Origin of the sequence: Sorangium sp. So ce176 (genome assembly GCF_051519835.1) — a bacterium.
GTDB lineage: Bacteria > Myxococcota_A > Polyangia > Polyangiales > Polyangiaceae > Sorangium > Sorangium cellulosum_G.
On record NZ_CP150371.1, the window covers coordinates 2,861,539 to 3,217,500 of the forward strand.

The 355,962-nt window shown below is 72.5% G+C and carries 252 protein-coding genes, 3 tRNA genes and 1 pseudogene (1 of these 256 only partly in view); 111 read left to right on the plus strand and 145 right to left on the minus strand.

Annotated elements, in window-relative coordinates; all coding sequences use genetic code 11:
• Window positions 1-844, minus strand: partial view of an alpha-keto acid decarboxylase family protein gene (locus WMF42_RS11045; protein WP_437691874.1) — the beginning only. It extends 974 nt beyond the left edge of the window; the window shows 844 of its 1,818 coding nt (coding positions 1-844); its start codon is at window positions 842-844; its stop codon lies off the left edge, out of view.
• A gap of 2 nt (window positions 845-846) precedes the next feature.
• Window positions 847-2,502 (minus strand): flavin monoamine oxidase family protein, encoded by a 1,656-nt coding sequence (locus tag WMF42_RS11050; RefSeq protein WP_437691875.1) that lies wholly within the window; start codon window positions 2,500-2,502, stop codon window positions 847-849.
• Window positions 2,503-3,795: 1,293 nt separating this feature from the next.
• On the opposite strand from WMF42_RS11050, the gene WMF42_RS11055 reads away from it, so the two are divergent.
• The 3 genes from WMF42_RS11055 (at window position 3,796) to WMF42_RS11065 (ending at window position 7,395) form a co-directional block, all read left to right on the plus strand.
• The gene (locus tag WMF42_RS11055) at window positions 3,796-4,497 is read left to right on the plus strand and encodes a YozE family protein (RefSeq protein WP_434046809.1); all 702 of its coding nucleotides are present in this window, start codon (window positions 3,796-3,798) and stop codon (window positions 4,495-4,497) included.
• An 18-nt stretch (window positions 4,498-4,515) separates the two neighbouring features.
• The gene (locus tag WMF42_RS11060; RefSeq protein WP_437691876.1) at window positions 4,516-6,111 is read left to right on the plus strand and encodes an RNA polymerase sigma factor; all 1,596 of its coding nucleotides are present in this window, start codon (window positions 4,516-4,518) and stop codon (window positions 6,109-6,111) included.
• Between the two features lie 138 nt (window positions 6,112-6,249).
• On the plus strand, window positions 6,250-7,395 hold the full coding sequence (locus WMF42_RS11065; RefSeq protein ID WP_437691877.1) for a hypothetical protein: 1,146 nt from the start codon (window positions 6,250-6,252) through the stop codon (window positions 7,393-7,395).
• Between the two features lie 241 nt (window positions 7,396-7,636).
• Here WMF42_RS11065 and WMF42_RS11070 read toward each other — a convergent pair whose 3' ends face one another.
• Entirely contained in the window at window positions 7,637-10,150 is a 2,514-nt protein-coding gene (locus WMF42_RS11070) for a protein kinase domain-containing protein (RefSeq protein WP_437691878.1), read from the minus strand.
• A gap of 49 nt (window positions 10,151-10,199) precedes the next feature.
• On the opposite strand from WMF42_RS11070, the gene WMF42_RS11075 reads away from it, so the two are divergent.
• Together WMF42_RS11075 and WMF42_RS11080 are read left to right on the plus strand one after the other, a co-directional pair.
• Complete coding sequence (locus WMF42_RS11075; RefSeq protein ID WP_437691879.1) at window positions 10,200-11,102, plus strand: hypothetical protein; 903 nt, start codon at window positions 10,200-10,202, stop codon at window positions 11,100-11,102.
• A gap of 573 nt (window positions 11,103-11,675) precedes the next feature.
• Window positions 11,676-12,767: a hypothetical protein gene (locus WMF42_RS11080; protein ID WP_437691880.1), complete on the plus strand. Its 1,092-nt coding sequence runs from the start codon at window positions 11,676-11,678 to the stop codon at window positions 12,765-12,767.
• Between the two features lie 252 nt (window positions 12,768-13,019).
• Here the strand turns inward: WMF42_RS11080 and WMF42_RS11085 are convergent, their stop codons facing one another.
• Window positions 13,020-13,301: a hypothetical protein gene (locus WMF42_RS11085; RefSeq protein WP_437691881.1), complete on the minus strand. Its 282-nt coding sequence runs from the start codon at window positions 13,299-13,301 to the stop codon at window positions 13,020-13,022.
• A gap of 56 nt (window positions 13,302-13,357) precedes the next feature.
• Here WMF42_RS11085 and WMF42_RS11090 point away from each other — a divergent pair, with 56 nt between their 5' ends.
• The 6 genes and pseudogenes from WMF42_RS11090 to WMF42_RS11115 all read left to right on the plus strand — a co-directional run bounded on the left by WMF42_RS11090 (window position 13,358) and on the right by WMF42_RS11115 (window position 18,337).
• Window positions 13,358-13,771 carry a hypothetical protein gene (locus tag WMF42_RS11090; protein ID WP_233561244.1) on the plus strand — a complete coding sequence of 138 codons (414 nt, stop codon included), beginning with the start codon at window positions 13,358-13,360 and terminating at the stop codon, window positions 13,769-13,771.
• Window positions 13,772-13,949: 178 nt separating this feature from the next.
• Window positions 13,950-14,576, plus strand: a complete 627-nt coding sequence (locus tag WMF42_RS11095) for a TetR/AcrR family transcriptional regulator (RefSeq protein ID WP_233561243.1) — start codon at window positions 13,950-13,952, stop codon at window positions 14,574-14,576.
• Between the two features lie 76 nt (window positions 14,577-14,652).
• A complete protein-coding gene (locus tag WMF42_RS11100; RefSeq protein WP_437691882.1) occupies window positions 14,653-15,303 on the plus strand; it encodes a fatty acid desaturase in 651 nt (216 codons plus the stop codon).
• 247 nt (window positions 15,304-15,550) lie between these two features.
• Window positions 15,551-17,083: pseudogene (gene istA / locus WMF42_RS11105) on the plus strand (IS21 family transposase); the annotation flags it as partial.
• Window positions 17,084-17,156: 73 nt separating this feature from the next.
• A complete protein-coding gene (istB, locus tag WMF42_RS11110) occupies window positions 17,157-17,855 on the plus strand; it encodes an IS21-like element helper ATPase IstB (protein ID WP_437694253.1) in 699 nt (232 codons plus the stop codon).
• A gap of 98 nt (window positions 17,856-17,953) precedes the next feature.
• On the plus strand, window positions 17,954-18,337 hold the full coding sequence (locus WMF42_RS11115; RefSeq protein ID WP_437691883.1) for a fatty acid desaturase: 384 nt from the start codon (window positions 17,954-17,956) through the stop codon (window positions 18,335-18,337).
• Between the two features lie 383 nt (window positions 18,338-18,720).
• On the opposite strand, the gene WMF42_RS11120 is transcribed toward WMF42_RS11115, so the two are convergent.
• Both WMF42_RS11120 and gdhA read right to left on the minus strand, forming a co-directional pair.
• The gene (locus tag WMF42_RS11120) at window positions 18,721-20,412 is read right to left on the minus strand and encodes a GMC oxidoreductase (RefSeq protein ID WP_081426301.1); all 1,692 of its coding nucleotides are present in this window, start codon (window positions 20,410-20,412) and stop codon (window positions 18,721-18,723) included.
• Between the two features lie 263 nt (window positions 20,413-20,675).
• Window positions 20,676-22,025: an NADP-specific glutamate dehydrogenase gene (gdhA, locus tag WMF42_RS11125; RefSeq protein WP_061606938.1), complete on the minus strand. Its 1,350-nt coding sequence runs from the start codon at window positions 22,023-22,025 to the stop codon at window positions 20,676-20,678.
• An 855-nt stretch (window positions 22,026-22,880) separates the two neighbouring features.
• Between gdhA and WMF42_RS11130 the strand changes: the two genes are divergently transcribed.
• Window positions 22,881-24,110, plus strand: a complete 1,230-nt coding sequence (locus WMF42_RS11130; RefSeq protein ID WP_437694255.1) for a flavin-dependent oxidoreductase — start codon at window positions 22,881-22,883, stop codon at window positions 24,108-24,110.
• A 62-nt stretch (window positions 24,111-24,172) separates the two neighbouring features.
• Here the strand turns inward: WMF42_RS11130 and WMF42_RS11135 are convergent, their stop codons facing one another.
• Window positions 24,173-24,490, minus strand: a complete 318-nt coding sequence (locus WMF42_RS11135; protein ID WP_061606936.1) for a hypothetical protein — start codon at window positions 24,488-24,490, stop codon at window positions 24,173-24,175.
• A 240-nt stretch (window positions 24,491-24,730) separates the two neighbouring features.
• Between WMF42_RS11135 and WMF42_RS11140 the strand changes: the two genes are divergently transcribed.
• Window positions 24,731-26,161 (plus strand): serine hydrolase domain-containing protein, encoded by a 1,431-nt coding sequence (locus WMF42_RS11140; RefSeq protein ID WP_437691884.1) that lies wholly within the window; start codon window positions 24,731-24,733, stop codon window positions 26,159-26,161.
• A gap of 136 nt (window positions 26,162-26,297) precedes the next feature.
• On the opposite strand, the gene WMF42_RS11145 is transcribed toward WMF42_RS11140, so the two are convergent.
• From WMF42_RS11145 to WMF42_RS11165, 5 genes are all read right to left on the minus strand, one after another.
• Entirely contained in the window at window positions 26,298-28,367 is a 2,070-nt protein-coding gene (locus tag WMF42_RS11145) for a hypothetical protein (RefSeq protein WP_437691885.1), read from the minus strand.
• Window positions 28,368-28,915: 548 nt separating this feature from the next.
• A complete protein-coding gene (locus WMF42_RS11150; RefSeq protein ID WP_437691886.1) occupies window positions 28,916-29,896 on the minus strand; it encodes a fibro-slime domain-containing protein in 981 nt (326 codons plus the stop codon).
• Between the two features lie 61 nt (window positions 29,897-29,957).
• Window positions 29,958-30,710: a hypothetical protein gene (locus WMF42_RS11155; RefSeq protein ID WP_437691887.1), complete on the minus strand. Its 753-nt coding sequence runs from the start codon at window positions 30,708-30,710 to the stop codon at window positions 29,958-29,960.
• Window positions 30,707-31,264 carry an RNA polymerase sigma factor gene (locus tag WMF42_RS11160; RefSeq protein ID WP_233562473.1) on the minus strand — a complete coding sequence of 186 codons (558 nt, stop codon included), beginning with the start codon at window positions 31,262-31,264 and terminating at the stop codon, window positions 30,707-30,709. The genes WMF42_RS11155 and WMF42_RS11160 overlap by 4 nt, the downstream gene beginning before the upstream one ends.
• A 47-nt stretch (window positions 31,265-31,311) precedes the next feature.
• Entirely contained in the window at window positions 31,312-32,394 is a 1,083-nt protein-coding gene (locus WMF42_RS11165; protein WP_437691888.1) for a hypothetical protein, read from the minus strand.
• Between the two features lie 427 nt (window positions 32,395-32,821).
• Here WMF42_RS11165 and WMF42_RS11170 point away from each other — a divergent pair, with 427 nt between their 5' ends.
• The 3 genes from WMF42_RS11170 to WMF42_RS11180 all read left to right on the plus strand — a co-directional run bounded on the left by WMF42_RS11170 (window position 32,822) and on the right by WMF42_RS11180 (window position 36,318).
• Window positions 32,822-33,205 (plus strand): hypothetical protein, encoded by a 384-nt coding sequence (locus WMF42_RS11170; protein ID WP_434046825.1) that lies wholly within the window; start codon window positions 32,822-32,824, stop codon window positions 33,203-33,205.
• Window positions 33,206-33,430: 225 nt separating this feature from the next.
• The gene (locus WMF42_RS11175) at window positions 33,431-35,599 is read left to right on the plus strand and encodes a substrate-binding domain-containing protein (protein ID WP_437691889.1); all 2,169 of its coding nucleotides are present in this window, start codon (window positions 33,431-33,433) and stop codon (window positions 35,597-35,599) included.
• Window positions 35,600-35,631: 32 nt separating this feature from the next.
• The gene (locus WMF42_RS11180; RefSeq protein ID WP_437691890.1) at window positions 35,632-36,318 is read left to right on the plus strand and encodes a hypothetical protein; all 687 of its coding nucleotides are present in this window, start codon (window positions 35,632-35,634) and stop codon (window positions 36,316-36,318) included.
• Between the two features lie 325 nt (window positions 36,319-36,643).
• Here WMF42_RS11180 and WMF42_RS11185 read toward each other — a convergent pair whose 3' ends face one another.
• From WMF42_RS11185 to WMF42_RS11200, 4 genes are all read right to left on the minus strand, one after another.
• Window positions 36,644-37,954 carry an ammonium transporter gene (locus tag WMF42_RS11185; protein ID WP_061608298.1) on the minus strand — a complete coding sequence of 437 codons (1,311 nt, stop codon included), beginning with the start codon at window positions 37,952-37,954 and terminating at the stop codon, window positions 36,644-36,646.
• A 216-nt stretch (window positions 37,955-38,170) separates the two neighbouring features.
• Window positions 38,171-38,602 carry an SRPBCC family protein gene (locus WMF42_RS11190; RefSeq protein ID WP_437691891.1) on the minus strand — a complete coding sequence of 144 codons (432 nt, stop codon included), beginning with the start codon at window positions 38,600-38,602 and terminating at the stop codon, window positions 38,171-38,173.
• A complete protein-coding gene (locus WMF42_RS11195) occupies window positions 38,595-38,915 on the minus strand; it encodes an ArsR/SmtB family transcription factor (RefSeq protein WP_061608300.1) in 321 nt (106 codons plus the stop codon). The genes WMF42_RS11190 and WMF42_RS11195 overlap by 8 nt, the downstream gene beginning before the upstream one ends.
• A 125-nt stretch (window positions 38,916-39,040) precedes the next feature.
• Window positions 39,041-40,687 (minus strand): 4-alpha-glucanotransferase, encoded by a 1,647-nt coding sequence (locus WMF42_RS11200; protein ID WP_437691892.1) that lies wholly within the window; start codon window positions 40,685-40,687, stop codon window positions 39,041-39,043.
• Window positions 40,688-41,017: 330 nt separating this feature from the next.
• Between WMF42_RS11200 and glgX the strand changes: the two genes are divergently transcribed.
• Entirely contained in the window at window positions 41,018-43,360 is a 2,343-nt protein-coding gene (gene glgX, locus WMF42_RS11205) for a glycogen debranching protein GlgX (RefSeq protein WP_437691893.1), read from the plus strand.
• A 99-nt stretch (window positions 43,361-43,459) separates the two neighbouring features.
• Here glgX and WMF42_RS11210 read toward each other — a convergent pair whose 3' ends face one another.
• The 13 genes from WMF42_RS11210 to WMF42_RS11270 all read right to left on the minus strand — a co-directional run bounded on the left by WMF42_RS11210 (window position 43,460) and on the right by WMF42_RS11270 (window position 72,791).
• Complete coding sequence (locus tag WMF42_RS11210; protein WP_437691894.1) at window positions 43,460-44,098, minus strand: glutathione S-transferase family protein; 639 nt, start codon at window positions 44,096-44,098, stop codon at window positions 43,460-43,462.
• Window positions 44,099-44,148: 50 nt separating this feature from the next.
• On the minus strand, window positions 44,149-45,792 hold the full coding sequence (locus tag WMF42_RS11215) for a cyclic peptide export ABC transporter (RefSeq protein ID WP_437691895.1): 1,644 nt from the start codon (window positions 45,790-45,792) through the stop codon (window positions 44,149-44,151).
• Window positions 45,789-48,167, minus strand: coding sequence for a carbamoyltransferase HypF (gene hypF, locus WMF42_RS11220; protein WP_437694258.1), 2,379 nt, complete (start codon window positions 48,165-48,167; stop codon window positions 45,789-45,791). The genes WMF42_RS11215 and hypF overlap by 4 nt, the downstream gene beginning before the upstream one ends.
• Window positions 48,139-49,167, minus strand: coding sequence for a hydrogenase expression/formation protein HypE (hypE, locus tag WMF42_RS11225; protein WP_061608291.1), 1,029 nt, complete (start codon window positions 49,165-49,167; stop codon window positions 48,139-48,141). Before hypE ends, hypF begins: the two co-directional genes overlap by 29 nt.
• Before the next feature lie 93 nt (window positions 49,168-49,260).
• The gene (locus WMF42_RS11230) at window positions 49,261-49,851 is read right to left on the minus strand and encodes a cysteine hydrolase family protein (RefSeq protein WP_061608290.1); all 591 of its coding nucleotides are present in this window, start codon (window positions 49,849-49,851) and stop codon (window positions 49,261-49,263) included.
• Between the two features lie 140 nt (window positions 49,852-49,991).
• A complete protein-coding gene (locus WMF42_RS11235; RefSeq protein WP_437691896.1) occupies window positions 49,992-62,453 on the minus strand; it encodes an amino acid adenylation domain-containing protein in 12,462 nt (4,153 codons plus the stop codon).
• A gap of 57 nt (window positions 62,454-62,510) precedes the next feature.
• Complete coding sequence (sbnB, locus tag WMF42_RS11240) at window positions 62,511-63,512, minus strand: 2,3-diaminopropionate biosynthesis protein SbnB (RefSeq protein WP_061607425.1); 1,002 nt, start codon at window positions 63,510-63,512, stop codon at window positions 62,511-62,513.
• Between the two features lie 3 nt (window positions 63,513-63,515).
• Window positions 63,516-64,481 carry a 2,3-diaminopropionate biosynthesis protein SbnA gene (gene sbnA, locus WMF42_RS11245; RefSeq protein ID WP_437691897.1) on the minus strand — a complete coding sequence of 322 codons (966 nt, stop codon included), beginning with the start codon at window positions 64,479-64,481 and terminating at the stop codon, window positions 63,516-63,518.
• A 43-nt stretch (window positions 64,482-64,524) separates the two neighbouring features.
• On the minus strand, window positions 64,525-66,528 hold the full coding sequence (locus WMF42_RS11250; protein WP_437691898.1) for a carbamoyltransferase family protein: 2,004 nt from the start codon (window positions 66,526-66,528) through the stop codon (window positions 64,525-64,527).
• Window positions 66,522-67,784, minus strand: a complete 1,263-nt coding sequence (locus WMF42_RS11255) for an acyl-CoA dehydrogenase family protein (RefSeq protein WP_155798259.1) — start codon at window positions 67,782-67,784, stop codon at window positions 66,522-66,524. Before WMF42_RS11255 ends, WMF42_RS11250 begins: the two co-directional genes overlap by 7 nt.
• A 63-nt stretch (window positions 67,785-67,847) precedes the next feature.
• The gene (locus WMF42_RS11260; RefSeq protein ID WP_437691899.1) at window positions 67,848-69,821 is read right to left on the minus strand and encodes a carbamoyltransferase C-terminal domain-containing protein; all 1,974 of its coding nucleotides are present in this window, start codon (window positions 69,819-69,821) and stop codon (window positions 67,848-67,850) included.
• Between the two features lie 118 nt (window positions 69,822-69,939).
• Complete coding sequence (locus tag WMF42_RS11265; RefSeq protein ID WP_061607429.1) at window positions 69,940-71,001, minus strand: sigma 54-interacting transcriptional regulator; 1,062 nt, start codon at window positions 70,999-71,001, stop codon at window positions 69,940-69,942.
• 239 nt (window positions 71,002-71,240) lie between these two features.
• Window positions 71,241-72,791 carry a RecQ family ATP-dependent DNA helicase gene (locus WMF42_RS11270; protein ID WP_233561325.1) on the minus strand — a complete coding sequence of 517 codons (1,551 nt, stop codon included), beginning with the start codon at window positions 72,789-72,791 and terminating at the stop codon, window positions 71,241-71,243.
• A 349-nt stretch (window positions 72,792-73,140) separates the two neighbouring features.
• Here WMF42_RS11270 and treY point away from each other — a divergent pair, with 349 nt between their 5' ends.
• The 3 genes from treY (at window position 73,141) to tsaA (ending at window position 79,093) form a co-directional block, all read left to right on the plus strand.
• The gene (gene treY / locus WMF42_RS11275) at window positions 73,141-76,362 is read left to right on the plus strand and encodes a malto-oligosyltrehalose synthase (protein WP_437691900.1); all 3,222 of its coding nucleotides are present in this window, start codon (window positions 73,141-73,143) and stop codon (window positions 76,360-76,362) included.
• 1 nt (window position 76,363) lies between these two features.
• Window positions 76,364-78,193, plus strand: coding sequence for a malto-oligosyltrehalose trehalohydrolase (treZ, locus tag WMF42_RS11280; protein WP_437691901.1), 1,830 nt, complete (start codon window positions 76,364-76,366; stop codon window positions 78,191-78,193).
• Between the two features lie 90 nt (window positions 78,194-78,283).
• The gene (tsaA, locus tag WMF42_RS11285) at window positions 78,284-79,093 is read left to right on the plus strand and encodes a tRNA (N6-threonylcarbamoyladenosine(37)-N6)-methyltransferase TrmO (RefSeq protein ID WP_061607432.1); all 810 of its coding nucleotides are present in this window, start codon (window positions 78,284-78,286) and stop codon (window positions 79,091-79,093) included.
• A gap of 46 nt (window positions 79,094-79,139) precedes the next feature.
• On the opposite strand, the gene WMF42_RS11290 is transcribed toward tsaA, so the two are convergent.
• The 5 genes from WMF42_RS11290 to WMF42_RS11310 all read right to left on the minus strand — a co-directional run bounded on the left by WMF42_RS11290 (window position 79,140) and on the right by WMF42_RS11310 (window position 86,195).
• Window positions 79,140-79,751 (minus strand): methyltransferase family protein, encoded by a 612-nt coding sequence (locus WMF42_RS11290; protein WP_061607433.1) that lies wholly within the window; start codon window positions 79,749-79,751, stop codon window positions 79,140-79,142.
• 58 nt (window positions 79,752-79,809) lie between these two features.
• On the minus strand, window positions 79,810-83,025 hold the full coding sequence (locus WMF42_RS11295; RefSeq protein ID WP_061607434.1) for an efflux RND transporter permease subunit: 3,216 nt from the start codon (window positions 83,023-83,025) through the stop codon (window positions 79,810-79,812).
• A 14-nt stretch (window positions 83,026-83,039) separates the two neighbouring features.
• A complete protein-coding gene (locus WMF42_RS11300) occupies window positions 83,040-84,395 on the minus strand; it encodes an efflux RND transporter periplasmic adaptor subunit (protein ID WP_437691902.1) in 1,356 nt (451 codons plus the stop codon).
• Window positions 84,392-85,645 (minus strand): TolC family protein, encoded by a 1,254-nt coding sequence (locus WMF42_RS11305; RefSeq protein ID WP_437691903.1) that lies wholly within the window; start codon window positions 85,643-85,645, stop codon window positions 84,392-84,394. Before WMF42_RS11305 ends, WMF42_RS11300 begins: the two co-directional genes overlap by 4 nt.
• A gap of 220 nt (window positions 85,646-85,865) precedes the next feature.
• Entirely contained in the window at window positions 85,866-86,195 is a 330-nt protein-coding gene (locus tag WMF42_RS11310; RefSeq protein ID WP_437691904.1) for a hypothetical protein, read from the minus strand.
• 324 nt (window positions 86,196-86,519) lie between these two features.
• Here WMF42_RS11310 and WMF42_RS11315 point away from each other — a divergent pair, with 324 nt between their 5' ends.
• The 4 genes from WMF42_RS11315 to WMF42_RS11330 all read left to right on the plus strand — a co-directional run bounded on the left by WMF42_RS11315 (window position 86,520) and on the right by WMF42_RS11330 (window position 91,834).
• Complete coding sequence (locus tag WMF42_RS11315) at window positions 86,520-87,617, plus strand: polyprenyl synthetase family protein (RefSeq protein ID WP_437691905.1); 1,098 nt, start codon at window positions 86,520-86,522, stop codon at window positions 87,615-87,617.
• A gap of 139 nt (window positions 87,618-87,756) precedes the next feature.
• Window positions 87,757-90,957, plus strand: a complete 3,201-nt coding sequence (locus WMF42_RS11320; protein WP_437691906.1) for a cation-translocating P-type ATPase — start codon at window positions 87,757-87,759, stop codon at window positions 90,955-90,957.
• On the plus strand, window positions 90,954-91,241 hold the full coding sequence (locus WMF42_RS11325) for a hypothetical protein (RefSeq protein WP_233560930.1): 288 nt from the start codon (window positions 90,954-90,956) through the stop codon (window positions 91,239-91,241). Before WMF42_RS11320 ends, WMF42_RS11325 begins: the two co-directional genes overlap by 4 nt.
• The gene (locus WMF42_RS11330; RefSeq protein WP_437691907.1) at window positions 91,238-91,834 is read left to right on the plus strand and encodes an HMA2 domain-containing protein; all 597 of its coding nucleotides are present in this window, start codon (window positions 91,238-91,240) and stop codon (window positions 91,832-91,834) included. The genes WMF42_RS11325 and WMF42_RS11330 overlap by 4 nt, the downstream gene beginning before the upstream one ends.
• A gap of 138 nt (window positions 91,835-91,972) precedes the next feature.
• On the opposite strand, the gene WMF42_RS11335 is transcribed toward WMF42_RS11330, so the two are convergent.
• Window positions 91,973-92,119 carry a TMEM165/GDT1 family protein gene (locus WMF42_RS11335; RefSeq protein ID WP_199694089.1) on the minus strand — a complete coding sequence of 49 codons (147 nt, stop codon included), beginning with the start codon at window positions 92,117-92,119 and terminating at the stop codon, window positions 91,973-91,975.
• 757 nt (window positions 92,120-92,876) lie between these two features.
• Between WMF42_RS11335 and WMF42_RS11340 the strand changes: the two genes are divergently transcribed.
• A complete protein-coding gene (locus WMF42_RS11340; RefSeq protein ID WP_437691908.1) occupies window positions 92,877-94,040 on the plus strand; it encodes a collagen-like protein in 1,164 nt (387 codons plus the stop codon).
• 144 nt (window positions 94,041-94,184) lie between these two features.
• Here the strand turns inward: WMF42_RS11340 and carB are convergent, their stop codons facing one another.
• The 5 genes from carB to WMF42_RS11365 form a co-directional block, all read right to left on the minus strand.
• Window positions 94,185-97,451, minus strand: coding sequence for a carbamoyl-phosphate synthase (glutamine-hydrolyzing) large subunit (gene carB, locus WMF42_RS11345; RefSeq protein WP_061611463.1), 3,267 nt, complete (start codon window positions 97,449-97,451; stop codon window positions 94,185-94,187).
• A gap of 3 nt (window positions 97,452-97,454) precedes the next feature.
• On the minus strand, window positions 97,455-98,621 hold the full coding sequence (gene carA / locus WMF42_RS11350; RefSeq protein ID WP_233562341.1) for a glutamine-hydrolyzing carbamoyl-phosphate synthase small subunit: 1,167 nt from the start codon (window positions 98,619-98,621) through the stop codon (window positions 97,455-97,457).
• Between the two features lie 375 nt (window positions 98,622-98,996).
• Window positions 98,997-100,715 (minus strand): carbamoyltransferase family protein, encoded by a 1,719-nt coding sequence (locus tag WMF42_RS11355; RefSeq protein WP_437691909.1) that lies wholly within the window; start codon window positions 100,713-100,715, stop codon window positions 98,997-98,999.
• 195 nt (window positions 100,716-100,910) lie between these two features.
• Complete coding sequence (locus tag WMF42_RS11360) at window positions 100,911-102,128, minus strand: molybdopterin molybdotransferase MoeA (RefSeq protein WP_061611466.1); 1,218 nt, start codon at window positions 102,126-102,128, stop codon at window positions 100,911-100,913.
• A complete protein-coding gene (locus WMF42_RS11365; RefSeq protein ID WP_061611467.1) occupies window positions 102,125-102,664 on the minus strand; it encodes a MogA/MoaB family molybdenum cofactor biosynthesis protein in 540 nt (179 codons plus the stop codon). The genes WMF42_RS11360 and WMF42_RS11365 overlap by 4 nt, the downstream gene beginning before the upstream one ends.
• A gap of 225 nt (window positions 102,665-102,889) precedes the next feature.
• Between WMF42_RS11365 and WMF42_RS11370 the strand changes: the two genes are divergently transcribed.
• The 8 genes from WMF42_RS11370 to rodA all read left to right on the plus strand — a co-directional run bounded on the left by WMF42_RS11370 (window position 102,890) and on the right by rodA (window position 111,421).
• Window positions 102,890-103,846 carry a prolipoprotein diacylglyceryl transferase gene (locus WMF42_RS11370; RefSeq protein ID WP_061611468.1) on the plus strand — a complete coding sequence of 319 codons (957 nt, stop codon included), beginning with the start codon at window positions 102,890-102,892 and terminating at the stop codon, window positions 103,844-103,846.
• 515 nt (window positions 103,847-104,361) lie between these two features.
• Window positions 104,362-105,300: an RNA recognition motif domain-containing protein gene (locus WMF42_RS11375; RefSeq protein WP_437691910.1), complete on the plus strand. Its 939-nt coding sequence runs from the start codon at window positions 104,362-104,364 to the stop codon at window positions 105,298-105,300.
• Between the two features lie 194 nt (window positions 105,301-105,494).
• The gene (rpmG, locus tag WMF42_RS11380; protein WP_012235039.1) at window positions 105,495-105,656 is read left to right on the plus strand and encodes a 50S ribosomal protein L33; all 162 of its coding nucleotides are present in this window, start codon (window positions 105,495-105,497) and stop codon (window positions 105,654-105,656) included.
• 114 nt (window positions 105,657-105,770) lie between these two features.
• Entirely contained in the window at window positions 105,771-106,805 is a 1,035-nt protein-coding gene (locus WMF42_RS11385; RefSeq protein ID WP_061608178.1) for a rod shape-determining protein, read from the plus strand.
• A gap of 147 nt (window positions 106,806-106,952) precedes the next feature.
• Entirely contained in the window at window positions 106,953-107,810 is an 858-nt protein-coding gene (gene mreC, locus WMF42_RS11390) for a rod shape-determining protein MreC (RefSeq protein ID WP_233561461.1), read from the plus strand.
• A 4-nt stretch (window positions 107,811-107,814) separates the two neighbouring features.
• Entirely contained in the window at window positions 107,815-108,339 is a 525-nt protein-coding gene (locus WMF42_RS11395; RefSeq protein WP_061608177.1) for a hypothetical protein, read from the plus strand.
• Complete coding sequence (gene mrdA / locus WMF42_RS11400) at window positions 108,336-110,291, plus strand: penicillin-binding protein 2 (RefSeq protein ID WP_061608176.1); 1,956 nt, start codon at window positions 108,336-108,338, stop codon at window positions 110,289-110,291. Before WMF42_RS11395 ends, mrdA begins: the two co-directional genes overlap by 4 nt.
• On the plus strand, window positions 110,288-111,421 hold the full coding sequence (gene rodA / locus WMF42_RS11405) for a rod shape-determining protein RodA (protein WP_061608175.1): 1,134 nt from the start codon (window positions 110,288-110,290) through the stop codon (window positions 111,419-111,421). The genes mrdA and rodA overlap by 4 nt, the downstream gene beginning before the upstream one ends.
• 27 nt (window positions 111,422-111,448) lie before the next feature.
• On the opposite strand, the gene WMF42_RS11410 is transcribed toward rodA, so the two are convergent.
• From WMF42_RS11410 to WMF42_RS11420, 3 genes are all read right to left on the minus strand, one after another.
• On the minus strand, window positions 111,449-112,768 hold the full coding sequence (locus WMF42_RS11410; protein ID WP_437691911.1) for a GTP-binding protein: 1,320 nt from the start codon (window positions 112,766-112,768) through the stop codon (window positions 111,449-111,451).
• A 130-nt stretch (window positions 112,769-112,898) separates the two neighbouring features.
• On the minus strand, window positions 112,899-113,603 hold the full coding sequence (locus WMF42_RS11415) for a PA14 domain-containing protein (protein ID WP_061605417.1): 705 nt from the start codon (window positions 113,601-113,603) through the stop codon (window positions 112,899-112,901).
• A 145-nt stretch (window positions 113,604-113,748) separates the two neighbouring features.
• A complete protein-coding gene (locus WMF42_RS11420) occupies window positions 113,749-114,675 on the minus strand; it encodes a rhomboid family intramembrane serine protease (protein WP_081426067.1) in 927 nt (308 codons plus the stop codon).
• A 347-nt stretch (window positions 114,676-115,022) separates the two neighbouring features.
• Between WMF42_RS11420 and WMF42_RS11425 the strand changes: the two genes are divergently transcribed.
• The 10 genes from WMF42_RS11425 to WMF42_RS11470 all read left to right on the plus strand — a co-directional run bounded on the left by WMF42_RS11425 (window position 115,023) and on the right by WMF42_RS11470 (window position 126,647).
• A complete protein-coding gene (locus tag WMF42_RS11425; RefSeq protein WP_061605416.1) occupies window positions 115,023-115,661 on the plus strand; it encodes an RNA polymerase sigma factor in 639 nt (212 codons plus the stop codon).
• Entirely contained in the window at window positions 115,658-116,515 is an 858-nt protein-coding gene (locus WMF42_RS11430) for a hypothetical protein (protein WP_437691912.1), read from the plus strand. The genes WMF42_RS11425 and WMF42_RS11430 overlap by 4 nt, the downstream gene beginning before the upstream one ends.
• On the plus strand, window positions 116,515-117,117 hold the full coding sequence (locus WMF42_RS11435) for a hypothetical protein (protein ID WP_437691913.1): 603 nt from the start codon (window positions 116,515-116,517) through the stop codon (window positions 117,115-117,117). The genes WMF42_RS11430 and WMF42_RS11435 overlap by 1 nt, the downstream gene beginning before the upstream one ends.
• A gap of 98 nt (window positions 117,118-117,215) precedes the next feature.
• Entirely contained in the window at window positions 117,216-118,994 is a 1,779-nt protein-coding gene (locus WMF42_RS11440) for a DnaJ domain-containing protein (RefSeq protein WP_437691914.1), read from the plus strand.
• Between the two features lie 280 nt (window positions 118,995-119,274).
• On the plus strand, window positions 119,275-121,104 hold the full coding sequence (gene dnaK, locus WMF42_RS11445; protein WP_061613071.1) for a molecular chaperone DnaK: 1,830 nt from the start codon (window positions 119,275-119,277) through the stop codon (window positions 121,102-121,104).
• A gap of 25 nt (window positions 121,105-121,129) precedes the next feature.
• Window positions 121,130-122,473 (plus strand): hypothetical protein, encoded by a 1,344-nt coding sequence (locus WMF42_RS11450; protein WP_437691915.1) that lies wholly within the window; start codon window positions 121,130-121,132, stop codon window positions 122,471-122,473.
• Window positions 122,474-122,583: 110 nt separating this feature from the next.
• Entirely contained in the window at window positions 122,584-124,680 is a 2,097-nt protein-coding gene (locus WMF42_RS11455) for a M1 family metallopeptidase (protein WP_437691916.1), read from the plus strand.
• Window positions 124,677-125,651 (plus strand): hypothetical protein, encoded by a 975-nt coding sequence (locus tag WMF42_RS11460; protein ID WP_437691917.1) that lies wholly within the window; start codon window positions 124,677-124,679, stop codon window positions 125,649-125,651. The genes WMF42_RS11455 and WMF42_RS11460 overlap by 4 nt, the downstream gene beginning before the upstream one ends.
• Window positions 125,652-125,762: 111 nt before the next feature.
• Window positions 125,763-125,835: transfer RNA gene (locus WMF42_RS11465), tRNA-Phe, on the plus strand.
• A gap of 326 nt (window positions 125,836-126,161) precedes the next feature.
• Window positions 126,162-126,647 carry a response regulator gene (locus WMF42_RS11470; protein ID WP_061612012.1) on the plus strand — a complete coding sequence of 162 codons (486 nt, stop codon included), beginning with the start codon at window positions 126,162-126,164 and terminating at the stop codon, window positions 126,645-126,647.
• 79 nt (window positions 126,648-126,726) lie between these two features.
• Here WMF42_RS11470 and WMF42_RS11475 read toward each other — a convergent pair whose 3' ends face one another.
• From WMF42_RS11475 to WMF42_RS11510, 8 genes are all read right to left on the minus strand, one after another.
• Entirely contained in the window at window positions 126,727-127,068 is a 342-nt protein-coding gene (locus tag WMF42_RS11475) for a hypothetical protein (protein WP_061612011.1), read from the minus strand.
• A 306-nt stretch (window positions 127,069-127,374) separates the two neighbouring features.
• Window positions 127,375-127,947 (minus strand): hypothetical protein, encoded by a 573-nt coding sequence (locus WMF42_RS11480; RefSeq protein WP_061612010.1) that lies wholly within the window; start codon window positions 127,945-127,947, stop codon window positions 127,375-127,377.
• 39 nt (window positions 127,948-127,986) lie between these two features.
• The gene (locus WMF42_RS11485; RefSeq protein WP_061612009.1) at window positions 127,987-128,790 is read right to left on the minus strand and encodes an alpha/beta fold hydrolase; all 804 of its coding nucleotides are present in this window, start codon (window positions 128,788-128,790) and stop codon (window positions 127,987-127,989) included.
• Between the two features lie 86 nt (window positions 128,791-128,876).
• On the minus strand, window positions 128,877-129,776 hold the full coding sequence (locus WMF42_RS11490; RefSeq protein WP_437691918.1) for an SH3 domain-containing protein: 900 nt from the start codon (window positions 129,774-129,776) through the stop codon (window positions 128,877-128,879).
• A 78-nt stretch (window positions 129,777-129,854) separates the two neighbouring features.
• Window positions 129,855-132,221 (minus strand): DUF4340 domain-containing protein, encoded by a 2,367-nt coding sequence (locus WMF42_RS11495; protein ID WP_437691919.1) that lies wholly within the window; start codon window positions 132,219-132,221, stop codon window positions 129,855-129,857.
• A complete protein-coding gene (locus WMF42_RS11500) occupies window positions 132,221-133,924 on the minus strand; it encodes a GldG family protein (protein ID WP_437691920.1) in 1,704 nt (567 codons plus the stop codon). Before WMF42_RS11500 ends, WMF42_RS11495 begins: the two co-directional genes overlap by 1 nt.
• Window positions 133,924-134,670 (minus strand): ABC transporter permease, encoded by a 747-nt coding sequence (locus tag WMF42_RS11505; RefSeq protein ID WP_061606276.1) that lies wholly within the window; start codon window positions 134,668-134,670, stop codon window positions 133,924-133,926. Before WMF42_RS11505 ends, WMF42_RS11500 begins: the two co-directional genes overlap by 1 nt.
• Complete coding sequence (locus WMF42_RS11510; protein ID WP_437691921.1) at window positions 134,667-135,818, minus strand: ABC transporter ATP-binding protein; 1,152 nt, start codon at window positions 135,816-135,818, stop codon at window positions 134,667-134,669. Before WMF42_RS11510 ends, WMF42_RS11505 begins: the two co-directional genes overlap by 4 nt.
• Window positions 135,819-136,074: 256 nt before the next feature.
• On the opposite strand from WMF42_RS11510, the gene WMF42_RS11515 reads away from it, so the two are divergent.
• Together WMF42_RS11515 and WMF42_RS11520 are read left to right on the plus strand one after the other, a co-directional pair.
• Window positions 136,075-136,542: a DUF3293 domain-containing protein gene (locus WMF42_RS11515; protein ID WP_061607955.1), complete on the plus strand. Its 468-nt coding sequence runs from the start codon at window positions 136,075-136,077 to the stop codon at window positions 136,540-136,542.
• 129 nt (window positions 136,543-136,671) lie between these two features.
• Complete coding sequence (locus tag WMF42_RS11520; RefSeq protein WP_061607954.1) at window positions 136,672-137,109, plus strand: hypothetical protein; 438 nt, start codon at window positions 136,672-136,674, stop codon at window positions 137,107-137,109.
• A gap of 118 nt (window positions 137,110-137,227) precedes the next feature.
• On the opposite strand, the gene WMF42_RS11525 is transcribed toward WMF42_RS11520, so the two are convergent.
• From WMF42_RS11525 to WMF42_RS11535, 3 genes are read right to left on the minus strand one after another with little or no spacing between them, the layout of a single operon-like run.
• Window positions 137,228-137,932: a response regulator transcription factor gene (locus WMF42_RS11525; protein ID WP_061607956.1), complete on the minus strand. Its 705-nt coding sequence runs from the start codon at window positions 137,930-137,932 to the stop codon at window positions 137,228-137,230.
• Window positions 137,933-137,981: 49 nt separating this feature from the next.
• On the minus strand, window positions 137,982-139,058 hold the full coding sequence (locus WMF42_RS11530; protein WP_437691922.1) for a sensor histidine kinase: 1,077 nt from the start codon (window positions 139,056-139,058) through the stop codon (window positions 137,982-137,984).
• A 53-nt stretch (window positions 139,059-139,111) separates the two neighbouring features.
• On the minus strand, window positions 139,112-140,422 hold the full coding sequence (locus tag WMF42_RS11535; RefSeq protein ID WP_061607953.1) for a thymidine phosphorylase: 1,311 nt from the start codon (window positions 140,420-140,422) through the stop codon (window positions 139,112-139,114).
• Window positions 140,423-140,566: 144 nt separating this feature from the next.
• Between WMF42_RS11535 and WMF42_RS11540 the strand changes: the two genes are divergently transcribed.
• The 3 genes from WMF42_RS11540 to WMF42_RS11550 all read left to right on the plus strand — a co-directional run bounded on the left by WMF42_RS11540 (window position 140,567) and on the right by WMF42_RS11550 (window position 145,236).
• Window positions 140,567-141,991 (plus strand): cytochrome ubiquinol oxidase subunit I, encoded by a 1,425-nt coding sequence (locus WMF42_RS11540; RefSeq protein ID WP_061607952.1) that lies wholly within the window; start codon window positions 140,567-140,569, stop codon window positions 141,989-141,991.
• Entirely contained in the window at window positions 141,981-143,018 is a 1,038-nt protein-coding gene (locus WMF42_RS11545) for a cytochrome d ubiquinol oxidase subunit II (RefSeq protein WP_437691923.1), read from the plus strand. The genes WMF42_RS11540 and WMF42_RS11545 overlap by 11 nt, the downstream gene beginning before the upstream one ends.
• A 379-nt stretch (window positions 143,019-143,397) precedes the next feature.
• On the plus strand, window positions 143,398-145,236 hold the full coding sequence (locus WMF42_RS11550) for an IgGFc-binding protein (protein ID WP_437691924.1): 1,839 nt from the start codon (window positions 143,398-143,400) through the stop codon (window positions 145,234-145,236).
• Window positions 145,237-145,423: 187 nt separating this feature from the next.
• Here the strand turns inward: WMF42_RS11550 and WMF42_RS11555 are convergent, their stop codons facing one another.
• Complete coding sequence (locus WMF42_RS11555; RefSeq protein WP_420894991.1) at window positions 145,424-146,356, minus strand: formylglycine-generating enzyme family protein; 933 nt, start codon at window positions 146,354-146,356, stop codon at window positions 145,424-145,426.
• A 958-nt stretch (window positions 146,357-147,314) separates the two neighbouring features.
• Here WMF42_RS11555 and WMF42_RS11560 point away from each other — a divergent pair.
• Window positions 147,315-148,985, plus strand: coding sequence for an OmpA family protein (locus WMF42_RS11560; RefSeq protein WP_437691925.1), 1,671 nt, complete (start codon window positions 147,315-147,317; stop codon window positions 148,983-148,985).
• A gap of 247 nt (window positions 148,986-149,232) precedes the next feature.
• Here the strand turns inward: WMF42_RS11560 and WMF42_RS11565 are convergent, their stop codons facing one another.
• Both WMF42_RS11565 and WMF42_RS11570 read right to left on the minus strand, forming a co-directional pair.
• Window positions 149,233-152,865: a PHP domain-containing protein gene (locus tag WMF42_RS11565; protein ID WP_437691926.1), complete on the minus strand. Its 3,633-nt coding sequence runs from the start codon at window positions 152,863-152,865 to the stop codon at window positions 149,233-149,235.
• A gap of 11 nt (window positions 152,866-152,876) precedes the next feature.
• Window positions 152,877-154,226, minus strand: a complete 1,350-nt coding sequence (locus WMF42_RS11570; RefSeq protein ID WP_061607947.1) for a porin — start codon at window positions 154,224-154,226, stop codon at window positions 152,877-152,879.
• A gap of 212 nt (window positions 154,227-154,438) precedes the next feature.
• Between WMF42_RS11570 and WMF42_RS11575 the strand changes: the two genes are divergently transcribed.
• From WMF42_RS11575 to WMF42_RS11590, 4 genes are all read left to right on the plus strand, one after another.
• Complete coding sequence (locus WMF42_RS11575; RefSeq protein WP_437691927.1) at window positions 154,439-156,103, plus strand: hypothetical protein; 1,665 nt, start codon at window positions 154,439-154,441, stop codon at window positions 156,101-156,103.
• Window positions 156,104-156,296: 193 nt separating this feature from the next.
• A complete protein-coding gene (locus WMF42_RS11580; protein WP_437691928.1) occupies window positions 156,297-158,357 on the plus strand; it encodes a MopE-related protein in 2,061 nt (686 codons plus the stop codon).
• A 338-nt stretch (window positions 158,358-158,695) separates the two neighbouring features.
• Window positions 158,696-159,328 (plus strand): hypothetical protein, encoded by a 633-nt coding sequence (locus WMF42_RS11585; protein WP_437691929.1) that lies wholly within the window; start codon window positions 158,696-158,698, stop codon window positions 159,326-159,328.
• A gap of 108 nt (window positions 159,329-159,436) precedes the next feature.
• Window positions 159,437-160,843 carry a helix-turn-helix transcriptional regulator gene (locus WMF42_RS11590; RefSeq protein WP_437691930.1) on the plus strand — a complete coding sequence of 469 codons (1,407 nt, stop codon included), beginning with the start codon at window positions 159,437-159,439 and terminating at the stop codon, window positions 160,841-160,843.
• A 37-nt stretch (window positions 160,844-160,880) separates the two neighbouring features.
• On the opposite strand, the gene WMF42_RS11595 is transcribed toward WMF42_RS11590, so the two are convergent.
• From WMF42_RS11595 to WMF42_RS11605, 3 genes are all read right to left on the minus strand, one after another.
• On the minus strand, window positions 160,881-161,702 hold the full coding sequence (locus tag WMF42_RS11595) for a hypothetical protein (protein WP_437691931.1): 822 nt from the start codon (window positions 161,700-161,702) through the stop codon (window positions 160,881-160,883).
• A gap of 153 nt (window positions 161,703-161,855) precedes the next feature.
• Window positions 161,856-163,241 (minus strand): KamA family radical SAM protein, encoded by a 1,386-nt coding sequence (locus tag WMF42_RS11600; protein ID WP_061608510.1) that lies wholly within the window; start codon window positions 163,239-163,241, stop codon window positions 161,856-161,858.
• 199 nt (window positions 163,242-163,440) lie between these two features.
• Complete coding sequence (locus WMF42_RS11605; RefSeq protein WP_061608511.1) at window positions 163,441-164,127, minus strand: lytic transglycosylase domain-containing protein; 687 nt, start codon at window positions 164,125-164,127, stop codon at window positions 163,441-163,443.
• Window positions 164,128-164,400: 273 nt separating this feature from the next.
• Between WMF42_RS11605 and WMF42_RS11610 the strand changes: the two genes are divergently transcribed.
• Window positions 164,401-164,886 carry a hypothetical protein gene (locus tag WMF42_RS11610; RefSeq protein WP_437691932.1) on the plus strand — a complete coding sequence of 162 codons (486 nt, stop codon included), beginning with the start codon at window positions 164,401-164,403 and terminating at the stop codon, window positions 164,884-164,886.
• Between the two features lie 15 nt (window positions 164,887-164,901).
• Here WMF42_RS11610 and WMF42_RS11615 read toward each other — a convergent pair whose 3' ends face one another.
• Window positions 164,902-165,915: a CPBP family glutamic-type intramembrane protease gene (locus tag WMF42_RS11615; RefSeq protein WP_437691933.1), complete on the minus strand. Its 1,014-nt coding sequence runs from the start codon at window positions 165,913-165,915 to the stop codon at window positions 164,902-164,904.
• A gap of 240 nt (window positions 165,916-166,155) precedes the next feature.
• Here WMF42_RS11615 and WMF42_RS11620 point away from each other — a divergent pair, with 240 nt between their 5' ends.
• The 3 genes from WMF42_RS11620 (at window position 166,156) to WMF42_RS11630 (ending at window position 169,449) form a co-directional block, all read left to right on the plus strand.
• Window positions 166,156-166,533 (plus strand): hypothetical protein, encoded by a 378-nt coding sequence (locus tag WMF42_RS11620; protein WP_061608514.1) that lies wholly within the window; start codon window positions 166,156-166,158, stop codon window positions 166,531-166,533.
• A 226-nt stretch (window positions 166,534-166,759) separates the two neighbouring features.
• Complete coding sequence (gene speA, locus WMF42_RS11625; RefSeq protein ID WP_081426517.1) at window positions 166,760-168,691, plus strand: biosynthetic arginine decarboxylase; 1,932 nt, start codon at window positions 166,760-166,762, stop codon at window positions 168,689-168,691.
• Between the two features lie 8 nt (window positions 168,692-168,699).
• Entirely contained in the window at window positions 168,700-169,449 is a 750-nt protein-coding gene (locus tag WMF42_RS11630) for a heme exporter protein CcmB (RefSeq protein WP_233561518.1), read from the plus strand.
• Between the two features lie 87 nt (window positions 169,450-169,536).
• On the opposite strand, the gene WMF42_RS11635 is transcribed toward WMF42_RS11630, so the two are convergent.
• Window positions 169,537-170,811 carry a (2Fe-2S)-binding protein gene (locus tag WMF42_RS11635; RefSeq protein WP_437691934.1) on the minus strand — a complete coding sequence of 425 codons (1,275 nt, stop codon included), beginning with the start codon at window positions 170,809-170,811 and terminating at the stop codon, window positions 169,537-169,539.
• Between the two features lie 109 nt (window positions 170,812-170,920).
• Here WMF42_RS11635 and WMF42_RS11640 point away from each other — a divergent pair, with 109 nt between their 5' ends.
• From WMF42_RS11640 to WMF42_RS11665, 6 genes are all read left to right on the plus strand, one after another.
• Complete coding sequence (locus WMF42_RS11640; protein WP_437691935.1) at window positions 170,921-171,538, plus strand: hypothetical protein; 618 nt, start codon at window positions 170,921-170,923, stop codon at window positions 171,536-171,538.
• The gene (gene nadD / locus WMF42_RS11645; RefSeq protein ID WP_061611431.1) at window positions 171,522-172,184 is read left to right on the plus strand and encodes a nicotinate (nicotinamide) nucleotide adenylyltransferase; all 663 of its coding nucleotides are present in this window, start codon (window positions 171,522-171,524) and stop codon (window positions 172,182-172,184) included. Before WMF42_RS11640 ends, nadD begins: the two co-directional genes overlap by 17 nt.
• On the plus strand, window positions 172,181-173,056 hold the full coding sequence (locus WMF42_RS11650) for a DUF2520 domain-containing protein (RefSeq protein ID WP_437691936.1): 876 nt from the start codon (window positions 172,181-172,183) through the stop codon (window positions 173,054-173,056). Before nadD ends, WMF42_RS11650 begins: the two co-directional genes overlap by 4 nt.
• Window positions 173,057-173,329: 273 nt before the next feature.
• On the plus strand, window positions 173,330-176,803 hold the full coding sequence (locus tag WMF42_RS11655) for a sigma 54-interacting transcriptional regulator (protein ID WP_437691937.1): 3,474 nt from the start codon (window positions 173,330-173,332) through the stop codon (window positions 176,801-176,803).
• A gap of 106 nt (window positions 176,804-176,909) precedes the next feature.
• Window positions 176,910-177,194 carry a hypothetical protein gene (locus tag WMF42_RS11660; RefSeq protein WP_155798838.1) on the plus strand — a complete coding sequence of 95 codons (285 nt, stop codon included), beginning with the start codon at window positions 176,910-176,912 and terminating at the stop codon, window positions 177,192-177,194.
• A gap of 122 nt (window positions 177,195-177,316) precedes the next feature.
• Window positions 177,317-179,533 (plus strand): ATP-binding protein, encoded by a 2,217-nt coding sequence (locus tag WMF42_RS11665; RefSeq protein WP_061610379.1) that lies wholly within the window; start codon window positions 177,317-177,319, stop codon window positions 179,531-179,533.
• A 70-nt stretch (window positions 179,534-179,603) separates the two neighbouring features.
• On the opposite strand, the gene WMF42_RS11670 is transcribed toward WMF42_RS11665, so the two are convergent.
• A complete protein-coding gene (locus tag WMF42_RS11670) occupies window positions 179,604-180,710 on the minus strand; it encodes an L-erythro-3,5-diaminohexanoate dehydrogenase (protein ID WP_233562022.1) in 1,107 nt (368 codons plus the stop codon).
• A 310-nt stretch (window positions 180,711-181,020) separates the two neighbouring features.
• On the opposite strand from WMF42_RS11670, the gene WMF42_RS11675 reads away from it, so the two are divergent.
• Window positions 181,021-181,950, plus strand: a complete 930-nt coding sequence (locus tag WMF42_RS11675; protein ID WP_061610377.1) for a DUF4388 domain-containing protein — start codon at window positions 181,021-181,023, stop codon at window positions 181,948-181,950.
• A 269-nt stretch (window positions 181,951-182,219) separates the two neighbouring features.
• Here the strand turns inward: WMF42_RS11675 and hisD are convergent, their stop codons facing one another.
• Window positions 182,220-183,602 carry a histidinol dehydrogenase gene (gene hisD / locus WMF42_RS11680; RefSeq protein WP_061610376.1) on the minus strand — a complete coding sequence of 461 codons (1,383 nt, stop codon included), beginning with the start codon at window positions 183,600-183,602 and terminating at the stop codon, window positions 182,220-182,222.
• Between the two features lie 190 nt (window positions 183,603-183,792).
• Between hisD and WMF42_RS11685 the strand changes: the two genes are divergently transcribed.
• The gene (locus WMF42_RS11685; protein ID WP_437691938.1) at window positions 183,793-184,785 is read left to right on the plus strand and encodes a hypothetical protein; all 993 of its coding nucleotides are present in this window, start codon (window positions 183,793-183,795) and stop codon (window positions 184,783-184,785) included.
• A gap of 63 nt (window positions 184,786-184,848) precedes the next feature.
• Here WMF42_RS11685 and WMF42_RS11690 read toward each other — a convergent pair whose 3' ends face one another.
• Complete coding sequence (locus WMF42_RS11690) at window positions 184,849-186,795, minus strand: serine/threonine-protein kinase (protein ID WP_437691939.1); 1,947 nt, start codon at window positions 186,793-186,795, stop codon at window positions 184,849-184,851.
• Between the two features lie 57 nt (window positions 186,796-186,852).
• Complete coding sequence (locus WMF42_RS11695; protein ID WP_061611699.1) at window positions 186,853-187,344, minus strand: SMI1/KNR4 family protein; 492 nt, start codon at window positions 187,342-187,344, stop codon at window positions 186,853-186,855.
• Between the two features lie 243 nt (window positions 187,345-187,587).
• On the opposite strand from WMF42_RS11695, the gene WMF42_RS11700 reads away from it, so the two are divergent.
• Complete coding sequence (locus tag WMF42_RS11700; RefSeq protein ID WP_061611698.1) at window positions 187,588-188,403, plus strand: uracil phosphoribosyltransferase; 816 nt, start codon at window positions 187,588-187,590, stop codon at window positions 188,401-188,403.
• Between the two features lie 34 nt (window positions 188,404-188,437).
• Here the strand turns inward: WMF42_RS11700 and WMF42_RS11705 are convergent, their stop codons facing one another.
• Both WMF42_RS11705 and WMF42_RS11710 read right to left on the minus strand, forming a co-directional pair.
• Window positions 188,438-189,517, minus strand: coding sequence for a hypothetical protein (locus WMF42_RS11705; protein ID WP_061611697.1), 1,080 nt, complete (start codon window positions 189,515-189,517; stop codon window positions 188,438-188,440).
• A gap of 10 nt (window positions 189,518-189,527) precedes the next feature.
• The gene (locus WMF42_RS11710) at window positions 189,528-192,377 is read right to left on the minus strand and encodes a protein kinase domain-containing protein (RefSeq protein ID WP_155798875.1); all 2,850 of its coding nucleotides are present in this window, start codon (window positions 192,375-192,377) and stop codon (window positions 189,528-189,530) included.
• Window positions 192,378-192,518: 141 nt separating this feature from the next.
• Between WMF42_RS11710 and WMF42_RS11715 the strand changes: the two genes are divergently transcribed.
• Window positions 192,519-194,132, plus strand: coding sequence for a hypothetical protein (locus WMF42_RS11715; protein WP_061611695.1), 1,614 nt, complete (start codon window positions 192,519-192,521; stop codon window positions 194,130-194,132).
• Window positions 194,133-194,162: 30 nt separating this feature from the next.
• Here the strand turns inward: WMF42_RS11715 and WMF42_RS11720 are convergent, their stop codons facing one another.
• The 4 genes from WMF42_RS11720 to WMF42_RS11735 all read right to left on the minus strand — a co-directional run bounded on the left by WMF42_RS11720 (window position 194,163) and on the right by WMF42_RS11735 (window position 199,033).
• Window positions 194,163-195,371 (minus strand): CaiB/BaiF CoA transferase family protein, encoded by a 1,209-nt coding sequence (locus tag WMF42_RS11720; RefSeq protein WP_061611694.1) that lies wholly within the window; start codon window positions 195,369-195,371, stop codon window positions 194,163-194,165.
• Between the two features lie 167 nt (window positions 195,372-195,538).
• Window positions 195,539-195,883 (minus strand): SCP2 sterol-binding domain-containing protein, encoded by a 345-nt coding sequence (locus tag WMF42_RS11725; RefSeq protein WP_061611693.1) that lies wholly within the window; start codon window positions 195,881-195,883, stop codon window positions 195,539-195,541.
• 159 nt (window positions 195,884-196,042) lie between these two features.
• Window positions 196,043-197,218, minus strand: coding sequence for a hypothetical protein (locus WMF42_RS11730; RefSeq protein WP_061611692.1), 1,176 nt, complete (start codon window positions 197,216-197,218; stop codon window positions 196,043-196,045).
• A 315-nt stretch (window positions 197,219-197,533) separates the two neighbouring features.
• Window positions 197,534-199,033, minus strand: coding sequence for an acetyl-CoA carboxylase biotin carboxylase subunit (locus tag WMF42_RS11735; RefSeq protein ID WP_061611691.1), 1,500 nt, complete (start codon window positions 199,031-199,033; stop codon window positions 197,534-197,536).
• Window positions 199,034-199,188: 155 nt separating this feature from the next.
• Here WMF42_RS11735 and xseA point away from each other — a divergent pair, with 155 nt between their 5' ends.
• The 3 genes from xseA to WMF42_RS11750 are packed head-to-tail and all read left to right on the plus strand — an operon-like array spanning window position 199,189 to window position 204,063.
• Complete coding sequence (gene xseA / locus WMF42_RS11740; RefSeq protein ID WP_437691940.1) at window positions 199,189-200,907, plus strand: exodeoxyribonuclease VII large subunit; 1,719 nt, start codon at window positions 199,189-199,191, stop codon at window positions 200,905-200,907.
• Window positions 200,894-201,880 carry a shikimate dehydrogenase family protein gene (locus tag WMF42_RS11745; protein ID WP_061611950.1) on the plus strand — a complete coding sequence of 329 codons (987 nt, stop codon included), beginning with the start codon at window positions 200,894-200,896 and terminating at the stop codon, window positions 201,878-201,880. Before xseA ends, WMF42_RS11745 begins: the two co-directional genes overlap by 14 nt.
• Window positions 201,877-204,063: an amylo-alpha-1,6-glucosidase gene (locus WMF42_RS11750; protein WP_061611949.1), complete on the plus strand. Its 2,187-nt coding sequence runs from the start codon at window positions 201,877-201,879 to the stop codon at window positions 204,061-204,063. Before WMF42_RS11745 ends, WMF42_RS11750 begins: the two co-directional genes overlap by 4 nt.
• A 51-nt stretch (window positions 204,064-204,114) precedes the next feature.
• Here WMF42_RS11750 and WMF42_RS11755 read toward each other — a convergent pair whose 3' ends face one another.
• Entirely contained in the window at window positions 204,115-205,047 is a 933-nt protein-coding gene (locus tag WMF42_RS11755; protein ID WP_434046912.1) for a DUF4123 domain-containing protein, read from the minus strand.
• Between the two features lie 246 nt (window positions 205,048-205,293).
• Window positions 205,294-206,892, minus strand: coding sequence for a lipopolysaccharide biosynthesis protein (locus tag WMF42_RS11760; protein WP_437691941.1), 1,599 nt, complete (start codon window positions 206,890-206,892; stop codon window positions 205,294-205,296).
• A 71-nt stretch (window positions 206,893-206,963) separates the two neighbouring features.
• On the opposite strand from WMF42_RS11760, the gene WMF42_RS11765 reads away from it, so the two are divergent.
• From WMF42_RS11765 to WMF42_RS11780, 4 genes are all read left to right on the plus strand, one after another.
• Window positions 206,964-207,779 (plus strand): class I SAM-dependent methyltransferase, encoded by an 816-nt coding sequence (locus WMF42_RS11765; protein WP_437691942.1) that lies wholly within the window; start codon window positions 206,964-206,966, stop codon window positions 207,777-207,779.
• Window positions 207,779-208,507 carry a class I SAM-dependent methyltransferase gene (locus WMF42_RS11770; RefSeq protein WP_061611946.1) on the plus strand — a complete coding sequence of 243 codons (729 nt, stop codon included), beginning with the start codon at window positions 207,779-207,781 and terminating at the stop codon, window positions 208,505-208,507. The genes WMF42_RS11765 and WMF42_RS11770 overlap by 1 nt, the downstream gene beginning before the upstream one ends.
• 218 nt (window positions 208,508-208,725) lie before the next feature.
• The gene (locus WMF42_RS11775; RefSeq protein ID WP_437691943.1) at window positions 208,726-211,545 is read left to right on the plus strand and encodes a cation-translocating P-type ATPase; all 2,820 of its coding nucleotides are present in this window, start codon (window positions 208,726-208,728) and stop codon (window positions 211,543-211,545) included.
• A gap of 70 nt (window positions 211,546-211,615) precedes the next feature.
• Window positions 211,616-212,863, plus strand: coding sequence for a glycosyltransferase family 4 protein (locus WMF42_RS11780; protein ID WP_437691944.1), 1,248 nt, complete (start codon window positions 211,616-211,618; stop codon window positions 212,861-212,863).
• 19 nt (window positions 212,864-212,882) lie between these two features.
• Here WMF42_RS11780 and WMF42_RS11785 read toward each other — a convergent pair whose 3' ends face one another.
• A complete protein-coding gene (locus tag WMF42_RS11785; RefSeq protein WP_437691945.1) occupies window positions 212,883-214,043 on the minus strand; it encodes a glycosyltransferase family 4 protein in 1,161 nt (386 codons plus the stop codon).
• A 106-nt stretch (window positions 214,044-214,149) separates the two neighbouring features.
• On the opposite strand from WMF42_RS11785, the gene wecB reads away from it, so the two are divergent.
• The 3 genes from wecB to WMF42_RS11800 all read left to right on the plus strand — a co-directional run bounded on the left by wecB (window position 214,150) and on the right by WMF42_RS11800 (window position 217,737).
• Window positions 214,150-215,268, plus strand: coding sequence for a non-hydrolyzing UDP-N-acetylglucosamine 2-epimerase (gene wecB, locus WMF42_RS11790; RefSeq protein ID WP_061611942.1), 1,119 nt, complete (start codon window positions 214,150-214,152; stop codon window positions 215,266-215,268).
• A 347-nt stretch (window positions 215,269-215,615) separates the two neighbouring features.
• Window positions 215,616-216,158 (plus strand): hypothetical protein, encoded by a 543-nt coding sequence (locus WMF42_RS11795; protein WP_061611951.1) that lies wholly within the window; start codon window positions 215,616-215,618, stop codon window positions 216,156-216,158.
• A 10-nt stretch (window positions 216,159-216,168) separates the two neighbouring features.
• Entirely contained in the window at window positions 216,169-217,737 is a 1,569-nt protein-coding gene (locus tag WMF42_RS11800; RefSeq protein WP_437691946.1) for a pentapeptide repeat-containing protein, read from the plus strand.
• A 389-nt stretch (window positions 217,738-218,126) separates the two neighbouring features.
• On the opposite strand, the gene ptsP is transcribed toward WMF42_RS11800, so the two are convergent.
• From ptsP to dhaK, 3 genes are read right to left on the minus strand one after another with little or no spacing between them, the layout of a single operon-like run.
• Window positions 218,127-220,646 carry a phosphoenolpyruvate--protein phosphotransferase gene (ptsP, locus tag WMF42_RS11805; protein ID WP_437691947.1) on the minus strand — a complete coding sequence of 840 codons (2,520 nt, stop codon included), beginning with the start codon at window positions 220,644-220,646 and terminating at the stop codon, window positions 218,127-218,129.
• The gene (dhaL, locus tag WMF42_RS11810) at window positions 220,643-221,305 is read right to left on the minus strand and encodes a dihydroxyacetone kinase subunit DhaL (RefSeq protein ID WP_061606787.1); all 663 of its coding nucleotides are present in this window, start codon (window positions 221,303-221,305) and stop codon (window positions 220,643-220,645) included. The genes ptsP and dhaL overlap by 4 nt, the downstream gene beginning before the upstream one ends.
• 3 nt (window positions 221,306-221,308) lie before the next feature.
• Window positions 221,309-222,310, minus strand: coding sequence for a dihydroxyacetone kinase subunit DhaK (gene dhaK, locus WMF42_RS11815; RefSeq protein ID WP_061606788.1), 1,002 nt, complete (start codon window positions 222,308-222,310; stop codon window positions 221,309-221,311).
• Window positions 222,311-222,443: 133 nt separating this feature from the next.
• Here dhaK and WMF42_RS11820 point away from each other — a divergent pair, with 133 nt between their 5' ends.
• The gene (locus tag WMF42_RS11820) at window positions 222,444-223,181 is read left to right on the plus strand and encodes a YqjF family protein (RefSeq protein ID WP_437691948.1); all 738 of its coding nucleotides are present in this window, start codon (window positions 222,444-222,446) and stop codon (window positions 223,179-223,181) included.
• Between the two features lie 57 nt (window positions 223,182-223,238).
• On the opposite strand, the gene WMF42_RS11825 is transcribed toward WMF42_RS11820, so the two are convergent.
• The 3 genes from WMF42_RS11825 to WMF42_RS11835 form a co-directional block, all read right to left on the minus strand.
• Window positions 223,239-224,192: an alpha/beta fold hydrolase gene (locus tag WMF42_RS11825; RefSeq protein ID WP_437691949.1), complete on the minus strand. Its 954-nt coding sequence runs from the start codon at window positions 224,190-224,192 to the stop codon at window positions 223,239-223,241.
• A gap of 50 nt (window positions 224,193-224,242) precedes the next feature.
• Window positions 224,243-226,030: an MXAN_6577-like cysteine-rich protein gene (locus WMF42_RS11830; protein WP_437691950.1), complete on the minus strand. Its 1,788-nt coding sequence runs from the start codon at window positions 226,028-226,030 to the stop codon at window positions 224,243-224,245.
• Between the two features lie 138 nt (window positions 226,031-226,168).
• Complete coding sequence (locus WMF42_RS11835) at window positions 226,169-227,332, minus strand: site-2 protease family protein (protein ID WP_437691951.1); 1,164 nt, start codon at window positions 227,330-227,332, stop codon at window positions 226,169-226,171.
• Window positions 227,333-227,800: 468 nt separating this feature from the next.
• Here WMF42_RS11835 and WMF42_RS11840 point away from each other — a divergent pair, with 468 nt between their 5' ends.
• Window positions 227,801-229,210 carry a POT family MFS transporter gene (locus tag WMF42_RS11840; RefSeq protein WP_061606782.1) on the plus strand — a complete coding sequence of 470 codons (1,410 nt, stop codon included), beginning with the start codon at window positions 227,801-227,803 and terminating at the stop codon, window positions 229,208-229,210.
• Window positions 229,211-229,217: 7 nt separating this feature from the next.
• On the opposite strand, the gene WMF42_RS11845 is transcribed toward WMF42_RS11840, so the two are convergent.
• The 8 genes from WMF42_RS11845 to WMF42_RS11880 form a co-directional block, all read right to left on the minus strand.
• Complete coding sequence (locus tag WMF42_RS11845; RefSeq protein WP_199693557.1) at window positions 229,218-230,558, minus strand: hemolysin family protein; 1,341 nt, start codon at window positions 230,556-230,558, stop codon at window positions 229,218-229,220.
• 103 nt (window positions 230,559-230,661) lie between these two features.
• On the minus strand, window positions 230,662-231,000 hold the full coding sequence (locus tag WMF42_RS11850; protein WP_061606780.1) for an antibiotic biosynthesis monooxygenase family protein: 339 nt from the start codon (window positions 230,998-231,000) through the stop codon (window positions 230,662-230,664).
• An 84-nt stretch (window positions 231,001-231,084) separates the two neighbouring features.
• Window positions 231,085-232,152, minus strand: coding sequence for a 3-deoxy-7-phosphoheptulonate synthase (locus WMF42_RS11855; RefSeq protein ID WP_061606779.1), 1,068 nt, complete (start codon window positions 232,150-232,152; stop codon window positions 231,085-231,087).
• Window positions 232,153-232,431: 279 nt separating this feature from the next.
• Complete coding sequence (locus WMF42_RS11860) at window positions 232,432-233,157, minus strand: RNA polymerase sigma factor (protein WP_437691952.1); 726 nt, start codon at window positions 233,155-233,157, stop codon at window positions 232,432-232,434.
• 221 nt (window positions 233,158-233,378) lie between these two features.
• Window positions 233,379-234,650, minus strand: coding sequence for an RNA polymerase sigma factor (locus WMF42_RS11865; protein ID WP_437694261.1), 1,272 nt, complete (start codon window positions 234,648-234,650; stop codon window positions 233,379-233,381).
• Window positions 234,651-234,762: 112 nt separating this feature from the next.
• Window positions 234,763-235,833, minus strand: a complete 1,071-nt coding sequence (locus tag WMF42_RS11870; RefSeq protein ID WP_233561002.1) for a hypothetical protein — start codon at window positions 235,831-235,833, stop codon at window positions 234,763-234,765.
• Window positions 235,834-235,926: 93 nt separating this feature from the next.
• Window positions 235,927-236,424 (minus strand): hypothetical protein, encoded by a 498-nt coding sequence (locus WMF42_RS11875; protein ID WP_437691953.1) that lies wholly within the window; start codon window positions 236,422-236,424, stop codon window positions 235,927-235,929.
• A 581-nt stretch (window positions 236,425-237,005) separates the two neighbouring features.
• Window positions 237,006-238,043: a hypothetical protein gene (locus WMF42_RS11880; protein ID WP_437691954.1), complete on the minus strand. Its 1,038-nt coding sequence runs from the start codon at window positions 238,041-238,043 to the stop codon at window positions 237,006-237,008.
• 560 nt (window positions 238,044-238,603) lie between these two features.
• Between WMF42_RS11880 and WMF42_RS11885 the strand changes: the two genes are divergently transcribed.
• The 6 genes from WMF42_RS11885 (at window position 238,604) to WMF42_RS11910 (ending at window position 248,480) form a co-directional block, all read left to right on the plus strand.
• On the plus strand, window positions 238,604-239,440 hold the full coding sequence (locus WMF42_RS11885) for a hypothetical protein (protein WP_437691955.1): 837 nt from the start codon (window positions 238,604-238,606) through the stop codon (window positions 239,438-239,440).
• A gap of 279 nt (window positions 239,441-239,719) precedes the next feature.
• A complete protein-coding gene (locus tag WMF42_RS11890) occupies window positions 239,720-242,776 on the plus strand; it encodes a DEAD/DEAH box helicase (protein ID WP_437691956.1) in 3,057 nt (1,018 codons plus the stop codon).
• Window positions 242,777-242,869: 93 nt separating this feature from the next.
• Window positions 242,870-243,460 (plus strand): hypothetical protein, encoded by a 591-nt coding sequence (locus WMF42_RS11895; protein ID WP_437691957.1) that lies wholly within the window; start codon window positions 242,870-242,872, stop codon window positions 243,458-243,460.
• Between the two features lie 105 nt (window positions 243,461-243,565).
• Window positions 243,566-245,161 (plus strand): SDR family NAD(P)-dependent oxidoreductase, encoded by a 1,596-nt coding sequence (locus tag WMF42_RS11900; RefSeq protein WP_061612508.1) that lies wholly within the window; start codon window positions 243,566-243,568, stop codon window positions 245,159-245,161.
• A gap of 247 nt (window positions 245,162-245,408) precedes the next feature.
• Window positions 245,409-247,604 carry a cation:proton antiporter domain-containing protein gene (locus tag WMF42_RS11905; RefSeq protein WP_437691958.1) on the plus strand — a complete coding sequence of 732 codons (2,196 nt, stop codon included), beginning with the start codon at window positions 245,409-245,411 and terminating at the stop codon, window positions 247,602-247,604.
• A gap of 6 nt (window positions 247,605-247,610) precedes the next feature.
• Complete coding sequence (locus WMF42_RS11910) at window positions 247,611-248,480, plus strand: PTS sugar transporter subunit IIA (protein WP_434046939.1); 870 nt, start codon at window positions 247,611-247,613, stop codon at window positions 248,478-248,480.
• A 54-nt stretch (window positions 248,481-248,534) separates the two neighbouring features.
• Here the strand turns inward: WMF42_RS11910 and WMF42_RS11915 are convergent, their stop codons facing one another.
• The 12 genes from WMF42_RS11915 to rpmH form a co-directional block, all read right to left on the minus strand.
• Window positions 248,535-249,668, minus strand: a complete 1,134-nt coding sequence (locus WMF42_RS11915) for a hypothetical protein (RefSeq protein WP_061612511.1) — start codon at window positions 249,666-249,668, stop codon at window positions 248,535-248,537.
• Between the two features lies 1 nt (window position 249,669).
• Complete coding sequence (locus tag WMF42_RS11920; RefSeq protein WP_437691959.1) at window positions 249,670-252,477, minus strand: TonB-dependent receptor domain-containing protein; 2,808 nt, start codon at window positions 252,475-252,477, stop codon at window positions 249,670-249,672.
• A 7-nt stretch (window positions 252,478-252,484) separates the two neighbouring features.
• Window positions 252,485-255,565 (minus strand): FHA domain-containing protein, encoded by a 3,081-nt coding sequence (locus tag WMF42_RS11925; RefSeq protein WP_061611503.1) that lies wholly within the window; start codon window positions 255,563-255,565, stop codon window positions 252,485-252,487.
• Window positions 255,566-256,142: 577 nt separating this feature from the next.
• Window positions 256,143-258,674 carry a protein phosphatase 2C domain-containing protein gene (locus WMF42_RS11930; RefSeq protein ID WP_437691960.1) on the minus strand — a complete coding sequence of 844 codons (2,532 nt, stop codon included), beginning with the start codon at window positions 258,672-258,674 and terminating at the stop codon, window positions 256,143-256,145.
• A gap of 43 nt (window positions 258,675-258,717) precedes the next feature.
• Window positions 258,718-260,859, minus strand: a complete 2,142-nt coding sequence (locus WMF42_RS11935) for an FHA domain-containing protein (protein ID WP_437691961.1) — start codon at window positions 260,857-260,859, stop codon at window positions 258,718-258,720.
• A 229-nt stretch (window positions 260,860-261,088) separates the two neighbouring features.
• The gene (locus tag WMF42_RS11940; protein WP_061605796.1) at window positions 261,089-262,258 is read right to left on the minus strand and encodes an FHA domain-containing protein; all 1,170 of its coding nucleotides are present in this window, start codon (window positions 262,256-262,258) and stop codon (window positions 261,089-261,091) included.
• Between the two features lie 267 nt (window positions 262,259-262,525).
• Window positions 262,526-262,879 carry a 50S ribosomal protein L19 gene (rplS, locus tag WMF42_RS11945; protein WP_061605772.1) on the minus strand — a complete coding sequence of 118 codons (354 nt, stop codon included), beginning with the start codon at window positions 262,877-262,879 and terminating at the stop codon, window positions 262,526-262,528.
• A gap of 300 nt (window positions 262,880-263,179) precedes the next feature.
• A complete protein-coding gene (locus WMF42_RS11950) occupies window positions 263,180-263,743 on the minus strand; it encodes a protein jag (protein ID WP_233561023.1) in 564 nt (187 codons plus the stop codon).
• A complete protein-coding gene (yidC, locus tag WMF42_RS11955) occupies window positions 263,736-265,520 on the minus strand; it encodes a membrane protein insertase YidC (protein ID WP_437691962.1) in 1,785 nt (594 codons plus the stop codon). Before yidC ends, WMF42_RS11950 begins: the two co-directional genes overlap by 8 nt.
• A gap of 155 nt (window positions 265,521-265,675) precedes the next feature.
• Window positions 265,676-266,050, minus strand: coding sequence for a membrane protein insertion efficiency factor YidD (gene yidD, locus WMF42_RS11960; RefSeq protein ID WP_081426115.1), 375 nt, complete (start codon window positions 266,048-266,050; stop codon window positions 265,676-265,678).
• A gap of 65 nt (window positions 266,051-266,115) precedes the next feature.
• On the minus strand, window positions 266,116-266,676 hold the full coding sequence (gene rnpA / locus WMF42_RS11965; RefSeq protein ID WP_437691963.1) for a ribonuclease P protein component: 561 nt from the start codon (window positions 266,674-266,676) through the stop codon (window positions 266,116-266,118).
• Window positions 266,677-266,682: 6 nt separating this feature from the next.
• Window positions 266,683-266,832, minus strand: coding sequence for a 50S ribosomal protein L34 (rpmH, locus tag WMF42_RS11970; protein ID WP_061605775.1), 150 nt, complete (start codon window positions 266,830-266,832; stop codon window positions 266,683-266,685).
• Between the two features lie 373 nt (window positions 266,833-267,205).
• Here rpmH and WMF42_RS11975 point away from each other — a divergent pair, with 373 nt between their 5' ends.
• Entirely contained in the window at window positions 267,206-268,846 is a 1,641-nt protein-coding gene (locus WMF42_RS11975; RefSeq protein WP_437691964.1) for an OmpA family protein, read from the plus strand.
• Window positions 268,847-269,124: 278 nt separating this feature from the next.
• Here the strand turns inward: WMF42_RS11975 and WMF42_RS11980 are convergent, their stop codons facing one another.
• The 10 genes from WMF42_RS11980 to WMF42_RS12025 all read right to left on the minus strand — a co-directional run bounded on the left by WMF42_RS11980 (window position 269,125) and on the right by WMF42_RS12025 (window position 281,873).
• The gene (locus tag WMF42_RS11980) at window positions 269,125-271,284 is read right to left on the minus strand and encodes a thioredoxin domain-containing protein (protein WP_437691965.1); all 2,160 of its coding nucleotides are present in this window, start codon (window positions 271,282-271,284) and stop codon (window positions 269,125-269,127) included.
• Between the two features lie 62 nt (window positions 271,285-271,346).
• The gene (locus WMF42_RS11985) at window positions 271,347-272,666 is read right to left on the minus strand and encodes a beta-ketoacyl-[acyl-carrier-protein] synthase family protein (RefSeq protein ID WP_061605778.1); all 1,320 of its coding nucleotides are present in this window, start codon (window positions 272,664-272,666) and stop codon (window positions 271,347-271,349) included.
• Between the two features lie 47 nt (window positions 272,667-272,713).
• Window positions 272,714-273,589 (minus strand): acyl-ACP desaturase, encoded by an 876-nt coding sequence (locus WMF42_RS11990; RefSeq protein WP_061605779.1) that lies wholly within the window; start codon window positions 273,587-273,589, stop codon window positions 272,714-272,716.
• A complete protein-coding gene (locus WMF42_RS11995; RefSeq protein WP_020734986.1) occupies window positions 273,586-273,837 on the minus strand; it encodes an acyl carrier protein in 252 nt (83 codons plus the stop codon). The genes WMF42_RS11990 and WMF42_RS11995 overlap by 4 nt, the downstream gene beginning before the upstream one ends.
• A gap of 3 nt (window positions 273,838-273,840) precedes the next feature.
• A complete protein-coding gene (locus WMF42_RS12000; RefSeq protein WP_061605780.1) occupies window positions 273,841-274,725 on the minus strand; it encodes a class I SAM-dependent methyltransferase in 885 nt (294 codons plus the stop codon).
• On the minus strand, window positions 274,712-276,529 hold the full coding sequence (locus WMF42_RS12005; RefSeq protein ID WP_061605781.1) for a fatty acyl-AMP ligase: 1,818 nt from the start codon (window positions 276,527-276,529) through the stop codon (window positions 274,712-274,714). Before WMF42_RS12005 ends, WMF42_RS12000 begins: the two co-directional genes overlap by 14 nt.
• A gap of 465 nt (window positions 276,530-276,994) precedes the next feature.
• Window positions 276,995-278,077, minus strand: a complete 1,083-nt coding sequence (locus WMF42_RS12010; protein ID WP_061605782.1) for a DUF4340 domain-containing protein — start codon at window positions 278,075-278,077, stop codon at window positions 276,995-276,997.
• 27 nt (window positions 278,078-278,104) lie between these two features.
• Complete coding sequence (locus WMF42_RS12015) at window positions 278,105-279,946, minus strand: GldG family protein (protein WP_061605783.1); 1,842 nt, start codon at window positions 279,944-279,946, stop codon at window positions 278,105-278,107.
• Between the two features lie 8 nt (window positions 279,947-279,954).
• Complete coding sequence (locus WMF42_RS12020) at window positions 279,955-280,689, minus strand: ABC transporter permease (protein WP_061605784.1); 735 nt, start codon at window positions 280,687-280,689, stop codon at window positions 279,955-279,957.
• 5 nt (window positions 280,690-280,694) lie between these two features.
• Window positions 280,695-281,873 (minus strand): ATP-binding cassette domain-containing protein, encoded by a 1,179-nt coding sequence (locus WMF42_RS12025; RefSeq protein WP_233561025.1) that lies wholly within the window; start codon window positions 281,871-281,873, stop codon window positions 280,695-280,697.
• A gap of 369 nt (window positions 281,874-282,242) precedes the next feature.
• Here WMF42_RS12025 and WMF42_RS12030 point away from each other — a divergent pair, with 369 nt between their 5' ends.
• Together WMF42_RS12030 and WMF42_RS12035 are read left to right on the plus strand one after the other, a co-directional pair.
• Window positions 282,243-283,490, plus strand: coding sequence for an aspartate kinase (locus WMF42_RS12030; protein WP_061605798.1), 1,248 nt, complete (start codon window positions 282,243-282,245; stop codon window positions 283,488-283,490).
• Window positions 283,491-283,635: 145 nt separating this feature from the next.
• Complete coding sequence (locus WMF42_RS12035; RefSeq protein WP_155798005.1) at window positions 283,636-284,748, plus strand: hypothetical protein; 1,113 nt, start codon at window positions 283,636-283,638, stop codon at window positions 284,746-284,748.
• Between the two features lie 79 nt (window positions 284,749-284,827).
• Here the strand turns inward: WMF42_RS12035 and WMF42_RS12040 are convergent, their stop codons facing one another.
• From WMF42_RS12040 to WMF42_RS12070, 7 genes are all read right to left on the minus strand, one after another.
• Window positions 284,828-286,285: an SBBP repeat-containing protein gene (locus WMF42_RS12040; RefSeq protein WP_437691966.1), complete on the minus strand. Its 1,458-nt coding sequence runs from the start codon at window positions 286,283-286,285 to the stop codon at window positions 284,828-284,830.
• A gap of 272 nt (window positions 286,286-286,557) precedes the next feature.
• Entirely contained in the window at window positions 286,558-286,950 is a 393-nt protein-coding gene (locus WMF42_RS12045; protein WP_061605788.1) for a DUF4150 domain-containing protein, read from the minus strand.
• 30 nt (window positions 286,951-286,980) lie between these two features.
• Window positions 286,981-287,646, minus strand: coding sequence for a DUF3540 domain-containing protein (locus WMF42_RS12050; protein WP_437691967.1), 666 nt, complete (start codon window positions 287,644-287,646; stop codon window positions 286,981-286,983).
• Between the two features lie 15 nt (window positions 287,647-287,661).
• Complete coding sequence (locus tag WMF42_RS12055; protein WP_437691968.1) at window positions 287,662-288,726, minus strand: pentapeptide repeat-containing protein; 1,065 nt, start codon at window positions 288,724-288,726, stop codon at window positions 287,662-287,664.
• Window positions 288,713-291,379 carry a DUF2169 family type VI secretion system accessory protein gene (locus WMF42_RS12060; protein ID WP_437691969.1) on the minus strand — a complete coding sequence of 889 codons (2,667 nt, stop codon included), beginning with the start codon at window positions 291,377-291,379 and terminating at the stop codon, window positions 288,713-288,715. The genes WMF42_RS12055 and WMF42_RS12060 overlap by 14 nt, the downstream gene beginning before the upstream one ends.
• Window positions 291,380-291,561: 182 nt before the next feature.
• Complete coding sequence (locus WMF42_RS12065; protein ID WP_061605799.1) at window positions 291,562-293,160, minus strand: TROVE domain-containing protein; 1,599 nt, start codon at window positions 293,158-293,160, stop codon at window positions 291,562-291,564.
• 133 nt (window positions 293,161-293,293) lie between these two features.
• Window positions 293,294-293,427: transfer RNA gene (locus tag WMF42_RS12070), tRNA-Arg, on the minus strand.
• 779 nt (window positions 293,428-294,206) lie between these two features.
• On the opposite strand from WMF42_RS12070, the gene WMF42_RS12075 reads away from it, so the two are divergent.
• Complete coding sequence (locus tag WMF42_RS12075) at window positions 294,207-295,307, plus strand: hypothetical protein (RefSeq protein ID WP_437691970.1); 1,101 nt, start codon at window positions 294,207-294,209, stop codon at window positions 295,305-295,307.
• Between the two features lie 156 nt (window positions 295,308-295,463).
• On the opposite strand, the gene WMF42_RS12080 is transcribed toward WMF42_RS12075, so the two are convergent.
• Together WMF42_RS12080 and WMF42_RS12085 are read right to left on the minus strand one after the other, a co-directional pair.
• Window positions 295,464-297,707, minus strand: a complete 2,244-nt coding sequence (locus WMF42_RS12080; RefSeq protein WP_437691971.1) for a type VI secretion system Vgr family protein — start codon at window positions 297,705-297,707, stop codon at window positions 295,464-295,466.
• Between the two features lie 40 nt (window positions 297,708-297,747).
• A complete protein-coding gene (locus tag WMF42_RS12085) occupies window positions 297,748-298,728 on the minus strand; it encodes a hypothetical protein (RefSeq protein WP_437691972.1) in 981 nt (326 codons plus the stop codon).
• 465 nt (window positions 298,729-299,193) lie between these two features.
• On the opposite strand from WMF42_RS12085, the gene WMF42_RS12090 reads away from it, so the two are divergent.
• On the plus strand, window positions 299,194-299,922 hold the full coding sequence (locus WMF42_RS12090) for a hypothetical protein (protein WP_437691973.1): 729 nt from the start codon (window positions 299,194-299,196) through the stop codon (window positions 299,920-299,922).
• Between the two features lie 103 nt (window positions 299,923-300,025).
• Here the strand turns inward: WMF42_RS12090 and WMF42_RS12095 are convergent, their stop codons facing one another.
• The 8 genes from WMF42_RS12095 to WMF42_RS12130 form a co-directional block, all read right to left on the minus strand.
• A complete protein-coding gene (locus tag WMF42_RS12095) occupies window positions 300,026-302,113 on the minus strand; it encodes a S9 family peptidase (RefSeq protein ID WP_437691974.1) in 2,088 nt (695 codons plus the stop codon).
• A gap of 67 nt (window positions 302,114-302,180) precedes the next feature.
• Window positions 302,181-305,039 carry a hypothetical protein gene (locus WMF42_RS12100; protein WP_437691975.1) on the minus strand — a complete coding sequence of 953 codons (2,859 nt, stop codon included), beginning with the start codon at window positions 305,037-305,039 and terminating at the stop codon, window positions 302,181-302,183.
• 373 nt (window positions 305,040-305,412) lie between these two features.
• Window positions 305,413-305,964: a hypothetical protein gene (locus tag WMF42_RS12105; RefSeq protein WP_061610529.1), complete on the minus strand. Its 552-nt coding sequence runs from the start codon at window positions 305,962-305,964 to the stop codon at window positions 305,413-305,415.
• Window positions 305,965-306,088: 124 nt separating this feature from the next.
• Entirely contained in the window at window positions 306,089-306,784 is a 696-nt protein-coding gene (locus WMF42_RS12110) for a hypothetical protein (protein WP_061610528.1), read from the minus strand.
• A gap of 163 nt (window positions 306,785-306,947) precedes the next feature.
• On the minus strand, window positions 306,948-309,215 hold the full coding sequence (locus WMF42_RS12115) for a hypothetical protein (RefSeq protein ID WP_437691976.1): 2,268 nt from the start codon (window positions 309,213-309,215) through the stop codon (window positions 306,948-306,950).
• Between the two features lie 144 nt (window positions 309,216-309,359).
• On the minus strand, window positions 309,360-310,208 hold the full coding sequence (gene lipB / locus WMF42_RS12120; protein WP_061609290.1) for a lipoyl(octanoyl) transferase LipB: 849 nt from the start codon (window positions 310,206-310,208) through the stop codon (window positions 309,360-309,362).
• Window positions 310,209-310,210: 2 nt separating this feature from the next.
• Window positions 310,211-311,698: an HD domain-containing phosphohydrolase gene (locus WMF42_RS12125; protein ID WP_061609289.1), complete on the minus strand. Its 1,488-nt coding sequence runs from the start codon at window positions 311,696-311,698 to the stop codon at window positions 310,211-310,213.
• Between the two features lie 269 nt (window positions 311,699-311,967).
• A complete protein-coding gene (locus WMF42_RS12130; RefSeq protein ID WP_233561817.1) occupies window positions 311,968-314,175 on the minus strand; it encodes a pseudouridine synthase in 2,208 nt (735 codons plus the stop codon).
• Between the two features lie 406 nt (window positions 314,176-314,581).
• Here WMF42_RS12130 and WMF42_RS12135 point away from each other — a divergent pair, with 406 nt between their 5' ends.
• The gene (locus WMF42_RS12135; protein ID WP_437691977.1) at window positions 314,582-316,051 is read left to right on the plus strand and encodes a hypothetical protein; all 1,470 of its coding nucleotides are present in this window, start codon (window positions 314,582-314,584) and stop codon (window positions 316,049-316,051) included.
• A gap of 10 nt (window positions 316,052-316,061) precedes the next feature.
• Here WMF42_RS12135 and cyaY read toward each other — a convergent pair whose 3' ends face one another.
• The 10 genes from cyaY to WMF42_RS12185 form a co-directional block, all read right to left on the minus strand.
• Window positions 316,062-316,400 (minus strand): iron donor protein CyaY, encoded by a 339-nt coding sequence (cyaY, locus tag WMF42_RS12140; protein ID WP_437691978.1) that lies wholly within the window; start codon window positions 316,398-316,400, stop codon window positions 316,062-316,064.
• A gap of 125 nt (window positions 316,401-316,525) precedes the next feature.
• Window positions 316,526-316,816: a hypothetical protein gene (locus WMF42_RS12145; protein ID WP_061609285.1), complete on the minus strand. Its 291-nt coding sequence runs from the start codon at window positions 316,814-316,816 to the stop codon at window positions 316,526-316,528.
• Between the two features lie 64 nt (window positions 316,817-316,880).
• Window positions 316,881-316,954, minus strand: a tRNA-Arg gene (locus WMF42_RS12150).
• A 132-nt stretch (window positions 316,955-317,086) separates the two neighbouring features.
• On the minus strand, window positions 317,087-317,827 hold the full coding sequence (gene uppS / locus WMF42_RS12155) for a polyprenyl diphosphate synthase (RefSeq protein WP_061609284.1): 741 nt from the start codon (window positions 317,825-317,827) through the stop codon (window positions 317,087-317,089).
• Window positions 317,828-318,107: 280 nt separating this feature from the next.
• The gene (locus WMF42_RS12160; RefSeq protein ID WP_061609283.1) at window positions 318,108-319,484 is read right to left on the minus strand and encodes a histidine kinase dimerization/phospho-acceptor domain-containing protein; all 1,377 of its coding nucleotides are present in this window, start codon (window positions 319,482-319,484) and stop codon (window positions 318,108-318,110) included.
• Between the two features lie 3 nt (window positions 319,485-319,487).
• Complete coding sequence (locus WMF42_RS12165) at window positions 319,488-320,189, minus strand: winged helix-turn-helix domain-containing protein (RefSeq protein WP_061609282.1); 702 nt, start codon at window positions 320,187-320,189, stop codon at window positions 319,488-319,490.
• A gap of 169 nt (window positions 320,190-320,358) precedes the next feature.
• A complete protein-coding gene (locus tag WMF42_RS12170; RefSeq protein WP_061609281.1) occupies window positions 320,359-320,937 on the minus strand; it encodes a hypothetical protein in 579 nt (192 codons plus the stop codon).
• A gap of 11 nt (window positions 320,938-320,948) precedes the next feature.
• Complete coding sequence (locus WMF42_RS12175) at window positions 320,949-322,235, minus strand: hypothetical protein (RefSeq protein ID WP_437691979.1); 1,287 nt, start codon at window positions 322,233-322,235, stop codon at window positions 320,949-320,951.
• A complete protein-coding gene (locus WMF42_RS12180) occupies window positions 322,232-323,440 on the minus strand; it encodes a hypothetical protein (RefSeq protein ID WP_061609293.1) in 1,209 nt (402 codons plus the stop codon). The genes WMF42_RS12175 and WMF42_RS12180 overlap by 4 nt, the downstream gene beginning before the upstream one ends.
• A gap of 133 nt (window positions 323,441-323,573) precedes the next feature.
• Window positions 323,574-324,377: a tetratricopeptide repeat protein gene (locus WMF42_RS12185; RefSeq protein ID WP_437691980.1), complete on the minus strand. Its 804-nt coding sequence runs from the start codon at window positions 324,375-324,377 to the stop codon at window positions 323,574-323,576.
• Window positions 324,378-324,714: 337 nt separating this feature from the next.
• Here WMF42_RS12185 and WMF42_RS12190 point away from each other — a divergent pair, with 337 nt between their 5' ends.
• The 7 genes from WMF42_RS12190 (at window position 324,715) to WMF42_RS12220 (ending at window position 331,672) form a co-directional block, all read left to right on the plus strand.
• On the plus strand, window positions 324,715-326,160 hold the full coding sequence (locus WMF42_RS12190) for a sigma-54-dependent transcriptional regulator (RefSeq protein WP_061609278.1): 1,446 nt from the start codon (window positions 324,715-324,717) through the stop codon (window positions 326,158-326,160).
• The gene (locus WMF42_RS12195; RefSeq protein WP_437691981.1) at window positions 326,141-327,457 is read left to right on the plus strand and encodes a formylglycine-generating enzyme family protein; all 1,317 of its coding nucleotides are present in this window, start codon (window positions 326,141-326,143) and stop codon (window positions 327,455-327,457) included. Before WMF42_RS12190 ends, WMF42_RS12195 begins: the two co-directional genes overlap by 20 nt.
• A 227-nt stretch (window positions 327,458-327,684) precedes the next feature.
• The gene (locus tag WMF42_RS12200; protein ID WP_437691982.1) at window positions 327,685-328,422 is read left to right on the plus strand and encodes a hypothetical protein; all 738 of its coding nucleotides are present in this window, start codon (window positions 327,685-327,687) and stop codon (window positions 328,420-328,422) included.
• Window positions 328,419-329,759 carry an ABC transporter ATP-binding protein gene (locus WMF42_RS12205; protein WP_437691983.1) on the plus strand — a complete coding sequence of 447 codons (1,341 nt, stop codon included), beginning with the start codon at window positions 328,419-328,421 and terminating at the stop codon, window positions 329,757-329,759. Before WMF42_RS12200 ends, WMF42_RS12205 begins: the two co-directional genes overlap by 4 nt.
• Complete coding sequence (locus WMF42_RS12210; protein WP_061609252.1) at window positions 329,749-330,513, plus strand: hypothetical protein; 765 nt, start codon at window positions 329,749-329,751, stop codon at window positions 330,511-330,513. The genes WMF42_RS12205 and WMF42_RS12210 overlap by 11 nt, the downstream gene beginning before the upstream one ends.
• Window positions 330,514-330,632: 119 nt before the next feature.
• The gene (locus tag WMF42_RS12215; protein ID WP_233561778.1) at window positions 330,633-331,046 is read left to right on the plus strand and encodes a hypothetical protein; all 414 of its coding nucleotides are present in this window, start codon (window positions 330,633-330,635) and stop codon (window positions 331,044-331,046) included.
• Window positions 331,047-331,129: 83 nt separating this feature from the next.
• A complete protein-coding gene (locus WMF42_RS12220; protein ID WP_437691984.1) occupies window positions 331,130-331,672 on the plus strand; it encodes a hypothetical protein in 543 nt (180 codons plus the stop codon).
• On the opposite strand, the gene WMF42_RS12225 is transcribed toward WMF42_RS12220, so the two are convergent.
• The 3 genes from WMF42_RS12225 to smpB all read right to left on the minus strand — a co-directional run bounded on the left by WMF42_RS12225 (window position 331,650) and on the right by smpB (window position 334,098).
• The gene (locus WMF42_RS12225) at window positions 331,650-333,125 is read right to left on the minus strand and encodes a DUF362 domain-containing protein (RefSeq protein WP_437691985.1); all 1,476 of its coding nucleotides are present in this window, start codon (window positions 333,123-333,125) and stop codon (window positions 331,650-331,652) included. The genes WMF42_RS12220 and WMF42_RS12225 overlap by 23 nt on opposite strands.
• Window positions 333,126-333,250: 125 nt before the next feature.
• Complete coding sequence (locus WMF42_RS12230) at window positions 333,251-333,550, minus strand: hypothetical protein (protein WP_061609256.1); 300 nt, start codon at window positions 333,548-333,550, stop codon at window positions 333,251-333,253.
• On the minus strand, window positions 333,547-334,098 hold the full coding sequence (gene smpB, locus WMF42_RS12235) for an SsrA-binding protein SmpB (protein ID WP_061609257.1): 552 nt from the start codon (window positions 334,096-334,098) through the stop codon (window positions 333,547-333,549). Before smpB ends, WMF42_RS12230 begins: the two co-directional genes overlap by 4 nt.
• Window positions 334,099-334,328: 230 nt before the next feature.
• Between smpB and WMF42_RS12240 the strand changes: the two genes are divergently transcribed.
• The 3 genes from WMF42_RS12240 to uvrA all read left to right on the plus strand — a co-directional run bounded on the left by WMF42_RS12240 (window position 334,329) and on the right by uvrA (window position 341,803).
• Window positions 334,329-334,643 carry a hypothetical protein gene (locus WMF42_RS12240; RefSeq protein ID WP_233561788.1) on the plus strand — a complete coding sequence of 105 codons (315 nt, stop codon included), beginning with the start codon at window positions 334,329-334,331 and terminating at the stop codon, window positions 334,641-334,643.
• Between the two features lie 13 nt (window positions 334,644-334,656).
• Window positions 334,657-336,141 (plus strand): collagen-like protein, encoded by a 1,485-nt coding sequence (locus WMF42_RS12245; RefSeq protein ID WP_061609259.1) that lies wholly within the window; start codon window positions 334,657-334,659, stop codon window positions 336,139-336,141.
• Window positions 336,142-336,451: 310 nt separating this feature from the next.
• Complete coding sequence (gene uvrA / locus WMF42_RS12250) at window positions 336,452-341,803, plus strand: excinuclease ABC subunit UvrA (protein WP_061609260.1); 5,352 nt, start codon at window positions 336,452-336,454, stop codon at window positions 341,801-341,803.
• A gap of 47 nt (window positions 341,804-341,850) precedes the next feature.
• Here the strand turns inward: uvrA and WMF42_RS12255 are convergent, their stop codons facing one another.
• The 3 genes from WMF42_RS12255 to WMF42_RS12265 form a co-directional block, all read right to left on the minus strand.
• A complete protein-coding gene (locus WMF42_RS12255; RefSeq protein ID WP_061609261.1) occupies window positions 341,851-342,054 on the minus strand; it encodes a hypothetical protein in 204 nt (67 codons plus the stop codon).
• Between the two features lie 108 nt (window positions 342,055-342,162).
• Window positions 342,163-343,119, minus strand: a complete 957-nt coding sequence (locus WMF42_RS12260; protein WP_155798524.1) for a hypothetical protein — start codon at window positions 343,117-343,119, stop codon at window positions 342,163-342,165.
• 33 nt (window positions 343,120-343,152) lie between these two features.
• Window positions 343,153-345,237, minus strand: a complete 2,085-nt coding sequence (locus WMF42_RS12265) for a protein kinase domain-containing protein (RefSeq protein ID WP_437691988.1) — start codon at window positions 345,235-345,237, stop codon at window positions 343,153-343,155.
• A gap of 319 nt (window positions 345,238-345,556) precedes the next feature.
• Here WMF42_RS12265 and nadC point away from each other — a divergent pair, with 319 nt between their 5' ends.
• The 3 genes from nadC (at window position 345,557) to WMF42_RS12280 (ending at window position 347,995) form a co-directional block, all read left to right on the plus strand.
• On the plus strand, window positions 345,557-346,408 hold the full coding sequence (gene nadC, locus WMF42_RS12270; RefSeq protein ID WP_081426619.1) for a carboxylating nicotinate-nucleotide diphosphorylase: 852 nt from the start codon (window positions 345,557-345,559) through the stop codon (window positions 346,406-346,408).
• On the plus strand, window positions 346,405-347,226 hold the full coding sequence (locus tag WMF42_RS12275) for a biotin--[acetyl-CoA-carboxylase] ligase (protein WP_437691990.1): 822 nt from the start codon (window positions 346,405-346,407) through the stop codon (window positions 347,224-347,226). Before nadC ends, WMF42_RS12275 begins: the two co-directional genes overlap by 4 nt.
• Window positions 347,227-347,341: 115 nt before the next feature.
• A complete protein-coding gene (locus WMF42_RS12280; RefSeq protein WP_061609266.1) occupies window positions 347,342-347,995 on the plus strand; it encodes a radical SAM protein in 654 nt (217 codons plus the stop codon).
• Window positions 347,996-348,056: 61 nt separating this feature from the next.
• Here the strand turns inward: WMF42_RS12280 and fbp are convergent, their stop codons facing one another.
• Entirely contained in the window at window positions 348,057-349,109 is a 1,053-nt protein-coding gene (gene fbp / locus WMF42_RS12285; RefSeq protein WP_437691992.1) for a class 1 fructose-bisphosphatase, read from the minus strand.
• A 302-nt stretch (window positions 349,110-349,411) separates the two neighbouring features.
• Between fbp and WMF42_RS12290 the strand changes: the two genes are divergently transcribed.
• From WMF42_RS12290 to WMF42_RS12320, 7 genes are all read left to right on the plus strand, one after another.
• The gene (locus tag WMF42_RS12290) at window positions 349,412-350,338 is read left to right on the plus strand and encodes a class I fructose-bisphosphate aldolase (protein ID WP_437691994.1); all 927 of its coding nucleotides are present in this window, start codon (window positions 349,412-349,414) and stop codon (window positions 350,336-350,338) included.
• A 309-nt stretch (window positions 350,339-350,647) separates the two neighbouring features.
• Window positions 350,648-352,132, plus strand: coding sequence for a leucyl aminopeptidase (locus WMF42_RS12295; protein WP_061609268.1), 1,485 nt, complete (start codon window positions 350,648-350,650; stop codon window positions 352,130-352,132).
• A gap of 3 nt (window positions 352,133-352,135) precedes the next feature.
• Entirely contained in the window at window positions 352,136-352,990 is an 855-nt protein-coding gene (gene ttcA / locus WMF42_RS12300) for a tRNA 2-thiocytidine(32) synthetase TtcA (protein WP_061609269.1), read from the plus strand.
• Between the two features lie 10 nt (window positions 352,991-353,000).
• Complete coding sequence (locus WMF42_RS12305) at window positions 353,001-353,843, plus strand: hypothetical protein (protein WP_061609270.1); 843 nt, start codon at window positions 353,001-353,003, stop codon at window positions 353,841-353,843.
• Between the two features lie 96 nt (window positions 353,844-353,939).
• A complete protein-coding gene (locus WMF42_RS12310) occupies window positions 353,940-354,122 on the plus strand; it encodes a hypothetical protein (protein ID WP_061609271.1) in 183 nt (60 codons plus the stop codon).
• Window positions 354,119-355,102: a peptidylprolyl isomerase gene (locus tag WMF42_RS12315; protein WP_437691997.1), complete on the plus strand. Its 984-nt coding sequence runs from the start codon at window positions 354,119-354,121 to the stop codon at window positions 355,100-355,102. Before WMF42_RS12310 ends, WMF42_RS12315 begins: the two co-directional genes overlap by 4 nt.
• On the plus strand, window positions 355,099-355,752 hold the full coding sequence (locus tag WMF42_RS12320; protein WP_061609273.1) for a hypothetical protein: 654 nt from the start codon (window positions 355,099-355,101) through the stop codon (window positions 355,750-355,752). Before WMF42_RS12315 ends, WMF42_RS12320 begins: the two co-directional genes overlap by 4 nt.
• Window positions 355,753-355,962 lie beyond the last annotated feature (210 nt).

A 355,962-nucleotide genomic window follows, 5' to 3' on the forward strand; every position in this document is an offset into this window, starting at 1 on the left:
TCGTATCTCCAGGAGCATAGACGCTGGAATAGACGCCGACGAACTGCGGGTTGTTCTCCGAGATGACCGCCTTGCCGAGGAGGGTCGTGGCGTAAGGGAGGTGGGTCAGCTCGACGATCTCCTCGAAGGCGTCTTGCAGGCCCCAGCGCTGGAGCTCTTCACCGCCCCACAGGACCGGGTGCGCCGCCTTGCCGAGGAGATCGAGGACAGTCGCGACGGCGGCCGAGGTGGACTGCTCGATGTCCTGTTCGACGTCGGGGGCGAGCGGTAGAGGCGCGAGCGGCCGGCTCGGATCGGCGGGCCGCTCGCACGGTGCGGACCACACGCCGTCGCGGACCTCCAGGTACACCGGCCGCTTCTCGGTGATACAGGCGATGAGGACGCGATCGATGCGGGCCGTAGCGTCGTCCGCGTCGAGGATGACCGCGGTGTCCGCGGTGATGTTGCGAAAGATGGACTCGTCGGTGCGCATCGTGTCGATGGCGTGCGCGAAGAGCACCCCTTGCTCGACGAGCTGCTTCGCCTTGTCGGCGCGAGGGCTGCCATTGAGGAGGACGACAGGGCAACGCTCGACGAACGCGCCGGCGATGGCGTTGATCAGGCTCAACGAGCCGACGCCGTAGGTGACGCAGGCGACGCCGATGCCGCGGAGGCGGGCATAGGCGTCCGCGGCGTACCCGGCCTCCAGCTCGTTGACGGTGCCGATGCACTCGATCTTTCCCGAGGCGTCGGCGGCGGAGAGGAACTCGGCGCAGTAATTGCCCGGTACCGTGAAGAGGTGCTCTGTGCCCAGCGCCGCGAGGCGGTCGATGATGTAGTCGGCGATCGTGTAGGAGGCGGTCATGGTCATGCTCCGTTCGGGCGGCCCCGGCCGCCGATCCACGTTGGAGGAGGAACGAGCAGCTCCTGCTCGAGGACAGCGTCGGCGGTCTCCAGGGCCCCTTCGACCCAGCCTTGCTGGTGCGACCAGGCCTCTCCGCATACATAGAGCGGGGCGTCGGCGACTGGGCGCTGCATGCGCCGCGCGATCCGCTTGGAGTCGGCGCCTACCTTCCAGAAATGCCACCCTCCGCCGAAGGGATCTCTGGTCCAGTCCTGGAAGACCGCGAGGTACGGCAAGATGGCCGGGAACGTGCCGTCGCGCGCCCGCACGCCGAGGCCGTGGAGCTCGCAGAGCTGACTCTGCATCTCCAGGATCAGCGGAGCCGGGGCGATGGCGCCGCGGAGATCCTCGGGGATGGCGACGCCCGGCGGGAACACCTCGGGCGGCGCCTGGTAGCGCTCGGCGTTGCGCGTGAGCCCCGCCCAGAAGGCGACGGATGCGCCGTCGTTGTAGCTGGCCATCAGGACGGAGTTGGGGTTGCCCGCGCCGGGCGTCTCGTCGCCGGTCACCCAGTAGTAACACTGGCGAACCGGCAGATCGGTGATGGATCGTCCCGCGGTGATACCGCGCGTCGTCTTCCACCACGGCCGCCTGTAAGCCGCGAAGATCTTGAATCCAGCCTGCGGGAGGACCGCGGTGACGTCGCTCTCGAACCGCGGAGAGTCGAACATGAAGCTGTCCTGGTGCAGCAGCTCGAGCGCGCGGCGGGGCATGGCCAGGACGACGTGGTGCGCGCGGCAGACCACGGGCGCGTCGACGCGACGGACGTTGTCTGTGCCCTCGCCGACGTCGAACGTGAGCCGGAGGAGCTCGCCCTCCCGGTCGACGCGGTGAAGGCGATGGCGCATCCGGATCTCGCCTCCTGCCGCGCTGAAGCGCCGCGAGAGCTCGCGCGGCAGCTCCTCGAAACCCTTGCGCAGGGCGAAGTACATGGAACCGGGAGCGAAGTCGGCGATGAGGTAGGGAATCGCGTCTGCCGCGCTCCAGTTGCTGACCAGGCTGTCGTAGCCCGTGGCGTCGCGGATCAGGCGATATGCTTGATCGCTGAGCTCGGCGAGCAGCAGATTCCAGAACCCCACGTCGCGGTAGCGCTCCGGATACCGCTCGAGCGCGGCTCGGTGCCGCAGGACGACCTCGTGGAGCAGGCTCCCGGGGGAGCGCGCCCGCTCTCCCCGCTCGAGCCGATAGGGCGGGTTGAACGCGGGGTCCGCCCAGTCGGCCGCGGTGAAGTGCTGGCCGCGGAGATAATACATGTGCCGGGCCAGCGGATCCTCGACGGGGAGCGGCCGGTAGGCGAGCTGGAACAGGTTGACGAGGGCCATGACGCGCTGATGCGAGTTGAGGAACCGCATCCCGCCGAGCTCCACTGGAGTATCGGAGACGCCTGGAAGCGTGAGCGAAAAGAGCCTGCCGCCGATGCGATCGCTGGATTCGAACAGGCCCACGCGGAGCTTCCCGTCGGGGCGCTGCGCCGCGCGCGCTCGGAGCTTGGGGCCAAGCTCCTCCGTCGCCGCGTGGCGCAACCTGAAGGCGGTGTAGGCGCCCGATACGCCGCCGCCGACGACCGCCACATCGAAATCATGGATCTGCTCTGCGGCCGCGAAGTCCGGTAGGCGCATGGGTCGACCTGCTTTCACGTCGAGGTGAACGTGTTGACTCGACCGCCCTGTCGCAATCCGGAGAGCCTCTGACGCAGAACCCAGGTATCGGTTCTGAAGATGCCATGATCGACGCAAGTGCGAAGTTCCCGGAGTCGCGGCGACCGGGTGGATGGCGGATCGGCTGGAGCGGGCGCCGCCGGCAGGCGGGCGTCAGCGACCGCCGCGCGCCGCGCTCGCGCTTCCGCCTTTTTCGATTTGCGAGCGCAACTCGCCGCGTTCGCGGCAAACGCAAGCGTGGCGGCTATCGGGCGGTCGACAACCCGTGCCGAGCTCTCGCGCCGCACATGTGCGATCGATGTCCTCGAGTGCCCAGCTTGCAAGGGGCGGATGAAGCTCGCCGCCATGGTCGCCGACGCAGAGCGTGCTGCAGAGCAGGATGGGGGTCTCGCACAGGCCCAAATTGCTGGCGTTCCCGAATCAGGATCGGCTATTCATTCGCAATCTCCTGGATGAATCCTTGCTGTCATGGAAACCGTCAAGTCAGAACCGGACTACAGAGCGGGATGCGGGGAGGCCGCCTCGACACCTGGCGGGAGCAGCGTGCCCGCGCCACCACGGAGGCCCCCTGTCGCGCGGCTGCACCACCAGCCGCCCCTGCCGTGCCCCGCGAATGGGCTCGTCAGGAGCGCCGCCCAGGCGCAGGCCCGACCTTCCTGTTGGGGTCGCAGTATGCTACACTTCAGCATGCTCTCGTTGAAAGCCAGTGTACGAAACGGCTGCCTCATCCTCGACGGGCCCACCGAGCTGCCCGAGGGAGCCGTGGTGGATCTGGTCGCGATCGGGGAGACGAACTCGACGAACTCGATGACGACGAGCGCGTGGCCCTTCGCGCGGCGCTGGCCGAGGGCATCGCGCAGGACGACGCGGGCGACACGGTCGCTACCGAGGAGGTGCTCGCGAATTTCCGCTCTCGTGCATCGTGACTGCGAGTCGCTTCGCGCGACGGGCGCTTCGTGAGCTCGATCGAATCGAGGCGTGGTGCCGAGTCGTCGCAATGGAATCATCCACAGCGGCGATAACGCTATCGAAGCGGATGCAGAGCAAGCCCTCGTGGTGGCGCGGTGGGTCGTAGAATTCATGCGCGAGGTACGTGCACTCCAGCCCCGTGGGGCTGGCTAACTCGCGGCTGGTGCTGGCGGTGCACCTGGGCCGCGCTGCACCTGGGCCGCGCTGCGCGCGGCCCGCAGCACAGCCGCAGTCGTTGGACGGACGTTCTGTTGGCCACAACGACGACGTGGCCACGAGAAGCTCATGGCGAACACGGCTCAGACAACCCGGTTCTATGTTCACGGTGACGAGCGCGAGGGTACCGCAGAGTCCTTCTATTGCGCGCGGTGCGATGCCTTCGAGGGGCGAGGGCATTTCAATACCGAGGATCACGTTGAGCGCCGAGTCGAACTCTATGAGCGTTCAGTGAACGCTTGGAGGGCACTGCAAAAGTCGAAGCCGATCCGGTATCGGCGGCCGAGTAAAGCGAAGAACATCATTGCGGATGAGGCAGCAGCAGATAAGCGTCGGAGGCGGGCAGCGCCGACCGACTTCTTGAAGTGGCTTGCTAGACAAGACCACCGGGATGACCCGATCGGGGACCTCGCTGCAGACGTCAAGCGTGATAAGCGTTTTCCGGTGACAACTACATCTCGGGACATGCTCAACGAGCATCTCCGTTCTCGTGGTGCATGTGCCGAGGCACTGGTCGCGCTCGATGAAGCCGTCAAAGAGTTCGAGGGGCGGGAAGGGCCAGTCCGGACCGGACTTTCCAAAAAAGTTCGTTTCGACGTCTTCAAGGCAGACGGCTATAGCTGCCAGATCTGCGGGAAACGGGCCGATTCGGGAGCTCGCCTCGAGGTCGACCACAAGATACCTGTCGCCAAGGGTGGCACGAACGAGCGAAGCAACCTCTGGACCTTGTGCTTTGACTGCAACAGAGGAAAAAGAGACACCTTCCTCTGACCTGCGAGGGAGATCACGATGAGCGATCGCGGTGATCACCTGCACCGCGCCCACCGCCGCCGCGAGGTGCCGGCCGGCCTGCTCCTGGCGTCGGAGCGCCACGCGGTCGACACCGCGCCGAGCGGCGAGGAGCACCTCGCGAAGCAAGAGCGGCTGGAGCTCGCGACCCAGGTGCTCGACACGCTCGATCCCGAACGGCGGGTCCTCCTCGTCATGTACGAGGTCTACGAGGTGCCGCTCGTCGACATCGCCCGCGCGCTCGGCCTCAAATACAACACCGCCAGCAACCGGCTTCGCCTCGCCCGCGAGGACTACCGCGCCGCCGTCAAGCGGCTGCGCCCGGAGCAGCGCCAAGCGCCGGCAGCTCGCCGCGCACGAGGAGCGGTTCCCGCTCGGCCGGCTGACGTCCGTACGGGAGCGGCTCCGCGCGCTCGTCCGGACACGTCTCGCCGCCCCACCGGAGCGGGGCGTGCCAGAAAGGGCGTCGTCGCGATGAGCAGGTCCAGGGCGCGACAGGAGCTCGGCCGGCCGCCTCTCCGCTGCGCCGCCGGGGCGCTCCGGGGCGCTCGACGCGCGGCGCGCGCGGTCGTCGCGGCCTTCATGGGGCTGCTCTGCGCCGCGGAGGCGCGCGCCGCGCCGGAGCCGCCTGCGGTGCGGATCGAGGTCCAGCGAGGGCCCGGCGCCGAAGGCTGCCCCGACGAGACGTTCCTGGGCTCGGAGGTGGCGCGCAGGCTCGGGGCCGATCCGTTCGAGGACGACGCGCCGCGGGCGCTCACGATCCACATCGCGCGGGAGGGACCCGAGCTCACGGCCTCGCTGGCGCTGCGCGACGGCGAGGGGAAAACCCAATGGGCCGACGGGTTCAGAACACGGAGCGGCTGCGAGGAGCTGCTGTCCGGCGTGGCCCTCGCCATCGTGGCGCAGCTCCTCGGCGCGCCGGAGCAGGCGGATTCGCCGCCCGAGCCCTCGCCGCCGTCCGGGTCCGCGCCGCGGTCCGAGCCCTCGGCGCCGCCCCCGCAGGCGCGGCGCGCCGCGCCGGATCCGCGCCGGCCGACCGGGCCGGCCGGGGCGCCGCCGCGGCCAGAGCCACCGCCGGCCGGGCCGGAGCGGCTGCACCTGGAAGCCGGCCTCGGAGCGAGCCTGGGCCTCGGGATCACGCCGGGAGTGGCGACCGGCATGACGCTGTCCTTCGGCGTTCGCCGGTCCGACTGGTCGATCGCTGTGGAAGGGCGAGGGCTCGTTTCCCTGACGCAGGAGGTGGCAGGGATCCTCATGGGCACCACGGGCTTCACGGCGGCCACATTGGCTTGCTATCGCGGCGGCCCGCTGTTCGGATGCGGGCTCGCCACCCTCGGCGCCGTCCGGTTCTCCGCTCGGGACCCGTGGACCATGACTGCGCGCAGCGATTCCGTGTTCGGTCTCGGGGCGCGCCTCGGTACCGAGTGGGCCCTCTCCCGCAGGTGGTCCGTGAAGGGTTACGCCGAGGCGACCTGGATGGTGAACGAGGCGGCGTTCACGCGCGTGACGCACGACAGCGCGACGCCAGCGCCGCTCCGCTGGACGTCATCGCCGCTCGGCGCTGCCTTCGGATTGGGCGTCACGACCAACTACTGAAGGGACCTGAGAACAGTGCGTCTGTAACGAGCATCTGGAGAGAATCTTTGAAGGGACTCGGGAATGGCGAGTGCAACGGACCGTTCGAAGGAAACTGCCGATTGTGCGAATGCGGGGACACCCTCTAGGCTGCTCGGCATGCGTATCCTCTCCTATCTGCCCGTTTGCTTTCTGCTCGTCCTCGGCTGCGGCGACACTCCGGCCGTCTACGGTCCCTGCCAGCCCAGCGAATATGGCTTGCCGGGCTGCCCCTATCCCGAAGCGGGCACGGGGGACGCCGGCGACGGGGGCGACGGCGGGGGTGGCGGTGCCGGCGGCGGAGGCGGTGCCGGCGGCGGCGAAGAGCAGGCCTGCGCCGGCGACTGCGTTCGACCGGCGCCGCTCGGCTGGTTCGGCCCGGTGCTGCTCTGGTTCGGCCCGCCGGACCAGGTGCCGGAGTGCCCTGCCGCCGCGCCGAATGTCGGCTACGAGGGGTTCGCCGACCTGGCGCCGGAGCCGCTCGCCTGTGCGGCCTGCCTGTGCGACCCGCCGGACCCGGCGACGGCCTCGTGCCAGATCCCGCTCGGCTGGTCCGCTCACACGGCGACGACGTGTTCCGGCGAGGCCTCCGGCGCTGTCGTGACCTCCTTCGCGGCGCCCGGCGCCTGGGACGGCGCCTGCACCGCCGAGAACGCGATCCCCGCCGGCCAGGACTGTGGCGGGCAGCGGTGCGTGCAGGCGCTCTCGATCGACGCGCCGGCCGTGGCGGTGACCGGCGCCTGCACGCCGAGGGTGGACGAACCGCCGCCGCCGACCCGCCTCGACCCGTGGCAGACCCGCGCGCTCGCCTGCCTCCCCGGCGCCTACACCGAGTGCCCGGGCGACCGGAGCACCTGCATGCCGTCGCCGGACCAGCCCGGGGGCCCGGCGTCCGGCGGCTTCCTGACCTGCGTCTTCCACGAGGGCGACGCGACGTGCGAGGAGCCCTATCTCGACCGGCACGTGTTCTACGGCGGCGCCGACGACACGCGCGGTTGCGCGGCGTGCGGCTGCGGGGAGCCCGAGGGCGCGTCGTGCACGATCATGGCCTCGGTCTACAGCGACGGCGCGTGCGCGGACCAGGTCGGATCCAACCTCGTCAGCTCCATGGCGCCGTTCTGCGGGGTCACGCCGCCCGGCGTCGCCCTCGGCAGCAAGTCGGCCGAGGTCGTGGCCGTCGACCCCGGCGGCTGCGCCCCGAGCGGCGGCGAGCCGGTCGGCGAGATGCTGCCGGCCGAGCCGTCGACGTTCTGCTGCCAGGCATAGGCCTGCACGGCCATCCCCGACGCGCTCGCCGCCTGGTACGCGCACCTTCTTTGGCTGTCCAGCGCAGGCGCCGAGAGCGCGCTGAAGCCGCTCCTCGGCGAGGCGGCGCCGCTGCGCGAGAACCCTGGTTCCGCGCGTCAGCAATCCCTTGCGGGACTGTTACGCGGGGGCGAACCGTCTCGATCCTTGCTCGCCGGCTCCCTGAGCCGGGCTCGGTACAGGAGATCTCGATGCAGCCCCCTCATTGCGCCGAATGATGACCGATCGCCAGGAGCACCCCCTCGGAAGCGCCCACATACAGAGTCTCGTCGCGACCGATCGCGACCGAGGAAAACAGGACGTGGCCCGTATCCAGAGACCACTTCAACGACCCATCGGGATGGATCGCATAAACATTTCTATCATACGAACCGAAGTAGATGGTCCCCTCTGCATCGATCGCCGGGGAAGACTTGACCTGCTTTCCCGTGGCGAACGACCAGCGGAGAACGCCGCCCGGATCGACCGCGTACAGGCGCGCGTCGTCACAGCCGAAGTAGATGGTTCCGTCGGCGCCGATGGCAGGCGAGGACGTCACGGTCGCGGGCAACCTGAAATGCCAGCGTAGCTGGCCATCGGAGCTGATGGCGTATAACCCGTCCGATCCGACATAGACGACTCCACCCGCACCGATGGCCGGAGATGAGGCCCATGTGCTTCCGGTTGTCTGGAACTTCCACTTCAGCTGGCCGGCGGGCGTCGCAGCGTGCAGCCACCCGTCGTTGGTCGCGACGTAGAGCGTACCATCAACGGCGATCGCGACCGACGAGTAGCCGACGATCCCATAAAGGTCGAGCTTCCAACGGATCTGCCCATCCGGCCCAATAGCGTAGAGGCCGTCCGACGCAACATAAATGGTGCCATCCGGCCCAAGCGCCGGCGACGACTCCACGGCTGCGCCCGTGGCGACAGCCCACCGCTGGGTCCCATCCTGATTGATAGCATACAGGCTATTGTTCCAGGAGCCGACATAGACGGTTCCATCCGCGGAGATTGCCGGCGACGAGCCAAGCCCGCCCTCCACGTCGAGCGCCCACCGCTCCTTGCCCGCGGCTGTCACGGCGTGCATCCTGTTGGCGCCGATATAGACCGCCCCGTCGGCGCCGATCGCGGGAGACCCAAAAGTCCTGCCGGGTACAGGAAGCTTCCACTTGAGGCTGCCGCTCGACGGCCCCAGCAAGGCGCTTCGGCCTTGGTGGCTTGGACAGCGGCCGCGCATGGGCCACGGGGCGTCGGCCTGGAGGGCGCTCATGTCCCCGCACACGCCTCCAACCCTCGGAGCAGCAGGGCCGACGCTTCCGACGCTCGCGCCGTACCCGGTGAGCAGGGCGATCCCCAGCGTCGCGGCCGTGCAGACCGCCACAACAGCGCGACCCCACGTGGCACGGACAATGGCAACGAGCAGCGACGGAGCGGCGAATGGGCTGCTCCGCGAGGTATCACCTGCCAGCGCGGGCGCCGAGGACGTGCGCCGGGAGGTGGCGGTCGGAGCCTCCGGAGCAGGTGTCGCGGGCGAGGCGCCGGGCACGGCTGACGCGGGCGTGGTCTGCCGTTCCGCCTGCGTCGCCGCCTTCCGCGTGAGCCACCCAGCCGCCATGTCGGCGAGGTGAGCGACCGCCGAGCGCCATGCGAGCGGACGGCCTGCGGAGAGGACCGCGATCAGCTTCTCCATCGATTCAAAGCGCGCTTCCGGTGCCAGGGACAACCCACGGCGCAACGCGTCCCGAACCGCTGCGGGGACAGCTTGCTCGCGCTTTGGCTTCCGTAGCGCTCCTCGGCACACGCGCGCCCGCAGCTCGGCATACGTGGCCCCGCCGAAGGGCCGCTCGCCGTAGAGCGCCTCATAGAGGGCGACGCAGAAGGAGAACTGGTCGGCGCGCGGGTCGACGTTGTCGCCGCGGTGCTGCTCGGGCGCCATATAGAGGGGTGTCCCGAGCACCATCCCCGAGCGCGACAGCGAGGGATCGAGCCGCGTAGACGCGATCGGAGCCCCGTCAGCGAGCGGGTACGCGTTGACGCCTGCTAGCCCGAAGTCCGTGACGCGCACGCGCCCGTCACGCCCCACGAGGACGTTCTCGGGCTTGAAGTCGCGGTGAACGACGCCAGCACTGTGGGCAGCGGCGAGCCCACGTCCGGCCTCGATGAACACGCGACGGATCTCAGAGAGGCTGCGCGGCTCCTCGGTCAGCCACTGGCGAAGCGTCACGCCGTCCACGAGCTCCATCGCCACGAACACCCCGAACTCGCCCGTGGTACCCACGTCGTGCACAGCGACGATGTTCGGGTGCGACACGCGGGCCATGGCCTTCGCTTCACGCAGCAACCGCGTCCGCGCGCTCGCCGCTCCGTCGTCGTGCGCGCGATCGTTCCTCAGCACCTTGATCGCGACCTTCCGATCGAGGTCCGGATCGTGGGCAGCGACGACGACCCCGCAGGCACCGAAACCGATGAGTTCGACCACGGCGTAACGCCCTATGCGGGTGGGCATGGGGATAGGCGCGGGGGTCTCCTCGGCGATCGCATCGGCCGCGCTCCGCACGACCTCCGAGACGAGCGCGCGGCAGGGCGCGCAGGCATCGACGTGCGCCTCGGCTTGACGCCGCCATGCCTCGGAGCCCCGTCGCTCCACGAGCATGGCGACCTCGTTGTCGTCGAGACAGATGGTGGCCATGAGCCTCGGAGCATGCGGGCTCTCGCGCGCCTCGGCAATGCGCATTGCGAGACGGCCTCCTCGTGCCAACATCTCTGTTTTGCAGGAGGTGTGCGTGTCCGACGGGGCGGCGAGCTGGGACGAATTGCTGTTCGACCTGCTGGAAGCACGCGGACACGACGTTTCGCCCGGAGCGCGCGATGCGTGGCGACGGCGCATCGCCGACTGGCGCGCGGCGACGTTGGAGAGATGTCCCGAGCTGAATGTCAGCGAGTTCGATTTCGTCCGAAAGCTCGCGGCGAGCATCGAACGCCCACCGGACGAGGAGGACTCCTGGGACAATCTTCACGGCGACGATCTGTACCTCGCCTGCGGCGCGGCCAGGGGCGATCCGGCGGCGCTCGCGCACGTCGGCGCGATTCTCGAGGAGGAGATGAACAAGGCGCTCCGCCGCTTCGCCGGGGCATCGGACCTGCTCGACGATGTGCGCCAGACCGTGCGCGAGCATCTCTTCGTGGGCCGGGCGAGGCCCCCTACCATAGGCCAGTACGGCGGGCGAGGGTCGCTCCGCGGGTTCCTCCGTGTGATCACGACGCGTACGTGTCTCAACGCCCTCACCCGCGCGGGGGGGGATGCGCGACGTCACGCTCATGACGACGGACTGCTCGCCGCGCTCCCTTCGCCGCTCCAAGATCCAGAGATCTCGCTCCTCAGGAAAACTTACAAATCCGAGTTCGACCAGGCGTTCGCCGAGGCCGTCGCGGAGCTCGAGCCACGGCAGCACACCCTCTTGCGACAGCACTACATCGACGGGCTTCGTCCAGGGGAGATGAGCGTGCTCTACGACGTGCACCGCACGACTGTCCTCCGCTGGCTCCAGCAGATACAGGCTGAGCTGCTGCGCGGCACGCGACGCGCGCTGCAGCGTAGGCTAGGGGGCGCGCCCGAGGAGATCGAGAGCATCCTCCGTATGCTCGCGAGCCAGCTCAACGTGAGCCTGCATCGCTACCTCGCATAGTCACGTGCGCGCACGCGTTGCGTTTCACGAGGGATCGCCCCGACGGAACGTGGGCGATGCCCTCGGTCACCTCGTCGTCCGCTCGGCGAGATTCAGCGCTGTCAAGACACGTCCTCGTGTGTGCCGAGCCTGGTGACGCGCAGCGTTGGACGTCTCGAAATTCCCGCCTTCTCGGTCGACCCATCCTCTCCGCGATCCGGCAGGCGCCGCGCTCGCTCAGAGAACGCCAGGACGCCGCACAGACGACGAAGTCTATCTGTCTTCAGAGCACGATGGCGACTGGTTCGCACTCCGCGTTCGCAGGGGGGATTGTTGCGGCTGACCAAGGATGAGCAAGACCAGTACATTCAGTCTACATGTCCGATCGCCTCAACTCCGCGTTCCCGACTGGATCGCTGACGCGGTGGTCGTGAGTGCGCCGTGGCGGCGCCCGGCTCGCTTCGCCACGCCGCTGGCCCGCATACAACCTATCGCGCTCATGTGGCCCTCTGATGTTGACGTGGTGAGCGGTGGTCTTATGTAATTGCGTGAGGGGTCAACGTCGATGACTCCTTGCCGATGGGAGGGGTGATCATGAAACGCTCGAATCTCGATCTGGTCGATATCACAGATATTCAACGCCAGCGCGCCGCTCGCAGCCCTGCGAGGATGAGCATGAGGAGGTGCCAGGGATTGCTGCTGTCGCTGGCCGTGGGGGCGCTCTCCAGCGGCTGCGCCGTGGAGGCCTCCGATGGCGACGAAGAGGCCTCTATCGGCGACGCCAGTGCCGCCCTGATGACCGGCGCCGTCCAACTGTATGCGGCGCGCAACTTCTCCGGCCGCACGGCGTCGTTCGACGTCGATAAGGGGACGATCGCCGACAGCGGGCGGCTCGCCGCAGCAGGGCTCCACAACGCGGTCGGCTCGCTGTCGCTGTTCGGCGTCCCGTCGTCTGGTTCCGTGTTCGTCTTCGAGCACGAGGACGCGAGCGGCCGCTTCGTGAGCGTGACGGGGAACGCGACGAGCCCAGTCATGGTTCCAGAACTACCACACCTCTATCATCGGGCCTCGGTCGTGTGGGTAGCGGATCATGGCTCGGGTTCGATCCGCATCCCACTCCAAGCGCTGGCGGATCGGGCCCGAAACATTCCTCTTCCGCAGATGCGCCGCGTGTCGTGGCGTCAACCCACGCTCCGGCTCCGACCGATGCAAGGCTTCGCCGACGCCATCGTCGAGGGTGAAGTGCGCGTCCCTTTCCCGCTCAGAAATCGCAAGGTCCGGATCACGGTGCACATTCGTCCGGAGGTGTCGTCGCCAACGGATGTCCGCTTCGTCTACGCCGGGTACGAGCGCGATATCAGACCCTGTTGGTCCAACGACGGTCCGATCTGTGGACCCATGGCCCAGGAGATCGACAGGCATATGGATAGCGCAGGGATCCAGCATCAGCTTGACGAGTCGTTGAACAACATGCTGCTGGAGGCTGGCAAGAGGCTTTCGGCGCTCACATGTCCAGGCGGATCGCTCGGCGTTCGCCGCGTCAACGTTCTCCCGACAGCGATCGAGTTCGTCGTCGCCGAGACGGAGACCGAGCGCGGATGCCTGGAGGTCGTTCGCGCCTTCGTGCCAGACGATGGGCTGAGCCTCGATCGCCCCGCAGGCATGGTCTCGACCGGGATACTCTGACGACGTGCTCCCGCGGATCGAGCGACATGATCGCGCCGCTGGCGGACATGCTCAGCTCGTTCCGGGCATGTGGCCCGGCATGAGCGGTGTCGGCGTACGGCATAGTGAACGAGAAGAAATTGCTCGCCGGATTGCCGTCGCTGTTGCGAACGATGAGCCCGTACATGGTGTCGGCCTCCCTTCAACCGCCCGAACCTCGGCGCGCTGCCACGGGCCCCCCGGGCGGCCGCGCCTCACGCGCCGGGCCCACGCTCAATCGGCGCACATGAGCTGATCGATGATCTCGAAGGTATCGATGACCGTGGCGTACGAGGCCTCGGGGTCGTCGGTCGACGTCGACAGCGACATCACGAGGACGCGAGAGCCGTCGCCGCTCGCGGCGTTCCGGGTCGAGTACCCGAGCGTGCCTCCGGCGTGGCTCCAGTACCCTCCACCGCAGCTGGTCGGGATCCACATGATGCCGAGGCCATACTCGGTGCCGGGCGCGATCGGGTCGAAGGCAGGCGCCGGGACGGTCTCGTGGAGCTCCGCCATCTGCCTGGCCGCGGTATCCGCACGACAAGTTCTGGAGCGAATGGCCGCGCTCCTCCGTGCCCATCCTGGCGATGAACGGCCTGCTCGACCCGCAGACGCCCATCGGCCAGGCGGAGCTGGCGGCCGACAGGCTGACCGCGCCCCACCAGACGTTCGTGGCGGTGCCCTGGAGCCCGCACGTGGTCACGTTCGAGTCCCCCGTGAAGACCGCCGATGCGGCGCCCTGCGGCACGCAGATGATGGCGAAGTTCATCGCGGCCCCCGAGGCCCCGGTCGATACGGCGTGCCTCGACGACCTCGTGCCCGTCGCGTGGGACGAGGATCCGGCGGTCGTCGAGACGCTCTTCGGCACGAAGGACATGTGGGAGAACACGGCTTCGCGCGCCCCCGCGCCGAGGAGGGTGGCGCCGGTCGACTGGGCGGCCATCGCGCGCCTCGTGCGTGAAAAGAGCCTCCGCGTCGAGCGCTGACCCGCACATCCCCGCCGGAGCCTGGGACGGTGTCGGCCCCGCTTCGCCGCGGCGGTCGGCCCCGAGCTGGGCGCCAAGCTCACGGTGGGTGAGGGGCGCGCGACCGGCACCCGCGCGCGATCGGCCACGGCCACGTCGGCCTCACGCGGCCAGCGGCGGCCGTGCGAGGATGTGCGGCGTGACCACATCGCCGCAGAAGCCGCGCAAGGAGCCGCGCCAGGAGCGTTCGCGCAGCACGGTCGACGCCATCCTCGAGGCCGCCGGTGAGCTGATCGAGCGCGAACAGGAGGCGAAGCAGAACCGTGTATCGACCACGCACATCGCCGAGCGCGCTGGCGTCAGTGTGGGCTCGCTGTATCAGTACTTCCCCAACCGCGAGGCGCTGGTCGCGGCGCTCTTGCGCCGCTTCGTGCAGAAGCGCTTCGCCGAGATCCGCCGGGTGCTCGACGAGGTCGAGCCCCTCCCGCTGGACGCGGCGTTGCACCGGCTGGCCGGCCGGCTGATCGAGCTCGAGCTAGCCCACGCGCGCGTGATGAAGGCGCTCATGAAGTGGTTCGTGCGGGTGGGCGACTTCGATCTGATCGCCGATGCCGATCGCGAGGCCGAGGCCGCGCTGGCCGAGCTCCTGGTGCGCATCCGGCCCAAGACCCGCGCTGTGGATCCGCGGCTCGGCGGCTTCTTCCTGTTCCACGCAATGCGAAACACCTTGGGCATGGCGGCCTTCCGCGAGGGCGACATGCTGCGCGCGCCGGCCGCGCAGGCCGAGCTCGCCCGGCTTTTGTACGGCTATTTGCGGCCCGACTGACGGCCGCCGGCGCGCGCGGGCGCGGCGCCAAGAATGCGAATAGCCGGCGCCGGTCGCGCTGCCTAGATCGAGGCGCATGCGATCCTTCGAATGGGTCACGCGCGCCGAGCCACACCGCGCGCGCCGGCGCCGCATCGTGCGCGAGCACCCCGAGATCCGCGCGCTGTTCGGCTACGACCGGCGCACCATCGCGGTCACGCTGGCGGTGGTGCTCGCGCAGTTCGCCGTCGCCTGGTTGCTCGGCGTGTGCGCCGCGCGCTGCTGGGTTGTCACGCTGGCGGCGGCGACGTTCGGCGCGGTGCTCTCGCACTGGTGCGCGATGGCCATCCACGAAGCGGCGCACGATCTGGCCGCGCGCCGCGTGCGCTCGAACAAGGTGCTGGCGCTGATCGCCAACCTGCCGATGGTGCTGCCGGTGGCGATGAGCTTCCGCCGCTACCACCTCGCCCACCACGCGCTGCTCGGTGTGGCCGGCGAGGACACCGATCTGCCGCGTTCGTTCGAGGTGCGACTGATCGGCACCGGCCGCGCGCGCAAGCTCCTGTGGCTGTTCTTCTACATCGTGGCCTACCTGGGCCGCGCCGCGCGCTTCGCCAAGCTGCCGAACCGCGACGAGTGGATCAACCTGGCCATCCAGCTGCCCGCCGCGTGGCTCTCGTGGCGCCTGCTCAGCGCGCCCGGCTTCACTTACTTGCTGCTGTCGACTGCGTATTCCGGGCCGACGTGACGACCGATTCCGAGCGCACGTGACGGCTCGTTCCGCGGGGACGTGACGGGGCGTTCCGGGCCACCCGACGGGGTGTTCCGACACACCTGACGGCTCGTTCCGACGCGCGTGACGGCTCGTTCCGACGCACGTGACGGCTCGTTCCGAGGGGCGTGACGGGCCGTTCCGGCGGGGGTGACGGCCCGTACGCGGCGCTCGCGGTCGCAGCCTCATCGCGTACATGGGCGCGATGTCGGAGCGGCTATCGATGCGGAAGGTTCGAGAGATTTTGAGGCTCAAGTTCGAGTGCCGGCGCAGTCGAACGGAGATCGCGGCGGCGGCGTGCATCGGCGAGAGCACGGTGAGCGGCTACCTGGCGCGGGCGGCGAAGGCCGGGCTGACGTGGGAGGTCGCCCGAGAGATGACGGACGCGGAGGTCGAATCGCAGCTGTTCCGCGATGTGGGCCGCAACGAGCCGCCCGCGCGCGTACCCATCGACTTCCCGTGGGTTCACCGCGAGCTGTCGAAGCCGTGCGTCACGCTGCAGACGCTCTGGCTCGAGTATCGGGAAGCAAGCGCGGCGCAGGCGCCGCTCAGGCCATACGAGTACAGCCGGTTCTGCGACCTGTACGCGGGCTGGAAGAAGAAGCTCGGCGTCGTCATGCGCCAGGTCCATCGCGCCGGCGAGAAGGTCTTCATCGACTACTCGGGTAGGAAGCCGCACCTCGTCGAGCGAACGACCGGCGAGGTGACCGAGATCGAGCTGTTCGTCGCGGTGCTCGGCGCGAGCAACTACACCTATGCCGAGGCGACACGCTCGCAGAAGCTCGCCGACTTCGTCGGCTCGACGGTGCGGATGTTCGAGTACTTCGGCGGCGTGCCCGAGGTGCTCGTCCCGGACCAGCTCCGCAGCGCGGTCTCCGGGCCGGATCGGTACGAGCCGGACGTCAATCCGACCTACCTCGAGATGGCGCAACACTACGGCGTGACGGTGATTCCGGCGCGGCCTCGGAAGCCACGCGACAAGGCGAAGGTCGAGGGCGGCGTGCTCATCGCGCAGCGCTGGATCCTCGCCTCGCTCCGAAACCGGAGCTTCTTCAGCCTCGCCGAGCTCAACACCGCCATCGCGTTGCTGCTCGACCGGCTGAACGCGCGGCCGTTCCAGCGGCTCGACGGCTGCCGGCGCACGGCGTTCGAGAGCCTCGACAGGCCCGCGATGCGGCCGCTGCCGGCGCAGCGGTATGAGCTCGCCGAGTGGAAGCACGCCAAGGTGAATATCGACTACTGCGTTGCCTACGACGACCGCCTCTACAGCGCACCGTACACGCTGGTCGGCGAGCGCGTGGACATCCGAGCGACGGCGTCGGTCGTGGAGCTGTTCCACGGCGGCGTGCGCGTCGCGTCGCACGCGCGCAGCTACGGGCGGAAGGGGATGGCGGTAATCGTCGACGAGCATCGTCCCCGAGCCCATCGCGACTACGGCAAGTGGCCGCCGGAGCGCGTGATCGCATGGGCCGAGACGATCGGCCCGAACGTCGGCGAGCTCGCGCGAGCGATCATGAGCCGCCGCACGCACCCGGAGACGGGGTACCGGACGTGCCTCGGCGTGATCCGGCTCGCGGACAAGTACGGGCGGGAGCGCGTCGACGCCGCATGCGTCCGCGCGCTCCGCATCGGCAGCCCCACCGCGAAGAGCGTGACCGCGATCCTGAAGAACGGCCTCGACCGCGCGTCGCTGGTCGAGCCGCCGCCCCGGGGGCCCCTGGCGCACGAGAACATCCGCGGTGCCGAGTACTTCGACAAGGAGCAGAGGAGTGATCTTGGAAGAGACGATACAGAAGCTGGTCGAGATGAGGCTGAATGCGATGGCGGCGATGCTGCGAGAGAGGGCGGCTGCGCCACCGACGGAGCCGCTGTCCACTGAGGAGATGATCGGGCTGCTCGTCGACCGCGAGTGGACCGCACGCGAGAACAAGCGGCTGCATCGCCTGCTGAAGGATGCGCGGGTGCCGGGAGGCGCGTGCATGGAGGACTTCTCTTGCGACGCAGGGCGTGGCGTGGACAGGTCCTTCGCTCGGTCGCTGGGCTCCTGCCAGTGGGTCCGAGCGAAGCAGAACGTGATCGTGTTGGGAGCGACCGGAGCCGGCAAGAGCTTTCTCGGCGGCGCGCTCGCGCAGGCCGCCTGCAGGCAGGGCTTTCGCGCCTTCGTGATCCGTACGCCGCGCCTGCTCCAGCAGCTCGCGGTCGCACGTGCCGACGGGACCTACGCGAACGCCCTCGCGCGCCTCGCCAAGGTCGCGGTGCTGGTCCTCGACGACTTCCTGCTCGCGCCCATGACCGATGTCGAGAGGCGCGATCTGCTCGAGGTCCTCGAGGACAGATACGATACATCGTCGACGGTGATCACCTCGCAGATACCGACGAAAAGTTGGCACCAAGCCATCGGAGAGGTGAGTATCGCCGACGCGATCTGTGACCGCGTTGTCCACAACGCGCACGTGGTGACACTCCGCGGCGGGTCGATGCGAAAGAAGAAGGCGGTGGCTCCCGAGGTGACCGAGACGAAGACCTGACCGCGCTCGTCGCTACGCTCCGGTCCACGTCACGCCGGACTGGGCCGTCACGTCGCTCCGGAACGAGCCGTCACGTCCGTCGGAATACGCAGTCGACCTTGATCGGCCACAGCCTGCACCCGGTGGCCGGCCACTTCGTGCACGAGCACTACGTGTACGCGCCCGAGCAGGAGACCTACAGCTACTACGGGCCGCTCAACCACGTGACGTTCAACGTGGGTTACCACGTCGAGCACCACGACTTCATGAACGTGCCCGGCTGGCGCCTGCCCGCGCTGCACCGCATCGCCAAGCGCCACTACGACACGCTGGTATCGCACCGCTCGTGGACCTGGGTGCTGTGGCACTTCATCACGAACCCAGCGATGGGCCCGCACGCCCGCATCGTGCGCTCCCGCGCCGTCCATGATGGCGCCGTGAGGCGGTCGATCCAGGTTGGCGCCAGCGATGAAGGAGCGCGGAAGCCGATCCAGAGGACGTAGACGGAGAGGCCGCGCACGACCTCGGCGTCGAGGAGCCGCGCGCGATGCCGGCGCCGACGAGGTTGAGCAGGAAGAAGGGCAGGACCCGCTTCAGGATTTCGCTCACGCGCTCACGCGCTCAGCGCTCCTCGGCCGCGGGCGGTGGGCGGCCCGGCTGCTCCAGCTCGTCGAGCCGCGTCCGGCGGAGACCGTGGCCGACCTCCTGGCAGACCTCGACTATTTCCGGACCTCGCTTGGTGAAAAGCTGTACTATCCGCGGGCCATCGCCCCCTCGGAACGAGCCGTCACGTGCGCTCGGGATCGGCCGTCACGTCGGCCCGGAATGCGCATCCTGTGGCCGTCCCGGCGCCGCGGGGCGCCCTGACCGGGGCCTCATGCGTCGATCAAACCACCTCCGGCGCCCGAGCTTCGTCGTCGGGAGACCCGACGCCCGCGCCGAGGTGGTCGTGCGTCGAGGACGCCGCCGCCTCGAGCCTCCGGGGTGCCCCGGTGAAGGCGGGGTTGTCGCTCCTGAGGGGCATCTTGCTCATCGCCCGTTCGGCCATGGCGGTGATCGTGAGGGACGGGTTCACGCCCAGGTTCGAGGGCACCATCGAGCCGTCGACCACATACAGGTTCCCGTGGCCGAACACCTGATTGTGCTGATCGATCACCCCGCGCTCCGGGCTGTCGGCGATGGCGCAGCCGCCGAGGATGTGCGCGGTGGTCGGGACGTTGAGCACGGCCTCGTTGATGGCGTTGCGCGGGGTGCCGTTCATCAGCACACCGAGCCGCTTGCCCACCTCGTTGGCGATGGGGATGTACGCCGGCGGCTTCGGCTGCCCGGGCGGCCTGCGCGTGGTCATGCCGCCGCGCTTCCACACGAGCTGCATGTAGTTGTCCACCGTCTGCATCACGAGGAGGATCGTGGAGCGCTTCGCGAACTTGAACGGCAGGAGCCCGAAGATCAGGTCAATCGGGTGAAGCAGCCGCCGGCCCAGCCAGCGCACCCAGCGCGGCAATCCCGGCCTGTCGTCGGTGAGCACCGTGCCGAGCGCGCCCATCACGTCGGAGCCGGCCGGGTAGCGCACCGGCTCGATGTGCGTGCGCGCGTCCGGGTAGATGCCGCTCGTGATCGCGATGCCGCGGGAGTAGTCGATCCGGTCGTCCCTCGCCGTCACCCCCAGGATGACCTCGCTGTTGGTGCGCACGTAATTGCCGAGCTGCGCGGAGAGATGCGGTAAACGCCCCTCGGCGCGCGCCCTGAGCAGGAGCTTCACCGTGCCCAGCACGCCGGCGCTGAGCACCACCCCCCGCGCCCGGAGCCGGCGGCGCCGCTTGTTGAGCAGCGCGGTGGAGCGCTCCAGGGTGAGCTCGTAGCCGCCGCCCGGGAGGGCGTCGATGGCGGTGACCATGGTCTCGGGCTGGATGGTGCAGCCCTTCTTCTCGGCCAGATAAAGGTAGTTGAGATCGAGGGTGTTCTTGGCGCCGAAGCGGCAGCCCACCATGCATCCGCCGCAGTGGACGCACGTGGCGCGCTCCGGCCCCTCGCCGCCGAAGAACGGGTCGGGCACGCGCTGCCCCTCCTGCTCGCCCTCCTTCGCGAAGAGCACGGCCACGTTCGTGACGTGAAACGTGTCCCCGCGGCCCATCTCGTCGGCGATCTGCCGGAGCTGCCTGTCCGCCGGCCAGAGCTTCGGGTTCGGGGTCACGCCGAGCATGCGCTTCGCCGTCTCGTAGAAGGGCATCAGCTCGCCGCGCCAGTCCGTGCCGGCGGGCCAGCCCGGGCCCGAGAAGGCCTCGAGGGGAGGCACGAGGAGGGTGTTGGCGTAGACAAGCGACCCGCCGCCCACGCCCGCGCCCGACAGGATGAGCGTGTCCCGGAGCAGGGTCAGCCGCTGGATCCCGTGACACAGCAGCCTGGGCGCCCAGAGGAACTTCCGTACATTCCAGTTGGTCCTGGGGAAATCCTCCTTGCTCCAGCGCTTGCCGCACTCGAGCACCGTGACCTTGTAGCCCTTCTCGGTGAGGCGCAGCGCGGAGACGCTGCCCCCGAAGCCGGAGCCCACGATCGCGAAGTCGACGTCGAAGTCCATGCGCACCCGCTCCTCGGAGCGGAGTATGGTGCAGCTGGCCTCCGGCGCCCACAGCGGACGCAGGTCCGTCCCGCCGCTCGCCCGCCAGCGCGCCGAGGAGCGCTCGGCCGCCGCGCGCACAAGGCGTCACAGAGAGCCTGCCCCTGCGCCACGCGGGAGGGCATCGATCCGATGCTTGCTGTCGACGGGATGTCAGGTCCAGGTGGTGATGAATCCCAGCTGGCCGCCTCGTGCGCGGTCTTCTTTCCGCTCGCGGCCCGCCGTCAGACCACGCCGAGCGCGATCATGGCGCGCGCGACCCGCAGGAACCCCGCGACGTTCGCGCCCACCACATAGTTGCCCGACACGCCGAGCTCCTCCGCCGTGTCGTAGCACGTGCGATGGATGTTCGTCATGATCTCGGCGAGCCGCTTTTCGGTGTGCTCGAACGACCACGAGTCGCGGCTCGCGTTCTGCTGCATCTCGAGCGCCGAGGTCGCCACGCCGCCGGCGTTCGCCGCCTTGCCGGGGCCGAACGCCACCCCGGACTCGAGGAAGACGCGCACGCCGTCGGGCGTGGTGGGCATGTTCGCGCCCTCGGCGACGGCGCGGCACCCGTTCTTCACCAGCGTCGCCGCGTCGCGCGCGTTCAGCTCGTTCTGCGTCGCGCAGGGGAGGGCGATCTGGCATGGCACCTCCCAGACATTGCCGCCCGGCACGAAGCGCGAGCGCCGGCCGCGCCGCGTCGCGTACTCGCTGATGCGAGCGCGTTCGACCTCCTTCACCTGCTTGAGCAGCGCGAGATCGATGCCGTCGGGGTCGTGCACGTAGCCGCTCGAGTCCGAGCACGCAACGACGTGGGCCCCGAGCTGCTCCAGCTTCTGGCTCGCGTAGAGCGCGACGTTGCCCGAGCCCGACACAACGCACGTCTTGTCCGTGAGCTTCTCGCCGCGCACCCGCAGCATGTCGGCGACGAAGTAGACAGCGCCAAAGCCGGTCGCCTCCTTGCGCACCAGCGAGCCGCCCCACGCGAGGCCCTTGCCGGTGAGCACGCCCGACTCGTAGCGGTTCGTGAGGCGCTTGTACTGCCCGAACATGTACCCGAGCTCGCGCTCGCCCACGCCGATGTCGCCCGCCGGCACGTCGGTGTACTCGCCGAGGTGGCGGTGGAGCTCGGTCATGAAGCTCTGGCAGAAGCGCATGATCTCGCCTTCGGACTTCCCCTTGGGGTCGAAGTCCGCGCCGCCCTTGCCGCCGCCGATCGGCATCCCGGTGAGCGCGTTCTTGAAGACCTGCTCGAAGCCGAGGAACTTGATGGTCCCGAGGTAGACCGTCGGGTGGAAGCGGAGGCCTCCCTTGTAGGGACCGAGCGCGCTGTTCACCTGCACACGGAAGCCGCGGTTCAGCTGCACCTCGCCGCGGTCGTCGACCCACGGCACGCGGAAGATCACCTGGCGCTCGGGCTCACAGATGCGCTCGATGATCTTGTGCCGCGTCAGCTCGGGATGCTTGGAGAACACCGGGCCGAGGGACTCGAGGACCTCACGGACCGCCTGGTGGAACTCCGATTCGCCGGGGTTGCGGCGAACGATCTGCTCGAAGAGTGGCTCAACTTTCTCGTCCAAATGCACCATGTCGAGGGGAGGTATACACCGGCGCGGCGCGCGGTGCAGGCGTCGTCGCCATCGCCCCCGGTTGTTCGGAGTATGCAGCCCGCCCTCCGGGATAGTACCGGTGTTAAATTGTTAATACAGTGTAATTTCAGGAGGGAGGCGGACCGCAAAGGGACCTTCTGTCGCCTGACGCGGGTGTGGCGGTTCGCCCTTGACATCGCATGGCGTCGAGCATCGTTGAGAGCGCTGGTGACCGAGCTTACGGCGCTCAGGTGAGAGAGAAGGGGCGGCGACGGCCCAAGCCGCGGCGACCTTCGAGCTCTGCTTCGGCGAAACGGCCCCGCACGGCCTCATCGCACGATGCGCTGACGAGCGGAGGCTCGCCGCTCCAGCACACGCAGGCTTCAAGACCTCCGTCATGGTGCTCATTCAAAAGTCCTCCGTGACAATGGATTCCGTGAGCCGGTCCGGGCCACGTCGCGCAGGAGGCTGCGGGCAGGAGTCCCCACACGCACGAATGATGTGCACGATGCGAGGTCGGGCGTGGTTTGCCGCGAACCTCCGGGGAGATCAGCCGGACATCGTCGTGCAGGCCACGACTTCGCGTCAATCAAAAAGCACGTTTTGGCCTGTGGTTCCGCGGTTCCGCGGTCGCAGCAGAGCGCAGCAGAGCGCAGCAGAGCGCAGCAGGTCACCGTGGATCGCAGCGGATCGTCATGACATATTGTGGCTCAGCACGGATGCTCGAACACGAGGATGGGTATCTCGATGCTCGGGGGCCGCGATGAGGACCCTCCGCGGCTGCCGTGCCGGCGCTCGAGAGGGCGGCGGCTCCACCAAGGGGCGGCTTCGAGCCGCATGTCGACGGGAGGACTTATGCAAGTGATCGTCGCGGGCGCCGGGATCGGCGGCCTGACCGTGGCCCTGGCGCTTCACGCCTCGGGCCATGAGGTGACGGTGTTCGAGGCGGCGTCCAGCATCCTGGCGCTCGGGGTCGGCATCAACCTCCTGCCCAACGCCGTCGAGGTGCTGGGCGAGCTGGGCCTGGCCGAGGCCCTCCTGGCGCAGGGGGTGGCGACCCGCGAGATTGTCTATTTCAACCGCTTCGGCCAGCGCATCTGGGGCGAGCCGCGCGGCCGCTTCGCCGGGCATGCCGCGCCGCAGATCTCCCTGCACCGCGGCGCGCTGCAGGGCGTGCTGCTCGACGCCGCCGTCGAGCGGCTGGGCCCTGACCGGGTGATCTGCGATCGGCGCTTCTCGGGCCACGAGGAGGGCGGAGGCCGCGTCGTGGCGCGCTTCCTCGATCGCGCGGGCGCGGCCAGGACGGTGGATGCCGACCTCCTGATCTGCGCCGACGGCATCCACTCGGCGGCGCGCGCCGCCCTCTATCCGGACGAGGGGCCGCCGATGTACGGCGGTCACCTCCTGTGGCGGGCGACGACGCTGGCGGCGCCCTTCCTCACCGGCGCCAGCATGATCATCGCCGGGCATCAGGACCAGAAGTTCGTCGCCTATCCGATCTCCCCACCGGGGCCGGACGGCCGCCAGAGGATCAACTGGGCCACCGATCTCGCTGTCGCCAGGAACCTGCGACGGGAGGACTGGAACCGGCCGGGCGACCCGGCCGACTTCCTGTCGAGGTTCGAGGACTGGCGCTTCGGCTGGCTGGATGTGCCCGGCCTGGTCCGGGACGCCGAGGCGATCTACGAGTTCCCGCTCGTCGACCGCGATCCCCTACCGCGCTGGAGCCATGGGCGCATGACGCTGCTGGGCGACGCCGCCCATCCCATGTATCCGAACGGCTCCAACGGGGCCACCCAGGCCATCCTGGACGCCCGCGCCCTGGTCCGCGCGCTCGCCGCCCATGCCGATCCGGTGGAAGCGCTGGCCGCCTACGAGGCCGAGCGCCTGCCCGCCACCGCCGCCATCGTCGCGGCCAACCGCCGCAACGGTCCGGAGCATTGCCTGCAGGTCGCCTACGAGCGCGCGCCCGGCGGCTTCGACCGTATCGAGGACGTCTTCGCCCCCGGCGAGCTGGAAGCCATGTCCGCCCACTACAAGGTGCTGAGCGGCCTGCAGCGCGCCTCGGAGCCCCTCGGGCGCTGACGTCCGTCCCGGGTCACGTCGGCGGCTGTCCGCCCGTTGTTGCGCGCGTTTGCCGACACGCCCTACCAGGATGGAGATGCCTTGCGGCCTGATCCCGTCCGCCGGGGCTCGAGCTCGAGGTGCTTCTCACGCGCGTTGCGCCGATGCCATCGCTCGAGCACGTCGCCAAGGGCCGCGACGATCCTGCCGAGCGCTGCCCCGAGGCCAGGCGGAGGCTCGTCGCACAGCGTCGGTGCGACCGAGAGCCGCAGCCGGTCCTGGATGATCTCCTGAGCGCGGCGAATGGATCGTGGATCTCGGCGGTCGAACCAGATCGCCTCGCCGAACGACTCGCTGGCCTCGGGGCCTTGGTCCTCCGCGGGCCCGAGGTACAGGGTCACTGTGTGTCGTCCCAGTGTGGCGGGTGGATCGATCCGCATGTTCCTGGGAAACAGCGTGCTCCGCGCTCGTGACAGATCGGTGGCGCAAGCGAAGCTTCTCCGTTGCAGCGCGTCGGCCCGCGACGAGGCGGCGCAGCGGCGGCTCCGGGAGATCTCCGAGCGCCTGACCGGCGTCACCCGGCCTGTCTGACCAGGCCGAATCGGGCAACTCGAGCGGGCGGATCTTGTTACGGTGCCCGGATGCCTTCTCAGCGCACCCTCCTGCCGCGGTCGGCGCCGGCTGCCTCGGGGGTGTCGTCCCGTTCGATCGCCGCGCTGCTGGACCGGCTCGAAGCGCGATCCGTCGAGTGTCACTCCCTCATGGTGGTACGCCACGGTCACGTCGTCGCCGAAGGCTGGTGGGCGCCGTACTCGGCCGAACGCCCGCACCTTCTCTACTCGCTGACCAAGTCGTTCACCTCGGTCGCCGTGGGGCTCGCGATCGCCGACGGGCTGCTCTCGCTGGACGACAGGGTGGTGGACGTGTTGCCCGACAACGTTCCGGCCGACATCTCGGAGCAGGGGCGCCGCCTCACCGTTCACCACCTGCTGTCGATGACGGCCGGACACCGCACGGACAGCCTCGCCGAGGCCTGGCAGCTCGAGCCGGGCGACCTGGTGAAGGGCTTCCTGCGCGTACAGCTCACCGAGGCGGAGGGAACACGGCACACCTATGACAATTCGACCACCTTCGTCCTGGCCCGGATGGTGGAACGGGTCACCGGCCGCGGCCTCCCGGAGCTGCTCGACGAGCGCCTCTTCAAGCCGATGGGCATCGAGCACGCCGAATGGGACCGGGTGGCGAGCGGCGCCGCCTTCGGATTCCACGGACTGCACCTCACGACCGAGGCTGTCGCCGCCTTCGGCGAGCTGCTGCTGCGCGGAGGCCGCTGGGGCGACCGGCGGCTCGTTCCGCGCGAATGGGTGGAGCTCGCGACCAGACGGCATATCGAGACACTGCAGATCGAGGACTGGTCGGAGAGCCCCGACTCACTTTGCGGGTACGGCTACCAGTTCTGGATGTCGCGTCACGGTTATCGCGGTCAGGGCGCCTTCAGCCAGCTGTGCGTGGTCGTCCCGTCGCACGATCTCGTTGTCGCCGTGACCGGCGCGGCAACGCAGATCGAGGCAGTGCTCGACCCCTTGTGGGAGTGCCTGCTGCCCGGCATGGACGACGCGGGAAGCACCCGGGACGACGAGATCCTCGCCGATCGGCTGCGGCGGCTGTCCTTCGCGCCGGTGCCGGGTTCGGCCGCCCCGGAGCGCTCTGCCAAGGCGAGGCTCGACGCCTCCGCCGAGGGGGCGGCGCTGCCCGACGGAACCACGGTGATCGTCGATCCCGTGGGCGATGGATGGCTCCTGCGATTCGGGTCGTTCCTCGACGTCGAGGTCGGCCACGGCGAATGGCGGGAGAGCTCGCCGCTCGGCCGCCCTGTGGTCGCGGCTGGCGCCTGGCAGGGCAACACGTTCGTCGCCGAGCTCTACGTCATCACCACCCCGCACCGGGTCCGGCTGGTGGTCGACGCCGACGCGGGGACAGCGCAGGCGACGTGGAGCACCGTGCCCCTGACCAGCCCCGATCTGATGTTGCATCTGCGGTCGCCATTGATGACACGGCCCGACGTCGCCTAGAGACGGCCTGGTCGGATCCGATCGCCGCTCGATCCGAGAAGCTCTTGAGCACAAAATAAAAAGAAGAGGACGCCGGCCGGGGGGGAAGCCGGCGCCCTCTTCATGAGCGCGCGCTCCGAGGAGCGCCCGCCCGCGGTCAGTCCTCGAACCGGACGTTGTCCAGGTAGTACGGCCCCTTGTTGCTGGTCACGTTGAAGTTGAACTGCAGCTTCACGTCGGTGGCCCCCGCGATCAGCGCGTTCTTGGTGGCCGTCGGCAGCGAGGCGAACTGGATCCTCTGGAACGACCCCTGCGCGATCGACGCGAGCGCGACATTGCCCGCCCACTCGTTGCTGATGCCGGCCGACGGGATCGAGATCAGCACCTCGAGGTTCCCCCAGCTCGGGCTCGGCTGCTCGGGCGACACGAAGAGGTCGACCGTGACCTTGTCGCCGATCGTGAGCCCCGCGGCGCTGAAGGTCGGGCTGACGACCTCGTTGAACGAGGCCGGCGTCTTCACCTGGAGCGAGGCGATGCCCTCCACGACCCGGCCCGTGTGGACCGAGAGCTCGGCCTGCGGCGAGGTCCACGCCCCCGGCTTCTCGAACCCGAGGACCGGATGGTCGAGGAGGAACTCCTCCATCACCTTCTCGCGGAACGGCAGGAACACGTCGCTGAGCATCTTCGAGATGCGGAAGCGCTGCCGGGTCGTCGTCTCGTCGACCGGCTCGGTCTGCTCGGAGGTGTGGGTGAACCCCAGCGTCCGGAGAGGATTGCTGGGCAGCCCGACGTCGAGGGGGCTCTCGGGATCGTTGAGATCGGGCACGGGCTGGCCGTTCTCGTCCAGCGTCGTCTTGAAGAACTGGTTGTCGACGTCCACGGGCTCATGGCACCCGGCGCAGGCGAGCGACTGCGCGCGCCCCACGAGCTGCTCCGGGGTCAAGCCGCTCCCCATCGCGGTGAGCTTCGCCTGGATGCCGTTCCTGAAGGCCGTCGGCGCGGTGGTGAACTTGTTCAGGTAGTTGTTGTGGAGCGGGATCATCAGGCTCTCGCCCGCCTCGTGCTCGCTGGGCACGGCCGCCCCGTAGGCGAAGCGGTTGATGTCGTCCGCGGCCGCGAGCCGCTCCACCACGCCCGGGAAGAACGTGCCCTGGAAGCTGGTGACGCGCGGATCGCCCGACGCGCTCGTGAACAGCTTCCCGGCCGGGTTGTCCGACACGAACGAAGGCACGACGAGCAGCCAGCCGCCGGTCGGACCGGCGTGCGCTGTCTCGAACTGCCGGAGCGTCCAGGAGGTCAGCGGGAGGCCACCAGGCCTCACGAACTCGTTGGTGCGTATCTGGCCCCCCTCGGGGCCATAGTGATCGATGTGAACGACGGGCTCGAACCCGCTCAGGCCATCGAAGTAGAAGTCGCGCAGCTCCGCCGCCCTCGTCGCCGGGCTCTTCGCGGGGCTGGACTGGTCGAGCCAGAACTGGACGACCGGGAGGCACCCGAGCCGCCCCTGGCTCGGGTTCGGGTTGGGGAGCTGGGCCTCGAAGATGATGAAGTTGCGGTTCAGGCCGTTGGTGATGCCCGACCTCTTCGCGAAGACGATGCGGTACTCGCCGCAATGGGCGCCGTCCGGCGGCGCGAGGTCGAAGCGGTTCGCCAGGGTCGTGGCCATGTACGCGCTGTCGCTGCCCGGGTCGGCGAACGGATCGCTGTCGATGTCGTCGGCGGTCCGGGGGCAGAAGACGGGCCAGCCGTTGATCGAGCCGGTCTGGGTCTTCTCCTCGGGCGCGAGCGGGGGCAAGCCGACCGGAGGATCGTCGACGGGCTCCAGATCCCCGGCGTTCGGCGGCTCATCATCGCAGTTCGGGCCGATGTTGTTCGGGTCGCTCGACCCCGGCCGCTGGGTGTTCATGAGCTGCCGGAACAGCGTGAGCGGCGTCGTGGTGGCGCTCGCGCCCGCCTGATCGATGAGCTGCTGGAGCACCTCCTCCAGCGTGAAGGCGCCCACGACGTCGGTCTCCGTCACGAGGAGCGACTTCCGCGGATCGATGTCGAACGGCAGCGCGAGCGCCTGGGCGGCCTCGGTGGTGTCGCCCTCCGGGACATCGGACGGCGCGCCGTTTGAGGGCCCCATGTCCGAGCACGCGACGGGCAAGAGCGCGAGCGCGATCAGCGCGGCGTGCCGCGACCTCCGCCGCGCGCCGGCGGGGGCATTACCATGATGAGTGCGCACTGAACTGCTCGAGCTCGACGACCTGGAGAACATGATACCTCCTGAGATGACCACACGATAGGAGCGCGTCCGCACTGCGCGGCGCGCGCGACGAAGGAGCGGTATCCATGGCGGCGAGCGCGCCGCGCCCCTGCTCCAGGAGCGAGGGGACGCGCGCCCGATCCTGGCGCACATCGCCGCTGGTCACGCTGCCACGGCAGCGTGACCTCACCGATTCATGACATGGACGATCGTGTGAACGCCTGTCCGCGCGCCATTCTCTCTGGCGACGCCCCGGGCGCGTTCACGTGCAGCGATGTTAGTCTGGTTTGTGATCAAATCAAGCGCTCTGGACTATTCTGTTCATGGTTCGCTCCGCGGCTCGCCGGCCAGCACGTTTTGCGCGCAGGGCGCGGCGCCGCGCCGCCCGGGTTCGTCCCCGGCTCCATGAGAGAGGGAACCACAGAGATACAGCGGAGAGGGAGAACCTGCTGTGTGTCCTCTGGGTCTCGATCGGGTTTCACTTCTTTCCCATCACGGAGCGAGGGACGAGCCCGGGCGGCGCGGCGTCAGCCGGGAATCACGATAGGATCGCAGTTGGTGAACGAGAGCAGCGTGGAGAACGACAGCGTCGACGTGGGGCTGCGGCGCTCCGCGTGGAACACGTCGAGCGGGTACTCCTGCCCGATCTCGAGCTCCAGCTTCCTGGCCACGTCGTCGAGCATGAGGGTGATCCCGGCGGGCTCGTGGACCCCTCCGAGGTCGATCACCAGGCGATCGTTGATGAACACCCACAGATCGTCGTCGCCCGCGAAGACGAGGAAATCTCCCGCCTGGTGCTCGAACGTCGCGTGGAGCTCGTACGTGAAGCCGTAGTTGTGGCGCACGTCGTCGCGCGACCCCGCGTCCCAGCCCTCGCCGTCGATGGGGAAGAACGTCTCGTCGCGGAAGATGACGAACCCGCGCTCCGTCACCTGGACGGGGGCGACGTACGGGACCGGGATGTTGACCCCCGGCACGTCCCGGAACCACTCATCGAACCGCTCCGGCCCCGTGATGCGATCCGGCGTCCCGTTGCCCCGATAGACAGGCTTCCTGTCCGGGCCGAGCCGCGCCTCGACAAGGCCGCGCCGGTCCGACTCCCCGGGATCCTGGAAGGCCTCGAAGTCGGGGTGGCCGCCGCGCTCGGCGCTCCTGAAGTCGCGGATCCTCCCCTCGAACCGCCGCTCGCAGCGCCCCCCGCCGCCGGAGCTCACCTCGGCGCCGCCGGAGCTCGACGCGACGCTGCCGGCGCCGGAGCTCAGCTCGGCGCCGCCGGAGGTCGACGCGACGCTGCCGGCGCCGGAGCTGGCCTCGGCGCCGCCGCCGACCGAGATGCCGTCGTCCCGGTCGTCCCCGTCGTCCCCGAGCGACATGCGGCCGATCGTGGCGACGTCGGTCGAGCACCCGGCGAGCGGGAGCGTCGACGCCGCCGCGAGCAGGACCCAGAGCGCGCGCGGACCCCCTCGTCCGTGCGGCGTGGTGCGCTGGGGCGTCGACGATCGGCTCACGCCCCATGAATGCGGCTGGGACCGCCATCCTTCACGGGATCGCGGGCGGGCTCATCCTTTTTCAGGGGGCGGCGTTGACCGCCCGGTTCACCCGATCGGCGTAGGAGGTCGACGGGTACCGCGCGAGGAACGACCCCGCGCGCGCCCGCGCCTCGTCGACGCGCCCGAGGCGCATCAGCGCGCGGATGGCGACGTACTCCCGCTCCTCCACGAGCCGCCCCGCCGGGAACTCGCGCTGGTGCTCGCTCACCGCCGCGAGGGCGGCGCCCGGGTCCTGCGCCGCCGCCGCCCTGGCCCTGTCGATGAGGTTCGACTCCCGGAGCAGCTCGTCGCTGTCGGTCGCCGCGGCCTCCGCCGGCGCGGCCGGCCGGGTGTTCTTCGGCAGCTCCCGGCGCGGGACGGACGCGGCCGGGCGCGGCGCCTCCGGCGGCGGCGCGGCCTCCGGCGCCGGGGCCGCCTCCGCGGGCGCCGCCGCGGACAGGCCGCGGCCCGGGCGCGAGAGCAGCTCCTCCAGCGGCAGGTCCGCGAGCTGCGCCGGGGTCGCCGGGGCGCCGGCGCGCTGGTCGCCGTCGAGGGCGAGGTAGAGCCCGGCGCCGCCGATCCCGAGGCCCACAGCGACGAAGATCCCTTTGACCCACATCGGCAGCGTCGCCCCGGCGCCCGCGCTGGCCGTCCCGAGCGGCGCCACGCGGGCCGCCGTGCGCGAGAGCTCGGCGGACGTCATCGGCCGAGGGCGCGACGCGGCCAGGAGAAGCTCGCGCGCCCCCTCGGGGGCGCTCCCACCGTCCTGGATCCATCGCTTCGGATCGTTCATGTCCTCCCCCTGCGCGCCCGCTCGGCTTCGACCTTCTTTAACAGATTGGCGAACTCTTTGCGCGCTGCGTGGAGCCGCGAGTAGACCGTTCCGACGGGGACGCCGATCAGGCTCGCGATCTCGTTGCAGGGCATCTCTTCGATCTCGAACATGACAAACACGGCTCGCCGGTCGAGATCCATGGCCTCGAGGATCGCCTCGAGCTGCAATCTCGCCTGTTGTTGGGAGGTGATCTCTTCGGGGCCTCTCGCCGAGTCCGGCACGTCGTCGACCACCTCGCCGAGCCGCTCGCGCCGGGTGTGGGCGCGGCGGCGGTGCGAGGCGGCGACCCGCCGGCAGATGGCAAACAGCCATGTCGTGACGGGGCACGCCCAGTCGAACGAGGGGAGCCGCCGCTGGACGACGATGAAGACGTCCTGGAATGCGTCTTCCAGGTCGGGCTGCTGGATGCCGAACCTTTGCAGGGTGGCCCAGACGAAGCCGCTGTGCTCGGCGTGCAGGGCGACGAGGTTCTGCGGCGGCTGCCTGGCGCTGCCGAGGACCTCCGCGGTCATGCATTGCTCCACGGCATGGTGAATGCCGGCAGGCGGGGGATCCTTCATCAAAAGGTGACGCCGACCCCGACGAACGCCGCCCCGCCGACAGCCGGCTGCTCGAAGGGCGGAGGCTGCTCTCCCTCGAGCCGGAAGCTGTACCGCGTCATGGGGGCGAAGAGGTCGACGCCCGTCTCGATCCGCAGCGGCCCGACAACGCGGATCCCGAGGCGCGCGCCCGCCCCGGCGCTGACCCACGCGCGCGCGCCGGGGTCGGTCGGGACGTACCGCTCGTCCTCGTCGATGACGGCGTAGACGGCGCCCGCGAGCACGCGGCCGCAGAGCCCGAGGGCGACCGCGTCGCTCTGGACCGCCTCGACGCACGCGCCGAGCCAGCCCGCGCTGAGGCCGAAGGCGAACGTCGCGTCGGTCGCGTGCTGCTCCGGGAGCCACAGCGCCCCGGTCTCCACCGTCCATCGCGGCAGGACGGACCACGCGCCCGTCAGGGCGACGCCGGCGCCGGGCGAGGGGACGAGGCCCACGGACGCGAGCCCGCGCCAGGTGATCGAGACCCCGACGGGCGGCGGGGGCGGGGGCGGCGGCGGGGGGGTCGCCCGGGTCTCCGCCGGCCAGGGGAACGGCGGCTCCGGCGCCTTCTCGGTCGCCGGAGGCGGCGCCGGCGGGGGTGGGGGGCTCGGCGGCGGCTCGGCGGGCGGCGGCGGTGGCGGCGGCGGGGGAGCCGGGGAGGTGAGCTTGGCGTCGGGATCGACGGCGAGGACGATGATCTGCGTCACAGCGGCGGTGATCCCGTCGCAGCTCATCCCGTGATCGGCGATCGTGCGGACGGTCGGGGGGGCGCCGTCGCACCCCTCGGTCCGGACCTGGGCCGACCACGCCCCGGGCTGCCCGCGCACCACGGCCTCGATCGAGGTGACCTTGCCCGTCGTGACGAGCTCCCGCCCGAGCCGGCGCGAGACCTCGGCGCGGACCTGGGACGCCGAGGGGCACTGGGCCTCTGCGCCCTCGAGGCGCGCCCACGACACGTCCGCGGCCGCGAGGTCGCACTCCTCCGCGCGCGCCCCGGCCGGCGCCATCGCCGCGCTCGCGAGGACGACCGCCCCCAGCGCGCGCGCACCCCCCGCGCTCCTCATCGCGTGCTCCTCGCCGGCTGCTCGAGGGTCCTTCGGGCGACGGAGCGACTTCGTGCGGAGCGGCGCGTCATGACGGAGATGTTAGCTCACGTGCCAGTCGGAGCGCGGTCGTGTACACCCGGGGGGGCGACAAGTCACACCAATTTACGCTGCCATTGCTGGCTGCCTTCCTCGCGTGTACACGAGAAGCACGGGGTGGAGAAGGCTCGACGGGGGGGCTCGTCCTCCCGCCTCGGCGCGCTCCTCGCGCGGAGGTCGCGTCCGGGCAGGTGCGTCACCGTGGGCGCTGGCGACGCTGACGTCCGGACCGCGCCGCACCCGCTCGCCGATGGGCTGTTGGAATTTTACAATTGCGGTTCTCGGCGGCGGCCTTCGCGACGAAGGCCGGGAACCGCGCCGGCTCCGGGGGCAGCATGATGACGACGTCGTGCGCGGCGCGGCGATCCACTGGCAATGGCAGGTGCGCCATAACGGCCTTTGCCTCGTCCGCGAGGAGCGCGTGAAGGCCGGCGATGTGCTCGAGGTCAAGTCCGGCCTCGTCCACTCCATGGGAGACGCCGGCGAGCGCGAGCCGCTCGTCACGCTCCATTTCTACGCCGGGCCCATCGATCACACGATCGTGTACGACATCAACCATCAGCGGACGTCGATGGTGGACGGGAGCTACGGTGCGTGGCTCCCCTGGGACGCTCCTCCGCTCCTCCGCTGCATGCTGCCGGGGATCCGGTCCGCGGGGGCGTTCTCTGAAGCTGCCCGCCACGATCGCGCCTCCAGCAGCGAGGCCAAGGCGAGCTCCCACGCGGCGAGCTGAGGCGCGGCGGCGCGGCTCGCCGGCCGGGGAGCGTGAGACCCCCCAAGAGGTGGCCACGGCGGCTCTCCTCGTGGGGTGGGCGGGAGAACCGTGACATCGCGGCCGCTCTCCCTGTGTCCCCCATCCCGTCGCCCGGCGCTCCTGCTCCCTGGCGGACCGCGCACACCCCCTCCTCGCGGCGCCCGGTTCGGGTAGCATCGGCCCTTCCCGAGGCGCGCGCCCCCCATGCACTCCCGCCCGACGACAATCGGCGTCCTCACGCCCTTCCTGGACGGCTTCTATTTCAACGCCGTCCTCCGGGGCGTCCACCAGGCGGCGCAGCAGCGCGGGCACCGTGTCGTTGTGATTCGCGCCACCCCCGAGGACGTCCAGGCCCCGTCGCTCGCCGGGGATCAGGTGGATGGGTGGATCGTCGTGCTCGCCACCGAGGGAATCGAGCGGCTCGCGCGGGCGCGGGTCCCGCTCGTCACCGTCAGCACCTGCGCGCCCGAGGCGGGCTGCCCGACAGCGATGCCGGACAACGCCGCGGGCATCCGGAGCGCGGTGCGCCACCTGATCGACCATGGGCACCGGCGCATCGCGTTCGTCGGCTCCATGGAGCAGGACGACATCCGCGTCCGCCTCGAGGGGTACAAGGCGACGCTCGCCGAGCGCGGGATCCCCTTCGATCCAGGCCTCGTGTTCGAGACCGAGAACAACTGGTTCTCCGGGGGACAGGGCGTCGCCGAGGCGATCCTCGCGCGGCGGGGAGAGCTCACGGCGGCGGTCGTCGCCACGGACAAGAACGCGCTCGGGTTGATATCGGCCCTCCAGGCGGCGGGACACCGCGTCCCAGAGGACCTGGCGATCACCGGCTTCGACGACATCGTCGAGGCGCAATGGGCCGCCCCGCCGCTGACGACGGTGCGCCAGCGGTTCGACGCCCTGGGAAGGCTCGCGTACGAGCTCGTGCTGGCGCAGCTCGCCGGCGAGGTCGTCCCGCCCGGCCCCGTGCTCGCGCCGACCACGTTCGCCCGGCGGCGGACGTGCGGGTGCAGCACGCTCCAGGGCTTCCTCCGCGCGGAAGACGCGGCGGTCGACGGCGACGCCGGCGACCTGCTGGCCCGGCAGGTGATCGAGCTGCTCACCCCCCATTCGCTCCCGCCCGGCACGCCGCCGGCGTCCGTGTGGCCCGGCGTCGCCCGCGTTGTCGAGGGGCTCACCGCGGCGATCGAGGGCGCGACGCCCCCTCCCGAGGCCGAGATCGACGCCGCCTGCCAGCAGGCCGTGCGCCTCACGCCCGACATCGAGAGCCTGATGGGGATGGTCCGCTGGCTCGGCCGAGCCTCCAGGCGGCGCCGCGCGCGGCCGGCCGACGACGGCGCGGCCGAGGAGCGCGTGGAGGAGTTCCTGGAGCGACTGCGCCTCTCGCTCATGATGGCCCGGCTCGACGCAGAGCGGGAGTTCGTCGCGGAGCTCGAGCAGCTCGTCCGGTCCGATCACGAGGTGAGCCTCGCGCTGCTCGGCGGCACCCACGAAGCGTCGCGCTCGCTCTCGTGGCTCGACTCGACCTCCGTGGTCTGGAGCTGCCTCGGGCTCTGGGAAGATCCGGAGTCGCGCGCGCGCCTCGTCATCGCCGGCGCCTACAGCCGCGATGGCAGCCCGACTCCCCCCATCGGCAGCGTCGTTCCGCAGGAGGCCTTCCCGCCCGCCGAGCTGCTGCCGCCCTCGACGGTCGGCGGTCCGTTCGTGGTGACGCTGCTGCCGATCCGGACGCTCCAGCGCGACTGGGGTGTCCTGGTGACCGTCGGCCCGGGCTCGCTGGAGACCGCCGGCGACGAGGGCACTGTCGCGATCTGGGGGGCGCTGCTCAGCGCGGCCCTCGAGCGCGACGCGCTCATGCAGTCGCTCTCGGAGCAGCACGCGAGCCTGCAGGACGCCTATCAGCGCGAGCGGGCGCTCTCGGCGGCCGTGCGCGCGCTGGGCTGTCCGCTCATCCCGCTGCTGGAGGGCGTGCTGCTCGTCCCGCTCATCGGCGAGCTCGACGGCGACCGCGCCCGTCAGGTGCTCGACACGGTGACCGAGGGGGTGAGCCGGAACCGGGCGCGCTGCGTGCTGCTCGACATCACGGGCGTCCTGCTCGTGGACGCCCAGGTGGCCCACGCGCTCCAGCAGACCCACCGCGCGGCGGCCCTGCTCGGAGCGCGCGTCGTCCTCATCGGCGTGCGCCCCGAGATCGCGGCGCGCCTCGTGGCGCTCGACATCGATCTCGAGGACCTCGTCACGCATCGATCGCTGTCGTCGGCGCTCGCGGAGCTCGCGCCCGCGGGCCTCCGCTCGCTCCGCGCGGGCCGGGGCAGCGCGGGCTCGCCGCCGCCCGATCCGCGCCCTCGACGGCGGCAGGGGAGGGCGTGACGGTGCGCGCGTCCCGGCGCGATCTCGTCGCCATGGGAGCTCGGTCGTGGCTCTGCGCGGCGCTGGCGGGCGCGTGCTGCGCCGGGGCGGCGGGCTGCGCGGAGAGCGCGCGCCCGGCGCAGGCGAGCGCGTCGACGGCGCCGGCCGCGCCGGGAGCGTCGGCCGCGCAAGGGGCGCTGGCGGAGCGGGGCGCGGCGGCGGCGAGCTCCGCGCCTGCAGGCGCGCCGGCGTCGCCGCCGGCGGAGCCCGGGCTGTCGGGCGAGGCGCCGCCGCGCGAGCGGTGGGTCGGCGTGCTGGAGCTGACGAAGGGCGCGCAGCCGATGATCGCCGGGAGGATCATGCCGCGCGAGGACGCCGAGCGCTGGCTCGGTCCCGACTGGCGCGCGCTGCGCGGGCAGCGCGTCCGCGTGCTGGCGGTGCTGCGGGACCACGTCTGCGAGCCGCACGCGCAGTGCCTGAGCGGAGGGCGCATCCCGCTGCTCGAGCAGGTCGCGTCGGTCGACCTGTGCAGCGGCGCCGGCCCCGCCGGCCCGGATCGCGTCGATTGCGCGCCGTCGCCCGCGCAGATCGCGCGCTGCAACGCCGACTGCGATAGCCTCGGCGCCGACTGCGATCAGCGCGCCGACGACCGCGGCGCGCTGCGCCGCTGCGGGTGCGCCAGGGTCGCGTGCGAGCAGGGGTGCGAGGAGACCGGCGAGCCTTCCTTCGCGTGCAGGTGACGCAGCTCGCGCCGGGCCGCGCGACGCTCGTGGAGGAGAGAGAAAATGAGCCACAGAGGCACAGAGGGCACAGAGGGGAGAGAAAAAAGATTCTGAGCTCTCTCCGAGCTCTTCTCCGAGCTCTCTCTTCCTCTGTGCCCTCTGTGCCTCTGTGGTTCATTCTCTCTTCTCTGAGCTCTCTCTTCCTCTGTGCCTCTGTGGTTCATTCCCTCTTCTCGGGCTCACACGACACGCCCGGCGCTCGAACCGCAAGGGCTACAAAAGCGGCGAGGGCCGCCCGGCGCATGCCAGGCGGCCCCCGCGGGCGAGCTGCTGTTGCGTTCGGTCAGGCGGTTTCGCGCGCGAAGACCGGCGACGGAGAGGGCACGGGCGAGGCCGGGGGCACCGACTCGACGGCGTGAGCGCCGCCCTCGCCGAGCGAGTAGGCCTCCTCGCCGTGGAGGGCGCCGTCGAGGCCCTCGTCTTCCGTCTCGTCGTTGACCCGGAAGCCCATCACCGCGTTGATGCCCTTCACGAGCACGAGGGTGACCACCGACGCGTAGGCGGCCGCGACGACCGCCGCGATGGCCTGCTCGGTGAGCAGCGCCGAGTTGCCCTTGATCAGGCCGTCCTGGCCGGCCGGGTTCCACACCTTGGAGGCGAACACGCCGGTGAGCAGCGCGCCGAGAAGGCCGCCCACGCCGTGGATGCCGAACGCGTCGAGGCTGTCGTCATAGCCCAGCTTGCCCTTCAGCATCACGGCGCCGTAGCACACCGCGCCCGCCGCGAGCCCGATCGCGACGGAGGCCATCGGCCCCACGAAGCCCGCGGCCGGCGTGATGGCGACAAGGCCCGCGACGAGCCCCGACGCCACGCCGAGGAGCGACGGCTTGCCGTAGCGCAAGCCCTCGATGAGCGCCCACGCGAGCGCGCCGATCGCGGCGGCGATGTGCGTGTTCACGAACGCCACCGACGCGAGCCCGTTCGCGGCGAGCGACGAGCCGCCGTTGAAGCCGAACCAGCCGAACCACAGCAGGCCGGCGCCGAGCAGCGTCATGGTGAGGTTGTGCGGGACGATCTTGCGCGCCGGGTACCCCTTGCGCTTGCCGATCACGATCGCGATAACGAGCGCGCTCGCGCCCGAGGCGAGGTGCACGACGGTGCCGCCCGCGAAGTCGAGCGCGCCGCGCGCGAGGAGCCACCCGCCAGGGTTCCAGACCCAGTGGCAGATGGGGCTGTAGACAGCGAGCGACCAGAGGAGCGTGAACACGACATAGGAAGAGAACTTGATGCGCTCCGCGTAGGCGCCGGAGATCAGCGCCGGCGTGATGATGGCGAACATCATCTGGAACGCCATGAACAGGAGGTGAGGCACCGTCATCCCGTCGCGCGGCTCGGTGCCGACGCCGTTCAGGAACGCGTAATCAAGACCGCCAATCAACCCGCCCTTGGATTCGGCGAACGCCATCGAGTATCCGATGGTCACCCACGCCAGGGTCACGAGACCCATGGCGAAGAAGCTGTGCATGAAAGTGCTGAGCGTGTTCTTTGTTCGGACCATGCCCCCGTAAAACAGGGCAAGCGCTGGCGTCATCAGCAGGACCATTGCCGACGAGACCAGGAGCCATGTGGTGTCCGAGGCGTTGATTTCGTTCACTGGTGGCCTCCTCGACCGCGAAGGTAAGAGAAGGCAGTTTTCGGGAATGTTTCGCCGGCATGTACTTCACGAACTCGTGAAACATGCCACCCGACGCGGCGAGTCAGCGCCCGTGGGCCCGCCAACCACCCGAGCGCGTCACGGATCGGCGCTTGCAACGGCGTCGATGGATTGCAGTGAAGCTACATGTCGATGCGGGCTCGGGGCATCGCCACGTCACCGCCACTCCGGGTAGAGGGCCTTCCCTGTCTCGAGGAGGCTCTTCATGCTGGACAGGATGGCGGGCCATCCGTTGCTGATGGCCGGGAGCACCTTGCTGCCCTCGTCGAACTGGTCGTGGGTGAGGGTGAGCTTCACGTGCGCGCCGAACTGGGCGAGCTCGAAGGTGACGCGCGACGGGCGCTCGCCGTGGACGTTGCCGAAGGTGTAGGAGAGGAGCTTCGGCGGGTCAGCCTCGAGGATCTCGCCTTGCCAGTCGAAGGAGCCATCTTCCTTGACGTGCTTCACGGCCGACCCGGGCTTCCACTCGGACTGGATGGTCCTGCCGCCCCAGTACTGTCTGGTGAACTCCCCGGTGGTCAGCGCCTCCCACACCTTCTCGAGCGTCGAGGCGATGTACGTCACGTAGACGAACTCTGGCTTACTCATCGTTGCTCTCTCCCTCCAGCGCGCGCTTGAGCGCGTCGAGCGCGCGCACGCGCTCGCGGTCGTACTTGCCTATCCAACGGTCGTAGATCTCGCCGATCGGCGCGGGGTTGAGGTAGTGGAGCTTCTCCCGCCCCTGCCACACGACGACGACGAGGTTCGCCTCCTCGAGCACGGCCAGGTGCTTGCTCACCGCCTGCCGCGTCATCTCCAGCCCTTCGCAGAGCTGCCCGAGCGTCTGCCCGCTCTCGGCGTGCAGCCGGTCGAGCAGCTTCCGCCGGCTCCGATCGGCGAGCGCCTTGAAGACCTTGTCCATCGAGCCGGCGCTCACCGGAGCATTATGCAACCAAACGGTTGCATGTCAAGCCACGCGAGGTCGCCCGACAGGTCGGCAAGCCCGTGGCGGGCCGGGCAGCTCGGCTCACCCCCCCGGAGGCCGCTTCAACCGCGCCCGCTGGCCTTGATGCTCTCCCGCACCCGCTCGAGCGCCCCCTGCACCTGGGGATCCCGATCCATCTCCGCCGGCGGCGCCGCGAGCCGCAGCGACCAGTTCTCCGGCCCCACGGTCCCCGGCGTGTTGACCCGCTCCCGCGTCGCGAGCACGTCCTGCACGAGGAGCAGCACGAGCTCGCTCTTCGACCCGTGGATCAGGTCCAGCAGCGCGCGGTGCGTCTCGTTCGTGAACTCCCGGCCGAACTCCTGCCGCCGCGGCGCGAGCTGCGGCAGATCGAGCACCCCCGCGCGCTCCCGCTCGTCCCGCGACTCCCACCACACAACCACCGAGTCCGTGTCGTGCGTCCCGAAGCACGCCACCGACAGCTCCGGGTACTCCGCCGGATCGCGGAACACCACGTCGTCCTTCTCCCAGATCAGCACCTTGTAGCCCGGCACGCCGAGCGCCGTCAGCGACGCCCGCACCCACGGCGGCACCGCGCCGAGATCCTCGGCGATGAGCTGCGCGCCCGTCTCCGCCGCGCCCTCGATCATCGCCCGCACCACGCGATCGCCGTGCTCGCGCTGCTCCGGCTCCTCCGCCGGATCGAACGTCGCCTTCGGCCGCTCGCCCCCCTGGCCCTTGTTCTCCGGGAAGATGTACGTCCGGTAGAAGCCCACGAGGTGATCGATCCGGAACCGATCGCAGAGCAGCCCCGTGTAGCGGCACCGCCGCCGGAGCCACGCGAAGTCGTTCTCCCGCATCTTTGCCCAGAAATACGGCGGGAGACCCCAGTTCTGCCCCTCCGTGTTGAACTGGTCCGGCGGCGCGCCGACCGACATGTCGTGCCGGAACTCGTCCTGGTGCGCCCACACGTCGGCGCTGTCGCGCGACACCATGAACGGGAGGTCGCCCATGATCTCCATCCCCTTGTCCCGGAGCGCCGCGCGCGCCGCCTCCCACTGCGCGTGCGCGAGCCACTGGACGTACTCGTAATAGAGCACGTCGCGCGCGCGCTCGCGCCGCAGCCCCTCCATCGCCTCGGGCCTGCGCTGGCGGATCTCCTCGGGCCAGTCCCACCACGCGATGCCCTGGAAGCCGTCCTTGAACGCGCGGAACTGCGCGTAGTCGGGCAGCCAGTCCGACTGCCGCTCCACGAACGCGGCCAGCTCGGCCGCGCGCGGCGTCTGCTTCGCGTGGTGCTCCCGCTCGAACCTGTCGAAGGCGAAGCGCAGCGCCCGACCCTTCACGCGGCGCACGAGATCGTAGTCGACGCGCTGGCTCCGCTTCGCGCGCTCGAGCGCCTCCACGTCCTCGCCGAGCGCCTCGCCGATCAGCTCCGGCGGGAGCTCCGGCACGGCAGAGAGCGAGATGTACATCGGATCGATCCCGAAGGCGGAGAGGGCCATGTACGGCGACGTCTCGCGGCCCGAGACCTCGCCGAGCGGCAGGAGCTGCACGAGGCGCAGCCCCACGCGCTGCATCCACGCGGCGAACTCGGGCAGATCGCCGATCTCGCCGATGCCCCACGAGCGCTCGCTGCGCAGCGAGAAGAGCGGCACCGTCACGCCGGAGATGCGGCGGCGCGCGCCGGAAGGAGAGGGTGAGCTCTGGGACGAGCTCTGGGACTGGTTTTCAGCAGAGGGGGAAGACATGTGCTTTCTTGGCTTGGCTCCAGGCGTTCGGGGGCGGAGTCTATCCCGGGTCGCGCGGCTTCGCGATGCTCCTTGCGCGCGATCCTCGCGGAAACGCGCGCGATCCCGCGGCGATCGCGCGGCGATCGCGCCCGCATCGCGGGGCGATCCCGCGCGCTGTCCGGAGCGCGACCGGCAGCGCGCAGGCGTCGCCCGACCGCCGGCCGGGCGTCACCCGAGCGGTCGGGCAGGCCTGGACGCGCGCCCGGCGCACGAAAAATCGCGCCGGTCGCGCTTGTTTCTCGACAGCGGCGCCAATTTCGCGAATACGCGGCTCCACAGGATTTTCCGATGACCAGACGCATATGGCCCGGCGCGCCGACCCCCCTCGGCGCCTCCTACGACGGCGAAGGGGTGAACTTCGCGCTGTTCTCGCAGTCCGCCACGAAGGTGGAGCTCTGCCTCTTCGAGGCCGTCGACGACGTCGTGGAGCGCGTGCGCATCGAGCTCTCCGAGCGCACGTCCCACGTCTTCCACGGGTACGTGCCGGGGCTCAAGCCCGGCCAGCTCTACGGCTACCGGGTGCACGGGCCGTACGACCCGCGCTCGGGGCACCGCTTCAACCCGGCGAAGCTGCTCGTCGATCCGTACGCGTACGCGCTCTCGAGCGAGCCGAACTGGAAGGCGCCGCTCTACGGCTACGACCGCGGGGAGCACCCGCCCGAGAGCGTCGCCGGCAAGGCCGAGAAGGGCGACGGCGCGGCGGGCGAGAAGGGCGAGGCCGGGCGCGCGGCCAAGACGGCGAGCGACCGGCGCGCCGCGGAGGCGCGCGCGAAGGAGTGCGCCGCGCCGACGCCGACGGCGCTCGACGACCTCGAGATCTGCCACCACGACAGCGCGTGGGGCGCGCCGAAGTCCGTGGTGGTCGACCACCGCTTCGCGTGGGACGGCGACAGGCCGCCGGCGACGCGCTGGCAGGACACGATCCTCTACGAGGTGCACGTCAAGGGCTTCACCCAGCGGCACCCGGGCGTCCCCGCGAACCTGCGCGGCACGTACGCGGGGCTCGCTTCCGACGCGGCGATCGCCCACTTCAAGAAGCTCGGCGTCACGGCGATCGAGCTGCTCCCCGTGCACGAGATGGCGAGCGAGCGCGAGATCTGGGAGCGCGGGCACATCAACTACTGGGGCTACAACACGCTCTCGTACTTCGCGCCCGCCGGCCGGTACTCGTCGGGCGGGCGGCTCGGCCAGCAGGTGGCCGAGTTCAAGGCGATGGTGAAGGCGCTCCACGCCGCCGGCATCGAGGTGATCCTCGACGTTGTCTACAACCACACCGCGGAGGGGAACCACCTCGGCCCGACGCTCTCGCTGAAGGGGATCGACAACTGGACCTACTACCGGCTCGTCCCGCACAACCCGCGCTACTACATGGACTTCACGGGCTGCGGGAACACGGTGAACACGCGCCACTACCAGACGCTCCAGCTCGTGATGGACAGCCTGCGCTACTGGGTGACCGAGATGCACGTCGACGGCTTCCGCTTCGACCTCGCGTCGGCCCTCGCGCGCGGGCACCACGACTTCGACCGCCTGAGCTCGTTCTTCGACATCATCCACCAGGACCCGGTCCTCTCGCGGACGAAGCTCATCGCGGAGCCGTGGGACGTGGGCGAGGGCGGCTACCAGGTCGCCAACTTCCCCGTCCTCTGGACGGAGTGGAACGACCGGTACCGCGACTCGGTCCGCCGCTTCTGGAAGGGGGACCTGCTCGCGGCCGACCTCGGCTACCGGCTCACCGGGTCGAGCGATCTCTACGCGTCGAGCGGGCGGAGGCCGTACGCCAGCGTGAACTTCGTGACGGCGCACGACGGGTTCACGCTGAACGACCTCGTCTCGTACAACGAGAAGCACAACGAGGCGAACGGCGAGGGCAACCGGGACGGCACGAACAACAACCACAGCTACAACCACGGCGTCGAGGGGCCCTCGGACGACCCGGCGGTCGTCGAGCTGCGCGAGCGGCAGAAGCGCAACCTGCTCGCGACGCTGCTGCTCTCGCAGGGGGTGCCGATGATCAACGCGGGCGACGAGATCGGCAAGACGCAGCAAGGGAACAACAACGCGTACTGCCAGGACAACGAGATGTCGTGGCACGACTGGGACCTCGACGAGCGGCGCAAGCAGCTCTTCGAGTTCACGTGCCGCCTCATCGCCCTCCGGCGCAGCCAGCCCGTCCTGCGCAGGCGGACGTTCTTCTCGGGCGGCTACGTGCACGGGAGCGGGCTCAAGGACATCGTGTGGTTCCGCCCCGACGGCGGCGAGATGACGCCGGAGGACTGGACGCACCCGAACGCGCGGGCGATCGGCTACCTGCTCGGGGGCGACGCGATCTGCACGCCCGACGCGCGCGGCGAGATGATCACCGGCGACACGCTGCTCGTCCTCATCAACGCGAACCACTCGCCGCTCGAGTTCGTGCTGCCCGCGATCGAGCTCGGCGAGCGCTGGGAGGTGCTCGTCGACACGCGCACCGCCGGGGAGCCGGCGCGCACGGTGCCGGCGAGGCCAGGGGGAGAGCGCTACCTGCTCGTCGACCGCTCCGTGGCGGTGCTGCGGCTCCTCGACCGGAAGGGCACGAACACGAAGAAGAAGGTCAGCAGCAAGGCGCCGAAGTCGCGCAAGGCCCTGTAGCCGTCGCCCGGGTTCTCCCGGGCGGTCCGGCCCCCCGGCGAGGCGCGCCTCGCCCGGGGGGGCCTGCGGCGGCGCGGTGCAGGGGGCCTGAGCGAGGACCTAGCCGGGCAGCGGCTCCGCCTGCGCCGCGGCGACCCACTCCGCGAGGCCCGGGTGGCGCCACATCGCCTCGGCGTACTCCGCCGCGGCGCCCATGAGCGGGACCGCGTACGTGCGGAACCGCGTGACCACCGGCGCGAACATCGCGTCCGCGATAGTGAAATGGCCGAAGAGGTACTCGCCCTTCTCGCGGTGGGCTCGCCGGCATTCGGCCCAGATCGCCGTCACGCGGGCGACGTCCGCCTCGGCCGCGTCGTCGTGCGCGATCGGGGCGATCTCACGGCGCAGATCCATGGACATCGCGTTGCGGAGCGCGGTGAACCCGGAGTGCATCTCGCTCGACACCGACCGCGCGAGCGCCCGCGCCGCGCGATCGTCCGGCCAGAGCCGCGCCTCGGGGAAGAGCTCGGCGACATACTCGCAGATCGCGAGGGAGTCCCAGAGGAGGAGGTCGCCGTGCCGCAGCGCCGGCACCCGCCCCGAAGGGGAGCGCCGGAGGAGCGCCTCGCGCGACCCCGGCTGGTACAGGGCGATGACCTCCTCGGAGAACGGAGCGCCAGTGTGCCTCAGCGCGAGCCAGGCGCGGAGCGACCACGTCGAGTACGTCTTCGTACCCACATACAGGACCAGCGGTTCCATCACACCTCCCAGGGGCTCGCCGTCAGGCGACGAACGCGCCGGGTTCTAGTTCAGGCGCTGGCGCGTGTCTCGTCCATTCGCGCTGTAACCGGCGCCTCGCCGACGAGCTGACCGAAGTCCATCTTGAGGACGCGATCCGCCAGCCCGAAGTACCTGTCATCGTGGCTGATGACGATGATCGTCTTGCCGCTGGCCCTGAGCTCCGGGAGGATCTGGCGGTAAAAGACGTCTTTGAAGACGGGATCCTGGTCCGCCGCCCACTCGTCGAACAGGAGGACCGGCCGGTCTTCCAGGTACGCGGTGAGCAGCGCGAGGCGCTTCCTCTGCCCCTGTGACAGCGACGTCGTGGAGAGGACGCCCCCCTCGACAGACACCTTGTGGTCGAGCTGAAGGCGAGAGAGGTAGGCCCGCGCCCGCGCGTTGAGCTCGGGAGAGTCGAGCCCGATCAGGCGCTCGAACAGGTGGAAGTCGAAGAACACAACCGAGAAGAGCTGCCGGTACGCCTGCCGGTTTCCGTCCGTGATCGCCTCTCCGTCGAGCCGGATCTCGCCGGCCTCGGGCTCGTAAAGGCCGGTGATCAGCTTCGCGAGGGTCGTCTTGCCGCTGCCGTTGCCCCCCACGATGAAGATCATCTCGCCGCGCCGCACGCCGAGGTGGATGGGGCCGAGCGTGAAGGTGTCGTCCTTCCCGTCGGATCGGTACGCGTGCGTCACCCCGGCGAGCTCCAGCCGCTTCCATTTCTCGGGGAGCGGGGCCGTCGCCTCGGCCTCGCCCGTGTCGACCTTGAGGCTCGCGCCGAGGTCCTCGACCTTCTGCACGGCGATGCCCGCCCGGCTCAAGGCCGGGATCGCGCCGATGAGGACCTGCATGGGGGTCATCAGGTAGAGGAGGATGAGCGAATAGCCGATCAGCGCCTCGGGGCTCGTCACCTGGAAGAGCGGCAGGACGAAGAGCGTCACGCCGATGATGGTGAACACCACCCCCTGTCCCCAGCCGTTCGCGGCGGTGAGCGCGACCATGCCGCGCACGTTGCTCGCCTGGACGGCGCCGGCCTCCCCCTCGAGCGACGTCGCGAGGAACGCCTCGCGGCGCCTCGCGTGGAGCTTCAGCTCCTTCACGCCGCGCGTGAGCCCGCGGAAGGTCTTCATCAGCTCGTCGGTCGCCTCGCGCGCGCGGCGGAAATGGCGCGTCGCCCGGCCCATCGGGAGCTGATACCCGACGACGCCGAGGACGATGAGCGCGATCACCGAGGCCAGCATGACGGGCGAGAGCCACCCCATGTAGGAGAGGCCGCCGACGACGACGACGAGGTTGACGCAGATGATCGGGATCAGCTGCAGCGCCGCGGTGATGACGGGGACGTCCTCCGTGAGCACCGTGAGCATCCGCGGCGGGCCGATCTCCTCGAGCTGGCGGAGCGGCGCGCCGAGGATCTTCCGGCAGATCTTCACCCGGAGATCGAAGAGCGCCCCCTGGCTGAGGCGCGTGAGCAGGATCTCCGAGTGGTAGCGCGCGAACGGGAGCAGCAAGCACACAGCGGCGAAGGTCCACATCACCGCGCCGCGGTCACCCTGGAGCGCCCGGTTGATGAGCACGAGCGCCGCCGTGTTGCAGGCGCCGCAGACAACCCCCGCGAGCACAGCGAGGACGAGGATCCGCCGGGAATAGCTGGCGACGAAGGAGAGGAGCTTCATGGACGCTCGGTGGTGGCGGGGCGCTGCCCCCGGTTCGACGGGGCGCGGGCGGCCGCGACGAGGATCTGACCGAGCGAGATCCCGCCGTCGTTCGGCGGGACAAGCCGGTGGCAATACGGCGTGAGGCCCTCCTGCTTCAGGCGCCGGAGCGCGTTGATCAGGACGAACTCGTTCATGAAGACGCCGCCGCTCATGACGACGCGGCGCACGTCGTACAGCGCGGCGAGGCGCAGGCAGACAGCGGCGATCACGTCCACCACCGTCGAGTGGAACCGGCGGCTGAGGTGCGCCGGCGTGGCGTCCGGCTCGTCGAGCGCGCGCAGGAGGTCCCGGACCAGCGGCCGGTAGTCGACGACGACGCGGCCGTCGCGCTCGTCGATGCCGTAGAGGAGAGGCGCGGCCGTCCGGAAGTCCCGCTCGAGCAGCGCCTCGAGCTCGATGGCGGCCTGCGCCTCGTACTCGACCTCGTGGCAGACGCGGAGGAGCGAGGAGACGCCGTCGAACAGCCGGCCCATGCTCGTCGTGGGCGTCGCGTTCAGCCTGCGCTGCGCCATCTTCACGAACACCTCGCGGCGCTCGTCCGCGAGGTCCGCGAGCGCGGGGACGCGGAGCCCGCCGAGCTCGTCGCCGAACGTCTCCACGAGCAGCGAGACGGCGACGCGGATGGGCTCCTTGACCGCCTTGTCGCCGCCGAGGAGGACCATCGGCCGGAGGTGCCCGGCGCGGACGAAATCGCGGTAGTCGCCCACCAGGAACTCGCCGCCCCAGATCGTGTCGTCGAGGCCGTAGCCCGAGCCGTCGAAGATGACGCCGATCACCCGCTCGTTCAGCCCGTTCTCCGCCATGCAGGCGGCCATGTGGGCGTGGTGGTGCTGCACCGTGGCGACCTGCGCGCCGCCCTGGTGCTTCGCCGCCCGCGTCGAGCGGAACGCGGGGTGCATGTCGCACGCCACCGTGTCCGTCTGCACGGACAGGAGCCGCTGCACGTGCGACGAGCAGTCGACGTGCGCGCTGAACGTCGAGTCGTTCTTCAGGTCGCCGATGTGCTGGCTGATGAAGACCTGGCTGTCCTTGCCGACGGCCACGGTCGTCTTCAGCTCGGCGCCGAGGGCGACGACCGCGCCGACGCCCTGCGCCAGGTGGATCGGGTACGGCGCGTAGCCCCGGGAGCGCCGGATGAAGGAGAGGAGCGGCGCGTCGAGGCCCTCTGCCTCGGTGAGCCGGACGACCGAGTCGTCGACGCGGGTGCGGATGTCGCGGTCGTGCAGCACGAAGTAATCGGCGATGTCGCGGAGCTGCGAGAGCGCCGTGTCGTTGTCGTACGCGATCGGGTGCCCGGAGAGGTTGCCGCTCGTCATCACGAGGACGTCGAGCGCCGGGTCCTCGAGCAGGAGGTGGTGCAGCGGCGTCGACGGCAGCATGACGCCGAAGCTCGGGTTCCTGGGGGCGATCGCGTCGGGCAGGGAGCCGGGCCGCCGGCGCAGGAGCACGATCGGGCGCTGCCGGCTCTCGAGCAGCGCGCGCTCGGGGGGGCTGAGCTCGACATGGCGGCTCGCCGCCTCGCAGTCGGCCACCATGATCGCGAACGGCTTGGCGTCGCGGCGCTTGCGCCGGCGCAGCTCCTTCACCGCCGCCTCGTTGCGGGCGTCCGCCACCAGGTGGAACCCGCCGAGGCTCTTGACCGCGAAGAGCGCGCCCTCGCGCAGCCGCTCGATCGCGAAGCGGACCGGATCTGCCGCGTCGATGGGCGCGCCGAGCCGATCGGTGAGCGTGAGCCGGGGGCCGCACGCGGGGCACGCGTTCGGCTGCGCGTGGTAGCGCCTATCCTCGATGTCCTCGTACTCGCGCGCGCAGGCGGGGCACATCGGGAAGCTCCGCATCGTTGTCTGCGACCTGTCGTACGGCATGTCGCAGATGATCGAGTAGCGCGGCCCGCAGTGCGTGCAGTTGATGAACGGATAGCGGTGCCGGCGGTCCGCAGGGTCCCTGAGCTCCCGCAGGCAGTCGGCGCAGACGTCCGAGTCGGGCGGGATGAGCGTGTCCGTGTAGCGCAGGTCGACGCTGCCGCGGATCTGGAAGTCGTCGTGGCGGGGGGCGGGCTCGGCGAGCGCCTCCTCGCGGACGCTCGTGATCCGCGCGAGCGGCGGCGGCGAGTCGATCAGCGCGCGCAGGAACGTCTGGATCTCGTCGTCTCCGGCCTGCAGCTCGAGCAGCACGCCCTGAGAGTCGTTGAGGACCCAGCCGCGCGCCCCGACGGCGCGCGCGAGCCGGTGCACGAAGGGCCGGAAGCCGACGCCCTGGACGATGCCCGAGACCCGGAAGCGGCGGGTCACGGTCGGCAGCGGCTCAGCAGAGTCGGGGGAGTTCGGCGCCATGGAGCTCCTCGAGGAGGGTTTGAGTTCCATCCGGCTCGATCATCGAGACGGCCGGCGCCGGGGCGCTCTTGACCTCCCCGATGACCGCGGCGTTGCGGCCGTACGGGTGCGCGCGGAGGATCCCGAGAACGTCACCCACCTTGTCGGCCTCGACGAACAGGCAGAGGCACCCCTCGTTGGCGAGGTGGATGAGGTTGATGCCGAGCATGTCCGCGGCCATGACGGCCTCCGGCAGCACGGGCAGCGCCGCGCGCGCGAACGAGAGCTCCGCGCCGGAAGCGCGGGCGAACTCGTGGAGGACGGCGCAGAGGCCCCCGCGGGTCACGTCGCGGATCGCGGTCACCGCGCCCCCGGGCACGCCCCGGAGGACAGCGTCGATGAGCCCGTTGAGCGGCGCGCAGTCGCTCTGCACCCGCTTCTCGAAGCCGAGGCCCTCGCGCACCGACAGCAGGTGAATGGAGTGGTTGCCGAGATACCCGCTCACGACGATCTTGTTCCCGGGCCGCACGGCGCGGCTCACGAGCGGCTGGCGCTCGAAGACGCCCACGCCGGTCGTGTTGAGGAAGAGCCGGTCGGCCTCGCCCTTGCCGACGACCTTCGTGTCGCCGGCGACGATCTTCACGCCGGCCTCCCTCGCCGCGTCGCGCACCGACTCGAGGACGCGGATCAGCGAGGACATCGGGAAGCCCGCCTCGATGATGAGGCCCAGGGTGAGGTACAGCGGCCTCGCGCCGCTGACCGCGAGATCGTTGACCGTGCCGCAGACAGCCACCTTCCCGATATCGCCGTTGCCGAAGAACAGCGGCGTGACGACGAACGAGTCCGTGGTGACGGCGATCCGGCCCGCGGGCACCTCCAGGATCGCGCTGTCCTCCATCGCGCCGATGTAGGTGTCGCCGAGCGTCGCGGCGATGCGCTCGACGAGCTCCCGGCTCAGGCGGGCGCCGGTCCCGTGGTCGAGGACGACCTCTTCATTCTCGTTGGCGTGCTCTCTTGTCATGTGAAGCTCCAGGGTTGGCTCCGCAGCGTCTGCGGTGAGGGTGGGTGAGGGAGACGAGGCCGCCCGGCCCCTCGGCCTCGTCGTCCCGGGTCGTCAGGCCAGCAGCTCTTCCCGGCTCGGCAGGTCGTCGCTCTGGCGGAGGCGCTTGATGATCTCCGCGCCGGGCGCGATCGCGGCGCAGTACGACGCCATCCACTCGAGGGAGCGCTTCTTGTCCTCCTCCTTGAGCGAGAACACGCAGTCCTCGGGGACCCACACCTTGTAGCCGCGGAAGAACGCGTCCGCCGCGGTGGTCTGCACGCAGATCTGGGTCTGGATGCCCGTGACGAGCACCGTCTTGACGCCGAGCTCCTTCAGCTTGTCGTCGAGCGGCGTCTCGTAGAACCCGCTGTCACGGTGCTTGACCATCACGAGGTCGGACGGATGGACGAAGTCCTTGATCAGCTCGGCGTTGGGAGTGCCCTTGATCGCGGGGATCTCCTTGCCGCGGAAGCGGCGCTGGATCTGGGGGTCCGACGGATCGTTGATGAGCTGGAGGTGGACGATTGTGTGCCCCAGGGCGCGGATGGCGCCGAGGAACATGTTGAACTGCGGCGCCACCCTGGCGAGGAGCTCGCGACCTCCAGGCATCTTGTCGATGAACTCGTACTGGAGGTCGTTGGTGAGCACGGCGATGTTGGGCATGGGAATTCCTCTTCGATGCGGTTGATGGATTCGAGCCGAGTCGTGCGAAAAACCTTGGTTGGCGGCGGCGCGCGGCGGCGCGCAGCGGTGCGTGCGCAAGCGTCGCGAAGCGCCGCGAAGCGCGGCGGCGCTCGCGGCGATCACCCCGGCGGCGGCGCGCTCCCGGCGTCGCCGTCCGCCTCGATCAGCGCCGCCCGGACGCGCTCCGCGAGCGCCTCGACGTGAGGCCTGCGGAGCAGCGTGTAGTGATCGCCGGGCGCGACGTGGCTCCGCAGGGCAGGGGCCCACCGGGCCCAGGCAGGCAGGGGATCCCTGCGCGGAGAGGCCTCGGCGCGGAAGAGCTCCACCCGGGCCTCTACCGCGCCGGGGGCGTAGCGCGCGAGCAGCGCGGCGTTCCGCTGGAACACGTCGAGCAGCGCCTCCAGCTCGCCGAGCGTGGTCTCGCGGGGCAGCGCGCCGAGCTCCTGCGCGCGCTCGAGCAGCCACGCGGCATGGAGCGCGCCGTCGCCCAGCCCGGCGAGCTCCGCGGCGGCCGACGCGCCCGAGATCCCCGCGAGATCGGCGGCGAACTGCGCGATCGGCGGGAGCTCGTCGCCGGGCTCGTCGAACGGCGGGAGGTACGCGTCGAGCAGGACGACGGCGGCGACGCGCCGCCCGCCGCGCTCGAGGACGCGGGCCATCTCGAAGGCCACGGCGCCCCCCATCGACCAGCCGCCGAGGAGGTAAGGCCCCTCGGGCTGGACGCGGCGGAGCTCGTCGCAGTAGGCCTCGGCCATCTCGCCGACGCTGCCGAGCGCGCGCGGCGGGGTCTCCAGGCCGAACGCCTGGATGCCGTAGACGGGGCGATCCCGCCCGAGCGCGCGCGCGAGGTCGGCGTAACAGAGGACGTTGCCGCCGATCGGATGCACGAAGAAGAGCGGCGCGCGCGGGCCGCCGACGTGGAGCGGGACGACGACGGAGGCGCGGCCCGGCGGCGCCCCCTGCTGCTCGCGCAGGAGCGCCGCGAGGCCCTCCGCCGTGGGCGCGCGGAACAGGCTCGTGAGCGGGAGATCGCGGCCGAAGCGGCCGCGGATCTCGGCCATGAGCCGCACGGCGAGGAGCGAGTGCCCGCCGAGCGCGAAGAAGTCGTCGGTCACGCCGACGCCGCCCGCGCCGAGGAGCTCCTCGAACAGCGCGCAGAGCTCGAGCTCGACCCTCGTCCTCGGCAGGACGCGCGCTCCGCCGGCGCCCCCCGCGGGCGCGGACGCCGCGAGCGCCCGGCGATCGATCTTGCCGCTCGGCGTCTGCGGCCACCGCTCGAGCGGCGCGAGGACCGGCGGGACCATGTAGTCGGGCAGCCGCTCGGACAGGAACCTGCGCAGCGCGCCGGCGTCGGCGCGCCCGCCGCGCGGGATGAAGAAGGCCGCGAGCCGCACGTCGCCTGGGGCGTGCTCCCGGGTGACAACCGCCGCCTCGGCCACGTCGGGGTGAGACGCGAGAACGGCCTCGATCTCGCCGAGCTCGATGCGGAAGCCCCGGATCTTCACCTGCTCGTCGAGCCGGCCGAGAAAGTCGATCTCGCCGCTCGGCAGCCACCGCACCAGGTCGCCTGTGCGGTAGAGCCGCGCGCCCTGCGCCTCGGGGAACGCGGCGCGCACGAAGCGGGACGCTGTCAGGTCGTCGCGGTTCAGGTACCCGCGCGCGAGGCCGATCCCGCCGATGTGGAGCTCGCCCGGGACGCCGATGGGCGCCGGCTGGCCGTGGGCGTCGAGCACGTAGACCTGCGTGTTCGGCAGAGGGCGGCCGATCGTGGGCCGCGCGACGTCGGGCGCGTACTCGGCCGAGGTCGCGAGCACCGTGGCCTCGGTGGGGCCGTAGCCGTTGAGAAAGCGCCGGCCCCTCGCCCACCGGCGCGGCAGCTCCGCAGGGCACACCTCGCCGGCGACGCACAGCACGCGCAGGTCGGGGAGCGGGTCGAAGGGGACCGCCATGAGCGCCGACGGGGTGAGCATCGCGATCTGGATCCGCTGCTGCCGCAGGAGATCGACGAGCCCGGGCCCGGGCATGAGCGCCTCGGCGCGCGCGAGGCACACGACGGCGCCGGCGAGGAGCGGCACGAAGATCTCCATCACGGAGACGTCGAAGCTGAGGCGGGTGAACTGGAGGACGCGGGTCCCCGGCTCCACGCCGAGCAGCTTGCGCTGCGCCTCGGCGAACGCGGCGAGCGAGCGGTGCTCGATGAGCACGCCCTTCGGGCGCCCCGTCGAGCCGGAGGTGTAGATGACGTACGCGAGGTCGTCGGGGAGCGCCCCGGCGTCGGGGTCGTCGGCCCGCTCGTGCGCGAAGGCGGGCTCGCCCTCGCCGAGCCGCACGACGGGCGGCAGCGCCGCGGGCAGCGCCGCGAGGAGCTCGGCCTGGGCGATGAGCAGCGCGGGGCGCGCGTCCTCGATCATGAAGGCGAGCCGGTCGCGCGGGTAGGTCGGGTCGAGCGGGACGTACGCGCCGCCGGCCTTGAGCACCGCGAGGAGCGCCACGATCATGTTCGGCGAGCGCGGCATGCACACGCCGACAAGCGCGCCGCGCCGCACGCCGCGGGCGCGGAGGTGGTGCGCGAGCTGGTTGGCCCGCCGGTTCAGCTCGCCGTAGCTCACCGGCGCGCCCTCGAAGAGGAGCGCCGTCCGCTCGGGGGCCTCGGCGGCCCGCGCCTCGAACAGGCGGTGCGCGCACGCGGCCCCGGGGGCGGGCTGCGAGGGGCCGGCGCCGAAGGCGCGCAGCACGAGGTCGCGCTCCTCGCGCCCGAGCAGCGGCAGGTCGCCGACCCGCAGCTCCGGCCGCGCGGCGCTCGCCTCGAGCAGGGCCTCGAGGTGGCCTCGCCAGCGCTCGATCGTGGCGCGATCGAACAGGTCGGCGCTGAACTCGATCCCGCCGGAGACGGCCTGGTCGCCCTCCTCCAGCGCGAGCAGGAGGTCGAACTTCGCTGTCGCTGTGTCGACGGCGAACGGCGACGCGTCGAGCTCCCCGAGCGCCCGCGGCCGCTCCGGGGCGCCCTGGAACGCGAAGGCCGCCTGGAAGAGCGGCGTGCGTCCGAGGTCGCGCTTGACCTGCAAGGCGTCCACCACCTGCTCGAACGGGACGTCCTGGTGCTCCTGGGCCTCGAGCGTGACCTGCCGGACGCGCCGCACGAGCTCGAGGAAGGTGGGGTTGTCGTCGACGCGGACGCGCAGGACGAGCATGTTGACGAAGAAGCCGACGAGCGGCTCCATCTCGACCTGCGTGCGGCCGCCGGTCGGCGAGCCGACGGCGACGCCGGCGCGGCCCGTGTACCGGTGCAGCAGGGCGACGAAGCCGGCGAGGAGCAGCATGAACATCGTCGCCCCCTCGCGCCGGCCGAGCGCGCGGAGCGCCTCGACGAGCGGCGCGGGCAGGCTCACCGGGACCGTGTCGCCGCGGTGCGAGAGGGCGCTGCCGCGCGGCCTGTCGGTGGGGAGCTCCAGCGGCTCGAGGTCGAACAGCGCGCGCTTCCAGTAGTCGAGCTGCCCTCGCCAGGCGTCGGCCTGCGCGCGCTGCCAGATCGCGACGTCGGCGTACTGCACCGGGAGGGGCGGCAGATCCGGCGCGCGGCCCGCGCGCGCCGCCTCGTAGAGCGCGGACAGGTCGCGGAACAGCACGGGGATCGAGCCGCCGTCGCAGGCGATGTGGTGCGCCGTGACGAGGAGCACGTGCGCCTCGTCGGAGAGGCGGAGCAGCGCCGCGCGGATCGGCGGGCCGGAGGCGAGGTCGAACGGCCGGCGCGCCTCGTCCTCGGCGGCGCGCCGCGCGGCCTGCTCCCGCTCGCGCTCGGGGACGCCGGAGAGGTCGACGAGCCGCAGATCGAGGCGCGCCTCGGGCATCACGACCTGCACCGGCTGGCCGCCGCGCAGCTCGAACCGGGTGCGCAGCGCCTCGTGGCGCGCGACGAGCTCATCGAGGCTCCGCGCCAGCGCGGCGCTGTCGAGCGGGCCGCGGAGCAGGAGGCCGATCGGCATGTTGTAGACCGCCGTGCCGGGCTGGAGCTCCTCGATGAACCAGAGGCGCTGCTGGGCGTGGGAGAGCGGCGCCTCCGCGCCGCGGGGCGCCGGGCAGAGCGGCTGGAGGGCGCCGCGGCCGCCGTCCCGCCGCGCGCGATCGACGCGCTCGGCGAGGGCCGCGACAGTCGGCGCGTCGAAGGCGGCGCGCAGGGGCAGCTCGACGCCGAACAGCCGCCGCGCGCGCGCGACGACCTGGACGGCGAGGAGGGAATGCCCTCCGAGCGCGAAGAAGTCGTCTGTCGCCCCGATCCCGCCGCGGCCCAGGACCTCGCCCCACACGCCCGCGAGGGCCTGCTCGGTCGGGGTCGACGGCGCGCGCCGGCCCTCGCCGGCGACGGCCGAGCGGCGCGGCGCCGGGAGCGCCTTGCGGTCGACCTTGCCGTTGGCGTTGAGCGGCCAGGCGTCGAGCTCGACGAAGGCGGACGGGACGAACGGCTCGGGCAGCCGCTCGGCGATGAACGCCCGCAGCGCCTGCGCGTCCAGCGGCCGCCGGACGAGGAGGTAGGCGACGAGCCAGGGGCCGGCGGGGCCGTCGTCCCGCGCGAGCACGAGCGCCTCGCGGACGTCGGGGTGCGCGGCGAGCGCGGCCTCGGTCTCCGCCGGCTCGACGCGGAAGCCGCGGATCTTCACCTGGTGATCCAGCCGGCCGAGGTACTCGAGCTCGCCTGTCGAGAGCCAGCGCGCGCGGTCGCCGGTGCGGTACATCCGCGCGCCCCTGGCCTCGTCGAGCGGGCAGGGGACGAACCGCTCGGCCGTGAGCTCGTCGCGCCCCAGGTAGCCGCGCGCGACGCCCGCGCCGGCGATGTAGATCTCGCCGGCCACGCCGACGGGCACCGGCTGGCGCCGCGCGTCGAGCACGTAGACCTGCGTGTGATCGATGGCCCTGCCGATCGTCGGGCGCGCCGCGGCTGTCACTGTCGCCTCGGTCGAGTACGTCGTTGTCTCGCTGGGGCCGTAGAGGTTCAGGAGCCGCGCGACGTGCGGCAGCGCGAGCACGTCGCGCGCGAGCGAGGCGCGGAGCGGCTCGCCGGCGAGGCACACGGTCCGCACGGACGCGGGGATGCCGGAGACGGCGAGGAGCGCCGCCGCGGCGGAAGGGACCGTGTTGAGGAGCGTGACCTCGCGGGCGCGCCGGAGCGCGGGCAGCGCGAGCGCGTTCTCCGCGAGGACGACCTTGCCGCCCCAGCAGAGCGGCACGATCAGCTCGAAGACCGAGAGATCGAAGCACGTGGACGTCGACGCGAGGACGCCGGCGAGCTCCTCGTCCGAGAACGCCCGCCGCGCCCACCACGCCAGCGCGACGGCCTGGCGGTGCTCGATCACAACGGCCTTGGGCCGGCCGGTCGAGCCGGAGGTGTAGATGAGGTACGCCGCCTGGTCCGGCCGGCCCGCCTCCAGCGCGGCGCGCGGCTCGTCCTGCGCCGCGCCGGCGGCGATCTCGTCGAGCAGGAGGACCTCGGCCGACCCGGCCGGCACGAGCGTCGAGAGCGCGCGCTCGGTGATGAGCAGGTGCGCGGCAGCGTCCTCGAGGAGGAGCGCCAGCCGCTGGGCGGGGTAGCCCGGGTCGAGCGGCACGTGGACGCCGCCGGCCTTGAAGATGGCCCAGATGGCCACGACCATGTCGAGCGTCCGCCGCACGCACAGGCCCACGCGCGTCTCCTGCCGCACGCCGAGCGCGCGCAGCCGCAGGGCGAGCGCGTCGGCGCGGCGGCGGAGCTCGCTGTAGGTGAGCTCGCCGTCGTCGGACGCCACGGCCACCGCCTCGGGCGACCGCTCGGCCTGCGCGTCGAGCAGCTCGTGCAGGCACGCGGCGGGCGGCGGCGGGGTGCTCGTCTCGTTCCACGAGATCAGCACCTCGCGCCGCTCGGGCGGCGTGAGCAGCGGGAGCTCGGCGACGCGGCCCCGCGGATCCGCGGCGGCGGCGCGGAGGATCGTCTCGTAGTGACCCGCGAGCCGCGCGACCGTCCCGGGGTCGAACAGGTCGAGATCGAACTCGATGGCGCCCTCGATCGCCTCGCCGGACTCGGTGAGGAAGAGCGTCAGATCGAACCGCGCCTGCTCGGTCTCCAGCGCGACGGGCGACACCTCGACGCCCGGCAGCGCGAGCGCGGGCGGGGGCACGTTCTGGAGCGCGAACATCACCTGGAAGAGCGGGTTCCGGCTGAGGTCCCGCTCCACGGCGAGCGCGTCGACGACGACCTCGAAGGGCAGGTCCTGGTGGGCGTACGCCTCGAGCGCGTCGGCCTTCACGCGGCCGACGAGCTCCGCGAACGTCGGCTCGCCGTCGAGCCGCGCGCGAAGGACGAGCGTGTTCACGAACAGCCCGATGAGCGGCTCGATCTCGGTCCGCCCGCGGCCGGCCACCGGCGTGCCGACGCAGAAATCCTCCTGGCCGCTGTAGCGGTGGAGCAGCGCCTCGAAGGCGGCGAGGAGCGTCATGAACAGCGTGGCCCCGAGCTCCTGGCTGCGGCGCCGGAGCGCGGCGGCGAGGTCGGGCGGCAGCTCGAACCGGTGCGTGCGCCCGCGGCGCGACGGCGTCGCGGGGCGGGGGCGGTCCGTGGGGAGCTCGAGCGGCGGCGCGCCGTCGAGCCGGCGCCGCCACACCTCCCGCTCGGCCTGGAGCACGTCCTGGGTGAGCTCCTGCCGCTGCCAGGCGGCGTAGTCGGCATACTGGACGGGCAGCGGGGCGAGCCGCGGCGCCTCCCGCCGCGCGAACGCCGCGTACGCCGCCGTGAGCTCGCCCGCGAGCACGCCGAGCGACCACCCGTCCGAGGCGATGTGGTGGAGCGTGACGGCGAGCGCGTGCTCGCCGGGCGCGAGCCTGAACAGCGACGCGCGCAGGAGCGGCCCCTTCTCCAGATCGAACGGCCTCGCGGCCTCCTCGGACGCCAGGCGCTGAAGGGCGGCCTCGCGCTCGGGCGCGGGGAGCGCCGCGAGGTCGACGAGGGGGAGGGGCCACGCGTCCGGCGCGGCCTGGAAGCGCTGGACAGGGCGGCCGTCGACGGCGTGGAGCGTGGCGCGCAGGACCTCGTGCCGCCGGACCACCTCTGCGAACGCGGCCGCGAGCGCCTCCACGTCGAGCGCGCCGCGCAGGCGGAGCGCCGCGGGCACGTTGTACGTGGCGCTCTCCGGCTCGAGCTGGTCGAGGAACCAGAGCCGCTGCTGCGCGAAGGACAGCGGCGCCTCCGCGCCGCGCGGCGCCGGCGAGAGCGGCCGCGGCGCCGGGCGCGCGCCCCCCCGGGTCGCCCGCTCGAGCTGCGCGGCGAGCCGGGCGATGGTCGGCGCCTCGAAGAGCGACCGGACCGCGACGTCGATGCCGAGCACGTCGCGAAGGCGGGCCGCCGCGCGCGTCGCCGAGAGCGAGTGCCCGCCGATCGCGAAGAAGTCGTCGTGCACGCCGACGCGCTCGACCCCGAGGACGGCGCGCCACACCTCGCTGATCGCCTGCTCCGTGCCGGTGCGCGGCGCTGTCGGCGCCGCGAGCTCCCCGGCGGCGGTCCACGCGGGCGCGGGCAGCGCCTTGCGGTCCACCTTGCCGTTCGCGCTCAGCGGGAGGGCCTCGAGCGGGACGATCGCGGCCGGGACCATGTAGCCCGGCAGGCGCGACGCGAGCTGCTCCTTGAGCGCGCCCGGATCGAAGGCGGGCGCCTCGGGGACGACGTACGCGACGAGCCGCGGATCCCCCGGGGCGTCCTCGCGCGCGACGACGACGACGTCGCGGATCCCCGCGCACCGCGCGAGGACCGACTCGATCTCGCCGAGCTCGATGCGGAAGCCGCGGAGCTTGATCTGGTGGTCGATCCGACCGAGGAACACGAGCTCGCCGCCGGGCAGGCGCCGCACAAGATCGCCCGTCCGGTACAGGCGCGCCCCCGCCGCGCGGGAGAACGGATCCGGCAGGAACGCCGCCTCGGTGCGCTCCGGGTCGTGGAGGTACCCCCGGCCGACGCCGTCGCCTCCCACGTACAGCTCGCCGGCGACGCCGATCGGCACGGGCTGGCGCCGTCGATCGAGCACGTAGAGCTGCGTGTTCTGGATCGGGCGCCCGATCGGCACGTACGCCGCGTCCTCCGGCGGGGGCTCGTCGATGACGTGCTGGGCGACGTCGTCCGAGCACTCCGTCGGGCCGTACGCGTTCATCAGCGGGATCTGCGGGTAGAGCGCGAGCCACCGGCGCGCGAGATCCGGCGCGAGCGCCTCGCCGGTGAGCATGAGCCACCGCAGGCCGTCGAGGCGCGGCCGCCACGACGGGCGCGACTCCAGCTCGTCGAGCGCGCCGCGCAGCAGCGACGGGACGACCTCGAGGACGGTGATGCCGAGGTCCCCCACCGCGTCGAGCAGCCGCACGGGATCTGTCGCGATCTCGTCCGGCACGAGCCGGCACGCCCCGCCCGCGAGCAGGGCGGAGAGGAGCTGCCACACCGAGATGTCGAAGCTGATCGGGGCTGTCTGCGCGACGACGTCCGACGGCCCGAGCCCGAGGGAGCGCACCTTCGCGAAGAGGTGGTTGAGCATCCCCCGGTGCTCGACCATCGCGCCCTTGGGCGCGCCGGTCGATCCGGACGTGAAGATGACGTACGCGAGGTGCTCCGGCCGCGCGCGGCCAGGCGCGGCGCCGGGCGCCGCCGCGCCGGCGGCGAGCAGCTCGCCCGCCGAGAGAGCCTCCGGCGCGGCCGGGCCCGCGGCGGCGATCTCGCCCCGCAGCGCGCCCGGGATCGCGTCGCCCACGAGGAGGAGCGGGGCGCCCGCGCGCGCGAGGATGTCGGCGTTGCGGTGCGCCGGGTGCCCGGGGTCGAGCGGCACGTACGCGCCGCCCGCCTTGAGGGCGCCGAGCGCGAGCACCGCGAAGTCGAGATCGCGCCGCGTCAGCAGGCCGACAAGGCGATCCGGGCCGACGCCGCGCGCGCAGAGCGCCTGCGCCGCCTTGTCGGAGAGGCGGTCGAGCTCCGCGTACGAGAGCCGCTGCTCGCCGCACGCGACGGCGATCTGCGCAGGCGTCCGGGCGGCCTGCTCCCGGAAGAGGTCGTGGAAGCAGGCGTCGGGGAGGGGCGCCGCCGTGTCGTTGCAGCCCGCGATCAGGGAGCGCTCCTCGTCCGGTGTGAGCAGCGGGAGCTCGTCGATCGGGCGGTCCGGCGCCTCGGCGGCGGCCCGCAGGAGCACGCCCAGGTGACCCGCCATGCGCTCGATCTCGTCGCGCGCGAGGCGGTCCTCGCGGTACTCGAGCGCGGCGACGAGATCGCCGTGGAGGCGCGCCACGCTGAGCCCGAGATCGAACTTCGCTGTGCCCTCCACGGCCCCGTCGGGGGCCCAGAGCACGGGCCGCCACAGCGCCCCCGCGACGCCCGCGGGCGGCTTCGAGGGGCTCTCCTGCACGTTCTCCAGCACGAAGCTCGCCTGGACCAGCGCGTCCCGGTCCCCCTCGCGCCGGAAGCCGGCGGCGCGCGCGATCTCGTCGAACGGCAGCTCGGCGTGCTCCATCGCCTCGGCCATGGTCCGGCGCACGCGGCGAACGAGCTCGCGGTAGCTCGGGCTCCCGCCGAGATCGACGCGCAGGACGACCGTGTTCGCGAAGAAGCCGACGATCTCCTGGTGCTCGGGGCGGCTCCGGTTGGCGACGACGACGGCGATGCCGAGGTCCTCCTGCCCCGTGGTGCGGCGCAGCAGCGCCGCGTAGATCGAGGCCAGGGCGACGAAGAGCGTCGCGTTCTCCGCGCGCGCGGCGGCGAGCGCCGCCTCGACGTGCGGCGCGGGCAGCGAGAAGCGGACCGTCCCGCCGGCGAACGGCGACGCCGCCGCGCGCCGGCGCTCGGCGCCGAGGTCGAGCCGCGGCAGCCCCTCGAGCTTCGCCTTCCAGTAGGCGCGCTCCGCGTCCATCTGCGCGAGCGCGGCCCGCTGCGCGCGCGCGTAGTCGGCGTACCCGAGGGGCGGCGCCGGCCGCGCGTCGGCCTGGCCGGCCGCGCGCGCGGCGTAGGCCGCCGCGAGATCGCGCACGAGCACCTCGATGGACCGGCCGTCGGTCACGAGGTGGTGCTGCGCGAACAGGAGGACGTGGTGGCGCTCGCCGAGCGACACGAGGCACACCCGGAGGAGCGGCCCCTCCTCGAGCGCGAACGGCCGCTGCCCCCACGCGGCGGCGAGCCCGCGCAGGCGCTCCTCGCGCTCCTCGGCCCCCGCGCCCTCGACGCGCGCGCGGGCGAGGGGCACCGCCACCTCGGGCAGCACGATCTGCCGGGGCTCCCCGGCGATCTCGCGGAACACCGTGCGCAGCGCCGGGTGCCGGCGGACGACGGCCGCGAGGCTCTCCTCGAGCTTCGCCTCGTCGAGCGCCCCGACGATCCGGGCGCCGAACACAACGTGGTAGAGCGGGCTCTCCGGCGCGAACCGGCAGAAGAACCACAGGCGGAGCTGGTGGGACGAGAGCTCGAGCGGCTCCCCCGCCGCCGCCGCCGTGGGCGCGGGGGCCGGGCCGGGCGCCGGCGCGTCGAGCGCCGCCGCGAGCGCCGCCGCGAGCTCCTCGACCGTCGTCGCCTGCCAGACGAGCTGCGCCGGCACAGCGACGCCGAGCAGCTCCTCGAAGCGCGCCTGCAGCTCGACGCTCGCGAGCGAGTCGAGCCCCAGCGCCATGAGCTTCGATGTCGGGGCCACGCTCCCGACGTCCACCCGCGCGAGCCGGGCGAGCTCCTCGCGCGCCACCTCGACGAGCAGGCCCGCGCGCTCCGGCGCGGGCACCGCGCGCAGCGCGAGGCGCATCATCCGCGCCGGATCGGCCGCGGCGCGCGCCCGCTCCGCCCCCGCCGGCGCCTCCGGCGCGACCGACACGGCGAGCGTCTCGAGCGTCCCGTCCCGGAACCCCTGCGCGCACGCGTGCCGCTGGATTTTTCCACTCGACGTCTTCGGGATGGTGCGCGGGCGGAGCAGCACCACCGCGTGCGGCTGCACGTCGTGCTCCCGGGCGATCGCCGACCGCAGCGCCTCCACGACGTCCGGCGGCGGGTCGCCCCCGCCCCGCGTGTCGAGCTCGGCCGCGACGGCGAGCCGCTCCTCCCCGCCGGCCTCGATCGAGAACGCCGCGGAGCAGCCGGGGCGAACGCGCGGGTGCGCCGCCTCCACCGTCCGCTCGATGTCGTCGGGGTACAGGTTTCGCCCGCGGATGACGATGAGGTCCTTGATGCGCCCGGTGACGAACAGCTCCCCTCCCGACAGGAAGCCGAGGTCCCCAGTCCTCAGGTACGGCCCGGCGTCGTCGCCCTCGAGGCGCGCGCCGAACGTGCGCGCCGTCTCCTCGGCGCGCCCCCAGTACCCGCCCGCGACGCTCGGGCCGGCGACCCAGATCTCGCCGATCTCGCCGTCCGCGCGGCGCTCGCCGCCCTCCGGCGACACGACGGCGACGCGCGATCGCGGCGCCCCCGACGACACGAGCCGCCGCGCCCCTGCGGCGGCCGGGTCCACCTCCAGCGACACCCCCCGCGCGAGCGCGCCCGCGTCGACGCTCACGCAGGTGGGCGGCGCGGCGCGGAGGCCGCCGGAGACGAGCAGCGTCGCCTCCGCGAGCCCGTAGCACGGGTAGAACGCCTCCCGGCGGAAGCCGCAGGGCGCGAACGTCGCCGCGAACCGGTCCAGGGTCTCGGCGCGGACGGGCTCCGCGCCGTTGAACGCCACCGTCCAGCAGCGGAGGTCGAGCGCCGCCAGCTGCTCGCGGGTCGCCTTGCGCGCGCAGAGGTCGTACGCGAAGTTCGGCCCGCCGCTCGTCGTGGCCCGGAAGCGCGAGATCGCCTCGAGCCACCGCATCGGCCGCTCCAGGAACGCGAGCGGCGACATCAGCGTGCACGGAAAGCCGACGAAGATCGGCTGCAGCACCTTGCCGATCAGCCCCATGTCGTGGAAGAGCGGCAGCCACCCGACGCCCGACGAGCCCGCGTCGTGCTCGAAGCCGGCGAGGATGGCGCGCTCGTTGGCCATCACGTTCGCGTGGCTCACCATCACCCCCTTGGGGTGCCCGGTGGAGCCCGACGTGTACTGGAGGAACGCGAGCGTCTCCCCCGAGATCGCCGGCGCGCGCCACGCCGAGGCCGCGCCGGGCTCGATCGCGTCCGTGGCGATCCAGCGGAGCTCGGCGAGCTCCGGCGCCTGCTGCCCGAGCGCCTCGGCCATGAAGGCGATCTGCGCTGTCGACAGGACGAACCTGGCGCCCGCGTCGCGCGCGATCGCGCGGAGCCGCGGCAGGGTGCGATCCATCTGAACGGGGTTCGGCGGGTAGGTCGGGACAGCGACGACGCCGGCGTAGACGCAGCCCATGAACGCCGCGATGAAGTCGAGCCCCGGCGCGTACAGCAGCAGCGCGCGCTCCCCGGCGCCCCCCGCCGCCTGCAGCGACGCGGCGATGGCCGTCGCGCGCACGTGGAGCTCACGGTACGTCCACTCCTCGGCGCCGCCGTCCACGTCCCCTGTCGTCAGGAACCGGAAGGCGAGGGCGTCGCCCTGGGCCTCCGCGCGCGAGCGGAGGAGATCCACCAGGGTCGCGCAGCGACCCAGATCACGCAACACGTCACCGTTCATCGAAAAGCTCCAGCGCTCTTTCGCGCTCCGCCGCGCTCTGCGAGGGCCCGCCCGGCGTCAGCGCGTCATGTCGAAGAAGTCGTCGATCCACACAACGTCGCCCGCCGACTCGGCGCGCGCGTAAACCCACCTCGCCACGGCGAGGTCGAGCGTCCCCATCCCGAACGGCGAGAACACGATGGGCTTCGTCCGCGGCACCGCGCGCTGGCCGAGGAGCACCTCGGCCAGCGTCCCCGTCACGAAGTCGCGCCGGCCGGACTCCTGCTCTGCGAGGTGGAGCGACGTCCCGGCGCTCATCACGTGCTCGACGCTGTCCACCACGTTGAACGACGAGAGGACGATGCTGGGCGACAGGTCGCGGAGCGACAGGTGCAGAACGACCGGCGCGTGCGAGAACCAGCTCGGATCGTGGACGTGCGGCGCGCCGGCCGAGGTCGTGAACACAAGGAGATCGCTTTGCCGCACCACGGTCTCCAGGTCCTTCGCCACCCGGACACGGCGGCGCCAGGCCGGATCGAACGCGCCGTCCAGGAACCGCTCGGGCTCGGCGGGGTTCGTGTCGAACAGCAGCACCTCCGGGATCTCCCAGCCGAGGCGCGACAGGAACGAGACAACGTACCTGGCGATGAGCCCCGTCCCGACGATGCCCAGCGCGCCCGCGCGCCGCCCCCCGGAGAGCGCCGCCGCGGCGGAGACCGCGGAGGCCGCTGTGCGCGCCGCCGAGATGATCGACCCCTCGAGGCACGCGAACGGATACCCGTTGTCCGCGCGGTTCAGGACGATCACCGCCGACGCCCGCGGGACGCCTTGCCGGATGTTCGCCGGATAGCTGGCGATCCACTTGATCCCCGATACGGGCTCACCGCCGCCGAGGTGGGCCGGGAGCGCGATGATCCGCGCGTCCGGCCGGTCGGGGAAGCGGAGGAAATAGCTGTTGGGACAGACCACCTCGCCCCGGTGGCCCGCGAGGTACACGTCCTCGACCGCCTTGACGCACTCCTCGGGGCTATCCTCGATGAGGCGTCGAATCACACTGCCAGAGACCACACCAAAGCGCATCGCTCATCCCTCGGCGTAACGCGACGCCCACGCGGGGTTGTAAACGGTGTCCAGATAAGGCACGCCGCGATCGGCGCAGAGGAACAGGACCTTCGGCCTCGTGAGGCCGCTCGCGCGGCTGAAATACCGCTGGATCGCCGCGTAGACGGTCCCTGTCGAGCCGCCGACGAGCAGCCGATGGCGATCGAGGAGGGTCCGGCACGCGGCGATCGACTCGACCTCCGGCACGATCACGACATCATCGATCAGCGCCTCCCGGAGCAGGTCCGGCACGATCCCCGCGCCGATCCCCGGGATGCGCCGGGGCCGCGGCGGGCCGCCGAAGATCACCGATCCTTCGGCGTCCACCGCGATGATCTTGATCCCCCGGAAATGCTCCTTCAGCCGCCGCGACAGCCCCGCGATCGTCCCCGCCGAGCTCACGGCGACGAACGCGAAGTCGAGCTCCTGAAACGCATCGCAGATCTCCCGGCCCGTCGTGTGGAAGTGGGCCATCATCCCGTCGGGGTTCTTGTACTGGTTCGGCCAGTACGAGCGCGGGAGCGCGGCGCAGAGCGACTGCACGCGATCGAGCCTCGTCTTGAGGAATCCCCCCGAGTCGTCCTCCTCCTCGACCTTCACGACCCGCGCGCAGAGCGAGCGGAGCACGTGCTCGTTCACCGCGGAGATGTGGGGGTCGATCACGGGGATGCAGTCGAGCCCGAGGAGCTGCGAGTACGCGGCGAGCGCGATCGCGAAGTTGCCCGAGGACGACTCCACCACCGTCGTCCCGGGGCCGACCTCGCCGCGCTCGATCGCCTTCTTGAGGATCCAGAGCGCGGGGCGGTCCTTGATGCTCCCGACCGCGTTGCAGTACTCGAGCTTGACGAAGAGCTCGAGGTGCTCGTGATCGAGCCGCACGACAGGCGTGCCGCGGAGCATGCTGGCGAGCGCCGCCGCGCGCGCGAGGAGTTGCTGTTCGTTGAGCATGCAAGCTTTACCACCCTGAAGACAATGGACAGGCGATGAGGCGCTAGGCCGCCCGCGGCCGCAGGCAGACGAGCCGCTGCGACCAGAGCCCCTCGATCTCCAGGACCGCCTTCTGCATGCGCGCGGGATCGCCCGCCCCCGCCTCGCCGAGCAGCTCGCCGATCGAGCGCGCGCCGTCCGCGCGCACCAGCGCCTCGCCCACGTCGGGCGACACGCCCACGCGCGTCCCGGCGTCGTACGTGTTCCGCAGCTCGAACACCGTGGCTGCGCGATCCATCGCCACGAAGCGGCGGATCTGGTCCACGCGGACGTGCCTCGGGATCTCGAGCGCGAGCGTCGCGAGGTCCTCCCACGTCCACGGCCGCTTCTCGACGAAGAAGTCGCCGATCGCGAGGTAATGCAGCCCCGTCGTCAAGAAGCTCGTCACCACGTCGTGCGCCGAGTCGACGATCGGCTCCACGTTGTTGTTGAACGAGGTGTTGAGCAGCACCGGCACGCCCGTCCTGTCCTTGAACGCCTTGAGGAGGCTCCAGAACCGCGGGCTCGACCGCTCCGACACCGTCTGGACGCGGGCCGTGCCGTCCACGTGCGTCGTCGCCCCGAGGACGTCCCGCTTGTCCTCACGGACCTTCATGACGAAGATCATGAACGGGAACTCGTCCTCTCCGGGCGGGAGCTCGAAGTACTCGCGCGCGTCCTCCGCGAGGACGGCGGGGGCGAACGGCCTGTACGCCTCGCGCTTCTTGACCATCGCGTTGACGAGGTCCTTGTTCGCGGCCGGCCTCGGGTCGGCCAGGATGCTCCGCTGGCCGAGCGCGCGCGGGCCGAACTCGGATCCTCCCTGCGCCCAGCCGACCGCGGCCCCGGCGGCGATGACGTCGGCGACGCGCGCCGGCAGATCCGCGGCGCGCTCGTGGCGCACGAAGCGGGACCAGCCGGAGAGCTCGCTGTCGATCTCCGCCTCGCCGCCCACGTCGCTGCCCCAGGACACGTGCTCGAGCCGCCGCCGCGTCTTCAACGCCCCTTCGGCCAGGGTCACGTGCAGCGCGGCCCCGAGCGCGCAGCCGGCGTCGTGCGCCGCCGGTTGTACGAAGACCCGCTCGAACATCCCGGAATACAGGATCTTCCCGTTCATCGTGCAGTTGTGCGCGACGCCGCCGGCCAGGCACAGCCGCGTCTTGCCCGTCGCCTCGCGCAGGTGGCGGAGCACGTGCAGCACGATCGTCTCCAGCGTCTCCTGCAGCGACGCCGCGACGTCCCGGTGCTGCTGGGTGAAGGGCCCTCCCTTCCTGCGCACCTCGATCACCTGCGCGAGCGCGCCCACGCGGTCGCGGTGGACCTCGTAATCGCCGTCCGGCAGCAGCGTGTAGAGCGCGCTCATCTGCGCGCGGAACGTCGCGGGATCGCCGTAGGGCGCGAGGCCCATCACCTTGTACTCGTCGAAGACCCCGTAGCCGAGGAGCGATATCACCGAGACGTAGAAGTTCCCGAGCGACTTCGACTCCGGGATCGTCGAGAGCACGTCGATCCTGTCGCCCGAGCCCACGGCCACGAGCCCTGACAGGAAGTCTCCCGAACCGTCGATGGCCACGATGAGGCTGTCGTCGTAGCCGGACAGCAGGTAGGTGCTCGCCGCGTGCGCCTGGTGGTGCGGGACGAACACGATCTTGTCGCGGGCGATCGGGCGCCCCAGCCCCTGGCCGAGCTTCGCCGCGAGCAGCGTGCGCGCGTCGATCCGCGGCAGCGCGCCCCCGGTCAGGAGCCGCACCCGCCCGAGGAGCGCGTTGCAGTACTCCTCGCTCGCGTAGAACGCGATCCGGTCGACGTCATCGATGCTCACCCCGCGCCGGGCGAGGCAGAAGCGCGTCGCCTCGATCGGGAACTTGTTGGAGTGCTTGATGCGGTTGAGCCGCTCCTCCTCGATCCCCGCGACGATCTCCCCGTCGTCGACGAGCATCGCCGCGCCGTCGTGCGTGAAGCTCTGCGGGATGTCGTACATCTCCTCGTGGGCGAAGCTCAACCCGCCAGAAAGCCCCAGCGTCAGCATGATTCCTCCTTGCCGCTCGCGCTCATCGCGCCATCGAGCCACGGCGACGACGCCGCGCCGTCGAACTCGCCCTCTCCGAGCGCTCGCCGCCCGTGGGCGCGCTCGATGACGGCGTTCACCTCCGGCCCGAGCGGACCGAAGACGACCTCCTTGGACAGGCGCTCGAGGACGTTGTCGCCCGCGAACGCGCGCGCGCCGACGACGCCGCGCGCCGCGGCGACGATCTCCTCGGCGCACCGCGTGCCTGTGTACTTCGCCGCCCCGGCGAGCTCGTAGAGCCGCGGGAGCCGCTCGGCGCGGTCGCGCGCGCCGCGGATCGCGCCCATCGCCTCGCCCGCCTCGCGGACCGCCGCGCACGCGGCGCGGTAGCGGATCACCAGGCGACCGACGTCGACGATCATGCCGTCCAGCTCGGCGAGCGGCGCGCCCTCCCGGGCGCGGACCGCGCGCAAGAACCGGCGCGACTCCTCGATCGCCTGGGCCGCGGCGCCCAGGTACAGCGCCGGGATCAGCGCCTGGTGCCACACCATCTCGAACAGGAGGAGCTGCATCACCTCCGGCCCCTGGCCGCCGAGCAGCAAGTCCTCGTCCGGGACGAAGAGATCGTGAAACACGATCTTTCGCGTGTCGGAGTCGATCATCGCGTCCGGGAACAGGTACGGGCCGATCTCCACCGCCGGGTTGCCCCGCGGGCGCGTCATGAAGACAGCGGGGAAGCCCTCCTCGAGCGCTGTCGTGAAGATGAGGAGATCTCCCTCGGTCGCGAGGGACGTGTACGACGCGGCGCCGCTCACCACGTGGCCCCCGGCGACCTTCCGGGCCCTCGTGCCCACCGCGCCCACGCGGTCCCCGTGAACCCGCGAGTTCGTGTTGGCCACGAGCCGGCGCCCCTCGACGATCTCGGAGAGCAGCGCGCGCCGCCGCGCGTCGAGCCGCTCGTCATCGCCGATGGGGAAGGTGGCGATCGCGGAGCTCACATAGAAGTGGTTCTCCACCGCGAGCGCGACTGCCGGCGAGATGCCGCCGAGCCGGTGCAGCACGTGCGCGCACGCGCGGAACAGCCCGGCCGCGTCCCCCTCGTAAACGAGCCCCAGGAACGGCAGATCCGTCGACCGGAACACCCGGTAAAAGGCCGGGAGATCCCGCTCTGCGAGCGCCTTCTTCAGGGCGTCGGCCGCGAGCTGCGTTTGCCCCGCGAGGTCGATCCTGAGGCGCGCCTTGCGTCCAGCGCTCATGGTCATGTCATTCGAGCTCACGGCTCTTCTCCTTGCGTCCGTCGTGTCCCACGCCCGCGTGTCCGCCCCGTCCGGCGGGCCCCCTCATGCGCGCTCGGCAGGCGCGAGCCGGACGAGGCGCTCTGTCCAGAGAGCCCAGAGCTCGCCCGCGACGTCGGCCCCCGCGCCGTCGAGGAGCGCCGCCGCCGGGCGCCTGCCGTCGGCCTTCACCAGCGCGTCGTACGCCGGTCCGGAGATCTTGCGGCGGAGCGCGCGGTCGTAGCTCGTCCGCAGCTCCCAGGCGTCGCCCGCGCGCGCGCCGTCGTGCCACCCGCGCGTGCGGCACACCTGGGTCGAGCGCGGGACGTCGACGGCCAGGCCGAGCCTCTCCTCGACCGACGCGGGCTGCTTGCGGACGAGCACGTCGTCAACGAAGGCGACCTCGAGGCCGCTCGTGAGGAGCAGCGCGACGATATCGTCGACCGTCTCGGCGGGCGGCTCCGCGCCGTTGTCGAGCGACGTCACGAGCAGCGCGCCGACCCCGGAGATCTCCTTGAACGCGCCGAGCAGCGCGAACAGCCTCGGATCCGCCTCCTTCCGCACCACCTGCGCCCGGACCGTGCCGTCCGCGTGCAGCGCCGCGGCCAGCGCCGCGCCGCGCTCGCGCCGGGCGCGCAGGGCGAAGCTCTTCCAGCGGAGCTGGTCGGGCGGACACGGCAGCATCAGGCACTCGGCGGCGTCCTCCGCGAGCATCGCGACCGACAGCGGCCGGTGCGGCGCGCGCCGCTTCATCTCGTTCAGCGCCCCCCGCTGCCGCCCGTCCCGCGGATCCGCGACGATCACGCGGCGCCCGAGCGCGACGAGCCCCATCTCCGAGCGGCCGTTCGCCCACCCGACCGCGGCGCCCCCGGCGATGAGCTCGGCGGCGCTCCGGGCCGGCGCCGCGGGGCGCTCCGCTGTCACGAGCGCGCCCCAGCGGCGGAGGGCGGGGACCACCGCGTCGGCGGTGCCGAGGTCCGTCCCCCAGCTCACGTGATCGAGCGGCGCGCGGCGCGGCGGAGCGTCGCCCGCGTAGAGCGCGGCCCCGAGGGCGCACCCGGCGTCGTGCGCCGCGGGCTGGACGAACACCTCATCGAACAGGCCGCTCGCGAGGACCCGGGAGTTGACGGCGCAGATCTGCGCGCCCCCGCCGGCAAGGCACAGCCGCCGGACGCCGCTCCTCGTGCGGTGGTGCCGCAGCACGTGCAGCACGATCTCGGAGATCGCCTCCTCCAGCGCCGCGATCACGTCCTTGTGCGCCTGCTCCACCGGCTCGCCGCGCAGCCTGCCCGGCGCCTTCGCGAGCACGGCCGGGAGGCTCTGGAACGCGAGCTCGTAATCGCCGTCCGGCAGCAGCCTGTACACGCCGCGCATGGCGGCGCGGAGCGCGGCCGGGTCGCCGTGCGGGGCGAGCTCCATCGCCTCCGCCTCCTCGAAGGGGCTGTAACCGAGCGCGCGGATCGTGCGATGGCACAGCTCCCCGAGCGATTTCTGCGGTGAGAAGGCCGCGAGCTGCGTGAGGCACGACCGGCTCCCCCCGGCCGACGTCCCGGTGAAGACCCCGCCCTCGTTGTCGATGACGTGAACGAGCGCCTGCTCGAAGCCCGACATCGCGATGGCGCTCACCGCGTGCGTCAGCAGGTGCGGCACGAAGACGATCCGCTCCGGATCGATCTCACACAGCATCTCCCGCTGGATGGCGGCCCGGAGGAGCCCGCGCGCGTCCGGGATGCCGGCGAGCTCGGGGAACGCCGCGCGCAGGCGGCCGACGAGGAAATTGGCCGTCTCCTCGCCCGAATAATAGGCGATCCGGTCCACGTCCCCGAGCGCGACGCCCCGCTGCCTCAGGCAGGCCCGCAGCGCGTCGAACGGGAACTTGTTCGTCCGGCGAACGCGGTTCAGCCGCTCTTCCTCGACCGCGGCCACGACCTGCCCGTCCTCGACCAGCACGGCCGCCGCGTCGTACGTGAAGTACTGCGGCGCGTCGTAACGGCAGTCGTAGACAGGGTCCAAGCCCCCTGCGAGGCCCAGAGTCAGCATGCGCTCCTCCATCCTTTCGGTTGGGACGTTCGCCGTCCTGACCGCCCTATCGCAACGGCCGTTCCATCGAGCGATGCGGTCGTTCCGGCGGCGGCGCCGGGAGGGAGTGATCTATTTGTTAAGCTTCTTTAAGAAGCTGAAGAAACGAGGACCGATAGGGGGCGAGCGACGCGCGGACCTTCGCCGAGGTGCGCTCGAGGCTCTCGGTGCATTGAAGGTCCTTCGGCTTGATGCCGAGCTTTGCGAGGCGGCTGTACACGTACGGCAGCGACCGATTGATCCGCCGTGACAGCTCGCGCGCGCTCCTCGTCTCCCTGGCGCATTTGAGGAACAGCAGGTCGTCGAGCTTCTCGATCCCTCGCAGGTGGAGCTGGGGAGCCGCCGCGGCGTCCGGCGCGGGCGCGAGCTGCTGGGCGAGCAGGTCGAGCCCGCACGCGGCCGTCCAGTTCTCCTCGGGGGTCCGCGCCGGGTCTCGCACGAGGAAGTACCGCTCGACGGCGTTGCGGAGCTCGCGGACGTTGCCCCTGTACACCCCGCTGCTCGCGAGCTCGCCGACGGCGCTCACCTCGCGCGCGGGCAGCGGCGCGCGGTAGCGCTCGCTCATCTCCAGGGCGAGCACCCGCGCGAGCGTGCGCAGATCGTCCGGGCTCGGCGGGGGCACGACGATCGTGAACACGCTGAGCCGGAAGAAAAGGTCGGTCCGGAACGTCGCGTCGAGCCCGGCCGCGAGGTCCCGGTTCGTGGCGGCGAGGATGCGGACGTCCGCGCTCCGCTCCTCGCTGCCGCCCACGGGCCAGAACGACCCGTCCGCGAGGAAGCGCAGGAGCTTCGCCTGCGCCTCCATCGGCAGCTCCCCGATCTCGTCGAGGAACAGGCTGCCGCCGGAGGCGAGCTCCGCGAATCCGCGCTTCGAGGCGGTCGCCCCCGTGTAGGCCCCGCGCACGTGTCCGAACAGCTCGCTCTCGAACAGCGTCTGCGTCAGGGCGGCGCAGTTGACCGTGATGAGCCGGTGCTTCGAGCGCCTGCTGTGCTGGTGGATGTCGCGCGCGAGGATGTCTTTCCCCGCCCCGGTCGGCCCGACGATCAAGACCGAGCAGTCCGCGGCCGCGGCCTGCTTCGCGAACTCCAGGGCTCTGCGCCGAGCCTCCGAGTGCGCGACGAATCTCCAAGAGCTGGTCATCCCTCTATCTCCTGCTTCTTTGATGGCGAACGCTGCTATTGCCCGCTCCGCCCGCACGGACGGAGCCGATGCGAACATAACGGAGAACGCCGAACGCCATTGGCCGCCCGCCGGACAGTGCCGTTGGCGGGAGGATGGAGAGCAGTTCAGAGGAGATGAAATAAATGAAGAGGAGATGGAGGAGATGAAGGAGAGCGCCCTCCGTCGGCGCCTCGTGGCGCGCCGCGGCGGCCGGGCGCTCAGGGCAGCGCCGCGGCCGTCAGGCGGTCGACGACGGCGCGGTTCGAGTCCTCCGTGTGGCGGCAGTTGTCGCAGCGGCCGCAGGCCTCCACGGCCGCGCCGCCGTTCCCTGAAGGCGCCTCGGTGTCCTCGAAGTACGCCTTCATCACGGCCATCCGGCACGCCGGGCTCTCGGCGTAACGCATCACCGCCTCGAGGCGCTCGCGGTCGCCCGCCCGCCGCTCCTCGTAGGCCTTCAGGAACGCGTCGAGCTCCGCTTCGTCGGCGAAGTCGCGCAGCCGGCGCACGCCGCGGCTCCTGTCGATGATCCCCGCGGCCTCGAGCAGCGCGACCACGACCTTCACCTTGCGCTCGGGCAGGTCCGCGACCTCCGCCAGGGCCTTCACCGGGATGCCGGCCCGCCGCTTGCCGTCGGCCCGCTGCGCCTCGAGGCGGCCGATGGTCTCGTAGACGCGGTAGCTCTCGTCGGGGCGCGGGTACTTGCCGCCCAGGAAGAACGCCTGGATGCGCCGGTCCTCCACGCGGTAGAGCAGGATCCCCCGCGCCGGGCGGCCGTCGCGCCCGGCGCGGCCGGCCTCCTGGTAATAGCTCTCCAGCGAGTCGGGGAAGTTGTAGTGCACGACGAACCGGATATCGGGCTTGTCGATGCCGAGGCCGAACGCCTTCGTGGCCACGATGATGCGGTACTCGTCGTTCATGAACCGCTGCTGCGTCTCCTCCCGCTCCTTCGCGCGCATCTGCCCGGTGTACCGGCCCGCGGGCACGCCGCGCCCCTCGAGCCAGCGGTGGAGATCGTTCGCGATCCGGACCGTCGCCGCGTACGCGATGCCGACGCCGCTCTCCTCCTCGAGGAGGCGCGCGAGGCGCTCGCGCTTCCGCTCCTCGTTCGGGGTGCGGATCACCTCCAGCGCGAGCTGCGGCCGGTCGATGCCGGTGTTCACCACCGCGGCGGCCCGCATGCCGAGCTGCTCCACGACGTCGTTCGCCACCTCGGGCGTGGCGGTCGCCGTGAGCGCCAGCACGGGCGGCCGGCCGAGGGCGGCGACAGCGTCGCGGAGGCCGAGGTACGCAGGGCGGAAGTCGTGGCCCCACTGCGAGACGCAGTGCGCCTCGTCGACAACGAAGAGCGACACGCCCGACCGCCGGAGGAGATCGAGGTACTCCGGGTTCTCGAGCCGCTCGGGCGTCACGTAGATGAGCGGGAGATCGCCGTGCCGTATCCCGTCGACGGTCTCCCGCTCCTCCGTCGCGCTCAGCGTGGAGTTGAGCTTCGCGGCGGGGATGTCCGCCTCTGCCAGCTTCTCTTGCTGATCTTGCATCAGCGAGATCAGCGGTGAGACGACCACGGCCGGTCCGGGCAGGAGCAGCGCCGGGAGCTGATAGCAGAGCGACTTGCCCGCTCCCGTCGGAAGGAGCCCCAGGGCGTCTCGCCCGGCGAGCACCGCCTCGATGAGCTCACGCTGGCCCGGCCGGAAGGTCTTCACGCCGAACCGCTCGCGCGCCATCTGCCGGATCTCCTGCCAGCTCGGCGCGCTCCGCCGTTGTTCCATGCGCGCGAGCATGGCGCGCACACGCCGGGCGCGCCATGCTCGCGCGCTGGAACTCGCGGCCTCTCAGCGGGGCTCCGCCGTGGCCAGTCATGGTATCCATCGAGACGAAAAGCCACACTCCCGCCGGCGCCCTGCGCTGGCAAACCGGATTCAATGTCGGTGGCGACCTCCAGGCGCTCAGCGCGTGTCCGGGCGGCGCCGCGCGCGCGTCTGCTGCGGTTCCCTATGCGCCTCAGGTTCTCCCTTCGTATGCCGATTTGGCGCGATCGGCGCTCGCGGCGATTCTGGCAAATCCCCCCCTTCACGGAGCCTCGTTTGAAGTAGATTCTGCCACGGAGGCACACGACGAATGACGGAAGCGTCGGATGATCAGAAGAGGAGCAGCCAGGCAGACGGCGCCGCGCAGCAGGCGATGGTGGCGCGCCTCGTCGAGGCGGCGTGCGAGGGCGTGGCGCCCCGGCTGCCGCGCGCGACGTACCGCGTGCAGCTCAACAAGGACTTCACCTTCGAGCAGGCGCGCAGCATCGTGGCTTACCTCGACGCGCTCGGCGTCAGCGATCTCTACACCTCGCCGTTCTTCAAGGCGCCCCCCGACAGCCTGCACGGCTACGACCTCGTCGATCACAACACGCTGAACGCCGCCATCGGCGACCGCGGCGACCTCGACCGGCTCACGGGCGAGCTCGCGGAGCACGGCATGGGCCTCCTGCTCGACTTCGTGCCCAACCACATGGGGGTCGGCAACGCCGACAACCTCTGGTGGAACGACGTCCTCGAGAACGGCCCGAGCTCGCTCCACGCGGCGTTCTTCGACATCGACTGGGCGCCGCTCAAGACGGAGCTCAGGAACATGGTGCTGCTCCCCGTGCTCGGCGATCACTACGGGCGCGTCCTCGAGCGCGGCGAGCTCAAGATCACCTTCGAGAACGGCGCCTTCGTCCTCCGCTACTTCGACCACGTGTTCCCGGTGAACCCGCGGACGTACGGGATGGTCATCGGGCCGATGGTGCCCGGGCTCACCGCGGCGCTCGGCGAGGAGCACGACGCGCTCCTCGAGCTGCAGAGCATCCTGACCGGGCTCCGCAACCTGCCGCCGCGGACCGAGACGCAGCGCGTCAAGGTGATCGAGCGGCGGCGCGAGAAGGAGGTCCTCAAGCGGCGGCTCGCGACGCTCGTGGCGGACTCACCGGAGGTCGCGGCCGCGGTGGCGGACGGGGTCGAGCGCATCAACGGCAAGGTCGGCGACCCGCGGAGCTTCGACGCGCTCGAGGCGCTGATCGAGGAGCAGGCCTACAGGCTGAGCTTCTGGCGCACCGCCGCCGAGGAGATCAACTACCGCCGGTTCTTCGACATCAACAACCTCGCGGCGATCCGGATGGAGCACCGGCCGGTGTTCACCGAGGCGCACCGGCTCGTCTTCGAGCTCTGCGAGCGGGGCCAGGTCACGGGGCTGCGCATCGACCACCCCGACGGCCTCTGGGATCCGATCGGCTACTTCGAGGACCTGCAGCAGGGCTACCTGATCGAGCGCTGCCGCCGCCGCTTCCTCGCCGAGGCCGCGAGCGAGCCGGAGCCGCGGAGCTCCCAGGACCCGCGCCGCCGCGCCTCGGCCGGCGCCCGCTTCGCCCGGCTGGAGCCGGCGCTCCGCGCGGCGCTCTCGGAGCGGGCGAGCGCCGAAGGGCGCGGCTCGCGGCTCGCGCGGCCGATGTACGTCGTCGGCGAGAAGATCCTCGCCCGCGGCGAGACGCTGCCCGAGGCCTGGCCCATCCACGGGACGAGCGGGTACGACTTCACCGCGGCCGTGGGCGAGCTCTTCGTCGATTCGTCGAGCGAGGCGGCGATGACCTCGATCTACGAGCGGTTCCTCGGCGACCGGATCGACTTCGAGACGCTCGTCTACGAGAAGAAGAAGGTGATCCTCCGGACGGCGCTCGCGAGCGAGCTCAACGTGCTCACCCACGCCCTGAACCGGCTCACCGAGCGCGATCGCCGCTTCCGCGACTTCACCCTCGGCTCGCTCAACGAGGCGCTGCGCGAGGTGATCGCGTGCTTCCCCGTGTACCGCACGTACGTCAACGAGCGGACGCCGGCGATCTCCGATCACGACCGGCTCGCGATCGGCCGCGCCGTCGCCCTCGCGCGCCGGCGCAACCCGACGATGGAGGCCTCGATCTTCACGTTCGTGCGCTCGGTGCTGATGCTCGACAGCACGGACCTCTACCGCGACGAGGACCGGCACCTCTTCTGCGACTTCGTGATGAAGTTCCAGCAGCTCACCGGGCCGGTGATGGCCAAGGGGCTCGAGGACACGTCGTTCTACATCTACAACCGGCTCGTCTCGCTGAACGAGGTCGGGGGCGAGCCCGAGCGCTACGGCGCGAGCGTCCTCGCGTTCCACCGCGGCAACGTGCAGCGGCACAGGACGTGGCCCTGCTCGATGCTCGCCACGTCGACGCACGACACGAAGCGCAGCGAGGACGTGCGGGCGCGCATCAGCGTGCTCTCGGAGCTGCCGTCGGCCTGGGAGGAGGCGCTCCACCGCGCGGCCGCCGCGGCCGCGCCGCTCAAGGCCGAGATCGAGGGGCGCGTCGCGCCGGACAGCAACGAGGAGTACCTCTTCTACCAGACGCTCCTCGGGAGCCTGCCGATCGAGCCGCTGCTCGGCTTGTCTGACGAGCCGCACGGGCCGCGCGCGCCCGAGGGCGACGCGCTCGAGGCCTACGCGGGCCGCATCGTCGACTACATGCGCAAGGCCACGAAGGAGGCGAAGGTCAACACGTCGTGGATCGACGCGCAGCCCGAGTACGACGCCGCCGTCGAGGCGTTCGTGCGCAAGGCGATCGCGTCCGCGGACGTGATCGGCGCGCTCCTGCCGCTCGCGCGCGTTGTCGCGTACCACGGCATGTGGGGGTCGCTCTCGCAGACGCTCCTGAAGCTCACGTCGCCGGGCGTGCCCGACATCTACCAGGGCAACGAGGTGTGGGACTTCAGCCTCGTCGACCCCGACAACCGCCGCGTGGTCGACTACGCGGCGCGCAAGGAGGCGCTCGCGGACGTCCGCGCGCGGTGGAACGGCGGGGACGTCGCGCTCGCGCGCGAGCTCTGCGCCCAGGCGCGCGACGGCCGCATCAAGCTCTTCGTCACGCACGTCGCGCTCGAGCTGCGCCGGCGGTACCCGGCGCTCTTCGGCGCCGAGGGGGCCTACGCGCCGCGCGCCGTGACCGGCGAGCGCGAGGCCCACGTCGTCGCCTTCTCGCGCCGCGCCGAGGCGGACGCGTCGGACGCGCGCTCGCTCGTCGTGATCGCGCCCCGGTTCAGCGCGCGGCTGCTCGGCGGCGCCGTCGCCCCGCCGGTCGGCAAGGTGTGGGCGGGGACCTCCGTCGACGTGGAGCCCGGCCTCTACAAGGACCTCTTCACCGGCGCCGAGATCGAGGCGTCGGCGCCCGCTTCCTTGCCGCGCGACGAGGCCCCGACATCCGATCCGAAGGGCGGCGCGGCGCTCCTGCTCGACCGCGTGCTCTCCGATTTCCCGGTCGCCCTGCTCCTGCGGGCGCCACAGCGAGGTCAGTGACATGAAAGCGATTCGCACCATGGGCGCGTGGATCGAGGGCGGCGCCGTCCGCTTCCGCGTCTGGGCGCCCGAGCACGATCGCGTCGAGATCGTCACCTACGGCGAGGACGGCGAGGAGGTCACCGGCGCGCTGCCGGCGGCCCCCACCGGCGGCGGCTATTTCGAGGCCACGGCGCCGGGCCTCGGCGCCGGCGCGCTCTACAAGGTGAGGATCGACGGCGCCGGGCCGTTCCCCGATCCTTACGCGCGCGCGCAGCCGCTCGGCGTGCACGGCCCGTCGGCTGTCGACGACCCGTCGTTCGCGTGGACCGACGCGGGGTGGAAGGGCGTCGCGCTCGAGGATCTCGTCCTCTACGAGGTGCACATCGGCACGGCGACCCAGGAGGGCACGTTCGACGCGCTCATCCCGCGGCTCGCCGAGCTCCGGGAGCTCGGGATCACGGCGATCGAGATCATGCCCGTCGCGAGCTTCCCGGGCGAGCGCGGGTGGGGGTACGACGGCGTCGATCTCTTCGCGCCGTCCGCGGCCTACGGCGGCCCGGAGGGCCTCCGCCGCCTTGTCGACGCGGCGCACGCCGCCGGGCTCGGCGTGATCCTCGACTGCGTCTACAACCACTTCGGCCCCGACGGGAACTACCTGCGCGCCTACACGAAGCGCTACTTCACCGAGCGCCACAAGACGCCGTGGGGCGACGCGGTGAACTACGACGGCGAGGGCGCCGAGCAGGTGCGCGCGCTCGCGATCTCGAACGCCGAGATGTGGATCCGCGACTTCCACATCGACGGCCTCCGCCTCGACGCGACCCACGCCATCCTCGACGACACAGCGCCGCACATCCTCCGCGAGATCGCCGAGCGCGCGCGGGCGGCCGGCGGGGGCCGGCGCGTCGTCGTGATCGCCGAGGACAGCCTGAACGACACGCGCCTCGTGACGCCCCCCGAGCAGGGCGGCCACGGCCTCGACGGCGTGTGGGCGGACGACTTCCACCACGAGCTCCGCGTCCTCTTCGCCGGCGATCGCGACGGCTACTTCGAGGATCACCGGGGCACGGCGGAGGACATCGCGGCGACGATCCGCAAGGGGTGGCTCTACGAGGGGCAGGTCTCGAAGCACGCGGGCAAGCCGCGCGGGACGCCGGCCGAGCCGGTGCCGCCGCCGTGTTTCGTGCACTGCATCCAGAACCACGACCAGATCGGCAACCGCGCGCTCGGCGATCGGCTGGGCGCGGCGGTGAGCCCGGCGGCCTTCCGGACGATGTCGGCGCTGCTCCTGATCACGCCGTACACGCCGCTCCTGTTCATGGGGCAGGAGTGGAACGCGCGGACGCCGTTCCAGTACTTCACCGATCACGACGCCGAGCTCGGCCGGCTCGTGACCGAGGGCCGCCGGCGCGAGTTCCAGTACTTCACGTCGTTCAGCGGCGCGGAGGTCCCGGACCCGCAGGATCCACGGACGTTCCAGCGCTCGAAGCTCGACTGGAGCGAGCGGCAGCGGCCGGAGCACGCCGGCGTGCTCGCGTGGTACCGCGAGCTCCTCGGCCTCCGCGCCGCGCACCCCGCGCTGCGGCGCCGCGGGCGCGGCGACTTCTCGGCCGAGGCGATCTCGCCGGACGCTGTCCGCATCGAGCGCCGCGGCGGCGAGGCCACGGTGATCGCGCTTGTCGCGCTGCGCGGCGCGCTCGACGTCGACCTCGGCCGCCCGGAGGCGCGGGCGCTCGCGTTCAGCGAGGAGCCGCGGTTCGGCGGCGCGGCGCAGCGGGTCCCGCTCGATCGCGGCCGGGCGGCGTTCGAGGGCCCGGCGGCGCTGATCGTCGAGGTGCCGCGCTCCTGACGCCGGCCGCGCGCCGGGGGGGGCGCGCGCCGGGTCGACAAGGCCGATCGCGTCGACCCCGCCGATCACATCGATTACGTCGCTCCCGTGATGCTGAAGCCGGTCACGTTCACGCCCATCGGCGTTGTGCGCACGCCGTTCCCCGATCGGGTGAGCGCGCCGCGGCAGCCGCACGCCGCGGCCGGCGCGGAGGGGACGATCGAGCTCGTGCCCGGCCGCGGGCTGGAGCACGCGCTCTGCGACATCGAGGGGTGGGACTACCTCTGGGTCGTCTTCTGGTTCCACCTCAACGAGGGTTGGCGCCCGAAGGTCCTGCCGCCGCGGAGCGCCGGCAAGCGGCGCGGCGTGCTGTCGACGCGCTCGCCGCACCGCCCGAATCCGATCGGCCTCAGCGTTGTCAAGCTCCTCGGCGTGGACGGGCTCTCGCTGCGCGTCGGCGGGGTGGACATGATCGACGGCACCCCGGTGCTCGATCTGAAGCCGTACGTGCCGTACGCGGACGCGTACCCGCACGCGCGCACCGGCTGGGTCGCGCCGCTCGCGGGCGAGCCGCCCGCCGGGGCGCCGGCCGACCCGGAGCCGGGCTTCGAGGTGGTCTGGACCGAGCGGGCGGCCGAGCAGGCCGCGTGGCTCGACGCCGCGCACGGGATCGCGCTGCGCGAGCGCGTCGACCGCGCGCTCGCGCTCGGCCCGCAGCCGCACCCGTACCGGCGGATCCGCGCCGACGGGGACGCGATGCGCCTCGCCGTGACCTCGTGGCGGGTGCGGTTCAGGGCCGAAGGGCGGCGGATCGAGGTGCTGTCCGTGTCGACAGGCTACCGGGAGAAGGAGCTCTGGGGCGGGGAGGCGCCCGAGCTCGCCGCGCACCGGCAGTTCGTGGAGCGGTTCGGCCGCGGCTAGCTCCGCCCGCCAGGGCCCCGGAGAGAGCGCGCGGCGCGCCGCGCCGCTACCGGGCCAGGAGGCCGAGCCCTGGCACGAAGCGCCCCACGCGAGCGCAGTAGTCCGCGTAGCTGTCGCCGTGCGTGCGCAGCAGGTACGGCTCCTCCACGAAGCGGACCTGCAGCTCGATCGCGGCGACGAGCGCGAGCAGCGACGCGAGCGCGATCGCGTCGGGCACGACGAGCAGCATCCCCGCGGCCGTCAGCGCCATGAAGCTGAAGATGGGGTTGCGGACCCTCGTGAACGGCCCGCGCGTCACGAGGCGCGTGCGCTCGGCCGCGTCGACGCCGATGCGCCACGACGCGCCCATCGCGGCCTGCGACCACAGCGTGCCGGCGATCCCCGCGAGCACCGTCGCGACCCCGACCCCCACCACGGCCGCGCCGGGCTCGACGAGCGGCGCGACCCACCCCGCGAGCTCGGCGATCGGGGCCACCACAGCGAGGGCGAGCGCGAAGACGAAGAGCACGCCGCCTGTCCACTCCATGGATCCGGGCGCGCCGGAGATGCCGCGGAACCCGGTGGAGCCTGTCGCCCGGAGCTGCCGCAGCGAGCGCCACCCGAACGCGAGCGCGAAGTAGACGAGGAACAGGACCAGGGCAATCCAGGGACGGGACATCGAACCTCCTTCTGTCATGGCCGTTTTCCGTGCAGGAGCGCGCCTCGGACCGGCGCGCTCACGGGCTCGCCGCCTCTTCTTCCGTTCGCGCCGGCTCGCCCTGCCGGTGGAACAGCCGGTAGAGCACCGGCAGCACGAGCAGCGTGAGCAGGGTCGACGAGAGCACCCCGCCGATGACGACCGTCGCCAGCGGGCGCTGCACCTCGGAGCCGGTGCCCGTGGCGAGCGCCATCGGGACGAAGCCGAGCGCGGCCACGAGCGCCGTCATCAGCACCGGGCGGAGCCGCGACACCGACCCTTCGAGCACGGCGTCGTCGAGCGAGGCGCCGCCGTGCCGCAGGTTCTCGATGAAGGTCACCATCACGAGCCCGTTCAGCACGGCGACGCCCGAGAGGGCGATGAACCCGATCGCCGCCGAGATCGAGATCGGGAGCCCCCGCAGCCACAGGGCCGCGATCCCGCCGGTCAGCGCGAGCGGGACGCCCGTGAAGATGAGCGCCGCGTTCCTGATCGCGCCGAACGAAAGGAACAGCAGCCCGAAGATCAGCCCGAGCGCGACGGGCACCACCAGCGCGAGGCGCTCCCGCGCCGCGAGAAGGTTCTCGAACTGGCCGCCCCACGCCAGCCAGTAGCCCGAGGGCAGCTTCACCTCGGCGTCGATCCGCGCCTGCGCGTCGGCGACGAAGCCGCCGAGGTCCCGCCCGCGCACGTTGCACTGGACCACGACGCGGCGCTTCCCGTCCTCGCGGCTCACCTGGTTCGGCCCCTCCTCGAGCGAGATCGTCGCCACCGCCTCGAGCGGCACGAACGCCGCGCGGTGCCCCGCCGCGGCGGCGACGGCCGGGGTCGTGGGCCCGCCGGGCCGCTCCGGCGCGGGGCGGAGCGGGATCGGCAGCTTCGCCAGCGCGTCCACGTCGCGGCGGACCGCGTCGGGCAGGCGCACGACGATGTCGAACCGCCGGTCCCCCTCGACCACCTCGCCCGCGCTCACGCCGCCGATCGCTGTCGCGACGACGCCCTGCACGTCGGCGACGTTGAGCCCGTAGCGGGCGATCGCGGGCCGGTCCACGTCGATCGTGAGCACGGGCAGCCCGGTGACCTGCTCCACCTTGACGTCGGCCGCCCCCGGCGTCCGCGCGAGGATCGCCCCCACGCGCCGCGCCTCCCGGAGCATCACGTCGAGGTCGTCGCCGAAGATCTTCACCGCGACGTCGCTGCGCACGCCGCTGATCAGCTCGTTGAAGCGCAGCTCGATCGGCTGGCTGAACTCGTAGCTCTGCCCCGGCACCTCGCGGAGCACCTGCTCGATGGCCTCGGCGAGCTCCTCCTGCGTCTTCGCCTTCGTCCACGCGCTCCGCGGCCTGAGCATCAGGTACGTGTCGGAGACGTTCGGGCCCATCGGGTCGGTCGCGACCTCGGCCGTCCCGGTGCGGGCGAAGATGTGCTCGATCTCGTCCGGGAACCGCGCCCTGAGGACGCGCTCGAGCTGCGCCTGCATCGCGACGCTCGTGGTCAGGCTGATCGACGGGATCCGCGCCGGCTGGAGCGCCAGCGCCCCCTCGCTCAGCTTCGGCGCGAACTCGCTGCCGAGGCGCGCCGCGACGAGCCCCGAGGCCGCGAGCGCGACGCCCGCGGCGCCGAGGACGGCGGGCCGGTTGGCGAGCGCCCAGCGGAGCGCGCGCTCGTAGCCGCGCCTCGCCCAGCCGAAGACGGCGCTCTCCCGCTCGGACACCTTGCCCGTGAGGAGCAGCGCCACGAGCGCGGGGATGAACGTCATCGACAGGATCGTGGCGGCCGCGAGCGCGAGCACGACGGTCTGCGCCATGGGGCGGAACATCTTCCCCTCGATCCCGGTGAGCGTCAGGATCGGCAGGTACACGATCGCGATGATGATCTCGCCGAAGATCGTCGCCTTGCGGACCTCCTGCGACGCCTCGTAGGCGAGCGCGACCCGCTCATCGCGCGTGAGCGTCCGCCCGAGCCGGCGCTGCTCCTCGGCGAAGCGCCGCACGCAGTTCTCGACGATGATCACGGACCCGTCGACGATGAGGCCGAAGTCGATGGCCCCGAGGCTCATCAGGTTGCCGCTGATCTTGCCCTCGACCATGCCGGTGACGGCGATCAGCATCGAGAACGGGATCGCGAGCGCGGCGATGAGCGCCGCCCGGAAGTTGCCGAGCAGCAGGAACAGCACCACCACGACGAGCGCGGCGCCCTCGAGCAGGCTGCTGCGCACGGTGCTCAGCGTCGCCTCGACGAGGTAGGTGCGGTCGTAGATCGTCTTGACCGAGACGCCCGGGGGCAGCGACCGGTTGATCGTCGCCATCTGCTCGTCGACCCGGCGCGACACGGCGCGGCTGTTCTCGCCGAGCAGCATGATCGCGGTGCCGATCACCGCCTCCTCGCCGTCCTCGGTGGCGGCGCCCGTGCGCAGCTCCCGGCCGACGACGACCTCGGCGACGTCCTCGACGCGGATCGGCGCGCCGCCGTGGTGGCCCACGACGATGCCCCGCAGGTCGTCGTCGCCCTCGATCAGGCCCGTCGTGCGGATGAGGTACTGCTCGCCCCGGTGCTCGATGTAGCCGCCGCCCGCGTTCGCGTTGTTCGCCGCGACGGCGTCGAGCACGTCGCGGAACGACAGCCCGTAGCCGACGAGCTTCGCCGGGTCGGGCGCGATCTGGTAGAGCCGCTCGTACCCGCCGATGGAGTTGACCTCCGTCACGCCCTGCACCGTCCGGAGCTGGGGCCGGACGACCCAGTCCTGGAGCGTGCGCAGGTCGGTCAGATCGTACGGCGCGCCGTCGGGCCGCCGCGCGTCGGGCGCCGCCTCGACGGTCCACATGTAGATCTCGCCGAGCCCCGTCGCGATCGGGCCGAGCTGCGGCGCGCCGAGGCCCTCGGGCAGGCTCTCCCGCGCGGCGGCGAGCCGCTCGGCGACGAGCTGCCGGGCCCAGTAGATGTCGGTGCCGTCCTCGAAGACCACCGTGACCTGCGAGAGGCCGTAGCGCGACAGGGAGCGGACCTCCTCGACGCGCGGGAGCCCGCCCATCGCGTGCTCGACCGGGAAGGTGACGCGGCGCTCGACCTCGACGGGCGAGAGCGCCTGCACCTGCGTGTTGATCTGCACCTGGACGTTGGTGATGTCCGGGACCGCGTCGATCGGCAGGCGGGTGAAGTTGTAGGCGCCGAGCGCCCCCGCCGCGAGCGTGAGCGCGACGACGAGGAAGCGGTGCCGGACAGAGAAGGCGAGGAGGCGCGAGAGCAGGGTGAGCATTGTCGTTCGGCGCCTCAGTGCGCGTGGCCGCCCTCGGGCTTGCCGAGCTCTGCCTTCAGGACGAAGCTGTTCTTGCCCACGTAGCGGTCGCCCGCCGACATGCCCGCCGCGATCTCCACGACGGGCGCGCCCTGCCCGGCGGGGTCCGCGGCCCCCCGGCGCCCGAGCTTCACGGGCCGCGCCTCGAAGGCGTCGCCCTCCTGGACGAAGACGACCTCCTTGCCGTCGACGCGCTGGATCGCCTCGTCGGCGACGACAACCGGCGCGTCCACCTCCTCGACGCTCACGTCCACTGTCGCGAACAGCCCTGGCCGGAAGCCCTTGTCGGGCTCGCGGAGCTCGACCCGGGCGCTCGCCGAGCGGTTCCCCTCGTCGAGCACGTGCCCGAGGTACGTCACCGTCCCCCGCGCGGCCGCCCGGGTCCCTTCGGCCGTGACCCACGCGGCCTGGCCGACACGCACGCGGTGGAGATCCTTCGCGTACACGGTCACGTTGACCCAGACAGTGGACAGGTCCGCGATAACGAACACCTGCGTGTCCTCCTTGAGCACCTCCCCGACAGCGATGTGCTTCTCGATGATGGTCCCGTCGATCGGCGCGATCAGCGCGTACCCGCCGGCCTTGCCGCCGCCGGCGCCCGCGGCGGCGCCGAGCTTCTGGACCGCGCTCCGGTGCTCGATCCGGGCCTCCGCGACCGCCTGCTTCGCCGCGAGGTACTCCTTCTCGGCCGAGATCTGCTCCTTCCAGAGCGCCTCCTGCCGCGCGTAGCTCGCCTCCGCGAGGGTGAGCCGCTCCTTCGCCGCGAGCAGCTCCCGCTGCAGCTCGGCCAGCTCGCGGCTGTCGAGCACCGCGAGCAGGTCGCCCTTCTTCACCGCGTCGCCGAGCTGCTTCTTCACCTCCCGCGCCGCGCCGGGCACGCGCGGCGTCACGTGCGCGACGCCCTCCGCGTTGAGCGCGATCTCGCCGGGCAGCCGCAGGGTGACCGCTACCTTGCCCGGCCCGGCGGTCAGGAGCTCGATCCCGGCGTTCTCGATCATCGCCGGCGAGAGCCTGAGCTTCCCCCCCGCGTGCTCGTCCTCGCCGCCGTGCGCGTGGTCGTCGTGCGCGTGGTCGTCGTGCGCACCATGCGGGCGATCCGTGGTGTCCCCGTTGTCGTGCCCTTGGTGCTCCCCGTGGTCGTGCTCTTCCTCGCCGTGGGCGTGGTCGTGCGCCTCCCCCGCGCCGTGCGCGGCCCCGGCGCCGTGCCCGTGAAGGCGGTGCTCGACGAGCACGGTGGCCCCCACGGCGGCGCCGACGAGCGCGAGCGCCCCGACAGCCAGCGCCGCAACGCGCTTCCGCGTAAGCTCGAATTTTCCAGTGTCGGTGCTCATCGGGGCATCCTCCCTGCGGCGACGAGCAGCTCGAGCTTGGCGGCCGCGTGGGCGTGCTCCGCGTCGAGCAGCGCCGCCTGCGTCTCGAGCGCCTCGCGGCGCACGAGCAGGACGCTCGGCAGGTCGTTCTCGCCGAGCTCGTAGCCGCGCGCGGCGAGCGCGGCGGCCTTCTCGCTCAGGGCGGCCGCCGGGGTCAGGGCCTCGAGCGCCCGCCGCGTCGCCTGGTAGCGCGCGTGGAGCTCCTGGATCTTCCCGGCCGCGGCCGCGCGCGCCGCGTCGCTCCGGGCCGCGGCGACGTCCACCTCGGCGGCCGCCGTCGCCGCGCCGGACCGGTTCGCGTTGAGGAGGGGCAGCGGCACGGCGAGCCCGAGCGTCCCGATGTTGGCGCCGTCGTCGCGCTCGTACTGGGCGGTGACGGTGACCGTGGGCCACCGGGCGGCCTGCTCGCGCGCCGACCTCGCCCGGGCCGCGTCGAGCGACGCCGCGGCGGCGCGCATGTCGGTGCGCTGCGCGAGCCCCTCGAGGAGCGCCGCGAGCGGCGGCGGCTCTTCCGGAGGGACGAGCGGCCCCTCGAGGCGGCGCCCCGGCTCGGCGGTGGCGAGCAGCCCCAGCAGGACCCGCAGCGCCGCCAGATCCGCGTCGCGCGCGCCCTGCGCGGCCGCCTCGGCCGCCGCGTCGCGGCTGCGCTGCAGCGACGCCACGGCGACGTCGACCTCCGGCGCCTCGCCCGCCTTGCGCCGCCGCTCCGCCGCGGCGAGGAGCCGATCGCCCAGCGCGCGCCGCGCCCGCGCGAGCTCGACGTGCCGCTCGTCCCGGATCACCAGGGCGTGCTGGAGCAGCGCCGCGAGCACCAGGCCGCGCCGGCCGTCCTCGGCGGCGCTCTCCGCGGCGCGCACCTCGGCCTCCGCGGCGTCGACGCGGGCCCCGCGCTGGCCGCCGAGGTCGACGGGCCACGAGAGCGACGCCATGGCCGCTGCCGGCCGGCTCCCGTCGGGGTTGAAGCGGACGCCGCCCGCGCCGGCGAGGACCGGGTTCTCGAGCGACAGCGCGCCGGACGCGCCCGCGGCGGCGCGCGCCACCGCGACCTCGGCCGCGGCGACGCGCGAGGCGGGCGAGGCGCGGGCCAGCTCGATCACCCGGGCGCGGGTGAGCGGCGGCTCGGCGGCGAGGGCCGGGCCGGGGCGGGCGAGGGCGGAGAGGACGAGCAGCGGAGCGATGGTGGACAGAGCACGCGCAAACGAGACAGACATGGCCGGGCAACCCCGAGCGCACAGCGCTCGTGCAAGAGCCGCGATGATCCCGGTCGTCAGGAGAGGCGAGGGGCCTTCGCCGCGCTGCGCGTGGTTCGCGCGCGCGCCGCGCCCTGCGCGCGCTCCACGGAGCGCGGCGCGGCGAGCGCGCGGACCACGCGATGCACGCGACGGGCGGCACGCGCGTTCCGGCGCGGTGCGCCTCCCCTGACGTGGGGCCTCAGGCGCGCGGCCGGCGGGGCGGTCTCTCGAGGCGGTCGAGCGCGGCGCGCCCCGGCGTCTCCGGCGGCGCGAGCTGATCGAGCTCGAAGGCGGCGAGCAGCACGCACAGCAGGGGCGGCTCGACGAGCGGCAGCGTCATGGGCACATGACCGCAGGCGCAATCGTGGCAGTCGGGAGGGCAGTCGCTGTGCGAGCCGTCGTCGCGCCCGCCGTTTTCGTCTGCGTCCGCGAGGGCGGGGGCCGCCGGGTGCGTGCAGGCGACGGCGATGCCGAGCGTCTGGAACGTGTGGCCCTGGCCGAGCAGGCCGATGACGAGCAGGACCGACAAGACCGCGCCGAGCCAGCGGAGGAGCGGGCCACGCCGTCGGTGCGCGTGCCGGACGCGGAGCATGCCCGCCAAGGATGGGGCGCCCCTCGGCGGGGCGTCAAGGCGGAAGCGCGCGGCCACGTCCCCGCGCGGCGGCGCCCCCGCGCGGCCCTGCGCCGGCGTCCGGAACGCGCGTCCGCGCTGCAGGGGGCGGCGCTGGCGCTCCTGGTTCATGCGATGGGTTCATGCGATCGATGCTGTGCGCGCGCGGTCATCCGGGCGCGACGGCGCCGCGCGAGGCGGGCGCGGCGCCGCGTCACCCGGTCCGCCACGAGCGATGGATCCATGAGCGAGCCGCGGTCGAGCCTTCCTCCTGCAACCCTCCATCTCGACGAGCCTCCCGAGGACAAGCGACGGGTCAACGGCCACACAGCGGAGGCGCACCAGCGGCCGACGCCCCTGACCCGCGCCTTCGAGCGGGCGCTCGGCGCGGCGCCCGGCGCGCTCCCGTCGGCGTTGCCGGGCGCGCTGTGGGGCAAGGCGCTGATCGGCCCGGCGCGGGACTTCCTGCAGCGCCCCGGCAAGGACTTCCGCGCCCGGCTCGTGGCGCTCTGCTGGGCGCTCGGCGGCGGCGACCCGGGCAAGCTCCCCGACGAGCTGCCGCTCCTCGTGGAGATCCTCCACGCCGGCTCGCTGATCATCGACGATGTCCAGGACGACTCGGCGGCGCGTCGCGGCGCGCCGGCGCTCCATCGCGTCTGCGGGGTGCCGCTCGCCATCAACACAGGCAACTGGATGTATTTCTGGGCGTTCGACCTGCTCGGCCGCGCCCCCCTCGGCGCCGCGACCCGGCTCGCGCTCTACCGCCGCCTCGGCCGCACCCTCATGCGTTGCCACGAGGGGCAGGCGCTCGACCTCACTGTGCGCGTCGCGGATCTCGAGCAGCCGCTCGTGCCCGGGGTGGTGGCGAGCATCACGCGGCTCAAGACAGGCAGCCTGATGGGCTTCTGCGGCTACGTCGGCGCCCGCGCGGCGCGGGCGGGGGCGCTGCTCGTGCGGCGCGTCGCGCGGTGCTGCCGCGACGTCGGCGTGGGGCTGCAGATGCTCGACGATCTCGGCGGCATCACCGCCAGGGCGCGCGCCGACAAGGGGCTCGAGGATCTGCGCCACCGCCGCGCCACGTGGCCGTGGGCGTGGCTCGCCGAGGTGGCCGAGCCGCGGGCGTTCGCCGAGGCGCAGCGGCGGCTCTGCGTGGCCGAGGACGAGCGCGATCTCCGCGCCGTCGCCGAGCTGCTCCGTGAGCGGGTCGAGGCGACAGGGCGGATCCGCGTCGCGCGCCACCTCGGCGGCGCCCTGGCCGCGCTCCGGGACGCTGTCGGCGGGGCGCCGCCGGTGATCGAGCTCGAGCGCGAGATCGAGCTGCTCAAGCAGAGCTACGGCTGACGCGGCCCGCGCGCGCCGCCGCGCTGGTCCGCCGGCCGGCGCGGCCCGGCTGATCGATGTGGCGTGCCCGCACATCGGCGCTGGCTCGACCTTTGAAGAGGCCTCCGGCCCAGCGCGGAGGATCATGGAGAGTTCGGGCATGGGCTGGATCGGGCATCCCGGCGAGGGCGGGCGCCGCGGCGGACGCGTCGCCGGGTGGCTCCGCGGCGCGCGTGGGCGCGATGTGCACGGGCGCGCCGGGATCGCGCGGGTGCGCGCGGAGGTCGCCGGGCTCTTCGGGGATCCTGCGCGCGCCGCGCGCATCGAGCGGGATCTCGCCGCGATCCCCGGCGTCGTGTCGTCGCGGGCGAGCGCGCGGACCGGGCGGGTGCTCGTGCAGCTCCGGGAGGACGCGGCGGAGGCGGCCGCCGCCGTGCTCGGCGCGCACGCCGAGCCGGGCGCCCCGCCGCCGCCCTCCGCGCGCCGCGCCGCGCGCGCCGTGGCCGAGGGCGTGGGCGCGCTCGTCCGCGCGGGGCGCCGCAGGCCGGTCCGCGCGCTCGCCCGCGGCGACGCGGCGGGCGAGGACGACGACCGCGCGCGGCGAGCGCCGGACGGGGTCCACGACGCCCACGCCGAGGACGCGCGCGAGGTCGCCCGTGCCCTCGGCGTCGACCCGCGCGCCGGGCTCGGCGCCGCCGAGGCGCAGCGCCGCCTCCGCGACCTCGGCCCGAACGAGCTCGCGGGCGTCGCGACCCGATCGTCGCTCGACATCCTCGCCCAGCAGATTTTTACAGTGCCCACCGCGCTGCTCCTCGCCGCGGCGGGCCTGTCGCTCGCGCTCGGCGACGTGATCGACGCGGGCGCCGTCCTCCTCGTCGTCGGCGCGAACGCCGCGGTCGGCACGTACACCGAGTCCCGGGCCGAGGAGCTGCTGCACGCGTGGGGCGACCTCCAGGTCGGGTGGGCGCGCGTCGTGCGCGACGGCCGCGAGCAGCGGCTCGCCGCCTCGGAGATCGTGCCGGGCGACGTGCTCGCGCTGCGCGCCGGCGAGCCGGTCGCGGCGGACGCGCGCGTGGTCGCGGCGCGCGACCTCGCCGCCGACGAGAGCACGCTGACCGGCGAGAGCGAGCCCGCCGAGAAGAGCGCGGCGCGGGTCGACGCGGCCGCGCCGCTCGCCGATCGCCGCAGCATGGTCTACGCGGGCACCACGATCGCCTCGGGCGAGGGGGCGGCGATCGTCGTCGCGACCGGCGGGCGGACAGCGCTCGGCGACATCCAGCGCGCGCTCTCCCGCGAGGGCGAGCGCACCCCGCCGATCGAGCAGGAGCTCGCCTGGATGGGCCGGCGCCTCGCGGCCTTCGCGCTCGCGAGCTCGTCGGCGGTGGTGGTGGTCGGCCTCGCGCGGCGGCGGCCGCTCCGCGCGCTCGGGCGCAGCGCCGTCGCCCTCGGCGTCGCGGCCATCCCCGAGGGGCTCCCCGCCGTGGGCACCACGGCGCTCGCGCTCGCGAGCCGCCGCCTGCTCGGCCGCGGCATCGTGATCCGCCGCCTCGCCGCGGCCGAGACGCTGGGCGCGGTGAGCGTCGTCTGCGCCGACAAGACAGGCACGCTCACCGAGAACCGGATGCAGGTCGCCGAGATCTTCCTCCCCGGCGAGGGCGTCCTGCGCGTCGAGCGCGGCGGCCGCGCCCGCGCCGGCGCCGCCCGCGCCGACGGCGGCGCCGGGCCCCGGCGCGAGGTCTCGCTGATCGGCGAGGACGGGCGCGAGGTCGACGCCGGCGCCGCGCCCGTGCACGCGCTCGCGCGCATCGCCGCGCTCAACGCCGACGTCGAGCTGAGCGAGGTGGGCAAGGTCGTCCTGGGCAGCGGCACCGAGCGCGCCCTCGTCGAGTTCGCGCTCGCGGCCGGCTACCCCGTGTCTGCGCGGCGCCTCGCGGCGCGGCGCGTGAGCGAGGAGCGCCGCTCGGCGGAGCGCGCGTTCATGGTGACCGTCCACGACCACCCCGAGCTCGGGCACATCGAGCTCGTGAAGGGCGCGCCCGAGCAGGTGGTCGCGCGCTGCGACGCGCTCGGCGGGGCGCGCGGCGAGGTGCTCCGGCGCAACGAGGAGATGGCCTCGCGCGGCCTGCGCGTGCTCGCCCTCGCGTGGCGGCAGAACGGCCGCACCGACAACGACGCCCCGCTCGTGCTCGCCGGCCTCGTCGGCCTCCGCGATCCGCCGCGCTCCGGCGCGCGGGAGGCGCTCGCGGCGCTCTCCGGCGCGGGCATCCGCACGCTGATGCTCACCGGCGACCAGGAGCGGACCGCGCGCGCGATCGGCGCCGAGCTCGGCATCTCGGAGGACGCCGTGCACAGCCGGGTCACGCCCGAGGCCAAGCTCGAGATCGTGCGGGCGCTCCAGCGGCGCGGCGAGATCGTCGCGATGACGGGCGACGGCGTGAACGACGGCCCCGCGCTCAAGGCGTCCGACGTCGGCGTGGCCATGGGCAAGCGCGGCACCGACATCGCGCGGGCCGTGGCCGACGTGGTCCTCGCCGAGGACGACCTGCCGAGCCTCACCGAGGCGGTCGGCGAGGGCCGGCGGCTGCACGACAACGTCCGCCGCGCGATCGCGTACTTCGTCGCGACGAACGCGAGCGAGGTCCTCGCGATGCTGGCCGGCGCCCTGACCGGCGCCTCGCCGCTCACGCCGCTGCAGCTCCTCTGGATCAACCTGCTCACCGACGTGGCGCCCGCGCTCGCGCTCGCGCTGGAGCCGGCCGAGCCGGGGGTCATGCGGCGCCCCCCGCGCGACCCCCGGGCGCGGCTGTTCGGCCCGCGCGACGTCCGCGCGCTGGGCGTGGACGCGGCCCTGATGTCCGGCGCCTCGCTCGCTGCGTACGCGCTCGGCGGCCGCGACGCCGCGGGCACGCGGGCGTTCACCGCGCTCGTGACAGCGCAGCTCCTCCACATCCTCGCGTGCCGCGCCGGCGCCGAAGACGGCGCGGGCGCCGCGGACAGCGCGGGCGCCGCGGACAGCGCGGGCGCCGAGGACGGCGCGGGCGCCGAGGATGGCGCGCCGGGGCCCGCCCCCCGCCGGGGCAACCCGCACGTGCCCCGCGCGCTCGCCGCGACCGCCGCGCTCCAGGCGCTCGCGCTCGGCTCCCGCACCCTCGGCGGCCTGCTCGGGGCGACGCGCCTCCGCGCCGGGGAGCTCGCGCTCGCCGTGGCCGCTGGCGCGCTCCCCTCGCTGCTGCGCGGCCGGATCGGGCTCTTCCCGGACGCCGGCCGCGACATCGTGATCGTCGCCGACGCCGCGCGCGCGGGGCGCGCGGATCAGGGCGCGCGCGGCGTATTCGCGGCGCGCGAGGGAGGCACCGCATGATGAGGTTCCATCCGCCGTCGTTCGCCCTGGGGGTCGGCAGCGCCGTCCTCCTGATGAGCAAGAAGCAGCACTTCCGGCCCGTGATCGTCGAGGTCGCGGCGCTGGGGGTCCACCTCGGCAAGCTCGGCCTCGCCCTGGTCGAGCGCCAGCGGGAGCACGCCGAGGATCTCTGGGCCGAGGTCGCCGAGCGCGCGCGGCGCCGGGCCGCGGGCGGGGCGCGCCGCGAGCGCGCCCCGCGCAAGAGCAACGGCGCCTCGGCGCTCCACGGCGAGCCGTCGTCATGAGGGCGCCGGTGCTCGTCGCCCACGCCCTGGAGCGGCGCGTCCGCCTGCGCGCGCCCGCGCTGGCCGGCCACCGCGGCGCGTGCGCGCGCGTCGCGGCGAAGCTCGCGGCCGAGCCGGGCTGCGAGGTCGTGACGGCCCGCCCGGCCACGGGCTCGGTGATCGTCGAGCGCCTCGAGGGCGGGCTCGATCCGGAGCGGCTCCGCGGCCGGCTCGCCGAGCTGGTGAGCGAGGCGCGGGGCGACGACGGCCGCCCGCTCGCCGCGCCCCTGCCCGACGCCCACCCCGGCCCGACGCGCGTCGCCCGCGCTGTCGCGCACGCGTTCGCCGGCATCAACGCGGACGTGCGCGAGGCGCTGGACTACCGGGCGGATCTCGGCACGCTCTTGCCGGTCGTGTTCGCGACGGCGGGGCTCGCCGAGGTCGGCGTGACGCGCCGGATGCCTGCGCCGGCGTGGTTCAACCTGCTCTGGTGGTCGCTCCGGTGGTTCATGACGTTCAACCAGGGGGCCGTGTCGGAGGAGCTGCGCCACGCTGCCGGCGGCGCGCCGGGCGGCGAGCGCGACGAGGCGTGCCCGCCTGGCGGCGATCTGTAGCTGCGCGGCCGGACGGGGCGCGCCAACCAGGTAGACGCCGCCCATCACGATGAGCGCGGCGCCGGCGAGCCCCTGAGTCCAGCGCGGGCTCAGGCGCGAGTCGACCACCCCGGCCAGCGCGGACAGCGATGAGCGCGCTCAGCACCAGGGCGGCGGATGCGCCGATGAACACCGACGCGCGGCGCGGTCCCCGGCGCCGAGCGTGAAGACGGCGAGGTGCGTCTTGTCGCCGAGCTCGGCAAGGAACACCGTCCAGAAGGCCGCCAGAAGGACTTTCAGATCCATGGCCCAGAAAGCCATGCTCCGCGGCGGAAGGCTCCTCCGAGTCAGGCCAATCCGGAGCGCAGCCCTCTGCTCGGCGAGGGCGACTCCACGCGTGCAGGGAGGGGGACTACGGGCCCGCCTGACGACACACAGGGAGAACAAGGACGGAGAGAGAGTATTCCGCCGGAGAGGACATGTTTCTCGGCGTGCATCTCGCCTCTGGACATCCCCTCGTGGCCGGGGCGTGCCGGCGCGTTTTCATGTTCGTGTCGCGCCCGTTGACCTCGACATACGCCCTGATCTCTCGAGGTGGCTCTGGATAGAGATTGAACCTCGCGACCGGTGCGCGTACCTTGTGTTCCGGATTGTGAGCCCCGGAAGCAGAGGGGAACCCGTTGATGGCGCGATTGCAATTTTCTGCGTGGCTCGGGCTGACCGTTGCGTCGCTCGCCGTGTCGCCTGGCTGCAGCTGCGGCTCGGAGGGCGCGCGGGTGCCGGTGAGCGACGTGGGCGTCGGGGGATCCGGCGGCGCTGGCGGCGGCGGGGCTGGTGGCTCTCCTGTGGTGGCTGCGCAGGGCGGGGGCGGTGAGGGTGGGGTGTTCGAGGTCGCGGACCGGGGTCGTACAGCGAGCGATGTGGTCAGCGCGGGCCAGGTCGTGAGGAGTCCCGGCTATCGCATGGTCTTCACGCTCGGTCAGCCGACTCAGAATCAGGGAAAGACGACCTCGCCGAGCTACCGCATGCAGGGCGGTCTGGTGGGGGCGAACGGGAGCTTGCCATGAACGGGATGGGACCGCGTCTCCTCGCGGTTGGTGTTCTTCTCGCCGCGTCACTCGGCCTCGCGCGCGGCGCGGCCGCCGCGGTGCCAACGCAGATCACGCATCAGGGGCGGCTCTTCGGGGCCAACGGCGCTCCTGTCGACAACGCGCTTCCGGTGACGTTCACCGTCTACGCCTCCGCGGAGGCCGAGGCGGGCGAAGAGCCTCTCTGGAGCGAGTCGATCGCGATCACGTTCGACGACGGCTACTTCTCCACGGTGCTCGAGTTCAGCGAGGAGCAGGCGGCGAAGGTCTTCGACGGCTCGGTTCGCTATCTCGGCATCACGGTCGGGAACGATCCAGAGATGGAGCCTCGCACGCCGATCGGGAGCGTTCCTTATGCGATGGTCGCGAACAACGCCATCGGTGAGATCACGCCGAAGCGGGTGAAGATCGGCGACAAGGTCGTCATCGACGAGAACGGCAACTGGGTAGGCAGCTCGAGCGGCATTGCCGGGCCGGCGGGGCGTGACGGGGCGCCGGGGGCCGATGGGCCGCCGGGCCTGCCAGGCCTGCCAGGCGAGCGGGGTCCCGAGGGGCCGCAGGGGGTTCCTGGGCCCGAGGGGCCCCAGGGGCTGCCGGGGCCGCCTGGCGTGGCGGGCCCGGCGGGTGAGCGGGGGCCCGAGGGGCCGCCGGGGGCCACCGGGCCCGAGGGAGCGCCTGGGCCTCAGGGGCCGGTCGGGCCGTCGGGCGTCGTGGCGACCCTCGCGCTGGCGGGCAACGTCGCCACGAGCTTCACGGGGAACAGCTCCGTCTACAGCTGGGTCGGTCCTCCGGCTTCGGTGACCATCCGCGAGGGTCGCCAGCGCGTGACCGGCTCGGCTTCCGCGCCGCTCGGGCTGGCGCCGGCCGTTCCTCCGCAGATCGCCATGGTGGGCCTCTGCTACCAGCAGGTCGGGGGCACCACGGCCGAGCTCGTGAATTTCTTCGGGGCCGGCTACGCGCATCACCCGTTCTCGTCGACGCGCGCCACCTACTCCGTGTCTGCCACGACGGTGCTGGGCGAGGGAACGTGGAACATCGGCATGTGTCTTCGCAATGACGGCGGCAACCCGATCCAGGGCTCCGACATGGGCTCCGGCTCGATCGTGAACGGCTGGTTCATCGTCACGAAGGACGGCTGACGGCGCCGGCCGCGCAGCGGTCTGACGGCACCGGCCGCGGGCTGGGCGCGCCTGCCGCCATGGGCCGCGGGGCGACGCCGGCGCTGGCTTCGTTGTTCGTGGAGGCGCCCGCGCGCCCCTGTCGAGGGCGCGCGGGCTCGTGCGTCAGCGCAGCGCCACCGGGCTCCGCGCGATGTACTCGTCGTAGGCGAGGGTGCGCAGATCCTCGATGCGCTTCGCGCGCATCGCCCCGATGACGGCGCGCGCGAGCTGCAGGTCCGTGATCAGCGGGATGTTCGCGTCGACAGCGCGCCGGCGGATCAGGTAGCCGTCGGGCCGGCCGAGCTGGTCGTACTCGCGGGGGATGTTGATCACGAGATCGACCTTCCCCTGCTCGATCGCGCTCATCGCCGTCTCCCCCTCATCGGGCTGCTTCGCGAGGGTCGTGCACGCGAGCCCGAGCGCCCGCAGCGCCTCGGCCGTGCCGGGCGTCGCGAAGATGGGGAGCTTGAGGTGCTCGGCGATGATGCGCGCCTCGTCGGCGAACCAGTACTTGTCCTCGAGCGGGCCGAGCGACAGCAGCACGCCCTTCTTCGGGAACCGGAAGCCGGTCGCGAGCAGCGCGTGGAGCAGCGCCTCGTGCATGTCGTCCCCGAAGCAGCCGACCTCGCCGGTGCTCGCCATCTCCACGCCCAGCATCGGATCGGCCCCCACGAGGCGCGAGAACGAGAACATCGGCGCCTTCACGCCCACGTAATCGAGGTCGAGCCCGCGGTTCTCGACCGGCTGCGACACGCCCAGCATCCTGCGCATCGCCTCCCGGACGAAGTTGTTCCCCGTGACCTTGGACACGAACGGGAAGCTCCGGGACGCGCGCAGGTTGCACTCGATCACCTTCACCGTGTTGTGCTTGGCCAGGAACTGCATGTTGAACGGCCCGGTGATCGAGAGCGACCGCGCCACCTGCTGGGCGATCTGCTTGATCCTGCGGATCGTCGCGATGTAGAGCGACTGCGGGGGCAGGACGAGCGTCGCGTCGCCGCTGTGGACGCCGGCGTTCTCGACGTGCTCGCTGATCGCCCAGAGGACGATCTCCCCGCGGTCGGCGACCGCGTCGATCTCCACCTCGCGGGCGTGGGTCTCGAACTTCGAGACGACCACGGGGTAGACGGGAGAGACGGCCTTGGCCCGGGCGAGGATGCGATCGAGCTCGTTGGGCTCGTGCGCCACGCTCATGGCCGCGCCGCTCAGCACGTAGCTCGGCCGCACGAGCACGGGGAAGCCCCCGAGCTTGCTCACGATCTCGCCCGCCTCGCCCGCGTCGGTCACGTGGGCCCAGAGCGGCTGATCGATCTCGAGCCGGTCGAGGAGATCGCTGAACTTCTTCCGGTCCTCGGCGGCGTCGATGCTCCCCGCGCTCGTGCCGAGGATGCGGGCCCCCGCCTGGTGCAGCCGCAGCGCCAGGTTGTTCGGGACCTGGCCGCCCATGCTCACCACGATGCCGTAGGGCTGCTCCCGCTCGTAGATGTCGAGCACCGTCTCGAGGCTGATCTCGTCGAACACCAGCTTGTCGCAGGTGTCGTAGTCGGTGCTGACCGTCTCCGGGTTGTAGTTCAGCATCATGGTCTCGTAGCCGAGCTCCGAGGCCGCGCGGATCGCGTTGACGCAGCACCAGTCGAACTCGACGCTCGATCCGATGCGGTAAGCGCCGGAGCCGAGCACCATGATCTTCTTGCGCCACGACGGCGCCACGTCCGTGGCCGACGCGTGGTAGCTCGAATAGAGGTAGTTCGTCTCGGCGGGGAACTCGGCCGCGAGCGTGTCGATCTGGGCGAGGTGCGGCACGACGCCGTGCCGCTTCCTCAGCTCGCGGATCGAGCCGCGCGCCGCGCCGGTCAGCGTGCCGATCATCCGGTCGCTGAAGCCGAGCTGCTTGGCCTCCCGGAGCGTCGCCTCGTCGATCGCGGGCTCCTGCGCCGGCCTGTCGGCCTGCGCCGGGACGGCGACCTTGAGCCCCTTCAGGTCCCGGTGCACCCGCACGATCGGCTCGATCTGGTTCAGGAACCACCGGTCGATCTTCGTGAGATCGTGGATCTCGTCGACCGACATCCCGTCCTGGAGCGCGCGGGCGACAGCGAAGATCCGGAGCGGGGTCGCGTTCTGCAGCTCGTCGCGGAGGTCCTCGAAGTTGAACGCCTCCGGGTCGAGCCCCTTCACCCCGATGTCGAGCATCCGGAGCGCCTTCTGGATGACCTCGGGGAACGTCCTGCCGATGGCCATGACCTCGCCGACGCTCTTCATCTCGCTGCCGATCCGCATCGAGGCGCCACGGAACTTGCCGAGATCCCAGCGCGGCACCTTGCAGACGAGGTAGTCGAGCGCCGGCTCGAAGAACGCGGTCGTCCTGCGGGTGATCGCGTTGGCGATCTCCGGCATCGTGTAGCCGACGGCGATCTTCGCGGCGACGTAGGCGAGCGGGTAGCCGGTCGCCTTGCTGGCGAGGGCGCTCGACCGGGAGAGGCGCGCGTTCACCTCGATGACCCGGTAATCGGTGCTGTGCGGGTCGAGCGCATACTGGATGTTGCACTCGCCCACGATGCCGAGGTGGCGGATCGTCTTCAGCGCCACGGAGCGGAGGAGCTGGTACTCCTCGTCGTTCAGCGTCTGCGACGGGGCGACGACGATCGACTCCCCGGTATGGATCCCCATCGGATCGAGGTTCTCCATGTTGCAGACGGTGATGCAGTTGTCGCGCCCGTCGCGGACGACCTCGTATTCGATCTCCTTCCAGCCGCGGAGGCACTCCTCGACGAGCACCTGGGGCACGCCGCCGGCGAAGCCGCGCCGCACGGCGTCGTCGAGGTCGCGCTCGCTCTCGACGATGCCGCTGCCCTTGCCGCCGAGCGCGTAGCCGCCGCGGAGCATGACCGGGAAGCCGATCTCGCGCGCCGCGGCCACCGCCTCGGCCGGGGTGCGGCAGGCGCGGCTCCGGGCCGTCTTCACGCCGATCTCGTCGAGCCGGTCGATGAAGAGGCGCCGGTCCTCGGTGTCGCGGATCGCCTTGATCGGCGTCCCGAGCACCCGCACGCCGTACTTGTCGAGGATCCCTGCGTCGTGGAGCTCGAGCCCGCAGTTGAGCGCCGTCTGGCCGCCGAAGGAGAGGGCGATCGCGTCGACCTCTTCTTTCACGATGATCCGCTCGACGAACTCCGGCGTGACAGCGCAGAGGTGGATGCGATCGGCGAGCCCCTCGCTCGTCTGGATGGTGGCGATATTGGGGTTCACGAGGACGGTGGCGATCCCCTCTTCCTTGAGGGCCTTGATCGCCTGCGACCCCGAGTAGTCGAACTCGCCGGCCTGACCGATCTGGAGCGCGCCGGAGCCGAGCACGAGGACGCGCCGGGGTTTCTTGGGGAGATAGGCGCCGTACATGGCTCAGCTCCTTCCTGCGGTGGAGGTGGCGCGGGGCTCCGCGCTGGCGGTCCCTGCTGTCTTGAATCGCGAGTCGGCCGACCCCTTCATCGCGCCGCAGAGGCGCAGGAAGTCGTCGAAGAGGTACCCGGCGTCCTCGGGTCCGGGCGTCGCCTCGGGGTGGAACTGGACGCTGAAGAAGGGGCGCAGCCGAGAGCGGATGCCCTCGTTGGTGCCGTCGTTGATGTTGATGAACCACGGCTCCCACTCGGGGGGGAGCGACTCGTGCTTCACCGCGTACCCGTGGTTCTGGCTCGTGACGTAACAGCGGCGGCTCAGGAGGTCCTGCACCGGCTGGTTCACGCCGCGGTGGCCGTACGGCAGCTTGTAGGTGTCGCCGCCGGCCGCGAGCGCCAGGATCTGGTTGCCGAGGCAGATGCCGAAGATCGGCTTGGTGTACGTCCCGAGCAGGCCGCGCACCGCGGCGACGAGCTGGCCGAGGTCCTTGGGGTCGCCGGGGCCGTTGCCGATGAGGACGCCGTCGGCGGCCTCGGCGAGCTCGGCGATGGGCGCGTGGAAGGGCGCGCGGATGACGGTGACCCCGCGCTGGAGGAGCGAGCGGACGATGTTGTCCTTCGCGCCCGCGTCGATCAGCAGCACCTTCAGGGGGCCGCCCTCGTACGTGATCGGCTCGCGGGGCGACACGAGGCGGAACACCTCCTCGCGCATGTCCACGGCCTCGGCCGAGCGCTTCACCCGCTCCAGGTCCATCTCGGCCGGGAACAGCCAGCCCTTCATGGTGCCGGCCTCGCGGAGCCGCCGCGTGAGCGTGCGCGTGTCGATCCCCGTGATCGCCGGGATCCCCTCGCTGGCGAGCCAGGCGCCGAGGGAGCGGACCGCGGCGTGGTGGCTGTAGCGCTCGACGTAGCTCTGCACCACGAGCCCCTGCACCTGGATCCGATCGGCCTCGTAGGGCCCGTCGACGCTGCCTGCCTGCCGCGGCGCGGGCACGCCGTAGTTGCCCACGAGCGGGTACGTGATCGCGAGGATCTGGCCTCTGTACGAGGGATCCGTGAGCGTCTCGACGTACCCCGTCATGCCGGTGTTGAAGACGACCTCGCCGCTCACCGCGCGCGGGGCGCCGAAGCACCGGCCCGTCATGGTCGTGCCGTCTTCGAGTACGAGCTTCATCCGATTCGCATCCATCCTCATTGACCGCCTGGGCCGCCGCGGCGCGGACCGTTACGCAGGGGGGGCCTCGGGCGCGTGGCGCGCCGTGGGCCCGTGGGTGACCAGGTCCGCGCGCGCGACGCGCGGCGGGCCGGCATCATGCTCGAGGCTGGGCGTTCAAGCACCTCTGGATGCCGGACCCGCTCGCTCCGGCATTCCGTCGAGGTGGGCATGGCGCCCGCCGTCCCGTTCTTCCACATGCCGGGGACGCCCATTTGCCGTCCCCTCGCTCCACGTCAACCAGGAATTATCGCCTGAGCTTTCCCGGCCGTTTCCGCAGTGATTTTCACGAGCTCGCCGGCCCGCGCGGCGCGGCGCCGCGCCGCGCCGCGCCTCCTAGGCGATCTGCGCGCGCTCGAGGTACGCCCGCTCGAGGACGAGCACGTCCATCTTCGTCCGGAGGAAGCAGTCGAGCGCTTCTTTTGGGGTGCAAACGATCGGCTCGCTCGCGTTGAACGAGGTGTTCAGGAGGACGGGCGTTCCGGTCAGCCGGCCGAACTCGTGGAGGAGCGCGTGGTAGCGCGGGTTCTCCTGGGCGGTGACCGTCTGGAGCCGGCCGGTGCCGTCGACGTGGGTCACGGCGGGGATCTCGGCGCGGCGCTCGGGCTTGATCCTGGAGACCTTGACCATGAACGGGTCGGGCGAGGTCTGCTCGAAGTAGTCGCCCACGCGCTCGAGGGGCAGCGCCGGCGCGAACGGGCGGAACATCTCGCGGCGCTTGATCCGCTCGTTCATGATGTCCTTGGTGTCCTGCCGCCGCGGGTCGCAGAGGATGCTGCGGTTGCCGAGCGCGCGCGGGCCGAACTCCATCCGCCCCTGGAACCAGCCGACCACCTTGCCGTCGCCGAGCGCCCTGGCGACGCGGGGGATCAGCTCCTCGTCGGGGAGGGTCTCGAACGCGACCTGCTCCTGCCGGAGCAGCTCCTCGATCGCCTCCTGCGAGAACGCCGGGCCGAAGTAGCTGTGCGTCTGCTGGGAGCGGCGGGGGTTGTCGAGCTCGTGGTGGTAGACGTGGAGCGCCGCGCCGAACGAGGTGCCGGCGTCGCCGGCCGCGGGCTGGATGAAGACGTCGTCGAACAGCCCCTTCGGCCGGATCTTCCCGGCGGCCACGCAGTTGTAGGCGCAGCCGCCCGCGAGCGCGAGCCGCGGCGAGCCGGTGAGGTGCTTCGCCGTCGCGAGCAGCTCGAAGAAGACCTCCTCGAACACCGCCTGCGTCGACGCGGCGACCGCCTTGAAGCGGTCCTCCATCCGGCTCTTGGGGCTGCGGGCGGGGCCGAGCAGGTCGATCAGGCGCTCGGAGTGGATGGCGCCGTAGCGGGGCTCGCCCTCCCACGTCATCGCGATGCCCTTCGTGTGGTGCTGGAAGTACTCGAGCCCGAGCTCGAAGGCCCCGTCCTTGACGCGCACGACCTGCCGGAGCTTGTCGAGCAGCTCGGGCTGGCCGTGGGCCGCCAGCCCCATGACCTTGTACTCGTCGCCGAACTTGGGGAACCCGAGGTACTGCGTCAGCGCCGAGTAGAACAGCCCGAGCGAGTGCGGGAAGCCGACGTGCCGGAGGATCTCCAGCTTGTTGCCGCGGCCGCGCGCCCACATCGTGCTGACGAAGTCGCCGAAGGCGTCGACCGACACGACCGCCGCGTCGTCGAAGCCCGAGGGGAAGAACGCCGACGCGAGGTGCGCGCGGTGGTGCTCGACGCTGTGCGACGCGGCGCGGATGCGCTTCGGGTCGATGCCGAGCGCGGCGCCGAGGTGCACCTTCGGGTCGCTCGCGCTGAAGGACCCCTTGAGGATCCCGGCGGGGGAGCGCCGCGTCAGCGCGTAGAGGAGCTTGTCGCCGAGGTGCGCCCTCGTGTCGCGGCCGATCGCGATGTGGTCGATGTCCTCGACGCGCGCGCCGGCGGCGCTGAGGCAGTACTCGACAGCGAGCCGCGGGAACCCCGCGCAGTGCTTGATCCTGCTGAACCGCTCCTCCTCCGCCGCCGCGACGAGCTGCCCGTCGACGAGCAGCGCGGCCGACGCATCACCGTGGTAGGCGTTGATCCCGAGGATGAGCATGCGAAGGCCATCTTCTGGTGCCCGCGCGCGAGGGTCAAGGCGAGCCCACGCGCGCGCGCCGCGCGTCATCGGCCATCCCGCATGACGCGCTGACCCACGATCAAAGCTGCGTTCGTGAGATAAAACCGCGCGCTGCTCCGCAAGGCAACGAGGCCGTGCGAACGCGCGTGCGCGTGTGAACGCGCGTGCGCGCGGTCAGATCTCGGCGAGGCGGATGGCCTGGAGTCGATCGCCCTCGTCGATGCGATCCTGATCGGCCGGCACGAGGATCAGCGCGTCGGCCTCGGCGAAGCTCGTGACCGCGCCGGACGCCTGGTTCGCGGAGACGCGCGCGACGAGCTCGCCGCCGGAGATCTCGAGGCGGGCGCGGAGGAACTCGGCGCGCCCTGTCTGGCGCCGCAGCGAGCCCGCCGCGCGGACGACCACGCGCGGCGGCAGCGGCGCCGCGTCGTCCTGGAGCGCGCGGAGCAGCGGCACGCCGAAGAGGACGAACGTGAGCGAGGCGGAGGCCGGGTTGCCCGGCAAGCCGAGCACGTGCACCGCGCCGCCCCGCGCGAGCTCGGCGCGGCCCACCGCGAGCGGCTTGCCCGGCTTGATCGCGACGCGCCAGAAGTCGAGCGTCACGCCCGCGGCCTCGAGGGCAGGCCGGACCACATCGTGGTCGCCGACGCTCACGCCCCCGACGGTCACCACGAGATCCGACCCGCGCAGCGCCGTCGACACCGCCTCTGCGGCGCGCGCCGCGTCGTCCGGGACGAACGGGGCGATGCGGACCGCCGCGCCCGCCGCGCGCGCTGTCGCGGCCACGAAGTAGCTGTTCGACTCCGCGACCGTGCCGGCGGGGCCGGGCGAGCCGGGCGCGCGCAGCTCGTCGCCGGAGCAAAGCAGCGTGACCACGGGCCGGCGCGCGACGAGCACGGTCGGGCGATCGAGCGCGGCCGCGAGCGCGACCTTCCCCGGCGTGAGGCGCGCGCCTCGGCGCAGCGCGACGGCGCCCTGCGCGAGATCCGCGCCCCTGCGCCGCACCCAGGCGCCCGCGCGCGGCGCCTCCCTCACGGTGATCTCGTCGCCGCTCCGCGCCGCGTCCTCCTGGGGCACGATTGCGTCCGAGCCGGGCGGCAATCGCGCGCCGGTGAAGATCCGGCACGCCGTTCCCGGGTCGAGCGCCGGCAGCGGCCGGCCGGCCGCGCTCTCGCCGCGCACGGGGAGCGTGAAGGGCCCGCTGCCCGCGAGATCGGCCGATGCCACGGCGTAGCCGTCCATCGCGCTGTAATCGAACGCGGGCATCGCGTCGGCCGCCGCGATGTCCTCGGCGAGCACGCGCCCGGCCGCGTCGTCGAGCGACACCCGCTCCGGGCCGACAGGGACCGCGGTCGCGAGCAGCCGCGCGAGCGCCTCTTCGAAGGGGATCATCCGCGTTGCTCCCTTTCCTGCGCGTGCTCCTGCGCGTGTCGGTGGTGGTGGCCGCCTTTGCCGGACGCGAGCGCGACCGCGTGCGCGAGGACGGGGCCGATGAGCTGTGTCACGGCGAGCTCCACCGCTTTCGGGCTGCCCGGCAGCGCGATCACGACGAGCCCGCGCACGACGCCCGCGGCCGCGCGCGACAGGATGGCGTTCGGCCCGATGGCGTCCCAGCTCAGGCGCCGGAACGCCTCGCCGAAGCCGTCGAGCGTCTTCTCGAACAGCGGCGCCAGCGCCTCGAAGGTCCTGTCGCGCGGCGCGATCCCCGTGCCGCCGGTGGTGACGATCGCGTCGGCCGATCCTGCGCTCGCGATCTGCTCGATCGCCGCGCGCAGGAGCTCGGGCTCCTCGCGCAGGACGGCGTGGGACGTCACGTCGAAGCCGGCGCTCGTCAGGAGCGCGCCGAGGAGCTTTCCTCCCTCGTCGTCGTCGAGGGTGCGGGTATCACTGAGCGTCAGCGTGGCGACGCGCACGGTGGAGCGGCTCATGCGGCGAGATCTACGCCGCTCGCCGGCCGTTGGCGAACACTTGATGACGCCGGCCCGGCCGCGCGGCCTGGCCTGCCTGCGCGGCGTCCGATCGGGCGCGCGCGGCCTCGCGCTCGCCCGCGCGGGCCGCGGTCACGCGTCAGCGGCGCGCCGCGACCTCGGGATCAGCGCGGCTGCCCTCGACGGTGGATGGCTTTCGCGCCGCCGCTGCGCTAGGGGAGCGGCGTGTCCGGCCCCCTGATCCCTTACATCCAGCTCCCCGAGATCCCGCTCTCGTTCCTGGAGCACATCCCGATCGTGGGCCAGTTCATCGATCCGGCCAAGCCGCCCTCGATCAAGCCGTTCGGCACGCTGGTGGCGCTCGGCGTTTACATCGGCGCCGTGGTCGCCACGCGGCACGCGCGCGAGCGGCGGCTGGACGAGAAGAAGATGAGCGAGTTCATCTTCTGGGTCGTGGCGGCCGGCTTCATCGGCGGACACGTCTTCGACGCGATCTTCTATCACCCGCAGCGGGTCGCGCGCGATCCGCTCTACCTCTTCGCGCTCTGGGACGGCCTGTCGAGCTTCGGCGGCTTCACCGGCGCCCTGATCGGCGCTGCCTCGTGGCGCTTCTATCGCCGCGAGAAGATCCTGCCGTACTGCGAGGTCGTGAACAGCGCTTTCCCGCTCGCGTGGGTGTTCGGGCGCGCCGGCTGCGCGTCGGTCCACGATCACCCGGGCCGCCTCTCCGACGCGTGGTTCGCGGTTCAATATCCGCTCGGGAACGGGCACGTCGGCCGGTTCGATCTCGGCCTCTACGAGTGCTTGCTCACGATCCCGCTCGCGATCGCGTTCGCGGTGCTCTGGCGCAGGAACCCCCATCGCCCGCTCGGGTTCTACACCGGCGTGATGTGCACCGCGTACGCTCCGGTGCGGTTCGGCCTCGACTTCCTGCGCGAGCGCGAGGGCACGCTGCTCGGCGGCGATCCGCGATATGGCGGCCTCACCCCTGCGCAGTGGGCCTGCTTCGGGCTGCTCGCGGTGGGCCTGTATTTCCTGAGGATGGCGGCGCGCGGCGAGGCGTCGAGCGCCGGGGCGGGTCCGCTCAGCGGCGGTCCGCGCGTCGCGGATGACGATGCGGACGACGACACGGACGACGAGGCCGATGAGCCGCGTGCGCCTCGCGCCCGGGCCGGACGGTAGCCCGCCCCTGCCGGGTTTTCCGGAGTCGGGGCGTCGTCGTCCCGCCGTCGTGTCGGGTAGTTCGACATCAGGTAATGACCTGATGAGCCGGTCACCGCTGGACCACTCCGTCCTTGCCTCCCGAGCGGGGTTTCGCGCTGTTTGACCGTGGTTTCGCGCTGCCCGCCTGCGACGGAGGCGGCGGGGCGGTATGCGCTGAGACCCCCTGAGACCCCCGCCCGGCGGACCCGCACCTCGGGGCGCGGGGGTCGGGACCGCTCCGTCAGGGCCTGCATTTGGCTCGCTCGCCCGCGGCGGGTCCCTTGACGCGCCTGGGGCACTAGATATCGTGGGGTGGAGTTTGCACCAGAGGGTCGGCCCGCCGACCTTCGCTCGATTGAGCTCGGTTGCTCCTTCCGCCGAAGGAGGGGTCGATCGAGGCGCGCTCGCGAGAAGCTCCGCATCATCGACGTCGATCACGGAGCGAGTGGACCAAAAAAGAGGGAACGCAGGGGCCAACCCCAGGTTTTTCTACAATGGCTGAAGATTCGCGTAAGTTGTTCGTGGCGGGCTTGCCCGACTCCATCACCGAAGACGTTTTGCGGCAGCTCTTCGAGGCCACCGGCGGCAACGTCGTCGAGGTCAGTCTTCCGAAAGATCGCGCGACAGGTCGTCCGCGCGGGTTCGGCTTCGTCACGCTCTCGACGACCGGCGAAGCCAACGCCGCGCGCGAGTCGCTCGACGGCTCATTTCAGGGCGGGAAGTCGATCTCGGTCCGGCCCTTCCAGGCGGAGCCGCCGCGGCGCGAGGGGCGCCCGATGGGCCCTGGCGGGGGTCCAGGCGGCGGTCCTGGCGGTCCAGGCGGCGGTATGGGCGGCGGGGCAGCCGCGGCGCCGGATCGCACCCTCTACGTCGGCAACCTCCCCTACGACGCGAGCGTCGAGGAGGTCGAGGGGCTCATCGGAGCGACGGGCGCCGGTCCGGTGGTGCGGGTCCACCTCCCCATGGATCCTGATGGTCGCAAGCGCGGGTTCGGCTTCGTGACGATGGCCAGCGCCGAGGCGGCGCGCGCCGCGATCGATGCGCTGCGCGGCGCCGACGTGCGCGGCCGGCGGCTGGTCGTCAACCTCGCTCACCCGAAGGGCGAGCGACCGGCGGAGCGCCCGGGCGGCTTCGCCGGTGGCGGCGGCGGCTTCGGCGGTGGTGGCGGCGGCTTCGCCGGCGGCGGCGGCGGCTTCGGCGGTGGCGGTGGCGGCGGCTTCGCTGGCGGCGGCGGCGGCTTCGGTGGTGGTGGGGCTGGCGGCGGCGCGCCTCCGCCCCCTGCGCGCAAGACCTTCGACGATCGCCGGCGGCGCGGCGCTCACGACGGCGACGGCCCTCCCGGCGGTGGCGGTGGTGCCGGAGGCGCCGGTCGTCGCAGCAACAACAAGAAATGGGATACCGGCCGCACCGGTGACGACTGGGACGACGAATGAGCTCTCCCGGTTGACAACTGCACCGTTTCCCGTAGGGTAGGCGCCCTCCGGACGGGCGGTCGGGCGTCGCTGACCTCGATCACGTCCTCTGGGGCCCCTTCGGTTGCGGTGTCAGCGCTTCGTGTGCTGCCCGCGTCCAGGTTCAACCAGGGCCGTCTGTGGAAACAGGCCGGCCCTGTCCTCGGAGACCTCCGATGCGCGACATCATCAAGCTCACGTGCGGCAACTGCGGCCGCGCGAATTACCACACGACGAAGAACAAGCGGACGATGACGGACAAGTTCGTCATCAAGAAGTTCTGCCCGACCGAGCGCAAGCACACCGAGCACAAAGAGGGCAAGATCTCTAAGGGCTAGGCCACGTTGCGCCGCTGGCTGCTGCCGCCGGGGCCTGCGCGTGCGGGCCCCGGGTCAGGCGCCTGCGCACCTCACGGTGCTCGGCTTAACCTTGTTCATCTCTAGGACGCAGCGATGATCTTCGACTGGCTCTTCGGCCTGTTCTCGAACGATCTCGCGATCGATCTCGGCACCGCCACCACGCTCATCTACGTGAAGGGCAAGGGGATCGTGTCGTGCGAGCCCTCGGTGGTCGCCGTGCAGCGCGATGCTCGCGGCGGCAAGAAGGTGCTTGCCGTCGGCCGCGAGGCGAAGGAGATGCTCGGGCGTACCCCCGGCAACATCCAGGCGGTGAGGCCGCTGCGCGACGGCGTCATCGCCGACTTCGAGATCACCGAGGCGATGCTCCGGTATTTCATCGCGCGCGCGCACACCCGCCGCACGCTCGTCAAGCCGCGCATCATCATCTGCGTCCCGTTCGGCATCACCGAGGTCGAGAAGCGGGCCGTGAAGGAGAGCGCCGAGGGCGCCGGCGCGCGCGAGGTCTACCTGATCGAGGAGCCCATGGCGGCGGCGATCGGCGCCGGGCTGCCGATCACCGAGCCGAGCGGCAACATGGTCGTCGACATCGGCGGCGGCACGACCGAGGTCGCCGTGATCTCCCTCGCCGGCATCGTCTACTCGCAGAGCGTCCGCGTCGGCGGCGACAAGATGGACGAGTCGATCATGGCCTACATGAAGCGCAAGTACAACATGGCCATCGGCGAGCAGACGGCGGAGCGCATCAAGATCACGGTCGGCAACGCGTACCCGCTCGAGCAGCAGCTCACGATGGAGGTCAAGGGGCGCGACATGGTCGCGGGCATCCCCAAGACGGTCGTGGTCAACTCCGACGAGATCCGCGACTCGCTGAGCGAGCCGACGAACGCGATCGTGGACGCCGTGCTCATCGCCCTGGAGCGCACGCCGCCGGAGCTCGCGGCCGACATCGTCGACAAGGGCATCGTGCTCACCGGCGGCGGCTCGCTCCTCAAGAACCTCGACGTGCTGCTGCGCGAGGAGACGGGGCTGCCCGTGATGGTGTGCGACGACCCGATCAGCGCCGTGGTGCTCGGCAGCGGCAAGGCGCTCGATCACCTCGAGCTCTTGAAAGAGGTCACGATCAGCTGATCTTCCGTCTCGTCCCCCGCCCGTGAGCTCGCCGGCGGGGCTCTCGTGGGGCGCGCCGCGCGCGCCTCCTCGGCGCGGGCGCCGCGCGCGGCGTCGACAGGGGTGGCCTCGCGGGGCGCCTCGTACTACCTGGGTCCGGGAGCCACCGTGAACCTCAAACGCTACCGCGACTTCGTGATCGTGCTGCTGGCGCTCGCGGTGCCGTTCTGGTTCCTGCGCGCCAGCATGCGTGACCCCAAGCAGAACACGGGGGCCGACCGGATCATCATCGGCATCGCCGCGCCGATCCAGTACGCGGCCGCGACGCTGGCGCGCGGCCTCTCGAACCTCTGGGGCGATTACATCTACCTGGTCGACGTCAAGGAGGACAACGCCAGGCAGGCCTCCCAGATCGCGCGCCTGCGCGAGCGCGTGCGCAAGCTCGAGGCGCTCGAGGAGGAGAACCGGCGCCTGCGCAGGCTGCTCGACCTGCGCCAGAGCCTCCGCACGGACGTCGTGAGCGCGCAGGTCGTCGGCAAGAGCACCAACGATTTCTTCCGCGTGGTGCGGGTCACGCTCGATCGCGAGGCGCGGGACATCGGCTCGAACCTGCCGGTCCTCTCCGCGGACGGCGTTGTCGGCACGACGCTGAAGAGCGCCGGCGATACGGTCGACGTGCGGCTCGTCGTCGACGGCGGCAGCGGCGTCGACGTGGTCGTCGAGCGCACCGGCGCGCGCGGCTTCGTGCGCGGCACGGGCGACGAGACCAAGTACTCGTGCAGCGTGGAGTACGTGCAGCGCACCGACGAGATCGAGGTCGGCGACCTCCTCGTGACGAGCGGCGTCGGCCGGCGCTTCCCGAAGGGGATCCCGGTCGGGACCGTGACGCAGGTCGTCCGCCGGGACTTCGGCATCTACCAGCAGGTGTACGTCGCGCCGGCCGTCGATTTCTCCCGGCTGGAGGAGGTGCTCATCGTGACGACGACGCCGCCGGAGGAGACGCCGCCGCAGGCGCAGCGCAGGTGACGCGATGAGAAACTCCGCGTTCCTGTTCATGGGGGCCGCCCTGCTGATCGTGCAGTCGAACCTGTTCCGGCTGATCGGCAAGCTGAACATCCCGGGCTCCACGCCGAGCCTGCTCCTGCCGCTCGTCGTGTTCATGGGGGTGCACGAGTACTCGATCGCGCGCGGCGCCGCGCTCGCGTTCCTGCTCGGGTACCTGCTCGATCTCTTCGCCGGCGCGCCGGTCGGCCTGTTCACCTTCATCACCGTCGCGACCTTCGTCGTGTCGCGGGCGGCCGGCGTCCGGCTGGCCGCGCAGACGCTGCTCACGAAGATCGCGCTGGCCTTCGTCTTCGGCCTCGTCGAGGGGGTGCTCATCGTGATCCTCACCGCCATCTTCGGGGGCGACGCGGCGCGCCCGCGCGCGCTCGCCCTGCTCGTCGCGCCGCACGCTGTGTCGACGGCGATCTTCGCGCCGTTCGTCTTCCGGCTGGCCGAGCGCGTGCACCAGGCGACGATCAACGTCCCGCGGCCGGGGGAGAGCCCGCGGTGAGCCTGCTCGTCCAGCGCTCCGACGTGAGCGAGTTCCGCCGGCGCTTCCGGTGGATCGCGCTCGGTATGGTCGTCGGCTTCATCGTGCTCATCGGGCGCCTGTTCTACCTCCAGATCCTGGAGGCCGACGAGAACAAGGCCATCGCCCGGGAGAACATCGTGCGTCGGGTGACGCTCGCCACCACGCGCGGCATCATCCGGGACAAGAACGGCAAGGTGCTCGCGGCGAGCCGGCCCTCGTACAACGTGTACGTCGTCCCGCGGCGGCTCGACATGGATACGACCTGGCCGAAGCTCGTCGAGTACCTCGGCGTGGGCATCGAGGAGCGCGCCCGGCTCGCGGCGCTCATCACCGCGATCCGCGCCGACGACGGCCCGCGCAAGAGCCAGCAGATCCTGCTGAAGGAGGACATCTCGCGCGACGCGGTGGCGACGCTGGCGACGCACGACGCCGAGCTGCCGGGCGTCGACGTGGTGCCGGTCCCGGTGCGCTACTACCCCTACGAGGAGGTCGGCTCGCACGTCCTCGGCTACATGGCCGAGGTGGACGCCGAGCGGCTCGCGTCGCTCCGGAGCGTCGGCTACATCGAGGGCGACCGCATCGGCGTCACCGGGATCGAGCGCGCGTGGGAGAGCTACCTCCGCGGCACGCGCGGCTGGGAGAAGGTGCTCGTCGACGCCAAGGGGCGCCGCCGGGCGGGCGGCGACGGGATCATCGAGGAGCCGCGGCGGGTCGACCCGATCCCCGGGCGTGATCTGCGGCTCACGCTCGACGCCGACATCCAGAAGGCGATCGACAAGGCGATGCGCGGCGAGCTCGCCGGCGGCGTCGCGGTCATCGACGTGCGCACCGGGCGGATCCTCGGGCTCTACTCGAAGCCCGGCTACAACCCGAACGCCCTCTCGGGCGGCTCTGGCAAGCAGGTCATCCGCGACGCCTTCCGCCGGCTCTACTCCGATCCGCTGAAGCCGGCGCTCGACAAGACGCTCTCGGGCGCGTACCCGCCCGGCTCGACGTTCAAGCCGTTCACCGCGCTGGCGGCGCTCGAGAAGGGGCTCATCGATCCGCGCCAGTCCACGCGCTGCCGGGGCGCCCTCACGTTCGGCAAGCGCACCTTCCGGTGCACGCACGTGCACGGCCCGGTCGCGATGCAGAAGGCGATCGCCGAGTCGTGCAACGTCTTCTTCTACCGGCTCGCGGCGGAGTACGGCGTCGGCATGGATGTCATCGCCGAGATGGGGCAGCGCTACGGGCTCGGCGCGCGCACGGGGCTCGGCATCAACGCCGAGGCGGGCGGCAGGATGCCGACCCGGGCGTGGATGACGCTCCGGAACAAGGGCCAGTTCCGCCTCGGCTTCGGCCTGAACGCGGCGATCGGCCAGGGCGCGACTACGGTCACGGTGCTCCAGCTCGCGCTCGCGTACGCGGCGCTCGCGAACGGGGGCACGCTCTACCAGCCGCAGATCGTGCGGGCCGTCGAGACGAGCGCCGGCACGGTCGTGCAGGAGTTCACGCCGCGCGTCCGCCGCCAGATCGACATCCGCCCGGAGAACCTCACCCTCGTGCACAAGGCGATGGTCGCCGGCGTGAACGAGGAGGGCGGCACGGCCTTCAAGGCGCGCGTCGCCGGCGTCGAGATGGCCGGCAAGACCGGTACCGCGCAGGTCTCGCACCGGCTCACCCGCGGCGTCGAGGCCGAGCGGGTCTGGTACTTCAACCGTGAGCACGCCTGGTTCGCCGGCTACGCGCCGGCGCGCGCGCCCGAGGTGGCGGTGGTCGTGCTGGTCGAGCACGGCGGCGCCGGCGGCAAGCACGCGGCGCCGGTCGCCTTCGAGGTCGTCCGCGCGTACCAGGAGCTCGCGAAGGAGCGGCGCGGCGGCCCGAACGAGGGGCCCCGCGCGGGCAAGAGCAACGCGGGCCGCGCGCCCGCCGCGTCGGGGCGCACGCCATGATCCGGGGCGACTCTCTCTCTCGCGATCGCGACCACTTCGACTGGCCGCTCTTCATCGCCGCGGTATCGATCGCGTTGCTCGGCGTCGTCAACCTCTACAGCGCCACGAGCGTCTACTCCGGGTCGCGCGCGGAGCTCTACATCAGCCAGGTCTACTGGCTGTTCATGGGCGGCATCATCGGCGGCGTGCTGATCGCGATCGACTACCGGCACCTGGAGCGCCTCGGGTACGTGCTCTACACGTTCGGCGTCTTCTCGCTGGCGCTCGTCTTCGTGCTCGCGCGCGACGTGCGCGGCTCCGCGCGGTGGATCGAGTTCGGCGCGTTTCGCTTCCAGCCCAGCGAGTTCATGAAGATATTCCTGGTCATCGCGCTGGCGAAGTACCTGCACGACGACCCGCGCAACGAGGGCCGCACCCTGCGCGATCTGGCGATCCCGGCCGCGCTGACCGCCGTCCCCGCGCTCCTCGTGCTCAAGCAGCCCGATCTCGGGACGACGCTCATCCTCGTGTTCGTCTTCCTCACGATCGCGGCGGTCACGCGCGTGCGGTGGCGGAGCGCCGCGCTGTTCGTCGTGTCCATCGTCATCGCGATCCCGATCATCTGGGAGTACGTGCTGCTCGAGTATCAGCGCGCCCGCGTGCTGGTGTTCCTCCACCCCGAGGAGGATCTGCTGCACCGCGGCTGGCACGCCCACCACTCGCGCGTGGCGATCGGCAACGGCGGTCTGTTCGGCAACGGGTACTTGAGGGGCACCCAGAACCAGTTCCTCTTCCTGCCGGATCAGTTCACCGACTTCCCGTTCCCGGTGTTCGCCGAGGAGTGGGGGTTCGTCGGGGGCGTGATCCTCGTGTGCCTCTACGCGTTCCTGGTCGTGTGGGGCATCCGCATCGCGTCGATGGCCAAGGACCGCTTCGGCGCGGTGCTCGGGGTCGGCTGCGCCGCGATCATCTTCTGGCACGCGCTCATCAACCTCGGCATGACGTCGGGCGTGCTGCCGGTCGTCGGGGTCACGCTGCCCCTGTTCTCCTACGGCGGATCGAGCGTGACCACGGTGATGGTCGCGATCGCGTTGCTCATGAGCGTGTCGATGCGCCGCTACTCCGGCGTCGCCTCGCTCGAGCGGCTGTGAGGTCGGGGGGCGCGCCCCCCGGCCACGTCAGACCGCGCTTTCGGCGAGGCGCGCGTCGATGACGAAGGCGAACGCCTTGAGCGCGTCGCGCTCGGTGACCTCGCCGCCGGCGCGGGCCCTCCGGACCGTGGCGCGGAACCCGAGATAGCGGCGCCCGTCGAGGCCGAGCAGCGCCGGCACGGCCGCGGGGTCGCGCGACGCCTCCCTCGCGCCCGCGAGCTCCGCGGCCCTGTCGAAGATCTCCGTGACGATCGCGTCGCAGCGCGCGACCGCCACGGCGTACCGCTCCGCGGCGATCGCCGCCTCGATCTCCGCGACCACCTCGCGCTCGGCGGTCGGCCACAGCGCCACGAACGACAGGCCCGGCTGCGCGAGGTGCCTCGTCGCCGCGGACGGGCCGTCCGCGCGCGCGGTCGCCGGCGCCTCCGCCGACGCGGCCAGCCTCCGGGCCGCGAGCCGCAGCGACGACGGTATCTCGCGGCCCGCCGGCTCCCGGACGCCGGCGCTGCGCGGCGCTCCGGCGCTGCGCTGCGCGGCCCCGAGGCTCGGCGGCGCGCTCGCGCCGAGCGCGGCCTCGTCCTCGCTCGGGTCGCCGATCGTCGAGTCCGGGGGCATCGTCGACCACGGCTTGCTGGGCGGCGCGAGGCGCGAGATCACCGCGTCGAGCGGCACCGACGGCGGCGGCGACGCGTCGCGTAGGGCCGTGACGAGCCCGCCCTCGATGGCGTCGAACCCGCCGAGGCCGCTCCCCATCGCGTCCGGCAGCCGGCTCTCGAACGCGCGCAGGACGGCGGCGCTGATCTCCTCCAGCCCCTCGTACAGCCCGAGCCCCGTCTTCGCCGAGGTGGCCAGCGAGAAGGCGCGGAACGGGTTCAGCACCGCGTCGAGGTCCTCCAGCGGGAGGAGATCGGGCAGATCCCGCTTGTTGTGCTGGAAGATGAGCGGGACCTGCCGCAGCTCTCGCCCCTGCTCGGCGAGGTTGTCACGCAGATTTTCCAGACTTTCCAGATTCGCGTCGGCGCGGACGGCCTGCGAGTCGCTCACGAAGACGATGCCGTCGGCGCCCGTGAGCACCAGCTTGCGGGTCGCGTTGAAGTAGACCTGCCCCGGCACCGTGAAGAGCTGGAGGCGCACGTTCATCCCGCGGAGCTGCGGCAGCCGGATCGGCAGGAAGTCGAAGTAGAGCGTCCGGTCGACCGGCGTCGCGAGGGAGACCAGCTTGCCCCGGTACTCCGGCTTCGCCGTGGCGTGCAGGTATTCCAGCGTGGTCGTCTTGCCGCCAAGACCGGGGCCGTAATAGACGATCTTGAATACGAGCTCGCGCGACAGTGGGTTCACCGACGCCATGGGCGGCGGCGACGATACACGAAAAGGGGATCGAGGGCGCCGGAGCGCGCGCTCCCGCATGCCGGAGCGCGGCGCGCCGCCCCGGACCGCGCGATCTGCGCTCCCGGCGGCGGCCGCGCGCCGCGCCTCGTCAGCGGACGCCCACGAGCGGCTCGAACTTGTTCTTCTGTCCCATCTGGAGCATCAGCGCGACATTGCCCCGCGCCGCCTGGAAGTAGTCGAGCCGCAGCCTGTGCGTCCCCTCGGTGAGCTGGGTCTCTCCGTCCTCGGTCTTCGCATTGTGGATGCCGTCGTTCGCGACCACGCGCTTGTCGTCCACGTAGAAGATCGCGCCGTCGTCCGAGGTGAGCCGGAACTGGTACACGCCCTCCTTGGGCACCTGGAACTCGCCCTCGAACCGGAGGGCGAACCACTCGTTCTGCACGAGCGCGCCAGGGAAGCCGTCGGAGAACGCCTGCGACTTCACCTCGAACTTGTCCGTGAAGAGCATCGCGAACGGCACGAGCCCGTCGAAGCTCGGGACCTTCTTCGTGTTCTCGGGGATCACGTACGCGAGCCCCCGGAAGGCGCCGCCCTCCCCGTTGCCGAAGGCGTTCGGGGCGGTGATGCGCGGCGCGTTGCTCGCGGGTAGGCGCCACTTCGGCTGCTTGCGGCGCGCCGGCTCCGGATCGGGCTTCGCCGGCTTGCGCGCCTTGGAGGCCGTCTTGGCGGGGGGCGGCGGGGGCGGCGGCGAGGCCTCCGCCGGACTCTCGCCGCTCTGGATGGTGACATGGCAGCCGCCGAGGAGCGACGCGGCAAGCACGCACGAGGCGATGCGCGATGAGGTTCGGACCATGACGTCTCCTGGGAGGGAACGGACGGACGGGACCGCCCCCCACGTGAATGCGAGGATGCCGCTTAGACGTTCGGGCAGGGCGCGGCAATCAGCGTCGCGCCACGCCCCGAGCCCGCCCCGCGCATGCGACCCTGCCGATCCGGCCTCAGGGCTGCTCGAGGCGCTCCTCGATCCCGGGGGGCTCCAGCTCCGTGAGCCCCTCGAGCGACTCGGCGGCGCGCCAGACCGGCGAGCGCTGGGCCAGCGCGAGCGCGGCGACACAGGCGAGCACGCCGGCGAGCGCGCCGGCGTTCACCACACCCTCGTACCGGCGCCGCCCCGGGACCGCGTAGATCGCTCCGAGCAGCGCGCCGGCGATCAGGCCGCCGATGTGCGCGGCGTTGTTGATGCGGATGCCGGTGTTCGACGCGTTCACGACGAAGCCGAAGAGGACGATGTAGAAGACGGCCTGGAGCGCCAGGTCCTTCCAGCGCGGGTCGCGGCGGCGGACGAGCCAGCCGAGCAGCAGGCCCATCACCCCGAACACAGCGCCGCTCGCGCCGGCGGTGCACACGACCTCGGGCTGAACGAGGATGTTCCAGGCGGCGCTGGCGGCGAAGCCGAGCAGGCCCGTGATGACGTAGGTGATCGCGAACCGCGCCGAGCCGACGGCGGGCTCGGCGGCGCGGGCGAGCATGCCGAGCGTCATCATGTTCATGGCGAAGTGGAGGACGCCCATGTGAACGAAGACCGCGGAGAGCAGGCGGAACGGCTCGAACGAGGCGCCGGGCAAGATCAGGAGCGCGCCGAAGCGGAGGTAGTTCGACGCGTCCCACGCCGAGAGCAGGCCGAGGCCGCGGGCGTGCGCGGCCACCATCTGCCCCACGAACACGAACGCCGTGAGCCCGACGAGCATCTTGGTCGCCAGCAGGCTCCGCCCGTCGAGGCGCCCCCGCGCCGGCGCCGCGTGGACCGCAGGCGCGAGGAGCGGCGCGCCGCAGCGGATGCACCGGTCGAAATCTCTACCGTTGAGGGCGCTGCAGCGCGCGCAGTGCAGCGAGCGCCCCCGTTCGCCAGCCGGTCCCGCCGTCACAGGGCGAGCCCGACCCGCCGCCCAGCCCCGGGGCGCGCGCGCAGCGTGAATCGTGTATCGACGGTCACCAGGGCTCCTTTCACGGCGGACGCACGGCCGCCCAGGCCGCCACACTGTGGCGGCTCCTGGCCGTAAGGTCCACGGGTTTGGCCCGTTGTCGAGGTGTGAATGCGGCAGCCCTCCCGCGCTCGGTCCTCGCCGCCGCCGCCGCATGGCGCCCTCGCGGCGGCGCGCGGCCGCACCTCGGCGTCGCGCCCGCGCTCCCGGGCCGCCGGGCGCGCTGCATCGCCGCGGGCGCGAGGCGGTCACCGGTGCGATCCTCTCCACGTCCGGGTATCGTCGCGGCCGTGACCGCCGTGGCAGCAGCGAGGCCGGATCTGGAGGCGGAGCGCCTCCAGTGCGATCGCGCCGCGCAGGGCGATCGCGCCGCGCTCGGCCTGCTCCTCCGCCGGTACGGGCCCGCGCTGTACCGCTCGGTGCTGCTCCCCCGCCTCGGCTCCGACGCGGCCGCGCAGGACGCCCTGGCCGAGACGTACGCGCGCGTCGTCGAGCGCTTCTCCCAGTTCCAATGGCAGAGCTGCGGCATCTACCCCTGGCTCCGCGTGATCGCGCTGCGCATCGCGCTCGACATGCTCCGCGCGCGCCGCCGCGAGGCGCTCTTCGAGCCCGACGATCTGCAGCGCGAGATCGACGCCGCGGAGACCGATCTCTCCGCCCGCGGCGAGGTCGAGCTCTGCGAGAAGCGCGATCTCGCCGACGCGCGGGCGCGCGTCGAGGACGCGCTCGGGCGCCTCAACCCGCGCTACGCGGAGGCGATCCGGCTCCGGGTGCTCGAGGAGCGCTCTCGCGACGAGGTGGCGCTCGCGCTCGGGGTCAGCGTGGCGACCTTCGATGTCGTCCTGCACCGCGCCATGACCGCGCTGAAAAAGGCGCTCGCCGCGGGGGTTGCCGCGTCGCGCGCGGAGCCCAAGGAAGGGTCGCGATGAAGCCGCGGCTGCCCTCGGAACCGCGCCCGCCGACGGCTGGAGACGAGGCGCTGGAGCGCCGCGCCGGGGCGGATCGCGGCCGGCACCTGGCGCTCGTCGCGGCGGTGGAGGAAGATCCGCTCGCGCCCGCGGGGGATGCCGAGCTGCGCGCGGCGCGCGAGCTCGCCGAGGCGCTCGATCGCGGCGAGGTCCCGCTCGCGGACGCGCTCCGCGCCGCGGCCAGGCCTGTCGGGCTCGACAGGGCGGACCACGAGGCGCTGCTCGCGCGCGCGCTCGGCGACGAGGACGCGCCGCCGACGAGGGCCGAGCAGCGCGCCGCCGAGCGCCTGCGGGAGGCGCTCGAGCCGAGGGCCGAGGGCGCGCCGGGGCGCGCGGACGGCGCCGGAGGCGAGGGGAGTCGCGGCCCGAGCGACGCGCGCGACGCGCTCGTGGAGCTCGCCGTCGCGCTCCGGGCCGCGTGGCGTCCGGCGCAGCTCCCGGAGCTCCGGAGTCGCGCGCTCGTCGAGGGCGCCCTCCGCGCCGCGCCCGCGCCGCGCGCCCGGCGCATCGCGCCGGTCACGATGGTGGCGCTGTCGACCCTCGCCGCGGTCGCGGCGGCCGTGGCGCTGATGTTCGGCGAGATCCGGCAAGAGCGCGCCCCACTCGCGCGCGCTCCCGGCGCGCGCGCGCCCGCCGCTGCGGCCGCGGCCGCGCCGCCGCCCCTGCTGATCGAGGCGCGCTCGACCGCCGCGCTCTTCGATCCGGCCGCGCCGTTCCCCAGGGAGGGCGGTCACACGGAGCGGATCGACCGTATCGCCTCCGCGCGCGCGTCCGATCTGCGCCAGAACCGCTACGCGGCGTGGGGGGTGCGCTGATGCTGCGCGTTCGCCTCGCCGCCGCCTGCCTGGCGTCGCTCGCGGCGGCGCACGTCGGGTGCGCGCGCGACGACGCGCAGGCGCGCGCCGCCGGCGCCCGGGGCGAGTCGGCGTGCGCGTGCGCCCCGACGCAGGTCGTCGATCCGACGCTGCTCGCCTTCCTCTCCAGGGCGCGCGCGGCGCACCACGCCGCCGACGTGACGCTCGGCGCCGGGGACCGCGCCGCCGCGATCCGCGCCCTCGAGGGGATCATCGCCGCGCCGAGGCCGCCGGGCACGCCGCCGGAGGTCGCCGAGGTGATCTCGGACACCTACGCCCGCCTGGCGGAGCTCCGGAGCGAGGCCGGCGAGTTCGACGCCGCGGCGCGCGACGTCGAGGCGGGCCTCGAGCTGGCGCCCGCGCCGTCCCACTTCCAGGGCCACCTCTACGAGGTGGCGGGCGTGGTCGAGGAGCGCCGCGCGAAGGCGCTGGACGAGCGGGGCGATCGCGAGGCGGCCGCGCAGGGCCGCAAGCGCGCGGTCGGGCTGCTGGAGCGGGCGATCTCGATCCAGGACCAGGTTATCACCGAGGCCCTGAAGAGCGCCCCCGAAAAGCCGCGCTGAAGCGCGCGCCCGGGGAAGCGCGGGGCCGCCGTGGTCTGCAATTGCGACGCGCGCGCGTTCCTCGCTAGACTCGCGGAGAGGGGCCGCTGCCCGAGCCGATGACGTTCCGTGTTCCAAGGCTGAAGCCCGGGTACGACCTCAAGTCGCTCCCGCTGAAACCCGCGGAGGCGTTCCTCCTCTCCCGGATCGACGGCGTCCTGACCGATCGGGATCTGTCGTTGATCACGGGCATGTCGCACGGCGACACCGTGGAGGCGCTGCGACGCCTGCGCGACCTCGGCGCGATCACGCTGGACGGCGATGCCGCCGGGCAGCCTCCGCTGCGGGGCGCCTCCGAGGCCGGGCGGCGCGGGGGCGCGGCGGATCCGGAGAGGGCGATGTCGTCCGGGGGCGAGCCGGTCCCGCCGCTCGGCCGGGATGCGCTCCATCAGGCGGAGTCCCTGCCGCTCTACGACCCTGCCGAGCTCGACGAGCCTGTCGAGCTCACCCCCGAGCGGAAGCGGCGGATCCTCGACCTCTACTACCGGCTCGAGGACCTCAGCTACTACGCGCTGCTCGGCGTCTCGGACCAGGCGGACAAGAAGCAGATCAAGAGCGCCTATTACCTGCTCGCGCCGGAGTTCCACCCGGACACCTACTTCCGCAAGCAGCTCGGCTCGTACAAGCAGAAGATCGAGGCCATCTTCACGCGCATCACGCTCGCGCAGGACACGCTGACGTCGAAGCAGCGGCGCGCCGAGTACGACGGGTACCTCGAGCAGACCCACAAGAACCGGGCGATGGCGGCGCTGATCGAGCAGACGCCGCGCGACATCGCCACGATCACCACCGCCGTCGACGCCTCGGTGCGCGCTGCCTTCGCCGATCCGCGCGACGTGGCCGCGTCGCCCGGGCGCTACTCCTCCGACCGCGCGCCCGCGGAGCAGGCCGCCGCGCGCCCGCCCGCCACGGAGCCGGTCGCGCCCGCGGCGTCCGCCCGGGCCGCGGCGCCCGCGCCGCCGTCCGACGAGGCGAGCTCGGTGGGCGGCGGGGGCGCGCCGGCGCGGGCCGCGGCGGCGAGCGCGCCGGTCGCGCCCGCGCCGAGCGCGAAGGATCGACGGGAGACGTTCGCGCGCAAGCTCACCGGGGGCCTGCGGCGCGCGCCGGCGGGCGCGCCCTCCGCAGCGACCTCCACGGCGACCGCCGCGACGTCGGTCGCGGCGTCGGTCGCGGCGCCTGTCCCGACGACCGTCGTCGTGACCACGCCGAGGGCCCCGGCCGGCTTCCGCTCGCCCGAGTCGATGCGGGCGGTCGAGTCGCTCAAGGCGCGGTACGACGCCGCGCGCGGCGAGGCGCTCCGCAACCAGATCGCCCGGCACGCCGACGCGGCCCGGATCGCGCTCGAGCGGAACGACTACGCGGCCGCGGCCAACGCGTATCGGATCGCCGCGTCGCTCGCGCCGGACGACGTCGCGCTCCAGAAGGCGTCGGCCGACGCGCAGCGCCTCGCGGCGGTGACGCTGGCGGACGGCTACCTCAAGCAGGCCCAGTACGAGGCGCAGAACGGGCGCTGGTTCGACGCGGCGCTGAGCTACGCGAAGGTGTGCAACGGTCGCCCCGACGACGCCGGCGCGCACGAGCGGGTCGCCCATGCGACGCTGCAGACCGGGGAGAACACGCGTCGAGCGGTGGAGTTCGCTCGGCGCGCGGTCGAGCTCGTGCCCTCGTCGGTGGAGTACCGGCTGACGCTGGCGCTGGCGTACTCGGCCGCCGCGCTCGCGAAGAGCGCGAACGGCGAGTTCGACCGCGCCGCCGAGCTGGCGGGCAACGACCCCAGGCTGCGCGGCCTCGTCGCGCAAGCGCGCGAGCAGGCGAAGCGATACGGGAAGCAAGTCTAGTGCCGTCGCCGCGGATCCAGCCGGCGTTTCGGCCTCCCGGCGGCTGAATTTCGCGAGGGACGAAGCCCCGTTTCCTTCGGGCGCCGACGGGGGCGCGCGCGTGTGCGCCGTGGCCGCTCGTCGTGTGATGGCTCCGCCGCGCCGGCCCGGGGTGGGCGGGGAGGCGCCGACTTCCGCGGGGGGCACCGCACGATTGGCCCGCTCGGCTCCGCGAAACGTTCTAGCATCGTGATCTCGGCGGCCGTTCGGGCCGAAGATCACAAGAGGAGCAGCGGCATCGATGGAGCGTGTCATCGGCATTGACCTTGGCACCACGAACTCGTGCGTTGCCATCGTCGAGGAGGGCGTCCCGACCGTCATCCCGAATCGCGGTGGGTACAAGACGACGCCGTCCATGGTCGCGATCACCGAGGCCGGCAAACGGCTCTGCGGGCACATCGCGAAGCGGCAGGCGATCACCAACGCCGAGAACACGGTCTACGCCGCCAAGCGGCTGATCGGCCGTAAGTGGTCATCCCCGCAAGTGAAGAACGCGATCCTGACCGCCTCGTACAAGATCGTCGAGGGGCCGCACGGGGACGTTCGCATCCAGCTTCGCGACAAGACGTACTCGGTCCCCGAGATCAGCGCGATGGTCCTCCAGGAGATGAAGCTGTTCGCCGAGGACTACCTCAACGAGCCGATCTCGAAGGCGGTGATCACCGTCCCCGCCTACTTCAACGACAACCAGCGGCAGGCGACGAAGGACGCGGGCCAGATCGCGGGGCTCGACGTCATCCGCATCGTCAACGAGCCCACGGCGGCGGCGCTCGCGTACGGGTTCGGCAAGAACGTCGAGAAGACGATCGCCGTGTTCGACCTCGGCGGCGGCACGTTCGACATCTCGGTGCTCGAGATCGGCGCGGGCGGGGTCTTCAAGGTCATCGCCACCGCGGGCGACACGTTCCTCGGCGGCGAGGATTTCGACGCGCGCGTCATCGACTGGCTGGTGCAGGGCTTCAAGGAGCAGCACGACGTCGATCTGCGGCAGGACAGGATGGCGCTCCAGCGGCTCAAGGACGCGGCCGAGAAGGCGAAGTGCGAGCTCTCCAGCGTGCTGGAGACCGAGATCAACCTGCCGTTCATCATCTCGAGCGCGCGGAACGAGGCGCTGCACCTCCAGCGCACGCTCTCGCGCGCCGAGCTCGAGGGGCTGTGCGAGGACCTCGTCGAGCGGTGCGTCGAGATCTGCAGCCAGACCCTCGAGGACGCGCGGCTCGAGCGCGACGAGATCGAGGACGTGGTGCTCGTCGGCGGCATGACCCGCATGCCGCGGGTGCAGGAGGCCGTGCGCGACTTCTTCGAGCGCGAGCCGTGCAAGGGGGTGCACCCCGACGAGGTGGTCGCGCTCGGCGCGGCGGTGCAGGGGGCCGCGCTCGTGGACGAGACGAAGCAGATGATCCTGCTCGACGTCACGCCGCACGCGCTCGGCATCATGACGTTCGGGTCCAACTTCGAGGAGCTCATCCCGCAGAACACGACCGTGCCCACGGCACGATCGAAGATCTTCACGACGAGCCGCGACAACCAGACCGCGGTGAAGATCCTTGTCATGCAAGGCGAGCACACGAAGGCGACCGACAACGAGCTGCTCGGCGAGTTCATCCTCACCGGCCTGCGCCGCGCCCCGAAGGGCCAGGTCGAGATCGAGGTGACGTTCGAGATCAACAGCGACGGCATCGTCTCCGTGAGCGCGAAGGATCTGGAGACGGGCCAGCTGCAGTCGATCCAGGTCACCGCCTCGAGCGGCCTCACGAAGGAGGAGGTCGGCGAGATGATGGAGGCCGCGAAGGAGTACCTCGTCGATCGCCGCGCGAGCGATCAGTTCGAGGGCGTCCGGCAGGAGGCCGAGAAGCTCATCGCCGAGATCGAGCGCATGTTCCCGCAGGTCGAGCAGATCGTGGCGTCGAGCGATTTCGGCCGCGACGCCATCGGCAAGGCGCGAGGGATCGTCGACCGCTCGCGTCAGGCCATCGGCCGCCGCGACGCGGCGGCGGTCAAGGAGCAGATGGAGGCGCTCTCGCGCACCCACCGGATGTTCAAGGGTGTCGTAGCCCGGCCGCAGGGGTGAACCGTGGCCGCGATGAGGGAAGACAATGCGGTCGGTGCCGCCTGACTCCAAGACCCTGGACGCCTCCTGGGGGCACGACGAGGTGGACGAGCTCGAGGACACCCAGCCGGTCGCCTCCAAGGAGATCCTCGCGCACACAGCGCGCGCGCGCGAGCAACAGGGTTCACCCCGCATGGAGACCCCGCCGTCCGGCGTTCCCCTGAAGCCGGACGCCGAGGGGAAGATCACCCTTCCGCCGCCGATCCCGGTCAGCGAATACGTGGCAAAGATGATGACCCGTCGCTCCCACTCGAGCTCCGAGATCACCGCCCAGCGGCCGCGCCCGCCCGAGGTCCCTGCGGAGGCGTGCCCGCCGCCGCCCGCCCGCAGGACGATCCCCTGGGAGCCGCCGCCCGGCAGCGCCTTCTCGGGCAAGCACGGCGCGCTGTCCAGGGAGGGCGCGCACCTCGGCCTGGAGTGCGACGAGCCGGGGGTGCCGTCGCGTCCCGGCGGGCGGATGGGGTTCGGGTCGCTCGACGTCGAGCGCGAGCTCGGGCCGGACCTCGACGACGATCTCCTGCGCGAGGCGGGCGAGCCGTACCCGCACGGCTTCGGCGAGATCGACGTCTTCGGCGGCCCCCCTGTCGACTCGCGGGACGTCCGCATCCCGTCGATCGCAAGGGCCCGCGTGCCCGGTGCGGACGACGGCGGGCCGCTGGGCATCGATTTCCGCCTCGACCTCGGGCTCGGCTTCGAGGATCCGGGCCTTCCCCTGGACGAGCAGCCGGTCACGCCGCCGCCCGGCACGCTCCGTTACGGCCTGATCGTGGAGGACGACGAGCCCGCCTTCCGCGGCGGGACGGGCGCGCTCGCCGGATCCACCTCGTACCAGGTCTCGGGCGACGTGCAGGGCGGTGCGCGCGCGCCGCGCCCGCTCGAGACCGAGCGCTCGCCGGCGTCCATCCCGAGGGGTGACCGGGGGGTTCATTCCCGCGTGACCGAGCCCCAGCTCAGCATCCCGGGGCCGCGGGAGCAGATGCTGCACCGGTTCGAGCAGGGCGACTTCGGCGGCGCGCTCGTGCTCGCGGAGGGCCTGCTCGAGGAGAACCCGAAGGACTGGGTGGCGCGGCAGTACGCCGATAGCTGCGTCGAGATGCTGCGGCAGATGTACCAGTCGCGCCTCGGCGACGGCTCGCGCGTGCTCCGCCTCGCGGTGTCGCCGGACCAGCTCCGCTCGTTGAACCTCGATCACCGCGCGGGCTTCCTGCTGTCGTGCATCGATGGGTACAGCTCGCTCGACGAGATCCTCGACGTGTCGGGCATGCAGACGCTCGAGGCCCTGCGGATCCTGTACGAGCTCGTGCAGGAGGGGATCGTCAGCGGCGCCTAGCCGCCGGGATCGCCTGAGATCGCGGCGTCGCGCCCCGGATCGTGCCGGGCGGGCGGCCGCGCCCCCCGACGCAGCTTTCCGCGATGGCCCTGGCTCGCTAGGTTGCACGGGTGCGCACGGCTCTCCAGGCCGCCGTCGGTCTCCTCCTCGCGCTGCTCGCCGGCCGCACGGGCGCGTCGCTCGTCGCCACGATCGCGCTCGGCGCTCCGTCGCGACCGCCGCCGACCGACGTCGCGGGCGCTGCCCCTGCTGCCGCTGGCGCCGCCGCCGCCGCCCCGGCAGGCGCCGCCGCTGCCGCCCGCCCGCCGCCTGCCCCCGCGCCGTCCGCGCCCTCACCCGACGCCGCGCTCGCGGCGCGCGCCGACCCGATCGCGAGCTACACGCTGCGGGCGAGCCTCGATCCGGCGCAGCACACGATGCGCGGCGAGGGGACGCTGGTCTGGCGCAACGCCTCGCGCGAGCCGCAGCGCGAGCTGTTCGTCCACCTCTACCTGAACGGCTTCAAGAGCCCGCGCACCGCCTTCCTCCGCGCGCCTGTCGGCGGCTTCCGCGGCAGCGAAATCCTGTATGATTACGGACACATCCAGGTGACGCGCTTCGCCGTGCGCGAGATGGGAGGCGCGGACGTGTGGCCCGGGGGGAAGCCCACGACGCCCGGCGACCCCGAGGACGAGACCGACATCCGCGTGGAGCTGCCGCAGCCCGTGGCGCCCGGGGACGCGATCACGATCGACCTCGCGTGGGACGCGCACCTCCCCTCGCTCGCGCTGAGGACGGGCCATCACGGGAGCTTCCACATGGTGGGGCAGTGGTTCCCGAAGATCGCGCGCCTCGATCCCGATGGGACGTGGGCGCATTTCGCGTACCACCGGCTCTCGGAGTTCTACGCGGACTTCGGCGCGTACGACGTGACAGTCGACGTGCCGGAGGGCTTCACGGTCGGGGCCACCGGCCGGCTCGTCGAGGAGCAGCGGCGCGACGGGCGGGCGGTCCGCCGGTTCGTGCAGGACGACGTGCACGACTTCGCGTTCGCCGCGTGGGACCGCTTCCGCGAGATGCGCGCGACGACCGACGACGGCGTCGCGATCCGGTGCCTGTTCCCTGCGGGCAACGAGCGCGAGGCGGCGCTCGAGATCGACCTGGTTCGGTTCGGCCTGTCGCGCCTCGGCGCGGCGTTCGGCCGCTACCCGTACGGCACGCTCACGATCGTGCACCCGCCCGAGGGCGCCGAGGAGGCCGGCGGGATGGAGTACCCGACGCTCATCACGACCGGCGGGAGCTGGCTCTGGCCCGCGGTGGGCGTGCGCCTCGTCGAGACGGTCACGATGCACGAGCTCGCGCACCAGTGGTTCTACGGCCTGGTCGCCACCAACGAGCACCGCCACCCGTTCCTCGACGAGGGCCTCACCACGTACGCCGAGGCCGACGCGCTGCGCGCGCGCTACGGCGACGGCTCCGCGGCGCGGCTGCTCGGGATCGAGCTCGATCTCCTGGCGCAGTACCGCGTCGGCGCGATCGCGTCGGGCCACAACGGCGCCATCGCGCAGCCGGCGACGGCGTTCATCGACGGCGAGGACTACGCCGGGCTCGCGTACACGCGGCCCGCGGTGCTCCTCGCGACGCTCGCGGGCGTGTACGGGGAAGACGTGGTGCGCCGCGCCGTCGGCCGCTACGCGCGCGAGAACCGCTTCCGGCACCCGGGCCCCGAGGCGCTGCTCGAGGCGATGCGGCAGGAGGCGGGCGACGAGGCGGCCGAGGCGCTCCGGGCAGGGCTCTTCGATGGCGCCTGGGTCGACTACGCCGTCGCGACGTTCCAGTCGTGGCCCGCGGACGCCGCGGCGGACGCTCCGCCCGCGGACGCCGCGGCGGACGCTCCGCCCGCGGGCGGCAGCGACGCGCCGGCCTACAGCGGGCACGCCGTCGTGCGGCGCCGCGGCTCGCTCGTGCTCCCCGTCGACGTCGAGCTGCACGGCGCGGACGGCCGCGTGCAGCGGGCGCGGTGGCCGGCGCGCGAGAGCGTCGCCAGGATCGCCTACGCCGGCGCCTCGCCGCTCGTCGCCGTGGTGATCGATCCCGACCGCCGGGTGCTGCTCGACGACGACCTCGCGAACAACGCGCGCCGCTCGGACCGAGACCTCCTCGCGCCCGCGGTGCTCTCGCGCGCGAGCTTCGGCGTCGGGCTCGCGCTCACGCTCCTCGGACCATGAGCGCGCCGGCGGAGCAGGCAGCGACGGACGAGGGGGCGCCGGCGGCGGAAGGGGACGTCGCGGAGGAGGCCACGAGGGCGCCGAGCTCGCCGGCCGTCCCCTGGGCCGAGCTGCCAGGCGCCCCGCCTGCTCCACGGCGCCCCGCCGCGCACCAGCGGCTCGGCGCTGTCGCGTTCTACTTCGGCTACCGGGCGGTCGCCTCGCTCGTCGTCGCGACCCCGCTCTCCGTCCTCGCGGCCGAGGTCGTCGGCGACCACCCACGTGGCGACGCAATCCTCTTCGACCCCGGCGGGCTGATGCTGACCGAGCTCGTACGCCTCGCGGCGGTCGCCGCCTCGTCGCTCGCCGCGCAGCTCGGCGCGGGCGCCCTGATCGCCGCCGCGCTCGGGCTGGTCCCGCTCGCGGTGCTCCTCGTCGCGCTGAGCCAGTGCGGGTGGCTCTCCGCGCAGGCCCTCGGGGGCCGCGCGGCGCGCGCCCTAGGCCCGCTGGCGCTGCTCTGGGGCGTCGCGCTCGCAGCCCAGGTCGCCGCGGCTGCGCTCGTCCTGCTCCCCGGGATGCAGATGTGCGCAGAGCTCCTGGTCCTGCCGCGCAGCCGCGACATCGCGGCGATCGTCGTCGCCGCGGCCGCGCTGGTGCCGGTCGCGGCCATCGGCCTGGTCCACGACCTCGCGCGGGTCGCCCTCGTCGACGAGCAGCGGGGCTTCTACGCCGCGGTCTCGAGGGGGCTCGCCACCCTGCAGGCCGCGCCGCTCGCGGCGACCTGGGCCTGGGCTTCCCGGGGCGCCCTCGCGGTCGTCGCGCTCGCCTGCGGGGCGTGGGGTATCCACCTCGCCGGCGTCGGAACGGGCCCGCGCGTCGCCGCCGCCTTCGCCGCGCAGCTCATGGCGCTCGCCGCCGCGGCCTACCTGCGCGCCTCCTGGCTCGCGGCCGCCCTGCGGCTGTCCGATCGCGCCGCTGCTCCTGGGCCTTGAAAGCATGGACGGATGGAACACGATGCAAAAATTTCTTGACGTGGCGCCGTATCCGCGTAACGTAGCCCGCCCGTGACCGACGCCTCGGCGTAACCGCGGGGCCCGCAGCAAGCCCAGGTAGCTCAGTTGGTAGAGCAGAGGATTGAAAATCCTCGTGTGGGCGGTTCGATTCCGTCCCTGGGCACTATTCCTCCTTTCTTGTGCCGGCGAGCAGGCGCTGCCGCTCCGTCCTCACGTTCGTGCGTGAGCCTCTGCCTCGCCCGGAACCGCTCGTGTTGTTCCATCCAGGTTGACTCCGCCGCTTTTTCAAGCGGTCTCAGCGGCTGGTCGCCGGCGTGGGCGCAACGGTCTGTTCAGGAGTACTTTCGCGGGTTTGGCCACATCGGGTGACAGTGGAACTTGGTTCCGGTGCGGTAGCGATCCTGATAAGGTGGCGAGGGGACCACTCGTTGCAACCTGAACACTCCGGAGGCGCCGCAGGGAACGGCGCTTCCTCATGGAGGCTCCCTCATGGCCGATCGTCGTGTCGACTCCTCGCGAAAGAGCTCTCCGGAAACGGCCTCCGCTTCCGACTCGGCGCCGCGGAGCCGGCCGACCGCGCCAGGTAACCAGGCCAGCGAGGCAGCGAAGAAGAAGAAGATCCTCGTCGTCGACGACTCGCTGACTTCATTGCTGTCGCAGCAGCTCACGCTCGGCGTGGACGATTACGACATCGTCATCGCGCGCAACGGCAAGGAGGCCATTGCGAAGGCGGTGGCCGAGCGCCCCGATCTCATCCTGATGGATGTCGTCATGCCCGCCATGGACGGCTTTCAGGCCTGCAGATGGCTCCGCGCGTTCGACGCGACCAAGACCGTGCCGATCATCATGATGACGACGAGGAGCGATCAGACGAGCATCAAGATCGGCTTCGCCAACGGGTGCACCGACTACCTCATCAAGCCTTTTGACAGCGACACGCTGCTCACGAAGGTCCGCACCCACCTCGGCGAATAGGCGGCTCGCGCCGGGGGCGGCGGAGGTAGAGCTCCGGGAGCCGGGCCAGACCTCCGCACGAACAGGCGCGCGGCGCCCCTCAGTCGTTGATGGCGGCCCAGAACAGGAGGCCGGTCGGGAGATCGGTGCAGCGCCCCAGGTTGTCGACCTCCTGGCGGCATCCGTCGACGTCGACGTTCCCACCCCGGCACGCGAACTCGTCTTCCACGCACGAGATGGCCTCGTCGAACTGCTCCTCGCAGCCCTGTGACACCGCCTCGCGCTCGGCGTCTTCGAGGTTGTCGATGCAGTCGTCTTCGTCATCCGGGCTGCAGTCCCCGGTGCAATCGCACCTGTCCTCGCACAGGTTCGAGATCGAGCTCCCACAGCCCGGGAGCAGGGCGAGCGCAAGGGCGACCGTGAACGGGCAAGCGAGCTTCAACGTGTACCTCCAACCTGGTCGCGCTGCGCGCGAGCGACGATGATGTGGCTTGTCTATCGCGTCCGCGGAGGAGGTACAAGCCGCACGTTCGCCGTCCCGGGCCGCTCGGCGCGGCCTCCGCGGGCCCCCCGTCGCGCTCCCGCGGGGCGGCGGAGACTCCGCTGCTGCCAGGCACCATGAGCGAGATCGGACGCCTCGACGGATGATCCTCCGCCGGCGACGAGCGATGTCGAGCATGGATACCCGCTCATGCGGGGGGCCTCGGCCTTTCATCGCACAGAACCACGCGGCTTCGCGCGGCCTCGTTCAGTTCCGCTTCGCGTCCGCGGGCTGCGCCGGCCAGAGCCGCCGGAAGCCGACGCCGAGGAGGACGCCGTCGTCGCGCTGCACCAGGCCGCCGAAGCGGCACTTCTCCACCAGCGTGCCCTCGGCCAGATCGCCGCCGTCCTGGAACCGGATGCGCTGGCCCTCGCTCAGGGCAGCGAAGACGCGCGCGTCGGACGCGATCGCGACGAGCGACTCCGGCGCGGGGACGCGCAGCGGCCCGATGTCCGCGGGCTGCGCGCGGTGAACCACGCCACGACTGATCGTGGCGCGCGCGGGAGAAGAACGCATTTGTTCGTCCTGGACGGACGGTTCTGTCTCGCCGGCATCGATCCAGATGTCGACCCTGGCGCCGCGCCTGAACAGGACCACGCCGGGGAGCGCTTTGCCTGCGGCGGTGGTCAGCGTGACCAGCTCGCCCACGCCCGGCTCGGTCGACGCGCGCCCGCCGAGGCGCTCGCGCACGTCGTCCGCCGTCGGCTTCGGGGAGGCAGATGCCGCGAGGCGAACGGGGTTGTCCAGCTTGATCAGGGGGAGCGAGAGCTTGCGCCTCATCGGACCCGGCCATTCTACGCGAACCGGCGGGCGCCGCCATCAAGGCAGCGATCGGATGAACCGGTGGACCTCCTCGTTGAACCGGTCCGGCTCCTCGAGAAAGGGGCAGTGGCCGCTCTCCTCGAAGACGAGGAGCCGCGCGTCGGGGAGGTGGCGAACGAGGTGCTCGCCGGCAGCGACCGGGACCAGCTTCTCGTCCCGCCCCACCACGACCAGCGATGGAACCGCGAGCGAGCGGAGGACCGGACGATAATCCCGCATCGTCTGATCGAAGAGGATCGACCCGGCGATCGACTCCTGCATCCGGGTGATCTCATCGAACATCCACCGCCGGTCGGCCTCGCCCGGCGGAGCCTTGAACATGAGAGAGATGAACTCGTGCGCGAAGGTGTCGCGGTCCGTCTGGAGCTGATCCATCGCCTCCGTCAGCGCCGGGAGGTCGAACGCGCCGAACGGCCAGCCTGGCCACTTGAAGTCGGAGGGAGACTGCTCGACGAGCACGGCCGCCGCGAGGCGCGAGGTCCCGAACTGCCTCACGTACTCCCAGATCACGAGGCAACCCATCGACCACCCGACGAGCACCACCCCGTCGAGCGCGAGCCGCTCCAGGAACACGCGGAGATCGCGCGCATAGGTGGGGAGGGTGTGGCCCGACGGCACCTGGGTCGAGCGGCCGTGCGCCCGCAGGTCGGGCACGACGGCGCGGTGGCGAGCGGCGAAATACGGGAGCTGGCGGTGAAAGAAACGGCCGCTCATGCAGACGCCGTGGAGAAACACGATCGGGCGACCGTGTCCGAGCTCCTCGTAATAGAGCTCACAGCCTCCGAGGTCCAACCGAGCCATCGAGCACCTCCTGGAGGATCGGTTCCAGGTTGGTCAGGCGCGGCCACCCCGGCGCGTCAGCGCGGCGCCGGCCGCGGCAAACCCGGCTAGAGGCCGATGGCGCCGCGGTACATCCATCCTGTCTTCCCCCGGTGCTCGATCTTGTACCAATCGTTCTGTCGGCCAACGAGCTTGACGCGCGTCCCACGCACGAGGCGCATGACCACATCTCCCTCCTTGGGCGCCCCACGGACGAGCGCGGTATCCCAGCTCACGGTGGCAAGGCCGCTCGCCGCTGTCTCGCTCGTTGTCGTGCCGGCAGCCCGCTCCTGCTCCTCGCTGCCCGCCCCTGTCTTCGGAGCTTCCGCCTGCGCGCCCGGGGGGACGAAGGTGGCGGTGTAAACAAGGGAGTAACGGCGGTACTTGTGGGGGACTTCCTCGAGGGAAACGTTCGAGAACTCGCGCGCGGCGCACTGGAGAATGCCGCTGATCGTCGAGGCGGGCAGGCTCGCCTTCTTCCCCTTGACGACCTGGACCTCCTTCTTCTCGAAGTTGAGCTCGAAGCCGATCGGGAGCTTGCCCTCCACGCCGAGCGCCGCCGGGCACTGCGCGAGCTCCTTCAGCCGCGGCAGCGCGATCGGGTCGAACAGGAGCTCGCCGCAGTCCTCGATCTTCTTGTTCTTCTTGTCCGAGCAGCGCGTGATCCTGCCCGGGCCGACAACGATCTGCTGCTGGTTCTTCGCGGCGGCCTCCGGCGGCCCGGCGTCGGGCTCGGCGGTGCCGGGCGCGGCGGCCGCGGGGGAGGGCGCCGCGGGGGCCGCTGTCTCGGCCGTCGTCGGCTTGAGGTCGCCAGGGACGCTCGGGCCGATGCGGACGCCGGCCAGCCGGGGCCAGGCGACCCCGACGACGAACCCCACGAGCGCGATCACCCCCACCCGCGACCAGACCGGCTGCTCATCGCCTGGACGGGGGATGTCGACCGTCAGCTGGCGCTGCCTCTTCGCCATGTCCGCCTTCGCCATGCCTGCACGTCGCCTAGCACAGGTGGGCCGCCAGAACGAAATAGTCCGTTCACGCAGGGCCGCTCAGCGGGGACCCGCGGGCGCCGCGGCCGCCGCGACGCCGGCCGCATCGAGCAGCGGTCGCACCCTGGACTGCGCGATGGCGTACACCGCGTTCACGCCGTCGCGCCGGGCATAGACGACGTTCGTGCCGCGGAAAGCGTCGCCCGCGCCGATCGCGATCGTGAAGGACCCCCCCGGGGGGCGGGGCGCGCCCGCGCCGCCCGCGGCCGGCGCGGCGGGCGGCCGGGCCAGATCGACGGCGATGCGGAGCCGCGGCGGGGTCAGGCCGTGGTGCTGCTCGGGCTTGCCCAGGGCGACTGCGCCCTCGGCGCGCAGGTCGGCGAGCGCGTCGCGGACGCCCGCGGCGGCGGCGGTGGCGCTCGCCTGATCGGCCGCCCCCGCGACGGTGAAGCCGCCCGGGGAGGCCTCGAAGACGACCGGCTTGCCGTTGGCCGGGGTGAGCGTCACCCGCGCGACGTCCTCGGGCGCGACGGCGAAGACGTCGCGGCGGAGGAGCAGGCGCCCGGCCGCGGCCTCGAGCGCCGGCGGCGCGACGAACACCGCGGCGCCCTGGCCGGCGCGCGCGAACGAGCCAGCGCCGGCGCGCGCGCCGAGCTCGACCCGCGCCGAGCGCGCGCCGGCGCTGCCCGCGGCGCCGTCAGGCTCGGGCGCGGGGCTGAGCTCGGCCTCGACAACGAGCCGGGGCGCGGCGAGCCCGTAGCTCTGGCCGGGGTCCGGCGCGACCCATCGCTCGGCCTTGAGGCCGCCGAGCAGCTCGGCGAGCTCCTCCGCGAGCGCGGCGTCGGCCGCGAGGCCCTCGCCGCTCGGCTCGACGAGCCGCCAGGCGCCGTCGCCCGTCCGGCGGAGCCGCTGGACCAGGCCAGGGCGCTCGATGCGCAGCGCGCTGATCCGATCGGGCGGGAGATCGAACACCTGCATGGAGCGCAGCGAGACCTCGGAGGGGAGGAGCGCCCCGGCGGCCGCGGCCGGGATCTCGGCGACGGCGCCGTCCTCGAGCCGCCGGACGTGCACCACGCCGGCCTGCTCGGCGCCGATCTCGAGCGTCTCGATCCGCTCCTGCGGCTCGCCCTCGCCCGGGGACTCCGGCGGCGTCGAGAGGACGCGGAGCGTGGCCCGCGGCGGGTCGAGGCCGAGCGCCCGGGGGTCGCTCGCCGTCGGGAGCAGGCGCGTCGCGCGGACGTCGAGGATCGCCTGCACGAGGGCGCGGCCCGTCTCGGTCGGGACGGGCCGGTCCTCCGGGGACCGCAGGTGCCACTCGCTGCCGGCGCGCGCGAGCTCCAGCGAGCGCTCGCCGCGCTCGCCGACCGCGAGCTTCACCTCGGCGACCTCGTCGAGCGGCGCGCCGACGAGGGCGAGGTCGACGAAGCGCGACGCGTCCTCGGTGAGCGGATCGAGCGCGCTCTCGTGGACGCAGGCGGCCGCGCGCGTGGGCTCGCGCCGGAGCGCGACGACGTGGTCGGGCCGGTCCGGGCAGGCGCCGCCGAGCTCGATCACGCCGGGCTTCGCCGAGGGGTCGCTCGGCAGGAGCGTCAGCGTGACCCGGGGGCCGCCGGAGGCCGCTGCCTGCTGCGCCGCCTCGTCGGAGAGGAACCCGTCGGCCTGCAGGCGGCCGAGCGTCGAGAGAACGCGGTCCATCGCCTCCGCGTTGACCCGGACGCCGCTGCCCTCGGGCGAGCCCTCGGCGAAGCGGAAGCCGGCGCCGCGGCCGCCAGCCCAGGGGGCGCGCGAGAAGCGCCGCGGGCCGCCGTCGCCGTCGAGCGTGAGCCCCGCGAGCTCCGAGGCCAGGTAGGGGACGAAGCTCCGGGAGCGGAGGCGATCCGGCGGTACGTCGAGCGCCGCGGCGAGCTGCTTCGTGATGACGAAGACGCCCCGGCCGGCGACCTCGGCGTAGACGGCGCCGGGCGGCGTCGGGGCGCCGCCGCCGAGCAGCAGCCGCTCGCGGCGAGGGCCCATCGCGAGCGCGATCGTGAGCCGGGGCGAGGCCAGGCCGAGGGCGGCCGCGTCGACAGCGTCCGCGGAGACGCGGCGCTCCGCCGTCGCGAACTCCAGGGTGCCGAGGAGCTGGTCGACCGTGGGCTCGTCGGCGGGGTAGCGCTGCCCGTCGATCTCGACGTTCCAGGGGCGCTGGCCCGCGTCGTTGACCTCGCCGCGGGTGAGCCGCGCTGTCTGCGGGGCGCCGGGCGACGCCATCGTCACGGTGAGCTCGGTGATCTCGTCGGGCCGCCACGCCTCGAAGAGGTTCTTCCGGCGGCGCTCGGCCTCGTCCGTGGACACCGAGCCCCTGTCGAGCACGAGGAGCACGACGGCGGCCGCGGCGGCGAGCGCGACCAGGATCAGCGTCGTCGCGTGCCGGCGGAGGGACCGCATCACGGGGCCCCTTCGCGCTCGGATCCGCCCGACGAGCCGCGCCCGGCGGGCGAGCCGGGGCCGCCCTTGCCGCCGGCGCGGCGCTCGGAGCCGCGCCGCGAGAGGTGCACGGCGAGGCCGAAGAAGGCCGCCGCGAGCGGCATGTACACGACGACGTAGCGGAAGATGCCGGCGAGCGAGTCCTCGCTGAGGCGGAGGCCGGCCGTGACCGCGGGCTTGTCGGGGATGTCGAGCATGGGCGGGCTCGCGGCGAGCCAGGACAGCGCGCTCTCGACGAACACGGCCGTCCCGCGGAGCTCGGGGCTCTGCCAGTTCGCGCCGTAGAGCGCGCTGGGAGAGCTGATCACCACGACCCGCGGCCCGTGCGCGGCGCTCGACCCCGCGGGCTTCGGCAGCTCGGCGGCGTAGGCGACCGTGAGCGGCCCCGGGTGATCGCCGTCGCGCGGCTTCGGCTCGGACGGGTCCCTGGCCCAGCCGAAGAAATCGACCATGCCGAAGGCCCTGTCGCTCGTGACGAGCAGCGGCGCCGGGGCGACCGGCCCGGCCTTCGCGGGCGCGAGCGAGCTCGCCACCGTGAGCACCGGGCCGAGGCCCTGATCGGCCGCCTTGAGGAGCCCCTCGGTGATCGGGTGCGGCTTCACGATCGGCGAGAAGGTCTCGCCGAAGCCCTGCGTCGAGCGGAGCTTCGGATCGAGCTCGAACACGAAGTCCGACCGGAGCTCGACCCCCGCCACGGCGAGCAGGCCCGAGAGCCCGAGGTCCACGTACCGCTGATCGCTCTCGTCGGGCACGGGGCCGAGCGCGAGCAGCGCGCTGCCGCCCTTCTCGATGAACGCGCTGTAGCGGGCCACGTCGCGCGGGGGCACGGGCTGGCTCGGCTCGGCGAGGACGAGCACCCGGCAGCGGCCGAGATCGACCTCCGGCGCGGGCTCCTTCGGCGCGGCGCCGGGCTCGTCGCCGTGGTCGTGGTCGTGGTCGTGATCGCCGTGGCCGCCGTCGAGCTCCACGACGTCGTAGTTGTTCTTGTTGAGCCGGTCCTTGAGCGCCGCGAGCCCCCCGGCGCCGCCGACCTCGATCGACTTCTCGCCGTGGCCGCCCGCGAAGCAGACCATCGGCCGCTCGCTGCGCACGACGCTCCGGATCGCGCCGGTCAGCGCCTGCTCGAGCCGCGGGCGCGCCCGCAGGTCGTCCTCGTCCTCGACCTCGACCAGGTCGCTCGCGGTCAGGAAGTGCGGCCTGTCGCCGCGCGCGACGATGACGGCCGCGTCCGTGACGATCCGCCCGTCCTCCGTCTTGCCCGCCACGACGCCATAGCGCTGCTGCACGGCCAGGAACTCCGCCGGGCGCCGGTCCGGGTCGGTCACCTCGACCTGGATCCGCGACGTCTCGGCGCGGTACGCGTCGAGCAGGTGCCGCACCGAGAGCGTCAGCGGGTCGCCCTCGGAGAGCAGGACGTAGACGCGGATCGGCTCCTCGAGCGCGCGCAGCGTCGAGACCGTCGCGTCGCTCAGCGTGTACAGGCCGCCCTGCGTCCAGTCCCAGCGCCGGTAGTGGCGGGCGACGAGCAGGTTGACGAGCACCGCGAGCACCATCGCGGCGATGATGCCGACGCTCGCCGACAGCTTCTCGCCGAGCGAGGTGCCCGGAGGCGGGGGCCCGGCCTGCGCGGGCGGAGGGATCTGGCGGGGCTGCTCCTCGGCCATCAGCCCCACCTCCACGCGTCCACCGCGCGCACGGTCACGAACAGCGGGAGCGCGATCACCGTGGCGTCGAACACGAGCCGGCGCAGGTCGACGATCCCGCGGGAGAAATCGTTCATCTGCGTCCACACCGAGACGTAGGCGCAGAGGTCGTGCGCCGGACCGTCCGGGAAGATGAACTCCCCGATGCCCAGGATGAACAGGCCCATCACCGCCATCGTGCTGAGCACCGCGGCCATGAGCTGGCTCTTCGTGAGCGCGCTCGTCATCGTCCCGATCGCGAGGTAGCCGGCGCCGATCGCGACAACGGCGAGGTAGCTCGACCCCACGACCCGCCAGTCGAGCTCTCCCGTCCTTCCGATGAGGACCACGTAGAGCAGCGTCGGCGCCCACATCGCGACGTACGTCACGAGCGTCGCGGCGTACTTCGCCAGCACGACGCCGGTGGACCCGACGGGCGCCGTCAGCAGCGCCTCGATGGTGCCGCTCCTGCGCTCCTCGGCGAAGAGCCGCATCGTGAGCAGCGGGCACACGAAGAGCAGCGGCAGGTAGATCAGGATCGTCTGGCCGAAGAAGACCTGCACCGGGCCCGTGTCGGCCGAGAGCTCCACCTCGCCCGCGAACTGGGTCGCGATCAGAAAGAAGTGCACGCCCTGCACGATCAGGAACGTGGTGATCAGCACCCACGCGAGCGGCGTCACGAACAGCGAGAAGAGCTCGCGCTTGAAGATCGGCCAGAAGCCCCTCACCGCTGCTCCTTCTCCGCGCCGCCCGCGCCGCCCGCGCCGCCCTCGCCGCGGCGCCCCGCGACGCCCTTCTTCCGGGACGCCCGCGGGGGCGCCTCGCTGCCGCCGACCGGCCCGGGGGCGGCCGGCTCCCCGGCGGCGCCCTGCTCGCCGCCGCCGTCGCCGGCGGTCAGCTCGGAGAAGACCTGCTCCAGCGAGGGGGCGTGCGGGACGAGCTCGCGCACCCCGACGCCCGCGCCGACCAGCGCGCGCACGAGGCCCTCGGTGGCCTCGCCGGGGTCGGCGGCGGCGTCGAACTCGACAGTGAGCCGCGCCGCGTCGCCGGCCGGCTCCACCTCGGCCGAGCGGACGTCCGCCGCGCCGCGCGCCGCCGCGAGCGCCGCGTCGGCCGCGCCGCGCACGATCGCGCGCACGCCGCCGACGTCCCGCGCCCGGCGCATCGCGCGCAGCTCGTCGATCGACCCCTCCGCGACGAGCCGCCCGCGCGCGATCACGACCGCCCGCGTGCAGGTCGCCTCGACCTCGGAGAGGATGTGCGTCGACAGGAGCACGGTGCGGTCGCGCCCGAGCCGGCGCACGAGCGCGCGCACCTCGCGGATCTGGTTTGGATCGAGGCCCGCCGTCGGCTCGTCAAGAATGAGCAGCGGCGGGTCGCTGACGAGCGCGTCCGCGAGGCCGACCCGCTGCCGGTAGCCCTTCGAGAGGTGGCCGATCATGACGCTCGCCACGTCCTCGACGCGCGCGTCGCGCAGGGCGCGCGCGACAGCCTCGCGGCGCGCGCGCCGGGGCACGAGCTTCAGCTCGGCGCGGAAGGCGAGGTACTCCGAGACGCGCATCTCCGGGTAGAGCGGCGAGGTCTCGGGCATGTACCCGAGCGAGGCCCGCGCGCGCATCGGCTCCTCCGCGATGTCGTACCCGGCCACCCGCACGCGGCCGGAGGTCGCGCCGAGGAACCCCGCGAGGATGCGCAGGGTCGTGCTCTTGCCCGCCCCGTTCGGGCCGAGAAAGCCGACGATCTCGCCCTGGTCCACCCGGAACGAGAGATCGCTCACCGCCTGGTGAGGACCGTAGGACTTGGAGAGGTGCTCGACCTCGATCATCGGGACATCGGGGGGGTCGGGGCCGTCGGCGCGGGCGAGCCGTGCGTGCACGCGCGAGCACGCTGGAACGATCGCGCGGAACGCTTAGCGCACCGGGCGGGGTAGGGGAAGCGCGCGCCGGGCGTCCGGGCGCCGCGGTGGAGGCGGGGCGCGACGATCGCCGCCGAGTAGCCAGAGCCGCGCGTCTCTGGTAACCCTCCGCCGTCGCGCCCGGCGGCCCGGGCGCTCAGGCCACGGGCCCCTCCGCGATGCGACGCACCCGGTGCGCCGAGCGCCGCGGCCCCCTCACACCCACCGCTTCACCACGATGGATCAGACGCTCCTCCGGTCGTATTTCTCGACCATCTACGAGTTCCCCACGGCGGCGGGCACGCTGCGCGTGTCGCTGGACGGCGAGATCGTCCAGGACCAGGCTGGGCTCCCGGACCTGCTGACCCGCAAGTTCGCCGTGCTCACCGCCTACAACCCGCGGTCGATGCTCATCCCTCGCCGGGTGAACGATCAGCGCCACCACGTGCTCCGCGATCTGTTGATCCTCGGGTGTTACAGGGTGGAGCCGTGCGTGGGATCCGAGGCCGAGCCGGAGGGCATCTGGCGCGAGCCGGCCTGGCTCGTCCACGGCATGGACCGCGACGAGGCGATCGCCTTCGGCCGGGTCTTCCGGCAGAACACGATCGTCTTCGCGCAAGGCGGCCGACCGGAGCTCATCATCACGGACCCGACGGCGGACGACATCGGCCGAACTTTCCAGGGCAACTGGCGCGTTCGGTCGTGACGCTGAGGGCGGACGCGGACGCGGATCGCCGATTCCATGTTGAAACATACCCGCAAAATGTGGGTTCATGCCCAGGCGTTTAGGGATGGGCGGACCGGCCTCGCTCACCATATGAGGAGACACAGCAGAATGCGCACCCAGGTCACCCTCGCGGCGCTCGCCGCGCTCGGGCTCGTCGCCGGCGCTGGCGGCTGCGGCCAGAACAAGGTCTCGGAGTGCAACGCGCTCATCGAGGTCATCAACAAGGGCGTTCAGAGCATCGAGAAGGGCACCAAGGCTGGCACCGACCAGGGCGGGTCGAGCGAGCTGAAGGCGATGGCCGATGCGATGGACAAGGTGGCGGCCGACGCGGCGCAGGTGAAGCTGACCACCCCGGAGCTGCAGAAGTTCTCGGGCGAGTACCAGGCGATGGCCAAGGACGTCGCCAAGGCCGCGCGCGACCTCGCGACCGCCGCCGACGCGAACGACGCGGACAAGAGCAACACCGCTCAGGCCGCGATCGAGAAGGCGATCAAGCAGGAAGATCCGCTGGTCGACAACATCAACAAGTTCTGTCAGGCGCCCTGAAGAGGCCGGCCCGCCGGGCCGGGCTCGAGCGGGCGATCGCGTCGGTCGTGGACAGGCAGACAGGCGCGCGCGAGCGTCGCGCGGCGCGACGATGCGCGCCGCGGCCGGCGCCCTGTGATCAGGGCACGAAGCGATAGCCGACCCCGCGCACCGTCACGAGGTGGCGCGGCGCGGCGGCGTCGTCCTCGAGCTTGTTGCGGAGCTGGAGGATGAAGTTGTCGATCGTGCGCGGGGTCCCGTGGTGCGTCGGGCCCCACACCTTGGCCTGGATCTGCTCCCTGGACAGGACCCGGCCGGCGGCCTCGGCGAGGCAGAGCAGCACGTCGAACTCGGTCGCCGTGAGCTCGATCAGCGCGTCGCCGCGGCGGACCTCGCGCGTCGCCGGGTCGATCACGATGTCGCCGGCGCGGAGCTGCTCCGCGTTCGCGCGCGCGATCGCGTCGCGCCGGAGCACCGCCTTCACCCGGGCGAGCAGCTCGGCCAGGCTGAACGGCTTCGTGATGTAGTCCTCGGCGCCGAGCTCGAGGCCCATCACCTTGTCCATCTCGGCGCCGCGCGCGGACAGCATGATCACCGGCAGGGTGCGCCGCTCGCTCCGCAGGATGCGGAGCAGCTCGAAGCCGTTCAGGCGCGGGAGCATCACGTCGATGATGATGAGGTCGATCCCGCCCGCGCGGGCGAGCGCGAGCCCGGCCTCGCCGTCCTCGGCCACGAGGATGCGGTAGCCCTCCGCGGTCAGGTTCATCTCGAGACCCATCGCGATGCTGGGATCGTCCTCCACGAGCAGGACGGTCCGCGCTGAGGCTTGAGGGTTCCGGGTCATGCTGGGGACGTCCTCTAGCATGTCCATGTCCGGACCGGAGGCGCCGCGCCTACGGCGGCGCGTCCGCTCCGGCGGCGTGGTTCGCGATCTCGGGGGGCGCGGCGACGGCGACGGCGTCACGCGCGGGGGCGCCGCCGGGCGCGGCGCCCGGCGCGTCCGCGACGCCCGGCGCGTCCGGCGAATGCTTCACGGCGGCGCTCGTCCTGGGCGCGTTCCGGATCGGCAGCATGAGCGTGAACGTGCTGCCCTTCCCCGGCTCGCTGTCGACGAGGATCCTGCCCCCGTGCGCGCGGATGACGTGCTTGACGATCGACAGCCCGAGCCCGGAGCCCTCCTGCTGCCGGGCCAGGAGATCGTCGACCCGGTAGAACTTCTCGAAGATCCGCTTGTGTTCCGTGCGCGCGATGCCCTTGCCGTTGTCTCGGACGGTGATCAGCGCCGACCGGTTGACGACATGCGCGGAGACGCAGATCTTCCTCGGCTGACCGCCGTACTTGTAGGCGTTCGAGAGCAGGTTGACGATCGCGTCGACGAGCGCGCTCCGGTCGCAGAGCACGGGCGGGAGGTTCGTGTCGACGTCGATGTCCAGCTCGACGCTGCGCTTCTCGCGGGTCGGCTCGAAGGCGTGGACCGCCTCGTCGACGACGTCCTCGAGGTGGTGCTCGTAGAGCTCGTAGACGCGACGGCCGCTCTCCATGCGCCCCCAGTCGAGCAGCCGGTCGATGAGGTGCTGGAGCCGGGCGCTCTCCTTGGTGAGCGCGTCGATGCAGCGGTCCTCGCTGACCGTGTCGCCGCGCCTCAGCTTGAGCGTCTCGGTGAACATGCGGATCGACGTCAGCGGCGTGCGCAGCTCGTGCGAGACCTTGGACACGAAGTCGGCCTGGAGCTCGGACAGGTTGCGCTCGCGCCGGAGGAAGACCCACACGAGGATGACCCCGGTCGCGAGCGTCCCGCAGAACGTGAGCACCAGGATGCCCATGATGAGGTTGTACTGGGCCTCGCCGAGCACGAGCAGGAGGAAGCCGACGCCCGACAGGAGCACGCCGGGGACGATGACGAGGTAGACGAGGAGCTGGATGATCCGCCGGTAACCGAGCGTGGTGAGGTCGCGCCGCGGGGTCCGCATGACCGCAGCTTAGTTGGACCCCGCGCCGCCCGCGAGCGGCCTCGGGCGCAGGCCTACGGCTCGATCCGCTCCAGCACGAGCGCGGGCGCCTCGGCCGGCGCCGGGCCGAGCCGGAACGCCGCGCGGACGCGATCGGCCGCGGCCTGCGCGTCCTCCGTCCGGCGGGCGTGGATGCGGGCGAGGGGCGCCCCGCGGTCCACGCGGTCGCCGCGCGCGGCGGCGAGCTCGATCCCCACGGCGGGGTCCACGCGCTGGTCGGCGCGCGTCCGTCCGGCGCCGAGCGCCACCGCGGAGAGCCCGATCTCCAGCGGATCCACGGCGACGACGTACCCCTCGTCCTGCGCCGCGACCTCGACCACGACGGGGGCGCTGGGGAGCCGGCCGACGTCCTGCACCACGGCCGGATCGCCCTTCTGCGCCGCGATCATCCGCGCGAGGACCTCGGCCGCCGCGCCGCTCGCGATGGCGGCCTCGAGCTTGACGCGCGCCTCGGCGGCGCTCGCCGCGGCGCCGCCGGCGATCAGCATTTCCTCGGCGAGGGCGAGCGTGCACGCGACGAGGTCGGCAGGGCCCCCGCCGTGCAGCACCTCGATCGCCTCGCGGGTCTCGATCGCGTTGCCGACGGTGCGCCCGAGCGGGGCGCTCATGTCGGTGAGCAGCGCGGAGACGCGCTTGCCGGCCGCGGTGCCGACGCGCACGAGCGCGGTCCCGAGCGCGCGGGCGTCGTCCAGGGTCTTCATGAACGCGCCCCGCCCGACCTTGACGTCGAGCACGAGCGCGTCGATGCCCTCCGCGAGCTTCTTCGAGAGGATGCTGGCGACGATGAGCGGGATCGACTCGACCGTGGCGGTCACGTCGCGCAGCGCGTAGATGCGCTTGTCCGACGGCGCGATCCGCTCGGTCTGCCCGATCATGCACGTCCCGACCTCGCGGACGATGCGCGCGAACGTGGCGGTGTCGAGCCCGACGTCGAACCCCGGGATGGCCTCGAGCTTGTCGAGCGTGCCGCCCGTGTGGCCGAGCCCGCGGCCGGAAACCATCGGGACGGGCACCCCGCAGGCGGCGACGAGGGGGGCGAGGCAGATCGAGACCTTGTCGCCGACGCCGCCGGTCGAGTGCTTGTCGACCTTCCGCCCGGGCACGCTCGACAGGTCGAGGACGTCGCCCGAGTGGAGCATCGCCTTCGTGAGCGCGACGGTCTCGGCGTCGTCCATGCCGCGGAAGAAGACGGCCATGAGCAGCGCGCTCATCTGGTAGTCGGCGAGCTCGCCTTCGCCGTGGGCGCGGATGATCCGCGCGATCTCGTCCTCCGAGAGCCGCCCGCCGTCGCGCTTCTTCGCGACGAGCTCGACAAGGGTCTGCATCGGCGCCGAGCTTAGCCGGGTTCGACCCTATTTGTCCCCGGCGCGGTCGTCCCTATGGTGCCCGGGAGCGCGCGGGCCGCCTTCGCAGGAGAGCAGATCCGGTGCCGGTCGCGTTCGCTCTGGAAGGGAGCCGCACGGCGCCTCATGGACAGCCTCCTCTACGCCCGGGCCCAGATGGGCCTGTCGCTGGCATTTCACATGATCTTCGCCGCCGCCGGGGTGGCGCTGCCGCTGATCATGGTCATCGCGGACGCGCTCTGGCATCGTACGGGCGATCGCGACTACCTCGAGTTCTCGAAGCGCATGGCGAAGGGGACGGCGATCCTGTTCGCTGTCGGCGCCGTGTCGGGGACGGTGCTCTCGTTCGAGCTCGGCCTCCTCTGGCCGAGCTTCATGGGGACCTTCGGCGAGGTGGTCGGGCTGCCGTTCTCGCTCGAGGGCTTCGCGTTCTTCACCGAGGCGATCTTCCTCGGCATCTATCTCTACGGGCGCGGCAAGCTCCCGCCGAAGCTGCACCTGCTCTCCGGCGCGCTGGTGGCCCTGAGCGGAGCGCTCTCGGCGTTCTTCGTGATCCTGGTGAACGCCTGCATGAACGACCCGGCCGGCTTCACGATGGCGTCCGGCCGCCCGGTGGACATCGACCCGATCGCGGCGATGTTCAGCCCGCCGTGGAAGCACGAGACCCTGCACGGCATCCTGGCGTGCTATCAGGCGACCGCGTTCGTGATGACGGGGATTCACGCGCTCGTGCTCCTGCGGCACCCTGGCAGCCCGCTGTTCCGGAAGGCGTTCGCGGTGACGCTCGCGATCGCCGGGGTGACGGCGCTGGCTCAGCCGTTCGTCGGCCACTACGCGGCGGTGCAGGTCGGGGCCGGGCAGCCGGCGAAGCTCGCGGCGATGGAGGCGCACTTCGAGACCTCGGCCCGGGCGCCGCTCCTCATCGGCGGCCTGCCTGACGTCGAGCGCGGGAAGGTCGACCATGCGATCGAGATCCCGGGCGGGCTGTCGATGCTCCTGCACGGCGATCCGGACGCGGTGGTGCCGGGGCTCGACGCTGTCCCGCGGGACGAGTGGCCGCCGGTCACGGCGACGCACCTCTCGTTCCAGGTGATGGTGGCCGCGGGCTCGGCGATGGCGCTGCTCGCGCTTGTCGCGGCGGTGCTCGCGTGGCGCCGCAGGGGGATCCCGGATCAGCGCCCGTTCCTCTGGGCGGTGGTGCTGGCGAGCCCGCTCGGCATCGTGGCGATGGAGGCGGGCTGGCTGGTGACGGAGTTCGGGCGCCAGCCGTGGATCGTGCGGGGCGCGATGCGCACGCGCGACGCGGTGACCCCGTTCCCGCACCTGGCGGCGCCCTTCTGGATGTTCATGGCGCTCTATGTCTTCCTGGGCGTCATGGTGACCTACCTGCTCGTGCGCCAGCTCCGCGCGGCGCCGCTCGGGGTGACGGGCGGCGGCCCGCGCGCGGGCAGGGGAAGCGCGACGGGCGGCGGGGGCCACGGGGCGCCCGGGGTGACGGCCAGCGGCGGCGCGCCGCGCGCGGTCGAGGGAGGCGCGGCCGATGCACGTTGAGTGGCTCCTCGCCGGGGTGATGGTGGCGGCGCTCATCCTGTATGCGCTCTTTGGCGGGGCCGACTTCGGCGGCGGCGTCTGGGATCTGCTCGCGTCCGGCCCGCGGAAGCAGGAGCAGCGCGCGCTGATCGAGCGCGTCATGGGCCCGATCTGGGAGGCCAACCACGTGTGGCTGATCCTGGCCATCGTGCTGCTCTTCACCGCGTTTCCGCCGGCCTTCGCGGCGATCTCGATCGCGCTGCACGTCCCCCTCACGCTGTTCCTCGTGGGCGTCGTGTTTCGCGGCTCGGCGTTCAGCTTCCGCAGCTACGACTCGCGGGGGGACAGGCAGCAGAAGCGCTGGGGATTCGTCTTCTCGCTGGCGAGCGTGATCGCGCCGGTGCTGCTCGGCATGATCGTCGGCGCGGTGGCGTCGGGTCGGATCCGGGTGGCGTCCGGGGTGGTGACGAGCGGCTTCTTCGCCTCGTGGCTCTCGCTGTTTCCGTTCGTGGTCGGCCTGTTCGCGCTGGCGCTGTTCGCGTTCCTCGCGGCGGTCTACCTGACGAACGAGGCGACGGAGCCGGCGCTGGTCGACGATTTCCGTCGGCGCGCGCTCCTCTCGGGCGGCGTGGTCGCGGCGCTCGCGCTGGCGTCGTTCGCGGCCTCGTACCAGGGCGCTCCGCTCATCCGAGAGGGCCTGACGGATCATCCGATCACGTGGCCGCTTCACGTCACGACGGGCCTCGCCGCGACGGCGGCGTTCTTCGCGCTGTGGACCCGCCGCTTCCGTCTGGCGCGCCTCGCGGCGGCGGCGCAGGTCACGCTGATCTTGCTGGGCTGGGCGGCCTCTCAGTACCCGTTCCTCGTCGTGCCCGACGTGACGCTCGCCGGGGCCGCGTCGAACCCGAAGACGCTGCGATTGCTGGTCTGGGTGCTCGGCGTCGGATTCGTGCTGCTGTTCCCATCGCTGTACGTCCTTTTCCGGATATTCGGGAGCGGCCGGGCGGGGGCTGCGCACGACGGCGATGAGGTTCATGAGCGGGAGTAGGGTCGAGGTACGTGGAAGTCGCAATCGGTCGCAATCGGTCGTAATTGGTCGCAACGGGTGGCGGTCGGCCGCGAACGGCCGCGAACGGTCCCAATCGGGCGCGACCGGTCGTGAGCGGGTCGTAACTTCCTGAACACCTCGCCCCACCCGCTGGAGAGGCGTGAGGTCGGCTCGCTCAACAGGGCGGCTATCCGTCCGGGCGCTAGACGGTCGTGGCGCGGGGCTGGTGGCGCATTGCATTCCTGAAACCCAGAACCCCCTCTCACGAGGCCGGTGAAAAAACGCGAGCGCTTTCGCGGGCCTCCCCAGGGCGCGGGAACCGTGTTAGGCTCGCAGTCAAGAGTTTCAGGATGCTTGTGGGGGAAGGAGCCCTGTAGAGATGGCGAACATGGCTAGATACCGTCGACACGCGATAGTGAGTCTTCTTGCAGCGACAGCCGGTGTGACGGGCTCGTTCGCCGCCTGCTCGGATTCGTACCGTAGCGAGCTCACCGGCAGCGGCACGGGCCCCGGCGCGACGAGCAGCGGCGGCGGAGGCGAGGGGGGCGCGGACACGGAGAGCGCAGGGACCTTCGGGGAGGGGGGGCGGTGCGAGTACACGTGCTCCAACGATCTGAAGAAGGTGATCAGCTGCAATGGCGTGACGGTCGAGGAGTGTGAGCCGGAGTATGGGTGCGTCAACGCGAAGTGCGAGCCGAACCCGTGCGAGGCCGCGGAGAAGTCGAAGAGCTCGTACGGGTGCGACTACTGGGCGCTGAAGACGGCGCTGATGCCGACCACCAAGGGCGCGTGCTTCGCCGCGATGATCGCGAACACGTGGGACTTGCCGGTCAAGATCAACGTCGAGCGCGGCGGAGAGCAGCTCCCGGCCGAGAACTTTGCCTACATTCCCAAGTGGAATGAGACGCTGAGCAAGGTCGATTACGACAAGTACGACCCGAACAACGGGCTTGCCATCGGGCAGGTCGCCGTCCTTTTCCTCTCGAGGAAGTCCGCCGCGGCGAGCGTCGAGGACTGTCCTGAGCCCGGCGCGCTGGATCTGGAGACGGGCGTCCCGGGGACCGGGCGCGGCTCGGCGTTCCACATCACGACCGACTATCCTGTCGTGGCATATCAGATGCTCCCCTACGGCGGTGGCAAGGCCGCCTTCACATCCGCGACCTTGCTTCTGCCCACGAGCGCGTGGGACGTCAACTACGTCGCGATCAATGGTTACTCGGAGTCAGAGTCGGTGTCGCCGGAAGACTACCAAGGCGCATATCCTTCGCTGGCCATCGTCGCCCATCAGGATGATACCGACGTGACCATCCTGCCGTCGGTCGACGTCCTGGGAGGTACGAACGTCGAGCCTGCCAGCCAGGGTGAGGCGAAGACTTACTCGTTGAATGCGGGTGAGTTCTTGCAGATAACCCAGGCAGAGGAGTTGACCGGAAGCCCCATCGAGTCGACCAAGCCTGTTGGCGTCTTCGGCGCTCATGCCTGCATGGTCGTGCCGAATACAACCGGTGACTGTGATTCGGGACAGCAGCAGATTGCTCCCGTCAGAGCGACTGGCAACGAGTACGTGGCGGTCCGCTATCGGAACCGTATCGCGGATCGCGATGAATCTCCGCCCTGGCGGATCGTGGGCATGGTCAATGGCACGGAGCTCTCCTGGGAGCCGTCCAAGCCGAACGGCGCCCCGGATACCATCAACCTGGGCGAGGTGTACGAGTTTGAAGCCGGTGAGCCCTTCGTCGTCAGGAGCCAGGGGGTGAACTCTCCCTTCTATGTTGGCCAGTACATGACAGGCGGTAACGCGTACATGACCATCGGAGATCCGGACTGGATCAACGTGGTTCCTCCGTCTCAATTCCTCGACTACTACGTGTTCTTCACGGACCCGACCTACCCGGAGACGAGCCTCGTCGTTACCCGTACCCGGTCGAAGCTGACCGGCGAGTTCGCCGATGTCGACCTGGATTGCGCAGGCACGCTCAGCGGGTGGAAGACTGTTGGTGAGTACGAGTACACCATCGTCGATCTCTCGACGGGGAACTTCGAGTCTGTAGGTAATTGTTCGAACGGACGACACGAGATGCGGAGCGAGCTCCCGTTCGGCGTTACGGTCTGGGGGTGGGGGGCGATCCAGCAGAACTACCGGGTGTCCTACGCCTATCCTGCCGGCGCCGGGTTCCTGCCGATCAACGAGGTCGAGATCCCTCCCACGGCCAATTGAGCGCTGTCCGGCGAGTCGCCGAGCTGAAATGCCGTACCTTCGAGGCCGGAGGCTGAGCGCCAGCCTCCTTGCCTTGCGTCGTTCGCGGCGCATCGCCTGCGTCAACCAGAGCGCTGAACAGGCTGAGTGGCGCTCAGGTTGCCCCGATCCAGCGGGCGGCATCGCTGGATAGGCGGGCGGTGATGGCCTACGGATCAAGATCGGCTACGAGGTCCCTCGCGCAGCGAGCGCCGAGGAAGGCATTCCTGTTGCGCGGGCTCTCCGCTGACTGGGCATCGGTGGCAACATAGAGATCATCGGTCCATGCCGTGCCTCCGCGAACGATACGACCTTCTGTGTTCGCTTCGAGCCGAGCACAATCGTGGCACGGGGTAGGAAACCCGATTTCGTACATATCCAGTACCAGCTCTCCGGCGTTACCTGCCATGTCAGCCATCCCCCACCTGGCGTCGCCGTCCGGAGATTTTGATCCTACCGGTAAAAAGTCAGCCATGCTGCACTTCGCCGCACGATCCCCGTCGCCATAACATTCGTAGGCTGCTTTCGAAGGGTCGATCGACGCTCCCCATGGGTACAGCCTCTGCTCGGCGCCGCCTGCGGCCGCGTAGTTCCACTCCGCCTCGGTAGGTAAGCGTCCGCCGTCCCATATACAAAACGCGAACGCTTCGAACCATGTCATGCAGGTCATGGGGTGGTTCTCATTCTGTTCCGCAAAATCGGTCCAGAACGCATCGGGGCATCTGAGCGCGACCTTCATGGCTGCTTTGTCGGCCGTCAGCTCGCTGTTCCAGTCAGAGTCCCATCCACTCTCTCGAATCCTGGGATGCGCGCCCGCATCAGGGAGGGGTGGATCGGCTTGCGTGCCTTTCCCTGCTTCCACGAACGCGCGGAACCGCCCCACGGTTATCTCGTAGATATCCAGGCGGAAATCGCTGACGCTCGCCGGGTACACCGGAGCATTGATCCGATCAAAGGTCCCACCGGGGATGCTCGCCGTACCGCAGCAGTCGGCGCCCGGGCCGGCGCCGCAGTCCGTTCCCGCGCCTGGCCCGCCTCCCTGGCAGCTCGGCGCCACGCAGACGCCGAGCCGGCATCCGGGGAACGGAGCTCGGCACGGCATCTCATCTTCCCAGACGCCGTCGACGCAACGGCGCGGCGTACGGCCGCTGCAATCTCGCTCTCCTTCGCGGCACGCAACGCAGCTTCCCTGTGAACACACCGGCCGTTCTCCGCTGCACGGTCGCTGGGCGACCCACTCTCCCGACGCGCACTGCCGCGGCACGTCGCCCACGCAGTCTCGATCGCCGTCGCTACAGGGTGCTCCTCCGGCCGCGGAGCTCGCGCTGCCTCCGCCGCTCCCGGAGGGGGGAGCGTCGGCGAACTCATCGAGCCCCAGCACGAGCCCACATCCAGCGGTGGTCAGGCCTGAGACAAGGGAAACCAGCAGTCGTGGCGCCGCTGAACGACGTGTCTTGTTCTTTGCTTGTGCTTGTGTGAACATCGGATCCGGAGCGCTTGATTCGCGTTATGACTCGCTGTCGTTGAATGCTCGTTCGTCGGTGGTTCGCCGGGCCGCGCGGCCGCCGTGCTTCGGTTCCCGTTCCGGCCAGGTGACCCCCGCCTCGGCGGCTCGCTTCGGTCGCCCCTCACGCGGGGAGCATACGTGCGTTCTCGTGCCCTGTGGCCATCACGCGCGCCGCCCTCGCCGCTTGTCCGCCAGCGCCGTCCACGTGGACCGCATCGATGAACCTCGTCAGGTGGTTCCTCATCCCACCCCGCGGCGCCCTTCGCCCCGGCCGCGCTCATCGCTGCGCGCGCCGCGCTGCGCCCGCCGCGCTTCTCGCCCATCCCCGCCGCGCCCCTTCCCCCCGTGGCGCCCTCCTCGCACCTCCTGGCTCGACCCAGGAGACATCCTCCCCCGGCCCGAGTAATCTCCCGCCCGGACGCCGGCCCGCATGCGGCGGAAAGCTCGCGTCAACCTCGTTTTTCGAGCGTTGCTTGGAGGACAGCTCACCGTGATGGATCGACGACACCTGCCGGGCCGGAAGCCGCGACGCCCGTCGCGCCTTCGCTGCGCGTTGACCGCAGCGGCCCTGGCCGCCCCGGCCCTCGCCGCGCTGGCGCCCTCCGCCGCGCACGCGCAGGACCGGACCTTCTACCTCGATCGCCTCAGGATGGCCGGCGCCCCCGACGACGGGTTCGGCGTCTGGCGCCCCCACATGGGGGAACGGACGCGCCTCTTCGGGCAGCTCGGGCTGGGCGTGTCGGTCCACCCGCTCCGCGACGACAACTACGTCGACAACCTCGCCATCGAGGAGCAGATCGCGGGCGACGGGCCCGTCACCTCGCAGCTCATCACCTACCTGAACGCGGGCGTGGAGATCCTCGGCCGCGGCTCCCTCCAGGTCTCGTTCCCGGTCATCCTCTTCCAGGACGGCAACCAGACGTACAACCGCGACCTCGGCCTCAACCAGAGCGTCGACCTCAAGACCGCCGCCCCCATGGACCTCCGGATCGACGCGCGCGTCGTCCCGCTGGAGCTCGATGAGCGCCGCTTCCGGCTCGGGCTCACGGGCGCGGTCTTCGTGCCTCTCGGCAACACGTACTCGTTTGCCGGCGACAGGACCGTGAGCAGCGCGTTCGGCCTCGGCGCCGAATACGACTTCAAGGACTTCATCGTCACCCTCAACACCGGCGTCGCGATACGGCCCCACGTGCAGCTCAACGAGCTCCATGTCGGCACCGAGCTCACGTACGGCGTCGGCGGCTACGTCCCGCTGCGCGACGACACGATCCGCATCGGGGCCGAGGTCTTCGGGTCGTTCGGTCTCATCAAGGAGACGCGCGGTGAGCTCGACGCCTCGCCCATCGAGTGGCAGCTCAACAGCCGGATGTTCCTCACCAAGGACAAGGCGCTCTACGCCGGCGCCGGCGTCGGCACCCGGATGAGCGGCGGCTACGCCCCCGACTTCCGGGGCGTCGCCATCGTCGGCGGCTCGTTCAGCATCGAGGAGTCCGACACCCGCTCGCCCGGCTTCAACTTCGTGATCGAGCAGGAGAAGGACGCCGACGGCGACGGCTACCCCGACGTCATCGACCTCTGCCCGGAGGACCCGGAGGACGGCAAGCAGCCGAAGCCGAGCGACGGCTGCCCGGACATGCCCGATCGCGACGGCGACGGCATCCCCGACGTGGTCGACAAGTGCCCGGACGACCCCGAGGACAAGGACGGCATCGACGACCGCGACGGCTGCCCCGAGGAGGACGCGGACCAGGACGGCATCCCCGACGCCGTCGACAAGTGCCCGAAGGAGCCGGGGCAGGTCGTCGTCGACGACCCGGAGAAGAACGGCTGCCCGTACTACATCCGCAGGATCCAGGGCTCCGCCGAGATCGAGATCATGAAGCAGGTCGAGTTCGAGTTCGACAGCTCCAGGATCCTCCCGCAGAGCTATCCGATCCTCGACGAGGTCGTGCGGCTGCTCAAGGCGAACCCCGAGATCAAGCTGCTCAGCATCGAGGGGCACACAGACAACCAGGGCACCATCGACTACAACGACAGGCTCGCCCAGAACCGCGCCACCGCGGTCAGGATCTACATCATCAACAAGGGCGTTCAGTCGGAGCGGCTCACCTCCGCCGGCTTCGGCTCCCGCCGGCCGCTCGTGTCCAACGACACGCCGGAAGGCCGGCAGCGCAACCGGCGCGTCGAGTTCCACATCAAGTCGCAGGCGATCGAGGGCCGGTAAGCTCCGCCGAGGGCGGCTGACCGGCTCACCCCCGAGATCCAGCGAGGTTTGCGTGCACGCGGCTCGTCGCGCGCACGCAGCCCTCCTCTCCGACGGCCGTCAGGCGCCGGTCTGGCACGCGCGGCGCGCGCGCGTGCGCTCCCGGGCGTGCGCTCCCCCGGGCGTGCGCTCCCCGGGTGTGCCCCCCCGGCGCTCTCCTCGCACGCCGCGACCGCCTCCGCGGCTCCGCGGCTCCGCGGCCCGACCCTCAGTCGTCGCGATGCCCGAGCGCCGGACGGCGATGGTCACACTTGCCGGGGATCGGGAAGCCGCAGACCCTCTCCTCGGTCAGGCAGTCCTGCTTCGCGGGGCACTGCTCCGGATCGAGCACGTCCGGATCGCACGGGCGAGAGCAGAAGTCGGGCAGCGGCAGCGGCGCGTCGTAACGGCCGTTGCCGTCCACATCGATGTATATCGGGTTCGTGACCGCGTAGGGCGGAACAGGCGACCAGTCAGGCACCGTCGGCGTGGGCGCGAACAGGGCGTTGATCGCGGGGATCCTGCCGAACGCGTCGCTCGCCAGCCGGGAGAGCTGGATTTCCCCGAACGGGACGTCCAGGGCGACTGGGCTCATCAGATTCCTGTCCTCCAGCCCCATGGCGATGATCACCACCCAGGAGTCCCTGTCTGGCACCGTGAACGTGACCTTGCCGCGAACGTCCACGAGCGCGCTCGGCGGCATGTCCGGCTCCAGCAGGCGGATCATTCTGCCGTTGAGGTAAAATTCCATCCTGTCGACGCCGAACCAGCTCGCCGTCTGGACGTCGAAGAGGACCTCGAGCGGCCTTCCCGCGCGCCCTGCCGCCACCTCGCCGTACGTCTTGCCGCCGATCGTCGCCCGGATGAACGGCCCGTACGTCGTGAAGGCGTGCGCGCCCCGCAGGCTCGTGACCGCGGCCGGCGTCTCGAGGGCGGCAGGGGAGTCGGTCGCGCTGCGGAAATAGGTCCGCGGGAAGCCCGGCTCCTTCGAGCTGTCGTGACCGTCGCTGCTCGCGATCTGCGCCGGGACGAAGCCCCGCTCGAGGTAGCGGAAGTAGTCGTCCACCTGGCCCGCCCGGTACGTGCACGGCTCGTCGCGCGCCTCCGGGTCGACCGCCTTGTCGCCGAGCGCGGCGGGCCCGCAGAGCTCCTGGCTGTCCGGGGTCGTCCCGGCGAAGCCCCAGTTCTTCTCCTGCTCGTCCGGCGTCCGCGCGAGGATGCGCTTCGTGAGCGCCCACGCGAGCTCGGTGCGCGCGCGACGCCTGCAGTCCGCGATCGCGATCGGCCCCATCGCGGCGCCGGGGCCGCCGCCCGGCGCGGGGGGCTCCGCGCAGGGCGCGCGCAGCCAGCCCTGCACCTCGGGGCACGCCGCCTCGATCTCGGCGGCGCTCCCGGCGGCGCTCAGCCGCGCGAGGCAGCGGTTCCAGTCGACGACCTCGGCCAGGCTGGGCGTGCGCACCAGATCGAACCGCTTGCCGTTGATGAGCTCCATCGCGTCGAACTCGCAGCTCGCGGTCCGGAAGACGGGGTTGTTCTCCTCGAGGAACGTCGGCGTCCGATCCATCGTGTACGTGTCGACGCCGAGCTGCTCGACGTAGCCGAAGAACCCGTCGCGCGGGTGGGCGACGATCGTCAGCGGCTCGACGGTGCCGTCGCCCGAGGCGCGGATCGCGTCGAGGATCGTCCCGCCGGGCTCGCAGGTCCAGTCGTGCGCGCCGTGGCTCGGCACGTCGAGCTCGTCGTACAGGAGCGGGAAGCCGATGAAATGCCCCTGCTCCAGCGTCGTGATCTCCGCCCCGATCGCCGTCGCGAGGTGGGGCGCGAGCCCGAGCGCGCGCACGGTCGGGCGGTAATCGGTCTCGACGTCGTGATCGGTCGCCACCGCGAATTCCACGCCCTCCGCCGCGATCGTGGCGACCCGCCGGGGCAGCGGCATGCCGCTGTCGAAGCTCGGCCTGGAGTGGAGGTGCATGTCGGCCGACATCCACCCGGCCGTGTCGACCTCGCGCACCAGCGTCGCGTCGAGCTGGAACGCGCGGCCCGGCGCGAGCGTCACGTCGCGCTCCACGTGGATGCCGTACTCGATGCCCCGCGACACCGTGATCTGGTATCGCCCCGGCTCGATCTCCACCTCTCCCTCGCCGGTGGCCGTGACCTCGATGGCGCGGTTGCCGTTCCCGAGCCGCCCGTCGCCGAGGTACACCCTGCGCCGGCCGTCCCCCGGGAGCCTCCGCCCCGCCGCGTCGAGCGAGGCGAACGCGATCTTGGCCGGTATCCGCTGGCCGTTCCCGTCGGCGACGCGGTAGCGCACCGTCGCCGGCGCGGGCAGGCGCGGCGAGACAGCGACGCGCTCCCCGGCCCGCAGGCTCACCCGGACGGGCGCCGAGGTCGCCGTCCCCGCCGCGTTCCGCGCCACGAGCACGTAGCTGCCGGGCGGCAGGGCGCCGCGGAAATCGCCGTCCTCGGACGGGTCGAGCCCCACGTCCGCGTCGATCTCGTTGACGAGGCCGACGTCGCCGCGCGCCTCCCGGTTCGCCGCCACGAGCTCGTCGAGCGAGCCGAAGGGCCGCGACGGATCGGGGTCGGAGAAGACGAACACCCGCGCGTTCGGCGCGCCCTCCAGGGTGCTCTCCCACAGCACGTGGCCGCTGACCGTGCCCGTCGCCGTCCCCCGCAGCGCGTGCATCACGTCCGTCACGCTCGCGATGTCGCCGTCGCCCACGGCCAGGTAGCGCTCGTAGCTGAACGCGCGATGGACGTCGCACGCCGCGTCGTCCTCCTCGCCGAACAGGCACGATCGGCTGGCGGACACGAACGCCGTCGCCGCGCTGGCGAAGAGCGGCACGTTCACCACCGAGGGCGCCGCGCCCTCCTGCGCCTTCGTGAAGTAGCCATAACTGACATCCCCGCCGGCCGCGGCCACGAAATCGAAGGTGAGCGGCTCCTGGAACGAGTTCCGCCCCGCGTTCCAGGCGTCCTGGACCGCCGTGTCCTCGTCGAAGCCCGCCCCGGGCGCGAAGACGTCGTTCTGGTTGCCGAAGAACACGAAGTCTCCGGCGACGATGCCCGCGCGGCGCGACGGCGCCTCTTGCGCCTCGTCCGGCGGGTCTCCGAGGATGCCGCCGAACACCGAGACAGGGGCGGTCGCGTTGACCAGCGGGAGGACATCGCTGCACGCGCAGGTCGGGCAGCCGCCCGGGTCCTGCTGGTATCCGTTCGGGCACGCCTCGCAGCTCCGCTGCGGCGCGCAGCCGGGCGGCGGTTTGTCGTCGAGCAGGAGCGTGGTGCGCACCGTCACGAACCGATCGCCCGGGCGAAGGAGGTAGTCTGTCCGGAAGCGGATCCTCGATCGCACGTTGGGAAAGAAGAGGCCGAGCAGGTCTTCCTGGGCCCGGAGCAGGCCTATCGCCTCGAACAGGAACTCGCCGTCTCCCTCGACGCGGATGCCGGCCTCCGCCCCGTCGGACCCGTCCGCGAGCACCGAGACGTCGGTCGCCGTCGGATCGGGCACGATCAGGTTGGCGAACGAGAACATCTCCGCGAACCGGTCTCGCCCCTGTCCGCCCTCCTCGCCGATCCGGCCGCGCCGCCGGTCGACGTCGACGATGGCGCCGCCGAAGATCCCGGGCCCCGGCGAGTCCCGCCCGCCCAGGATCGCCACGCGGATCTGGTCGTTCTCGAGCAGGAAGTCGCCGATATCCGCCATCGCCACCGGGCCGCCGACGAGCTCGGCGCGGTGCTCGATCTGCTTGGCGCGGAGCAGCCGTTGTTCTCCGCAGCTCGGGAGCGCGGGCGCGGCGAGCGCGGCGGCGGCGAGCGGGAGGAGCGCGACCCTCGTGAACCAGCGGTGTGTTCGCCGCACAGCGATCTCCCCTACAGCGAGAGCTGGAGTTGCAGGATCAGGGCGTCGTTCGAGAGCGAGAGCCCGCCGAGCTCTTCACGGTGCGTGTAATCGAGCTGGGCCTTCACCAGATCATCGACAGCGTGGTAGCTCACGCCGCCCGTGAGCACGAGGTTGTCCCCCTCGTCCTCGACATCGACGTTGGGGTCGATCCACTCGACCCGACCCGAGACGCCGAGCTTCCGGGCGAGGATCATGTAGCCTGCCTCGAGCACGAGCGCGAGCGAGGTGACCGACGTGACCTGCGCGATCGGCTGGGTGGGCACCGATTTCGGGCTCGCCCCCGTCCAGAGCACCTCGCCGAGCGCGTGCAGCCCCGAGGCGTGCAGCAAGACGTCGGCGCTCGCGCCGTAGAGCGTGCGCGCCCCGCCGTCGCTGAAGAAGCCGTCGGCGCCCGCCCCGATCCGGAAGGGCGAGCGCGCGACGTCCTGGATCGTGCGGCCGAGCGGGCCCTGCGGCTCGGTGGCGATCCGGCCGGCGACCGCGATCCCCTCGAAGCGGTTGCCGAGGGGGGCGACGCTCTCGGAATGGCCCGTGTAGAACTGGTCGGAGCGCTGGAAGGCGTTGTAGACGCCCGCGTTGTAGCTGAAGGCGCGGTCCTGGAAGTGCCCCTCGGCCTGGATCCCGACCTGCGTGAACGGGGCGATCGCGCGCACGGCGAGCGGCCGCTCCGTGAGGGACCCGTCGCCGGCGCCGGCCATCGCGGAGCGCGAGAAGGGGACGGTCCGCGCGCCCGCATAGACCTCCAGCGCGGGCATCGCCGTGACGCCGCCCCACGCCTCGTGGATGCGCGCTGTCCCCTCGTCGCCCCCGGCGAGATCCGTCGAGATAGCGAACCGGACGAGCCCTGCGACGTCGCCGTACAGCCCGGCGCGGACGCGGCGCAGCCGGAAGCCGGGCTGCTCCGCGCTGTCCCCCGCCTGGCTCAGCGCGTCGTCGCCCACGAGCGGCGCGGCCTGCAGCGCGATCAGCGCGATCGGCGCGACCTCCAGCGGCCCGATCGCGAGCCGCATCCGCTCCCGGAAGCCCGGCCCGAGGGGCTCGTTGCGCGGTGTCGCCGGCGCGGCCGGCGCCGGCGAGACCGCCGCCGCGGCCCGCGCCGGCCTTTCCCGCGCCGGTCGCGGGCGCTCCGGGGCCTCCTGGCGCGCGGCGCTCTCCGGCGCGCTCTCCGGCTCGCCGGTCGACTCGACCACTCCTCCCTGCGCGTCGGCCGGCGTCGCGCCGGCGGGCTCGTCGGCCGCGGGCTCGGGCTCCTGCGCGCGCGGCGTGGAGAGGGCGAGCAGGACGGCGGCGCCGCCTGCGACGCCAGCAAGGTGCCTCATGGATTCAGGTCTCCTGGAGGGCTGCGCGGAGCGCCCCGCGCCGCTCCGGATGGCCAGTGGGTGTCATCTCGTGCCGTGTCCGCCCGACGAGGTGCCGCTGAAACTAGAGGAAGACGCGCGGCGCTGCAATCGGCGCGGCGTCCTGTGGTAAGGCTCGCAGCGCCTCGATCGGCCCGCCCGCAGCGCGGAGGGCAGGGAGGGCCACCCTTCTCATGCGAACGCCCGAATCGAGCCCGCCCGACAGCGATCTCCCGCCCGCGACCGCCGAGCCCGCCGACGACGCGCCGGGCCGCCCCGCCGGCGGTGCGGACTCCCCCGCTGCGGCGGCGGGGCCGCGACGAGGGTCGTGCGACAGGGCGTTTGTCGCGACCTTCGCGCTCCTCGCCGTCGCGGCCATCGTGCCGATATGGCGCGTGCGGTTCCTGCCCCTGCTCGACCTGCCGAACCACCTCGCGGCCGTCCACATCTGGCATAACTTCGACGCGCCGTGGACTCGATTCCGTGACTTCTACGAGCTCAGCCTGCGCCCGGCGCCGTACGGCGCCTATCACATCCTGACGCACGTCATCGCCCACGTTGTCAGTCTGGAGAACGCGAATCGACTCGTGCTCTCCGGCTATGTGCTCGGCGTCCCCGCGGCGGCGCTCGTCTGGGCGCGCCGGACGCGGCGCAGCCCGTGGCTCTCGGTCCTCACGTTCCCGCTCGCCTTCAGCCTCTCCTGGGCGTGCGGCTTCCTGCCGTTCCTCGTCGGCATTGCCCTGCTGCTCGCCGGCGTCGTCGCGCTCGACGCCCACCTCGAGCGGCCGAGCCGCGGGCGCGCCGCCGCTGTGGCGCTGCTCAGCGTCGGCTGCGGCCTCAGCCATCCGCTCATCCTCTTTGGCTACTACGTGTGCGTCGCCGTGCTGATGCTCTGCCACCTGCCCCGGTGGTCGCGGATCGCCCGCGCGCTCCCGCTCTTCGCGCCCGCTGTAGCGCTCCTCCTCTGGCAGCTCGTCGCCTTCAAGAGCCCCATGGTCGACCTGCGGAGCGGCCCGCGCTTCCAGGGCGCCTGGGTGCCCTGGCACGAGATGATCCGATCGTTCCCCGGGTACACGCTCGACTCGGTCTCGGGCGATCTCGACACCCGGCTCTTCTGGGTGCTGCTCGCCACGGCGTCGCTGCTCGCCCTCTGGAGCGTCGCCTCGCGCTTCTTCCCGCGCCCGGGCGCGGAGCCTCCTCCGCCCCCCGGCTCGCTCCTCGACCGGCTGCACCGCCATCGCTCCCTCGCCCTGTGCGCGGCGATGGCGGCCTGTTATTTTCTCGTGCCGCTGCACCTCGCCCGCCCGTTCGACTGGTGGTTCGTGAGCGGGCGCTTCTCGCCGCTCATCTGCTTCTTCGGCTTCCTCGCCATCACGGCGCCGCTCCGGGGCCTCTCCCGCCTGCTGATGGCGCCAGCGGCGGTGGCGGCGCTGGTGCTGCCGCTGCACCTCTCGGAGAAATACGCGAGCTTCGACGAGCGACTCGAGCCGTTCACGCGGATGGTGGAGCGGATCCCGCCCGGCGCCGAGGTGCTCTTCGTGTCGCTGCCGCCGCGCACCGATGAGGCCCTGATCATCGAGGGCACGAATCACTTCTCCTCGTGGGTGCAGATCATGCGCGGGGGCTTCAGCGCGGACGGCTGGCACAACGTGGGTTTCCCCTTCACCCTGAAGCGCCGTCTCCCCGCGCCGCCGTCGAACCGCGGTGAGCGGTTCAACCCGGATGTCCACGGCGTCGCCTACGATTACGTGATCCTCCGGAACGAGCGGCCGGACAGGTCGGTGTTCGCCGCGGCGCGCACTCCCTTTCGCCGCGTCGCTCGCGAGGGCGCCTTCACGCTGTACGAGCGCGCGCGCTGATCGCCCGCCTCGGCGCGTCTCCGCCCTGGCCGCCTCGGCGCCGCCGGCCGCGCCGCGCGGCGCGGCGCGCGCGTCACGGCGGGGCCGCGGCTCGCGGATCGGCCGTCGCGCTCGCCGGCGGCGGGGTAGTCTACGATCTTGCGGCCGGCGCCCCCTCGGGTGTGCCCGCCTCGCGGAGGGGAGCAGCTTGCCCATGTCGAAGAGAACCCGCGCCGTCCGTCGCCGTCCGCTGGCCTGGACCGGAGGGCTGGCCGCCCTGGCGGCGCTCGCGCTCGCGTCCGGGGTGGCGCCGTCCTGCGCCAGCGCGGAGCCCTCCGACGTCCCGCTCGGCGGCGGCGGGGAGGACGCCGTCGACTGTCCGACCGACTGCGCCGCGGACCCGCGCGCTCCGCTGTGCGACAGGGCGACGGGGAGCTGCGTCGCGTGCCTCCCCGGCGCGGCCGCGTGCCCGGCCGGCCAGCACTGCGACGCCGAGGCGAAGCGCTGCGTGGCCGGGTGTGAATCCGGGTCCGACTGCCCTGCTCCGCTCACCTGCGATCGCGCGAAGCGCGCCTGTGTCGGCTGCGCCGCGAGCGACGAGTGCCCGGCGGGCATGTCGTGCACCGGAGAGGGCGAGTGCGTGGAGGGGTGCTCGGCGGCGCGCCCGTGCCAGGGCGACGCCGCGTGCTGCGACGGCCTCTGCCGGGACCTCCAGACCGACGCGCGGAGCTGCGGCGCCTGCGATCGCGCCTGTCCGTCGCTGGCCCACGGCGAGAGCGGCTGCGACGACGGCGCCTGCGCGCTCAGCGCCTGCGACGACGGGTTCATCGACTGCAACAAGGACCCGGCGGACGGGTGCGAGCACGACGTCGCGGCGCGCGGGCCCTGCTCGTGCGCGCCGGGCGAGACAAGGGCGTGCTACCAGGGGCCGCCGGGCACCGAGGGGGTCTCTCCCTGCGCCCCCGGCGTCTCCACCTGCAGGGCGAACGGCCTCGGGTGGGGTCCGTGCCTCGGCCAGGTGCTCCCGGAGCTCGACGCGTGCGCCGACGGCATCGACAACGACTGCGACGGCGCGGTCGACAACACCCCCGATCAGGACGGCGACGGCTGGACCGCCTGTGACGGCGATTGCTGCGACTCCCCGTCGGACGGGTGCAGCACCCCGGCCCTCGTGAACCGCGGCGCCTTCGAGGTGGCCGACAACGGCGTCGACGACGACTGCGACGGCGCCGTCGACAACGCGGCGCCCTGCGACGCGGGGCTCGCGAGCGACTCGACGACGGCGCTCGATTACGCGAGGGCGATGGACCTCTGCGTCACCACGGCCGCGTCCCCGGCGTCGCCCGCGGCGCGCACGTGGGGCGTCGTCTCCGCGAGCTTCCACCGCGCCGACGCCGCCGGAGCGCCGGCGGCGGCCCAGCGGTCGATCCGCCAGGGCTTCGGCTCCGGCATCGCGCCTCTCCGGGGCGCGCGGCTCGCTGTGCTCTCGACCGGCGTGGCCGCGGCCCAGGCGGCGCCGAACAACACGAGGCCGAGCTTCGCCCCGTTCCAGGGCGGCCGGGACATGGGGACCTCGAGCAGCGTGCCCGAGGACTGGCTCGAGGCGAACGGCGGCAACCTCCCGAACGCGCCCGGGTGTCCGGAGCCTCAGGGCGGGTCGACGGCCCACGATCCCGTGATGTTGCGGCTGCGCGTCCGCGTCCCGACGAACGCGAGCTCGTTCAGCGTCTCGACCTACTTCCTCTCGTCGGAATACCCCGAGTGGGTTTGCAGCCGGTTCAACGACTTCTTCCTCGCGCTGCTCGACTCGTCGTTCGCGCCCCTCGCGGGCGAGGCGCCGAACCCCGCGGACAAGAACCTCGCCTTCCACGACCCTCCGCCCGCCGGGGCGCCCGTCTACCCGCTGGGCGTGAACCTCGCTTTCGGCGGCACAGGGCTCTTCACCCAGTGCGTCAACGGCCAGACAGGGTGCGGCGGCGGCGCCGTCCCCGGCACGACGGCCACCTGCGCGGGCGTCGCTCAGCTCCAGGGGACGGGGTTCGACATCGCGCGGCCGGCCGCCCAGTTCGACGGCGAGCCGGGCTGGTGCGGCGCGAGCGAGCTCGCCGGCGGCGGAACAGGGTGGCTGGTCATGAACGGCAATGTCAGCCCGGGCGAGATCATCGAGCTGCGGTTCGTGCTGTGGGATACCGGCGATCCCTGGAACGACTCCGTCGCCCTCCTCGACAACTTCCAGTGGTCGAGCTTCGCCTCGACGCCCGGCACGCGCAACTGAGGCGCCCCCGGCGCGGCGGTCCTGGCGGCCGGCGAGCAAGGGCCCCGTGGTCGCGGGCGTCAGGGAAAAGCGCTCCTCGCCAGGCGAATGCGTTCGTGAACTTTTCTACCGGCCTTCCGGTCCCCGTGGTCCAACCTGCCACCACCTGCCGGAATGGGCGTCCGTGAAGGCGTATCAGGGCGGGCTCCCGGGCCAGCAGCGCTCCGCCGTGGCCGCGCGCGAACGCAGCGGACGGACGGCGACCCGTTTACACTGCGCGACGAGCCCGGGGACCGCGGCACGCATCCCTCGGACTCGCGCTCACGGGAGCGCTTCTGTTCATCACCCAAGGAGACTGCATGAGGAGAACGATCACCCCGCTCGCGCTGTTGCTCGCGGGCCTGTCTTTCGCCACGCTCGGCTGCGACAGCAAGGGGAACGACGCGACCACCCCGGGGGCGGTCGCCGAGGACAAGCCGACCGAGAGCGCCGCGCCCGCGGCGACGACGGCCGCGCCGGCGGCGACGGCGGCCGTGCCGGCCGCCGCGACCGCCGAGCCGACGGCCGCGCCGGCGGAGACGGCCGCCGCTGCGGCCGAGCCTGCGGCGACGGCGGCCGCGGCCGCGCCGAAGGCGACCGCCGCGGCGACGGCGGCCGCGGCCGCCGGACCGGCGGCGACAGGCGCTGCCCCGGCGGGCGAGAAGAAGTTCGAGTGCGGCGCGAAGGGCCAGAAGATGTGCCCGATGCAGGCCTGGATGAAGAGCACGATGGCCTCGGCGACCTCGAGCGGCGACGGCGCGAAGATCGCGGCGGCGCTGCAGTACGTGGCCGGCAAGCCGCCGCCCGGCATGGGGAGCTGGGGCGCGATCTCCAGGGCCGGCGCCGCCAAGGCGAAGGCCGGCGACATCGACGGCGCCAAGGCGAGCTGCAAGCAGTGCCACGACCTCTACAAGGAGCAGTACAAGAAGGCGATGCGCGATCGTCCCTGGTGAGCCGTCCGCCGCGCGCGCCTCGCGCCTGCGCGCCGGTCGCCGCTCGGCCGGCGTCGCGCGGACAAACATCTTGGACGGGCGGGGGTGATGCGATAGAGCGCTGAGCTGATGGCGCGCGCTGTTCGCACAGGCCCCGGGGGTGCCCATGCGCCGGCCGCCTCGCCGACTCGCGGCAGGGGTGCCGGCGGATCGAGCGGGTCCGCGGGCGCGCCCCGCGCGCGCGTCGGCCAGGCGGCCGACCCGTTCTCCAGCAGCGCGTTGCCGCCGTCGAAGCCGCGCGCGGGCGCGGCGCCGCGCCTCACGGGCGACGCGGGGCTCGACGTCAGGCCGGGCGCGGCGGCCGCGCCTTCGCCGAGCGTGCGCCCCTCGGCGGCCCCTCCGCGGGCCGAGGCGAGCCCGCCCGCGGCCGCATCGAAGAGGCCTCCTCCGCCGGACGAGGACGAGGACGACGACGACGCCGGAGAGGCCAGGGGCGGCTCGCAGCGCGGCCGGCCGCGCGGCCCTTTCACGCAGCACCGGCGGCTCGACTCGCTGCGCAGCCTGCTGCAGAAGCACCCTGCCGGCCTGACGATCTACGACCTCGCGCGCGAGCTCAACGTCACGCCGCGGTCGCTCCGGCGCTACCTCGTCGAGGTCAAGCGCGAGCTCGATCTCGTCTCGGTCGCCACGCGCCCTGGCGGCCCGCGCCTGTGGCGGCTGTCGCCGAGCGAGGCGCCCCGGCGCGTCGAGGTGCGGCGGACGCAGGCGTACGCCCTGCTCGCCGCCCGCCGGCTGTTCGAGCCGATGCGCGGCTCGACCCTCTTCGAGGAGATCGATCTCGCCGCGCAGCGCCTGCTCGGCGTCGCGCGCCGGCCGGGGCGCGGCCCGAACGCCGGCGTCGCCGACGCGCGGCTGGAGGAGCGGTTCCTCTACCTCCCGTTCGCCCCGAAGGACTACGCCGCGCGCACCGAGGAGCTCGACGACCTGTTCCAGTCCGTCGCCGACCTGCGCCCGCTCAGGTGCCGCTACCGCCGCGCGCGCGACGGGCGCGAGGAGCGGGTGCTCATCCACCCGTACGCGCTCGTCCTCTACAAGGACGCGATCTACTGCGTGGGCCTCCACGTCGGCCGCGGCGAGGTGCGCACGTTCCTGCTCGATCGCATGCGCGACACCGAGTGCGCCGTCACCGAGCGCTTCGAGCTGCCCCCTGATTTCTCGATCGACGACTACTTCCAGGGCCAGTTCGGCATCTGGCGCGGCGGTGAGCCCCGGCGCGTCGTGATCGACTTCGACGAGCGCGTGACCGAGTTCGTGCGGACGCGCAAGGTGCACCCGTCCCAGGAGATCACGCCGCTGCCCGGCGGCGGCGTGCGGCTCACGATGCACATCGGCGACATGACCGAGCTCGCGACGTGGGTGCTCGGCTTCGGCGAGACAGCCCGCGTTGTCGAGCCGCCCGATCTCGTGGACCGCGTGAAGCGCGAGCTCGCCGGCGCGCTCGCGCGCTACGCGGAGCCGCCGCCCGCCGACGGATAGCCCTGGCCGGCGCTCCGGCCGGGCGGCGCGCTGTCTTTCACGAAGGCCAGCGCCGCTCGGCGGCGATGCGCGCGGCGATCTCCTCCAGCGCGGCGGCGTCGAGGCGCGCGAGCGCGGCGCGGCGCTCGCCGGTCAGCTCGACCTGGAGCGCCTCGCAGAGGCGCTCGACCGCCTTGCGGAGGCCGCTGCGGAAGGCCTCTCGCTGGGCCTCGGCGAGGACGGGGTTCTTCTCGTCCAGGAGCACGCGCGCGACCGCATTGCGCCCCTCGGCGCGGTCGAGCAGCGCCCGCACCGGCAGCGGCCGGATCAGGCACGCGTCCTCGATCTCCGTGTCGATGGGCAGCGGCCGGAACGCTCGCTCGGCCGGCGACCACTCGGCGACCACGCGCCGCTGGACGAAGACCGCGAACATCCGCCGGATGCCCCGCGCCGTGAGGCGCTCGGCCCTGTCGATGAGGTCGCGCAGCGGCTGCTTGTGGACGACCTCGAACACGACCTCCTCCAGATAACGGGCGCCGGTCGCCGGATCGTCGCCCTCCTTGCGGATGGACGTGTCGGTGGCGAAGTCCGAGCCGTCATCCGTCCGGGTCAGCATGTCGGTCGAGGCAACGTACCCGGGCCGCACGTGGAAGAGCGCCTCGCCGTCGACCTGGCAGTGGGCGTCGCCGTGGGGAGGGTTCGCGGGCGCGGCGAGCACGCGGCGGCCGCCGATGATCTCCGCCCGGGTCTCGGGCTCGACAAGGCGCTCGTCGACGCGCGGCAGCTCGCCGTGGCCTGGCAGATTCTGGGGAGCGGGCGGCGTCGCCTCGGGGGCCTGATGAAATGCAGCGGGGTTCTTCGACGGCATGCGCAGGGTCACGGTAGCAGGCTCCAGCAGGGGGGTCCCTCCGGCTGTCGGCGGGACACACCATGGAGTTGCGTGCTGGCAGGCGACCTGATTCCGATTTCGTCGAGCTAGGCGCGCGCTGCTCCGCAGCGGGCCTGTCCGCTCGGCCCGCTGCGCCGGGCCGCCTCAGCGCGACGCGCGGAGCGCCTCGTCGATCATCTTCTGGTGCTCCGCCGGGTCTGCCCAGCGGGCGCGCCCCTCGGGCGGGAGCTGATCGATCGGATCGAAGTACGTGTACCGCTGCCCCGGCTTGACGCTCGGCGCCTCGAACACGGAGATGCCTGTCGTGCGGTCGTAGTTCTCGAACGAGTGCGCGTCGCGCTTGCCCCCGCCGCCGGGCGCGTCGACCACGAACGTCGGCGTGTTGAACCCGGCGGTCGAGCCGCGCACGTGCTTCTCGATCATGAGCCCGGTCGCGAGCGTGGTCCGCAGGTCCTCGACGCCCCGCACGAGGTCGTGGATGTAGACGTAATAGGGGTGCACGTGCAGGTGCCCAAGGCGCTTCACGAGCAGCTTCATCGTCTCGGGCGTGTCGTTCACCCCGCGCTGCAGCACCGACTGGTTCCTCACCGTGATCCCGCGCTCGAACAGCCTGTTCATCGCGTCGCGGGTGATGCCCGTGATCTCGTTCGGGTGGTTGAAGTGGGTGTGGATCACGACCTCCTTGTGCAGCTTCCGGCCGAGCTCCACGGTCCGCGTGACCGCGTCGATCCACTCGTCGTCGGTGAGGAGCTTCTGCGGCATCACGGCCGGGCCCTTGGTGGCGAGGCGGATGCGCTGGATGTTCGGCATCCTGAGGAGCGTCTCGCCGATCGCGCCGAGCTGCTCCGGCCGCAGGTTGTACGCGTCGCCGCCGGAGACGACGATGTCCTCCAGCTCCGGGCGCGACGCGATGTACGCGTACGCGCGCTTCCACCGCTCCTCGTCGACCTTGAAATGGGTCTTCTCGACCTCCTCCGTGTCGATGCCCACCGCGTAGCTGCGCGTGCAAAAGCGGCAGTACACGGGGCACGTGTCGAGCGGCAAAAAGAGCGCCTTGTCGGCGTACCGGTGCGTCAGCCCGGGGACGGGCGCGTCCGCGCGCTCGTGCAGCGAGTCGAGCCCGAGCTTCGGGTGGTCCGGCAGGAAGCGCGACGCGAGCGGGATGAACTGGGTCCGGAGCGGATCGTTGTACGGATCGTCCCAGTCGATCAGCGAGAGCATGTACGGCGAGACCCGGACGCTCATCGGCGCGTGCGCGAAGCCCTCGGTCGCGTCGCGGATGAAATCCTCCGACACCATCCCGCGCAGCGTGTCGAGCAGCTTGTCCGGGCGGGTGATCGACTTCTTCGCCTGCCACCGGTGATCCATGAACTGCTCGTCGGTCACGTCGGCGTACGCCGGGATCCTCCGGAAGTCGGGCACCTCGAGCAGCTTCGCGTGATGGAGCGACGCCGGGTCGACCGGCGGCTTGAGGGGAGCGATGTCGTTGCTTCGCTTGGTGAGTTCGATGAGGCTCGAGGTGGTCGTCATATCGTGGACCCTTGTCCGCGCGGAGTGGAGAGGGCGTCAGCGGATGGCCGCCTGCTTGCGCCTGCGCCCCTCGGGGCCCGCCCGGGAGAGGCAGGAGCAGCGGTTTATCGGATCGTAGCATCGCGGTACACACCCGTCGGGGCGGTGTACGCCGCGTCTTCGGCTGGCGGGCGCAGGTGCTCCGAGGCGGGCGAGCCGGTCAGGGCTCGATGGAAGCCAGCGTGGTATCCCGGGTGGTGCGGTAGCGCGCATAGTAGGTTCGCACGCGCGTCACGTAAGCCTGCGTTTCCGCGTACGGCGGGATGCCGCCGTACCGCATGACCGCCCCTTCGCCAGCGTTGTACCCGGCGATGGTGAGATCGAGATCTCCGTTGAAGAGGTTGGCCAGGATGCGCAGGTACCGCGTTCCGCCGAAGATGTTCTCGCGCGCGTCGAACGCGTCGCGCACCTGCATGCGGAGGGCTGTCTCGGGCATGAGCTGCATCAGCCCCTGCGCGCCGACGGGCGAGACGGCCCGCGGGTCGTAGTCGCTCTCGCACTTGATCACGGCGCGAACGAGCTCCTCGGGGATCTGGTAGAGCGTCGCGGCCTGCCGGATCCACGCGTCGTAGCGGCCGAAGCGCTCGAGCGATTTGTCGCTCGGGGCGACCGGGGCCACGCCCGGGCGCGCCGGCGATCGGCGCCCGTCGCCCTTGATGTACAGCTTGAAGCGCCCGTCCCCTTTGGAGCGGTTCGAGAAGTGCACCGTCCCATCCGCGTCGGTGTAGGTGAAGATGTCGGCGTGCGCGCTGCCCGGGTGCAGCGCGAGGGCGGCGAGCCCGAGCGCGGCGGCGAGGGCGCGCAGCGGCAGGCGAAGGGAGGAGCCGGAGGTCGATGTGACGGGCATCTCTGGCCGAAGCATAGGTTGTGATCGTCCGCTCGCGCAAACCGCACCGTGACGGCGGAACCACGAACAGACGGCGGAATCCGACGGCGAGAATCGTGGATGGATGGACGGCGAAGCGAGACGGCGGAAGCAACGCCGCGAACCGTGGCGCCATTCCGGGACGCCCTCGCGGGGGCGCCAGCGCGCCGTGGCGCCCCTGTGCGCGCCCGTGGGCGTCCCGGCGGAAGGTCTGTCTGGTGAGCACGTCCCGGGCGCTGTACTAAGGCGGGCGCGATGGAGATCGGCTGGCGACACGTGCTCGTGGGGGTTGCGGCCCTCTTCCTGCTGTTCCTGATCGTCAAGATGCGCCCCGCCCGGCGGCGCCGGGACGCGCTGAGCGCCGAGGTGCAGGCCGCGCGGGAGCGCGCGCGGCGCGCCGCGACCCCCCGGGAGCGGGCGGAGGCGCTGTGCGACGCGGGAGTAGAGGCGCTGCACGGCGGCCGCCGCGTCACAGCGGCCGTGGGCTTCTTCGTGCGCGCCATGCGCGCCGACCCGACGTCGGCCCGCGTCATCGAGCTCGCGAGCGGCGCGCTGGCCAGGCGCAGGCCCCGGCTCCTGGAGAAGATCCTCTGGCGGCGGCTCGCGGTGCTCCCGTGGGACGGCGAGCACCGCGACGCGGCGCGCGCGGCCGCCGTCGGGCTCCAGGCGCTCTACCGGCGCGAGATCCGGGACCGGAACCGCGCGGAGATCATGCGCAAGCTGGCCGAGACGTTCGGCTGATCCGCCGCGCGGCCGTCACATCGCCCAGAACGTCCGCGGCAGCGCGCCGCGGTTCGACAGCGACACGAGATCCATGAGCAGCGCGATCGTGACGTGCACCAGGAAGCCCGAGTAGATGCTCTTCGTGCGCATCGCGAGCGACCCGAGCGCGATCCCGGCGACCACGGCGCCGGCCGCCTCGAGGTACGGCTTGCCGAAGTGGATCATGCAATAAGGGACGATCATCGCGAAGATCGCCCCGGAGCCCATGGTGTGCCGCAGGCCGGCCAGCCAGAAGCCGCGGAAGAAGATCTCCAGCGCGAAGAACTGGGCGAAATACATCGCCTCCCAGGCGATGAGGTCGAACCAGGATCGCGAGGACTGCTTGTAGAAGGGGTAATAGGTCCCGAAGTCGGGCGCGCTCGCGACGATGAACACCGCCGGGACCACGACGGCCAGGCAGAGCAGGTAGATCCACGCGTGCTTGGTGAGCCCGCGGACGCGCAGCCCCATGTCGAGCAGGCTGTCCCTGGGGAAGCAGAGCTTCCAGCCGACCATCGGGATGGCCACGTAGCCGAACACGCGGGTGAACGACCACCAGACGTAGCTGTAGAGCTCGTCATAGCGGCGGAGCGAGACGGGCAGCAGCGCGCCGGCGGGCGAGAGCGCCTGGGCGAGCTCGACCTCGCGCAGCCACGGCCGGATGTGCGCGTCGTAGACGGCCCGGCCGCCGTAGTACTGCTGCAGCATGAGCACGAGCGCGGTGATCGTGAACAGGACGGCGGGGCGGCGGTCGTAGCCCCCGGCGGCGAGGGTGCGCCGCTGGTGCTCGTGGGCCTCGACGTCGAGCTCCCGCCAGGTGCGCCGGAAGAAGAGCCAGAGGACGGGCGCGAGCGCGATGAACGCGGCGACCGGGAACAGGGCCTTGAGGAGCGTGCTCGCCAGGGCGGAGGACGGCTCGGCGAAGCGGGAGGCCGCTTCCTGGAGCGGCGGCCGGAGCGGTCGGAGCCAGTCGACGTTCGCCACGAGCCAGCTCCCCAGGTTGAGCATCGGCGCGGCGTGTACCATGATCCGCGGCCCAGCACAGCGCCGACGAGCGACGCGCCCGGCCGGCGCCCCCGACCAGCGACGAGGAGCGACAGCGCCGCTCGGGCGAACTCCCGCAACTCCCGCAGCGCGGCCTTGCGGTGACCCGGCCCGCTCTGCTAGATCGCGCTCCCTCTTCAACGCCGCGCGAGTCATCTCGCGCACGACCGGCGCAGGCCTCGCCTGCCCGTGGGAGTATCAGCGATGGCCATCAAGAATCCGCTTGCGATCGTGAAGGAGCGCTTCGGCGACAAGGCGAAGCTCGTCGAGGCCGTGAAGGGCTTCGCGACCGAGGACCTCTGGCTCGGGCGCGTCAGCTCGGATCGGGGCGGCAGCAAGGGGCTCGATCACGTCTCGAACGCGAAGCTCCTCCGTCTTCACGCGACGTTCAGCACGGTGAAGGAGAAGTTCGGGACGCGGGCGCGCCTCATCGAGGAAACGCTCACGGTCCTGAACCGGTCGAAGGACCAGGGGTACAAGAAGCGTCTGGAGGCGTACCCCGTCCCGCGCCTCTACGATCTCTACCTGTCGGCCTCGAAGCGGGCGAAGGCCGCCTCGGCGACCCCGAAGACCCAGGCCTGAGCCCCCGCCCGCCGAGCGCGCCCACCCGTGCCGGACCTGACCGGGCTGCCTGCCCTTGAAGGTCCGGCGTTCCTAGCGTAATTGAGCCGCGTCGCCAGCGCGCGGTGTCCAGCCGTCCAGCGTCGGACCGACGATCTGACGTCCCCCTGTTGAGCGTGAATCCCCTCTTGGGCCCTCCCAGAAAGGTGGGTGTCGCCCCCGGCGAGCCCCGCCAAGGAGAACGACTGTGAGCAGCGCGCACGAGACCGAGACCGGCGTCTGGACCACGGAAGACGCCAAGTCGCTCTACATGATCGACCGCTGGGGCCGCGGCTACTTCGACGTGAGCCCGGACGGCAACCTCACGGTCGCGCCGCTCCAGGAGCGCGGCAGCAAGATCGCGATCCGTGACGTCGTCGACGCGGCGCTCGAGCAGGGGCTCCGCACGCCGCTGCTGATCCGCTTCCAGGATCTGCTCCATCACCGGGTGCGATCGCTCAACGAGGCCTTCAACAAGGCGATCGCCGAGAGCAAGTTCCGCGGGACGTACCGCGGCGTGTTCCCGATCAAGGTGAACCAGCTCCGGGAGGTCGTGGAGGAGATCCTCGACGCGGGAAAGGCCTACCACTACGGCGTCGAGGTCGGCTCCAAGCCCGAGGTCTTCGCCGGCCTGTCGGTCCACACCGACCCCGAGTCGCTGATCGTCTGCAACGGCTACAAGGACGAGAACTTCATCCGGACGGCGCTGATCGGGCGCAAGCTCGGCAAGAAGGTGATCCTCATCGCGGAGAAGCTCTCCGAGGTGCGGATGATCACGCGCGTCGCCAAGGACATGAACGTCGAGCCCATGATCGGGCTGCGCGTGCGGCTGCTCACCGAGGGGGCGGGCAAGTGGAAGACCTCCGGCGGGGAGAACGCGAAGTTCGGCCTCTCCACGGCCGAGATCCTCGCGGCGATCAGGATCATGGACGAGGCCGGGATGAGCGCCTCGTTCAAGCTCCTCCACTTCCACATCGGCTCGCAGGTGCCGGACATCCTGATCATCAAGCGCGCCGTGCGCGAGGCGACGCGCTACTACGCGAAGCTCCGCAAGATGGGGCAGCGCATCGAGTACATCGACGTCGGCGGCGGGCTCGCCATCGACTACGACGGCTCGCGCTCGACGTTCCACTCGTCGATGAACTACTCGGTCGAGGAGTACGCGCGCGACATCGTGCACAACATCGCCGACATCTGCGACGAGGAGCGGGTGCCGCACCCGAACATCGTCTCGGAGTCCGGTCGCGCGATCGTCGCGCACCACTCGGTGCTGGTCGTCCAGGCGTTCGGCTCGATCGAGAAGACGCCGATGTCGCCGATCGATATCCAGACCGAGGAGCACAAGCTCATCCAGAACCTCCTCTACATCAAGGACAACCTCTCCTCGCCGAACCTCGGCGAGTCGTGGCACGACCTGCTCCAGATCAAGGAGGAGGCGCAGAAGATGTTCGAGCTCGGCCTGCTCAACCTCGACGTGAAGGCCCGGGTCGAGATCCTCTTCTGGGAGATCGCCGAGAGCATGCAGAAGATCGCGTCGGAGCTCGATCCGGAGGAGGTGCCGGACGATCTCGGCGAGCTCCGCAAGCAGCTCGCCGACCAGTACATCTGCAACTTCTCGGTGTTCCAGTCGCTGCTCGATCACTGGGCGCTCGGCGCGCTCTTCCCGATCGTGCCGATCCACCGGCTGAACGAGCGCCCCTCGGCCGACAGCACGCTCGTCGACATCACGTGCGACTCCGACGGCAAGGTGAGCAAGTTCATCGATCTCAACGATGTGAAGGACACGCTCCCGCTGCACCCGATCTCGGGCGACAAGCCGTACTACGTCGGCATCTTCTTGACCGGCGCGTACCAGGACATCATGGGCGACATCCACAACCTGTTCGGCCGGGTCAACGAGGTGCACGTCTTCCTCGATGAGGACGAGGACAGCGGGTACTACATCGAGGAGACGATCGCCGGGAACAAGATCCAGGAGGTCCTGGCGCTGACCCAGTACGACAACCGCGATCTCGTCGGGAAGGTGAAGGCGCAGGTCGACGGCGCGATCAAGCAGGACCTCCTCAAGCCGACCGAGGGCATGCGGCTGCTCGCCGACTACGAGCGCGGGCTCAAGGACCAGACGTACCTGAGCCTCTGAGCCGCGCCGTGCCCTCCGACACCACGGCGCCCGAGACCACGGTGATCGCGGGCCGCGCGGCGCCCCCCGAGCGCCGCCCGCCGGGGTGGGCGCGCCAGGCGCTGCTCGTCGCGGGGAAGGACCTCTCGATCGAGCTCTCCACGGGCGAGATCGTCACGACCAGCGGGTTCTTCGCGGTGCTCGTCGCCGTGATCGCGTCGCTCGCGTTCCACGCGGGGCAGGACGCGACCGAGCGGGTCGCGCCCGGCGTCATCTGGGTGAGCGTCGCGTTCGCGTCGGTGCTCGCGCTGAGCCGCACCTGGCAGCGGGAGCGCGAGGACGGCGCGCTCGCGGGCCTGCTCGTCCTGCCGATCGCGAGGAGCGCCCTGTTCGCCGGCAAGGCGCTCGGGCTCTGCCTGTTCGTGGGCGCGGTCGAGGCCATCATCATCCCGGTGGCGGCGCTCCTGTTCGCGGTGGATCTCGTGGAGACGGGCGCGGGGCTCGCGCTCTTCTGCCTGGCGGCGACGCCGGGCATCGCCGCGAGCGGCACCCTGTTCGGGGCCATGACCGTGCGCACGCGCGCCCGCGACCTCGTGCTCGCGAGCGTGCTCTTCCCGCTCCTCGCGCCCACCCTCCTCGCCGCCGTCGCGGGCACGCGGGAGCTCTTCGGCGGCGCGTCCATCGGCGAGCTCACCGACTACGTCGCGCTCATGGCCGTGTTCGACGTGGTGTTCATCGCGGGCGGCGTCGGCCTCTTCGATCTCCTGATCGAGGGCTGACCCGCCGCGCGGCCGCGGCGCTGCGCGCCGGGGTCGCGCGAGCGCGGGCCCGGTGGCCGCGCGGCGAGGACCGACCGGCTCGCGGGCTCACGCTGCCGCGCCGCGCGCCGCCAGCACGTCGTCGGCGACGGTCGCCGCCGCCCGCTCGATGGCGGTGAGGTCGAGCGCGGCGCCGGTGCACTCGCCGAGCGCCCACACCCCGTCGCCCGCCCGGCCGCGCGCGTCGACCCGCACGGCGTACCCCGCGCGCGGGTCCGCCTCGACGCGCGCGCCCGCCTGCGCGGCGACCTCGAACGAGGGCGCGGCCGGCGCGTCCACGGCGACGGCAACGACCTTCAGGTCGGTCATCGGGCTGTCGGGGCCGAAGGGCGCCTCGCGCACTGTCACGCCCTTCACCTGCGAGATCCCGTTCACCGCGGCGAGCGCGGCGAGCGGGATCCGCGCCGCGATGCGGTCGCCGAGCGCGCTCGCGAGCTCGTCGGCCCAGAACCCCTCGCCGGCGAGCGCGACCGGGCCGGTCGGCTCGACGCCGTGGGCGAGCAGCCGGCAGAGCGCGCGCGCCGAGAAGACGCCGGGCAGATCGTTGTTCGGGAACGCCGCGACGCCGTCGTGCGCCCCGGTGGCGAAGACCATGGCGGGCGCCCTGATCACGGTGGCGCCCGCGTCGCCGGCGACCAGCAGCTCGCCGAGGTAGACGCCGGCGGCCACGTGCCTGGAGAGCACGCGGACGCCGTCGAGCGGGTGCCGCGCGAGGAGCTCCGCCGCGCGCCGCGGCGCCCCGGCGAGCGACCCGGCGGGCGCGAGCCCGTCGTCGATCAGCGCGACGCGGAGCCCCCGCGACGCGAGCGCCGAGGCCGCCGCGACGCCGGCGGGCCCGGCGCCGATCACCGCCGCGTCCACGTCGAGCCGCGCGGCGGGCTCGACCGGGAGCGCCGCGCTCGGCAGCCGCCCGAGCCCCGCGAGCTTGCGCGCGATCGACTGCATGACAGCGGACAGGCCGGGGACGCCGGCCATCAGGTGGTGGTGGTCGATCCCCTGCGGGAAGAACCAGTCGGTCACCTGGAGCAGGTCCGTCTGCCGCGAGCCCACGACGTTCTGCACCTCGATGCGCTCGCCCCCGGCCGCCGGGCGCAGGCACGTCATCACGTTGGGCACGCCGTCGACCCGCGCGAGGCAGCCGTCGCAGCCGCCGCGCAGGCACGTCGGCGCCCGGGGGCGGTGCAGCTTCGGGCTCCGCGCGAGCGTCACGCGCCCGGACGCGATCAGCGCCACGGCCAGCGGCTCCCCCCGTTCCGCCGGGACGGCTGCTCCGTCGAGGGTGATGGTGACCGGATCCCGGAGCGCGCGACCTCGCCGAAACATGCGCGGACGCTAGCAGACGCCCGCGCGCCATGGAGGAAGGAGGCGCCGCGCGATCGCGCGAAGCGGAGAAGGTGTCCCCGGGTTGGGGCGCTGATCTATGCTGTCGCCGATGCGCCTCGGCGTCCTCGGCCCTGCACAGGGTGATCTGCCCGCGCTCGCTCGTGGCGCGCAGCACCTGCTCGACGAAGGGCGCGCCGAGCGGATCATCTACGTCGCCGACGACGACGCCCTCGAGCGGGTCGTCGAGGGCTGGGCGCAGAGCCTGGTCGGCGCGAACCCCACCGAGGGCGCCCTGTTCGAGCGGGCCGCGCGGTGCGCGACGTCGACGCCGGAGGCGATCGACGCCTTCGTGGCGTCCGAGCGGGCGCGGCTGCGCCTCAGGGTGCTGACGAGCCTGCCTCCGGGCCAGCGCACGATCGAGATCCTGGACGGGCGCGTCGCGCTCTTCGTGTTCGACAAGGCGGCGCTCGACGAGGAGGACATCGTGGCCGCGTCCCTGCTCGTGTTCGGCAAGAGCTCGGAGCCGCTCATCAAGAAGGTCGGCGCGCGGACGTTCTTCTCGCCTGGGCCGATCGGCTCCGAGGGCGGCACGGCGCTCCTCGACGACGGGCAGGGCGGGGTGCGGATCGAGGTGATGAACGCGAGAGGCGCGGTGATCGCGCGCGAGATCGTGGGACCGTCCGCGGCCGGCCCGAGGCTGAGGGTTCAAGGTGGCTCGCACGGCTGAGGCGCGCGCGGGCGCGCCGCCCTCGCGCCCGTCCGAGGCGCGGCGCGTCGCCGTCTTCGGCGGCAGCTTCAACCCGCCGCACGTGGCGCACGTGCTCGCGGCCACCTACGCGATCTCCGTCGCGCCCATCGACGAGGTGCTCGTCGTCCCCGTCTACCGCCACCCGTTCTCGAAGGAGCTCGCGTCGTTCGAGCACCGCCTGGCGATGTGCCAGCTCGCCCTCGGCTGGCTCCCTGGCGTGTCGGTGTCGACGGTCGAGCGCGAGCTGGGCGGCGAGAGCCTCACGTTGCGCACGCTGGAGCACCTCGCCGCGACGCACCCGGGCTGGGCGATGCGCCTGCTCGTCGGCGCCGACGTGCTCCCCGATCTCCCGCGGTGGCACCGCTTCGATCGCATCGAGCAGATCGCGCCGCCGATCGTCCTCGGCCGCTCCGGCTTCGTCGCGTCCGTCGCGCCGCACCCCGACGACGCGGCCGCCGTCGCCCGGCCCGCCCTGCGCGCAGCCGACGTGCTGCTCCCGCAGATCTCGAGCAGCGACGTCCGCCGCGCCTTTGCCGCGGGCGATCTGGAGGCCGTCCGCCAGCGCGTGCCGAGCGCGGTGCTGGACTACGCGCTCGCGCACGGCCTCTACGGGAGCAACCCATGAACGAAATGGACAGCACGCGCCCGTCGCCGATGCACCGCGATGACGGCGCGCCTCTGGAGGTGTTCATCTACGGCGGCGGCAAGGTGGGCCGCGGGCTCTCGCGCGCGATCCGCGACGCGGGGCTGCCGGTCACCCTCAGGCCCGCCCGGGATGGCCTGCCGGCGGAGCGCATCGAGGCCGACCTCGTGATCCTCGCCGTGCGCGATCGCGACATCGCGCCCTGCGCCGAGGCGCTGCGCGACCGCGGGCTCGTCGGCCACAGGGACGTCGCGGTGGTGCACTGCGCCGGCGCGCTCGGCCCGGAGGCGCTCGCGGCGGTGCGCGGCGACCGCGTCTCGGTCGCGCAGATGCACCCGATGATCTCGTTCGCCTCGCCCGCGTTCCTGCCGTTCCTCGATCGCGGCCAGCTCCACGTCGACGGCGATCCCGGCGCCGTGCGCGTCGCGCGCTCGCTCGGGGTGCGCCTCGGCATGGCCCCGCGCACGTTCCCCGGCCTCGACCGCGTCGCCTACCACGCCGCCGCGGGCCTCGTCGCCAACGGCGCCGCCGCGCTGGCCGCCGCCGGGGTCGACCTGCTCGAGCGCGCGGGCATCCATCGGAAGACCGCCGCCGAGATGCTCGGCCCGCTGCTGCGCACGGTCGCGGACAACGTCGAGGTGCTCGGCGTGCCCGACGCGCTCACCGGGCCGGTGCGCCGCGGCGACGCGGCCGGCGTCGCGCGGCACCTCGAGACGCTCCGCCGGCTCGCGCCGCACCTCGTGCCCCTCTACGTCGCCGCCGCCGCGACGCAGCTCCCGCTGGCCCGCGCCCTCGGCGAAGCGCCCCCCGACGCGTTCGACGCCATCGAGCGGGCCCTGGACGGAAGCAAGTAGCCGCGCTGTAATTTTTCACTAGCGCGGCAATAACTTATTGATGTTCGATCGCGGGACTCGTTGATGCGAGGTCCAGCGCGAAGGTACGCTTTTGGTGCCTTGGGATCAGCCGCTGCAGCCAGTGTTTCTTCCGCAACGACGAGCGACGCCGGAGGATTCCGGGCGCTCGACGAGCGTGTCCTCGACGCCGCGTCCCGTGGGGTGCTCCACGTCCATGGACAGCGGTCGGTCCTGGACGCGGTTTGCTCTCACCTCGCGCGTCGCGCGCGGGGCGTGGGGCGCTCGCTGATCTCGGCCGCGCACGCCGCGGACCGGGATCCCTGGCGCGACCTCGCGCTGCGCTGCGGCATCGTCTCCGCGGACCCGGCGGCGGCCGCGCAGGGCATCGGCTCCGCCGCGCAGGGCGCGATCCTGCTCGTCTCCGAGGGGGAGCCGACGAGCTGGGGGAGCCTCGTGCTCGAGGAGCTCTCGCGCCTCATCGCGGGGGGCTCGAGCGCCGCGCTGGTGATCGTGTGCAGCGACGCGGCCATCCGGCCGTGGACGAGCGCGCTCACGATCGACGCCGTCGCCTCGCCGGACGACCTGCACCGCTTCTGGGAGGCGGCCGCCGCGGACGCGGAGCGCCGGGTCGCCGCGAGGCTCGAGCGGCTCGACGCGCTCGAGGGCTGGTGCTCCGCCGTGCTCGCCGCGCCGCCCGAGCAGCGCCCCGCGCGCCAGCCGCCAAGCGGCGCGGCCAGGCGGCTGCTCGATCGCCTCGCGCTCAGCCAGCGGACCTGGGCGTCCGCGCAGCTCGGCGTGATCGCGGGCCGGCGGGCGGACCAAGGCCTCGGGGACGTGGCGCGCCAGGGCGCCCTCCAGGAGCTCTCCGCGCTCGGCCTGATCGAGGTCGACGCTCGCGGGTGGGTCGCGGCGCGCCGCGCGGTCGTCGACCCGGCCGGCGCCGATCCCGAGGACGTGCTCGCGGTCGCGGAGGCGCTCGAGGCGCAGTCGTCCGATCCGTGGAGCGCCTCGCGCGCCAGCGAGCTCTTCGCCTCGCTGGGCTGTGACGACCGCGCCGAGGCGGCGGCGACGCAGGCGATCGCCGCGGTCGGCGAGCCGTCGGCGCGCGCCGATTTCTGGCAGCGCTGGGCGCGCTCGATGCGATCGCTCCCCGGCGACCGCGCCGCCGCGGGCGAGCGGCTGCTCCGCGCCGCCGAGCTCGCGCTCCGGCTCGGCGACGTCGAGTTCGCGATCGACTTCTCCTCGGCGGCGCTGCGCGAGCGCGAGTCGTTCGCCGCGCTGCTCGTGCACGGCCGCGCGACGAGCGCGCGCGGCGACCTGACGACGGCCGCGATGGTGCTCTCGCGGGCGCTCTCGCGCGCGGCGACGCCCGCGGAGCGGTCGCGCGGCGCCGTGGAGATGGCGGAGCTCTGCTGCAAGACGGGCGACCTCGCGGCGGCCAGGGGGCACGCGGAGGAGGGGCTCGCCGGCGCGAGCGAGATCGCGACCCGCCTGCAGGCGCGCAACATCCTGGGCAAGCTGCTCCTCGCGCAGCAGGCCTGGGCCGAGGCGGAGGTGCACTTCGCGGGCGACGCGTGGGAGGCGGCGTGCGCGGGCGAGCACGTGAGCGAGCTGCGCGCCCGGCTGAACCGCGCGATCGCGATGCTCTCGAGCGGCCGCCTCGACGAGGCGCGCTCCATGCTCGCCGGGGTGCTCGAGGACGGCGAGCGGGGCGGCGAGCGCGTCGCGACCGGCTACGCGCTCACGAACCTCGCGGTCATCGCGCACCTGAAGCACGAGTACCCGGAGGCCCTGCGCCTCCTCGAGCGCTCGATCGATATCTTCCGGAAGATCGGCGACAAGGTCGCGCTCGTGAACCTCATCGCCAACCTCGCCGAGATCCGGCTCCAGCTCGGGCTGATCGAGGAGGCCGAGCAGGCGCTCGCGTTCGCGCGGAAGGTCTGCGGTCACGTCATCCCCGGCGTGCGGATCACGCACGTCGCGTACGTCGCGGCGCAGATCCACCTCGCGTGCGGCCGCACGGCCGACGCCTGGTCCGAGCTCAGCGCCGCGTTCGCGTACGGCGCCGGCTCGAAGCTCGGCGAGTGCTACGCGATCGCCGCGCGCATCGCGCTGGACGACGGCGACCTCCTGCAGGCGGCCCATATGATCACGAGGGCGCGCGCCGAGGCGAGCTCCGACTGGCTGCGCGCCGAGGTCGCGCTCCTCGAGGCGCAGCGCGCCCGCGCCGCGGGGGAGCCGTTCGGGCAGGCCGCCGCGGAGGCGCTCGCGCTGTCGCGCCAGGCGCACAACCGCGAGCGCGCCCTGGAGGCGCACGTGCTGCTCCACCACGCGTCGTCCGTGGACCGGGCGCCGCACGCGCTCGAGGACGAGCCCGCGGCCCCGCGATCGCACCTCGACGCGGCGCTCGCGCTCCGCGATCGCATCGCCGAGTCGCTCCCGCCCGAGATCTCGCGCCGGTTCCTCTCGCGCCGGAGCTTCGCGGAGCTCACGCGGCTGGAGGCGTGCGCGCGCAGCGCCGCGGAGGCCGAGCCGAGGGGGTGCGAGCTCTGCGGCTCGCTCGCGTGCGCCGGGTGCGCGCGGGCCTCTCTGCGCGCCCCGCGGCCGTCCGCCGTCGCCCCCGCGCTCAAGCGGATGGTGGGGACGACGCCCGCGCTGCTCAGCCTCATCCACCAGATCGAGAAGGTCGGCGCGAGCGACGCCACCGTGCTGATCCACGGCGAGAGCGGCACCGGCAAGGAGCTCGTCGCCGAGGCGATCCACGAGGTGAGCGCGCGGCGGGGAGGCCCGCTGATCAAGGTGAACTGCGCCGCCCTGGTCGAGACGCTGCTCCTGTCGGAGCTGTTCGGGCACGAGAAGGGGTCGTTCACCGGCGCGGCGGCGCGCCGCCGCGGGCGCTTCGAGCTCGCCGAGGGCGGGACGCTCTTCCTCGACGAGATCGGGGACATCTCGCCGCGCACGCAGGTCGCGCTGCTCCGCGTCCTCCAGGACAAGACGTTCGAGCGGGTCGGCGGTGTCACCCCGCTGCGCGCCAACGTCCGCATCCTCTGCGCCACCCACCGCGACCTGCGCGCGATGGTCGCGCGCGGCGAGTTCCGGGAAGATCTCTACTATCGCCTCCGGCAGGTCGTCCTGGAGGTCCCCGCGCTCCGGCAGCGCCCGCGCGACCTGCCCGTGATCGCGGCGGCGATCCTGGAGCGGATCGCCGCCGAGCGCGGCGCGGCGCCGAAGCGCCTCTCCACCAGGGCGATCGCGGCCCTGTCGCGGCACGCGTGGCCGGGCAACGTGCGCGAGCTCGAGAACGCGTTGCGCGCTGCGGCGATCTTCGCGGACGGCGAGGTGATCGAGCTGGAAGACTTCACCACGAACGTCGAGGGGCTGCGGGACCTCGACGCCGCGGAGCCGACGAGCACGCCGCTGACATCGAGGGCTGGCACGCACGCTGCTAGCCATTCAAGCGAGCCTTGCAGCGCACCCCACGCGTCAGGGCCGGAGCGGGCGGCGCCGGAGTCTCAGCCACCGTCGATGCCCGCCGAACGCACGCCGCTGGAGCTCGCGTACGCGCATGTCCGAGGAGGGGTCAGCCTCAGCGACATGAAGCGCGAGATCGAGCGCGAGTGCATTGCTAGGGCGCTCGACGAAAGTCGTGGGAATATCACGCGCGCGGCCGTGCTCCTGGGCATGAAGCGCCCGCGGCTTTCCCAGCTTGTCAAACAGTATGGCTTTGGCGGGACTTCGGAGGATTGAGCTGATGCGAGGTTGCTGGACGAGTTGGCTGTTCGGGGGCCTCGCGGCGCCTCTGCTGCTGATTGTGGGGTGCGCGATCGCGCCCGCAGAGCACGATGAGCAGGGCGTGGAACCGTGGAGCGATCTCGACCCGATGATCTCCGACGAGGCCTCCGGCAGGTCCGACGACCTGGACGGTGACGTCGGCCTGCCCGTCATCGATGTCGTCACGCCCGGGTCGCTCCGGCAGCGCGACGTGGCGTTGCCGTCCGCCGACGAGCGGTGGCCCGCGACGAGCTACGTGCGGTCGCGGGAGCGCGACGACTCGGAGCCGGATCCGCTCCCCTGGTGCCCCCCGGGCCGCACCGACAGCCACGACAAGACGCCATCCGACAGCGACGGGACGCGCTGAGCCGGGGGCCGGGCCAGCGCGGCCGTGCCCCTGCGCCGCGCGGCCGCGCCCCTGCGCCGCGCGGCCGGTCGCCCTGGGGCGTTTTGCGGCTGCCGCCCGGCGCCCTGCGGTAGCCTTCGCGCGTGGCGCCGCTCGGGTTCGATCTCCGCACACGGACGACCCTGGTCTGCGGGGCCCTGGCCCTCGCGATCGCGGCCTCGACGCTGCTCCGGGGCCGCGTCCGGCGCGTCCACCTGTTCTTCGCCGCGTTCGCCGCCGACGTCGGGCTCTGGTACCTGTCCCAGTCGCTCTTCGGCTTCTTCCAGGCCTCGATCTGGGAGCGCTTCACGGCGATCCTCGCCGTGCTGCTCCCGCAGTTCGCGCTGCAGCTCTTCGAGGCGATGATCCCCCACGACGGGGACCGGCGCTCGCGGCTGCTCCGGTTCGCGGGGGTGCTCGTCATCCCGCTGTTCGTCCTCGTGCTGGTGAGCCGGGAGCCTGGCTCGTGGCTCGACTGGCTCACGCGCGGCTGCATCTTCACCTACGTCTTCGCGCTGCTCACCGCGGGGCTGTACACGCTCGGCGAGCGCGGCAAGCGGAGCTCCTCGCGCGCGACGCAGCGGCGCGTGCGGTTCCTCGTTGTGATCGGCGCGCTCGCGGGGCTCGCCAGCGTCGCCGACTTCGCCTGGTTCCTCGGCGCGGAGCCGCCGCCGGTCGGCGCGGCGCTCTCGATCGTCTTCCTGTTCGTCCTCGCCCAGGCGCTCCGGCACGAGCGGCTCCTCGACGCCTACGAGATGCTCGCGCGCCTGCTCGTCGCCACGGCGGTCGCGTTCTTGATCGCGCTGATCTTCTATCTGCTGCTCACGTTCATCGGCGGCTTCAACACGATGTACCTGAACGCCGTGCTCGCCGCGATCGTGATCCTGGTGCTGTTCGATCCGCTGCGCGAGCGCGTCGAGGAGCAGATCCAGCGCCTCTTCTTGCGGGAGCGGTTCGATCTCGATCGCTCGCTCGCGGAGGCGCGGCGGCGCCTCGTGCACACGCTCGAGGTCGAGGAGATGGGATCGATCGTGATGAGCGCGCTCGAGCAGTCGCGCCGGGTCACCGGGGCGGCGCTCTACCTGCGCGATCAGGACGGGACCGGCTTCGACCGGCTCGCCTCGCTCGGGCCGCGGGTCCCCGAGCGGATCGAGGTGGCGACCGCGAGGGCGATGCTCGATCGCCTCGAGCGCGGGCCGCTCGCGATGGAGGAGCTCGAGCGCGAGGCCCGCGAGCGGCGCGCGCGCCGCAGCCACAGCGACGCCGAGGTTGACGGCAACTTCGCGCGGCGGACGGAGGTGCGGCCGCAGGTCCCGGAGGACGCGGTGCTCGCGGCGGCCGAGGTGCTCGGCAGCCTCTGCTCGGGCGTCGTGCTCTGCGCGCGCGACGAGCAGGGCGAGCCCATCGGGCTCCTCGTCGTGGCGGACTCGCGCGTGCGCGACGCGTTCTCGCCCGAGGAGCTGACGCTGCTCGAGACGCTCGCCGCCCAGATCGGCGTCGTCCTCGAGAACTCGCGCCTCTACGCGCAGATGAAGGAGCGTGACAGGCTCGCGCTCCTCGGCCAGATGGCGGCCGGGCTCGCGCACGAGATCAGGAACCCGCTCGGCGCGATCAAGGGCGCGGCGCAGCTCCTCGCCGATCCCGTGCCGGAGGCGGAGATCGATCCGTCCTCGCGCGAGTTCATCGGGATCATCCTCGAGGAGGTCGACCGGCTCGACCGGGTCGTGGGCTCGGTGCTCGACCTCGCGCGGCCGGCCCAGGGCTCGGTCGTGCCGACCGACGTGAACGCGGTCGTGCGCCGCACGCTGCAGGTGCTCTCGATCGAGCGCCGCAACGACCACCTCGAGGTCGAGGTCACGCTGGATCCCGATCTCCCCCGGGTCGCCATCGATCCCGAGCAGCTCCGGCAGGTGCTGATGAACCTGTTCCGCAACGCGGTCCAGGCGATGAAGGGCCGGGGCAAGGTGGTGATCTCCACGCGGGTCCGGTTCGGTCGAGGCACGCGGCCCGGCTCCGGCTCGGACGAGCCGTTCGTCGAGCTCAACGTCACCGACAACGGGCCGGGCATCTCCCAGAAGGTGCTCGCGAACATCTTCCTGCCGTTCTTCACCACGAAGGACAAGGGGACGGGGCTCGGGCTGTCGATCAGCCAGCGCATCGCGCAGAGCGCGGGCGGCCGGATCGAGGTGCGCTCCTACGAAGGGAAGGGGAGCACCTTCGCCGTGATCCTCCCCGCCGCGGTCGACAAGCTCGGCGCCGCCGCGCCCGCGGCCGGGGCGGCGCCCGCGGCGGAGTCGGCTCCTCAGGAGCGGGCCGGGTGACGCCGGCGAGCGCGCCCCAGCCGGCGCCGCGGCGCCGCGGCGCGCGGCCTGCCAGCACCGCGCGGCGTGCTCATCCGTAGCGTGACGCCATGAGGCGCTCGAGCGCGGGGTGCTCGCGCACGAGCGCCAGCGTGTGCTCGGCGTGGCCGTGCGCGTATCCGTTGCCGATGTAGAGGTCGACGTCCTTGCCGATGCCCTCGGCCCCGAGCGCGGCGGCGGTGAAGCTCGTGCTCATCGCGAAGAAGTACGTCTTGCCGCGATCGCGCGTCACGACGATCGCGCTGAGCTCCACCCCGGCGACGTTCACGCACGACAGCGTGAGGTCGGCGCCCGCGTCGCCCGTGAACGGCAGCACGGCGTCGCGCACCGCGATGGGGTCGCGCGCGTCGACGACGGCGACGTGGTCGCAGATCGCGAGCGCGCGCAGGTCGGCGGCGAACTCCGGCGACGCCTCGACGCCGATCACGCGGCCGGACCGGCCGACGCAGCGCCGCGCCTCGGCCGCGCACAGGAGGCCGGACTTCCCTCCCGCGCCGAGCACCACGATGCTGTCGCGCGGGCCGGCGAGGCGCGCCACCTGGGGGGCCGCGCCGGCGACGTCGAGCAGCGCGAGGGCGAGCCGCTCGGGCATGTCGCTCGGCATCCGCGCGATCGGCGCCGACGCGAAGACGATCGCGGTGCCCTCGACGTCGAGCTGCGCGGACGCGGGGCGCACGGCGACGATGCGGCGGAGCGAGAGCGGCGTGAGCGAGAGCGACGCGAGCGTCGCGATGCGGTCGCCGACGGCGACGCCGCGGTGCTCCGCGAGCGATCCGACGCGGCGCACGACGCCGAGCAGCATGCCGCCCGAGCCGGTGACCGGGTTGTGTTGCTTGCCCCGGCGCGCCACCGTCTCGAGGACGAGGCGCGTCACGCCGTCCGGATCGCCGCCGGAGGCCTCCTCCATCTGGCGGAAGCTCGCGGCGTCGATGTTCAGCGTCTCCACGTCGACGACGATCTCGGTCTCGAAGTGGCGCGAGGCGTCGGCGTCCAGCCGCTCTGCCGGCTGCGGGAGGGCCCCGGGGGGATCGAGCACGCGGTGCGTGCCCAGCGGATCGCCTGCGGCGAGGGTGCGTTGCGTCGCTTCGGAGTTCACGCCGAGGCCGTTCAACATGCCGGGGCCGAAAGCAAGGGCCATGAACCGAGCGGCCGCGATCTCGGTGGCGGAGGGCGCCCGCCGCGGAGGGCCCGGGACGTGGGAGCCAGCGGGCTCAGCCGCTGCTAACCGCCGGTTTCCCCGCGGATTGGATGCATCCGGCCAGCCCGAGGGCGGGCGGCGGTGGGCTCTGGGCTGGACTGGAGGAGGGCGGTCGGCGCATTGCGTTAACCCGGTCGGCCGAACTCATTTGAAAGAACAGACCGGATCTCTTGACCACCTTTGCTCGGTGAAACTAGACTTTGCCCCCTGCTGGCGCTCGCGTAGCGCTCGAAGGTTTTTACTCCCTGCGATGGATAACCACGCTCCCAAGGTGTCGGCAACGCGGCAACTGGCGTTGCGCTTCATCTCCGGGAAGTATCAAGGCGGCGAATTTCCCCTCGGGGAGCAGCAGGAGATCGTCGTGGGTCGCTCCAGCGACCTCGACATGGTCCTCGTCGAGGACATGGTCTCCCGGCGCCATGCCCGGATTGCCTGTACCGATCAGCAGATCGTGATCGAGGACCTCGGCTCGACGAACGGCACGTTCGTCAACGGCGAGAAGATCAAGAAGACGACCCTGAAGGAGGGCGATCGGGTGCTCATCGGCACCAGCATCCTCAAGGTCGTCTCCACCGATCCCGGCGCGCCCCCGGCGCGCCGCCGCATGGACGAGCCCTCGCTCAGGAGCGGTCAGACCCGGTCGATGTCCGGGTCGATCGACGAGATCCCGCTCCCCGATCTGCTTCAGCTCTTCGGCACATCGAAGAAGAGCGGAGTCCTCGTCGTCCGTTCCGACGACGACGTCGGCAAGATCTACCTGCGCAAGGGCATCGTGACCTTTGCGACGATCAACGATCTGACCGACGTCCCGCCGCTCAAGAGCGTCTACCGGATCCTCACGTGGGCCGGCGGGACGTTCGACCTGGAGCCGGCCGAGGAACGGGTCATGACCGGCGAGATCAGCGCGACGGTGCAGGAGCTCCTCATGGAGGGGCTCCGGCAGATCGACGAGCTGAACAATATCCGGCACCAGCTCCCGGACCTGTCGGCGCGCCTGGTCATCCCCCAGCCGCTCAAGCCGCTGCTCCGCGATCTCTCGCCCGTCGATCTGGACGTCCTCCAGGTCGTCTTCAACCACGGGCACCTCGCGATGGTCCTCAACAAGAGCCCCGCGACGGATCTGGAGACCGCGCAGTCCGTGCTGAAGCTGATCAACGCAGGCTACCTGCGCGTCGAGTGAAGCCGAGCTGAGCGCAGGGCGCCGAGAGGCCGCGCGGGCGTCGTGGGTCCGCGCGGCGCCTCGTGAGGCCGGCGGCGTGGCCGGCGCGAACGGCGCACCTCCACCTCAGCGTGCAGGCGCTCGCGCGCTCGTCGCCGCGATGAATGGAGGGCGCGCAGGGAGAGCAGGGCGCGCGTCCGAGCCGTCGGCCGTCACCCCGTCGATCGCCGCGCTCCGGAGGGCGCGGCGCGATCGACGGGGCGGCCAGGGTCGTCGGCGGCCAGCGGCCGTCAGGCCTTCGAGGGGTCGCGCTTCGCCGGATCGAGCGCCGCGCTCGCGAGGCGGAGCGTCACGGCGCGGGCGTGCGCCTGGAGGCCCTCGGCCAGCGCCAGCTTCTCGATGAGCGGGCCCTGCGCGCGCAGCGCCGCGCCGGAGTAACGGATGAGGCTCGTGCGGGTCACGAAGTCGTACACGCCGAGCGGCGATCCGAAGCGGGCCGAGTTGCCGGTCGGGAGCACGTGCGAGGGGCCCGCCAGGTAGTCGCCCGCGGCGACCGGGGTGAGGCTGCCGAGCAGCGCGGCGCCGAGCGTGCCGATCTCCGAGAACAGCCCCTCGGCGTCGGCCACGTGGAACGCCACGTGCTCGACCCCGAGCTGATCGGCGATCTCGGCGAGGCGAGCGCGCGAGCCGACCACCAGCGCCGCGGCGTGCAGGGAGAGCGACTGCTCCACGATCGCGCGCCGCGTGAGCTCGGGGAGCGCGGCGTCGAGCTCGCGCGCGACCGCCTCGGCCAGCTTGGCCGAGGTCGTCGCGAGCAGCGCGTAGGACGCCTCGTCGTGCTCGGCTTGCGAGAGCAGGTCGGCAGCGACGAGCCGCGGATCCGCGGAGTCGTCGGCGAGCGCCAGGATCTCGCTCGGCCCGGTGATGCCGTCGATCGACACGTCACCGAAGACGAGCCGCTTCGCGCAGGCGACATACGCGTTGCCGGGCCCGACGATCTTGTCGACCGCCGCGAGCTCCGGCAGGCCGTAGGCCATGGCCGCGATCGCCTGCGCGCCGCCCGAGTCGAGCAGGGCCGTCACGCCAGAGAGGTGCGCCGCGGCCAGCGTGGCGTCGTCCGCCGACGGGCTCGCGAGGACGATCTCGCGCACGCCGGCGATGCGCGCGGGGATCGCCGACATCAGCACGCTCGAGGGGTAGCGGGCCTTGCCGCCCGGCGCGTAGACGCCGACGCGACGCAGGGGGCGCACGCGCATGCCGAGGAGGACGCCCTCCTCCTCGTAGCTGAAGCCGGCCTGCAGCGCGGGCCCGCCCTGCGCTGCGTCCGCCGGCCCGAGGTCGCCCGCGTCGCGCTGCCGCTCATGGTACCGGGCGATCCTCGCGGCCGCTGTCTCGAGGGCGGCGCGGACGTCGGGCGGGAGCCGGGCGAGCGCCTCGGCCCCGCCGAAGCCGCCCTCCGCTTCCGGGCCCGCGTGGCGGACGAGCGCCTTCGGCGTCCGCCGCTCGAACTTCTCGATGTAGCGGAGCACGGCGGCCGTGCCCCCGCGCCGCACGTTGTCGATGATCTCGGTCACCGCGGGCGTGACGTTCGCGAGATCGCCCGTGCCGCGGGCGCGGAGGGCAGACAGGGTGGACTCGAACTCGGGCGAACCTTCGATGTAGATGGGCAGCATGGCTTCACGTGGGCCGGCGCGGCGGGATCTCCGCGCGGGCGGCGACACCCCGTACCACAGCACCCCGTCCGGTGGTACGCCGGCCGCACGCCCGCCGCCGCAGTCGCGCCGCGCGCGCCGCGTGTGCGTGCACGGCCGCGCGGCGCGCCGCGAAGTTCCCCGGCCCGACCGGATGGAGTAGGGTCGCCCCATGCGGCCCGGCTCGTTTGGCGTCGCCCCCACCGCGATATCGCTCGCGCTCCTCGCGCTCGCGCCCGCGGTCCTCGTCGGGTGCCCGGAGAACTCCTGCTTCCTCAAGATCTGCCAGGGCAGTAGCTGCCGCTGCTCGATCTCGTCGTGCAGCGACGGCGCCGGCTTCGACACCACCCAGAACCGCTGCCGCTGCCTGAAGGGCTACCTCGCGGTCGCGGGCCAGTGCCTCACGCCCCAGGCGGCGAACGCCTACTGCGGCGTGGGTCGCCACTACGAAGCCGGCGGGTGCGCCCCCGACCGCTGCAGGCCGGGCGACGAGATCGACCAGAGCACGGGCTACTGCGTGTCGCGCGAGCAGGTGGCGAGCAACATCGGGGTCGCCGTCGGCGCCGGGCAGAAGCTCGGGTGCCCGCCCGGCCAGGAGCTCGTCGTCGACGGGCCGACCGCCGCGTGCGTCCCGCTCTCGCAGACGTGCGCGCGCGACGAGGTGTGGACCGGTCAGGCCTGCGCCAAGGTGGGGCAGTGCCCGACGGGATCGATGTGGGATCCCGCGCTCGCCCAGTGCGTCCAGTACGCGCAGGGGTCGGGCGATAGCGGGCTCACTGTCAACGTCGGGCAGTGGGCGTCGGCGAACTACGGCCCGAACGGCGGCATGGGCACGAGCGGCTTCTGCGGCGCCTTCGCCAAGAAGCCGCACAGCTTCGGGATCGTCGAGGGGGCGTCGGCCTACGTCCGCATCGCGGTGATGATGTCCTTCCCGGAGGGCGAGATCGCCCGCGGCGTCGTGCAGGCGGTGACGGTGTTCGACGCCAGCGGGAACCCTGTCCCGCCGCGCGGCGCCGCGGAGGTCGACACGGCCGCGCGCAACATCTTCGCCACGCTCGTCCTCGGCGGCGGGAGGGCGAGCGCGCCGACGGCGTCGACAACCGTCCGGTGCGCGATCATCCACGCCGGGAAGCCCCAGCCGGTGCCGGCGGTCGGCGGCCTCTGAGCGGAGCGCCCGGCGCGGAACGCGCGCGCCGGAGGGGCCGCCGCGCCGGAGCGGCGTGTCGCGTCACATCCTCGACAGCGTGCTCACGACGCGCGTGGCGGGGAGGGCGCTGAGGCCGACGCAGCTCACGACCTTGCTGCGCTCGATCACGAAGTTGCTCGCGGACGGCTCGATCTTCGCGAACTCGACGCTCAGGCGCGTCCCGTCGAAGCTCGCGCGCAGGGGGCGGCCCTCCACGGCGCTGCGGACGTCCTGGCAGGTGCCGCGCGAGCGCGCCGGATCGAACTGGCGCGCCTCGGGCGCGATGAACCGGAGCCGGTCCTCCACGGCGAACACCCCGGTCTCCCCGGGGATCTCGCGCAGCGAGAAGCGGGCCTCGCCCTCCACGTAGTCCTGCGGCGCGAACTGCTCGGGGTGGCGGACCCGGAACTCGAGCGCCTCGCCGGCGAGGACGGCCTCGAGCTCGCGCCCGTTGCCGACCCACAGGCCGGTGAGGCCCTCGAGCGGCGACGGATCCGGCGGCGTCGCGCTCGCCTCAGGGGCGGCGGCGCTCGCGCTGGCCACCGGGGCCGGCGGCGGCGCGGCGCCCCTCCGGCGGCCGTCGCGCGGCTTGTCGAGCACGCCCAGCCCGAGCAGCGCGGCCGCCCCGCCGAACATCACGAGGGCACCGGCGCCGATCGCGAGCCACGACCCCCGGCCGCGCTGCGACCGCGCGGGCCTGCCCGAGGCCGCGTCGCGGAGCTCGTCGATGGTCGTGGCCGCCGGCGGCGGCGGCCGGCTCGACGCGCCGAGCGGCGCCACGGTCGCGGCCGGCGCCGGGCGCGCGATCGCCTCGAGCGCCGCGAGCACCTCCTCACAGCTCGAGAAGCGGTCGGCCCTGTCCTTGGCGCACGCCTTCCGGAGGAACGCGTCGAGCTCCGGCGGGACGTCGCGCCGCACCGCGCTCACGCTGGGGAGCGGCACCTCCGCGTGGAGCCGCATGATCTCGACGTCGCTCTCGGCGTCGAACGGCACCTGCCCGATCAGCATCTCGTAGAGCACGACGCCGAGCGCGTAGATGTCCACCCGCTTGTCGAGGTCGCGGCGCCCGAGGACCTGCTCCGGCGACATGTAATAGAGCGAGCCGATGATCCCCTTGGTCATCCCGCGCCCCGCGAGCGCGTCGGCCTCGGCCTTGGCGATGCCGAAGTCGGTGACCTTCGCGACGCCGTCCTTGCGGCGGATCAGGACGTTCGCAGGCTTGAGATCGCGGTGGATCACCCCCTCGCGGTGCGCGGCCGCGATGCCGGCGGCGATCTGCCGGAAGATCGAGAGCGCCTCGGGAAGCGGCATCGGCCGGCGGTCCTCGGCGTACCTGGCGAGCGTCTGCTCCAGGCTCTCGCCGTCGATGTACTGCATGACGAGCCAGAGATCGTCCCGCTCCGCGACCACGGCCTTCAGGTGGACGACGTTCGGATGATCGATCTGCGCCAGCGCGCGGCCCTCGGCGAGCGTCCGCGCGCGCACGTCGGGCCGGTGACCGAGCTCCTGCCGCACGGCCTTCAGGACCACGTGCAGCCCCGTGTGGACGTCCCGCGCGAGGTAGACGACCCCCATGCCGCCCTCGCCGAGCACCCGCTCGACGACGTACTTCTGATCGACGAGCGTCCCCGCCGGCAGGTGACCCCCTGGAACCCGCCGCGGGAGCGAGCCCGCCAGCGGCGCCGGCACGACGTGCGGCGCCGCCGCCGCGCTCGCGCCATCTCCGTAGGCCGGCGCGAGCACGGCGCTCCCGAAGGCCGGCGGGAACTTCGCGCCGCCGGCTCCGAAGGCCGGCTGGTTGACGCGGTGCGCTGGATCCTCGGGCAGCAGCGCCTCGGTCAGCGGCTGGCCCGGGACGGTCGCCTGCGCGCGGGGCGCAGGAGGCGCCGAGGGCGCCGGGCCGACCGGCGCGGCCATCGACGCGCCGCACGACACGCAGAACCGGGCGGAACCCGGGTTCTCTGCATTGCAAGCCGGGCACCTGGCCATGGCACGGTCAGCTCGATCCACGGCGCGCCCGGCGGGCGGCGCGCCGTGGACGCTCCGTCACGTCCAGTGGCCCGCGCGCAGGGCCGCGGAGTCGATCGTCTTGATCTTCGGCGCGAGCGCCTCGCGGAAGATCGCCTCGTCCTCGTCGTCGAGGCCGCTCTCGCCGAAGCCGGACGCGACCTCCATCGAGGTCGCGAGGATGCGCAGGAACTGCTGGAAGCTCGACGCGCAGAGCTCCGGCTTGAGCGAGTCGGTCCCGGTCATGCAGGTGAACACGGGACAGTCCCCCTCGGCGTCGAGCTTCGAGATGTCGAGGAAGTAAGGGTCTCCCAGCAGGGCGCTGCGCGCGATGAGGATCCAGCTCTTGCGCCAGCCCGCGAGGGAGCTCTCGCCCCCGCTCGCCTGCTGTTCGGCCACGAGCTTCTCCGAAGGGATGAGGCGTACGCGCTCGACCGGCGTCACCGTCTCGACGTCGAGCGGGTCTGCCTCCTGCAGGAAAGCACGGTACCTGGCGGGCACCCGCAGCGTCCTGCGCAGCTCTTCCACCACCGCTGGAGCCGCCTTTCCGAACCTCGCAGGGATGCCTCTTCGGGCAAAGGCATCCTTGAGCGCCGCAACCGACTCGGCAAGGTCGCTATCCACCGAACATCCCTTCCTTTGCAAGTCCACCGGCCGACCCGCTGGGGCGGGCGCCCTCATCGCTTCGAAAACCGCTTCGCTCCCCGGGGAGAGGCACCGGCGCGCACCCGGAGGAATACCCCGCGCCGGGCCAGGTAGTGTAACAGAAAAACGATGGTCGACGTTGCGTACGCTGAGAGTCGATTCCGGCCCCCCGAAATCGCCCACCGGTACGGGCCGAGCGTGCACCTCCTCGATGACCCACTCGCATGGACGCTGCTGGCTCGAGCCTGCTCTCCGGAGACGGGTCAGCCCGACGTCGGGCGCCTCGTCGGCGTTCTCTACCAGATCCTGGCGCGCGCGGTCTTCGCCGCCGAGCTGGGGCGCGCGCGCGTGGACGTCCCGACCCGGATGATCTCGTCCCACCCGGAGGCGGTCTACCGCGGCACCGCGCTCTCGCGCGCCACCAAGGTGGTCACGGTGGGCATCGCGCGCGCCGGGACGATGCCCTCGCAGGTCGTCTACGAGCTCCTGAACGAGGTCCTCGACCCCGCGCTGGTCCGGCAAGATCACCTGTTCATGAGCCGGCAGACGAACGAGCAGGGCGAGGTCGTCGGCGCGACATGGCACGACGCCAAGATCGGCCGCGACGTGGAGGGCCGTCACGTGCTCTTCCCCGATCCGATGGGCGCCACGGGCTCATCCATGGTCAGCGCCCTCTCCTACTACAAGACCGCGCTCGAGGGGCGGCCGGCCAAGTGCATCACCATGCACCTCATCGTCACGCCCGAGTACCTCCGCCGCGTCACCGACGCCCACCCGGACACCATCATCTACGCGCTGCGCCTCGATCGCGGCCTCTCGCCGGCGCGCGTCCTCAAGACCGAGCCGGGCACGCACTGGGACGAGGAGCGGGGCCTGAACAACATCCAGTACATCGTGCCGGGCGCCGGCGGCGTCGGCGAGATCCTCAACAACGCCTGGCTGTAGGCGCGCGGATCGGGTCGAGCGAGGGCGGGGCGCGTCAGCGGCGGCGCTTCGAGCGGCGGTTGTGGCCGACGGCGAGCGCGCGGTAGTCGATCGCCGCGTGCGGCCGGCTCACCGCGGGGCGCAGGTCGCCGCAGAGCCGCGTGAGCTCCGTGATCATCGCGCCGAGGTCGCTCGCGCCCGCGGCCCTGCGCTGCGCGAGCTCGCCGTAGGCAGCCTCGAGCGACGCGATGCCCCTGCCCGAGACGTGCCCGCGGCGCGACAGGTCGACGTAGCTCCGCGCGAGCGCGGCGCTGTCGAAGTTGTGGGCCACGACCAGATCCTGGGCGACGCGGAGCACGGCGTGCGCGCCGATGCGGCCGTCCTCGTGCAGCACGAACGCCGCCTGCAGGTAGTTGTAGAAGGGGACCACCCGGTCCCCGAAGATCCGGAAGTCCGAGGGGGAGGACTGCCGGTCGAGGTGGATGAGGATCCGCTCGACGACGGGGCCCTTCTCCACGTAGCTCGCGAACCGGGTCGCATCGAGGATGGTGTCGTCGTAGGCGTGCCCGAGCCGCATCACCTCGCCGAGCTCCAGGGGGGTGACCCGCCCCTCGCAGATATCGGCGTACAGGGAATAGACGAACGCGTCGGCCTCGGCGTCGTCGCCGAGGAGCACCTCGCGGATCAGCGCGCCGCTCGGGTCGCGCTGGCTCGGGAGCTCGCAGCGCCGCTGGAGCAGCGCCGGCAGCTTGTAGCCGAGCTGGCCGCGCAGCGCGCGGAAGCGCAGCCGGAGGATGTTCTGCAGGTTGGGCTTCAGCGTGAGCGACGCCCAGCGCGCGCCGTCGAGCCGCAGCTTCTGCTCGATGCGGGAGCGGAGCTGCTCCGGGCTGCCAGAGAGGATGTGCGTCTCGACCCCGGCGCGGCCGAGCTCGCGCAGCAGCGACGCCGCGCCGGGCACCGTGCGCTTCTGATCCGGCCGCTCGATCGCGGTCCGCACGAGATCGCGCAGCGTGTCGAAGTCCGTGCGCAGGTAGGTCTTGTCGAGGTCCCACCGCGCGATGAACGGCGCGCGCTCGGCCGCCGCCGCTGCGTTCGCCGGAGATCGGGGCCCTTGCGCTCGTTCCTCGCCGTTCACGGTGCCCCGCTCAGCGCGACATCCACTCGCGCCGCATCTTGTCGAGCGACTGCACAACGTCGCTGTCGGCGCTCTGCCGCGCGAGGTCCATCGCCTCCCGCAGGTACATCGACGCCTCGCTCGTGCGCTCGCGCTGGTGCGCCACGTGCGCGAGCGCGCCCAGGACGAGCGCGCGATCGGGGCCGCCGGGGCCGGCGAGGTCGAGCGCCTCGCGCAGCACGCCGTCGGCGTCGGTCAGGTCGCCCGCGCGCGCGAGCGCCTCGCCGAGCTTGCGGCTGAAGATCAGGACCGCGCGCACCGGGTCGTCGAGCTCGCCGCGGAAGATCTCCCGCCGCGCCAGGTCGAGGCCGCGGCGCAGCGCGAGCACGCTGCCGGCGTTGTCCCCGCGCGCGGCGGCGCGATCCGCCGCCTGCTCGAGCAGCATCAGCGCGACGAACGCGTTCTGCGCGTGGTAGGCGTGGATCGCCTGCACCTCGATCGGCAACGCGAGCGGGTCGCCCGCGCTGTCGAACGTCGCCTTGGCGTGCAGGTCGCGCCGGACGCCGGCCGGGATCGTCGCGAGCGTCACGTCGCGCAGGAGCGGGTGCGTCGTGCGGATGCCGCTCGCGCGCTCCTCGATCATGCCCGCCGCGACGAGCTTGCCGAGCAGGTCGTCGAAGGCGCGGATGTCCGGGAGCAGGCGCTGCAGCGTGGGCCGGTCGGCCGCGTCGCCGATGACCGCGAGCGCCTGCAGCGTGCGGCGCGCGTCCTGCGGCAGCCGCTCGATGCGCGCGGCGACGAGGTCGGCCATCCGCGCGGGTGGGTCGCTGCCGCCCTCGAGCGTATAGCGGACGAGCTGGTCGATGTAGAGCGGCGGCACCGTCGCCGCCTCGCCGCCCGGACCGGACGGGCTCGCCGCGCTCGGCGGGAGGCCCAGGGCGGCCGGATCGGTCGCGCCGTCCGCGGCGTCGCGCCGCGGCGACAGGCGCGCCCCGCCCGCGCTCGGCGGCGTCTTGCGGGCGCCGCGGTGATCCAGGCTCACGCTGCTCCGGAGGAGCGAGAGCGCGGTGTCCTTCGGCAGGCCGCCGAGCGTGCGCACGGCCCCGCCCCACTCGGGATCGAAGCCCGGCGTGTGGCTGGCGACGATGAGCAGCGCCGCGAGCGGCGGCTCCGCGATCACGTCGGCGAACGCGTTCCGGCTCGCGCCGTCGACGGCGTGCAGATCGTCGACCGCGAGCAGGACGCGGTGCGGGAAGGCGGCCTGCTGCGCGCGCGAGAGCGCCCAGCGCAGCGCCTCCGCGGCGATGAAGCGCCGGTCGTCGGGCGACAGGCCCCCGGCGGACGGCTTGTTCCAGGCGTGCCTGCGCATGTCGCTGCCGCGGTCGCCCTTGCCGAAGATCTCGAGCAGGCCGCGCCGCGCCTCGGGCGTCGCGCCGCTCCAGTCCGACGCGTTGCCGCCGTCGGGCGGGAGCTCGGCGAGCCCGGCGATCGCCCAGCGGAGCGCGTAGTAGCCGACCTCGGCGCCCCACGGATCCGGGCCGGTCTGGATCACGACGTCGCCCCGGCTCGCGGCGACGTCGAGGAACTCGCGGAGGAGCCGCGTCTTGCCGACGCCGTGCTCGCCCACGATGCGCGCGGCGACGACCGAGCCCTCGACGTCGGCGAGGCAGCCGTCGAGCCACGCGAGGTCGTCCTCCCGCGCCGCGAACGGCAGCGGGAGCGGGGGCGCCGAGGGCGCGCGATCGCGCCGGGCGGTGGGGGGCGCGGCGCCGTGCGCGGCGCGCGGCGCCGGTGCGGGCGAGTGCGGCTGCGCGATCCGGGCGCCGCACTCGCCGCAGAACTTCTGGCCGCGCGGCACGATGGCGCGGCATGCGCCGCAGATGACCGTCGCCTCGGCGAACGAGAAGCGGCCCGAGGGCGTGTCGAACGTGCCGACCGCCGACCGGAGCGCGGCCGAGAACTCGTCCGCGGACTGGTAGCGCCGCGAGGCCTCTTTCTCGAGCGCGCGCAGCGTGACCTCGACGAGCGGCTCGGGGATGTCGCGCTCGGGCGCGACGAGCGCCGGATCCGGCGGCGGCAGGGAGAGGTGCATCAGCACGACCTGCGTCGGCGACTCGGCCTCGAAGGGGAGCCGGCCGGTGAGGAGCTGGAACAGGATGACGCCGCACGCGTAGAGGTCGCTCCGCGCGTCGATCGGATCGCCGCGCCCCTGCTCCGGGGCCATGTAGTCCGGGGTCCCGCAGACGATGCCCGGGCTCGTGATGTTGGTCGTCGAGACCTCTGCCTTCATCTTCGCGAGGCCGAAGTCGACGACCTTCACGAAGTCGCCGCCCGAGCGCATCGGCTCGAGCACGATGTTCTCGGGCTTGAGATCGCGGTGGATGATGCCGAGGTGGTGCGCCTCGAAGAGCGCCGCGAGCACCTGGCAGAGGATGTCGACGATGCGGCGGAAGGGGAGCGGGCCGTCCTCGTAGACGACGCGGGCGAGGTCGCGCCCGCGCAGGAACTCCATGACCAGGTAGAGCTGCCCGCCGTTCTTGCCGAAGTCGATGACCCCGACGGAGTTCGGGTGGTTGAGGCGGCTCGCGGCGCGCGCCTCGGTGATGAACCGGACCGACGCGCTCTCGTCGCCGAGCAGGTGCGGGTGGATGATCTTGACGGCGACCGTGCGCCCCAGGGCCTTCTGCTCGGCCCGGTACACGCGCCCCATGCCGCCCACCCCGACGAGCTCCAGGATCACGTAGTTGCCCGGGAGCGTGGTGCCGATCAGCGGGTCGTCGGACGTCCGGTTGAACTCCGAGATCGGGAAGCCGCACACCGGGCAGAATTTGTGCGCCTGCTCGCACGGATTCGCGCATTGCGGGCAGACCACTGTGGACACGCGCGGGACCTTACCACGTTCGGGATAGCGATTGGAGTCGAGGTCGGCGCCGGCCCCCGGGGCGCGGCCGGGAGGGGGGCGGGGGGGCTCGTCCAGCCGTCTGTTAGGTCCTGGATCCCACTTGGGGTAACCTCGGGCGCGATGGTTACGCCTCGCCTACGTCTCGGTCAGCTCCTGGTCGACGCGCGGATGATCACCCAGGAGGCCCTCGAGAGCACCCTGGACATGCAGCGCACGGACGGGCGGCGGCTCGGGACGCTCCTCGTCGAGCAAGGTCTCATCAACGAGACCCAGCTGACGCAGATCCTGTCGCACCAGCTCGCCGTTCCCTGGGTGTCGCTGCTCCACATCGAGTTCTCGCGGCAGCTGCTCAACCTCGTGCCGCACGACGTGGCCGAGCGGTACTGCCTCGTGCCGATCTACGTGCGCCACGTCCGCAACCAGGGCGAGACGCTCTACGTCGCCATGGACGATCCGACGAACGAGGACGGCATGAAGGAGTGCATGGCGTTCTCCGGGCTGCCCGTGCGCGCGATGATCGCTCCGCCGAGCGACATCCGTAACGCGATCCGGGTCTACTACGGGGCGCGGGCGCGCTCGGCGCCGCCGCCCGCGCCCGCGCAGCGCGCGCAGGCGAGCGAGCCGCAGTCGCGGGCGCGGCCTGTCGATCCGCCGCCGTCCTCGGAGCTCGCCAGGGCGCCGGAGACCGCGAGGCACTCGGAGGAGGTCGCGTCGACGCCCGAGCCCCTGCTGCTGACGAGGCCCGCGCTCCGCTCCGGGGCCCGGCTCGTCGAGGACGCGCTGCCTGCGATCGAGACCTCGGAGGTCGACGCCGACGACGTGGGCGCCCTCGACGACGAGATGGGATGGGAGGCGCCGCGGCCCGCGCAGCGGCCTGTGGAGCGGGAGGTCCACGCTCGCCCGGAGGAGCGGCAGATCCGCGGGCGCCCCGACGAGCGCTCGCGGCCGACGCTGAAGGTGGCGCCGTCGCCCGAGCTGCTCGCCGCCGCGCAGGCGGCGCAATCCGCGCAGGCGGCGCAGGCCGCTCCGGCCACGCAATCCGCGCCGACGACGCAGTCCGCTCCGGCCACGCAGTCCGCGCCGACGACGCAGTCCGCTCCGGCCACGCAGTCCGCGCCGGCCACGCCGTCGGAGCGCCGGAAGACGCTGCGGCCGAGCACCGCGCCGGGGCCCGTGGCGCCCGCCAGCGAGACCGCGCCGAGCATGGAGATGGCGCCCGCGCCGAGCACGCCGGCCGCGGCGCTCCTCGGCGCCGTGCTCGGGCGCACGAGCGCCACGGCGCGCAGCGTCCCGGAGAGCCGTCCCGAGCCCGAGCCCGAGCCCGCGCCCGCGCCCGCGCCGGACTACGGCGACGAGCCTCCGAGCGAGCGCGAGGTGCGCAACATCCCCGCGCCGCAAGGCCGCGGCCGGCGCCGGATGGTCTCGCTCACGCTCCTCGACGGCACGACGATCACGCTCCCCGCGCGCGGGAGCAAGCCGCAGCGCCAGGCCGCGCCCACCCCCCGGGCCGCAGCCCAGTCCGATCCGCCGCCGCCGCCGGCCGCGGACGACCCGGGGCTCACCGCGCGCGACCTGGTCTCCGCGCTCCGCGCCGTCTCGCACGGCGCCGACGCGAGCGAGATCCTCGGGAACAACGTGCGCTGGGAGGCGATGTTCGCGGCGCTCCTGTCGCTGCTGCTCAAGAAGCACCTGATCGCCGACTGGGAGTTCGTGGACGAGCTGAAGAAGATCTGACGCGAGCGACGCGAGGCCGAGCGCCGGCGGTCAGCGCGCCTCGCGCGCCGCGCCGGCGCGGATCAGCGCGTCGATGTCGGCGTCCGAGAAGCCCGCATCGCGGAGCACGGCGCGCGTGTGCTCTCCGGCGCCGGGCGCCGGCGCGAACGCGACCCCCCGCGGCGTGACGGGCGTCCTGATCTGCGGGATCGGGCCGCGCGGCGAGGCGATCTCGAACAGGAGCTCGCGCGACGCGAGGTGGGGATCGGCCGCGGCGCCTCGCGGGTCGAGGACCGGCTCGAGGCAACAGTCGCGCTCGGCGGAGAACCCCTCCCATTCGGCGCGCGTCCTCCCCCGGAAGACGGCGGCGAGCTTGCGCTTGAGCTCGATCTGATGCGGCCCGGGGAGCAGCGCGCCGAGGTCCGGATCGAGGCCGACCCCCTCGCAGAACGAGGCCCAGAACTTCGGCTCGAGCGCGGCGAGCGCCATCGCGTGTCCGTCCTTCGAGAGGTAGGTGTTGTACGGCGCGATGCCGCCGGTGAGCAGCTCGTCGCCCGCGGCGCGCGCGCGCCCACCGTCGTCGTCGTCCTTCCCCTCGCGCGCGCGAGCGCCGCCCGCGAGCGCCGCGGCGAGCGACGGGAGGGCGAAGCCGAGCGCGCCGTCGGTCATGGCGATGTCGAGCACCGCGCCCCGACCCGTGCGCTCGCGCTCCCGCAGCGCGGCGAGGACGGCGACGGCGCACCACAGGCCGCCGCTCACGTCGGCGACCTGGGAGCCGGGCACCTGCGGCGGGCCCTCCGCGGGCCCCTGCGCGCCGAGCACCCCGGCGCGCGCGACGTAGTTCAGATCGTGCCCCGCGCGCTCGGCCAGGGCGCCGGTCTGGCCGTAGCCGGTCAGCGCACAGACGATGAGCCGCGGGTTGTCCGCGCGCAGCGCCTCGTGGCCGAGCCCGAGCCGATCGAGCACCCCCGGGCGGAACTGATCGACGAGCACGTCGTACGTCGCGGCGAGCCGGCGGAAGGCGTCGCGCCCCTCGGGCTTCTTCAGATCGAGCAGGGCGCTGCGCTTGCCCCGGTTCAGGAGCTGGAACGCCGCCGATTCGCCCGCGATCTGCGGGGAGATGCGGCGCAGGAGGTCGCCGCCGGCGAGGTCCTCGATCTTGTCGACGGTCGCGCCGAGATCCGCGAGGACGAGGGTCGCGAACGGCCCCGGCAGGAGCCTCGAGAGATCGAGGACGCGCGTGTCGGTGAGCGGGCGCATGGCGACCTCTTTGTCCTGCGCGAGCTGCGGTGGGGAGGAAAAGAGACGGCGGTGATGTCCGTCGTGCCGCACGTCCCGGCGCCCGGCCGGGCCTCGGGGGGCAGCCGCGCCCCGGCGGCAGCCCGCCGCGGCGCGCCGCGGCGCCCGGCGAGCCGCCGTCGCCTGGATCAGCCCGCGTTGAGCTGGAAGAGCTTCGGGAGCTTCATCGCGAGCATCTGGTTGCCCGTGACCTTGAGCTTGCCCGCGAAGAAGAGCTGCATCGAGTTCGCCTGCGGGTTCTCGTGCAGCTTCTGGAAGTCCTCGGCGGTCAGCGCGATCGTGACGTCCGCGCTGCCGGGGTTGCCGGGGGCGATGCTGGGCGTGGCGCTCGCCAGGTCGATCAGCCACTCGCCGCCGCCGTCGCCCGTCACGTTGATCTGATACTTCCCGCCGATCTGCTTGGCCGTGTCCGAATTCTTCGCCAGGGCAGCGGGGAGCTCCTCGTTGAACAGTTTCTGGATATCGACGGCCATGGATCGCCTCCGGATCTCGTGTGGGACGTGGTGACTTGAATCGACCGAGTACCGGGCGCGGTTTACCCGCGCCCGAACGCGCGCGTCAAGCGAAGCCCGATGTCAAAGCTCGCCCGAGTCGTTCCGTCAGGGCAACCCTGGCGCGCGCGTCGTCGTGCTTCATGCGCGCGCGCGCGGCGCCTGCGCGGCAGGGCGGGGCGCCTTGTCCAGCGCGGATCGGATCGGGACCATCAGGAGGCGATCGATCGCCACGCGCTGATCCGCGGGCGGCGGGCTCTCCGGCGAGCCCTGCATCAGCCGGAGGTCGCGGAGCGCGCCGCGATCCAGCGGGCCGAGGGACGCGTTCGGCGCGTCGTGCGCCGGCGTCATCGCCGGGAGCAGGCAGACGAGGACGATCTCGTTCGTCCCCTGCCGCACCCAGGTGCCCTGGTAGACAGCGAGCGCCTGGCCGAGCGCCTCCTGGAACACGAACGCGCGCCACTCGAGCGGCGCTGTCAGGTCGAAGACGCGGCCGCCGGCGCGGAGCTCCAGGCTGTCGAGGCTGAGCGTCGCGCCGCGCGCGTCGGTCGCGAGGAAGCGATCGAGGCACCCGGGCGAGCGCGCCGTGAGCTCGTCGAGGAGCGCGGCGAGCGCCGCGGGGCCGAGCGAGATCGGCTCGCCGTCCGGGCCGATCGCCTCGAGCCCGACGTCGTCGGAGCCCACGACGGACGCGCGGTCGAGCAGCGGGGCGAAGGTGCGTCGCGACGGACCGTCGAAGCTGGCGCCGACCGAGGACATCCCGGCGCCGGAGCTGAGCAGGGCGACGATGCGATCGCGGCGCGGGGTCGCGAGGAGCGTCACGCCGAACCGCTCGCGCGTCGCGAGCAGAACGTGCTGCGCTGCGCCGCCCTTACCCTGGAGGGCGAGCTGGTCGCCGTCGAGGCTCAGCCCGCGCCGGGTCGCCTGCGCGGGGGGCAGGAGGCGCCGCCGCCCCCGCGCGAGGAGCGCCACCGCCGCCGCGACGAGGGCGAGCGGCAGGAGCGCGCGGACCGTCACGCTGCGCGCGGTCGCGACCAGCACGAGCGCGGCCACGAGGAGCGGGATCGACCAGATCCGCCGCGGGCGCGCGACCCCCGCCGGCGCCGCGTCGGGCGGGGTCGCGTCGAACCATCGCGCCACCGGGGAAGACAGGGAATCCGGGGACGACGCTGCGGCTGCGTCGCTCGCCGGCTCGTCGGCGCGCTGCGCGGCCGGCCACCCCGTCGCGGGCGGAGGCTCGTGCGCGCGGGCCTCGAGCGGTGGGAGCGTGGCGACGGCCTCAAGAGGGTCCTTCTGGCCCTTCGCCTCGCGTCCCATCGCACCTCCACCCCAGCCGAAAAGTTCGGGGTAGGATAGCATCGAGCGAGACCAGAGCGAGAGGAGACTTTGGGCGACGCGTTGCGTAGGTGCGCGCTGTCGGTTTTCTTTTCGGGCTCCTCGGAAGGCATCGCGCGTCGCCGCGTGCTGCGGCGTGTCGCGCGTTCGCTCGCCCTTCGTCTCGCGCTGTGCACGTCAGAGGCACATCAGAGCTCGCCCGCGCGCCCTCCGCGGGGGGTGGGCGCAAGGGGCACCCCGAGGCCGCGAGGAGCGACAGCGGGGTACCCGAAAGGGCTCACCTGAAGGCCCTGTGGTTCACCTGAAGGCCCTGTGGCGGAGGACCCAGGGCGACAGCCGCGGGGCGCCCGGCGCGGGGGCGCTGGACAGGGCCGGCCGCCGATCGATCTGCGCGGCCGCGATGGCGAGGGCGGCGGCGAGCGAGGCCTCCTCGTCGGGAGGGACCGCGGTGGGGCCGCAGAGCTCCGCCGTGTGCTCGGCGATGAAGCCCGTGTCGTAGCGGCCGGCCTGGAACTCGGGGTGCGCGAGGAGGTTCTCGTGAAACGAGAGGTTCGTCCGGATGCCCGCGACGGCGTACTCGGCCAGGGCGCGCCGCATGCGCGCGATGGCGCCGCGCCGATCCGGGGCCCACACGGAGAGCTTCGAGATCAGCGGGTCGTAGTGGCTCGGGACCGTGGAGCCCTCGTAGAAGCCGCTGTCGTCCCGCACCCAGGGGCCGGCCGGCGGGCGCAGCGTCGTCAGCGTGCCGGGGCTCGGCAGGAAGCCGGAGCTCGGGTCCTCCGCGTAGATGCGACACTCGATCGACGCGCCGCGCCGCGCGATCTGCTGCTGACTCAGGGAGAGCGGCTCGCCGCCGGCGATCTTCACCATCTCGGCGACGAGGTCGATACCGGTCGTCCACTCGGTGATGGGGTGCTCCACCTGGAGCCGCGTGTTCATCTCGAGGAAGTAAAAGGAACCGTCCTCGGCGAGGAGGAACTCGAACGTGCCCGCCGAGTGGTAGCCGACAGCGAGCGCGCCGCGCACGGCGACCTCGCCCATGCGCTGCACGAGCTCGGGGCTCGCCGCAGGGCAGGGGGACTCCTCGACGACCTTCTGGTGGCGCCGCTGGATCGAGCAGTCGCGCTCGAAGAGGTGCACGAGGTTGCCCTCGCGATCGCCGAGCACCTGGATCTCGACGTGGCGCGGCCGGAGGATCGCCTTCTCGAGGTAGACCGTGGCGTCGCCGAACGCGCGGCCGGCCTCGCTCTGCGCCCGCTCGTAGGCCGCGGGCAGGTCCTCCGGGCGGTGCACGAGCCGCATGCCCTTGCCGCCGCCGCCGAACGCCGCCTTGAGCATCACCGGGTAGCCGAGCCGCTCGGCCAGCACCTGCGCCTCCGCGGCGGTCGCGGCGTCGCCGCCGGGGACGATGGGCACCCCGGCCGCGGCCATCTTGGCGCGCGCCGCCGGCTTCGACCCCATCGCGGCCATCGCGCTCGCGGGCGGGCCGATGAAGGTGATGCCAGCCCGCTCGCACGCTTCCGCGAACTCACGATTTTCCGACAGGAACCCGTATCCGGGGTGGATGGCGTCGGCCCCGGAGCGCCGGGCGACGTCGAGGATGCGATCGATGCGGAGGTAGCTCTCGGCCGCAGGTGCGGGGCCGATGGGGTACGACTCGTCCGCGAGGCGGACATGGAGGCTGCCGCGGTCCACATCGCTGTAGACGGCGACGCCCTGGATGCCGGCCTCATGCAGCGACCGGAGGATTCGGACGGCGATCTCGCCGCGGTTGGCGATGAGGACCTTGCGGATCACGAGCCGGCCCTATCACACGAAAGCGCCTGCGCGAATGCCCCGTCGCGGAGCGGCCTCGCGCCGCGCCTCGCAGCGGGCCGGACCGCGGGCTTCCCTGACACGGGATCAGGCCGGAGAGTCTTTCCCCAGGCCGAGCAAAAGGGTAGGTCTGCCCTGTGCAGCGCCGCGAACTACCGCCCGAGCTCTCGTTCGCGGCCATCCCCGCCGCCGAGCCGCGCGAGCTCGCGAGCCCGCCCCCCTCGCGCCGCCCGAAGGGCGCCGAGCCGGAGGTGGTCTCGGTCGCGGAGCTGGATCGCCGGCTGAAGCGGATCCTCGAGGGGTCGACCGCGGACGTGCGCGTCGAGGGCGAGATCTCGGGCCTGCGCGTCGTGGGCAGCGGTCACGCGTACTTCACGCTCAAGGACGAGAGCGAGGAGGCGGCGATCGACTGCGTGATGTACCGGACCGCGGCGCCGCGCGCGCGCAAGCTGCTCGCCGACGGCGCGCGCGTGGTGCTCACGGGCCGCGCCACCGTCTACGTGCCGCGCGGCCGGCTCCAGTTCTGCGCGGACGACGCGCGCCTCGCCGGGCGCGGCGCGCTGCTCGAGGCGCTCTTCCGCCTCAAGGAGAAGCTCGCCGCCGAGGGGCTCTTCGCGCCGGAGCGCAAGCGCAGGCTGCCGGTCGATCCGCAGATCATCGGCGTCGTCACGAGCGGCGACGGCGCGGCGATCCACGACATCGTGACCGTCGCGTTCCGCCGCGGCGGCGCCCGGCTGATCCTCGCGCGCACGCCGGTGCAGGGCGCGGGCGCGGGGCAGCGGATCGTGCGCGCGATCGCGCTGCTCGAGGAGTTCCCGGGCATCGAGGTGATCATCGTGGGGCGCGGGGGCGGCTCGGCCGACGACCTCAGCGCGTTCAACGAGGAGATCGTCGTCCGGAAGGTCGCGGCCGCGCGCGTGCCGATCGTGAGCGCCGTCGGCCACGAGATCGACGTCGCGCTGACCGACCTCGCCGCCGACGCGCGCGCCGCCACGCCCTCGCAGGCCGCGGAGATGCTCGTCGCGGACGCGGTCGCGCGGCGCGCGGCGCTGGAGCACCTCGAGGCGCGCATGCGCCGCGCGATGGCCCACCGGCTCAGGGCCGCGCGGGCCGACGTCGACCGGCAGCGCGCCCGGCTCGGCTCGCCCGCGCAGATCCTGGCGGAGCCGCAGCAGCGGATCGACGACGCGGTGGCGCGGCTCCGGCGCCGCATGGAGCGGATCCTCGTCGAGGACCGCGCCGGGCTGCAGCGCCTCGAGCGGCGGCTCGCCGCGCGCCACCCGCGCGCGGTGCTCGCCGGCGCCCGCGGGGCGCTCAGGCCGCTGTCGGTGCGCCTCGCCGCGGCCGCTCACCGCCACGTCGCCCTCCTGCGGGAGGGCTTCGCGAGGGACGTCGCCCGGCTCGAGGCGATGTCGCCGCTGCGCGTGCTCGCGCGCGGCTACGCCATCGCGACGGACGCGTCGGGCCGCGCGGTCCGCGATCACCGCGAGGTGGCGCCGGGCGACGCGATCGCGGTCCGCGTGCACCACGGCGCGCTGCTCGCGCGCGTCGTGGCCACCGCGGGGCCGGGCGAGCCGCTCGTCGAGCCCAGCGCGGCCGCGGAGGCCGCCGCCGCGCCAGCGGCCGCCGCCGCGCCCGCGCGCCAGAACGGGGGGACGCGCGCCCCCGGGGCCGGCCGCGCGTCGAGGCGCGGCAGGTCGCAGCCCGGCGCGCCCGCGTGCGAGCAGCTCGGCCTCGGCTTCGTGGCCGAGGAGCGCGCCCCGACCTTCGGTCGCGCGGGCGCCCCCGGGCAGGTCTCGGCGGGGCAAGGCGGAGCAGAGGCCGGCCCGGAAGAAAGGCATCATGTCGAACCCTGAGCGGCGAATGTTCGGTCTGGTCGGGCACCCGGTGGGCCACTCGGTCTCGCCGGCGATGCACTCGGCCGCGTTTCGGGCGCACCAGCTGCCCCACATCTACAGCGCGTTCGACGTGCCCACCGGCGCGGAGCTCGCGCGCTTCGTCAGCGACATCCGGAGCGGCCTCATCGCGGGCGCGAACGTCACGATCCCGCACAAGCGCGCGATCATGTCGATGGTCGACGACATCGACTCGAGCGCGGCCGAGGTCGGCGTCGCCAACGTCCTCTGCGCGACGGAGTCGCGGCGCGTGACAGCGCACAACACCGACGTGCTCGCGCTCCGCGACGAGCTCGCGCAGCTCCTCGGATCCGCCCCGCCCGGCGGGGACGATCCGGCCGGGCGGCACGGCGCGCTCACGAGCCCGCGGCAGCGCGCGGTCATCATCGGGGCCGGCGGCGCTGCGTTCGCGGCGATCGAGGCCTGCAAGATGCTCGGCTACCACCTCATCAGCGTGACCACCCGGTCGTGGACCAGCACCGAGGCGATGCTGGAGTCGCCGGCGGGGCAGCGCGCGTCCGAGCTCGGCGCGCTCACCGCGCCGTGGCCGATCCCGACCGAGAGGTCGATCAGCAGCAAGTCCTCGGTGGCGCTGCGGCTCAACTGGAGCGAGTTCGCCGTCGCGGCCGACCTGATCATCCAGGCCACGAGCGCCGGCATGCTCGGCGGGCCGCCAGGCGAGGAGGTCACGAGCATCATCCCGTGGGACTCGCTCTCGCGGGACGTGTGCCTCTACGACGTCGTCTACAACCCGCCGGTCACCCCCTTCCTCCGGATCGCGCGCGAGCGGGGGCTCCGCGCGTCCGACGGGCTCGGGATGCTGGTCGGCCAGGCGGCGCAGTCGTTCACGCTCTGGACCGGCCTGCCGGCCCCTGTCGACGCGATGCGCGCCGCCGCCGAGGACTCGCTCAGGAAGGCCACCGGCGGTCGATGAGCTCTGACGGATCCCGGAGGAGCGCTCCGGCTCACGACCCGATCTCGTCCCCGCCAGCGGCCTCGCGCGCCCAGGGCGCCGCGCTGGAGCACGCCTCGCCGTGGCCGCACGTGGAGGTGCGCGGCCAGCTCGCCATCGCGCGCAAGGAGTGGCTGCACACGAACGGGGCGGGCGCCTACGCGAGCTCGACGATCGCATGCATGCACACGCGCCGCTACCACGGCCTGCTCGTCGCGGCCCTGGACCCGCCGCGGCGCCGGCACGTCATGCTCTCGCACGTCGACGCCAGCGTCCGCCCCCTCCGGCCCCAGAGCTCGCCGACCGACCGCCGGGCGTCGTGGCCGCGGTGGGATCTCGCCAAGCACCAGTTCCCGGGCATCGACCCGGAGGCGAGCTCGTTCTACCTGGAGCGCTTCGATCAGGATCCGCTCCCGCGCTGGGCGTACGCCCTGCCGGGCGGCGAGATGGAAGTGACGCTCGGCCTCGTGCGCGGCGAGAACGCGGCCGTCCTGCGCTACGCCTGGAGCGGGGCGGACCAGGTGATGCTGACGCTGCGCCCGCTCCTCGCGGCGCGCCACATGCACCAGCTCCTCCGCGAGAACGGCGGCATCTCCCAGAAGGTCGAGCTGCGCGCCGGCGCGGCGCGCGGAGAGCCCGGCGCGGGGCGGGACCGGCCCGCGATCGGCGAGGTCCGGGTGCAGCCGAACCGCGCGCTGCCGCGGATCTGCTTCCGCTACCAGGGCACGTTCGTCGGCTCGCAGGACTGGTGGCGCCGGTTCGAGTACCTCGGCGAGCAGGATCGGGGGCTCGACTTCCTCGAGGACCTCTGGACGCCCGGCCACTTCGAGACGATGATCGGCGCCGAGCCCGTCCACCTGCTCGTGGCGGTGGGCGCGCTGCCCGAGGACGAGCCGGAGAACCTGCTCGCGGCCGCGAGCGCGGCGATCCGCGCCGAGGATCCGGGGCCCCGGCGGCCGCTCCTGGAGCGGCGGCTCACCATCGCGGCCGAGACGTTCCGCGCGGACGCGGCCGCGCGGCCCGGCGTGATCGCGGGCTACCCGTGGTTCGAGGTGTGGGGCCGCGACGCGCTCATCGCGCTGCCCGGCCTCTACCTCGTGCCGCGCAAGACCGAGGGGGCCATCCGCGTCCTCCGCGCGATGATCGACGCGATGCAGGACGGCCTCGTGCCAAACCGGCTCCCCGACGCGGGCGAGCCCGCCGAGTTCCACACGGCGGACGCGACCCTGTGGCTGTTCGAGGCGGCCCGGCTGCTCGCCGACGCCGTCGGCGACACGCACCCGTTCGTCGCGGGCGAGCTCCTCGGCGCGCTGCGCGACGCCTTCGAGGCCGCCCTGCGCGGGACCAGGAACGGGATCCACATCACGGCCGACGGCCTCTTCGCCGCGGGCCGCAGCGGCGAGGGCGCGATCGACGGGCTCACGTGGATGGACGCGCGCGTCGGGGGCCGCGCGGTCACCCCGCGCGCCGGCTGCCCGGTCGAGCTCACGGCGCTGTGGGCGAAGGGCTCGGAGACGCTCGCGCGCCTCGCGCGCGCCGCCGGCGACGAGCCCCTCGCCGGGCGCGCGGAGGCGGCCGCCGCCGCGGCGCGCCAGGCCTTCGCCGCCCGCTTCTGGTGCGAGGAGACCCATTATCCCTACGACGTGATCTCGGAGCACGCGGCGGGGGAAGGCGCGTTCCGCGACGCGACAGTCCGCGCGAACGCCGTGATCGCCGTCGCCGTGGATCCCGCGTGCTTCACGTCGGAGCGGGCCTCGGCGCTGCTCGAGCGGGCGCGCCTGGAGCTCGTCACCCCCGCCGGCGTGCGATCGCTCTCGCCGACCGATCCGGCCTACGTGCCCCGGTACCATGGGGGCCCGGACGCGCGCGACAGCGCCTACCACCAGGGCACGGTGTGGCCGTTCTTGCTCGGGTTCTACGCGCGCGCCGCGAAGCGCTACTCCGCGCTCGGCGAGCACGTGATCCCGCTGCTCCACCGGCTCGTGGCCTCCGCGGCCTCGAACGAGATCGCGCTCAACCAGGTGCCCGAGGTCGCGTCCGGGGAGCCGCCGCACCACCCCGGCGGCTGCTTCGCCCAGGCGTTCAGCGTGGCGGAGCTCCTGCGCGTGATCGCCTGGGACCTGCCGCCGGCGGACCCGGGCGGGGCCGGCGCGCTGCCGCGCTGAGCTGCCGGGCCCCGCGCCCCTGGCGCGGCGCCTCGGCCGCCGGGCCTGACCTCAGCCCGCGCGCTCGAGCGCCGACTCCTCGCGGAGCGCCTTGCTGCCCTGCGCGGTGAAGCGCAGGAGCTTGCCCGGATCCTCGGCCTCCATCGCGAAGGCATCGATCTCCTCGAACAGCGCCTCGATCTTCCGCGGGCCGCACGTGGGCAGGAAGCCGCGGAGCACGCGCGGGTCGTAGAAGCGGAAATACTGCTGCTTGCCCGTCCCGCTCTCGACCAGGAGGAATCGGCGGAGGTGCTTCCGCACGTCGCCGAACGCGCGGTTGCTCGTCAGGAACACGCCCCAGGCGTCGCCCCAGCCGCTGTCGATCAGCGCGTCGAGCAGGGGGGACTCGCGCGGGAGATGCACCAGCGTGGGCCCGACGTCCGCGAGGAGCTCGCCCTGGAAGCCGGCGTAGAGCGAGGCGGTCTGCTCGCCCGCCTCGACGAGGAGCAGCCGGATGCGCGGGTCGCGCGCGGCGTCGAGCACCGCGAAGAGCGGCGAGCGCTCCTGCCGGAGCCGCGCCCGCGCCGACGCGGCGTACGGCGCGCCCGTGGCGGCGGGCGCGGCCCGCCGCGTCCTCCGCGACGGCGGCGCAGGCCGTGTCGGCGTGCATCTACCGTTCGCGCCGCTCGGATCGCGGCGCACCACCGCGAACAGGGTCGCCCCCGCGCGGATCTCGTCGCCGTCCCGCAGCGACACCTCGCGCGCGCGCTCGCGGTTGACCTGCGTCCCGTTGCGGCTGCCCAGATCGCGCAGCAGGTAGCTGCCGTCGATCTGCTCCACCGAGAAATGCAGGGCGGAGAGCTCGCCGTCGCCCGCGATCGAGAGATCCGATTCCGGCGCGCGGCCGACGAGCAGCGGACGGTCGCCTGGAATGCGCGCGGTCTGTCCGGCCAGGGGGCCCGAGATGACCTGGAGGAGGAATCCTACTTCCTGGTCTTCGCTCATGGTCGTCTCCATCGCACAAGGCGCCGATGAGGCCGGCGAGTAAGCCTAGAGCATCGATCGGCGCGAAATCCACACGAAGGCGGGAACCATGAGAGAGGCGTCCGGGAGACTGCCAATCTTTCCAGATTGCCCGCCCTTTCAAGCAGCTTGCGCGGAATTCGCGTCGGCGTCCGCTGTCTTGCCGCCCGAGACAGCGACGGTGGGCGGCTGTGGTTCGAGCGGGCGGGCGCGGGTCGATCGGGCGACTCAACCATGGCGGCTTCGCAGCGGCTCCAGGCGGAGCCAGCGCGCGACGAACGCCCGGTCCTCGGGGGCGAGCACGCCGGTGAGCCACGCCGCGGCCAGGTAGAGCCCCGTGTACAGCGGGGCGCCGAGCGCGAGGCAGACCCCGGGGCGCTCGTCGATCGCGCCCGAGGCCAGCAGCCCGGTGAGCGGCGCCGCGGCGACGACGGCGCTGGCCGCGACGCGCCCGTAATGACCCCACGGGAAGACGCCGCGCAGGCCGACGCCCGAGAAGCGCGCGATGCGGGCCACCATCAGGACGATCATGATCGCCTGCGTCAGGACGGCCGAGAGCGGCGCGCCGATCATGCCGATCGTGGGCAGGAGGGCCAGGCTCGCCGCGGTGTTGAACACCATGGCCAGCACCTGGATCCGCAGGATGATCGCGGTCTGGCCGAACGCCATCAGCATGATGCCATACGCGGTCACGCGCAGCGGCATGAGCGCGGAGTAGATGCGGAACGGGACGGCCGCGCCTGCGTACTCGTCGCCGTAGATCGTGCGCATGAGCGGCTCGGCGAAGAGCAGGAGGAACGCCGCGACGGGGAGCATGATCAGCGTCGTCTTGCGGATGCCCGAGTGCCAGAGGTCGATCGCCGCCCTCGCTCCCTCCGCGCGGGTCCGCCCGCCCTCGACGCGCGCGACGAGGTCGGGGAGCATCGTCGACGTGACGGAGTAGGCGAGGACGCTGACGAGCGGCAGCTCCTGCGACCCGACAGCGAACTCGGCGAACAGGCCCGCGCTGAAGAAGAGGCCGACGACGAACTTGTCGAGCTTCTGGTTGAAGAGGCCGGCGAAGCGGGTCACCGAGAGCGGGAGCGCGTACGCGAGCTGCGCCCTCGCGCCCCCCGGGAAGGACGCGGTGGGGACGTCGTGGAACAGCCGCGCGTAGAGCCGGTACGACAGCCAGAGCCTCAGGGCCTGCGCCGCGCACTGGGCGGCCAGGATCCACGCGATGGAGCACCCGAGCGCGGCGGGGACGAGCGCGCCCGCGGCGCCCGCCACGGTGACCACCAGCGCGACGCCCGCCGACTTGCGGTGGTTGTTCGTGGCGATGAAGAGCGGGCCGAAGACGCTCGCAGGAAAGCCGAAGACGCTCGTCAGGCCGATGAGCAGCAGGGGAGCCGTGATCCCCTCCCGGCCGCCGAGGAAGACGCCGGGGAGGAAGGCGAACGCGGCGAAGACGAGCGCCGTGAGCGTCCCGAGGCCGAGCAGGAGGAGCATGCTCTGCCGCACGAGCCCCTTGAGCTCGGGGCGGGTCACCTTGGGCGTGAAGTAGAGGAGCGACTCCGGGACATAGAGCTGCGCGAGATCGCGCCCCGTCGTGAACAGCACCGTCACGAACGCGAGCACGCCGTACTGCGACTTGCCGAGCAGCCGCACCACGACGACGCCCTGCACGAGGTTGATCAGGGTGCTGACGAGCTGCCCTCCGACGATCATCCCGATCCGGTCGGCCAGCGACGCGCCGTCCTCCGCGCCGCCGGTGGGCGCCGCCGGCGCGGTCTCCGGCGCCCGCGGCGGGGCGCTCGCGTCGGGGGGGGTCGGCTGCTCGCCTCGCATCGCGGCTCGGTACCACAGGAACCCGGCAGAAGCCCTTCCTGCGAGCCGGTCGTCGTGGCATGCGACCGGCGATGAGCGGCGCGGAGCAGGCGAAAGACAGCGAGATCTTCTACGATCGGCTCTGGCAGCACACCGAGACGGCGGCCGATCCTGCGATCGTCGCGAAGGGCGACCTGCTCCTGCGCATGATGCCGCCGGGGGTGCGCACGGTGGCCGACGTGGGCTGCGGCGACGGCTACCTCACGCATCGCCTCGCCGAGCGCTACGAGGTTCTGGCCATCGACCGCAGCCCCGTGGCCCTCGCGAGGCTCCGCGTTCGCACCCTGCAGGCGAGCGCGGACGCCTTGCCGCTGCCGGACGGGGCCGTGGACCTCGCCTTCTCGAGCGAGATGCTCGAGCACCTGCCCGATCCGGTGCTCGCCGGCGCGGCGCGCGAGCTCGACCGGATCGCCGCGCGGTACCTGCTCATCTCGGTGCCCTTCCGGGAGAACCTCCGCCGCAGGTTCGCGCGGTGCCCGCGCTGCGGGCTGGAGTTCAACATCTACGGCCACCTGCAGTCGTTCGACGCCGCGTCGCTCGACCGGCTCTTCCCGCGCTTCGAGCGGATCGCGACCGAGCTCGGCGGCCCTCCGGAGCAGGCCACGAGCCAGCGGATCGAGCGGCTGCGCCAGCGCGCGCTCGGGTGCTGGTTCCTCCCGCGGGGCGTGCGCGTCTCCTGCCCCGGCTGCGGCGAGGCCGACCTCGCTGCGCCGCGGGTCCGGCTCGCGCAGCACGCCGGTCGCCTCGCGCTCGACGGGGCGACCGTGGCGTGGCGGCTGGCCTCGGGCGCGCGAGCGCAGCCCTACTGGATCATCGCGCTCTACCGGCGCCGAGGGGAGGCAGGTTGATGGCCGAGGGAGAGGGCGGCTTCGAGCAGGATCTCGAGGCGATCAACCGGTACTACACCGAGCGCTTCCTGCCGGCGAACCCCTGGGCGAGCCTGCTCAACGCGTATCCGTACCTCGTCGCGCGCCAGCGGCAGCGCCGCATGCGCGAGGCGCTCGTCGCGTGCGGCGTGCGCACCGCCGAGGCGCTGCGCGAGATGTCGGTGCTCGACGTGGGCTGCGGAGCGGGCTCCAACCTGGCGTGGCTGGTCGAGCTCGGCGCGGACCCCTCGCGCCTCACCGGCATCGATCTCATCGCCCAGCGCACCGCCGTCGCGCGATCGCGCTTCGCCGGCATCCGCTTCATGGCGGGCGACTTCCTGAAGGCCGACGTCGGCGGGCCGTTCGACATGGTGATGATGCTCGCCGTGCTGTCGTCGGTCACCAACGCGGAGCTCAAGCGGCGCCTCGTGGAGAAGGCGCTCGCCCAGCTCAAGCCGGGCGGCGTCTTCTTCTTCTATGACGTGATCTCGCGGCGCCACGTCCCCGGCACCCCCGAGTACCAGCGCCTCACGTTCGCGGAGCTCGAGGGGTACGTCGCCCCGCGCAAGCTCCGCTACTTCCGCAAGGACCTCCTGAGCCGCGGCGTCGCGGAGCGGCTCCTGCCGCGCGTCGGCGTGACGGTGACCGAGCTCGTGCAGGCGACCCGCTTGTTCAACATCGACGGGACGTTCGCCTACCTGCGCGGTTGAGCCCCGACTCAAGAGGGTGGGGCAAAACACCCCACCGAGGTGAAAAGGTCCAATGCGACCCCGGCGCCGGCATCACCTCGAAGGGTGAACATCCTGGTTCACCACGGGCATGACTGCTGGCATGACACGTGCCAAGCACGTGCCGAGTTCGTGGTGAGAAGCTGCCACCGTTGGTGAGCGCAACACGCACAGCGCCGCTCTCTGCAGGAGAACACTGCATGTCGCAACCCGTCCTCCCTTCAACGTCCGGGACCGCCTGGCACAGCCTGCCAGCCAAGGAGGCGCTCTCCAAGATCGAGAGCGCCGAGACAGGCCTCACGGCCGAAGAGGCCGCCCGGAGGCTCAAGGATGTCGGGCCCAACGTGATCCAGCGCGCCAAGGGTGACAGCGCGTTCAAGCTGCTCTTCCGCCAGATCAACGACCCGCTCATCTACGTGCTGCTCGCGTCGGCGGCCCTCGCGATGATCATGGGCGAGGCCATCGACGGGTCGGTCGTGCTGGCGGTCGTCGTGCTCAACACGGCGATCGGGTTCGTGCAGGAGCTCCGCGCGGGCAAGGCGATCGAGGCGCTCGCCGGCATGGTGCCCCAGTCGGCCACGGTCGTGCGCGGCGGGCAGCGGAGCGTGATCCCGGCGGCCGACGTGGTCCCCGGCGACGTGGTGGTGCTCGAGGCGGGCGACAAGGTCCCCGCGGACGCGCGGCTGATCTCGGTGAAGAACCTCCGCGTGGATGAGTCGGCGCTCACGGGCGAGTCGGTGCCCTCCGACAAGCACGTCGACGCCGTCCCGGAGGACGCCGGCGTCGGCGACCGCAAGGACCTCGCGTTCGGCGGGACGCTCGTGACCAGCGGCACGGCCACGGCCGTTGTCTTCGCCACCGGCGGCGCGACCGAGCTCGGGCGCATCTCGTCGATGCTCCACGAGGCGACCGAGATCGAGACGCCGCTCACCCGCTCGATGGCCAAGGTGGGCCGCGTTCTGACGATCGCGATCGTCGCTGTCGCGCTTGTCATCGTCGGGGTCGCGCTGCTCCGGGGCTACCCGCCGGTCGACGCGATGCTCGCGGGGATCTCGCTCGCGGTCGCCGCGATCCCGGAGGGGCTGCCGGCGATCATCACCATCTCGCTCGCCATCGGCGTGCAGCGCATGGCGCGGCGCCGCGCGGTGATCCGGAAGCTGCCCGCGGTCGAGACGCTGGGCAGCACCGGCGTCATCTGCTCCGACAAGACAGGCACGCTGACGCGCAACGAGATGACCGTCCGCGCCCTGTGGACGCCCCGGGCCGGGGCCTCCGCGCAGGGCGGCGCCGGGGAGACGATCGAGGTGACCGGCGTCGGCTACGCGCCCGCCGGCGAGCTCCGCCGCGACGGCGCGCCGATGGGCGAGGCGCCCGAGCCGGTGCGCGCGCTGCTCCGCGCGGGGCTGCTCTGCAACGACGCGCGCATGAAGCGCGACGGCGACGCGTGCGGCATCGAGGGCGACCCCACCGAGGGCGCGCTCGTCGTCGCGGCGCAGAAGCTCGGCGTGGACGTCGAGGCGACGCGGCGGGAGTACCCGCGCATCGACGCCGTGCCGTTCTCGTCGGAGCTGCAGCTCATGGCGACGCTCCACGAGGCGCCCGGCGGCGAGCGGGTGATCTTCATGAAGGGCGCGCCCGAGGTGGTGCTCGGCCGCGCCGCGATCGGCGACGCGGAGCGCGCTCAGGTGATCGCGGAGGTCGAGCGGATGGCGGCGCAGGGCATGCGCCTGCTCGCCGTGGCGTCGCGGGCGCAGGGCCGCGACGCGGCGTCGCTCGACGAGGCGCACCTCACGGAGGGGTTCGAGCTCCTCGGCCTCGAGGGGATGATCGACCCGCCGCGGCCGGAGGCGATCGACGCGATCAAGGCGTGCCATGACGCCGGGATCACCGTGAAGATGATCACGGGCGATCACCTGGCGACAGCGCGGGCGATCGGCGAGCAGCTCGGGCTCGTGCGCGAGGGCGGGCGGGCGATGAACGGCACGGAGATCGCGCGGCTGTCGGACGAGGAGCTGCGCGCGGCGGCGGCGTCCACGAACGTGTTCGCGCGGGTGGCGCCGGAGCACAAGCTCCGCCTGGTCAGGGCGCTGCAGGCCGACGGGAAGGTCGTCGCGATGACGGGCGACGGCGTGAACGACGCGCCGGCGCTGAAGCAGGCGAACATCGGCGTGGCCATGGGGATCACGGGGACGGCGGTGTCGAAGGAGTCCGCCGACGTGGTGCTGACCGACGACAACTTCGCGAGCATCCGCGCGGCGGTCGAGGAGGGGCGCCGCGTCTACGACAACCTGGTCAAGGCGCTCGCGTTCGTGCTGCCGACGAACCTGGGCGAGGCGCTGATCCTGCTCGTGGCGGTGATGACCTTCCCGATCGTCGGGGGCGCGCCGCTCATGCCGATCACGGCCGTCCAGATCCTCTGGGTCAACCTGGTGGCCACGGTGGCGCTCTCCCTGCCGCTCGCGTTCGAGGCGATGGAGAAGGACGTGATGGGCCGCCCGCCGCGGGACCCGAGCGAGCCGATCCTGAGCCGGTTCGTGCTCGTGCGCACGGCGATCGTCGCGGTGCTCATGACGGCGGGGGCGATCGGGCTCTTCCTGTACGAGTACTTCACGGAGGTGCGCGGCGGCGTCGTCTCGGAGGTCGCCTACCGCGAGGCCCAGACAGCGGCGGTCACGACGGTCGTGCTGTTCCAGATCTTCTACGTGCTCAACTGCCGGTCGCTGCGCGACTCGATGCTGAAGATCGGGCTCTTCTCGAACCCCTGGATCTACGTCGGGATCGGCGCGCTCCTCGCCCTGCAGCTCTGCTTCGTCTATGCGCCGTTCATGCACACGCTGTTCGGCTCGGCGCCGCTCTCGCTGGGGGCGTGGATCAACTCGACGCTGGTGGCGCTGACGATCCTGCCGGTGATGAGCGTCGAGCGGTGGTGGCGCCTCCGGAAGGCGCGGCGCGCGGCGGCGGAGGCCCAGCCGGCGGACGCCGGCGTGCAGCGCGTGGCGGGCGCGACGGCGGGGCACTGAGCCGGGGCGGGGCTCCTCGACAGGAGCGCCGCCGGGCGGGGCCGTGTGGTATCACGCGCGCGGTCCCCGCATGCCCGAGCGCCGCTTCCTCCTGATCAGCTACTTCTATCCGCCGCACGGCGGCGCCGGCGTGCAGCGCGCCCTGCACCTCAGCCGGATCGCGCCCTCCCTCGGCTGGGCGCCGGTCGTGCTCGCGTCCGGCCAGCGCGGCAGGACCGCTGTCGATCGGTCGCTCCTCTCCAAGGTCCCCGAGGGGGTCCGCGTCGAGCGCACGCGCGCCGCGGTCGGCTTCGGGACGCTCTTCGGCGCCCTGCCGGTCGACGCCTACCTCGGCTGGCTCCCGTTCGCCCTGCGGCGGCTCTCCGCGATCCTCCGCGAGGAGCGGTTCGATCTCGTGTTCAGCACGTCGGCGCCCTTCACGGCCCACCTCCTCGGGGACCACGCGCGGCGCGCGCTCGGCGTCCCCTGGGTGGCCGATTTCAGGGACCCGTGGACCGACAACAATTTCCTGCCGCTCTACAGGGGCGAGGGCCCGATCGCCCGGATGCGCCAGCGCGTGGATCGACGGATCGAGGAGCGCGTCTTCGCGGGCGCCGACGCGGTGCTGGTCACGGCGGATCCGTTCCGCTCGCTGCTCGTCGAGCGGCGCGGCCTGCCGGAGGGCAAGGTGCACCTCGTGCGGAACGGCTTCGACGCGGAGGACTTCGCCGCGCCGTACGCGCCCCGGCCGGATCCGGGCGGCCGCTTCCGCCTCCTGTTCGCGGGCAACATGTACGGCGACTACAACCTCGCGTCGGTGTTCCGCGCTGCCGATCGGCTCCTCTCGCGGCGCGCCTTGCCGGGCTTCGAGCTCTCGATCGTGAGCGCCGCGGGCGCGTGGGCCGAGCGGGAGGCCAGGAAGTACCCGCACCTCCGGCCGCACCTGCGGGTCGAGAAGCCGGTGCCGCACGACCAGATCGTGGCCCGCTACCGCGACGCGGACGCGCTCGTGCTGTGCGCGCTCGATCCGCTCTCGACGCCCGGCAAGCTCTACGAGTACATCGCCGCCGGCCCGCCGGTGATCGCCTTCGTGGTGCCCGGGACCGACGCGGCGCTCGTGCTGTCGCGGACGGGGGCAGGGGAGGCGGTGCCCGCGGACGACGTCGAGCTCGGGGCGCTGTCGCTCGAGCGCGCCTACGATCGCTTCCGCCGCGGGGAGCTGCCCGCCCGGCGCGAGGACGAGATCGCGAAGCTCACGCGGCAGGCGCAGGTCGCCGAGATCGTCGCGCTGTTCGAGCGCCTCGCCGGCGAGCGCGGCGCAGCGTCGCCGCGGCGCTGACCGCCGCGCGCGCCGGCCGCTACGCGCGCTGGCCCGAGGCGGCGGCGGCGGCGACGATGGCGGCGCGGTAGAGCGCCTCGAACCGGTCGACGCACCGCTGCCAGTCGGCGCGCTCCACGGCCCACGCGCGCCCGCGCTCCGCGAGGCGCGGCGCGAGCTCGGGCTCGTCGATCAGCCGGTCGAGCGCGGCGACGAGCGCCGCGTGATCGGCGGGCGGCACCAGGAGCGCGCGATCGCGATCGAGCACGCCCTCGTAGGCCGGCAGGTCGCTCGCGACGATCGGCACCCCGAGCGCCGCGAGCTCGCAGAACGTGGACGGCACGCCGTCGACCTCGAGCAGCGAGACAGCGGCGTCGGCCATCGCGTAGAGGCCGGGGAGCTCGCTGTACGGGCACGGCTCCGCGAACCTCACGCTGGCGTCGACGCCGAGCTCGCGCACGATCGACCTGAGCTTCCGCACGTACGCGGGCTCGTCGTGCCGGCCGTACAGCTTGATCACGAAGACGCCCTCCCTCGCCCACCGGCTCGCGGCGAAGGCGCGGAGGATGCGATCGACGTGGTAGTGCGGCTTCGTCTGCCGCGGGCTCAGGAGGACGCGCTTGCCGGGCTCGATCCCGAGCTCGCGCCGGAAGTGCGCCGCACCGTCGAGCGCCCTCTGCCGCTCGAACGTCGCGAGATCCACGCCCCAGAGCACGATCTCGCAGGGGACGGAGGGCGCGCGCTCGCCCATGCGCGCCCGCGCCCTCGCCAGCAGGGGCACGCTGTCCGCCGTGACGGCCGAGGCGCGCGACAGCACGTGGTCGACCCGGCGGACCGTCCACCGCGATCTCCGGAACACCTCGGGGTTGATGTCGGAGCCCCACGCGGTGGCGACGATCGGCGGGCCGCCCTGCATCCTCGACCAGAGGTCGTGCCACGGGCGCAGGAAGTTCAGGTGCACGACGTCGACGCCGAGCGCGCGCGCGCGCCGCCGCGCCCAGAGGCGCCGGAGGGCGTGTGGGACCAGGGAGGAGAGGAGCCTCAGCTCCTCGCAGCGCTGCCCGTACTCGTCGCGGATCGAGGCCGCGATCCCGGGCGCGTCGCAGAGGATGACCCGGTGGCCCCGGGCGGCGAGCGCGGCGCCGAGGCGGGCCTGCTGCGTGGCCTTCGGATCGCCGTGGAGGAGCACGGTCAGACGCACGGGGCGCGTGTACAGGACGGCACTGCCCGCGTAAAGCGTCGCGCCGGCGGTCTCGCCACAACGCGCTGGTAGCGCGGCGCATACCACGGCATGCTCGCCGGTCGAGATGATCTACCTCGTCGCCGCGACGCGCCCGAACTTCATGAAGCTCGCTCCCATCTGCCGCGCCCTCAAGGCGCGCGGCCTGCCGATGCGGCTCCTGCACACGGGCCAGCACTTCGACACGACGATGAGCGACGTCTTCTTCCGCGACCTCGGCCTGCCCACGCCCGATCACACGCTCAAGGCGGGCGGCGGCTCGCACGCCCAGCAGACGGCGGCCGTGCTCGTCGGCGCCGAGGCGGACCTGATGGAGCACCGGCCCAAGGTGGTCGTGGTCGTCGGGGACGTCACGAGCACGCTCGCCGGCGCGCTCGCGGCGTCCAAGCTCGGCATCCCCGTCGTCCACGTGGAGGCCGGGCTGCGCTCGCGCGACTGGACGATGCCCGAGGAGATCAACCGCGTCCTCACCGACCAGCTCTCCGATCTCCTGCTCACGCCCTCGCACGACGCCCACCCGAACCTGCTCGCCGAGGGCATCCCGCCCGAGCGCGTCCGGTTCGTCGGCAACGTGATGATCGACTCGGTCCATTACGCCCTGAAGCGGCAGACCGACGCGCTGTCGCGCTTCGGGCTCGAGCCGAAGAAGTACGCGATCGCGACGCTCCACCGCCCGGCCAACGTCGACAGCGCCGAGCGGCTCGCCGAGACGCTCGACGCGCTCACCGCGATCGCGCAGCGCCTGCCGACTGTGTTCCCCGTCCACCCGCGCACGGTCGCGCGCGCCGAGTCGTTCGGCCTGTCGGGGCGCCTGCGCGAGACGAAGGGTCTCCGGATCATGGAGCCGCTCGGATACGACGACTTCGTCACCGTGATGGGCAATGCGCTGCTCGTGGCCACCGACTCGGGCGGCATTCAGGAAGAGACGACCGCGCTCGGGATCCCGTGCCTCACGATGCGTCAGGGCACCGAGCGGCCCATCACCGTGACCCAGGGCACCAACACCGTTGTCGGGCTCGACGCAGCGCTCATCGCGCGCGAGGTCGACGCGATCCTCGACGGCCGCGGCAAGCGGGGCTCCGTGCCCGAAGGGTGGGACGGCAAGACCGGCGAGCGCATCGCCGACGCGCTGGAGGCCTTCCTCGCGGGAGACCCGCCGCCCAAGACGTCCGGCCCGCGCGCCTGAGCCCCGAGCGCGCCACGCGCGCTCACCATCATGCGGAGCGCGCCACGCGCGCTCACCATCATTCGCAGCGCGTCACGCGCGCTCACCATCACGCCGAGCGCGCCACGCGCGCTCACCACCGCGCCATTCCGCCTCTCGCGCCGCCCACGTGGGAGGCGGGCCGCCCGGACAACCGCGCTCCCCACAACACCCGACCAAACAGCGTCTCTGCCGCCGCGAGATGGGGTTTCCATCTGTTCATCGATGGACAGTCCGGTTATACATGTGCCGTGATAAGGGATTCCCGGTCTGAGATCGACTCGGCATCTCGGCGGCGGGGGAGGCGGGGGTTCACGCTCGTCGAGGTGATGCTCGCGGGCGGGCTCGTGACGATCCTGGCCGCCCTGGCCACCCACGGTGTGTCGAAGTACCGGGTGCTCGCCACGTCGGCCGAGGCCAAGCACACGGTCGGCGCCATCTCGAGGGCCGTCGTCGTGTCCGCCGACCGGCTCCAGGCGAACACGGGTAGCGCGGCGGCCCACCCGCTGTGCAGCGACGCGGTCACCGTGCCCAACGCTTTCTACCGGGTGCAGGGGATAAAGTACCAGCCCGACCCCAGGCCGGGCGTGGACTACAACACGGGGAGTCCGACCGTGGGGTGGAGGTGCCTTGGATTCGAGATCACCCACCCTCAGTCGTATCAGTATCGATACCGGCTCGGCGGCTCTCCGATGCCTGTCTCGGCCTCCCACTGGCCGGCGGACGTGCCGCCGGACCGCAGGTGGGCGGCCTACGCGCGCGGCGACCTCGACGGGGACGGGACGCACGCGTGGTTCGCGCTGGACGGCTACATGAGGGACGGGCAGGTGGTGTTCGCGAGCGCGATCGGCACCATCGACCCGGACGAGTAGGCGGGCCGCCATGGATCACGCCGCGCTCCACAAGCTGTTCGGCGCCCTCTCGTCGAGGCGCGGCGGTGACGGCGCCGCGATCGAGCTCCCGGGCGCGGACCTCGCGGCCGCGCACCTGCCCGGCGCCGATCTGCAGGGCGCGAACCTCGCGGGGGCGCGGCTCGAAGGGGCCAAGCTCGGCGGCGCGAACCTCGCGGGGGCGCGGCTCGACGCCGCGTCGCTCGTCAACGCCGACCTCGCCGGCGCCGACCTCGCCGGCGCCGACCTGCGCTGCGCCGACATGTCGGGGGCGCTGCTCGGCGGGGCGCTGCTCACGGCCGCCGACCTGCGCGGCGCGAAGCTGCCGCGCTCGTTCTCGTCGGCGAGCTCGCTCGCGAACGCGCGCGTCGACGCGTCGGCGTGCGCGCGCTCGGGCCTGGACGAGGAGGCGATCCTGGCGCTCGCGGGGGCGGGCGCGTCGTTCGACGACGTCGGGGCGTTCCCGTCGCCGCTGCGCGAGGCGCTCGCGAGCGCCGAGGCGGTCCCGGAGAGCGCGGCGAGGAGCCGCCGGCTCGCGCCGCCCGACGCGCAGGGGCCGGGGACAGCGCCGGATTCGCAGCGGCTGGGGACGGCGCCGGATTCGCGGCGGCTCGGGGCGGCGCCGGACTCGCGGCGGCTGGGGACGGCGCCCGAGCCGCAGCGGAGTTCCGCGCCTCCCGAATCGCAGCGGATGCGCGCAGCGCCCGAGTCGCAGCGGGTGCCCGCGCCGCCCGAGTCGCGCCGCCACGGCGCCGCCGCGGTGGTGCCGCGCCGCGCCGCCGATCCGGCCGAGCCGCCGCCGCCGGGGCGCCGCGGCCCCGCAGCGGCCGGCGCCCCGCGCCAGCCGCAGGAAGCGCCCCTGCTCGCGCGGGCGGTCGAGCTGCGCCTCGCGAGCGCCGGCGGCGCGCTGCTCCTCGTCCTCGCGGCCGCCGTCGCGCTGGCGAAGGTGCCGCCGCCCGGGCTCCTCTGGGCCGCGCACGCCGGCGGCGCCCTCGGCGCGGCGCTCCTGACCTTCGCGCTGCCGCCGTTCGGGACCGAGCGCGGCGCCGCCCGCGCCTTCGGGGCGCGCCTCGTGCTCGCCGCGCTCGCCGCGACGCTCGTCCACGGGATCGACCCGTCCCGCCTCGCTGTCTTCCGGCTGCGCGCCACGCTCTCCTCGGACGACGCCGCCGGCCGGTCTGCCGCCGCGCGCCTGCTCGCGCGGAGCGGCCACCGCCAGTTCGACGGCGTGGACCTGTCCGGGCTCGACCTCTCCAGCGCCGACTTCACCCAGACGAGCTTCCGGAACGCGCGCCTCGGCGGGGCGAACCTGTCGGGCGCGGCGCTGATGGAGTCGACCTTCGAGGGCGCCGATCTGAGCGGCGCCGACCTCCGGGGCGCCGACCTCTCCGGGACCGACGCCGACCAGGCGCGCGGCTGGGAGCTCGCCGCGTGCGACGAGGCGACCGAGCTGCCCGGCGACGGCGCGTGCGTGCTCGGACACCCGGTCCGCGCGCAGCCGGCGGAGGACGCCACGGCGCGCACCACGCACGACGGCGCGCCGCCGGCAGACGCACTGTAGCGGTCGACGCGTCCGCGGCCCCGGCGCGGAAAGGGCCCGTACACCGGAAACGGTCTGCGGGAGGCAGCCGGCAGCCTCGGGGGCACCGGAGACGGTCTGCGGGAGGCAGCCGGCAGCCCCGGCGGCACCGGAAACGGTCTGCGGGAGGCAGCCGGCAGCCCCGGCGGCACCGGAGACGGTCTGCGGGAGGCAGCCGGCAGCCTCGGGGGCACCGGAGACGGTCTGCGGGAGGCAGCTGGCAGCCTCGGGGGCACCGGAAACGGTCTGCGGGAGGCAGCCGGCAGCCCCGGCGGCACCGGAGACGGTCTGCGGGAGGCAGCCGGCAGCCCGGGGGCACCGGGAACGGTCGGAATGTGGCCCTCTCCGCACGCCCGGCCGCGCCCGGCCGGTCAGCCCGGCCGCCGCGCCGCCGCCCGGGTCGCGCGGGCCGCGGACGCCTCGTCGACAGCGAGCGCCTCCTCGGCGGCGGCCGCGAGCTCCGCGAACGTGGCCCCGGCGAGCGCGTCCTCCACCGCGTCGAACGCCGAGGCGCACATGCTGAGCTGCGTGACCCCGAGGCCGACAAGGAGCGGCGCGACGTCGGGATCGCCCGCGGCCTCGCCGCACACCGAGACCGGCCGCCCCGCGGCGTGCCCCGCCTCCACCACCGCGCGAACGAGCCGCAGCACGGCCGGGTGCGCCGGATCGGCGAGCGCGTGCAGCCGCGCGTGGCCGCGCTCGGCCGCGAGCGTGTGCTGCGTGAGGTCGTTCGTGCCGATGCTGAAGAAGTCGGCCTGCCGCGCGAGGCGCTCGGCCATCAGCGCCGCCGACGGCACCTCGACCATGATGCCCGTGGCCACGGGCCATCGGTGCGGCATGCCGGCGGCAGCGAGCGCGTCGTGCGCGCGCTCGAGCGCGGCGCGCACAGCGCTCACCTCGGCGGCTGTCGAGACCATCGGGATGAGGACCCGCACGTCGTGGCCGCGACCCGCGACAAGGATCGCGCGGAGCTGCGCCTCGAGCAGCGCCGGCCGCGCGAGGGACAGGCGGACGCCGCGCACGCCCAGGCTGGGGTTCGTCTCGGCCTCGAGGGCGAGGTACGGCAGCGCCTTGTCGCCGCCGGCGTCGAGCGTGCGGACCACGATCGGCGCGCCGGCGAACACAGCGAACGTCTCCGCGAGCAGCGCCGCCTGCTCGGCCTCGCCGGGCTCGTCGATCCGGCCCAGGAACGGCATCTCGGTGCGCAGCAGGCCGATCCCGAGGGCGCCGGCGTCGCGCGCGGCGCGCGCGTCCGACGGCCCGGCCACGTTCGCCCAGAGCTCGATCTCGCGGCCGCACGCGAGGCGCAGGCGGCCGTCGCGCGCGGCCGCCGGCCGACGCGACGCGCGCAGGACCGCCCGCCGCCCCTCGAGCGCGAGCGCGGTCTCGGGATCGGGGTCGATCCACACCTCGCCTGTCGCGCCGTCGAGCCCGGCGTGCGCGCCGCCCGCCTCCGGCACGAGCGCCGCGGCCCCGGCGACAGCGGGGATGCCGGCGGCGCGCAGCAGGATGGCCGCGTGCGAGGTGGGGCCGCCGCGCCGGTCGATGACGCCGAGCACGCGCGCCGCGTCGAGCCGCGCGGCCTCCGACGGCGTGAGGTCGTCGACCACGACGACCGCCGGCGGCCCGTCGGGCACCGTGCCCGCGGAGCCGCCGAGCAGCGCGCGCACAACGGCGTGGCCCACGTCGTGGACGTCCGCCTCGCGCGCCCTCAGGTAGGGGTCCTCGAGCTGCCTGTAGATCACGGCCGCGGCGTCGATCGCCTGGCAGAAGGCCCAGGCCGCGTTGCAGCGATCCCGCTCGATGCGCGAGAGGGCCTCGTCGACGAGCGCCGGATCGCAGAGCAGCGCCTGGTGGGCGTCGAGGATGTCGCTGCCGCGCAGCGCGTTGTCGAGGTCCTGCGCCGCGAGCTCGAGCGCTCGCCGCAGCCGCTCGACCTCGGCCGCGATGTCGTCGACCGTGGTCTCGGGGACGTCCGGGAGCGATCGCACCAGCCGGACCAGCGGGCCGAGCGCGACGCCCGGCGCGACAGGGATGGCGAGGCCCGACACGGCGATCGCCGCGGGCGCGGCGGCCTTCGCCTCGCGCTGGAGGATCGCCGCGACCGCCTCGACGGCCTCGGCCGCCTGCCGCCCTGTCGCGCGCACGCGCAGCACGTCGCTGCGGCGCGCCCCGAGCGAGGCGAGCGCGATCAGGCTCGCGGCCGGAACCGGGCCGCGGCCGTTGGTCACGTTCTCCAGGGTGATCCTGGCGTCGAAGGCCGCCGCGCGCGCGATGAGCTGCGCCGCCGGGCGGGCGTGCAGCCCGCTCGGATCGGCGATCGCGACGTCGGCCGACGCGGCCGTCGCGGCCGCGGCCTCGCCGGCCGCCGCCGCGCCCGTCGTGGCTGTCGCCGCGCCCGTCGCCGTCGTGCTCGCCGCCGCGCCCGTCGCCGCGCCCGTCGCCGCGGCGGCAGGTTGCTCGCCCTCGCCGAGCTGCGCGATCTTCGCGGCGAGCGCCTGCCTCGCGTCCGCGGCGACCTGATCGACGGTGCCGCCCGCCGCCGCCCGCACCGCGGCGGCGACAGCGCCTTCCACGATCGGCCCGCCGCTCAGGCGGGTGCGCGCGCTGAGCTCCGGATCGACGAGCTCGAGCGCCGTCTCGGCGCTCAGGATCGCGCTGCCGATGTCCATCAGCACGACGGCGCCGGCGGGCCCGCAGACGCGCTCGAGCGCCGCGGCGATCGCTGTCGCGTCGGTGCCGAGCTCGACGCCGCCCTCGCCGGCGCCCGCGGCGCACGCGATGGCGACGGACGCGCCTGTCATCTGGCGGGCCAGCGTCTCGGTGGCCTCGGCGAGCGCACGGCTGTGCGACACAAGGACCAGCCCGACGCGGCCGGCCGCCCCGCTCATGCGCCTGCCGTTGCGGCCAGGCTCCGCAGCAACAGCCAGCACGACGTGGCGCCGGGGTCCTGGTGCCCAGCGCTGCGCTCCCCGAGGTAGCTCGCCCGGCCCTTGCGGGCGATCAGCGGCACGGTCGCCTCCGCCCCCGCCTTCGCCGCCTCCGCGGCGCGGGCGAGCGCCTCCGCGAGCGGCGCGCCGCCGTCGCCGGCGCCGTCGGGCTGCGGCGCGCCCAGGGCCGCCTTGAGCGCGTCGACGGCGGGGACGAGCGCGTCGACCATCGTCTTCTCGCCCGGCGACGCCTTGCCGCGGCGCCGCACGCCCTCGAGGCCCGCCTCGAGACAGCCCGTCAGGGCCGCGAGGTCGATCGCCGCGGCGCCGGCCACCCTCTGCCCCGCGTCGCGGAACAGCGTGCCGTAGAGCGGCCCGCTCGCCCCGCCGACGGTCGACAGCAAGATCGTCCCGACGCCCCTCAGCAGCGCGCCGACGTCGCCGCGATCGAGGGTGTCGAGCCGGGAGCGCACCGCCGTGAAGCCGCGCGCCATGTTGACCCCGTGATCGCTGTCGCCGATCGCCGCGTCGAGCTCGGTCAGGTACACCTTCTCGCGCTCCAGCGCGTCGGCCGCGCGCTCGATCCACGCCGCGATGTGGTCGCCGCTCAGGGTCTGCATGGCTCAGGCCCCCCAGCGGAGGGCCGGGGTGTGCACCGGCGCGTCCCACCAGCGGATCATCTCGTCGTCGAGCTTGAGCAGGGTCGCGGACACGCCGGCCATCTCGAGCGACGTGATGTACGGCCCGACGAGGCTGCGCGCGACGTTGAGGCCGCGCTCGCGCGCGATCGCGTGCGCCCTGCGGTAGACGACGTAGAGCTCGATGAGCGGCGTCCCGCCCATGCCGTTGACGAACAGGAGCACGTCGTCGCCCGGCGCGAACGGCAGGTCCTCGAGGATCGGCTGCATCAGGAGCTCGGCCACCCGGTCCGCGGGCTCCAGCGGGGCGCGCCGGCGGCCGGGCTCGCCGTGGATGCCGATGCCTACCTCCATCTCGGCCGGGCCGAGCTCGAACGACGGCTTGCCGGCGTGCGGCACGGTGCAGGCGGAGAGCGCGATCCCCATGCTGCGGCCGCGCGCGTTCACCCGCCGGCACAGCGCCGCGACCTCGTCGAGCGGCCGCCCGGCTTCCGCGGCGCCGCCGCAGATCTTCTCGGCGAGCAGCGTCGTGCCCACGCCGCGCCGCCCGGCCGTGTAGAGGCTGTCCTCGACCGCCACGTCGTCGTTCACGAGCACGCCCTCGATCGAGGTGCCCGCCTCGCGCGCGAGCTCGGCGGCCATCTCGAAGTTCATCACGTCGCCGGTGTAGTTCTTGATGATGTGGAGCACGCCGGCGCCGGCGTCGACCGCCCGCGTCGCCTCGGCGATCTGGTCCGGCGTCGGGCTCGTGAAAACGGCCCCCGGACAGGCGGCGTCGAGCATGCCGCGCCCGACGAACCCGGCGTGCAGCGGCTCGTGCCCGCTGCCGCCGCCCGAGACGAGGGCGACCTTGCCCCGCTCCTTCGGCGCCGCGCGCGTGACGAAGAGCGGCGCGGTGTTCACCCGGAGCAGATCGGCGTGCGCCAGCGCCATGCCCTCGACCGCCTCGCTGACGAGATCTTCCGGCGCGTTGATGAGCTTCTTCATCCTGCCCTCCGCTCCGTTGCCGTCGCTGCCGACCGCCATCGCCCGTGACCGCGTTGCCGCGGGCAGGATATCCCCATGGCGTCGCCCGCCGCGAGGGGGGATCTTTCCTCCGCGCTGTCCTATCCTCCGGGCCGTGGATCGACTCGCTCCCACGCTCCGCCCCCGCGGCCGCCCGGCGGGCTTTCAACGCTGGAGAGAGCTGCTCTTCCTGCACTGGGAGACGCCGGCCGCCGCGCTCCGCGCCGTGGTGCCGCCCGGCCTCGAGCTCGACACGTTCGAGGGCAGGGCCTACGTCGGCGTCGTCGCCTTCACCATGCGCGACGTCACCCCGTGGTGGTCGCCGAGCGTGCCGGGGATCTCGAACTTTCACGAGCTCAACGTCCGCACCTACGTGCACCGGGAGGGGCGAGATCCGGGCGTGTGGTTCTTCAGCCTGGATGCGGCCAAGGCCCTCGCTGTCCTGGTGGCCCGGGCGGGCTGGCACCTGCCCTATCACCACGCCTCGATGGCCCTCGAGTCGCGGGACGGCGAGGTCCATTATCGCAGCGAGCGGCGCTGGCCCGGCCCCGTGCCCGCGCGCTTCGAGGCGCGCTATCGCGTCGGCGCGCCGATCGGCCCCGCGGCGCCGGGGACGTTCGAGCACTTCCTGGCCGAGCGTTACCTGCTGTTCGCCGCGCGCGGCGGCGAGCTCCGGATCGGGCAGGTGCACCACGCGCCCTACCCGCTCCACCGGGCCGACGTGAGCCACGTCGAGGAGAGCGTCGTGGCCGCGGCCGGCTTGCCCGCGACCGCGGGGGCGCCGCACGTGCTCTACAGCCCGGGCGTGGACGTCGATGTCTACGCGCTGGAGCCCGCCGCGCGGCCGGGGTGAATCGGCTGCTCGCGCGAGGCCGGCGGCCGCGTGGTCGAAGGATCGCGCGCCCGCGCCTCAGTGCCGCTCGAGCCAGTGGATGACCTGGGACTCCAGGCCCGGCGCGGCCCCGAACCCGAGGCTCAGCGTCCCCGGGAAGCCGACGTGCCCGCCGAGCTGGAGCCACTGGACGTCGAGCAGCGGGGACAGCGGGTGGGCCTCGAGCGCCGGCCGCACCGTGTCGAGCGGCACCATCGGGTCGGCCTCGGTGGCGACGATCAGCGACGGGACGCCGAGGTCGCGCAGGCGCGGGGCCGCGCTCTCGCTCGCGTAGTACGCCTCCGGGCTCTGGTACCCGAACCAGCGCGTCACGATGCGGAGATCCCACTCGCGGATCGTGCGGATCGCGAGCGCCTCGCGGAGGGGCAGCGGCACGTCGCGGCGGGACGCGACGGCGCTGTACATCTCCTTCAGCCCCGACAGCACGTGGCGGCGGTACACCCAGCGCTCCGGCTGGTCCATGGCGGCGACCGACCGCGCGAGATCGAGCGGCGGGCAGATGGCCGCCACGGCGCGGAGGCGCGGATCGTGCGCGCCCGAGGCGGCGTAGCGGAGGGCGAGGTGCCCGCCGATCGAGTAGCCGACGAGGAGCACGCGCTCGTACCGGGCGAGCTCGGGGGAGGCCACGACGGCGTGCAGATCGGAGAACAGGCCGGCGTGGTAGATGCCGGCCCCGTCGCCCCCGGCGCCGCGCAGGTTGATGCGCAGGGACGCGAGCCCGTCGCGCTCGGCCTGGGCGGCGGCCGAGGCCACGTAGTAGCTCTCGGCCGTGCCGCCGAGCCCGTGCACGACGACGAGGATCGCGCGCGCGCCCTCCCGGTGGCGGATCCTGCCGAGCAGCCGGACGGGCCCTGCAGGCGTCTCGTCGACGTCCACCGAGAACGGGGAGGACGGGGGGAGCGCGGGGGCGCGGAGCTGATGCTTGAGCCAGGGAGCGATCGTCCAGAAGTGGCCGTGGAGGATGCGCCGCATCGGGGCGGTCCTACCACGGCCCGCGCAGCGCTTCTAACGCGCCCGCGCGATCACGGGCACGCGATGACGTCGGTCCCGGCGCAGGCGTTCCGGCACTCGTTGCAGTACGCGCAGGCGAGGGCGGCGTCGTAGAGCGCGGCGCTCTCCGGGTCTGCCGCCCTGCATGCGTCGCACTCCGCTCCTGCGCACGTGCGGATGCAGCTCACGTAGTTGAGGCACGTGTGGCTGGCGGCGCACCTGCTGAGCTCGTCGGCGCAGTTCCCGTCGAACGCGCACCGGATGCACCCCTCGCCGCCGTCGCCGCACACGTCCGAGTCGTCGCACACGGGCGGCGGGACGGCCCGCCGGACGTGGAGCGTGAACGCGCCCGGCGTGGAGTCCCGGGCCCCGTCGACCACGACAACGACGGTCTGGCCGGCCTCGAGGCTCACCGTCACCTCCGAGTCCTCGGTCAGGGTGTCGTCGTTGCACCCGAGCTGAGGCCCGCGGCAGACGCCGTCGTGCACGTGGAGCATCGTGTCGAACTCGGATCCGAACGTGTCGAACACGTAGTCGCCCGTGACCGGCGCCGTGAACGCGTATCCCGCGTCGGGGCTGTCCGCGTCGCCGCACGCCTCCGTCACGGTGGGGCTCACGCTGTCGGGCCGGCCGACCGTGCTGCCGGTGATCGTCTGCGGCACCGCGGAGCCGAGCGTGCCCGCCGGGCAGCTCGGGGCGCTCTGCCGCGTGATGCTCAGCTCGAAGGTGCCCGTCTCGCCGTCGGCGCCGTCGACCACGATGTAGACGGTCTGGCCCGTGGCCAGATCGGCCGTGACGACGGCGTCGCCCGGGTCGGCGTTGCAGGCGATCTCGGAGCAGCCCCCCGCGTCGAGCAGCGCGAGGACGACGTTGTAGCCGGACCCCGAGCTGTCGAAGGAGTACACGCCCGCGGTCGCGGCGGTGAACGCGTAGATGCGCTCGCTCGCGCTCGTCGCCACGCACGAGGGGGAGTACGTGCTCGACCCGCCGGCCGTCGTGCCGTTCACGATCTGCGGCACGGCGCTGCCGAGGTCCTGGCCCGGGCCCACCGTGCACGCGCACATCCCGGCCTGGCACACCTGCGAGTCGTTGCACGCCGAGGTGCAGTCGCCGCAGTGCGCGGCGTCGGTCTGGAGGTCGACGCAGGCGTCGCCGCAGGTCGTGAGCCCCGAGCCGCAGTCCTCCGCGTCCTGGCAGGTGCCGGCCACGCAGGTCTGGTCCTCGTCGCACGCGTTGCCGCATCCTCCGCAGTGGTCCGCGCTCGTCTCGGTGCTCACGCACGCGCCGCCGCAGTCGGTGAGCCCGTCGGAGCAGACCTCCTGGCAGGCGCCGTCCTCGCAGACCTCGCCCTCGTCGCACGCGTTGCCGCAGCGGCCGCAGTGCTCCGGGCTGGACGCGGTGTCGACGCAGACGCCGCCGCAGTCGGTGCGCCCCGCGGCGCAGCCGGCGGCCTGGCAGGCGCCGTCCTCGCAGGTCTCGCCGTCGTCGCAGGCGCTGTTACAGCTCCCGCAGTGCGCCGCGTCGCTCTGGAGATCGAAGCACCCGTCGCCGCACGCCGTCTGGCCCTCGTCGCAGCCCACGCAGGTGCCCGACACGCAGGTCTCGCCATCGTCGCAGGCAACGCCGCAGGCGCCGCAGTGATCCGGGCTGGACGTGGTGTCGACGCAGATGTCGTCGCACGAGGCGAGCGGCGCGACGCACGTGGGCGGGGTGGTCGTGCCGCCGTCCGAGCACGACGCCACGGAGGCGAGCACCGCCGCGGCGAGCCAGAGCAGGGTGTACGTCGGCGCGAGCCTGGAGCGCGATCTGAGCTTTTGCATGAGCCTTCCCTCGGCAGAGATGCCGGCGACGGGGGTCGTGAAGAGCAGCTACCGGGGAGGATACGCTGATGGCCTTCCAGGCTGTCAATGCTCGCGGGCCCGCTTTGACGGCGGTTTCACGCGGCCCGCTGTCATGCGTCACGGCCGCGGCGGCCCCTCGGCTGCCTCGCGACCATGCGCCCGCGGCGCGGGCGACGCGGCGCCGCCCCGCCTCGAGGCCGGCAGGAGCTGGAGCAGCGTGAGCGCCTCGGCCACGTCGTCGTGGCCGATGAGACCCAGGTATCTCTCACCGTCGTACACCGCGACCACAGGGGTGCTCTTCTCGGACATGAGCCGCGCCACCTCGTCGAGGGAGCGATCGGCTTCCACGCGGACGACGTCGCGCCGCATGATCCCGGCGACGTAGGCGCTGCCCGCGCCCTCGGCGAGCGCGCGGACAACGTCGGCGCGCGTCAGGACGCCGATCGGCTCGCCCTCGAGCAGGACCGCGAAATCGGACTGGTACGTCGTGAGGATGTGCTCGGCCGCGTCGTGCACGCGGTCGCACGGCGACAGGGCGATCGCGCGGCGGTTGTAGGCGCGCCCGGCGGGGACGCCGCCGAGGACCGAGCTCGCGCGCTCGGCCGCCCGCTCCTGCGACGCGCCGAGGAAGACGATCACCGCGATGAAGGCGAGCACCAGGTGGCCGGACAGCAGGGCGACAGCGAACAGGCCGACGGCGATGAGCTGCCCGATCGCGGCGGCCGCGGACGTCGCGCGCGCCGGGCCGACGGCCATCGACAGCCCCGCCCGGAGCACGCGCCCGCCGTCGAGCGGCAGGGCGGGGATCATGTTGAACAGCGCGAGCGCCACGTTGGCGCCGAGGAGCCAGAGGAGCGCCGTCTGCAGCGACGGGGCCGAGGCCGCCCCGAGCTCGGTGAACGCCGGGAGGAAGCCGAAGAGGCCGCTCGCGAGCAGGAGCAGCGCGGCGAGGACGACGTTCACGGCGGGGCCGGCGAGCGCGATGAGCAGCTCGTGGAGCGGCTTCTGCGGGCGGCCCGAGAGCATGGCGACGCCGCCGATCGGCAGGAGCAGGATCTCGCGCACCGTGATCCCGAAGCGCCGGGCCACGAGGCTATGACCGAGCTCGTGCAGGGCCACGCAGGCGAAGAGCGCCAGCATCAGCGCGGCGCCGAACAGCGCCCCGCGGGCGCCGTGGCCGCCGCTCCACTGGAGCGCGCCGAAGGCGATGATGAGGCCGAACGTCGCGTGCACGTTGACGTCGATCCCGGCGACCCGGGCGACCCTGAATGACCACTTCATCTGTCTGGCTCCTGCTGGATGCGCGCGAGCGGCGCGTGACGGAGCGGGAGACGCCGACGGCAGCGCGCGGCGGTGCCGTCGGGTCGCTGGTCATGAAATCTCTCGATGCCTGCTCGACGATCCTTTGCCAGTCAAAGCAATGCGCGTACCGCGGTTCACGGCGCCGCGGGCCGGCTCACGGCCGCTTTTCCGCGGCGTGGCGCCGCAGCGGGGCATTTCGCACCGGGCTCCGGGGCGGGGTTGTTGGCGCGGGAACATCCGGAGAGCGCGCGTGACACGGAGCCGCGGGGCAGGCGAGGAGCGCCGTGAGGGACCACCCACGCGCGCCCTCCTGTCCGCCGATGTGTGGGCTCGCCGCGCGCGCTCGCCGCGCGCGCTCGCCGCGCAGGCGGATCTTTTCGGGACGGCAGAGAGCCCCAGATTGCCGGGGCGCGGGGGGCGGTCTACGACGGCGAGCGCGAGCCTGCCATGACGCAAACCGCCTCGAGCACGGACAAGTTCCCCCCGCAGATCAAGTACATCATCGGGAACGAGGGGTGCGAGCGCTTCAGCTTCTACGGCATGAAGAACGTCTTAACGTTCTTCATGATCAACTACATGTTGATCCACGAGCACGTGGCGAAGGCCAATTACCACCTGTTCGTGAGCGCCTGCTATTTCTTCCCGCTCCTCGGCGGCTTCCTCTCCGACCGCTTCTTCGGGAAGTACCGGACGATCCTCTGGCTCTCGCTCGTCTACTGCGCGGGGCACGCCTGTCTGGCCCTCTTCGAGAGCACCCCGGCCGGCTTCTACGCGGGGCTCGCGCTCATCGCCCTCGGCTCGGGCGGGATCAAGCCGTGTGTCTCCGCGCACGTCGGCGACCAGTTCTCGGAGGAGAACAAGCACCTCGTCAAGCACGTGTTCGCCCTCTTCTACTGGATCATCAACTTCGGATCGTTCTTCGCGTCCGCGCTGATCCCGAAGACGCTCGAGTGGTTCGGGCCGAGGGTAGCGTTCGGGATCCCCGGCGTTCTCATGCTGATCGCGACCGTCGTGTTCTGGATGGGCCGCGACAGGTACGTGCACGTGCCCCCGACCGGCAAGAACCCGCACTCGTTCCTTCGCGTCCTCTGGGGTGCCCTCCGGGGCGGGCGCGACGGGCGTGGCGGCGCCGCGCGCGGGCACTTCCTCGACGCGGCGCGCGGCGCTCACCCCGAGGGCGCGATCGACGGCGCCAAGGCCGTCCTGCGGGTGATGACGATCTTCGCCCCGATCCCGGTGTTCTGGGCGCTGTTCGACCAGAAGGGGTCGACCTGGGTCGTGCAGGCGACGCGCATGGACCTCGAGGTCCTCGGCCACCGGCTCGCCCCGTCGCAGCTCATGGCGCTCAACCCGCTCATGGTGATGCTGATCATCCCGTTCAACACGATGATCCTCTATCCCGCCCTCGAGCGGCGCGGGTTCCGGCTCTCGGCGCTCGGCCGCATGACGGCGGGCATGGCGGTCGCGGGGCTGTCGTTCGTCGCGGTCGCCGCCATCGAGCTCGCGATGACGTCGGGCAGCGCGCCCAGCGTGCTCTGGCAGGCGGGGCCTTACCTGCTCATCACGTTCGCCGAGGTGCTCGTGTCCACCACGGGCCTCGAGTTCGCCTATTCCCAGGCGCCGCGCGAGATGAAGAGCACCATCATGAGCTTCTGGAACCTCACCGTGACCGTGGGCAACCTGATCACCGCCGGCGTCGCGGCGCTCAACGTGTTCACGGGCGCGATGCAGTACCTGTTCTTCGCGGCGCTCATCTTCATCGCCGCCGTCGTCTTCGGGCTCCTCGCGCGGCGCTACGTGGTGGTCGACTACTTCCAGCGCAGGCCCGCCGGGGCCGCGCCCGCCCCCGCCTCCTGACGCGCGCTCAGCCCTCGCGGCGCGGCTCCTCGTCGTCGAGGTCGGCCTCGGCCGGCGGCGGGACGCGGACCCGCACCGTGCGGATCTGCCGGGGGCTCGCGTCCACGATGTGGAGCTCCGCCCCGCCCGGGGTCGTCACGACGTCGCCGGGCGCGGGGATGCGCCGGGCGAGCCCCATGCAGAGGCCGGCGACCGTCGACCAGCGCACGTCGTCCGGCAGCTCGATCGCGAGCTGCCGGCTCAGCTCGTGGACCGGCATGTCCCCGGGCACGAGCGCCGACCCGTCCGGCTCGCGCTCGATCGTCTCCTGCGATCGCACGTGCGCCTCGTTCTCGCCGAAGATCTCGCCGACGAGCTCCTCGACGAGGTCCTCCATCGTGACGATGCCGATCATCCCGCCCTGCTCGTCGACCACGACGGCGAGCTGGAGCCGCCGCCGCTTCATCTCGGCGAGGAGGTCGACGGCCGGCATCGACCCGACGACGAAGTACGCCGGGCGCAGGACGCTCTCCAGCGAGAACTGCCCGTCGCCCCAGAGCAGCGCGAGCACGTCCGGCATCGTGACGTAGCCGATCACGTTGTCGTTCGACCCCTCGTGGACCGGCATCCGCGTGTGGCCGTGATCCAGCACGGTGCGCCGCACCTCCTCGGCGGTCGCCCCGCGCGGGAGCGCCACGACGCGGCCGCGCGGGAGCATCACCTGGAGCGCTGTGAGCCCGGCGAAATCGAGGGCGCGGGAGGCGATCTCGCCGGCGCGCCTGTCGACCGAGCCCGCCTCGGCGGCGTCGTCGACGATCTGCTGGATCTCCTCGGGCGAGATGCGCGCCTCGACGAAGTTCGTGCGGTCGCCGAAGAGCCGCAGCACCAGGTTCGAGCTCGCCGTGAGCAGCCAGACGAGCGGGCGCGCGAGCGACGACAGCCCGCGGAGCGGCGGGCCGACGAGCATCGCGTACCGCTCGGCGGTGCGGAGCGCGAGCGACTTCGGGACGAGCTCGCCGAGGACGAGCGAGAGGAACGACACGAGCGCGACCACCGTGGCGAGCGCGAGCTCCTCGGCCGCGTCCCCGATGAACGGCACCGCCCGGAGCACCGGCTCGAGGTCCTTCGCCAGGGTCGACCCGCCGAAGGCGCTCGCCGTCGCGCCGACGACGGTGATGCCGATCTGCACGGTGGCGAGGAAGCGCTCCGGGTTGTCGCGGAGGCGCTTGACCGCGCGCGCCCGGCGGCTCCCCGACTGCACGAGGTGGTCGAGCCGCGTCTTGCGGATCGTGACGACCGCGATCTCGGCGCCCGAGAAGATGCCGTTCACGAGCACGAGGGCCAGGATGACGAGGATCTCCGAGAGAATGACGGCTCCTTCCGAGGCGCCCCGGGTGCATAGCGCGTCGCTCGCCGGCGCGGCAGGGGCATCGCGCCGGCGAGCGGGGCCGGCGCGCCGCGCTGAGCCCGGCTCAGGCGCCGTGTCGGTCGGCGCCGTACGCGCGCTCGACGCGGCAGACGCGCACCTCGTAGGCCTCGTACCAGTCCGCGCGCCCGCGCGCCTGGGCGGCGCGGTGCTCCTCGTGCTGCCGCCAGGCGCGGATCGACTCGAGGTCGCGCCAGTACGAGACCGTGATCCCGTGGCCGTCGGCCGAGCGCACGCTCTCGATGCCGAGGTAGCCGGGCTGTTCCCGGGCGAGGGCCTCCATGCGCTCGCCCATGGCGTCGTAGCCGGCGTCTCCCGGCGTCCGGCGCGAGGTGAAGATGACGGCGTAGTAGGGGGGATCGAGGTCAGGGCAGGGGAACCGCATGCCCCATCATGCCGCAACCCGGGTGCGCCGCGCAGGCCGGCGCGACGCCGCGACGCGGGGGCGGCGCGGCGCAGCGCGGCGGGGTCAGGCCGCCTTGCTGGCCCGCCGGTCCCGGACCGCCTGGGCGAGCAGATCGAGCACCGGCACCGTGTCGGTCCAGCCGAGGCACGCGTCGGTGATGCTCTGGCCGTAGGTGGGGGGCTTGCCCGGCGCGAGATCCTGCCGGCCGCCCACCAGGTGGCTCTCGATCATCACGCCGAGGATGTCGCGCGAGCCGGCGCGGAGCTGGTCGGCGAGGCTCTCGGCCACGGACCGCTGGCGCGCCGGGTCCTTCTGGCTGTTGCCATGGCTGCAGTCGACCATCATCCGGCGCGGCAGGCCCGCCTTGGTCAGGCGGTCGGCGGCCTCGCGGACGTGCTCGGCCGAGTAGTTGGGCCCGCGCTGCGAGCCGCGCAGGATCACGTGGCACGCCGAGTTGCCGCGCGTCGCCACGATCGCGGAGATGCCCTGCTTGGTCACGGACAGGAAATGGTGCGCCTCGCGCGCGGCCCGCACGGCGTCGACAGCGACCTGGACGTCGCCCTCGGTGCTGTTCTTGAAGCCCACGGGGCACGACAGGCCGGAGGCGAGCTCGCGGTGGATCTGGCTCTCGGTCGTGCGCGCGCCGATCGCCCCCCAGGAGATGAGGTCGGCGATGAACTGCGGCGAGATCGTGTCGAGGAACTCCGTCGCGCTCGCGAGCCCGAGCTCGGCGATGTCGCGGAGCAGACCGCGGGCGACGCGGAGCCCCTTGTTGATCGAGAAGCTCCCGTCGAGGTCGGGGTCGTTGATGAGCCCCTTCCAGCCGACCGTGGTGCGCGGCTTCTCGAAGTAGACGCGCATGATCACGAGCAGGTCGTCGCTCAGCCGGTCGCGCTCTTCCCGGAGCCGCGCGGCGTACTCCAGGGCGGCCTTGGGGTCATGGATCGAGCAGGGGCCCACCACCACGAGGAGCCGGTCGTCCTCGCCCGAGATGATGCGCTCGGCGGCCTTGCGCGCGAGCGCCACCGTCTCGGAGGCCGCGGGGCTGACGGGGATCTCTTCGATAAGGATCGCGGGAGGGATCAAGGGCCTGAGCCCTGCAATACGAAGGTCGTCGGTCGAGTAGTACATCGTTGAGGTTCCAGCATAGCGCGTCGCGATATGCCCCGACTACCCACACGTTGGACGGACCCGCTTTCTCCCTCGTCGCGCGGTTTCGCTCGACCTGGAGATCTGTCTCGCGAGCGCTCGCGGGCTGCCGAGGGCGTCCGGGGCGCAGGCTCCGTGGCTGGTGCTCGTCGGTCCTCGTCGGTCCTCGTCGGTCCTCGTCGATCTTCGTCGATCGTCGCCGGCTCCGGTGGGTTCCGGCCGGAGCGGTCGAGCGCGCGTTCCGCTGGCCGGCGCCGCCGCTCACGCGCCCGCCGGCGGGGGCGCCGGCTCCGCGCCTGGCCTCAGGCGGAGCGGCCTGCCGCCCGGGGGGGGTCGGCGGGGCGCTGCGGCAGGCCTCGTGCTCGCGCCGATCGCGCGGGTGGGTCGCACCGGCGGCGCGGCCGGCGGCGCGGCCAGCTCCCCGGCGTCGCGGGTCGCGGGGCTGGGCGTCCGCCGGCGCTTCGGGGCTGGGCGGGGCTCCTCGAGCTGGGCGCGCAGCGAGGCGATCGCGCGCGTGCGCCACTTGTAGGCCGTCGACAGGGGGATCCCGTGCTGCTCGGCGACTGTCGCCATCGGCACGCCCTCGATGTCGTGCTCGATGAGGATGCGCTGCTCCTCCTCCTGGAGCGCGCCGAGCCGCGACAGGATGAGCGAGCGCGTCTGCTCCGCGTCGATCTGCTCCTCGGCGTTCGGGCGCTCGTCGGCGACGCGCGGGGGCCCACCGGAGGACAGCTCCTCGCGCCGGTGGTGCGCCCGGTCGCGGTAGTGGGCGGCCACGTGGACGGTGATCCGGTTGAGCCACCGCTCCGGCCGCGAGCGGAGCGGATCGTAGGTGGGGAAGCTCTGGTATCCCGCGAGGAAGACGTCCTGGAGGATGTCGCGCCGGTCGCGGCGTGGGACCCCGAGCCGCTTGAGCCAGTTCCAGACGGAGTCGTAGGTCTTGCCCCGGAAGAGCCGTACGAAGGCGCGCTGTCTATCCAGCGGCATCAGCGGAGCGGAGGCGCGGTGCGGTTGTCCCATGCTCGCTTAGTTAGGAGGAGCCGATCTCTCATCTCAAAGAAACGTCATCACCCCCTGAAAAAGGTCCTTCTGTCCGCTCCGCAACGCGGATGAGGGGAGGGCGAACGAGGAGAGACACCGATGCTTCGTCTGGCGCTCGAAGGGGTTTTTGATCTGGATCGCTGTGCCGGACGCCGCCGAGAGCGGCCCTAGAATGCCGGGGAGGGCGGATTGGGGGGCGCCGCTCTGGCGCGGAGCGCGCGGAGCGCTGCGGCTCGCTCGGCGGCCAGGCGGCCGGCTGGGAAACGCTGTCGGTGCTCGACGAGGTGGCGGTTCGCCTCCGCGTAGCGGCCGAGCGAGAACGCGGCGATCGCGCTGTCGATGAGCGCGCGCTCGGCGGCGATCTCCTCGTCCCTCGACGCGGCGGCGGGCGCCGCGGCCTTGAGGGCGGGCGCGCGCGCGACGCCGGCTGGACGGGGCGCGGATCTTCGCCCGGAGAGCGCCTCGGCGCCCGCAGGCGCTGTCGCGGCGCGCGCGCTCGCGCCCTCCGGCGGAGCGTCCGGCGCTGCAGCGGCGCTCGGCGGCGGGGCTGCGTCCGCGGGCGGTGCTGGCGCTGCGTCCGTGGGGGGCGGCGCGGCCTCGGGCGGCGGCGGCGCGACGGCGGCCATGGCGGGGGCGGTCGCGGCGGGATGTCCGGCGGGGGGGTGGGGCGCGGCGGCGCGCAGCGCGCCCAGCACGATCGCGAAGGACACGGCGACGCCGACCAGCGGGACGGCCACGCCGGCGGCGGCGTGGAGCGCGCCGGCGGCGCCGGTCCGGGCGGGGGCGGCGCCCGTGAAGGGGAGCCTCCGTGACCGCAGCGCGCCGCGGGCGCGGCGGTAGAGCTTCGCGAGCAGCGTGCCCGCGACGTCGCGATCGGCGCGCGCCTCCTGGACCAGGGCGCCGGCGCCGAAGGGGATGAGCGCGAGGCAGCGGCCGCGCTGGCGCGCCTGCCACCGCCGCATCGCCGCCTCGATGTCCATCCAGGCGAGCCGGTGCCGGCTCCACGCGGTGCTCAGGGGGATCGAGAGCTGCTGGGCGATCTCGGCCATGTCGATCTCCTCGATCTCGTGGGCGACGAACACGCAGCGGCGCTCGAGCGGCACCTCCTCGAGCAGCTTGTCGAGCACGCCGCGCCGGTCCCTCGCGATGGCGCGCTGCTCGGAGTCGGGGGTGGCGTCGGGCAGCGCGTCGAGGTCGTCGAGCGGCCGGAGGCGCTCGCGCCGGCGGTGGGCCCGCCGGAAATGGTTCGACGCCTGGTGGGTCGCGATGCCCATGAGCCACGACCGCACGCTGCCCCGGCCCGGATCGAAGCGCGGCAGCGCGCGGTAGGCGCCGGCGAGCACCTCCTGGGCGACATCGTCGATGTCCTGCGCGCGGACCCCGAGGCGCGCGAGGTAGCGGGCGATGAACGAGAGGTGCTCATCGGTGATGGCCGCCATCACGGCGTGGGAAGGTTCCTCGGACGTGCTTTTGCGTGACGCTGCCCCCATCTGTTCCCCCTCGTTTCCCTCGTTCCCCTCGAGCGCGGCGACGTCGCCGCCGCGGAGCTTGTCAATGCCGTGCCCATGGGCCCCGGCCCAGGAGAGCGCGCCGCGCGGGCGCCCCGAGCCCCGCGGCGAGGCCGAAGTCGATCCGGAGGCCGACGAGCCCGCCGGCGGAGGGCGGGACCCAGAGGACCGCTGTCGAGCTCTCGACGCGGAGCTCCGAGAGGCGGAGCACGATGTCTCCGTAGATCTGGACGGCGAGCCAGTCGGAGAACGGCAGCTCGACGCCGGCGCGCGGTCCCGTGGCGAGCCAGAGCGTCGATGTCTCGTCGAGCGAGACGCCCCTGGCGGCGGTCGTCGCGACCCCGAGCGACACGAACGCGCAGGCGAAGAGATAACGCACCTGCGAGCAGGGCACCGCGCTCACCGCCGCGAGCCAGGTCGAGACGGTCCCCCTGTCCACGCTCATCACGGCGGGCCAATGGACGAGGCCCTCCAGGCCGAGCGAGAAGGAGGGATAGCGGAGCGCGGCGTGGAGCACCGTCCCGGGGCTCGTGTCCTGCAGGAGCCCGAACACAGCGGCCCCTGTGAGCCCGACCCTGAGCTCCGGTCCCGCGGGGCGCGCGGGCAGCTCGACGGCGGCCTCGATCGGGGGCGCGGGAGCGGGCGCGGGCGGCGGCGGGTCGGGCGCGGGCTGCACGCGCAGGCTCGGGTCGAGCGCGACGCGCAGCGAGAGCGCCATGTTCATGACGAGCTCGCCGCAGTCGTCGTTGTAGGCGACCAGGTGGCGCGACCACGTGACGGCGCCGTCCGCGTCGTGGAGCTCCATGGTGGCGTGCATCTCCCGGCCGGGGCCGCGGAAGATGAGGGTCCTGGCCTGCAAGGCCGCCGCGGGCTCCACCGGGTCGTAGCCGAGCTGCCTGGCCATCTCCTCGCGGAGGAGCCCCTCGTCCGGACAGCGCTCGGCCCCCGGCGCGCGCCTGTACTCGAGCCGCACCGCCGCCCGCGGCGCCGCGGCCTCGGCGCCCCGGGGCGACAGCAGGGCCGCGGCCGCCGCGAGGCACGCCGCCGCGAGGGCCCTCGGCCGCCTCGGCGCTGCTCCGCCGGTCCCGGTGTTCCTCGCTGACATTGCGGACATGGTGCTCATCGCGGCGTGATGACGCGCTCGTTCAGGCCAGGGTTCGAGTGCGAATCGACCGCATCTTCCCCGAGGCGCGGCCAGGTGCCTCCGCTACAGGGCGTCCACGGGCAGCGCGAGCCCCACGCCGACCACCGCGGAGAGCGGCGGGACCTGCCATATCTCCCGGTTGTTCACCCAGAGCGATGGACGGCTATGGTTCGTGCGCAGCTCCGCGAAGCCGCGCAACGACAGGTGCGCGGAGAAGGGCCATTCTCCGGCGGCCCGCAGGCCGACCGAGCTGACCCAGGGCTTGCGCGCCTGGATTCTGACATCCGGGTCGCTCGTGATCTGCAGCTCGCCGGCGTCGAACACAGCGCACACCGACAGGACCCCGCGGTGACCGCAGATGTCGAGCGCCGGCATCGCGAGGCTCGCATGCACGAGGACGCCCTCCGCGAAGGTGTCCGCCAGCGAGGTGAGCATGCGCGCCTCGACGGCGATCGACAGGCTCGGCCAGCGGAACGTTGTCGCGAACGACGCGCCTCCGGCGAGCGCCGGCAGGAGCCCCACCGCGAGCAGCGGGGACGCGGAGATCTCGCCGCGCAACATGTGATCTTCCTCCTGCGCCTCCCGTCGCGCTTGCTGCGTCTCCCGCGGTGATTCAGACCGAGGCGTATCCGCGTGGGCCGGGGCCGTTGCCATGGAGACAACGAACATGGCGGCGCAACCGACGCGTAACATTGGCGTCCCGGTCAGGGCGGGATCTCTACCGCACCGGGCGGAGTGAACGCCTCGATCCGACGCACCCCGCCGCCTCCCCTCCGGCCGCTACACCCCCTCATGTGCCCCCTCCTCAACGTCTCGCGCGCCCGTGGGACACTGCACCTCGGCCGTGCGGCGGAGGTGGGCTCGGCCTCATCGCTCCCACGTCGTGATCTTGTAGATACTGACTTTGGAGCGCAGGTAAAGCCTTTTGTGTGCGCGTAAGAGCGCACAAGGGAGCATTGTGTTTTGGCTTCATGATTTCTCTCGTTCGAGAGATTTTTGTTATCCCACCGGTCGTGCGATGGGGCCCTAGGTGCAGGACCGTTCTCTGTCGCTCATGTTCCGGTAATGCCTGATGTCGATTCAGGGAACTCCTTGTCCTGCGCATGCGGGCGGCTGTTCTTGGGCGCGGGGCGAGGCGGCCTTCAGTCTCTGCTCTTGCCCGGACGTTTCTGGCAGCAGAAGGTGCTGGGCCCGATGGGGATCACGTCTCCTGTCGGCTCTCCGCCGCGCGGCTCACAGCGCCCAGGCTCGTTGACGTGCCAGATCGCCTTCATGCTCTTGGGCCGGGCCCCGGGCGTCGGGGCGAGGCAGCCCGGGTCTTTGCCCGACGCCGTGCCGGCGGTGAGCAGATCGCTGCATGCCCCGTCCCGGTAAGAAAGGAGCGTCAGAGAGCACTCGCTGCCTGTCGGAGGACCGCACTCGCACGGCGTGCAGCGGCGCTCGTCCTCCATGTCGTCGTAGAGCACGACCCGCGCCGGGTACTCCGGCGGGCAGGTCACCTCCCCCTCGCCGAGGTGCATGATGCACTGGGAGAAGTCCTGCGTCTCCTCGGTCGGCACGCACGTCTTCGCCTGCGTGGCGCAGGTGTCTTCCCGGGTCACGCCGGCGCACGCCTTGCCGGCGCGATACCACCGCGGGAACGGGGAGACGATGAGCGGCACGGGCGGCGGCTCCACGCTGGGCTCGCAGGGCGTGACCGTCGGCGAGCCGAGCACGAGCGCCTTGTGGTCGCTCACCAGGGCCCCGCTCGGCACGCAGACGCCGTTCAGGATGTCCCGGGCACCCTGCAGCGGGAGCTCCGCCCCATCGCACCTCGCCGACGCGGCCGTCCTGAGGCCGTCGGGCAGGGCGCAGGCCGGCTCGCTGCACCGGCACGGGCTGCACACGAGGGGATCGTCGAGCGACTCGTACCCCCTGTACACAGTGGCAGGGGCGGATGCAGGGCACTGCGGCTCATCCACCGTCCTGCCGACCCAGAGCAGGGTGGGGCCGTCGAAGCCCTCCGGAGCCCGGTGGACACACTGCCCGATGCACGTGCCGCACTCGGCGATGCACGCGTCAGGATCGAGCGCTGTGCTGCACTGTTGCGCGCACGTCAGATAAGCCGAGGTGCCGTTGATGAGGCAGCCTCCGAGGCTCGCGGCGAACAGCAGCGCAAGCGCGAGGCGGGTTTTCTTCATGAGATATCCTTTTCGCGAAGAGCTCGCGGCCCTCGACTGGCGCTCGGCTTACTACAGATCCGATCGCTCCAGGCGGAGATGAGCCGGAAATGCCGACGAATCACGCTGCGAGACGCATTGCGGTTCGAGCTGGTGAATTCTAAGTGATCGTGAGAACGGGCGGCTTTTGTCCGCGCAGCGCCGCGTCGGACGCAACGTTTCATTTTTCGAAATGGCGACTCGACGCATGACGTATGACTCTGCTGTCGAGAGCAACGGGAACGCAGCGCGGCGCGTGATGGAGCGCAGGGGATGGCGCGGAACGCGGCGGCGCGCAGCCCAGCGCGCCCGGGCGCAACGGAGCACAACCGAGCGCAACCGAACGCAACGGAGCGCAACCGAACGCAACGGAGCGCAACCGAACACAACCAGCTCGCTCGCCGCCTGGACGCGGGGCAGGCGCGGTGTGCTGCTCCGACAGGCGAGCCGTGCACCCCTCTGGATCCATGCGCGCGAGCGCCTCTCACGGCCGTGGAAAGCGCTCGCGAGGCGCGCGCTTGCTGCGCTACGCTCGGCTCCAGATGAGTGGGGATCCATCCGGCAACGAGCCCGCGCTGCAGCACCCGGCGCCCCGTCCTCAGGAAGAAGCTGGTTCGCGGGGAGCGCCGGGCGAAGCGCTTGTCCCTTCCGCGACCGTCTCGCTCTCGTCCGGGCGTCGCTACGAGATCGAGGCGACCCCGTCGGGCGATCGCCTCGTGGTCCATGGCAGGGACGGCGAGCTGATCTTGCAGATGGAGATCACCGAGGCCGGCCCGGTGCTGTCGTTCTCCGCGCCGGGCGGCGAGCGCGCCGGCGCGCGGTGGGGCGCGTGGGAGGCCGAGTCCTCCGTGCCGCCGCGGCGCGCGCCCTGGGCGACGCAGTCCGCGATCGTCCCCCCCGCGAGCGCGAAAGGCGACCCGTCGGAGGGCGAGGCCGACGAGGCGCTCCAGGTGCCGCGGGCCATGCCGCTGCCCACGATCAAGCTCCCGCGCGACGCCGAGCTGCTGGAGCTCGACGGCGGCAGCGCGCGCTCGGGGGTCACCCTCCGGCGATCCGGCGGCGAGCCCGGCGAGGGCGGCGCCGCGCCGGCGCCGTCGGGCGCAGCGGCCCCGGGGCCGTCCCCGCAGCCGGACGTGCACGGCAAGCCGCGCGCGCTGCCCTCGCTCAGCTTGCCGCAGTACGCGGCCCTGTGCGCCGAGTCGTCGGTGGGGGCGGCCTCGTCGTTCGACCAGGCGCTCCTGCGCCACGGCATCGCGGACCGGGACCTGTGGAGGGCGGTCGATCGGAGCTGGCAGGACCGGCTCGAGCGCGAGCCGCTGCTCACGCTGCGCTGGATGGAGCTCACCACCCGTTACCGCGAGCACCTGACGCGTCGGTAGCGCCCGCGCCGTCGGGCCGCGCGGCCCGTGGATTCCTGCTAGAGCAGCGCCCCGTGCTCGCCGGGCGAGCTCCCGGGATCTGGAACACGAGGCGGCGGGAGAGGACGCCTGGTATCCTTTCCGCTCTCTCGTCTTCCTGTGAACATCGACAAGAAGCGGCGCCGGTCCGCGAGAGCGCGCGAGCGCGCCGTGCGGCTGGCGTCGGCGTCTGGAGTCTCAGTGCAGGGTCTGCTCGAAGCCATCAGAAAAGCCTGTCTTCCGGGCCTCTGGTCCCAGGGCGTGAAGCTCGCCCGCGAGGGCGCCGCCTTCGGCCGGGAGGACCGCGGCGAGTCCGTCGTGATCCGCATCAAGGCGGCGGGCCAGCCCGTCGCGCCCACCGTCACCCTCTACCCCGCGGACGCCGAGTGGACGTGCGACTGCGGCGGCAAGGTCGATCCGTGCGCCCACGCCGTCGCGGCGGCGATCTCGCTCTCGCAGCCGCCCGCGCCGGCCCAGCCGCCCGCGCCGGCCCAGCCGGTCGCTCCGGGCCAGCCGGCCGCGCCGGACCAGCGTGCCGCCCCGGCCCAGCCGCCCGCCCCGGGCCAGCCGCCCGCGCCAGCCTCGCCGACCGCGCAGGCCCAGCCGTCCGCGCCGGCCGAGCCAGCGCGGCTGCGGTACCGGCTCCGGCGCAAGGGCCTCGTGCTCTCGCTCGAGCGCATGATCGTGCACGCGAGCGGCGCCGAGGAGCCGCTCCGGGTCTCGCTCGCCAGCCTCGCGGGCCGGGTCACGAGGGCCCCGACGAGCCCCGACCGGCCCGGGCCGAAGCTGCCCGAGCTCTACCCGACGCACGAGGACCTCGCGGTCGACCGGCTCGTGGGCACCAAGCAGCACGGGTATTTCCCCTCGGATCGCCAGCCCGAGCTCTTCGCCGCGCTGGCCGGCGTCGCCGACGTGAAGCTCGACGGCGCGCCCGTCCGCGTCTCCAGCGAGGCGATCGGCCCCCGCGCCACGGTCCGCGATCACGACGACGGCGTCGCGCTCGTCGTGGAGCGGGACCCGCGCATCGACGAGGTGATCGCGTCGGGCGTCGTCCGCTGCGGCGGCACGCTGCACCTGCTCCGCGAGATGGACCTCACCGGCCCGAAGCTCGATCGCCTCCCGCTCCGGCGGGTGTTCCCGCGGGGCGATCTCGGCAAGCTCGTGACCCAGGTCCTGCCGGAGCTCACGAAGCGCGTCCCGGTCACCGTCCAGAGCCAGCGCCTGCCCCGCCCGGGCGGCGCGTCGCGGCCGCGGATCCTGCTCGAGCTCAGCCAGAAGGATCACACGCTCTCGGTCGTGCCCAGCCTCGTGTACGGCGACCCGCCCGAGGCGCGCATCGAGAACGGCCGGCTCGTGCACCTGTCCGGCCCGGTGCCGGTCCGCGACGAGGCCGCGGAGCGCGTGCTGCTCGTCCGGCTGCGCGACGAGCTGCACCTCATCCCGGGCCGCCGGGTCGATTTCGACGGCGCCGAGGCGGTCCGCTTCGCAACGCGCCTCGAGGCGTGGGACGCCCGCGCCTTCGCCGAGGCGCGGGGCGAGCTGTTCGGCAGGGCCGAGCTCGTGCCGCGCTTCGTCATCGACGACCGCACGTTCGACGTCGACTTCGAGCTCGCGACGGGGCGGGACGGGGACGACGAGGGCGGCGGCGCGCCGCGGAAGCGCGCGGACGCCGCGGCCGTGATCCGGGCGTGGCAGGACGGCCTGCCGCTCGTGCCGCTCCTCGGCGGCGGCTGGGCGCCGCTGCCCGCGGCGTGGCTCGAGAAGTACGGCGCGCGCGTCGCCGACCTGCTCGCGGCGCGGCGCGACGACAAGGAGGTGCCGCCCGCGGCGCTCCCGGCGCTCGCCGCGCTGTGCGACGAGATCGAGCACCCGCGCCCGTCCGGCTTCGACAAGCTGATGCCGCTGCTCGACGGCTTCGCGTCGCTCCCCGAGGCGCCGCTGCCCGCCGACCTCACCGCGACGCTGCGCCCGTACCAGCGCCGCGGCGTCGACTGGCTGTCGTTCCTGCGCGACGCCGGCCTCGGCGCGGTGCTCGCCGACGACATGGGGCTCGGCAAGACGCTGCAGACGCTCTGCGCTGTGCGCGGGCGGACGCTCGTCGTGTGCCCGCGCAGCGTCGTCCACAACTGGGCCGACGAGATCCGGCGGTTCCGCCCCGCCCTCCGGTTCGCGATCTACCACGGCGCGCGGCGCGCGCTCGACCCCGCGGCCGACATCACGCTGACGACGTACGCCGTGCTCCGCAACGACGTCGAGCTGCTCGCGGCGCAGGCGTGGGACGTGGTGGTGCTGGACGAGGCGCAGGCGATCAAGAACCCCGACAGCCAGGCGGCGCGGGCCGCCTTCGCGCTCCGCGCCGAGCTGCGCGTGGCGCTGAGCGGCACGCCGGTCGAGAACCGCCTCGACGAGCTCTGGAGCCTGCTGCACTTCACGAACCGCGGCCTGCTCGGCGGGCGCAGCGCCTTCCAGGACCGTTATGGCCGGCCGATCGCCGAGGGCGCGGCGGGCGTGGCGGCGGAGCTGCGGCAGAAGATCCGCCCCTTCGTGCTGCGGCGCCTGAAGCGCGAGGTGGCGCCCGAGCTGCCGCCGCGCTCGGAGATGGTGCTCTACTGCGAGCTCGAGGAGCCCGAGCGCGAGCTCTACGAGGCCGTGCGCGCGGCCACGCGCAAGGACGTGGTGGCGCGGCTCGCGGAGGGGGCGAGCGTCATGGCGGCGCTGGAGGCGCTGCTCCGCCTGCGCCAGGCGGCCTGCCATCCGGCGCTGATCCCGGGGTCGAGCGCCGGAGACGCGGGCCCGGCGTCGCGGACCACGCCGTCGTCGAAGGTGATGCGGCTTCTCGAGGCGCTGGAGGAGTGCGTGGCGGACGGCCACAAGGCGCTCGTCTTCTCGCAGTGGACGTCGCTGCTCGACCTCGTCGAGCCGCACCTCACCGCGGCGGGGATCCCGTTCAACCGGCTGGACGGCTCGACGCGCGATCGCGCCGGGGTGGTCGGGGCGTTCCAGTCGGCGGGCGGCCCGCCGGTGATGCTCATCTCGCTCAAGGCGGGCGGCACCGGCCTGAACCTGACCGCGGCGGATCACGTCTTCCTGCTCGACCCGTGGTGGAACCCTGCGGTCGAGGACCAGGCGGCCGATCGCGCCCACCGCATCGGGCAGCACCGCCCGGTGATGGTGCACCGGCTCGTCGCGAAGGACACCGTCGAGGAGGGGATCCTCGCGCTGCAGGAGCGCAAGCGCGCGATCGCGGGCGCCGCGCTGGGCGAGGCGGACCGGGCGGTGGCGCTCACGCGGGAGGACCTCCTCGCGCTGCTGCAGTAGGGCGCGGGGGCCCTCCGCGAGGGGCGTTCACGCCATGGGGCCGCGGCGGCGCGCGGTTGCGGGCACCGAGCGGTCATGGGATGAGCGGGCGTGATGCGCACCCCCACGCTCCCCCTCGTCGCGTTGCTGACGTCGCTCGCTGCGTGCACCGGCAACGGCCCGCGCGAGCCAGCGCCCGAGCCGAGCCCGCCCGCCTCGCCCGCGGAGCCCGCAGAGCGACCCTCGACGCAGGCGCCTGCGTCGTCGGCGCCGGCGACGCAGGCGCCGACGACGCAGGCGCCGGCGACGCAGGCGCCTGCGTCGTCGGCGCCGACGACGCAGGCGCCGACGACGCAGGCGCAGACCACGACCCCGACGCCCGGCGGCGACGCGCTGCTCGGCACCTGGAGATCCGCCGCTTGCGCTCCCCGCAAATACGAGCGCGTGCTCTCGTTCGCGGAGGACGGCGGCTTCACCGCGGAGGATCGCGTCTCTCCCTGCCCGCCGCGGGTCGCGTGCGTCTGGTCGGGCATCGTCCACCGCAAGGGGGCCTTCAAGCGCTCCGGCGACACCGTCTCGCTCTCGGTCGCCGAGGCGTCGCAGGGGCCGGGCGGCCAGCCGTTCCCGACAACGCTCACCGTCGACGCGGCGGGCGGGCTCGCCGAGACGGGCGAGAACGGCAAGCCCTGCCCGTACCAGCGCTGATCCTCCCGCCTCCAGGCCCCACCTCGTCGCCCTCGCGCGCCCTCCGTGGCCGCTCGTGGCCGCCGGTTCGCGCCTGGGCGCCCGCGTGCTAGCACCCCCGCTTCGATGAGCTCCGAGAGCGAAGCTGCCGGCGCAGGCCGGCCGTTCACCCCCGCCGAACTCGACGCCTGCCTGAGGGTGCTCGAGTCCCTGGTCGACGATCGCGCGCAGCTCGCCTCGATCAGCGCCGAGGACCGCCGCCGCCTCCTCCTCGCCGCCGGCCGCGTCTCGCGCCCCGAGCGCGCCGAGCAGCGGGAGCTCGCCAGGGCGTTCCGCAAGGGCGACCGGCGCGCGCAGCGGTCGGCCGACACAGCGCTCCTCGACGCTGTCGGCATCCGCGCCGCCCGCCGTGAGCCCGTGTTCCGCACGCCGGACGCCCCCTCGCTCGCCCCTCCCGCCGCGCCCGTCGCCGCGGCCCCCGCGCTGGGCTCACCGCCTCCCGCGCCCCCGGCCGCAGGTGAGCCCGCGCCGCCGAGCGAGCGCGGCGCGCCGGAGCTCGCGAAGCCGCGCAAGTGCTATGTCTGCAAGGCCGAGTTCCGCAAGGTGCACTTCTTCTATGATTCGATGTGCGGCGCCTGCGGCGACTTCAACCACGCGAAGCGCAGCCAGACGGCGCCGCTCGACGGCCGCGTCGCGCTGGTCACCGGCGCCCGCGTCAAGATCGGCTATCAGGCGGCGATCCTGCTGCTCCGCGCCGGCGCGCGGGTGATCGTCACGACCCGCTTCCCGCACGACGCCTCCCGCCGCTTCTCGGCCGAGCGCGACTTCGACGTCTGGGGCTCGCGCCTCTCCATCTACGGCCTCGACCTCCGCCACACGCCGAGCGTCGAGCGCTTCACGCGCCACCTCCTCCACACGCTCGATCGCCTCGACTTCATCATCAACAACGCCTGTCAGACCGTGCGCCGCCCGCCGGGCTTCTACGGCCACCTCATCGAGGGCGAGGCCGCGCCCGTCCATGCGCTCCCGGAGGCCGCGCGGCCGCTGCTCCAGGAGTACGACGGGCTCCGCGCGCGCGGCGCGCTCCCCCTCATCGCGGGCGGCGACCCCTCCGCCGGCCTCCGCGAGCCCGCGCTGCTCTCCCAGATCCCCGGCCCCGGCGACGAGCCGCTCGACGACGTGCTCTTTCCGAAGGGCCGTTACGACGCCGATCTCCAGCAGGTCGATCTCCGCACGATGAACAGCTGGCGATTGACGCTCGCCGAGGTCCCGACTGTCGAGATGCTCGAGGTCCAGCTCGTCAACTCGGTCGCCCCCTTCGTGCTGAACTCCCGGCTCAAGCCGCTCATGGTGCGACACCGCACCTTCGACAAGCACATCGTCAACGTGTCGGCGATGGAGGGGCAGTTCTACCGCCGTTACAAGACGGACAGGCACCCTCACACCAACATGGCAAAGGCCGCCCTCAACATGATGACGCGCACCTCCGCGCCCGACTACGCGAAGGACGGCATCTTCATGAACAGCGTGGACACCGGGTGGGTCACGGACGAGGACCCCGCGGCGCTCGCCGCCCGGAAGCTGGAGGAGCACGGCTTCCACCCGCCGCTCGACATCGTCGACGGCGCCGCCCGCATCTGCGACCCGATCTTCTCCGGGCTGCTGACCGGCCAGCACATGCACGGCCAGTTCCTCAAAGACTACATGCCAACCGACTGGTAAGCGCCCACCGGCGCCCCGCCCTGCCGCATACGCCCCTGCGGCCCGCGAACGCCCGCACCGATCCTGGCGTCTCTGCTCAGCGCACCTCCAGCGCCGCGCCGCCGCGTTTGGCGCACCTCCACCGACCACGCCTCCACCGCTGCGCCGTGGCGAACTCGGCTTTGACGCTCTGCATCCTTTTTATTGACAGTCGAGAACGCCCGCTGATAAGCGTTCACTTAACACTTACGAGGAGGGAGCGTTTCCGATGGAGACCCTGATCCACAATCCGCTGACCCGCTTCCTCATCCAGGCGTTCCTGATCATCGCGTGCGCGCGCCTCGTGGGCCTGATCGCCCGCAAGCTGGAGCAGCCGATGGTCATCGCCGAGGTCACGGCGGGCATCCTGCTCGGCCCGTCGCTGTTCGGCTGGCTCTTTCCGGGGCCGTCGGCGGTCGTGTTCGCCCAGGAGTCGCTGCCGCTCCTCAAGCTGGTGAGCGAGGTAGGGCTCATCGTCTTCATGTTCCTCATCGGGCTGGAGCTCGACCCGAAGCTCTTGCGCGGGCGCGGCCACGCCTCGGTGATCATCAGCCACACGAGCATTGTCGTGCCGTTCGCGCTGGGCGGCCTCCTCGCGCTTTACCTGTACCCGCGGCTCTCCGACAGCTCCGTGCCGTTCATGTCGTTCACGCTCTTCATGGGCGTGGCCATGAGCATCACGGCCTTCCCGGTGCTCGCGCGCATCCTCACCGAGAAGCGCCTGCTGCGCACGAAGGTCGGCGCCCTCACGATCACGTGCGCCGCCGTCGACGACGTGACGGCCTGGTGCGTCCTCGCCTTCGTCGTCTCGATCGCGCGCGCCACCGGGCTCGTGGGCGCGGTGTGGACCACCCTCTTCGCCGTCGTCTACATCGGCGGCATGCTGTTCCTGGTCCGCCCCTTCCTCGCCCGGCTCGGCGAGCGCGGCGCCAGCAAGGAGGGCCTCTCCCAGGACCTCGTCGCCGTCACGCTCCTCCTGCTCATCGTGTCGAGCTGGGTGACCGAGATGATCGGCATCCACCCGCTGTTCGGCGCGTTCATGCTGGGCGCGATCATGCCGAAGAGCACCGGCTTCGCGAAGAGCCTGGCCGAGAAGCTCGAGGACTTCGCGGTGGTCTTCCTGCTGCCGCTGTTCTTCGCCTACAGCGGCCTGCGCACCCACATCGGCCTGCTCAACTCGGCCGACGGCTGGATCATGTGCGGCCTCATCATCGTTGTCGCCTGCGTGGGCAAGTTCGGCGGCAGCGCCGTGGCCGCCCGCCTCACCGGCCTGCGCTGGCGGGAGGCCAGCGCGCTCGGCATCCTGATGAACACCCGCGGGCTGATGGAGCTCATCGTCCTGAACCTCGGGCTCGATCTCGGCATCATCTCGCCCAAGCTGTTCACGATGATGGTGCTCATGGCGCTGGTCACCACCTTCATGACCTCGCCCCTCCTGCGCTGGATCTACCCGCCGGAGGAGCTCGCCAAGGAGCTCGCCGACGTCCCGGATCGGACGCCGCTGCCCGTGGCGGCGGAGGTGTTCACCGTGCTCATGTGCGTCTCCTACGAGCGCACCGGCCCCGGCATGGTGACGCTCGCGAGCGCGCTCGCCGGCCGCGGCCCCGAGGCGCGGCGCCTCTACGCGCTCCGCCTCATCCCGCCCACCGATCGCGGCTCGTTCTACCTGGACCAGGGGCCCGATCGGCAGGGGACGACGGCGCTCTCGCCGCTGCTCTCGCGGGCCAAGGAGCTCGACGTCGAGGTCCGGGCGCTGTCGTTCGTCTCGCCCAAGCCGAGCCACGACATCTGCAACGTCGCCGACGTGAAGCAGGCCGACCTCGTGCTGGTCGGGTGGCACAAGCCGCTGCTCAGCCAGACGGTGCTCGGCGGCACTGTCTACGAGGTCATGCGCTGCGCCCGCAGCGACGTCGGCGTGCTCATCGATCGCGGGCTCTCGGCGGTCCGCAAGCTGCTCGTGCCCTTCCACGGCACGGCGCACGACAGGGCGGCGCTCGCCCTGGCCCGCCGCCTGGCGCAGCAGGTAGGCGCCGACGTCACCATCCTCCACGTGGTCAACCCGAAGCGCCGCGCCGACGACGCGATCGGCGCGCAGGAGACCGTCGACGAGGTGTTCGAGGGCGAGGAGGGCGGCGCGCTGCGGAAGGCCAAGGTGACGCTCAAGGTCGTCCACCACGAGTCGCCCGCGGACGCAGCCCTGGAGGAGTCGGCGCGCGGCTACGACCTCGTCCTCGTCGGCGTCGGGTCCGAGTGGGGCCTCGCGCAGCGCCGGTTCGGCATCCGCGCCGAGCACGTCATCCAGGGGTGCCCGACCTCGCTGCTCGTCGTGCGCTGCTACGAGCCCGCGGCGGTGCCCGCCCCGGCGCCGGCGCCCTCCCAGCCGATGCTCTCGACCGCCCTCACGGCCGGTCCCGATCGCACCTGACATCCCATGCCAGCGTTCTCCGACGTCGACAGCGCCACCCGCGCGCGCACCTTCGCCGAGTTCGGGGCCGCGCTGCGGCTCCTCCGGGTCGAGGCGGGCCTGAGCCTGCGGGCCCTCGCGCACCGCATCGGCGTCTCCAGCGCCTACCTGAGCCGCGTCGAGCACGGGCACGACGCCATCCCCACCCCCGACCGGCTCACGGCGATCGCGGGCGCGCTCGAGCTGCCCCCGGCGCTGCTCCTCGAGCTCGGCCACCAGGTCGAGCCGCTCGTCTCCCGCTACCTCGACCGCGTCCCCGCGGCGAACGCGCTCTTCGTCGAGCTCGCGCGCCGCAACCTGAGCGGCCCGCAGCTCGCGCGCGTCAAGGCGTTCATCGACGCCGAGTTCCCGGTGAGCGCGCCGTTCGGCGTGGCGCCCGCGCGGCGGCTCAGCGCGCTGCTCACGCCCGAGCGCATCGTGCTGCACCTCTCGTGCGCGCACATCGAGGACGTCATCGACGTCGCGGCGTCCCGGCTCGCCGCCCCCGGCGGCGCGCCGTCCGCGAGCGCGCTCGCCCAGGAGATCCTGCGGCGCGAGCGCGAGTCGCCCACCGCGCTCGGCAACGGCGTCGCCGTCCCGCACGCGATCGTCCCCGGCGCCTGCCAGGCGGCCGTGCTCGCGACGCTGGCCGAGCCGCTCGCCGTGCCCACGCCGGGCGGCGCCCCGCTCCGGCTGCTCGTCGTGCTCGTCTGCGGCGAGGGCGGCCGCGCGCACCTCGAGCTGCTCGCCCAGGTGGCCAGGCTCGCCAGCCACAACGCCGCCGACGCCCTGTGCGCCGCGCGCGACCCGGTGCAGCTCATCGACCAGCTCGCGCAGATCGAGGCCGGCTGCGGCTGACGGGGGCGGCCCTCTCGAGATCGGCCCCCGCTGCGGCGCGCCTCGGGGCTGCGGTCACTCGACGCGGACGAGGCGCTGCACAACCGACGACCCGCCGCGCGCGTCGCGCACGACAGCGGTGATCGTGGCGATGCCCGGCTCGGCCGGCGGGATCCACGTCACGGCGTGGTCGCCGAGGTACCCCCTCGACGCGTCGCTCACGAGCTTGATGCCGCCGTCGATGTCGCCCAGGTCGGCGAAGTAGCTGACCCAGACGATCTCCTTCAGCGCCTCCTGCTTCGCGTCGGGATCGGGGTCGGCCACGTCCTCCGGGATCATCGCCTCGATCGTGACGGTGCGGCACTCCTCGATCGGATCCCTCGCGTTGCACCCGACCTCGCGCCGCTCCTCCGCGCCGATGGGGCAGGGGGTCGCGGTGGACATCGTGGCGAAGTCCTCCGACATCTCCTCGCCGTCGAGCTCGAGCCCGTTCACCACGGGGTTCGCGTTCTGGCGCTCGTCGGCGAAGACGTAGACCTGCGTGTAGCCGGGGACGAAGCTGTCCGGCCCGAGCCGGCGACCCTCGCTGTCGAAGCAGCCGACGGGGAAGGTCCCCGCGCGCCCGGTGCCCTGGTCCTCCACCGGGCCGAGCCTCCCGGTGCAGGCGACGAAGAACACGTAGGCGCTCCCGTAGGCCGGGCCCGAGGCCGGAGGCTTGCGATCGTCGAGGATGTCGTTCCCAATCCTGATCGTGTACGTGTCGCCGACGCTGGGGCGCGCGCCGTTGAGATCGGGCAGCGGGGCCGTCGGGTCACCCGCTCGCTGCCACGCCTCGAACGCGTCGGCGAGCTCGGCGAACTCCGGGTAGCAGCCGTAGTAGTCGTCCCCGATCGGGTTCTCGCACCCGCCGAACCAGGTGACAGTCACCGGCCGCGACCCGTCCTCGGGGCCGCCGAGCCCGTCCTGGACATGGATCCGGAAGGTGACCTCGTCGCCGGGGTTGGCGTACGGCTTGTCGGCGACCACCGCGAAGACGCGGAGCCCGTCCACGAGGCTCGGCGGGTCGAAGCCCGCGACGCACCCGGCGGAGATCGCCGGCGCGGCGACCGCGCTCAGCGCGAGCGTCCCGAGCAACGCGCGCCGCCACCTTCGCCCGCGACCCGCGCCGGCGTGCCGCGCCGCGCCGCCCGTCGATCGCGTCGGTCGCATCTCAGAACTCTCCTCGCAGCCCGAAGCTCGGCAAGATGGGCAGCCCCGTGACGTACTGGCGGGCCGTATAATTGAAGTTGTACTGGATCGCTTCGCTGTTCGCGTTGTTGTAGACGTTCTGCACGTCGAGGTAGGCCGACAGCTTCCAGGTCCTGAACTTCCACGTCTTGTCGAGCCGCACGTCGAGCTGATGGAACGCCGGCAGCCGCTCGCTGAACGGGGTCGAGAACGGGATCGCCGTATACGTCCCGGTGGGCGCGTAGAAGAGCGCGTTGGTGCGGTACGGATCGCAGCTCAGCTCGTTCACGTTGCACACGTTGGGCGTGACCAGGTTGCCGGAGACGAGGCGGAACCGGGCGCCGAACTCCCAGCCGTCGCCGAGGCGGTAGCTGCCGAGCACCGTCAAGATGTGGGTCTGGTCGAACGAGACGAGCCGCTCCGCCTCGCCGGGCCCGGGCACCCGCGTGCTGCGGGACAGCGTGTACGCGGCCCAGCCGAAGAAGCGATCGTCGGGCTTGTACTTGAGGAGGAACTCGCCCCCGATCACCCGGCCGGACCCGACGTTCTGGTAGTCGAGCTGCGCCGTCCCGGGCTGGTTCACGCCGACGACGAGCTCGTCGAGCTGCTTGTAGAACCCCTCGGCCGACGCCTCGATGTTCCGGGTCACGTCCTGCTCGACGCCGGCCGCGTAGTGCAGCGCCCGCGTCGCCTTCAGGCCCGGGTTGCCGAGCGGCGGGATCACCTCCTGGAACTGCGGCGGCTGGTGGAACACGCCGACGCCGCCCTTCACCGTCGTCCGCGGGAACCCCGGGACCACGTCGACGCGCCCGTTGACGCGCGGGCTCACTGTCGCCTGCTGGTTCAGGTCCTGGTAGTCGAGGCGCACGCCGGGGACGATCTTCGCCCGGGGGCTCGGCGCGAGCTCGAGCTCGGCGTAGGCCGCGGGGTAGAAGAACTCGCCCTCGCGCGAGATCTCCTGGAGCGCGCGCGTCGAGAACGGCTGGTTCGGCGGCTCGCCGGGGCGGTTCGGCGCGGGGCCGCGGAAGTTCACCCCGTACAGGCCGGCGAAGACGTCGACGCCCGCGTTGAAGACCGCGCCCTTCGACATGCGCCGCGAGTACTCGAGGCGGCCGGAGAGCGTCTTCAGATCGATCTGGAAGTAGATCGGCCCGATCCCGAAGTCGGCGTCGTCGCGCGCGATCGCGAGCACGCCGTCGAGCCGGTCCTTGTCGGTGAGCTCGTGGTCGTAGCGGAGCTGCAGCCGCTGAAACGCTGTGTGCAGACCGACGTCGCCGGAGAGCGCCGGCTCGCTCGGCTGCGGATCGGCGAGGAGCAGCTCGAGGGCGTCGTCCGCGCCGAAGAACGTGAGGCGGAGGCGCGACGACGGCGTCGGCTCGGTCTCGAGGAGGACCTGGTAGTCGTAGTAGACGGGCGCCTGGGTCACCCCGGCGCCCGCGGCCTCGAGCACCGGGCCGAAGGAGTCGCCGATGTAGCTCCGCCGGCCGCCCACCATGAAGCGGGTGTTCTCGAGGAACGGCACGGACCCCTCGAGCAGGACGCGCGCGTCGATGAGGTCCACCTGCGCGAGGCCGTGGAGCTTGCCGTCCTTGCTCGGCGAGCGCAGCGAGACGTCGACGATGCCGCCCTGCACGCGGCCGTACTTGGCGCTGAAGTTGCCGGGGTAGAAGTCGATCTTCTCCAGCATCTCGGTCGGCACGACCGAGGAGAGGCCGCCGAAGTGGTAGATGAGCGGCACCTGCGTGCCGTCGACGAAGGTCTGTGTGTCCTGCGGGCCGGAGCCGCGCACGATCAGCAGGCCGGCGAGCGTCGGCGGGCGCGCCACGCCCGGCAGGTTCTGGATCGAGCGCAGCGCGTCGCCGTTGGTGCCCGGGATGCGGTTGACCTCGCGCTGCTCGAGCGTGCGCTTCGTGACCTCGCGCGGCGGCCGATCGCCGCGGACGGTGACCTCGAGGCCCTCGCCGCGGGGCAGGAGTCGGTACTTCACCTCGATCTGCTCGCCGGCGGTGATGTCCTCCTCGACGGAGAGCGGCTCGAAGCCGGGCGCCGCGACGGTGACCTGGTAGCGCCCCGGCGGCAGGTCGAGGAAGGCGAAGCTGCCGCGCTCGTCGGTCGTGACCTCCGGCGCCGCGGCGGAGGGCGGCGCGCCGCCGGCGGCCTGCGGCGCGCGCGCGACCGAGACCGTGGCGCCCGCGAGCGGCACGTCGCCGCCGCTGGCGAGCACGGTGCCGCGGAGGTTGTCGGCGGGCGGCGACGGCGCGCCGTCGGCCGCCGGCGGCGCCGCGGCGGTCCTCAGCGTGAACGTGTAGCGGTACAGGATGCGCGCCGCGGCGGGGGTGCCGTCGGCGCGGCGAGCGGGCTCGAACTCGAGCTTCTGGGCCGCGGCCACCGCGGACTCGTCGAACCCGTGCCCGGCGCTCTCGACGACGACCGCCTGCTTCACGCGTCCGTTGCGGTCGATGTCGAGCTGCAGGGTCACCGACGCCTCGAGCCCCTGCTTCTCGGCCTCGGGCGGGTACTCCGGCGGCGTGTAGTTGAGCGCCCGCGGCGGCGTCGCGCGCCCCGCGGGCGCGGCCGTGGGGGCAGGCGGCGTGACGATCGCGCCGCCCTCGCCGCGCGGCACGCTCGGCGGCTCCGCGGGCGCCTGCGGCTGCCCCTGCTGCTGCGCGCGCGCCGGGGAGGGCGGCAGCGCGGCGGCCGTCAGCAGGGCCGCCAGCGCGGCGGCGCGCGACCTCCGGGGGCGGCGCGGGAGCGGGCCTCCGGCGCGGATGGGGGCGGGCTCCTGCGTCATCGCGGGGTCACACCGGATCGCGCCGCTTGAGGACCGCGCAGAGCGTGACGAGGATGAGCAGGGTCATCCCGGCGAGCACCGCGAAGGGGAGCCATGTCTGGTCGTACGTGGTGAAGCCCCACGCGCCCGCGTAGTTGTCGGCGGCCATCTGCGCGATGGCGCACTTGAACTTGCCCGCCTCGATGAACTCCGCCGGGAGCGTGTCGGTGCGGTGCAGATCGATGACCCAGGCCGGGTCCTCGGCGATCGCGGCGCGCTCCGGCGCGATCGCCCCCTCGAACCCCCAGCGCGCGGGGATGATGTACATGAGCGGCTTGAGGTGCGGCACGGTCGTCATCGGCACCATGAGCCCGCCGAGGACGACCTGGGGGATGAGCGCGATCGGCGTGAGCGCCATCGCCGCCTCGGACGAGGCGACCACCGTGGAGAGCAGGAGCCCCATCGCGACGGCGCTGATCGAGGTCGCGGTCAGCGCGGCGAGCTGCATGGCGAACGCCTGCATGCCGCCGTGGAAGCCGAGCGCGAAGAACACGATCGCGAGCAGGATCGTGCACTGGATGACGCAGAAGACGGCGAGCAGCAGGTACTTGGAGAGCACGTAGTTGACGAGCCCCAGGTTGACCATGCGCTCGCGGAGGTAGATGGCCCGCTCGCTGACGATCTCGCGCGCCGCGTTCGAGGTGCCGAACCAGACAGCGGCGACGACGAGGAAGAAGATCGCCGCTGTGTGGTCGGTCGTGACCTCCATGCCCTTGAGGACGTCGGCGCTCTGGTCCGCGCCGCCGGCGCGGCGGCCGAGCTCCTGGAGCGCGCCGAGGCACCAGGCCGGGATCGCCTTCTCCTGCCCGCCGAAGACGATGGCGAGCAGGATGCCGATGATCGGGGCCTGGAGCAGCATGATCAGGGTGCCGCCGATGTCGCGCTTCTTCACCTTGAAGTAACGCGACAGGAGCAGGCGGAGCTGCCCCTTGGTCGTCGCGCGCCCGGCCGGGATGCCGCGCTGCCCCTGCCCGGTGCCGATCTCCCGCCGGCCGGAGTACATGCGCCGGTACGTCGGGTTGGCGTCGATGAAGAACTCCTTGCGCCACTCGATGGCCGCGAGCCTCCGGGCCTCGCCGCGCGAGACGTTCGGGTCGCGCGCGCGGAGCTGGTCGAAGATGGGTCGCTCCCGGAGCGCGAGCATCTCGAACATGTCGCGCGGGTTGTCGACGTCGTTGGGCTGGCCGTGCCGCTCCTTCCAGCTCCCGAAGAAGCGGTAGGCGTCGGGCCGGGTCGGCCCGAAGAACGTCGGGATGCCGCCGTAGCCGAGGATGAGCGCGTGGCTGAACTTCTCGAACTCGTCCTTCGCCGGCTGGTGGATCGTCATGATGATCGTCTTGCCGGTCGCCTTCGTGAGGTCGTGCAGCAAGGTGATCAGCGCGGTCGTGTCGTCGGCGGCGAGGCCCGAGGTCGGCTCGTCGAGGAAGAGGATGACGGGGTCGGTGACGAGCTCGAGCGCGATGTTGACGCGCTTGCGCTGCCCGCCCGAGAGGATCTTGTTCTCGGGCTTGCCGATCTGGAGGTTCTTGACGCCCTCGAGGCCGAGATCCTTGATTGTCTGCTCGACGCGCGCGTCGATCTCGGCCTCGGTGTAATCGGGCGGGAGGCGGAACTTCGCGCTGTAGCGGACGGCCTCGAAGACGGTGAGCTCCGGGTGGACGAGGTCGTCCTGCGGCACGTAGCCGATGGAGCCGCGGAGCGTGTCGTAGATGTTGTAGAGGTCCTCGCCGTTGATGCGGACGACGCCGCTCGTCGGCGGCAGGTAGCCGTTCAGGGTGAGCAGGAGCGTCGTCTTGCCGGCGCCCGACGGCCCCATGAGCGCGATCATGTCGCCCGGCAGCGCCTTGAACGACACGTTGTCGAGGAGCGTCTTCTGCTCCTGGGGGTTGTCGCGGTCGGGGACCTGGAGCGAGAGGCTCCACGCCTCGATCTCGTAGAGCGGGCGCCCTGCCCAGCGGTCGGCGGAGTACTCCTCCTGGATGACCTCGACGGCGCCCGCGCCCCCCATCTCGATCTGGAGGGGCATGGGCCCGATGTAGATCTTCTCGCCGCTCTGGACGGCGATCTTCTGGCCGGGCGCGATGCGGTTGCCGCGGACGTAGGTGCCGTTGGCGCTGCCGCGATCCTCGACGTAGAGCTGCCCGCTGATCGAGTGCAGGAGGGCGTGGTGGCTCGACACCTGGGGGTGAGCGAGCACGATGTCGTTGTCGGGTGTGCGCCCGATCTTCTTGACGTTCGACCCGCCGCCGGAGAAGTCGAGCTGGCCGAGGACGGTCTTGTTCTTCTTGCCGGGCGCGCCCGCGGCGGCGGGCAGGGACGACGCGGCGGGCGCGGGCTGCGACGGGTAGCCGCCGGCGGCGGGCTGCTGCGACGGGTAGCCGCCGCCGGGCTGCTGCGACGGATAGCCGCCGGCGGCGGGCTGCTGCGACGGGTAGCCGCCGCCGGGCTGCGGCGGCAGGGCGCTCGCGCCTGGCGCGGCGGGCAGCGCCGACATCCGGGCCGCCTGGGCGAGCTGGATGAGCAGGCTGACCTGGACCGGGACGGGCCCGAAGGCGACGGCGCCTTGCGGATCGATGGGCGTCGGCGTGCCGGGCGCGATGCGCTGCGCGCTCACGTACGTGCCGCTCGTCGAGTTGTGGTCGATGACCATCATGCGATCGAGCGTGACGGTCGCGTGCTGGCTCGAGACGCTCGGGTGCTGGAGCACGAGGGATGCGCGCCCGGGATCTCGCCCGATCACGACCTGGCCGGGCGCTGGCGCGAGCGTGCCCGGCGTCGCCAGCATCAGCGTGATGGCCGGATGGTTGAGCGGTACGGGCGCCTGCGCGACGACGAACTGGGTGCGGAAGTCGAACGGGTGCTGCTCTCCCGGCGCGAGCGCCCGTCCGTTCGCCGCCGCGGGCCCTTGCCCGCAGACGAAGATGAGCTTGCCGCCGCCCTGGTTGATGATGCGCGCGTGCTCGGGCAAGACGCCGGGAGCGACGAGCACCACATCGCAGGTGGGAGCGCTGCCGATCGTGATGCTTTGTTTGCCTAGCCCCGGGATCATGCGGGCCCGGTTTCACCACAGGCCGTTGGGGAGAGCAAGGAAAGAGGCGCGTCGTCGTTCGCGTGGCGCGCGGCGCGCGGCGCGCGCGTGGGAATGTGCCGGAGCATGCGCAGGCGCGCGGGAAGGAGAGATGCCCAGAGACGTGGCGACGACGAGGAGAGGAGCGCCTGTCTCGTGGGCGCAGCGCGGTGCGCGGGGCTCGGCGGGAGGGCTTCGCCTGCTGGGCGAACAGAGCTCCTGGAGCGGAGCGTCGCGACGGGTGGGAGCCGGGGGGCTCAGCGCATCACAGATCGAGGAGCATGAAGCCGGCGCGGGCCTCCTCGAGGGAGATCGTGCGGGCCGACTCGGGCTCGTCTTCCATGTCCGCAGGTGTGCCATCCATGTCGTGTCCGTATTCGAGCTCTTGGTCTCCAGGCATGGAGGAACCTCCGGAGAGCTAGGCTAATCCGGAATATGGCGCTTCTTCAATTGCATTCCGCGGCCGAGATCGCCGCGCGGCGCTCGTCCGTCTTCATCGAGCGTCGTCGGGCGTGCTCGGGCGCACGGCGCGCGTGGGGACGTCTTTCGGTCGTCGCGCTCAGCCGGCGGTGAGCTGCCAGATCAGGACGGCGAGCAGCACGACGATCACGGCCGAGATCGCGGCGATGGCGGCGATGGTGGCGCCGCGCGGGGCGCGCACGGTCGTCGGGACGCTCGGCGCCGCGGACGACGACACGGGGCCAGAGAAGCTGGGCGCTGGCGCACCGTAGCCGTGCGCGTTGGGCGGGGCGGGCATGAGGTGATGGTGCGGGGCGGCGGCAGGCGGAGCGCCTGGCGCCGGCGCGTGGTGCCCCGAGAAGCCGACCGACACAGGCGGAGCGTCCTGGGCGGCGAGCGCGTGCGGTGCCGCGCCGAAGGAGCCCGGGTGAGGTGCCGCGCCGAAGGGGCCAGGGTGAGGTGCCGCGCCGAAGGGGGCGCCAGGGGGAGGGGGCGCGCCAAAGGAGCCCGGGTGAGGCGCCGCGCCGTAGGGCGCGCCGGGGGGAGGAGCCGGCGCGCCCGGGTGGGGCGCCGCGCCGTAGGGAGCTGCGCCTGGGGGCGGAGGCGCGCCGAAGGGGCCTGGGTGGGGTGCCGCGCCGTAGGGAGCAGCGCCCGGGTGCGGAGGCGCGCCGAAGGGGCCCGGATGCGGCGCCACGCCGAAGTGGCCCGGGTGAGGCGCGGCGCCGTAGGAGGCGCCCGGGTGCGGAGGCGCGCCGAAAGGGCCCGGATGCGGCGCTGCGCCCTGGATCCCCGGAGACGGCGCGGGGACGGCGGGGGCGCTCAGGGGCAGGGGAGACAGCACGGCGGGCGCGTCGGGCGCGTTCGGCGGAGGCGCTCCCGGCACGGTCGAGGGCAGCGCCAAGGCGGCGTCCATGGCTGTCGGGCGCACGGCGGGCCCGCTGTCGGTCGCCGTCAGGTGCACGGCGGGCGTGCTGTCGAGGGTTGGACGGAGCCTCGGCGCGCCGCTCGCAGCCTGCGGGGCCACCGGCGGCAGGCTGTCGGTGACCGTGGAGACCACCGAAGCCTCGCTGTCGATGGTCGTCGGATGGAGCTGCGGCATGCTGCTGGCAGCTTTCGGGGCCGCGCGGGGCAGGTCGTCGGTGACCGTCGGACGGATGGCAGGAGCGGCTGTCGTGCTGTCGATGGTCGTCGAATGGAGCTGCGGCGCGCTGCTGGCAGCCTGCGGGACCACGGCGGGTTTGCGGTCGCTGCCCGTCGGGACCACGGTGATCGCATCGCTGTTCGGCGCAGGCGTGCTGCTGTTGCCTGTCGGGACCACGGTGGCAGCGTTGCTGGTCGACGCCGGGCGCGGCGCGGGCGCGCTGACGGCGGTGGCCGCGAGGCCCGGCACGGGCGTGCTGGCGGCGGTGGCCGCGAGGCCCGGCACGGGCGTGCTGGCGGCGGTGGCCGCGAGGCCCGGCACGGGCGTGCTGGCGGCGGTGGCCGCGAGGCCCGGCACGGGCGTGCTGGCGGCGGTGGCCGCGAGGCCCGGCACGGGCGTGCTGGCGGCGGTGGCCGCGAGGCCCGGCACGGGCGTGCTGGCGGCGGTGGCCGCGAGGCCCGGCACGGGCGTGCTGGCGGCGGCGGCCGGGCCAGCCGCAGCGGCCCTGCCGGCGATCACGAAGGCCGGTACGGGCGTGCTGGCGGCGGCAGCGGGGGCAGCCGGCGCCTCCACGGGGCCCGGCTCGCCGCCTGCTGCCCCCTCGGGCTGCGTCATCGCGAGGGTCTCCTGAGGACCCGACGGGCGCGGCTCGTCGCCCCCGGCGCCGCCTGCGCCCGGCGGCCCCTGCGCGATCGTGAGCGAGCGGCCGCCGGTCTCGATGACCCGGACCATCTGCACGGTGATGTTGTCGTGACCGCCGCGGTGGTTGGCGAGCTGGACGAGCATCCGGCACGCGTGCTCGACCGAGCCCGACGCGAGCGCCTGTCGCGTGCACCCGAGGATGTCCCCGCTGAGCACGAGATCGGTGAGGCCGTCGCTCGACTGGATCAGCACGTCGCCCGGGTACAGCTCCATCGGCTCGGGTCGGACCTCGACCTCCGCCTCCGGCTTCATCCCGAGGGCGCGCGTGATCTTGTTCGCGTCGGGGTGGCCGATCGCCTGCGCCTCCGTGATCATGCCCGCGTCGACCATCCCCTGCACCATCGAGTGGTCGCGCGTGAGGGGATAGATCTGGTTGCTCCGGATCACGTACGCGCGGCTGTCGCCCACGTGCGCGATGTCGACGCCGCCGTCGTGGAGGACCATCGCCACGACGGTCGAGCCGGGCCGGACGCGGTTGTCCGCCGGCCCGCCGAGCTGGTAGACGCGGCGCCCCGCCTCCTCGATCGCGGCCTTGAGCGCCGCCCTCGGATCCACCGTGGGCGGCGTCTGCTCGATCATCTCGAAGATTGTCTTGATCGCGGTGCGGCTCGCCTCGCTCCCTCCGTAGTGCCCGCCCATGCCGTCGCACAGGACGCAGAGGTGACCGAACTTGGTCTCGGCGTAACCGCACGCATCCTCGTTGACCTGCTTGTTCGGATCCCGGCCCGCATCGCTGGCCTGGGCGAACTCGATCTTGAGGTGCACGGAGGACTCGGTCGGGGGCATCATGGGGGGAGCGTCGCTCGGGGCGTGAGGCCGGGCCTCGGACACGCTACTCCAAACGGACGCTGAACTCGACGGGGCCGAACCGCAAGGACGCGCCGGGCGGCACGGGCGTCCAGACCGCCGCGGCGGTGCGCTGGCCGTTCACGTACGTCCCGTTGTTGGACCCCTCGTCCCGCACGAAGAGCTGGCCGGCCTCGAGCTTCAAGCTCGCGTGGGTGCCGGACACGCGCGGCTCCGAGAGCGCGATCATGCACGTGGCGCCGTCGCGGCCCGCGCGCACCTCGACGCCGGGATGCACGGTGAAGATGCCCGTCGGACCCGAGAGCGTCGCCCGGCTGGCCCCGCCCGGGAGCGGCATCATCGGGCCGCCGCCGTACCCGAAGTCGCCCGGGGGAGGCGGCGCGGGCGCGTACGGCGGCGCGGCAGGCCCGCCGCCCGCCACGATGGGTCGCGGCGGCGCCGCCGCGACCGCGCCGCGGCGACGGCCGCCGCCGCCGCGGAAGATCGACACGAGCAGCAGCACGATGACCACGCCGCCGAAGGTCACGCCGCCGATGAGCAGGTACGGCAGCGGCGCCTCCTTCGCCTTCAGCGTGAGGATCTTGTCGGCCGTGACGGCGCTCGTCCGGCGCGCCTGGTTGTCGTAGACGATGAGGCGCGCCGTCATCTGGTCGCCCTTGCCCACGAGGAACTTGTCGGTGTCCGGGAGCTCGAACTCGACGACGCTGTCGCCGGCGGTGACCGCCTTGCCGCGCATCCCGCCCTCGATCAGCGTCCGCTGGGCCTTCTTCGCGTCCTCGAGGTTCCCGCCCTGCAGCGACTGCGGCGCGGCCTGGTTCTTCGGGACCATGTAGATCTCGGCCCGCTGCGTGTTGCCGCCCCAGCAGAAGTTGCCGAAGATCTTCACCGTGCTGCCCGGGTAGAGCGGGTCCTTCTTCGCTGCGCGATCGGTCGCCTCCCGGTCGATGTCGAGCGGCCACGCGGTGGGATCGATGCCGACGGGGACGTTCTGGAACGTGGCGTCGCCCGCGATCGGCGGATCCGTGTTGATGAACGCGAGCTTGAACGTCTGCGTGATGCTCGGCGCGACGCACGAGACCCGCCACTTCACGATGTGCATCTTGTTGAAGCGGGTGCGGATCGCGTTGACGATGTTGGCCGCGCGCCGCTGCTGGCCGTCGCGCACCACGCTGAAGAAGCCGCCGATCTCGGTGTTCGCCATCCCCTCCATGAACTCGCGCGCGTTCGCCGTGAACTCCTCGACGAGCCGGCTCGGGAACCAGATCGAGATGACGGGCACCGGCGTCTTCGGCAGGACGTCGTTGTTCTCGGGGAACCGCCCCTTCGTCAGGTAGTCCCGCAGGAGGTTCGACGCCGCGGCGGTTGAGCTCGGATCCGCGCCCGCGGAGCCGTTCGAGAGCACCACCATCGCCTGGTGCATCGGCACCGGGACCCCCTGACCGGCGTTGCCGAGCTCCTTGAACGCGTCGGTCGCGGCGTTCTTGATGATCGTGAAGAGCGGGCGCGTGCGGCCCTGCGTCGGGTAGGTGCGCGTGACGCCGGCGATGGCCTGCGCCGCCGTCTGCTTGTTGCTGACCCACTTCGAGTCCTCGACGACGCCGCGATCGTTGAAGAAGATCACGTCGACGATGTCGTTCGGCTGCATCGCGTTGACGAACGCGCTCGCGACCGCCTTCGCCTCGTCGAAGCGGGTGCCCATGCTCGACGCGGCGTCGATCAGGATGAGCCACGCCGTCCCGACGCCCGGCTGGCCGGCGCTGTCGCCCCACCGCGCCTTCGACTCGAACTTCGCCGGCAGGTCCGTCCCGTCGACAGTGACGGAGAAGATCGCGTTCTTGTCGGGGAAGTCGAAGGACGAGTAGAGCGCCGACGGCTGCTCGATCGCGTCGGAGATGCAGTCGAGGTTCGCGTCGCCCGTGAGCGCGGCGCAGTTGCGGGTGATGTCGCTCAGGCGCTTGTTCTGCACGACCTCGAGCACGGTCGTGAGCACGGGGGAGCCGTCCACGGTGCTCGCGCGCGGGTCGACGCGGAGCAGGTGCGCCTCGGGGGCGGCCTCGGCGCGGCCCTGGCCGGCGAGGAGCGCGAGGACGGCGGCCGCGAGCGCGAGGAGCGGGGCGCAGAGCAGGGCTCTGCCCCCGCGCCCCCCGCGACGGGCGGGGGCGCTCATGGAGTGGATCGGGCGAGTCGCGTCATGAGAGGGAGTCATGCGTGGGGATCTCCAGCGAGCGCGAGGGAGCAGAGGAGCGCTCCCCGCGCGAGCGGGGCGGCCGCCGCGCGCTGGCGGCGGCTATCCGGTTGGTTTTCACGCAGCCTGGCAGGGGCGCCAAGTGCCGCTCGAACGTCGCGGGGGAAGGGGGCCGGGCTGGGCAACGGCTCTCCTCGTGCGATGGGGCCGGTCAAGCCCGCGCGGCCACGTTGAACAGGATGACGCTGAAGCCGCCGAAGCGGACCTTGTCGCCATCGCGCAGCTCGCGTCGGCCCTGGAAGCCGATCGCCTCTTCGTTGTGGAACGTCCCGTTGGTGGAGCCGAGGTCGGCGAGGATGATGCGACCGCCGTCGATCTCGATCGTCGCGTGGTGCGTCGAGGTCGTCCCGTGAGCTATCTCGATGTCGACCTTCTGCCCTGTCTCCGCGCGGCCAATGATGTTCTTGCCGTGCCAGAGCGGCCAGAACCTGCCGAGCGGGTCGTCCTGGAAGCTCACGAGGAAGCCCGCGAGGGGGCGGCGCTCCTGCCCGATGCTCCCCGCCCTCGGCGGCGACGACGTGTGCTGGTGCACCGCTGGCGGCGCGGACATGTACTGCGGCGGCGGCGCCGGCAGCGGCATGCCCTGGTGGGGCGGCGGGGGAGGAGGCGGGGGCGGCGGCTCGCCATAGCCGCCGCCGAGGCCGCCCGGCTGCATCATCGGCGGGGGCGCGGACGGCCCGCCCTGGTTGGGCGGGTAGGCGGTCTGGTTGAAGGCTTCGCCGCTCATCTGGATGCCGTCGAGGGCGATCGGGTGGCCTCCCTCCATGCAGAACGAGCCGCCCGCCGGGATCGAGTGCCCCTGCACGCAGCGCGCGCCCTGCTGCTGCGGGGGCGGACCGAAGCCCGGCCGCGGGGCCCCGGGGTAGCCGCCTTGCTGCTCCTGGTAGCCCGGGGACGAGCCGTAGCTGCCGCCCGGCGCGCCGAACACCGGCGGCTCCGGCGGGAAGGGCGGCGGCTTCAGCGGCAGCGGAGGCGGCGGCTGGGGCGCGCCGTAGCCGCCGGGCTGCGCCCCGAAGGGCGGGGGCGGGCCGAAGCCGGAACCGCCACCCTCGGGCGGCGGCGGGAAGCCGGGAGGCGAACCGGGAGGAGCCCCGAAGGGCGCCGGCGGGGGCGGACCAAAACCGCCGCTCGGCGAGCCGAAGTTGGGAGGAGGCTCAGGGGGTGAGCCGAAGCCCGGACCAGCAAAGGGGGGCGGAGGAGGCGGGGGCGGAGGAGGCGGCGCACCAAACGCGCCGGGCCCGGACGGGGCGAGCGGCGAGGCGCAGACAGCGCAGAACTTATCGGCGGGGGTCGCGGGCGCACCGCAACGCGGACAGAGCATGGTGATCCTTCTCGGGTTTCGCGGCGCCCGGGGCGCCGCCGCCGCGAGCATACCGTGGGCGCTCGGCCGAGGATCAAGAAGAAGTATGCGGGAATCCTTGCTGGCGGGCCGACAATGCGGCCGGCGCGCGGGCGCGCATCGCGCAGGGGCTGCGGCGGCGCGCTGGTGAAGGCGGCTGCGCGCGCGGAGCCAGAGGACGGCTGCCCGCCGGGTAGGCGGATCTGCGGGGCGCTCTCTTCAAGCGGCCGGGACGCCGGCCGGGGCGGATCAGTCCTTCGCGTCGCGGACGCGGGCGGCCTTGCCGGCGAGGTTGCGCAGGTAGAACAGGCGCGCGCGGCGGACCACGCCGCGCGAGACGATCTCAACCTTGTCGATGCGGGGGCTGTGGAGGAGGAAGATGCGCTCGACACCGACAGTGAAGCTCACCTTGCGCACGGTGAAGGTGCTCCGGACCCCGGCGCGGTGCCGCTTCAGCACGACGCCCTGGAACACCTGGATGCGCTCCTTCTCACCCTCGACGATCCGGTAGTGGACGCGCACCGTGTCGCCGACCCGGAAATCCGGGATCCCCTCGCGGAACAGGGGAGCTTCGATCTTCGCGAGGATGTTCGAGGTCTGCATGGTCGGTCAATCCTTCAAGGTCGGGGATCCGTCTTCGCGGTTCCTGCTCAAGGGGGCAGGGCCGCCGCCGTTCATCGGCTGCGTCCGGCGGAGCGGAGGCCGCGTGCGGCCGTGTGCTTCACGCCATGAACGCAGATGCTGCCCGGTTGCGGTTCCGGGAGCATGGACGCGAGCGCAGGCTCGCGTACCTCCCCGGGGGGTACCGGAGAGGTGCGGCATTATGCATGCGGGCGATCCGGTGTCAACGGCGGCAACGGCGCGGATGCGCGCTGCGCGTCGCGTTCTGTGTCGGCGACGGGCTCAGCGACGGACGGGGATGATCTGCACGCGGCGGGCTTCTCCCTCGCCGTCGCTCTTCGTGACGACGCCGGGGAACTTCGCCAAGGCGAGGTGGACGACGCGGCGATCCTGCGGGTTCATCGGCTCGAAGGTGATGATCTTGCCCTCCTCGACCGCCTGCTTGCCCAGCCGGCGCGCCATGGAAGAGAGCGTGTCCTCGCGGCGCTGTCGGTAGCCCTCGGCGTCGATGATCACGTGGCGCCGCTTCTTGCCGGGCCGGTTGATCACGCGGTTGGCGAGGAACTGCAGCGCCGAGAGCGTCTGCCCCTTCTTGCCGATCACGCGGCCTGCGTCCTTCCCCTCGATCTCGAGGCGGATCTCCTCGGGCGGATCCTCCTCTTCGTTCTCGAGGAGGTCGACGGTGCAGTCCATGCCCATCGCCGCGAGCACATCGATGACGAAGTCGAGCGCGATGTCGGCGCGCCCGTCCTCCACGAACTCGGCCGCGTCGCCAGCGCCTTGCGCCTCCGCGTCGACATCGACGTCCGCCGCGTCGATTCCCCTTTCGGCAGCTTCACTATCCACGGACACGTGCTTTTCCCTTTCCGAGAGCAGGCGCCGACTTGTCGTCGTCGCCGGGAGTCTTCTTCATCGCGGATTGGGGCTCCGCGGTCGCGACCTCGCGCACCACGATGCCGCCGGCCCGTTCGTCCCTCGCCTTCAGGTACCGCTCGACGAGCACCTGCTGCCCGATGCCGAGCCAGGTGTTCGTCAGCATGTAAACGCCGAGGCCAGCCGGGAGGAAGAGCATCATTGCGGTGAAGATGCCGGGCATCAGGTACAGCATCATCTTCTGCTGCGCCGGGTCGCCCTGCGGGGGCATGATCTTCTGCTGGATGAAGCTCGACGCGCCGAGGACGATGGGGATGATGAAGTACTTCCCCGGAGCGGACAGGTCCGGGATCACGGGGCCGAACGGGGTGTGGTAGAGCTCGACCGCCGTCTGGAGCGCGGTGTAGAGGGCGAACCACACAGGCATCTGGAGCAGCATCGGGAAGCAGCCGATGACCGGGTTCGCGACCTTGTTCTTGCGCCAGAGCTCCTGCATCGCGAGGCCGCGCTGGGTGGCGTCGTCCTTGTACCTCGCGTTGATCTCGTCCATCTCCGGCTTGAGCTTGCGCATCGCCGCGGCGCTCTTGATCTGCTGAATGCTCAGCGGGAAGAGCAGCATCCGCACGGTGATCGTCAGCAGGCAGATCGCCCAGCCCCAGCTCCCGACGGCGCCGTAGAGGACGTAGAGGTACGAGACGAGGATCTTCGCGATCGGCGAGAACCAGCCGAGGTTGATGACCTCGCTCGCCCCGTGGCCCACGGCGGCGAGCAGATCGCGCTCCTTCGGGCCTGTGAAGGAGAGGACCTTGTAGGTCACCGCGCCGCCGGGCGCGAGCTCGTGCTCCGGATAGGCGAGCCGCGCGCGGTAGACGTGCCCGAAGCTCGGATCGTTGCCCTTCTGCGGGTGCTTCGCCGCGTCCCAGATATCCTCGATCTGGGTCTCGGCCACCGGCTGCCCGGGCCCCTCCAGCGGGATCGCGATCTTGCTGAAGTAGCTGCTGGCGACCGCGACGAACCGCGCGTTCCCGGGCGTGCGCCGCCAGCGCTCGGGGGTGAACTCCGGGTCCTTGAAGTCGTCCGGCTCGAAGGCGTCGGGGTGCTGGCGCTCCGTCTTCTGGTCGGTCGCGGCGACCGTCTCGGTGATCCACTCCGAGAGCAGGCCGAGGTGGCCCTCGGTCTCCTTCTGCGTCCGCCACGAGGTCTGCTCGACGGCGAACCGGTGCTTGCGCGGCTCCTGCGCGAGGTTCTCGACCGTCACCTGCAGCGAGAGCTCGAAGGGGCGGCCCGTGGCGGCGACGAGCTTGGTCAGCCGCGTCGTGTCGTCGGTGTAGGTGAAGGTGCAGCTCTTGCCGTCCTGCGCCGAGAGCTTCCAGTCAAGATCATCGAACGGCACCTGCGGCGCGCTGCCGCCGGGCAGGCGCAGGTCCGTCCTGAGGGGCATGCGCGACTCGAGCGACGTGGTGACCAGGTCCATCGGCTGGCGCTCGCCGTTCGCGGTCGCGTACTTCGGGTCGGTCATCCAGAGGTGCCGCACCGACCCGCCCCGCGTGGACAGCTCGGCCTTGAAGCGAGGTCCCTCGATGACGCAGGCCTCCTCGGGGGCGCGCTCCGCGGGGGCCGTGCTGTCGTTGACGTCGAGCGGCTGGAACTGCACCTCGGCGCTGCCGAAGAGGAGCGGCTTGCCGTACTGGATGAACAGGAAGATGGCGAGGCCGAGGAACAGCCATTTGGCGATATTGCTGCGTTCCATGAAGTCCTTCGTCGGTCCCAGGATCTCGATCCGCGCCCCTCGCGGCTGGAACCTCGTGACCCCTCACGAGGCTGCCCAGGGTCGCTCCAGATGGGCTTCGCTCCGTGACGTGTCGGGCGCCGCGCCGCCGGGGCCGAGTCGACGGTCGAGCGGGATCAGTCCATGAGATTGACCCGGCCGCTGAAGCCCGCCTGCCCGGGAGGCGAGGCGAGCTCCGTGCCAGTAGACGAACAGCGTGCCGCATCCCGCCGGTCAGCGTCCCGTTGCGGCGGCATCTGGGCCGCCGCACCACGGCGAAGACGAGGTGGAGGAGGAGGGTCGAACCCGCCCGGATGAAACGGGTGACACCTACACAGTCGTCTGAGCGAAAGCAAGCTCCCCCGCAGCGCTCCATGCCCCAGGATGCAGGCTGCGGCATAGCGCGAGCAGGAAGGCTCGAACCGGCAGACCGGCCCCATCAACGCCACGATGACCTTGGAGAGGGTCATCTGGTAGGCGCGGATCAGCGCGAGGAGGAGCTTCGCCAGCATGCGGTGACCCGTGGGAGAGCAGGGAGCTTGGGGCTCGGCGCACCACGGCGCAAGGCTGCACGGCATCATCCTCGGGCCGGCAGCGCCGGATTTGCCTCGGCGCGCTCGTCCGCGTCGCGCGCCGCAGCGGCGATCGGCGGCGCGGCGGCGAGCGCGTCCCGCGCCCGCCGGCGGACCACCGGGACCACGCTGCGCAGCTCTGCGAGGACGTCCTCGAGGCCGAGCGAGCCAGCGCCGGTGCGCAGGATCACCACGATGTCGACGTGGTCCGGGAACAGCTCTGGAAACTTCCGGAACGCCTCCCTGAGCAGGCGCTTCGCGCGGTTGCGGGCCACGGCGCCGCCGACCTTGCGCGAGGCGACGAGGCCCAGGCGGGACGCCGCGCCCGGCGAAGGCGGCGCGGCGGCGGCGCCGCTCTCGCTGAGCGCGGCGCTGCGCTCCTTGCCGCGACGGGCCGCGCCGCGAGGCGTCGCGGCTGTAGGGGCCGCGACGAGGATCAGCAGGTGGCGGGTGGTGACGCGATGACCGCCGTTCTGGATGCGGACGAAATCAGCCCGCTTGCGGATGCGCCTCGCGCGCGGGAAAGAAGCGGACGCCGACGAGCGCTGGCGCGCTGGCGTCGTCACGCCGCGTTACTTCTTGTAGATGCTGGGCGCGAGCCGGGCGCGGCCCTTGCGGCGGCGGTTGTTGATGACCTTGCGACCGCCGGCGGTCGCCATTCGCGCACGGAAGCCGTGGGTCCGGGCGCGGCGGGTGTTATGGGGCTGGTAGGTGCGCTTCATGGCTGATGGTCCCTTGGCGTTCTGGACCGCGAACGGCGGCAACCTGGCCGCACGTCAAGCGGGCGCGCAAGAAAGCACGGCGTTCGGCTCAGGTCAACACCAGACGACGCGGCGTGGCCCCGGTTCGCCGTTCTCTCTCACCTTTCTAGGTACCTGGGTTAGCGTGTAGCCTCCGAACGACCGCGATGACCGTTCTAGGCGGGTCACAGGAGGGAATTTGGCGCGCACCGGAGGACACAGGGGGGAAAAGCAGCACGTGACTGCGCGGAGCGTCAGGCGACGCGCGCTGGGCGCTGCTGCGGCGGGAGCGTTGTTCCTGGGCGCGCTCCCTGCCAGCGCACAGACCAGAACGTTCTACCTGGACCGGCTCTACATGGCCGGCGCTCCCGACGACTCGATCGCGCTCTGGCGGCCGCAGGTGGCGCCGCAGACGCGCTTCTTCGGGCAGTTCGGGCTGGGCTTCGGCCTCAACCCCTTCCGGGTCGAGAACATGCTGAACGACGAGCGCTCCGCGGAGCGGTTCAGCAGGGAACACGGCGCGCCGGTGTCCTCGCAGTTCATCGGGTACCTCAACGGAGGCGTCGAGTTCCTCGACCGCTTCAGCGTCCAGGTGGGGCTGCCGTTCATCGGATTCCAGACGAGCAACCAGACGAACGACTCGGACGTCGGCGGCGCGCAGGACGCGGCGAGCCCGTCCGCGGCCGCGATCATGGACATGCGGCTCGACGCGCGGGCCATCCTGTACCGCTCCGACGATCGCTCCTTCAAGCTGGGCGTCAACGCGGCGGCGTGGGTGCCGACGGGCAACGCATACTCGTTCTCCGGCGACAAGGGCACGAGCGCCCTGATCGGGCTCTCGGGCGAGATCGACCTCAAGTCGATGTTCTTCGTGCTCAACACCGGGGTGCAGTTCCGTCCGTTCACCTCGCTCAACGACTTCAACGTGTCGAACGAGTGGCGCTGGGGGATCGGCGGCTTCGTGCCGCTGCGGAACGGGACGATGCGGCTCGGCGCGCAGATCTTCGGGTCGACCGGCCTCGGCCGCAGCACGACGTTCACCGGCGACAACACCCCGCTCGAGTGGATGGCCGAGGGGCGGGTCGCCCTCGACGAGAAGAAGAAGGGGTGGCTCGGGGTCGGCGGCGGGACGCGGCTCAGCGGCGGCTATGCGCCGGATTTCCGGCTGGTCGGCGTCATCGGCTACGCGTTCGGCATCTCGGACGTCGAGCCCATGTCGCCCGGCAGGCGCTTCCAGGCGCCCCCGCCGCGCTCCGCGGACACGGACAAGGACGGCTACCCGGACGACATCGACCTCTGCCCGACCGATCCCGAGGACGGCAAGATGCCGAACCCGAGCGACGGCTGCCCGGCGCTGCCCGATCGCGACGGCGACGGCATCCCCGACACCAGCGACAAGTGCCCGGATCAGCCCGAGGACTTCGACAAGATCAACGACGCCGACGGCTGCCCGGAGGACGACGCCGACGAGGACGGCATCGCGGACGCGAAGGACGCCTGCCCGAAGGAGCCGGGCGAGCCCAGCCCCGAGCCGGCGAAGAACGGCTGCCCGCAGTTCATCCGCCGCATCACGGGGTCGAGCGAGATCCAGATCCTGAAGCAGGTGCAGTTCGCGACCGGCAGCGCGAGGATCCTGCAGAACAGCTACGGCATCCTCGACGAGGTCGTCCGGCTGCTCAAGGTGAACCCGGAGATCTCGCTCGTCGCGATCGAGGGCCACACGGACAACCGCGGCCCCGACCAGCTCAACGAGAAGCTCTCGAACGACCGCGCCCACTCGGTGAGGACGTACCTGATCGAGCGGGGCGGCATCGACCCGGCCCGCCTCACGGCGGCAGGCTTCGGGCCGAGGCGGCCGATCGACACCAACGACACCGAGGCCGGGCGCCAGAAGAACCGCCGCGTCGAGTTCCACATCCGGGAGAGCAACACCGGCGGCACCAAGGCGGGCGGCGACAACGGCGGCGGCAGCAGTGGCGGTACGGTCACGCCGTAGGTGCCGGGGCGGGGCGGCGCGCGCGGGGGCTCTGCTGTTCGCGGTCCTCTCGTGCGCGTGCCGCCCCGAGCAGGGGGCGCCCTACCAGTGCGATTGCACGTTCGTCACGGACTTCGACGACGACGCGAGGCTCGATGTGGAGATCTGCGCGCCGAGCGAGGCCCGCGCCGAGGGCGTGGGGCGCGGGTGCGCTCAGACCCACGCGCCGGGCCCGGTGTCCGGGTGCTCGTGCAGGAGCATCCCGGGCCGCGGGCCGTGCGAGCTCCGCGCGTGCCGCGCTACCCCAGCAGAGCCCTGAGCTCGGCCGGGCTCGTGACAGGGGCCGAGCACGCTCGCCCCCGGCAGACGTAGGCCACCGCCTCGCCGGGGCGCGCCGGCTTCCCCTCGGCGACGACCTTCACCGCCGCGGCGCTCTCCGGGCGCGCCGGATCCACGACGACGACCGCCCGGCTCGGCAGGTAGGCCTTGAACGCCTCGCGGGCGAGGTCGCCGGCCGCTGCAGAGCCCGCCTCGCCGACCACCACGACCGTCACGCTGCCGCGCGCCAGGCGGTCGAGCACGCACACGGTCTGGCCGAGCCCGAAGGGGTTCTCGAGCGCCGCCGGCGCGAGCGCCTCGAGCTGCCGCTCCGCCGGGGAGAGGTAGCGCTCGTCGGCGATCTCGGCGAGGCGCAGGCAGAGCTGCGCCGCCATCGAGACGGCCGACGGCGCGGCCTGATCGTAGATGTCCTGCGTGCGCGCGATCAGCGCGTCGCCGTCGTCCGGCGTGAAGAAGAACCCGCGCGCGGCCTCATCCCAGTGGTGCGCGATCATCGCGTCGGCGATCGCGCGCGCGACGCCGACGTAGCGCGGATCGAAGGTCGCCTCGTACAGGTCGAGCGCGGCGTTCCCGAGGTACGCCTGGTCGTCAAGGAACCCCGGCCGCACCTCGGTCGCGGTCGCGCCGGCGCCGCCGCGCTCGGCCCTCGCGCCGCCGGGCGCGCCGTCCTTGAGGTACCGGCCGACCCGGCCGCCGCGCAGGAGCTTCCGCTCGAACAGCGCGAACGCGCGCGCCGCGGCGTCGACCCAGGCGGGCTCATCCAGCGCGCGGCCCGCGTCGGCGAGCGCGCCGATGAGCAGCCCGTTCCAGCTCGCGAGCACCTTGTCGTCGCGCGCCGGCCGGGGCCTGGCCTCGCGCGCGGCGAGCATCCTGGTCCTGGCGCGCGCGAGCGCCTCGCGGCACCGCTCGATGTGCGTCCCGGCGTCCCCGTCCGCGCCCGCGTCGAGGACGGCCGCGGCCTGCTCCACCGTGCGGTGCTGCGACAGCACCGTCGCGCCTGTGTGCTCGAAGTTGCCCTCCTCGGTGATGCCGAAGACGAGGCGGGCCACGTCGTACGCGAGCTGATCCTGGCCGACCGCCGCGCGCAGATCGTCGAGCGTCCACACGAAGAACTTGCCCTCGCTCCCCTCGGAGTCGGCGTCCTGCGACGCGTAAAACCCGCCCTCCGGGTCGCGCATCTCGGCGAACAGGTAGCCGACGAGCTCGCGCGCCGTCTCGGCGTAGATCGGCTTCTTGAACGCGCGGAAGCCGTCGACGTAGAGGCGCAGGAGGAGCGCGTTGTCGTAGAGCATCTTCTCGAAGTGCGGCACGAGCCAGCGCTCGTCCGTGGAGTAGCGGTGGAAGCCGCCGCGCAGGTGGTCCCAGATCCCGCCGTCGCGCATCCGGTCGAGCGCGAGCTCGACGCTCTCGGCCGCGACGCGATCGCCCTCGAGCGCGCCGCGGCGGAGCAGCACGTCGAGCGACATCGTGTTCGGGAACTTCGGCCGCGTGCCGATGCCGCCGTGGCGGTTGTCGAAGCGCGCGAGGAGCTGCCGCGACGCGCGCCGGAGCAGGTCCGACGAGGCGGGCTCGGCGGCGCTCGCGGGCCCCGCGGCGCGCCCCGGCGCGCGCTGCGTGCGCTCGATGGCCTGGGTGATCTCCTGCGCCTGGAGCTCGACCTCGTCGCGCCGGTTCCTGTAGGCGTCGGCGACCGCGTCGAGGACCTTCGGGAAGCCGGGCATGCCGAGCTTGTCCTTCGGCGGGAAGTACGTGCCCGCGAAGAAGGGCCGCTGATCGGGGGTGAGGAACACCGTGAGCGGCCAGCCGCCGCTCCGGCCCATGAGCTGCACGACGAGCTGGTAGATGTGATCGAGGTCGGGCCGCTCCTCCCGGTCGACCTTGATGTTCACGAAGAGCTCGTTCATGCGCCGGGCGATCGCCTCGTCCTCGAACGACTCGCGCTCCATCACGTGGCACCAGTGGCAGGCGGCGTAGCCGATGGACAGGAGGATCGGCCTGTCCTCGCTCCGGGCGAGGTCGAGCGCCTCGGCGCCCCACGGGTACCACGCGACAGGGTTGTGCGCGTGCTGAAGGAGGTACGGCGACGATTCGCTCGCGAGCCGGTTCGTGTGGGCTGCCATGGCGCCCACCTAGCGCCGAGCGGAGGGGACCGCCAGCGGTGGCCTGGACGGCGTCGGGGCGCCTACGCCCGCTCCAGCACGAGCGCGCAGTTGTGCCCGCCGAAGCCCGCCGAGCACTTCACCGCGTACCGCACGTCGACCCCGCGCCGCTCCCGCACGACGTCCAGGGCGCAGCCCGGATCGAGCTCATCCACGTTGATCGACGGGTGCAGGAGCTGATCGCGGAGAGAGCACACGACGGCGATCGTCTCCACGGCGCCGGCGCCGCCGAGCAGGTGCCCCATCATCGACTTGGTCGCCGAGATCGGGATGCGCGCGAGGCGATCGCCGAACACGCGCCGCAGCGCGAGCACCTCCGCGGCGTCGCCCTGCGGCGTCGAGGTCGCGTGCGGGTTGATGTAGCCGATCGCCTCCGGCGCGGCGCCCGCACGCGCGAGGGCGCGCTCCAGCGCGAGCGCGAGCCCGAGCCCGCCGGAGTGCGGACGCGTGAGGTGCTCCGCGTCCGTGGTCATCCCGAAGCCGGCCAGGTACGCGAGCGGCCTCGCGCCGCGCGCCAGCGCGTGCTGCTCGTCCTCGAGCACGAGGGCGCCCGCGCCCTCGCCCATCACGAAGCCCTGGCGGCGCCGATCGAACGGGCGGCTCGCGCGCGTCGGATCGCCGTCGACAGCGCGGGCGAGCGCCTTCGCGTTGCCGAACCCCGCGACGGTGTTGAGCCGCGTCGCGGCCTCGGCGCCCCCGGCGACCATCACGTCGGCCTCCCCCGCCTCGATCATGAGGGCCGAGGTCGCGATCGAGTGCGTGCCCGTCGCGCACGCGCTCGCGAGGTTGTACGACGGCCCCATGAGCCCGTAGCGCATGGAGATGAGCGCCGCGGCGCCGTTCGGCATGACGCCCGGGATGAAGAAGGGCGACACGGCCCTCGGCCCGCGCGCCGCGCTGCGGGCGACCTGCTCCTCGAAGATGTCGACGGAGCCCATCCCGGTGGACATCAGGCACCCGACGCGGGTGCGATCGAGGCCGCCCGCCGCCGGCGCCGCGTGGTCGGCCGGCGACGCCGCGCCGGCGCTCTCCGCCGCCTCGTCGTCCGGCGCGGGGGCGCGCTGGATCGGCGCGATGCCCGCCTCGCGCAGCGCCTCCACGGCCGCCGCCAGGCTGAGGTGGGTCACCCGGCCGTAGATGCTCGCTTCTTTGGGCGACAGGTACTGTCCGACGTCGAACCCCTTCACGCTGGCGGCGATGTCGCTGCGGAGCTTGTCGACGGGGAAGTCGCGGATGTAGTCCACGCCGGATTTGCCGGCGAGGAGGTTCTGCCAGGTGGTGGCGGCGTCGTTGCCCAGCGGGCAGACGGCGCCGATCCCGGTCACGACGACGCGCCTTCGCATCGGGGGGCTCGCTCTTGTGGGGGAAGGGGGGGGCAGGGGAGAGGGGCTCAGGCGGAGAGCGCCTGCGGAGCGTCGGTTACGTTGGGAGCGCCCGCGAGGCCCTCGATCGACGTGTCGCGGCGGCGCTCCCCGCTGCGGCGCAGGTCGATCGCGGCGCGCTGTGCGGCGAGCATCTCGTGCCGGCCCACCCCGAGGTACTTCAGGATCGGCATGTAGACCTTCTGGATGAACACGTTCCGGTCGATGCCGGCCTCGCGCATCTTCAGGATGCGCGAGTCGTAATCGGGGACGATCCCGACGCCCGGCATCTCGAAGTTCGCGAACACGTGCGCCATGTCCGCGAGCGTCCCCTCCCGGTCCTCCTCGAGCAGCACCTTGATGACGCTCTGGTAGAAGCGGCAGTGGGCGATCTCGTCGCGGGCGATGTAGTCGTAGATCGTCCGCAGGCACTCGTCGTTCTCCGCCGCCGCCCGCTCCCGGTGCTTCACGTAGATGACGAACGTCGCCATCTCCTGCACGCAGCCGTAGAACGTCATCTGCCGCGGCGTGTGGAACGGGAGGTTCCACTGCTTCGCGAAGATCTGGTGCTGCAGGTCGGTGAGCTGCTCCTCGGTGCGCTTGCCGGAGCGGAGGAGATACTGCATCAGCGTGAGCGAGTGCTTCGACTCCTCGTAGGCCCAGTTCGCCTGGAACCACGCCTGGCCGAAGTAGCTCCGCACGAGGTTGATGCCGTTCGCCACGTAGTCGGGCAGGTACATCTCGACCGAGCAGAACGTCTCCGCGCAGAGCGCGAGCTCCTCGCTCGCCTCCTTGTTCGCGCGCTCCCAGGGGATGTCCTGGAAGAGGTTCCAGCGGCGCTCCCGCTCCGCCTTCTCGAAGAAGGCCATGTACTCCCGGAAGATCTTCTCCTCCAGCCCGCTCATGCGCCTGCCTCCAGCCGCTCCCCGACCTTCTTGCAGAGGTCGCCCACGGTGATGAGCTCGACCAGATCCTCGTCCGGAATCATGATCCCGAGCTCCGTCTCCATCTCTCCGACGATCTGCATCATCGAGAGCGAGTCGATGCCGAGCTCCGTGATCACCGACGCCGCGGTGACGTTGGGGAACTCGCGCTTGTCCACGCGGGCGGCAACCGTCTTGAACATCTCGAGCAGATTGGTCTTGTCCGTCATGGTTCAGTCGATCCTGCGAAGCTCGTATTGAGCGAGGGAGCTGTAGTGCTTGTCGAACGCGTTCACGCACGTCGACAGGTAACGATCGTAGTCATCGAAGACCTTGTCCCCCCACGTCGACCGGATGGTCTTCTCGTTCAGCCTGAGCCGGCGGAGCCACTCCGCGGTGGTGCGCTGGTAGTGCTCCCGCCGGGTGTTCACCTGCATCACCTCCCAGTAGGGGTTCGCCGCCTGGATGATGTCCTCGAGCCGCGGGTTCAAGCCCCCGGGGAAGATCTCCTTGGTGACGAAATAGATGTCCTCGAGGTCCTTCCGCGTGCCGGCGGGGAGCCCGCCCCAGGGCGTCATCCGCGGCGTCCGGTTGCGGAGGATCGTCTGCAGGCCGAACCATGCGCCCTTGTTCGTGAGCTCCCAGGCCTTCTTGAAGTAGGCCCGGTAGATGTCGATCGCCTTGCCCTGGCGCGCCTCCTCCGGCGAGCACAGGTGATCGATCATGCAGATCGAGATCAGGCTGTCGAACCGCTCGGCCGTCGTGAAGGTCCGGAAGTCGCCGCCGATCACCTCGACCCCCGGGATCTTGCGGGCGTTCACCTCGGCGGCCTGCGCGGTGGACAGGGTGACGCCGACGGCGCGCTTCACGCCGCGCGAGGTGGCCACGTACTCGAGCGCCGCGCCCCAGCCGCAGCCGATGTCGAGGACCTTCTTCTCGGGCGTCACCTTCGCGAAGTCCGACAGGATCCGGAGCTTGTTGAGCTGCGCGGCCTCGAGGGACTGCTCGGGGGACTCGTAGACGGCGCTCGTGTAGTTCATGCGCTCGTCGAGCCACAGCCTGAAGAACTCGTTCGAGACGTCGTAGCTGACCTCGACCTCGGCCTTACTGGATCCCATCGATGACTCCTTCGACACGTGCCGGGGCGCCGCCCGCGCGTCCCCCTTCGGTTCGCGACGTCGATCCGCTCGCGCGGTCCGCGTCGACATGGGCAGAGGGCAGGACGCCCCCGTCGAGCTCCGAGGCGAGCTCGAGCTCGCCGGCCTCATGGCGCCGCTTCATCTCGCGGCGCCGCACCTTGCCGCTCGACGTCTTCGCCAGCGTCCCCCGCTTGATCAGCGCGACCTCGGAGAGCTGGACGCCGAGCTCTGCGCGCACGGCCTGGGTGATCGCCTGCGCGACGCCCGCGACGCTCCGCTTGACCTCGGCGACGACCACGGCCCGCTCGGCCCCCGAGGCCTCGATGCACGAGAACGCGACGCAGTGGCCGGCGCGCACGCCCTCCACGGAGGACGCGACGCGCTCGATGTCCTGGGGGAAGTAGTTCTTGCCGCCCAGGATGATGAGGTCCTTCGAGCGACCGCAGAGGTAGACCTCGCCGGCGACGGTATAGCCGAGATCGCCCGTCCGCAGCCAGCCCCCGCCGAAGGCGGCCTCCGTCTGCTCCGGCTCGTTGAAGTACCCGGCCGCCACGCTCGGACCGCGCACCCAGATCTCGCCCACCTCGCGCTCGCCGAGCGGCGCCCCGTCGGGCCCCGCGATGATGAGCTCGTGGCAGGGGAGGGGGCGACCGCAGGACACGAGCTCCAGCGAGGCGCCGCCGTTCGCGGGCCGCGCCTTGCCGGCCTGCATCGCCCTGGCGTCCACGCGGTCGGTGGTGAGCGGGGCCTCGAGGTCGCTGAAGGTGATCGCCAGCGTGGCCTCGGCCATGCCGTACGAGGGCAGGATGCTCTGCGGGCGGAGCCCCCGCTTGCCGAAGCGGTCCAGGAACGCGCGCAGCACGTCGGCCTGGATCGGCTCCGCGCCGCACCCGAGCGCGCGCAGGCAGGAGAGGTCCCAGCTCCCCGCCTGCGTGTCGGTGACGGCGCGCGTCGCGAGCGCGAAGGCGAAGTTCGGGGCGAAGGTGATCGTGCCGCGGAACCTGTGGATCGCGTCGAGCCAGAGCGACGGGCGGCGGATGAACGCCGTCGTCGGCAGGAACATCACCGGCACGAGCGCGTAGAGCGGGGCGACGACGAAGCCGATGAGCCCCATGTCGTGGTAGAGGGGCAGCCAGCTCACGCCGCGATCTTCCGGGGTGGACCGCAGCCCGTCGAACATGATCGCGTGGCTGTTCACCGACAGGTTGCGGTGGGTCACCATCACGCCCTTCGGCCGCGAGGTGCTCCCCGACGTGAACTGGAGGAACGCGAGATCGTCGAGCGACACCTGCCAGGGCTCCGGCGCGCCCGGGGCGTCGAAGCCATCGGTCTCGCGCAGGTCGCGCTCAACAACGATCTTCAGCCCTTGCCCCCCGGCCGCCCCGCCGTGGCCGTTCGCGGCGAGGTACGCGTCGATCATCTCCTTGAGCTGCTCGTTCGTCACCAGCACGCGCGCGCCGGACGCCGCCAGGATGTGCTGCACCGTCTCGCTGTACGCCTCGAGCTTCGCCAGCGACTGCGGCGGATACATCGGGACGGCGACGATACCGGCCGTGAGCGCTCCGACGAAGGTGAGGACGAACTCGTCGGCCTCGGTCAGGATGAGCGCGACGCGGTCACCCTTGCGGAGCCCGAGCTTGCGGAGCGCGTGCGCCCTGCGCTGCGCCTCGAGCCAGAGCTCGGCGTAGCTGATCGAGCGCTCCTCCCCCGAGCTGCGAACGAACGTGACCGCGCGATCGGCGTGCACCGCATTTTGCTGGAGGACTTCGACGAACGTTCGCATGTCTGTCGTCTCACGCTGACCGGACGTAAGGATCCGTCCTAGGGGACACCCCGGGCCGGAGTGAGCGCAGCCATAAGCGAAATTCGGGCCAGGGCAAACAGAAAACAATGAAGTCCAGCATTCGAGCCTGATTTCGCCGTCCGGGCTCGCCTTGACGCCGCGCGGCTCGCCCCGAGTGACGAAAAATCGTGCGCAGAGTGCGTCGAATACTCGTCACATGGCACCCTGGGTGCGAAGCGGGTTTCGCGTGCCTCGCGGGGCCTCCCCGGCGCCGTGGCGCCGCCTCTGGCCCGGGCGCTGTCGCGGGCGGGCTGGCACCGGCGCGACCGATTACCACGGCTGCCGGTGTGTTGCCTCGGGTTCTCCGCGGCGCCCTTCACGCCGCGCCGCGCGGCCCCCGGGCCCACAAAACGCGAGAGGCGCCGGTCTCCCGGCGCCTCCCTACCTCATGCGCGATGTCGCGAGCTACTCCATACCGCCCATGTCCATGTGGCCTGCGGCCTCGTCTTCATGGGCGTCCTCGCCCTTCTTGTCGTCCTTCTTCTCGGTCTTCTCGAACTTCTTCGGCTCCGCGAGGGCCCAGTCCGCCGACCAGGACGAGATCACGTAGATGGTGCCGTCTCCGCCCTCCTTCGTGGCGTAGCGGCTCTGCCCCTTCGCGGTCTTGCCGACGTTGATGGTGAAGTCGCCGGCGTTGTCCTTCAGCTTGATCTTGACGATGCCGCCGCTCGTGACCGGCGCGTCGAGCCCCGTGTCGGCGGCGGACTTGCCGTCGCCGAAGTCCTCCGCGCCGAGGCCCTGGAAGGCGCGGAGCATGTCCTTCACCTTGGCCTCGTCGAACTTCTCCCACTTCGCGGAGGCCGCGCCGATCTTGCCGGCCTTGTCGCGCGGCGCGAACGTGCCGCTCCACTTGTCGTCGTTCTTCGAGAAGCTGAACAGCCCGTTCTTGTTCTCGACCGAGGCCTGGATCGCGTTGTCGTCCTCGAACTTGAGGATCGAATTCTCGCGCCAGTTCTTCGCCTCGCGCGTGTAGAGGTAGCTCGAGTAGCCACCCGCGACGTACACGCCGTCCTTCCCCTCGACGCGCGCCATCTGCCCGCGCGAGCCGCTCTTGCCGAAGTAGATGTCGAGCGCCTTCTCGTCGCCCTTGTAGGCGACCACGTGGACGGCCTTGTCGTCCGTGAGCTCGTACTGGCCGTAGGTGGCGGTCGTCCGGTCGATCGCCTCCTTCAGCTTGAGCTCCTTCAGGTTGTCGAGGATGCTCCGCACGTTCGCCGTGTGCGCCTTGGCGCTCACGGGCTTCGTGACCTCCCACGTGTCGCCCTTCTTCTCGAGCGTCACGTCGGCCTTGTCGGCGTTCTTGATCGAGAGCTTCGTGATCTTCTCGACGTCGTCCTTCGACATCCCGATGCTCGGCAGGTCCGCCGTCGCGGCGGTCACCGAGTGCGCCTCGCGCTCCGCTCTCTCTCTCTTCTGCGTGAAGTACACGCCGACGCCGAGGAGCGCGAGGACGACGAACGCGATGTAGATTTTCTGCTCGGTCTTCATGGCTCTTTCACCCCACGGGGCTCTGGCTCAGTCGAGCGTGATGTTCTCGCGGGCGCTCTCGCGCCGCCGCCACCGGACGAGGCCGAACGCGGCGAAGAGGGCCGCCGGCAGGAGCGTGAGCGTCCACTGCACGCGCTGCTGCACGGTCTTCCGCTCCGCCCGGTACTCCTCGGCCTTCTTGGCCAGCGTGGCCTCGTCGTCCGTGGCCTCCTGCTTCGGCTTCTCGATGTCCGCGTAGGTCAGGTTGGTCTCGCTGAACATCTTCGCTGTCGCGGCGAGCAGCGTGCTGTCCCCCGCCATCCAGTCGAGCGTGTTCTTGAACGCCAGGATGGTGGCGGTCAGGTACTTCTGCGCGTAGGACTGCGAGAGCATCTGGAGATCCTCGTCGCCGCCCATCCCGCCCATCATCTGCATCTGCGGCGGCATGGGGGGCGGGTTGCCCGAGCGGGCGAACGGGTTCGCGAGGAACTGCGACGCCGAGAGCACGAGGATCCGGCCGCGGTCCGCGCTCTCCGCGGGCGCCGAGATGCCGAGCCCCTCCTGGCCGCCGAAGGCGCTCTTGAGCTTGCCCTCGATCGTCACCGCGATCGCGCGCTGCGCGTACTCGCCCTTCGGCTTCCACTCGGCCGAGAACTTCATGTCGATGTTCTCGGACGTGTCGATCGTGGTCTTCGGGGTCGAGCGGGCCACGACCTTCATCGTCGCCTCGGGCTGCTTCTCCGGGTGCGGCACCAGGGTCGACGGGAAGGGGAAGGCGAGCTCGGGCAGGCGGAAGAAGCCGGGGAACGACGAGTCGAGGATCTGCTCGTCCTCGTCGAGGCGGCTGTCCTCCTGGAGCTGGAGGATGCCCGGCGCGCGGAACCACATGAGCTGGCCCGTCTGCGTCTGCACCGGGATGGCCATCGAGCGGCTCCAGTCGAGGATCGCCTCCTTCTTCATCTCGACGCCGTAGCCGTCGAGCAGCTTCTCGAGGCCCCAGGTGTTGAGCGTCGCCTTCATCGAGGGGTCGGACGCCTTGAGGTTCACCGCGCCGGCGAACACGGCGAGCGCCTTGTTGCCGAGCATCAGGAACTGGTCGATGCGGCGCAGCTCCTTCTCGGTGAACTCCTTGCCCGGCTGCGTGATGACGAGGCCGGCGAGCTCCTTGTTGACCTCGCTGTCGCCGCCCTTCAGGTCGACGTCCTCGAACTTGTAGAACGGGAAGTGGTGCTCGAGCAGCGCGCGCATCGAAGGTCCGCCGCGGCCGCCCTGCGCGGCGACGAGGTTCGCGTCGCTGAGCTTGATCTCGTCCTTGCCGGTCACGATCCCGATCTTGGTGTCGATGCCGTCCGCCTTGTCGCGGATCTCGCGGATCGTGTTCGTGATCCAGAACTCGAGGCCCTGCGCCTGGTCGGGCGAGAGCATCGGGATCGCCTCCTTCTCGCTGCCGTACTTGAAGGCGATGCCCATGAACCCGCGGGTGATCGTGGCCTGGTCCTGGCCGGTCTCGCTCCCCTCGCCGAACGCGGCCTCCTGGAGGCCCGCCTCCTTCGCGGCGGCGCGCTGCTCGTCCGTCTTGGCCTCGATGAGCGCGTAGCGGAGCTTGCCGTTCGAGGCCTGCTCGTACTCGTTCATCAGGTCGGTGAGGTCCTGGATGAACGCCTCGTGCTTCGGGAGCCCCCGGGTGACGTAGACGTCGATCTGGAGATCCTGCTTGAGCCCCTCGCGGACGAGGTGCGCCGAGCCCTTCGAGAGGGTGAACCTCTCGTTCTTGGTCATGTCGACGCGCTTGTAGGCGCTCAGCGAGATGACGTTGGCCACCACGAGGATTGCGGCCACGATGGCCAGGTAGACGCCTGTTTGCGTCGCGGCTTTGACTTTCCGTTCCATGGTAGTCCTTACGCCCACTTCCTGCGCTCGAGCGCCCTGAACGAGGCCATGAGGCAGCCTGCGGTGACCGAGAGGAAGAAGACGATGTCTCGAGTGGACACCATGCCGCGCGCGAACGGCGCGAGGCGGGTGTCGAAGCTGATGAAGGAGAGGACGTCGCGGATGAACGACGGGGCGTAGTCAGAGAAGTTGTCCACGCCGTGCAGGAACGCGAGCACCAGGAAGGTGATGAAGAACGCGATCACCTGGCTGTCGGTCAGCGACGAGATGAGGAGGCCGATCGAGACCGCCGCCGCGCTGTAGAGCACGAGGCCGATGTAGCCCGAGGCCACGGGCCCGGTGTCGAGCGCGCCGAGGTGCCAGGGCCACGAGAACATCAGGATCGGGTAGAGGATCGTCGAGAAGACGAGCACGAGCACGAGCCCCCACGCGCCGAGGAACTTGCCGAGGACGACCTCGTGATCCTGCACGGGGAGGGTGATCAGCATCTCGAGCGTGCCGCTGCGCTTCTCCTCGGCGAGGAGGCGCATCGTGATGACGGGCACGATGAGGAAGGAGAGCCCTACCGGCGCCCACGTGAAGAGCTGCACCAGCGAGGCGCGGTCCGCCTGCCAGAAGCCGCCGTTCATGAAGAAGAAGATGACGCCGAGCGCGATCAGCCCGAAGCAGATCACGACATAGGCCAGGGGGGAATCGAAGTTGGAGCGGAACTCCCGCTTCGCGATGGTCAGGGTGGTGCTCATACCGTTCAGCCCTTCTTCTTGGCCGGCGCTTCGTCCTTCGCGGCCTCGTCGTCGTCGCCGTCGTCGTCCTTCGCGGCCTCGTCGGCGGCGCCGTCCTCGTCGTCTTCCTCGTCGTCTTCTTCGTCGTCGGCCGCGGCGCTCGCCTCGTCCTCGTCCTCGTCGTCGGTGATCAGCTTGCGGCCGCGGTCCTTGCGCTCGTCGCCGCGCGTGAGCGACTTGAAGACGTCCTCGAGGCTCTGCGAGTCGCGGCGCATCTCGAGGAGGAGCCAGCCCTTCTGCACGACGAGCTGGAAGAGCTCGGGCCGGATGTCCCCGCCGAGCGCGCCGAGGAGCTGGAAGCTGTGGGCGCTGTCGTCGGTCGGCAGCTCGGTGACGCTGGTCACGCCGGGCAGCCTGGAGAGCGCCTCCTGGACCTCCTGGGCGGTCGGGGGCTTGCGGGCGCCGGCCCCACCGCCCTCGAAGACCCTCTTCTCGTGGACGGTGACGACGTACCGGACCTTGCCGCTCTTGGAGCGGATCTCGTCGAGGGGGCCGTCGGCGACGACCCGCCCCTTGGAGACGATGATGGCGCGGGCGCAGGCGGCCTCGACCTCGGAGAGGTTGTGGGTGGAGAGCAGGATCGTCCGCTCCTTGCCGATCTCCTTGATGTAGCGGATGACCTCCGCCTTCTCGTTCGGGTCGAGGTCGCTCGTCGGCTCGTCGAGGATGAGGATCGGCGGGTCGTGGACGAGCGCCTGCCCCAGGCCGACGCGCTGGCGGTAGCCGTGGGAGAGGGTGCCGATGTCCTTGCCGAGCACCTGGGCCAGGCCGCACACCTCGACGATCCCCTTCATCCGCTTCTTGAACACCGACGGATCGAGCCCGCGCATGTCGGCGACGAAGGAGAGGTATTCCCAGACGTTCATCTCTCCGTAGAGGGGGGCGCGCTGGGGCAGGTACCCCAGCTTGCGTCGCACATCGAGCGGCTCGTCGAAGACGTCGTACCCATGGACCCGCGCCGTCCCGGCCGAAGCCGAGATGAAGCAGGTGAGGATGCGCATCGTCGTCGACTTGCCGGCCCCGTTCGGTCCGAGGAAGCCGACGACCTCGCCGCGATGGACCTCGAAGCTCACCTTGTCGAGCGCGCGCAGCGACCCATAGCGCTTGGTCAGCGAGCTCGCCTCGATCATCACATCGCTAGCCAAAATGACCTCCTTCGATGGTTCCTTGGACGCGGAGCGCCCTGCCCCGCGGTTCGCCTTCGCGATCCCCCGCCGTGACCGACGGGCGCGCCGTCGGGGCGCCCTGGATCGCCCATTACCCAGGCGAAAGGCGGCGCCATCGTAGCGACGGGGGGATCTCTGTCAACAGCGCCGACCCGAAGCGGCGGGGTCGGGGGGTTTATTCCCGGTGATCGGGCCTTCACCGGGCGTGGAATGTTCGGGCTATCCCGGGCTCGACCCGGGAGGAGGGGGGACGGCTCTTCCGCTACATGCTGTGTTCGTCTGTCCGCGGTGATGTCGAAAATCCTCTTGACCCGGGCGTCCACGTTGGACTAGTTGGCCACACCTCGCGTGAGCCTTATCGTCCAGAAGTTCGGCGGCACGTCCGTCGGGTCCATCGAGCGCATCCAGCGGGCGGCCGCGCGTGCGCTTGAAACACAGCGGGCCGGTCATGACGTCGTGGTCATCGTGAGCGCGATGGCCGGCGAGACGAACCGGCTGCTCAAGCTGGCGTCGGACATCGCGCCCGTGCCTGACGCGCGGGAGATGGACGCGCTGGCGGCGACCGGAGAGCAGGTCTCGGCGGCGCTGATGGCCATCGCGATCCAGGCGCAGGGCGGCAAGGCGCGGAGCTTCCTTGGCCACCAGCTCAAGATCCTGACGGACAGCGCCTATACCAAGGCGCGGATCAAGGCGATCGACGCGCAGCGGCTGCACGAGGCGCTCTCCGGCGGGAAGATCGCGGTCGTCGCTGGTTTCCAGGGCGTGGACGACGCCGGCAACATCACGACCCTCGGGCGCGGCGGCAGCGACACGAGCGCGGTCGCGATCGCGGCGGCCGTCGGCGCCGAGTGCGAGATCTACACGGACGTCGACGGCGTCTACACGACGGACCCGAACATCTGCAAGACGGCGCGGAAGATCGAGCGGATCAGCTACGAAGAGATGCTGGAGCTCGCGTCGCTGGGCGCGAAGGTCCTTCAGATACGGAGCGTGGAGGTTGCGATGAAGTATGGTGTCCCGGTGCACGTGCGGTCGTCGTTCTCGGACGTGCCGGGCACGTGGGTCGTCGGCGAGGACAAGTCGCTTGAGAGCGTGACGGTGACGGGCGTCGCCCTGGACCGGAACGAGGCGCGGGTGATGCTGGTCGGCGTCAACGACAAGCCGGGCGTCGTCGCGCAGATCTTCGGCGCGCTGGCCGAGGAGAACATCAGCGTCGACATGATCATCCAGAACGCGCCGAGCTACGGCCAGGAGGCGCGCGGCGCGTCCGGCGAGGTGAAGGCGGACGTGACCTTCACGGTCGGCAAGGCGGACCTGCCGCGCGCGAAGGTCGTGATGGAGAAGGTCGCCGGCGGCGTGGGCGCGGTGGGCATCCGGTACGAGGAGGACATCGTGAAGGTGTCGATCGTCGGCCTCGGGATGCGCACGCACGCGGGCGTGGCGGCGCGGATGTTCCAGCTCCTCGCGGCGGAGGCGATCAACATCCAGGCGATCTCCACGAGCGAGATCAAGATCTCGTGCCTTGTCTCGACGAAGTACGCTGAGCTCGCCGTGCGCGCGTTGCACGATGGCTTCGGGCTCGGCGGCAAAGCGTAACGAAACCTGTGCTACCGTCGTAATGCGCTCGCTGTGAGCGGCCACCGACACTGTCGGGAAGGCTGCTCGCAGCGCGTTGCGTTATGGCGTCGCGATCGCTCCTGAGGAGCGCCCGGCGTCGCTTCGGGTCGTCGTGGAGGTTCGCATGCGTAGCAGGGAAGTTGGGCTGCTGGGGCTGGGCGCGCTCTGCGCCGTGGCGGTTTTCCTCGGCGCTGGCGGCTGCCAGCCCGAGGGGAACACAAGGCCGCCGGGGTGGTCCGGACGGCCGGGAGGGACCATCGGCGAGGGCGGCAGCGGGGCCGAGACGGCGAGCTCGGGCGACGGCGGCCGCGAGGGCGAGGGCGCGGCGGGGACGGCGGCGACGGGGAGCGCTGGTGGGGACGGGGTGGGGACGGGGGATCCGCCGGTGGCGCGGGTGGCGACGATCGAGGAGATCACCACGGGGGTGGTAGGGGAGGGGGTTGACGTCGAGGCCAAGGGCGTCGTGGCGATGAGCCGGAAGTGGCTCGTGTCGAAGAGCAAGAGCAGTGGTTCATGCCTCTGGGGTGTGTTTCTCTCTGCTCCTGGCATTCCCGTGACCGAGGCAAACTCGGGCATTCTCGCCCTCAGTTACGGCACTCGCGGTGTGACGGACGACCAAGGCAACGTTACTTGCCCGAATATCGAGCAAGCGTCTGCGGGCGATGCGTTCCCCGATGACGTCAAGCCCGGCGATGTCCTCGATGTGACCGGAAGGACGTCCTATTACAGTCCGGCGGATTGCGACGAACAGCCGCCGGAAGCGAATCCAACTCGAGTCAAGCAGCGTCAACTGGCCAGCGTGACCAAGGTGAAGCTCGTCGGCTCGGCGCCGATCCCGGAACCCCACGTGTTCTCCGGTGAGGACATCGCTAAGCTTGCCGCCCCGTCAGATCCAGATGGAGAGAAATTCCACGATGCATGGGGCGGGGTGAAGGTGCGTGTAGCCGGTCCCCTCAGCCCGACACTCCAGGGCGAGATGCAAACCGTCGTAGGCGCATATGGAAACATCGTGCTTGCCGGGAGCGGGCTTCGGGTGGGAGATAAGTTCTACTACGTGCAGGGATCCATGGATGCCTGCCATGGAGCGCCTGACTACCCCAGCACTGACGTCGAGTGGGCTCGAATCGACGGCTTCAGCACGCTTGACTACTGTACCTGGAGTCTGCAGCCCTTGAACAAATGTGCGGATTTCGATCCTGCGGGGAAGGACTGCACGGACGGATTGCTCTGCGAATAGAGTCCTCGTTCATCACTGACGACGGCGAGACCCCGCGACGACAGCGAGACCGGTCGAGGTGCGCGCGATCGACGGCGCTTCAACGTCCGAACCTGGCGAGCAGGACGTCACTGCCACCGCTAGAGTACAGTGTGCCTGCGCCGACATCGATGCCGCCCTCGATATCGCTCCCTAAGATGGTCTCTCCGGAGGGCAGCATCGCGACCGCCTTCGAAGTCTGATTCCTGTCGTCGCCGAAGAGCTTGCTCCAGACGTGCGCTCCGTCTGGGGCTAGCTTGATCAGGGGCAAGTCGACGCCGCCGGCTGCGACCAGGGGGCTTCCGCCGTAGTCGACATCTCCCTCAGCCCTCCCGGTGACAGCAATGGTGCCGTCGGCTGCAACCGCCAGCTCGATGGCAGTTTCGTCGCCGGAGCCTCCGAGAGATCTGTTCCATAGGCAAGATAGCTGGTTGTCCAGTTTTGCGACGAGTATATCGGTCATGCCAGCTGACGAGGTGCTATGGATGCCTACCGCTGTCCTGCCGTCGTGATTTGCCAATACGATGACGTTGTCGTCCTTGTCTGCTGCAATGTCGACGCTTAACTGTGTCCCAGGGCCACGAATGGTCTGCTGTGCCTTGAATTTCCCGTCGTTGTCGAGCTTGACAATGAACCCGTCGAGATCGTCCCTGAGCTCTAAGATGGGACCGCCGAATTCTACTGGGCGAGCTTCCTCGCTGCTGGCCAGAGACCCCGTGATGTAGACGTTGTTCATTCGGTCTAGGGCGATGTCTCCGGCGAGACGTTTCCCCTCAGAGTCCGAGCCGACAAAGAATTTGCACCAGGTGCGCTGTCCGTCGGTATTGTACTTGCATAACCAGAGCCCCTCCCCGGGGATGTGGCAGACGGACCTGCAAGTGTCACGCCCATAGATAAACACGTTACCAAGTGTGTCGGTCGCAGCTCCGGCTATCTCTACGAATTCTTGAGATACAGCCTCAGATATAGCCCATGATAGGGTGCCGGACGGGGTCCATTTGGCTACATAGGCAGAGAAGATACTGCGATCGTCGCCGGTGAGCGTTGTGTCTTCAATTTGCAGTTGAGACTGAAAGTCCCCGGCTAAAATCACGTTGTTCTCTGAGTCGACTGTTAGGCTGGCCGTGCTCGCGTACGCTCCGCCGAACTTTCTGCTCCATATGGGGGTGCCGTCTGCTGCGAATTTTGCCAGGTAGAGCGCGCGAGCTTCCGCTGTCAAGGGGGCTGACTCGGGAATGGCCAGTGTTCCACTGAAGGTGCCTGTGACGAGAATGTTGCCATCGCTGTCGAGCGCGATGTCGCTTACGGTTTGATTGCTGGCGTCTCCGAGGATTTTTGACCAGATCACGCAGTCGTGCGTGTCACAGTTTTCGTCTGCCGGGTTTGTGCATGTTTCGGCTTCTGGCGTTTTCTGACCGTTGCAGCTGCCATAGGCGGTACCTTCGTCGTTGCACATCTTTTGGCCAGCCTTGCAGATGCCGGTGTTCACAGTATCGTCAGGGCCCTCGTAACAGCTCACGGCTCTGCGAGGCTCGCAAGCTGCGCCTCCGCCTTCGCCTCCGGTACCAGTGCTGGTTCCGGGTCCGGTTCCCCCGGACTCCGATGGTGCATCCTTGAATTCGTCCAACCCCAGGACCAGTCCGCAGCCCGCTCCTGTCCCTGCTGACGCAACGAGGAGAAGCCGGGAACAGCGCCGAAGCCATCGATCTCGCATGACCAACACCCCTATAATACGACCTAGATCTGGGCCACGGTGCGCCGCGATCCCGTTACGTGCTGTACCCGCCCCCCTCACGGCGCCAGCATCAGCACCTTCACCTGGCTCGGCGAGACGCGCATCCCCGGGCAGTTCGTGCTGTTCTGGAGCGACATGCTCGTCAGCCTGCTCGCCGGCATCCCGCGGATCAGCACCGTGAAGGCCCCGGTCAGGTGGCGGCTCGGCCCCATGACCGTGCCCGACGCGACCCCCATCGCGACGCCGGCGTTGTCGCCGTTCGTCAGCGGGATCGTCGTGGCCAGGTTGTGCGCCGGCGCGCCCATGAAGAGCACGTTGTACACCGCGGGCACGCCCATCGGCCCGGCGGCGATGTTCGGGTAGGGCACGGGCACCGGCGCGGGCGAGGGCGTCAAGCACACGTCCGGAAGCCCCACGTCGACGCCCATCATCTGCGAATTGGCAAACATCGCTCCTGCTCCTCTACTCCCCTGTTCAGCTCAGCCGAGGTGGATCTGCGCGCCGTCGAGCTTGACCAGCTCCTCGGCCGTCACGAGCGTGTTCTCGCCGCGCAGGCTCATGTTCTTCTTCGCCACGTAGTCGACGCGCTCCGCGCGGAGCTGCTCGATCTCCTCGACGAAGCGGTACGCCCGCTTCACCCGCTGGACCACCCGCTCGACCGAGGCGTCGAACGCCGTCGCCTTCACCTTCGCCCTCTCGATCTCGGCCTGCACCGCCGTCCCGAGGTACGACAGGCTCTCCACGAAGACGCTGCCGAGGCGCGCGTTGACCTTCAGCTCCCCGGCCACCACCCCGACCTCCTTGCCGGACGCGAAGGTCACGCCCTCGGCGGCGCCGACAACGAACCGCCCGCTGGGCAGCTTCACGTGCAGATCCCCCTCGAGCACCACGCTGACGTCGCGCCCCTGGCGCTCCAGCACGGCGAGGATGTAAGCGCCGCGCGCGGGCAGCACCGCGACGAGCACCACGTCGTCCGTCTCGGGCTCGACCATGCAGCTCACGGCGCGGCGCGCCTCGAGCTCGGCAGCGCCGGAGGCCACGACGAACGCGCCGCCCGCCGCGCGCACAACGCGGCCGACCTCCTGGTAGGCGGCCTCGGGCTCGATCTGCCTCGCAACCTTCCTCGCAACGTTGTTTCGCATCATGCCTCCCGCGCCGGCTCAGCCGGCCTTGCCTCGGAGCCTGTCCTGCCACGTCTCCGCCTCGGCGAGCCGCTCGTCATCGCCCAGCGCGAGCGCGCGGCTCGTGAAGACGGCGCGCTCGTCCCGCGTCCGGTGAAAGCGCGCCCGGAAGAGCGTGGCGCCCGTGAAATCCGCCCCCCGGACGTCCGCGTGCGAGAAGTCGGCGTACGTGAGCTCTGCGCCAGGGAACCGGGCGCGCTCGCAGCGCGCGCGATGCCAGATGCTCTGATCGAGCGTCGCCCTCGACAGGTCGGCGCCCGCGAGCTCGGCGTCGACGAAGATCGCCTGTCGGAGCAGCGCGCCGCGCAGGCTCGCGTCCGTCAGGTTGGCCTCGACGAAGATCGCGTTCGCCGCCCTGGCCTCGTCGAGCCGAGCGCCGGTGAGGTTCGCGCCCTTGAAGCCGCACTGCGTGAGGTTCGCGCCGGCCAGGTTCGCCCCGGTGAGATCCGCCTCGGTGAACTGGCTCAGCGTGAAGTCGAGCCCCGAGAGGTCCATCCCCGCGAACCGTCCGCCGATGAAGACGACGCTCCGGCAGCGCGCCCCGGCCAGCGCGACCGTCGTCATGTCCGCCTTGATCAGGTGCGTGAACTCCAGCCGAGCGCCCGAGAGATCGAGGTGCGCCACGTCCGCGTCGACGAGCACCGTGCGATCCAGGTTCGCACGCGCGAGCCTCGCGCCTGTAAGGCGAGCGTTCGCGAACGCGGCGATGATCAGATCCGCCTCCGAGAGATCGGCGCACGACAGGTCGGACTCGGCGACCTGCGCCGCCGCCCAGGTGCTGCGAGCCAGCTTCGCGCGGGCGAGCACGCACCGGTGCATCGCCACGTGGTGCAGGTTGGCGCCGGTCAGATCAGCCTCGGTGAAGTCGCACGCGGTGAGGATCGACTCCTTGAACGAGGCGCCCGCGAGCCGGGCCCCCTTGAAGCTCACCTGCTCGAAGAGCCCGCCGGAGAGGTCGGCTCCGCCGAGGTCCTCCCCGTCGAGGCAGGCGCCGGCGATCGTCTCGCCGCCCTGGATCATCGCGATGAGCTCAGCCCTGTCCACGCGACCTCCGCGGCACGAACCGCACCTCGTCCATGTTCGCCTCGTCGAAGCGCGTCCGCTCGTCGCCGAACACCTTCGCTAGATCGGCGCGGAACAGGTTCGCCCGGGTGAAATCGGCGCCCATGAGCCTCGCCTTCTGGAGGACGCCCAGCATCAGATCGGCGCAGGTCAGATCGGCGTCCGACAGATCGGCGCGGATGAACCGCGCCTCCCTCGCCGCGATCCACGCCATCCGGGCGCCGCGCAGGTCGCAGTCGCTGAGATCGCTGCCGTTCATGCGCGCCTCGGTGAAGTCGGCGCCGGAGAGGCTCGCCCCCCGGAGGTTCGCGCCGCTCAGCGTGGCGCCGCGGAAGTCCGCGCCGTCGAACGCGCACTCCTTGACCATGCGCAGGTTCTCCGCGTGCGCGCCTCGGAACACGGCGCCTCGACCCTCCGAGGAGAAGAAGGCTGTCGAGATCAGCCGGGCGCCCGAGAGATCGACGCCCGCGAGCTTGCACTCGATGAAGGTGGACCTGGAGAGATCCGCGCCCGCGAGCCTCGACCCGGCGAAGTCGACCCGGAGCAGCGTCAGCAGCTGCGCCAGGGCGTCGGAGAGGTCGTTGTCGCGCAGCGTGGCCTCGGAGAGATCCGCCAGGGTGAGCTCCGCGCCGCGAAACGACGCTCCCGTGAGATCCGCCTGGTAGAGCGCCGCGCCGGACAGGTCCGCGCCGGAGAGATCGGCGCCCCTGAGCTTCGCCAGACCCAGGTTCGCCTCTTCGAGCTTCGCGCCCCGGAGCGCGGCGCGGCAGAGGTCGGCGTGGGCGAGGACGGCCCGCTCGAGGTTGGCCTCCTGGAGGTCGGCGCCCGCGAGGCTCGCGCCCTCAAGCAGCGCGCCGGTGAGGATCGCGCCGCGGAGATCGAGGCCGGAGAGATCCGCGCCGGTCAGGTCGCGCCCGGCGAGCGAGCGCCCCGCGCGGTGGGCCTCGATCACCTCGTCGCGCAGGCGTCGCGCGGCCTCGCCGGCGAGCCTGCCGGCCGCGGGGCCGAAGTGCGCGGTGTGCCGGTACCCCTCCAGCACCTGCGCCTCCATCTGCGCGAGCCGCTGATCCAGCGCCGGATCCGCGAGCGTCGCCTCGAGCTCGGCGTTCGGGTAACCGGCGTTCGCGAGCAGCGTCGCGAGGTCTTCGAGCCGCTCGCGTTCGGCCTTCGCCGAGAACTTCGGCGGACCGGCGGCCTGCTTCATCGCCTCTTCCTGGAGCGCGTCGTGGTCCATCCCGGCCGCAGCGTACGCCGCGCGCGCCTCGGCTTCGGCCCTGGCCCGGCGGTCCTCCGCCTCGGCCCGCTCTCGCTCCGCGCGCGCCTCCAGCGCCTCGACGAAAGGCCCCAGATCCTCGATGTCGGGGAGGGCTTCCTCGACGGCGGGCTCGTCGGCCTGATCGAGGCCGAACTGCGCCGGGTCGAGCCCGAGCTCCACGACCGTCGCGCGCGCCTGCCGGCGGTTCGCCTCCGCCCTGCGCCGCGCGCCGCCCTGCATGTTCTTCCGGAGGAGATCGTCGCTCGCCAGGAGCCGCTCGACATCGGACACGTCGCGCGGCGGCCGCGCTCCCGAGGGGAGCAGCGGCAGGAGATCGCTCTCGCGCAGCGCGGCCAGGTGCCCTGCTTTCGGGTCGAGGCGCCGCGCCAGCACGTCGCGGTAGTGCTCCACCGGCCTGGGCTCGCCGAGCGCCTCTGCGCCGATCACGATGTGCAGCACGTCGGCTGCGTCGTCCTCGTCGACGAGCGCGATGCCCCGGAAGAGGAGGACCCCACGCTCGGCGTGCGGAAAGAGGTGCACTGTCTCGAGGCGCATCGGCACCTCGCTGAAGCTCTCCCCGTCTCCGTCCTTCCGGTTGATGAACGCGCGCGCCGCGATCCCCGGCAACGCCGCCTCGATCACGGGCCTCTCCGGGTGCATGTTCTCCAGCACCATCGGCTCGTCGCCGCGGAAGAACCCCTGGATCTGTTGATCTTCGGGAGCAGCGTTGAACATGCCGAGATCCGTGTCCTCGGCGAAGCCCGGGAACCGTTCCTTGAGCCATTTGTGGTCGTAGGTGCCCATCCTGGCGAAGCGCTGCGGCCACATGATGTCGATGGGCCCGAAGCCCGCCGGCGCAGGCTGATCGGTCGGCGACGTGATCAGCGCCCCCGGCAGCTCGATGTTCGGGAGCGGGTGGAGCTCTCCCGCGTTGGTCTCCACCGGCTGGGCGCCCTTGCCGACGGGGTTCATCGCGAACCCCGGCCCGCCGAAGGCGCGCTCCCAGACGATCGGCATCTCGGTGAACGGCTCGGGCTCGGTGGGCACGCCGCGCCGCCAGGTCCGGTCGCCGATGGCGTAGAGCGTCTTGTCCACCGCGCCGAGCCGCGCCCGCACAGCGCACGCCGGCGCCCGCCCCCCGCGAGGGCAAGCCCGCCCGGAGATCAGGAGCTCTCCCCTGGGCTTGGGCATTCCCATGTCGAGCACGGCGTCCTTGCCGAGCTCGGCCGCGACGAACTTCCAGAGATCGATCTCCGAGAGGAGGGCTGCCGGCGGACCCAGCGAGAAGAAGGCGAAGATCGTGACCGATAGATAGCAGTCGCTGCCGTCCTCGAAGGCCCGGTGGAGGAGGCCGAGCTTCTGGGGTTTGATCGTCTTCATGGGCAGGGGTGGCGCGCCGCCGGAGAGCTGGCCCACGGCCCCGGCGTGGATGGGTTGCGAGGCCGCTGGGCTGGCTGTGGATCGTTGTCGCTGCGGGCCACGCCGCGGCGCCACTGTCATCGAGCCGCTCGCGTCCGTCAATGCGGCGGCCAGGAATCCGGCGGGATTTCTGGGGCGCTCCGCTACTCCTGTGCCATGGCCGCGGCGAAGCGCAGGAGCCCCTCGCCCCAGCCGCCGAGGATGTACGTGCGATCGTAGAACTCGGGCATGAGCGTGTCCTTGTATCCGGCGACCTGCACCAGGAACACCCGCACGTCGCTGTGCACGCGCGCGCGGTACCTCGCGACGAGCTTTGCCACGTCGATGTACTGCTCGTTCCAGGCGAACTCCGCGTAGTCCTTCGGGCGCGAGCCGTAGAGGCCGCCGTGTCCTGCCTGCATGTCGCTCAGCACGAACACAGCGTCCCATCGCTGCCGCTCGCGGATGGCGCGATCCCAGAACAGCCACACGCCGTTCTCGGTCGCCGTGCCGATCGTGCGGGCGATCTGCTCCGCCCGGTCGACAGCCGAGAACACGCTCTCCTTCCGGCGCACGGCGAAGGTCTCCAGCCGGTCGCCGAACACGCCGAGGTGCCCCTCCTCTGCGCGCATCCCGGCCACGACCCCGGTGAGGTTCGCGATCGTGGAGACGCGCATGGTCCCGAGGCTGCTCGTCGTCGTGCTCTGCGCGGAGCCGCTGTTGTCACAGAGCACCATCACCCGGCCAGGGAAGTGCGGCACCTGGCCGAGGGAGCGGTGCAGGCACTGCTCCACGGCGTCCAGCACGGCGCCCGGCGCGCGGTCCTTCACCGCGCAGTAGGCGCTGTAGTACCGGAAGGGGAGCTGCTTGCCCTCCGCCGCCGTCGCGACGAGCTTCGGCAGGAACACGTCGTGGGGCACGCCCGCGTCCAGCAGGTTGCGCAGGTTGCGCAGCAGGGCCATGTGGCCCATGACCGGCAGCGCCTTGCGCCACGCGCAGCGGTTCGAGCCGCGCGACGAGACGATCGCCTCCCAGGTACGGCCGGTCGCGCGGAGCGCGCCCTTCGCGAGGCGGTCCACGCTCGGGCTCTTCGGGTGCACGAGGTTCACGACGTCCACTGTCTTGCTCCCCTTGCCCTCGAGCCGGTACTTCGCGAGGGCGTGATCGTCGAAGCGCTCGAGCGCGTCGCGGAGCGCGCGCTTCAGCGCGTTGGGCACCGGCTTGCCGAACCGGTAGAGCTGGTACGCGAGCGCGACCGCCGGCTCGTCCGCGCGCTGGAGGACGCGCGGCGCATAGCGGCGCACGAGGCCCGTCCCGCGCACGGACGCTGTGTTCGCCGCGCGCACCAGGATGACCTGGGGCGTCGTGCGCAGGTGCTCCTCCTCGCGCAGCCGCGCGGCCTCGGCGAGCGTCGCCTCCGGATCGGCCGCGAGCGCGTCGTCGATGGCCTTCTCGATCAGCGCCGCCGGCGAGAGCGCGCGCCACTCGGCCGGGTCGACGGCGCCGAGCGTCTCGCGCAGGCGCTTCACGTCGGCGTCGGAGAGCCGCGCGCGATCGGCGGGGTGCTTCCTCTTCGCCTTCGCCGGGCGCGGGTCCGCCGCGTCGCGGTGGTAGTACATCGGCTCGCCGAAGAAGCACGACGAGGCCGCGAGGCGGAGGCGCTTCAGCGGATCGGCGATGTCGTAGGAGCGCCCGCCCATCCAGTTCATGTGCGACGCGCTGTCGTGCTTGGCCTTGCGCTTGAGCTGCTGAAAGAACGCCATGATGACACCTCCTTCCTCGACGCACGCGCGGCGAGGGGTCGAGAAGAAGGGCGCAGCGCGGAGGATGGTGGTCACGGGGGTTGTCGTATCGGAACGAAGGAACCGTGACGCTCACTGCCGCGCTGCGCCCTTGTGCCAGAGGCGGGACTCGAACCCGCGACCTCGTCCTGAGAAGGGAAGTAACCCCGGAGCTCACTGCCGGCGCTCATCGCGCCGGAGAACACCGTCCGGAGTTGTATTCGCGCTCTACCGCTGAGCTACTCTGGCGTGGACGCTGAGGGGTATTGCAGGGAGGATGCCAGGCGGTCTCGGGCGGGGTTTTCCGGGGGAAGCCGTGGGGGACGAGCGCGGGGGCGGGGTAGTCCTATCCTGCGGGATAAATCATTAGACGTGGAGATAGCTCAGGGGCGCGTCGCCGCGGGCGTGCGGGCGGGCTGCAGCGGGCCGAGCTGTCGCCGGCTGGCTGGCGGCGCGCGATGGGGCCCTGGGGCGGGCGGGCCGGGCACACGGTCGGGGACGAGGGCGGCGCGGCACCGGCCGGGTGGCGCGAAGGGGGCCGGGAGGTGGCGACAGTGGCGGGCGCTCGTGACGAGCGTGCGCGGAGGTCGGGACCTATCGGATCGCATGATTTCGACGAATTGGAGAGGTCGCGACCAAACGCGCCGTATGATTTCGACGGATCGGAGAGGTCGCGACAGTGGCGGGCGCTCGTGACGAGCGCGCACTGAGGTCGCGACCGAGCGCGCCGCATGGTTTCGACGGAACGGACAGGTCACGACCGAGCGCGTCACATGATTTCGACGGATCGGAGAGGTCGCGACCAAACTCGCCGCATGATTTCGACGGACCGGGTTGGTCGGGACGTGGGCGGGGCTGTGAAGCGAGGGCGCGGGTTGGTCGCGATGCCCCCGGCGACCGCGGAGCGAGGCGGAGGTCGGGAGCGCCGTGGTCCAGCATGCCGTGTGCGCCGCCGGGCCGGGTTGCGGGCTGCCGCATCGTGTACAGTCGCGCAACGCGCTCGAGCGCGCCGTCGACCCAGGGACAGGATGAGCACAGCGACCGTCGAGTTTGCCGGCATCGAGCTCCTCAGCCCGTGCCCCCACTGCAGCGCGCCGATGGCGATCAACACGTTAACGGACCGGTGCCGGTGCTCGAGCTGCCTCATGGAGTCGGCGCTGCCGCCGTCGGTCTGGGACGAGGCGCTGCGCGGCGTCGAGAAGGACGTTGTGCAGTTCGCGCCCGGGTACCTGCGGCACGGCCCGGCGTGGGGCGAGGGCGGCCCGCCGCCGGGGCCGCACGTCGAGTGGCAGCGCGGGCGCGACGCGCCGCCGTGCCCGCGCTGCCAGCGGCCGATGCGCCTCGCGCCGCAGGGGGGCTGCGTCTGCGCCGCGTGCGGGGCGGGGCGCGCGATCCTGCCCAAGCCGCAGTGGCTGCCGCAGGACAGCCCGGTGATCGGGTTCGTGAGCGACGAGTCGGCCGTGGCCGAGGAGCGCCCGCGCGAGCCCGTGCACGTTGCGTGTACCCAGTGCGGCGGGCCGCTCGTGGCGGACGGGTCGAGCCGGATCGTGCCGTGCGGCTACTGCTCGGCGCGGGTGGCGTTGCCGGACGCGGTCTGGGCCGCGCTCCACCCGCCGCGAATCAAGAAGCGGTGGTGGCTCGCTGTGCATGTCGCCGCCGACCCGCGGCGGGGCCCGGTCAATGCCCAAAGCTTCACCGAACCAGCCTGGATGTTCGCCGCCGCTGCGGGACTATTGTTGCTTCCGGTCTATGTTACCGCTGCTATTGCGGCAACACGGATGCAGCGAGATCCAGAGTTTTGGAGTGACTGCAGTGCCGTCGCCATCTTCGGGATGCCCGTCGTGGCATGGCTCTGGGGTCGCTGGCGTCGCTGGCGCATCTGCCGCCCCGAGCACGAGGTGGTCGGTCGGATCTACGGCGGCCTGAGCGATTCGCCCCGCGTCCAGGTGCTGCTTACGCCACCAGGTCAGCCTACGGTGATATTGGCGCAGGTGACCCTTAAATCCTCTGCCGAGCGCAGGAGGCGGCTGGTTGAGCTAGGGGGCGAAAATGGCAAGGTACGCGCTTGGATGATACCAGGAAAGCCGGAAATGTCGCACGTCGAACTCATGCCATCTGTGCTTGAGTGACACCTCCGGGGATTGCTACACCCGCCCGCCGATGACTCGGAGGGGCCCCGGCTTCGTCGGGAAGTTGCCGCTGCTTACCGTGTGCGGAAGCCGCTGCCCCATGGCTTCGGTCGTAACGCGCAGACTCTTGTGCGTGGCACCGGATGCCCGGCATCGTCATACGAACGAGACGAGGCCGGCGATCACGGAACTCATGCCGAACTGCCTGATGCTGCTCACGTTCTTGCAGAGATCAGTTGGTGTGTTCTGCATTCTGTAGGCTGCTCTGTCGATCTTCAGAACGCACTGGTCATTCTTGACCTGCCCGAAATTGGTGCTGAAGCCGAAGACCTTGCTTTCGAATATGACGGCTTTCTTCTCGGTTCCAATGACCGATACCTTGCGCATCGTCCGGTCGTCCCAGGCCGCGTAGAACGTTTCCAGTCGACCTTTCGTGTCCGTATGGCTCCCGGTATTGATGACCTTGAACTGCGGCGTCTCGATGACGAAGCTCGGCGCCTTGATGGTGCCGCTCCCGCTGAGCTCCCACGTGAGCCCCTTCGTCTGCCAGTTGAGCGCGCCCACCTTCCAGCCGACGTCGCCGCCCTCCAGCTTCATCGTCCCGAACTTGTCCTCGTGCAGCCCCTCGACCTTCGTCTCGAGGCTCTTGAAGTCCTCGTCCACCGCGCCCGCCTTCGTGTGCTTCTTGCCAGCCATCTCGGTGTCCTGGCTGGCGTAGCGCTCGGTCACGTCCTTCGCTGTCGTCTTCTGCGGCCCGCCGACGGTCGTCGTCAGGGACGTGTCGTAGTCCTCCTGGACAGCGCCCTCGACATGGTCCTCCCGCTGGCCCTCGACGTGGACCTTCTGGTCGCCGCCGACCTCCACGGTCTGGGTCGCGCCGACCGTGACGAGGTTGTCGCGGTGCGCGTGGAGCTCGAGCAGCTCCTCGCCCTTCTTGTCCTCCATCATGATCTGGTTGAACCCGTCGCCCCCGGGCGACGTCTTGCTCTTCCAGATCGATCGCGTCTTCTCGGCCGGCAGCTTGAGCGGCGCGACGCTCCACGCGTTGTGCAGGCGGCCGACGACGACCGGCTCGTCCGGGTCGCCGTCGAGGTAGGCGATGATGACCTCCTCGTTCACGCGCGGCAGCATCACCATGCCGTAGTCGAGCCCCGCCCAGCCCTGCGAGACGCGGACGAAGCGGGTCGGGTTGCCCTCGTGGAGGTCGCGCCGATCCCACCGGAACTCGACCTTGACGCGGCCGTGCTCGTCGACGTCGATCTCGTCAACGCCGGCCTCGTTGCCGACCACGAAGGCGGTCTGCGTGCCGAAGATGCGCGGCTTGGGCCGGCGCGCAGGGCGCCAGGGATCCTCCGCTGGCACGCAGACGAGGACGTGCCGCCGCACCGGGCGCCCGTCGGCCCCCTCCGTCACCGTGCAGCGCGACCGGATCACGAGGAGCTGGCCGTTCACGTCGGCGCGCGGGTGCTTCTCGACAGTGAAGCGGCCGCCGGCGCCGAGCGCGAAGCTCGTGTGGCACTCGAACGTGCGCCTCTCCGACCGGGCCTCTTCCAGGTACCGCCTGGCCAGCGCCTCGCCGTGCTTCTCGGAGGCGGCGGTGAACTTGTTCGTCGCGAACTCGTACCGTTCGAGCGTCGCCTCGCGGACAAAGGCCCTCTGCGAGGTCTCGGCGCGCTGCTCGAGCACGTACTCCGGCTTCCTGAAGTCATAGTCCCGCACCGTCACCATCGACGTCTCGATCGACGAGGTGATCGCGATGAACGAGACCGTCGGCTCCGGCGCGCTCATGCCGGCCCCCACCGGCGGCACGAACGGCACCCGCGGCGCGCCGTCGTCGGTGAAGGCCGTGTCCTCGGTGAGCACCCAATCGCTGCTCCCGGACCCATGGTCGAAGTAGGAGATGAGGCCCTCTTCCGAGAGCGCCCGGAACATGAAATCGAAATCGGTCTCCCCGTACTGGACGCGGTACTCGCGCGCCTGTCGATCCGGAGACGCGATGAGCGCGCTCGGCGCCGGGATCCGGCCGCCGTACACCCCCACCACGACCTTGCAGACGTCGTCCGCCGTGAGGCCCTGGAAGATGCGGTGATCCGCGCCCCGCGTCGTGAGCCAGAGCGGGGGCACCACGACGAGCTCGTACCGGGACACGCCGGTGGGCTCCGCCGAGAGCTGCCGCACCCGACGCACGACGCCGCGCACCTTCTTGAGGAAGGGCTCTCCCTTGAGCTCGACGACGATCTCCTCGCCCACGACGCCGGAGAGGTCGACCTCCGGATCGGTGGTCGTCACGTCGAGCGTCAGCTCGAAGAGCTCGTTGAGCGCGTCCCTGTAATCGATCTGGTGGACCTCGAAGCCGGTGACTCCGGATCCGGGGAACGTCAGGCTGACGTCGATGGCCATGGTCGGGTCTCCTCGGGGTTCGCGCCGCCGGGCGCGGCGTTCATCGGGGCTCGTGCGGGCGCTTCCCGACGGCGGAGCAGCGAGCTCGATGCTGCCAGTAAAGCGCCTGCCAGCGCCGGTGCGCCGCCTGGTCGCGCGCGAGCTGGTCGCGCCAGAAGCGGTCGACGGCGAGGCGCACGTCGGGCTGGCCGAGGCCGTACAGGCCGAAGAGGGCCTCGGCGTCACCGGGAGCGACGGCGAGCTCGGCGCACAGGGACGCGTACTGCTCCAGCGAGAGCGCCGGGGCCGAAGGCGGGCTCGAGGGCGCGACAGGCGCGGCGGGAGCGCTGGAAGAGAACGGCAACACGGCCGCCGCGGGCGCTCCGGAGGTCGGGTGCGTGCCGGTCAGGCTGGTGAAGCCGCGCATGCCTCGGGGCACCACGGCCGTCTCAGCGGCGGAGGTCGCGGGAGCCGGCGGGGCAGGGGGGCCGAACGGCAGCACGGGCGCGGTGGACGCGGCGTCGGAGGCGGGCTGGGTGCCACGGAGCTGCCTGAATCCCCGCATGCCCGGCGGAACCGGCGAGGCCGGCTCCGTCGGCCTCGGCGCCGGGCGAAGCGCCTCCGGTTGCGCGGTGGAGGCCGAGGCGTCTCGCGCCGTGAACGGGAGCGCCGGGCCGCTCGGCGCGTCCGACGCGCCCACGGTCCCGCGCAGCGTGAAGTGCCTCATCCCCTCGGGCACCAGGGACATCGACGAGGCGCCGGACACCGGCGCTTCGCGCGCAGCGAGCTCGGTGCCCGAGACGACAGGCGCGGCGCGCAGGTAGCTCGGCACTGCCGGCGCGCGGCCCGGGGCAGGCTCGCCGAGCGAGCGCGGCGCCTCGCCCGGATCGAGCGGCGCCGATGGCTCCTGGCGCGCCGCGCCGCCCACCTCGATGGCGGCGCGCGCCCCCGCTGCTGCCTCTGGGGGCAGCGCGTTCGATCGGGGTCGCAGCGCGCTGGGCGACGGGATCATCAGCAGGCGCTTGAGCTGTTTCGTGATCATCGCTGTCGGCCGTGCCGCTGCTCCCGCGCTCTCCAGGCGACTGCCCTCATCAACGCCAGCGACAATTATCATGGCGCTGGCGTCTTGACGCAAGAACGCACGGCACCAGCGGGCGCAGCGCCACGCGCCGGGCCGCGCTGCGAAGCTCCAGACCACCGGCGCGGCACCATGCTGCCGCCTCCACGCAGCTGCTGCGTCGCAGGGGGTTCCGCTCGTGCTGGACGCAGCGACAGGGGTCGTTCTCTGCCTGGGGCTGTGGGCATCGGCCTCAACCCGAGAGCTCGAAGCGCTTCGTCTCGCCATGGCGCGCAGAATTCCCTCCCTCCGCTCGCGCGCGTCGGGTAGAGAGCACCGGCTGTGGCCGCTTGCTGCTCATGCCCACCCGCACCTGGCGGCGTGGCTCGCCGGGGGGTCGTGGCGGTCTCCGGCAGGCCCTGAACGCGCCCGCGCCGTGGAGTTGCTCCGATGTCCCATCCCACCATCTACCAGCGCGATATCCCGGAATATGGACGCTTCACCGCGTCGCAGATCCAGCAACTCGTCGTGCCGGTCGACGCGGGCTTCAGGCAGGCCCTGCGCGCCATCACGGCGCGCCTCGACGCCGCGACCGAGGCCCTGCGCGAGGCGAAGCTGAAGGCGATCGCCGCTGCCGTCGCCCCGCCAGCGCCGCGCGCCTCGAAGAAGGGCCAGGTCGATCCGGTCGCGGCGGCCCGCGACCTGATGCGCCGCCTCGTCGAGCACGCCGCGTCGCGGCCCCGCGGGGTCGCGCTGGCCCGCAGCCTCCTCCAGGGCCAGACGCTCGCCACGGTGCTCCGTCGCCGCCCCGCGGCGCTCGCCGCGGCGCTGAAGCGCGCGCTCGAGGTGGTCGAGCAGAACAAGCGTCGGTTGCCGGATCACGAGGCGTGGGCGGCGGAGCTCCAGCGCTGCCGCGAGGCCCTCGAGCCGCTCCTCCGGAGCGTGCGCAAGCGACGCCTCGCCCGCCGCGCCATCACGCCCGAGGTGAAGGCCGCGCGCGACGCGTGGCTGAACGTTTACGGCGCCGCGAAGCTCCTCGTGGAGAGCGTGCTCCGGCTCCACGGCAAGGCGTCCCTGATGCCCGAGATCTTCGACGACCTCGCGGATGCGACCCGCGTTGCCAGCAGGTCGACCCCTCCGGCGCCGCGCTCACCCGCCGACGCGCCCGCGCCCTCCTGACTGCCGCTCTCCGCCGCCGACACGCCCCTTCGCACCCCTCTCCCCTCCGCAGGCCCGAGGGGAGGGGGCTCGTCGCGCGGCGCGGGGAGGGCGATGCCTGAGCCTACCGCCCCCCGAGGTGCGTCCTGAAGAACCGCACGAGGTGCCCGTACTGGAGCACCTGGTTGTCCCGCTTCTGCGCGCCGTGCCCCTCGTCGGGGAACAGGATGAGCTCCGACGGGATCTTCCTTGCCTCCAGCGCCCGCTGGATCTGCACCGACTCGCCGGCAGGCACCCGCGGATCCGTCACACCCTGCACGATCAGCAAAGGCGCCTTCACCTGGTCCAGGTACGTGATCGGCGACAGCTTGATCAACGCCTCCCGGTCCTTCTCGGGATCACCGTACTCCGAGATCCGGAGGATGCGCCGATAAGGGGCCGTGTTCTGGAGGAACGTGACCAGGTTGCTCATGCCGACGACAGCCGCCCCCGCGTCGTAGGCCCCGGCGAACATCGTCATGCCGATCAGCGCGGAATAGCCGCCGTAGCTCCCGCCGAAGATGCCGACCCTGGGCGGCCGGCCCTCGTGGCCGAACGTCGCCCGGACGAACTTCGCCGCGTCCTCGATGTCCGTGATGACGTCGAGCCGCTTCGCGCCGTCGTCGGCGTGCAGCCACGTCTTGCCGTAACCGTCGCTCCCGCGGACGTTCGGCTCGACGAACACGAACCCCGCGTCGACGAAGATCTGCGCCCGCGCGCTGAACCCCGCCCTGACCTGGCTCTCCGGGCCGCCGTGAAAATGCACGATGACCGGACACGGCCGCTCGCACCGCGCGGGGCGGCGAACGAACATCGGGATCTGCGCCCCGTCGCGCGCCGGATAGGACTCCAGCGTGGCCGCCGCGAACGCGTCCGGCGCGGCCTCGGGCATGCTCGGGGCGAGCCACTGGGTCAGCTTGCCGGTCGTCCAGTCGAGGACATAGCCCGTCGCAGGCGACCTCGATGTCTCCAGGAGCAGCATCGTGTACCGGCCGTTCCGCGTCGTCGCGACCGGCACCACATGATCGGCCGCCGGGAGCGCCGGCAGCTTGACCTCGCGGTGCGTCCTCGCGTCGAGCGCGCGCAGCCGCGTGTAGCCCCGCTCGTTCACCGTGTAGAGGATCCGCGTCTTCGCCCGATCGATGGAGAAGGCGCTGACGTCGAACGGGATCTCCGGCGTGATCGGCGTGAGCTTCCCCGCCTTCCAGCTGTAGAGACGGCGGTACTCCCCGAGCCGCGGCGTGAGGACGATGACCTCGCCGGGCGCCGCGCCGTACATGGCCCTGTAGTCCTCGCGCTCGCCCTGCCCGAACAGCGGCGTCAGCGTCCCGGCCGCCGGATCGGGCTTCGCGGCGCCCTTCGCGCCGGGCGCCCACTCGTAGAGCTCGCTCATGTTGGAGCCCACGTCCTTCGCCAGCAGCAGGCGGCCGTCGCCCGTGGCGTCGACGGCGCGCCAGATGCCCTCGCGATCGAACACGAGAGCTCGCTGCTTCGACGCGATGTCATACAGGTAGATGGCATACGCGTCCTTCTTGACGTCGTTGGCTCGATAGTAGACGTGCCGCCCGTCGTCGGAGACGAGCTGGAGCTGCGTCTGCACGCCGGGCTTGTGCTGGATGGCGAGGAGCGGGCCGCCCTTCGCGTCCTGGAGGTAGAGCCCGGGGTTCTCCTCGCCCTTGCGATCGCGCGACAGGACGAGGTGCGCGCCGTCCGGCGTGACGTCCGCCACCACCGTCGGATCCTCGCCGCCCGTGAGCTGCAGCGGGAAACGCAGCGGCCCGTCGAGCCGGAAGACCTGCCTCGTCCCCGTGATCGTCCAGGTGAAGTAGAGCGCCTTGCCGTCCGGCCCGAGGACGCCGCCGGCGGGGGCGCGCACGTCGAGCAACCCCTGGATCTGGCGCGACACATCGTCCGGGAGCGGAGGCGGCGCATAACGCGCGAGGATCTCGGGAGAGACGCTGGTCGCGCCGTGCCCCTCGTAGCCCGGCCTGTCCGGCGCTGGCGCAGGCCGCGGCGCCTCGGCCGGAGCTGCCGGCGCCTGCCGCGAGGGCGCGGCTGGCGGGGGCGTGGACGGCGTCGAGGCCGACGGGACAGGCGCGCACGCGGCGGAGAGGGCGAGGAGGGAGAGCAGCGCGCCGCCACGGCGCCGCCGCGGCTGGGAGGAAGACGACATGTGGGACATTTCGCCGGAGCGGCCGCGCCCCGGCAAGGTCAAAGGCCGCGCGGCGCGGGCGCCCGGCTCAGTCGGGCTCGCCCGGGAGCTTGATGCGGCCGAGGGTCGCCTCGGCCGCCGCGAGCTGCGCCGCGATCTTCCGCAGCATCTCGGCCTCCTCCCCCTGGAGCGAGATGTTCGGGACGAGCGCGTTCAGCGCGCGGCGGTTGTGCGCGAGGCCGAGCGGCGAGCCCTTCTCCAGGTTCATCGCCATCGACTCGGCCAGCACCGCCAGCGCTTCCCGGTGCAGCCCCTTCGCCGAGAGCACCTCCGCGAGCGCGGCCGTCGAGCGGGCAAGGCCGATGAGGTCGCCGTGCGCCTCCTCGGCCTCGAGCGCCGCGGTCAGGCGCTGCGTCGCGCGATCGAGGCGACCCTTGCGGAGCTCCAGCCGGCCGATCGTCTCCCAGACGCGGGCGAGCTCCCGGATGTCCCCGAGCTGCTTGTAGGTGCGCTCCGCGGCGAGCGCGTGGTCGATCCCCATCGACAGCGCGTCGGACTCGCGCCCGGGGCGGGCGGCGATGTGGAGCGGGATCCGCGCGAAGAGGTGGTCCGTCTCCGCGAGCTCGACGCGCGCCACCGGATCGACCCGGGCCCGCTCCTCGAAGACCCGGCGCGACTCGGTCAAGAGGTGCGTCGCCCGGACGGGATCGCCCATGCGCACGTAGACCGCCGCCTGGTCGTTGAGCAGCCGGGCCGAGCCGAGCGCGTCGCCGGCGTCGAGCAGCAGGCGGCTCGCCGCCGTCAGCTCGTCCAGCGCGCGCTCCAGCGAGCGCATGTCGCCGATGTCGTAACAGACGCTCGCGATCAGCGCGGCGAGCTCGGCGTGCAGCTCGGGCGGGTCGCCCTGCGCGAGGAGCGCGCGCGCGGCGTCGAGCACCTGGAGCGCGCCAGCGAGCGTGAACGCCGGATCCGGGCCGGCCGCCTGCCACTGCACGCGGCCGATGCCGGCGAGCGCGCCGATGCGGAGCCGCCGGCGCGCGGGGGTGGGCGGCATGCCGTCGAGCAGCGCGAGCGCCTTCTGGCCGTAGCTCAGCGCCTGGGCGTACGCGCCCATGGTCGCCGCCTCGGCCGCGGCCGCGCGGTAGCGGCGCGCGGCTTCCTCTGGCTCGCCCGCCTCGGTCAGGTGGGCCGCCGCGCGCGCGTCGAGGGCCCGGCGTCCGGCGCCGTGCAGCGCCGCGCCCGCGGCGCTCGCCGCCTCGGCGCTGTCGGGCGCGGGCGGGGCCGGGTGCAGGGACAGGCCGAGCGGGGCCGCGGCGCGCAGGGATCCGGCCGCGGCGCGCGCCGGGTCGACGAGGCGCGCCGGGGCCCCGGAGTCGGCCGCTGCGGGCCACGGCACGTGCGGGCGGGATGCGCCGGTGGGCGAGCGATCCGACAGCGCGGCCGGGACGCGCAGCGAGGCGCCGCGCACCGAGCGGATCGGCTCGTCGGAGGAGGCGCCGCCGCCGGCGGGCGCGAGGTCGGGGGGCACGCGGACCGGGCCGGGGATGGCCGCGTCCAGCGAGTCGGGCGGGGCGTCGAACCGGACCGACTCGGGCGGCTCGGAGAGGCGGCGGCTCTCGGGGCTGCGGTGGAACAGCTCGGCGTAGGGCCACGGCGGGTTGCCGGGCCCGGCGGGCGCGATCGGCGTGGGGCGCTCCTGGGCGGAGCGCGGCGGCACGCGGCGGGCGCTGTTCGTGGGCGCGCCGCCCGCGCCTGCGTGGGCCATCGCCGGCGGCGGCCGCAGCGTGTCGGCCGCGCGCGGCGCCACGTTGCGCGCGGCCGGGAGCCCGGGATCGAGGTCCCTGCCCCGCTCCTCGATCGCCTGTGCTCCGCTGCCCTCGGCCGCCCCCCCGGCGGCGGTCGCGCCGGGCGATGTGGCCGCGGGCGGCGCCGCTGCGGGCGACGGCGTCACCGCGATCGTGCGCGGCGTCGCGATGGCGGGCACCGTCGTGGTGGACGCAGGCGCGGCCGGGCTCGGCGCCGCCCCGGGCCTCGCTAGCGCCGCGGCGGCCCGCGCGGCCGCGTCGTCGCCGCGCGGCGCGTCCGGATCGAGCACTTCCTCGCTGAGGAGCGTCGCGAGCCGCCGGTGCCACACGCGCGCGAGCGACGGGAGGATCGACCTGCGGAGCGCCAAGACGGTCTCCTGCGGGAGGTGGAAGCGCCCCTCGCCGCGGTCCTCGAGCGGGACGCCCACGTCCGCGGCGCGCTGGAGCGCCTCGATCACGTCGACAGCGTCGACGCGCAGGAGCGCCGCGACGAGCTCGCTCTCGAACCCCGAGCCGACCATCGCGCCGGCGCGGAGCACCCGGAGCACGTCGCCGGGGAGCTCGCGCAGCGCGACCTGCGGCGGCGGCGGGGGCGCGGTCACGCTCGTCAGCGTGGTCGTGCCGTCCGGCCGGAGGACGGCGTCGGCGCCGCAGGTGGCGCGCACCGCGCCGAGCAGCTCGCCGGCAGGGCCGGCGGGCGCGCGCAGGCGGAAGGACAGGACGAGCGCGACCCGGAGCGCCTCGTGGCGGGACACGACCCGCCGCAGCACGTCGAGCGTGGCGTGATCGGCGAGCTCCACCGCGTCGAAGACGATGGCCCACCGGCGATCGGTCTGCTGCACGAGGCGGCTCACGGCGTCGATGAACTCGGCGTCGGCCATCCGCTCGTGCACGTCGCCGAGGAGCCGGCGCCGGAGCCCCGAGACGACGCGGGTCCGCGCCTGATCGAGCAGCGGCGGCGCCCCGCCGACGAGCCGCTCGATCTTGGTCCGCACCTCGTGCAGCGGTCCGAGCGCCGCCTCGGGGACATCGCAGCGCACGCGCAGGACGCGCAGCCCGAGGTGAGATGGAGGCTCTCCAGGGACGATGTCCAGCAGGGCCGTGTGCCGGCCCTCAGAAACGCGCTGCCAAAGCTGTTCCACGGTCCGCTCCTTCCGTCGGGCTTGCTCGGGGGCTTCGCACGACTGCGCCCGCTCTTTGTAAACGCTTCCCGCGCCAGAAGGCATGGGAATGACGGCAGTTTTCCGCCGGAAGCCTGCCTGGGATACTCCCGGTCGCCGGGCCGCGCGCGGGGCTCCGCGGCGCGCCGGCCCGGGTCACCGGCGCGGGCGAACCTGTCGATCGCGCCGTCCTGCGAGGCGACGCAGAGCTCGCCGCGCGCGTCCTCTCCGAAGGAGGTCACGCGCGAGCGGACGCTCCCCGGCTCGAGGATCGGCTGCCAGCCGGTGGGCTCGGTCGCGCGCCCGCCCTTTCAGCGGGCGCTGCGGCTCACCTCGGCCTCCGGAACACGCGGGGCTAGTAGCCCCAGAGGAACTCCGCGCGGGCGAACGCGGTGAAATAGCTCCCCGGACCGTCGCCCGCGCCGGGGAGGAGCAGCGTGTACTTGCCGGCGAAGCCGGCGGAGAACTCGCGGTTGAAGGCGTAGTCGATGCCGAACGGGATCGAGACCCCGAACTGGCCGCGGTGGCAGCCCGGCCGGCCATACGAGCCACAGGGCGCGAGGCGCACGCTGTCGTACGCGCCGGTCATGAGGCCGACGTAAGGGACCCACTGCAGGATGTCGATGACGTACGCGGCGCCGGCCGACGCGCCGAGGAACATGAGATCGCCGCCCGGGTGCGACGCTGTGTTGAGCTCGACGAGCGCGTTGAAGGCGTCCGTGAGGCCGTAGGAGAGGTGCAAGCTGCCGCCGATCCCGGGGTACGTTCCGCCGTCCGCGAGGAGCGCGTAGCCGACGCTGGCGCCGGCGTGCCATTGCCGTTCAAAGGCGTCTGCGCGGGAGGGGGCGAGGAGCGCGACGAGCGCGAGCGCGGCGGCGGTGAGCGGGGCGGCAGGGGAGCATCTCATGGTCGGTGGCGGCGATCGGCCCGGAGCGCCTCGCGTCGAACCGTGGGGCGCAGGTGGCGGCGCGCGCCCCGGGCTCTCGATGTGCGCGCGCGGCGCGAGGCTAGCATGCGCGTCGCGGGAATCCTCAGCGGAGCTGCTCGCGGCGCGGCGCGCGGGAGACCCCCGCGTCCTCTTCCTCGAACTCCTCCGCGTAGATCCGCGCCGCGGGGTCGGGCGCGGCGTCGCGCGCATCGACGCGGAGCGAGGGCTGGGGGAAGCGGACGCCGGGTTGCCCCGAGGCGCCGGGGAAGGTGTAGAGGATGTCGCCGCGCTCGCCGAGCTCGACGCCGACCTCGTCGGGGCGCTGCTTGGCGAGCTCGGTGAGCAGGGCGTCCGCCTCCGGGGCCGGCAGGTCGAGCACGACGCCGACCTCGTGCGCCGTGAGCGGGCGGCGGCGGTGCGCCGCGAGCGAGAAGATCGCCTGGACCTGCGCGTCGCGCGAGGCCTTCACCCCGGAGCGCGAGAGCTTTCGCCCGCCGATGAGCAGGAGCAGGCCGACAGTGAGGGCGACGAACCCGATCGGCAGGCCGATCGCGAGGCCGGCGATCGAGCCGGGGAACAGCGCGGCGGCGCCCAGGCCGAGGAGCAGCGCCAGCGCGGTGCCGCCGATGAGGACCAGCCAGCCGAGCGCGCCGGCGACGGCCCCGCCGAACCGGGACGGCTTCCCCGCCAGGCTGACCGACTTGCCCGCGAAGGGCAGGCGCTCCCGGCCGCACGCGGTGCAATACGCAGCGAGCCCGCGGTGAATGACGGGCGCGTTCTTTCCGCAATGAGGACACATGAGGACTCTCCCCGCGAGCGATCCGTCGCGAGCCAGGCTGTAGCGTAGGAACCGAGCACCTCCACCGCCAGCCGTACGAGGACGCGAGCTCCATGTTTTCTGGGCATGGGACGAAACGCCACGATGCAGGGGTACGTCCGGGGTGCGCCGCGCGAGGCGCCGCTCAGAGGCCGAGGTAGCGCGCGATCTCGGCCCGGGTCGGGTCGGCGGCCACGGCGCGCAGGGCGTCGTGACGGCGCTGCCACGCGGCCGCGCTGCTGTCGTCGCCGCGCCATCGCGCCGCCTCGGCCCGGGCGAACGCGTAGTGCCGGAGCGAGAAGCGCGGAGCGTCGAGCGCGAGGAACGCGTCGAGCCACACCTCGGCGTCGCCCTCGCCCTCGCCGAGGAGCTGCGCGGCGAGCGCGGCGTACGGGACGAGCGCGGGCGGCGCGTCGCCGCGCCGGCGGAGGGCGGCGTAGCGGAGCGCGCGGCGCGTGGTCGGCGGGGCGTCGCGCGCGGCGCTCCAGGCGGCGAGCGCGCGCGAGAGCGCCGGCTGGTCGGCGCGCGCCCAGGGCGCGTCGAGGCTGGCGAAGCCGACCCACGGCCACGCGGCGGAGAGATCCGCCGGCAGCGCCGCAGGCGGGCTGCCCTGCCGGAGCGGGGCGGCCTCCGGGGGGCGCGCGAGGGCGAGCCGGGTCCACCGCGCCCGGACGTCGAGCAGGTCGGGCCCGGGGCGCGCGCCGGGCGCGCCGCGCCCAGGGCCGGAGCGCGCGGCGGACTCCTCGTCGGCGAGGACGGCAGCGCGCGCGGCGTCGAGCCGGCGCCCGCGCGAGGCGAGGAGCCCGGCGCGCTGCAGGAGCACGGCGGCGCGGAGGGACGGCGGCGCGGCGGCGAGGTCGACGCGCTCGATCAGATCGAGCGCGCGATCGCGATCGCCTGCCAGGAGCCACGCGCTCGACCGCGCGAGCGCGCGGGCCGGGTCCGGCGCGAGCTCCGGGGCGAGCGCCCCGAGGCGATCCAGCGCGTCGATCGCCGCCGGCGCGTCGCCTTCGAGGGCGAGCTCGCGTGCGGCGTCCAGCGCGAGGGCTCCGGCGACGGCGCGCAGGCCGTCGCGCTCCGGCGGCGAGAGCTGAGGGGCGACGGCCAGCTCGGCGGCCCGCGCCGCGGCGCGCGCGCGGAGCGACCCGGCGACCGCGGGCCGCGCGAGCCCGCGGTCCGGCAGCCAGTCGATCGCGAGCGGCGAGCCAGCCCGCAGCGCCGGCGCTGGGCCCGCCGGAGCAGCGCCCGCCGCCCCGATCACCGCGGCGCCTTCCTCCCCGGTCGCAGGCTCTTCCCCGTCGGCCTCGGGCAGCGCGAGCGCGGCGGCTTCGACAGCGTCGATCGCGTCGTCCTCTGCCAGCACGACAGCGAGCAGGTCGCTGCGGGCCTCCGGCGTGAGCGCGGCGGCGGAGCCGAGCAGGTCCCGGATCGCCCGCAGCGCGCGCTGCTTCGCCTCGGCGGCGCCCCGGTCGGCGCTGGCGGCGGCGAGGCGGGCGCGCTGCGCGAGCCGCGCCTCGACGGCGTCGGCCACGCCGGCGTCCCGGTCCTCGGGCGCCGGCGGAGGCTCCAGGCCGGCCCGCGCGGCGCAGGCGACGAGGACGGCGCGGATCTCGCCCCAGTTGCGCGCCATGCCCGCGTGGCGCTTCGACGCCCGGTCGTCCTGGTTCAGCGTCAGGAGCTCGACGCCGCGCTTCGCCTCGGCGCTGTTGCCCAGGCAGAGGATCGCGCCGACCGTCGTGCGCAGATCCTCGTCGCGCGGATCCATCGTGGCGTAGCCGTTCGCGATCGCGAGCGCGCGCGGCAGGTCGCCCTCGCCGAGCGCCGCGCGCAGCGCGTGCACGCGCACGTGCCAGTCGAGCCAGCGGTCTGGCTGCTCCAGGAGCGCGCGGCGGTCGCCGAGCCGCGCCGCCTCGCGGCCGAGGCGCGGCGCGCCGCACGCGGGTCCCAGCGCATCGAAGGTGATGCGCCCGGAGCCGGCGGCGACAATCGACTCGGCCGTGCCGAGCGCCTCGGTCGCGCTGTCGAGCGCCGCGCGAGCGGGGCGGCCGACGGCGGCGTCGATGTACTCGGCGACCGCGGCGCGCACGCCGAGCTCCTCGGCGCGCGCGCTCGCCGCCTCGTGGGTCCACGGCAGCCGGGACGGCAGCGCGAACCAGCGGATCTCGGGGCGGCAGTCGGGCAGCGCGGGGCCGCGCGGCGCCTCGATCGACGCGAGGCACGCGGCGGCGCTGCGCTCGCCGACGGCGACCATCGCGACGGGGCCGAGGAGCGCGAGGGCGAGCAGTGCCGCGGTGGCCGCGGCGAGCGAGGCGGCGAGGGGCCGCCGCCGCGGCGTGCGCGCCGCCGTGGCGCCGCGGCCGAGGGGGGAGCTCCCGTCGCCCTCGCGGGACGGAGTCGTGGGCTTCGCGCGCACGCGACGGCTTTTAGCCCACGGCACGGCCGAGCGACACCGTTTGCCGAGCCGCGTCGCCGCGGCGCGACGACGGCGCGCACGCCGCCGAGCATCGCGCCTGTGAGCGTCGCGCCGCCAGGCATCGCCGGCGGCGGACGGCGTGGATCAGGGCGCGCTCCGGCCCCCGCCGGCGACGGCCTCCGGGGCGAGGAGCGCGCCCGCGAGGTCGGCGACCCCGGAGAGATCCTCCACGCGGCCGACCTCGATGTCGAGCCCACGGGCGAGCTGCGGGGCGCTCGCGAGGGCGACCTCGGCGACGGTGAGCCTGCGTCCGGTCAGCTCGTGGAGCGACGTCACCCCGTGGTCGCGGATGCCGCAGGGCACGATCATCTCGAACCCCTCGAGATCCACCGCGATGTTGAGCGCGAAGCCGTGCATCGTGAGCCAGCGCGACAGGCGCACGCCGATGGCGCCGAGCTTCGCGATCTCGCGCGCCCACTCGGCGCCGCCCCACTCCTCTGGGGCCGCGCGATCGACCCAGACGCCGATCATCCCGTCCACCACGCCGGCCTCGACGTGGTGCTCGCGCGCGAGCAGGATCATCACCTCCGCCAGCGACCGCACGTACCGGCGCACGTCGCACCGGTCGGGCCTCAGATCGAGCAGCGGGTAGCACACGAGCTGGCCGGGCCCGTGGTAGGTGACGTCGCCCCCGCGGCCGGTCGCGACGAGATCGATGTCGCGCGCGTTCAGCGCGCCGGAGTCGAGCAGAACGTTCTCCGGGTTCGCCCGCGGGCCGAGCGTGATCACCGGATCGTGCTCCAGGAGCAGGATCGTGTCGCCGATCCGCCCCTCCGCGCGCGCCTCGACGAGCTGCTTCTGCAGATCGTGGATGGGGGCGTAGCGGCGCCGGCCGATCCACACGGCGCGCGCGCGCCTCGGTCCGGGCGCGGCGAGCGCGGCGCTCGGGTCCTGCGGGGGCTCCAGGAGGTCGCGGAGCGAGGTCGTCGGCATGGCTACTCGGGGATCTTCTCGCCCTGCGCGCGCCGCTCGTCGCGGTACGCCTCGATGTGCGTCGTGAAGCTGGCCGCGACCTCGGGGTCGAACTGCGAGCCCGAGCACCGCTCGATCTCGGCCACCGCGACCTCGTGGGGGAGCGCCCTGCGGTACGAGCGGTCGCTCGTCATCGCGTCGTACGTGTCGGCCACCGAGATGATGCGCGCGATGATCGGGATCTCGTTGCCCCGCATCCGGAGCGGGTAGCCGCGCCCGTCCCAGCGCTCGTGGTGCAGGTGCACGCCGGGGATGAGCGGGTGCAGGAACTTGATCGGGTCGAGGATGTCGCGCCCGTAGGCGGGGTGCCGCTTGAAGACCTCGTACTCGTCGTTCGTGAGCTTGCCCGGCTTGTTCAGGTTGAGCACGCACCCGATCTTGCCGATGTCGTGCATGAGCGCGCTCTGCCGCACGATCTCGATCTCGTGCGGGCCGAGGCCGAGCCGCTCCGCCAGCATCACCGCGTAGACGGCGACCCGATCCGAGTGGCCCGCGGTGTAGCGATCCATCTTGTCGATCGCCTTGGCGAGCCCCTCGATCGTCTGCTGGAACGTCGCCTGGAGGTCCTGGTACAGCCGCGCGTTCTCGATGGCCGCCGCCGCGCGCGACCCGATGATGCTGAGCAGCTTGCGCTGCCCCTCGTCGAAGCGCTTCGTCCGCGTGAACGACGCGACGGCGATGAAGCCCATGAGGCGCTTCTGGATCCGGAGCGGCACCGCGACCAGCGACTGAAGCGGCAGCGCCGGCTCGGCCGCGAAGAACCTGAGCCCCTTCATGCCCTGCTCGAGCAGCAGCGCGTCCGGGCGGAAGTGCTCGAGCACGACCGTCGGGTCGAGCCGGCCGAGGTCGGCGTCCGCGGGGACCGACGCGCCGCGGAGGTGCTGCCGCTCGAAGAAGCTCCCCTCGCCGTCGTCGAGCCACGTCGAGATGAGATCGCCGCGCACCTCGTGGAGGCAGCTGTCGGCGACTGTCTCGAGCACCTGGTCGAGCGAGAGGCTCGCCGCGATGGCCTCGCTCACCTTGTAGAGCGACACCGCCTCGCGCAGGCGGATGTTCTCCGCGGCCATCCGCTGCTTCTCGATCCCGCGCTGGACGACGTGCACCACCTCGTCCAGCTTGAACGGCTTGAGCACGTAGTCGTAGGCGCCCCGCTTCATCGCGTCGATCGCCGTCTCGACGGTGCCGAAGCCCGTCATGATGACCGTGAGCGCGTTCGGCGCCGTCTTGCCGATCTCGTCGAGCAGCGCGATGCCGCCCATCCGCGGCATCTTGAGGTCGCTGATCACGAGGTCGTAATGGCCCCTCGTGAGCTCGTTCAGCGCGCTGGTGCCGTCCTCCGCCGTGCGGACGTAGTAGCCCTCCATGCCGAGGAAGTCGGCCAGCATGTCGCGGATCACCTTCTCGTCGTCCACGACGAGGATGCGAGGGCGGTCTTCTGGAAACGTGGACATGCGGCCGGCAAGCCTACCAGATCCGCCCGCTGCTCATCGGTCCAAGGTGGGATCAGGTCGGGCACGCGAGCCGACCCGCACCGCGGTGTACCGCGAGGCTCCGCCGCGCCCCGGCGGTGGTGCCGGGGTCACGGCGCCCCGCCGCGGGCCTGATGCCGCGGCGCGGGCGAGGTGTCGCGGGGGGAAGGGGAAGGCCGACGCGGGAGGGCGCCGCCATGGCCAGGCGCGGCCGGCCGCCGCGCCGCAGGCGGGCACAGCCGTGCGGCCGCTCAGTCCTCGTCGCCGGTCGAGATGATCGGGTGCCGGATGGTCCGGGGCGATTCGTCCAGATCCGGGACGCGGATCGAGATGGGCCCGGGGCTGCGGATCGAGGGGGGCGGCGCGGACTCGGAGTCCTCGGTGCGCAGCGGGATCATCCTGCTGCTCGGCGCCGGCTCGTCCGTGGCGGTGCTCAGCACGGCCACGGCCCGCTGCTCGCCGAGGGCGTGCTTCTGCTCGAGGAAGCGGAGGACCGAGGGGCCTGTCGACCGCTCGAGCGCCGACCGCAGATCGCCGGGCAGCGTCGACTCGATGATCATCTTCACCCCGGTGCGGGGGTGCTCGATCTCGATGCGCACGAGGTGCACGAACGAGCGATCGAGCCCGTGCTTCTCCTCGAAGTACCGGTTCGTCGGCACGTGGCCGTAGCGCTCGTCGCCGAGGATCGGGTGGCCGATCGCGGCGAGGTGCCGCCGGATCTGGTGCGTGCGCCCGCCGTCCGGGATGACGCGGAGGATCGAGTGGCCCGACGCGACAGCGAGGCGGCGGTACCGCGTGCGCGCCGTGTACGTGCGCGTGCCTTCCCGGAGGTCGCGCGTGATCGCGCCCTTGCCCGGGGTGACGCCCTTGGCCGCCGCCAGGTAGATGAGGCGACCCGTCTTCGTGAGCGCCTCGGTCCAGCGCGCGGCCGCCTCCTCGTTGCGCGCGAGCATGACCAGGCCGCTCGTGCCCGGGTCGAGCGCGTGCACGATGACGGGCGTCGAGGTGACGCCCGGGATGCGGGCGCAGCGGGTGAGCAGCGAGCCGAGGTACTCCGCCTGCGAGGCCACCGGCTCGTGCGGGCCCTTCTCGACCACCAGCACGCCGTCGTCGTCGTAGATGACCTTCGGCGCCGGCGGGGGCGTCCGCCGGAGCGCGGCGATCGTCTCGATCTCCTCGGTGAGCGGGATCATGTCGAGCGGCGTGAGCTCCGTCGACGAGTACCCGAGCCGACACAGGTGATCGAGGTCGCGCGCGAGCGTGTCGGGGTCGCACGAGACGTAGACGAGCAGCGGCGCGCCGAGGCGCGCGATCGCCTCGCGCGCCGTCGGGGAGACGCCGCGGCGCGGCGGGTTCACCACGATGCCGTCGAACTTCTCCGAGCTGTTGACGAGGGAGCCGACGATCTCCGCGACGTCGCCGGTGCGCACCTCGAGGCGCTGGCTCAGCCCCTGGGCCTCGGCCGCGGCGCGGGCGTTCGAGGCCGCGGGCGCGAACGACTCGACCATCAGCGCGCGGTTGCCCCCCTGCGCCAGGGCGAGCGAGATCGCGCCGGAGCCGCCGTACAGGTCGAGGATGCGCGGCGGCTCCTTGCGCCGGGAGGCCGGGCCCATCGCGGCCTCGCCCTCGATCACGGGCCCGTCGTTCTCGAGCGAGGCGATCTCGCGCAAGAGGAGGGCGTGCACGCGCGCGGCCTGCGCCCGGTGCGCCTGCACGAACGAGCCGAACGCGGCGATGTGGTAGGTCTGCCCGATCCGATCCTCTGCGTGCGAGACGCCGTCGAGCACGATCGTCTCGGGGCCGAGGATCTGCGGCGCCTCCGCGTCGTGGAAGTTCGCCGCGACGCCGATGACGCGCGGGAGCATCGGGCGGATCGCGCGGCCGGCCTCGCGCAGCTCGTCGCGCGTGCACGCGCGCTCGCGCTGGAGGACGAACGTGATCAGGACGAACGCCGGGTTGTCCTCGGTCGCGCCCATCTCCGCGAAGAGCGGCGTCCCCGGCGCGAGGTGGACCTCGCGCAGGTCGAGCGCCCGGAGCACGCCGCCCCGCGCCGGATCGTACGGCAGGAGCAGCGGCCGGACCTCGGGCGGCGGCGACGCGATCAGCTCGCGGAGCCGCGAGGTCACCGCGGCGAGCGCCGGGGCGAGGACCCGGCAGCCCGGGATGTCGACGACCTCGTGATGCCCTGTGCGGCCGTACAGCCCGATCGCGCCGGAGGGGGCGACGATCAGCTTCGCTCGGCCGCGATAGCCGGTGATCGGATCGGCCGGGATGACCGGGCTCGTCTGGAGCAGCTCGAGCGACGGGTAGTGCGCCGCGGCGGAAACGACCCGCGCGCGCTTCGTGCTGAGCTGCTCAGCGTAATCGCCCGCGATGAGCGGACAGCCCGCGCACTCGACCGAGTGCGAGCACTCGATCAGCGTGTTCGGGATCTCGCCTGCCTTCAATGTACGCCGCACGGGCACGGACAAAACACCGCCGCCCGATCCCTCTGCGCTGGTGCTCTCGCCCAGCCCGTGCGGTTCTTCGATACCTGCGCCGGAAGCCATTCCGGGGGAGCTTACAGGGGCTCTCGTCCAGCGTCGAAGGTGTAAAGCGGAGCGCATCGAGCTTTTCGTCTGTCGTACCCTGACGTTCGGGGCGCGTTCTGGACGCGTTCCGGGCGCGTTCCGGGGTGGGTTGCTCGGCGAGCCGTCCAGGACCGGCTCGCTCCGTCGAGGTGGCTGTCGGGTGAGCCAGGAGCCAATGTGGGCAGCGCTCCGCGCTCCTCGTCTGGGCGCCTCGGCCCGTGCCGTTCGCGACATCCGCGGCCGCGGCACGTCCGGCCCGCGCGCCCAGCGGTCGAGGTGGTAGACTGAGCGCCTCTTGCGTCTTCCGATCGCTTCTCTCGTGGGCCTCCTGGCCGTGCTTTTCGCTCATCCGGCGCTCGCCGCGCCGGGCGACAAGGAGGCGAACCAGGGCATCAATGCGGCCAAGGGCGGCTTCTGCAAGCGGGCGATCCCGCTCCTCGAATCCGCCGAGAGCCAGCGGCATCGCCCGAGCTCGGCGGTCCCGCTCGCCGATTGCTACGCGAAGCAAGGTGAGCTGCTGAAGGCGAGCGAGATCTACCACGCCGTCGCAAGCGAGAAGAAGGAGCGCGGGTACACAGCGCGAGATGTCGCCGCCATCACATCTGCAAAGAAGAAGGCGGCGCAGACCGACGCGCGTATCCCGACGCTCGTGGTGAAGCCGGTCGAGCCCTACGAGGGGCTCGTGGTCGAGATCAACGGGGAAGCGATCGGCGATCCATCGACGCCGCAACGGTTCGATCCGGGCGTGCAGCTGGTCGTCGTCGCCAGGGCGGAGGGCCACGAGGAGAGCTCGCAGAAGATCACGCTGAAGGAGAAGCAGCGGCGCGAGATCAAGCTGCGCCTGAAGCCGAAGCCGGCCGCGACGAAGCCGCCGGAGAAGAAGCCGCCGCCGAGGCCGGTGGCGACGAAGCCGCCGGAGAAGAAGCCGCCGCCGAGGCCGGTGGCGACGAAGCCGCCGGAGAAGCCGGCCGAGGGCGAGCCAGGCGCGGGCGAGGTGGCGGAGCGCCCCGTGGAGATGCCCGAGCCGACGGCCCCCCCGCGACGCAGGCAGCGCGACGTGTGGCTCGGCGCCGGCTTCCAGGGCTTCTTCATCCCCCAGATCGCGTTCCAGCTCCTCGGGGAAGGGGGGCGGAACGTCTTCGTTCCCGGCGGAGACATCGCGCTCTCCACGCGGCTCGGAGGGCGGTTCGACCTCGTCTTCTCGGTCGCCTACGCGCGCTTCCAGATGCCAGAGACGCCCTTCAAGCCGAAGGGGCACCCCGACACCGATTACGAGATCGTCGAGAGCGATCTCCAGGCGCTCCAGGCGGGCGCCCGCCTGGTCTGGAACATCCCGCTCGATCGTGACGAGGTGTTCGCCTTCCGCCTCGGCGCGGGCATCGGTGTGGGCTGGACGTTCCTCGGCGACCTCTACAGGACCCAGGCGTACCCGGCCGACGCCGTCCCCGGCGACCCGAGCTCCTTCGTGCCGGGGGACCCGTACCGCTACAAGAAGTGCCGCGGGCCGAACGACCCGGCGGGGAGCTTCCGGTACTGCAACCAGCTCGACTACGACGCGGACCACTACCCCGGCTACGTCGAGCCGAGCTGGTTCACCCGCCCCAGCGGCAAACCGCAGGGCCTGAAGCCGGTCGTCTACCCGTGGCTCGTGCTGCCGGAGATCGGCCTCGCGCTCCGCCCGTGGGATCGCGTCGCCTTCGACCTCAGGGTCGGCGCCTCCGTGACGGGCCTGCTCGGAGGGCTCGGCATGCGCGTCGCCCTCTGACCGCAGCGGCTCAGCGCTCGAGCTTCACGGCGCGGCCGAGCTTCCGGGACAGCACGGCGTCGACCGTACCCCAGAGCTCCTCGCCGGTCCGCTGCGCCACCCAGCGGCCCTCGGACGGCTGGTAGTCGAAGTGCCACGCCGCCCGCTCGGCGGCCATCCAGATCTGCCGCGCCGCGCGGTGGCTGTTGACGACGTACTTGATGCCGTCCTCGAACTCCAGCGTGAGGATGCCGCTCTGCAGATCGGCATCCACGCCGTCGGGGATCTCGTTGATCGCCTGATCCAGCGCGCGCAACGACCGATCGGCCACGGCGTCGAACTCTCGCTCCGACAGGGGCTCTCCGCTCATGCCGATCCGCTTACACCGGCGCGCGCGCAGGCGGTATGGGGAAGCGCCCGCGCCCGTGCGCGCCCGAGCCGAGCGCGGGAGGGGCGGAGGCGCAGCGCGCGCGCCAGGCGTCGATTCGCCCGCCGTCAGTAGCCCGGCCAGGGATCGGCCGGCTTCGGCGGCACGGGGGCCAGCCGCTTGAAGCACATCACGCCGGCGTCGAGCGCCACGAGCTCCCAGCCGCTCTCGCCGCGAGCCTTCGCGACAGCGCGCGCCTCGTCGATGCCGTGCGTCTGCTCGCAGTCCTGCTCCCACCGCGGCGCCGGCGCGCTCGGCGCGGGCGGGGCGATCGCCTGCGCGCGAACCCGCCCTGTCGCGAGCGCACAGGCCGCGCCCAGCACCAGACCACCCAGCACGAGCACGACCTTCTTGTTCATGCGCCAGGGACATGGTGATCCGCGGCAGGCGGCACCGTCAAGCGACGCTCCGAGGACGTTTCGGCACGCCCGGCAGGATTCGAACCTGCGACCCGCGGCTTAGAAGGCCGCTGCTCTATCCAGCTGAGCTACGGGCGCTTGGGACGACAAGCGTCTCTCTCGTACTGCATCGCGGCCCCGGAATCGAGCGTTACGCGCGCGGCACGACGCGCGTCGCGAGGGCCGCGGGCGCGGGGCGCGCGCCAGAGCGCCCCGCCCCGCCGTCTCCGTTCAGGTCGACGCCACGAGGCGCCGGACCTGATCGCCGGTCCGGCCGTACCGCCGCTGTCGTCGGCTGTAGGTCGCCACCGCCTCGTCGAAGGTCGCCTCGGTGAAGTCGGGCCAGAGCGTGTCCGTGAAGAACAGCTCCGCGTACGCGGCCTCGAAGAGCAGGAAGTCGCTGAGGCGCTTCTCGCCGCCGGTGCGGATGATGAGATCCGGATCCGGCATCGAGCTGGTAGTCAGGAAGTTCCGCAGCGAGTGCTCGTTGATCTCCTCCGGGATCACCAGCCCGGCCCGCGCGCGGACGGCGAGCGCGCGCATGGCGTTCGCCATGTCGCGGCGGCCGCCGTAGCTGAGCGCGAGCGCCAGGGTCATCTCGGTGCCCCCCGCGGTGTCCTCGACGAGCTTCTCCATCGCGCGCCGCGTCGGGGTCGGGATCTCCTCGAGATCGCCGACCACCTGCACAGCGACGCCGCGCCGGATCAGCTCGTCGTGCTCCCCCTCGGCGAACTCCTGGCAGATGCGCATCAGCGCGCCGATCTCGTCCTTGGGCCGCGACCAGTTCGCGACGCTGAACGCGTAGAGCGTGAGGTACGGGATGCCGCGATCGCGGCAGGCGCGCACCGAGAGGCGCACGGCCTGCGCGCCGTGCTGGTGCCCCTGCATGCGGGGCAGGCCCCGAGCCGCTGCCCAGCGGCCATTGCCATCGAGGATGATCGCGACGTGCTTCGGGAGATTGCTGGACGTCATGGGCTTTCCTGGGTGGGGACGACGCACTGTGCGCCGAGGATGCGCGCGGTGGGGGGGACGACGGTGATGCGATTGTGGAGGTTCTGTGGAGGATGGCGCGGGAGAGCTCAAGGAAAACGGCGCGTGACGCGGCGCGCGCGACCCGGATCGCCTCGCCCGACCGCCGGCCGCGCCTTCGCGACCACCGATCTTGCGCGGCGTCAAATGGAGGAAACCGTCCGGAAACCGGGAGGAGCGCGGGGGAGGTGTGGGAAAGCGGGGGAGCTCATGGGGCGCCGGATCAGGCCCCCGGCAGCGAGATCTTGAACTCGACCTCGGGCGGCCCGCGGTGGGTGCACTCGGCCGAGCCGCTGTGGGCCTCGGCGATCGCCTTGACGATCGCGAGGCCGAGGCCGGTGCCGCCCCGGTCGGCGCGGGTCGTCACGAACCGGCGAAACAGGCGGCCCGCGACGTGCCGCCCGATCTCGCCGCGGTTGCGGATCGAGATCGAGACCTGTCCGCCCACGCGGGACAGCGCGATCCGGATCGGGGCGGCGGTGTCGCCGTGCGTGCGCGCGTTGTCGAGCAGGTTGTCGAGCGCGCGTGACAGCCACTGCTCGTCGCCGCGCACGGCTGCCGAGCCCGGCGCGTCGAGCTCGACGCGGCTGCCGCGCTCGCGCGCCCGCGCCGCGGCGCTCTGCGCGATCGCGACGAGGTCGACCACGGCGGCATGCTCCACGCCGCGGGCCTCGAGGCGCGCGAGCGACAGGAGCTCCCCGAGGAGCGCCTCGATGCGCGTGATCGCCTCGCGGATGCGCGCGACGAAGCGGGCCGCCTCCTCGGGGTCGTCAAGCGCCCCCTCGGTGAGCACCTCGGCGCTGGCGCGGATCGCGGCGACCGGGTTCTTGAGCTCGTGCGAGAGATCCGCGGCGAACGTCTCGACGAAGGGGCGGCCCTCGATCTGGCGGCGCATCGAGTCGATCGCGCGCGTCAGCCGCTGGACCTCGCGGCCCTGCGCCGGCGGCGGGGCGGCGCGCACCTTCCCCTCGCTCACGCGCACCGCGAACTCGGTGAGCGCCTCGATGGGCGTCGCGATGGTGCGGCCGATCAGGAACGACGAGAGCGCCGCCGCGGCGCCGAGCACCGTGCTGATCACGAGGATCGGCGGGGCGAAGTCGGCGACCATGCGCTGCACCACGATGGTCGGCTTGACGACCTGCACGCTCCCGACGCGCCGGCCGCGGACCTCGATGGGCGCGGTCACGAAGACCGTCCCTGGCTCGCCCGGCGAGGCGCCGCGCGCCCGGAGCACGCGGCCCTCCGGGTCGAGCAGCGCGATGCTCTGGGCGGCGGGGCCCTCTGCCTCGCTGTCGAGCGCGCGCACCGCCGCGAGGTCGACGCCGCGGACCTCCATCTCCATCGCGGCGACGGCGGCGAACGCGGCGGCCTCGTCGCGCGCGCTGCCCTCGGCGAGCAGCGTCGCGCGCGCCTCGACGCGATCGATGACGAGCAGCCCGAGCCCGAACGCGAACGCGCCGACGATGCCGCCGAGCGCGATGAAGATCTGCATCCGGATGCTCATGCCGGCCGTCCGGGCGCGGACGAGGCGCGAGGCGAACAGCGCGACGAGCAGGATGATCGAGATCGCCGCCGCCGCGGTGACGACGAGGCGCAGCATGCGTCAGTCTCCGCCTTCCCTGGGGCCCGGCCTGTCCGTGACGCGGTAGCCGACGCCGCGCACCGTCTCGATGAGGTCGGCGTCGCCGCCGGCCTCGACGACCTTCTTCCGGAGCCCCTTCACGTGCGAGTCGATGGTGCGGTCGGTGATCGCGAACCCGTCGCCCCAGACCCTGTCGATGAGCTGCGCGCGCGTGAAGACCCGGCCCGGCGCGGCGAGCATGCAGGCGAGCAGATCGAACTCGACGCGGGTGAGATCGACCTTCTGGCCGTTGACGTGCGCGCGCCGCGTGGCCTCGTCGACCGCGAGCGGCAGCGGCGAGGGGGCGTCGCCGGTCAGCGGGGGCCGCGCGGCGCGGCGCAGGACGGCCCGCACGCGCGCCACGATCTCCCGGGGCGAGAACGGCTTGGTGACGTAGTCGTCGGCGCCTGTCTCGAGCGCGGCGACGCGGTCGGCCTCGCTGTCGCGGCTCGACAGGACGATGATCGCGGCGCGCGCCGCGCTCCGCCGCACCTGGCCGATGAGGTCGAAGCCGCTGCCGTCGGGGAGCATCAGGTCGAGGATGATGAGGTCCGCCTTGTCGATCTCCCGCTCCGCGGTCGCGAGCGTGGTGGCGACGGTGGCCGCGAACCCGTCGCGCCGCAGGAAGTAGGCGATGGACTCGGCGATCGCCGGCTCATCCTCGACGACCAGGACCTTGGCCATGGTCGGGGAGCCTAGAACGGCGCGGCGGACGCGTCGACAGGGCAGGTCGGCGGGGGGGACGACGCCGCCACGCGTTGCGCCGCGTCATGTCACGTCAGCGTGCGCGGTCACGTCGGTTCGCGTCGGTTCACGTCGGTTCACGTGAACACGCGCCCACGCGCCCACGCGCTCACGTGATCGCCGCGTTGACGATCTCGCGCACCACGCCGAGCAGCCTCTCGTAGTGCTCCGGGACCGGCCGCAGGCCGGCGCAGTGGACGACGAGCCCGCCGCGCCGCAGCTCGAGGTGGCCCTGGAAGCCCCGGCGGGCGAGGAGCTTGCGCAGGCGCGGATGGAACGCCGCGGCGGCGTCGCTCTGGGAGGCGGCGAAGGTCGTCACGTGCGCGTCCCAGAGCGCGTCGCCGAGCGCAATCTGGGGCGGGGGAGGGCTCTCGATGAACGCGACCCGCGTGAGGAAGTGCTCGCCCACGCGCATCGCGGCGCGGCGCGGGAGCGCCGGGTGCGTCGCGAAGCCGAGCAGCGACCGCTCGATCGGCTCGGCCTCGCCGTCCGCGTACCAGGGCTCGGCGATCACCGCGTGTCCGGGGTTCGCCGTCCACGTGCACGCGGAGAGGTAGGCGGAGGGCGGCGCGATCGTGTCGTACGGCTCCCAGCGGCGGAACCAGGCCTCGTCGGGGCGCGGGGTGAAGGCGAGGCCGCGCCGGGCAGCCCACGCTGCGATGAGCTCGGATCCGGGCGGGGGTGGCATGGTCGGCCAGGTTAGTCGGCGCGGCGACGCCCCGGAAGCCTCCGCCGCAACGCCGCGGCGAGCGCGCCGGCGCCGAGCGCGAGCCAGGACGCCGCGCCTGCCGCGGCGCCGCGCCCGGGCGCGTCGCAGGTGCAACGGCCGTAGACGCCCACCGTCGTCGAGGTGGTCTCGTCGTCGTTGCCGTCGTCGCCCGGGCTGGCTCCAGCGCCTCCCTGCCCCGCGGTGACGGCTCCATTTCCCGCGTCGCCTTTCGTTCCGCCAGCTCCGCCCTCGCCGCCGGCTCCGCCCGCGCCGCCGCGTCCACCTGCGCCGCCGCTTCCGCCTGCACCGCCGCTTCCACCTGCACCGCCGCTTCCACCAGCACCGCCTGCTCCGCCTGCGCCGCCTGCTCCGCCGCCCGTCTCGCCGCCCTCGTCGGCGCAGCGGGTGACATGGAGCGGGCGCGTGCGCGTGCAGTCCGTCGGCGAAGCGCAGCGCGGATCGGCGAGCGCGGCCGGCGCGCTGTTGGCGCCGATCTCGCCCAGGGCCGGGTAGGCGACCTCGGTCCGCTCCCAGCGCTCCCCGGTGTGCTCCATCCGGCCGAGCACCCGCTCCTGGTACGGAGCGGCGCCGCCGATCGCCGGATCGTAGACGCCGCGGCCCGCGTCGTGGTTCGGGTTGTTCGGGTTGTTGACGTACGACAGGCCGTTGTAGGCCCACAGGGCGCTGTACCAGTGCTCGATGACCGACGGCTGCCGGTCGCCGACGCAGCGCGTGGCCTTCCACTTCATGGCCAGGATGTGCGCGCCGGTGGCCGCGTTGTACGCCGGATCGGCGGCCACGCGGCGCGGATCGAAGTCCGGGCTGTCGCCGTTGCGCATGCCGCTCGTGATCTGCGCGGCGCCGTAGCCGCAATCGAACGAGATGATCGTCCGCGAGCTCACCCCTGCCTGGTCCATCGGTCGGTCCGGCGCGCAGAACTGCTGCCACCCCGACTCCTGCATGCCGATCGCCTTCAGCAGCTCGCAGGGGAAGGTGGCGGGGACCTCGCGCGGCGCCTCGGGCACGTCGCAGCCCTGGCGAAGATTGAAGGGCGCGGGGCCGGCCTCCCCCCAGGCCGCGGGGCCCCGCGAGACGCGATCGAAGATGGCGTTCCACGCCGCGATCGAGGGGTTGGTGCCCGGCACCGCGTCGATCGCGCAGCCGCGATCGTTGTAGGCGCTCGACGCTGTGTAGCAGGGGCAGTACGCCGCGCGGGCGGCAGGCGCGAACAGCACGGCCGCGCAGATCGTCGCGGCGCTCAGGAGGCAGCGGCTCATTGCGGCTCCTCCTTCGCGGCGGTGAAGCCGGCGACGGCGATGCGCGCGCCGGACGGCGCGGGGATCGCGGCGACCTCGCCGCTCTCCGCGTGGATCGCGAACGGGACGGGGAACGCGGAAGGGCTCGTGTGCAGCGCGGCCACCCACGCTGCGTCCGGCGAGACGGCCTGCACGGCGTCGACGCCGGCGCCGAGCGGGCCGCGGAGCGCGGCGCGGGCGCCGACAAGGAGGAGCCCGGTCCGGCGATCCGGCGTGTACGCGAGCCCGCCGCCCGGCCAGGCGTGCGGGGCGAGGCCGTTGCTCGCGCTCGTCTCGAGCCGGGTGCGCTTCCCGGTGCTCAGATCGAGCCTGTCGATGACCCACGCGCCCGGGTCGACCTCGTGCCGCCCCTGGTACACGAGCGCGTTCGCCGCCGCATCGATGGAAAAATCGCGTGCGAACGGCGGGATCGACGGGGCGATCACGCGCGTCGCGCCGGTGTCGGGGTTCACGAGGACGATGTCGGCCGACCCCGGCCCGACGCGGTAGACGACGAGCTCGCCGCCCCACGCCCCGGCGAGGAAGGCGAGGTAGCCCGTGTGCCTGTGCACGGCGCGGGTCGCGCCGGTGGCGAGGTCGACCTCGTCGATCGTCAGCCTGTCGACCCGCAGCCGCGCGAGGTCGCCGTCGGGCGGCGGCTCCGGTCCGGCGACGCCGCGCGAGACGAAGACGCGCCCGTCGGCGGTGACCAGCGGGCGGCTCGCGTGCACAACGCCGTCGCAGAGCGCGACGGGCGCCGCTTGCGGCTCGATCCGGAAGAGGCTCGCGTTGAACGAGCGATCGCGGGACGGGCTCGTGTCGGCGGTCGCGAGGACGATCTGCGTCCGCGGCACGACATGGGCGCGGACGACCGCATCGCTCAGGTGCCGGAGCGTGGCGAGCGCGGGCCCGGCCTTGGCGCCACCGAGGGCGGCGATGTGGAGCGTTGTCATCGCTGCCCCCGGGTAGGTCGCGAGGATCGCCACCCTCCTGGAGGCGGCGCTCGGGTTGGGCGCCGCGAGGGCCGCGGGCACGAGGAGCCGGCCGACCCGCGCGATCGCGGGGGCAGGGCTCTCACCGGCGTCGGCGAGCACCGCCGTCGCGGCGATCGCGAGCGCGCCGGGGAGCGCAATTCTGTTCAGGCAGGACCGTGTCAGGAGGAGGCGGGCGGAGGAGCTGAGACGCACGGTCGAAGAGTAAACGATGCGCCGGCGGGCGCCCGCTTGCTTGCACATCGGCGCCGGCGCGGCTCGGCAGGCCGGGGTGGCAGCTCACGTTGCTCCCGCGCCCGCCGGCAGCGGGGTACCGCAGACCCTGCCGTCAGAAGCGGCCGGACACGCCGACGCCAGCCGTGCCCGGCCCGGCGACAGGGGTCACACGGAGCGTGGCGGCGGGCGCGAGCAGGCCGGAGGGCGTCCGGGGCTGGTTGAACCCGAACTCCCAGATGAGGCCACCCGCGATGCCCGCTGCGCCCAGCCCGAGGAGCACGCCGCCGACGGTCGCCTGCGTGCGGCCCTGGTTGCCCAGGTCGGCCACGTCCGGCTCGCAGTCGATCCGCGTCGGACAGCTCTCCTCGGCGCCGCTGATGTCCGCGAAGCCGCTCGAGGTGAGGATGCCGCCGACAAGCAGCGTGACGACGCCGGCGCCCGTGGCGATCCATGGCGCGTAGCCGTACGGGGGCTGCGGCGGAGGCGGCTCCACGGTGCGGCTCGGGACCGCCGAGGCGGTGGCGACCGGCGGGGGCGGTACGGGGGCCGACGCGGACTCGCCCGCGGTCGGCGTCGGCGCCGGCCGGATGGAGTTCTTGAGGTTCTGGATCTTGTCCCGGAACGTCTGCGCGTCGCTCGCGTCCGGCGTGCGGGCCAGGTACGTCTCCAGCGCGGTGACCGCCTCGGCGCGGTCGCCCTTCTTCTCGTAGGCGTTGGCGATGTTGATGAGCACGCCGTGCGCTGTGCAGTCGAGCTGGTAGGCGTCCTTCCAGTACTGGATGGCGCGGTCGTAGTCAGCCCGCTCGTAGAACTGCGTCGCCGCCTTGTGCGCGCCCTTGGCGCCTTCGAGGTCGGCCGGCGTCGCCGTGCGGTTGCACTCGGGGTACTCGATGGCCGGATCTCCTGCTAGGGCCAACCCCGCAGCGAGGAACATCCCCGCGCCGAGACCGACCAGCCAAGTCCGAAGCACACGCATCCGAGCCGCCCTCCACGAGAAGTGGGCGCAGCATACTGATCCGTCTCGCCGGCAGCGAGAAAAAGGAATCAGGGCGGACCTCGAGGCAATGCGGTCGCCCTGCCGGCCCGGCGGGCCGAGCTGTCGAGCCGGGCGACCGCCTGGGAAGCCCGCCGCCGTACAGCGCGCCGGCGCGCGCGGCGTCGCAGCGCGCCGACGCGCGCTCGGGGCGCCGGCGCGGCCGCACGGGCGGTCCCGACGCTTGCCCAGCGGCCGGTTCTGCTAGTCTCGCCCCGTGATGCTCCCCGAAAAGAAGCAGATCCTCGTCGTGGATGACGAGGCGAACCTCCGGCGGGTCCTCAGCGCCCAGCTCGGCCGGGATGGCTATGAGGTCCACACCGCCGAGGACGGCGAGGAAGGCCTCGCGTTCCTCAAGGAGCACCACATCGACCTGGTGATCACCGATCTCCGCATGCCCAAGGTCGACGGCATGGATCTGCTCCGCGCCGCGCTCCGCGACGACCCCTCGCGGCCGGTCGTGCTCCTCACGGCCCACGGCACGGTCGACAACGCCGTCGAGGCGCTCAAGACCGGCGCGTTCGACTACATCACGAAGCCGTTCGATCAGAACGAGGTCCGCGTCGTCGTGAAGAAGGCCCTCCGCACCCGCGACCTCGCGAGCGCGGACGCCACGCGCGACGTCTCCGCGGCGCAGCCCCGCGGCGGCTCCGACCGGTTCGGCATCATCGGCGAGAGCCCGCCCATCCAGGAGCTCTACGCGATCCTCGAGCGGGTCGCCGACACGCCGACGACGGTGCTCATCAGCGGCGAGAGCGGCACCGGCAAGGAGCTCGTCGCGCGGGCGTTGCACGAGAACTCCAGCCGGCGCGACCGGCCGTTCATCAAGGTCAACTGCGCGGCCATCCCGAAGGATCTCATGGAGTCGGAGCTCTTCGGCTACGAGCGCGGCGCCTTCACCGGCGCGGTAGCGTCCAAGCCGGGGCGCTTCGAGCTCGCCTCCGGCGGGACGCTCTTCCTCGACGAGATCGGCGAGATCCCGACCGAGATGCAGGTGAAGCTCCTGCGCGTGCTCCAGGAGAGCGAGTTCGAGCGGGTCGGGGGCATCAAGACCATCCACGTCGACGTCCGCCTCGTCGCCGCCACGAACCGCGATCTGAAGCGGGAGATCGCGGCGGGCACGTTCCGGGAGGACCTCTTTTACCGGCTCAACGTCGTCCCGATCGCGCTCCCCGCGCTGCGCGAGCGGAGGAGCGACATCCCCCACCTCTGCGCCCACTTCGTCGCGAAGTTCAACGCGCGCCTGAAGAAGAGCATCGAGGGCATCGAGCCCGAGGCGCTCGAGCGCCTGTCATCGCACGGGTGGCCGGGGAACATCCGCGAGCTCGAGAACGTCGTCGAGCGCGCGCTGCTCTTCGCCGACGGCTCGCGCATCCGCCTCGACGATCTGCCGGAGGAGATCCGCAGCGGCCCCAGCTCGTCGACCGGCGCGTCACTGCCGCTCGTGGCCGCGACAGCGGACGCCGCCCTCGCCCCGTCGACGCCCGACGGGCTCAAGGAGCAGGTCAAGGCGGCGATGAGCAAGCTCGAGCGCGATCTCATCGAGCGCGCCCTCAAGCAGACGCACGGCAACGTCACCCACGCCGCGCGGCTCCTCAAGATCTCGCGCAAGGGTCTCCAGCTCAAGATGAAGGAGCTGAACCTGCGTGAGCGCGACCCCGAGTGAGCTCGTGGGCCCTGGCGAGCACCGCGCCGACCGCACGCCGAGGGGGAAGGCCCTCGCCGCCGCCGTGTCGCTCGCGGGGCTCCTCGCCGCCTCTCTCGGCTGCGATCGCGGCGGCGCGGCGCCGGGCACGGACGCCGATCTCGACGCCGCGCCGCCCTGGGACGTGGGCCTGAACGAGCCGGAGCCGCGCCCGGGCATGGCGTGGATCCCGAAGGGCGTGCTCATCGCGGGCACGCCGCCGGACCGGCTGCCGCGCATCGCCGACGAGGAGATGGCGGGCGCGCAGGTCGTGATGCACGGCTTCTACATCGACCTTTACTCGTACCCCAACGAGGTCGGCGCGATCCCGACCACGAACGTCACGCAGGACGAGGCGCGCGCGCTCTGCGAGGCTCAGGGCAAGCGCCTCTGCACGGAGCTCGAGATCGAGCGGGCCTGCAAGGGCCCGGCGAACACCACGTACGAGTACGGCGACGCGTACAGGGCCCCGGCGTGCGCGACCGGGCAGAGCCGGGTGCTGACGCCGAACGGGGTGAACGCCGGGTGCGTAAGCGGGTTCGGCGTGCACGATCTCCACGGCGGCGTGTGGACGTGGACCTCGAGCCAGTGGCTGCGGGACAGCAGCAAGCCGGGGCTCGTCACGCTGCGCGGGGGCAACGGGCCGACGGGCGATCTCGTGGGGCGCTGCGCCCACGGGCGCGGCGTCAAGCCCGATACGCGCCGCCCCGAGGTCGGCGTGCGCTGCTGCGCCGGGGAGGTGAACAGCTTCGAGGTGGTGCTCGAGGTGACGCGCGATCGCCCGCTCCGGCTGGAGTCGCTCGTCGACGCGCGCGTCGCGGCGCAGCTCTCGCTGCTCGCGCCCGAGGAGGTGCGCGCCGCGGCCGGGCCCGTGCCGGCCGAGGACGCGTTCAAGGTGGAGCGCACGTGGACCTGGCACCCCCGGGGCAACGAGGAGCTCGTGCTCGGCGGCGGCTGCGCGCGCCCGGGCGGCGCGAAGACGGAGGCGCGCGGGCGCGGCAAGCGCGCGAAGCGCGCGCGCCCGGGCGACGGAACGACGTGCGGGCTCATCATCGCCCGGATGCGCTTCAGCGCGCCGATGCTGCTCGCGTTCGTCCCGTCCGACGTCTGGGAGCCGACGCTCGGGGAGACGGACTCCCCGCGCGAGCTCCTGCTCTACGGCGGCGACGCGCTGGGCGCCTTCCGTCGCCGCGTCACGTACGAGTGGGGGAAGATCGGCGTCGCCGACAAGGAGCGCAAGCGCAAGCACAAGGGCCGCCGCGGGCTCTCGTACGACTAGCTCCGGGTCGCCGGGCGTCGCGGCGAGCGCGCCGAGGCCGCCGGGCTGCGGGGCCGCAGAGGGGGTGGCGCCGGGCCGCAGCGGCAACCACATTCCGGGGGCGCGCTCGACCATGGCACATTGGCCTTGCGCCCGCGCGCCTGGAAGGGCAGCGCTAGCGGCGCGCCTCGCCGCTGCTCAGCTCGCGCGCTGCCTTGCGCTCTGCCCATACGCCCTACGGCCTCCCGATGACCCGCCCGCACGATCCCGAACCGCGCGATGCGCCGAGCAGGCGTCCGGACGATCTCGGGCGGCGGCGCGCGGCGCTCCGGAAGGCGCTGCGCGCCGCCGTAGCGCTGGGCTGCGCGCGGCTCCGCGGCGCGCGCGGCGGGCGGCTCGGCCTCGCCATGGCCGCGCTGATCTCGCTGGGGTACGGCGCCATGGCGCTCGTGCTCCGGCTGGACGACGGGACGACGTCGATGGAGGGGCTGCTCGGGTCCGCGGCGCGCGGGCTCGCGTGGGTGGCCGCTGGCCCCATCGCCCTCGCCGCGGCGAACGATCGGCCTGCGGCCGACCGCCGCGACGGCATCGAGGCGCTCGCCGCCGCGCGCGGGATCTCGCGGGCGTCGCTCCACGGCGCGCGTAGCCTCGCCGCCATGCTGGAGGTCGGGCGGGTCATCGCGCTCCCGCTGGCCGCGCTCTCGGTGCTCGCGGCGCTCCTCTCCGGCTCCGCGCAGCTCGCCTTGCAGCACCTGGCCTTCGGCGCGGCGCTCGCCCTCTTCGGCGTCGTCTCCGGCGTGACGCTCGGCGGCATCGCCGCGGCGAGCGGCCGCGTCGCCGGGCCGCGGGGGCGCGCCCTGTTCCTCTCGCTGATCCTCGTTCCCTGGGCGCTCGCCGATCTCGCCGGCGACTCGCGGTGGTCGGTCCCGGGCGCGCTCGGCGCGTTCCTCACGTTCGCGGCCCGCTCGGGGAGCCCGGTCGGATGAGCCCCGACGCGCCCATCGTGGTGCTCGCGGGCGTGCGCGCGCGCGACAGCGCCGGCGAGGCGGGGCGCTCTCGCGGGGGCCTCGTCGGCGTGGCGTTGGCGCTCGGCCCGGGCGTTCACGCCGTCCTCGGCGCGCCGGAGGACGGGACGCTGGCGCTCGCCGAGCTGCTCGCGGGGCGCGCCGCGCCCCTCGCGGGCCGCGTCGTCGTGGCGGGGCGCGAGCCGTTCCGGAGCGCTGCGACGCGGGCGCGGATCGGCGTTCTCTCCGTCGCCCCGGAGCTGCCCGACGGCGCCTCGGTGGCGTCCTCCATGTCCGTGGCGCTCCGCGCCCGCGGCGCGCCCCCGAGCAGCGCCGCGGCGCTGCTCGAGCCGCTCGGCGTCGCGCCGCTCCTCGCCCGCCGCACGGCCTCGCTGAGCTTCGCCGAGGCCCGGTCCGTCGAGCTGTCGCTCGCCCTGGGCGTGCCGCAGCCGCTCCTGCTCTGCCTCTTCGAGCCGTTCGCCGACGTCGCCGTGCCGTCGACGGAGCTGGTCCGGGGTCGCCTCCGCGCGCTCGCGGACGGCGGCGCCTGCGTCGTGCTGATCACGTCCTCGACCGTCGACGCGAAGGCCGTAGGCGACCGCATCCACGTGCTCGATCGCGGCGTCATCGCCCGGACCGAGCCCGGCGACGGCGAGCGGCTCGCCGGCGCCCCGATCCCTGTCGCGCCGGGCGCGGGGGGGCCCGAGGTCGAGCTCCACGTGCTCATCCACGAGCGGGGGCCCGACGCGCCCGGCGCCCGCGCGCTCGCCGCGGCGCTCGCGATCTCTCCCGCGGTGCGCGCCGGATCGTGGGAGCAGGGGCCGGCGGGCGCATCCTCGACGCTGCGGATCCGGGCCGCGGACAGGGAGGCGGCGGCGCTCGCGATCCTGGATGCAGCCGCTCGGGAGGACGTCACGCTCGCCGCGATCTGGTCTCCGACGCCGTCGATGCACGACGTGAGGGCGGCGACCGCGCTGCACCTGGCCGCCGTGCGCCCGCGCCGGCCGTTCGGCGCGCCTGTCGGCGACGCCGCGCCGCTGCCCGGCGCCGCGCCGCTGCCCAACGCCGCGCCGCTGCCCGGCGCCGCGCCGCTGCCCAGCGCGCCGCCCCAGGGGCCGGTCGCCGTGGCGGCGTTCGGCGCGCCGGCGCCGCCCGGCCCGGCGCCTCCTGCCCCACCGCCTTCCGGCCCGGCGCCCGCCGGCGCGCTGCCGTCGCCCCTCGGCGACGGCGCTTCCGGCGGACCGCCCGCGGCCGATCTATCGTCGCTGGCCGACGGTTCGCCGCGCGCCACGGAGACAGGACCCCACGATGGTCGGTGAGAGCGCTCCGATCGCTGCAGTCCAGCCGCTGCCTCCCGCCGGGGGGCACCTCGATCGGAGCGCGGGCGCGCTCCTGGCCGTCCGGCTCGGCGTGGAGCTGGCATTGAGCCGCCTCCGCGCGCGGCGCCCGCTGCTGGCGCTCGGGCTCGGCGTCGCGCTCGCGGTCGCGGCCTCGGTGATCGAGGTCGCGTTCGGCTCCTCCGGGGCCGTGGACCGGGCGCTGCTCGCGACGTTCCGCGTCGTCACGCCGCTCACGATCTTCGCCCTGGCCGCCGACGCCGCCGATCGGACCGCGCTGCGCGAGGCGGCCTGGCCGGCGGCTCGCTTCGGTGCCTCGTCCCACCACGTCGCGCTGGGCATCGCCCTTGCTGCGCTCCTGTCGTCCGCGGTGGTGGGAGCGTTGCTCGCCGTCGTGGTCGTCGCGATCGCCCATGGTCCCAGCGCCGCGCCGTTCGCTCGAGACGTGCTCATCAGTGGGTGGATCGGCGCGCTGACCGGCGCCGCCTACGCCGGCTGGTTCTCGCTCGGCGCTACCTTTCTGCGGCGCGGCCGCGGCCGCTTCGTGCCGCTCGTCGCCGACTTCCTTCTCGGCGGCTCGGCCGGCGTGGTGGGCGCGCTCTTGCCGCGGGGAAACGCCGTGAACCTCCTCGGCGGACCCTCGCCGCTCGGGCTCGGGCAATCCGCGAGCGCTGGCCTGCTCGCGCTCAGCGCCCTCGCTCTTGCGCTCGCCGCGGCGGCTCGGTGCAGGGAGTAACGCTGCGTGCCGGGGCAGCGGGGTCGCTCGGTCCAGCGCAGCCGCGACCGGCCGCCTGGCCTCCTCCGCGATGCCGCAAGGGGATGGCTTCATCCGCGCGTTCACGTACTCTTCAGGGAATGACTCACGGCGACGACGAGGCCACCAAGGCGGTCAACACGCCTCGTTCGGTCCTGCTCGTCGGTTCGGTGGAGGAGCTGGCGGCGCGGTGCAGGGGGATGTGCCTGCGGGCCCGCGTCATGCTCATCGTCGAGAGCGATCTCGCGGCGCTGACGAACACGGCCGTGGAGCGAAAGCCGCTCGCGCTGCTGTTCCCCGACGACATCTACGCGTTCGACAGCGCGGAGTTCGACGCGCTGGCGCGCGACATCCAGGCCGCGGTGGTCACCCTGGAGCCGGGCATCGCCGACGAGGTCATCGAGGCGCGGCTCGCCGAGGCGCTGCTCCGCGCCGAGCTCCTCCGGCAGCCCGAGCCCACATCGAGCCGCTACGTGCTCGTCCCTGACGGACCACGTCGCTCCAAGCGTCGCTGAGGGCGCTCTCCGGTCTCCCGCATGCCTCCGGTCCCGCAGTTGACCCCGTTGTTCCGCCTCCTGGCGACAAGGAGCTTCGTTTCTTGAAGGAGCTGCACCTCGACCCCGCCGCGTCCCGCCTGACGATCCGCACCCGTGCCGTCGGGATGCTTGCGCGCCTGGCGCACGACCTCGAGATCGCCGCGTCCGAGCTGCGCGGCCGGGCGCGGCTAGACGGCGACACCTGGACGGCCGAGCTCTCGATCCCCGCGACCGGGCTCCGTGTGGCGGGGGTCCTGCGCGGCGACAGCCTCGACCCGGACGCGCTCTCGGCCGGCGATCGTCGCGACATCGAGCGGCGCATCCGGGAAGAGGTGCTCCGAGGCACCGAGGTCGTGGAGGTCCGCGCCTCGGGGATCACGCGGGATCGCGCCGAGGTACGCGTCCAGATCGCCTCGGGGAGCGCCGCGCTGGCGACCCGCCTCTCCGCGAGCGATCGCGGCGAGGGCGCCGTCGAGGTGGCGGGGGGCTGTCAGCTCTCGATGGCCGCGCTCGGCGTGCGCGAGGTCAAGGGGCCGCTCGGGGCGTTCAAGGTGCGCGACGAGCTCGAGATCCTCTTCGAGCTCACTCTGCGGCCGGCGGGCTAGGCGGCTCGGACGGGAGCTCGGGGGCCGCCGCGCCGCGCGAGCACGCCCCGTGGACCTGGTAGGGCTTGCCGGAGAGCCGCTTCGCGAGCGAGGCCCCGCGCCAGGCGACGTACGCCTTGTTGAACTCGAGCACCTGATCGGCGGCGAAGTACGGGTTCTTCGTCTTGCCCAGCGTGACCAGCGTGAGCACCTGCTCCGCGACGCTCACGGGGCAGCCCTCGAGCCGGATGACGGTCTCGTTGCGGGCCATCGCGAGCTTGGTCGTCACCTTCACCATCTTCGCGAGGACGTCATCGTGCTTCGCCGTGTACGGGTCCCGCTCGCTCCGCTCGCGGTACAGGCTGTCGATGCTGATGAGCTGATCGCCGATCTTGCCCTTGTACGTCGCGCAGTCGCCGATGAAGACGACCTTCTCGCCCGGCTTTGCGTCGATGGGCCCCTCGTAGGCGCCGAACACAACGTGCATCCGCGGCATCTTCGCGTCGCACTCCTTGTCGTACTCGCGCAGGATCTCGATCGCCTCCTCGATCGCCCCCGGGCAGCCGCCCCAGCAGTAGTCGGTGTGCTCGGGCTCGGGCGGCGACCCCGCGTAGGCCGTGATGTTGGTGCCCTCGAAGTACTTCTCGACGCGGACGAGGCCCACCTTGAACCCCTTCGCCTTCTGCTGCGCCTCCTCGAGCGTCACGTCCCCCGTGATCTCGATCTCGCCGAGGTCCACCGGTCCGAACCCGCGCTCGGAGGCCAGGCGGATGTGCTCGACGCTCCGCGGATCGACGCCGATGATCTGACAGCAGACAGCGTCGAACGCGACCTGGTTGTTCCCCATGATGATGAGGCCCAGATCGAACGGCGACGGCGTGAGCATCCGGCCCTCGCCCGCGGTGATGGCGTCGATCGCGATGAACTGCGGCTGCACGATGTACTGGAGGTCGGCGACCTTCTCGTTCAGCCGGTGATCGTGATCGATGAGGCGGTGGCGATCGTCCTGGATCCCGATGTAGTTCTTCATCGAGAAGGTCACGGTGGTCCAGGGGTGCGACTTGAACTTGGGGCAGTTCACGAAGAAGTCGGCCTTCGCGACGGGCTCCGGCGTGAACACGTAGTCGCGCAGCCGGCCCTCGTGCGTGAGCGGGATCTCGACCTGCTGCTCTTCCTCGAAGTGGTAGTGCTTCACCCCGGTCCGGCGGAACATGGGGTAGTAGCCGGCGCCCTCGTACGTCATGCGGGTCGGGAGCGTGATGCCGCACCGCTCCCCCACGGCGAGCTCGGTCACGCGTCCGTCGTCGCGATCCTTGAGCGCGCCGATCACCCCCTCGATGAACTCGGGCCGCGTATAGGCGTGCGGGAAGTGCGCGCCCGAGGCGACGACGTTCGGCTTGATCAGCGTCCGGCCGTGCGGCCGGAGCGACAGCTCCTCGAGGCCGCTGCGCACGATGTCGCGGATCTTCGCCACATCATACGTCGAGCAGCGCCGTAGAATTACACGAGGGCGCGACGTAATTTTCATGGAAACCAGCGTAAGTGTCGCCGTGGATCACCGCAACACCCGCCGCTCCGCGAGCCGCTCCGCGGCCTGGATCAGCTCGGACGCTCGCCGGCGACGAGCCGTGCGAGCTCGGCGCGGACGTCACGCGTTGCGTCGATGAGCCGGCCCTCCAGCTCATAGATGCGCTCGGCCGGCGCCGGATTGTCCGGCGCATGGGGGGCGAGCAGGCGACAGCGGGCCACCTTCACCCGGATCGCCGTCCCGGTCGAGAGCGAGCCCTCCACGCGCGCGCCGGGGGCCGAGGAGGCGGTCGAGCGGAGCCGCACGCGGTCGCCGTCGAGCTCGATGAGCTCGGCCTCGCCGCCTTTGGACCAGGTGAGGTGCGGCGTCATTCCGGCCTCCGCGGGCGGGGGCGGTTCTCGCTGCGCGCAGCGCGGGGTGGGGCGCCGCGCCCGCCTCCGCCGCGGGCCCGCTCGATGGCCGCGCGCGCTTCACGCGCGGCGTCCTTCTCCTTCAGGCTCTCGCGCTTGTCGACGGTCTTCTTCCCCTTGGCGAGGGCGATCTCCACCTTCACGCGGCCGTTCTTGAAGTAGAGGCGGGTCGCGATCACCGTCATGCCCTCCCGCTCCACGCCCTTGCGGATCGCCTCGATCTCGCTCTCGTGGAGCAGCAGCTTGCGCGCGCGTTTCGGCTCGTGCCCGAACGCCGCCTGGGGCATCACGGGGATGTTCACCCCCTTCAGGAACACCTCGCCGTTCTCGATGGCGCACCAGCTGTCCGTCAGCTCGGCCGCGCCGTCGCGGAGCATCTTCACCTCGCTGCCGAGCAGGACCAGCCCCGCCTCGTACCGGTCCTCGAGCGTGTAGTCGAAGGTCGCGCGCTTGTTGCGCACGATGAGCTTCTCTCCCTCTCGTTCCTTCTCTTTGTCAGCGCGGCTCACGCGGCCGCATAGCGCGCGCGCCGCCGCCTGTCCACCGTCTCACCGCGCGCCCGCCGGGCCGGCGGAGCGCGCCGTTCCCTCGGGCGCGGCGGCGATGCCGCGCGGCGGCGGGGTCGTCGCTTGACGCCGATCGCCGTCGCTCGTCCAATGCATCTTGAGCACGACTTGCCGTCGGGCCGGAGGACTCAGTGAACCGCGGACTGCGCTTTTCCGCCTGGCTCGGAGCGGTGGTGATCGCCGCGTTGACCCCCGCGTGCAGCTGCGCCGCCGACCCGGGGATGGTGGGGCCTCCGATCGCGAGAGGCGATGGCGGCCATGACGCGGCCGCGGGCTCGGGCAGCGGCGGCGAGGGGCAGGGTGGGGGCGTCCTGGCTGCGGCGCGCGTCGGGACGAGCGAGACGGTGACAGCCGGCGAGATCGCGAAGAGCGCGCGCTACCGGATGGTGTTCACGCTCGGCCAGCCGACGCAGAACCAGGCGACGACGACGACACCTCGATATCGGATGCAGGGCGGGCTCATCGGGGCCAGCGAGAGCTCGCCATGAAGAGGACAAGGCGATGAGGGCATCGACGATCGCGCGGTACATGACGGCCTCCGCCCTGGCGGCGGGCGCGATCGCGGGCGCGGGGACCGCGGCCGCGGCGGTGCCGTCGACCATCACCCACCAGGGCCGGCTCTACGACGCGGAGGGCGCGCCCATCAACGAGACGATCGAGGTCGTCTTCGCCCTGTACGACGATCGCGATGCGTCGACGCCCGTCTGGAGCGAGGCCCACGCGATCACGTTCGAGGACGGCTTCTTCTCGGTGCGCCTCGGCTCGATCGTCCCGTTCCAGGGCACGATCTTCGACGGCGACGAGCGGTTCCTCGGCATCACGGTCGGCGACGACGTCGAGCTGGAGCCGCGCGCGACGGTCGCGAGCGTGCCGTATGCGCTCCTCGCCGGCAACGTGAGCGGCGACATCACGCCGAGCTCGGTCACGGTGAACACCTCGAACGGCAGCACGGTGCGGGTCGACCAGCGCGGGATCGCGGTGAACGAGACCGTGGTGATCAACGAGAACGGGCAGTGGGTCGGCTCGCCGGCGGGGCTTCAGGGGCCCGAGGGGCCGGCCGGTCCGGAAGGCCCCACAGGAGCGACGGGGCCGGCAGGGTCGCCAGGCCAGGCGGGGCCGACAGGGCCGGCAGGCGCCACAGGTCCGGTCGGGCCGAGGGGGCCGGAAGGCCCGGAGGGGCCGGCAGGGCCAGCGGGATCCATCGGGCCTGCCGGACCTGTGGGGCCAACCGGACCCGTGGGGCCGGCGGGTCCTGTCGGGCCGAGGGGGCCGGAAGGCCCGGCCGGGCCCGCTGGTGCCGCGGGGCCCAGGGGGCCAGAAGGCCCGATGGGACCCGAGGGCCAGATCGGTCCCGTGGGGCCGAGGGGTGCGGAAGGCCCGATCGGCCCGATGGGGCCAGCAGGTCCGATCGGCCCGACGGGGCCGGAAGGTCCGATGGGCCCGGAGGGACCTCCTGGGCTCGACGGCGCTGTCGGCCCCGCGGGCCCCACCGGGCCGCAGGGGCTGCAAGGGCCCCGCGGTCTGACCGGCCCCGCCGGTCCGGTCGGGCCACAAGGCGTTCTGCTGTCGTTGATGGTCCACGGGATCGGCCCGCACGACGCGCTGCCGGCCGGGATGCCTGTCGATTTCTTCGGGCCCACGGCATCGGTCGAGATCTCGTCGACGAGCCAGTCGATCTACGCGACCGCCCATCGATACCTGGGAGCGGAGACCCTCCCGGCGGACAACCTCAACCTGTACATGTGCTACCAGCGGGTTCGTTCAGGACCGTCCGGCCCGGTCCTCGAGGAGGTGCGCGTGGCCGGCCTCGGCATGACGGGAGGTCGTGTCCCGGCGCGCACGCGCGTGTCCTTCGGGCTCAGCGCCGTGATCACCGGCCTCACCGCAGGCACCTACAACATCGGGATGTGCGGCCAGACCTTCAGCGCGAACTGGGTCAGCAACGACTACGGCTACCTCTCGCTCCTCCTCGTCAACGGCGGCTAGCCGCTCGCGTCCGCCAGCCCCTCGCGAGCAACGTCGTTCAAGTGCTCGCTGCCCGCCGTTCCGATCGAACCGGACAGACACGAGCGCGTGAGCCCTCCTCGCGTGCCGTGAGCGCACGGACTCGGCACGACACGCGATAATTTCGCGCTGAAGAACGCAAAGCTGCGGCGCACGTGCGCCGGTGTGCCGCCCACGCACGATCGTCCGCGACGCTTGGACGCTCGACTGAAAGGGGGCTAAACACTCGCGGTTTCACGCGGGCCTGTCCGCTCCGGACGCCATCCCCGCGGGCCCACCCTTCCGCGCCTCTATGCAATCCATCTGTCTCCGCGGCGCCCGCACGCACAACCTCCAGGGCATCGACCTCGACTTCCGGCCCGGCGAGCTCGTGGCCATCGCCGGCGTGTCCGGGGCCGGAAAATCCTCGCTCGCGCTCGACACGCTCTACTCCGAAGGACAACGCCGGTTCGTCGAGAGCTTCAGCCCGTACGCCCGCCAGTTCCTCGAGCGGCTCGAGCGGCCGCCGATCGATTCGCTCGAGCCCGTGGCGGCCGGCGTCGCCGTCGATCGCCGCGCGCCGGTCAAGAGCTCGCGGTCGACCGTCGCCACCATGGCCGATCTCGAGCCGTACTTCTGCGCGCTCTTCGCGCGCGAGGCGGTGCCCGTCTGCCCCTCCTGCGACGCGCCCGCCGCGCGGACCGACCCCGCGCGCGCGGCCGACCTCGCCGCGAGCGCGCACGAGGGGGCGACAGCGCTCGTCACGTACCCGATCCCCGTCGCGGGCACCGAGCGCTTCCTCGACGTGCGCGAGTCGCTGCTCTCCGCCGGCTACCGTCGCCTGCTCGTCCGCGGGGAGGCGCGCGACATCGACAGCGTGGCGCCCTCCGAGGCGCTGAGCGGCACGGACAAGGTCGAGGTCATCGTCGACCGCGTCCGCGTCGCCCCCCGGGAGCGCCGGCGCCTCGGCGCCGCCATCGAGGAGGCCTGGAAGGGCGGCGGCGGCGACGCGTCGCTCCACCTGCACCGCAAGAGCGAGGAGCCGAACGGCAACGGGGCGGGGTCGACGCGGCTCCGGCTCGTGCGCGGGCTCGCCTGCCCCTCGTGCGCGCGCGCCTTCGATCCGCCGCGCCCGGGGCTGTTCTCGTACCAGTCCCCGACCGGCGCGTGCACCTCGTGCCGCGGCTTCGGACGCACCCTCGGCATCGACTACGACAAGGTGATCCCGGACCCGGCGAAGTCGCTCGCGGGCGGCGCGATCCGCCCCTGGAACGGCCGCTCGACCACGTGGGAGCGCAAGGTGCTCCGCGCGTTCTGCGAGCGGAACGGGATCCGCACCGACAGGCCGTGGCGCGAGCTCTCCGAGGCGCAGCGCGCGCTCGTGCTCGAGGGCGAGGGCACGTGGAACCAGGGGAAGTACCCCGGCGTGAAGGCATGGTTCCGCTGGCTCGAGACGCGCACCTACAAGATGCACGTCCGCGTGCTGCTCGCGCGCTACCGCACCTACGACGTCTGCGGCGCGTGCAGCGGCAAGCGGCTCTCCCCCGAGTCGCTCCTCTACCGCGTCGGCGGCCTCGATCTCGCCGCGTGGCACGAGCTCGAGCTCCGCGACGCCCGCGCGCGGCTCGAGGCCGAGCGCCCCCAGACCGGCCAGGGGGAGATGGCGCGCCGCGAGCTCATCGCGCGGCTCGGCTACCTCGAGCGGGTCGGGCTCGGCTACCTCTCGCTCTCTCGACAGGCGCGCACGCTCTCGGGCGGCGAGGCGCAGCGCGTCGCGCTCACCGCGGCGCTCGGCACCTCGCTGACGGGCGCGCTCTTCGTGCTCGACGAGCCGACCGTCGGCCTGCATCCGACGGACATCCCACCGCTCATCGCGGCCATGCGCGAGCTCGCCGACCGCGGCAACGCCGTGCTCGTCATCGAGCACGAGCCCCTCGTCATCCGGGCGAGCGATCGCGTCGTCGAGCTGGGCCCCGGCGCGGGCAAGCAGGGCGGGCGCGTCACCTTCGACGGCCCGCCCGAGGGGCTCGCCGCGCGCAGCCCGCTGGTCGCGGCGCGCGCGGAGCGCCGCACGCCGACCGGCAAGATCTCGATCCACGGCGCGCGCGAGAACAACCTCCGCGACGTCACGGTCGACATCCCGCTCGGCGTCGTCGCGGCGATCACGGGGCCGAGCGGCTCGGGCAAGAGCACGCTGGTGAGCGACGTGCTCTACCGGCACATCGCGCGGGCGCGCGGCTACAAGGACATCGAGGCGCCCGGCCTGTACAGGCGCATCGAGGGCACGGCCGACATCCGCACGATCACGCTCGTCGATCAGGCGCCGCTCGGGCGCACCTCTCGGGGCAACCCCGCGACCTACACCGGCGCCTGGAACCGCGTCCGCGCGCTCTTCGCCGAGCAGCCGGAGGCGGCGGCGCGGGACCTCGGGCCCGGCCACTTCTCGTTCAACGTCGCGCTCGGGCGCTGCGAGGCGTGCTCGGGCGAGGGGAGCGAGACGATCGAGATGCAGTTCCTGGCGGACGTGTCGCTGACCTGCCCGACCTGCAAGGGCAAGCGGTTCCGCGACGAGGTGCTCGAGGTGAAGCTCGACGGCCGCTCGGTCGCCGACGTGCTCGATCTCTCGATCGACGAGGCGTTCGACGCCTTCGCGCGGGAGCCCGCGGTCCGGCGGGCGCTCGCGCCGCTCAAGCAGCTCGGCCTCGGCTACCTCACGCTCGGCCAGCCGCTCTCGACGCTCTCGGGCGGCGAGGCGCAGCGGCTCAAGATCGCGCGCGCGCTCGGCGAGCCCTGCGCGGGCGCGCTCTTCCTCCTCGACGAGCCGAGCGCCGGCCTGCACCCGGAGGAGGTGAAGCACCTCAACGCCGCGCTCTCCGTGCTCGTCGCCGAGGGCGCCTCGGTGATCGTCGTCGAACACGATCTCGACGTCATCGCGGCGGCCGACTGGGTCATCGATCTCGGACCGGGCGCGGGCAGCGAGGGCGGGCGCGTCGTGGCCGAAGGGACGCCCGAGGAGGTGGCCAGGACGACGGGGCGGACCGGCAGCTCGCTCGCGGACTGGTTCGCGCAGCGAGGAGAGGGCGCAGCGCGGCGACCGCGGCGCGGCGGGGCGGCCGCGGCGACCGCCGCCCCGAAGCCCGCCAAGCGCGGCGGCAACGGCGCCGCGCGCGCGTCGCTCGACCGGGGGCGGATCGAGGTGGAGGGGGCGCGCGAGCACAACCTCGCCGAGGTCTCGACCGTGATCCCGCACGGCCAGATCGTCGTCGTCACGGGCCCGAGCGGCTCCGGCAAGAGCACGCTCGCCTTCGACGTCGTCTTCGCCGAGGGCCAGCGGCGCTTCCTCGAGACGCTGACCCCCTACGCGCGCCAGTTCCTCCCCACGCTGCCGCGGCCGGACGTCGACCGCGTCACCGGCGTGCCCCCGTCGATCGCGCTCGAGCAGCGCACCACGCGCTCCGGCGCCAACTCGACCGTCGCGACAGTGACCGAGATCGCGCACTACCTGCGGCTGCTCTACGCCAAGGTCGGCGAGGCGCGGTGCCCGGACTGCGACGTGCCGATCGAGGCGCGCTCGCCGGACGAGGTCTACCGCGCGCTCCTCTCGACGCGCGGCGCGCGGACGCTCCTCGCGCCCGCGGTCGTGGCGCGCAAGGGGACGTACCTCGACGTGTTCACCGCCGCCGCCCGCGCCGGCATCACCCGCGCGCTCGCCGACGGTGAGCCGTGCGCGACCGATAGCCCGCCGCGCCTCGACAAGCGCCGCGAGCACTCGATCGATCTCGTCATGTACGAGGGGCGCATGGACGGCCTCGATCGCGCGCTCTTCGATCGCGCCCTCGCCTTCGGGCGGGGGGCGGTGAAGCTCGCCGGCGGCCGCGGCGGCGAGCAGCTCCTCTCCACGACGCGCACCTGCCCGCGCTGCGGCGTCGGCGTCCCAGAGCTCGATCCCCGCTGGTTCTCGTTCAACACGAAGCAGGGCCGCTGCGAGGCGTGCGAGGGGACGGGCGCCTCGGATTTCGACGACGACGCGCTCGCGACGCCCGATCCGTGCGAGGCCTGCGCGGGCTCGCGCCTCGCGCCGATCCCGCGCGCCGTGCGCCTCGCCGGCGAGCGGTACCACCAGGCGTCCGGCCGGTCGGTCGCCGCCGCGGCCGCGTGGGCGAAGGGGCTGCGCTTCACGGGTGATCGCGCGCTGATCGCCGAGGCGCCGCACAAGGAGCTCTGCCGCCGGCTCGACTTCGTCTGCGAGGTGGGCCTCGGCTACCTGACGCTCGACCGGCGCGCGTCCACGCTCTCGGGCGGCGAGATGCAGCGCCTGCGGCTCGCGGCGCAGCTCGGCAGCGGCCTCACCGGCGCGCTGTACGTGCTCGACGAGCCGACGATCGGCCTGCACCCGCGCGACACCGATCGGCTGCTCGACAACCTGCGGCGGCTCGCCGCCATGGGGAGCACCGTGCTCATGGTGGAGCACGACGCCGACACGATCCGCGCCGCGGATCACCTGATCGACCTCGGCCCCTCGGGCGGGCGCAAGGGCGGCCGGATCGTCGCGGCAGGCGCGTCGCGCGAGGTGCTCGCGAACCCCGACTCACCGACGGCCCGCGCCCTCGCCGGTGAGGGCGCCCTGCTCAGCGCGCGCCCGGCGCGCCCTCCGGCGCGCGAGCACATCGAGCTGCTCGGGGCGCGCGCGCACAACCTCCAGGGGGACGCGCTCCGGATCCCCGCGGGCCGGATGACGGTGGTCGCCGGGGTGTCCGGCTCGGGGAAGAGCACGCTGATCCAGAAGGTGCTCTACCCTGCCGCGCGCCGCGCGCTGAAGCTCGAGGCGCCCGAGCCGGGCCCGCACAAGGCGCTCAAGCTGCCGAAGAGCATCCTCCGGGCGGTGGCCGTCGATCAGTCGCCCATCGGGCGGACGCCGCGCTCGGTCCCGGCGACGTTCCTGGGCGTCTGGGACGAGGTCCGCAAGCTCTACGCCGCGTGCCCCGACGCGCAGGTGCGCGGCTACGGCCCGGCGCGGTTCTCCTTCAACACGGCCTCCGGCGGGCGGTGCCCCGCGTGCGAGGGCCAGGGCGTCATCGCGCACGAGATGTCGTTCCTGCCCGACGTGACAACGCCCTGTGAGGCGTGCGGCGGCGCGCGCTTCGAGCCGGCGACGCTCGACCTGCGCTACCTCGGCCTGTCCGTCGGCGAGATCCTGGATCTCACCGCCGAGGAGGCGGTCGAGGTCTTCGCGGCGCACCCGCGGATCCGCGCGCCGCTCGCGACCATGTGCGATCTGGGCGTTGGCTACCTCCACATCGGCCAGGGCTCGCACACGCTCTCGGGCGGCGAGGCCCAGCGGCTCAAGCTCGCGGCGGAGCTGACGGCCGGCGCGCGCCCCAAGCCCACGCTCTACGTGCTCGACGAGCCGACGACCGGCCTGCACCTGGCGGACGTGACGCGGCTGGTCCGCGTGCTCGATCGCCTGGTCGAGCGCGGCGACACGCTCGTGATCATCGAGCACCACCCCGCTGTCATCGCGTGCGCGGATCACGTGGTGGAGCTGGGCCCGGAGGGCGGCGCGGGCGGGGGGCGCATCGTGGCCGAGGGCACCCCGCGCGAGGTGGCGCGCCAGGCGACGGCGACGGGCGAGGTGCTGAAGAGGATCTTCGCGAAGGCGACCTGAGCGAGCGCGCCGTCGTCGGGGGGGCGCGCTCGCCTCGGGGTCGCGGGTCAGGCGTCGGAGCGCTTCGCGTACTGGTACGCGGTGTACGCGGAGATCAGGTGGCAGATCCAGCCGAGCCAGCCGCCCGTGCCGATCCACAGGCCGGGCGTGACGATCAGCCAGAAGATGCAGCGCAGAAACGCGCCGTTGTAGAGCTGCCCAACGCCCGGAACGAGGAAAGAGAGGACTGCGGCGATCCCGGATTTGCTCATGGCATCGGAACCTGCTCACCCTGACCGCCATGTCAAGCGGGCTCAGGGGGAGCCCGGATCGCGCCCGCCGCGCCGCTGTCGGCGGCGGCGCTGGCGGCGTGGATCCGCTCAGTTCCTGCCTGGCAGGACGATCCTCCGCCGGCCCGACGAGGACGTGGAGGGCGTGGGCGTGGGGGTCGTCGCGGACGGCGTCGTCGGGGTCACCGGAGGCGTGGTCGCGGTGGGCGTGGTCGCCGGAGGCGTGGGCGTGGCGCCCGCGTTGGCCGTCGATGCCGGCTTGGGTTGTGTCTTCGGCGGCGGCTTCGGGGCTGCCACGGGGACCGGATCCGGCGGGGGTGGCTCCGGCGTGGTGGCCGCGGGCGGGGGCGGCGGCGCGTCACCGGCGACCGACACGGGGGTCGGCGGGGGCACATCGACCGCGGGCAGCGTGGCGTCGTCGGACGAGCTTCCGCTGCGCGCCATGAAGTAGGCGGTCGCGCCGCCCCCGAAGACAACGAACGCGCCGAGTCCGATCAAGGCGAGCGGTAGGCCGGAGCTCCTCGGGCGAGGCCGCGCGGGCATCGGCGCCGCGTACGGCGGGGCGGCGCCCGGCATCTGGTGAGCGCTCCCCGCAGGGTACCCCGGCGCGCCGGCAGCCCCGGGGCCGCCTGGTGCGCCGAACGGCGATCCGCCGAAGGCGCCGGCGGGCGGCGGCTGCCCGTAGGCGCCCCCGGCTCCGGGGGGACCGTCGTACGTCGCCGTTGCACCAGGGCCATACGGTCCGGCCCCACCTGCCGGCCCTGCACCGTACGCGCCCACCGGCGGCGCGCCGTACGCGCCCGGAGGAGCGCCGTAAGCGCCGGGCGGCGGGGCGCTGTTGTTCCCGCCCTCGACGATGGTCCGCGGGACACTCGCGCCTGCGGCTCCTGGGTCCTGCGGCGCGGCGCCGGGAGGCCCGGGGAAGGCGCCCTGAGGCGAGTTGCTCCCCGCGAGCGGAGGCTCGCCGGGCACTGTCTTGCCAGGGCCGTACATGCCGCTCGGGGGCGCAGGCCATCCGGGCGGCGGACCGCTATTCTGGTTGCTCATCGGGATCGCATCCTACCGTGCGCGCCGGGCGAGTCAGTTGTTGGGTACGATGATCACGCGTCGTCGAGGCCTCTCGGGCGGCGTGCTGGGCGTGGTGGTCGTCGGCGGGCTGGTCGTCGGCGGGCTCGGCGTGGTTGTCGTCGGCGGGCTGGTCGGAGGCTGTGCGCTGGTCGACCCAGGGAACGGGAACGGGGGGAACGTCGAGGGGATGACGAGGGGCGGCAGCGTGGGGATGATCGTCGTCCCGCTCGGGCGTGTCGGCGGTGTCTGCGTCCCCGTCGCGCTCGGCGCCGTCGGGGGCTTCGAGGTCGAGGTCGAGGGCGGCTTGGGCTGAGGCTTGGCGACGACCGGCGGCGGCTCGACCGAGGGCGACGTCACGGCGGGGGGCGTCGTGGCGGGCGGCGTCGTGGCGGCGGGGCCGGGATCCGGGGGGACCGTGATGGCCGGCTGGAGCGTCGGCAGGGTGGGCGTCGCGTCCGCCTGCCTCCCGCGGTTGACCTCGTTGGCGATGTACAGACCGCCCACGACGGCGCCGGTGATCCCCGTGGCGAGCAGCAGGATGGTGAACACCGATGTCCCGCGCCGAGGTGGCTGCGCCCGGTGCGCCGAGCCGCCGTGCGAGGCCCCGGGCAGCGGCTCCATCGGCGCCGTCCCGGGGAGGTACCCTTGCGGGCCGCCGCCGTAGGGCCCTCCGAAGCCGGGCGCCGGGCCGCCGTTGAACGCGCCCGGGGGCGCCGCCGAGGTCCGGCCCATGAAAGGAGGCGCGTTTCCGACCGCCGTCCCGCCCGGGCGCGGCGACACGTCGAACGGCCCAGGCTCGTGGCTCGTGGCCGGAACGCCGGGCATCCCGTGCGGCGGCATGTAGGGCGCGGCGTTCACCGTCGCCGGCTGCCCGACCGGAGGGTAGCCCCCGTGGGCGAAGTACGGACCCGACGAGGGCTCCGGCCTGGGCGTGAACCCCGGGGCCGACGCGGAGGGGCCCCGGGCGTCCGACGAGAAGCCCCCCATGGGGGTCGAGGCCCCGGGCGCTCCCGGGGGGCCGCTCATGGCGCGCTGCGCGCCGTCGTCCTCCGGCGGGATCGTCTTGGGCACGGCGCTGATGCGGCCGTCGCCCATCGGGTTGGTCGCGGGCGCCAGCGCGGAGGGCGAGGCCATCCCTGGCGCAGCGAGGGCCGCCGGCAGGGCGGAAGCGGACGACCGCGCCAGGCTGACCTCGGAGGGCGAGGGCGTGAGCGCCGACGGGGCGCGGGCGGCCCGGGCGAACGGATCGAGCGCGCTGCGAAGCTCGGCGGTGGTCGCGAACCGATCGGGCGGCGAGGCCGACATCGCGCGGTGGATGGCGGCGCAGAGGGCGGGCGCGAGCTCGGGGGCGAGGTCCGAGAGCCGCGATATCTGGCCCGACAGGTAGGCGCCCGCGATCTGCTGGGGCTCATCGCCGCCGACCGGCCGGCGGCCGGCCAGCATCTCGAAGATGATGACGCCCAGCGAGAAGATGTCGGCGCGCGCGTCCACGGAGTCCGCCGAGTACGCCTGCTCCGGGGCCATGTACTCGGGCGTGCCCATGATCACGCCCGGGCGCGTGAGCCCGCGATCGAGCTCCCCCGTGACCTTCAGCTTGGCGATGCCGAAGTCGAGCAGCTTGATGAGCGGCTCCCCCTTGGTCGTCCTCGTGATGATGACGTTGTCCGGCTTGAGATCCCGGTGGACGACGCCCGCGCGGTGGGCGGCCTCGACGCCCTCGAGCATCTGCATCGCGTACTCGAGCGCGTCGGCGTACGCGAGCCGGACGCCCGCCCGGTACAGCTCCTCGTAGAGGGCCTGGAGCGTCTTCCCCTCCAGGTACTCCATGACGATGAACGCCAGGCCGGAGGCCGTCTGGTCGACGTCGACGACGCGGACCACGTGCGCGCTCTGGATCTGCGCGGAGACGCGCGCCTCCTGCAGGAAGCGCTGCACCAGGCCCGAGCGGCGGGACAGCTCGGGGTGGAGGAACTTGAGGGCGACCGTCGTCCCCAGCACCTCGTGGCGGGCTTCGTAGACGCTCCCCATGCCGCCGTCGCCGATGATGCGCACGAGTCGGTACTTGTTGTTGATGACCTGGCCTGCCTGCGGACGCATCGATCTCCGTTGAGGGCGCTGGGGCTGGAGTTGCTCGGAGAGTCTCACAGGCTGGTAGACGAACGTCAGCCCCATTTGTGCGACACAAGGTCGCGGTGGTCGCGATCGGCACCGTTTTTTCGGCGACGCAAGCCCTATCCGTCCCGTCCGGGTCCCGTCCAGGGCAGCCATACCGCCGAGGTCGCAATCCCCGGTCCGGGGTCAGCGATGACGCGATGCGTTATTGCGAGAGCTTTGACCGTGCGACGTCGCTGATGCGTGCGCGTGGGAGCGGGTATACCTGGTGGCGCCGCGGGGTGCGGCGCTGAGGGAGATGCCTGTGCTGGCTGCGCCGTTGCTCGATGCCTTGATCGATCGCGCTCTGGAAGAAGATCTCGCGGGAGGCGATCTCACCACCGAGGCCTGTGTCGAGGCCTCCGCGCGCGCCACCGCGAAGGCGGTCGCGCGCAAGCCGCTCGTCGCGTGCGGGGGGGCCGTGTTCCTCCGCGTCTTCCAGCGCCTGGATCCGGCGGTGGAGGGCGAGGTGCTCGTCCCGGACGGCACCTCGGTCGACACAGGCGCCGTGCTCTGGACGGTGCGCGGCGCGGCGCGCACGCTCCTCGGCGCGGAGCGCACCGCGCTGAACTTCGCGCAGCGGATGAGCGGCGTGGCCTCCGAGGCGCGCCGTTACGCCGCGGCGATCCCGGCCGGGTCTGGCGTGCGCATCACCGACACCCGCAAGACGACGCCCGGCCTCCGCGCCCTGGAGCGCTACGCGGTGCGCGTCGGCGGCGCGCACAACCACCGCGACAACCTCGGGAGCGCGGTGATGATCAAGGACAACCACATCATCGCGGCGGGCGGCATCACGACGGCCATCGCCCGCGCGCGGGCGCGCGCCCCGCACACGACGAAGATCGAGGTCGAGGTCGCCTCTCTCCAGGAGCTCGACGAGGCGCTGGCCGCGGGCGCGGACATCATCATGCTCGACAACTTCACGCTCGCCGACGTCAAGATCGCCGCCGCTCGCGCGCGGTCGTCGCAGCGTGGCCGCCCTCTCCTGGAGGTCTCCGGCGGCATCACGCTGGAGCGCATCCCCGAGCTGGCGGCGGCGGGCATCGACGTCATCAGCGTCGGGGCGCTGACGCACTCGGCGCGGGCGGCCGACATCGCGCTGGATCTCTCGCTGTGAGGCGGCTCGACGCGCGGGCCATCGAGCTCGAGCTCTCGCGCCTCGGCGCGTCGCTCGGGAGCCCGCTCGCCGTGGCGGCGGAGACAGCGTCGACGAACGACGACGCGCGGAGCGCGGCCGCCGCCGGCGCGCCGCACGGCGCTGCGTTCCTCGCCGACGCGCAGACGCAGGGGCGCGGGCGCGGCGGGCGCTCCTGGCACTCCCCGCCCGGGGAGAACCTCTACCTGTCGGTGGTGCTGCGCCCCAGCCTGCCGGCGAGCAGCGTGGCGCCGATCGCCCTTGTCATGGGGCTCGCCGTGGCGTCCGTCGTCGAGCGGCGGCTCGTGTCCTCGGCGCGCCTCGGCGCGCCCGGCGGCGACCCGCTCGCCGAGGTGCGGCTCAAGTGGCCGAACGACGTGCTGGTCGGGGGCCGCAAGCTGGCGGGGATCCTCGTCGAGGCCCAGCTCCGCGGCCACTCGGTGAGCAGCGTGATCGTCGGCGTCGGGCTGAACGTCCACACGTCGCGCTTCCCGCCGGAGCTCTCGGCGCGGGCCACGTCGCTGGCGATGCTCGGGATCGACGACGTCCCGCGCGAGGTCCTCGCCGCGGAGCTGCTCCAGGCGCTCGGCGACGCGGCGGCGAGGTTCGAGGCCGGGCGGCTCTCGCCCTTCGCCGAGGATCTCGCCCGGATGGACTGGCTGCGCGACCGCCGCGTCGAGGTGGCGGGCGTGGCCGGCGTCGCGGCGGGCATCGACGCCGAGGGGCACCTCCTGGTCCGCGGCGGGGATGGCGTCCTCCGGGCGGTGGCGGCTGGCGAGGTCAGCGTCACTTCCGGCTGAGCGCCTCGCGCCGCTTGCGTTGCGCGCGCCGCGCAGCCAAAGCTTGCGCCCATCGCGGGTCGCCGGCGGCGCGGAGCTGGCCAGGCCGACCCGGCTCCTGGGAGGCGTCGCTTCCTTGAAAGAAGACACCCTCGTCGTCCACGAAATCTACGCCAGCGTGCAGGGCGAATCGACGTTCGCCGGGCTTCCGTGCACGTTCGTCCGGCTCACCGGGTGCAACCTGCGCTGCTCCTGGTGCGACACGACGCAGGCCTTCTACGGCGGCAAGCGGATCCGCCGCGGCGACGTCCTCGAGCGCGCGCTGGCCTTCGGCACGCCGCTGGTCGAGCTCACCGGAGGAGAGCCGCTCCTGCAGCCCGGGTCGTTCCCGCTCCTCGTGGAGCTCTGCGACGCGGGCCGCACGGTCCTCGTCGAGACCAGCGGCGAGGCCGACGTCGCGCGCGTCGATCCGCGCGTGCACAAGATCATGGACCTGAAGGCGCCCGGCTCGGGGGAGTCCCACCGGAACCGCTGGTCGAACCTCGACCACCTCACGCCGCGCGACGAGATCAAGTTCGTGCTCGCCGACCGGGCGGACTACGAGTGGATGCGGGGCACCATCCGCGAGCGGCGCCTCGACGTGCGCGGCGTGACGCTGCTCGCCTCGTGCGTCTGGGGCAAGCTCTCGACGAGAGATCTCGTCCAGTGGGTGCTCGACGACGGCCTCCGCGTCCGGGTGCAGGTCCAGCTCCACAAGGTGATCTGGGGCGCTGACGCGCAGGGCGTCTGACCGGCGGGCCGCCCTCGCCGCGGCCCGTCGGGGGAGGCGCCGGCGCCGTGCTCTCGGCGCCTCAGCGCTCGCCGCTCAGAAACTGCTCGAAGTCCTCGACGTCGCGGGGCGAGCCGAGGACGAGCGGCACGCGCTCGTGGAGCGACTGCGGGACCAGATCGAGGATGCGGTGGGACCCTGTGCTCGCCTTGCCGCCGGCCGCCTCGAAGATGAACGCGAACGGGTTCGCCTCGTAGAGAAGCCGCAGCTTGCCCTGGCCGCTTCGATCGGCCGGGTACGCGAAGATGCCGCCCTTGAGGAGCGTCCGGTGCGCGTCCGCGACCAGCGATCCCACGTACCGCGCGCCGTAGGGCCTCCCCTCGCGCTCGCTATCCTCCTTGATCCACGCGTTCCAGCGGCGCACGTCCTCGGGCCACCGCGCGCTGTGGCCCTCGTTGATGGAGTACGTCGAGCCGCGCTCCGGGATGCGGATATTCTCGTGGGAAAGGAAAAATTCGCCCACGGTCGGGTCGTAGGTGAACCCGTGAACGCCGCCGAGGCCGGTCGTGATGACGAGCAGCGTCGACGATCCGTAGAGCACGTAGCCCGCCGCGACCAGGTCGCGGCCGGGGCGCAGGAAATCGGAGGGATCAGCGCCCATCTTGGCGTCGCTCTTGCGGAGCACGCCGAAAATCGTGCCGATCGAGATGTTCACGTCGATGTTGGACGAGCCGTCGAGCGGGTCCACGACGATGATGTACTTGGCGCGCGGGTCCGTGGAGAGGAGCCTCATGTCGCCGAGCTCCTCGCTGACCACGGCCGCGCAGTGCCCGCGCCGCCCGAGCGCGCTGAGCAGCGTCTCGTTGGCGACCTCGTCGAGCTTCTGCACGATCTCGCCCTGCACGTTGGTCTGTCCCGTGTACCCGAGGACGTTGGCGAGGCCGGCCCGCCGGACCTTGGAGGTGACGAGCTTCGCCGCCAGGCCGATCTGGTTCAGGAGCGAGGTGAACGCCCCCGTCGCCGAGGGGAAGCCGAGCATTCCCTCGAGGATGTACGTCTCGAGCGTGATCCCGATGCGCGACGGCGCCTCAGGCGGATTCCAGCTCAGATTCCGTTGGTCCGATGAGAGCGACATGATCCCTCCGCGTTGTTGGCCAGGGACGTCGCCGCCCCGTCGCCTGCTCGCGCCCGCGCCCGCTGCCGCTGCCCCCGAGAGCCGACCGGCGCGGCGTCGAGAATTGCGTATCCCCCGGCTCCGTACAACATCCTCCGGGCGCGGGGCCTCGGGGGCGTTTGGCTGGACACGTTCGTCCAGCTCCTGAAGATGCGGCCCGAGCCCGCCCGCCCGTAAGCGCTGCTGCGCGCGTCTCGGGAGGGCAGGTTCGCGCCCCTGGCGGCCTTGCGTGCCTCACCGCAACACCATCGACGGAGTGACTCATGGCGCTCACGACCCGTGTCGAGCAGATCCTCTCCTGGTACTCCTCCGAGAACCCCGGCACGCTGACCAACCTCGTGCGGTTGCTCAACCACGGAGCGCTCGCGGGCACCGGCAAGCTGGTGATCCTGCCCGTGGATCAGGGCTTCGAGCACGGCCCGGTGCGATCGTTCGCTCCGAACCCCGAGGCCTATGATCCCGACTACCACTTCCAGCTCGCGATCGACTCCGGGTGCAGCGCGTACGCGGCGCCGCTCGGGTCGCTGCAGGCGGGCGCGGGCAAGTTCGCGGGCCAGGTGCCGCTGATCCTGAAGCTCAACAACAGCGACACGCTGGCGAAGGTGGAGCAGCCAATCTCGGCGGTGACCGGCTCGGTCGAGGACGCGCTCCGGCTCGGCTGCGTCGGCGTCGGCTACACGATCTACCCCGGGTCCGGCGCGAGGAACCGCATGTACGAGGATCTTCGCGAGATCACCCTGGAGGCCAGGCGCAAAGGCCTGGTCGTCGTCGTCTGGAGCTACCCGCGCGGCGCCGGGCTGTCCAAGCAGGGCGAGACGGCCATCGACGTCTGCGCGTATGCCGCGACGATCGCGGCCCAGCTCGGCGCGCACATCATCAAGGTCAAGCCGCCGACGGCTCATATCGAGCAGGAGGAGGCGAAGAAGATGTACGAGAAGTACAGTATCCCGATCCAGACGCTCGCCGACCGGACCCGCCACGTGGTTCAGACGACCTTCAACGGCAAACGCGTGGTGATCTTCTCCGGCGGCGAGTCGAGGTCGACCGACGCCCTGCTCGAGGACGTGCGCGAGATGGCCGCGGGCGGCTCCTTCGGTTCGATCATGGGGCGGAACGCGTTCCAGCGTCCTCGCGCCGAGGCGTTGAAGCTCCTCGCCGACGTGATCCAGATCTACAGGTCCGCGCGCTGACGCGCCCGTCGACCGGGTGTTCGGGGCGGGGGACGCGCGGGCCCTGGTCCGGTCAGAGGCATCGCCCCGGCGCTCCGGCGCGGTGGCGGCGGTCGAGTCGGCGACGCCCGCCCGCGCCAGCGTCCTGCCGACGACGAGGTCCGAGCGGCGCTGAGCGCCGCTGCGCGCCGCGTCGCTCTCCCATGGGAAGCGCTCTCCCTGCCGCGCCTCGGGCCGACCGCTCGCGGCCATCGTCCACGTCGACGGGGTTAGCCCTTCGTGATTAGATGCCGCGCTGGAAACCCTCCACGTCCGGGCTCAGGAGACCGCATGCCGATCAAAGTGAACCTTGCCTCGTCAGACCCGCTGAGCCTCGCCGTCGACGTCGTCGTCATCGGCGTGCACGAAGGCGCTTCGACGGGTGAGGGCGTGCTCGCGAGGCTCGTGGAGGCCCTGGGCGAGCACGTGGCCCACCAGGTCAAGCGGGATGACTTCACGGGGAAGAAGGATCAGAGCATCGACTTCGCCACGAACGGCGCGCTGAAGCCGGGCCGCGTGCTGCTGCTGGGCCTCGGGTCGGGCAAGGTCACCGACGTCGAGTGCCGGGTGCTCGCGGCGAAGGGCGCGCGCTTCGCGAACGGCGTGCGCGCCGAGAGCGTCGCGGTGGCGGTGCCGCCCGGCGTCGAACGCGCGGAGCGGGCCGTCGCGGAGGGCCTCGTCCTCGGGGCCTACCGGTTCACCCGCTACTTCACGGGCGATCGCGTGCCCAAATTCGCGCTCTCGCGCGGCACCGTGGTCGTCGAGGGCAAGCCGGGCAAAGCGGCGCGCGACGCGGTCGCGCTCGGCCAGCAGGTCGGCGAGGCGATCTGCGTCGCGCGCGATCTCGTCAACGAGCCGCCCAACGAGCTCTACCCCGAGGCGCTGGCGCGCGTCGCCGCGGGGATCGGCAAGCAGCACGGGCTCAAGGTGACGGTGTTCGACAAGGCCGCGCTGACCAAGCGGGGCATGAAGCTCATCATGGCGGTGGGGCAGGGGAGCGCGCGCGAGCCCCGGCTGATCCACATGGTCTACGCTCCTTCCGGCAAGCCGAAGGGGAAGCTCGTCTTCGTGGGCAAGGGGCTGACCTTCGACAGCGGCGGTCTCTGCATCAAGCCGGCTCCGGGCATGGAGGAGATGAAGGGCGACATGGGCGGGGCCGCGAACGTGATCGCGCTGATGGCCGCCGTCGCGTCCGCCAGGCCGAACGTCGAGGTGCACGGCGTCATCGGCTCTGCAGAGAACATGCCCGACGGCGCGGCGTACCGCCCCGGGGACATCTTCGGCTCCCTGGACGGCAGGACGGTGGAGATCATCAACACCGACGCCGAGGGGCGCCTCGTCCTCGCGGACTGCCTCGCCTACGCGCGCGCGCTCAAGCCGGACCTCATCGTCGACAACGCGACCCTCACGGGCGCCTGCATGGTGGCGCTCGGCCCGACGGTGTCGGGCTTCTTCTCGAACCGCGAGGAGCTCGCCGAGCGCGTGCGGAGCGCCGCGAAGGCCGCGGGCGAGTCGATGTGGCAGATGCCGCTGGTAGAGGAGCTCCGCGAGGGCCTGAAGAGCGACTGGGCCGACATCAAGCACACGGCCGACCGCTGGGGAGGGGCCATCACCGCGGCCCTGTTCCTGCGTGAGTTCGTGGGCGATGTCCCCTGGGTCCACGTGGACATCGCCGGCCCGTCGATGGCGAGCAAGCCCTACGGCATCGTCTCCAAGGGCGGGACGGGCCACGGCGTGCTTACCTTCCTCCGCCTCATCGAAGGCTTCACCGGTTAGATCGTGCAACTCCGCCGCAAGCTCGCGCGCGCCATGGGCCGCGCCATCACCGACTTCGACATGATCGCCGACGGCGATCGGATCCTCTGCGCTGTCTCGGGGGGCAAGGACAGCTACGCGATGCACGCGCTCCTCGTGGACCTCGCGCGCCGCGCGCCGGTCCGGTTCAGCGTGATCGCGGTCAATATCGACCAGGGGCACCCTGGCTACCCCGGACACCTCCTGGCCGACTACATGGCCGCGGGCGGCCACGAGTTCCGGATGATCTCCGAGGACACCTACTCGATCGTCACCGAGAAGATCCCCGAGAACAAGACGTACTGCTCCCTCTGCTCCCGCCTGCGTCGTGGCATCCTCTACCGCATCGCGCGCGAGCTCGGCTGCTCGAAGATCGCCCTCGGCCACCACCGCGACGACGCCGTGACGACGCTGCTGCTGAACCTGATCTTCGCAGGCCAGCTCAAGTCCATGCCGCCGAAGCTCGTCTCCGACGCCGGCGACAACGTCGTCATCCGCCCGCTGATCTACTGCGCCGAGGACGAGCTCGCCGCGTTCGCGGCGGAGGAGCGCTTCCCCATCATCCCCTGCGACCTGTGCGGATCTCAGGAGAACCTCCAGCGCAAGGCGGTGAGCCGGCTCCTCGCGGAGCTCGACGCGCGCCACCCCGGGACGCGGCAGAACATGCTCGCCGCCCTCGGCAACGTGCGCCCGAGCCACCTGTTCGACACGGGCCTCTGGAAGCGGCTCGGGCTCGAGGTCGCCCGGGAGGAGGGGGGCGCGAGCGGCGACGACGCCGGCGCGCGTGCGCCGGCGCAGGAGGTCCTTCCCGTGGGCAACCTGCTGAGGAACCTGGCCTAGCGGCTCGCCCATGAGCACGGACGCCCCCGGTGCGATCTCGATCGGCGCTCCGCGCGAAGCGGAGTCGTCCGCCACGGCTGCTGGCGGACGCGGCGGGAGGCCAGCGCGCGGGGTCGAGGGGCGGTCGAGCTCGGAAGGCCCCGAGGCCGCGCAGCCCGGAGCAGGGCGCTTCGACCTGGGTCTCGGCGACGGGCGCGCTCCGCAGGCGCTGCTCGCGGCGATCGTCGCGTGGATGATCACGGTCGCGCCGGCCGCTTTCGGCCGCGGCGCGCCGACGTCCGCCAGCATCGCCGCCACGCTCGCCTTTCTCTGCGGCGCCGCTGCGCCGCTGCTCGCTGCGACCCACCGCCGGCTCGCGCGGCACCTCGGCATCTCTGCCTTCCTGGCGCTCGCCACGCTGACCTGGCTGCTCGCGTCGCCGTCCCTCCAACCGTCCCGCCTCGACCCTGTCCGCGCGGCGATCGGCGCGATCGCCTGGGGTATCTTCGCGCTCTCCTGGCGCGATCGGTGGGATGTTCGGCGCCCGCAGGAGCCGGACCCGGACGCCCCCCTCCTCCAGGCCCGGGCCCACCTGCCCCCGCTGGCCACGGCAGTGGTCGCCTTCGGCGCGCTCGTGAGCCTGGCCATCCTCGTTCTCGCGTGGCGCGTCCGGGACCCCGATCGCGCCCTCCTGGCCCAGGCGGTCGCCGTGGCCTGCGCCGTCGCGCTGATCACGGCCGCCTCCGGGGTCGCCGTCGCCCGCGGACGCAGGCACACCGCTGGCGGACGGCGGCTCCCTCACCGCGCCATCCGGCAGTTGCTCGTCCTGATCGTCTTCGCCGTCCTGGGGGCGGTCGTGATGATGCTGCGCTGAGCGGCGGTTCGGCCGTGGCCCTCGGCCCGCTTCTCGTTGCTCACCATCCCCCGCATCCCCGCCGGTTCCCCGTCGAATCGCGTTACACTCAGGCGCGTGTCCCGCGCAGTCGACGTATTCGCGATTCTGCTCCTCTCCGCCGCGGCGTTCTCCTTCGCCTTCGGGGTCCACGCGCTCGGCGATCGCCAGGATTTCAAGGCGATTTACCTCCTGGTGATCGGCGGGCTCTCGCTCAAGGCATCCACGGAGATCCTTCGTCCCCGCGGGGGTAGCGCGTGAGCCCCGGGCGCCGAGCGATCGCGGGTGCCGCGTGCCTGTGCGCGTGCGTCGCGTGGGCTGCTCTATCGACGTCCGCGAGGGGAGCGCCGCCGCTGCCGCCCGACGTGGCGGCGCGCGTGGGCGCGATCGACATCCACGTCGACTCGGTAGCTCGCATCACAGCAGCGCAGCAGCTCCTGCCTGCGCGCGCCCGGGACGCGGCGATCCGCGACGCGCTCTTCGCCGCGGAGGCGCGGGATCGCGGCCTGGATCAGGCTCCCGAGGTGCAGCGCGAGATCAGCGCGGTGCTCGCCCGCCGGCTGCTTCATCGCCTGAAAGAGGAGGCGGAGAGCGCAGGCCCGGTGACCGACGACGAGCTGCGCGTCGCCACCGAGCGGCACTGGCTCGATCTCGACCGCCCCGAGGGATACCGCACCGTGCACGCCGTCGTGAGGCTCTCGGCTGACGCCGACGAGGCCACGCGCGAGAGGGCGAGGGCGCTCGCCGAAGCGATCCGGAGGGCGGTGCTCTCCGCGCGCGACGTGGCCTCGCGCTCCGAGCCGCCGCGCGCCGTCGAGGCGCGGCAGCCGCCCACCGATCCGGCCGCCGACGCGTTCATCAGCGCGGCGAAGGCGGTCCCTGCCGACGGCCTTGAGGTCGTCGCGCAGCCGCTCCCGCCCGTCACCGCCGCGGGCCGCGCGCTCACCCCGGAGCCGCAGCAGTTCGACGCCGACTTCGCGCGCGCGGCGGCGTCCCTCGCCGCGCGCGGGGACCTCAGCGCGCCCGTGGCGTCGTCGTTCGGCGTGCACGTGATCATGCTCCTCGAGCGCATCCCCGCGCAGGTGGTGCCCGCCGAGGAGCGGCGCGGCCTGGTGCGCGACGAGGTCGTGACCGAGCGCGCCCGCGCCGCGCAGGCGAAGCTCCTCGATGAGCTGCGGCGCGAGCCGTGGGTCGCGGGCGGCATCGACGCGCTGCTCGAGCTCGTGCGGATCGAGCCATGAGCACCTCGCGCAACGGAGCTCGCAAACGGAGCCGAGGCCCGCTCTCACGTGACCAGGCGCCTTCGTCGTTCACGACCATCCTCGAGGATCTCCTGTGCGCGATCCCGGGCGCGCACGCCGCCGCGCTCGTGGACTTCGAGGGCGAGACCATCGACTATGCGGGCTGCCTGGAGCCGTTCGACGTGAAGGTCACGGCGGCCCACTGGCAGATCGTCCTGTCCGAGGTCGCGATCGCGCCGCTCGGCATGCCGCGCCAGATCACGGTGCGCGCCCACCGCAGGAGCTACATCGTCCGTCAGCTCCAGCCTGGCTACGCGCTCGTCGTCGTGCTTCACCCGAGGGCCGCCTTCGCCGCGTCCCATCGCGCGCTGCAGGAGGCAGACGCGCGGCTCTGCGCCGAGGCCGGCTGGACCGCGTCGCGAGGGACGCGGTGGTACTGCGTCGACGTCGAGACCGAGGCCGCGGATCGAGGGCGCCCCGCGCGGCTGCGCGGCGCTGGCGGCTGGCAACCCGTCGAGGTGATGGGCTCGATGGTGGGCCTTGGTCCGCGCGAGAAGGGCTTCCGGATCCGGCTACCGAGCGGCGCGGAGATGCTTCTCATCCGCGAGCGGATGGGTCGCTGGTTCGCGGACGAGCACCCAGAGACGTGAAGACAGCGGCCGAGGTCGCCCGGCCGGCGGGCCGGCGTACCCGCTTGGTGAAAAACCTGAAAACTCGGCGACTTGTGCCCCGAGAAGCGGGTCGGAAAAAATACTATTGACCCCGCGGATACCCTGAGTATCTTCCGCCCTCCCTGGTGCCCGGACGCCGACGCGGCGGGCAGCCTTGGCGAGCTGTGCAGCGTGTACCTCGGCATGCCG

Bases quoted from the DNA above. Each gene is read 5' to 3' on its own strand.
- WMF42_RS11050 (WP_437691875.1), bottom strand. From the start codon at position 2,502: ATGCGCCTACCGGACTTCGCGGCCGCAGAGCAGATCCATGATTTCGAT.
- WMF42_RS11055 (WP_434046809.1), top strand. From the start codon at position 3,796: ATGGCGAACACGGCTCAGACAACCCGGTTCTATGTTCACGGTGACGAG.
- WMF42_RS11060 (WP_437691876.1), top strand. From the start codon at position 4,516: ATGAGCGATCGCGGTGATCACCTGCACCGCGCCCACCGCCGCCGCGAG.
- WMF42_RS11065 (WP_437691877.1), top strand. From the start codon at position 6,250: ATGCGTATCCTCTCCTATCTGCCCGTTTGCTTTCTGCTCGTCCTCGGC.
- WMF42_RS11070 (WP_437691878.1), bottom strand. From the start codon at position 10,150: ATGCGCATTGCCGAGGCGCGCGAGAGCCCGCATGCTCCGAGGCTCATG.
- WMF42_RS11080 (WP_437691880.1), top strand. From the start codon at position 11,676: ATGAAACGCTCGAATCTCGATCTGGTCGATATCACAGATATTCAACGC.
- WMF42_RS11085 (WP_437691881.1), bottom strand. From the start codon at position 13,301: ATGGCGGAGCTCCACGAGACCGTCCCGGCGCCTGCCTTCGACCCGATC.
- WMF42_RS11100 (WP_437691882.1), top strand. From the start codon at position 14,653: ATGCGATCCTTCGAATGGGTCACGCGCGCCGAGCCACACCGCGCGCGC.
- istB (WP_437694253.1), top strand. From the start codon at position 17,157: ATGCTGCGAGAGAGGGCGGCTGCGCCACCGACGGAGCCGCTGTCCACT.
- WMF42_RS11120 (WP_081426301.1), bottom strand. From the start codon at position 20,412: ATGGACTTCGACGTCGACTTCGCGATCGTGGGCTCCGGCTTCGGGGGC.
- gdhA (WP_061606938.1), bottom strand. From the start codon at position 22,025: ATGGTGCATTTGGACGAGAAAGTTGAGCCACTCTTCGAGCAGATCGTT.
- WMF42_RS11130 (WP_437694255.1), top strand. From the start codon at position 22,881: ATGCAAGTGATCGTCGCGGGCGCCGGGATCGGCGGCCTGACCGTGGCC.
- WMF42_RS11140 (WP_437691884.1), top strand. From the start codon at position 24,731: ATGCCTTCTCAGCGCACCCTCCTGCCGCGGTCGGCGCCGGCTGCCTCG.
- WMF42_RS11155 (WP_437691887.1), bottom strand. From the start codon at position 30,710: ATGAACGATCCGAAGCGATGGATCCAGGACGGTGGGAGCGCCCCCGAG.
- WMF42_RS11160 (WP_233562473.1), bottom strand. From the start codon at position 31,264: ATGACCGCGGAGGTCCTCGGCAGCGCCAGGCAGCCGCCGCAGAACCTC.
- WMF42_RS11165 (WP_437691888.1), bottom strand. From the start codon at position 32,394: ATGAGGAGCGCGGGGGGTGCGCGCGCGCTGGGGGCGGTCGTCCTCGCG.
- WMF42_RS11175 (WP_437691889.1), top strand. From the start codon at position 33,431: ATGCACTCCCGCCCGACGACAATCGGCGTCCTCACGCCCTTCCTGGAC.
- WMF42_RS11180 (WP_437691890.1), top strand. From the start codon at position 35,632: ATGGGAGCTCGGTCGTGGCTCTGCGCGGCGCTGGCGGGCGCGTGCTGC.
- WMF42_RS11190 (WP_437691891.1), bottom strand. From the start codon at position 38,602: ATGAGTAAGCCAGAGTTCGTCTACGTGACGTACATCGCCTCGACGCTC.
- WMF42_RS11195 (WP_061608300.1), bottom strand. From the start codon at position 38,915: ATGGACAAGGTCTTCAAGGCGCTCGCCGATCGGAGCCGGCGGAAGCTG.
- WMF42_RS11200 (WP_437691892.1), bottom strand. From the start codon at position 40,687: ATGTCTTCCCCCTCTGCTGAAAACCAGTCCCAGAGCTCGTCCCAGAGC.
- glgX (WP_437691893.1), top strand. From the start codon at position 41,018: ATGACCAGACGCATATGGCCCGGCGCGCCGACCCCCCTCGGCGCCTCC.
- WMF42_RS11210 (WP_437691894.1), bottom strand. From the start codon at position 44,098: ATGGAACCGCTGGTCCTGTATGTGGGTACGAAGACGTACTCGACGTGG.
- WMF42_RS11215 (WP_437691895.1), bottom strand. From the start codon at position 45,792: ATGAAGCTCCTCTCCTTCGTCGCCAGCTATTCCCGGCGGATCCTCGTC.
- hypF (WP_437694258.1), bottom strand. From the start codon at position 48,167: ATGGCGCCGAACTCCCCCGACTCTGCTGAGCCGCTGCCGACCGTGACC.
- hypE (WP_061608291.1), bottom strand. From the start codon at position 49,167: ATGACAAGAGAGCACGCCAACGAGAATGAAGAGGTCGTCCTCGACCAC.
- WMF42_RS11230 (WP_061608290.1), bottom strand. From the start codon at position 49,851: ATGCCCAACATCGCCGTGCTCACCAACGACCTCCAGTACGAGTTCATC.
- WMF42_RS11235 (WP_437691896.1), bottom strand. From the start codon at position 62,453: ATGAACGGTGACGTGTTGCGTGATCTGGGTCGCTGCGCGACCCTGGTG.
- sbnB (WP_061607425.1), bottom strand. From the start codon at position 63,512: ATGCGCTTTGGTGTGGTCTCTGGCAGTGTGATTCGACGCCTCATCGAG.
- sbnA (WP_437691897.1), bottom strand. From the start codon at position 64,481: ATGCTCAACGAACAGCAACTCCTCGCGCGCGCGGCGGCGCTCGCCAGC.
- WMF42_RS11250 (WP_437691898.1), bottom strand. From the start codon at position 66,528: ATGCTGACGCTGGGGCTTTCTGGCGGGTTGAGCTTCGCCCACGAGGAG.
- WMF42_RS11260 (WP_437691899.1), bottom strand. From the start codon at position 69,821: ATGCTGACTCTGGGCCTCGCAGGGGGCTTGGACCCTGTCTACGACTGC.
- WMF42_RS11265 (WP_061607429.1), bottom strand. From the start codon at position 71,001: ATGACCAGCTCTTGGAGATTCGTCGCGCACTCGGAGGCTCGGCGCAGA.
- WMF42_RS11270 (WP_233561325.1), bottom strand. From the start codon at position 72,791: ATGGAACAACGGCGGAGCGCGCCGAGCTGGCAGGAGATCCGGCAGATG.
- treY (WP_437691900.1), top strand. From the start codon at position 73,141: ATGACGGAAGCGTCGGATGATCAGAAGAGGAGCAGCCAGGCAGACGGC.
- treZ (WP_437691901.1), top strand. From the start codon at position 76,364: ATGAAAGCGATTCGCACCATGGGCGCGTGGATCGAGGGCGGCGCCGTC.
- tsaA (WP_061607432.1), top strand. From the start codon at position 78,284: ATGCTGAAGCCGGTCACGTTCACGCCCATCGGCGTTGTGCGCACGCCG.
- WMF42_RS11290 (WP_061607433.1), bottom strand. From the start codon at position 79,751: ATGTCCCGTCCCTGGATTGCCCTGGTCCTGTTCCTCGTCTACTTCGCG.
- WMF42_RS11295 (WP_061607434.1), bottom strand. From the start codon at position 83,025: ATGCTCACCCTGCTCTCGCGCCTCCTCGCCTTCTCTGTCCGGCACCGC.
- WMF42_RS11300 (WP_437691902.1), bottom strand. From the start codon at position 84,395: ATGAGCACCGACACTGGAAAATTCGAGCTTACGCGGAAGCGCGTTGCG.
- WMF42_RS11305 (WP_437691903.1), bottom strand. From the start codon at position 85,645: ATGTCTGTCTCGTTTGCGCGTGCTCTGTCCACCATCGCTCCGCTGCTC.
- WMF42_RS11315 (WP_437691905.1), top strand. From the start codon at position 86,520: ATGAGCGAGCCGCGGTCGAGCCTTCCTCCTGCAACCCTCCATCTCGAC.
- WMF42_RS11320 (WP_437691906.1), top strand. From the start codon at position 87,757: ATGGGCTGGATCGGGCATCCCGGCGAGGGCGGGCGCCGCGGCGGACGC.
- WMF42_RS11325 (WP_233560930.1), top strand. From the start codon at position 90,954: ATGATGAGGTTCCATCCGCCGTCGTTCGCCCTGGGGGTCGGCAGCGCC.
- WMF42_RS11330 (WP_437691907.1), top strand. From the start codon at position 91,238: ATGAGGGCGCCGGTGCTCGTCGCCCACGCCCTGGAGCGGCGCGTCCGC.
- WMF42_RS11335 (WP_199694089.1), bottom strand. From the start codon at position 92,119: ATGGATCTGAAAGTCCTTCTGGCGGCCTTCTGGACGGTGTTCCTTGCC.
- WMF42_RS11340 (WP_437691908.1), top strand. From the start codon at position 92,877: ATGAACGGGATGGGACCGCGTCTCCTCGCGGTTGGTGTTCTTCTCGCC.
- carB (WP_061611463.1), bottom strand. From the start codon at position 97,451: ATGTACGGCGCCTATCTCCCCAAGAAACCCCGGCGCGTCCTCGTGCTC.
- carA (WP_233562341.1), bottom strand. From the start codon at position 98,621: ATGAAGCTCGTACTCGAAGACGGCACGACCATGACGGGCCGGTGCTTC.
- WMF42_RS11355 (WP_437691909.1), bottom strand. From the start codon at position 100,715: ATGCTCATCCTCGGGATCAACGCCTACCACGGTGATGCGTCGGCCGCG.
- WMF42_RS11360 (WP_061611466.1), bottom strand. From the start codon at position 102,128: ATGATCCCCTTCGAAGAGGCGCTCGCGCGGCTGCTCGCGACCGCGGTC.
- WMF42_RS11365 (WP_061611467.1), bottom strand. From the start codon at position 102,664: ATGAGCCGCTCCACCGTGCGCGTCGCCACGCTGACGCTCAGTGATACC.
- WMF42_RS11375 (WP_437691910.1), top strand. From the start codon at position 104,362: ATGGCTGAAGATTCGCGTAAGTTGTTCGTGGCGGGCTTGCCCGACTCC.
- rpmG (WP_012235039.1), top strand. From the start codon at position 105,495: ATGCGCGACATCATCAAGCTCACGTGCGGCAACTGCGGCCGCGCGAAT.
- WMF42_RS11385 (WP_061608178.1), top strand. From the start codon at position 105,771: ATGATCTTCGACTGGCTCTTCGGCCTGTTCTCGAACGATCTCGCGATC.
- WMF42_RS11395 (WP_061608177.1), top strand. From the start codon at position 107,815: ATGAGAAACTCCGCGTTCCTGTTCATGGGGGCCGCCCTGCTGATCGTG.
- rodA (WP_061608175.1), top strand. From the start codon at position 110,288: ATGATCCGGGGCGACTCTCTCTCTCGCGATCGCGACCACTTCGACTGG.
- WMF42_RS11410 (WP_437691911.1), bottom strand. From the start codon at position 112,768: ATGGCGTCGGTGAACCCACTGTCGCGCGAGCTCGTATTCAAGATCGTC.
- WMF42_RS11415 (WP_061605417.1), bottom strand. From the start codon at position 113,603: ATGGTCCGAACCTCATCGCGCATCGCCTCGTGCGTGCTTGCCGCGTCG.
- WMF42_RS11430 (WP_437691912.1), top strand. From the start codon at position 115,658: ATGAAGCCGCGGCTGCCCTCGGAACCGCGCCCGCCGACGGCTGGAGAC.
- WMF42_RS11435 (WP_437691913.1), top strand. From the start codon at position 116,515: ATGCTGCGCGTTCGCCTCGCCGCCGCCTGCCTGGCGTCGCTCGCGGCG.
- WMF42_RS11440 (WP_437691914.1), top strand. From the start codon at position 117,216: ATGACGTTCCGTGTTCCAAGGCTGAAGCCCGGGTACGACCTCAAGTCG.
- dnaK (WP_061613071.1), top strand. From the start codon at position 119,275: ATGGAGCGTGTCATCGGCATTGACCTTGGCACCACGAACTCGTGCGTT.
- WMF42_RS11450 (WP_437691915.1), top strand. From the start codon at position 121,130: ATGCGGTCGGTGCCGCCTGACTCCAAGACCCTGGACGCCTCCTGGGGG.
- WMF42_RS11460 (WP_437691917.1), top strand. From the start codon at position 124,677: ATGAGCGCGCCGGCGGAGCAGGCAGCGACGGACGAGGGGGCGCCGGCG.
- WMF42_RS11470 (WP_061612012.1), top strand. From the start codon at position 126,162: ATGGCCGATCGTCGTGTCGACTCCTCGCGAAAGAGCTCTCCGGAAACG.
- WMF42_RS11480 (WP_061612010.1), bottom strand. From the start codon at position 127,947: ATGAGGCGCAAGCTCTCGCTCCCCCTGATCAAGCTGGACAACCCCGTT.
- WMF42_RS11485 (WP_061612009.1), bottom strand. From the start codon at position 128,790: ATGGCTCGGTTGGACCTCGGAGGCTGTGAGCTCTATTACGAGGAGCTC.
- WMF42_RS11490 (WP_437691918.1), bottom strand. From the start codon at position 129,776: ATGGCGAAGAGGCAGCGCCAGCTGACGGTCGACATCCCCCGTCCAGGC.
- WMF42_RS11495 (WP_437691919.1), bottom strand. From the start codon at position 132,221: ATGCGGTCCCTCCGCCGGCACGCGACGACGCTGATCCTGGTCGCGCTC.
- WMF42_RS11500 (WP_437691920.1), bottom strand. From the start codon at position 133,924: ATGGCCGAGGAGCAGCCCCGCCAGATCCCTCCGCCCGCGCAGGCCGGG.
- WMF42_RS11515 (WP_061607955.1), top strand. From the start codon at position 136,075: ATGGATCAGACGCTCCTCCGGTCGTATTTCTCGACCATCTACGAGTTC.
- WMF42_RS11520 (WP_061607954.1), top strand. From the start codon at position 136,672: ATGCGCACCCAGGTCACCCTCGCGGCGCTCGCCGCGCTCGGGCTCGTC.
- WMF42_RS11525 (WP_061607956.1), bottom strand. From the start codon at position 137,932: ATGACCCGGAACCCTCAAGCCTCAGCGCGGACCGTCCTGCTCGTGGAG.
- WMF42_RS11530 (WP_437691922.1), bottom strand. From the start codon at position 139,058: ATGCGGACCCCGCGGCGCGACCTCACCACGCTCGGTTACCGGCGGATC.
- WMF42_RS11535 (WP_061607953.1), bottom strand. From the start codon at position 140,422: ATGCAGACCCTTGTCGAGCTCGTCGCGAAGAAGCGCGACGGCGGGCGG.
- WMF42_RS11540 (WP_061607952.1), top strand. From the start codon at position 140,567: ATGGACAGCCTCCTCTACGCCCGGGCCCAGATGGGCCTGTCGCTGGCA.
- WMF42_RS11545 (WP_437691923.1), top strand. From the start codon at position 141,981: ATGCACGTTGAGTGGCTCCTCGCCGGGGTGATGGTGGCGGCGCTCATC.
- WMF42_RS11550 (WP_437691924.1), top strand. From the start codon at position 143,398: ATGGCGAACATGGCTAGATACCGTCGACACGCGATAGTGAGTCTTCTT.
- WMF42_RS11555 (WP_420894991.1), bottom strand. From the start codon at position 146,356: ATGCCGTGCCGAGCTCCGTTCCCCGGATGCCGGCTCGGCGTCTGCGTG.
- WMF42_RS11570 (WP_061607947.1), bottom strand. From the start codon at position 154,226: ATGAGGCACCTTGCTGGCGTCGCAGGCGGCGCCGCCGTCCTGCTCGCC.
- WMF42_RS11575 (WP_437691927.1), top strand. From the start codon at position 154,439: ATGCGAACGCCCGAATCGAGCCCGCCCGACAGCGATCTCCCGCCCGCG.
- WMF42_RS11580 (WP_437691928.1), top strand. From the start codon at position 156,297: ATGTCGAAGAGAACCCGCGCCGTCCGTCGCCGTCCGCTGGCCTGGACC.
- WMF42_RS11585 (WP_437691929.1), top strand. From the start codon at position 158,696: ATGAGGAGAACGATCACCCCGCTCGCGCTGTTGCTCGCGGGCCTGTCT.
- WMF42_RS11590 (WP_437691930.1), top strand. From the start codon at position 159,437: ATGGCGCGCGCTGTTCGCACAGGCCCCGGGGGTGCCCATGCGCCGGCC.
- WMF42_RS11600 (WP_061608510.1), bottom strand. From the start codon at position 163,241: ATGACGACCACCTCGAGCCTCATCGAACTCACCAAGCGAAGCAACGAC.
- WMF42_RS11605 (WP_061608511.1), bottom strand. From the start codon at position 164,127: ATGCCCGTCACATCGACCTCCGGCTCCTCCCTTCGCCTGCCGCTGCGC.
- WMF42_RS11610 (WP_437691932.1), top strand. From the start codon at position 164,401: ATGGAGATCGGCTGGCGACACGTGCTCGTGGGGGTTGCGGCCCTCTTC.
- WMF42_RS11615 (WP_437691933.1), bottom strand. From the start codon at position 165,915: ATGCTCAACCTGGGGAGCTGGCTCGTGGCGAACGTCGACTGGCTCCGA.
- WMF42_RS11620 (WP_061608514.1), top strand. From the start codon at position 166,156: ATGGCCATCAAGAATCCGCTTGCGATCGTGAAGGAGCGCTTCGGCGAC.
- WMF42_RS11635 (WP_437691934.1), bottom strand. From the start codon at position 170,811: ATGTTTCGGCGAGGTCGCGCGCTCCGGGATCCGGTCACCATCACCCTC.
- WMF42_RS11640 (WP_437691935.1), top strand. From the start codon at position 170,921: ATGCGCCTCGGCGTCCTCGGCCCTGCACAGGGTGATCTGCCCGCGCTC.
- WMF42_RS11650 (WP_437691936.1), top strand. From the start codon at position 172,181: ATGAACGAAATGGACAGCACGCGCCCGTCGCCGATGCACCGCGATGAC.
- WMF42_RS11670 (WP_233562022.1), bottom strand. From the start codon at position 180,710: ATGGCCCTTGCTTTCGGCCCCGGCATGTTGAACGGCCTCGGCGTGAAC.
- WMF42_RS11675 (WP_061610377.1), top strand. From the start codon at position 181,021: ATGGATAACCACGCTCCCAAGGTGTCGGCAACGCGGCAACTGGCGTTG.
- hisD (WP_061610376.1), bottom strand. From the start codon at position 183,602: ATGCTGCCCATCTACATCGAAGGTTCGCCCGAGTTCGAGTCCACCCTG.
- WMF42_RS11685 (WP_437691938.1), top strand. From the start codon at position 183,793: ATGCGGCCCGGCTCGTTTGGCGTCGCCCCCACCGCGATATCGCTCGCG.
- WMF42_RS11690 (WP_437691939.1), bottom strand. From the start codon at position 186,795: ATGGCCAGGTGCCCGGCTTGCAATGCAGAGAACCCGGGTTCCGCCCGG.
- WMF42_RS11700 (WP_061611698.1), top strand. From the start codon at position 187,588: ATGGTCGACGTTGCGTACGCTGAGAGTCGATTCCGGCCCCCCGAAATC.
- WMF42_RS11715 (WP_061611695.1), top strand. From the start codon at position 192,519: ATGGTTACGCCTCGCCTACGTCTCGGTCAGCTCCTGGTCGACGCGCGG.
- WMF42_RS11720 (WP_061611694.1), bottom strand. From the start codon at position 195,371: ATGCGCCCGCTCACCGACACGCGCGTCCTCGATCTCTCGAGGCTCCTG.
- WMF42_RS11725 (WP_061611693.1), bottom strand. From the start codon at position 195,883: ATGGCCGTCGATATCCAGAAACTGTTCAACGAGGAGCTCCCCGCTGCC.
- WMF42_RS11730 (WP_061611692.1), bottom strand. From the start codon at position 197,218: ATGGGACGCGAGGCGAAGGGCCAGAAGGACCCTCTTGAGGCCGTCGCC.
- WMF42_RS11745 (WP_061611950.1), top strand. From the start codon at position 200,894: ATGTCGAACCCTGAGCGGCGAATGTTCGGTCTGGTCGGGCACCCGGTG.
- WMF42_RS11750 (WP_061611949.1), top strand. From the start codon at position 201,877: ATGAGCTCTGACGGATCCCGGAGGAGCGCTCCGGCTCACGACCCGATC.
- WMF42_RS11755 (WP_434046912.1), bottom strand. From the start codon at position 205,047: ATGAGCGAAGACCAGGAAGTAGGATTCCTCCTCCAGGTCATCTCGGGC.
- WMF42_RS11760 (WP_437691941.1), bottom strand. From the start codon at position 206,892: ATGCGAGGCGAGCAGCCGACCCCCCCCGACGCGAGCGCCCCGCCGCGG.
- WMF42_RS11765 (WP_437691942.1), top strand. From the start codon at position 206,964: ATGAGCGGCGCGGAGCAGGCGAAAGACAGCGAGATCTTCTACGATCGG.
- WMF42_RS11770 (WP_061611946.1), top strand. From the start codon at position 207,779: ATGGCCGAGGGAGAGGGCGGCTTCGAGCAGGATCTCGAGGCGATCAAC.
- WMF42_RS11775 (WP_437691943.1), top strand. From the start codon at position 208,726: ATGTCGCAACCCGTCCTCCCTTCAACGTCCGGGACCGCCTGGCACAGC.
- WMF42_RS11780 (WP_437691944.1), top strand. From the start codon at position 211,616: ATGCCCGAGCGCCGCTTCCTCCTGATCAGCTACTTCTATCCGCCGCAC.
- wecB (WP_061611942.1), top strand. From the start codon at position 214,150: ATGATCTACCTCGTCGCCGCGACGCGCCCGAACTTCATGAAGCTCGCT.
- WMF42_RS11795 (WP_061611951.1), top strand. From the start codon at position 215,616: ATGCTCGCGGGCGGGCTCGTGACGATCCTGGCCGCCCTGGCCACCCAC.
- WMF42_RS11800 (WP_437691946.1), top strand. From the start codon at position 216,169: ATGGATCACGCCGCGCTCCACAAGCTGTTCGGCGCCCTCTCGTCGAGG.
- ptsP (WP_437691947.1), bottom strand. From the start codon at position 220,646: ATGAGCGGGGCGGCCGGCCGCGTCGGGCTGGTCCTTGTGTCGCACAGC.
- dhaL (WP_061606787.1), bottom strand. From the start codon at position 221,305: ATGCAGACCCTGAGCGGCGACCACATCGCGGCGTGGATCGAGCGCGCG.
- dhaK (WP_061606788.1), bottom strand. From the start codon at position 222,310: ATGAAGAAGCTCATCAACGCGCCGGAAGATCTCGTCAGCGAGGCGGTC.
- WMF42_RS11825 (WP_437691949.1), bottom strand. From the start codon at position 224,192: ATGCGGCGCATCCTCCACGGCCACTTCTGGACGATCGCTCCCTGGCTC.
- WMF42_RS11830 (WP_437691950.1), bottom strand. From the start codon at position 226,030: ATGCAAAAGCTCAGATCGCGCTCCAGGCTCGCGCCGACGTACACCCTG.
- WMF42_RS11835 (WP_437691951.1), bottom strand. From the start codon at position 227,332: ATGAAGTGGTCATTCAGGGTCGCCCGGGTCGCCGGGATCGACGTCAAC.
- WMF42_RS11840 (WP_061606782.1), top strand. From the start codon at position 227,801: ATGACGCAAACCGCCTCGAGCACGGACAAGTTCCCCCCGCAGATCAAG.
- WMF42_RS11850 (WP_061606780.1), bottom strand. From the start codon at position 231,000: ATGCGGTTCCCCTGCCCTGACCTCGATCCCCCCTACTACGCCGTCATC.
- WMF42_RS11855 (WP_061606779.1), bottom strand. From the start codon at position 232,152: ATGTACTACTCGACCGACGACCTTCGTATTGCAGGGCTCAGGCCCTTG.
- WMF42_RS11860 (WP_437691952.1), bottom strand. From the start codon at position 233,157: ATGCCGCTGGATAGACAGCGCGCCTTCGTACGGCTCTTCCGGGGCAAG.
- WMF42_RS11865 (WP_437694261.1), bottom strand. From the start codon at position 234,650: ATGGCGGCCATCACCGATGAGCACCTCTCGTTCATCGCCCGCTACCTC.
- WMF42_RS11870 (WP_233561002.1), bottom strand. From the start codon at position 235,833: ATGTCCGCAATGTCAGCGAGGAACACCGGGACCGGCGGAGCAGCGCCG.
- WMF42_RS11875 (WP_437691953.1), bottom strand. From the start codon at position 236,424: ATGTTGCGCGGCGAGATCTCCGCGTCCCCGCTGCTCGCGGTGGGGCTC.
- WMF42_RS11880 (WP_437691954.1), bottom strand. From the start codon at position 238,043: ATGAAGAAAACCCGCCTCGCGCTTGCGCTGCTGTTCGCCGCGAGCCTC.
- WMF42_RS11885 (WP_437691955.1), top strand. From the start codon at position 238,604: ATGAGTGGGGATCCATCCGGCAACGAGCCCGCGCTGCAGCACCCGGCG.
- WMF42_RS11895 (WP_437691957.1), top strand. From the start codon at position 242,870: ATGCGCACCCCCACGCTCCCCCTCGTCGCGTTGCTGACGTCGCTCGCT.
- WMF42_RS11900 (WP_061612508.1), top strand. From the start codon at position 243,566: ATGAGCTCCGAGAGCGAAGCTGCCGGCGCAGGCCGGCCGTTCACCCCC.
- WMF42_RS11905 (WP_437691958.1), top strand. From the start codon at position 245,409: ATGGAGACCCTGATCCACAATCCGCTGACCCGCTTCCTCATCCAGGCG.
- WMF42_RS11910 (WP_434046939.1), top strand. From the start codon at position 247,611: ATGCCAGCGTTCTCCGACGTCGACAGCGCCACCCGCGCGCGCACCTTC.
- WMF42_RS11915 (WP_061612511.1), bottom strand. From the start codon at position 249,668: ATGCGACCGACGCGATCGACGGGCGGCGCGGCGCGGCACGCCGGCGCG.
- WMF42_RS11920 (WP_437691959.1), bottom strand. From the start codon at position 252,477: ATGACGCAGGAGCCCGCCCCCATCCGCGCCGGAGGCCCGCTCCCGCGC.
- WMF42_RS11925 (WP_061611503.1), bottom strand. From the start codon at position 255,565: ATGATCCCGGGGCTAGGCAAACAAAGCATCACGATCGGCAGCGCTCCC.
- WMF42_RS11930 (WP_437691960.1), bottom strand. From the start codon at position 258,674: ATGATGCCCCCGACCGAGTCCTCCGTGCACCTCAAGATCGAGTTCGCC.
- WMF42_RS11935 (WP_437691961.1), bottom strand. From the start codon at position 260,859: ATGAGCGCCCCCGCCCGTCGCGGGGGGCGCGGGGGCAGAGCCCTGCTC.
- WMF42_RS11940 (WP_061605796.1), bottom strand. From the start codon at position 262,258: ATGCTCTGTCCGCGTTGCGGTGCGCCCGCGACCCCCGCCGATAAGTTC.
- rplS (WP_061605772.1), bottom strand. From the start codon at position 262,879: ATGCAGACCTCGAACATCCTCGCGAAGATCGAAGCTCCCCTGTTCCGC.
- yidC (WP_437691962.1), bottom strand. From the start codon at position 265,520: ATGGAACGCAGCAATATCGCCAAATGGCTGTTCCTCGGCCTCGCCATC.
- yidD (WP_081426115.1), bottom strand. From the start codon at position 266,050: ATGCTGGCGAAGCTCCTCCTCGCGCTGATCCGCGCCTACCAGATGACC.
- rpmH (WP_061605775.1), bottom strand. From the start codon at position 266,832: ATGAAGCGCACCTACCAGCCCCATAACACCCGCCGCGCCCGGACCCAC.
- WMF42_RS11975 (WP_437691964.1), top strand. From the start codon at position 267,206: ATGGCCGGCGCTCCCGACGACTCGATCGCGCTCTGGCGGCCGCAGGTG.
- WMF42_RS11980 (WP_437691965.1), bottom strand. From the start codon at position 271,284: ATGGCAGCCCACACGAACCGGCTCGCGAGCGAATCGTCGCCGTACCTC.
- WMF42_RS11985 (WP_061605778.1), bottom strand. From the start codon at position 272,666: ATGCGAAGGCGCGTCGTCGTGACCGGGATCGGCGCCGTCTGCCCGCTG.
- WMF42_RS11990 (WP_061605779.1), bottom strand. From the start codon at position 273,589: ATGAGCGGGCTGGAGGAGAAGATCTTCCGGGAGTACATGGCCTTCTTC.
- WMF42_RS11995 (WP_020734986.1), bottom strand. From the start codon at position 273,837: ATGACGGACAAGACCAATCTGCTCGAGATGTTCAAGACGGTTGCCGCC.
- WMF42_RS12000 (WP_061605780.1), bottom strand. From the start codon at position 274,725: ATGGGATCCAGTAAGGCCGAGGTCGAGGTCAGCTACGACGTCTCGAAC.
- WMF42_RS12005 (WP_061605781.1), bottom strand. From the start codon at position 276,529: ATGCGAACGTTCGTCGAAGTCCTCCAGCAAAATGCGGTGCACGCCGAT.
- WMF42_RS12010 (WP_061605782.1), bottom strand. From the start codon at position 278,077: ATGAAGACCGAGCAGAAAATCTACATCGCGTTCGTCGTCCTCGCGCTC.
- WMF42_RS12015 (WP_061605783.1), bottom strand. From the start codon at position 279,946: ATGGAACGGAAAGTCAAAGCCGCGACGCAAACAGGCGTCTACCTGGCC.
- WMF42_RS12020 (WP_061605784.1), bottom strand. From the start codon at position 280,689: ATGAGCACCACCCTGACCATCGCGAAGCGGGAGTTCCGCTCCAACTTC.
- WMF42_RS12035 (WP_155798005.1), top strand. From the start codon at position 283,636: ATGCGTAGCAGGGAAGTTGGGCTGCTGGGGCTGGGCGCGCTCTGCGCC.
- WMF42_RS12045 (WP_061605788.1), bottom strand. From the start codon at position 286,950: ATGTTTGCCAATTCGCAGATGATGGGCGTCGACGTGGGGCTTCCGGAC.
- WMF42_RS12050 (WP_437691967.1), bottom strand. From the start codon at position 287,646: ATGATGCGAAACAACGTTGCGAGGAAGGTTGCGAGGCAGATCGAGCCC.
- WMF42_RS12060 (WP_437691969.1), bottom strand. From the start codon at position 291,379: ATGAAGACGATCAAACCCCAGAAGCTCGGCCTCCTCCACCGGGCCTTC.
- WMF42_RS12065 (WP_061605799.1), bottom strand. From the start codon at position 293,160: ATGGCGTTCTTTCAGCAGCTCAAGCGCAAGGCCAAGCACGACAGCGCG.
- WMF42_RS12075 (WP_437691970.1), top strand. From the start codon at position 294,207: ATGAGCACAGCGACCGTCGAGTTTGCCGGCATCGAGCTCCTCAGCCCG.
- WMF42_RS12080 (WP_437691971.1), bottom strand. From the start codon at position 297,707: ATGGCCATCGACGTCAGCCTGACGTTCCCCGGATCCGGAGTCACCGGC.
- WMF42_RS12085 (WP_437691972.1), bottom strand. From the start codon at position 298,728: ATGATCACGAAACAGCTCAAGCGCCTGCTGATGATCCCGTCGCCCAGC.
- WMF42_RS12090 (WP_437691973.1), top strand. From the start codon at position 299,194: ATGTCCCATCCCACCATCTACCAGCGCGATATCCCGGAATATGGACGC.
- WMF42_RS12095 (WP_437691974.1), bottom strand. From the start codon at position 302,113: ATGTCGTCTTCCTCCCAGCCGCGGCGGCGCCGTGGCGGCGCGCTGCTC.
- WMF42_RS12105 (WP_061610529.1), bottom strand. From the start codon at position 305,964: ATGAGATGCTCCCCTGCCGCCCCGCTCACCGCCGCCGCGCTCGCGCTC.
- WMF42_RS12110 (WP_061610528.1), bottom strand. From the start codon at position 306,784: ATGTGTCCTCATTGCGGAAAGAACGCGCCCGTCATTCACCGCGGGCTC.
- lipB (WP_061609290.1), bottom strand. From the start codon at position 310,208: ATGCCGACGACCTCGCTCCGCGACCTCCTGGAGCCCCCGCAGGACCCG.
- WMF42_RS12125 (WP_061609289.1), bottom strand. From the start codon at position 311,698: ATGTCCACGTTTCCAGAAGACCGCCCTCGCATCCTCGTCGTGGACGAC.
- cyaY (WP_437691978.1), bottom strand. From the start codon at position 316,400: ATGAGCGGAGAGCCCCTGTCGGAGCGAGAGTTCGACGCCGTGGCCGAT.
- WMF42_RS12145 (WP_061609285.1), bottom strand. From the start codon at position 316,816: ATGAACAAGAAGGTCGTGCTCGTGCTGGGTGGTCTGGTGCTGGGCGCG.
- uppS (WP_061609284.1), bottom strand. From the start codon at position 317,827: ATGACGTCCAGCAATCTCCCGAAGCACGTCGCGATCATCCTCGATGGC.
- WMF42_RS12160 (WP_061609283.1), bottom strand. From the start codon at position 319,484: ATGCTGCGCCTCGTCGTCACCGCGGCGGCGGCGATCTCGATCATCCTG.
- WMF42_RS12165 (WP_061609282.1), bottom strand. From the start codon at position 320,189: ATGGCCAAGGTCCTGGTCGTCGAGGATGAGCCGGCGATCGCCGAGTCC.
- WMF42_RS12170 (WP_061609281.1), bottom strand. From the start codon at position 320,937: ATGCCACCCCCGCCCGGATCCGAGCTCATCGCAGCGTGGGCTGCCCGG.
- WMF42_RS12175 (WP_437691979.1), bottom strand. From the start codon at position 322,235: ATGAGCCGCTGCCTCCTGAGCGCCGCGACGATCTGCGCGGCCGTGCTG.
- WMF42_RS12190 (WP_061609278.1), top strand. From the start codon at position 324,715: ATGCTCCCCGAAAAGAAGCAGATCCTCGTCGTGGATGACGAGGCGAAC.
- WMF42_RS12200 (WP_437691982.1), top strand. From the start codon at position 327,685: ATGACCCGCCCGCACGATCCCGAACCGCGCGATGCGCCGAGCAGGCGT.
- WMF42_RS12205 (WP_437691983.1), top strand. From the start codon at position 328,419: ATGAGCCCCGACGCGCCCATCGTGGTGCTCGCGGGCGTGCGCGCGCGC.
- WMF42_RS12210 (WP_061609252.1), top strand. From the start codon at position 329,749: ATGGTCGGTGAGAGCGCTCCGATCGCTGCAGTCCAGCCGCTGCCTCCC.
- WMF42_RS12215 (WP_233561778.1), top strand. From the start codon at position 330,633: ATGACTCACGGCGACGACGAGGCCACCAAGGCGGTCAACACGCCTCGT.
- WMF42_RS12230 (WP_061609256.1), bottom strand. From the start codon at position 333,550: ATGACGCCGCACCTCACCTGGTCCAAAGGCGGCGAGGCCGAGCTCATC.
- WMF42_RS12245 (WP_061609259.1), top strand. From the start codon at position 334,657: ATGAGGGCATCGACGATCGCGCGGTACATGACGGCCTCCGCCCTGGCG.
- uvrA (WP_061609260.1), top strand. From the start codon at position 336,452: ATGCAATCCATCTGTCTCCGCGGCGCCCGCACGCACAACCTCCAGGGC.
- WMF42_RS12255 (WP_061609261.1), bottom strand. From the start codon at position 342,054: ATGAGCAAATCCGGGATCGCCGCAGTCCTCTCTTTCCTCGTTCCGGGC.
- WMF42_RS12260 (WP_155798524.1), bottom strand. From the start codon at position 343,119: ATGAGCAACCAGAATAGCGGTCCGCCGCCCGGATGGCCTGCGCCCCCG.
- WMF42_RS12265 (WP_437691988.1), bottom strand. From the start codon at position 345,237: ATGCGTCCGCAGGCAGGCCAGGTCATCAACAACAAGTACCGACTCGTG.
- fbp (WP_437691992.1), bottom strand. From the start codon at position 349,109: ATGTCGCTCTCATCGGACCAACGGAATCTGAGCTGGAATCCGCCTGAG.
- WMF42_RS12290 (WP_437691994.1), top strand. From the start codon at position 349,412: ATGGCGCTCACGACCCGTGTCGAGCAGATCCTCTCCTGGTACTCCTCC.
- WMF42_RS12295 (WP_061609268.1), top strand. From the start codon at position 350,648: ATGCCGATCAAAGTGAACCTTGCCTCGTCAGACCCGCTGAGCCTCGCC.
- WMF42_RS12305 (WP_061609270.1), top strand. From the start codon at position 353,001: ATGAGCACGGACGCCCCCGGTGCGATCTCGATCGGCGCTCCGCGCGAA.
- WMF42_RS12320 (WP_061609273.1), top strand. From the start codon at position 355,099: ATGAGCACCTCGCGCAACGGAGCTCGCAAACGGAGCCGAGGCCCGCTC.